This is a genomic window from Klebsiella ornithinolytica (assembly GCF_030505655.1).
Lineage (GTDB): Bacteria > Pseudomonadota > Gammaproteobacteria > Enterobacterales > Enterobacteriaceae > Klebsiella > Klebsiella ornithinolytica.
Map to the genome: position 1 here is coordinate 965589 of NZ_CP130153.1, position 461373 is coordinate 1426961.

Here is a 461373-nt window from a genome sequence, read left to right on the forward strand (position 1 = left end):
GGTGACACCAACATCGCGTATCTGCATGAAAACAATGTCACTATCTGGGACGAGTGGGCAGATGAAAATGGCGATCTGGGGCCGGTTTACGGCAAACAGTGGCGTTCCTGGCCTGCGCCGGACGGCCGCCATATCGACCAGATCAGCACCGTGATGGAACAGCTGAAAAACGACCCGGATTCACGTCGCATCATCGTTTCGGCGTGGAACGTGGGCGAGCTGGATAAAATGGCGCTGGCGCCGTGTCACGCGTTTTTCCAGTTCTACGTCGCAGATGGCAAACTCTCCTGCCAGCTGTATCAGCGTTCCTGCGATGTGTTCCTCGGCCTGCCGTTTAACATCGCCAGCTATGCGCTGCTGGTGCACATGGTCGCCCAGCAGTGCGATCTGGAAGTCGGTGATTTTGTCTGGACCGGTGGGGATACTCACCTCTACAGCAACCACCTTGAACAGACGAATCTGCAGCTGAGCCGTGAACCGCGTCCACTGCCGAAGCTGGTCATCAAACGCAAACCGGCGTCGATTTTCGACTACCGTTTTGAAGATTTCGACATCGAAGGGTATGACCCGCATCCGGGCATTAAAGCGCCGGTGGCGATTTAATTCGCCCGGTACAGGATGTCGTAGAGAGATAAAAACCGGTGCCTGAGGCGCTAATGCTGGTCACTTAAAGGTGACCAGCTTTTTTTTTGCTTTATCGCAGGCAGGGCGATGCCGGTAAACGGTGGTTGGCGCGATGACCCCTTGCGTTCAAACCAGCGTAAAAACGACATCCCCGGCTTAACAACAATCTCCAGGACAGGCTCGCCTGCAGAAGTGTTGAAAACCTGACAGCGCCGGATAAAAATCGGCAATCTCTTTGAGATGACGGATTCTTACACCTTTGCCGGATCGGTCAGCCGCCCCTCAAACGATCGGCATTCGTACCTGAGGCGCCGGTTTTTTTTGCCTGCGCAAACACGCTCCCTGATTTTCTGCAATCGTCTGCAAACCTGATGTCTGGCTTCGACACGCCTCGTGAAAGGCTATTTTGCCCGTCGTCTCCGCGCCGTTTTTTCCCCATACTCGCGGGATGAACAGACAACGTGGCTACACCCTGATTGAAACCCTGATAACGCTGACGCTGGTACTTATCCTCAGCGCAGGGGGGCTGTATGGCTGGCAGAGCTGGCAGCAGCAACAGCGCTTATGGCAAACCGCCAGCCAGGTACGCGACTATCTGGTGCTGCTACGCGACGACGCCAACTGGCATAACCGCAACCGGCTGGTGAGCGTGGGGCAAAGCGGCGGCGGCTGGTGTCTGAGCGCCGAGGATGCGCTGGCTGAGTGTGCGACAGCAACGCCGTTTACGCTGCGGCCGCGCTGGCCGGAAGTGGCGCTCAGCCACATCACGCCGGGGTTAGGTTTTTACGGGTTGCGTAACAGCGCCTGGGCCGGGCATATCCGGCTGCAAAGCGCGGAGGGGAGCTGGAATATTATCGTATCTGGCTGGGGGCGAATTCGCCTGTGCCGCAACGAGGAGAACGCATCGTGCCTCTGATTCCCCGGGGTTTTTCGCTGGCCGAGACGCTTATCTCAATGGCCATCGGCGCGATTTTACTGATGGGCGCAGCGCGTTTTCTGCCTGCCCTGCAACGGCAGGCGCTGCGGCAGACGCAGCAGCAGTCGCTGGATAACGAACTCTGGCAGCGCGTATATACGGTAGCAAAACATCTCCAGCGGGCGGGCTATTGCGCCGGGCAGTGCGAAGGACAACCGTTGCTGATTGCCAGCGGGGGGCGCTGTGCGCTCGTCCGTTGGGATAGTAATAGCAACGGCGCGTGGGATGCCATGCCGGAAGCGACATCTGATGCGACAGGATTTCGTTTGAACAACGGGGCGCTGGAAACGCGGCGCGGTGCGACCAGCTGCAGCGACGGGGGATGGGAAAAAATGACGAATCCCGGCGCACTCAACGTGACCCATTTTCAGGTTACCCGCCAGGATATCGCCGGATTTGCTCCGGAGCTCAGCGTCACGCTGGCGGCGCACGCGGTTGCGGATCGCCGTATTTCGGCCCAGGCGGAATATCGCGTGACCGGGTATAACTTATGAACCGCCAACGGGGAGCCTCCTCCTTGCTGATGGTGCTTTTGCTGCTGGCGCTTGGCAGTATGTTATTGCAAGGGCTGAACCAGCAGCAGCGCTCTCTGCTGGCGCAAACCGCGGGTGAAACTCAGGCGATCCGCGAAACGGCTGGAGCGCACTCCGCGCTACAGTGGGGAAAAACTCTGGCGTGGACGGTACACGATGCCAACGCCTGCCGTGATTCTGCTGCCGAGGGTTGGCGCGTCTGCCTGCGCATTTTTGACGATGCCTCCGTCCTGTTAATCGCCAGCGGCGGTCGCATTTTGCTGTGGCAATCTGGTCGTATTGAAGAGGGCGTGGTGCGCTTTTCTCCCCACGGCTGGAGCGACTTTTGTCCACTAACGGAGGCGAATCTGTGTCGGATGCCGTGAACCATGAAAAAGGTTTTAGCCTGCCGGAAACGCTGCTGGCGATGACGTTACTGGTTATGGTGGTGACCGCCCTTGGCGGCTACCAGCGTGGGCTGGCCAATGGTTTTATCCAGTTAAATCAATATCGCCAGCTGTGGCGCGACGCGTGGCGCTATGGCCAGATGAACCCTCCGGAGACTCCACCCGGCGGGTCCGTTACCCGCTTGCAGACATCGGCGGCCAGATGTGTCAGCATCACGGTAACGATCACCATGCCCGTTGATAAACGGGTGCAGATGACCCGGCTGCATTGCCCGGTCAGTCAGTAGTCAGGAGCGAATATGTTAAGGGTGTACCACTCAAACCGTCTGGATGTTCTTGAAGCGTTGATGGAATTTATCGTCGAGCGCCAGCGGCTGGATGACCCTTTCAAACCGGAAATGGTGCTGGTGCAAAGTACCGGGATGGCGCAGTGGCTACAGATGACGCTGGCAAAACGGTTTGGTATTGCCGCCAATATCGACTTCCCGCTCCCGGCGAGCTTTATCTGGGATATGTTTGTCCGCGTATTGTCGGATATCCCCGGGGAAAGCGCCTTCAGTAAGCAGAGCATGAGCTGGAAACTGATGACCCTCCTGCCGCAGCGTCTTGACGATGAGGCTTTTACGCTGCTACGCCACTATCTCAGCGACGATAGCGACAAGCGCAAACTGTTTCAGCTGGCAGCCCGGGTCGCCGACCTCTATGACCAGTATCTGGTCTATCGCCCGGAGTGGCTGATGCGCTGGGAGGCAGATGAACGCGTCGATGGCCTCGGCGACGCCCAGCAGTGGCAGGCGCCGTTATGGAAGGCGCTGGTCGAACATACCGCTGCGCTGGGGCAGCCGCTCTGGCACCGCGCCAATCTGTACCAGCGCTTTATCAGCACGCTGGAAACGGCGGATGAACCTCCGGCCGGGTTGCCTTCGCGAGTTTTTATTTGCGGGATTTCGGCGCTGCCGCCGGTTTATCTGCAGGCGCTGCAGGCGCTGGGCAAGCACGTCGATGTGTATGTGCTGTTCACCAACCCCTGTCGTTACTACTGGGGCGATATAAAAGACCCGGCCTTTCTGGCGAAATTGATGTCACGCCAGCGCCGTCATCATCGTGAACCGCGCGAACTCCCGCTGTTTCGCGATAGCGGGCAGGCGCCGGGATTGTTTAACGATGCAGGGGAACAGGACGTCGGTAATCCGCTGCTCGCCTCCTGGGGGAAGCTGGGGCGTGACTATATCTATCTGCTGGCCGGGCTGGAACATTATGAAGAGCTGGACGCTTTTGTCGATATAACGCCGGATAATCTGCTGCATAATTTACAGGCGGATATCCTCGAACTGCGCAATGCCGCAGTGGCCGGGCGAAGCGCCGAAGAGTTTGCCCACAGCCACAGCAAACGCCCGCTTGCTCTGGACGATCGTAGCCTGACCCTCCACGTCTGCCATAGTCCGCAGCGTGAGGTCGAGGTGCTGCATGACCGGCTGCTGGCGATGCTGGAGGAGAATCCTGAACTGACGCCGCGCGATATTATCGTGATGGTGGCGGATATCGACAGCTACAGCCCTTACATTCAGGCGGTATTCGGCAGCGCCAGCGGCGAACGCTGGCTACCGTGGGCGATTTCCGACCGGCGCGCCACCGAATCGCATCCGGCTCTGCAGGCGTTTATTACGCTGCTTTCTCTGCCCGACAGCCGCTTTGCCAGCGAAGATGTCCTGGCTCTGCTTGATGTTCCGGTGCTCGCCGCGCGCTTTAACATTGACGAAGAGGGGCTGCGCTATCTGCGTCAGTGGGTTAATGAATCCGGCGTGCGCTGGGGAATGGATGACGATAATGTGCGCGAACTGGATCTCCCCGCCACCGGGCAACACACCTGGCGCTTTGGCCTCACGCGCATGCTGCTGGGCTATGCGATGGACAGCAGCCAGGGTGAGTGGCAGTCGGTCCTGCCCTATGATGAATCCAGCGGGCTGATCGCTGAGCTGGTTGGTAATCTGGCTTCGCTGCTGATGCAGCTTAACCTCTGGCGCCGGAAGCTGGTGCAGGAGCGTCCGCTGGCGGAATGGCTGCCGCTTTGTCGCGAACTGCTAAATGACTTTTTCCTGCCCGACGGCGACACCGAAGCGGCGCTGGCGCTGATTGAACAGCAATGGCAGGCGGTGATTGGCGAAGGAGCCCAGGCACAATATGAGCACTCCGTTCCTCTGTCTTTATTGCGCGATGAGCTGGCGCAGCGGCTGGACCAGCAGCGCATCAGCCAGCGCTTCCTCGCCGGACCGATCAACATCTGTACCCTGATGCCAATGCGCTCTATACCGTTCAAGGTGGTGTGCCTGCTGGGGATGAACGACGGCGTTTATCCGCGGACGCTGGCGCCGCTGGGCTTCGATTTAATGAGTCAGAAACCGCAGCGCGGCGACCGCAGCCGTCGCGATGATGACCGCTATCTGTTCCTGGAAGCGCTGATGTCCGCCGAACAGACATTGTATATCAGCTACATCGGGCGCTCGATTCAGGATAATAGCGAACGTTACCCTTCGGTGCTGGTGCAAGAACTGGCGGACTATATTGGCCAGAGCCACTGCCTGGCCGGGGATGAGGCGCTGGATTGTGACGCCAGTGAGCGACGGGTCAAAACACATATCACGCATCTGCATACGCGAATGCCCTTTGATGCGGCCAACTTCCGTGATGACGAATATCAGAGCTACGCCCGGGAGTGGCTGGCGGCTGCCAGCCAGCAGGGAGAGGCGCATAGCGACTTTATCCAGCCGCTGCCGGCGCCGGCTATCGAAACGCTGCCGTTTGAACAGCTGCTGCGATTCTGGCAACACCCGGTACGCGCCTTTTTTCAGCAGCGCCTGCGGGTCAACTTCCGTTCTGAAGAGAGTGACATTCCCGATGATGAGCCGTTCACCCTCGAAGGACTTAGCCGTTATCAACTGAACCAGCAGCTGCTGAATACGCTGATTGAACAACAGGATGCGTCGACGATGTACCGTCGCTTTCGCGCCGCGGGAGAGCTGCCCTTTGGTGCTTTTGGCGAGCTGGCCTGGGAGACGCAGCGTCAGGAGATGCAGAACCTTGCGGAGCGGGTCATTGCCAGCCGCCAGCCGGGGCAGAGTATGGAAATCGATCTGCAATGTAACGGAGTCAACATTACGGGGTGGCTACAGCAGGTACAATCTGACGGCCTGCTGCGCTGGCGACCGTCGCTGCTGAGCGTCGCACAGGGGATGCAACTTTGGCTGGAACACCTTGTCTACTGTGCTAGCGGCGGAACCGGTGAAAGCCGGCTGCTGGTGCGCAAAGAGGGCGAATGGCGTTTCCCGCCGCTGGCGCAGGAACAGGCCAAAGCGTACCTTGATCAGCTGGTAGAGGGTTACCTGCAAGGCATGTCCAGACCGCTGCTGTTACTGCCAGAAAGCGGCGGTGCATGGCTAAAAGTCTGTTATGACGCTGAAAAGGATGTCATGTTAACGGACGAAGAGACGCAACAAAAAGCGCGTAGCAAATTTCTTCAGGTCTATGAAGGTAATATGGTGGTCAGTGGCGAAGGGACGGATGTGTGGTATCAACGCCTCTGGCGCACGCTTGAACCGGCTTACTATGAAGAAATTATTACGCAAACACAGCGCTACCTGTTGCCGATATTTCGTTTCCATCAGCCCGAATAAATTTGTAATAGTATAAAAATTGCGCAGAATAAGGTGTTCAATTATCATGCGCAACCAATCACGGACTGATGTGCATAACGCTGACGCAGTCAGCGCAAAGTTTGTTAATGATGAGGTTCGTGAATGCCCCGCAGTGTATGGTTCAAGGTTATTTTAGTGCTGGCTGCCCTTTGGGCGCCGTTAAGTCAGGCAGATACCGGATGGCAACCGATTCAGGAAACCATTCGTAAAAGCGAAAAAGATCCCCGACAGTATCAGGCCATTCGCCTGGATAATGACATGGTGGTTCTGCTGGTTTCCGATCCGCAGGCGGTGAAATCACTGTCTGCGCTGGTGGTGCCCGTGGGGTCGCTGCAGGATCCCGCCGATCATCAGGGGTTGGCGCATTTTCTGGAGCACATGACGCTGATGGGCTCGCAAAATTATCCGCAGCCGGACAGTCTCGCCGAATTTCTGAAAATGCACGGCGGCAGCCATAATGCCAGTACCGCGCCTTATCGCACCGCCTTCTATCTTGAAGTCGAAAACGATGCCCTTGACGGCGCGGTCGATCGTCTGGCGGATGCCATTGCTGCTCCGCTGCTGGATAAAAAATATGCCGATCGCGAGCGTAATGCGGTCAACGCCGAGCTGACCATGGCGCGCACCCGTGACGGGATGCGCATGGCGCAGGTGAGTGCAGAAACCATTAACCCGGCGCACCCGGCATCGCATTTTTCCGGCGGTAACCTCGAGACGCTTAGCGACAAGCCCGGTAAACCGGTGCTCGACGCTCTGCATACTTTCCGCGACAGCTGGTACTCGGCGAACCTGATGAAGGCGGTCATTTACAGCAACAAACCGCTGCCGGAACTGGCGAGCATCGCGGCGAAAACCTATGGTCGGGTGCCAAACCACAATATCAATAAACCGGAAATCACCGTTCCGGTCGTGACCGATGCGCAAAAGGGCATCATCATTCACTATGTCCCGGCAATGCCGCGCAAAGTGCTGCGCGTTGAATTCCGTATTGATAACAACAGCGAGCAATTCCGCAGCAAAACCGACGAGCTGGTGACCTACATGATCGGTAACCGCAGCCCGGGAACCTTATCTGACTGGCTGCAGCAGCAAGGTCTGGTCGAGGGTATTCGCGCGGATTCCGATCCGGCGGTCAACGGCAACAGCGGCGTGCTGGCGATTTCGGCGACCCTGACCGACAAAGGTCTGGCGCACCGTGATGAAGTGGCGGCGGCGATCTTCAGCTACCTTAACCTATTGCGTAGCCAGGGCATCGACAAACGCTATTTCGATGAGCTGTCCCACGTTCTGGCGCTTGATTTCCGCTATCCATCGATCAACCGCGATATGGATTATGTGGAATGGCTGGCGGATACCATGATTCGCGTACCGGTGGAACATGCGCTGGACGTGGTCAACATAGCCGATCGCTACGATCCGCAGGCGATTAAAGAGCGGCTGGCGATGATGACGCCGCAAAATGCCCGCGTCTGGTATATCAGCCCGCAGGAACCGCATAACAAGAGCGCTTACTTTGTGAATGCGCCGTATCAGGTCGACAAGATCAGCGCGCAGACCTTTAGCGACTGGCAGCAGAAGGCGAGCGCTATCGACCTGAAGCTGCCGGTGTTGAACCCGTATATTCCTGACGATTTTACGCTGATTAAAAGCGATAAAGCCTACCCGCATCCGCAGCTGATCGTTGATGAGCCGACGCTGCGGGTGGTCTATGCGCCCAGTCAGTTCTTCGCCAGCGAGCCAAAGGCTGACGTTTCGCTGGTGCTGCGTAATCCGCAGGCCATGGACAGCGCCCGTAGCCAGGTCATGTTCGCGCTGAATGACTATCTGGCAGGCATCGCTCTCGATCAGCTCAGCAACCAGGCGGCGGTGGGCGGCATCTCCTTCTCAACCGGCGCCAATAACGGGTTAATGGTCAATGCCAATGGCTACACCCAGCGGCTGCCTCAGCTGTTTACCGCGTTACTGGACGGCTATTTCAGCTATACGCCGACCGAAGAGCAGCTGGAGCAGGCTAAATCCTGGTATGCGCAGATGATGGATTCGGCGGACAAAGGCAAAGCCTACGACCAGGCGATCATGCCGGTTCAGATGTTGTCCCAGGTGCCCTATTTCCAGCGCGAGGAGCGGCGGGCGCTGCTGCCGTCAATTAGCCTGAAAGAGGTGCTGGCCTATCGTGACAACCTGAAAGCGAAAGGGCGCCCGGAGCTGCTGGTGATTGGCAACCTCACCGCCGAACAGTCCGCCGCCATGGCGCGTCAGATCCAGCAGCAGCTGGGATCTGATGGCAATGAGTGGTGTCGCAACAAAGACGTCCTGATCAACAGTCAGCAGCTGGCGATTTTTGAAAAACCGGGTAACAGCACCGATTCGGCGCTGGCCGCCGTCTTCGCCCCGCCGAACGTGGATGAATACAGCAGCTCCGCCGCCAGCTCCCTGCTCGGGCAGATTATTCAGCCGTGGTTCTATAACCAGCTGCGCACCGAAGAGCAGCTTGGCTACGCGGTGTTTGCTTTCCCGATGAACGTCGGGCGCCAGTGGGGGATGGGCTTCCTGCTGCAAAGCAGCGATAAACAGCCTGCTTTCCTCTGGCAGCGCTTCCAGGCCTTCTTCCCGACCGCGGAAGCTAAACTGCGGGCGATGAGCCCGGCAGAGTTTGCGCAGATCCAGCAGGCGGTGATAAGTCAGATGACCCAGGCGCCGCAAACGCTGGGCGGCGAAGCCTCGCAGCTGAGCAAAGATTTCGATCGCGGTAATATGCGCTTCGATTCACGTGATAAAGTAGTGGCTCAGATTAAACTGCTGACGCCGCAAAAACTTGCCGATTTCTTCCATCAGACGGTGGTGGTTCCGCAAGGCATGGCGATATTGTCCCAGATTTCCGGCAGCCAGAATGGCAAGACCGATTACGTCCACCCTGAAGGTGGCAAAGTCTGGGAAAGCGTCAGCGCGTTGCAGAAATCCTTACCCCTGATGCGAGAGAACGAATGACCGAAACCGCCGAGTCTCTGGATCCCCTGCGCTTGCCCTTGACGGGCGAGCGCCTGATAGAAGCCTCTGCGGGCACCGGAAAAACCTTTACCATCGCCGCACTGTACCTGCGGCTACTGCTGGGACTTGGCGGGGAATCCGCCTTTCCTCGTGCGGTCAGCGTGGAAGAGCTGCTGGTGGTGACCTTCACCGAAGCGGCCACCGAAGAACTGCGCGGCCGTATTCGCAGCAATATCCACGAGCTGCGTATTGCCTGCCTGCGCGACAGCGCGACCGATCCCCTCTATAGCGCTCTGCTGGCTGAAATTCCGGATAAGAACCAGGCGGCGAATACCCTGCTGCTGGCGGAACGACAGATGGACGAAGCGGCGGTATTTACCATTCACGGCTTTTGTCAGCGAATGCTGAGCCTCAATGCCTTTGAGTCAGGGATGCTCTTTGAGCAGCAGCTGATCGAAGATGAATCCCGGCTGCGTTACCAGGCCTGCGCCGACTTCTGGCGTCGACATTGCTATCCGTTGCCGCGGGAGATCGCCGCCGTCATTCATGAAGCGTGGAAAGGTCCGCGCGATCTGTTGAAATCCCTCGATCGCTGGTTGCAGGGCGAAGCCCCGCAGCTCAAATCCCCGCCGGCGGCAGAAGAGACGCTGGCCGAACGCCATCAGCAAATCATTGCGCGAATTAACGCCATGAAAACACAGTGGCGGGAACAGGTTGCAGAGATTGAGGCGGTGCTGGAGAACTCCGGTCTCGACCGCCGCAAATTCAATCGCGGCAACCAGGGAAAGTGGATAGAGAAAATCAACGCCTGGGCGCAGGAAGAGACGCTCGGCTACCAGCTTCCTGACGCGCTGGAGAAATTCTCGCAGCCCTTCTTACATGAACGAACCAAAGCAGGCGGTGAGCCGCCGGTGCATCCACTGTTCAGTGCGGTTGAAGAGCTGCTGGCTTCTCCGCTGACGCTGACGGATCTGGTTATCGCCAGGGCGATGGTGGAGATCCGCGAAGCGGTCGCCCGGGAAAAGCGTCGGCGCGGCGAACTCGGTTTTGATGACATGCTCAGCCGGCTGGATGATGCGCTGCGCGGCGAGAGCGGAGAAGCGCTGGCCAGCGCCATTCGTCAGCGTTTCCCGGTGGCGATGATTGATGAATTTCAGGACACCGACCCGCAGCAGTACCGAATTTTCCGCCGTATCTGGCGGCAGCAGCCGGAGACGGCGCTGCTGTTAATCGGCGACCCCAAGCAGGCCATCTATGCCTTCCGCGGCGCGGATATTTTCACCTATATGAAAGCGCGTGGCGATGTGGCGGCTCACTATACGCTGGATACCAACTGGCGTTCTGCTCCCGGGATGGTTGAAAGCGTTAACCGCCTGTTCAGCCTGAGCGATAACCCCTTTATGTTCCGGGAGATCCCTTTCTTGCCGGTCAGGCCGGCCGGGAAAAACCACGGGCTGCGCTTTACCGTAGATAACGACGCGGTTCCGGCCATGAACATCTGGCTGATGCCGGGCGAGGCGGTGGGATCCGGTGATTATCAGACGTTTATGGCGCAGCTATGCGCGGCGCAAATTCGCGACTGGCTAAGCGCCGGTCAACAGGGGCGCGCGTTGCTCTGGCGTAACGACAACGCCGCCCGGCCGGTTCAGGCCTCCGATATCACGGTTCTGGTACGTAACCGTCAGGAAGCCTCGCTGATCCGGGAGGCCTTACGGGCGCTGGCGATCCCGTCGGTGTATCTCTCTAACCGCGATAGCGTTTTTGACACGCCGGAAGCGCAGGAGATTTTATGGCTTCTGCAGGCGGTGCTGGCTCCCGAACGAGAAAATACGCTACGCAGTGCGCTGGCAACATCGATATTCGGCTTGAATGCGCTGGATATTGAACGCCTCAACCAGGATGAACGAGCGTGGGACGCGCTGGTTGAAGAGTTCAGCGGCTACCGGCAAATCTGGCGCCAGCGCGGGGTGATGCCGATGCTGCGGGCGCTAATGAGCGCGCGGCAGATTGCGGAAAACCTGCTGGTGACGGTCGGCGGTGAACGCCGTTTAACCGACATCCTGCATATCAGCGAACTGCTGCAGGAGGCGGCCAGCCAGCTGGAAAGCGAACATGCGCTGGTGCGCTGGCTGACGCAGCATATCGCCGAACCGGACAGCAATGCGTCCAGTCAGCAGATGCGCCTGGAAAGCGATAAGCATCTGGTGCAAATCGTCACCGTCCACAAATCAAAGGGGCTGGAATACCCGCTGGTCTGGCTGCCGTTTATTGCTCGTTTCCGCAAACAGGATCAGGCGTTTTATCACGATCGCGACTCGTTTGCCGCGGTGCTCGATCTTGGTCAGGATGAGGGCAGTCTGGAGCTGGCGGAGGCGGAGCGCCTGGCGGAAGATTTACGTCTGCTGTACGTCGCGCTGACCCGCGCGGTCTGGCACTGCAGTCTCGGCGTGGCTCCGTTGAGCACCCGACGCAGCGACAAACCCGGCGCCAGCGATTTTCATCAGAGCGCGCTCGGGCGCCTGCTACAAGGCGGCGAAGCCATGGATGCCGCCGGGCTGGCTGCGTGTTTGCAAGCCTTCTGCGGCGAAGATATCGCGCTGCAAATGGCCACAGTGCCGGATGCTACGCCCTGGCAGGCGCCGCAGGAGACGCTGCCGCCGCTGTCCGCCAGGAGCCTTGAGCGTCAGGTTAGCGATGACTGGCGGGTGACCAGCTATTCCGGATTACAGCAGCATGGTCAGAGCGCGGCTCAGGATCTGCTGCCGCGTCTTGACGTTGATGCCGCCGGCGTCGGTGACGTCGCCGCAGAACCGCAGCTTACGCCGCATCAGTTTCCGCGCGGCGCATCGCCGGGGACATTCCTGCACAGCCTGTTTGAAGATCTCGATTTTACCCAACCGGTGCCTGCTGACTGGATGGCGGAAAAGCTGCAGTCCGGCGGCTTCGGTGAGCAGTGGACGCCGGTGCTGACGCAGTGGCTGGATGACGTGCTCCGGACTCCGTTACCGGGGGCCGGGATTGCGCTGAACCAACTTTCCGCGATGGATAAGCAGGTCGAAATGGCCTTCTATTTGCCGATCGAACGCCCGCTGGAACCGCTGCGTCTGGACGCGCTGATTCGCCGCTACGATCCGCTCTCCGTAGATTGCCCGCCGCTCGACTTCCGCCAGGTCCGCGGGATGTTAAAAGGCTTTATCGACCTCGTTTTCCGCCATAACGGCCGATATTACCTGCTGGATTATAAATCGAACTGGCTGGGAGAGGACCGCGAGGCCTACACCCGTCAGGCGATGGAACAGGCGATGCGGGCGCATCGCTACGATCTGCAGTACCAGCTTTATAGTCTGGCGCTGCACCGCTACCTGCGACACCGTATTGCGGACTACGACTACGAACGCCATTTTGGCGGCGTGATTTATCTCTTTTTACGCGGCATGGACGGGCAGGGGGGCGAGCAGGGCATTTTCACCACCCGTCCCGCGCAGCCGCTGATTGACGGTCTCGATGCGCTGTTTGCCGGAGACGTTCAGGAGGTTCTGTCATGACGATGGATGAACTGCTGCTGGAAGCGGCCAGTCAGCGCCTGCTGCGCCCGTTAGATGTGCAGTTTGCCCTGATGGTGGCGCAAGAGGCGCATCCGGCGGTGAAGCTGGCGGCGGCGGTGCTCAGCCGTGATGCCGGCGAAGGGCACGTTTGCCTGCCGATAGCGCGTCTGCGGACGGACGAGTTTCTGAGCGGTAAAACCAACGAACTGCGTGAACAGCTGCTGGCCCAGGCGGGCGTCCCCGATGACTGGTCCGCGCTGCTGCTTGCTTCGGAGGCGGTCAGCGGTGGCGAACGTCCAACGCCGATCGTCCTGTGCGGCGACCGACTCTATCTCAACCGGATGTGGCGTAATGAGCTGACCGTCGCCCGCTTCTTCAACGAAGCTAACCAGGTTGTGGACGTTGACGAGGCCCTGTTGGCCCAAACGCTGGACGCGCTGTTCCCCGCCAGCGATGAGATCGACTGGCAAAAAGTTGCCGCCGCAGTGGCGTTGACCCGCCGTATTTCGGTGATTTCCGGCGGTCCCGGCACCGGAAAAACCACCACCGTCGCCAGACTGCTGGCGGCGTTGATTCAGACAACCCGGCAACCGCGCTGCCGTATCCGACTGGCGGCGCCGACCGGGAAAGCGGCGGCACGATTGACGGAATCGTTGGGGGAGGCGCTGCGTCGCCTGCCGCTAACCGATGAGCAGAAGGCGCTGTTACCTACCGAAGCCAGCACGTTGCATCGTCTGCTGGGCGCTCAGCCCGGCAGCCAACGGATGCGCTACCACGCCGGTAATCCGCTGCACCTCGATGTGCTGGTGGTGGATGAAGCTTCAATGATTGACCTGCCGATGATGGCGCGGCTGATTGATGCCCTGCCGGAGCACGGGCGGGTTATTTTCCTCGGCGACCGCGATCAGCTGGCGTCGGTGGAGGCTGGAGCGGTGCTCGGGGATATTTGTGCCTGGGTCAATGCCGGCTATACCGCCGGACGTGCGGCGCAGCTGGAGAGGCTGACCGGCCACCCGGTGCCGGCGGGAGAAAGTGATGTCGCCGGCGCGCTGCGCGACAGCCTGTGCCTGCTGCAAAAAAGCTATCGTTTTGGCAGTCATTCCGGCATCGGTAGCCTGGCTCGCGCCGTGAACAACGGCGATCGCCACGGCGTCAGAGCGACGTTACGCCAGGACTTCGAGGATATTGTGCTGCATCCGCTGAGTACGACTGAAGAGTATGAAGTCATGCTAAAGCAGTCGCAGGAAGGATACGGTCGCTATTTGCAGCTGCTTCGCGAGCGGGCCGAGCCGGAGGCACTGATCGCCGCCTTTGGTGAATTTCAGCTACTGTGCGCCCTGCGCGACGGCCCTTACGGCGTCAGCGGGGTGAATGAACAGCTGGAGCAGATGCTTAACCGTCGGCGGGCGATAACGCTGCCGAGGCATTCACGCTGGTATGAAGGGCGTCCGGTGATGATTTCCCGCAACGACAGCGCGCTGGGGCTGTTTAATGGCGATATCGGTATTGCGCTGGAACGAGGGGAGGGGCTGCGGGTCTGGTTCCCGATGCCGGATGGCAGCATTAAATCGGTGCAGCCAAGTCGTTTGCCGGAGCACGACACCGCCTGGGCGATGACGGTGCATAAATCGCAGGGGTCGGAGTTTGACCATGCGGCGTTGATTCTGCCCGCCAAAATCGTACCGCTGGTCACCCGCGAGCTGGTCTATACCGCGATCACGCGGGCAAAACAGCGGCTCTCGATTTATGCCGATGAACAGGTGCTAACCCAGTCCATCGTCGCCCGTACCGAGCGGCGCAGCGGGCTGGCGGACATTTTTGCCAGCGGCGTGTAACTTTAACCTTCAGCCGCTAGCCGGGGATCGCCGGCTCAACCGCCAGCGGTTTCCCCGGCTGGCGCAGCGCTTAGCCGGGGAAAATGTGAGATGAGCTGGCTCCGGGGGGCGGAGGAGAGGTCGCCCGGATAAGGCGTTTACGCCGCGATCCGCGGCGGTGACATCAGCCGAGATCGGCCATCATGACTTTGGAGCGACGCTGATAGTTGTACATCTCTTTCTTACTTTCCGGCAGCAGATCGATATCGACCGGCGTAAAGCCGCGCTCCTGGAACCAGTGAATACTGCGGGTAGTAAGGACAAACAATTTGCTCAATCCCATCTGCTTCGCCTGGGTGGCAATGCGGTTCAGCAGCACTTCCCCGCGCGATGAGCTGCGATAGTCCGGATGCACCGCGACGCAGGCCATTTCGCCGATTTTCTCTTCCGGGAACGGATAGAGCGCAGCGCAGGCAATCGTGGTGTTATCGCGCTGAATAATCGTGAATTTATCGATTTCCATCTCCAGCTGTTCGCGGGAGCGGCGCACCAGAATGCCCTGTTGCTCCAGCGGGCTAATCAGCTCAAGAATACCGCCGATATCGTTAATGGTGGCGCGGCGAATCTGCTCGGCGCTTTCCATGACGATCTGGGTGCCGATACCGTCGCGTGAGAACAGCTCCTGCAGCAGCGCCCCGTCTTCCTGATAGCTGATCAGGTGACAACGCCGCACGCCGCTGCGGCAGGCTTTAACCGCACCGCGCAGAAAACGCACCGTGCCGGAGTTGTAATCCTCTTCCGCCTCCAGCTCTTCCACACGCGCCTGAGCTTCGTTGGGGAACAGTTCGGAAACAATCACTCCATCCTGGTTGTAAACCCCCTGCGACGAGCAGAAACCGATCATCTTTTCCGCCTTCAGCTTAACGGCCAGCTGGGTGGCAATTTCTTCCGAGGTCAGATTGAAGCTTTCGCCGGTGACGGAAACGGCAACCGGGCCCATCAGCACGATAGCGCCGTTATCCAGCTGGCGATGGATCGCCTCTTCATCAATACGGCGGATGCGCCCGCTATGGCAATAATCCACGCCGTCGTCGACGCCCAGCGGCTGAGCGATAATAAAGTTTCCGCTCACCACGTTGATATGGGCGCCCTGCAGCGGGGTATTATTCAGGCTCATTGACAGACGCGCGGTAATTTCCAGCTGCAGCATGCCCGCAGCCTGTTTCACCAGTTCGAGGGTTTTGGCGTCGGTGACGCGGGTCTGTTTATGGTAGACCGGTTCGTGGTGATGCTCTGCCAGATTGGCATCAATCTGCGGGCGTGCGCCATAGACCACCACCAGGCGGATGCCCAGGCTATGCAAAAGGCCAATGTCATTGACAATACTGGAGAAATTCTCATGCTCGATTGCTTCGCCGCCGAGCATGATGACAAACGTTTTTCCCCGATGAGCGTTAATATAGGGGACAGAATGGCGGAATCCTTCTACCAGTTCAGTGCGACGCTCCTTCACCATGACCCAACCCTCAATGCATGATTATTCGTAATTAGTGTATTTTTATTCTGTTTTGGCGTTAAACGCAAGTCTAAATTTGCGACGAAACTGATAAAAATCTGTGATCAAATGCGTACTGCCTAAGATTGTTTACCCTTTTATTGATGACAGGTTATGCAGCTTTCGTTAAAGTTTCCGGTCAATCTGTCTGTTTTGAGTACGAATACGTTTTATTGCTTGGGAGTGGCATGCCGGGATACAAGTCAGGATTAAGCCGCCGTCGTTTTTTACAGGGGGCGGGCGCAATGTGGTTAATGAGCGTCAGCCCGCTGGGTTTAGCGGCCGCCGCGCAGGTCGTCGCCGTACGCGTCTGGCCGTCGTCAACCTATACGCGCGTTACGGTAGAATCCAGTCATGTGCTGAAATATCGGCAGTTTGCGTTGAGCAATCCGGAACGGCTGGTGGTGGATCTGGAAGGCGTCAATCTTAACTCCGTGCTAAAAGGCATGGGGGCGAGTATTCGCGATGATGACCCTTATATTAAGTCCGCGCGCGTCGGCCAGTTTGATCCGCAAACCGTGCGCATGGTCTTTGAACTCAAACAGAACATCAAGCCGCAGCTCTTTGCCCTGGCACCGGTGGCCGGCTTTAAAGAACGTCTGGTGATGGATCTCTATCCTGCGACCGCCACCGATGTTCAGGATCCGCTGCTGGCGTTACTGGAAGATTACAACAAGGGCGATCTCGACCGTCAGGTCCCGCCGGCAGAAAGCGGGCCGAAGCCGGGTAAAGCCGGGCGCGACCGACCTATTGTGATCATGCTTGACCCGGGCCACGGCGGCGAAGACACCGGCGCGATCGGCAAATACCATACCCGTGAGAAAGATGTGGTGCTGCAGATTGCCCGTCGGCTACGGGCGCTGATCGAAAAAGAGGGCAACATGCGCGCCTACATGACCCGCAATGAAGATGTCTTCATTCCGCTGAAGGTTCGCGTGGCCAAAGCACAAAAGCAGCGCGCCGATCTGTTCGTTTCGATTCACGCCGATGCCTTTACCAGCCGACAGCCGCGAGGCTCATCGGTATTTGCCCTGTCGACCAAAGGGGCCACCAGTACCGCCGCGAAATTCCTCGCGCAGACCCAGAACGCCTCTGACCTGATCGGGGGGGTCAGCAAGAGCGGCGATCGCTATGTCGACCATACGATGTTCGATATGGTGCAGTCGCTGACCATCGCCGATAGCCTGAAGTTTGGTAAGGCGGTGCTGCAAAAAATGGGAAAAATCAATAATTTGCATAAAAACCAGGTCGAACAGGCGGGCTTCGCGGTGCTGAAAGCGCCGGATATTCCGTCGATCCTGGTGGAGACGGCGTTTATCAGTAACGTAGAAGAAGAGCGTAAGCTGAAAACGGCGACTTTCCAGCAGCAGGTGGCTGAGTCGATACTGGCGGGGATTAAAGCCTACTTCGCCGATGGCGCCACGCTGGCAAGGCGCGGATAACACGGGAGCGGGAGATGGCGCTACTGAAGAGCGTGCACGGCGGTAATACCCGAGAAGCCGCTGCGCTGCTGGGCATTGAGGCGCAGCAGCTGCGGGATTTCAGCGCCAATATTAATCCTCTTGGCATGCCCGAGAGCGTCAGACGGGCGCTTATCGATAATCTTGCCCTGGCGGAGCGCTACCCTGACGTTGAATACCAGCAGCTGCACCTTGCGCTGGCGGAGCACCACCGTATTCCCGCATCGTGGGTCCTGGCAGGCAATGGCGAAACCGAATCCATTTTTACGCTCGTTCACGGGCTGAAGCCGCACACGGCGATGGTGGTGAAACCTGGTTTTGCAGAATATCGCCGCGCGCTGCAGACGGTCGATTGCACTCTCCTCGAGTTCGCGCTGCGTGAAGAGGATGGCTGGCAGTTGACCGACGCGATTCTCGACGTGCTGACGCCAGAGCTGGACTGTTTGTTCCTCTGTACGCCCAATAATCCGACCGGCCTGCTGCCGGCACGCCCGCTGCTTGACGCGATTGCCGCCCGCTGCCGGGACGCCGGCATCGCGCTTATTCTTGATGAAGCGTTTATCGATTTCATTCCTGACCAGCCGGGATTTATCCCCTTTCTACAGCATAATCCGCATATCTGGGTGCTCCGCTCACTCACCAAATTCTACGCCATTCCCGGCCTGCGTCTGGGCTATCTGGTTAACAGCGATGAACGGGCGGTAGCCCGCCTGCGCGAAAAGCAAATGCCGTGGTCGATCAACGCGTTTGCCGCTCTGGCAGGGGAAATAGCGCTCAAGGATAGCGCCTATCAGCAGGCCACCTGGCGATGGCTGGCGCAGGAGGGAAGCCGATTTTATCAGGCTCTCCGTCAGCTTCCTGGCCTGACCGTGTATCCGGGGCGGGCGAACTATCTTTTTTTACGTTGCCATCTCCCGGAGTCCGATCTGCAGCAGGCGTTGCTGCAGCAGCATATCTTGATTCGCAGCTGCGCTAACTATCCGGGACTGGGAAACGGTTATTACCGCGTGGCGATTCGCAGCCCTGAGGAGAATCAACGGCTGCTTACGGCGCTCAGCGCCATCCTTTCCGCCCCCCTCTGACTGCAAGCGACCGGCTCATCCGTATGGCATAATAGCCCGCCTGTTGCTTCAGACACCCGATCTGACGAGAGTCCGGATGCAGCAGGGTAACCAACAGGTGCAAGGGAAGGGGGTGAAACGCCTCCGCAGCCCCCGCTGCTGTGATGCTGACAACCCCGTAAATACCACCGGCCGCGAATCCGGGAAGGGCGGGCGAGGATGACGCTAAGCCAGAAAACCTGCCTGTCGGTCATTACCAACAACTTCGGTGGGAAGTGGGTTGCTCAGATGCGTGCCGTCGCAAGACGGCGTCAGGCGCACCTTTACACCCCGACCACTCTGAACAGGAACAGGGTATGGCGGTACGACTCCATTCATCCATTGCCGCCCGCTGGCGGGCGGCAACGAGGCCCGGGCGATGACGTTACTTGCCTGGTGCGTGGCCTGGATTCTCGATTTTATCATCGGCGACCCGCCGCGCTGGCCGCATCCGGTGCGCTGGATCGGCAATCTCATCACCTTGACTCAACGTATCGTGCGCCGCTATTGCCATCGCGACCGCGCGCTGCGCATCGGCGGCGCGCTGATGTGGCTGACGGTGGTCGGTCTGACCTGGCTCCTCTCCTGGAGCGTACTGAAACTGGCGGCAAGTCTCCATCCCTGGCTAGGCTGGGGCGTTGAAGTGTGGATGATCTTTACGGTCCTGGCCGGCCGCTGCCTTGCGGATTCCGCTCGTGAAGTCGAACGCCCGCTGCGCGCGGGCGATGTGGCGCTAAGCCGGGAAAAGCTCTCATGGATTGTCGGGCGCGAGACCTCACAGCTCCAGCCTGAACAGATAAATCGCGCGGTGGTGGAGACGGTTGCAGAAAACACCGTCGATGGCATTATTGCGCCGCTGTTTTTCCTGCTGCTGGGCGGCGCGCCGCTGGCGATGGCCTATAAAGCGGTCAACACCCTCGACTCCATGGTGGGGTATAAACATGAAAAATATCGCGCTATTGGTATGGTCAGCGCCCGCCTTGACGATGTCGCGAACTGTATTCCCGCGCGTTTGAGCTGGCTGCTGTTCAGCCTCGCGGCGTGGCTATGTCGCTATGATGGCGCGGGCGCCCTGCGTATTGGCTGGCGCGATCGCTATCAACACAGCAGCCCCAACTGCGCGTGGTCGGAAGCCAGCGTCGCCGGCGCGTTAGGCGTCCGACTCGGCGGCCCGAATGACTATTTTGGCCAGCGGGTGGACAAACCCTGGATTGGCGACGCCGTACGCGATATTTCGGTCGAGGATATTCCCCGTGCCCTGCGTCTGATGTGGGTCGCCTCGACGCTGGCGCTGGTGATGTTTATGGCCGCGCGGTATCTATGGACAGGGATGGCCTGAAAAGAGATCCGCATGGCCTTCTGGCAGCGGGGCAGTAGCAGCATAAAACAGAGCAGGATGGGAGAATAATGCGAGAAAACGCGAACGAGGAGGCCTCATGACGCAGGCAATCATGTTGCAGGGAACGGCATCCGATGTAGGTAAAAGCGTGCTGGTGGCCGGTTTATGCCGCATTTTTTATCAGGATGGCCGGCGTACGGCGCCGTTTAAATCGCAGAATATGGCGCTTAATTCGGGGATCACGGCAGACGGTAAAGAGATGGGCCGGGCGCAGATCTTTCAGGCCGAAGCCGCCGGTATCGAACCCGACGTGCGGATGAATCCTGTCTTGCTGAAACCCACCAGCGACCTGAAAGCTCAGGTGGTGCTGATGGGCAAAGTGGCGACCGATATGGATGCGGTGAGCTACCACGAGTATAAACCGCGCCTGCGCGAACAGATCCTCTCGGTCTACCGCAGCCTGGCGCAGGAGTATGATGTGCTGGTGCTGGAAGGGGCCGGTAGCCCGGCGGAGATCAACCTGCGCGATCGCGATATCGTCAATATGGGGATGGCGGAGATGGCGCAGTGCCCGGTGATCCTGGTTGCCGATATCGACAGAGGGGGCGTCTTTGCCGCGATCTACGGGACGCTGGCGCTGCTTGAGGAGCAGGAGCGCGCCAGGGTGAAAGGGGTGATCATCAATAAATTCCGCGGCGACATCGCGCTACTCTATTCCGGAATCGAACAGATCGAAGCATTAACCGGCGTCCCCGTACTGGGAGTGCTGCCGTGGCTGGAGGTCGATCTGGAGGATGAAGATAGCGTGGCGCTGCAGAAAGGGAAGTATCTGAGCACCGCGAAGCGCGAGATCGACATCGCGGTCGTGCAGCTTCCCCATACCTCAAACTTCACCGATTTCAACGCGCTGGCGGCGCAGCCGGATGTCCGCGTGCGCTACGTGAGACGCCCGCAGGAGCTGGCGCAGGCCGATTTGGTTATCCTGCCCGGCAGTAAAAATACGCTGGGCGATCTGCAGTGGCTGCACGACTGTGGGATGGCGGCGGGCGTCTTGCAGGCGCATCAGCAGGGGATTCCGCTGCTGGGGATCTGCGGCGGCTATCAAATGCTGGGCGAGACAATTGTCGATGAGGTGGAATCCGGCCTCGGGACGCAGCCCGGCCTCGGTCTGCTCAATACCGTGACGCAGTTTGCCCGACATAAAACCACCACTCAGGTCGAGGCGACAATGGCGAACGCGCTGCCGGACTGGCTGGCCGGAGCGTCTGCTCTGCGGGTGCGAGGTTACGAAATTCATATGGGGAAAACGACTCTTAACGGGAGCTGTCGTCCGTTGATGCAGCTGGAGAAACAGGGTGAGCTGGTGGCGGATGGCGCAATGACGGATGACGGACTCGTATTCGGCACTTATCTGCACGGCCTGTTCGACAGCGATGATTTCACCCGCGCGCTGGTCAACGGCCTGCGTCGGCGCAAAGGGCTGGAGGCGCTGAATGCCACTCTTCACTATGCGCAATACAAATCGCAACAGTTCGATATCCTGGCCGACGCCATGCGCCAGCATATTGATATCGAAAAGATTTACCACATCATGCAGCAGCATCAGGAGCCATCATGCTGATTCTGGTTACCGGCGGCGCCCGCAGCGGGAAAAGCCGCCACGCCGAGGCGCTCATCGCCGATTCACCGCAGGTTTTGTATCTCGCGACCTCGCAGATCGTGGATGACGAAATGGCGCAGCGGATCCAGCACCACCGCGATAGCCGCCCGGCGCACTGGCGCACCGTCGAACGCTGGCACCATCTCGATGAGGTCATTACGCCGCGTAACGATCCGCAAGAAGCCGTGCTGCTGGAGTGTATGACGACCATGGTGACCAACATGTTGTTTGCTCAGGGGGGCGAGAGCTCCCCGGACGACTGGGATTATGCAGCAATGGAGCGGATCATAGACGAGGAGATCCACTCGCTGATTGCCGCGTGCCAGCGCTGCCCGGCAAAAGTGGTGTTGGTCACCAATGAAGTGGGGATGGGGATTGTCCCGGAAAACCGCCTTGCGCGGCATTTTCGCGATATTGCCGGCCGGGTTAACCAGCGCCTGGCTGCGGCAGCGGATGAGGTCTGGCTGGTGGTATCAGGTATTGGAGTCAAAATTAAATGATCAAATTATTCTGGGCTACGCTCTCTTTTCTCAGTCGCTTACCGGTGCCGGATCGCTGGTCGCAGGGGCTGGAGATCGATCGGTATGTCCGGGGAATCGTCACTTTCCCGCTGGTCGGGGCGCTGCTGGGAGGGGTGAGCGGGCTGGTATTTCTTGCCGTTCAATCCTGGTGTGGTCTTCCGCTTGCGGCGCTGTTTAGCATTTTAGCGCTGGCGCTGCTGACCGGTGGTTTTCACCTCGATGGCCTCGCCGATACCTGCGACGGCGTTTTTTCCGCCCGGCGTCGGGAACGGATGCTGGAGATTATGCGCGACAGCCGACTGGGGACCCACGGCGGGCTGGCGCTCATTTTTGTATTACTGGCAAAAGTGCTGGTTGTCAGCGAGCTGGCGCTGCGTGGAACGTCGGTGCTGGCCGCGCTGGCGGCCGCTTGTGCCGCCGGACGTGGCGTCGCCGTGCTGCTGATGTATCGCCATCGTTACGCCCGCGAAGAAGGTCTGGGTAACGTATTTATCGGCAAAGTAAGCGGGCGACAAACCTGCGTGACGCTAGGCGTAGCGGCAATTCTGGCCGCCATGCTGCTACCCGGCATGCACGGCGTGGCGGCGTTGGGGATCGCCGTGGTGGCCATTTTTGTTCTTGGGCAATTGCTGAAACGCACCCTGGGCGGGCAAACCGGCGACACGCTGGGGGCGGCGATTGAGCTGGGCGAGCTGATTTTCCTGCTGGCGCTGCTGTAAGTCCGGCTATTTGCCATGTTTAGCATCGTGCGCCATTTCCGCTCCGTAAGGGGAGGCGATGGCGCATCTGACATCATCGTGGTAAGAAAAGGTCAGTATTAACGTGACGGGTATCCATCGCGCCTGACTGGCGGCGGGGAAGAAGAGTAGAGAGTATTGCTGGCGTGACCGTGACCGGTACGTAGAAACAAAAAAACACCCGTCAGGGTGTTCATTGTGTTGGTTGCGGGGGCCGGATTTGAACCGACGACCTTCGGGTTATGAGCCCGACGAGCTACCAGGCTGCTCCACCCCGCGTCCGTCTTTACTCTTCATCGAGTAAATTATGCATCAGATTTTAAATTGGTTGCGGGGGCCGGATTTGAACCGACGACCTTCGGGTTATGAGCCCGACGAGCTACCAGGCTGCTCCACCCCGCGTCCGTCTTTACTCTTCCATCGAGTAAAGCTTACTGCTATCTGATTTTAATTGGTTGCGGGGGCCGGATTTGAACCGACGACCTTCGGGTTATGAGCCCGACGAGCTACCAGGCTGCTCCACCCCGCGTCCGTGGAAGCGCACTATACTCCGCTCGCGTTTTGATGCAACCCTTTTTCAGTAAAATCATCAAATTTGTAATAAATGGTGTATAAAGAACCACTTTCGGCTTGTTTTTTGAGCAAGATTGTATTTGTGGTGCTTTCGCGCATTTCAATAGCCCTGGGGGTTTGTTATCTTCCCTCATCACGAACCGCGACTAAGCAGCATAAAGAAGAGATACCATGAAAGGATGTTGGGCAAAGTATATAGCGACGGGAGCAATGCTGGCGATGCTCGCCGCCTGTTCCTCAAAACCGACCGATCGCGGTCAGCAGTATAATGAAGGGAAGTTTACCCAGCCGTTCTCTTTGGTTAACCAGCCTGATGCGGTCGGTTCGCCGATTAACGCCGGGGACTTCTCCGAGCAGGTCCGTCAGATTCGCAGCGCCTCACCGCGCCTTTATAATAGCCAGAGCAACGTCTATAACGCGCTGCAGGAGTGGCTGCGCGCCGGTGGCGATACCCGTACCCTGAGCCAGTTCGGCATTGATGCCTGGCAGATGCAGGGGGCCGATAGCTATGGCAACGTTCAGTTCACCGGTTACTACACTCCGGTGGTGCAGGCGCGCCATACTCGCCAGGGCGAATTCCAGTACCCGATTTATCGCATGCCGCCGAAGCGCGGTAAGCTGCCGTCCCGCGCCAGCATTTATGCCGGCGCCCTGAGCGACGACTATATTCTGGCCTACAGCAATTCGCTGATGGACAACTTTATTATGGACGTGCAGGGCAGCGGCTATATCGATTTTGGCGACGGCTCTCCGCTGAACTTCTTTAGCTATGCCGGGAAAAATGGCTGGTCGTATCGCAGCATTGGTAAGGTCCTGATCGATCGCGGTGAAGTGAAGAAAGAAGATATGTCGATGCAGGCGATCCGTGAATGGGGCGAGAAACATAGTGAAGCCGAAGTTCGCGAGCTGCTTGAACAGAACCCGTCGTTCGTCTTCTTTAAACCGCAGTCCTTTGCCCCGGTAAAAGGCGCCAGCGCGGTGCCACTGATTGGTCGCGCCTCGGTGGCTTCTGACCGCAGCATTATTCCGCCGGGAACGACCTTGCTGGCGGAAGTGCCTCTGCTGGATAATAACGGCAAGTTTAACGGGCAGTACGAGCTGCGTCTGATGGTTGCGCTGGATGTGGGTGGGGCGATTAAAGGCCAGCACTTCGATATCTACCAGGGGATCGGCGCAGATGCCGGTCACCGTGCCGGTTGGTATAACCACTATGGTCGCGTCTGGGTGCTGAAAAATGCCCCGGGCGCCGGCAACGTCTTTAGCGGTTAACGCGCTTCCGTCTGATATTTTGTCGCCCGGACCGGCGCAACGCGCCGTCTCCGGGAGCGCCTGGCGGTCGCATTGATCTTTTATTCGCACGATGGGGCTTGCGCTGGCAGGCCCTGATGCATTCTGAGGTTTTATGTCTGTTGTAATCAGCGATGCCTGGCGTCAACGCTTTGGCGGCACGGCGCGTTTATATGGTGAAAAAGCGCTGCAATGTTTTGCCGACGCGCATGTTTGCGTGGTCGGTATCGGCGGCGTGGGCTCCTGGGCGGCGGAAGCGCTGGCAAGAACCGGGATTGGCGCGATTACCCTGATTGATATGGATGATGTCTGCGTCACTAACACTAACCGACAGGTTCATGCCCTGGGGGGCAACGTCGGGCTGGCGAAAGCCGAGGTGATGGCCGAGCGTATTCGTCTGATTAACCCCGAGTGTCGGGTGACGGTCGTGGACGATTTTGTCACGCCGGAAAACGTCGCGGAGTATCTCGGCGTCGGCTTCAGCTATGTGATCGATGCGATTGACAGCGTACGGCCCAAGGCGGCGTTAATCGCCTACTGTCGCCGTTATAAGGTGCCGCTGGTGACCACCGGCGGCGCGGGCGGGCAAATCGACCCGACGCAGATTCAGGTAGCCGATCTGGCAAAAACTATTCAGGATCCGCTGGCGGCAAAGCTGCGCGAGCGGTTGAAGAGTCAGTTCGGGGTGGTCAAGAACAGCAAAGGTAAGCTTGGCGTGGATTGCGTTTTTTCCACCGAAGCGCTGGTCTATCCGCAGGCCGACGGCAGCGTTTGCGCGATGAAGAGCACCGCCGATGGCCCGAAACGAATGGATTGCGCCTCCGGATTTGGCGCAGCGACGATGGTCACCGCGACCTTCGGTTTTGTCGCCGTGTCCCATGCGCTGAAGAAAATGCTGGCGAAGGCGGAGCGTGAGGCGGCTTCTGCCGGGTAACTCTCCCGGGCAGCGGAGTCAATCCTTGCCCGGGCGACGGTATGGCGCCGACTGTAGCCTGTAGCCCCGGTCAGCGCAGCGCCACCGGGGGTTGCAGGTCTTGAGCTGGGTTTCCCGGAGGTGGTGCAGCGCAGCTGTCCTGGCTTGCCGGTTGCATCGAACTTGTAGCCCCGGTCAGCGCAGCGCCACCGGGGGTTGCAGGTCTTGAACTGGGTTTCCCGAAGGTGGTGCAGCGCAGCTGTCCGGGCTTACCGGTTGCATCGAACTTGTAGCCCCGGTCAGCGTAGCGCCACCGGGGGAGGTTAAAAGAGAAATTACCCCTCGCGGGCGGCGGCGAGCACCGCTGCGCTCAGCGCGCTCAGCCCCTGACTGCGCGAGGCGCTCAGCTGACCGCGTAGCCCCAGCTCATCAAACAGCGTCAGCGGATCCTGTGCCAGCAGCGCGCTGGCGCTTTTCCCTTCAACGGCAGTCAACAGCACCGCCAGCATACCGCGCACAATCCGGCCTTCGCTATCGCCGAAGAAGTGCAGCTTACCGTCAGCATCAACGCTATAGCCCAGCCAGACGCGGTTTTCACAGCCGGCAATCTCCTTCGCCCGTTCTTTCAGGTCATCCGACAGCGCAGGCAGCTGCTTACCCAATAAAATCAGCTGGCGGTATTTATCTTCCCACTGGCTGAGCGGGATAAACGTCTGGCGTAAGGTCTCTGCGGTGATGCGGGTACCAAAAGGGTGAGAAGTCGTCATTAATCCACCAGTATTTCCAGGGCGCGGTCAACGGCATGAACCAGCGCGAAAACATCATCCTGAGTATTATAGGGGGCAAACGAGGCGCGCAAGGTACCGCTAACGCCCAGGGCCGCCAGCAGCGGTTGGGCGCAGTGCTGTCCGGCACGCAGCGCAATACCCGACTCCGCCAACAGGGTTACCATATCGCTGTGATGTACGCCGGCGAAGTCAAACGCCAGCAGGCTGGACTCCTGACAGCGGAAGGAGCGAAAGCCTGGCCGCTTCGCCAGCTCATCTTCCGCCAGCGTCGCCAGGCTACGGCTCCAGCTTTCGGCCTGGGCGATATCGGTCTCTTCCAGCCACTCCAGCGCCGCGCTCAGGCCAATGACGCCGGCAATGTTTGGCGTCCCGGCCTCCAAAAGATAGGGTACGGGCTGGGTTTTAAAACCTTCGAACGTGACTTCAGTAATCATTTTGCCGCCGCCGAGCCACGGCGACATGGCATCCAGCAGGGTGCTTTTGCCGTACAGCGCGCCAATTCCCGTGGGCCCGTACAGCTTATGGCCGGAAAACGCATAAAAATCGATATCCAGCCGCTGAACGTCGGCGGGAAAATGCACCGCCCCCTGAGCACCGTCAACCATCACCACCATTCCGGCGTCGTGTGCGTGGCGGATTGCCGTCGCCAGGTCCGGACAGCCGCCGGTCACGTTGGACATCTGGCCGATGGCCAGCAGCCGACTGCGCGGCGTAATAAGAGAAGGCAGGAGGGCGACGTCGGGCAGGCGATCGGCTCCGATGGGCAGCTTCACGATCCGGGCACCGGTTTGCTCTGCGACCATCAGCCAGGGAACCAGGTTGGCATGGTGCTCCGCTTCGCTGACGATGATTTCATCGCCGGGCCGCAGGCGCGGGCGAAGATAGCTCTGCGCCACCATATTGATGGCTTCGGTGGTGCCGCGCGTCCAGACGATATCTTTCGCGGACGGGGCATTCAGCAGCGCCGCCACGCGCTCACGGGCATTTTCATAGCGTTCAGTCAGGCGCTGCGCGGCGGCAAACTGGCTACGATGAACGTTGCCCGCGCTAAGGCGGTAAAACTGGTCGCTGGCGTCGATCGTGGCGAGCGGCTTCAGCGCCGTCGCCGCGCTATCAAGGTAAACGCCGGCATCGGCCAGCGCAGGAAACTGGGCGCGAAAGTGAGCAGGATTGAATGCGTTCATGGAGTTCCTCGTTGCAATACGACGATCGTCGCGCAATTTAGTCATCAGGGCAAGGCTGGCGAAAGGAAGAGAGGAGGAGATTCTGGTCAGCGCGGCGGCAGACAGGCAAAAAAAAGCACCGCTTGTTGCGGTGCTACATTAAATCACTATGGACAGACAGGGTAAATGTACAGGAAGTGAAAAGGGTAGCTTAACTACCATGGTCTGCAAACACAGACCAATTGCAAACACAACAACACAACATCACAACCGTAAGCCAAAAGCTTGTTGGAACACGCATTCCAAAAAAAGCTCTTCGTTCCGGCTCAGGAAGTGCCGCCACTATAGGTATTTGCTGGTAGAACCTCAACGGACAAATTATAATGGCTCAGATAAAAAAAACTAATAGGTTAACTGTTGTTTCCTGTTTGTTAAAACGCCTTAACATCTAAGCCAGAATAACCATGTCAAAGCGATTACCGCCCCTGAATGCATTACGTGTTTTTGATGCAGCCGCACGTCATTTAAGCTTCACTCGCGCAGCAGATGAGCTTTTTGTGACGCAGGCCGCAGTAAGTCACCAAATCAAGTCACTAGAGGATTTTCTAGGGCTGAAGCTGTTTCGCCGCCGCAATCGATCGCTGCTGCTGACGGAAGAAGGCCAGAGCTATTTTCAGGATATTAAAGAGATTTTTTCGCAGCTGACCGAGGCGACGCGTAAACTGCAGGCGCGAAGCGCGAAAGGGGCCTTAACGGTGAGTTTATTGCCCAGTTTTGCGATCCAGTGGCTGGTGCCGCGACTCTCAAGCTTTAACTCAGCTTATCCGGGGATTGATGTCAGAATCCAGGCCGTGGACCGTCAGGAAGACAAACTGGCGGATGACGTCGACGTGGCGATTTTCTATGGCCGCGGCAACTGGCCAGGTCTGCGCGTCGAAAAATTGTACGCCGAATATCTGCTGCCCGTCTGTTCGCCGGCGCTGCTGACCGGTGACAAAGCATTGAAAACACCTGCGGATCTGGCGCAACATACGCTGTTGCACGATGCTTCCCGCCGCGACTGGCAAACTTATACCCGTCAGCTTGGTCTAAGCCATATTAATGTGCAGCAGGGGCCTATTTTCAGCCACAGCGCGATGGTGCTGCAGGCGGCTATTCACGGGCAAGGGGTCGCACTGGCCAATAATGTGATGTCCCAGTCCGAAATCGAGGCCGGCCGGTTGGTCTGCCCGTTTAATGATGTTCTGGTCAGTAAGAATGCGTTTTATCTCGTTTGTCATGACAGTCAGGCTGAACTGGGTAAAATAGCCGCCTTCCGACAATGGATACTGGCGAAAGCGGCGAGCGAACAAGAAAAATTTCGTTTTCGTTACGAACAATAAATGATTGTAGGGTAAAAACATGACCAGCCGATTTATGCTGATATTTGCCGCGATAAGCGGTTTCGTCTTTGTTGCTCTGGGCGCCTTTGGCGCGCACGTTTTAAGCCGGACGTTAGGCGCGGCGGAAATGGCCTGGATTCATACCGGGCTTGAATACCAGGCCTTCCATACGCTGGCTATTTTTGGTCTGGCGGTGGCGATGCAGCGCCGTATCAGTATCTGGTTCTACTGGAGCAGCGTCTTTATGGCGCTCGGTACCGTTTTGTTCAGCGGCAGTCTCTATTGCCTGGCGCTGTCGCATTTACGCCTGTGGGCGTTCGTAACGCCGGTAGGAGGCGTGAGCTTCCTCGCCGGTTGGGTTTTAATGTTAATTGGTGCAATTCGTCTGAAACGTAAGGGCGTTGTTCATGAATAAGGTTGTCCTCTATTGTCGCCCCGGGTTTGAGAAGGAGTGCGCAGCAGAAATTACCGATAAGGCCTCCCGCCTTGAGGTGTTTGGTTTTGCCCGAGTGAAAGAAGACTCTGGCTATGTCATTTTTGAATGCTATCAGATGGAAGATGGCGACAAACTGGTGCGTGAACTGCCGTTCAGCTCGCTGGTTTTCGCCCGTCAGATGTTTGTGGCCGGTGAACTGCTGCGCGACCTGCCGCCGGAAGATCGCATCACGCCGATTGTCGGGATGCTGCAGGGCGTGGTCGAGAAGGGCGGCGATCTGCGGGTGGAAGTGGCCGATACCAATGAAAGCAAAGAGCTGATGAAGTTCTGCCGTAAACTGACGGTTCCGCTGCGCGCTGCGCTGCGTGAAGCGGGCGTGCTCACCAACTATGAAACGCCGAAGCGCCCGGTAGTGCATGTGTTCTTTATTGCCCCCGGCTGCTGCTATACCGGTTACTCGTACACCACCAACAACTCGCCGTTCTATATGGGGATCCCGCGTCTGAAGTTCCCGTCTGATGCGCCGAGCCGTTCTACGCTGAAGCTGGAAGAGGCGTTTCACGTCTTTATCCCGGCAGATGAGTGGGACGAGCGTCTGGGCAACGGGATGTATGCGGTGGATCTGGGGGCCTGCCCCGGCGGCTGGACCTATCAGCTGGTGAAACGCAACATGTGGGTCTCCTCCGTGGATAACGGCCCGATGGCGCAGAGTCTGATGGATACCGGGCAGGTGACCTGGCTGCGTGAAGATGGCTTCAAGTATCGCCCAACGCGCAACAACATCTCGTGGATGGTGTGCGATATGGTGGAGAAACCGGCGAAAGTGGCGGCGCTGATGGCGCAATGGCTGGTGAACGGCTGGTGCCGGGAAACCATCTTTAACCTTAAGCTGCCGATGAAAAAGCGCTATGAAGAGCTGTCGCGCAACCTCGCCTATATCCAGGAGCAGCTGGATGAACACGGGATTAATGCCCAGATCCAGGCGCGCCAGCTGTATCACGATCGTGAAGAGGTGACCGTTCACGTCCGTCGCCTGTGGGCGGCCGTTGGCGGTCGTCGCGACGAACGCTAAGCCCGCGTCGCGTCCCGGATAACGGCTTCGTTATCCGGGCTCTCTTCTCTCTTGCCTCGCCGGCTATTTTGCCGCTATCTGCGCATCCGAAAGAATGTGTGTCACATCATCCAGGTGACCAATACTGGCCTCCCCCGAACGATTAAACTTACTTTTGTCGATCAGCAGTAGCGATTGCGCCGCGCGTTTGAGCAGCAGCGATTTAAAATCGGCGTTCACCGTATTTGAATCCCACAGCGCGCCGTGGCTATCGATGCCTTCGCAGGAAAAAATAAACAGATCGATCTCCAGCGATTTGAGCTGAGAGATCAGCGAAGGGCTGACGTAGCAGCCATATTTGCGCTGGAGCGTGCCGCCGGAACAGGTGAGCTGAATGTTTTCGCGTTTGCTCAGCTCCTGGCAAATCGGCTGGCTGTTGGTAAAGACGTGCAGGTTGATATCCGGCAGCTGGCGGGCCAGATACCAGCAGGTGGAGCTGGCGTCGAGGGCAATCACCATTCCTTCGTCAATCCAGGCCAGGGCGCCGCGGGCGATATCCGCTTTATGGGCATAGTGGCTTTTGAGGCGAATATGGAAAGGATCGCCGCTGTCCTGGCTTTCCCGATGAATGATTTTGACCCGACCGTGGTTACGCAGCACTTTTCCCCGCGATTGTAGCTCGCTCAGATCGCGACGAATCGTCTCTTTACTGACGTTGAGCTGTAGCGATAAGGCTTCCGTCGTCAGGCTGCTATGGTTGATCAGCAGGTCTATTATCGCTTGCTGGCGTGCCGCTTTCATGTTCTCACCCTGTCATTCGATGAGCGTCCGCATCAGGCGGACGCTCCGGCATGAGATTACGGCGTTACCCCTTTTTTTAAAAGAATATTCCCGTACTTAGCGCGTTCGCCTGTGATAACGATCGCAAAGGCTTTTTGCGCCCGCTCATAGAAGGCAAAGCGGTCGATACGGACGATATCCGGACAGGGACCCTGTGGTGAGAGCGCGTCGCGATAGCGCATTTCCACCTGCGGGTCGAGCGTATCGCCTTCGACCGCCGCCATCATGACCAGCGGCGGTGCATAGCTGTCGAGCTCAAACAGCGGAATGACCGCGCGTAAGAGATCGCTAACCTGCAGGCCATCGGCGCGCAGCACCTGAGGCCCGATGCTGTGGGCCGGGAAGTGCGCATCAGAAAAAATAATCTCATCCCCGTGGCCCATCTCGGCCAGGACCTTGAGGAGTTGAGGGGAAATGAGCGGAGAGATCGTTTTTAACATTTCATACTCCCTCTGACAGTTCGGGTTCGGTTTGCGGGTAGAAGTAGCGGTACTGATAGTGGACCTGTGAGCGGGCCTGCCCGGCGCTGGCAAACTCGCCGGCGCCTGACCAGGCGTACATCGCAGCCCCTGACACGGTGGTTTCGGCGTCATCCAGCACCTTAATCGGTATCTCGAGCATGTCGGCTTTGATTTGATTCCACAGCACGTTGCGACTGCCGCCGCCGACCAGCAGCAGTTCTCTGGCCTTAAAGTGGCCGATATTTTCCAGGGTGCGCAGGTTATTTTTCAGCTGGCGGGTTAACCCCTCCAGCGCCGCGCGATAAAAATGGCCGCGGGTCGTATTGAGCGTGACGCCTTGCCAGCCCGCATTCTGGCAGGCCAGCAGATCGCACTGCATCTTCACGCCTTCTGCGCCGGCGGGAATCAGCCGCGCCTCATCAATCAGCGTTTGCCAGGGCGTCTGGGGCGTCCACAGCAGCTGACGAACCCACTCCAGCACCCCGGAGGCCAGCCACTGCATCCCGGGATTTGTCAGCCCGGCCCGGCTGTCCAGCTCGCAGGTTGAGCCGGGATACTGACTAAGCAAGGCGGTGTTGACCTCGCCAGTACGTACCATCAGGATTTCCCAGGTTCCGGAGGAGAGCACCGGTTCATCCTGCTGGGCACCGGCGCCAAACAGCGCAAACTGCGTGTCGTGACCGGCGGAGAACACCGGGAGGCCGGCGGGGAGTCCCAGCCGCGCGGCGGCATCGTAGCGGAGCGAATCTATCCTGTCTCCCGCTTCGACCAGCGTAGGGAACAGACGACGCGGTATCCCGGTAGCCTCCAGAATCTCGGGGCTGAAATCCCGCTGATGAATATCCAGCATCTGGCTGGTGCCTGCCATAGTGATATCGGTAGTGAAGGCCCCGGTTAAACGGTGATTGATCAACGAGGAGATAAACAGCCAGGCGTGCGCCTTTGCCAGTAGCTGCGGGTGATGTTCCTTCAGCCACACCAGTTTATACAGGGTATTGAAGCTGAATGCCCCGACGCCGGCGATCTCCTGCAGGCGCTGCGGGGCAATCAGCCGTCCGATGTTCTCCATCACCGCGAGCGTGCGCGGGCATTTCCAGCTGATCGTCGGGTAGAGCAGTGCGCCGTGCTCATCGACCAGCGCGCCGTCAACGCCGAAGGTGGTCACCGTGATGCCGCGAATCCGGCACGCGGCCAGTTCGGCCGAGAGGCGCTGACAGCAGTCGGCGAAGCGTTGCAGAATAGCCTCCAGCGACCACTGGTGCCACGCGGGGTTCTCCGCGGCGCGCTCGCTGGCGTTGGCGGTTGAGGCCCGGGCGACAATTTTCCCCTGACGGTCAACGGCAATAACCCGCACGTTAGTGGCGCCGCAGTCGAGGACGAGGATGACTTCATTTTTCATAATAACTCCATAAACGTCGCCGGATGGCGCTGCGCTTATCCGGCCTACGGCTGATGTGCCCGTAGGCCCGGTAAGCTTGCGCCACCGGGCAAAGCCGCATTAACGTTTATACAGCGGGCCATAGTTCTGACAGGCGCGATAATCCTGGCCTTCCGTATCCATGCCGTGGGCGGCCCAGCTGGATGGCCGGTAGATTTTGCCCTCTTCCACGTTATGCATGCAGACCGGGATCCGCAGCATGGCCGCGAGGGTAATAAAGTCAGCGCCGACGTGGCCGATAGTCAGCACGCCATGGTTAGCCCCCCAGTTGGCCATCACCGAATAGACGTCGGCAAACGGGCCTTTGCCGGTGAGGCGCGGGGCAAACCAGGTGGTGGGCCACGTGGAGTTGGTGCGGGCATCCAGCTGGTCGTGCATCGCTTTTGGCAGCTCGACGCTCCAGCCTTCGGCAATTTGCAGCACCGGCCCCAGACCTTTGATGAGGTTGACGCGGGTCATGGTAAACGGCACGCCGCCTTCGGTCAGGAAGCGCGAAGAGTAGCCGCCGCCGCGGAAGTATTCATGAATCGCCGGACACCATTCGGTTGCCGCCAGGCAGGCATCCGCCTCTTTCTGCGAAATCTCCCAGTGCGGTTTCATCGTTGGTTTACCTTCTTCATCCCGCTGTTGGCAGGAGCCGTCCAGCGCGGCGGAGCCCGAGTTAATCAGGTGAATAATGCCATGTTCCGCCAGCCCGGTGAGCGGCTGACCGGTCACCCGCTCAACCGCATCCGGCGACCAGTAGGTGCGCACGTCGGCAAACACCTGCGCGGTACCGGTCAACTGGTGGCCCATCAGCATCGCTACCCCGTTGAGGCTGTCGTTCTCGGTGGCGACGACAAAAGGCTCACGCACGCCGTTCCAGTCGAAGGAGCTGTTGAGCAGCGCCTCGGCGGTGTCACCGTTCGGGTATTGATCGGTCCAGTGGCGCTGGCCCTGGAAGCCGGCGGCGATGGCGTTGTAGCCCAGCGACTCCTCGACCAGCCCTTTTTCTGCCAGTTTCTCGTTGCCCTGCATCATGTCGCGAATACACATCGCCATCAGCAGGCTCTCTTTCAGCACCGCGCGGCTCTGTTCTTCATCGCGCTTATAGTGCTGCGCGTTCTGGTCCTCGCCGTAGCGGAAGTTTTTGTCCGCCCAGGCCAGCGCCATTTCCAGCTCAACTTCATCATAGATTTTCTGGTCGATGCGGCGGCGCAGTTCGGTCATATCAACCGCCTGGACCTTCATCCCCAGCCAGGATTCAAAGAAGTTATGGTCGACGATGGAGCCAGCGATGCCCATCGAAACGCCCCCCACGGAGAGATAGCTTTTCCCTTTCATACTGGCAACGGCAAGCCCGGCGCGGGCGAAACGCAGCAGCTTTTCCTCAACGTCGGCAGGGATGGTGGTGTCGTCGGCATCCTGGACATCATGGCCGTAGATCGAGAACGCCGGGATCCCTTTCTGACTGTGGGCGGCCAGCGCGGCGGCCAGATAGACGGCGCCGGGGCGCTCCGTGCCGTTAAATCCCCAGATGGCCTTCGGGCGCAGCGGATCCATGTCGATGGTTTCGCTGCCGTAGCACCAGCAAGGGGTGACGGTGATCGTCACGCCGACGTTCTGGCGGCTGAACTTCTCCTCACAGGCGGCGGATTCCGCCATACCGGCGATGCAGGTGTCGGCAATCACGCACTCGATCTGCGCGCCGCAGGCATGACGGAGCTTCTCGCTAATCAGCGCGGCGGTGGCTTTTGCCATATTCATGGTCTGCGCTTCCAGCGACTCGCGTACACCCATCCGACGTCCGTCAATCACCGGGCGAATACCAATTTTTGGTAAGCTGATTCTTTTCATTACAGACTCCTCACGTTATTCGGAAAATGTTCAGTTCGTTGCCGCTTGTGAACGGAAACGGGCAAAAATAAAGATGATGGCAAAGCACAGGGCCGGAACCAGTTCAGCGGTGGGGATGTTGCCGGCGGCATCGCTGACAAAGCCCATCACCGGCGTGACGATCCCGCCGCCAATAATGGTCATGACGATAAACGACGATCCGTATTTGGTGTCCTGTCCCAGATTCTTGATCCCCAACGAGAAAATGGTCGGGTACTGAATGGACATGAACGCGCTGCACAGCGTCAGAGCCAGCAGGCCGATATGCCCGCCGCTCAGGGCGGAGATCAGGCACAGCACCATCGACAGCAGGGCGTAGGCGGCAAGGACTTTATGCGGGGCAAAGCGGCTGATAAGCCAGGTCCCGCTAAAGCGGCCAATAAAGAAGCACACCATCGTGCCGGTCAGGTAGTTGGCGGCGAAACCTGGGGTCATGCCGGGAATCTCTTCAATGGCATAGCGGATCAGATAGCTCCAGCAGGCGGTTTGCGCGCCGACGTAGCAGAACTGCGCCAGGACCGCCCAGCGCCAGTGGCGAATGCGGGCGAGGCGGCTGAATGAGGCCACGAAGGAGCTGGGTTCGCTTTCATTGTGGTCGTCGCTTTGCAGCGCCGGAAATTTTGTCAGCATAATCAGCAGAGCGACCAGCAGCACCACGGCGACGATAATCATGTACGGGGTCTGGACCGACAAGACCAGGCTGTGTTTATAGGCGCTGAGCTGCTCGGGCGCCATTTTATCGAGCACCTCCGGCGATTGATGTGGCACATGAGACAAAATAAGACTTTGCCCAAATACAACGGCAATAATGGCGCCGAAAGAGTTAAAGGTTTGCGCCAGATTGAGACGGAAGTGGCCACCGCTTTCCGGGCCTAATACCGTGACGAAAGGGTTTGCTGCCGTTTCAAGACACCCGAGACCGGCGGCAATAATAAAAAGTCCGATGAGAAATAAAGTATAATTCATAATTTCTGCGGCGGGCCAGAATAACGCGGCGCCGAACGCATACAAAAACAACCCGGTAATTATTCCGGCTTTATAACTGAGTTTTTTCATCAATATTCCGGCGGGGATCGGAATGACAAAGTAACCAAAATAAAATGCCGACTGAATCAGACCCGCCTGGAAGTTAGTTAATGTAAAGGCCTGTTGAAACTGGGGTAGCAAAATATCATTGAGATTGTTGGCGACAGCCCAAAGAAAAAATAATGAGCACAGCAAGGCGAATGGAATAATGTAGCGCTGACGTTGACCGACATCCACCGCGCGAAAACTCTGCGTTTGTATTGTTGTATTTCCCATAGCATCCTCATCAGTTCAGAAGCGTGTTCAGCATTTCAGGCGTGCGGTTGGCATGACTCACCAGACCGTCAACCGGGTGAGTTCCTGTGCCGACGTCCTCGTTATTCTCAGCCCGCCGCAACAGCGTCTCTTGAATAATTAGGGGTGTGTGAATGAACTCATGAGGTCATTTTCAAATAAAAAAGGTCTTTTAATATGATAACGGTCACACTTCGCCCAATAACGGTGGTTTTATGTGATTGCTATCACTTTAATTTCTGCAAAACAATGACCGTTTGAGTGAAATTAATTTAAAAGCCACAGCGACGTTGCCCGATTTAATTTATTGTGGTGAAAACGGTCAGTTGTTAAATGACAAGTTAAATTGCCCGTTTAGAGCAAGAAAAATAATTACGGGCATTTTTCACGACGGAAAAAGATTGCGACCTGATTAAACCAGGGTAATTAATTGATGGCGGTCACAGAATACGCGAATGTAAATTCCCTTCTGATTATTCAATATGATGATAGCCAGTAAATATAAAACTGACTCAACACGGCCGGAAAGCAACGCGAAAGCGGTTCTGTTGGCCCGGGGTTGAATTGCTGAGAGAGGTAAATAAATGGAACGGAACAGACTGGCGCGGCAGATTATTGATACCTGCCTGGAAATGACCCGGCTGGGGCTGAATCAGGGCACCGCCGGGAACGTAAGCGTGCGTTATGACGGGGGAATGCTGATTACGCCGACGGGTATTCCTTATGAAAAACTTACTGAATCTCACATCGTGTGGATCGATGCCAACGGTCAGCACGAGCAGGGGAAACTGCCGTCGAGCGAGTGGCGTTTTCATATGGCCGCCTACCAGACCCGGCCCGATGCACAGGCCGTGGTGCATAATCACGCGGTGCACTGCACGGCGGTATCGATCCTCAATCGCCCGATCCCGGCGATCCACTACATGATTGCTGCTGCCGGGGGGAACTCCATTCCCTGTGCGCCATACGCCACCTTTGGGACCCGCGAGCTGTCAGAGTTTGTCGCCGTGGCGTTAAAAAACCGCAAAGCGACGCTGCTGCAGCACCATGGCCTGATTGCCTGCGAAGAGAATCTGGAAAAAGCGCTGTGGCTGGCGCATGAGGTCGAGGTTCTGGCGCAGCTCTATCTCAGTACCCTGGCGATCGTCGATCCTGTTCCGGTGCTGGACGACGAGGCCATTGCCATCGTACTGGAAAAATTCAAAACCTACGGGTTACGTATCGAAGAGTGATTCGCAAAGCGAGCGGGAGGCGACGATGGCGAACAGAATGATTTTAAACGAGACGGCATGGTTCGGCCGGGGAGCGGTGGCGGCGTTAGCCGATGAAGTGATTCGTCGGGGGTATCACAAAGCGCTGATAGTCACGGATAAGAATCTGGCGCAGTGCGGCGTGGTCGACAAGGTGACGCGCAGGATGGATGACGCGGGCCTGGCCTGGGAGATGTTTTCCGGCGCGATCCCTAATCCGACGATTGCCGTGGTGCAGGAGGGGCTCGGGGTGTTTCAACGCAGCGGCGCCGACTACCTGATTGCGATTGGCGGTGGTTCGCCGCAGGATACCTGCAAGGCGATCGGCATTATCCACGCTAACCCGGAGTTTGCCGACGTGCGTAGCCTGGAAGGGCTATCGCCGACCCGCAATCCGGGGGTACCGATCATGGCCATTCCGACCACCGCAGGAACCGCGGCGGAAGTGACCATTAACTATGTGATAACCGATGAAGCGCAGCGGCGTAAATTCGTCTGCGTCGATCCGCATGATATCCCTCAGGTGGCCTTTATCGATGCCGATATGATGGACGGTATGCCGCCGGCGTTAAAAGCCGCGACCGGCGTGGATGCGTTGACCCATGCGATTGAAGGCTATATCACGCGGGCGGCATGGGCGCTGACCGATGCGCTACATATTAAAGCCATTGAGGTGATTGCCGGCGCGCTGCGAGATTCGGTAGCCGGCGATAGTCAGGCAGGGGAAGCGATGGCGCTGGGGCAGTACATTGCCGGCATGGGATTTTCCAACGTCGGGCTGGGGCTGGTGCACGGTATGGCGCATCCTTTAGGGGCGTTTTACAACACGCCGCACGGCGTGGCGAATGCCATTTTGTTACCCCACGTGATGCGCTACAACGCCGACTTCAGCGGCGAGAAGTTCCGCGATATCGCTCGCGCGATGGGGGAGAAGGTGGATGGCGTGAGTCTGGAGCAGGCGCGCCAGTCCGCCGTTGATGCCGTCTTCCGTCTTAACCGCGATGTCGGTATTCCCCCGCATCTGCGTGACGTCGGGGTCCGTACAGAGGATATTCCGGCGCTGGCGCAGGCGGCTTTTGCTGATGTCTGTACCGGGGGGAATCCACGGGAGGCCAGCCTGGAGGAGATTATTACCCTGTATCACACCGCGTGGTAGTGCCTCAGGCGGTCACTGCACAGGGCGATGCCGGCATCGCCCTGTCAGTTTGTTTATGCCTGGGGGGCCAGCCGCAGCTGCTGTAAATTGCCGTCGAGCTGTAAATCGGTCTGCAGGCGGGCTATCTCGCGGCAGGTAAAGGCCATCTCTTTATGCTCTTCCAGTTTTTTGCGCCATTTTTCAGGCACCTTCGCCAGCTGAGCATAGATGCCCTCCAGATCCTGATACTCCGTTAACAGCTGTGCCGCGCTCTTTGGGCCAATCCCCGCCACGCCCGGGACTTTAGAACTGCCGATCCCCGCCAGCCCCCAGTAATCAGGCAGCTGCTCCGGCGTGACGCCAAACTCTTTGGCGATGAAAGGGGCATCCAGCCAGCGTTTCTGAAAGTAGTCGCGGATCAGAATCGTCGGCGACAGCAGCTGGCAATAGCCTTTATCGGTAGAGACGATCGTCGCCTGATGTCCGGCATGGGCGACTTTGATTGCCAGCGTGGCGGCGAGGTCATCCGCTTCGTTGCCTGCTAAAGCCCAGCAGCGGATCCCGCGCTGCTCAAAGGCCGCGCGCAGGGCGGGCATTTCGGCTTCGAGGGTTTCCGGCATGGGCGCGCGTCCGGCTTTGTATTCCGGCAGGCGCTGGTGTCGCCAGCCGTGTGCGCGATCTTCGTCATCAAAAACCGCCACGGCATGGGTTGGCTGGCTATGAACGATGAGCTGCTCCAGCGCGTGCAGGCAGGTGTCAACGCAGGGGGATCCCTGCACCGCATGAATACGGCGGATCAGATTGAGTGCGTCGACAATTAACAGATGAACGGCCACAGATACCTCCAGGCGAGCCTGTCGAAACCGGCCCTTATTCACAGAACCTTAAGGGTATCATTGCCGTGGCGGAGAGGCTATCGGCACGGGGGCATTCAGGAAGATGCGCCGCAAAGAGGCTTAATCAGCGTGCAGCAGCAGGCCCGGTTCGCTGTTGGTGGCCTCGCCGTACCAGACCGCTTCGCGGACCGAAACCGGCTTGCCGATCAGGCCCAGCGCATAAAAACGGTCGGCAATGGTTTGCTGCGCGCGGATCACTTTGAGATCCATCATCCGCGGGCGATGGCTGCGGCGGGCCAACGCCAGCGAGAGCGATGCGACGTTAATCCCCAGCTCCGCCGCCAGCAGTCCGGCGGCTTCATCCCGCCGTCGATCGATAAACTGTCCGGTTTGCGTCAGCTCGTGCAGCAGGCGTTGCATGATATCGCCGTGACGCGTTACGTAGTCGCGGCGCGACAGGTAGAACTGATGGTTTTGCACCCGACCTTCGCCGTTGGCCACCACCCGTAACTCCCCGGTGTGTTCGGCGTCGCTTAACAGCGGATCCCACATCATCCAGGCATCCACCGCCAGATAGTCGCTGGCGGTCAGCGGGTATTTGGGCGGGGTGTAGACAATCCTGACGTCATTTAAGCCCAGCCCCGCCTCCTCGAGAATCTGCAGCAGCAGCCAGTGCACGTTTGACCCTTTGTTCAACGCAATACGTTTTCCGCGCAAGTCGGCAATCGTGCGGATCGCGCTATGTTGCGGGACAACCATCGCTACGCTCTGCGGCGCGGGCGGTTCCCACGCCACGTACACCAGTTCGCTGTTCGCGGACTGGGCAAAGACCGGCGGCGCTTCGCCGGTGGTGCCAAAATCGATTTCGTGGCAGGCGAGGGCGTGCAGCAGCTGTGGCCCGGCCGGGAATTCGCTCCACAGCACGCTGACGCCGAGATGGGCGAAGGCGCTTTCCAGGCTCTGTCGGGCCTTTAAAATGCCCAGGTTGCCAAAACGCTGATAGCCAATACGTAGCTCGCGGTCGGCGGAAACGGTGCCGGACAGCGGGCGCGGCGTGGTTTCTACCCGCCGACGGCTTTTAATCAGTCCAATGTTGGCCAGCTGTGTGCGTAAAGTATGGCGACTGATGCCCAGCAGCGCCGCCGCCTGGCTTTGATTGTCATCGCAGTGGGCCATCGCTCCGCGGATCAGCGCCCCGGTGATGCGCTCCCACAGCGCCTCGCCTGGTTGGTTAATTTGCTGATAGATAAAGCTATCCAGTTCATTATCCGTAGCTGTCGCCGGCGTATCGTGCAACGTGCTCAGCCGTAGCTGCGCGGGCGTAATCTCCTCCTCTTTGCTGAGCAGAACCGCGTTATGTAACGTATTTTCCAGTTCGCGAATATTGCCGGGCCACGGATAGTCCATCAGTCTCGCCAGCGTTTCCGGCGCCAGGCGGCGGGTCGGACGACCCAGCCGGCGGGCATACAGCGTTAAAAAGTGATTGGCCAGCTGAGGAATATCCTGGCGGCGCTGGCGCAGCGGCGGCAGCGGCACGATGGCGATATTCAAACGGTAATAGAGGTCTTCGCGGAAGCGGCGTTCGCGGATTGCCTGGGCTAAGTCGACATGGGTGGCGGCGATGACCCGCACATTCACTTTGATGGCCTTGCGCGAACCGACGCGGGTAATTTCCCGCTCCTGCAGCACGCGCAGCAGCTTGACCTGCAGCGGCAGGCTCAGTTCGCCGATCTCATCGAGCAGCAGGGTCCCGCCCTCGGCGGCTTCAAACCAGCCGGGGTGGCTCTGCACCGCGCCGGTAAAGGCGCCTTTTTCATGGCCGAAGAGTTCAGCTTCCGCCAGGCTTTCGGTCAGCGCGCCGCAGTTAACGGCGAGAAACGGCTGGTGGCGACGCGTGCTGTGATGATGAAGATAGCGGGCAACCACCTCTTTACCGGTGCCGGTTTCGCCGACGATCAGGACGGTGGCTTCCGTTGGCGCCAGCTTGTCCAGCAGGCTCTGAAACGCTTTCGACGCCGGGTCGATGAGCACGGGCGTATCGGACAGGGATTCAGGATTGAGCATGGTGGACCTCCGTTAAATGACGCCTTGAACTTATCCTCTGCCGGCGACAGACACCAGAGGGGGACGCCGCCGGTTTGTTGCAAATGCGTCAGTGCCCACGCAGGCGCTGACGCATTTGCAACAGCATGGATGTCGGCTGTGTTTTTTAATTATTTGATTTTATTTGATTTATTTTTATCTCGTCGTTGGCACGATAATCGCTAACACTCATATAACCAAATTAAAACATCTCTTCGATAAATATCGAATATGGTTATATAGGAAATGGATAATGACGCAGAAAGCGAGCGAGAAGATCAATGTGTTCTGGTTTTTGCCCACCCACGGCGATGGCCGTTATCTGGGTACTACCGAAGGCGGCCGCCCGGTGGATTTGCCTTATCTCCAGCAGGTGGCGCTGGCCGCCGATAGCCTCGGCTACTACGGCGTGCTGATTCCGACCGGGAAAAGCTGCGAGGACTCCTGGCTGGTGGCGTCGGCGCTGGCGCCGTTGACCCGTCGCCTGCGCTATCTGGTGGCGGTGCGCCCCGGGCTACAGCCGCCAACGCTGGCGGCGCGGATGGCGGCCACCCTCGATCGTCTGTCGGAGGGACGGCTGCTGATCAACGTGGTGACCGGCGGCGATCCGGTGGAGAACAAAGGCGATGGGATCTTCCTCAACCACAGTGAACGCTACCAGGTGACCCGCGAATTTCTCGACGTGTACTCCCGTTTGCTAAAAGGCGAAAAGGTGGACTATCGCGGGGAGCATATTCATGTCGAAGGGGCGGAAGTGCTGTTTCCGCCGGTGCAGGAAGATGGCCCGCCGCTGTACTTTGGCGGCTCGTCGGAGGAGGCCATTGACGTCGCCGCTGAGCAAATCGATAACTATCTGACCTGGGGGGAGCCGCCGGCGCTGGTGGCGGAAAAGCTGGCTATCGTCCGTGAACGCGCCGCCGCCCGCGGACGTACCCTGCAATACGGTATTCGCCTGCATGTGATTGTCCGTGAAACGGAAGAGGAGGCCTGGGCCGCCGCCGACCGGCTGATTGCCCACCTGGATGATGACACCATTGCCCAGGCGCAGAAGATCTTCGCGCGTATGGATTCCGCAGGTCAGGCGCGGATGAGCGCCCTGCACAACGGCTCCCGCGACAATCTGCGTATTGCGCCAAATCTGTGGGCGGGCGTCGGGCTGGTGCGCGGCGGGGCGGGGACGGCACTGGTGGGTAATCCGCAGCAGGTGGCGGAGCGCATCCGTGAATATCAGGCGCTGGGGATCACTAACTTTATCTTCTCCGGCTATCCGCATCTGGAAGAGGCGCACCGCTTTGCCGATTTGGTGATGCCGCTGCTGCCGCTGGCCAGCAACGCCCAGCCAAAAGCGCGCGGCGTTAATACCGGGCCGTTCGGTGAAACCATCGGCGGCGATAAGCGCCCGGTAAAACAGGTCAGCGCCAGCTGAGCGGAGGTCGCTATGTTTCGCTTCTTCTTTTATAAGGCGGTGACCTATGCCAGCTGAACCTCATATCACGATCGTCGGCGGCGGCTTTAGCGGCGCGGCGGTGGCGATTCATCTGCTTGGTCTGATGCCGGAAGGGCTACGGGTAACGCTGCTGGAGCCGCGTACCGTTCCCGGGGCGGGCGTCGCCTATTCCACCGCTGAACCCAGCCACCGAATCAACGTGCCCGCCTCGCGGATGCAGTTGGCCGGTGAGGAAGAGGGCGCTTTTGACCGCTGGTACCGTAGTCAGCCTGCTTTTGCTGACGATCCGCAGGCGCGGCGTGAAGACGGCTCGCTGTACCCCCAGCGCGGCCAGTTCGGGCGCTACGTCAGCCAGCGTTTTGCCGAGGCGGTACGGACGAGCGGCGGGCGACTGGTTCACCTGCGTGAACAGGCGCTGGATTTTGACGAGAGCGCTATCACCACCGATACCGGTCGTCGGCTGCAAAGCGATCTGCTGATTCTGGCGGTGAGTCATCCGCCGCCGGCGCTGCCGCGGCTGGCGGTGCCTTTTCACGACCACCCGGCGCTGATTGCCAACCCGTGGCGTGCGGACACTCTCACCCCGATCGCCGCGGATGCGCGGGTGGCGGTGATGGGAACCGGGCTGACGATGGCGGATTGCATCGCCACGCTATCCCGGCTCGGCCACCGTGGGCCGATTACCGCCTTTTCGCGCCGCGGTCTGTTATCCCGGGGCAACACCGGCAGCGCTGCGGCGCCCTGGCCGGGTGAGTACGATCAGGGCTCGCTCCGTCAGCGGCTGCGGCTGGTGCGCGCCGATGTGCTCCGCGCGGCAGAGCAGGGGCTTCCCTGGCAGGTGGTGCTGGACGCGGTACGTCAGCAGGGACAGCGCATCTGGCAGACCCTGACGTTTGCCGACCGTCAGCGCTTCCTGCGTCATCTGCGGCGTTACTGGGATGTGCATCGTTATCGCATTGCGCCGCAGGTCGCCGAGGTGATTGGGCAACGTCAGCGCGAGGGGAGCCTGAAGGTGCTGGCCGCGCGGCTGACGGCGCTGGAGAGCGAGGCCCGTTCCCTGACGCTTACCCTGACCTTGCGAGAGGGCGAGCGCATTGCCCTGACGGTCGATCGCCTGATTCTGACTACCGGCCCGGCCCACGGCGGGCTGATCGACAGCCAGCCGCTGCTGCGCGAACTGGCCCGGCGCGGTCTGATTCGCGCCGATAAGCTGGGTCTTGGGCTGGACGTTGATGCTCACTCCCGGGCGATTGGCCGGGAGGGGCGCGCGATACCCAATCTGCTGATCTCTGGCCCGGCGGCTCGCGGCTATTTTGGCGAACTGATGGGGCTGCCGCAGGTTGCCGATCATGCTGCCGCCGTCGCCGCTGAGGCTTTACAGGCGCTGGGGATTGGGCAATCCGCCCGATGTCCCACGATTTAACCCCCCATTCCCCTTATTCCTTGATGTGTTAAGCGTGCGTTCCGTTGACGGAATGCACCGTGGAGAGCGCTATGTCATCACAACGTGAAATTCGCCTGAATGCTTTTGATATGAACTGCGTCGGTCATCAGTCGCCGGGGCTGTGGACCCATCCGCGCGACCGCTCGTGGCAGTATAAGGACCTTGATTACTGGGTTGACCTGGCGCGTCTGCTGGAACGCGGTAAGTTCGACGGCCTGTTTATTGCCGACGTGCTGGGCATCTACGATGTGCTGAACGGCAACGGCGATGCCGCCATTCGCCAGGCGACGCAGGTGCCGGTGAACGATCCGCTGGCGCTGATTACCCCGATGGCGCTGGTGACGGAGCATCTTGGTTTTGGCCTGACCGCCTCGCTGTCGTTTGAGCACCCGTACCCGTTTGCCCGCCGTCTCTCGACCCTTGACCACCTGACCAAGGGCCGGGTGGGCTGGAACATCGTCACCTCGTATCTGGAAAGCGGGGCGCGCAATATTGGCCATCAGGCGCAGACCGATCACGATGCGCGCTATGACTACGCCGATGAGTATCTCGACGTGGTTTATAAGCTGCTGGAAGGGAGCTGGGAAGATGGCGCGGTACTGCGCGATCGCGAGCGCGGGATCTTCAGCGATCCGCAAAAAATTCATCCGATCAACCACCAGGGCAACTTCTTCACCGTGCCGGGGATCCACCTCTGCGAACCGTCGCCGCAGCGCACGCCGGTGCTCTATCAGGCCGGGGCGTCGAGCCGCGGGAAGCAGTTTGCCGCCGGGCACGCCGAGTGCGTGTTTGTCGCCGCGCCGTCGAAAGTGCTGCTCAAAAAGACGGTAGCGGATATTCGCCGTCGCGCCGCCGAAGCCGGGCGCGACCCGCGCAGCATTCTGATTTTCAACCTGCAAACGGCGATCGTCGGTGAAACCGACCGCGAGGCGCAGGCCAAATGGCAGGAGTATAAATCTTATGTCAGCTATGAAGGGGCGCTGGCGCTGATCTCCGGCTGGACCGGGATCGACTTCGGACAGTATCAGCCGGATCAGGTACTGAAATACCTGCATACCAACGCCATTCAGTCGGCGGTTGAAGCCTTTTCCACCGCCGATCCCGATCGTCAGTGGACGGTACAGGCGCTGGCCGACTGGGTGGGGATCGGCGGCTTCGGCCCGCTGATTGTTGGCAGTGCGCAAACCGTCGCCGACGAGCTGCAATCGTGGGTTGAGGAGACCGATGTTGACGGTTTCAACCTGGCGTATGCCGTCACCCATGAAACCTTCCGCGATGTGGTGGAGCTGCTCATTCCCGAACTGCAAAAACGCGGCGTCTTTAAGCAGGAGTATCGCGAAGGCACCCTGCGCGAAAAATTGTTTGGCGCCGGGCCGCGACTGGTGGCGCCGCATCCGGGCGCCGGATACCGGCGTGGTACCCGCATCGATGTCGGGGCAGAGGAGAAGGTGACATGATCGAAATAGACAACCTGCATAAGCGCTATCGTACGGCAGACGGGCGGTTCAGCGAGGTGCTGAAAGGGCTGTCGCTGCGGGTACCGACCCGCTCCATCACCGCGGTGGTGGGGCCGAGCGGCGCGGGAAAATCGACCCTCGCGCGCCTTATCAGCCTGCTGGAGCGTCCCGACAGCGGCAGCATCCGGGTTAACGGCAACGACCTGTCGTTGCTCAGCGGCGAGGCGCTGCGTCGCGAGCGGCGCACGATCGGTACCGTTTTTCAGTCCTCCGCGCTGCTCAGTCGTAAAACGGCCTGGCAAAATATCGCCCTGCCGCTGGAATACCTCGGGGTGGTCGAGCGCGATATTAAAGCCCGGGTCGGCGAACTGCTGGAAAGCGTTGGGCTGAGTCATAAGGCGGACGCCTGGCCGGCGCAGCTTTCCGGCGGCCAGCGTCAGCGGATTGGTATTGCGCGTGCGCTGGCGCTGCGCCCGTCGGTGCTGCTGGCGGACGAGGCCACCTCCGGGCTGGACCCGCAGGCCACCGCCGCGGTGCTCAATTTGCTTAAACGCCTGCGCGATGAGTATCGCCTGGCGATCGTGCTGATTACCCACGAGATGGACGCGGTACGGGCGGCGGCGGATGCGGTGGCGGAAATTCGTGATGGCGCCATTGTGCAGTTTGGTCAGGTGAAAGAGCTGCTGGCGCGCCCGGATTCGCTACTGGGTCAGCAGCTGCTGCCGCTCTCTCCGGTGGCGGCCCATAGCGATCTGCTGTTGCGGTTGAGCTATCGCTGGGATGTGCCGGTGGCCACCGACTGGATCAGCCGCCTGAGCCAGCAGTTTGCGCTGCAGATCGACCTGCTCGGCGGCCACGTTGAGACGATCAACGGCCGGCTGGCGGGAAGGTTACAGGTGGGGGTGCGCTTTCAGGGCGAGCGTCTGCCGGCGGCGCGGGTGCTGGCGCTGCTGGCGCAGCTCGGTATCGCGGCGGAGGTGCTTGACGGCGCGCCCGAACTACAGGAGGCGGTATGAAACCTTCGGTAATCAGCCAGGATACCCCCTGGAGCGAGATCCATACGCTGCTGCTGCCCGCCTACGGCGAAACCTGGCTGATGGTGGCCATTGTGATGCTGTTTGTGGTGACCCTCGGCGGCGTGGTCGGGGTGGTGCTATTCAATGCCTCGCCGCGCGGATTATTCCCGCATGCCGCGCTGTACCGGGTGTTGAACTGGGTAGTGAATATGGGGCGCTCTCTGCCGTTTCTGGTGCTGATGGCGGCGATTATTCCTTTCACCTTCTGGCTCACCGGGACGACGATTGGCATTCCGGCCGCCGTGGTGCCGATGATTGCCGCCGGGGTGCCATTTTTCGGCCGGCTGGTGGAAAACGCGCTGCGCGAACTGCCGGCGGAGGTCACCGCCGTGGGGATCGTCTGCGGCGGCTCGCGCTGGCAGATTATCCGCAGCGCCCAGCTGAGTGAAGCCCTGCCGGCGCTGGTGGCGGCGGTGACGCTCAACCTGGTGTCGATGATCGAATACTCCGCCATTGCCGGCACCATCGGCGCGGGAGGCATCGGCTATCTGGCGGTGGTGTACGGCTACCAGCGCTTCGACAATCACATCATGATCGCCACCATTATCGCGCTGATCGCCACTATCCAGCTGATTCAATTTTTCGGTGACCGTCTGGTCAACAAACTTCGCCACACGCAGGGGATCGCTTCATGACAACAGAACAGTTTGAGTTACGTAAGGCCCGACGCTGGCCGTGGCTGGCGGCGCTGGTAGTGATTGTGTCGCTGGCCGTCGCCTTCTGGTGGTGGCGAGGGCAGGCCCAGTCGCAGCAGGTGGTGTTCGGCACCACCCTGAAAATTCACTATGAGCCGGCGATGGCCGGTGAACAGCGAATTATTGAGTACATCGGCCAGCATATTGCGCCGGATTACGGCCTCAAGCTGGAGGCGGTGGGGGTGCAGGATCCGGTGCAGGCGGATCGCGCGGTGGCGCAAGGGGAATATGCGGGAACCATCTATCAGCATCAGTGGTGGCTGAAGCAGGTGGTGGATGCCAACGGCTTCGCGCTTTCCACCACGGTACCGGTGTTCCAGTGGGCCTTTGGGATTTACTCCGATCGCTATAAATCGGTTAAGGATCTGCCGAACGGGGCGACGATCGTGGTGCCGGATGATGGCGCCAACCAGGGACAGGCGCTGTGGCTGCTGCAGCGCATCGGCCTGATTACGCTCGACCCGGCGGTAGAGCCGCGCACGGCGAAGCTGAAAAATATCGTCGGCAACCCGCATCAGTTTAATTTCAAAGAGCTGGACCTGTTAACCATGCCGCGGGCGCTCAATTCGGTGGACGCGGCAATCGGCTATGTCTCGCAGTTTGATGCCGGGAAAGTATCGCGCGATAAGGGCATCTTATTCCCGCCTGCGCCGCGGACTTTTGCGTCGCAGCTGGTTATCGGGACGCCTTATCTGTCGCAGGAGAATATTGTCAAATTGCAGCAGGCGTTTTCCGACCCGCGCATTCAGAGCTGGCTGAAAACCACCGATGACCCGCTGGTTAAGGATGTGCTGGTGCCCGTTTCCGCAGAATAAGTTTGCCAATCGATGACCTTGCAGGACGGGCGGAAGCACGTCCTGTTTTTGTTGTTTTATTTAATTAACTTATTGAATATATTGATTTTTATATGCATTTTTATTGGTTGGGTTTTATCGGCTGACGGCCTATAACTGCGATCACCTGCACAACATAACAAGGTGAAAACATGAGTACGCTGTCTGTTGATAATCCCGGCGTGGCCTCCGCACCGGTGAGTAGCGTCGGGGATGTGGCGCGGCTGATCAATTCGGGCAAGGATCAGGCTAAATATGCGCGGATGATTGTCTTCCTCGCTCTCGGCGGCGTCTTTCTCGACGCCTATGATTTAACCACGCTCTCCTACGGCATCGACGACGTGGTACGTGAATTCCAGCTCTCGCCGCTGCTGACCGGCCTGGTCACCTCATCCATTATGGTTGGTACCATTATCGGCAACTTAATCGGCGGTTGGTTGACGGATAAATATGGCCGCTATTCGGTGTTTATGGCCGACATGCTGTTTTTCGTCGTCTCGGCCATCGCCGCAGGTCTGGCGCCCAACGTCTGGGTGCTGATCGGCGCGCGTTTCCTGATGGGCATCGGCGTGGGCATCGATCTGCCGGTCGCCATGTCCTACCTCGCTGAATTCTCCCGTTTTACCGGCAAAGGCAACAAGGCCGCGCGCCTCGCCGCCTGGTGCCCGATGTGGTACGCCGCTTCAACGGTCTGCTTTCTGATTATCTTCGGCCTCTATTTCCTGCTGCCGCAGGAGCACCTCGACTGGCTGTGGCGCGCCTCGCTGCTGTTTGGCGCCGTCCCGGCGCTGCTGATTATCGCCGTGCGCAGTAAATTTATGAATGAGTCACCGCTGTGGGCGGCAAACCAGGGAGACCTGGCTTCGGCGGTGCGTATTCTGCGCGACTCTTACGGCATTGCCGCCCATGAAGCGCCGGCTGAACGCCCCGCGCCGCCGCCGAAAGTGAGCTTCCGTGTACTGTTTGCAAAGCCGTACCGCGAGCGCACCATCGTCGCCGGGGTGATGAATATCTGTATCTCCTTTGAGTACACCGCCATCGCCTTTTTCCTGCCGTCGATCCTCGCCCAGTTTCTCGGTGCCGGGGTGTTTGAAACCATCTCCGCGTCATTGGGGCTGAACGCGCTGTTTGCCTTTACCGGCGGGCTGCTGGGGATGCATCTGGCGTGGAAATATCCGTCGCGCCACGTGGCGATTGCCGGCTTCGCGCTGCAGTTTATCGCCCTGATTGTCCTTGCTCTGGTCGGCCAGCCGCAGGCCACCGTCGGCGTGGTGCTGGCAATTGCGATGCTTGGGCTGTGGCTGTTTGCCGAGGGTTTCGGCCCCGGCGCGCAGCTGATGATCTATCCGGCGCTCTCCTATCCCACCGCGATTCGCGCCACCGGCGTCGGCTTCAGCCGGGCGCTCTCCGGGATCGGCAGCGCGCTGGCGCTGTTCGTGCTGCCGTTGCTGCAGGCCTCCCTCGGCACGCAGATGTTCTGGGTGGTGTCGCTGGCCGCCATTATTCCGATCTTCTTCCTGCTTGCGGTTCGCCACGAGCCGACGCGTCACGATATTGACGATAGCCACCATTAAGGAACAGATGATGACATTACTCTCTACCGGTGCCGATTATGAACAGCTGGCCGCGGCCTTCCGGCCGATTTTTTCCCGCATTGCGCAGGGGGCGGCGAACCGTGAACAGCACCGTATTTTACCCGACGAGCAGATTCGCTGGCTGAAGGAGGCGGGCTTTGGCACGGTGCGTATTCCGCGGGAAAAGGGCGGCTGGGGCGCGTCGCTGCCGCAGCTGATTGCCCTGTTGATTGAGCTCGCCGAGGCTGACTCGAACCTGCCGCAGGCGCTGCGCGCCCATTTTGCCTTTGTTGAAGATCGCCTGAATCAACCGGACTCCGCGCAGCGCGATCGCTGGTTTCAACGTTTTCTCGACGGGGAGCTGGTGGGCAGCGGCTGGACCGAAACGGGGGCGGTGAAGCTTGGGGAGGTGAATACTCAGGTGACGCCGGATGACCGCGGATGGCGCTTAAGCGGCGAGAAGTTTTACAGCACCGGGACGCTGTACGCCGACTGGATTGACGTCTTTGCCCGCCGCAGCGACAACCACGGCGATGTCATCGCACTGGTCAGCACCCGGCAGAGCGCGGTGGAACGCGATGACGACTGGGATGGCTTTGGTCAGCGTCTGACCGGCAGCGGCACCACCCGCTTCCGGCAGGCGCAGGTTGAGCAGGAACATGTCTATGATTTTGCCGAGCGCTTTCGCTACCAGACCGCCTTCTATCAGCATATCTTACTGGCGACGCTGGCGGGTATCGGCCTGGCGGTAGAACGCGATGCCGCCGAAGGGGTGAAAAAACGCTCCCGTATGTACAGCCACGGCAATGCCGCCGTGCCGCGCGACGATCCTCAGGTGCTGCAGGTGGTCGGGCAAATCAGCAGCTGGGCGTGGGCGACCCGCGCGGCGGTGCTGCAGGCGGCGGAGTCTTTACAGCAGGCCTATATTGTTCATGCCAGCGGCGACGATGCGCTGATTGAACAGCGTAATCGGCTGGCGGAGGTCGAAGCGGCGCAGGCGCAGGTGGTTGCCAGCGAATGGGTGCCGCGTGCGGCGACCGAGCTGTTTAACGCCCTCGGCGCGTCGGACACCCGGGTGGGTAAAGCGCTCGATCGCCACTGGCGCAACGCGCGTACCGTGGCCTCGCATAACCCGGTTATCTACAAAGCGCGCAATATCGGCAACTGGCTGGTCAACGGCGAGGCGCCGACCTTTATCTGGCAGATTGGCGACGGCGAAAAGGCGCAGGGTTAGCAAGAGGGAAGGCGACGGGGAGGCCCGTCGCCGGCAAGGGTTATTTATCCTGCGACCAGGTGGCGCTGCGCACGTCCACTTTCACCGGCAGCAGGCCGATACGCGTGAAGGTATCCGCCAGCGCCTGCTGCTCGTTATAGACCGCGGGCGTCATGCGTTCGGCGCCGTAGGGCAGGCGGGCGAGCGCTTTCAGCCAGATAGCCTTATCCAGCCCGGTGGAGGTTGACAGAATTCCGGCGGCGTCGTCTTGATGGGCGTTCGCCCAGTCGCTGAGCTGGCGTAACTCATCCACCACCTGTTTGGCGGTATCCGGGTGGTTTTCGGCAAATTTGCGGCTGGCGAGATAGAAGGTGTAGTGCGGTACCAGCCCTTCAGCGTTGCGGATCTGCCGCGCCTTAGCGTTGGTTTCAACTTCGGCAAGGTACGGGTCCCAGATAACCCAGGCATCAATCGCCCCACGCTGGAAGGCGGCGCGGGCATCGGCCGGAGGCAGGTAAACCGGGGTGATATCTTTATAGCTCAGCCCGGCTTTTTCCAGCGCGGCCACCAGCAGGTAGTTGACGTCAGAACCTTTATTCAGCCCCACGCGCTTACCTTTCAGGTCGGCCACGTTGTGAATCGGCGAGTTTTCCGGTACCACGATAGCTTCGGTTTTGGGGTTTGCCGGCGAGTGCGCGAGGTAGACCAGATCCGCCTGAGCGGCCTGGGCAAAGGCCGGCGGCGCATCGCCGGTGGCCGCGAGGTCAATACTGCCGACATTCAGCCCTTCCAGCATCTGCGGGCCAGCCGGGAATTCCACCCAGCGTACGGCGATGCCCTGTTTTTTAAACGTCTCATCGAGGGTGCCACGATACTTAAGCAGGGCGAAGATATTGGCCTTCTGATAGCCAATGTTCACGGTTTCCGGCGCCTGAGCCAGCGCGGACGCAGACAGCCCGAGCAGCAGCGGCAGCGCGGCCAGATGCAACCTTTTGGACATGATATGTTCTCCTTTGGCGGTTTGCCGTAAGGTAACAAATTGTCTTTATAACCAATAAATAACTAAATTGTAATTTATATAACTTAAATGCCTGGTGGGGGAGACGATGTTGCGGGGAAGCTGCCCGGCAGAATCGGCTGCCGGGCATGTATCGTTAATCGCAGGCGACGATTTTCATTGCCAGGCCGCCGCGAGAGGTTTCGCGGTACTTGGCGTTCATATCTTTGCCCGTTTCATACATGGTTTCGATCACTTTATCGAGACAGACGCGCGGTTCGCTGGTGCGGCGTAGCGCCATGCGCGCGGCGTTGACCGCTTTGACGGCGGCGATAGCGTTACGTTCGATGCAGGGAACCTGTACCTGGCCGGCAACCGGATCGCAGGTCAGACCCAGGTTGTGTTCCATGCCGATCTCCGCCGCGATGCACACCTGGCCCGGGCTGCCGCCCAGCAGCTCGGTTAAGCCGGCCGCCGCCATCGAACAGGCCACGCCGACCTCGCCCTGGCAGCCCACTTCGGCGCCAGAAATCGAGGCGTTCATCTTATACAGCGAGCCGATAGCGCTGGTTACCAGCAGATAACGCGCCAGCGAATTGGCATTCACCTTGCGGATAAACTTGTCGTAATAGGCCAGTACCGCCGGCACGATGCCGCAGGCGCCGTTGGTCGGCGCGGTCACTACGCGTCCACCGGCGGCATTCTCTTCGTTGACCGCCAGGGCAAACATGTTGATCCAGTCAACCACCGCCATCGGGTCGCTGTTGGTATTGTCCTGGCTAACCAGCATCCGGCGCAGGGCGGCGGCACGACGCGGAACCCGCAGCTTGCCCGGCAGTACGCCTTCGGTGGTAATGCCGCGCTCGATACCGCCGCTCATCACTTCCCAGACGGCGGCAAAGTGCTGCTCAAGCTCTTCTTTGGTGTGCAGCGCCAGCTCGTTTTGCATCATCAGGCCGGAAAGCGAGAGCCCGCTTTCGCGGCAGTGTCTTTGCAGGTCGGCCGCATTTTTGTACGGATAAGGCACCACGGGCGGCGCTTCATTGCTCAGGCCGAAATGTTCTTCATCGACAATAAACCCGCCGCCGATGGAGTAGTAAGTCTGGGTGTAGAGCACCTTGTCGCCACCCAGGGCGGTAATGCGCATACCGTTCTCATGCAGCGACAGGTTGTCGGCATGGAAATTCATGCACTGGTCGACCGGGAATTCAACTTCCTGCTGGCCGTTTGCCAGCATCAGGCGGCCGTGGGTGTTGACGTCCTGAATGAACGCCGGGATGGCGTCGATATCAACGCTGTCAGGCAGGTTGCCCGCAAGACCCATAATAATGGCGATGTCGGTATGGTGGCCTTTACCGGTGAGGGAAAGGGAGCCGTAAACGTCGACAACGACTTTGGTGACGTTGGCAAGCAGCCCGCGCGCGATAAGATCGTCCGTGAATTGCTTGCCCGCTTTCATTGGTCCAACGGTATGGGAGCTGGAAGGGCCAATGCCGATTTTAAAAATATCGAATACGCTGATCATGTTGCATCCAGTACTGTCGGGGAGCGCGCCGCCTGCTGGCGGCGCGGGGGAGAGATTAGCTGAACAGAGAGTAGAAAATCGCGGAGATAGCAATCAGGCCCATAATCACAACGAAGACGTTGCTGATGTGGCCGCTGTATTTGCGCATGGCCGGGACTTTCTGGATGGCATACATCGGCATCAGGAACAGAATCATCGCGATAATCGGGCCGCCGAGGGTTTCGATCATGCCGAGAATGCTTGGGTTCAGCGTGGCCACAATCCAGGTGGTCACCAGCATGAACAGCGCCGTGATTTTGTTCAGTTTATTGATTTCGATGGATTTGCCTTTACCGCGCAGGGATTTAATCACCATGCCGTTAAAGCCTTCACGTGCGCCCAGGTAGTGGCCGAGGAAGGATTTGGTGATGGCAATCATCGCGATGATCGGCGCCATCCAGGCAATAACCGGTGCGTTAAAGTGGTTCGCCAGGTAAGACAGAATTGAGATGTTCTGCGCTTTTGCTTCTGCCAGATCGGCCGGAGACAGGCTCAGTACGCAGCTGAAGACGAAGAACATCACGGTCAATACCATCATGATATGAGCGCGAGCCAGGATGCTGGAGCACTTCTTCTCTGCGCCCTGACCGTACTCTTCACGCTTCGCCACGGCGAAGGAGGAGATGATCGGCGAGTGGTTAAAGGAGAACACCATCACCGGAATCGCCAGCCAGAGAGTCATCCACAGACCATTACCGGTAAAGGTCGAGCTGTTCAGGGAGAGGGTTTCCAGCGCCGCGCCGTTCCACTGAGGAATCAGGTACAGTGCGAGGATCATCAGAGCGATAACGAACGGGAACACCAGAATACTCATCGCTTTAACAATCATCTGCTCGCCGAAACGCACGATGGTCATCATGCCCACAATCAGAATCAGCGACAGGATCGCCCGCGGCGGCGCGGTCATCTGCAGCTGGTGGGTCATAAAGCTTTCGACGGTATTGGTGATAGCCACGCTATAAACCAGCAGAATCGGGTAGATGGCGAAGAAGTAGAGCAGGGTAATCAGCTTACCTGCGCCGACACCGAAGTGCTCTTCTACCACTTCCGTGATGTCTTCACCCGGATTTTTACCGGAAAGGACAAAACGGGTCATTCCGCGGTGGGCGAAAAAGGTCATCGGGAAAGCAAGAATTGCCATGATGATCAGGGGGATCATACCGCCGACGCCGGCATTAATCGGCAGGAACAATACGCCCGCGCCGATTGCCGTACCGTACAGTCCCAGCATCCACATGGTATCTGTTTTGCGCCATCCGCTACGGGTTTCACCCGTTACGATAGTGCTGGTTTGAGTGGTTTCCATCTGTATCTCCTGGAGGAAGCGACCAAATATAATGATTAAAATCAATTAAGTAATATGAAATGCGTTTGATTACGGTTTTTTAATGATTTTCTCCGTAACAAGTGGGGCGGAAAGATACATTTATCTGGTAAATGCATCAGTGATCGCGATCCCAATTGCAATAATCCACTTTCGATGTGTGTATTTTTAGTTCAACAGTCTGTTTCTGGTGATCAGCCAGGTATTTGTGGCGCGAAGGCTACCATTTACAGGATATGAGATAAAAGAAGGGAGGCTTAATAACGATGTTTTTACTGTAAAAATGAGATACTGACGATGTTTTTGCGCTTAAATGCCTTTTTATCAGTGATATTTATTGCTTCTTATGGAAACGCAAACGATTGGCTTTGTGAAAAAAGTTACAAAGCATTCTTAAAATAAATGAATCATTGGGAAAGCGGGCCTCAGCCGTTAAAGGAGGTTAAACGTGGTCAGAGGAGGTAAAGGGGGCAAGGGAGTAAAGGGAGTAAAGGGAGTAAAGGGAGTTTAATACGGGAGGAGGGAGAACCGGATTACGGCAGCATGCGCCGTAACCCGGGATGACAGATTAGCTATCAGGAACAGATTTCGTAGCAAGGAATATACGCAGTGCCGCCCGGAAGCTTCATGCGGTGCTGGGCGACGAAGCCCTGCAGCAGGTCATCCATCCGACGCATCATCTGCGGATCGCCGTGTAGCTTGTAAGGGCCGAATTTTTCAATCGCCTGGATACCCACCTCTTTGACGTTGCCGGCCACGATACCGGAGAACGCGCGCCGCAGGTCTGCCGCCAGCATCTCAACCGGCTGATCCGGATAAAGCTTGAGGTTGGCCATGTTTTCGTGCGTCGGGTCGAAGGGCATTTGCAGATCCGGGGTGATACGAATCGACCAGTTAAAACTGTAGGCATCGTCGGTTTCGCGGCGACTCTCTTTCACCAGCGGCATCGCTTTCTTCATCTGGCGCGCCACTTCGCTGGCGTCGTCGATAATGATGCGATAGTGGCGACGTGCCGATTCGCCCAGCGTGTGTACGATGAACTCATCCAGCACGCGGAAATAGTCGGCGCTCTCTTTCGGACCGGTGAGGATCAGCGGCAGAACCTGCGATGTGTTGGCCGGGTGCATTAAAATCCCCAGCAGATAAAGCAGCTCTTCCGCGGTGCCGACGCCGCCCGGGAAGATAATAATGCCGTGGGCGATACGGACAAACGCCTCAAGACGTTTTTCGATATCCGGCATGATCAGCAGCTCGTTAACCAGCGGGTTAGGCGGTTCGGCGGCAATAATTGATGGCTCGGTCATGCCGATAAAGCGGCTGTCTTTGTAACGCTGCTGGGCGTGACCGACCGCGGCGCCTTTCATCGGTGCTTCCATCGCGCCCGGACCGCAGCCGGTGCAGATATTCAGTTCGCGCAGACCCAGCTGGGTCCCGACGCGACGGGCGTACAGATATTCGTTTTCGTTAATCGAGTGGCCGCCCCAGCAGACAATCATATTCGGTGCTTCGCCGACGTGCAGCGCACGGGCGTTACGCAGAATAGAGAACACCAGGTTGGTGATATGCACCGAGCTTTCAAGATCGAGATTCGGGAAGCGAACGGTGTTGTGAATCTGTCCGTAAACGAACAGGATATCGCGCAGTACGGCAAACAGGTTGGCCTGCAGGGAACGGATAATACGCCCGTCAACGAAGGCCTCTTCCGGGGGATTGATCAGTTCCAGCTTCACGCCGCGTTCACGGCGCAGCACGTTGATATCGAAGTTTTCAAAACGAGACAGCAGCTCCTTGCTGTTATCGGTCAGGCTCCCCGAGTTGAGTACAGCAAGCGAGCAGTTACGAAAGAGTTGATAGAGGTCACTGCTGGCGGTGCGTTTAAGCATATCCACTTCCAGCTGTGACAGCATATCCATTGAACCAAGCGGGCTAACATGTGTAATCAAGTGAACTCCTTACAGGACGATTATCGTCTTCCTGTGATTACAATAGCCTTGCTGGTGGCGTTTTCACAACCTTGCGCGCGGGTTAACGCACGCAAATTGTGAAAATGTTGACTATTGACGAGCGAGGCGACCGATGGCCGGAACAAAATCGGTGTTGCTGCGCCACGGGTTGATGTCCAGACCGCCGCGTCGCGTGTAGCGCGCATAAACGGAAAGGGCTTCCGGCTGACAGAAACGCAGAATATCGTTGAAGATGCGCTCTACGCACTGCTCGTGAAATTCGTTGTGGTGACGGAAGGACACCAGGTAGCGCAGCAGCTTTTCGCGATCGATTTTGGCGCCGCGATACTGAATTTGCACCGAACCCCAGTCCGGCTGATGGGTGATCAGGCAGTTGGACTTCAGCAGATGGCTGACCAGCGTCTCCTCGACGACTTTGCCGCTTGCGGCATCCTGCAGATAGTCGGCGCTGAACTGGTAGTTATCGATTTCAATATCCTGATCGTCGATGCAGGCGCCGTGCAGATGTGCGACCGGCTGGCCTTCGAGTTCATCGAGACGATACAATGACACTTGCACTTCCCCCTCCGCGCAGGCGCTGAGATCGCGCGTCAGCGTCGCCTCGACCTCCTGCCAGTCGGCGAAGCGGGTCTGGTTAAAGCTATTGAGATAGAGCTTAAAGCTCTTCGACTCTACCAGGTTCACGGTGGTGTCATTGAGTTCAACATGGCCCACGGCGACCTGCGGTAGCCCTTTAGCGTTAAGCCAGGAGAGTTCGTACAGCGTCCAGATATCAGCGCCGTGAAAAGGCAGATTGTCCGCGTGCAGGCCCAGCGGATCGCGGTTCAGGCTGCGCGGCACGCCCTGAAGCAGCGAGGCATCGTAAGTATCGCGGTAATCGGTTGATTTACCGAGCGTCAGGTCGGCAAGCGCCTGATGATTATCGTAAGAAGACATGTTTCACCATAGTAAAGCGGGTACACTATACGCCAAGTGTATCCTGTCTGACGTGAAGAGAGAAACCGGTGGACTATCAAACCGCAGAAGCGCTGCAAGCCTTCACCCAACGTTATTGCGCTGCCTGGCAGCAGCAGCGCGCCAGCCTGCCGCGTAGCGAAGAGCTTTATGGCGTACCGTCACCCTGCATCAGCGCGACGGATGACGACGCCGTTTACTGGCAGCCGCAGCCCTTTACCGCAGAACAAAATATCAGCGCGGTTGAACGGGCGCTGGATATTGTGATACAACAGCCGATTCATAGTTATTATACCACTCAGTTCGCCGGCGATATGGCCGCGCGCTTTGCCGGTGAGACGACGATGCTGCTGCTGCAAACCTGGAGTCCGGATGACTTCCGGCGCGTGCAGGAGAATTTAATCGGCCACCTGGTGGTACAAAAACGGCTGAAGCTGTCGCCAACGCTTTTTATCGCCACGCTCGAGAGCGAGCTGGAGGTCATTTCGGTGTGCAACCTGAGCGGCGAAGTGCTCAAAGAGACGCTCGGCACGCGCAAACGGACAATTCTTTCGCCTTCTCTGGCGAGCTTCCTTGACCAGCTTGAGCCGGTGCTGTAATCCATTTTCCCCACCCGTTTGTGAGAGATCTCTTACAAGACCTGTAAGAGATCGTCATCATTTAAGCCAATTTTTCGCGGCTTTATTTCTGGTAAATCAATATAATTCAGTGAGTTATTCTTTGTTTCGCCTTTTTAGCCAGGGATTAACCTTAAGAGATTCTCTTAAGAAGGCTTGTAAGACGAAGCGGAATCAGTGATCCTATGTGTGTCGACAGGGAGTCGCAAAATGAAGTGAACATCAGGATGATGACTCTTCATGCAGGACCCGCCGGGAAGGCGTTGCAAGGACAGGCTTCAGGATGAAGCGCAGGATAACGCAGGAACGCGTAAAGGACACCTCCAGGATGGAGAACGTGAGCCGCTCATGATGAACGGTGGATCAGGAAGATCGGGACAGACTTAAGGATAAGTGATTTCGCATCGGGGTGGTGTGGAAGCAGGATGCACAAGTTTATGGATGAACATGGTCAGGAGACCTCAGGAAAAGTTTTCATGGACGAGCAGGGAGCACCAATGTAGCTGGATTGCTGCGAAACGAACCGGGAGCACTGTTTATACAGTGCTCCCTTTTTTTATGCCTGTTTTTAGCGCATCACCTTTGGCGGTGGCCGTTGGCGAAAGGCGAATTGTCTGGGCGATGCTTCAGGTCAGGCTGGCGCAACCTGTCTGGCCCATGCCGCTCTGACGCATGGCCGCGCACGCATTGTCCTGACTGGACGGGCGACGGCGCCATGATTTTGAGTAGTTTTCGCTGCTGTATTTGCTATCCTGCGTCCGGTTTACAACTCATCGAGGTTTCCCATGACTCTTCACCTTAGCGTGCGCGAGCGTTTGCACGCCCTTGAAGCGCTGCTGCGCGAAACGGACCACTGGCAAGACAATGCGCCGGAAAGCCGCGCTTTTGCCAGCGATCAGCCTTTCTGTATGGACACGCTTGAACCGCTGGAGTGGCTGCAGTGGGTCCTGATTCCTCGTATGCACCACTTACTCGATAGCGAGCAGCCCTTGCCGCAGAATTTCGCCGTCGCCCCCTATTATGAGATGGCTCTCGATGCCGCCCATCCGCTGCGCGAGCGGGTGCTGGCGGAGCTGCTGCTGCTGGATACGCTGTTTGCCGGTGATGATGCCTGATGCTGGAGATTATCTATCAGGATGAATGGCTGGTGGCGGTGAACAAACCCTCCGGCTGGCTGGTTCATCGCAGCTGGCTGGACCGCGATGAAAAAGTGGTGGTGATGCAAACCGTGCGCGACCAGATTGGTCAGCACGTGTTTACCGCCCATCGCCTTGACCGCCCGACATCGGGTGTCCTGCTGATGGGGCTGTCGAGCGAAGCGGGAAGGCGCCTGTCTCAGCAGTTTGAGCAGCATCAGATGCAAAAGCGCTACCACGCGGTGGTGCGCGGCTGGTTGACCGACGAAGCGGTACTGGATTACCCGTTGGTAGAAGAGCTGGATAAGATCGCCGATAAATTTGCACGTGACGATAAAGAGCCCCAGCCGGCGGTCACGCACTATCGCGGAATGGCGACCGTCGAAATGCCGGTGGCGACCGGACGTTATCCGACAACGCGCTATAGCCTGGTTGAGCTGGAGCCTAAAACCGGGCGTAAACACCAGCTGCGTCGCCACCTTTCTCATTTACGTCACCCGATTATCGGCGACAGTAAACATGGCGATCTCCGACAAAACCGCAGCGCCGCAGAGCATTTTTCCGTTGACCGCTTGATGCTTCACGCCAGCCAGCTATCGTTAACGCATCCCTTTACCGGCGAGCCGTTGACGATCCGTGCGGGCCTTGACGACGTCTGGATGCGGGCGCTGTCGCAGTTTGGCTGGCGCGGTCTTCTGCCGCTAAATGAAAGGGTTGAGTTTGCTGACGACAGCGGTCAGGATGAAGAGATTGAGGTCAATTCAGGGAGATAATCATGGCAGATATCGGTATTTTTGTAGGCACGATGTATGGAAACGCGCTGCTGGTGGCCGAAGAGGCTGAAGCCATTCTGAGCGGCCTGGGGCATAAAGCAAAAGTGTTCGAAGACCCGGAAATTCAGGACTGGGAACCGTATAGCGGCAAATATGTGCTGGTAGTCACGTCCACCACCGGTCAGGGCGATCTGCCGGACAGCATCGTTCCGCTGTATGAAGGGATGAAAGACATGTATCAACCGCACCTGCGTTACGGGATTATCGCGCTTGGCGATAGCACCTACGCTAATTTTTGCGGCGGCGGTAAGACGTTCGATGCATTGCTGCAGGAGCAGGGCGCCAGACGTATCGGCGACATGCTTATGATCGATGCCAGCGAAGACCCTGAACCCGAGAGCGTGTCTAACCCATGGGTTGAACAGTGGGCGAGTCTGCTCGAATAAACCCATCCATCAACGGATAAAAGTTGCGCCCTCTCCCTACATAGAGGGCGTCACTTCCTGATGCCAGTGCCAGATAAACGGTCAATAAAATGTTAACCCTTTTACCTGTCCCGGGCATCGGGCATTTGCACGACAAGCGGTTCACGCGGGCGGTTTTTTCCGGGAGTTTCCACCGGGTCAAGTGAAGCATTTCACACTCCTGTCGTTTGTCCTGCGATTTCCGCTGTTCCTTGCGCCCGCTTTTCATTTCCGTGAACTATCCCCCATCCAGTCAGGCATAAGCCATAAATCTATTTCTAAATCTCCGCTAAAGCTGTGTGTATGCACGGTGAGCCGGTCAGGTCCTCTTTTTATACTTTCCCTGCCAGTTAAAAAGGCAGCACGCCAGATATAACGAAAACAATGAAAAACTCAAACGCGTCATTCTGACTACCCTACAGGTTGTGCCATTCAGAATGAACGTAGCTAACGGCTATGATTCAGGAGTGCAACAATGAGTACATTAAGTCAGGCGGCTAGCGGCGCGGAAAAACGCACCAATGCCCGCTACTGGATAGTGGTGATGTTGTTTATCGTCACCTCTTTCAACTACGGTGACCGCGCAACGCTGTCGATAGCCGGTTCGGAAATGGCCAAGGATATTGGCCTGGACGCGGTGGGTATGGGCTACGTTTTTTCCGCGTTCTCATGGGCCTACGTTATCGGTCAGATCCCCGGCGGATGGTTGCTGGACCGCTTCGGTTCAAAACGGGTCTATTTTTGGTCTATCTTCATCTGGTCGATGTTTACCCTGTTGCAGGGCTTCGTCGATATCTTTAGCGGCTTCGGTATTATTATCGCGCTGTTTACCCTGCGATTTCTGGTCGGGCTGGCGGAAGCGCCCTCGTTCCCAGGCAACAGCCGAATCGTCGCGGCCTGGTTCCCGGCGCAGGAAAGAGGAACCGCGGTGGCGATATTCAACTCCGCGCAATACTTTGCCACCGTGATCTTCGCGCCCATCATGGGCTGGTTAACCCATGAAGTGGGCTGGTCGCATGTCTTCTTCTTTATGGGAGGGCTGGGGATTGTCATCAGTTTTGTATGGCTGAAAGTCATCCATGAACCGAACCAGCATCCCGGCGTAAACAAAAAAGAGCTGGAGTACATTGCCGAAGGCGGCGCGCTGATCAACATGGATCAGAAGAAAAATAGCCGAAAAGTCCCGCTTAGCGAAAAATGGGGGCAGATCAAACAGCTGATTGGCTCCCGGATGATGGTCGGGATCTATATCGGTCAGTACTGCATCAACGCGTTGACCTACTTCTTTATCACCTGGTTCCCGGTCTACCTGGTGCAGGCGCGCGGCATGTCGATTCTGAAGGCCGGATTTGTCGCCTCGGTGCCGGCAATCTGCGGTTTTGCTGGCGGTGTGCTGGGCGGAATTATCTCCGACTGGTTAATGCGTCGCACCGGCTCGCTCAATATTGCCCGTAAAACCCCGATTGTGGCAGGCATGCTGATGTCGATGGTTATGGTGTTCTGTAACTACGTTAACGTGGAGTGGATGATTATCGGCTTTATGGCGCTGGCCTTCTTCGGCAAAGGGATTGGCGCCCTCGGCTGGGCAGTGATGGCCGATACCGCGCCGAAAGAGATCAGCGGTCTGTCGGGCGGCTTGTTCAATATGTTCGGCAATATCTCCGGCATCGTGACGCCAATTGCGATTGGTTACATCGTCGGAACGACGGGCTCATTCAACGGCGCGCTGATTTACGTCGGGGTGCATGCGCTGGTGGCGGTACTGAGCTATCTGGTGCTGGTGGGCGATATCAAACGCATTGAGCTTAAACCGGTCGCGGAGCGCTAATGATGAACACTCAATCCAGTCCGACGATTGTCGATATGAAAGTCATTCCGGTGGCCGGTCACGACAGCATGCTGCTGAACATCGGCGGGGCGCATAGTGCCTGGTTTACCCGTAATATCGTGGTACTGACCGACAATGCGGGGAATACCGGCGTCGGCGAGGCGCCCGGCGGTGACGTTATTTATCAGACGCTGGTGGACGCTATTCCGCTGGTGCTGGGAAAAGAGGTCGCCCGTCTGAATAACGTGGTTCAGCAGGTACATAAAGGCAACCAGGCGGCGGATTTTGACACCTTTGGCAAGGGGGCCTGGACCTTTGAGCTGCGGGTCAACGCGGTCGCGGCGCTGGAGGCCGCGCTGCTGGATCTGCTAGGTAAAGCGCTTAATGTCCCGGTTTGCGAACTGCTGGGACCAGGTAAACAGCGTGATGCGGTCACCGTGCTGGGCTATCTCTTTTATATCGGCGATCGAAATAAAACGGATCTCCCTTATCTGGACGCTACCCCTGGACATCATGAGTGGTACCACCTGCGCCATCAGGAAGCGATGAACAGCGCTGCGCTGGTGCGACTTGCCGAGGCCGCGCAAGATCGCTACGGCTTTAAAGATTTCAAACTTAAGGGCGGTGTTTTGCCCGGCGAGCAGGAAATAGAGAGCGCACGCGCGCTGAAAAAACGCTTCCCGGATGCGCGTATTACGGTCGACCCGAACGGCGCCTGGCTGCTGGATGAGGCGATTGAACTGTGCAAGGGCCTGCAGGATGTGTTGACCTATGCGGAAGATCCGTGCGGCGCCGAGCAGGGCTTCTCCGGGCGGGAGGTGATGGCGGAATTTCGTCGTGCCACCGGGCTACCGGTCGCCACCAATATGATTGCCACCAACTGGCGGGAAATGGGGCACGCGGTGATGCTCAACGCGGTAGACATTCCCTTAGCCGATCCGCACTTCTGGACGCTCTCCGGGGCGGTGCGAGTCGCCCAGCTGTGTGATGACTGGGGGCTGACATGGGGTTGTCACTCGAACAACCACTTTGACATTTCACTGGCGATGTTTACTCACGTAGGCGCCGCCGCGCCGGGCAACCCGACGGCAATTGATACTCACTGGATCTGGCAGGAAGGCGACTGTCGTCTGACCAAAAATCCGCTGCAGATTGAGAACGGCAAGATTGCCGTACCGGATGCGCCAGGCCTTGGTATCGAGCTGGACTGGGCGCAGGTGCAAAAAGCCCATCAAGCCTATCAGGCGCTGCCGGGAGGCGCGCGTAATGACGCGGTGCCGATGCAGTATCTGATCCCCGGCTGGAAATTTGACCGCAAGCGTCCCGTGTTCGGCCGCACCGCTGTCGCCAATCAATAACAAAAGGATTTCATCATGACCACGCAGTTTTCTACCCCCGTCGTCACCGCGATGCAGGTTATTCCGGTTGCCGGCCACGACAGTATGCTGATGAATCTTAGCGGAGCCCATGCCCCGTATTTCACCCGCAATATTGTGATTATCAAAGATAACTCAGGCCATACCGGCGTAGGGGAAATCCCCGGCGGAGAGAAAATCCGCCAGACGCTGGAAGAGGCCGCTGAGCTGGTCGTCGGGAAAGCGCTCGGCGAGTATAAAAACGTCCTCGGGGCGGTACGCGGCCGCTTTGCCGACCGCGACGCTGGCGGCCGCGGGTTGCAAACTTTTGATCTGCGTACCACCATTCACGTTGTCACCGGGATTGAGGCCGCGCTGCTGGATCTGCTGGGGCAGCATCTGGGCGTCAACGTCGCCTCTCTGCTGGGCGATGGCCAACAGCGTAGCGAAGTCGAAATGCTGGGCTACCTGTTCTTCGTCGGTAACCGTCATGCCACGCCGCTGGCTTATCAAAGTCAGGGCGATGAGAAGTGCGACTGGTACCGGCTTCGTCATGAAGAGGCTATGACGCCGGACGCCGTCGTGCGTCTGGCGGAGGCGGCCTACGAAAAATATGGCTTCAACGATTTCAAACTCAAAGGCGGCGTGCTGGCGGGTGAAGAAGAGGCGGAGTCGATTGTGGCGCTGGCTAAACGTTTCCCGCAGGCGCGCGTGACGCTCGATCCCAACGGCGCCTGGCGCCTGGATGAAGCCATCAAAATTGGCAAACAGCTGAAAGGCGTGCTGGCCTATGCGGAAGATCCCTGCGGCGCTGAACAGGGCTTCTCGGGCCGCGAAGTGATGGCGGAGTTCCGCCGTGCCACCGGCCTGCCGACGGCCACCAATATGATTGCCACCGACTGGCGTCAGATGGGACATACGTTGTCTCTGCAATCGGTGGACATTCCGCTGGCGGATCCGCACTTCTGGACCATGCAGGGATCGGTTCGCGTGGCGCAGATGTGCCATGAATTTGGTTTGACCTGGGGCTCGCACTCCAACAACCATTTCGATATCTCGCTGGCGATGTTCACCCACGTTGCGGCGGCGGCGCCAGGCAACATTACCGCCATCGATACCCACTGGATCTGGCAGGAAGGGAATCAACGATTGACCCGACAACCTTTTGAGATCAAAGGTGGTATGGTGCAGGTGCCTACCGCTCCAGGCCTCGGCGTTGAGCTGGATATGGACCGCGTGATGCAGGCGAATGAGCTATATAAAAAGCACGGGCTGGGCGCGCGTGACGATGCGATGGCAATGCAGTATCTGATCCCGAACTGGACGTTTGATAATAAGCGTCCGTGTATGGTGCGCTAAGGAAAATCCGGTTCCTGCGGGAACCGGAATGGTTTTGCTACCGGGTGTTTGTTCATATTAAGGACAGCGGATGAAAATAGTGATTGCACCGGATTCATACAAGGAGAGCCTGAGTGCCCTGGATGTTGCGACGGCGATAGAAGCGGGCTTTCAGGAGATTTATCCTGATGCGGAGTATGTCAAGTTGCCTGTTGCCGATGGCGGCGAAGGGACCGTCGAAGCGATGGTTGCCGCCACTCAGGGGCGTCTGGTGCAGGTTACGGTTACCGGTCCGTTGAATAAACCGGTAGACGCTTTTTACGGCCTTTCCGGCGATGAGCGCTGTGCTTTTATTGAAATGGCGGCGGCCAGCGGACTGGAAATCGTCCCGCCGGCGTGCCGTAACCCATTGTTAACGACCACCTGGGGAACCGGGGAGCTGATTCGCCACGCGCTGGATGCCGGCGTACAGCAGATTATTATCGGTATCGGCGGTAGCGCGACGAATGACGGCGGCGCCGGAATGGTGCAGGCGCTGGGCGGAAAGTTACTGACGGCGGATAATCAGCAGATTGCCTCCGGCGGCGGAGCGCTGGAACAGCTGGCGCGAATTGATCTGAGCGAACTGGATAGCCGTCTGGCCGATTGCCGCATCGATGTGGCCTGCGATGTGACCAATCCGCTAACGGGTCCGGAAGGCGCTACGGCGGTATTTGGGCCGCAAAAAGGGGCGACGGCAGAGATGATTGTCCGTCTCGACCGCGCGCTGGCGCACTATGCGCGCATCATTCAACGCGATTTAGCCGTCGACGTACTTCATCTTGAGGGCGGTGGCGCGGCAGGCGGTATGGGCGCCGCCCTGTATGCTTTCTGTGGCGCGCGGCTGCGTCCGGGGATTGAGATTGTGACCGATGCGCTGCACCTGGCGGAGCTGGTGGCGGACGCAGACCTGGTGATTACCGGTGAAGGGCGCATTGACAGCCAGACGATCCATGGCAAGGTGCCGGTGGGGGTAGCAAAGGTTGCGCAGCGCTATAACGTACCGGTTATTGCTATTGCCGGCAGCCTGACCGCGGACGTGGGGATTGTTCACCGGCACGGGCTGGATGCGGTATTCAGCGTGATTTATTCGGTCTGTACGCTGGAGGAGGCGCTGGAGAACGCGGCAGATAACGTGCGCATGACGGCGAGGAATGTTGCCGCGGTGCTGAACATGGGACGCAAGCGGTAAGACGGTTTTCCCGGTCGCGTGATGCCTGCCGGGGCGATGCCGTTTACATGGCCGCCCGGACAGGCACCGCGCTATCCGGAGAAGGGGATTTATATGCCCAGCATTTTGCACGCTTCCCGCGTGACATTATCCATTTCATCCAGCAATTCCAGCAGCTCCGGCTCCAGATCTTCGGCGGCGGTTCCGGCGCGCAGCTGGCTTTCAAGGGTCTGACACAGCTTTTTCAGCCGCGGCACCCCGCTATAGCTGCAGCTTCCGTGAAGCTTATGAATCAAATCCAGCAGCCCCTCCGGCTCTTCGCCAACCAGCTGCTCTTCCACTTTATTACGCACTTCTGGCATAAAGGCGATCAGCATTTGCAGCATCTCCCGCGCCAGGTCCGGTTTCATGGCGGCCTGGCGTAGCGCCAGCTGCCAGTTGAGCGTCACGTTGTAGTCGATGGGCGGTTCGACAGGCTCCGCTGCCCGCAGCGGCGCGGTATGCCTTCCCGGCTGATAGCGCAGCAGCAGGTTGTGCAGCTTATCCTCTTCGATGGGCTTCGCCAGATAGTCGTTCATCCCGGCCTTCATCAGCTTCTCTTTTTGCCCGTCAAACGCGTGGGCGGTGACGGCGATCACCGGCGTTTGTTGCTGATGAGGAAGGTGGCGAATCAGCTCGCAGGCGCGAATGCCGTCCATATCCGGCATCTGTATATCCATCAGAATCAGATCCAGCTGCATCTCCTTGGCCTGCTCTACGGCGCGCTGGCCGCTATCACACAGCGTGACGTGCTGGACCAGATCGTCCAGCAGCACGCCGATAAGCTTCAGGTTCGCCGGATTATCGTCCACCGCCATCACCGTCATCGGCAGCTTGCTACTGTCAGAATGGGGCAGGACGATCGGTGTCCTGGCCCGGCAGGAGGCGGTGAGCGCCGGGATTAACCGCGTGGCGGTCAGCGGTTTGAGCAGGCAGGCGGCAACGCCGTCTTGCTTCAGGGTTTCGGCATTAATCTGCGCATGGCAGGGGAGCGCCAGCAGTAAGTGGTCGGCCATGGCGCAGGCTTTCGCCAGGTTATCCTTTTGCTGGCTCAGGTCACGCATCGATACCGGAAGACCGGCCAGCAGGATATCGTAGTGGGCTTCCGGCAGCGCGGAGAATGTCGGGCTGTACACCACCTCCAGCGGCAGGGTCGTCAGCAGCTCCATGGTGCACTGCGCCGCCGCCGCATTGGCCTCGATGTAGGCCAGCGTTTTACCCGCCAGACAGTGGGTTAACGGGCTCTCCTGAACCGCGTTGGGATTGAGGTCGAGGTTGATATGGAACCAGAACGTGGAGCCGCGATTCGGCTGACTGTGGAATGAGATATCGCCGCCCATCTCTTTGACCAGCCGCTGGGTTATCACCAGCCCGAGCCCGGTGCCACCGTGGCGGCGGGAAATACTGGCATCGGCCTGGCGGAACGCCTGGAACAGACGGGACTGATCGCGCTCCGGGATCCCGATCCCGGTATCGTGGATTTGAATTTCGATTTGTACGCTGGTGTTGCTCAGCGCGCGCTGCTCGACCAGCACATCAATATTGCCATGTTCGGTAAACTTGATGGCATTGCCCACCAGATTGGTGATGATCTGCTGCAGGCGCAGAGGATCGCCGATAATATTGTCCGGAACATCATTTTTGATGTTCAGCGTCAGCTCCAGCCCCTTATCGTGGGCGGAGTGCGCCAGCAGAGTCACGACCTCATCCAGCGCATTACGCAGCAGGAACGGGATGCTCTCGAGAATCAGTTTACCCGCTTCCAGCTTCGAGAAGTCCAGCACGTCGTTAATGATAGCGAGCAGGTTGTTCGCCGAGCGCTCGATAGTGGTGAGGTGGTCGCGCTGAGTGGTATTTAAATCGGTCTTCAGGGTCAGACGGGTAAAGCCAATGACGCCATTGAGCGGCGTTCGTAGCTCGTGAGACATATTGGCGAGGAATTCTGATTTGATGCGGGCCGCTTCCTGGGCGCGCTTCTTCGCCAGATCCAGCTCAACGTTCTGAATCTCCATCTGCTCGAGGGTTTCGCGCAGATCGGAGGTCGCCTGATCGATATTGTGCTGCATCTCTTCGTGGTAGGCCGCCAGCGACATGGCCATGGAGTTGATGCCGTTTTTCAGCATATCCAGTTCGCCGAGCATAAACCCTTCGACGCGACTGTCGAGCTGGCCGCGACGAATACGATCGACGGTATTCACCATATTGCGGATCGGCCCGGTGACGTCGCGCATCAGGCGCCAGCCGAAGATCAGCGCGATGCCGATACAGAACAGCATCATAACGCTGGAGATGAAAATCTCTTTGTACTGCTGCAGTCGCACCGATTTGAGATCCAGTTCGAGGGCGACATAGCCCAGCATGTTGCCGGGCATTTTGGCATCGGTCATCGGCGATTCATCGGGTGAATAGCTTTCCGAGACGATAGGCGTACGCAAAATCATGACGTCGCCCTTGCGCACCGCGCTCAGCTGGCGAGGAAATTTTTCCCCATTTTCCAGACGTAGCTCGCTGGGATTGAGCTGAAAATTGGAAGTGACGAACAGCTTGTTTTGCGAATCGTAAATGGAAATAGCGCGTACGATATCGGAATGACGACGATGCAGCACGCTAATCAGCTGGCCGATAGACTCGCGGTTTTGCAGATTCATGCCATATTCACTGGAGACTGCCAGGGGTTCAATAATACTGGCCCCGGCGTCCTCCAGCTGACGCTGCAGGTCGTGATAGCGATGCGCGACGAAGAAAATACTGAGCAACAAACCGATCAGTACGGTTGGCGCCAGGATAAGAATCATCATGCGAGCACGTAGGCTGTAGTTGGTCATGCGGTTCCGTTATGGGAGAATATACTCTTCATCCATCAAGTGCCTTTGCGTTGGCGGTTTCGGCGACGGGCCGATCTTCGCGCCGGGAACGCTTACCGGCTGCCCTGACGCACCTTGAATGGACTCGTGTATAGAGTCAGTTTATTTGATTGAGACAAATCTCTACGATGGCGCAATTCTACTCTGCAAAACGGCGTGTGACGACGCGCCAGATCATAACCGTAACAGTCAATGACCTCGACCCCTTTGGTCAGGGCGTTGCTCGTCACCATGGTAAAGCGCTATTTGTTAATGGCTTATTGCCCCAGGAACAGGCTGAAGTTGTCGTGGTTGAAGACAAAAAACAGTACTCCCGGGCGCAGGTAAAACGCCGTCTTAATGACAGCCCGCAGCGCCAGACGCCGCGCTGCCCGCATTTCGGTACCTGCGGCGGCTGCCAGCAACAGCATGCCAGCGTTGAGCTCCAGCAGCAAAGTAAACGCGCAGCGCTTGCCCGGCTGATGAAGCGGGATGTCGACGACATTATAGCCGCTTCGCCGTGGGGATATCGCCGGCGCGCACGTCTGAGCTTGAATTATCAGCCAAAGACCCAACAATTACAGATGGGCTTTCGCCAGGCTGGCTCCAGCGACATTATCAATGTGGTGCAGTGCCCCATTTTGGTGCCCGATCTTGAGGCATTGCTGCCAGCGGTGCGCGAGTGTTTGTCCGGCCTGAAATCAACGCGTCAGCTCGGGCATGTCGAGCTGGTGCTGGCGGACAATGGCCCGCTGATGGTCCTGCGCCACACGGCAGCATTACCGGCCGGCGATAAAGAAAAACTGGAACGATTTTCGCAATCTCACGGTCTCGCTCTGTACCTGGCGCCGCAAAGCGAGATACTGGAACATATTAGTGGGGAAGCCCCATGGTATACCTCAGACGGGCTACGCTTAATGTTTAGTCCGCGCGACTTTATCCAGGTGAACGATGGCGTCAATCAGCTGATGGTGCAAACGGCGCTGGCGTGGCTGGATATTCAGCCTCAGGATCGGGTGCTCGATCTGTTCTGCGGGATGGGGAATTTTACCCTGCCGCTGGCTACGCGTGCGGCCAATGTCGTGGGCGTTGAAGGCGTCCCGGCGCTGGTTGAGAAAGGGCGGGAAAACGCCGCGCTCAATCAGCTGCACAACGTGACATTCTTTCATGAAAATCTGGAAGAAGATGTGACCCGCCAGGCCTGGGCGCAGCATGGTTTTGATAAAATATTACTCGACCCGGCGCGAGCCGGAGCGCCGGGCGTGATGTCACACATTATAAAACTTGCCCCGCGTCGCGTCGTCTATGTCTCCTGTAATCCGGCGACCCTGGCGCGCGATAGCGACCTGCTGCTGCAGGCGGGGTATCAGATTCAACGCCTGGCAATGCTGGACATGTTCCCGCATACCGGACATCTGGAATCAATGGTGTTGTTTGAGCACAGAGATACATAGAATCGTTCGGATCAGGCCGAGGCAGCCAACCCCCCGGCGTACTGAAGGATGAAGTGTCAACGTTGAGGCTTGCCGACTTCGGCAGGCCAGGTCCCTTAAGGAGAGGACAATGGTTGCGGTAAGAAGTGCACATTTAAATAAAGCTGGTGAATTTGACCCGAAGAAATGGATCGCGAGTCTGGGAATTTCCAGCCAGCAGTCGTGTGAACGCTTAGCCGAAACCTGGGACTATTGTCGCGAGAAAACGCAGGGACATCCTCGAGCGGATCTGCTGTTATGGCGCGGTGTCGAGATGGTGGAAATCCTTTCTACACTGAGCATGGATATCGATACGCTGCGGGCCGCGATGCTGTTTCCGCTGGCGGATGGCAATGTCGTCACCGAAGAGGTGATGCAGGAGAGCGTCGGTAAGTCCGTCGTGACATTGATTCACGGCGTGCGCGATATGGCGGCGATTCGCCAGCTTAAAGCCACCCATACCGATTCGGTCTCATCCGAGCAGGTCGATAATATTCGCCGCATGCTGCTCGCGATGGTCGACGACTTCCGCTGCGTGGTCATCAAGCTGGCCGAACGTATCGCCCACCTGCGGGAAGTCAAAGATGAGCCCGAAGACGAACGCGTGCTGGCGGCAAAAGAGTGCACCAATATCTACGCCCCGCTGGCCAACCGTTTAGGCATTGGTCAACTGAAATGGGAGCTGGAAGATTATTGCTTCCGCTACCTGCATCCCGACGAATATAAGCGGATTGCTAAACTGCTGCACGAGCGTCGCATCGATCGTGAACACTACATTGAAGAGTTCGTCGGTCATCTGCGTTCAGAAATGAAAACCGAAGGCGTGAAGGCTGAAGTCTACGGCCGGCCGAAGCATATCTATAGTATCTGGCGCAAAATGCAGAAAAAACACCTCACCTTTGATGAGCTGTTTGATGTGCGCGCGGTACGTATTGTCGCGGAGCGCCTGCAGGACTGCTATGCCGCACTGGGGATAGTACACACTCACTATCGCCATCTGCCGGATGAGTTCGATGATTACGTTGCCAATCCCAAACCAAATGGCTATCAGTCGATTCATACCGTGGTGCTGGGGCCGGGCGGTAAAACGGTGGAGATCCAGATTCGTACCCGGCAGATGCATGAAGATGCGGAGCTGGGCGTCGCCGCGCACTGGAAGTACAAAGAAGGTGCCGGCGCGGCGGCAGGCGGCGGACGTGGCTATGAAGATCGTATTGCCTGGCTGCGTAAGCTGATCGCCTGGCAGGAAGAGATGGCCGACTCCGGCGAAATGCTCGATGAGGTGCGCAGCCAGGTCTTTGACGATCGGGTGTACGTCTTTACGCCAAAAGGCGACGTGGTCGATTTACCTGCCGGCTCCACGCCGCTCGACTTTGCCTACCATATCCATAGCGACGTCGGCCACCGCTGCATCGGCGCCAAAATCAGCGGGCGCATTGTCCCCTTTACCTATCAGCTGCAAATGGGCGATCAGATTGAAATCATTACCCAGAAACAGCCAAACCCAAGCCGCGACTGGCTGAACCCAAACCTCGGCTATGTCACGACCAGCCGCGGACGTTCCAAAATCCACGCCTGGTTCCGCAAGCAGGATCGCGACAAGAATATTCTCGCCGGGCGGCAGATTCTTGATGATGAGCTTGAGCACCTGGGGATTAGCCTCAAGGAGGCAGAGAAGCATCTGCTGCCGCGCTACAACTTCAATGAGCTGGATGAGCTGCTGGCGGCCATTGGCGGCGGAGATATCCGCCTTAACCAGATGGTCAACTTCCTGCAGGCGCAGTTTAATAAGCCGAGCGCCGAAGAGCAGGATGCGGCGGCGCTGAAACAACTGCAGCAGAAAACCTGGGCGCCGCAGAATCGCAGCAAAGACAATGGTCGCGTCGTGGTGGAGGGCGTGGGCAACCTGATGCACCACATCGCCCGCTGCTGTCAGCCGATTCCAGGCGACGAGATTGTCGGTTTCATCACCCAGGGGCGGGGGATTTCCGTTCACCGGGCGGACTGCGATCAGCTGGCTGAGCTGCAATCGCACGCTCCGGAGCGTATCGTTGACGCGGTCTGGGGAGAAAGCTACTCCGCAGGCTACTCGCTGGTCGTCCGCGTGGTGGCAAACGATCGTAGCGGCCTGCTGCGCGATATCACCACCATTCTTGCCAACGAAAAAGTGAACGTGCTTGGCGTGGCCAGTCGCAGTGACACCAAACAGCAGCTGGCTACCATCGATATGAATATTGAAATCTACAACCTGCAGGTCCTCGGCCGCGTGCTCGGGAAACTGAATCAGGTTCCGGATGTGATTGATGCCCGCCGCCTGCACGGTGGCTAACCGCTTTTCCTCCCATGCTGACCCGCTCTCCGACGGAGAGCGGGTTTTGCGCGTCTTTTATCCGCGAACCTCGCTGATTTTTCCCCGTGTTTTATCCGGGGAAGGTAAATAAAACCAATATGTTGCAAGGAAACACTATGACCCAAATCGATCGCCTGCTTGGCATTATGAAACGCCTGCGTGATCCGGAAAACGGCTGTCCGTGGGACAAAGAGCAGACCTTCGCCACCATCGCCCCGTATACCCTTGAAGAGACGTACGAAGTGCTGGATGCCATCGCCCGTGAAGATTTCGACGATCTGCGTGGCGAGCTGGGGGACCTGCTGTTTCAGGTGGTGTTCTACGCCCAGATGGCACAGGAGGAGGGCCGCTTTGCATTTGACGACATCTGTGCCGCCATCAGCGACAAACTGGAGCGCCGTCATCCGCATATCTTCGGCGATGCGACTGCCGGCAACAGCGCCGAAGTGCTGGCACGCTGGGAGCAAATCAAAAGCGCTGAGCGTGCGCAAAAGGCGCAGCATTCCGCGCTGGATGATATTCCGCACAGCCTGCCGGCGCTGATGCGCGCGCATAAAATTCAGCGTCGCTGTTCGGCGGTAGGCTTTGACTGGACGTCGCTCGGCCCGGTGCTGGATAAAGTGCATGAAGAGATCGATGAGGTCATGCACGAGGCGCAGCAGGCGGTCGTAGATGAAGCTAAACTGGAGGAGGAAATGGGCGATCTGCTGTTCGCAACGGTCAATTTATCCCGCCATTTAGGGGTAAAAGCTGAAGTCGCCTTGCAGAAAGCGAACCTGAAATTCGAACGTCGTTTCCGGGAAGTTGAACGAATTGTCGCCGCTCGCGGGCTGGAAATGACCGGCGTAGACCTCGATATCATGGAAGAAGTGTGGCAAGAGGTAAAACGCCAGGAAACTGATCTCTAACGAAATTTTGCGATCAAGCGCTATTTGTGTGATTTTTTAAATGACAAGCGCTTGATTTGCGTCAAAAACATTTACCCAAAAGGGGCTATTTTCTCACTCCTTATGTTTGTCATGACCTGGAAAGGAGACGGAGAATGAAAGTTTGTGGCGCTCGTCGTGTTCGGGTATACTACTTTCCCGTCCTGGTTATTCCATCGTTTCACCCTAACTTCTCAGGTTCAGCATGACAACGAACTATATTTTTGTGACCGGCGGGGTCGTATCCTCTCTGGGTAAAGGCATTGCCGCAGCCTCCCTGGCCGCTATTCTCGAAGCCCGTGGGCTTAACGTAACCATGATGAAACTGGATCCGTACATCAACGTCGATCCGGGCACCATGAGCCCAATCCAACACGGGGAAGTGTTCGTTACTGAAGACGGCGCTGAAACCGATCTGGACCTGGGTCACTACGAGCGCTTCATCCGTACCAAAATGAGCCGCCGCAACAACTTCACCACGGGTCGTATTTACTCCGACGTTCTGCGTAAAGAGCGCCGCGGTGACTATCTGGGCGCAACCGTACAGGTTATCCCGCACATCACTAACGCGATTAAAGAGCGCGTGCTTGCCGGTGGTGAAGGTCACGATGTGGTGCTGGTTGAAATCGGCGGTACCGTCGGTGATATCGAATCCCTGCCGTTCCTCGAAGCTATCCGTCAGATGGCGGTAGAAATCGGTCGCGAGCATGCTCTGTTTATGCATTTGACCCTGGTGCCGTATATGGCGGCAGCCGGCGAAGTCAAAACCAAACCGACCCAGCACTCCGTAAAAGAGCTGCTTTCCATCGGTATTCAGCCAGATATCCTGATCTGCCGCTCCGATCGCGCGGTACCGGCCAACGAACGTGCAAAAATTGCATTGTTCTGCAACGTTCCGGAAAAGGCTGTTATTTCTCTGAAAGATGTCGATTCCATTTATAAAATTCCAGGCCTGTTGAAATCTCAGGGGCTGGACGATTATATTTGTAAACGATTCAGCTTAAACTGTCCGGAAGCGAACCTGGCCGAATGGGAGCAGGTGATTTACGAAGAAGCTAACCCGGCAGGTGAAGTCACGATCGGTATGGTCGGCAAGTACATTGAACTGCCGGACGCGTACAAGTCCGTGATTGAAGCGCTGAAACACGGTGGTCTGAAAAACCGCGTGACCGTGAACATCAAGCTGATTGATTCGCAGGATGTGGAAACGCGCGGCGTCGAAATTCTGAAGAATCTGGACGCTATCCTGATCCCTGGCGGCTTCGGCTACCGCGGTGTTGAAGGGAAGATCGCCACTGCGCGCTATGCGCGTGAAAATAACATTCCATATCTGGGTATTTGTCTGGGTATGCAGGTTGCGCTGATTGAGTTCGCGCGCAACGTAGCGGGGATGGAAAACGCCAACTCCACAGAATTTGTGCCAGACTGTAAGTACCCGGTAGTGGCACTCATTACTGAATGGCGTGATGAAGAAGGCAACGTTGAAGTGCGTTCTGAGAAGAGCGACCTCGGCGGCACCATGCGCCTGGGCGCGCAGCAGTGCCAGCTGGACGACGCGAGCCTGGTTCGCCAGCTGTACGGCGAGCCGACCATCACTGAACGACATCGTCACCGCTATGAAGTCAACAACATGTTGTTGAAACCGATTGAAAATGCGGGCCTGCGTGTTGCGGGCCGTTCCGGGGATGATCAGTTGGTCGAGATCATCGAAGTGCCGAATCACCCGTGGTTCGTTGCTTGTCAGTTCCATCCGGAGTTTACTTCGACGCCGCGTGATGGCCATCCGCTGTTTGCAGGTTTTGTGAAAGCGGCAAGCGAGTATCAAAAGCGTCAGGCGAAGTAAAAGAGTTAGAACGGCAATGCACCCATTCGGGTGCATTGTTTGTCTGGAGTTTTAGTTTAACTTGTACTGAGGAAAACCTAATGTCCAAAATCGTTAAAGTCATCGGTCGTGAAATCATCGACTCCCGTGGTAACCCGACTGTTGAAGCCGAAGTACACCTGGAAGGTGGTTTCGTTGGTATGGCAGCAGCTCCGTCAGGTGCTTCTACTGGTTCCCGCGAAGCGCTGGAACTGCGCGATGGCGACAAATCCCGTTTCATGGGTAAAGGCGTACTGAAAGCTGTTGGCGCTGTCAACGGCCCGATCGCTCAGGCTCTCCTTGGCAAAGACGCCAAAGATCAGGCTGGCATCGATAAAATCATGATCGACCTGGACGGTACTGAAAACAAATCTAACTTCGGTGCGAACGCAATTCTGGCTGTGTCTCTGGCTAACGCCAAAGCAGCCGCTGCCTCTAAAGGCCAGCCGCTGTACGAACACATCGCTGAGCTGAACGGCACTCCGGGCAAATACTCCATGCCGGTTCCGATGATGAACATCATCAACGGTGGTGAGCACGCTGATAACAACGTCGACATCCAGGAATTCATGATTCAGCCGGTTGGCGCTAAATCCCTGAAAGAAGCCGTACGTATGGGTTCTGAAGTGTTCCACAACCTGGCTAAAGTTCTGAAAGCTAAAGGTATGAACACTGCAGTTGGTGACGAAGGTGGCTACGCGCCGAACCTGGGCTCCAACGCAGAAGCGCTGGCTGTTATCGCTGAAGCGGTTAAAGCTGCAGGTTACGAGCTGGGCAAAGACATCACTCTGGCGATGGACTGCGCAGCGTCTGAATTCTACAAAGACGGTAAATACGTTCTGGCCGGCGAAGGCAACAAAGCGTTCACCTCTGAAGAGTTCACTCACTTCCTGGAAGAGCTGACCAAACAGTACCCGATCGTCTCTATCGAAGACGGTCTGGACGAATCTGACTGGGATGGCTTCGCATACCAGACTAAAGTCCTGGGCGACAAAATCCAGCTGGTTGGTGACGATCTGTTCGTAACCAACACCAAGATCCTGAAAGAAGGTATCGAGAAAGGCATCGTTAACTCCATCCTGATCAAATTCAACCAGATCGGTTCTCTGACCGAAACTCTGGCTGCGATCAAAATGGCGAAAGACGCTGGCTACACTGCCGTTATCTCTCACCGTTCTGGCGAAACTGAAGACGCTACCATTGCTGACCTGGCTGTGGGTACCGCTGCAGGCCAGATCAAAACTGGTTCTATGAGCCGTTCTGACCGCGTTGCTAAATACAACCAGCTGATTCGTATCGAAGAAGCGCTGGGCGAAAAAGCACCGTACAACGGTCGTAAAGAGATCAAAGGTCAGTAAGACTGACTTTCGCTCTTAATCTAAAAAACCCGCCCTGGCGGGTTTTTTTATATCTGAAGCTAACCGATTTACAGCAGCAGCGGCAGCGTTGCGCTGGCCGTTTGCTGGTTGACGTCGCTGTAGTGCTCATCAAGTGCAATCAGCGAAGTCGTCAGCAGTTCCACCAGCAGCATTACGCCGACTTTAGCATTGAGTGCGCCTGCGCTCAGCGGCCCTTCGGGTTTTGCCGCCACCAGCTGAATATCGCTCAGCGAAGCCAGCGGGCTACGCGGGGTGTTACTGAGCGACAGCACCTGCACGCCGCGCTTGCGGGCAAGCTTCACCACGTGCAGCAGATCCCGTGTGGAGCCGGAGCTGGAAATCGCCACCACCAGCGTGTTTTTTGAAAGCGTGGTGGCATTCATTGCCGCGCGATGCATGTCGCTGAAAAGCTGCGCGGGCTTGCCGAGGCGCAGCAGCTTGTAATGCAGATACTCGCCAAGAATGGCGCTGGCCGCCACGCCGTATATTTGCACCGCATCTGCCTGATGCAGCGCCTGAGCCGCCTGTTCGAGCAATGCCCTGTCGAGTAGCTTTGCGGTGTCCTGTAAGGCCTGAACGGATTCATTGACCACGTTATCAATTTCATCGCCGCTGCGCTGAGTTGGTTGACCCTGCTGAATATCCAGCGCCAGCGCCATCTTAAATTCGTTGTAGCCCTTGCAGCCCAGCGTGCGGCACAGGCGGGTCACGCTGGCTTCGCTGGTCTCACTCTCTCGCGCCAGTTCGGTGATCGTCAGGTAAAGCACCTTTGCCGGATCGCCCAGCACAAACTCCCCCAGCTTTTGCTGTGTCGGGCTGTAGCCGGACACGCCCTGACGCAGCCTTAACAGCAGATTTTCATTTTCAGACATGCAGGATCCTTAATGCGTTTCTCTGTGGCTAGTGTGGCGGAAAGCAGGGGATCGATGCCAGTCATTTTAAAAAAGTATGATCGTCCTCCTGGTTTGTGATGATAATTTTCACATATAAATTAAATTGTGGTAAAAATTTTCATCACTACAACAGGGGAATGAAAAAATGAATCAAATGTTCAGCGGTGCCTCCTCCGGAGCATGGTTTGAAAAGGCACAGCGCTTCGGGAAATCGTTCATGCTGCCGATCGCTGTGCTGCCTGCCGCAGGCTTACTGTTGGGAATTGGCGGCGCGCTCTCTAACCCGAACACCTTAACGGCGTATCCGTTCCTGGATGTTGCCTGGCTACAGGCAATCTTCACGATCATGAGCAGCGCAGGCTCTATTGTGTTTGCCAATCTCTCGGTGCTGTTTGCCGTCGGGGTTGCCGTTGGTTTGGCGAAAACCGACAAAGGGACCGCCGGGCTCGCGGCGCTGCTGGCGTTTCTGGTGATGAACGCCACAATTAACGCATTGCTTATCCTCAACGGCACGCTGGCGCATGAGAATCCGGGCGCGGTGGGACAGGGGATGACGCTGGGCATTCAGACGCTGGAAACGGGCGTTTTTGGCGGCGTGGTGATTGGCCTGGTGACCTGCGCCCTGCATCATCGCTTTAATAAAATTGCGCTGCCTCAGTTCCTGGGATTCTTTGGCGGCTCGCGCTTTGTCCCGATTATCAGCTCGCTGGCCGCGATTCTGGTCGGGGCCCTTATGACCGTAGTGTGGCCCCATTTCCAGAAGCTGATTTTCGGCCTGGGCGGGCTGGTCGATGCGACGGGTTATCTGGGCACGCTGCTGTATGGCTTTATCCTGCGCATGCTGGGCCCATTTGGCCTGCATCACATCTTCTATTTACCGTTCTGGACGACGGCACTAGGCGGCAGCGAAATCGTTAACGGACAGCTGGTGGAAGGCACCCAGCGCATCTTCTTCGCTCAGTTGTCCGATCCGAATACGCAGCAGTTCTTTATCGGCACGTCCCGTTTCATGTCCGGGCGTTTCATCACCATGATGTTTGGCCTGATTGGCGCATGTCTGGCGATGTACCACACGGCGAAGCCGGAGAATAAGAAGCGCGTGGCGGGGCTGCTGCTTTCAGCGGCGTTGACCTCTTTCCTGACGGGGATCACCGAGCCAATTGAGTTCTCCTTCCTGTTCGTGGCACCCGTTCTCTACGTCATCCACGCTTTCTTCGACGGGCTGGCGTTTATGATCGCCCACATTCTGCACATCACCATCGGCCAGACTTTCTCCGGCGGCTTTATCGACTTCATCCTCTTTGGCGTATTGCAGGGCGAAGCCAAAACTCACTGGATGTATGTGCCGCTGGTCGGCGTGCCGTGGTTCTGCCTCTACTACTTCACGTTCCGCTTCCTGATTAACCGTTTTGGTTTTATGACGCCTGGCCGGGAGAAAGAAGCGGCAGTCGAAAATACCATCCCACAAAGCGAACGTGCGGCGGCAGTGATTGCCGGGCTGGGCGGGCGAGATAATCTGGAAGAGGTGGATTGCTGCGCCACGCGATTGCGCGTCACGGTAAAAGACGGCGGGAAAGTCGATCAGGAAGCATTGAAGGCCACGGGCGCGCGCGGCGTGATCCTGCGAGGCAACGGCGTGCAGGTCATCTATGGCCCACACGTCACGATTATTAAAAATGAAGTGGAAGAGAGCTTAGCGTTATGAAAACTGTACTGGATAACCTGAAAGGGAAACTCATCGTCTCCTGCCAGGCGCTGGATAATGAGCCGTTGCACAGCCCGTTTATCATGTCGCGGATGGCGGTAGCGGCAGAAGAGGGCGGCGCGGAGGGGATTCGCGCCAACAGCGTGGCGGACATTGCTGCCATTAAACAGCTGGTTTCACTGCCGGTGATTGGCATCATTAAGCGTGATTATCCGGACAGCGAAGTGTTTATTACGGCGACCATGAAAGAGGTGGATGAACTGATGAGCGTCGGGCCGGAACTCATCGCGCTTGATGCCACGGCTCGCCCGCGCCCCGGTGGGCAGCGGCTGGATGCGCTGGTCGCGGAAATTCGTGCGAAGTACCCGTCGGTGCTGCTGATGGCGGATATCTCGACGGCGGAAGAAGCGCTCACGGCGCAGTCTCTCGGGTTTGATTGCGTGGGCACCACGCTTTACGGCTATACGGCAGAAACGGAGGGGCACGCACTGCCGGAAAACGACTGCGGTTTTTTACGCGATGTACTGGCTGCTGTAAATATTCCGGTGGTGGCGGAAGGGAACGTTGAAACCCCGACGCTGGCGGCCCGGTGCCTTGAACTGGGCGCGCATACCGTGGTGGTTGGCGGCGCGATTACTCGTCCTCAGCAAATTACGGCACGCTTTGCGGCGGCCATCAAAGCCTGAGGTTTTTATACTGAATAAAAAACCCGCCTCGGCGGGTTTTACAGGCTTATTTGAAATCAACGGCCATCTGCTGCGGAATCGAAAGCCCGCGGGTGGTCTGCACGCAGCGATCGATATAATCGGTAAAGCGCGGCGGCTTCGGCATTCCCATGCTGAGCAGTTTATCGTTGCTGAAGCGTACGTTGAGGGTTGCGAAGGCGCCATAAAGGCGCATTGCTTTGAGCATCAGACGTTCATTGCAGGGACCGAAGATATCCTTCAGTTCGCGACGCATCTTGACCAGCGTCTCATAGCTGACCTGCGCATACCTATCGCCGACGGGAACCTGCTCCAGCGCCGAGGCCATGGCGCGATCGATCTCAGCAAATTTGACGCTATTTTCTTCACCTGCCGAAATATGCACGACTTCCCCCTGCGCAAGCTGGTTATCAAGCAGCATCATCAGCGCATCGGCGCAATAGTCGACGGGAATCACATCGATCCGGTCTTCCATTGAGCAGAGGAATTTTTGCAGCATTAAGCCCATGCTGAATACCCAGAAGATACTGCTGGAGGGCTGGCAGCCGTGATGAGTATGGCCCACGACAATCGAGGGGCGGGCAATCGTCAACGGAAGCGTCGGGCAGGTCTGCTGCATCAGCTGCTCGATCGTGGATTTAGAGTGGGTGTATTCGACAAGGTGTTCGGCACGTTCGCGAAACTCGGCGCTTTCCGCGACCAGAGAATCGGGCTCGGGAGAACATGACATAGCCGTACCCACATGCAGGAAGCGCTGTAGCCCTGCAACCCGGGACATACGTTGGGCAAACTGCAGGGTGCCTTCCACGTTCACCTTCCAGATGAGCGGGTTATTGCCAAAGGAGGCGACAGCCGCACAGTTGAGCACGTGAGTCACTTGTTCCAGACGTGGGTCGCAGAGAAATTCTGCGGGATTAGCTAAATCGCCCGCGAGAATATGTTGCGTACCCAGCGTCGCCAGTTTCTCCTCAGAGACATTGAACTTGCGCATGTTTTCTTTGACCCGGGCAAGCGCCGCGTCATCATTATCGGCTCGAACTAAAAGCAGCAGATTAATCCCGTTATTTTGCTTCAGGATATTCTCTAAAACCGCTCCCCCCAGAAAACCGGTAACGCCTGTAATTAATAGTGTATTCATGAACGCCGTCTCATCATGGTTGGTCGGCTGGATTCTAGGCGGCTGAAACTAAACGGTGAGTCAATGGAAAATGGCGAGTCGGAAGGCTTTCTTAAGACCGAATTAAGGTTACGAACGGGCGTGGATAGCATTGGACATCCGCGAAGTGAAGAAGATTCTGTTTTTCATGTTTCAATTTGTACATATATGATTTTTATGATTATTGTTATATTCTCAATGGTGTTGTTATAGGTGTTTAAATGTAATTTAAAACATATTTAGTTACATCAAAAGTCGCTGTATAAAAAACGTAATACATGCAGAAATAAGTCGAGGTGATTTATTTCTTCCGTCGTTGAAGGTCTTTAAAGGCTGCGAGAAATAAAGCTGAAGGGACCGTTTAGAATTGCTCAGCAGGCTATAATCTTAGTCTGACTTCAGCCACAGCTAAGCGCCGGCAATCGCAGCTGAGGACAAGACCTCGGCCGCTAAATCTGCGATAATGCTCGTTTCGAACCTAAACAGAGATGATTATGCAGTACCCGATTAACGAGATGTTCCAGACCTTGCAAGGCGAGGGTTACTTCACCGGCGTGCCTGCCATTTTTATTCGTCTGCAGGGATGCCCGGTTGGTTGCGCCTGGTGCGATACCAAACATACCTGGGATAAACTTGCGGATCGGGAAGTGTCGCTGTTTAGTATTCTGGCGAAAACCAAAGAGAGTGATAAATGGGGCCCGGCCAGCGGCGAAGACCTGCTGGCGATTATCGGCCGTCAGGACTGGACCGCACGTCACGTGGTGATCACCGGCGGCGAGCCCTGCATCCACGACTTAACCCCGCTGACCATGCTGCTGGAGCAGAACGGATTCAGTTGCCAGATTGAAACCAGCGGTACCCATGAAGTGCGCTGCAGCCCGCGCACCTGGGTGACGGTTTCACCGAAGGTCAATATGCGCGGTGGCTACGATGTGCTGTCGCAGGCGCTGCTGCGCGCGGATGAAATTAAGCATCCGGTTGGCCGCGTGCGCGATATCGAAGCGCTGGACGAACTGCTGGAAACGCTGAGCGACGACAAGCCGCGGATTATTGCTCTGCAGCCCATCAGCCAGAAAGAGGATGCGACGCGTCTGTGTATTGAGACCTGCATCGCCCGCAACTGGCGGCTCTCAATGCAGACGCATAAATATCTGAATATTGCCTGATAAAAAGGCCCGGTCGCAGGATGCGTACCGGGCCTTTCTGTTCTGCGCGCCAGGAAACGTCGGTTTCCGGCCAGCGCATCACTCGCCGCGATAAATGCAGCCTGCGGTACAGGTTTCTTTGATCATCACGGCGCTCAGCAGCGGCACCAGCGGTTTCATCTGCTGCCAAATCCACTTCGCCAGCACTTCGCTGGTTGGGTTTTCCAGACCGGGAATGTCGTTCAGGTAGTAGTGATCCAGGCGATCGTAGGTCGGTTTAAACGCCGCCTTGAGCTCGGCAAAATCCATGATCCAGCCCGTGTGGGGATCGACTTCACCGGTAATCTCCAGACGCACCATAAAAGAGTGGCCGTGCAGGCGACCGCACTTATGACCTTCCGGTACGTGAGGCAGGTGATGGGCGGCTTCGAAGGTGAAATCTTTAAACAGGGTGGTGGACATCTTTTACTCTCAATAAGACAAAAAAACCGCCGTAGGGTACCGGAAAGCGGTTTTTTTATCATTAACTAAAACGGTCCTGAGCGAAATATCGACGTATTTACCCACGAGTACCTTAATATTCTTTTTAATTTCATAGCGTTGGCTAATCGTTTTTGTTGTTAATAACTATAACTAAAACAGGTTAGTCCATTTGGTTATTTGTTATTTCCATCCCTTCTTTAATTGTTACTATCGGCGCCGTTAACCTTATAACTCGTCATACTTCGAGCCGCATGTGCGTTGGCAATAACTCGGCCCATCCTTGGGCCTCGCCCTAACGGGCGCAGTGAACAGCGTTCAAATTCGTTCCTGACGAATTTGTCCTCGACCACCCCGGTCACTTACTTAGATAAGCTCCCGGGGGGGAACTGCGTCGCCGCCTGCCTGCAACTCGAATTATTTAGAGTAAATACATCCTCTTCTGTTTTTGCCGCGCTGACAGGGTGCGAATAACAGCTTTGCTTACTGGAACATAACGACGCATGACGACACAGGCCCCACCTTCCAATTTGCTCCCGCTGAACCCGGAGCAACTGGCACGCCTTCAGGCGGCCACGACAGACTTCACCCCGACTCAGCTTGCCTGGGTTTCGGGCTACTTTTGGGGCGTGCTGAATCAGCACTCCGGCGCAGCCACAGCGGTTCCTGCTCAGGCTGCAGAAATGCCGGGCATTACTCTGATTTCAGCATCGCAAACCGGCAACGCACGCCGCGTGGCGGAAGCGCTGCGTGACGATCTGATCGCCGCGCAGCTGAACGTGAAACTGGTGAACGCAGGCGACTATAAATTCAAACAAATTGCCTCCGAAAAGCTGCTGGTTATCGTGACGTCGACGCAAGGTGAGGGTGAGTCGCCGGAAGAGGCCGTTGCGCTGCATAAATTCCTGTTTTCCAAAAAAGCGCCGAAGCTTGAGGGTACCGCCTTTGCGGTATTTGGCTTAGGTGATACCTCTTACGAATTCTTCTGCCAGTCCGGAAAAGATTTTGACAGCCGTCTGGCTGAGCTGGGCGCTGAACGTCTGCTGGATCGCGTTGACGCAGACGTCGAGTACCAGCCTGCGGCGGCAGAATGGCGCGCGCGGGTTGTTGAAGTCTTGAAATCTCGTGCGCCCGTCGCGGCTCCGGCCCAGGGAGCGCCGAGCGGGGCGGTGAATGACATTCACTCCAGCCCGTATACCAAAGAAGCGCCGCTGACGGCGACGCTGGCGGTGAATCAGAAAATCACCGGCCGCGATTCTGAAAAAGATGTACGTCATATTGAAATCGATCTCGCTGACTCCGGTCTGCGTTACCAGCCGGGCGATGCGCTGGGCGTCTGGTATCAGAACGATCCGGCTCTGGTGAAAGAGCTGGTTGAGCTGCTGTGGCTGAAAGGTGATGAGCCGGTCACGGTTGACGGCAAAACCCTGCCGCTGGCGGAAGCGCTGGAATGGCATTTCGAGTTAACGGTCAATACCGCTAACATCGTTGAGAATTACGCGACCTTAACCCGCAGCGAAACCCTGCTGCCGCTGGTGGGCGATAAAGCGCAGCTCCAGCACTACGCCGCGACCACGCCGATTGTCGATATGGTGCGTTTCTCTCCGGCGCAGCTGGATGCCGACGCGTTAATTGGCCTGCTGCGTCCGCTGACGCCGCGTCTCTACTCCATTGCCTCATCGCAGGCGGAAGTAGAAAGCGAAGTCCATATCACCGTGGGCGCCGTTCGCTACGATATCGAAGGCCGCGCTCGCGCTGGCGGTGCGTCCAGCTTCCTTGCCGACCGTGTCGAAGAAGATGGCGAAGTTCGCGTTTTTATTGAACACAACGACAACTTCCGCCTGCCTGCTAACCCGCAGACGCCGGTAATTATGATTGGCCCCGGTACCGGTATCGCGCCGTTCCGCGCCTTCATGCAGCAGCGTGCGGCGGACGGTGCGGAAGGCAAGAACTGGCTGTTCTTCGGCAACCCGCACTTTACGGAAGATTTCCTTTATCAGGTGGAGTGGCAACGCTACGTCAAAGAAGGCGTGCTGAGCCGTATCGACCTGGCCTGGTCCCGCGATCAACAACAAAAAGTCTATGTTCAGGACAAGCTGCGCGAGCAGGGGGCCGAACTGTGGCGCTGGATTAATGACGGCGCCCATATTTATGTCTGCGGCGATGCCAATCGTATGGCGAAAGACGTTGAGCAGACGTTGCTGGAAGTGATTGCCGAATTTGGCGCGATGGACGCCGAAGCGGCGGACGAATTTTTGAGTGAGCTGCGCGTTGAGCGCCGTTATCAGCGAGATGTCTACTAATGAGCGAAAAACATCCAGGACCTCTGGTGGTCGAAGGTAAACTGACCGACGCCGAGCGCATGAAGGTAGAGAGCAACTACCTGCGCGGCACGATCGCAGAAGACTTAAACGACCCCCTTACCGGCGGCTTTAAAGGCGACAACTTTCTGCTGATTCGCTTTCACGGCATGTATCAGCAGGATGACCGCGACATTCGCGCCGAGCGTGCGGCACAGAAGCTGGAGCCGCGTCATGCGATGCTGCTGCGCTGTCGTCTGCCTGGGGGCGTGATCACCACTACGCAGTGGCAGGCGATTGATAAATTTGCCGCCGATAACACCATTTACGGCAGTATTCGTCTGACCAACCGCCAGACCTTCCAGTTCCACGGTATTCTGAAGAAGAATGTGAAGCCGGTGCATCAGATGCTGCACTCGGTTGGCCTGGACGCGCTGGCCACCGCCAACGACATGAACCGTAACGTGCTGTGCACCTCTAACCCGCACGAGTCTCAGCTGCATGCTGAAGCCTACGAGTGGGCGAAAAAGATCTCCGAGCACCTGCTGCCGCGTACCCGCGCCTATGCGGAGATCTGGCTCGATCAGAAAAAGGTCGCCACCACCGACGAAGAACCGATCCTCGGCCAGACCTACCTGCCGCGTAAGTTCAAAACCACCGTGGTGATCCCGCCGCAGAACGATATCGATCTGCACGCCAACGACATGAACTTCGTGGCGATTGCCGAAAATGGCAAGCTGGTAGGCTTTAACCTGCTGGTGGGCGGCGGGTTGTCTATTGAGCACGGCAACAAAAAAACCTACGCCCGTACGGCGAGCGAGTTTGGCTATCTGCCGCTGGAGCACACTCTGGCGGTCGCGGAAGCGGTCGTCACTACCCAGCGCGACTGGGGTAACCGTACTGACCGTAAAAATGCGAAAACCAAATATACTCTTGAGCGCGTCGGCGTCGAAACCTTCAAAGCCGAAGTGGAGCGCCGGGCGGGGATCAAGTTTGAACCGATCCGCCCGTATGAGTTCACCGGTCGCGGCGATCGCATCGGCTGGGTCAAAGGGATCGACAAAAAATGGCACCTGACGCTGTTTATTGAAAACGGACGTATTCTTGATTATCCGGGCCGTCCGCTGAAAACCGGTCTGCTGGAGATCGCAAAGATCCATCAGGGCGAGTTCCGTATTACGGCGAACCAGAACCTGATTATTGCCGGCGTACCGGAGACGGAAAAGGCGCGGATTGAAAAGCTGGCGCGCGACCACGGGCTGATGAATGCGGTCACCCCGCAGCGTGAAAACTCGATGGCCTGCGTCTCCTTCCCGACCTGTCCGCTGGCGATGGCCGAAGCAGAACGCTTCCTGCCGTCGTTTATTGATAAGGTTGACGGGATCATGGGCAAGCACGGCGTGAGCGATGAGCATATCGTGACGCGTGTGACCGGCTGTCCGAACGGCTGCGGTCGTGCGATGCTGGCGGAAGTCGGGCTGGTGGGTAAAGCGCCGGGTCGCTACAACCTGCATCTCGGCGGTAACCGCAGCGGGACGCGTATTCCACGGATGTATCGCGAGAACATTACCGAGTCGGAGATTCTCGACTCGATCGACGAACTGGTAGGGCGCTGGGCGAAAGAGCGCGAAGCGGGTGAAGGCTTCGGCGACTTTACGGTGCGTGCGGGCATCATTCGCCCGGTGCTCGACCCAGCCCGTGATTTCTGGGAATAAGCCCGGCATCGCCCGGAAGCGCTAAGCTTATCGGGTACTGGTTTTGTAGGCCGGGCAAATGCAGTACGCCCGGCAGAACAGGCAAATGAGGTCTTTATGTCCGTACTCGATCTACACGTCCTTAACGAATTACCGAAGGTCGATCGCATTTTGCAACTGGCGGAAACCAACAGCCAGCTGGAAAAGCTGAGCGCGGAAGCGCGCGTTGCGTGGGCGCTGGAAAACCTTCCGGGCGAATACGTGCTCTCTTCAAGCTTTGGTATTCAGGCGGCGGTGAGCCTGCATCTGGTTAATCAGGTACGGCCGGATATTCCGGTCATTTTGACCGATACCGGCTATCTGTTCCCGGAAACCTATCGGTTTATCGACGAGTTAACGGATAAGCTCAAGTTGAACCTGAAGGTCTATCGGGCGAAGGAGAGCGCCGCCTGGCAGGAAGCACGCTACGGTAAGCTGTGGGAGCAGGGCGTTGAAGGCATTGAAAAATACAATGAGATCAACAAAGTCGAACCGATGAACCGGGCCCTGGAAGCGCTGAACGCGCAAACCTGGTTTGCGGGACTCCGTCGGGAACAGTCCGGTAGCCGCGCCACGCTCCCGGTGCTGGCCATTCAGCGCGGGGTCTTTAAGGTGCTGCCAATCATCGACTGGGATAACCGCACCGTCTATCAATATCTGCAGAAGCACGGCCTCACCTATCATCCGCTGTGGGAGCAGGGATACCTTTCGGTAGGGGATACCCACACCACCCGCAAATGGGAACCGGGGATGGCGGAAGAAGAGACGCGTTTCTTTGGTCTGAAGCGCGAGTGCGGGCTGCACGAAGGCTAAGTCAGCGACGACCGTTTCCTGAGACAAAGCCCTCAGTCTGAACGACGAGGGCTTTTTTCATGTCGCCGGACAGCGAATTAGCTCTGCTTTTCCGCCTTTGCCAGCTCTTTTATCAGCGGCAGCATCACCTTGACGACATCGCGGCTGCGGTGTTCGATACGACCCGGCAGAGCCTTATCAATATGCTGCTGGTTATCCAGCTGTACGTCATGCCAGCTGGTTCCTCGCGGGAAGGAGGCGGATTTGTTGCGCTGTTGATAGCCATCTTTCTTACCCAGAGACCAGTTCGTGGCCTCCACGGACAGGACCGGGATCCCCGCGCTATCAAAAATGCTGGCGTCATTACAGCAGCCGGTACCCTGCGGATAATCATGATTGAGGCCAGGATTGGTATAGGCGGCAATCCCTTTGCTGCGCGCAATAGCCAGCGCGCGGTCTCGGGTGAGTTTGCGAATCGAGGCGGGAGTGCTGCGCCCGCTATTAAAATAGAGCTTATCGCCAACCACCAGATTATCGAGATTAATCACCAGCAGCGTATTTTTCTTCTCCGCATCGCTCATTCGCTTCAGGATATTTTGCGCGCCGAGATTACCTTCCTCTTCACCGCTGGAAGCAATAAAGCGAATGCCGTAGTGAGTGGACACATTTTTCAACCGCTCGGCCAGCTCCAGCAATACGCCCACGCCGACGGCATTATCGTCGATGCCCTGCAGGGTCAGGCCGCCAAGGTTGCGTTCGACGTCAGCATCGCTCATGGGCGCATAGGTGTCGAGGTGCGCCATCACAATGATCTGCTGGCGAGCCGCGCCTTCATGGGCGGCAATGACGGTGCTGCCGGTGACGTTTTGCCAGTTTTTCCGTTTATCCGTATTGCTGTAGATATAACGCGCGTGGAAGCTGCGGATGTCGCTTTGATAGCCCATTTGGGCAAACTGCTGACGCACATAGTCCGCCGACAGCATTTCAGCGGGCGAACCGGTCATTCTTCCGGGAAAAACAGTCGCGATATGACGAGCCTGGGTATTTGCGGTTTCGCCCATGGCGCTGAAAGCCGGGGCGGAGAAGACAAAACCTGCGCCAAGCGCCAGGGGAAGGAGGCGGCGGCACAACGCGGAAAACATAGCGGGGGTCCTTTCTCGAGGGAAAAATTTAACGCTCATAGTATGAAACTGTGACTGCGGTTAAACAATTTCATTTGCTCTTAAATAGCGGAAAAACCGCGCGTTAAGCACTTTTTGATATTTGCTTTTTCAGGTCGTTATTCTTTTGGGTAACTACTCATTCCATTTAGTAATTTCATTTGCTCTAAACAGCACCCTATAGTCGCTCTATGACTGATTGTAAGCGAGTTGTTGCAACGTGGACTATTTGCCCCTGTTTGCCGAATTGAAAGAAAAACCGGTGCTGGTTATTGGCGGCGGAGACATTGCGGCGCGCAAAATTATGTTCTTGCGCCGGGCAGGAGCCAACGTGCAGGTTGTGGCGGCAGCATTATCTGAAGAGGTCGCCGCGCGGGTTGAACGCCAGGAGATTCAGTGGCGGGCCCATGAGTTTGAAGAGCAACAGCTGGACGATGTCTTTTTAGCGATCGCCGCGACCGACGATGATGCGCTCAATCAGCGGGTTTCCGCTGCCGCCAACGCCCGTTACCGGTTGGTGAACGTTGTCGATAATCAGCCGCTCTGCTCGGTGGTGTTTCCCTCCATCGTGGACCGTTCTCCGCTGCTGATAGCGATATTCTCCGGCGGTTCAGCACCGGTATTGTCCCGGCTGATTCGCGAAAAAATCGAAGCGCTGCTGCCCACTAACCTGGGACGCGTCGCCGAGGCGGCCAGCTACTGGCGGCATCATATCAAAACGCATCTGACGACGACGGCAGCACGGCGGCACTTCTGGGAGCGGGTCTTCAATGGCCGTTTTGCCAGTCTGATGATTGCCGGAAATAAAGCCGCCGCCGATAAGGCGTTGGAAGAAGAACTGCATCAGCCGGAAAAACGGCTGGGTGAAATTATTCTCGTCGGCGCCGGGCCGGGCGATGCCGGGCTGCTGACGCTGCGCGGCCTGCAGGCGGTACAGAAGGCGGACGTGGTGTTTTATGACCATCTGGTGACGCCGGAGATCCGCGAACTGGTGCGCCGCGATGCCGAGATGATCTGCGTGGGTAAGCGCGCGGGCGAACACTCGGTGCCGCAGCATGAAACGAACCAGATGCTGGTCGACGCGGCGCGAGAAGGCAAAACGGTGGTGCGCCTGAAAGGCGGCGATCCGTTTATTTTCGGACGCGGCGGCGAAGAACTACAGGCGGCCGCCGCCGCAGGGATTCCGTTTCAGGTGGTCCCGGGCGTAACGGCTGCTGCCGGGGCGACGGCCTATGCCGGCATTCCGCTGACCCATCGCGATTACGCCCAGAGCGTCACCTTCGTCACCGGTCATTACAAGGCCGACAGCGCCGCGCACGACTGGTCGCTGCTGGCGCAAAGCCGACAGACGCTGGCTATCTACATGGGCACCATGAAAGCGGCGGAAATCAGCGCGCAGCTGATCGCCCACGGTCGGGATAGCAATACGCCGGTGGCGGTGATTTCTCGCGGTACTCGCGCCGATCAGCAAACGATAACGGGCACCTTACAGCAGCTCGAAGCGCTGGCGAAAGATGCCCCGATGCCCGCTCTGCTGGTCGTGGGCGAAGTGGTGCAATTACACCACCAGCTCGCCTGGTTTCAACAAACAACTCAAGCAGATGCGTTTAACGCGTCTGTGGTGAATCTGGCTTAAGGAACGGTTATGGACCAAAAACGACTCACTCACCTGCGGCAACTGGAGGCTGAAAGCATCCACATTATTCGCGAGGTGGCCGCCGAATTCTCTAACCCGGTGATGATGTACTCCATCGGTAAAGATTCCAGCGTCATGCTGCATCTGGCGCGTAAAGCGTTTTATCCGGGAACCCTGCCTTTTCCGCTGCTGCACGTTGATACCGGCTGGAAATTCCGCGAAATGTATGAATTCCGCGACCGTACTGCCAAAGCCTACGGCTGCGAGCTGCTGGTGCACAAAAACCCGGAAGGGGTGGCGATGGGGATTAACCCGTTTGTTCACGGCAGCGCCAAGCACACCGACATCATGAAGACCGAAGGTCTGAAGCAGGCGCTGGACAAGTACGGCTTTGATGCCGCCTTCGGCGGCGCCCGTCGCGACGAAGAAAAATCGCGCGCCAAAGAGCGCATCTACTCTTTCCGCGACCGTTTTCACCGCTGGGATCCGAAAAACCAGCGTCCGGAGCTGTGGCACAACTACAACGGCCAGATTAACAAGGGCGAAAGCATCCGTGTCTTCCCGCTCTCCAACTGGACCGAGCTGGATATCTGGCAGTACATCTATCTGGAAAATATCGAAATCGTTCCGCTGTATCTGGCGGCCGAGCGTCCGGTGCTTGAACGCGACGGTATGCTGATGATGATTGATGACGATCGTATCGATCTGCAACCGGGCGAGATGATCAAAAAGCAGATGGTGCGCTTCCGTACTTTAGGCTGCTGGCCGCTGACCGGTGCGGTGGAATCCAACGCGCAAACGCTGCCGGAGATTATTGAAGAGATGCTGGTCTCCACAACCAGCGAGCGTCAGGGTCGTATGATTGACCGCGACCAGGCCGGCTCCATGGAGCTGAAGAAACGTCAGGGGTATTTCTAAGGAGCCGCCATGAACACGACAATTGCCCAACAAATTGCTAATGAAGGCGGCGTAGAAGCTTATCTGCACGCGCAACAGCACAAAAGCCTGCTGCGCTTCCTGACCTGCGGCAGCGTCGATGACGGGAAAAGTACCCTGATTGGCCGCCTGCTGCACGATACCCGACAGATTTACGAAGATCAGCTCTCATCGCTGCATAATGACAGTAAGCGTCACGGCACGCAGGGTGAAAAACTGGATCTGGCGCTGCTGGTGGATGGCCTGCAGGCTGAACGCGAGCAGGGCATCACCATCGATGTCGCCTATCGCTATTTCTCTACCGAGAAACGCAAATTTATTATCGCCGACACCCCGGGGCACGAGCAGTACACCCGCAATATGGCCACCGGCGCTTCCACCTGCGATCTGGCGATTCTGCTGATGGATGCGCGCAAAGGCGTGCTCGATCAGACTCGCCGTCATAGCTTTATCTCGACGCTGCTGGGAATTAAAAACCTGGTGGTGGCGGTGAATAAAATGGATCTGGTGGATTTTAGCGAAGAGACGTTTAATCGCATTCGCGAAGAGTACCTCACCTTTGCCGGGCAGCTGCCGGGTGACGTTGATATTCGCTTTGTTCCGCTTTCTGCCCTTGAAGGGGACAACGTCGCGACCCAGAGCGTCAGCATGCCGTGGTACAGCGGCCCGACGCTGCTGGAAGTGCTGGAAACCGTTGAAATCCGTCGCGTGGTGGAAAATCAACCGCTGCGTTTCCCGGTCCAGTTTGTTAACCGGCCCAACCTCGACTTCCGCGGTTTCTCCGGGACCGTGGCTTCCGGCAGCGTGAAGGTCGGACAGCGCCTGAAGGTACTGCCATCGGGCGTTGAATCCAGCGTGGCGCGTATTGTGACGTTTGACGGCGACCTGCAGGAAGCCGGTGCCGGTGAAGCCATCACTATCGTGTTGAAAGATGAGATTGATATCAGCCGCGGCGACCTGTTGGTCGATGCGCAGGTGACGCTGCCCGCGGTGCAAAGCGCCAGCGTGGATGTGGTGTGGATGGCCGAGCAGGCGTTAGCCCCGGGCCAGAGCTATGACATTAAAATTGCCGGCAAGAAAACGCGCGCGCGTGTCGACGGGATTCGTTATCAGGTTGATATCAATAATTTGACCCAGCGCGAAGTCGAGTCGCTGCCGCTGAACGGGATTGGACTTGTCGATTTGACCTTCGACGAGCCGCTGGTGCTGGACAAATATCAGCATAACCCGGTAACCGGCGGGCTGATCTTCATCGACCGGTTGACCAACGTCACGGTAGGTGCTGGCATGGTGCGCGAACCGCTGGAACAGCGCCAGGCATCGACATCCTCCTTCAGCGCGTTTGAACTGGAACTGAATCAGCTGATCCGTAAACACTTCCCGCACTGGGACGCGCGCGACCTGCTGGGAGGCAAGTAATGGCCCGGCATGACGAAAACGTCGTCTGGCACGCCCATCCGGTCACCCGGGAGCAGCGCGAACAACACCACGGCCATCGCGGCGTGGTGCTGTGGTTTACCGGGCTGTCCGGCTCAGGTAAATCTACCGTTGCCGGCGCGCTGGAAGAGGCGCTGCATCAGCTGGGCGTCAGCACCTATCTGCTGGATGGCGATAACGTGCGGCACGGCCTGTGTAGCGATCTCGGTTTTAGCGATAGCGATCGTAAAGAAAATATTCGTCGTGTCGGGGAAGTGGCGAAGCTGATGGTTGATGCCGGGCTGGTGGTGTTGACCGCGTTTATCTCTCCACATCGCGCTGAACGGCAGATGGTGCGCGAGCGTTTAGGCGAAGGGCGCTTTATCGAAGTGTTTGTCGATACGCCGCTGGCTATCTGCGAGGCGCGGGATCCAAAAGGGTTATACAAGAAGGCGCGAGCGGGTGAATTACGCAATTTTACCGGCATAGATTCGGTGTATGAACCACCAGAAAAGGCGGAAATTCATCTGGATGGTGAACAATTGGTAACAAATTTGGTGCACCAACTATTAGACCTCCTCAGACAGAGCGATATTATCAGATCCTGAAACGGCGGCGGCATTGAGGTGCCGGTCGCCCGGTCAACAGGATTCGATATGCGCAATACCCAGAACATCAGTCTCATTCGTCCAGAACCACCCGCGGTGGCCCATGACGAGACCACCTGGTCTTTGTCAGGCGCCGCCGTGGGCTTTATTTCATGGCTGCTGGCGCTGGGTATTCCTTTCCTCATGTATGGCAGTAATACGCTTTTTTTCCTCCTCTACACCTGGCCCTTTTTTCTCGCCTTAATGCCGGTTGCCGTGGTCGTCGGGATTGCGCTGCACTCGCTGTTGAACGGTAAGCTCCTGTACAGCGCATGCGCGACCATTTTGACCGTGGGGCTGATGTTTGGTCTGCTGTTCCTCTGGTTGCTGGGATAGTCCTTTCTGCGTATGAATCAAGCCTGGGTATCGGCGACAGAAATGTGTTACAGTCCCCGCGTTACGCGGCGTCGTCCGCGCGTCGGAGTGAAATGCTCGGGCGAGTTATGGGATGATGATGCCGTTTTTCAGGGGGCAGAATGGGTAAATTAACGCTGCTACTATTGGCTTTGCTGGTCTGGCTACAGTACTCGCTGTGGTTCGGTAAAAATGGTCTGCATGACTATAGCCGGGTGAATGACGACGTCACCGCGCAGCAAGCCACTAACAGCAAATTAAAGGCGCGCAACGATCAACTGTTTGCGGAAATCGATGACCTTAACGGCGGTCAGGAAGCGATCGAAGAGCGCGCGCGCAATGAACTAAGCATGACCCGCCCGGGCGAAACATTTTATCGTCTGGTCCCGGATGCGTCTAAGCGCAACCAGGGGTCGACGCAGAACAATCGATAAACAAGCCCAGGATTACGACATGGCAGCCACTTTTCCGGGTGTTTGCGCCGTGGTACCGGCAGCCGGTTTTGGCCGCCGTATGCAAACGGAATGCCCGAAACAATATCTCTCAATCGGTAACAAAACGATTCTCGAACACGCGGTCGCCGCGCTGTTGGCGAACGCGTGCGTGCAGCGCGTGGTGATTGCCGTCAGTCCCGGCGATATCCGCTTTAGCCAGCTGCCGCTGGCCACTCATCCGCAGATTACCGTCGTCGACGGCGGGGCCGAGCGCGCTGACTCCGTCCTGGCTGGTCTGCAGGCGCTGCCTGAGGCCGAATGGGTACTGGTGCACGATGCCGCGCGCCCGTGCCTGCATCAGGATGACCTCCAGCGCCTGTTGGCGCTGCGCGAAACCAGCCGCGTGGGGGGCATTCTCGCTGCGCCGGTTCGCGATACCATGAAACGCGCGGAACCCGGCAAGGTGGCTATTGCGCACACCGTCGATCGGAATGACTTATGGCATGCGCTGACGCCGCAATTTTTCCCTCGTGAATTACTCCTCCAGTGCCTGACGCGCGCGCTCAATGAAAGCGCGACCATCACCGATGAAGCCTCGGCGCTGGAGTACTGTGGCTTCCATCCCGAACTGGTGGCCGGACGAGCTGATAATATTAAAGTGACGCGCCCGGAAGACCTGGCGCTGGCAGAATTTTACCTTACCCGTTCCCGACACCAGGAGAAGGCTTAATGCGAATTGGACACGGTTTTGACGTACACGCTTTTGGTGGTGAAGGCCCAATCATTATTGGCGGGGTGCGCATCCCTTACGAGAAAGGGCTGTTGGCCCATTCCGATGGCGACGTGGCGCTGCATGCGCTGACCGATGCCCTGCTTGGGGCGGCGGCGCTGGGGGATATCGGCAAGCTGTTCCCGGATACCGACCCGGCCTTTAAAGGCGCCGACAGCCGCGAGCTGTTGCGCGAAGCCTGGCGGCGGATTCAGGCCAAAGGTTATACCCTCGGAAACGTCGATGTCACGATCATTGCTCAGGCGCCGAAAATGCTGCCGCATATTCCGCAGATGCGTGTCTTTATCGCCGAAGACCTCGGCTGCCATATGGATGATGTCAACGTGAAAGCCACCACCACCGAGAAGCTGGGTTTCACCGGCCGCGGTGAAGGCATCGCCTGCGAAGCGGTGGCGCTGCTGCGTAAGGGGCAGCAATGATTGCCTTCAATGAACTCACCTGGCTGCACGGTAAACCGCAGGGGCAGGGGATACTGAAAGCCAACCCGGAAGATTTCGTGGTGGTCGAAGATCTCGGCTTTGCGCCGGATGGCGAAGGCGAGCATCTGTTGGTACGGATTCTGAAAACGGACTGCAATACGCGGTTTGTGGCGGATGCGCTGGCTAAGTTCCTTAAAATCCATGCGCGGGAAGTGAGTTTTGCCGGGCAGAAAGATAAACATGCCGTGACCGAGCAGTGGCTGTGCGCCCGGCTTCCGGGCAAAGAGATGCCTGACCTGAGCAAGTTTCAGCTGGAAGGTTGCCAGGTGCTGGAATACGCGCGGCATAAACGTAAGCTGCGGCTCGGCGCGCTGAAGGGCAACCAGTTTACCCTGATTCTGCGGGAAATCAGCGATCGCGACGATGTCGAGCGGCGTCTGCAGGCTGTTGCCGCACAGGGGGTGCCGAACTATTTCGGCGCCCAGCGCTTTGGTATCGGCGGCAGCAATCTGCTGGGCGCGCTGCGCTGGGCGGAGAGCGGCGCACCGCTTCGCGATCGCAATAAACGCAGTTTTTGGCTGTCGGCGGCGCGTAGCGGCTTGTTTAATCAACAGGTCAGTATTAGATTAAAAAAACCGGAATTTAATCAGGTTGTTGATGGCGATGCGCTACAATTAGCGGGGCGCGGGAGCTGGTTTGTCGCTACGCCTGAGGAACGCGCGCAGCTGCAGGAGCGGGTTGATAACCGTGAACTGATGATTACGGCGGCGTTACCGGGAAGCGGCGAGTGGGGCAGCCAACGCGAGGCGCTGGCCGCCGAGCAGGCGGCCGTTGCCGAAGAGACGCAGCTCCAGGCTCTGCTGGTGCGTGAAAAAGTAGAAGCGGCACGCCGGGCGATGCTGCTCTATCCGCAGCAGATGAGCTGGAACTGGTGGGATGACGTAACCGTTGAACTGCGTTTCTGGCTGCCAGCGGGCAGCTTCGCCACCAGCGTGGTAAGGGAACTTATCAATACAACGGGTGACTATGCGAATATTGCTGAGTAACGATGACGGGATTCATGCGCCGGGTATTCAGACCCTGGCGAAGGCCTTACGGGAGTTTGCTGAGGTCCAGGTAGTTGCACCCGATCGTAACCGCAGCGGCGCATCGAACTCCCTGACTCTCGAGTCTTCGTTACGCACTTTCACTTTCGATAACGGCGATATCGCCGTCCAGATGGGGACACCAACGGACTGTGTCTATCTCGGCGTCAACGCCCTGATGCGCCCGCGTCCGGATATCGTGGTTTCCGGCATTAACGCCGGCCCCAATCTCGGCGATGACGTTATCTACTCCGGCACTGTCGCCGCGGCAATGGAAGGCCGTCACCTCGGCTTTCCGGCGCTGGCCGTCTCCCTGAATGGTCATCAGCACTACGACACCGCGGCGGCCATCACCTGCTCTATCCTGCGTGCTTTAAGCCGCGAGCCGCTGCGTACCGGTCGCATCCTCAATATCAATGTGCCCGATCTGCCACTTGAGCAGATTAAAGGCATCCGCGTCACTCGCTGCGGCAGCCGACATCCCGCCGATCAGGTCATTCCGCAAAAAGATCCGCGCGGCAATACGCTGTACTGGATTGGCCCGCCGGGAGAGAAGCACGATGCCGGGCCGGATACCGATTTTGCGGCCGTTGACGAAGGCTATGTCTCCGTGACGCCGCTGCACGTTGATTTAACCGCCCACCAGGCTCACGGGATGGTGGCCGACTGGCTGGATCGCGTCGGAGTGGCAACACAATGGTAAGCAAACGTGTAGAAAGCCTGCTGAATCAGCTGCGTACTCAGGGCATCGTTGACGAGCGCGTGCTGGAGGCGATAACCCTGGTACCGCGTGAAAAATTCGTTGATGAAGCCTTCGAACACAAGGCGTGGGAGAACACGGCACTACCTATCGGCCAGGGGCAAACCATCTCGCAACCCTACATGGTGGCGCGGATGACGGAGCTTCTGACGCTGACGCCGGAATCGCGGGTGCTGGAGATTGGCACCGGTTCAGGCTACCAGACGGCGATCCTGGCGCATCTCGTTCATCATGTGTGTTCGGTCGAACGGATTAAGAGTTTACAGTGGCAGGCGCGTCGTCGCCTGAAACAACTTGATTTACATAATGTTTCAACCCGTCACGGCGATGGATGGCAGGGTTGGAAGGCACGCGCTCCCTTTGATGCGATTATCGTCACCGCCGCACCGCCGGAAGTGCCGCCAGCGCTGCTGGCGCAGCTGGATGAGGGAGGCGTGCTGGTATTACCGGTGGGCGAGGAGCATCAGTTCCTGAAACGGATCCGTCGTCGCGGTAATGAGTTTGTGATGGATACCGTCGAAGCCGTACGCTTTGTTCCTCTGGTGCAAGGGGAGCTGGCGTGAGACCCGGATTTATCCAGGTTTTTTTTGCCTGACTTTAGGCGTAGGGTGGACACATTTTCAGTGTCCTGGCCGGGTGTTGTCCGGTAAGCAAGATATTGGCAGTTAACATATTCCTGGGGGATAAATGAGCGCGGGAAGCCCAAAATTTACCTTAAGCCGTATTGCGGCGTTATCACTGGTTTCACTCTGGCTGGCAGGTTGTACGAATACCAATAATCCGCCTGCGCCGGTTAGCTCGGCGGGTGGAGCCTCATCCTCGGGAACGAATTCCGGGATGCTGATCACTCCGCCGTCGACAACAGGATCCGCCATTGTTCCGCATACCCCTCAGGTACAGCCGGTTCAGACGCCTGCGACGCAGGTTCAGCCGATGGCTCAGCAGCCGGTGCAGACCGTGAACGGCAAGATAGTCTATAACCGTAAATATGGCGATATTCCGAAAGGCAGCTATACGGGTGGCAGCACCTATACCGTGAAACGCGGCGATACGCTGTTCTATATCGCATGGGTAACAGGTAACGATTTCCGTGACCTCGCGCAACGCAACAACATCCCTGCACCATACGGTCTGAACGTCGGTCAGACGCTGCAGGTTGGCAACTCTGCTGGCCAGCCAATCACCGGTGATAACGCCGTTGCTGCGGCAAGCGTACGGGCAAGCGGAGGTGCGACGGCGGCCTCAAATACTGCACAAAAATCGACCGCGGTGGTTGCGTCACAACCAACTATTACGTATTCTGAATCCTCAGGTGAACAGAATGCTAATAAGATGTTGCCGAACAATAAGCCAGCGACGACGACTACCGTCGCGCCAGTGACGGCTCCCGCTGTTAGCACAAACCAACCGACTGCAAGCAGTACGTCAACCAGTTCGCCTATCTCCACATGGCGCTGGCCGACTGATGGCAAGGTTATCGAGAACTTTAGTGGCGCAGAAGGCGGCAATAAAGGTATTGATATTGCAGGCAGTAAGGGACAGGCTATTGTCGCGACCGCTGACGGACGCGTCGTCTATGCCGGTAACGCGCTGCGCGGTTACGGTAATCTTATTATCATCAAACACAACGATGATTACCTGAGTGCCTACGCTCATAACGATACAATGCTGGTCCGGGAGCAACAGGAAGTTAAAGCGGGGCAGAAAATCGCTACCATGGGTAGCACCGGCACCAGCTCTACAAGATTGCATTTTGAAATTCGTTACAAGGGGAAATCCGTCAACCCGCTGCAGTATTTACCGCAGCGATAATTTGGCGAAGTACGGATAAGCGTCACATCAGTTAGCAGACGCCAGGCCGGTCGCAACAGCCCCTTCACCGGGGCAAAAAGTCTCCGTCCGGCGTCGTTGAATGATGTATAGCGAAGGTGCTTTGCTCAGGGATCACGGGTAGGAGCCATCTTTATGAGTCAGAATACGCTGAAAGTTCATGATTTAAATGAAGACGCGGAATTTGATGAGAACGGAGTCGAGGTTTTCGATGAGAAAGCCTTAGTAGAAGAGGAACCCAGTGATAGCGATCTGGCCGAGGAAGATCTTCTGTCGCAAGGCGCAACACAACGTGTGCTTGATGCGACGCAACTCTACCTGGGTGAGATTGGTTATTCCCCACTGCTGACGGCCGAAGAAGAAGTCTATTTCGCCCGTCGCGCATTGCGTGGTGATGTGGCTTCACGCCGCCGGATGATTGAAAGTAACCTACGTCTGGTGGTGAAAATTGCTCGTCGTTATAGCAATCGTGGTCTGGCGCTGCTGGATCTGATTGAAGAGGGCAATCTGGGGCTGATCCGCGCGGTTGAGAAGTTTGACCCGGAACGTGGGTTCCGTTTTTCGACTTACGCCACCTGGTGGATTCGTCAAACGATTGAACGGGCAATCATGAACCAAACCCGTACCATCCGTTTACCTATCCATATTGTCAAAGAGCTGAACGTCTATCTGCGTACCGCACGTGAGTTGTCCCATAAGCTGGACCACGAGCCGAGTGCGGAAGAGATTGCCGAGCAGCTGGATAAGCCGGTTGATGACGTGAGCCGTATGCTGCGTCTCAATGAGCGCATTACCTCAGTGGACACGCCGCTGGGCGGCGACTCGGAAAAAGCGCTGCTGGATATTCTGGCCGATGAGAAAGACAACGGTCCGGAAGACACCACGCAGGACGATGATATGAAACAAAGCATCGTTAAATGGCTGTTCGAACTGAACGCCAAGCAGCGTGAAGTCCTGGCGCGTCGTTTTGGCCTGTTGGGCTATGAAGCCGCTACGCTTGAAGATGTTGGCCGTGAAATTGGTCTGACCCGCGAACGCGTACGTCAGATCCAGGTAGAAGGCCTGCGCCGCCTGCGGGAAATCCTGCAAGGACAAGGGCTGAACATCGAAGCGCTATTCCGCGAATAAGCAATTTTCCTCTCAAAAAGGCCCGATCGTCCGATCGGGCCTTTTTCTTTGCATGCTACGCCTGCCGGGTCTCATGTAAATGGCGCCACAAAATACGCCCTTCAGCTTTCCTGAACAGGACCGTTGACCAGCGGATAGTTTCGCCCTGCTCGGGTAAACGCTGCCTTTCCCGATAGCATATCACCGCGCCATCGTGCCATTCGGCGAGCGTGGTCGCGCTATCAATGGTGATGCTCAAGCCTGGACGACTGCCGCCTGCGGCCGCAAAGAAAGCGCTGAGCGCCCGGTGGTTCATGACGTTTCCACCGATACCGACCATTGAAAAATCAGGGGAAAAGCGTGTCATTAAGGTCTCTGCCGCGCCTTGTTTCTGACTCAGCCAGTTTTCAATAGCCACATGGGCGTCGATCGTTTCCTGAATATATGGGTTCATGGGGTCTCCATTTTTTGATGCAGGCGCGTGACTATCGCCTGGTTATTAAGGCGCAGACAGCCCAGAAGCGGGATAAGCGTCAGGCACGCGGCGATGATAAACACCCCGTGCCAGGCCTGCGTTGACGGATAATAAACCTGCAGGACCGCCAGCAATGCGGACAGCAACGCGGCCCCGGCCAAAAAGCTGAGCTGGCGGTTGATGTTCCACAGTGCGCTGGCATCCGGCATATCGCCATTGGCGATGTTGAGAAATGCACAGCTTTGGGCGGTGCTGCTGCACAGGCTGCCGCCGGCGCCCATCAGGATAAAGGCGAAAACCAGCGACGCCATTGAGCTTTGCGGCGTGACGCCGGTCAACAGCAGGATCCCGGCGGCCTGAAGCAGGCAACCGAAGAGAATAAAGGGGCGAGGGCCGAGGCGATTAAAAAAACGGCCGGTCAGAGAGATAGCCACAAAAGACGCCAGCGACCAGGGCAGCATCAGGGCGCCCGTTGCCGAAGGCGACATGCCGGTTATTGTCTGCAGGTAAAACAGGCCAACCACATTAATGCCAATAAAGACGCCGGGTACGCAGAGATAAATCAACATGGCGAAACGCAACAGCGGATCGGCCAGCAGCGGCAGATGTAAGAAACGGGAGGACCGTGCGGGGGCGTCGTCATTTTTTAGCCATACGCTGGCTAATGCCAGAGTGACCAGCGCCACGGGCAGGCTGACCAGGAAGACCCCGCGCCAGCTGAATGTTTCAACCAGCAGTCCACCTGCCGCCGGAGAACAGGCGGGGGCCAGCAGACCTACCAGCATCACGGCGGCCGAGAGTTTCGCCCGCTCGTGCGGCTGAAACAGCTGCCAGGTCAGAGACTGTCCGACGGGGATAAGCAAGCCACCGCCCATCCCTTGCAGGGCACGCCAGAAAATCAGGCTGCCCAGCGAGTCGCTCAGTCCGCAGGCCAGCGCTGCGGCGCTGAACAGCGTGAGCGAGAGCATAACGAGCCGGCGAGCTCCGCAGCGCTGCGTCAACCAGGCGCTGAATGGCACGACCAGCGTCAGGCCGGCAATGTAGCCATTACTCACCCAGGCCAGTTCACTGACGGAGGCGTTGAGCGCCCGGCTCATACTGGGGAAGGCGACGCTGGCGATAAACATATTGATTAAATCGAGAAAGAAACCCAGTAAAAAAACGGTGGCGACCTTGCTGCGTGCTGTCATTTTTATTCCTCATCAGAAGGCCGCTACTCTAAACCGCAGGGACAGGCGGATAAACAGGACATCCGGGGATATACTGTCTGAAAATTTTTGACAATAAGTGAAGTGAATATGCTGAATCTGCAACGCATGACCATGTTTGTCGCGGTGGTGGAAAGCGGGAGTTTTACCGCGGCAGCGGCGGCCCTGGGGCAAACTAAGGCGGTGGTCAGCTTTAACGTGCGTCAGCTGGAGAGCGAACTTGGCGTCACGCTGTTGTTACGATCCACGCGACGGCTCACGCTGACTGAAGCGGGGTCGCTGTTCTATCATCGCGGCCTGGCATTACTGAAAACGGCGGAAAACCTGCAGGATGAGGTGCGGGCCAGCCATAGCGGATTGAGCGGTGAACTCCGTATCACCACGACACCGGAGTATGGTACCCAGGTGATTATTCCCGCGCTGGCCGAGTTCAGTCAGCGGCATCCGGCGCTACGGGTACGCCACGTCTCCTCCTCGCACCATGCGGACTTAATCTCTGAGCGTTTTGATGTAGCGATCCGCCTCGGAACGCTGGCAGATTCGCGCTACCGCGCGGCGCTGATCTCCCGTTTTGCGATTGTCCCGGTTGCCGCGCCGGCATGGCTGGCGGAACATCCTCTGGAGACGATTGAGGATTTGGCCCGGGCAGCGTGGATTATTCATGAACGGTTGTCCGCGCCGCTCCATTGGCAACTCACCGGACCGCGCGATGAGAGCGTGGCTTTAGATATTAAAGCGGTGCCGCGACTGTCGGCGGATAGCGCCAGCGCGCTGCTGGCTTTCGCCCTGGCGGGATGCGGGGTTGCGCTGTTGCCCGAGTGGCTGGTAGCGCCGGCACTGGCGGAGCACAGACTGGTTCAGGTCATGCCCGGGTTTACCTTTCCCCCGCAGGGCGTGTATGCGGTTTATCCGGACGCGCAGCATGTCCCGACCCGGGTCCGGGCGTTCATTGATTTCTTACGCGAGCGCCAGGGCTAATTCTTCTTGCGTCATGAGCGTGTGGATGAAGGGCGCAAGCGGATGGTGTTATTTATCGCTCAAGCGCACCGTTTTTATATTTCGCATCATCAATGAAAACTATTTATTAATTAAAATGACGGAAAAGTGAATAGCATTTGAGTATTGGCGATCCCTCTCGCAATCGATAATAAAATCATTCCGTTTGATTTCCAGCTGATAATTTCTGCCGACCGGCGGAGTGAGAATCGCGGTGGGTGCCTGAGGCTGTCTGGCGTTGAGCATTGACAGGATCCGGCTAGACGTAAGTCCCGGCAGATAATTCTATCCACTGAGGCCGGCGTATGAGCCTTGCAGCCATTTATTTTCGAAAAGGGCAGCGCTTTACGGGCTGCCCTTTTGTCACTTCTGCGGAATAAGAAGGCGTTACACCAGGCTCTTCAGCCGGTAAATCCACTCCAGCGCCTGACGCGGGGTCAGAGAATCCGGGTCGAGATTTTCCAGCGCTTCTACCGCCGGCGAGGTCTCTTCCGGGGCGGAGAGCAGCGACATCTGCGTACCATCGACCTGCGTGGCGGCGACGCCTGGGGCAATACTCTCCAGCTCGCGTAATTTCTGCCGCGCGCGCTTAATCACCTCTTTAGGCACGCCCGCCAGTGCGGCAACCGCCAGACCGTAGCTTTTGCTGGCGGCGCCATCCTGGACGCTGTGCATGAAGGCGATGGTATCGCCATGTTCCAGCGCATCAAGATGGACGTTCGCCACGCCTTCCATTTTCTCCGGCAGCTGGGTCAGTTCGAAGTAGTGGGTGGCAAAAAGGGTCAGCGCCTTAATCTTATTGGCCAGACTTTCGGCGCAGGCCCACGCCAGCGACAGACCGTCGTAGGTGGAGGTCCCGCGGCCGATTTCATCCATCAGCACCAGGCTGTGTTCGGTGGCATTATGCAGAATATTGGCGGTTTCGGTCATTTCTACCATGAAGGTGGAACGGCCGCTTGCCAGGTCATCTGCCGCGCCGACGCGGGTAAAGATGCGATCGATAGGGCCGATTTCAACTTTCTCCGCCGGGACGTAGCTGCCGATATAGGCCAGCAGCGCAATCAGCGCGGTCTGCCGCATATAGGTACTTTTACCGCCCATATTCGGGCCGGTAATAATCAGCATCCGGCGCTGCGGCGCCAGGCTCAGCGGGTTGGCGATGAACGGCTCCTTCAGCACCTGTTCGACCACCGGGTGACGGCCTTCGCTGATGCGAATACCCGGTTTGTCGCTGAAGGTCGGGCAGCAGTAGTTCAGGGTTTCCGCGCGTTCGGCGAGGTTAACCAGTACATCCAGTTCCGCCAGCGCGCTGGCGCTTTGCTGAAGGTCGGCAAGGTGCGGTAGCAGCATATCGAACAGCTGCTCGTAGAGCTGTTTCTCCAGCGCCAGCGCTTTCCCTTTCGACGTCAGTACTTTGTCCTCATACTCCTTCAGTTCCGGAATAATGTAGCGCTCGGCGTTTTTCAGCGTCTGGCGGCGGACGTAGTGAATCGGGGCATGTTGGCTCTGGCCGCGGCTGATCTGAATGTAGTAACCGTGCACGGCATTGTAACCGACCTTCAGCGTGTCCAGCCCCAGGCGTTCGCGTTCGCGAATTTCCAGCTTATCGAGATAGTCGGTGGCGCCATCCGCCAGCGCGCGCCATTCATCGAGCTCCTCATGGTAGCCCGGGGCAATAACGCCGCCGTCGCGCACCAGCACCGGCGGCGCGTCGATAATTGCGCGTTCGAGCAGTTCGCGCAGTTCGCTGAACTCGCCCATTTTATCGCGCAGCCGCTGGACCGGCGCGCAGCTGACGTCAGCCAGCATCTCGCGCAGGATCGGCAGCTGCTGGAACGCATGACGCATGCGGGCGAGATCGCGCGGACGCGCGGTGCGCAGCGCCAGTCGCGCCAGAATACGTTCCAGATCGCCCACCTGACGTAGCACCGGCTGCAGTTCGGTATAACGCTCCTGCAGCGCGCCTATGGTTTGCTGGCGTTCGACCAGCACCGCCGTGTCGCGTACCGGCATATGCAGCCAGCGTTTGAGCATCCGGCTGCCCATCGGCGTCACGGTGCAGTCGAGCACCGACGCCAGGGTATTGTCGAAACCACCGGCCAGATTCTGGGTAATCTCAAGGTTACGGCGGGTTGCCGCGTCCATAATAATACTGTCCTGCTGGCGCTCCATGGTGATGGAGCGAATATGCGGCAGGGAGGTGCGCTGGGTATCTTTGACATATTGCAACAGGCAGCCGGCGGCACAGAGACCGCGCGGCGCATTTTCGACGCCGAAACCGACCAGGTCGCGGGTGCCAAACTGTAAATTCAGCTGCTGGCGCGCGGTGTCGATTTCAAACTCCCACAGCGGACGACGGCGCAGGCCGCGGCGGCCTTCAATCAACGCCGATTCGGCAAAATCTTCGGCATACAGCAGTTCAGCCGGGTTGGTACGCTGCAGCTCGGCGGCCATGGTTTCGCGGTCGGCCGGTTCGCTCAGGCGGAAACGACCGGAGCTGATATCCAGCGTCGCATAGCCAAAGCCTTTGCTGTCCTGCCAGATAGCGGCCAGCAGGTTATCCTGACGTTCCTGCAGCAGCGCTTCATCGCTGATAGTGCCAGGCGTGACGATACGCACCACTTTACGCTCGACCGGACCTTTGGTGGTGGCCGGGTCGCCAATCTGTTCGCAAATGGCCACCGATTCACCCTGGTTGACCAGTTTGGCGAGATAGTTTTCCACCGCATGGTGCGGGATCCCGGCCATAGGAATGGGCTCACCCGCCGAGGCGCCGCGTTTGGTCAGCGAGATATCGAGCAGCTGAGAGGCCCGTTTGGCATCATCATAAAACAGCTCATAAAAGTCGCCCATACGATAGAACAGCAGGATCTCCGGATGCTGAGCCTTCAGCTTCAGATACTGCTGCATCATTGGGGTGTGAGAGTCTAAATTTTCTATTGTACTCATCGGTTTGTGATGTCCATTTTCTTAATTTTTAATGAGTTAGTGATTTTTATTGTTATCATTAAGTTTCACGGTGTCTCATCGAATATCATGAAATCCTGCATTTATGTTCATGACTGCATAAGGTGCATGATAACGGAGTCTTTATGGCAGGAAAACAAGAGGGAAAGCCACTTTCGTTTAAAGCGGTAGAAATGATGAAGCCTGGCGACAAAGATAAGGCTGATGTAGGCGAAAATCGTGGCTTACGTGTCTCCTGTGGTGCAACTGGGGTTAAGTCTTTTTCTACCGTTACACAAGTTCTCTGACTGGCAAGCTTGCTCAGGTTAAAATTGGTAACTTCCCCCAGACTTCTCTCGTGACCTGCCCCCAGTATTACTTAAAGGGCTTGCCCGATGAGTGAGTCTTTTGACAGGGCTTGCAGTGAATTTGCGTAGAAGTTTTGGTATACTGTTTGAACGATGTCTTTCAGCCCAGATTCTGCTTTTCAGGAGTAATTATGAGCAACAACAAAAAAACTCAGGCAAGCTACGTTAAGCCATCTCGTGCTGATATCGTTCGCTCAGTAGCAACATCTACGGCTGTTGAAACAGGGCAGTCCTCCGCGAAGATCGAAGCTTCACTTGAAGCCACGCGCAAAAAATTCGCTCATTTGCGTCTTGCGGTTTAACCCCTTCTTAGTGCTTCACCGACCCAGTGTTTCATCGGCTTGTAGTCCATTGATATGCCAGCATGGATAGCCGAGATATACTGAGTTTTGTTTTGCTCCCAGCTTTGATAATCCAGCGGTTTGTACCCTCCCTGAACGGCCATCACGTCGGCCAGCAGTCGCGACAGGCGTCCGTTTCCCTCTCTGAATGGATGGATAAGTATTATCTCGACATGGGTGATGGCGATAGCAGTGATGAGTTGTTCTTCGTCCATGCCGCTACACGGCGTGTATTGAGCCAGATATTTGGTGTCGAATTCGCTCAGCAGTTTTGGCAACTGCGCTGAAGGGGCAAACATAAAGCCGCCTTTGCTGATGTTAACCGCTCTTTCTTGCCCAGCCCACTCGTAGATGTTACCTAACCAGCGGCGATGCCAGTTTTTTAGCATGGCGACGCTGAGCAGTCCTTCCGGGAACTGTTCTTCAAAAACGGACTGATAGAGTTGTTCTAACAGGACAAGTTCAGCCTCATCCATCTCATCAGAAGTAGCGATCCCCAGCTTATTAGCCAAAACCTGCTCGCCAGAGTCTTTCTCATACTGGCCTTCACTGCTGGATACATGGTATCGGCTCATGGAGATGCCCTGCGTTTTTAGAAGGATGGGAAAACAAAGGGAGTATAACGCTGGATGAGTACATCAAACAATATTATTAAAATCAGATAGTTACAAATGTGTAGGTTAAAATATAGTTTTTATATTATGGTGGGAAATAATCTTTATTAATCAGTACTAACACACCAATGCATCATCGGGGTATGGGCGCCGAGATTATCGATTGTACTCATAGGATATTATCCAGGTCCCTGATTCTTAATGAATTGTGATCTTTTTGTTTTCGTTGTTATCACATTGAGGGGACATCATAACGGAGATACGTATTTCAGGGAAAGTGACGATATGAGATGTAGCGATCCGCGTTCCAGTTGCCAAAGCGGAGCGCGCGGACGGACGCGCGGCTCACGGTGGGATTAGGGCGCTTACGATTGGCATCAACACCCTGAGTCAAATGGGAATCAAGTTCGGTGGCCAGAATCGATTTTATTGATTAGCTCATTTGTGGTGAAGGTAAGCCACCGCAGCTAAGACGGTGGTGGCTTTCGCTTATCGAACGTTCAAAGCGTAGAGGGCGGCAATGCTTCCGGCTGTTTTTACCATCTCCAGTTTGACCTGTTGTGCACTGATGGCCTCGGGCAAACGATGCTCGCAAACGGAATGGCGGTTGTCGATCACTTCTGCCAGTAAGGTGTTATCGACCCATAAACGATAATGGGTCACGCAATGCGGTGCCACCGCCAGGGCATGGCCCATCTGTACCGTTTCCATGGCATTATCAAAATCGTTATCGAACACCAGCGTTAGCGCGTGCAAAGTCTGCGGCTGTTCCCAACGCCAGGTCACAGTCGGCAAACTATCGTCAGCGGCGGGTACCCATGCATTGGTGTACTGCTCCGGGCGCAAACGGCCGTTGACCAGGTTTTCTGGCGCGTAGCAACGCAGTGGTGAAGCCAGGCGAAGTGCCGGAAGAATTGGATTTGGCTGGCGGCGCGGCAACCAGAAATCAAACTCATCCACGCCATAGTTACCATCAGGGACCTGACGCGTATTCTTCGCAACCCTGGCGTTCAGGCCATTAAATACCGTCATAATTCCCGGAAGCTGCACGTCGCTTAGCGCGATATCGATGTGTTCATTGCTCTCATAAGCGATAAACAAATATTCATCGCGTGCGCTTTGATAATGGAACTGCACGCTGTATTCGCCCGCTTCAAAGACAGAAATTTCACACTCGTCCAGTGGCGTATCAGGGGTGAAATTACCCGCGCGTTCACTGCCTGACAGGCAGATTTTAAGCCGCTGTGGTGATCCTGCGCGTAAGGTGAAATTCAACTCAGGCAAGATTTCACCGGCTTTAAGCGGCAGAAGTAATGCCATGCGCTCATTCAATGCCTTCCATGTACCGTTTGCTGGCAGCTCAGTTAATTGCCATTCGCTGCTGGTGTTCACATTTGCGCCAGACGCCGGGTCGCTCAACCATTGGCGAGGGATATAACAACCGGTTTGTTGTAGATGCCGCTGTAGTGAACCGATGCGGTTTTGTGCTGATAATTGCGATGCGGTGATTTGCTGCTGGTGGCACAGCGCCGCCGCCCGGCCAACCACTTCGCCTAATAAACCACAGGTACACATCACGCGAGCACTGCCAAAAGCGACGTGTGAGGCGGAAATCAGACGCCCGGCCAGGAATAAGTTTTCCATAGAACGGCTGTATAGGCTGCGATAGGGAATGGTGTAGGTGCCTTTGCTGTGGAACTGACGGCAGCCGTCGTGCTTGCTGTAAACGCCATCAGCCGGATGAAGGTCAATTGACCAACCGCCGTAACCCACCGCGTCGTAGTGGTCACGCTGTTCAATGATATCTTGTTGGCAAAGGATATGGTCGCCTACAAAGCGGCGGCTTTCACGTTTACCTGGAATCGCGCCGACCCACTCGATGGTCATGTTTTCAGCATCCGGGAATTGCCCCGAGTTTTTAATGTAATCCCAGACACCCCAGACGATTTTCCACAGTTCCCACTTAATTTCTTCGCTGTCATGGATGGTATCAAGGCGACCTCCCCATTCCAGCCACCATAAATCACAACCGTTAAGTGTTGATGTCAGGCGTGTGTAGCGGGGAATTTCTTTGATATCTTTCAGGGCAAAAGAGGGCGGAATGAAGTTAACCGGCGCGCTGCCTTTTTTGGTGTAAAAATAGATGGAGTGCCCAAGTTTATGACCGAAGTTATCGCCTGGCGCCATTTTTTCATCAAACTCTTCCGGGTCTTCTGCGCCTACGCGATATTCAGCTCCGGCTAGATGCCCCAATACACCATCGCCGGTCGCATCGCAAAACTGGCTGGCGGCAATGTCATAAAAGGTTTCGTTGATGGCGTTGAACCCTTTGGCGCTGGTAATACGTTGACCTTTGGTGGAAACCTCGTATAACGCGGTGTTCAATAGCAGCGTCAGATGGGGTTCACTGCGGGCCATATCCAACAAAACGAGATCAAACATCACCGGATTGCCTTCTTTATTCCGATAAACGTTCTCCTCCATGATCTCACCCATGATGCCGCCTTCGCGTGACCAGCGATTATTATTCCCCATATGCGAAGTAGCCCCGTTGGCCCACAGACGGACTTCGCTCGATGCGTTGCCCCCCAGAACCGGCCTGTCCTGAACCAAAACCACTTTCAAACCATCGCGAGCGGCGGCAAGAGCTGCGCATAACCCGGCAAGACCGCCGCCGGCGACCAGCAAGTCTGTTTTTAATTGTTGCGAAGGGAATTCCCGGGCGTGGGTTTGCTGAAAAATTTGCATAAAGTTTGTTTCCTGTAAAACTGACGATAAAATCGTGGTTCTTAAATTAATTTGAAGCGCGTTATGTCATCACAACCGAATCAAAGTCTTATCGACGGTATCCGTTGTTTGCAGTATCTGGTCACCAGTGGCCGGGCAATTGGTTGCCGGGAGCTGGCGCGCCTGATGGGTATTAATGCCACCCGCGTTAATCGCCTGTTGATGACTATGGCGGCGATTGGTCTGACCCAGCAGGATGAACACCGCCGCTATTTGCCAGGGCCGGGTATTCACGCTTTGGCAGCACAGGCGATTCGTGGTTCTGCACTGTTTTCCCAGGCTTTGCCTTTGCTTGAACGCCATGCGCCGAAAGACATCGTGGTGGCGCTCGGCGTGCTGTGGGAAGACCAGGTTATCTATATCTATCACTCTGAACCGGGCAGCCAGGTTAGCCAGGCGCTGGCCGGTTTCCACACGCTTCCGGCATGGCAATCGGTTATCGGAATGGCATTGCTTGCCAGCGAAACCGACGAGGCGTTGCAAGCGCGTTTCTCGCCTGAACACTGGCAGGAAATGGCCCCTAAACTTGCCCAACAGCGAGAGTCTGGCCACGTTGTCTGGCGCCATGACGATGGCGAACTTTCGATGGCTCAGCCTCTGGGGGCGCATAACGCTGCCATCGCTTTTGCCGGAATGTGGGACGCCGATGAAAAACACGTTGCCCCGCGCCTTGCTCAGCTCAATCAACTCACCGCCCAACTCGTGACTCCTGCGGCTTAACCTCTTGTGGCGTGTCCAGGTCGATGCGCCCAACCACAAACAGGTAAGAGCAAATCCCAAGCCCTGCCAGAATGGCGATGAATGCCAGCGCAGGGGCAAAGTTATGCCCATCGATTAACGCGCCAATCGCAATGGGCACCACGATGGACGACAGCGCGCCGGTAAAGTTAAACACGCCACCTGCCAGACCAATTAAATGACGCGGTGCGAGTGCCGTCACAAACACCCAGGTGATGGTGGCAAGGCCGTTACCAAAGAAGGCGATCGACATGAAAAGAATGATTAGCGTCGGGTTGTCGGTGTAATTGGCACCCAGGATAAACAGCGTTAAAGACATGCCAAGAATCACCGGGGCTTTACGCGCAAAGCTTGCGCTGACACCACGTTTGATTAAACGGTCTGAAACAAACCCTGCCAGCAATACCCCGAAGAAGGCAGCCAGATAAGGAACGGAGGCGATATAGCCAGATTTAATAAAATCCATATGGCGATATTGCACCAGATAGGTCGGGAACCAGGTCAGGAAAAACCAGAAGGTGGCGGAGATAGTGAACTGGCCAAAGTAAATGCCAATCAGTTTGCGGCTGCGAAACATCAGTGCCAGGTCGCTCCATGCAAACTTGCGTTTGGCTGCTTCCTGACGGCTTTCCAGAATTGCGCCGCCCTGGCGGATATGATCAAGCTCTGCCTTTGAAACGCTTTTATGTTCCAGCGGTTCGCGGTACAGGTAATACCACACCACCGCCCAAACCATCCCGACGACGCCGGTAATCAGAAATAAACCGCGCCAGCCATACAGTTCCTGAATATGGAACAGCAGCGGCGTCATGCAGGCCAGGCCAACAAATTGCGCAGAAGAGTAAATACCGATGGCGCTGGCGCGTTCGTTTTCCGGGAACCAGCTGGAAATCACGCGATTATTGGAAGGCATGACAGGCGCTTCAAATGCGCCGACGCCCAGGCGTAAGCCAACCAGGCCGCCAAAACTATTGGCAATCGCGTGCAGGGCGGTTATTAACGACCAGATAAACAACCCTACGCCGTAAACAATACGCGAGCCGAAGCGGTCGATAACAAATCCGCCGGGTATTTGCAGTGCGGCATAAATCCAACCAAAGGCTGAAAACACCAGCCCCATTTGCAACGGCGTGAACTGCAAATCTCCCGCCATCTGTGTGGCAGCAACGGAAAGATTGGTGCGATCCATGTAGTTAATGATGATGTTGATAAAAACTAGCCCGAGCACCAGAAATCGGACGCGTCCGGTATTTTTTACCTTTGCTGTAGAAAGCGGTTGTTCTGCCATATCGATATTCTCTTTATTTTTGTTCTCACGGCCTGTTTTCGCAACAGAGTGGTTTTTTATTTCTCTGTGTTTCTTTTATAGAAACAAATGGTGGCAGGCAAAGAGAAATCGTCTGAAATGTGATCAGAGTAAAACTTATGAGCTAACTGAGTCAGAGAAAGAAAGGAGAGGCGATAATGCAGCGGGGCAATTTTATACCCGCCCCCTGGGCGCGCGGGGAAAAATAGCGGCAGGCGATTATCCTAAAGCTAACATAGCGAAACTCGCTCACAAGTGCCCGCTGCTGTAATGGCTGTATTCCGGTAGCGGGTTATCGCTTGTTGCTATGCCGGTTGCTCAGCAGGTAATGCCGTTAATTGCACTTACAATGCCAGAAAGTGATGTAATTGATGTGGAGCGCGCGGACGGCCGCGCGGCTCACGATGGGATTATGGCGCAAGGTAAACCTGGGGAATGGCGATGTCTGGATGCTCACCCATTCTCACTTCCGCTCCGTACCAGCGGCTGATAACCGACTGGCAAATGACCTCCTGCGGCGTTCCCTCGGCCACCAGCTTTCCCTGATGGAGAAGCAGAATGCGGTCTGCCCATAGCGCGGCGAGATTGAGGTCGTGCAGCACGACGCAGACGTGCAGCTGGCCGCTGCGGGTCAGCCGTTTTAGCAGACGCAGCAGATGCTGTTGATAGTAAAGATCCAGCGCCGAGGTCGGTTCGTCGAGAAACAGCCAGCCCCGTGGAGCGTCGTTATGCCACAGCTGAGCGAGGCAGCGAGCCAGCTGCACCCGCTGCTGTTCGCCGCCGGAGAGCGAAGGATAGCGCCTGCCCGCGAGGTGGTCGCAGCCGGTTTCCACCATCACCTGCTGAATCATCTGCCGGTCCGGATTTTTACCCCATGGAGAGCGTCCCATGGCGATGACCGTTTCCACCGGCCAGTCTGCATGGAGCTGCGTACGTTGCAACATCACCGCCCGGCGGCGGGAGAGCGCTTCCGACGACCAGTGTTCCAGCGCACGTCCTTCCACATGACGTTCGCCGCTGTTCGGGGATAAGAAACCGGTTAACAGCCGCAGCAGCGTTGATTTACCGGCGCCGTTTGGGCCAATCAGCGCGGTCATCTCTCCGCCGCATAGCCGGACCGACACATCGTCAATGACCCGGCGTTTGCCCAGCAACAGAGAGAGCGACGTCGCGTGCCAGGTGCGATCGCGATTATCCATATGTCGTCCTCTGTTGGCGGAAAATCAACCACAAAAACCACGGCGCGCCGAGCATGCTGGTCAGCAGACCCACCGGCATTTCGGCCGGTGCGGCGACGGTGCGGGCAAGGGTATCGGCCAGCAGCAGTAAGATCGCCCCGGCCAGCAGCGATCCTGGCACCAGCGCGCGGTGGTCCGGCCCCAGCCACATTCGTATCAGGTGCGGCACCACGAGACCAATAAAACCAATCACTCCGCTGATCGCCACAGAAGAGGCCACCAGCAGCGCGCTGCACAGTAACAGCAGACGCTGCACGGCCCGGACGTTAATCCCCAGGTAGTGGGCTTCTTCATCGCCAAGCTGTAGCAGGTTGAGGCGGGAAGCCATTAGCCAGATGACCAGCGAAGCAGGGAAGATTAAGGTGGCCGCGACCAGCAGCGTGGACCACTCTGCCTGGCCGAGACTGCCCATTCCCCACAGCGACAGCTGGCGCAGCTGGGTATCATTACTTATCCAGGCCAGCACCCCCACCAGCGCGCCGCACAGCGCGTTGATGGCGATCCCGACCAGCAGCAGACGCGAGAGCGAACCCTCACTCGCCTGGCTGAGGATAAAAATGACCACCATGACGGCGATACTCCCGATGAACGCCGCCAGCATCGGGGCATACAGCGCCACCAGCGCCGGAACGGACAGCGGCAGAACCAGCCAGCAGGCCACCGCCAGCGCTGCACCGCTGCTGACCCCCAGCAGGCCGGGATCGGCTAACGGATTGCGAAACAGCCCTTGCATGACGCAGCCGGAGAGCGCCAGCGCGGCGCCGACCAGCAGCGCCAGCAGGACGCGCGGCAGACGAATGGTGAGCCAGATATGGCGCAACACCTCATCCCCCGGCGGCCACAGACTGGCGAGCGGCAGAGGCATCGCGCCGAGGGTCGTCGCGAACAGCGTCAGGCTCACCAGCAGCAGCGTCATTAACCACAGATGGCGAGAGAGAGTGGGGCGCATCAGGGGAGCTGCTCCGCTTTTTTTCTCAGCGCGCCGATCGCCTGCGGCGTCCGCGGTCCAAAGCCGAGCAGGGCCATATCGTCAATCACCAGCAGCTGTTTATGGCGACCGGCCGGCGTTTGCGCCAGCCCCGGCAGCTTCCATAAGCCGGTTTCACCGCCCATGCCTTTAAGCCCGTCGGCGGAGATCACTACCAGGTCCGGCAGGCTGGCGATCACGCCTTCCTGAGACATACTGCGATAATGGTCAAATCCCTGCATCGCGTTCTGCAGCCCGGCGGCCTGAATAGCACCATCCGCAGCGGTCTTTTGCCCGGCGACCATCGTATTCATTCCGCCGTGGCTGAGAATAAACAGCACCCTTTTGCCGAGCGGCTGCGTGGGGATCTGCGCGATCTGTGCGGCGACGGCGTGGCGCAGGGCGTCACCTTCAGTCTGCTTATCCAGCGCGTCGGCCACCGCGACGATTTTTTTATCAATCGCCGACAGATCGTTACCGCCCGGGATATTAACCACTTTTACCCGACTGTCCTCAACCTTTTGCAGGACCAGCGAAGGCTGGGCCTGTGCGCTTGCCAGGACGATCGTCGGGCGTAACGACAGGATCCCCTCGGCGTTCAGCTGGCGTATATAGCCGACGTCCGGCAGCGATCGCGCGGCGGCAGGCCAGGTGCTGGTACTGTCTTTAGCGACCAGCTGCTGCTGTGCTCCCAGGGCATAGACGATCTCTGTGACATCGCCGCCCAGAGAGATGATGCGTTCTGCGGCGGCATGCGCAAACAGTGGAAGAGCGGCAATGAGCATCAGCCAGCGTTTCATGCGCTCTGTCCTTCCGTCGTCAGACGGTCAACCTGGCTACGCCATGTCGCTTGCTCCGGGTGCCCTTCGCTACGCTGGCCGTACAGCTGGGCGATTTGCGTACCGTCATGGGCAAACAGCTCTACGCTGGTGACATGGCCATCCGAGGTCGGCTTACGCGTTACCCAGATTTCATCAATACTGTCTTCGCGCAGGTGCAGGGTGAAGGTGGTATTGAAGATGTTGAGCCAGCCGCGCATCGGGGCCAGCTTTTCCAGGGCGCCGGTGAAGATTTGTACGCAGCCGCGGTTGCCAACGAAAATCATGATCTCATTGCCCTCTTCGCGAATGGTTTCCAGCAGGTGCGGCAGGGCATCGTGGTCAATGCGGCAGGCCAGATCATCGCTGACCAGGCGGAAAGCCTGCTGGCGGGAGAGGTTATATTTTCGCAATAGCCCGAAGAACTGATGGACATCGGTCATGGCGCGCCATTCATTTTCCAGCGCCGCACCGTCGGCGGAGGCGGTGTAGCGGGGGGTATCGACGGGGCGGATTGCCAGCGGCGCCGGGTCGGCCTGGGTCTGCCCGACAATCAGCGCTTCCCACGCCGTCATATCGGTTTGCGCTGTCGCATAGACTTTCAACAGCGCGTCACCGTGATGGTCGAAGAACTGAATGCTCTGGCGGCCGTTATCACTCAGGTGGAAGGCGCTGGCCCACTGGCTGAGGAACAGGCGCAGATCGAGTGCGCGCGGGTTCAGCACCAGCCCGGCATGGCCGCTCAGGTGCTGGTGGGTAAACTGACCCACCTGCTCATGCACCGCATATTCATTCCGGCAGATGCATTTGGTCTCGCCGACGCCTTCCAGTCCGGCGATGATTGCCCGTATATCGTCCTGCAGGCGAACGGCGTCGTGGCCAACGCGAGCGGCGGTTAATTCCGCCTCACTAATGCCCATTTCAGCGGCGATATCGCGGGCATATTTAGCGGAAGCCTGCGTTTTGGCGGCCTGATAGCGCTGCCACAGTGCGTTTACGTTGTGTTGCATGATTCATCTCCTTCTCTACGATGAATATCCCCGGCCGAGGCCGGGGAGCAGGTTTATCCCCGCTGTCTTTCAGCATGATGCGAACGGGATGGTGCAGAGCCGGTCTGAGTCTGCGTATCGCGACCCACGCCGCTGCTGCCCGTCGATATGTTGAAATCCATGGGGTTTATTATTCTCCGGGCTATCAGAAATCGACGTTGACGCCCAGTTGCCAGGTCCGGCCCGGCATCGTCGCCAGCGCTTTATTGTAGGCATCCTGATTCGTGGACGTCTCAATATTGCGGCTGCTCAGGTAATCCCAGTATTGCCGATCGGTAATGTTGTAAACGCCGCCGTTAAGACGTACGTTTTTCGCGACCTGCCACCAGGCCGTCAGGTCCAGCATGCCGTAGCCAGGCACGCGCATGTATTCGCTGGAGGAGTCGGTAATGGCAGAGCCCGTGTTGGTATAGCTTTCGCGGTTGGTGGCGCTGGCCTGCTTACCTTTCACGAAGGTGGCGGTCAACGCGGTCCCGTAGCGTTTCGCCGGATCGTCCCAGGCAACGCCTACGATCGCTTTCATCGGCGCCACGCTGTCGAGGTCGATGTACTTGTCGCCGAGATAGCTGGATTTCGATTTCCCTTCACTATAGCCGTAGGCCAGCGTCGCGCTCAGGCCGTTAACCTCTTCAAACCAGGTACCAAAGTTGAATTTGGCGCTGATTTCGCCGCCGTAGATATAGGCTTTATCGCGGTTTTCCGCCTGATAAATCGTATAGATATTCGACGGGACGTTGGTGAAGTGGTCGGGGTTACCGGAACGGGTGTAGCGGCTATAGGCGATGAAGTTCTTGTAGTTGTTATAGAACAGGGCGGTACGCATCGTGATCCCTTCGACCACTTCGCCTTTTAAGCCCCATTCGAAGTTGTCACTGGTTTCCGTGTTCAGATCGGTGTTACCAATCAGCGCATACTGCGCTCGTCCGGCGTAGCTGGATCCGAGGTTCCAGGAGCCGTAAAGCTGGCTGGCGTTAGGGAACTCGGCGCCGCGTTTATACTGCAGGTAGGTCATGGTACGCGGAGTGATATCGTACTGGAACGTCAGGGACGGCAGCACCTGAGTATCGGAATTTTTACCGTACAGGCTGGCGACGGAGGACTCCGTCAGCACGCTGCTGTTGGTGGTCAGATCGCCGAGATTCTCCGGTTTGGTGGATTGATGCACCACGCGCACGCCCGGGATCACCGCAAAGTTGTGGCTGTCGAGATCGAAGTTGATCTTATCCTGAACGAAGCCGCCAAGAGTGTAGCCCCGGCTGTCGGCTTCCGGCTGCATGATTTCGCTGTAGATGCTCGGGACCGGCGACTGGCTGAACGGGCGCTGGGTTTTGGTGGTGCTGGCGTTGAGCCCGGCGCTCAGGTCGTGGCGGCCAATGGATTTCGCCAGCGCGGTCTGAATACCCCAGGTGTCGGTATCGTAGTTGGAGTTGACCGTTTCCATCGATCTGGTGGTGCTGTCCGGCATCCACGTCCAGTCATGGGCCTCGGTGTGCTGGTAGTAGACTTTGGTCGACATACTGTCGAGATAGTCATTCATTGGCGTCCAGTCGTCTTTCAGGCTGATGCCCCAGCGACGAGTCTGGCTGGTCTGATTGGCATCGCCAATAATGCTGTTGCCGCTGCTATCCCAGCTGTCAAAGTGGGTGTGGTTGGTTTTATGGTAGTAGTCGAGCGTGCTGGTCAGCTTGTGTTCATCATTGGGCTGCCAGATGCCGGAGGCCATAAACGCATCGGAGTGCCAGTTGGCCGGATAGGCGTCAATCTTATCGCTGTTATTTGCCGTTTCCTGGCCGTCGCGGCGACTGTAGACGAAAATGCCGCGTAGGGTTTCATCTCCGCCGGCCACCGTCACGCCGTTATGCCAGCTGCGGTCGGCAGAGTCGTAGCCGCTCCGGTAGCCGAAGGCGCTGGTTTTTCCCGGGCGCAGATAGTCATCGGCAGATTTCGGCTGGAAGGAGACGTTGCCGCCGATAGAGGTGTTGGCGGTTTCAGTCGAGGTGGCGCCGGACTGAATATCGATGCTGCCATACATATACGGGTCGATGTAATCGCGACCGATGCCAAACGTATTCAGGCCGGCACGGCCGACGTAGCCGCGTCCGGTCGCATCCGGCTGCGCGATGCCGTCGACATCAATCCCGACGCGGTTGCTTTCCAGCCCGCGAATGTTATAACCGGTATAGCCGCCGCGGTCGAAGCCGCTTTTGCCATTACCCGAGCCGCCGCTGGCGCCGGTCGCGCTGATTAACGGTTCGTAACGCATGACGGAACCAAAATCTTTGGCCCCTTTGTCCTGGAGCTCCTGCGCGCTGACCGAATGTTCGCTACCGGCTTTGAGCAGCGGAGCGGGGGCGGTAACGGTCATCTGCTCGGAGCTATCCGATGATGTGTCGCTGGTAGTGGTGTGTGCGGTGGTATCAGCTGCCCCGGCGGTCGTCTGATAGATTGCTGCAAGCAACGAAGTCACCAGCAGGCTTTTCTTAAACCAGGCCGGTGATTGAGTGGATTTATACATAGTAGCCACGCCTTGATAATTATTAGTATCGGCTCACGCGTTACTTCCAGATTTGCAGGTGAGTCCCGTTGCTTCCGTTAGCGGACTCTGTTTCTCCATGATTATTGATTGCGAATGGTAATGATAGGTATTATCGTTTGCAACAAAATAATCATGTCTTCCTCATTTAATCTGCAATTTGTTTACAATCAGTCCTTTTAGATACAGCGAGAAAATCATGAGTCACAAAGCCGCGATTACGATCAACTACTGCTCTCAATGCAACTGGATGCTGCGCGCCAGCTGGATGGCTCAGGAGCTGCTGCATACGTTCAGTACCGATATCGGCTCGGTCACGCTGGTTCCGGGCACTGGCGGTATCTTCACCATTACCGTTGACGACGTACAAATCTGGGACCGCAAGCAGGATGAGGGTTTCCCGGATGCGGCTGAACTCAAGCGTCGGGTACGGGATGTCTGCTTCCCGGAGAAGTCGCTGGGTCACCTCGATAAGTCCGCCGATCCGGCGTAAGCGATAGGGGAAAACGGCTGCGCCAGAGGCTATAAAGGTGTATTATTTTCGCATCTTTATTGATGGAGAAACGCAATGGCGGGTCAACGCATCGACCGGGAAAAAAAGACTATCCGCAGCATGATTTCGCTCTATCAGCGCCGCTGCCCGGACGCGCAGGCCGACGTGGAACATTACCAGGCGCTAAACGCCTATGCCGATAAGCGGCTGGATAAATGCGTGTTTGGCGAAGAGAAGCCGGCCTGTAAGCAGTGCCCGGTTCACTGCTACCAGCCGGCAAAACGCGAAGAAATGAAGCAAATCATGCGCTGGGCGGGGCCGCGAATGCTCTGGCGCCACCCGATTCTGACGATTCGTCACCTGATTGATGACCGGCGTCCCGTGCCAGCGCTTCCGGAAAAATACCGGCCTAAAAAGTCGCGGTGATTTCCCCGGCTAGCGCTGCGCTCAGGCGGGCTTCAACGCGTGCGGTCTGTCGTCGCCCGGGTAAGGCGTCAGCGGCGCTCCGGAGCCTCTGCGGACATCGCCTGAGTTTGATTGTCGCGAACCGACGTCCAGACAAAGGTGATAATAAACAGCGCGGTAAACAACACCACGATGGTCGGCGCCGGTGCGCTATCAAGGTAAAACGAGAGCCACACGCCGCCCAGCGAACAGCTCAGCGCAATCCCCACCGCCAGCAGCAGCGCGCTGATAAAACGCCGGGTCAGCAGCAGAGCAATGGCTCCGGGGGCAATCAGCAGCGAGATTGACAAAATAATCCCCACCGCTTTGAGCGTCGCCACGATAGTCAGGGCAATCATGCACAGCAATCCGTAGTGCAGCAGGCCGCAGCGTAATCCGCTGGCTTTAGCCTGATGCGGATCGAAGGCGTGAAGCAGAAAGTCGCGCCACTTTAGTCCGATAATCAGCGCAATTACTAGTGCAATCGCCGATGTTTGCCCAATATCGCTGGCGGAAATCCCCAGCATGTCGCCAAACAGAATATGGTCGAGATGGACTTCGGACTGAATGGCGACATACAGCACCAGCCCGGCGCCAAACATCCCGGAAAAGACAATGCCCATAATGGTATCGCGCTTGATGCGACTGTTATCGTCGAGATAGCCGGTCGCGATGGCGCAGAATAGCCCGGCAACAAAGGCGCCAATGGCAAACGGGATCCCGGCGATATAGGCCACCACCACGCCGGGAAAGACCGCATGGTTCATGGCATCCCCCATCAACGCCCAGCCTTTCAGCACCAGAAAAACCGACAGCAGCGCACAGGGAATGGCGACGATGGTGGCCACCAGCATGGCGTTGACCATAAACGAAAACTGGAACGGTTCGAGGAGCGTGGTCAGCAGCATGAGCCCTCCCTGGCGCGACGGCGGTTGGCCAGCAGGCCGTGTTTAGGGGCAAAGACAAAGGTCAGCAGGAAGAGCAAAGTCTGAGCCACGACGATAATGCCGCCGGTTGCGCCATCCAGATAGTAGCTCAGCCAGGCGCCGAAAAAACTGGTCAGGCTGCCAATAGCGACGGCAATCGCCAGCAGCCGTGGAAAGCGGTCGGTCAGCAGCCAGGCGGTCGCTCCCGGAGTGACCACCAGGCAAATAACCAGAAAGGCGCCCACGGTTTGCAATGCCGCCACGGTACAGGCGGCCAGCAGGGTGAAGAACAGCAGCTTGAGCCCGGTGGTGTTCAGGCCAATGGAACGGGCGTGGCTCTCATCGAAAAAGGTGACCATCAGGTCTTTCCATTTCAGCAGCAGAATTGCCATTGAAATCGAGCCGATGGCCGCCAGCTGAATAATATCTTCCGGAGCGATCGCCAGGATATTGCCGAGAATAATGGTCTGGATATTCACCGAAGTTGGGTTGAGTGACACCATAAACAGCCCGATACCGAAGAACGACGAAAAAATCAGACCGATAATGGCATCCTCTTTGAGCTTCGAACGCTGGTTGAGAAACAGCATGCTGCCCGCCGCCAGTCCTCCGGAGAGAAAAGCGCCGACGGCGAAGGGCAGGCCGAGCATATACGCTCCCGCCACGCCCGGTACGATGGAGTGGGAGAGGGCATCGCCAATCAGCGACCAGCCTTTCAGCATCAGGTAGCAGGAGAGAAAGGCGCACACGCCGCCCACCAGCGCCGATACCCACATCGCATTCAGCATATACTGATAGCCGAACGGCTCGATTAGCCAGCTCATCCTTCACCTCCCGCCGTCCGGCGGCTGATAAACGGCCGTTCATCGTCGGTGATAATCTGCTCTTCTCCGCCGCTGAGCACCACGTGGCGCAGCGCGCCGCTGAAAGCGAGTTCGAGATTGGCGGCGGTAAAGGTCGTTTCCGTCGGTCCACTGGCCAGCACGGTACCTTTGACCATCACCGTGTAATCGCAAAACTCGCTGACCGAACCGAGATTGTGGGTCGAAACCAGCAGAGTACAGCCGTCGTCACGCAGTTCGCGCAGCAGGGTGATGATCTGGGTTTCGGTCTGGACGTCAACGCCGGTAAACGGCTCATCCAGCAGAATGACCTTGCCCTGCTGGGCGATAGCGCGGGCAAGGAACACCCGTTTTTTCTGCCCGCCGGACAGCTCGCCGATTTGCCGGTGGCGATAGTCGCTCATCCCGACGCGGGCCAGCGCCGCATCAACCACTTCCCGATCATGGGCTTTGGCCCGTCGCAGCCAGCCCATATGCCCGTAGCGGCCCATCATGACGACATCTTCCACCAGCACCGGGAAGGTCCAGTCAACGTCCTCTGATTGCGGGACATAGGCCACCAGGTTCTGGCGCAGCGCGCGATGAACCGGCTGGCCAAGTATGGCAATCTCGCCATGGGACAGACGAACAAAGCCCATCAGCGCTTTAAACAGCGTCGATTTTCCCGAACCGTTGATGCCCACCAGCGCGGCAATTGAGCCGCGCGGTACGCTGAAGGTGGCATCGCGCAGCGCGGTGTGGCCGTTGCGATAGGTTACGCTGACCCGGTTGACCGCGAGGCCAGGCATATCGGCGTTCATGACTGCTTCCTCATCCCATCGTTGATGCCCTGGACGATGGTTTGCGTCGTGACGCGCAGCAGATCCAGGTAGGTGGGAACCGGGCCATCGGCGGTGCTCAGGGAGTCAACATAAAGTACGCCGCCATAGTGGGCGCCGGCTTCCCGCGCTACCTGGCGCGCCGGTTTATCTGAAATGGTGCTTTCGCTAAAGATGGTCGGGATATGCTCTTTTTTCATGATATCGATGGTTTTACGCACCTGCTGCGGCGTGCCCTGCTGGTCGGCATTGATTGGCCACAGGTAGCGCTCTTTCAGCCCGTTGTCGCGGGCCAGATAGGAGAACGCGCCTTCGCTGGTGACCAGCCAACGCTTCTCTGCCGGCAGTTTCGCCAGCTCCGCCTTCAGCGGCGCCATAGTCTGGCGGATTTTCTCTTTATAGAGGGCGGCATTCTGACGATAGGTCTGCGCATTCGCAGGGTCGTATTTGATCAGCGCATCACGGATGTTATCGACGTAGATCAGCGCATTATCCGCCGACATCCACGCATGGGGATTGGGCTTACCGTTATAGGGACCTTCGCTGATCCCCATTGGCTGAATGCCCTCGCTGACGACCACTTCCGGGACCCCTTTCAGGTGCTGATAAAAGCGGGCAAACCACAGTTCGAGATTCAGGCCGTTAGTGAGGATCAGCTGTGCCCCCTGGGCGCGTTTAATATCGCCAGGCGTCGGCTGGTATTCGTGGATTTCGGCGCCGGGTTTGGTAATCGAGCTGACCTGGGCCGCCTCCCCGGCGACGTTTTGCGCCATATCGGCAATCACCGTAAAGGTGGTGATCACTTTGAATTTTTCGCTGGCCTGAGCCGGGGCGATCGCCAGCAGGCCGAGCAGAGCGGTAAAGATCAGGTGCTTCAGAGGCGGCAGGTGCAGCATAGGATCCCTCACATCAATGTGGTTAATTAATCATCTGTTATAGCCATTGCTATGTTATATAGCACAGGCTATTTATAAATGAAAATGATTATTATTTAAATTCTGGGAGGTGAGCCGTGCAAACCGGTCTGTCGCGGGGAAAATGGCCAGGTACTTCGAAGAACGCCGTTTCGTGTGAAACGGCGTTTGAGTCCGGATTACGCGCGGGTGGCGAGGAGAATGGCAGAGGCTTTGATCAGCGCAATCACCCGGCTGCCGTCGACCAGTTTCATCTCTTCCTGACTTTCATTGGTGACGACGGCGATGATCTCGAAGCCCGCGTCGGTTTTGATGTGTACCGTCGCGTTGACCGCCCCTTCAGTGATGCGGGTGACGCTCCCGGCAAACTGATTGCGCGCGGAGAACTTCAGGCCGCAATCCTCGGTGGCCAGGGTGACCCACGGCGCTTTAATCAGCGCGATGGCTTCTTTACCGGCAGCCAGACCCAGCGCCTCCTTGCTGCTATGGGTGACGATCGCCACCAGTTTTGCGCCACCGGCGAGGGTCAATTCTACTTCATCGTTGACCGCGCCGGCGGCAACTGCGCTGACCGTGCCGGTCAGCTGGTTACGTGCTGATACCGCCATAAAATCTCCTTGTGTGGCTGATTAAGTGAGTACAGGACTTATACTAGCTCATCTTTGTTAATACCCAGGCGTTTCATGCGGGATAGCAGCGTCGTACGCTTTAATCCCAGCCGCTGCGCCGCCCCTTTCGGCCCGGCAACCACCCCGTTGCTCTCTTTCAGCACGCGGACGATCAGCTGATATTCATCCTCGCCCTCTTGCGGAAGCACCTCGGCCGTCATCGTCTCCGCATCGATATTCATCTCCGGCAGCGACAGCTGCAGCACGCTACCGCGGGTTAACAGCACCGCGCGTTCAATCACGTTTTCCAGCTCACGAACGTTACCCGGCCACTCCATGTGGCTCAGCGTACGCAGGGTTTCTGCCGGAATGCTGTCGATATTACGCCCGAGGCGGCGGGCGATTTTAAAGGTAAACGCCTTGACCAGCAGCGGGATATCTTCCGGACGCTCGCGCAGCGGCGGCAGATGGATCGGAAAGACGTTCAGGCGATAGTAGAGATCGCTGCGGAATTCACGATCGGCGACCATCTGCCGGAGATCGCGGTTGGTGGCGGCGATCAGCCGGACGTCGGTGCGGATCAGCTTGTTGCTGCCGAGACGTTCAAACTCTTGCTCCTGCAGAACCCGCAGCAGCTTCGGCTGAAGCTCCAGCGGCATGTCGCCCACTTCATCAAGGAATAATGAGCTTTTATCCGCCAGTTCGAAACGGCCGATGCGCTGGGCGCTGGCTCCGGTAAACGCGCCGCGCTCATGGCCGAAGAGATCGCTTTCCAGCAGCCCGGCGGGCATCGCGGCACAGTTCATCTTCACCATTCGTCGCGCGTTACGACCGCTGAGATTATGAATGGCGCGGGCAATCAGCTCTTTGCCGGTACCGGTTTCGCCGAGGATCAGGACGGTACTGTCGCTCTGGGCGACCATCTCGACCTGTTTGAGTACGCTGTGCATGGCTTCGCTGCGGCCAATAATTTCACCAAACTCGCTCTCGACATTATTCAGCTGTTCGGTGAGCGCCAGATTTTCATCCACCAGCCGCTCTTTTAGCCGCTGAATTTCGCGGTAGGCGAGAGCATTATCAACGGCGATCGACACCCGTTCGGCAATTTGCCGCAGCAGCTTGAGGTTGGTGGTGGTGAACACCTTCTCATCGCACTGCGCCAGTTTCAGCACGCCCAGCAGCGTATCGCCGGACATCAGCGGCAGCAGGCACAGCGTTTGGATCTGGTTGCCCCACATCTCAAAAAGCATTTTCTCGTACGGGGCCAGCGAGTCGTGCTCGTGTAAATTGAGCAGCAGCATCTCTTTGCTTTTAAACACCCGTTCGGTCAGCGTACCGGCTTCATTCACCTCGCTCTGATCGTGAACCGGATGGCTGGCGTCGAGATAATGGGTCGAGTAGATATTCAGTTTGCCTTTGCGGTTGCTGCGTAGCACCACGCTGATAGCATCGATACGAAAATAGTGGTGAATCTCTTTGGCGACTTCGCTGACCAGCTCATCGATATCCAGCCGGGAGAGCACGGCGTTAGTGATAGCAACCAGAATGCGAAAGTTGTCGCGCTCGTGGCACAACAGATCGTAATCGACGTTGTTGCTGACCCGACTCTGGATCTGTTCGGTCACCACCGCAACCAGCTGGGTAAAGGTATGCAGCCGCTGGAACTCTTTCTCGGTCCACGGTCTGGCGTCGTGGCGGATAAACTCGCAGCCGCCAAAGATGCGGCCTTCCGCAGCCAGCGGCAGCAGGCCGTAATAGCCAAACGCTGGATAGAGTCCGCTGCTGGCCAGCTGAGGCCAGGCCTCGACGAAGGTCGCCTTGTCGCAGTGCAGCGCATCGGGACGCGACAGCAGGCGACGCACCGGCCCGTGTGCCAGTACGGTCTCATCTTCATAGCTGACCGGCAGGCCCGCTTCGTCACAGCCATACCTTGCTGCACGATGGTTCCCGGCGTTCCACAGAATAATCGCCGCACGATCCGCCAGCGCAGATTGCTGAACCAGACGGGTTAGCGTTTCACTCAGCGCCGCCAGGTCAGGCTGCTGTAATAAAATACGGGTGATATCGAACAGCCCTTGCTGCCCGAAATCGCCCAATGGTGTATACGACATTACTGAAGTCCAAAACGCACCCGCAAAGCGGCACGTAAGAAAGTGGTGACACAAATAATAGTATGTTAATAAAGCGGTTGTTGCCGCCGCCAGCCCTTCCGTGGTTGCCTGCGGATTTGGGCCGGATAATGGTGCTGACTTTTCCCGGCTCGCGTTGTGCCTGGCCGGGCTACAGGTCCGTGCGTAGTCGGTAGCCCGGATAAGGCGTTAGCCGCAACCCGGGGACCCGACTTCCGTTAACAAATTCGCGGCAGCGGCTCGGCATGGGGAAGGTCCAGCGTCCGCTTCACGCCATACAGGCCGATCGTGCGCACGCCGGTACGCTCAACCACGTCGCCGATAATCGCGGCGTGGCGGCCAAGCGGGTGGCTTTGAAGCTGCGCCAGCGCGGCCTCAGCCGCTTCCCGGGCGACGGCAATCACCAGTTTGCCTTCATTGGCGAAGTTAAGCGCATCCAGGCCTAACAGTTCGCACACCCCGCGCACGGTCTCGTTCACCGGCAGCTTCTGTTCATGTAGCTCAATGCCGCAGCCGCTGGCGGCGGCGAACTCATGAGCTACCGCGTTTACTCCGCCGCGGGTCGCATCGCGCAGCGCTTTGATGCCGGGAAGGGCGCGCAGCGTCTGAATAAGCGGCGTCAGCACCGCACAGTCGCTGGCCAGCGCGCCGTCCAGCCCCAGCTGTTCGCGGAGGTTGAGAATGGTCGCGCCGTGGTCGCCCAGCGTGCCGCTGACCAGCAGCACGTCGCCGGGAGCGATCTGTTGCGCCCCCCAGCGAATATCCGCCGGAATGGCGCCGATCCCGGCGGTATTGATAAACAGTTTATCCGCCGCGCCGCGCGGGACGACTTTGGTGTCGCCGGTGACGATGGCAATCTCAGCGGCCTGCGCGGTACGGGCCATGCTATTAACCACGCGTTCCAGGGTGGCCATCTCCAGCCCCTCTTCGAGAATAAACCCGCAGGAGAGATAGCGCGGCAGGGCGCCGCTGACCGCCACATCGTTGGCGGTGCCGCATACTGCCAGCTTGCCGATATCGCCACCGGGGAAAAACAGCGGATCGATAACGTAGCTGTCGGTGGAGAAGGCGAGACGATCGCCTTGAGCGGTAAGCTGCGCCAGATCGAGACGCGCCTGATCTTCCTGCTCCGCCAGCCACGGGTTGGCGAAAGCCTGCATAAACAGGGAGGCGATCAGCTGTTGCATCGCCTGTCCCCCGCTACCGTGAGCTAACTGGACGCTTTTCATGCTTCATTTTCCTGACTGCGATATTGATACCAGGCGGCGCATGCGCCCTCTGATGAGACCATCAGCGCGCCAAACGCGCTTTGCGGGTTACAGACTTGCCCGAACAGCGGACACTGATGCGGCTTACAGCGGCCGGTCAGCACATCGCCACAGCGGGCGCGCGGATCGTCGCAGACGCGCTGCGGCGCCGGCTGAAAATGGGCTTCAGCGTCAAAGCGCTGATAGGCGGGCGTCAGGCGTACGCCGGAGTTGTTGATGACCCCCAGCCCGCGCCATTCGCTATCGCCCGACAGGCAGAAAACGTCGGCAATCGCCGCTTGCGCCAGCGGGTTGCCTTCATCAGGTACCACGCGGCGGTACTGGTTTTCGACCTGGCTGCGCTGCGCTATTGTCTGCTCAACCAGCATCACCGCGCCTTGCAGTAGATCAAGAGGTTCGAAACCAGCCACCACTAAAGGACGCCGGTAGTCGCTGGCGATAAACCCGTAGGCCTCGGTGCCGATGACCATACTGACATGGCCCGGGGCAAGAAAGGCATCGATGCTGTTATCAGGCTGGTCGAGCAGGCTGCGCAGGGTCGGGAGCAGGGTGATGTGCTGGCAAAAAAAGAAGAAGTTATCCACGTTGCGCTCGCGGGCCTGACGCAGCGTCAGCGCGGTCGCGGGCATGGTGGTTTCAAAACCGAGGCCAAAGAAGACCACCTCCCGCTGCGGGTTCTGCTGCGCCAGCTTCAGCGCATCCATCGGTGAATAGACGATTCGCACATCGGCGCCGCGGGATTTCGCCTGCAGCAGGGAGCCGTTTTTGCCGGGCACGCGCATGGCGTCGCCGAAGGTGCAGAAAATCACCCCCGGGCGACTGGCGATATCGATACAGGTGTCGATTCGCCCCATCGGCAGAACGCAGACCGGGCAGCCGGGGCCGTGAATAAATTCGATATTCTCCGGCAGCAACTGGTCGAGACCGAATTTAAAGATGGCGTGCGTATGGCCGCCGCACACTTCCATAATGCGCAGCGGATGCCCGGCGGTATGGGGCAGCAGATGCGCGCGCGCCTGAAGATGTTCAACCAGCTGCATCACCTGCTCCGGCGCGCGATATTCATCAACAAAACGCATTATCGCTCCTCACCGTACAGCAGCGCGCCCACGTCAGGCTCGACTTCAAACATATTTTGCAGCGCCTCAAGGGTATCGCGGGCCTCCGCTTCATTAATGATGCTCATGGCGAAGCCCACGTGGACCAGAACCCACTGGCCGAGCCGCGGCTGCCCCTGTTCATCAACGCTTCCTACCAGCGTCAGATCGACTTCGCGCTGGATACCGCACACTTCGACCTTCGCCAGATTGCCGTCAATGGCGCAGATCTGCCCCGGAATGCCTATGCACATGTCTGCGCCTCCAGCCAGCTGAGCCACTTATCCATGCCTTCGCCGCTGGTGGCGGATAGCATAATGATCTCAATGTTGGGATTAACCTCCCGCGCGCAGGCGAGACACTTCTCTACATCAAAGTTGAGGTACGGCAGCAGGTCGATTTTATTCAGCACCATCAGGCTGGCGGCGGCGAACATATGTGGATACTTCAGCGGCTTATCTTCGCCTTCGGTGACCGACAGCACCGCCACCTTGTGACGTTCGCCGAGGTCGAAGCTCGCCGGACATACCAGGTTGCCGACGTTTTCAATAAACAGAATGCCGTTATCCGCCAGCGGCAGACGCGGGGCGGCATCGGCAATCATCTGCGCATCCAGGTGGCAGCCCTTCCCGGTGTTGACCTGAATGGCCGGCGTGCCGGTGGCGCGAATGCGTGCCGCATCATTGACCGTCTGCTGGTCGCCTTCGATGACCGCGCACGCGGTTTTTCCTTTCAGACGCAGCAAGGTTTCACTCAGTAACGTGGTTTTGCCGGATCCCGGGCTGGAGACCAGGTTCAGCACTAGCTGGCCGCGTGCGGCAAAGCGCGCGCGGTTGCGGGCCGCCAGACGATTGTTCTTATCCAGCACGTCGATTTCGACTTCCAGCATCCGGCGCTGGCTTTGACCCGGCGCATGGGTACCCGCTTCGCCGTGGCCGTAGTGCAGGTCGCCGTGCGCTGAGCGGGTGGGGGAGAAGCTATCGGTTTTGACGCCGGTAATCGTCATGGTCTGGCGCGGGGCTGGCGCGAAGGGGGCGCTGCGAAACGCCGAGTGGGGGTTATGCTCATCACCTTCGATATAAAGGTTGCCTTCCCCACAGCCGCAAGTCGTACACATAGTTTTACTCCTGGTCTGTCCCGTCATCCTCGCGTTGTCTCTTTGCCGGCTGACTCTCGGGCCGCCGTGAGATAACCCGAATTAACGGTGGATCACTTCTATTCGCTGAATCTGTAGGCCGTCGTCCGCCACAATCTGCAGCGTGTCGCTGTGGCACTGCGGACAGCGCCGCACGTGCTGCGAGATGAGTTGCACGTACTGCTGGCAGGATTCGCACCAGCATTCGGCCTGCTGTTCGGCAATATGCAGTTCGCAGCCTTCCGCCAGCGTGCCGCGGCACACCAGCTCAAAACAGAAGGTCAATGCGCTGGCTTCCACGCAGGAAAATGCGCCGACCTTCAGCCACACGCCGGTAACCCGACGCGCGCCGGCCTGCTGCGCCTGCTGTTCAATAATTTCCAGCGCCCGCTGGCTAAGAGTGATTTCGTGCATGGTCGCCTCCGTATCGCGATGGGCCATATATGCAATAACGATGCCAGGTCATATCTACTGTCGGATGAACTGTCGATGACGACAGCTGACGGATGTCATCGACATGTCAGTACGGGGCGGCTTTTTTATTAAAATCATTAAATATCAATAAATTAAAATTTGGCATGGAAAATGCTTGTACGGTGCATCTCATGCAACCGGGGAGACCGAGATGACTATTTGGGAAATAAGTGAAAAGGCGGACTACATCGCCGACCGTCACCGCCGCTATCAGGATCAGTGGCGCCAGTACTGCAATTCGCTGGTTCAGGGCATCACCCTGTCAAAAGCGCGTTTGCATCATGCGATGAGCTGCGCGCCGGACAAAGAGCTGTGCTTCGTCCTGTTTGAACATTTTCAGGTGTATGTCGCGCTGGCAGAAGGGTTCAACAACCACACCATCGAGTACTACGTCGAAACGCGTAATAGTGATGATAAACGCTTGATTGCTCAGGCAACGCTGGCATCCGACGGTACCGTTGACGGTCGGATCAGCAACCGTTCGCGCGAACAGGTGCTGGAACATTACCTGGCCATTATTGCCAGCGTCTATGACCGTCTGTATGACGCCATGGAACACGACCAGCCGGTGGATTTAAGCCATCTGGCGCTGGCCCATTAATCGTAAGGTGTCGACACGTGTCGAAAATGACATCTGAACTCCCTGATTTCGTCAAAAATGACTTTCACCCGAGGATTGCCCGGTGAACCGTTTTGTAATTGCTGACTCCACCGTCTGTATCGGCTGCCGCACCTGCGAAGCCGCCTGCTCAGAGACGCATCGCCAGTACGGCCTGCAGGCCATGCCGCGACTACAGGTCATGCGTAATGAAAAAGAATCGGCGCCGCAAATGTGCCACCACTGCGAAGACGCCCCTTGCGCCGCCGTGTGTCCGGTTAATGCGATCAATCGCGTCGATGGCGCGGTTCAGCTGAATGAAAGCCTGTGCGTGAGCTGCAAGCTGTGCGCCATTGCCTGCCCGTTCGGGGCGATTGAATTTTCCGGCAGTCGTCCGCTGGATATTCCGGCTAATGCCAATACCCCTATGGCACCCGCTGCGCCGCCGGCGCCCGCTCGCGTCAGTTCGCTGCTCGACTGGGTACCCGGCGTGCGCGCTATCGCCGTGAAATGCGACCTGTGCCATTTCGATGAGCAGGGACCCGCCTGCGTGCGTACATGTCCGACGAAAGCGCTGCTGCTGGTGGATATCCGCGATATCGCCCAGGCCAGCAAGCGCAAGCGTGAGCTGACCTTTAATACCGACCTCGGCGATTTGTCGCTGTTTCAGTCGCAACAGGAGGGCGTGAAATGAGCGCGATCTCTTTAGTCAACCAGGCGGTGCTGTGGTATGCCGCCAGCGGCGTGCTGGCATTTATCTTTACCCTGAGAAAACCGTTAAGCGGTGCGATTGCCGGGATCGGCGGCGCGGTGGCCAGCGCCATGCTGATCGTCGCCGCTATCGCGACGCTGATAACCCCGGAGCAGGTGAGCGACGGCATGCTGCAGATGCTCTCTTTACCGGCTCGGGTGAACGGCATCAATGCGCTATGGCTGCTCGCCATTGGCCTCAGCGCCCTGCCTGTCGCCCTGTTTAATATCGCCTGGCATCGTCATTCGCAGGTGAAAGCCAACGGCCTGCTGGTCAATCTGCTGCTGGCTTCAGCAACCTGCGCCGTGGTGGCAACAAACTTCGGCACGCTGGTGGTCATGGCGGAGATGATGGCCCTGTGCGGAGCATTTCTGACCGGCTGCGCGCAATCCGCAAAGCTGTGGTTTGCGTTGGGACGTCTGGGCACGCTGCTGATGGCGTGGAGCTGCTGGCTGGTGTGGTCTTTCTACGGCACTCTTGACCTGGGGCAGATTAGTCTGCTCGCCGCCCACGCTCCGCAAAATATGCTGCTGTGGTTGCCGGCGCTCGTCGGTTTCGCGCTGCTGGCGGGCGTTATCCCGCTCCACGGCTGGGCGCCGCAGGCGCACGCCGGGGCCAGCGCGCCGGCCGCCGCTCTGTTCTCCACGGTGGTGATGAAAGTCGGGCTGTTTGGCATGCTGACGGTCTCGCTTGCCGGGAGCACGCCGCCGCTGTGGTGGGGCGTCTTGCTGCTGGTCGTGGGGATGATAACCGCGTTTATCGGCGGACTGTACGCCCTGATGGAGCACAATATTCAGCGCCTGCTGGCTTATCACACCCTCGAAAATATCGGCATTATTTTGCTGGGACTTGGCGCCTTCGTCACCGGTCTGGCGCTCAACAGCAGTAGCCTGATGGTGCTGGGCTTCATCGGCGGCATGTACCACCTGATCAACCACAGTCTGTTCAAAACGACGCTGTTCCTTGGCGCCGGCGCCGTGTGGTTCCGTACCGGCCACCGCGATATCGAAAAGCTGGGCGGGCTGGGCAAAAGAATGCCGCTGATTTCGCTCGCTATGCTGATCGGCCTGATGGCGATGGCGGCGCTGCCGCCGCTCAACGGCTTTGCCGGCGAGTGGGTTATCTACCAGTCCTTCTTCAAACTGAGCACCGGCGACGCCTTTATCGGCCGTCTGCTTGGGCCGCTGCTGGCCGTTGGCCTGGCAATGACCGGCGCGCTGGCGGTGATGTGTATGGCGAAAGTCTACGGCGTGACCTTCCTCGGCGCCCCGCGGACTCCGGAAGCGGAGAACGCCACCGGCGCCCCGCTGCTGATGACGGTCAGCGTGCTACTCGCCGCGCTCTGCTGCGTGGCGGGCGGGGTCGCCGCGCCGTGGCTGTTGACGCTGGTCGGCGGGGTACTACCGGTTCAGGCGCAGATCTCAAGCGTGGTGTCGCAGCCGCTGATCGCCATTCTGCTGCTGGCCTGTCCGCTGCTGCCGTTCCTGCTGATGATCTTCTTTAAAGGCGATCGTCTGCCCGCACGCTCCCGCGGTGCGGCATGGGTCTGCGGCTACGACCATGAAAAATCGATGGTCATCACCGCTCATGGTTTTGCCATGCCGGTTAAAGAGGCCTTTGCGCCGCTGCTGAAATTGCGTCATTGGCTGAATCCGGTGCGTCTGGTTCCCGGCTGGCAGTCCGCCTCGGCGCCTGCGCTGTTCCGCGGCGTGGCGTTGCTTGAGCTGGCGGCGCTGGTGGTTATTGTCATTTCGCGAGGAGCCTGAGAATGAGCGTTTTAATTGCACTATTGCAGGCGCTGCTGCTGTTTGCCGCCGCGCCTCTGCTGTCCGGCATCACCCGCGTAGCCCGCGCCCGCTTGCATAATCGCCGCGGTCCGGGAGTGCTGCAGGAGTATCGGGATATCTTCAAGCTGCTGGGTCGCCAGAGCGTCGGGCCGGATGTTTCCGGCTGGGTTTTCCGCCTGACGCCCTTCGTGATGGTCGGCGTGATGTTGACCATTGCCAGCGCGCTGCCGGTGGTAACCGTCTCGTCGCCGCTGGCGGGACTGGGCGATCTGATCACCCTGATCTACCTGTTCGCGATTGCCCGTTTCTTCTTTGCGATTGCCGGTCTGGACACCGGTAGCCCGTTTACGGCGATCGGCGCCAGCCGCGAAGCGATGCTCGGCGTGCTGGCGGAGCCGATTCTGCTGCTGGGCCTGTGGGTTGCGGCGCAGGTTGCCGGCTCTACGCACCTCAGCCAGATCGCCGCCACCATTTATCACTGGCCCGTTGCCCGCTCGGTACCGCTGGTCCTGGCGCTGTGCGCCTGCGCGTTCGCCACCTTTATCGAAATGGGCAAGCTGCCGTTCGACCTGGCGGAAGCGGAGCAGGAGTTGCAGGAAGGGCCGCTGACCGAATACAGCGGCAGCGGATTTGCGGTGTTGAAATGGGGCATCAGCCTCAAACAGCTGGTTGTGCTGCAGATGTTTGTCGGCGTCTTTATTCCGTGGGGAGCGATGACCAGTTTTAGCCTCGGTGGCCTGCTGCTGGCGCTGGTCGCCGCCATCGCCAAGCTGGTGGCGGGCGTGCTGGTTATCGCGCTGTTTGAAAACAGCATGGCGCGTCTGCGTTTTTGTGCCACTTCCCGCGTTACCTGGGCCGGTTTTGGCTTTGCGTTTTTAGCTTTCGTCTCCTTGCTGGCGGCGTGATTAAGAGAGTTTGAGCATGTCTGAAGAAAAAATCGGTCAACACTATCTCGCCGCGCTGCATCAGGCCTTCCCGGGCGTGGTGCTCGACGAAGCCTGGCAGACCAAAGATCAGCTCACCGTGACGGTGAAGGTCAACTATCTCCCGGAAGTTGTGGAGTTTCTCTACTACCAGCAGGGCGGCTGGCTGTCGGTGCTGTTCGGTAACGACGAACGTAAGCTTAACGGCCACTATGCCGTGTATTACGTGCTGTCGATGGAGCAGGGGACCCGGTGCTGGGTAACCGTGCGCGTCGAAGTGGATGCCGACAAACCGGAATATCCGTCGGTGACGCCGCGCGTGCCTGCCGCCGTCTGGGGCGAGCGTGAAGTGCGCGATATGTACGGTCTGATACCAGTGGGGCTGCCGGATGAGCGCCGCCTGGTACTGCCGGACGACTGGCCGGATGAACTCTATCCGCTGCGTAAAGACAGCATGGATTATCGTCAGCGCCCGGCGCCGACCACCGATGCGGAAACCTACGAGTTCATCAACGAGCTGGGCAGTAAGAAAAACAACGTGGTGCCGATTGGCCCGCTGCACGTCACTTCCGATGAACCCGGTCATTTCCGCCTGTTCGTTGATGGCGAGAATATTATCGACGCCGATTACCGCCTGTTCTATGTCCACCGGGGCATGGAAAAACTGGCGGAAACCCGCATGGGTTATAACGAAGTGACCTTCCTGTCCGACCGCGTGTGCGGTATCTGCGGTTTTGCCCACAGTACGGCCTATACCACCTCCGTCGAGAATGCGATGGGGATCGTGGTACCGGAACGCGCGCAGATGATCCGCGCCATCCTGCTGGAAGTGGAACGCCTGCATTCGCACCTGCTGAACCTCGGCCTCGCCTGCCACTTCACCGGCTTTGACTCCGGGTTTATGCAGTTCTTCCGCGTGCGTGAGACCTCAATGAAGATGGCGGAGATCCTCACCGGGGCGCGTAAAACCTACGGTATGAACCTGATTGGCGGCATCCGTCGCGACCTGCTGAAAGATGACATGATCCAGACAAGAGCGCTGGCGCAGCAGATGCGCCGCGACGTGCAGGAGCTGGTCGATATGCTGCTCAGCACGCCGAATATGGCGCAGCGTACCGTGGGGATAGGCCGCCTCGACCCGCAAATCGCCCGTGATTTCAGCAACGTCGGTCCGATGGTCCGCGCCAGCGGCCACGCTCGCGACACCCGCGCCGACCATCCGTTTGTCGGCTACGGTCTGCTGCCGATGACGGTTCACAGCGAACAGGGCTGCGACGTCATTTCGCGCCTGAAGGTGCGTATCAACGAGGTCTATACCGCGCTGAATATGATCGACTTCGGCCTCGATAACCTGCCGGGCGGTCCGCTGGCGGTGGAAGGCTTTACCTATATCCCGCACCGTTTTGCGCTGGGCTTCTCGGAAGCGCCGCGCGGGGATGATATCCACTGGAGCATGACCGGCGACAACCAGAAGCTGTACCGCTGGCGCTGTCGTGCGGCCACCTACGCCAACTGGCCGACCCTGCGCTATATGCTGCGCGGCAACACCGTCTCCGACGCCCCGTTGATTATCGGCAGCCTCGATCCTTGCTACTCCTGTACCGACCGCATGACCGTGGTCGATGTGCGGAAGAAAAAAAGCAAAGTGGTGCCGTACAAAGAGCTGGAGCGCTACAGCATCGAGCGTAAAAACTCGCCGCTGAAATAAGGAATCGCCATGTTTACCTTTATCAAAAAAGTGATCAAAACCGGCAACGCGACGCACGCCTATCCGCTGGAGCCGATGCCGGTAGATAAAAACTTTCGCGGCAAACCGGAACATACGCCGCAGCAGTGTATCGGCTGCGCGGCCTGCGTGAACGCCTGCCCGTCGAACGCGCTGACGGTGGAAACGGACCTGGTGACGCGCGAGCTTGCCTGGCAGTTCAACCTCGGGCGCTGCATCTTCTGCGGTCGCTGCGAAGAGGTGTGCCCGACGGCGGCCATCAAGCTGTCGCAGGAGTATGAACTGGCGGTGTGGAAGAAAGAGGATTTCCTCCAGCAGTCGCGCTTTGCCATTTGCCATTGCCGGGTGTGCGAACGCCCGTTCGCCGTACAAAAAGAGATCGACTACGCCATCGCGCTGCTCGGGCACAACGGAGATACTCGCGCCGAGCTGCATCGCGAAAGCTTCGAGACCTGCCCGGAGTGTAAACGCCAGAAGTGCCTGGTGCCGTCCGATCGTATTGAACTGACTCGTCATATGAGAGAGGCCAGCTGATGAGCAATTTACCAGGCCCGCGCGATGAAAACGGCATTCCGCTGCCGATGACGGTGGAGGAGTCCATCGCCAGCATGAAGGCATCGCTGCTGAAGAAAATTAAGCGTTCCGCCTATGTCTATCGCGTGGACTGCGGCGGCTGCAACGGCTGCGAAATCGAGATTTTCGCCACCCTGTCACCGCTGTTTGATGCCGAACGCTTTGGGATCAAAGTGGTGCCGTCACCGCGCCATGCCGATATTCTGCTGTTTACCGGCGCGGTGACCCGCGCCATGCGTTCACCGGCGCTGCGTGCCTGGCAGTCGGCGCCGGATCCGAAAATCTGCATCTCCTACGGCGCCTGCGGCAACAGCGGCGGTATCTTCCACGACCTTTACTGCGTCTGGGGCGGAACCGACAAAATTGTCCCGGTGGACGTCTATATTCCGGGCTGTCCGCCGACGCCTGCCGCCACGCTATATGGCTTTGCGATGGCGCTGGGTCTGCTGGAACAGAAAATTCACGCCCGTCTGCCGGGCGAGCAGGATGACAAAGCGGCGGAAATTCTCCACCCCGGCATGGTGCAGCCGCTGCGGGTGCGCATCGATCGTGAAGCGCGTCGCCTGGCGGGCTATCGCTATGGCCGCCAGATTGCCGATGACTACATGCGTCTGCTGGCGCAGGGCGATAGTCAGGTGGTGCGCTGGCTGGAGGCGGAGAAAGATCCGCGTCTGACTGAGATCGTCACCCATCTGAACCAGGTGGTCGAGGGGGCGCGTATCCGATGAGCGAGACGGTGGTGTTCAGTCAGCTGAGCCGTAAATTTATTGATGAGAACGACGCGACGCCCGATCAGGCGCAACAGGTGGTCTATTACAGCCTGGCGATTGGCCACCACCTCGGCGTCATCGACTGCCTGGAGGCAGCGCTAAGCTGCCCGTGGCAGGACTATCTGGCGTGGATTGCCACTCTCGAAGAGGGCAGCACAGCACGGCGTAAAATGGAGGGCGTGCCGAAGTACGGCGAGATAGTGATCGACAGCAATCATGTCACGATGCTCGCCAACGCCTTCGATAAAGCGCAGGCCCGGCAGACCGCCGAACAGCAGGCGTGGAGCAAAACGATGCTCAGCATGCTGCACGATATTCACCAGGAAAGCGCCATCTATCTGATGGTGAGGAGACTCCGTGACTGATGTTTTACTTTGTGTTGGCAACAGCATGATGGGCGATGATGGCGCAGGCCCGCTATTGGCGGAGATGTGCGCCGCCAGGCCGGTCGGTGAATGGGTGGTGATCGATGGCGGCAGCGCCCCGGAAAACGACATCGTCGCCATTCGCGAGCTACGTCCCGATCGCCTGCTGATCGTCGATGCTACCGATATGGGGCTCAACCCCGGAGAAATCCGCCTCGTTGACCCGGACGATATTGCCGAAATGTTTATGATGACCACCCACAATATGCCGCTCAACTATCTGATCGATCAGCTGCAAGAGGATGTTGGTGAGGTCATTTTTCTCGGGATTCAGCCGGATATCGTCGGCTTTTATTACCCGATGACCCAGCCAATTAAAGATGCGGTCGAGGTGGTATATCACCAGCTTAGCGGCTGGCAGGGGAACGGCGGTTTTGCACAGCTGGAGGCGGCAGACGCATAGCGTCTGGCATCCGGGCTTACGCGAATGTTTAGCCGGGTCAGGCAATACGCTTTTTCGCCTACGCCATCTCAAGGAGCTAGGGGTGACAAGGCTAACGTGGATGGGTTAATAGCGGGTTGGCTATGCCGCTCAAGCGCTGGTGCGTGGATTTGTTGGCTGTCTGCCGATGAGCGACGCGGAGTATGGCCGCAAACGCGCGCCGCGGCATCTGCGGACCATGCCCGCGCCGGATGGCGGCTAACGCCTTATCCGGCCTACAAAACGACAAAACCGTGGGCCGGTGCAGCCACAGCGCCGCCCGGCAATATATGCTCTACTCGAGGTCTTCGCCGTTGCTGGCAATCACCTTCTTGTACCACCAGAACGATTTTTTACGCTTACGCTCCAGCGTACCGTTGCCGGCATCATCGCGATCGACATAGACAAAGCCATAGCGCTTGCTCATTTCGCCGGTTGAAGCAGAAACCAGATCGATACAGCCCCAGCTGGTGTAGCCCATCACCGGGATCCCGTCCTCAATAGCATCGCGCATCGCTTTGATATGCTCGCGCAAATAGCTGATGCGATAGTCATCGTGAATCTCGCCGTTGGCATCGATCTCGTCCCGGGCGCCGAGGCCGTTTTCGACCAGAAACAGCGGCTTCTGATAGCGGTCATACATCATATTCATGGTGATGCGCAGGCCGAGCGGATCAATGCCCCAGCCCCATTCACTGGCCTTGATGTGCGGGTTTTTCAGCGATTTAACAATGTTTGCCGCATTGGTGTTGTTGGCGTTCATGTCTGCCGACGCGCAGCGAGAGGCGTAATAGCTGAATGAGACAAAATCGACGGTGTTCTTCAGGATCTCGTCATCGGCCGGCTGCTTTTCAATGGTCACGCCTTTTTCGCGGAACACGCGCGCCGAATAAGACGGATAAGCACCGCGCGCCTGTACGTCAATAAAGAAGAGGTTTTCGCGATCTTTCTCCAGCGCCATCCACACATCTTCAGGCTTGCAGGACCAGGGATAAAAATTGCCGCCCGCCAGCATGCAGCCGACCTGGTTATGCGGGTTAACCTCGTGGGCGATTTGGGTCGCCAGCGCGCTGGCGATAAGCTCGTGGTGCGCCGCCTGGTACTTCACCTGTTCCTGGTTCTCTCCCTCTTCAAACACCAGCCCGGCGCCGGAGTAGGGGCTATGGAGCATGATGTTGATTTCATTGAAGGTTAGCCAGTATTTCACCAGCCCGTCGAAGGCTTCAAAGCAGGTGCGGGCGTAGCGGGTAAAGAACTCCACCATTTTACGATTGCGCCATGAACCGTATTCAATGACCAGATGCATCGGTACATCGAAGTGGCAAAGGGTCACCAGCGGCTCAATCCCGTACTTTTTGCACTCTTCAAACAGCGAGCGATAAAAGGCGATCCCTTCTTGATTCGGCTCCAGCTCATCGCCGTTAGGGTACAGGCGGCTCCAGGCAATTGAGGTGCGGAAGACGCTAAAGCCCATCTCCGCCATCAGGGCGATATCCTCTTTATAGCGATGATAAAAATCGATGGCCTCATGGCTCGGGTAAAATTCATCGTCACGCAGCTGAAAACGCTTCTCGAGCCCGAGCTTTACCGGCATGCGGTTCGCGCCATGGGGCAGCGTATCCACGGTGGTCAGCCCTTTGCCGCCCTCGAGATACCCCCCTTCAGACTGGTTTGCGGCCAGCGCGCCGCCCCATAAAAAGCCGTGTGGAAAAGTCGACATGCGTTACCTCGCTTACAAAAAATAGTGTTCAGACGTGTGATGGTCGGGTCGTGGTCTGGCGTGCTCTGGCATCGGCTGCGGCCTCTTCCACCGGGATATCCTCAAAGCCGAGCAGCAGCGTCAGTACGAATGAGAGCACCACCGCCAGCGCCATCACGCCGAAGACCCAGACGATAGACATCGGGTTAGCCGGGTCAAAGAACTGGACGCTGGTGAACAGGCCCGGTGCCGCCATCGAGTGGCTGGCAAGCCCGGCGATACCGGCCACCGCGCCGCAGATAAAGCCGCTGATCAGGCTGGCGATGAGCGGGCGTTTGAGGCGCACCGCGACACCGTACAGCGCCGGTTCGGAGATACCGGCCAGAATGGCGGAGGCCGCGGCCGCCAGCGCAGTCTGGCGCAGCTCCGGATTTTTGGTTTTCCAGGCTACCGCCAGCGATGAGCCGCCCAGCGACAGGTTGGCGCCGATTTCTGACGGCATCACCATCCCTTCTTTACCGGTTTCCGCAATGGTCTGAATAATGGTTGGGGTGAAAACGCGGTGCATCCCGGTCATCACCAGCAGCGGCCACAGGGCGCCCATAATGGCCACCGACAGCCAGCCCAGATAGCTATGAATGGTGTACACCAGCGCGGAGATGGCGCTGCCGATCCAGATCCCGAGCGGGCCTATCAGCAGGATCGCCAGCGGAGCGGCGATCAGCACAATCAGCATCGGCTTGAGGAAGTTTTTCGTCACCGCCGGAGTAATGCGATCGACCCAGCGTTCGATATATGACAGGCACCAGGTCATCACCAGCGCCGGAATAACGGTATAGGTGTATTTCACCGCCGTCACCGGAATAAAGGCGAACTCGACGTGCTCACCCTGGGCCGCTTTGGCCATCAGCTCAATAAAGCTCGGATGGACCAGCACCCCGGCAATGGCAATCGCCAGCGACATATTGGTTTTGAATTTTACCGCCGCAGAGGCGGCGACCATCAGCGGCAGGAAGAAAAAGGCGCCGTCGCCGATGACGGTCAAAATAGTCAACGTGGGCGCACCTTTAGGCAGGACGCCGCTCATCTCAAGGATCATCGCCAGCAGTTTGACCATCGATCCGCCGATGATGGCGGGGATCAGCGGTGACATGGTGCCGATCAGCGCATCGAGGATCCCGGCGCCGATACGCTTTAACGTCAGCGGCGGTTTTCCCTGAGGTTCCGCGGGGCGCATGTTGTCCGGCAGCAGGTTGACCACTTCGCGAAACGCCTGCGATACCGTATTGCCGATGATGACCTGGCACTGATTGTCGCTGCGCACCACGCCAAGCACGCCTTTCAGGCTTTTCAGCGCGGCGCTGTCCACCCGCGCATCATCTTTGACCACAAAACGCAGGCGGGTCATACAGTGGGTGACTGCCGTGATGTTATCCGCCCCGCCTGTTGCCGTCAGAATTTGCTTTGCCAGGGCTGCGTAATTTTTAGACATCGGATTTTATCCTGTTTAATCAATAGGGTACTGGCTGGTTATCGCACCTGAGGATCGTGCGCTATCAGGGATATATAGGAAACCGGTTCCACAAAATCATGATGAGTTTCATTAGTTCTAACAAGATATAAAAAAATCATTTTTTCGTTTTGTGATTTTGATCGCTATGTAAGCCAGCTAAGAATCTGCGCTGAGCGCGAGTCAAAGCTGTAAAACGGCGAGGTGTGCAGTACACTGCGGGCATCTTTTGCAACAGGAAGAACAACATGGCAACGATGCTGGAGGTGGCGAAACGCGCGGGAGTCTCGAAAGCGACCGTTTCCCGGGTACTGTCGGGTAACGGCTATGTCAGCCAGGAAACGAAAGATCGCGTATTTCAGGCCGTGGCGGAAAGCGGCTACCGGCCCAATCTGCTGGCGCGTAATCTGGCGACCAAAAAGAGCCAGACGCTGGGGCTGGTGGTGACCAACACCCTTTATCACGGGGTCTATTTTAGCGAGTTGTTGTTTCACGTTGCGCGGATGACGGAAGACAAGGGACGGCAGCTGATTCTGGCCGACGGCAAGCACAGCGCGGAAGAAGAGCGCGAGGCGATCCAGTACCTGCTCGACCTGCGCTGCGACGCGATTATCATCTATCCGCGTTTTCTCAGCGTTGATGAAATGGACGAAATCGTGGAAAACCAGCCGCAGCCGATTATGGTGCTCAACCGCCGCCTGCGGCGCAACGCCAGCCACTGCGTCTGGTCCGATCAAAAAGCCTCGGCATTTACGGCGGTCGAAAAACTGATTGCCCGCGGCCATCGTGATATCGCGTTTATCACCGGCTCGCTGGATTCGCCTACCGGGATTGAACGCCTTTCCGGCTATAAAGATGCGCTGACGAAACACGGGATTTCGCTGAATAATGAGCTGATCGTTGAGGGCAAGTGGACGCCGGAAAGCGGCGCGGCTGGCGTAGCGACGCTGCGTCAGCGCGATGCCCGTTACAGTGCGCTGGTGGCGAGCAATGACGACATGGCGATTGGCGCGATGAAGCAGCTACATCAGCAGGGCGTGCGGATTCCGGAGCAGGTCTCGGTCATCGGCTTCGATGATATCGTGCTGGCGCCGTATATGGTTCCGGCGCTCTCCAGCGTCAAAATACCGGTGACGGAGATGATCAAGGAGAGTATTAACCGACTGATCTTTATGCTCGACGGCGGCGATTTAAAATATCAGCAAACCTTCCCCGGTGAGCTGCTTGAACGTGACTCGATTGCCCCGGGACCGTTCGCCTGACGTCGTCATCTGTCATCGTCAGATGTGACGATGACAGAATCTGTTCCCCGTCTTTAGGTTATTCATTTCCTTTATTATCAGCGTGATAAAAGTTGGAACGTATTATGCATACTCCGCCGCGTAACCTTCTTACAGCTGGAGAAATGGATGAACCGTTTCATTATTGCCGACGCGAGCAAATGCATCGGCTGCCGCACCTGCGAAGTGGCCTGCGTGGTCTCTCATCAGGAAAATCAGGACTGCGCCGCGCTGACGCCAAAATCCTTCTTACCGCGTATCCATGTGATCAAAGGCGTTAACGTCTCGACGGCCACCGCCTGCCGCCAATGTGAAGACGCGCCGTGCGCCAACGTCTGTCCGAACGGCGCGATCGCCCGGGATAAAGGCTTTATTCACGTGATGCAGGAGCGCTGCATCGGCTGCAAAACCTGCGTGGTGGCCTGTCCCTATGGCGCGATGGAGGTGGTCGTGCGTCCGGTGATTCGTCATAGCGGTGCCGGGCTGAACGTGATGGCGGAAAAAGCGGAAGCCAATAAATGCGATCTTTGCCATCACCGGGAAGAGGGCCCCGCCTGTATAGAGGCCTGCCCGACGCATGCGCTGATTTGCGTGGACCGCAATAAGCTTGAGCAGATGAATAGCGAAAAACGTCGTCGTACGGCGCTGGCCTGGTAAGGCGGCGGCACGATGAACGGAGTGCAGATTCGCATTCGCGGTAAAGTGCAGGGGGTGGGCTTCCGCCCCTTTGTCTGGCAGCTGGCGCAAGAGTCAGCACGCTGCGGCGACGTATGTAACGACGGTGACGGCGTACTGGTGCGCCTGTTGGGCGATGAGGCGGCGTTTCTCGCCGCGCTGACCCGCCGCTGTCCGCCGCTGGCGCGTATCGACAGCGTGGAAACCCGGCCATTTCACTGGCGTACGCTGCCGCAGGATTTCGCCATTCGCGAAAGCGGCGGCGGAAGTATGCGTACCCAGATTGTGCCCGATGCGGCCACCTGCCCGGCATGCCTGGCGGAGATGAACAATCCGCGGGATCGCCGCTATCGCTACCCGTTTATTAACTGTACTCACTGTGGGCCGCGTTTCACCATTATTCGCGCGATGCCCTATGACCGCCCCTTTACCTCGATGGCGCCTTTTCCACTCTGTCCGCGCTGCGAGGCCGAGTACCGCCACCCTGGCGACCGACGTTTTCATGCTCAACCGGTGGCCTGCGCCGACTGCGGCCCGCGTCTGGAGTGGCGCGCGGAAGGCGAGTCGCTGGTCGGAGAAGCGGCATTGCAGGCGGCGATTCATCAGCTACAGGCCGGGCAGATTGTCGCCATCAAGGGCGTGGGCGGTTTTCATCTGGTGTGCGATGCCGGTAATCCGCGCGCGGTGGCGGCGTTACGCACACGCAAACATCGTCCGGCAAAGCCGCTGGCGGTGATGCTGCCGGCGGCGGATAGCCTGCCGGCAGCGGCGCAGGCGTTACTGACGTCACCCGCTGCACCCATCGTATTGATAGAGAAATCGCAGGTCGATGGCCTGTGTGACGACATTGCGCCAGCGCTGAATGAAGTGGGGGTGATGCTGCCATCTAATCCGTTGCAGCATCTGGTTTTGCAGGCGCTGGCGCGCCCTCTGGTGATGACCTCCGGCAACCTGAGCGGACGGCCGCCGGCGATCGCCAACGTCGATGCGCTGCGTGATTTGGCCGGGATTGCCGATGGTTTTCTGCTGCACAACCGCGACATCGTGCAGCGGATGGACGACTCGGTGATGCGGCAAAGTGGTGAAATGCTACGTCGTTCGCGAGGCTATGTGCCTGATGCGATGCCGTTACCGCCGGGGTTTCACGACGTGCCGCCGCTGCTGTGCCTCGGCGCCGATATGAAAAATACCTTTTGTCTGGCGCGCGGAGAGCAGGCGGTACTGAGTCAGCACTTCGGCGACCTCGGCGATGAGGGCGTAGAACAGCAGTGGCATCAGGCGCGGCGTCTGATGCAGGCGGTTTATGGCTTTAACCCCAGCCTGGTGGTCAGCGATACGCATCCGGGCTACCGTTCGACGCAGTGGGCGACCTCGTTGGCGCTGCCGGTTGAGCGCGTCCTGCATCACCATGCCCATGCCGCCGCCTGCCTGGCGGAACACGGCTGGCCGCTGGATGGCGGCGATGTGATTGCCGTGGTCCTCGACGGTATCGGCATGGGGGAAAACGGCGCGCTGTGGGGCGGCGAGTGTCTGCGGGTGAATTACCGGGAGTGTGAACGCCTGGGCGGATTGCCGGCGGTGGCGCTTCCCGGCGGCGACCTGGCGGCTCGTCAGCCGTGGCGTAATCTGCTGGCCCACTGCCTGGCCTACGTTGACGACTGGCAAAACGATGCGCAAACCGCGGCGCTGCGCCAGCACAACTGGCCGCTGCTGGCGCGGGCTATTGACCGGGGAATGAATGCGCCGAAGGCGTCATCCTGCGGACGCCTGTTCGATGCCGTGGCCTGCGCGCTGGGCTGCGCGCCGGACTGCCTGAGCTATGAGGGGGAGGCGGCCTGCCGGCTGGAGGTGCTGGCCACCGCTTGCGATGGCGTTGCGCATCCTGTTCGCCTGCCGTGGCAGGCGGGCGAGCTGGATCTGGCCACCTTCTGGCCGCAGTGGCTGGGATGGCGGGCGAGCCGCGAACAAAAAGCCTGGGCCTTTCATGATGCGCTGGCCTGCGGAGTGGCCGCGATGGCGCGCGATTGTGCAACGTCGCGCGGGATGACTACGTTGGCATTCAGCGGCGGCGTGTTGCATAACCGGCTGCTGGTCTCACGATTGACCTTTTATCTGGCGGATTTTACTCTGCTGTTTCCGCAGCAGCTCCCTGCCGGAGATGGGGCTATCGCGTTTGGTCAGGCGGTCGTGGCCGCAGCCCGCTGGCAGGCTCACAGGGTATCATCATGATAGTGACAATTTTACGCCAGCAGCCGCGTGCCGCTGCGCTGGTGTTGGGACTGGTTGTGGCAAATCTGCTCGCCTGGGGCTGGGCCTGGCAGGCGTTTGGCGATAGCGGCGCGCTGATGGCGGCGAGTCTGCTGGCCTGGGGGTACGGATTGCGCCATGCGGTCGATGCCGACCATATTGCGGCGATCGACAGCGTCACCCGCAAAATGATGCAGCAGGGGCGTCGGCCTTTTGCCGTCGGAGCCTGGTTCTCGTTTGGCCACTCGTCGATTGTGGTGCTGGCTTCGGCGGCGATTGCCGCCACCGCCACCGCTTTCGGCCAGCAGATGAGCTGGCTGCATGATACCGGCAGCGTGATTGGCACCGCGGTGTCGGCGCTGTTTTTATTGCTGATGGCGTTTATCAACCTGGTGATTTTACGCAGCGTCTGGCGCAGCTTTCGCACGTGGAAGAGAGGCGGTAAGGTGAGCGATGAGGTGGCGACCGGCGGCGGCATGATGAGCTGGTTGTTCGGTAAAACTTTTCGTCTGATTAGCCGTAGCTGGCAGATGTATCTGGTGGGCTTTCTGTTTGGCCTCGGATTTGATACCGCCACCGAAATCGGCGTGCTGGGGATTTCTGCCGCCAGCGCGTCAAGCGGAATGTCTATCTGGTCGATCATGGTCTTCCCGGCGCTGTTTGCCAGCGGGATGGCGCTGGTGGATACCCTCGATAATGTGCTGATGGTCGGCGCCTACGGCTGGGCGTTTAGCAAGCCGCAGCGCAAGCTCTATTACAATATGACCATTACCGGCACGTCGGTGGTGGTGGCGTTATTTATCGGTGGTCTGGAAGCGCTGGGGCTGCTGATGGACAAGTTTTCGTTCAGCGGCGGGCTATGGCGCTGGGTCGCCGCGCTGAACGATAATCTCGGCGACGCCGGTTTTGTGGTCATCGGGCTGTTTGTCGCCTGCTGGGTGCTGTCGGTGCTGAATTACCGCTGGCGCGGATACGATAATCTGGCGCGCCAGGTTGCAGATTCCCCCGGCTCTCGCGGCGTTTAGCCGGGCTACCTGAGCCAGGCCGGCCTGCTGCCCGGCGGCGCTGCGCTTGCGCGGGCCTACGGGATGAGGGGCGAGCGGTATGACCACAAAAGCGCACAGCGGGTGTGCTGCCCGGCGGCGCTACGCTTGCGCGGGCCTACGGGGTGAGGGTCGAGCGGTATGACCACAAAAGCGTACAGCGGGTGTGCTGCCCGGCGGCGCTGCGCTTGCGCGGGCCTACGGGATGAGGGGCGAGCGGTATGACCACAAAAGCGCACAGCGGGTGTGCTGCCCGGCGGCGCTGCGCTTGCGCGGGCCTACGGGGTGAGGGTCGAGCGGTATGACCACAAAAGCGCACAGCGGGTGTGCTGCCCGGCGGCGCTACGCTTGCGCGGGCCTACGGGGTGAAGGCCGAAATGTAGGCCGGGTAAGCATCGCGCCACCCGGCAAAATAGCGGCGCAGAATCGGTCGCCCGGGTAGGGCGTTTACGCCGCGACCCGGGAATAACGCCCGTTCGGGCCGCTTAACGCACCAATTGTTTGAGCAATGCAAAGGCCTCTTTCATTCGGTCCTCGCTGACCACAAAGGCGCGCAGCTGGTTGGCGGCATCCACCCCTTTCGCCACCACCCCCTCTTTGGCGGCAACCAGATTCCACGTCAGATCGTCCCGCTGTGTCTCACCGGCCAGATGCAGCGGCAGATCCGGCGTTTTAACCTTCACCAGCATCGGCGGCAGCGTCAGTTCGTTCGCCTGCGACAGCAGGTTTTTAGCGAGGCACATCGCGCTCAGTAAAATCGGCTGCAGAAACGGCAGGACGCTGCCATTGATTTCCGCGCAGTCGCCGAGGGCGTAAATTGCCGGATCGCTGGTTTGCAACCGGCTGTTCACCACCACGCCACGACGAATCATCAACCCGGCATGGCGCGCCAGCGCCGTTTCCGGGCGCAGACCGGCGGCGGCGACCACCGCATCGACGGTGACGCTGCGCTGACGGTCGAGGCTGACGCGAATGCCGTCGGCGGTTTGCTCCAGCCCTTCAAGCTGCGTTTTCAGCATCAGGTGTACGCCCATATCGGTGAGCCGATGCTGCAGACGGCTGCTGACCTCCGGCGGCATCAATGCTGAGAGCACGCTGGCGGAGTTATCGACTACCGTCACCGCCTTCCCGGCGCGGCAGAAGTCCATCGCCAGCTCGCAGCCAATCAGGCCGCCGCCGACGATCAGCACGCGTTGCGCATCGTGGAGCTGACTCTGCGCGGCGCCGTACTCGCGCTGGCTGTTGAGGGTCAGCATCAGTTCATGCCCGGGTACCGGCGGGATAAACGGTGCGGCGCCGGTGGCCAGTACCAGCTTGTCGTAGCGCCATTCGCGATCCTGACTTTTCACCACTTTCGCTGCGGCGTCGAGGTCACTGACCCAGGTGTACGGGAACAGACGCAGATGGTACTGCTCGGCGAATTCGCCCGCCGTTTGCAGGGTCAGATCGTCGGCACGTTGGCCGCGGCTGACCACATGGCTGAGGTCCGGTTTGTTGTACTCATCCATGCTGTCGGCGGCGATCAGCGTCAGCGGAATGTGGGTATCCTGCTTGCGGATATTTTTCACCAGCTGACGGGCCGCAAAGCCCGAGCCGATGATGACGATGCCATCACTCATTTTGCCTCCGTTGCCAGAACGTCAAAGACATCTTTGCCGAGAGAGCACTCAGGGCACAGGAAGTTATCCGGGACCTCGCTCCACGGCGTCCCCGGCTGGACATCCTGGTTCGGTTCGCCTTTCGCCGGATCGTAAACCCACTGGCAGACGCTGCACTGCATCGACGGGCCGAGATCGGCTGCTGCTGCCGCGGCACAGGCGCAGTTTTCTTGTTCCGGCGCGGTTTGTACTGCGGCGACCGGCAGCGGGGAGAGCGCCCACTGGCGGGCAATTTCACGGCCGTGTTCGCGGCACAGCTCCAGCGCGTCGAGGTCCGGGCGCCATTTGGCCTTCAGGCTCAGGGACATTTCAAAACCGGCATCCTGTAAGCGGGTGGACAGGCGATCGACCGCACCGCCGCTCCAGCCGTGAGAGCCGAAGGCGCTGGCGCGCTTATTGCGAAAACGCAGGCCGGTCATCTCTTCAACCAGTCCGGCGATTTTCGGCATCATCACATTATTCATGGTCGAGGTGCCGACCAGCACCCCTTTTGAGCGGAAGACGTTGGTCAGTATTTCGTTTTTATCGCTACGGGCGACGTTGAAGATTTTCACCGCCACGCGCGGGTCCACGTCGGTAATTCCCTGGGCGATAGCATCGGCCATCATGCGGGTATTGTTCGACATGGTGTCATAGAAGAGCGTGATGCGGTCTTCCTGGTAATCGGCGGCCCATTTCAGGTACAGCTCGACGATTTGGGTCGGGTTGTCGCGCCAGACCACGCCGTGGGAGGTGGCTATCATGTCGACCGGCAGGTTGAAGCCGAGAATTTCGGTGATTTTTGGCGTCACCAGGCGGCTGAACGGGGTCAGGATGTTGGCATAGTAGCGCTGGCACTGCTCGAACAGCTCGGTCTGGTCGACTTCGTCATTAAACAGGTGCTCGTCGCAATAGTGCTGGCCGAAGGCGTCGTTGCTGAACAGGACCGCATCGCCGGTCATATAGGTCATCATGCTGTCCGGCCAGTGCAGCATGGGCGTTTCGACGAAGATCAGCTGCTTGCCGTTGCCGATGTCGAGGCTGTCTCCGGTTTTCACCACCTTAAAATTCCACTCCGGGTGATGGTGATGGCCGGTTATGGAGTCAATGGCATTGGCGGTGCAGTAAATCGGCGTATCCGGGATACTGTTCATCAATTCGGTCAGCGCGCCGGCATGGTCTTCTTCCGCGTGGTTAATCACGATGTAGTCAATATCGGCAAGATCGATCTCGCTACGCAGGTTCTGCACGAACTCGCGGCTGAATTTATGATCGACGGTATCAATCAGGACATTTTTCTCTTCCCGGATGAGATAGCTGTTATAGCTGCTGCCGCGCAGCGTTTTGTATTCGGTGCCGTGAAAATCACGCACTTCCCAGTCACGTTGGCCAACCCAATGAATGTTATTTTTAACCAGAATAGACATAGCAACCTCAATTAATTCAGCGTGTTCAAATAAGATGAGTTGCTTATATCAAGTTACGTGCCAACTTTTTAATTGATTGATTTTTAATGTTTTTAATGTTTTTTGCTAAACTAATTGATGTCAAAATGACAATGGTTAAAATAGTCGTTATGACAATTAATGGTGTCAAAATGACAATGAGGCTGCAATGAGCTTTTCCCTGCAGGTACTGGCGAAAATCGCCATTGATTTACAAAGCGATATTGGTCACGCCGACCGATTCTCGCGTCTGATCGCCACCCTACGGCAGGTGCTGGGATGCGATGCCTCGGCGCTGCTGCGCTACGACGCCCATCAGTTTGTGCCGCTGGCGATCGACGGACTGGCGCAGGATGTGCTGGGGCGACGCTTTGCGCTGGCCGGGCACCCGCGGCTGGAGGCGATTGCTCGCGCGGGGGACGTCGTGCGCTTCCCGGCGGACAGCGATCTGCCCGACCCTTATGACGGGCTGATTCCCGGCCAGGAGAGTCTCAAGGTTCACGCCTGCGTTGGGCTGCCGCTGTTTGCCGGACAAACCCTGATAGGCGCATTGACCCTGGACGGTATGGACGCCGACCGTTTCGATAGCTTCAGCGATGAGGAGCTACGGCTGATTGCCGCCCTGGTGGCAGGAGCGCTGAATAACGCGCTGCTCATTGCCCGTCTCGAAAATCAGAACGTGCTGCCGGAGGCGAGCGCGAGCTATACGCCCCCCGACCGTCAGGAGATTATCGGCCTGTCGGCGCCGATACAGCAGCTGAAAAAAGAGATTGATATCGTCGCCGCGTCGGATTTGAACGTGTTGATTAGCGGCGAAACCGGCACCGGCAAAGAACTGGTGGCGAAAGCGGTTCATCAAGGGTCGCCGCGGGCGGCCAATCCGCTGATCTATCTGAACTGTGCGGCGCTGCCGGAGAGCGTGGCGGAAAGCGAGCTGTTCGGGCATGTGAAAGGGGCGTTTACCGGGGCTATCAGCAACCGCAGCGGCAAGTTTGAAATGGCCGATAACGGGACCCTGTTTCTTGATGAGATTGGGGAGCTGTCGCTGGCGCTACAGGCTAAACTGCTGCGCGTATTGCAGTATGGCGATATCCAACGCGTGGGCGACGATCGCAGCCTGCGGGTTGATGTACGGGTACTGGCGGCCACCAACCGCGATCTGCGCCAGGAGGTGATTGCCGGCCGTTTTCGCGCCGATCTCTATCACCGCCTGAGCGTGTTTCCGCTCTCGGTGCCGGCGCTGCGCGATCGCGACGATGACGTGGTGCTGCTGGCGGGATATTTCTGCGAACAGTGCCGCCTGCGGATGGGGCTGGCGCAGGTGGTGCTGAGCGATGCCACGCGGGCAAGTCTGCGCAGCTGGCCGTGGCCTGGCAACGTGCGCGAGCTGGAACATGCGATTCATCGCGCGGTGGTGCTGGCGCGGGCGACGCAGGCTGGCGACGAGGTGCGGCTCGATCCGGCGCATTTTCAGTTTGCCGTCGACGCGCCCGGGCTGCCGGCCACGACACCGGCGCTGCCGATGCCGGCGATCAATCTGCGCGCGGCGACCGAGGCATTCCAGCGCGAGGCGATTTCCCGCGCGTTAGCGGATAACCATCGCAACTGGGCCGCTGCCGCCCGCGCGCTGGAGCTTGATGTCGCCAACCTGCACCGGCTGGCGAAGCGTCTGGGGCTTAAAGAATCCCGGCCTGATAGAAGTTCTGCAGGTTAATTGCCCCAACCAGAAGGCCGTTTTCGTCGACCACCGGGGCGGCGCTGATTTTGTGCTTCATCAGCCGTTCTTTGGCTTCGACCGCGCGGCTTTCCGCCTGCAGGGTGACGCCGTTGCGGGTCATCGCCTGGGCAACGGCATCGTTGAGCGTCCCGCCGCCGACCAGCCAGCGGCGCAGGTCGCCATCGGTGAAGACGCCCTGCACGCGGTTTTGCGCATCGCAGACCGCGACCAGACCCAGCCCGGTACGACTTAACTCCAGCATCGCGTCCATCACGCGGGTATCAAGGTCGACGCGTGGGACATCGTCATCGCGGCGCATCAGATGGTGAACCTTGTTCAGCAGCCGCGCGCCGAGGGCGCCGGCGGGGTGTGAGCGGGCGAAATCTTCTTCATTGAAACCGCGGGCCTGCATCACCGCCATTGCCAGCGCGTCGCCGAGCATCAGGGTATTGACGGTACTGGAGGTGGGGGCCAGATGCATCGGGCAGGCTTCGCGTTCGACGGCGATATCCAGTACCGCTTTTGCCGCCAGCGCTAGCGGGGATTGCGATTTTCCGGTCATCGCCAGCAGCGGGATCCCTTTCTCTTCCAGGCGCGGGACGATAAGATCCAGCTCTTTGGCGCTGCCGGAGTAGGAGATAAATAACATCACGTCACGACCATCAAGCATCCCGAGATCGCCGTGCAGCGCCTCCGCCGGATGGACGAAAAAGGCCGGGGTGCCGGTACTGGCGAAAGTGGCCGCCAGCTTTTTGCCGATATGGCCTGATTTACCGATACCGGAGACCACCAGTTTCCCTTCGCAGTGGATGATGGTTTCCGCCGCGCGGATGAAGTCGTCGCCCAGGCGTTCAGGCAGGCGGCTGGCCTCCTGTAGCTCCAGCATCAGGGTCTGGCGTCCGGCTTCTAACAGAAAGTTACTCATGTTCTTCTCCAGTAATAATCACTTCGATGCCTTTCTCTTCCAGCGCCCGCTGGAATGTCGGGTCAATACCGGCATCGGTAATCAGCTTATCCACGCGCTCGAGGCCGCAGACGATGTTCGGGCTTTTACGGCCAAATTTTGATGAGTCGGCCATCAGGATCACTTCTCTGGCGGCATTGCACATCGCTTTACTGACGGTATAAACCTCGTTGAAGGTCGTAACGCCGGCGTTCAGGTCGATGCCGTCGGTCCCCATAAACAGTTTGTCGAAGCTGAACTGCTCGAAGGCGTTTTCCGCCAGCTGTCCGTGGAAGGAGGCTGATTTCTTACGGAAGGTGCCGCCGGGCATCAGGATCGTTTGTTCATTATCCAGCTCGGAGAGGGCGTTGACGATATGCAGGCTGTTGGTCATGACCGTGATGTTATTGAAGCGGCTGAGCAGCGGCACCATTTGCAGCACCGTGCTGCCGGCATCGAGGATGATCGAATCGCCATCGTGGATGTAGTGCACCGCGGTTTCGGCGATCAGCGCTTTTTTATGGGTGTTAATGAGCGTCTTATGATCGATAGGCGGGTCGGGCTCATCTTTGTTGAGGACCACGCCACCGTAGGTGCGAATAACGGTGCCGGCATTTTCGAGGATCACCAGATCCTTGCGGATGGTGGTGCCGGTGGTGTCGAAGTGTTGCGCCAGCTCTTCAACCGAGCATTTACCCTGCGCTTGCAGGTGCTCAACAATGGCTGCCTGGCGCTGACGTGGTTTCATAGCGGTAATATCCTATCCTGCGTTAAGTTTCGAAGTGATAATTTCGCAAGATATTTACTTTTACAACGAAATTATACATGTTTCGGTTTAAGCGCTAATGATAGAGCATTCTGACAGAGCGGATCCTGGGGAAAGATCATATCTGGCCGCAATTCCTCACGATATTGCCCTTTTATCGCGGGGATTTTTTGCGGGCGGGCGAAGACGGTCACTCCTCGCATCAGCAGCGTATCGCTGACGCGATCGTGGTCGTCAAAGGCGATGGCGACGATCGCGCGCGGTTTGAAGCGGCCCGATGAACGCCCGACGCCGACGCGGCCCTGCTGACAGAGTTTATCGAACTCGCGGTTAAAGCGGCGGATCTGCCAGCCGCCGAAGGCGAGCTGGGCGATCCAGGCGATGGCGGCGACGGTGATTAATGCGCTAACCATAAAATCTCCTTAAGGCGTGGCGTCGGGAAGAACCCGGATCGCGACGCGACCCGGGAACCGGCGGTTAAAACATCACCTGCCCGCCGGTGACGTTGATGGATTGCCCGGTGCAGTAAGAGGCCTGCGGGCTGGCGTAAAACATCAGTACGTTCAGGACATCCTGATAGTCGCAGCCGCGTTTCAGCGGCACTTTGTCGATGTAGTACTGCTCGACTTCGTCCTCGGCAATGCCCAGCTTGCTGGCATATTGCGGCAGCAGTGACTGGAACATCGGCGATTTCAACAGGTTGCCCAGCATCAATGCGTGAACGGTAATGCCGTATTCCGCCAGATCCAACGCCAGCGACTGGGTCAGCCCGACGCCGCCAAACTTCGCTGCGCTATAGCCGGAATTGTGCTTGCTGCCGACTTTGCCGGATTTGGAATTGATCTGAATAATACGCCCCTTGATCCCATCGCGAATCATCAGCCGTGAAAATTCGCGAGCGCAGAGGAAGTAGCCCACCAGATTCACCTGCAGCGAGCGGTCAAAATCACCGAGCGCGAAATCGCTGATAAAGGCCGCTTTGGCGATCCCGGCGCTATACACCAACAGATCCACCCGCGCGAATATTTCGTCCACGCCGCGGGCGAGGGCCATCACGCTGGCCTCGCTGGTGGCATCGGCGCCAAAACCGTACGCCGTTCCTTCTCCATATTCGTCGTTGATAGCCTGCGCGACGCGCGTGGCTTTATCGCTTTGGATATCCACAACGGCAACCCGATACCCCTGTGCGGCAAGGCCCCGGCTCAGAAACTCGCCTAAGGTTTGTCCACCGCCGATGACAACAGCAACCTGATTCATAGTCTTCTCCTGACAACTCATGCAACAAATTTCAATATACAGCCGGGGGCGATCGCGTCCGGCACGGGGCCAGACACGTGGACCGTCCCCGGAAACTCCGCTTCGCTATGGCCATCAAAGCGCAGCGTGATATGGCCCAGCTCGCGCAGATTTTGCTCGGCAACATCGCCGACGGCGGTCACCGGATAGCGTTGTTCGCCAAGCTGGAGCTCCGCGCCCGGCGCCAGCGCGCCGGAAAATTCGCCGTGGTTATGAATAAAGCAATACTCTTCAATGTCCGCCGGCGCGCCTTCGCGAAAGGTAATCAACATCTGTTCTTCGAGCGCCATCGTCGCGCTGGCGCCGATGCGCGTAATCGTGGTCTGGTAAATCACGGTCATCTTCAGGAACCTCTTATTGGTAAATAAATCCGGACACAAACCAGGCGATCAGCACCGTCGGCGCACCGGTCAGAAAACGTCCTACCAGCACCGAAGGAACGCCGACGCGCACCGTGTCCTGACGGGCTTCGGCAAGCGACAGCCCAACCGGAATAAAATCGCAGGCGGCCTGGGCGTTAATGGCGAACAGCGCCGGGAGCGCAAGGTGCGGGGGAATATTGCCGAGACCAATCTGCACGCCGATCAGCACGCCAATGACCTGAGCGATAACCGCGCCAGGGCCGAGGAATGGCGACAGCAGCGGGAAGGAGCAGATCAGGGCCAGCGTGACCAGGCCAAGAGGATGGCTGGCGAGCGGGGCCAGACCGTGGGCAATCCAGTCGCCGATGCCGGAGGCCATGATGATGCCGATCAGTGCCGAGACGAAAGCCATAAACGGCAGGATCGTTTTCAGCACCGTGTCGATGGTGTCGCGTCCGGACTGGAACAGCACCGCCACCACGGAGCCCATTCCCATACCGACCTTCGCCAGCAGGCCATCGCTCTGCTCGGTTATTTTTTTGCTGGTATCGTAATCCCGCGGGGCCGACTGGCCCGGCTTGGTTTCGGGCGCCGCTGCGCCATCGTGGGTCAACAGGCGAACGTTCTCCTCTTTCACCCCGGAGACGTAAATATCTTCGACGATATATTGCGCCAGCGGGCCGGATTTGCCGGTGGCGTGGATATTGACGGTCGGGATACGACGTTTTGGGTAGAGGCCGCAGCGCAAGGTGCCGCCGCAGTCGATAATGGCAACGCCGATCTCCTCTTCCGGCGGCTCGCCTTCTTTGAACCCGTCGACGGCCTGCCAGCCGGTCAGACTGGCGATCTTGTCGACGATTGCCGGGCGGGTACCGGCGGTAATGTAGACGATCTTTTTACCGGCAACGGCGTCCAGCTCAAGGGGGCCGCCCCAGCCGCTGGCGCCTTTTTCAATACGAATACGGGTCATGAGGTTGCTCCGGAAAGATGGACTTTTTGCTCAAGCTGGATGCCCATTTTTTTCTCAAAAATCGAGGTGGTCAGATCGGTGACCCAACCGCGGAAGAAGTTGGTGACCAGTCCTACCAGCAGATAGCTCACCGCCAGCGGACCTAACGGCAGGCCAAGCGTGGTCAGGCCGCTGGCAATCCCGAGATAGACAAACAGCTCGCCGGGGTTGATATGGGGAAACAGGCCATTCATAGAGTGGCAGCTGTAAGAGGCTGCCGCGTAGTAGCTGGGCTTGTACTTCTCAGGCATAAAGCGCCCGAGGCTCAGGGTCATAGGGTTACAGAACACAAAGGTGCCGATGCAGGGCAGCAGCAGATAGCGTGAGATCGGATTACCGGCGCAGCGTTGCGCCAGCTTTTCGATCCGCTGCTGACCGATAAAGTTGATCAGCGCGTTCATGATCACCAGCAGACTGATCAGAAGAGGCAGGATCCCGGTAACCATACCGGTAAATACCTCGCCCCCCTTCTGAAACAGGCCGATAAACCATTCGGCGCCGTGGGTAATGACTTCAATCATTGTTCTCTCCTTCAGAGTGTTATTTTTCTTGCTAACTGGCAGCTCATTTTAATCACTTTGAAAGGTTTAAAAGTGTTAAATTGATCGCAAAATGAAAGGTAAATATTTTATTTTGAAAGTTTATGCGTGATGAAGGGGAATGCTAACCGAGGCAAAGGGGAGATGAACGAGTAGATAATGAACCGGAAAGGGCGGTGCTGGCGGGACTATTTTGTCCGCAAATACATTGCCGCTTCCTTGTTGACGGCCGCATGCTTTACCATAATTATCCTTTGCCAAATTTGTTAAACGGATGTCCCATGTTGAAGCGTCGCTATCTGGCTTTACTTCCCCTGTGTGTTCTCCTCGCTGCCTGTAGCAGCAAACCTAAAACCACCGCAGAACCCCAGGCGGCGGGAGGCGGCGGTTTTTTGCTGGAGCCGCAGCACAATGTGATGGAGATGGGAGGCGATTTCGCTAACAACCCGGCGGCGGAGCAGTTCATCGATAAAATGGTGAGCAAGCATGGCTTCGACAGACAGCAGCTGCATGAGATCCTTTCCCAGGCGAAACGCCTGGATTACGTCCTGCGCCTGATGGACCGCCAGGCGCCGAGCGGACTGCCGCCGTCAGGGCCTAACGGCGCCTGGCTGCGTTACAAAAAACAGTTTATTACTCCGGATAACGTACAGAACGGCGTCGTATTCTGGAACCAGTATCAGGATGCGCTGAACCGCGCCTGGCAGGTGTACGGCGTGCCGCCGGAAATTATTGTCGGCATTATTGGCGTAGAAACCCGCTGGGGTCGCGTGATGGGCAAAACCCGCATTCTCGACGCCCTGGCGACGCTGTCGTTTAGCTACCCGCGTCGCGCCGACTATTTCTCCGGTGAGCTGGAAACCTTCCTGCTGATGGCGCGCAGCGAGCAAGATGACCCGTTAAACCTGAAAGGATCTTTCGCCGGAGCAATGGGTTACGGTCAGTTTATGCCGTCTTCTTATAAACAGTATGCGGTGGACTTTAACGGCGACGGGCACATTAATCTGTGGGATCCGGTGGACGCGATTGGCAGCGTGGCGAACTATTTCAAACAGCACGGCTGGGTGAGTGGCGATCAGGTTGCGGTACAGGCGCTGGGTCAGGCGCCGGGTCTGGAGAATGGCTTCAAAACCAACTACAGCATTTCGCAGCTTACGGCGGCAGGTTTGACGCCGACGCAACCACTAGGCAACCATCAGCAGGCCAGCCTGCTGCGTCTGGACATCGGAACCGGTTACCAGTACTGGTATGGTCTGCCGAACTTCTACACCATTACCCGCTATAACCACAGTACCCACTACGCGATGGCCGTCTGGCAGCTGGGTCTGGCCGTTTCTCAGGCCCGCGGACAGTAACCCTTCCCTGATACTCCCCTCGTCGTGAGGGGAGTTCTGTTACATTTTGCAGCATTTCCCGCCGTTGACGCTGATTTACATTTTTCCGTCAATCCAATATTGTTACGTTATAACATATTAATTGGGTAAGGCTGTGACTTCTCTTTTTATGACATCCGCAGCGGTACGCGTAGGAATTGCCTGTGTGCTGCTGGCGCTCCTGTGGCTGGCGACCTGGTGGGCGGTAACCCTGCCATGATTGAACTGGATCATCTGGTAGCCGGTTACGAAGAACTGGCTATTACGCCGGCCCTGAGCGGCGTTATTGCGGCAGGCAGCATGACGGCCATTGTCGGCCTGAACGGCTGCGGTAAATCAACGCTGTTGAAAACGCTGGCCGGCTTTATTCCTCCGGTCAGCGGCAGGCTGCGCTGGACGGTTTCGCGTCCGGTAATTGGCTGGCTGGCGCAGCGCCATGCCCTCGAATCGCAGTTTCCGCTGACGGTACAGGACGTGGTGAGTCAGGGGGCCTGGCCGCATGTCTCTTTACTGGGGGGGATCCGCAGCGAGCTCCGGCGGCGTATCGGCGCCGCGCTGGAGCGCGTGGGGCTGACATCAATGGCGAAAACGCCGATTGAGGCGCTCTCCGGCGGGCAGTTCCAGCGCATGCTGTTCGCCAGAGTTATCGTGCAGCAGGCGCCGCTGGTTATGCTGGATGAACCCTTTACCGGGATTGATGAAGCAACCAGCCGCGAGCTGATGGGGCTGATCCTTGAGATGCATCAACAGGGGCAGACGGTACTGGCGGTGCTGCATGATAACCAGCGCGTCGCTGAATATTTCCCGGAAACGCTGCTGCTGGAACCGCAGCGCGCTCGCTGGGGTAACACCGACGATGTGCTGCCCGCCTTCGGCTCTGCGAGGCTGGCATGATCTGGCATACCTTTTTTCAGCCCTTCATTGAATTCGGCTTTATGCGCCGCGCGCTGCTGGTGTGCCTCGCGCTCTCTCTGAGCACGACCATGCTTGGCGTCTTCTTACTGCTGCGACGAATGAGTCTGATGGGCGACGCGCTGTCGCACGCAATTTTACCCGGCGTGGCGGTGGGCTACCTGGTGAGCGGCATGTCGCTGCTGGCAATGACTATCGGCGGGTTTATCGCCGGAATTGCCGTGGCGCTGGTGGCGGGCTGGGTCAGCCGACGCACGCCGTTGAAAGAGGATGCCAGTTTTGCCGGGTTTTACCTCGGGTCACTGGCACTGGGAGTGACGCTGGTGTCGCTTCGCGGCTCCAGCGTTGATCTGCTGCATCTACTGTTTGGCTCGATTCTGGCGGTGGATAACGACGCTGCGCTGTTTGTCAGCGGGGTGGCCAGCCTGACGCTGCTCTGCATCGCGCTGCTTTATCGTGGACTGGTCAGCGAAGCCTTTGATAGCGCCTGGCTGCAGGTGAACCACCCGCGGCTCCCGGCGCTGCTGCACGGTCTGTTCCTGGCGCTGCTGGTGCTCAATCTGGTCGCCGGGTTCCAGGTGCTGGGGACGCTGATGGCGGTTGGCGTGATGATGCTGCCGGCGGTAGCGGCGTGCTGCTGGGCGCGAACCTTGCCCGGAACCTTGCTGCTGGCGGCGCTGATAGGCGGCTTTTGTGCCTGGATGGGGTTAAGCCTGTCGTGGACCGCGAATTTACCGGCCGGGCCGTCCATCGTACTGACCGCCAGCGGGATCTTTTTTATTTCGGTGTTTTTTGGCACGCGCAGCCGACTGGTCGTCAGCTGGCGTAAATTAATGGGGTAAGGAAATATGATGAAACGTACCGCAGTCATTCTGGCGCTGGCGTTAGGCCTCGCAACGCAGGGGGCGATGGCAAAAACGCTCAACGTGGTGAGTAGTTTTTCAGTGCTGGGCGATATGGTGCAGCAGGTGGGGGGCGAACATGTGCATGTTGATACGCTGGTGGGACCGGACGGCGATCCGCATACCTTTGAACCTTCGCCGCAGGATAGCGCTTTGCTGAGCAAAGCCGATGTGGTGGTGGTTAATGGTCTGGGACTGGAAGGCTGGGTCGACAGATTAATCAAAGCTTCGGGTTTTAAAGGTGAGCTGGTGGTGGCCTCTACCGGGGTAAAAACGCACACGCTCAATGAGGAGGGGAAAACGGTTACTGACCCTCATGCGTGGAACAGCGCCGCTAACGGCGCGATTTATGCGCAAAATATTCTCAACGGCCTGATCAAAGCCGATCCGCAGGATAAGGCTGCGCTGGAGGCATCCGGGCAGCGCTACATCGGCCAACTGACGGAGATCGACGGTTGGGCAAAAAAACAGTTTACGGCAATTCCGCTGGCAAAACGCAAAGTGCTCACCAGCCATGATGCGTTTGGCTACTTTGGCCGCGCCTATGGCGTGACCTTCCTGGCACCACAGGGGCTGTCGTCAGAAAGCGAAGCCAGCGCGGCGCAGGTGGCGGCACTGATTCAACAAATTAAGGCCGACGGCGTCCACACCTGGTTTATGGAAAACCAGCTCGATCCGCGTCTGGTGAAACAAATTGCGGCCGCGACTGGCGCACAGCCGGGCGGGGAGCTCTATCCGGAAGCGCTCTCGAAACCGGGCGGCGTGGCGGATAGCTACGTGAAAATGTTACGCCATAACGTCGAGCTGATCGCCGCCAGCATGAAGTAACGCGCGCGTTAACGGTCCCGACGCCGTCGGGGCCGCTCATTTTCGGAAGCCCCCTCGTAAATTGATGACCTCATCCCCATATCTGTGCTGAAAGTGCTATCTTTGATGGCCTCTTTATCTGGCTTAAACGGGGCGCTAATGACAGATTCTGAATTAAAGCAACTGAGTGAGCAGGTCGGGCTGGCATTAAAAGCTCGCGGTGCGACGGTGACCACGGCAGAGTCCTGTACCGGCGGTTGGGTCGCGAAAGTGCTCACCGACATCGCCGGCAGTTCAGCATGGTTTGAACGCGGGTTCGTGACCTACAGCAATGAAGCCAAATCGCAGATGATCGGCGTCAGCGAGGTTACGCTCCTCGGCCATGGCGCGGTGAGCGAGCCGGTGGTGGTTGAGATGGCCGTTGGCGCGCTGCGCGCTGCGCGCGCCACCTATGCTATTTCGGTGAGCGGCATCGCCGGACCGGATGGCGGCAGCGAGGAAAAACCTGTCGGAACGGTGTGGTTTGGCGTGGCCTGTGCGAACGGGCAGGGCGTGACCCGGCGTGAATGTTTTGCCGGAGACCGGGAGGCGGTGCGTCGTCAGGCAACGGCTTATGCGCTAAATCTCCTCTGGCAACAATTTCTACAAAATACTTGATACTGTATGACTATACAGTATAATTGCCTCAACAGAACAGAATTCACCACCCGGTTTCACCCGGCATGACAGGAGTAAAAATGGCTATCGACGAAAACAAACAGAAAGCGTTGGCGGCAGCACTAGGCCAGATTGAAAAACAGTTCGGCAAAGGCTCCATCATGCGCCTGGGTGAAGACCGTTCCATGGACGTGGAAACTATCTCCACCGGTTCGCTTTCCCTGGATATCGCCCTGGGCGCCGGCGGTTTGCCGATGGGCCGTATCGTCGAAATCTACGGGCCTGAATCGTCCGGTAAAACGACACTGACCCTGCAGGTTATCGCCGCCGCGCAGCGTGAAGGTAAAACCTGTGCATTTATCGATGCAGAGCACGCGCTGGATCCTGTTTATGCGCGTAAGCTGGGCGTCGACATCGACAACCTGCTGTGCTCTCAGCCGGACACCGGCGAACAGGCGCTGGAAATCTGTGACGCGCTGGCGCGCTCGGGTGCCGTAGACGTTATCGTTGTCGACTCCGTGGCGGCGCTGACGCCGAAAGCGGAAATCGAAGGCGAAATCGGCGACTCTCACATGGGCCTCGCGGCGCGTATGATGAGCCAGGCGATGCGTAAGCTGGCCGGTAACCTGAAGCAGTCCAATACGCTGCTGATCTTCATTAACCAGATTCGTATGAAAATTGGCGTGATGTTCGGTAACCCGGAAACCACCACCGGCGGTAACGCGCTGAAATTCTACGCCTCTGTGCGTCTCGATATCCGTCGTATCGGTGCGGTAAAAGATGGCGATAACGTCATCGGCAGCGAAACCCGCGTCAAAGTCGTGAAAAACAAAATCGCCGCGCCGTTCAAACAGGCTGAGTTCCAGATTCTTTACGGCGAAGGTATTAACTTCTACGGCGAACTGGTTGACCTGGGCGTGAAAGAGAAGCTGATCGAGAAAGCGGGCGCATGGTACAGCTACAACGGCGATAAGATTGGCCAGGGTAAAGCAAATGCTATCTCCTGGCTGAAAGATAACCCGGCTGCGGCAAAAGAGATTGAGAAAAAAGTGCGTGAGCTGCTGCTGAATAACCAGGATTCCACACCGGACTTCGTGGTTGACGGTAACGGTGCGGGTGCAGAAGAAACCCACGAAGATTTCTGATAATCTCATCGAAAGATAATGAAGGGCTGCGAATGCGGCCCTTTTGCTTTTTGATTGTCGAGGTGCCCGTGACTGAACCTTCATCCCGCCGTTCCGGCTATGCCCGCCTGCTGGACCGCGCAATCCGTATCCTGGCGATGCGCGACCATAGCGAACAGGAGCTGCGGCGTAAACTCGCTGCTCCGGTACTGGGAAAAAATGGCCCGGAGACGCTGGACGTCACGCCGGAAGAGGTAGACACCGTTGTCGCCTGGTGCATTGAGAACCGCTACCTTGACGACGGTCGCTTTGTTCGCCAGTTTATTGGCAGCCGTAGCCGCAAAGGATATGGCCCGGCGCGTATCCGCCAGGAGCTCAATCAGAAAGGTATTCCCCGCGACGTTAGCGAAAGCGCGATGCGTGAGTGCGATATTGACTGGGCCGCGCTGGCGAAAGAGCAGGCGCAGCGTAAGTATGGCGAACCGCTCCCGACGACATTTGCCGATAAAGTCAAAATCCAGCGGTTTTTGCTGTACCGTGGCTACCTGATGGAAGATATTCAGGAAATCTGGCGAAATTTTGCAGATTGACCCATCGGGTATTTTACTTCCCAGTAAAGAAAACTTATCTTATTCCCACTTTATTCCGTCCGGTCGCTGGCTGTTAACAGGCAATCAGCGCCCACGACGATTATTCCTTATACACAAAATCATTCGCGCTGCGTCAAGGCGGCAGGAGAGTGAGTCACCTGGAGCGTACAGAGGTACGTGGTCGGGGTGAACGAGCGCAGCCCGCGTAGAGGCGGCGTGAAAGGTGAAGTGTATAGCTTGATTTCAGGATAATTATGAGCAAGAGCACTGCTGAGATCCGTCAGGCGTTTCTCGATTTTTTCCATAGCAAGGGACACCAGGTCGTTGCGAGCAGCTCCCTGGTGCCGCATAACGACCCGACCCTGCTGTTTACCAACGCCGGGATGAACCAGTTCAAGGATGTTTTCCTGGGTCTCGACAAACGCCATTATTCTCGCGCGACGACCGCGCAGCGTTGCGTTCGTGCGGGTGGTAAACACAACGATCTGGAAAACGTCGGTTACACCGCGCGTCACCACACTTTCTTTGAAATGCTGGGTAACTTCAGCTTCGGCGACTACTTCAAGCAGGATGCCATCAAATACGCATGGGAACTGCTGACCGGGGAAAACTGGTTCGCGCTGCCGAAAGATAAACTGTGGGTGACCGTTTACGAAACCGATGACGAAGCTTTCGATATCTGGGCGAATGAGGTCGGCGTTCCACGTGAGCGTATTATCCGCATTGGCGATAATAAAGGCGCGGCGTTCGCTTCTGACAACTTCTGGCAGATGGGCGATACCGGGCCGTGCGGTCCGTGTACCGAAATCTTCTTCGACCACGGTGACCACATCTGGGGCGGTCCTCCGGGAAGCCCGGAAGAAGACGGCGATCGCTACATTGAGATCTGGAACATCGTCTTCATGCAGTTTAACCGTCAGGCCGACGGCACCATGGAGCCGCTGCCGAAGCCGTCTGTCGACACCGGTATGGGCCTGGAGCGTATTGCTGCCGTTCTGCAGCACGTCAACTCCAACTATGATATCGACCTGTTCCGCACTCTGATTGAGAACGTCGCGAGAGTCACCGGCGCAACCGACCTGACGAACAAATCGCTGCGCGTTATCGCTGACCATATTCGTTCCTGCGCATTCCTGATTGCCGACGGCGTAATCCCGTCGAATGAAAACCGTGGCTACGTGCTGCGTCGTATCATTCGTCGTGCCGTGCGTCATGGCAACATGCTGGGTGCGAAGGAGACCTTCTTCTGGAAACTGGTTGCTCCGCTGATTGATGTCATGGGCGCCGCCGGTGAAGAGCTGAAGCAGCAGCAGGCTCAGGTTGAGCATGTGCTGAAAACCGAAGAAGAGCAGTTCGCTCGTACGCTGGAGCGCGGTCTGGCGCTGCTGGATGAAGAGCTGAGCAAGCTGAAGGGCGATACGCTGGATGGCGAAACCGCTTTCCGTCTGTATGACACCTATGGTTTCCCGGTTGACCTGACCGCCGACGTTTGCCGCGAGCGCAATATTAAAGTCGACGAAGCGGGCTTTGAAGCCGCAATGGAAGAGCAGCGTCGTCGTGCGCGTGAGTCCAGCGGCTTTGGCGCAGACTACAATGCGATGATTCGCGTTGACGGCGCTTCTGAATTTAAAGGCTACGACCACCTGGAGCTGAATGCGAAAGTGACCGCACTGTTCATCGATGGCAAAGCTGTTGATGCCGTGACTGCGGGCCAGGAAGCGGTTGTCATTCTGGATCAAACGCCGTTCTACGCAGAATCCGGTGGCCAGGTGGGCGATAAAGGCGAACTGAAAGGCGCCGGTTTCTCCTTCGCGGTCAGCGATACGCAGAAATACGGCCAGGCCATTGGTCATATCGGTAAACTGAGCCACGGCACGCTGAAAGTGGGCGATGCGCTGGAGGCTGATGTCGATCGGGCTCGCCGTCAGCGTATTCGTCTGAACCACTCGGCAACTCACCTGATGCATGCGGCATTACGTCAGGTTCTGGGTACGCATGTGGCGCAGAAAGGCTCGCTGGTGAATGACAAAGCGCTGCGCTTTGACTTCTCTCACTTCGAAGCCATGAAGCCGGAAGAGATTCGCGCGGTGGAAGATCTGGTCAATGCTCAGATCCGTCGCAACCTGCCGGTTGAAACCAACATCATGGATATCGATGCGGCGCGAGAGTCTGGTGCGATGGCGCTGTTCGGCGAGAAATATGACGATCGCGTTCGCGTACTGAGCATGGGTGATTTCTCCACCGAGCTGTGCGGCGGTACTCACGCTTCACGTACCGGTGATATTGGCCTGTTCCGTATTACCTCTGAATCCGGTACCGCTGCGGGCGTTCGCCGTATCGAGGCAGTGACCGGCGAAGGCGCAATTGCGTATCTGCATGCGCAGAGCGATCTGCTGGGCGATATCGCACAGTTGCTGAAGGGCGACAGCCATAACCTTGGCGATAAAGTGCGTGCCGCGCTGGAACGTACTCGCGTACTGGAAAAAGAGCTGCAGCAGCTGAAAGAGCAGGCGGCGGCGCAGGAGAGCGCAAACCTCTCCAGCAAAGCAGAAGAGATTAACGGCGTCAAATTGCTGGTCAGCGAGCTGGCCGGCGTTGAGCCGAAAATGCTGCGTACCATGGTTGATGACCTGAAAAACCAACTCGGTTCTACGGTCGTTGTGTTAGCCACGGTGGCGGATGGTAAGGTTTCTCTGATTGCCGGTGTGTCTAAGGATGTGACAGATCGCGTGAAAGCAGGGGAGCTGGTTGGAATGGTCGCCCAGCAGGTGGGTGGCAAAGGGGGCGGTCGTCCGGATATGGCTCAGGCCGGCGGTACCGACGCGTCTGCTCTCCCTGCAGCGTTAGCCAGTGTGAAAGGCTGGGTCAGCGCAAAACTGTAATAACTATAAATGCATAGCTACCGTTATCCCTGGATAACGGTAGCTTGCGAGAGAAGCACTGATAACGATAAAGTCGGGTTGAAGTTGTGTATATCGGCTAAACTTAGGTTTAACAGAATGTGATGCCGTGACTGCTTACACCGTAAGGTGTTTGTCATCGCTTACTTTTTGGCGTTATATGATGGATAATGCCGGGATACGAGAGACCCGACTCTTTTAATCTTTCAAGGAGCAAAGAATGCTGATTCTGACTCGTCGAGTTGGTGAGACCCTCATGATTGGAGATGAGGTCACTGTGACAGTTTTAGGGGTTAAGGGTAACCAGGTACGTATTGGCGTTAATGCCCCTAAAGAAGTCTCCGTGCATCGTGAAGAGATCTACCAGCGTATCCAGGCTGAAAAATCCCAGCAGTCCAGTTACTAAGGTTTTCGCGCCTCGCGATTCCGTGAGGCGCATCCCCGCTCCCGTCCTTCTTTCTGACTTTTCTTCTTCTGCTCTCTCCCATTTTTGTTTATTGCCTATCGATCGCGACATTAATCTTTTGCTTACCGCTGGCCGAAAGCCCTGAATTCCTGTTGATAAAACACTCTTTTTGCCGTTTTTGCAGGCTAATTGCGCGGTAAGTGTGCAAACGGAAAAAGGTCTCGAAAAATTGTTTGACTTATAAGTACCAGAAAGTAATATGTGCGCCATCGCAGCGACGAAGAGCAGAAACAAGTTCTTCGAAGCACTCGTAAGAGGCGTGTGGTGAGGTGGCCGAGAGGCTGAAGGCGCTCCCCTGCTAAGGGAGTATGCGGTCAAAAGCTGCATCCGGGGTTCGAATCCCCGCCTCACCGCCATTTTGCATCCGTAGCTCAGCTGGATAGAGTACTCGGCTACGAACCGAGCGGTCGGAGGTTCGAATCCTCCCGGATGCACCATATTTTCCCATTTCTTCAGCAATGAAGAGGTGGTTGGGGTAGCGGTAATAACCGCAAGCACCAGGAAGGATAACGTTGCATTAGCAACGGCTCGCAGGGCGAGGCGAAAGCCGAGTCATCCTCCCGGATGCACCATCTTACTCAGTGTGGCAAGTGTTAGATGTGACACTGACGCGTAGTAAAGTAGTTCTCCCTGATGCATCCGTAGCTCAGCTGGATAGAGTACTCGGCTACGAACCGAGCGGTCGGAGGTTCGAATCCTCCCGGATGCACCATCTTCTCCGAGATAACAACGAAAGTGTTATTTCATGGTCTGCGAGATAATCGTCAGCACCAGGGAAGACAATGTAGTAAAGCAGTTCTCCCTGATGCATCCGTAGCTCAGCTGGATAGAGTACTCGGCTACGAACCGAGCGGTCGGAGGTTCGAATCCTCCCGGATGCACCATCTTCTCCGAAATGACAGCGGAACTGTTATTTCACGGTCTGCGAGATAATCGCCAGTACCAGGGAGGATAACGTTGCGTAAGCAACGGCCCACAGGGCGAGCGAAGTAAGTCATCCTCCCGGATGCACCATCTTCTCCGAGATAACAACGAAAGTGTTATTTCACGGTCTGCGAGATAATCGTCAGCACCAGGAAAGACAGAGTAGTAAAGCAGTTCTCCCTGATGCATCCGTAGCTCAGCTGGATAGAGTACTCGGCTACGAACCGAGCGGTCGGAGGTTCGAATCCTCCCGGATGCACCATCTTCTCCAGATTCACATCAAATTTATCGCTTCATGGTCTGCGAAATCATCGCCAGCACCAGGGAGGATAACGTTGCGTGAGCAACGGCCCGTAGGGTGAGTAAAACGAGTCATCCTCCCGGATGCACCATCTTCTCCAGATTCACATTAAATTTATCGCTTCATGGTCTGCGAAATTATCGCCAGTACCAGGGAGGATAACGTTGCGTGAGCAACGGCCCGCAGGGTGAGTAAAACGAGTCATCCTCCTGGATGCACCATCTTCTTCAGTTTCTCCTTTTTCTTAAAATCCCAAACCGTTTATCCGTTCTGTGCCTGCCTTTTCTGGCAAAAGCGGCCTGGACCATTCCGGCTGCGGATCTCTTTCAACGATGCTGAGCGATCTTTTTTTATTGGCAAGTGACTCTTTCCACTATAATTTACCCGTATGTATCGACCTGATTTGGGTGAGATGAGTGCAAGGAGAGAAATCCATGAAATGGTTCAAAGCAATACCTGCGTTTTGTGCGACGCTTCTGGTAGCCGTATCGTTAGCTGGCTGTGCGGGATCGCCCACAAAGGAAAGTACCGGTGGCTATATTGACGATACCGTCGTCACCACGAAGGTTAAAACGGCGCTGTTTAACGAAAAAGATATTAAGTCTTCTGAAATTAGCGTACAGACCTTTAAAGGACGTGTTCAGTTGAGTGGTTTTGTCTCATCAGCGAAGGACGCCAGCCGCGCGGTGGAAGTCACCCGCAGAGTGCAGGGCGTTCGTTTGGTTGAGAACGATTTAAAAATCAAATAAATCATGATATGAGTCACATAAAGGCGCCCGAAGGCGCCTTTATTGCCTGAGGCGCTGGCCGCGACAACATGCGCCTTTTGCGATAAAGTAACGTTTTCTTACCCGGTTTGTGAGAACACGATGTACGAACGTTACGCAGGACTGATCTTTGATATGGATGGCACCATCCTTGATACCGAACCGACGCATCGTAAAGCGTGGCACGAGGTTCTGGGCCGTTACGGAATGCGTTTCGACGAGCAGGCGATGGTCGCGCTCAATGGTTCTCCGACCTGGCGTATAGCCCAGGCGATTATCGAACTGAATCACGCTGATTTAGATCCTCACCGTCTGGCGGAGGAAAAAACCGTGGCCGTGAAGGCCATGCTGCTGGACAGCGTGCGTCCCTTACCGTTGATAGACGTTGTGAAGGCATGGCACGGGCGTCGTCCGATGTCGGTCGGGACCGGCAGCGAAAGCGCCGTCGCTGAGGCGCTGCTGGCGCACCTCGGCCTGCGTCACTACTTTGCGGCGGTGATTGCCGCCGATCATGTCCAGAATCATAAACCCGCGCCCGATACCTTCCTGCTGTGCGCGGAGCGCATGGGCGTCGCGCCGGAAACATGCGTCGTCTTTGAAGATGCTGATTTTGGTCTGCAGGCGGCGAAGCGTGCGGGGATGGATGCCGTGGACGTTCGGCTGCTGTGAGCGACGCACTGTCGCTGATATCGCTGTTTGCCAGTAGTTTTTTGAGCGCCACATTACTTCCCGGCAATTCGGAAGTTGTGCTGGTTGCTATGCTACTTACGGGGGCAAGCCAACCGTGGGCCCTGGTATTAATAGCAACAATCGGCAATAGCCTTGGAGGGGTAACTAACGTTATTCTGGGGCGCCTGTTTCCGCTGCGCAAAACATCGCGCTGGCAGGAAAAAGCAACCGGCTGGTTAAAGCGCTACGGCGCGGTCACATTATTATTAAGCTGGGCGCCGGTCATCGGCGATTTACTGTGTCTGCTGGCGGGATGGATGCGCATCTCCTGGGGGCCGGTACTTTTTTTCTTATGCCTTGGTAAAGCGTTACGCTATATCGTCATTGCGGTGGTAACGCTTCAGGGCATGACGTGGTGGCACTAATTGTGGAACTAAGACTATCCCGACAGGCCGTGTTACCGGTTATTTTACACCTCGGCTGTGCCCGAAATCCGCACGTACTGCCAGTGCGATCCGGTTTTCGCGCGCGGAACCGGCAACAGTAACGTCTTCTGGGATAACCTGTATGGTCACCATTACAATTATGCTTATTCAAACGATTTCGACAGGCGGGAGGTCAAATTGATCCCGGATGTATCACAGGCGCTGGCCTGGCTGGAAAAAAATCCACAGGCTCTTCAGGGTATCCAACGTGGTCTTGAGCGTGAAACGCTGCGCGTCAATGCCGATGGCTCACTGGCGACGACCGGTCACCCTCAGGCCCTTGGCTCGGCGCTGACCCATAAATGGATTACTACCGACTTTGCTGAAGCGCTGCTGGAGTTTATTACGCCGGTTGATGGCGACATTCAGCATATGCTCACCTTTATGCGCGATGTTCATCGCTATACCGCTCGTCAACTGGGCGATGAGCGGATGTGGCCACTGAGCATGCCTTGCTATATTGCTCCTGGTCAGGATATCGAACTGGCGCAGTATGGCACCTCGAATATTGGCCGTCTGAAAACGCTGTACCGCGAGGGGTTGAAGAACCGCTATGGCGCGCTGATGCAAACTATCTCCGGCGTGCACTATAACTTCTCGCTGCCGATGGCTTTCTGGCAGGCGAAGTGCGGCGTTGACGATGCGGAAAGCGGCAAAGAGGCGATTTCCGCCGGCTATTTCCGTTCAATTCGTAACTATTACCGCTTCGGTTGGGTGATCCCATACCTGTTCGGCGCCTCTCCGGCTATCTGCTCTTCGTTCCTGCAGGGCAAACCGACGACGCTGCCGTTTGAGAAAGCGGAAAATGGTATGTACTACCTGCCTTATGCGACCTCGCTGCGCCTGAGCGATCTGGGTTATACCAATAAGTCGCAAAGCAATCTCGGGATTACGTTTAACGATCTCCACGAGTATGTGGCAGGATTGAAGCGGGCGATTAAAACGCCGTCGGAAGAGTATGCCCGGATTGGCCTCGAGAAAGATGGCAAGCATCTGCAAATCAACAGCAATATTCTGCAGATTGAGAACGAACTCTACGCGCCAATTCGGCCGAAGCGTGTGACCCGCAGCGGTGAGACGCCTTCCGACGCGCTGCTGCGCGGCGGTATTGAATATATCGAAGTCCGCTCGCTGGATATCAACCCGTTCTCGCCGATTGGCGTTGACGAGCAGCAGGTGCGTTTCCTCGACCTGTTTATGGTCTGGTGCGTGCTGGCCGATGCGCCGGAAATGAGCAGCGATGAGCTGCTGTGTACGCGCACCAACTGGAATCGCGTGATTCTGGAAGGCCGTAAGCCGGGGCTGACGCTGGGTATCGGCTGCGAAAGCGCGCAGTTCCCGCTGGCTCAAGTGGGTAAAGATCTGTTCCGTGATTTGCGCCGCGTGGCGCAGACGTTAGATAGCATCCACGGTGGCGAAGCCTACCAGCAGGTTTGTGATGAGCTGGTTGCCAGCTTCGACGATCCGGAATTAACTTTCTCAGCCCGCATTCTGCGTTCTATGCTTGAAGAAGGGATTGGCGGCACCGGTAGGGAGCTGGCCGATCGATATCGTACGATGCTGCGGGAAGAGCCGCTGGAAATTTTGCGTGAAGATGATTTTATCGCTGAACGTGAAGCTTCAGTGATGCGCCAGCAGAAGGTGGAAGCGGAAGATAGCGAGCCGTTTGAAGCCCTGTTAGCAAGACACGCGTAGCAAAAAGCGGTACAAAAGAAAAAGGCCACATCAATGTGGCCAAACTTTCATCTCTGATTCAGGGATGATGATGATAATAAATGCGCGTCTTTCATATACTCAGACTCGCGGGTGTAAGAAGAGTTCATTTTATTTTAAAAAAAATCACTATCGGAGGTGAAGAATGCCGTTGTTAGATAGTTTCACAGTCGACCATACCCGCATGGAAGCACCGGCGGTGCGCGTTGCGAAGAAAATGAACACGCCGCACGGCGATGAAATTACCGTTTTCGATCTGCGTTTTTGCGTACCAAACCAGGAAGTGATGCCGGAAAGAGGGATTCATACTCTTGAGCACCTGTTCGCGGGCTTTATGCGCGACCACCTGAACGGCAATGGTGTGGAAATTATCGACATCTCTCCGATGGGCTGCCGTACGGGCTTCTATATGAGCCTGATTGGTACGCCGGATGAGCAGCGTGTAGCCGACGCCTGGAAAGCGGCGATGGCCGATGTGCTGAAAGTGAAAGATCAGAAGCAGATCCCGGAACTGAACGTCTACCAGTGCGGTACCTATACCATGCACTCGCTGGAAGAAGCTCAGGAGATCGCACGCCATATCATCGAGCGCGATGTGCGCATCAACAGCAACGATGAGCTGGCCCTGCCGAAAGAAACCCTGCAAGAACTGCACATCTAGTGCTTATTGTCGGTCCGGCGATTTCCGCCGGGCCGCTATTCCTGCGCCGCTATGTCGACGACCCTCACCTTCTCGTTTCAACACCGCGCCCTGGTGCCATTTGCCCATGATTACGCTCACGGTGATAGCGAACCGTGGCATCAGCATGACTGCGCCCAGCTGCTGCATATTCTCAGCGGCGTGGTGCGGGTTGACACGCCGGTGGGCTACTGGGTTGTCCCGCCCGGACGCGGCGTCTGGCTGCCGGCAGGTACGCCCCACGCGCTGCGTGTCACCGGACAGGTCGCGGCCCGCACGCTGTTTATCGATCCGCTCGCCCGGGCCGATCTGCCGTCTTCGTGCCAGATCGTGCAGATCACTCCGCTGCTGCGTGAGCTGATCGTCACCTCGCTGGCCCTGGCGGAGCGCTATCAACCCGGCAGTCGCGATGAGCGCATTTATGAACTCATTCTCGATGAGATTCGCGGTATGGCGGTGCTGCCATTTGGCCTGCTGGAGCCCCGGAGCGAGGCGCTGCGCCGTTTATGTCACAAGGTGCGGGAAATGCCGGGACAAGCCTGGAGCAGCCAGCAGGCGGCGAAAGAGAGCAATATGAGCGAACGCACGCTCAACCGCCATTTTCAGCAGCAGACCACGCTCACCTGGAGTGAATGGGTGCGCCGGGCGAAGCTGATGGAAGCGTTGGTTCGCCTGGCGCAGGGACAATCGGTGCTGCGGGTGGCGCTCGATCTGGGCTATGGCAGCCATAGCGCCTTCAGCGCGATGTTTCGTCGGGTGATGGGCGTCGCCCCCAGCGATTACTTCCGTCCGCCGGCTTGCGCGTCTGCGCCGACCGCATGACACAGCGCCTGCAATGAGGCGCGCGCCACGTCATTATCGATTCCAACGCCCCAGCGGCTGTCGCCATTGGGGAAAATACAGCGAATATAGGCCACTGAACGGCTGTCGCTACGTTCACCGAGAGTATGTTCGTGGTAGTCCTTAATGACGAACGCTTGCTTCAGCAGCGCGCTGAGGCCGCTGGCGGCCGCGGAGAGCAGGCCATTACCGTGACCCTGAAGGCGGCGCGTCTCACCGTTGACCCGCAGCGTACCCTGTAACGCAAGCTGGCCGTCCTGTCGGCTGTCAGTTTTATACTCCAGCAGCGCCAGCGGTGGCTGAGTAACCAGCCCGTAACGGGAACGGAACAGCTGCCAGAGGGCATTCTGCGTCATCTCTTTGCCATGCGTATCGGTCTCTTGCTGAACGTGCAGGCTGAAATCTTGCTGCAGCGCACGGGGCAGCTTCAGTCCGTGATTCTGTTCGATTAACCAGGCGCTGCCGCTCTTACCGGACTGGCTGTTGACGCGAATAACCGCTTCATAGCTACAGCCGATGTCCTGCGGGTCGACGGGCAGGTAGGGCATCTCCCAACGATCGCCGGGCTGACGGGCATCGAATCCCTTCTTAATGGCATCCTGATGAGAACCGGAAAAGGCGGTGTAGGCGAGGCTGCCGGCCCACGGATGGCGAGGATGAACCGGCAGCTGATTGCAGTTCTCCACCACTTCCACAACCCGTTTCATCTCCGGGAAGCTGAGCTGCGGCGTAATCCCCTGGCTGTAGAGGTTCATGGCCAGGGTGACCAGACAGACGTTACCGGTACGCTCACCGTTGCCGAACAGACAGCCTTCTACGCGGTCGGCGCCGGCCATCACCGCCAGCTCCGCGCTGGCAACGCCGGTCCCCCGGTCATTATGCGGATGAACGCTAATGCAGACATCGGCCCGGCGGGAGAAATGGCGGCAGAAAAACTCAATCTGGTCAGCGTAAACGTTCGGGGTACTGACCTCGACGGTGGCTGGCAGGTTGATAATCATCGGTCGTTGTGCGCAGGGCTGCCAGATATCCGCTACCGCTTCGCAGATATCCAGGGCAAATTCCGGTTCGGTAAAGCAGAAGGTTTCCGGGGAGTATTCATACTGCCAGCGGGTCTGCGGCTGCTCTTCACACTGCTGGCGAATCAGGCGAGTGGCGCGGGTTGCCAGCTCAATGACCTGCGCTTTATCCATCCCGAAAACCAGCTTGCGGAACAGCGGGGCGGTGGCGTTGTACAGATGGACGGTGGCGCGATGGGCGCCGCGCAGCGATTCAAAGGTTCGCAGGATAAGATCTTCTCGCGCCTGGGTCAGCACCTGGATGGTGACATCTTCTGGAATGCGCTGTTCCTCAATCAGCTGGCGGACGAAGTTGAAGTCGGTCTGAGATGCCGAGGGGAAGGCGACTTCAATCTCTTTAAATCCGCACTCCAGCAGCAGATCCCAGAACTGCAGCTTACGTGCGCCGTCCATCGGTTCGGCCAGCGCCTGGTTGCCATCGCGCAGGTCGGTTGAGAGCCAGCGCGGCGCGTGGGTTATCGGGTTGTCCGGCCAGCGGCGGTCGGGCAGGGAAATGGGCGGCCAGGGGCGATATTTTTCACCGGGATTTGTCAGCATAGTTCTCTCCTTGTGTCGGATCTTTATCCTGCCGAAGCGCAGAGCGGGCTGCTTTAGCAAACTGGACAGAAACTAGCGAGAACTGGACAAGGTTGGCGTAGCGCCGGCAATAAAAAAGGGATCCGCAGATCCCTTCAGGTCAAACCTTAGTGCGCACCGCCGCCGCCGCCCCCGGCGCTAAACGGCGGTCTGGCAAACCACACCAGCCCCAGCAGCAGGATAAAGATCGCCGCCGAGAACCAGAAGATTTCGTTGGCGGAGATAATCAGCCCCTGGTTAGTTATCTGCTGCGCTATCCAGCCGGACGCCTGCTGTTGAGTCATCCCTAATCCCTGCAGCTGGTCATACATCTGCTGGGCGTTGGGATTATAGGGCGTCACCGACTCGGTGAGCTGCGCATGGTGCAGCGCCTCGCGGTTAGTCCACATGGTGGTGGTAATCGAGGTGCCTATTGACCCTGCCAGCGTACGGGTGAAGTTCGACAGGCTTGATGCCGCCGCCAGCCGTTCCGGCGGCAGGCCGGACAGGGTGATGGTGGTCAGCGGCATAAAGAAGCAGGCCACCGCGAAGCCCTGGATAAACTGCGGCCACGCCGAGGCGCCGAAGTCCATGCCGGGCTCGAAAGTCCAGGCGCGCCAGTAGAAGCACACCGCGTACATGATAAAGCTGAAGGTCACCAGCCGGCGCATATCGAGCTTATGGGCAAAGCGGCCGATAATTGGCGACAGGATAACCGGGATTACCCCCACCGGTGCGGAAGCCAGACCGGCCCAGGTGGCGGTATAACCATACACCTCCTGCAGCAGCTGCGGCAGCAGCACGATAGCACCGAAGTAGAGCATGTAGGCGAGACTGATGCACAGACAGCCAATGGTGAAGTTTCGCGATTTAAAGAGCGAGAGGTCGACGATCGGGTTGTCGTCGGTCAGCTCCCAGACGATCAGGAAACTGATGGCGATCACCGCGACGATTGTCAGCACGATAATCTCGTTGGAAGCGAACCAGTCCAGCTCTTTACCGCGGTCAAGCATCACCTGCAGGCTGCCGATACCGATCACCAGCAGCGCCAGGCCGACGCCGTCAATCCGCCGCTGTTCGGTACGGGTTTCGCGACTGCGCAGGGTTTGCAGCGTCATCACCACCACCGCGATGCCAATCGGTACGTTGATGAAGAAGATCCAGCCCCAGTGGTAGTTGTCGCTGATATAGCCGCCGAGAATAGGGCCGCAAATCGGCGCGACGATCACCGTCATCGACCACAGCGCCAGCGCGATAGAACGTTTGACGGGCGGATAGTTGCTGAGCAGCAGACTTTGCGACAGCGGAATCAACGGACCGGCGACGATCCCCTGAATCACGCGGAAGAAAATCAGCATCGTCAGGCTGTTGGACATCCCGCAGGCCCAGGAGGCGATGGCAAATGCCACCGTCGACCACAGGAACAGCTTCACTTCCCCGACGCGTTTTGCCAGCCAGCCGGTGATCGGTATAGAGATAGCATTCGCCACCCCGAAGGAGGTGATAACCCAGGTCCCCTGGCTCAACGATGAGCCAAGGTTACCGGCAATGGTCGGAATGGCCACGTTGGCGATAGTGGAGTCCAGCACCTGCATGAAGGTCGCAAGCGACAGCGCAATGGTCATGATGACCAGCTGCGCGCCTTCCAGCGGTTTTTGCGGTTGCATTACGCTCACTCCGAATTATCCCGCGTTAGCCTGGATGATACCGTCGATCAGTTTGTTCACCGGCTCAAGGGCGATTTCGCGGGCATTGCTTTCATAAACCGGGGATTTGCGCGTCTGGTTAGCCAGCATTTCGCCATCGCGGTTGGTGGTGTTCACTTCAACCAGCGTTGAAAGACCAATACGCAGCGGATGTTCAGCCAGCTGTTTGGCATCGAGCTCAATACGTACCGGCAGACGCTGGACCACTTTGATCCAGTTACCGGTGGCGTTTTGTGCCGGCAGCAGTGAGAACGCGCTGCCGGTCCCCATGTCCAGCCCGACGACCTTGCCGGTGTACTTCACATCATCGCCGTAAATATCGCTGATGACGGTCGCTTCCTGGCCGATGCGCATATGCGCCAGCTGAGTCTCTTTAAAGTTGGCGTCGATCCACAGATTGGTGGCCGGTACGACCGCCATCAGCGGCGTGGTGGGGCTAATCTGGGCGCCGGGCTGCACGGCACGACGGGAAACGTAGCCGCTAATCGGGCTGACGATTTGCGTACGCTGCAGCGCAAGCCAGGCGTTGCGGACATCCGTCGCCGCCTGCAGAACCGCCGGCTGTTGTTCCAGGCGGGTATTCAGCACGATAGCCTGGTTAGCGTTGAATTGCTGAATGGCGACATCCAGTTCGGCCTGGGCGCTGGCGACGGTATCGCGAGCGTGCTGCAGCTCTTCGCGGCCAATCAGGTTGGCGGCGCCCAGCGGGATACGACGATTGAGATCGGTCTGTGCCTGAGAGAGCGCCGTTTTCTTGACGTCGATATTCGCCTGCAGCTGTTTGCTGTTGATCATCTGCTGACGCGTCTGGCGAACGCTGGCGGCCAGCTGGGTTTTCGCTTTTTCAAATGCCTGCTGGGCATCGGTCTGGTCCAGGGTGACCAGCGGGTCGCCTTGCTGCACGAAATCGGTGTTGTCGGCCCAGACTTTCGTCACGCTGCCGGACACCTGCGCCATGATTTGCACCTGGTTCCCTGCCACGTAAGCGTCATCGGTCTCTTCATAATGACGCAGTACCAAAAACCAATAAACTCCGTATGCCACGGCAATAATAATAAAGAGCAATGTCAGTAGCAGAAGGGCGCCTTTGCGTTTGCCCTTCTTGCTGTCCGGTTGCTGCGGGGTTTGGCTCTCCGCATTTGCGCTCATGTTATTCTCCACGATCTTATTATTTCACATCGGCTGAGCCGACCTGTTTATCAGAAAGGCCAGCAGATGATCTGCTGGCCTGTCTGTTTTTCCTTGTCAATCCAGAAAAAGTTTTGAGCAGTTCCCGCGCTTAACGCAGCGACTCCGCCAGTACGCCATCCTCTTCCATCTGGTCAAGGCGGCTAAGCAGTTTGCGGGTGATGTGCTCGAGCTGGTCTTTCTCGCTGGTGCTCAGAGAAGACCAGAGCTGATGCAGGCAGTTGTGCTGCGGCGGTAAAACTTCGCGCAAAAACTGATGACCTTTGTCGGTGAGTTGCAGATGCAGGCAGCGGCGATCGTTGTCGCTTTCGCGACGCTCAATCCAGCCGCGTTTTTCCAGTTCATCGGCAATACGGGTTGCGTTGGTCCGTGACGATCCCAGCGCGCAGCTCAGCTCAGAAGGCTGAATACTGTGGTTTTCCTGAGACTCCAGCGTGATCAGCGCCATAAATAATGTCTCGTTAATCCCCTGCGCTTTCAGCATCTTATTGCGGTTTTCCAGTAGCTTACCTTGCATGTGCATACAGAGGCGGGTGAGCAGAATCTCCTGGAAAGGGAAATCTTCGTGACGGCTGGCGCGGAACTTGAGCATTTGCTCAATGGGAGTAAACGAACTATCCATTTGGGTATGACCTCATTAATTACAGCCGATATAATAACTATTGTGACAAATAAATCAAATCAATTATTGACTAAAATTGATACTTTAAAAGTATAAAAAAGTTGTGATTTTCCATGCTATTCCATAGGCCAACGCGCTCAGCAGCGTGGGCATAATAATGCTGCGCGTCTTCCAGAACGCCAGTCCCAACACCGTGAATCCAACCAACGTAGGCAGCAGCCGTCTGGAATCGCTGAGGATTTCCGGCACGCTGGAGACGATCAGCAGGGCGCAGATGGAGGCGATGCCGATGGTATCGAGCAGCACGCTGAGCGGACCGCGTCGCGTCGGGCGCGCGTTTCCTGCGCGCAGGCGCAGCGGCAGATAGCGAAACAGATAGTTCACGCAGCCGACCACTATCCCGATAATCAGCACGTTATTGTTCATCGGGCATCCCCTGAATGCTGGCCTGAATCAGCGCGGCCAGACAGCCGCAGACAATCCCGGCGAGAATGGCCGCTGGAATAGAAAACAGAATAATGCCGCCCAGGGCACCGGCCAGGGCGGCCGTCACGCTGAGAGACTGTTTCCGCTGGAACGAGGCCAGTAAGAAGCTCATAAACAGCGCGGGTAGCATAAAGCTCAGCGCGGCTTCCACCGCCGGAAAACCGACCAGCAGGCCGCTACCGGAGTAGGCGCCGATCAGCGTGCCGAACACCCATGATATCCAGGAGGTGAAGGCGATACCGAGCATCCAGCTTTCGCTCCAGCGGCGGTTGTCGCGAACCAGCTTTGCGGTGGCCGCCGCGAAAACTTCGTCGGTCAGGCCAAAAGCCCAGAGCGCGGTTTTTCGTTTATCCAGCGCGCGATGAATGCGGCTACGTAGCGAAGGGCCGTACAGAACGTGACGCACATCCATCGCCATCACGGTGAGGGCCGCCACCCACAGCGAGCTGCCTGCGGCGAGCATCGCGGTAATGACGAACTGGCTGGCGCCGGCGTAGATGATGCAGGAAAAGAACAGGCTTTCCAGCGGCGTGAAGCCGAGTCGGGTGGCGTTCAGGCCAAAGGCGAAGGCCACGGGAATGTAGCTAATCACAATCGGCAGGCTGTCCTTAATCCCTTCAGGCAGCGTGGCCTCACTGGCAGGGGCAGGTTTTTCCATAGCGCGTTATTTATTGATAACTCACGTGAATATCACATGATTGAACAGGTGAGATTACCTTAGCAGAGAGCGGGGCGCTTTGACACCTTGTTAAACGGCGCTGGCGGGGGAGTGGGACCGTCTGAACGTTACCCCGGCCGCGCCGGGGTAGCGGAGTGGCGCGCTCAGGTACCCGGACTGCGCGCTGCCTCCGGGCCTGAGGGCAGGTTACTTCTGCGCGGCCAGCGCTTCTTTCACCCAGCCGTCAAACTGCTGCTGGTGGGCTTTGATCCAGCCATCAACGTGACCCTGAATATCCGCTTCTGAGGCATGACCTTCATGCATCATGGCGTTTTCGGCGTTAATGTCGGCAATCGGTAGTTTCATGATGCTAAACAGTTTTGCCGCCGCCGGGTTTTTCTCTGCCCAGGCTTTGTTGGCCACGATGTGCATCGTGCTTACCGGGAAGCCATAGTTCGCGCCGTTAGCCAGTTTGGTATCGATATTTTTCTGCACTCCCGGCAGGGAGGAGAACGGAACCTGCAGCCAGACGACATCTTTGCCCGGCTTCAGCACGTCGCTGACCCAGTACGGCGTCCATGTGTAGTAGATAACCGGCTTACCTTCTTTAAAGCGGGCAATGGTATCGGCCATCATCGCCGCATAATTCCCCTGGTTGTGCACCACCGTTTTGCTCAGGCCATAGGCATCAATCTGATGATTAATGACCGCTTCGCAGCCCCAGCCCGGCGTACAACCGGTCAGATCGGCTTTACCGTCGCCGTTGGTGTCGAACAGTTTGGCAATTTTCGGGTCTTTCAGCTGATCGATGGATTTGATGTGATACTGTTCGGCGGTTTTTTTGTCAATCAGGTAGCCCTGTGCCGCGCCGTTAACAAAAACGCCTTCGCGATAGAAGCTTTTATCGCCACCGGCGGCAGCGTACATATCGTCATGCAGCGGCTGCCAGTTGACGGCGGTGAAGGTCGCGTCGCCGGAGGCAAGCGAGGTATAGCCAACGTTGTAGTCCACTTCGCTGGGCTTATCGACGGTGTAGCCCAGTTTTTCCAGCGCGCGGCTCACCAGCAGGGTCTGGAAGGTCTCTTCCGTAATGGTGCTTTGAATCGGTTTGACGGTAATGCCTTTTCCCGGTAGGTCGGCTGCCCAGGCAGCGCTGGTGGCGAGCAGAGTGGCAAACGTTGTGGCAATAATCGTGTTATGTCGCATCGTTATTCCTTATGAATGAGAAGGGAGAGCTGCGGGCCCGGCAGGTGCAGTGCCGCCGGGCGATGAGAAGACTATTTACAGAACGGGCGGGTAATCAGCCCCAGAGGACCGGTTGCGTACCAGCGACGGTTGCCGCGGCTGCGGGAATCGCGGCCGACGGCCTGGGTCAGGCGGTCGAGAATAATCGCCAGAATGACGATCCCGACGCCGCCGACGCTCGCCAGCCCCATATCGAGGCGGCCGATCCCGCGCAGCACCATCTGGCCAAGACCGCCCACGGCGATCATCGAGGCGATCACCACCATTGACAGCGCCAGCATCAGCGTCTGGTTAACCCCGGCCATGATGGTCGGCATTGCCAGCGGAAGCTGCACTTTAAAGAGCAGCTGACGCGGGCTGGCGCCGAACGAGCGCGAAGCCTCAATCAGGTCTGCGGGCACCTGGTTAATCCCGAGGATGGTCAAACGGACGATAGGCGGCAGGGCGAAGATAATAGTCACCACCACGCCTGGAACGTTACCAATCCCGAACAGCATGACAATCGGTACCAGGTAGACGAACGCCGGCGTTGTCTGCATGGCATCCAGCAGCGGGCGAATAATTTTCGCCGCTCGTGGGCTACGCGCCAGCCAGATCCCCAGCGGCAGGCCGATCAGCATACAGAACAGCAGTGCGGTCAGAACCAGCGCCAGAGTCACCATCGCCTGCGACCAGGCGCCGATGGCACCGATCGCAACCAGAGAGATCAGCGTCGCTACGCCCATCCCCACGCTGGAGATTTGCCAGGCGATAAGCGCGAACAGCACAATGGCGACCGGTGCCGGCATGCCTAATAACAGCTGCTGGAAAGCGCTGAGGATGTAGTCCACCGGCACACGGATGCCCTGGAACAGCGGGCGGAAGTGCACCACGATCCAGTCGATACCGTGCGTCACCCAGCTGTCGAGCGGGATCAGCGTTTTATGGAACGGATCCATGATGTTGAAATGTTCCGGCTGCGGCGCCGGCGCGCTGTTTAGCCAGTCGGCACCGCCGCCATCGGTCGGTGCGGATGCCGGGGTGCCCCAGGCATCGGCAGATTGTGCGGCGCTATCCGCCGCCGGTGCGGTATCCCACGGGTTAGATTGATCAGCCATTGTTTGCCCCCTCGCGATCTAAAGCCTTCAGCAGCATTCCTTTAGAAATAATGCCGATGTACTGGTGCCCTTCATCCACAACCGGAACCGCGCACGGTGCCTGGCCGACGTGGGAGAGCAGGTCGCTGAGCGACGTTTGCGCATCTACCGCCTGCGGGGATGCGAGTAACGCCGCATCAATTCCCTGACCTTCGCTCAAGGCGGATTTCAGTGAATCAATAGAGACAATACCGACAAACTTATTACCACGTTCAATCACATAACCATATTCACGGTCTTCGTCCTGCAATAATTTCAATGCTGAACGCGGACCGAAACCTGGCGTTTTACGAATTAAGCCTACCGGGCTTCGTCGGGCAATATCTTTAGCGCTGAACACCTGGCTAATATCGACACCGCGGAAGAAGGTTTTGACATAATCATTGGCGGGATTATTCAGTATTTCATCCGGGGTACCGACCTGAATGACTTCGCCATTTTGCATGATGGCGATGCGATCGCCAATGCGCATGGCTTCATCAAGATCGTGGGAAATAAATACCACGGTACGCTGATGTTTCGCCTGTAATTTTGTCAGCTCATCCTGCATTTCTGTACGAATTAATGGGTCAAGGGCCGAGAAGGCTTCGTCCATTAATAAGATATCAGGGTTGATGGCCAGCGCGCGGGCGAGGCCGACGCGCTGGCGCATTCCGCCGGAGAGCTCATCCGGGTAAGCATGCGCGTAATTCTCCAGGCCGACCTGACGCAGCGCCTCCAGCGCTTTCTGCTGGCGCTCCTGGGTCGACATGCCCGCCAGCTCCATACCAAAGGCGGCATTGTCGAGCACGGTCATATGCGGCATCAGCGCAAATGACTGAAATACCATAGCGATCTTTTTTCTGCGCACCTCACGCAGCTCGGCTTCTGAGATTTTGGCGATATCGACGCCATCTATCAGCACCTGCCCGCGGGTGGGTTCAATCAGGCGATTGAGAAGGCGAACCATGGTGGATTTTCCTGAGCCGGAAAGCCCCATGATGACGAATATCTCGCCTTCTTCAATGGTCAGACTGGCGTCTTTTACGCCAAGCGAAAGTCCCGTTTTTTCCAGTAGTTGTTCTTTAGTAAATCCTTTTTCAATATATTTGAACGCTCGCTGTGGATGCTCGCCAAATATCTTATAGAGATTCTTAATTTCTAATTTAATTGCCATGCAATAGAGAGTTTCCTGTTATTTGTATTATGTCAATATAGTACCTGGTGGAGATAATTACCTTTTTACACCCTAACATACTCAGATTCTGTGACAACCCTCAATGTCCCATCGGCGGCGAAATGAGGGGGCCGCACTTCGGCGTATTCCCCATGATAGAAGGGCTGAGCGTTGATTATTGGCAGGTGATATTTTTTACAGATGACAGGGGAATAACTGGTGAACCACGCGATTCTTGCTGAATATTACGGCAATATGTCAGGAAAATATCGCGTGGTTTTTTTGTGTGATAAAAGTTAATTATGTGAAATAGATCACCAGGAAACCGGACAATATATTCCTGGTGAAAGTAAGGTTAAAAATCCCAATCGTCGTCGGCGGTTTCTTCCGTTTTGCCCATCACATACGAGGAACCGGAGCCGGAGAAAAAGTCATGATTTTCATCGGCATTTGGCGAAAGCGCCGCCAGAATCGCCGGGTTGACCGCCGCCATCTCTGCCGGAAACAGCGCCTCGTAGCCCAGGTTCATCAGCGCTTTGTTGGCGTTGTAACACAGGAAGGCGTTCACCTCCTCAATCCAGCCGCTGTCGGCGTACAGATCCCGGGTGTAGGCCAGTTCGTTATCGTATAAATCCATCAGCAGATCGAGGGCAAAATTCTTCAGCTGCTCCCGCTCGTCGGCCGCGATGTCTTCCAGCCCCTTTTGGTACTTATAGCCGATGTAATAGCCGTGCACCGCTTCATCGCGGATAATCAAGCGAATCAGGTCGGCGGTATTGGTCATTTTGCCGCGGCTTGAAAAATACATCGGCAGCCAGAATCCGGAATAGAAGAGGAAGGATTCGAGAAACACGCTGGCGATTTTCTTCTTCAGCGGATTATCCGCCTGATAATACTCCAGCATCAGCCGGGCTTTGTGTTGGAGCGGCGCATTCTCTTCGCTCCAGGCGTAGGCGGCATCGACATCTTTGGTCTGGCACAAGGTGGAGAAAATCGAACTGTAGGAGCGGGCATGCACCGCCTCCATAAAGCTGATGTTGGAGAGCACCGCCTCTTCGTGCGCGGTCAGCGCATCCGCCATCAGCGCCGGCGCGCCGATGGTGTTCTGAATCGTATCGAGCAGCGTCAGTCCGGTGAACACGCGAATAGTAAGCTGCTGTTCCACTGGCGTCAGCGTCTGCCAGGCGGGAATGTCGTTAGACAGCGGCACTTTCTCCGGCAGCCAGAAGTTGCTGGTCAGACGGTTCCAGACCTCCAGATCCTTATCGTCCTCAATGTTGTTCCAGTTAATAGCGCGAATACGCGTTAAATGGGTCATCCTGTTCTCCTTACAGCGCGCAGGACACGCAGCCTTCGATTTCGGTACCTTCCAGCGCCAGCTGGCGCAGACGGATGTAATACAGCGTTTTGATTCCCTTCTTCCACGCGTAGATTTGCGCCTTGTTGATATCGCGGGTGGTGGCGGTATCGGGGAAAAAGAGCGTCAGGGACAGCCCCTGATCGACGTGCCGCGTGGCTTCGGCATAGGTGTCGATAATTTTTTGCGGGCCGATTTCCCAGGCATCCTGATAGAGCGCCAGGTTGTCATTGGTCATAAATGGCGCGGGGTAGTAAACCCGCCCGGTTTTCCCCTCTTTGCGGATCTCTATCTTTGAGACAATCGGGTGGATACTCGAGGTCGCATGGTTGATATAGGAGATCGATCCGGTTGGCGGGATGGCCTGCAAGTTACGGTTATAGATACCGTGGCGCATGACGTTATCGCGTAGCTTCAGCCACATATCGCGGTCGGGCAGGCGGATTCCGGCGCGGGCGAATAGCGCGCGCACTGTTGCCGTTTTCGGCTGCCAGTCGCCCTGCAGATAGCGTTCGAAGTATTCGCCGCTGGCATAGCGCGATTGTTCAAATCCGGCAAAATGCTCACCGCGCTCGCGGGCTATCTGCATCGACGTATGCAGCGCGTGCCAGGTGACGGTATAAAAATAGAAGTTGGTAAAGTCCAGCCCTTCCGGGCTACCGTAGGCGATACCTTCCCGGGCCAGATAACCGTGCAGGTTCATCTGGCCAAGACCGATGGCATGGGAGGCGGCATTGCCCGCCGCCACCGATGGCACCGAGCGTATATCACTCATGTCGGAAACCGCCGTCAGGCCGCGCACCGCCACGGCGATCGTGCGGGCAAAATCCGGCGAATCCATGGTATGCGCAATATTCAGCGACCCAAGGTTGCAGGAGATATCCTGGCCTACGCTGGCATAATCCAGATTTTCATCAAAGGTCGACGGAGTGTTGACCTGCAAAATTTCCGAGCACAGGTTACTCATGTTAATTCGCCCGGCAATCGGATTGGCGCGGTTGACGGTATCTTCAAACATGATGTAGGGATAGCCGGACTCGAACTGAATTTCTGCCAGCCGCTGGAACAGTTCCCGGGCGCGGATCCAACGTTTGCGGACCCGCTCGTCGGCGACCAGCTGCGTATACATCTCGCTGATGGCGATATCGCCAAACGGCTTGCCGTACAGGCGCTCGACGTCATAGGGTGAGAACAGCGCCATCTGCGCGTCGTCTTTTGCCAGCTGGAAGGTAATGTCCGGGATCACGACCCCAAGCGACAGGGTTTTGATGCGGATTTTCTCATCGGCGTTTTCCCGCTTGGTGTCCAGAAAACGCAGAATGTCCGGATGATGGGCGTGCAGGTAGACCGCCCCGGCTCCCTGGCGGGCGCCGAGCTGGTTGGCGTAGGAGAAGGCATCCTCGAGCATTTTCATCACCGGCACTACGCCGGAAGATTGATTTTCAATGCGCTTAATCGGTGCCCCGAACTCGCGCAAATTGGACAATAAAAACGCCACGCCGCCGCCGCGCTTAGACAGCTGCAGCGCCGAGTTCACCGCCCGGCCAATCGACTCCATATTGTCTTCAATGCGCAGCAGGAAACAGGAAACCAGCTCGCCCCGCTGCTGTTTACCGGCGTTGAGGAAGGTGGGCGTCGCCGGCTGAAAGCGCCCGCTGAGGATCTCATCGGTCAACTGCCGGGCCAGAGTCTCATCTCCCTGCGCGAGGGTGAGGGCGACCATGCAGGTGCGATCGGCAAAATGCTCAAGGTAGCGTTTGCCGTCAAAGGTCTTCAGGGTATAGCTGGTATAGAATTTCCAGGCGCCGAGAAAGGTCCGAAAGCGGAACGGGTAGCCGTGCGCGTGGTCAAACAGCGTCAGCACAAAACGGCGATCGTAGCGTGCCAGCACGCTGGCATCGTAATAGCCTTCGGCGATCAGCCATTCCAGTTTTTCATTCTGCGTCGTGAAAGAGACGGTATGGGTCAGCACGTGCGTCGCCATAAAGGCGTCTACCGCCTGGTGGTCTTTTTCAAACGGAATACGGCCATTACTGTCATACAAATTCAGCATCGCATTGAGGGCGTGGAAATCCGCCGCCCCGGCGGTTAGACGTTCTGCGGTTGTCGTTGCCAAAATTCGTTTACTCCTTTACGCACGTTATCGACATCGGTTGGGGTGCCCATCAGCTCAAAGCGATACAGATACGGTACGCCGCACTTTTGCGCGATGACGTCGCCGGCCCGGCCATAGGCGTCGCCGAAGTTACGGTTACCGGCAGCAATCACGCCGCGTATCCGCTGGCGGTTATGCGGGTCGTTTAAAAAGCGGATCGCCTGCCGGGGCACCGCGCCAGCCGTGCCGCCGCCGCCGTAGCTGGGGACAATGAGAATGTAGGGGGCGTCTACCTGGATGCGTTCCCGCTCGTTAAGCGGAATGCGCACCGCGGGCAGCCCCAGACGCTGGACGAACCGATGCGTATTTTCGGAACTGCTGGAGAAGTAGACGATCAGGCTCATGCGTTGGCCACCGGTTCGGGGCGCAGGCGGTTAATCATATCCGGGCGAAAACCGGACCAGCGGGTTTCACCGGCTATCACGACCGGCAGCTGACGAAAGCCCTGTTCGCGCAGCATGTCAGCGGCCTCCGGATGATGCTCAACATTCACCATCTCGAAGGCAAATCCGCGGCTTTCCATGGCCCGCTTAGTGGCATGGCACTGGACGCAGTCATTTTTAGTGTAAATAGTAATGCGCATGATTCGTATTTCCATTTAAGATAACAGAACGGCGCAAAAAAGTGCGACGTCCGCTATCGGTTAACTGTTCAGGAAATACTAGATGTAGTTATCTAAAAGTTCAACCACGCAATATATAGCGTTTTTAGATAAGGGGAACCCTCACGGAAGCACGCCATGAGGGCCGGACGGGTACGCCTGAAATTACAGGCGCATGCTGACCGCAAGGCGGTTAAACGCGTTCATCAGGCTGATGGCGAAGGTCAGGTCGCTGATCTGGCGTGCGCTGAAATGCTCCAGCAGCGGCAGGTAAACATCATCTTCTGCGTGGGTGCTGGCAATATGCGTCACCGATTCCGCCCACGCCAGCGCCGCCTGTTCTGCGGCGCTGAAATGCCCGCTTACCCGCCAGCCGGCCAGCGCATCCAGTTTAGTCTGCGCCACGCCGGATTTACGCAGCGCTTTACTGTGCATTTCCAGACAGAAGGCGCAGCCATTAATCTGTGATACCCGCAGGTAAACCAGTTCCAGCAGGGCGCCGTCCAGTTCGCTTTTTTCCAGCGCAATCTTGGCCTGTACCAGCGCGTTATAGACTTCCGGGCTCAGTTCGTTATAGGGCTGACGGAGTGTGCTCATGATGTTTTCCTCAATGTTGAACCGCGGGGAATGGGTTCTAAGACCGCAGCAAAATAGCACTATAATGGACTGCAAAAGATAGCCATATTTTAATGAAAAAAGCAGACCATAATGGAAATCAAAAAAGTCCCGCACTATCAGCGCATTGCCAGACAGCTCAAATCTGCGATTGAACACGGCGAACTCGCGCCGGGCAGCCGCCTGCCCGCCAGTCGGGTTTATGCGCAGGAGCTGGGCGTCTCCCGCGCAACCGTGGAGAATGCCTGGGGTGAGCTGGTGGCTCAGGGCTGGCTGGAGCGACGAGGGCAGGCGGGCACCTTTGTCAGCGAGCGTCTGAGTCCGCTGCGGGAGGAACCGGCGCGTCTGCCGTCGGGCATTGAACCGACGACGCTGCAGCCGTTTCAACTGGGTCTGCCGGCGCTGGATTTTTTCCCCCGCGGCCTGTGGGCGCGGGTGATGGGGCGGCGACTGCGAACGCAAACGCGTTTTGACCTGGCGCCCGGCGATCCGTGTGGTGAGATGATCCTGCAGCGGGCCATTGTCGATTATCTGCGGCTTTCCCGCAGTATTGAATGCCTGCCCGAACAGGTGCTGGTGACCGGCAACTATGCCGCTTCCATGAGGCTGCTCCTCCGCACTCTGGCGCAGCCAGGTCAGCATATGTGGATGGAGGATCCGGGGTTTCCGCTGATTCGACCGGTGATAACCGGGGAAGGGGTGGTCATCGATCCGGTTCCTGTCGATGAAGAGGGGATGGATGTGGCGTGGGCGCAACGGCATTACCCCGATGCGCATTTTGCACTTCTCACTCCCGCGCACCAGAGTCCGCTGGGGGTTGCGCTGTCGCTGGCCCGACGCAGGCAGCTGCTGGCATGGGCGGCCCGGCGCGACGCCTGGATTATTGAAGATGATTACGATAGCGAATTTCGCTACCGGGGTAAGCCGCTGCCGCCGCTGAAAAGTCTTGATGCCCCGCAGCGGGTAATTTACGCCGGCACCTTCAGTAAATCGCTTTTTCCGGCATTACGCGCCGCCTGGCTGGTGGTGCCCCTCCCGCAGGTGGCCGCCTTTCGCCAGCAGGCCGAATGGATGAGCTGTAGCGTACCGACGCTGTGGCAGCAGACGCTGGCTGACTTTATCCACGAAGGTCATTTCTGGCGTCATCTGAAGAAAATGCGTACCTGCTATGCGCAGCGCCGACAGTGGCTGGAGTCCGCGCTATTGGCGCAGGGGTTCAGCGTCGTCCCTCAGTTAGGGGGGATTCAGCTGGTTATTGCGGTGAACGGTGACGATCGGGTGCTGGCTCTGAAAGCCCGGCAGGCCGGCCTGTCGGTACAGGCGCTGAGCGACTGGCGGATACAAAGCCGCGGCGAAGGGGGGCTGCTGGTGAGCTTTACTAATCTGACATCGATGGCGATGGCAACGGAGGCGGTGCGTCAACTCAAAGTCGCGCTGTTTTCTGCTGATAAATAAAGTCGCTGATTGAGGATTCGGGGGATTGAGCTTCCTGAAGTAGCGATCATGCGTTGAGGCAACAAAAAGCCCCCGGGCCAGAGGCACACAGGGGCAGACGCGTATTTGTTATCTTCATGTATCGTTTATATTATCGACGTAAATTCAATAATACGCCAATAAATAGTCCAACTGCGGCAGCGGCTCCGACGCTCTGCCACGGTTTATCCCGCACGTAGCTATCGGCACAGCCTGCGGCATCGCGAGCGGCCTGCTGCACACGGTTGTTCCCGTTCAGACGGGCTCGCGTCTCTTTCAGCAGCGCCTGGGCTTTTTTCCGTGCGGCATCAGCTTCATCTTTCGCATCGCTGCCCCATGATTTCAGCACCTCTTCTAGCGTATCCGCTAATTGGCTGACATCGTTATGAATATCTTCAGCGCTTTCATCGACATTGTTGCGGTTCAGACGGTTAGCCATCGATTTCTCCCTTAATTCCATTGAGTCATTAAGTGTAGAACAAGATTTTGAATTATGCTTTTGCAGTGCCGTTTCTGGAATTTTCCGAAAGCACTATCAATGATGAATAAGGTAAGGTAAAGGTGCGGTAAAAGATAAAGAGGAATGAGTATGTATTTAAGACCCGATGAGGTGGCGCGTGTTCTTGAAAAAGCCGGCTTCACCATGGATGTTGTGACGCAAAAAGCGTACGGCTATCGCCGTGGCGATAATTATGTTTATGTGAACCGCGAAGCGCGCATGGGGCGGACCGCTTTAATTATTCATCCGGCGTTAAAAGAGCGCAGTAATTCGCTGGCGGAACCCGCCTCGGATATCAAAACCTGCGATCATTATGAACAGTTTCCGCTGTATTTAGCCGGAGATGTACAGCAGCATTATGGTATTCCGCATGGCTTCAGTTCACGCATGGCGCTTGAGCGTTTTTTGCGGGGATTATATGGCGAAGCGCAGCCGAGCCTGTCTCATAACTAATCGTATGAAGACCCGTGCCTGGATGTGAAGTAGGGGAAAGCAGACGAGCAGGCGACTGACGGTGGTCAGTCGCAGGTTACATCGGGACTCAGGCTTTAGCCTGCAGGTAAGCGCTGACGCGGAACAGACGGCGGCAGTAGTCAAGGAAATAGCCGTAAACCGCTCCCATCATCATCGATACCGCAATATTTGAGCTCACCGCCGCGGCAATTTGATGCCAGTCGGCACCGACGGAAAATAAGATAGCAATATACACCGGCGACTGGAATGTCACATAAGCCACAACATCGGCAATACTCTTCATCCAGGCGGAAGGGCTGATGTGACGTGCCAGGCGCATGGCGCGGTCGCGGTAAAATCCGTAAGGCACGGCAATAATAATGTTCACCGGAATCGCCACCAGGCGCGAGGATAACGACTGCTCAAAGGTCATTCCGGAGAGGAAAATTTCGATCAACATGTTCACAACGGTGCAGTAAACCACCATCGCAAAGGTGTCTGCTACCGCATGACGCAAGCGGGACTGCGCAGAGAACATCGGTGTGCTCCTCGAAAATGAAGTCTGATACGCCACAAAATGCGCTCTTTTACAGCGTTTTGGGTTGCCTGTTTTGATGTGCGTAGATTATCTCTCTGCACTGAAAGAGACAACTAGCTGTAAATTTTTATTTAATGGCTTTTTGTCGATAAAATACTCTGCGAAAGGTGGTTTTGTCTTCGCTGCGCTACTTTTGTCCTGATTCTTCATTTTTTATTTATTTATCAATTGGTTGTGTTTTTGGTGAGCAGAAGGGGAGGCTCACGCGAAGCCACGATTGTGCCGACTACCGCCTGAAGTCACGTTTCAATGTGATTTCTGTCACTTTTAGAATAATTTATGCCATAACCGCGATTTAAATAGCATTAGATTCTGTTTTCGTTCGTTGGTGTGTATTCGATTTTAATGCATGTTCATTCACTGGCAGAGCGTTGTGACCTCATCCTTCCGTCGGACATATCCCGCTAACCTGCTGACCATGCAGGTAATATACTGAGTGATGATATTTTTGCGGTTTTTTTACTCTATTCAGATTGTCGCTGAATTAATTTTGGGGATTAACTGGATAACCGCTGTGGTTATTTTAAATAAAATATGGACGTCGTGGTCTGAATATATTTATCACTCGCCATTAAAGGTGGTAATATATGGCTTCATATATTAAAGTACCCCGGTAGTATTGTCTTATATGTAATTTGGGAACGTTTAATAATTTATGTCTTTAATGTTACAGAAGTTGAATAATATCCGTTCACTGCGGGCGATGTCGCGTGAATTCTCCATTGACGTACTTGAAGAAATGCTGGAAAAACTCAGGGTCGTCACTGAAGAAAAACGGTCAGAGCAGCAGTCTGCCCTGCAACAGCAGGCGGAATACCAGGAAAAAATTAATACCTGGCTGGAATTGATGATTGCCGACGGTATTACACCTGATGAGCTGGTCACGCAGAATGCGGGCCCGTCGAAGGAGGCGAAAAAACGCCAGCCGCGTCCGGCAAAATACCGGTTTACCGATTTTTCCGGTGCGCAAAAAACCTGGACCGGCCAGGGACGTATGCCGAAGCCGATCGCTCGTGCGATTGAAGCCGGCGCGACGCTGGAAAGTTTTCTGATTTAAGCGTTAGCGAAAATGATATTCGGCAGGAGTTAAGGCTGCTGTCGGATAGCGAAAAAATAACGGTGGGGAATCCCACCGTGTGTATTAGCAAACGCCAAAATCACCTTCTTCTTTATAAGGTGTGACGTCTGCAGGCTTCAGAGTATATTTCTCACCCTGTTCATTACTGGCCTGTACGGCGACAATATGATCTTCACCGACGGCCACAATCTTGAGTTTTGGTCCGCCCATACGAGGCTGAACCAGATCACCTACTGAATACATCGTTTTTCTCCTCTGGCATGGATTAATGCCGCTGTTCGCTTTCACTTTAGCGTAGCTGAATATCAGCATACAACAGGCCTGATGCCGCAGGCGTCAGCGTCGGTTCCAGGGCATGATGGCCAACAGGCGCGCCATCCCGCAAAAACCGCTGATGCCGGCGAAGGTTAAGCCGGCGCCGACAAAAGCGCTCAGCAGGAAAAAGCCGCTACTGACGCCATAGCCCAGCGCCACGCCCAGCAGAATGAGCACTCCCGCGGCGATTTGCACCTGGCGCATTAACGGCAGCGGCTGGGTTTTATCCTCTTTGACGGGCAATCCTGCTGCTTTCCAGGCCTGAATACCGCCGGCCAGCAGTTTCACCTGTGCCGGAGCTGCCGCAGCCAGCAGACGAATGGCATTATTTTGTGTACGCGATCCCGCCTGACAATGAAAAATGACCGTTTCATCCGCGGCAGTGCGCAGCATTGCGCCGTTATTCAGGGCAGCCAGCGGCACCAGCTCGGCATCGGGGATGTGTTCGCGGGCGTATTCATCGGCATCGCGAATATCGATTAATCTGGCCCCTTGCGCGATTTGCGCCCGGGCCTCTTCAGGAGAAAGGGTGACGATAGTCATGACGGCTCCTTATGGGCAATAAATGGTCTTCAGCGTGGTAATGATTTGCTGAACCGCAGGGTGGGTGATGAAGTAGTGGATACGTTGCGCCTCGCGCTCACTGCCGATCAGGCCTTCATCGCGCATGCGCGCCAGATGCTGAGAGGTGGCCGAAGGGCTCAGGCCGGTGATCTGCGCCAGTTCGCCTGCGCTGGCGCGCGGCGTCTCGCACAGCATGCACAGAATCATCAGCCGGTTCGGATTGCTCATGGCTTTCAACAGGGCGGCGGCTTCCCCGGCGCTGGACTGCAGCTGTTCTGGTGTATTCATGTATTTTAGTCTTTTCTAAATTTAGATAAGTCTAAAATAAAAAACGGCGCGGTACCAGCGCAGAAAATGCCGTCGCGGTCAGGACGCTTGCGTCAGTCGGATAAGCTGTTCTGTGGCCTGGGCGATGCCAGCATCGCGGCCGTGAGGCTGGATATCCAGACCTTCGGCATAGATAAATGTCACTTCGCTGATGCCCATCAGACCCAGTACCGAACGGAGATAAGGGGTTACGGCATCGGTATCCTGCCCGCAATGTACGCCTCCGCGGGAGCTGATCACCACCGCGCGTACACCCTCGACCAACCCCTGAGGCCAGCTGTCGGTGTAGCGGAAGGTTTCGCGGGCCCTGGCGACCAGATCAAACCATTTTTTCAGATCGGTAGGGACGTTGAGATTATACATGGGGGCGCCGATCACCAGCAGATCGCTGGTTTTCAGCTCATCAATCAGCCTATCCGATAGCGCGACGCCCCGCTGGATCGCCGGAGTCGGATCCTGGGCGCCGCGCAGGGCGGCAAACAGCGGCCGATCGAGGGCCGGCAGCGCCATGGTCGTCAGATCGCGTTCTGTCACGCTATCCTGCTGGCCAGACGCTTTGCGCATCTGCATATAGTCATCTATTAACCGGTTGGTCAGCGATGCCTGACCGTTGATGCTGGATTTCAAAAGTAAAACCTGACTCATGGGACGTGGCCTCTGGTTATCGTGGTTACGCAAAGGCTAACACTGTCTTTTTGGCGCCAGTAGTGACATTATTTTTCTTAATTGTATCCTTTCAGGAACCAATCTTATGAACACCGACCTGAGCGGTATTCCGGTTTTTGTCGCCGTCGTGGAGTGCGGTAACTTTGCTAAGGCGGCGGAGAGGCTGCACGTGACCCGCTCGGCGGTCGGTAAAACGATCGCTCGTCTCGAGGCGCGGTTGGGGGCGGCGCTTTTCCAGCGAACGACCCGCAGTCAGACCCTGACGGAAGAGGGGGAGCTGTTCTACCTGCAATGTCGTCAGGCGCTGGACAGTATTCGCGAGGCGGAGGATGAAATCCATCGCGGCAAAATGCGGGTGCAAGGGCGGCTGCGGATCAGCCTGCCGGTGCTGTTTGGCCAACGCTGCGTATCCCCGATTCTCTTTTCTCTCAGCCAGCGCTATCCGCAGCTAAAACTCGCGCTCTCTTTCAGCGACCGCCAGGTTAATCTTTTTGAAGAGGGATTCGATCTGGCGATTCGTATTGGCACGCTGGCAGATTCCACCTTCCTGAAAGCTCGTCACCTCGGCCACCATGGCATGGTACTTTGCGCCTCGCCCGCCTATTTACAGGCGCATCCGCAACCATCGACTCTCCCTGAACTGGCCGGACACCAGACCATCGGTTACCTGCGCGGCGGGCAGCTTCAGAAATGGCGGCTGTACGATCCGCAAAGCGGTCCCGTGGCCTGGCAGCCGCAGGCGCAACTGGTGATGGATGATTTTACGGCGATAGCGGCGGCGGCGGTGAGCGGGCTGGGCATTGCCTGGATTCCGGACTGGCTGGCTGCCCAGGAGGTTGAACAGGGGCGGCTGCGCTGTATTCTGCCGCAAAGCGCCAGCGTCACCTTCGCGATCTCCGCCGTCTGGCCCGAGGCGCCGTGGGTGCCGCAGAAGATCCGGGTCACCATCGATGCGCTGCTCGCCGGATTGCCCCAGGCGATCCGCCAGACCGGAGGCCACCCATAAAACGCATCATCTCTTCGGCGTGGGGTTAAGCGTAACTTAAGAGAGAATCGCGATAATGACAGTAATATGACTGGCATGGACCCTCGCAATGAATGTACTCGAAACGGTTAACCAAAGCGCTTTTCTGGCGCTGAATGCTCAGCCGGGAACGTCGGAGAGCCTTCTGGCGCTAGCCCGCTTCTGCGCAAGCGGAATGATCTTTATCGTTCCGGCTATTCTGATCGGTCTGTGGTTTTTAGGCGGCCGCCAGGGGCACCGGCAGGCGCTGTTTTGCACGCTGAATATTCTGATGGCGCTTGCGTTGGGCTATCTCTGCGGCTCGCTGTGGTTCCACCCCCGGCCGTTTATGATGCCGCTGGGCCATACCTGGATCAGCCATCCGGCGGATAATGGCTTCCCGAGCGATCACGGCCTGGTGATGTTCAGCGCGGCATTTGCGCTGCTTTCGCTGCGTCTACGCAGCCTCGGGCTGTTTGTCCTGCTCGCATCGCTGCCGGTGGCCTGGTCACGCATTTTCCTCGGGGTCCATTTTCCGCTGGATATGGCCGGCGCAGCGGCGGTGGCGGCGGTTGCCGTCTGGGTGAGCAAAGGGGTCTGGCAGGCCTTTGGGCCGGCAATGGTGCGGATTTGTGAAGCCATCAGCCAGCGCATGTTTTCCTGGCTGCCGGCCCGTTTTACGCCGTAGCTAAGGTTTAGTTTCTTGTCCGCGCGGCGCGCCGGTAGAGCGTGCTGCGCGCGACTCCCAGAGCCTGCGCCGCTTTACTGACATTACCGTTATACGTCGACAGCGTGTCGGCAATCAGCTGGGCATCGTGCTGCTGCAATCCGCGCGACGGAGCCGGAGCCGGGGCCGACCGGTACTCCGCCGGTAAATCCTCCACCTCCAGTTGCTCTCCTTCATCAGCCAGCGCCAGCAGCACCTTCAGCAGGCTTTGTAGCTGGCGCACGTTGCCCGGCCAGGGAAGGGTGGCGAGATGGGTCAGGAGCGCAGGCGAGAGCTCTACGTGTCGCGCTTCGGCACCGAGGGTTTGCCATAGCTGCTGAAGAAACGCCGGCAGCTGTGGCCACTCCCGCAGCGGCGGAATCGTGAGGGCGAATTCGCGCAGGCGATAGAGCAGGTCCTCGCGAAACGTACCGTCGGCAACATGCTGCATCAGGTTACGGTGGGTGGCGCAAATAAGCGCAAAGCTGACCGGAGCGCTCTGACTGGCGCCGAGCGGCGTAACCTCTTTTTCCTGTAGCACCCGCAGCAGCCGGGTCTGAAGCAGCATCGGCATATCGCCAATCTCATCGAGAAACAGCACGCCGCCATCCGCCTCGCGAATTTTACCGATATAGCCATTCTTACTGGCGCCGGTAAAGGCGCCAGGCTGGTAGCCAAACAGCTCCGATTCAATCAGCGATTCGGGGATCGCCGCGCAGTTGATAGCCACGAATTTACCGTGGCGCCAGCGGCTGTGCTGGTGAAGCGTGCGGCTGACAAACTCTTTGCCGCATCCGGTTTCGCCTTCAATACACAGGGCAATGCCGGCATTCAGCAGACGCACCATCTTCTCCCCCTCACGCTGACTGGCGAAAGGCAGCTCGATGGCCGGCAGCGTCGGCGCGGGGGCCGGAGCCGGTACCGCAACGTGGGTTCGGGTTGGCGCGCGCAGGCGGTAGTAATAGGTTTGTCGCTGGTGGGTCAGCGGCAGCGGAACATTCACCGCCGTTTGCGCCAGCTGAGGAAACAGCTGCTGAAAGGTGATATGGCCGAGTTGTCCGCTATCCAGACCCAGATCGCGCATCGCCAGGCGGTTGCCGGCGGTCAGCACGTTATCGGAAAAGACCAGAAGCAGCTCTTCAACGCTGTCGAGTTTGTGGGGGTGAAGGTGCAGGCTCATCAGCCACTGCTGCGGATGGAGACTCTGTTTTACCCACAGATATTCAATCTGCTTCGCGGCCTCTTTTACCCACGCCAGCGTGTGGGGGTGCGGGAAGTGGGCCGGGCCGGAAATATCCAGCACCCCGGCAATTTTTCCGTCCGGACTCTGAACCGGCATCGCGGCGCAATAGAGATCCTGATTGCGGGTAAGGAAGTGCTGGCGACCGTCGATTTCACAGCTGTCGTCAATGGCCAGCGCGGTACCGATGGCGTTGGTACCGCGCCCGCTCTCGCTCCACAGATTTCCCGGAGCCAGCGCGAAGCTTTGTGCTTTCTGCATGGCGTGCATGTTACCGAAGGTTTGCAGCACCAGACCGCTGGCGTCAGAGAGGATCACCACCGACTGGAGATCGCTCACTTTTCGCGACAGGGTGTTCACCACCGGCTGGGTCAGCTGCTGTAAGCGGGCATGGCTGGCCAGCGCATCCGCCAGTTCGCCGGAACCCAGGCGCGGGAAATCATCCGTCGCGGGATCCAGGCCGTACTGCTGGCTACGAAACCAGGAATCGCTGAGCAACGGGCTGGTTTTTACCTCGGGATCGAGAGTAAACGAATTACCTTGCACGGAGCACCTCGGGGTCGGATGGATGATGTTGCAATATTGTAGCTTTATGGTTTCTCATGTGTTGCGATTTGCGACACATAAGCAAAATTACGTCTCCATGCGATACAGGATTACATCTTATGGTATTGAATTGTTTAGCTATTTATTCCTTCAATAAATCTGGCATAACCTCTGCATAAGCTTCTGTGCAGCAGGCAACAGCAAAAAACCAATACGCCGCTGCGCCTCAACCCTACAGAAGGAGATTGCAATGCGTTATGCACATCCTGGCACCCTGGGCGCCTTAGTTTCATTCAAGTCCGCATACGGTAACTATATTGACGGTCAATTTGTCGAACCACTCGGCGGCGAATACTTTATGAATACCTCCCCCGTGGACGGGAGTGACATTGCACAATTTCCCCGCTCCGATGCCAAAGATATCGACTTTGCTCTTGATGCCGCACACCGCGCCGCGGAAGCCTGGGGGAAAACATCGGTACAGCATCGTTCCAACCTGCTGCTTCAGGTCGCCGATCGGATTCAGGAGAACCTGGAATATCTGGCGATTGCTGAAAGCTGGGACAATGGTAAACCGGTGCGCGAAACGCTGAATGCCGATCTGCCGTTGGCGGTCGATCACTTCCGCTATTTTGCCGGCTGTCTGCGGGCACAGGAGGGGAGTACTGCGGAAATTGATGAAACCACCGTGGCCTATCACTTCCATGAACCGCTGGGCGTAGTCGGGCAAATTATTCCGTGGAACTTTCCGCTGCTGATGGCGGCCTGGAAGCTGGCGCCGGCGCTGGCGGCCGGGAACTGTGTGGTGCTCAAGCCGGCAGAGCAGACGCCGCTGAGCATCACGCTGCTGCTGGAAATTATTGGCGACCTCTTCCCGCCGGGCGTCCTGAACGTGGTGCAGGGCTTCGGTAAAGAGGCCGGTGAAGCGCTGGCAACCAGCAAGCGTATTGCCAAAATTGCCTTTACCGGCTCAACGCCCGTCGGACGGCATATTCTGGCCTGCGCGGCGGAGAACATTATTCCCGCCACCGTTGAGCTGGGCGGCAAGTCGCCAAATATCTATTTTGCCGATGTGATGGACGGAGAAGAAGAGTTTATCGAGAAGGCGGTGGAGGGGCTGGTGCTGGGCTTCTTCAACCAGGGCGAAGTATGTACCTGCCCATCGCGCGCCCTGATCCATGAATCCATCTACGAGCCGTTTATGGAGCGAGTGATGGCGAAGGTGGCCCAGATTCGCCGCGGCGATCCCTTTGATACCGACACCATGATCGGAGCACAGGCATCACGCCAGCAGTTCGATAAGATCCTGTCGTACATTAAGATTGCCCGCGAAGAGGGGGGGCAGATCCTGACCGGCGGAGAACGCGCCAGTATTACGGCTGAACTGGATAATGGTTACTACATTCAGCCAACCCTGATTAAGGGGCGCAATGATATGCGCAGCTTCCAGGAAGAGATTTTTGGCCCGGTCATCGGCGTCACGACCTTCAAAGATGAGGCAGAAGCGCTGGAAATAGCCAACCAGACTCAGTTTGGGCTCGGCGCCGGCGTCTGGACCCGCGACAGCAATCTGGCGTACCGAATGGGGCGTGGGATTAAAGCCGGTCGTGTCTGGACCAACTGTTATCACGTCTACCCGGCCCATGCCGCGTTTGGCGGCTATAAACAGTCAGGCGTCGGTCGTGAAACTCATAAAATGGCCCTTGATGCTTATCAACAGACGAAAAACCTGCTGGTGAGCTACGGTACCGCGCCGTTAGGACTGTTTTAATTGCCGGTCTGAATATCTGACCTGCTGCGGGGGGCTCAAACCCGTCACCGGTATCTGAGGTGACGGGTTTTTTTATGCCGTCGGCTGTCCCACTGGTCGGCAATCCTTGTCACGTCTTTTAAAAACGGCGATCCGCGCCTTTGCATGATGTTTATTAAATCGATAAATATGAAATTTATTCAACTTATTCTTTCATTTGAAATATGCCACCGTGAGAAAACAAGGACAGGTATTTATTAGTGTTATTATGATTTCGGGGGTGACAAAATAAATAACATGACCCCGACTAAGAATATTCCTAATTCTGGGTTTATGCCTTGCGCCTGCACAGAAAAAATCTCACCAGAATAGCGCGGTTTTTATTAAATTTGTTAATTAATAAGTGGCGTTGTTGTGCGTTATTGTTATGATGTTTGGTTTTTTGGGTTTGATAATTAACAATTCAGGCAAAAATGATGAATTACATTTTAAATGTAAAATAAAACGTTATTTCATTAACATAACAAATTATTGTTTTTTATTTTTATCAGGAATAACATTTCTTCCAGTGTTAAATGTTTTGCTATGTCCCTCCGTTTAAGAATTATTTCACGAACGTGTTGAAATAAATTAAATGGAAGGTCCTGCTGTGCATTTAATATCCTGCAGAGGGAACGCGATTATTTTTAACATGGACAATCTGCAAGCAGAACCACTCAGGTCATCACCGCCCTGGGCGCGATCTGTTATAAATATATGTTAGAAATGAGATAAATAATGAAGACACAATTTCGTATTATGGCAATGATTGTCGGTGCTCTGGTGTCCGGCGTAGTATTAGCATCACCGTCACAACCCGCGCGTTCCGCATTGTCCGTTAACCCTGGTGCCAGCACAGGGACGCAAAGCACGGGCGGCCAGATCGAATTCTCCGGTTCAATTACCGATACCTCCTGCGATATTGATAGCAACAGCGCCAGCCAGGTAATCGATTTGGGCAAATGGGCAAGCAACTTCTTTACTGGCGCAGGTTCTGAGACCACGAAAACCGCCTTCCACATTAAAGTGAAAGATTGTCCAGCCTCCGTCACCAAAGTGGCGGTGCTGTTTGACGGCACCCGAGATAGTAACAACAGCAATCTGCTGGCGGTTAACGGTGGCGCCCAGGGCGTAGCCATTAAGCTGTATGAGGATGACCGCGCCACGCCGATTAACCTCGGAACGGTATCACGTGACCAGACGGTACTTGCGGGTGCCGGCGGAGCCAGCACCGGGACCGCGGATCTGGAGTTTTTTGCCGATTATATCTCCACCAGCGCGGTTTCCGCCGGGGCGGCAAACGGCACGGCAAACTTCAATATGGTTTACAACTAACACATCAATGAGCAGGTTTACCTGCTCATTATTATGCATTTACTGGATAGTTTCTTTTTTATTCGTTGTTTTCCAGACGCTTATCTGATGGTTGTGATTATGAAAAACATGCTGGCCGGTATCGCGGCTGCCTTTTTATTGTTAGCCGCTGCGGCCCAGGCCGGTATTATTATGGGCGGCACCCGGGTTATATATCAGGAAGGAAAACGTGAAGCCTCTATTTCAGTGAGCAATGCGGATCCGCATTCCCCCTATCTGGTGCAGTCGTGGGTAGAAAACTATGTGGAAAAAGAGCAGGGACCAGTCCCTTTTATTGTCACGCCGCCGCTGTTTCGTCTCGACCCGGATCAAGAAAACGTATTGCGAATTAATTTCATTGGCGCCGATCTTCCTCGCGATCGCGAATCCGTTTATTGGCTGAATGTAAAAAGCATAGCCCCGACGCAAAAAGGGGATGTGAATAAACTCCAGGTCAATATTAAATCTAAATTCAAGATTTTTTATCGACCGAATAGCCTTGCCGGGGATCCGATGAAAGCCTGGCAGCAATTAACCTTTAAAGTGGAGGGTAATCGACTGGTGGCGCACAACCCAACGCCTTATTTTGTCTCCTTTTTCTCCCTCTCGGTGGGCGGTAAAGAGATAGATGAACCCGGCATGATTGGACCGTTAACCCGCAAAGAGTGGCCGGTTAACGGTGCAGGGACGATTAGGTGGCGCGCCATTAATGATTTTGGCGGTATTACGGATAGCGCGCAGCAGTAATCCTTGCGCTTTGCATTGCCAGGTCAGCGATTGTGAAAAAAAAGTCCCCTGTAATTCTTCACGGCTATTCCGTGATGGCGACCCCGTTCGGGGATTCCCGATTGATCGCAAGCCTGCCGCCGCTGCTCTGTTTATTGTGTCAGAGCGCCCGGGTATCGGCGGATGATTACTTCGATCCGGCCGCCTTAGAGTTTGCCAGCCCGCAGCAAAAAATGGCGGACTTGCACTATTTTGCTAAATCCGGTGGCCAACAGCCCGGGGTTTATTCGGTCAACATCTGGGTGAACAACCAGGACGCCGGTCAGGGGGCCATCACCTTTGTGGAGGAAAATGGGGCACTGCAGCCGGTTTTAACCGTCGCGCAACTGGCCGAATTGGGTGTGAACGTCAGCGCCTTTACCGCATTTAACACGCTGCATGACGGTGAAACTTTCACCCGGATTGAACACTATATTCCCGATGCCAGCAGCCGCTTTGATTTCGCCAGCCAGCGTCTGAATATGCGTATTCCTCAGGCAGCGATGAACACGCAAAGCCGCGGCTATGTCGATCCGGTGCGCTGGGATGACGGGATCCCGGCGGCGTTTGTTAATTACAATTTGACCGGAGCGCAAACTCGCCAGTCTGATACCCGCACCCAGTCAAGCTATCTGAATTTACGCAGCGGGGCGAACCTGGGGCCCTGGCGCTTACGCAATATTTCGGCGATGCAGTACGATCGGCAGTATCGCTGGCATTCCCAAACCACCTGGTTGCAGCGAGATGTGAAATCACTCAACAGCCTGCTGCGGATTGGCGATACCTTCACAACCGGCGATGTATTCGATAGCGTGCCATTTCGCGGCGTACAGCTGATGTCTGACGATGAAATGCTGCCCGACAGCCAGCGGGGTTTTGCGCCAGTGATTCGCGGTATGGCGCACAGCAATGCCAAAGTAACGGTCTCGCAGCACGGCTACGTTATCTATGAAACCTTCGTCTCGCCGGGGGCCTTTGCCATCAAAGACCTCTACCCGACGGCACAAAGTGGCGATCTGGATGTGCAGGTGAAAGAGAGCGACGGGTCGGTTCGGATGTTTACCCAGCCTTATTCCGCCGTGCCGTTTATGCTCCGGGAGGGGCGAAGCAAATTCAGCCTTAGCGGCGGGCGCTATCACGCCGGTCAGCGTCAGGTTCGATCGCCGGAATTTGTGCAGGGAACGTTCTTTTATGGATTACCTGCGGCGTTGACTTTATACGGCGGTACTCAGCTGGCGCAGAATTATCAGGCCTGGGCGTTGGGGGCCGGGCGGGGATTTGGTGAGCTGGGATCGCTGGGCGGCGACGTCACCTGGGCCAGCACTACCGCTCCTTCCAGCACGCGCTCCGTGGGGCAGTCGTTTCGCGTGCAGTATCAGAAAGATTTTGTCCGGACCGGCACCTCTTTTAGCCTCGCCAGCTATCGTTACTCGTCGAGCGGCTATGACGACTTTAGCGAGGCCAATGCGCTCGAAAGCCCGGACGGACAGCTTGATCACAAACGTAGCCGGGAAGAGCTCTCCGTTGCCCAGGCGGTTGGTTCTCTCAGTAGTCTGGCCATTTCTGCTTACTCGCAGAACTACTGGCACAGCAGCGGCCACGATGAAACGGTGCACCTGGGGTTCTATAGCGCCTGGAAAGGGATCGCGTGGGGAGTGGGCTATTACTACACGCAATCTGCCGCTCATGATCAAGCGGACAGCGCCTGGTCATTTAACCTCAATATTCCGCTGGGTGGCCCGCTGGCGGACAGCTCCCTGAGTTACAGCACGACCTCCGATAACAATGGGCACACTTCGCAGCAGGTTTCGATGTATGGCTCGGTGCCACATCGTCCTCATCTCTATTATTCCGTTCAGCAGGGGTACGCTAATGCCGGACAGGGGAGCAACAGTAGTGCCGCTCTGGATTACCACGGTGGATACGGCAGCGCCCAGCTGGGTTATCGCCATGACCGCGTAAGTCACCAGCTGACCTGGGGAGCCGCCGGCTCGCTCGTGGCGCATCCCTACGGCGTGACATTAGGCCAACCGGTTGGCGACAGCTTTGCTATCGTTCGGGCGCCCGGCGCGGCGAATGTGGCCATTCAGAACGGGAGCAATATCCACACCGATGGGCGGGGCTATGCCGTGGTGCCGACCTTAACGGTGTACCGAAAAAATACCCTGACCCTGGATACTGAATCGATGACCAACGACACCGATGTCGATCTACAAGGGCAAACCGTGATTCCCGGCGGCGGCGCGATAGTCCTAGCGAACTACCGGACCCATATCGGTAATCGCGTGCTGTTTACCCTCCACGACAGGAATGGGGCGATTCCGTTTGGTGCCAGCGTACATTTGCACCCCGAAGGGGACGACACCGGGGCGGCAGCGGGAGGCATGGTGGCCGATAGCGGCCAGGTGTACCTCAGTGGGATACCGGAAGAGGGTACGCTCGACGCGGACTGGGTCGATAACAACATTTCGCGGAAATGCTCGCTACATTTTCATCTTTCCGACCGTCAGCAGCAGAATGCGGTGAAAACTGCGGCGGGTCTTTGTTTGTAAACCGAGGAGAAAAGCCATGTATTACGGCTTTCGTTTAGTCGCGTTGCTGTGCCTGTTATTGTCGGCAATCTATAGTCAACCCGGATGGGCCGAGAGCTGCGGCGGTCGCGTAGGGCAGATGACGATTAACGTGCCGAACATTCGCTATTTGCCGACGCTACGCGCCGATACGCAGATGACCAACGCAATGGCCGATAGCGGCGGCGGTATTCACTTCGTCTGCGATCTGCAGCTGCCCGGCGCCAGCTGGAAACGTATTGTGTACCGGCAGAGCAACACGGCCGGCTCGCCGCGAATCATTAACGGCCAGCATGTTTATGCCTCCGCGCTCAGCGGGATGGGCTATTCGTTGGGCTTTCAGTGCGGCGGCGGTCCTGTTCACTATATTGACGGCAGCAATGCACCCGCTGGAAGTGAATCCGTGACGGTTTGCGAGAGTTCACAGCTGTCAACGCTGCTTGCCCAGCGGGAGGTGGTGGTGAAGGCGTATATCACCTTTTATAAAACCGGCGATGTCGCGTTGGTCAGCGGCAACCACGCCAGCGTCCCGGGGCTGCCGCAGGTAGGAAATTTATACATCGAGGAGCAGGACAGCAGCCGCACCTCCCGAACGGCCAGCGCGCCGGTGAGTATCGACCTCGCTGCGCTCAACGTGGATATCGGCGCCAGCGGTAGCTGTCAGGTGGCTCGCCCGACGATTAACGTTAATCTGGGTACGGTCAATAAAGCGGAATTCAAAGGCAAAAGCACCGCCGCCGGGGTGGCGCAGACCTTCAGCATCCCGGTCTCTTGCACCACGCCCACCGATATCCGTATTGGTTTTTTTGGCGTGACCGCCGATCCCGGCGTCAGCGATACCCTGGCGCTGGAAAAAGTCGACGGGGCCGCGAGCGGTGTAGGAATCGAGCTAAGCTATGGCAACAATCCCGCGCCGGCGCCCTCTGCGGGAACGCCGGTGAAAATCAACGAATCCAGCAACCTGCCGGTTCTTAAGCATATCGCGGGCGGGAACGCCGCCGCGGCCGAAAGCATCAACTTCACCGCCCGATACGTGCAAACGGGAGATGTCGTGACGCCCGGACGGGCTAACGGTCTGGCGACCTTCGCGCTCGAATACAACTAGAGGGCCTTCCCGGCGTTGAGCGGCTGGCCGATTAGCGCTTCCGCCTGCCAGCAACGGGCCGCGGTCCCGTTACCCGACGGGCGTAGCGGCTGCGGTTTCTCGCAGCCCGCGCCGGCGAACGGACAGCGATCGCGGAAGTAGCAGCCCTCGGGCAGATGGCGATTGCCGGGTAATTCCGTGTTGCGCGGCGCTTCGCCCAGCGCTGAGCCGATACGCGGTACCGAATCCATCAATAGCCGGGTATAGGGATGGGCCGGGTTATCGAGGACCTGACGCGCCTCGCCCATCTCAACGATTTGTCCGAGATACATCACGGCGACGCGATCGCTCATATGGCGCACTACGGACACGTTATGCGAAATCAGGACATAGGTCAGGTTCTGCTGTTTTTGCAGCTCGACCAGCAGGTTGAGGATCTGCGCCTGTACCGAAATATCCAGCGCCGAGGTCGGTTCATCCAGCACGATAATATCCGGCTTTGCCGACAGCGCGCGGGCAATGGCAATGCGCTGGCGCTGGCCGCCGGAAAACTCGTGCGGCAGGCGGTCGAGATACTCCGGGCGGATACCTACCTGCAACGCCAGCTGCTCAGCCAGAAGGCGTCGGGCCTGTTCACTGGGGCGCGACTGGATCCACACCGGCTCGGTGATAGTGCGCCAGACCGGTAGCCGTGGATCCAGTGAGGAGAGCGGATCCTGAAACACCATCTGCATACGCCCGCTGCCGGACGTCGTCGCGCGCTCAAACTGGCCGTGAGAGGGCTTAAGCATGCCCATCAGCAGCTTTGCAAGGGTACTTTTCCCGCAGCCGGACTCGCCGACGATACCTAAGGTTTCACCGCGATACGCCGTGATATCCAGCCCGTTTAGCGCATATACCCGTTCGACGACTTTGCCGCGCCAGTTCTTACGCGCCGGGAAGTTAAGATGAACATCGTTCAGTTTCAGCAGCATCTCAGACATGCGTTTTCTCCCGTTGAGGGTACCAGCAGGCCGCCTGCTGCCCGGTCTGTTCTATCGGGCGGAGCACCGGCGTGATGCCGCAGCCCTCGCCGGCGGCAAAGCAGCGTTCGCGAAAGGCGCAGCCGCCCGGTAATCGCGCCAGATTCGGCACCGTGCCGGGAATTGAGCGCAGCAGCGAACGCGGCTCGCCGTTATCCGGGGCGCTGTCGAGCAGGCCGACGGAGTAGGGATGCAGAGGCTGATGCAGCACCTGCTGTGTTAATCCGCTTTCAATCACCGCGCCGGCATACATGACGTACAGCCGATCGCAGATCTGTGAAACCACCGCCATATCGTGGCTGATAAACAGCACCGCGGTGCCCGTGGCCAGCGCTTTCTGTTTTAGCAGGCGCAGCACCTGGCGCTGAACGGTCACGTCCAGCGCGGTGGTCGGTTCATCGGCAATCAGCAGGTCGGGCTCGCAGGAAAAGGCGATGGCGATCATCACCCGCTGGCGCATCCCGCCGGAGAGTTCGAAGGGGTAACGCTCCATCACCCGCTGCGGATCGGCGATCTGCATATCCGCCAGCAGCGCCACCGCCCTGGCGCGCGCCTCGCGGGCAGAAAGGGGACGATGCTGACGAATAACGTCGACCATCTGCTTGCCGATTCGCCGCGTTGGATTCAGGGCGGTCATCGGCTCCTGAAAAATCATCGCCACCCGACGGCCGCGGATATCGCGCATCTCTTGCTCTGAAGCCTTGAGAATATCGTTTCCCATCAGCGTCACCTGACCGCTGTGAATCTGATAGCTTGCCGGCGGCAGCAGACGCATCGCCAGCATGGCGGTGACGGATTTGCCGGAGCCCGATTCCCCCACTACGCCGACGATTTCGCCGCGGTCAATATGCATCGAGACCGCGTTCAGTACATGTACTTCCCCCTGGTAGACGGGGAAGCTCAAACGGACGTTGTCGATTGTCAGAACCCGATTACTCATGCGTTGCGTCCTCCGGACTTCGGATCCAGTAAATCCTGGATCCCGTCCCCAAACAGATTAAAACCGACGGCGGTGATCAGGATCGCCGCTCCCGGGAAGGCGCAGTACCACCACTGATCGAGGACGTAGTTGCGACCGTTTGCCACCATCGCGCCCCACTCAGCGGTAGGCTGTTGCGCGCCGAGGCCGATAAAGCCCAGCGTCGCCGCCATCAAAATGGCGCTGCCGATATCCAGCGATGCCTGCACCACCAGCGGCGGCAGGGCGTTGCGTAAAATATGCCAGCTGATCTGGTGCCAGCGGGAGGCGCCGAAGGTTACCGAAGCTTCGACGAAGCTGTGCTGGCGCACCACCAGCGTCTGTCCCCGCGCCAGACGGACATAAAACGGAATACGCACAATAGCGATCGCCAGCATGGCGTTGAATAAGCTTGGGCCTAACGCGGCGGCCAGCGCCATCGTCAGCACCAGCGAAGGGATCGACAGCATGATATCCATCAGCCGCATGATCAGCGCATCGCTGCGTCCGCCGAGCACGCCGGAAAGGCAGCCCAGCAGCGAACCGCTGATCCCGGCGATCAGCACCACCGCCAGGCCGGCGGCGATCGATTGCTGGCTACCGATCAGCACCCGACTGAACAGATCGCGACCGACCTCGTCGGTACCGAACCAGTGGGACAGCGACGGCGCCTGCAGACGGGCGGTGAGATCGATTGCGTTGGGATCGTGCGGTACCAGCCACGGCGAGAAGATCATCAAAAACAGCATGATCAACATAATGGCGCCGCCGATCAGCGTCAGCGGGCTTTTGCGTATCAGCCACAGACGGCGCTTCCACACGGTGTTGCGGCGGGTTTTTTCGATAGCGCCGGGGCGTTCCTGGGTCATCATCACTTAGTTTTCTCCCCGACCCATGCGCGGGTCTATCCATAAATAGAGCAGGTCGACGAGCAGATTGACCAGCACGTAAGCAAAGGACACCACCACGGCAAAGCCCATCACCGCCGGGAAATCGAGCGCCTGAATAGAGGAGACGACGTAGGCGCCCATTCCGGGCCAGGCAAAGACGGTTTCGGTCAGCACCGCGCCGTACAGCAGATCGCCCAGCGCCAGCCCCAGCACCGTGACTGAGGGAATCAGCGCGTTAGGCAGCGCATAGCGCATCACGATGGTCCATTTTGGCAGGCCGCTGGCCAGCGCCGTGCGGATATAATCTTCACTCAGCTGCTCCAGCATGGCGGAGCGAATTTGCCGGGCGACAATCCCCAGGTGGACGAAGGCCAGCGTGGTTGCCGGCAGAATCAGATGCTGCAGCGCGTTAAAGAACACGTCGATGTTGCCTTCCAGCAGCGAATCGATCAGATAAAAGCCGGTCACGCGGGTGGGCGGGTCAAACCAGTCGTCAAGGCGCCCGCTGCCGGGCAGCCAGTCCAGTTTGCCGTAAAACAGGACAATCACTCCCAGCCCCAGCCAGAACGCCGGGGTCGAGATTCCGGTCAGCGCCATCAGGCGAACCAGGTGATCGGTCCAGCGATTGCGATATACCGCCGAAAGTACCCCCAGCGGAATGCCGACCACCAGCGCGATAAACAGGGCGCAGATCGCCAGTTCGAGCGTGGCCGGGAAAAAGGTCTTTAAATCTTCCAGCACCGGACGCCCGGTACGGATGGAAGTCCCCAGATCGCCGTGCAGCAGGGCGTTGACATAATGGAAAAACTGCTGCCATAACGGCAAATCCAGCCCCAGCTGCTGGCGGATATGGCGGACGATTTCGTCGCTCGCGCGATCGCCTGCCAGCAGCCGCGCCGGATCGCCGGGAATGAGGTGCGAAATAATAAAGGTGATCACGCAGACGCCGGCGACGACGAGGACCAGCCCCCAACTGCGTTGTCGAATTAAACCCCAGAAACTCATGATGACGCCCTCTGCCGGGCCCGCGACGGCCCGGCATCACAAGGTTAAGATGCGCTATTTGTGCATATCGGCAATATTGAAAATCTGCTCAAGCATCGGGTTGAAGACGAAGCCCTTGACCTCTTTATTCATCGCCACCTGGTAGTTCTTCTGGAACAGATAGACGTAGGCGGCCTCATCGATAACGGTTTTCTGCGCCGCCTGATAATCCCGGGTGCGTTCTGTCTGGTCGGTAGTGGCGACGGCCTGTTTGAGCAGCGCGTCAACCTGCGGGTTGGCATAGAACGAACGGTTGCCCGGCAGCCCTTTTTTATCTGACTCGAACCAGTAGTTCATGAACATATAGGGGTCGGCGAAATCCGGGCTCCAGTTGCCGATAGCGATATCGTAATCCCCTTTACCAATGCGCTCGCGCATGGTGGCGTTAGCCAGTTTTTCCAGCTTCACCTGGATGCCGAGGGTTTGCAGATTTGCCTGGGTGGAGAGCGCAATCGGCTCCCAGTTCGGGTCGTTATCGGAGTAGAGGAACGACAGGGTTTTTGGCTTATCGGCGACGTTGGCCAGCGCGGCTTTGGCTTTATCCATATCAAGGGAATACTGCATCGCGCTCGGGTCAAAGCCCCACATACCGTCGGGGATTGGGCCGCGCATCTGTTTGCCGTTGCCGCCGAGAATGCCGCTGACCATCCCTTGATAATCGGTGGCCCAGGAGACGGCGCGGCGTAAATCGACCTGATTCATCGGCGCTTTGCTGTTGTTGAGATACAGGTAGGTCACGCGTAGCGCCGGATAGTCATACACCGCCACGCTATCCTGCTTCTTCAGGGCCGCAAACTGGTCGACCGGCAGCGCATCGGCAATATCCAGATCGCCCTTGGTCAGCTGCAGACGGCGGGCGGCGCTTTCACCAATAATCTTCACCGTCACGCGTTTAAAGGTCGGCTTCGTGCCGCTGAAGTGCGGGTTGGGCACCAGCACCAGCTGCTGGCCTTTCTGCCAGCGCTGCAGCATATAGGCTCCCGAGCCGGCGGTGTGTTCCGCCAGCCAGGCGCGGGCGTCATCGGCGGCGTTGGCCTTCAGGACCGCCGGGTTGACGATCGACGCGCCATCATTGGCCAGGGTGTGGAGGAACGGAGCGAACGAGTCCGGCAGGATGAAGCGCACCGTGGCGGGATCCACGGTCTCAATTTTCAGCCCGCTCGGGAAGGCTTCCGAAGGACCTTGCTTAATGCGCATCAGGCGTTCGAAAGAGAGTTTTACCGCTTCGGCGGTGACCGGCGTGCCGTCGTCAAACTGCATGTTTTTGTGCAGTGAAAAGGTCCAGGTTTTACCGTCATCAGAGACCTGCCAGCTTTCGGCCAGGTCGCCCTCGACGTCCGTTGAGCCTTTCCCGTCCTGGGTTTTGTATTTGACCAGCCGCTGATAGGCCGGGTAGGTGACCGTCCAGTCGTTATTATCAATAGTGACGGCCGGGTCGAGCGTCTGCGGATCGGCGGCTTTACCGATGACCAGCATATCTTTGGGCACGGCAGCATAAGCCGGGGCGATAGCCGCTGCCAGCGCAACGGCCAACAGCAGCGGGCGAAAACCGGTAAAAGAGGTGCGACTCATATTCATGGAATGACTCCGTCAGTGTGAGCGGGGGACAGGCAGGCGAAAACATCGTCAAGGAGCGGATAACCGGCCGCATCCGGTAATTCGAAGTGCCACCATTCCGTGGAAATACCCTTAAAGCCGCCGCCAAACATAATGGCGTTCAATAGCAGACGGTTACGTTGGGCGGCCTGGGGAACCGCCGGGTGATAAGGGTGAGAGAGATCGTCCATCTCATCGAAGGCGGTGCCCATATCCAGCGGCTGGCCGTTTTCGTCGATTAACGTCACATCAATAGCGGTACCGCGGCTGTGGTTCGAACCCAGCGCAATCGGCACCACGTAGTCCTGGTTCGGACAGGCGTTCCACAGCAACTGCTGCGCCTGCTGCGGACGATAGGCATCGAGAACCTGCAGATTCAGGCCCGCCAGCTGTGCGATGCGCAGGGATCTCTCCAGCGCCGCCGCCGCATCCGGGTGCAGCAGGCAGCGGGCTTCGGCATAGATGGGCTGGCCGGTAATGTTATCGGCGCTGGCGTACTTGAGATCGATAGCCAGCGCCGGAAAGCGCGCGCGGATATCGACCAGAGTGACTTGCTGATTCATCTGTTGTTTCCTGTCCTGGAGCCTGACGAGCAGGCGCTTATTCACGTTCAAATTGACCAAATTCCTGCTGCAGCGCCCGGTTTTCGGCCAGCCGGCGCGACAGCGTCGGGCCGAGTTGCTCGACGACCGCGGAGAGCAGCAGGTTGAAAAGACAGCTGATTGGGGCGAGGGAATCCCAAAAATGACCGGTATCGGTTTTGACCTGCAGCAGATCGACCGGATAGTCGCGGGCCCACGGACACCAGATATCGGTGACCAGCGCGGTGGCAATGCGCCGCTCGGCGGCAACCCGACAGAACTGGCGGGCGGTACTGGAGTAGGCGCGGGTATCCGTCAGGATGATGTAAGGGTGTGCGTATTCGGAGTTCAGCGACTCCAGCCAGCTACCGGAACTGCCGTCGGCATAGGTCACGCGCGGGCGCAGGTATTCGAGATGGCTAAAAAAGCTGTTGGCGATGCCTCGCGTGGACTGGATCCCGAGCACAATCACCGTATCGGCCTGGGCGATCCGCGTGCTGACCCGGGCGAAGGTCTCTTCCTGCGCCAGCTGATAAACATAGCGGATCGCATCCAGCTCCATCTGCAGCGACAGGCTGGCGCGATCGGGCTGGGTTTGCTGCTGCGCCCAGGAGTCGAGGCGGTCGATGACGCCCCAGTGTTTATAGGGCGCCGGGGTATGATCTTTCAGACCGTTTTTGACGTCGTCGAGGTTGCGATAGCCGAGTTTGCGCAGGCAGCGGCCGACGGTGATCCCGCTGGTACCGGTCGCCAGCGCAATGCTATCGGCCGTTTCATAGGGAATATGTTCCCGATGGCTCAGTAGCCAGCTGCCGATGCGTTTTTCACTTGGCGTCAGCTGACTAAATATCGACTCGATGGTGCGAAACAGCCTGGAGTTATCGTTCATACCCGCCTCTCAATGAGATTTCTCTCTCATGAACCCGCATTGTGTTACTCAACTAACAAAGCACGATGCATGCCATCTGTTCCGAAAACCGTTTTTTGCGGTATCACTGGGAAAATGCGCGAGGCAGGCGAACAAAGAGCGTATATTTTCGCCAGAATATGCACAAAGAAAGTGCAACGTTTCCTGGTTGTGCATCACAAAAATAAAACATACGATTAACAATGTTGTAATCTGTGCAACAAATGAGCAGAAAATAAAGCGCGCTGGAATCGTGCAAAACCTTCACAAAACCCACGTATTGATAAGGATGATGGTATGAACTTAAAGGTCTGTCTGACCTTCGTACTCGCGAGTATTGCCTGCGGTAGCCAGGCGCGGGATCTGCAGGCGATTCAACAAAGCGGTGAGTTGAAAGTGGGCGTTCCGGGCGACTATGCTCCGCTGGCGTTCCACAACGAAGCGGGCGAACTGCGTGGTTACGACGTGGATATGGCAAAGGATCTGGGGCAGAAGCTGGGGCTTAAGGTCACCTTTGTGCTGACCAGCTGGCCGACGCTTTCCAGCGATCTGAAGGCCGATAAGTTTGATATTGCGATGGGCGGTGTCACTGAAACCCCGGAACGGGCTAAAGATTTCGCCCTCAGCCATCCGGTGGTGGCAAACGGAAAAATCGCCCTGGCGAACTGTATGGCGGCCCCGGCACTCGGCAGCCTGGAAAAGATTGACCGCCCCAATGTGAAAGTGATTGTTAACCCGGGCGGCACCAATCAGAGCTACGTCGATGCTCATCTCAAACATGCGCAGATTATCAGGGTCAAAAATAACGTCGATAATCTCGAGGCGTTACGCCAGAAAACCGCCGATATGATGGTCACCGACCTGATTGAAGGCGTCTATTACGAGAACAAAGAGCCCGGTGTCTTCTGCGTCGCGACGGATAAACCCTTCCCGGGCACCGCCAGTTTTAAAGTCTATATGATGAACAAAGATAATCAGCCGCTGCTGGAGAAGGTGAACCGCTGGCTGGACAGTCAGGATAAAAATATCCTCAAACAAAAATGGAAGATTCACGAATAGGTGCCGGCGGCCGGGAGTAAGCGTCAGATTTTTCCGCCCTGCGGCCTTTAGCCTTTTCGCCCTTTCACGCGAGCGCGGACGGTATCCCGCATCGCGCGAATTAACGTCTCTTTGCTGCGCCCGCGGCGAAAGATCAGCGAAAAGGGAGCCTGGTAGCCATATTCTGTCGGCAGCAGGGCGCGCAGCTTTTGCGCTTGTACCCACGGCAGCGCATAGTGCTCCGGCAGATAGCCGATATATTTGCCGGACAAGATGAGCATCAGCTGTGCTTCCATACTTTCGGCGCTGGCTTCGCTCTGCTTAAAGCCTTTACGCCCCAAATCACTGCTGCTCCAGTAGCTGCGGGTGACCATCCGCATCGGCGAAATCAGCGCTTCCGTCAGATGTTTAACGGTAAAGAGCGGGTGCTTATCGCCGCAGTAGAGCCAGTTTTGTTCGCGATAGAGCGGATGAGAAATCACGCTGTTGGCCTGAAGTGAGAAGGTCCCGACGGCGAGATCCAGTTCGTTATTCAACACGCCCTGTAAAAGCGCGTTCGGACTTCTGACCTGCAGGTTTATCTGTACCCGCGGGAAGCGTTCGCTGAATGTCGCAATAATATCGCTCATGGGCAGCATAGGATCGGTAATCGTAGAATCGATGACGCCAAGATTAAAGATCCCGGTTTGCTCGCCCCGCAGAGTGGCCGTATTGCGTTCGAAATCCTCCAGCGAATTCAGCAAATCGATGCTTTGCTGAAGGACGGTTTCCCCTTTTTCCGTCAGCGAAAATCCGCCTCTGCCACGGCGACACAGAATGATTCCCAGCTTCTCTTCAAGCTCACTCATATAGTTGCTGATGGCCGAAACCGTCAGGTTAAGCTCCTGCTGGGCATTGGCGTAGCCCTGATATTTTGCGACGGTGATAAAAACGTGTAACAGGCGCAGATTGGGAAATTTGCCCACTGACATAGGGGAATACTCCACTGTAAGTCCCGGGTTTTGTTTTTATTTTTCTAAACTAATTTTTTGGCTTTGACTATTTTTTCTCTGTACTACGTTCCGCAGTATCTCTTTATCGCCCCGATAAGCCATGGAGAAACTGCAATGACATCCGCAACTGAACATGAGTACCCGCAGCCGCAGGATGGTGAAATTCCGCGCTTCAGCGGATTACCGACCTTTTTCCGTCTTCCGTTTGCCCCGCAGACCAGCGAACTGGATATCAGCGTGGTGGGGGTGCCGTGGGATGGCGGAACCACTAACCGTGCCGGCACACGCCACGGGCCGCGCGAACTGCGCAATGCCTCCAGCCTGGTGCGGCGGATCCATCCGGTGACCCGCCGCTCTCCCTACGATTATGCGCGGGTAGGCGATCTGGGCGATGTGCGGATTAATCCCGTGGATATGCAGGATAGCCTGGCGCGCATTGAGGCCTGGTATCACGCCCTTAATCAGCAGCAGGTAATGCCGTTAACCGCGGGGGGCGACCATCTCACCACCTTGCCGATTTTGCGGGCGCTGGGACGGAATAAGCCGCTGGGCATGATCCATTTTGATGCCCATTCGGACACCAACGACAGCTATTTTGGCGGTGAGCGCTTTACCCACGGCACCCCGTTTCGCCGCGCCGTGGAAGAGGGGGTTCTCGACCCGAGACGCACGGTGCAAATCGGTATTCGCGGCGCGCTGTTCTCCGCGGATGAACACCGCTGGGCGGAGGAAAACGGCATCACGATTATCCGTATGGAGCAGGTCAATGAACTGGGCGTCGAGCGGGTGATGCAGCGGGCGCGGGAGATTATCGGCGACCAGCCCACCTACATCAGCTTTGATATCGACGTGCTGGATCCGGTCTATGCCCCCGGCACCGGAACGCCGGAAATTGGCGGTATGACCACCTTGCAGGCGCAGCATTGTCTCCGCCAGCTTGCCGGGTTGAACCTGATTGGTGCCGACCTGGTGGAGGTATCGCCGCCGTTTGACCAGGGCAATCTTACCAGCCTGACCGGCGCGACCCTGATGTTCGAACTGCTTTGCCAGCTTGCCGATGCTCATCATCGGCGCATTTCTGCTTAACCGGAGCCAACTGATGAAAAAATGTCTCTCACTAGGTTATCTTGCGACCACGCTGGGACTGGCGTTGGGGCTGGCATCGGCGGCGCATGCGGCCGATGCCACTCTCTCACCGGGAAAAATAAAAATAGCTATGGAAGTGGCCTACCCGCCATTTGAATCCTGGCAGGATGACGCCATCGTGGGGTTCGATGCCGAACTGGCGGCGCTGCTCAGCCAGCAAACAGGCTTAACGCTCCAGCTGGTGGATACGAAATTCAGCAGCCTGATCCTTGGTCTGAGCGGCGGGCGCCAGGATGCGGTGATCTCGGCGCTCTATATCACCGAGGAACGTACCCGTCAGGCGGATGCTATCCCGTACGCCAACACCGGGGCCTATATTATGGTGCGCAGCGACAGTCCCGTGGCGCCGCAAACGGAACACGATCTCTGTGGGCTAACCGTCGGACTACAGCAGGGGACTTCATGGGTGAAAAAGCTGCAGGCGCTTTCGGCAGGCGATTGCCAGCAGCAGGGCAAAGGGGCTATTGAGATTAAAGAGTTCCCGACCTCGCCGGAGACGCTGCAGGCGCTGCTCTCCGGAAATATTCAGGCCCAGGTGGATATCGCTGGCGTGGTCAGCCTGTTTACCCAGCGTAGTAAAGGCCGCCTGAAGGTGAGTTCCCCGCAGACGATTTACCCGCAAACGCTGGGGATTTACGTTCGCAAAGGCAACACGGCGCTGGCGCAGCAGCTGACTTCGGCATTGAAAACGCTGCGTGACAACGGGGAATATCATGCTTTGCTGCAGAAATATGCCGCCTACGGTATTACGGATAACGCGCCGCAGCCCTGAGATGAAAAGCGGAAATGTTGTGATGAACGAGCCATTTAATGAGATCTATATCACGGTTTTTGCCTGATTATCGTTCAGGTAAAACTTAATTCTCATAGTTATCAATTGATTACTGTCTTTTTACCATCCTTTGTGTATTCAGTGTGTAAAATTACACACTGATCACAATTCCTCTCCCCTCCGCATGTTTTAATTCCCCTCACCAAAACAGAGAGGAATTCATATGAAACACATGATGATTTGCTGCGGCGCTGGCGTAGCGACCAGCACCGTCGCCTTAAATAAACTGCAGGACTTCCTGAAAAAAGAAAATATCCTCGATAAGGTTCGTATTTCACAAGGTACCGTGGCGGAAGCCAAAACCCGTGACGACGTCGATTTTATCGTCTCGACGTCGCCCGTTGCGCTGTCCGTTCCGGTCATTAACGCTCTGCCGCTATTAACCGGCATGGGTACCGATAAAGTGTTCAGCAGCGTGAAAGAATTAATTCTCGCCGAGGGTTAAGCCATGTTTATTGTTGATTACATCGTGGGTTTAGGCGCATCGGTGATGATGCCGCTGATATTTATGCTCCTCGGTCTATTATTACGTCTGTCCCTCAGTAAAGCCCTGAAAGCGGGCTTAATGGTGGGGATCGGGTTTATCGGCTTAAGCATTACGGTGAACCTGATGATCGATTCTCTGACGCCCGTCAGCCACGCGCTGGTAGAGCGTTTCGGTCTGAATCTGAACGTGCTGGATGTGGGCTGGCCCGCGGCAGCGGCGGTGGCGATGGGGACGCGCGTCGGAGCGCTGGTGATTCCGGTGTGCGTGGCGATTAACGTGCTGATGCTGTACACCAAAACCACCCGGGTGTTGAACGTCGATATCTGGAACCTGTGGCATCACGCGTTTACCGGCTCATTGGTGACGATTATTACCGATAGCCTGTGGCTGGGGATATTTGCCGCCGGGATTAACTGCATTATTACGATGGTGATTGCCGACCGTACCAGCGGCGATGTTGAAAAATATTTAAATCTGCCCTCTATTTCGGTGCCACACGGTTTCTCCGCTTCATTTGTTCCGGCGGCATGGCTGGTGAATGCTATTGTCGACCGTATTCCGGTGGTGCGTGATATTAAAATTGATACGGAAGTGATTCAGCGGAGATTATCTATTCTCGGCGACCCGGCTTCCCTCGGGGCTATTATCGGCGCGCTGCTCGGCATTATTGCCGGCATTGAAGTCAAGGCTATTTTGCAAACTGCGATTACCATGGCGGCGGTGATGACCATTATTCCGCGGATGGCGAAGATGCTGATGGAAGGGGTCTATCCGATCAGTGAGCGTATTCAGGAAATTGCCCAGTCACGAGCCGGATCGTTCGGTAAAATTGCCATTGGTCTGGACTCTGCCGTCAGCGTCGGGCATCCGGTCACGCTGTCCGTTTCGATGCTGATGATTCCGGTGATGCTGGTTCTCGCGGCCATCATTCCCGGCAACCAGTTCCTGCCTTTTGCGTCATTAACCGGTTTACCCTTTGCCTTTGTTCTGGTAACGGCGGTATGCCGCGGCGATATGTTCCGCACGCTGCTGACCGGGCTGTTAACCCTGAGCCTGGCGCTGCTGATTGGTACCAACCTGGCGCCGATTGTCACCAGTACCGCGGTCAGCACCGGCTTCTCGCTGCCGCAGGGCACCACCAGTATCAGTAGCGTGGATTATGCCGGGGCCATGTTGCCGTGGGCGATTATCCAGAGCTTCCACCTCAAAGAGATTGGCGTCGGGATTCTGACCCTGTGCACCCTCGCGCTGGTGTTGTGGAATCGTCGCAAACTGGCCCAGGAAAATGAACAGCCGGCAGAAGCGGCGACGGAGGCAGGAAAATGATGTTTAGCGCTCAGCGAGTGGTGACATTTAACGAGGCCGTGAGTCGGACGGCCTTACTAACCCGCCTTGCCCAAAGTCTGCTGGCGGATGGTTTGGTAAAACCGAGTTTCACCGACGGCGTGCTCGCTCGTGAGGAGCGCTACCCGACGGGGATCTTTATGGAGACCCACAGCGTCGCCATTCCGCATACCGAGTTTGAGCATGTTAACCACACCGGGTTTGCCATCGGTATCAATCGGGCCGGCGTGGCGTTTCACCGTACCGATGAGCCGGAAGAGAGGGTGGTGCCGGAGATCGTGGTCATGATGGCCATTGATAAAACTTGCGAAAAAGTGGCAATTATTCAATCCTTATTCGCATTATTAGCCGATCGCGATCGCGTTAACGATATCGTTAAAATGACGCCAGAGGAGATTGCAAAAGTGTTCACCGATGCCGTCGTCACGCAGTAAGATAAAATGATGGGCGCCAGACGGTGAGGCCGGAAGCGGAGAGGGGAAAGATGTTACGAATCAGCGACGTCATAGAGTTAGCGATGGTCAGTCGCAAGACTATCTATAACGCGATCAACAGCGGCCGGCTGAAGTATCAGCTGGTGAATGTTGATAACCGCCAGGTTCGTATGTTCCTTGAAGAGGATGTGTTTGAAGCCTTTCCAAAAACCAGCCGCAGCACCACGCAAGAGCAGGAGATGCAGGCGCTACGGGAGGAGGTGGCTTCCCTCAAGTTTGCCCTTGCGGAACTGCAAAAGGCGGTCAACGCCATGGACCCTGAAGGTCAGTTCGAAATGACGTCGGTTAACGATCCGGCCAAAAAGCCCGGCCGCTAGTCAGCGGGCGGGCGCTAAGCGGTCAGACAATATCATCTACCACGCCGCCATCGACGCGCAGCGCCGCGCCGGAGGTGGCGGAGGCCTGAGTTGAGCAGACGTACACCACCATATTAGCCACTTCATCAACCGATGCCGCCCGCTGGATCACCGAGCTGGGGCGATGGGTCATCACAAACTCTTTGGCGAGCTGGTCCAGCGGTTTACCGGTTTTCGCTACCTCGTCTTTCATCATTTCGGCAAAGCCATCGGAAATCGTCGGGCCGGGCAACACGCTGTTCACCGTCACGCCGCTACCGGCTACAAATTTCGCCAGCCCGCGCGCCAGCGACAGCTGAGCGGTTTTGGTCACGCCATAGTGAATCATGTCCGCCGGAATGTTGCGCGCCGACTCCGAGGAGATAAACACCACCCGGCCCCAGCCTTTTTGCACCATCGCCGGCAGCAGCGCACGCGACAGCCTTACGCCGGACATAACGTTGGTCTGCCAGTAGTTTTCCCAGATGGCATCGTCGGTGTCGTAGAAGTCCAGCGGGCCATAAATCCCGGCGTTATTGACCAGAATATCGACGCCGTTTACCGCCTGCAGGAGCTGCGCGACCCCTTCGCCACCGCTGAGGTCGGCAACGGCAGCGCGCGGCCTGGCGCCGGGTACCTCGTTTTGCAGGCGAGCGATGGCCTCGTTGACGCTACGCTCGCTGCGCCCGTTGATTACCACCTCCGCGCCGCTGGCCGCCAGCCCTTTGGCGATAGCAAAGCCAATTCCGGCCGTGGATGCGGTCACCAGCGCAACTTTCCCCGAAAGATCAATCTTCATAACTCTGGCCTTATGTGTTGTCAGACAGACCATTAAGCGTAGCAGCTGATGAGGGCGTAGGCCGGGGATCGCCTGAGTAAAGGCTCAATAACCCCGCTGTTTATCCACCAGATTGTTCAGCGGCAGCGCACGCTGCTGGCGGTGAATGTTCTCCAGCAGCTGGCGGGCAATCACCTCCGCCGGCGCGATCGAGGCCATATGTGGGGTGATGACCACCTGCGGATGCAGCCAGAGCGGGTCATCCTGCGGCAGGGGTTCAACGGGGAAGACATCCAGTACCGCGCCCGCCAGACGGCCGCTATCCAGCGCCTGCAGAATATCGTGATTCACCATATGTTCGCCGCGCCCGCAGTTGATGAGTACCGCGCCTGCGGGAAGCCGATCGAGCAGCGGCCGGGCGAGAATACCGCGAGTCTGTTCGGTGAGCGGCAGAACGTTGATCAGCGCATCCAGCTCAGCAAAAAATTCACCGGCCTGCGCATCGCCGTGATAGCACCGGACGCCGGGGAGTTGTTTCTCGCTGCGCGCCCAGCCGGAAACGTGATACCCCAGCCCGGCGAGGCGGGTGGCGATATAACCGCCGATTTCGCCAAGTCCCATCACGCCAATGTGAAAATCGCTGGCGGCCCGCTGCGGATAGATCTTCCAGACCCGCTGGCGTTGATGCGCCAGCGCGCGGTCGAAGCTGCGCTGAAACCACAGCACGCCCCATAGCGCGTACTCGAACATCCCGTGACGGAAATCCTCATCCACCACCCGGCAGAGCGGAACAGAGCTGGCGAACAGGTTATCGGGGAGATGGTCTACCCCGGCCGATGCGGCCTGGATTAATTTTAATGCCGGCGAACGCGTCAGCAGGCTGGTATCGGGAAACCAGCAGCTGGCATATTCCGCGGTGCGTGCCGCCGGATGTTCGGGCAAGACCGCGGTCACGTCCGGGAACAGCCGCAGCGCCTCGCAAATCTCGCGGGCATAGTTCTGGTCATTGCAATCGACAACGATAGTCAGGTTTGGCATAGGCGTTAGTCTTTGTAAGAAGTGTCGAGACGGTTCAGGCGGCGCAACCACGCCTGCCAGACCAGCTGGCGCTCATGTTCCACGCCCATCAGCTGTTCGCAGGCATGCTGGCTCAGGTGGGCAGGAATGGTGTGGATGGCGCTGAGCGGAGCGAGCTGGGCGCTGGCCATTTGAATTTCGCAGGCGCGGTTGAGGTAGTACATGATGTAAAACGCGTCGGCGACGGTACGCCCGACCGACAGCAGGCCGTGGCTTTGCAGAATCATGGCGATATGATCCCCCAGCGAGCGCTGAATACGTTCGCGTTCGTCGAGGTCAAACGCCACGCCCTCATACGGGTGATAGCCGACGCGCTGATAAAACTCGGTGCTGATCTGGTTAAGCTGTAACAATCCCTGCTGGCAGGCGGCGACCGCCATGCCCGGCAGCGTATGGGTATGGATGACGCAATGCGCATCTTCCCGCGCCATATGCACCGCGCTGTGGATGGTAAAGCCGGCCGAGTTGGCCGGAGCGTGGCCCTCTACGACCTTTCCCTGCATATCGACGACGATGAGATTACTGGCCGTCACCTCATCGAACATCATGCCGAACGGGTTAATCAGAAACCGCGGTTCGCCGTCGCCCGGCAGGCGCACGGAAAAGTGGGTGTAAAGCGTATCTTCCCAGCCAAACAGTGCCGCAAGCCGGTAGGCGGCAGCCAGATCCTGGCGTAGTTCACGTTCAGTCGTCATTTATTGCACTCCCATAAATTCACGTATGCGGCTCAGCGCCGGATCTTCCGCGCCGTTGCGGATGCGCTGTGGAGGCACATCGCTCGCCACGACGCCGTTTTCCATCATCACCACCCGGTCAGAGATGGATAAAGCGAAGTCCATCTCATGGGTGACGATCAGCATCGTCATCCCTTCACGGGCAAGAGACTGAATCACCTTCAGCACTTCCCCCACCAGTTCGGGATCCAGCGCGGAGGTGGGTTCGTCAAACAGCATGATGTCCGGTTTTAAAGCCAGCGCTCTGGCGATGGCGACGCGCTGCTGCTGGCCGCCGGAGAGCTGCCAGGGGTATTTTTCGGCATGGGCCAGCAGGCCGACGCGATCCAGCAGATAGAGGGCCTGCTCTCTGGCCACCCGCTGCTCAACCAGCTTGTGATACAGCGGGGCGAGCATGACGTTATCGAGCACCGTGCGGTGAGGGAACAGGTTGAAACTCTGGAAAACCATGCCGATACGCCGCACGCCGGCGCGCATCTGCGGCTTATCCACGATTGCCGCCCCCTTAAGGTAATCTTCGCCATAGAGCACGATCTCCCCGGCATCGATGCTTTCCAGCGCGTTAATGGTGCGGATAAGGGTGGTTTTGCCGGACCCCGACGGCCCGATGATGCTGATGACCTGACCGTTTTCGACTTTCAGATCGATACCTTTCAGGACCTGATGCTGGCCCCAGGATTTCTCGATCGCGCGCAGATCGAGCGCCGGCGGGTTGCCGCTGGTGGGTTCGGCTTTCGCCGTATGCTGCGGCGCCTTCAGCGACTGACGCAGGGCGTCACACTCGGCGTCATTGAAGGTCTGCGGGCGCTTTTGCTGAATATCCAGTACATTTTCCAGCGCCCGGAACAGCCAGGTGAAGACCGTTACCACCATGACGTAGTAGACCGCGACCGCCAGCAGCGTCTCCATGACGAGGAAGTTTTGCGCATACAGGCGCTGTCCGGTGAGCAGCAGCTCCGGAAGTGAAATAACCGATAATATTGAGCTGAGCTTAATAATCGTGATGTATTCATTAATCAGGGTGGGTAACGAAATACGAAACGCCTGCGGAATAATAATTAAGCGCTGAATGCCAATAAAGCTGAAACTTAATGCGTGACCGGCTTCGCTTTGTCCTTTCGCCACTGACATTAATCCGCCGCGATGGATTTCCGCCATATACGCTGCTTCGGTAACGGTCATCGACACTAATCCGGCAATAAACGGAATACCGAGCAGCGGCTGCGTAACCGGAAAGAGCTGCGGCAGGTTATAGACAAAGACCAGCAGCACCATTAACGGCACGCTGCGAAAAAACCAAATATAGAGTTCGACGGGAACCTTTAGCCAGCGCGGACCTGAGAGCTTCGCGCAGGCTAATAAAAATCCTAATACCAGGCCAATAAACCAGGACAATGAACTGACGACGATGACGGTGATACACGCCTGCCAGAATGCCCCAACGCTAAATAATGAGAAAAAGTATCCCCAATCGAACTCCATACCGACTCCTGTTGCTCGTGTGCTTTATTGTATTTAATCGATGCGCTCTAAATTGTATTTCTTGATAATGGCGTCATATTTGCCGTTGGCTTTTAAGGTGGTTAATGTTGATTTAATGGCAGTCACCAGTTCGCTATTTCCCTTCGCAACGTAAATCCCCAGAGGCAACGGGTAGACCAGCCGCGTGGAGCTGATAGCCAGCCGTCCACGACTTTTATCGACAATGATTTGCGCCGCCGGGGCGATTTCTAACTGCGCGTTAATGTTTTTCGACAGCAGGGCCTGCGAGGCTTCCGGCGCGGTCGGGAACTCCTGGATGCTGATGGCCGGTTTACCGTTCTTCAGGCAATACTCGTCCGAGTGATTCTTCAGGCTGGTGACCCAGGTGGTGCCCTGCTGCAGGCCCACCTTGACGCCGCAGAGCTCGTCTTCCGTTTTGGGCTGAATCGCGCTGCTCTTCAGGGCGATAATCGACGCGCCGGAGAGGGCGTAAGGGATCGCATCGGCCTGTTTCAGGCGCTCAGGCGTGACGTACATCCCGGATATCACCGCGTCGTATTTCTTGCCGATGCCTAAAATCAGGCTGGTGAATTTGGTATCGATCAGCTGTGGCTTCGCGTTGAGCTGTTCGGCAATCAGCGCGGCAAACTCCGGATCGAGGCCAACGATGTTGTTGTTGCTGTCATAGGATTCAAACGGCGGATAGGTGACCTCCATGCCGACTTTAAAGACACCATCGGTCAGCAGTTCTGCGGCCTGGGTCAGCGGAGAAAAGCAAGCGGCGACGGCGATGCCCAAAGCCACACGGTGCGAGAGCGACTTAAGCGTTTTTTTCATCATGTATCCTCACGGGTTATTAACGGTTTTTTGCTGTGCTTGTTTCTTCAGGTGACCAAAGGTGTTGGTGCCGCGCGCGCGCTCCGGAAGCTGCAGCTCGCCGCGGGTGACTTTCTCACGCAGGTAGCGATAGGTTTGCAGCGCCTGGCTCCACATATGCTCGCCAATGCTTAATTCCTGGTAGTCGCTGGCTTCCCCGGCGGCTAAAAAATTGGGCAGCGGCCGAATAAGCGTGTGGTAGTCGCAGGCGAAAAACAGCGGGAAGGAGTAGCGTTCCTGCGGCACCTTGCGAACACGGTGAGCTGTAGCAACAAATGTGCCAGCGCTTAATACTTCCAGCATGTCGCCGATATTGATCACGAAAGCCTCTTCTCCGGCGGCGCTCTTCGCCGGCGGCGCATCGATCCAGACGCTTTCTTCGTTCAGGACTTCCAGGCCCGGCTGGTCGGCGAGCAGCAGGGTGAAGCACTCGTAATCGGTGTGTGCACCAATACCGGGAACATCCTCGGCGCTGGCGTCAAAGGGATAGTGGATCAGGCGCAGCTTCGACGGCGGGCAGGTCACCATCGCCTTGAAATATCCTTCCGGCAGGCCAAGGGCGAGGGCGAAGGCGTCAAACAGGCGATGGCCAAGGGCGAAAACCGCGTCATAGTAGGCCAGCACCCGGGATTGAAATTCCGCCAGTTCCGGCCACTCGTTGGCACCAATCAGCGGCGTGCCGGCCAGCACAAACGGATGGTCGTCCGCCGCCTGGAAGCCAATATCGAACGCCTCTTTATGGTCCGGTTTGCCGGAGCCGTAAATCTCTTCGCCTTCGGGGACGTAGCCTTTATGGCTGCGGGAATGGCCGATGTAGTACTGCATCTTTTGCTCCATCGGCAGGGCGAAGAGCGCTTTTGCCGCCGCGCGGATGCCGGCGATCAGTTCAGGGGCAATGCCGTGGCCGGTGATATAGAAAAAACCGACCTCCCGCGCCGCTTTGCCGATGGTGTCGGCGACGGCCTGGCGCTTTGCCAGACTGTCGCTGGCCAGATCGCTGATATCGATGGTCGGTAACTCAGTGAAAGAACTTTTTGCGACGCTCATTACGACAGATCCTTTTCGGTTAGCGATAAAAACTCGGCGAAATGCTGCTGTTGATGTTTCGCCATCCACGCATTCAGCGACCACAGGTCGGCCACCGGGACGTTGGTGAACGGCAGGTGATGCAGATAGCCGTCGGGGCCAAACTCGGGTGTCAGCGTGGTGTGCTGATACCCACGCCGGCGCTGCGAGTGCCAGATTTGCTGCCAGAAGCGCTGTTGAAACTGCAGCGCAGCCCGATATTCCGGCGCGGCCGGATGGGGCACCTGCGGCCCCTGGTCATAACCAGCGCGGGCCTGAATGTGGTGCACGCGGTCGATAAACGCGCTGAAATCATCGCAGGGGTCATCCAGCAGACGTTCACTCACCACAATCCAGTGGCTGATATCGGCGGTAAACCGCAGCTCAGGCAGCTGCTGGATAATCTCGAGAGTCAGCCACGGGCTATACAGCGAGGTGGCGCGATGGGTTTCAAAGCTGCAGGTCAGCTCATACGCCGCCGCCAGCTCGTGGGCCTGGCCAAGAAAATCCACCTGCTGCGCCAGCGGCCAGCGGTCGTTGCCGGCCAGCAGATTAACGAAGCGAGGGTTCAGCGCTTTGGCGTCATCAAAACGACCTTTCAGGCGTTCAAGATGCTGCCGGGGCGTGTCGGCCTGAGCGGGGATCACGCCGCCGCCGCTGAATACGATAGCGATATATTCCAGCGCCGATTCCTGCAGGCGTCGGGCCAGCGTCTGCTGCTCTTCCGGGATCAGCGGTACGCGTGCTTCGATGCCGCCGCAGCCGACGCTTTTCAGCTCGCTGACCGTTTGTTGCCACGGGGTGGTGACCCCCCAAAGCGTACGAAAAACCGTGAGTTGCATGAGCCGAATCCTCTATGGGTATTTCACGCCGGGCAGGACGCAGAGCATTTCGTACAGCAGGTTTGCCGCCAGCTGGGAGGTGTTGCCACTCACGTCGTAGGGCGGAGAGACCTCGACCAGATCGCCGCCAATCAGGTTCAGGCCGCGGCAGCCGCGAACGATTTCCAGCGCCTGAATCGATGTCAGGCCGCCGACTTCCGGCGTGCCGGTACCGGGCGCCCAGATGGGATCGAGACTGTCGATATCGAAACTGAGATAGACCGGACCGTCGCCCATCTGCTGGCGGACTTCGGCCATCAGCGGGGCGAGGGATTTGTGCCAGCACTGCTCCGCCTGTACCAGGCGAAAGCCCTGGTCGACGCCCCACTGGAAGTCGCCGGCGGCGTAACCCTGGGCACGCTGACCAATCTGCACCACCCGTTTGAGGTCCAGCAGCCCCTCTTCAACGGCGCGGCGGAAGGTGGTGCCGTGGGCGATTTTTTCCCCAAACATTTCATCGTTGGTATCGGTATGCGCATCGACATGAATCAGGCCAACCGGGCCATGTTTTTTAGTCAGGGCGCGCAGGATTGGCAGGGTGATGGTGTGGTCACCGCCAAGGGTCAGCGGGATCAGCGGGAAACTATTTAAACCGGTGTAGTAATCCTCGATGATCTGCACCGATTTGAGCAGGCTGTAGGTATTTATCGGTACGTCGCCAATGTCGGCCACCGACAGCGATTCGAAAGGCGCCGCGCCGGTTGCCATGTTATAGGGGCGAATCATCACCGATTCGGTGCGGATATAGCGCGGCCCATAGCGGGTGCCGGATCGCTGAGAGGTACCGATGTCTAACGGGATGCCGACGAATGCCGCATCAAGTCCCTGTAAATCTTCAATAAACGGCAGGCGCATCATCGTTGCGCGGCCGCCAAAACGTGGCATCTCGTTGCCACCCTGCGGTTGATGAAAGACGTTATCCATTTCAGCTCCTGAATCTGACACACAAATACTCGACAGGGAGATAGTGCGAAAGATGGGCTGGACTTTACATCGTCTGCCGTAAATACTTAGTTCATTTATTGGTGAACTAAGTATGCTCAACGACGGCAGTCTCAACATTCGGCAGCTGCAGGTTTTTGAGGCGGTGGCGCGCCTGGAAAGCTATAGCAGAGCCCAGCAGGAGCTGGGGATTTCCGTGTCGGCGATCAGCAACGCGATGTCTCAGCTGGAAGGGCAGCTGGGGTTCAGCCTGTGCCAGCGGGGGCGCGGAGGCTTCGCCCTGACCGAGAAAGGGCAGCAGTTTTTACAGCAGGCGATTCGGGTGCTGAGCGAGCTGAACGAGCTGGAGCGCCAGTCGGCGCTGCTAAAAGGCGAGCACAGCGGCACGATTTGTATTTCAACGCTGGACTCGATTGAAACTGAAACCGCGCTGTCGCTGCCGGTGGTGCTGCGTAGCTTCAGCGATAAGTTTCCCCATGTGCATATCAAGCTGATTATCCGCACCCCGGCGGAGCAGCTGAACGGCGTGCTGAACAACCATATCGATCTGGCGATCGGCAGCTACAACTCCCAGGTGCATAACATTATCAGCGAGCCGCTCTATCGCGAGCAGCACTGGCTCTACTGCAGCGATCTTCATCCGATGTTTTTCAGCCGCCAGCTCGATAAAGACCACATCAGCCAGTGTCCGCTGGTGACCCGTAGCTACTGGAATACCAGCGATCTGCGGCGGCGCGGTTTCAGTAAAGGCAGCGCCACCGTGGAAACCGTCGATGCGCAGCTGCTGCTGATTCTTTCAGGAAAATATATCGGCTATCTCCCTGAGCATTATGCCTGGCCGTGGATCAAGGAGAACCGGCTGCGGGTGCTGCTGCCTAACGAATTTGGCTTCCAGTCGCCGTTTTCGGCGATCTGCAAACGCGGGCGCAGCAACGAGCCCTATCTGAAAGAGTTCCGCAATTTACTGAAGAAGAATACGGTGGCCAGGCCGAAGTGGAATTATTGAGGGCGGTGACAGTCTGGCCCTCCGGAGCGCAACAAGGCAAATGTTGAGTATTGCTGTTTTTCCGGGCCTGTGGCTGAATATTGAACACCCTTAACAGGCATTATTTATCTCCAGAGGAAGGAGCTGAACGATGGCATTTGAAGAGAAGAAGAAAAAAGCGATTGCGCTGATGGAAGAGAAAAAGATGTGGCGGAGCAACTATGCGCCTCCGCTGCTGCGTCTTTTCTGGAAAGTCGGCGGTAAAATGCCGCCGCCGCCGTTTGCCCCGTTCTGGCGCAATATGCTGTTCTTCGCCGCCTGGTTTGGCTGTTTATGGGGCGTTTTTATGTGGTTTAGCACCTGGCAAAGTGAAGGCTATAGCGCCCTTGACGCGCTGTTTGCCAGCGTGACCGCCGGAGGCTTATTCGGCTTTTTGATGGCACTATTTCATGCCTGGCGTAAGCGTGCCAACAAGCTGCCGGACTGGGATCGTCTTTAGCGATAAACGTGGGCGGTTAAATACCCTGGATGGCGATGTGTGTGGTGCGGAAAGTGTCTTTTACGCAACGGGTCGTGCGCAGATTGCTTCAAAAAAATGACCGTATTTGTTATATTGTTGTTCATTGCTTATTCACCTCTGCGGTGCCAAAAAGAACAAGATTCACCGCAACCCAGGAAGATAAAATGTTAGATTATCGCTTCCCGACAGCTTTGCAGATGGTTCTCAGCGTAGCGATGGCGGAGCAGTTGGGTCAACGTTCGACGAGTGCGATTCTGGCCTACGGCCTGGAAGCCAACCCGAGCTTTATCCGCAAATTAATGGTGCCGCTCACCCGTGACGGTATTATTGTCTCCACGCTGGGACGCAACGGTTCCATCCACCTTGGTCGCCCGGCGGAGAGCATCACCCTGCGCGATATCTACGTGTCGGTGATTGAAGATAAAAAGCTGTGGGCGTCGCGGCCCGATGTGCCGGCCCGCTGCGTGGTCAGCGCCAACGCCTGCTGGTACTTCAAGTCTATCGCCGACGAAGCAGAGCAGGCTTCGCTGGATGTGTTAGCTCGCCATACCGTGGCAAGCGCGCTGGAAAAGGTCAAAAAAGGCGATACCAGCGGCTGCGAGCTGCTGCCAGAACTGGATAGCCTGTATAAAAAAACGCATTAATCCTGCCTTCAGCACAAAAAATGCCTTCACTCAGAAGGCATAGGTTGTTGATAATAAACGATCTTCCTACATTGCCCGGCGGCGCTTCGCTTGCGCGGGCCTACAGAGATTATCTCATCGTTTGCTAGTGCGGGTTTTGTTGGCCAGCAGAGATTATCTCATCGTTTGCTAGTGCGGGTTTTGTTGGCCAACAGAGATTGTCTCATCGTTTGATAGTGCGGGTTTTGTTGGCCAACAGAGATTATCTCATCGTCTGATATTACGGGTTTCGTAGGCCGGGTCAGGCGTCAGCCGCCACCCGGCAAAACGCGCGCAGTGTTCAAAACAGGTTTGTCACCCGTCTCCGCCTTTACTGGGTGGGGTAGGTTATTGATAACAAGCGAGCTTCTTATATTGCCCGGCGGCGCTTCGCTTGCGCGGGCCTACAGAGATTGTCTCATCGTTTGATAGTGCGGGTTTTGTTGGCCTACAGAGATTGTCTCATCGTTTGCTAGTGCGGGTTTTGTTGGCCAGCAGAGATTATCTCATCGTCTGATATTACGGGTTTTGTAGGCCGGGTCAGGCGTCAGCCGCCACCCGGCAAAACGCGCGCGCAGTGTTCAAAACAGATTTGTCACCCGTCTCCGCCTTCATCCAGAAGGCGGTTTTTTTGCTGTGACCTATTCAGGCTGCGCTTCCAGCGCCGGTTTACCGCGTGTGACCAGCTTACGCAGCGTGACGTAGAACACCGGCGTCAGGAACAGACCAAACAGCGTCACGCCGAGCATCCCGGAGAACACCGTAATCCCGGTGACGCCGCGCACTTCTGCGCCCGCTCCGTGGCCGAGGATCAGCGGAATTGTTCCGGCAATAAAGGCGATGGAGGTCATCACGATTGGACGCAGACGCAGGCGGCAGGCTTCCAGCGCGGCTTCCATGATCCCTTTCCCCTGAATTTCCAGCTCGCGAGCAAACTCAACAATCAGGATGGCGTTTTTACAAGCCAGCCCCATCAACACCACCAGTCCAACCTGCACGAAGACGTTATTATCGCCGCCGGTGAGCCAGACGCCGAACAGGGCGGAGAGCAGAGTCATCGGAACAATGAGGATCACCGCCAGCGGCAGCGTCCAGCTTTCATACAGCGCCGCCAGCACCAGGAACGCCAGAAGTACCGCCACCGGGAAGACAATCAGCGCCGTGTTGCCCTGGGTGGCCTGCTGGAAGCTCAGATCCGTCCATTCGATGTTCATACCATTCGGCAGCAGCTGGCCGGACATCGCGGCCAGTTTGGTCATCGCCTGAGCGGAAGAGAGTACCCGAGGATCGGCGTCGCCGATCAGATCCGCCGCCGGATAGCCGTTGTAGCGGATCACCGGATCCGGCCCGTAGGTCGTGCTGATATTGACCATACTGCCGATCGGCACCATTTCACCCTGGTTATTCCGGGTGCGCAGATTGGCAATATCCTCCACGCTGTCGCGGAACGGCCCGTCGGCCTGCGCCATGACGCGCCAGGTTCGGCCGAACTGGTTAAAGTCGTTCACATAAGATGAGCCCAGGTAGGTCTGCAGCGTACCGAACAGATCGGTCAGCGATACCCCCTGCGCTTTCGCCTTGTCGCGATCGACCTGCACATCCAGCTGCGGTACGTTTGCCTGGTAGGTTGAAATAGGGAAGTGCATTCCCGGCGTTTGCATGATTGCCCCGGACAGGGTATTCACCGCCGTTTGTAGCGCACCGTAGCCTAAGCCCCCTCGATCCTGAATATACAGCGAGTAACCGGACCCCTGGCCGAGGCCGAGAATCGGCGGCGGCAGGATTGAGAAGCCAAAGCCTTCCTGGATTTGCGCGATTTTGGCATTGATCTCGGCGTTAATTTCCGCCGCAGAATGTTTACGCTGATCGAACGGCTTCAGGCCAAAAAATACCGTACCGGTGTTCGGCGTATTGGTGAATTGCAGCGCGTTAAGTCCTGGAAACGCCACCGCATAATCCACGCCTTCAGTGTTCATCCCGATTTCGCTCATTTTACGGATGACCGCGTCGGTGCGGGCCAGCGAAGAACCTTCCGGCATTTTCACGCCGCCAATCAGGTAGAGCTTGTCCTGGGTGGGAATAAACCCGCCCGGCACGGCTTTAAACATCACCCCGGCGGCGCCGAGCAGCAGCAGGTAAACAATAAACACGGCGCCACGTCGTCCGAGCGTTTTGCCAACCAGCCCCTGGTAACCGTGCGAGCTGCGATGGAAAAAGCGGTTAAACGGGCGGAACAGCCAGCCGAACAGGCGATCGATAAGCCGGGTCGGGAGATCTCTTGGCGCGCCGTGCGGCTTCAGCAGCAGGGCCGCCAGCGCCGGGGAGAGGGTCAGCGAGTTGATGGCCGAGATCACCGTCGAAATCGCGATCGTCACCGCAAACTGTTTATAGAACTGCCCGGTTACGCCGGAGAGGAAGGCCATCGGTACGAACACCGCGCACAGCACCAGGGCGATGGCGATAATCGGCCCGGAAACTTCACGCATCGCCTGGTGCGCCGCCTGCAGAGGGGCGAGCCCCTCCTCGATATTGCGCTCGACGTTTTCCACCACCACAATCGCGTCGTCCACCACGATCCCAATGGCGAGAACCAGACCGAACAGGCTCAGGGTGTTAAGCGAGAAGCCAAGCAGATAGAGAATACCGAACGTCCCCACCACCGAGACCGGTACGGCAATCAATGGAATAATCGATGCGCGCCAGGTTTGCAGGAACAGGATCACCACCAGTACCACCAGCACTACCGCTTCGAGCAGGGTTTGCACCACCGCGCGAATAGAGTCGCGCACAAAAACGGTGGGGTCGTAAGGGGCGGCCCACTTCATGTCTTCCGGGAAACGCGTGGACAGTTCGTCCATTTTGGCGCGTACCGCATTCGACAAATCAATGGCGTTGGCCCCCGGCGACTGGAAGATGCCGATCCCGACCGCATCTTTATTGTTAAGCTGGGAACGTAGCGCGTAGCTGCCCGACCCCATTTCGATGCGTGCAACGTCGCGCAGGCGTACCAGCGAACCATCCTGGGCCGTTTTGAGAATGATATTGCCGAACTCTTCTTCCGTGTGCAGACGCCCCTGGGCGTTAATCGAGATCAGGAAGTCGCTCTCTTTCGGCAGTGGCTCGGCGCCAAGCTGCCCGGCGGACACCTGCACGTTTTGCTCCTGCATCGCCGTCACCACATCGGAGGCGGTCAACCCACGTGCGGCCACCTTATTCGGATCCAGCCAGATTCGCATGGCGTATTCGCCGGCACCGAAAATCTGGATTTGGCCGACGCCGGGCAGGCGCGCCAGTTCGTCCTTCACTTTTAAGGTGGCGTAGTTACGCATATACAACGAATCGTATTTTCCGTTGGGCGAAAACAGATGCACCACCAGGGTGAGCGTCGGCGACTGTTTCTGGGTGGTGATCCCCAGACGGCGTACATCTTCCGGCAGACGCGCTTCGGCCTGTGATACCCGGTTTTGTACCTGAACCTGCGCCTGATCGGGGTCGGTGCCAGGACGGAAGGTGACGGTGGTAACCAGTACGCCGTCGGAGCCGGCGACGGACTTCATGTACATCATGTTTTCGACGCCGTTGATCGCTTCTTCCAGCGGCGTCGCCACGGTCTCAGCGATCACTTTCGGGTTGGCGCCCGGATACTCCGCGCGTACCTGCACACTCGGCGGTACGACGTCAGGGTATTCGCTGACCGGCAGCAGCGGGATGGCGATGAGCCCGGTAATAAAAATCAAAATCGACAGCACCGCGGCGAAAATTGGCCTGTCGATAAAAAAGCGGGAAAAGTCCATGCGTCGGATTCTCTGGTAAGGGATCAGTTGAGGGCAGTGCGGGTGGTCATCGCCACGGTTTTCGCGTTAACCGGCATCCCGGGCATAAACACTTTTTGTAAACCCTCGACGATGACTTTATCGCCAGGATTCAGCCCCTGCTGGACGATGCGTAAACCGGCGGCCAGGCGACCTGGCTTGATATCACGGCGCTGCGCTTTACCATCTTTATCAACGATATAGACGTATTTCCGATCCTGATCGGTCAGGACCGCTTTGTCGTCTATCAGCGTGGCCTGGAATTTGGCGCTGCCCGGCAGACGCACGCGGGCAAACAGGCCCGGTATGAACTGACGCTGGGTGTTATCCAGCAGCGCGCGCATACGGATAGTACCGGTGCTCGGCGTTAGCTGATTATCAAGGAAATCCACTTTCCCCTGATGGGGGTAGCCGTCCTCACCGACAAGACCAATTTCAACCGGCAGCGCAAGATGATTGCTGGCCGCCCCCTGGCCGCTACGGGCGAGGTTTTGATAGTGAAGGTAGGTCGATTCGTCGACATCAAAATAGACGTAGACCGTCTTCTGCGAGACCACCGTTGTCAGCACGCTGGCGCTGTCACCTGCGGTCACGAGATTACCGCTGGTGATCAGCGCGCGGCTGGCGCGGCCATCGATAGGGGCGGTCACTTTGGTGAAATCAAGGTTAAGCTGAGCGGCATCAACGGCTGCCTGCGCGGCCTGGATGTCGGCTTGCGCCTGGGTTGCGGCCGAACGACGCTGCTCCCACTCTTCGCGGGATACCACGTTGGTGTGGATTAATTTATCGGTACGACTGGCCTCGCTGCGCGCCAGGCTGGCCTGTGTTTTGGCTCGTGCCAGCGTTGCCTGCGCCTGCTCGAGGGCGGCGCGATAGGTTCTGTCATCAATAGTGAATAGCACCTCGCCCTTTTTCACTTCCTGGCCGTCGGTGTAGTTCACTTTTTCAATGTAGCCGGAGACGCGTGGACGGAGCTGAACGCTTTCTACCGCTTCAATTCGGCCGTTAAAGCTGTCCCACTGGCTAATGGATTTCACCACCACGTCAGCTGCGCTGACGGCAGGGGCTTGCGGGGCGGCGTTTTGCGCCGCGCTGTTATCGCAGCTGGCAAGCAGCATGGCGATGACCGCGCTCCCCAGTCCGCGCAGATAAAAGTTAACCCAGGTTTTTTGCAGGCTCATTATTTTTATTCCGGTAATTGTTGCCGCCGGGCAAGACGCAGCGAAGGGCGCTGCGCGACTTCCTATGTCCGGTCTGGCTTAAGGCCATTTGTGTCGTTCATCGCCACAAAACTGTAACAGTTGCGAATACACTATCGCGGCGATTGTAGGAAGGCGCTTAACTAAGTGCAAGAATAATTGTTGCACTTTATGTGCTGTTTCCGTTGAGCGGAAAAGACACATTTCAGGCAGGGGTTTTAATGTAACAATAAAACTTGCAATTTATGCAAAAGCAGGTCACTTTTAAATGTATTAGATAAAGATACTTTTATTAACAGCCCAGGGGAACCCGACATGAACACTGGCGCTTTTATACATGATTTACTTGACTGGATTGATAATAACCTTGAAAGCCGCCTCGATATCGACACGGTCTCCAGGCGGGCAGGCTATTCAAAATGGCATCTTCAGCGGATATTCAAAGAGCATACCGGTCATCCCATTGGCGAATACATCCGCGCCCGGAAGCTGCAAAAATCGCTTGAGCGCTTAACCCGTAGCGACGAACCGATCCTCAACGTGGCCATCGCGTTGGGTTTTGACTCCCAGCAATCCTTCAATCGCAGCTTCAAGCGCCAGTATGGCCAGGCGCCGGGGGTCTGGCGCCGCAGCATGGGAATGGCTCCATCGTGCCAGCGTCCAGGCTGATAGTGGGGCGGGATTTCATCAGGAAGTGCCGGCTTAACGGCAGGCGAGTGTGCGCTTCTTTTTCTCTGCCGGCGGCTGTCTGGTTGCCGGAGACGCGCTTTTTATGCTGACCCGGACTTTTAGACGCTCATGGCCGTGAGTGTAAGAACCAGCCCCTCACGTGCTGTACGCGTCAGCAGGCTATTCTCGCCAATCAGGAGGCCAGATTATCGATCGGCGTATTCAGTCGGGGTTTGGTCGTTTTCATCGTTTGCTCTCATTCCTCAAGAGTGAGTGATCATTTTAGCTGGTTTTATTCAGGGTGATGTTAATGCTGGCAGCGTCGCACAAGGCAGGTGAGCCCAGAAATTCACGACGCTATACACACACTCCCGCTATCTTCTGTTTCAACACGGCAATTCTAACGTGACCCAATACAATTAGCTGCCGCGATAGGTGGAGTAGCCATACTGGCTTAACAACAGCGGGATATGCAGCTTTTGGTTCTGTTTCGTTACATTAAAAATAACTGGAATGACGGGGAAGAAGGTGCTCATATTATTAATTTTAAAATACTCTCCCGTTTTAAATGTCACTTTATAGATTCCCGGCTCCATATTATCTGCCCGCGGATAGAGTGTCTTGATACGGCCATCAGCGTCCGTTTTACCGCTAGCGATATGCTGCCAACTACTGCCTTGCTGCTTATCGAGTTCAACCTGTACCCCCTGAGAAGGCAGCCCTGTCTGCTGGTTGAGAATATGTACGCTTAATGTCCCTTCTGGTGCGGCAAGCGCGCTGAAACTCAGCAATGAAATAATGGATGCGATAAGTGACTTCACGTTCGGTGACCTTAATTAGCAAGTGAATTTGTCTCAACTATAGTCAGCGTGGCGGGAAATAAAATTAAACTTTTTGTTATTAATTAGCAGGTAATATCAGCAAGGATAGGTGGCTAAATGGCTCACCATGCGCCGCTGGTTAGAGGAAAACCCGGACGATGAATTTGCGTCAGAGGTGCGGACGGAGCTGACGATTGCGGCAAAAAACCATACCACCTATACGCGAGAGTATTTTGGCTGGGGGGCTCAGATTCAGCCGTTGTGTCAAATACCCGGCATAGCAGAAGGCTATGCCGGAGGAGCTCGCTTAGTTTTGCGGGTTCTCTTTAACAAACAAAGTCAGCACAAAGAAGATCGCCACAAAAGCGATAATCAAGTTGAAGCCCAGCGAGACGCCATACATCTGGGATACCTGGCCTATCAGCCAGCCAGCAAAGGCTCCCCCCATTCCTGAGGCGACGTAAATCAATCCCATGGTCGAGCCGCTTTTATCGGTGAGCTTCGTCGCCACGGCGGAGGCCGTAGGGAACAGCACCGACATAGCGAAACCAAACACCATAAACAGGTAGACAAATTGGCTGGCAAAGTAGCGGCTGGCAATAATGGCAATCAGCGAGAACAGAGAAAACAGGATTAAGGTTTTGCGGTCGCCCAGCTTCAGGTTGATAAACCCGCCGATAAAGCGGCCGACGGTGAATAGCATGGCAAAACTGGATATGACATAGGCGGCCGTCACCATCTTGTCTTCCGCAGACGCGCCAGCAATATCCAGCGAGCTGTAGAATATCGGGAAAAAGTTCAGGAAAGCGGCTTCGGCGGCGACGTAGAACAGGATAAAGCCAATCACCAGCATCAGGCGTCTCTGGCCAAGGATATGGACAAAATCAGAGAGCTGCATGTCCATCCCCTGCGCTTTTTCCAGCTTCAGGCTGCTGAGGACCAGAATGATAATCGCAACAATAATGGCAATCCCGACATAGAACAGGCGCCATGAGACATGATGAGAGAAAAGCTGCTGTAAAATCAGCGGAGTGGCGATCATCCCCACGCCGAACATGGCGTTGGAAACGTTGAACATCATGCCGGCTTTTTCTTTGTAGAAGGTCGGGATAACGGTAATGATGGAGACCAGCATCGAGCCGATGCCCAGGCCAACAATCAAATAGAAGCCGAAAAACAGCAGCACGCTGAATGCCAGGCTGGTGCCGACCAGACCAACGGCCATCATCAGCGAGCCAATCAGCATCATGATCTTCAGCCCTTTTTTATCGGTAAAGTAGCCGGTGAGCAGACTGGCGACCAGAAAGCCTATCTGGAAGAACATGATCAGTGTGCCTATCTGACCCATGTTGAGATTGATATCGTGCTGGACCTGCTCAAGTATCAGACCTTTGGTGTTCTGTATGCCGCCAAGAAGGAACATGGTGACGAACAGCAGGAAAAATACTTTCCATTTTTGTTGGTTAGCCATTGTGAATTTCCCCTGTATTAGCAAATGGGCTTTTGGTAATGGTTGCCTGCGGCGTCGAAAAGCGACTGCTCCGCCCAGCCGTAGCAGTAATAGAGCAGATCGTCGCAGTCGCTCTGTTCTGCTGCATTAATCGCTTCCAGGAGCGCTGCCGGAGGCAGGTTCCACATCTGAATTCCGCTGTAAATGAAGGTGCCCGGCTGCGATTTTTCACGCACCAGATTGTTTTGCTGTTTTACAAATTCAATCGGGAAACCTTCTGCTTTGAACTGTTGATATGTGATGTCGTAGGGCAGGTTGAACAGGCGCATAAAGGCGCGAAAGGCGCTTTCACGCTGGGCGTCATCATTGGCGAAATATTCAATGAGTCCCTGAACGTCCGCGCCGCCGCCGAGCTTATGGTAGGGGAAGTGTTTCAGGACCTTAGAGGAACGAGTCAGTGACTGATAGTCCTGACCTAAGATCCAGGAATAGGCTGGTGGCCAGAGATCGAGCCAAAGTTCGCTTTCCCCGGCTTCCCTGTCGCTGATTCCGGCCAGCAGGTTCTGTACAAAGCGAGAGACGCTATGCTGGCGAAACGCCATCCAGCGCTGCAGGAGCTCGTCATTTAATAAGGCATCGACCGTCGCCTCGTACTCGCCGGAGCGCATGTGAGCCGCCAGGGTTTCCAGACGTTGGCGTACCGCCTCGACATTGATGCCTGTCCGGGTCATTTCGCTCTGACAGTGCGGACAGAAACAGGTGAATAATCCTCTGGGGCTGACGCTCTTACCCGCCCAGTCGGGATAGCGGATGCGGTCAATCAGGAAAGTCGAATAACCATACTGTGCCTTGATAGCGCTGAAAGTCGCTATCCAGAGTTCAATAACGTCCGGGCCATTAGGACATAGCCAGTGTTCAACCGGGGTGCCGCGAAAATCGATCACCTGATTGTTTTCGATCTGTCCGGCAAAATCGCCGTTGAGAATATTAACCCAGGGGATCACTTTATAAGGACCGCTATCGGTTGCCTGCTTCAGATCCCGCAGAGGATCGGACCCCGCAACAATAGTGGGATCGACGCGCTGATTCAGCCGCTGTGGGGGCAAATCGAGTTTGACATGCAGCGTGGCGGTGCCTTGCACAAATTCATGTTTCGGATTGTGCGGCAGGCGGCCCGTGGGGTAAGGGTTGCGTTCAAAAATCGTGTTGACCTCAACAAAGAGGCGGTCGACGCCGTTCATTTTAGTAATACGTTCAAGTATTGAGTCGACGCCTTCATCAAGAATATCGTGTGGGTGTAGATGGATCCCGGCCATTTTCGGCTCCTCATTGTTCTGGCTGCTGGTGGTATTTAGATAAGCTGTGTGTCCGGCATAAATTGAATCGATGGGTAGACCGCATGGAGCGCCAGCATAGCCATTCCGTATAGCGGTGCTTTTTCTTTTAATTCAGAAAGTTCGACGGATACACGGGTATTGGCAAACAGATGCCTGTCGAGATTGGCCTGTACTCTTGGCATGAAGAGTTCAGCGGATTGCGAGACGCCACCCGTAAGAATGACTTTCTCAAGGTTGGCTATTGTCACCATGTTGAGAATGCCGATGGTTAAGTAGTCCGCCATCTCCTCCAGCAACATAGCGGGTAGTGTTTCACCCTGGGCGGCGGCGATAAGTATTTCATGGGCGTTCATGCTTTGGCCGCTTAGCGCGGACATTCTCTCTTTGAGTCCGGAGCCGGAGCAGTAATTTTCGAAGCAGCCCTTATTTTTCCAGTTCTGAGTCAGATGGTTGCGTTCGAAGAGCATATAGCCAATTTCACCGGCAGCATTATTGATGCCCCGGATAATTTTTCCATCCATCAGCAGCGCCGATCCCAGCCCGGTGCCAATACCAATAAGCGCGGCGCTATGAACGTGGCGACATTTTCCTTTCCACATTTCGCCGATCAGCGCTGCGCGAATATCGTTTTCCAGCACCACTCTGATATTCAGGCGCGCGTTTAATTCATCGGCAAGCGGAATGTTGTCCCACTCAGGCAGGTTAGGGGAACCTTCCAGAACCGTTCCGCTGCGATAATCAACGATGCCCGGTGTGGCGATGCCGATCACTTTTAGCTTGTCACGAGGTATATGATTCTGTTCAATAAATGACTCAATACTGGCGCTGAACAGATCGAGAAATTCCCGACGGGTTGTGACGTCATAGGTCGACTCCTGATGCTGCGCCAGCAGCTCCGCATTGAGATTAAAGAGTGAGAAGGTGATTTTAGTTCCACCTAAATCAATGCCGATACCGAGCCCATGGTTGGGATCAAAGTTAACCAGAATACCTTTGCGCCCCAGGCCGGCGTCTTCGCTGACGCCGCTCTCATAGATAATTTTCTCTTCCAGCAGATCGCTCACGATTTCAGAAATCGTTGCTTTAGTGATACCAGTAACCTTGGCTATCTGGGCGCGAGAAAGGGGGGAGTTCTCACGGATGACGTTGAGGACTACGGAGGCATTCATCTGCCTTAAGGTGTTGGGAACATTCAGCTTCAAAGTGCCATTCCTTTAGTTTGTAAACTAAACTAATTAATCGAAAAAATGCTTATTTAGCTCGTTAAAAACACATTACATCTTTTTTAAGCGGCTTATAAAGCGTTATTTTTGATCATATAGTTTGCTTTGTATATTTTATGAAAGGGATCACATAATGAGGAGGAGGCGATTGTCGGGCTGATATGAGAGTCGCGGGGTAAGTCACCGAACGAACGTTTTTTAATCAATTACCTATGGTAAGAGTAGCGGAATATCTGCGCACGGTTCCTGAAATCATCCTGTGAACCGTCATGGCTGCTAAAGCCGAAAATGATGAAAGCTCACTTAATGAAATGAGGTTTATCAGCCAGTTATTTCATTAATTTGCATGGGTAACGCATCCAGCTTTCGCATAGTCAGGCTTCTTTTAGACCATTTGGCATCCCCGTGCAGAGAAGTAATGACTCTGCGGCTCCACGTCATGGCCAGGTTTTCAGCCTGAAACCGCTCCAGTATTTGGCCGATGCATTGATGTATTCCCGCGTCAGGGTCCAGATACCGCTGAGCGTTTTTGCGCCCCGGTATGGAACGCGAAGCTTCATCAAATGCCGTTTCATCCCTGTTAACTGAACCAAGACAAAGCAAAATGTTATCACCCGCTTTATGACCCTGGCCCAAAATCAGTTCAGTGCTACATCAGAGATCCGGATCTTTTTGCAGACTCCGGATAAATTCCTCTGGTGTCTGGTTATTTTATGATGAACAGGGGCGTTGTTGGTTATATTCATGTTGCCAGCAGTCGATCCTCTCTTGAGCATCTTCGGGGACAGGAACCAGTGCACATTCAGACATTCATCGCGAAGGCTACCATTAAATGGCTCGACCAGTTCGTTGTCTGTGGCGGTTCATACCTCAAAAACAAGAAAGCTTTATGAGGTGCCTAAAAGGTTCGGATTTAATGAGTTCTCTTCGGACTTCGCGGGACAAATTGAGGGCACAAAAAAGCCCGCAGGGCTTGCGCCGTGCGGGCTCTCAGGACTTCATCGGATGACTCTGGTAATCACCGATGGAGAATTTTGGTGGAGCTGGCGGGAGTTGAACCCGCGTCCGAAATTCCTACATCCTCGGCACTACATGCTTAGTCCAGTCTTTACATTCGCTGGCCAGCTGCGGACGGACACGCCACTGACAAACTAGCCTGATTAGTTTTAACGCTTCAACCCCAGGCAGGGCTTCCACGCGATCTCTTTTGGGTTTGACCTCTCTTTATTCCCCGTCTTAAGAGCGGAAGCTAGGGAGAGAGGGCTCTTAGCAGGTTATTAAGCTGCTAAAGCGTAGTTTTCGTCGTTTGCGACTATTTTTTTGCGGCTTTTTACGAGGCCAACCGCCCCTCGGCATGCACCTTGGGTTTCGCGAATCCCGTCGAATCCAGAATCAGCCCCAATGTGTTAAGGCGAGTATAACAGATTTGTGAATGGAGTTACCAGCACTCGTTCGCACGATTATGGGGGCTGGGTGGGTGAAAAAGCAGCATCAACAACGATATAGCGCATAAGGGCCAGCTGAGCCGGCCCTTAAAAAGAGGGGATTAGCGACCGGCGTGTTTCATAATACGGGCTTTATCCAGCGCCCACTCGCGATCTTTGAGATCGGTACGCTTATCGTGCTGCTTCTTACCTTTGGCGACGCCGATTTTCACTTTGCACCAGGCGTTCTTCCAGTACAGCGACAGGGCTACGACAGTGTAGCCTTCACGGTTGATTCGGCCGTACAGGGCATCCAGCTCGCGCTGATTAAGCAGCAGCTTACGGGTACGCGTCGGGTCGCAGACGTAGTGGGTCGATGCCACGGCCATCGGCGTAAAGTTGGCACCAAAGAGATAGGCTTCGCCATCTTTCAGGATGACATAGCTGTCGCTGATGTTGGCTTTGCCGGCGCGCAGAGATTTGACTTCCCACCCTTGCAGGGCAAGACCAGCCTCGTATTCATCTTCGATAAAGTATTCATGGCGGGCGCGTTTATTCAGCGCAATGGTGGCTGATCCAGGTTTGTGGGCTTTTTTCTTGGTCATAATGTCCTGAAGTCATTGCTAAACGGGAACACAGTACCTCAATCCATCCTGCGAGGTGTAATGCGCTATCTTAGCACGAGTTGCGGCACAGCGTTTTTTTTAGCGGCAGATAAATGATATTATTTGCGATGTGTATAAATGTGGAACTTGCTATGCCTCAGATTAGCCGTACTGCGCTGGTGCCCTTCAGTGTGGAACAGATGTATCAACTCGTAAATGACGTGAAGTCCTATCCTGATTTTTTGCCTGGCTGCACCGGGAGCCGTGTGCTGGAGTCTGGGCCGACGCAGATGATGGCGGCGGTTGATGTGTCCAAAGCAGGCATCAGTAAGACCTTTACGACGCGTAATACCCTTACCAGTAACCAGAGCATTTTAATGAGCCTGGTCGATGGCCCGTTTAAAAAGCTGATTGGCGGCTGGAAGTTTATCCCGCTGAGCTCGGATGCCTGCAAAATTGAGTTTCATCTCGATTTTGAATTCACCAATATGCTGATTGAGATGGCGTTTGGTCGCATCTTCAAAGAGCTGGCATTAAATATGGTCCAGGCTTTCACGGCCAGGGCCAAAGAGGTCTATCGTGTCGGCTAACATCGTGGTGGAAGTTGCCTATGCCTTGCCGGAGAAGCAGTACCTGCAAAGCGTAAAGCTTGAAGAGGGCGCAACGGTTGAACAGGCGATTATTGCCAGCGGCCTGCTGGCGCTGCGCGGCGATATCGATCTGGCGAAGAACAAGGTCGGAATATACAGTCGCCCGGTTAAGCTGAATGATGTGGTGCATGATGGCGATCGGGTGGAAATCTACCGCCCGCTGATTGCCGATCCGAAAGAGCTGCGTCGTCAGCGCGCGGAGAAAAACGCCGGGAAATAGCGGTGAAAGGGATAAAAAAAGCGCTCAGTGAGCGCTTTTTGTCTTTTTGCAGCAAGATGTTTACTGCATTACTCGTTGGTCAGAGCCGGTTTGTTATCAATGTTGGTTAACACGCCGCTGCTGTTGAAGGTCAGCGTTAGCGTCTGCTGGGTGATTTTTTCATGCCCAGGCTGCTGACGGAAAACATAGAACCAGGTGTTGGTACCAAACGGATCCGACATCATTGGGGTACCCAGCGCATAAGCAACCTGCTGTTGCGTCATGCCGACACGAATTTTTGCTACATCGTTGGGTGCCAGATAGTTACCCTGGTTGATATCAGGACGGTAAACCACTCGTTCCAGAGTGGAACAGCCTGCGGTCAACATGAGAAGAACCGCTGCGGCAGCAGTCAGCGTTTTACAGCGCATAGTGATTTTATTCCTTTTCGGGCCCGAGCAGTACGTGGCTCATCTGTAATATGCCGATAATAATAGACCTTTGCCCAGTTGGAAACCTTCGACTGCAGGTCTTGCGGCAATTTGCTGTTCACTATGACTCTGCGAAAATCAAAAAGTTTACGCCGCGAGCAACTCTTTCGCGTTTGCCAGCGTATTACGAGTGACTTCGCTACCGCCCAGCAGACGGGCCAGTTCCTGCAGTCGCGCCCGTTTGTCGAGCGGGTGCATATGGGTTTCCGTCATCTCGCCGTCGGTCTCTTTGCAGACGAAGAAATGATGATGGCCACAGCCGGCAACCTGCGGCAGGTGAGTGACGCACATGACCTGGGTCGATTCGCCCAGCTGACGCAGCAGTTTGCCGACGACTGCCGCCGTCGGGCCGCTGATACCGACATCTACCTCATCGAAAATCAGGGCCGGCGTTTCCATCTTCCGCGCGGTAATGACCTGAATGGCCAACGCAATACGCGACAGTTCGCCACCGGAAGCGACTTTAGCAATGGGCTGAAGCGGCTGTCCTGGGTTGGTGGTGACGCGAAACTCAATACGGTCGGCCCCTTCGGCGGTGAGATGACGCTCATCAAAGGCAACCTCGATGGCAAACACCCCGTGAGGCATGGAAAGTGAGCGCATACTCTCCGTGATTAACTGCGCCAGCTCTTGCGCACTGGTTTGACGCAGAGCGTGCAGCTGCTGAGCAGTCTCTAGCGCCAGCTGATGGTGTTCTATCACGGTCTGGCTAAGTGATTCCAGCGAGCCCGCGCTGTCGTCCAGCAGCCGCTGCTCTTCCAGCAGACCCTGATAAAATGCGGGGAGCTCTTCCGGGGTGATCTGATGCTTACGCGCCAGGGCTATCTGGCGAGAGATGCGTTGCTCGAGCTCGAACAGACGATTCGGGTCGAGATCCAGACGGTCGTTATAGTGACGCAGTTCGTCGCTGGCTTCGCTGAGCTGAATAGCCGCCTCTTCAAGCATATCCAGCACGCCCGAGAGCTTGCTGTCCATACCGACGAGCTCGGTCACCAGCTGCCTGGCAGTGTAGAGCTGGCTCTGCAGGTTGGCTTCTTCGCCATCTGCGAGCACCGTCAGCGCGTGCTGACAGGTGGTCAGCAGCTGGCCGCTGTTGGCCAGACGTTTGTACTCTTCATCGATTTGTTCGAACTCACCCGGCTGTGGATTGAACTCATTCAACTCTTTCAGCTGATATTGCAGCAGGTCGGCGCGGGCTGCGCGTTCCTGGCTCTGCTGCTGATGCTGGGCCAGCTCGCGGCAGCTTTGATGCCACTGGCGGTAGTGTTCAGCCATACGCTGAGTAAGCGCATACTCACCGGTATAACCATCGAGCAGCGTTTTTTGGTGTTCTGGCTTCGTTAATAGCTGGTGCGCGTGCTGGCCGTGGATCTGAATAAGCAGCTGACCAAGCTCGCGAAGCTGGGAGAGGGGAACGGCGGTACCGTTAATGAAGCCGCGCGAACGACCGTCGGTGCTGATGACGCGGCGAAGTAAACACTCACGTCCGCTTTCCAGCTGGTTCTCTTCCAGCCAGCGCTGCGCCGCCGGAGTATCTTTTAAGGCGAAGCGGGCGCACAGGTCTGCGCGGCTGGCGCCTCTTCGCACCATGTCTGCTTCGGCTCTTCCGCCGAGGCACAGCCCCAGCGCATCAATGGCAATAGATTTCCCTGCACCGGTTTCCCCGGTGATCGCGGTCATTCCGCTGTGAAAATCGATTTCCAGTTCACGAACGATAGCAAAGTTACTGATGGTGAGTTGCGCCAGCATAGCTGCCTTCCTGTATGAAAAACCATTACTGTGTTTTCGTACAGTATAGACTGGTTTTTTATCCAGTAAAGAGGTGACTGCTAAAATCAGAACAATTTTTTCGACCAGCCGAGTTTGGTGCTCAATGTATTGAAATAGCTGTAATCTTTTGGATGAATGAGATTCAGATGATAATCGCAGCGGTGGATAAGGACATCTTCGCCATCCTGAATCGGCAGCGCTATCTGGCTGTCGCAGCTGATCTCCAGATCGCTGCAGCGCTGGGAAAAACGCAGGCGAATGGTGCTGTCGCCGTTAATCACCAGCGGACGCGCCGAGAGGGTATGCGGGAACATAGGGACCAGGGTAATGGCATCCAGGGAGGGTGTCAGGATGGGGCCTCCGGCGGATAATGAATAGGCGGTGGAGCCCGTCGGCGTGGAGATAATCAGGCCGTCTGAACGTTGGGAGAAGGCAAACACCTCATCGATATACACTTCGAACTCAATCATATGCGCGACTTTGCCCGGGTGCAGGACCACTTCATTAATCGCTGTGCTGATGCGCTTCTGGCAATCTTGCTGGCAGACCTGGGCTTCCAGCAAAAAACGTTTTTCCGAAATGTAGTGGCCTTCCAGGACGTCGGCGAGCTGCTGTAGAGCGTTATCCGGGTCGAGATCGGTCAGAAAACCGAGGTTGCCGCGGTTAATGCCGATGACGTTGATATCGTAACGTGCCAGCGTTCGCGCTGCGCCGAGCATATTGCCGTCGCCGCCCACCACTACCGCCAGATCCGCCTGCTGACCAATTTCCGCCAGCGTGCCCGTTTTGACGTTGCTAAGCTGGAGCTCATGGGCAATCTGTTGTTCGACCAGAACCTCGTAGCCTTTGCCGGAGAGCCAGCGCCAGAGCATTTCATGTGTGGTCAGCGCGGTTGGGTGACGAGGGTGTCCCACAATGCCTATACACTTGAAATGGTTCTTCATGTTCTGGATGTCCTTGCGTTAAATGAATGATGACAATCTGACAGCTTCCCTTGAAACCCGGAAACGGATCCCCATAATAAGCGAAGTTAGCGAGATGAATGCGAAAAAAACGCGGAGAAATTCATGAGTAGTAAAGAACAGAAAACGCCTGACGGGCAAGCCCCGGAAGAAATTATCACGGAACAGCACGAGAACGTTGAGGCGGTTGAGCCTGAAGTTTCTGCTGAGCAGGTGGATCCGCGCGATGAAAAAATTGCGAATCTGGAAGCGCAGCTGGCTGAAGCTCAGACTCGTGAACGCGATGGTGTCCTGCGCATAAAAGCGGAAATGGAAAACCTGCGTCGTCGTACCGAGCTGGACGTGGAAAAAGCGCACAAATTTGCTCTGGAGAAGTTCGTTAACGAACTGCTGCCGGTTATCGACAGCCTGGACCGCGCGCTGGAAGTGGCCGATAAAGCCAATCCGGACATGGCTTCCATGGTTGAAGGTATTGAGCTGACGCTGAAGTCGATGCTGGATGTCGTACGCAAATTCGGTGTGGAAGTGATTGCCGATACCAACGTGCCGCTGGATCCTAACGTGCACCAGGCCATCGCCATGGTTGAGTCTGACGATGTGGCGGCTGGCAACGTGCTGGGCGTGATGCAAAAGGGCTATACCCTGAACGGTCGTACCATTCGCGCAGCGATGGTAACCGTAGCGAAAGCGAAATAATTCGCCTCCAACGGCCGCCCAAGGGCGGCCGTTTTTTATTGTTTTTATCGCGTTGCGGTTTTGTTGCCAGGAAAGCTGCGGGCAAAAAAAACGGCGAATCCAGGGTCCACCGTCTCTGCGTCAGGCCTGTCGATTACTCGGCGGCGCTCTCGCGAAGGGGCTTCACCGGCTTGACCTTCACCTGCTTAATCATATTGTCCTGGACGTCGAGAATATCGATATCATATTGCTCGATGCGCACGCGCGTGCCGGGAACCGGGATCTCTTCCAGCGCCTCCAGAATAATCCCGTTAACCGTTCGGGCCTCATCTTCCGGCAGATGCCAGTTAAACGCTTTATTGATTTCGCGCACGTTGGCGCTGCCATCAATGATGACGGTTCCGTCGGTTAACGGCGTGACTTCTTCAGCCAGCGTCGGCGACATTGAGGTAGTGAAGTCACCGACAATCTCTTCGAGAATATCTTCTACCGTCACCAGCCCCTGGATGTCACCGTACTCATCGACCACCAGGCCTACTTTCTTCTTATTGCGCTGGAACTTCACCAGCTGCGTGCTGAGCGGCGTTCCTTCCGGCACGAAGTAAATTTCATCGGCGGCGCGCAGCATCACCTCTTTGGTGAACTCTTTTTTCTCGGTCATCAGGCGATAGGCTTCACGTACGCGCAGCATGCTGATGGCGTCGTCCAGCGAGCCGCGATACAGCACGATGCGTCCGTGAGGAGAGTGGGTCAGCTGGCGAACGATTGATTTCCAGTCGTCGTTAATATCAATACCGATAATTTCATTGCGCGGGACCATGATGTCATTGACGCTGACCTTTTCGAGATCCAACACCGACAGCAGCATGTCCTGGTTACGGCGGGAGATTTGGGTCCGCGACTCGTTCACGATGGTGCGCAGCTCATCTTTGCTCAGCGCGCCGCTGACGATGATATCGGTTTTGATGCCCATCATGCGCATCAGGAGGCGGGTGATGGTGTTCAGCAGCCAGACCAGCGGCATCATCAGCACCTGCAGCGGCGCCAGTAAGAAGCTGCTCGGGTAGGCGACCTTTTCCGGATACAGCGCCGCGATGGTTTTAGGCAGGACCTCGGCAAAAACCAGGACCACGAAGGTCAGTACGCCGGTGGCAATGGCCACCCCGGCATCGCCATACAGACGCATACCGACAATCGTCCCCAGCGCGGAGGCGAGGATGTTGACGAGGTTATTGCCGATCAGCACCAGGCTGATTAAACGGTCGGGTTTGCGCAGCAGCTTTTCTACGCGCTTTGCCTGGCGGTTGCCTTGTTTCGCCATATGCCGCAGTCGATAGCGGTTCAGGGTCATCATCCCGGTTTCAGAACCGGAGAAATAGGCGGAGATAATCACCATGATAATCAGCGTCACGATCAGCGTGGTGGTAGATATGTGTTCCAGGGGGGACTCCTTAACGCCTGGCCCGGTAGGCTATTTTATGAGCCTGCTGGCGCTGAGCGCGCCAGTCTTCAGGCTTTCTGCAATGATGACACCTGCCGGGACAGGCGGGTGTTCGGGGTTAACTAATAAACTGTTGAAGCACGCGGCTGCCAAAGTAAGCCAGCGTCAGCAGGCCTGCGCCGGTGACGTTAAACCAGACGACCCGACGACCGCGCCATCCTTCATGATAGTGGCCCCACAACAGAACGATATAGACAAACCACGCGACGATCGACAGCACGGCTTTATCGATATTTTCCGTGCTAAACAGGTTATGCATATAAAACAAACCGGTGCACAACGTCAGCGTCAGCAGGACCACGCCGACCTGCGTAATATGAAACATTTTACGCTCGATACTCATCAGCGGCGGCATTTCATGGCTGAAGGCCAGCTTTTTGTTCTTCAACTGATAATCGATCCATGCCAGCTGGAGCGCATACAGCGCGGCAATAATCAGCGTCGCATAAGAGAAGAGCGACAGGCCGATGTGCACCAGCATTCCAGGCGTGGTTTCCAGATGGGTGATGTATTCGTTCGGCACGAAAGTGGCGAAAGCCAGGTTAATCAACGCAAATGCGTAGACGATAGGCAGCAGCAGCCAGCCGCGGTTACGCGACGCGACGATAGTCATCACCGTACAGATCATCAGACTGACCAGCGAACCGACGTTTAATAAACTGAGATTCTGTCCGCTCTCGCCGCCGGGGAAAATACGTGACTCCAGCGCAAAAGCATGACAAATCAACGCAATAGTTGCGGAAAGAATCGCCATCCGCCGCCAGCTGCTGTTTTTTTGCAACAGGCCGGGGATGATCAGCGCAAGGCTGATGGAGTAGGCGACAAGCGCGAGCAGAGCAAAAACAGGCATATGGGTGTCGACTGTTGACTAAATAAGAAAGAGAAGCAGTATAGCGTCACGCGACGTCTGCTCCAACCGTTGCATCACATCGCGCTTCATGTCGTGTTATACTGCGCCAAATCCGTGTTTTCGTGTCGCTGCTGCGACCGACAGTTTCCACCTCAGGCGAGAGACAATGTTTGATAATTTAACCGATCGTTTGTCGCGTTCGCTGCGCAACATTAGCGGCCGCGGACGCCTTACCGAAGACAATATTAAAGATACCCTGCGTGAAGTCCGCATGGCGCTGCTGGAGGCGGACGTCGCGCTGCCTGTCGTCCGTGACTTCATCAGCCGCGTCAAAGAGAGCGCGGTGGGTCATGAAGTAAACAAAAGCCTGACCCCGGGTCAGGAGTTTGTCAAAATCGTACGTAACGAACTGGTTGCGGCGATGGGCGAAGAGAACCAGGCGCTGGATTTAGCCGCTCAGCCGCCGGCCGTCGTGCTGATGGCGGGTCTGCAGGGGGCGGGTAAAACCACCAGCGTCGCGAAGCTGGGTAAATTCCTGCGTGAGAAGCACAAGAAGAAAGTGCTGGTGGTCTCCGCGGACGTTTATCGCCCGGCGGCGATTAAACAGCTGGAAACGTTGGCTGAGCAGGTTAACGTTGATTTCTTCCCGTCCGATGTGGGCCAGAAGCCGATCGATATCGTTAACGCCGCGCTGAAAGAAGCGAAGCTGAAGTTCTACGACGTGCTGCTGGTGGATACCGCCGGTCGTCTGCACGTTGATGAAGCGATGATGGACGAAATCAAACAGGTCCACGCTTCTCTTAACCCGGTAGAAACGCTGTTCGTCGTTGATGCGATGACCGGTCAGGATGCCGCGAATACCGCCAAAGCCTTTAACGAAGCGCTGCCGCTAACCGGCGTGGTGCTGACTAAAGTCGATGGCGACGCCCGCGGCGGTGCCGCGCTGTCGATTCGCCACATCACCGGTAAACCGATTAAGTTCCTTGGCGTCGGTGAAAAGACCGAAGCGCTGGAGCCATTCCACCCGGATCGTATTGCTTCCCGTATTCTCGGCATGGGCGACGTGCTGTCGCTGATCGAAGATATCGAGAGCAAGGTTGACCGCGCGCAGGCCGAGAAACTGGCCTCCAAACTGAAGAAAGGCGATGGTTTCGATCTGACCGATTTCCTTGAGCAGCTGCGTCAGATGAAAAACATGGGCGGCATGGCCAGCCTGATGGGCAAACTGCCAGGCATGGGGCAGATCCCGGACAACGTGAAATCCCAGATGGATGACAAAGTGCTGGTGCGGATGGAAGCGATCATCAACTCGATGACGCTGAAAGAGCGCGCTAAGCCGGAAATCATTAAAGGTTCACGTAAGCGCCGTATCGCCGCCGGTTGCGGGATGCAGGTGCAGGATGTGAACCGTCTGCTCAAACAGTTTGATGATATGCAGCGCATGATGAAGAAGATGAAGTCGAAAGGCGGCATGATGAAGATGATGCGTGGGATGAAAGGGATGATGCCCCCAGGATTCCCTGGTCGCTAATCGGCCTGGCTTGTTTGCCATTTCGGCACCGGGGTGTGCTCGCCATCCTCACGTACTACGTGTACGCTCCGGTGGCTGCGCGCACGTCGGCACCGAACTGACCGCACCGCCGACGGCCTTTTATAGCAGACTTATCAACTGTTGATTGCAATTTCCCCAAAAATGAGTAAAATTTTCGGGCTTTTAATATGACACCCGGGCTCCGTTCCTCGATGGGGCCCGGGTGTTCTATTCACACAAGAGGATGTTATGGTAACTATTCGTTTAGCTCGTCACGGCGCTAAAAAGCGTCCGTTCTACCAGGTTGTTGTCACCGACAGCCGTAATGCACGCAACGGTCGCTTCATTGAGCGCGTTGGTTTCTTCAACCCGATCGCTTCTGCGAACGAAGAAGAAACGCGTCTGGATCTGGATCGTATCGCTCACTGGGTTGGCCAGGGCGCTACCGTTTCCGATCGCGTTGCAGCGCTGATCAAAGCAGCAAACAAAGCAGCTTAATCTGTCACGGTGGTCATGATGAGCAAGCAACACACCGCACAAGCACCTGTTGATCCGATCGTATTGGGCAAGATGGGTTCTTCCTACGGTATCCGTGGTTGGCTCAGAGTGTTTTCCTCCACCGAAGACGCCGAAAGCATTTTTGACTATCAGCCCTGGTTAATCCAGAAGGCGGGTCAGTGGCAGGTCGTTGAGCTGGAAAGCTGGCGCCACCATAATCAGGACATCGTTATTAAGCTGAAAGGCATTGACGATCGTGATGCTGCGAATCTGCTGACTAATTGCGAAATTGTCGTGGATTCCTCACAGCTGCCGAAGCTCGAAGAGGGTGACTATTACTGGAAAGACCTGATGGGCTGCCAGGTAGTAACCACAGAAGGCTATGGCCTTGGTAAAGTCATCGACATGATGGAAACCGGGTCAAATGACGTTCTCGTCATTAAGGCAAACCTGAAAGATGCATTTGGTATCAAGGAGCGGCTGGTTCCGTTCCTCGATGGGCAGGTTATCAAGAAAGTCGATCTTGCTACTCGCACAATCGAAGTAGACTGGGATCCTGGTTTTTAAATTCTCCGGATAAACGGTAAAAGACGGCGCTATGTGGATTGGCATAATTAGCCTGTTTCCTGAAATGTTCCGCGCAATTACCGATTACGGGGTAACTGGCCGGGCAGTAAAAAATGGCCTGCTGAGCATCCAGAGCTGGAGTCCTCGTGACTTTGCTCATGACCGGCACCGTACCGTGGACGATCGTCCTTACGGCGGCGGACCGGGGATGCTAATGATGGTGCAACCCTTACGGGACGCCATTCACACAGCAAAAGCCGCGGCAGGTGAAGGCGCAAAGGTGATTTATCTGTCACCTCAGGGACGCAAGCTTGATCAAGCGGGCGTCAGCGAACTGGCAACGAATCAGAAACTGATTCTGGTGTGCGGTCGCTATGAAGGCATAGATGAGCGCGTAATCCAGACCGAAATTGACGAAGAATGGTCAATCGGTGATTACGTCCTCAGCGGTGGTGAGTTACCAGCCATGACGCTGATTGACTCCGTTTCCCGGTTTATTCCGGGGGTTCTGGGTCATGAGGCATCGGCAACGGAAGATTCCTTTGCCGATGGATTGCTGGACTGCCCACACTATACCCGTCCTGAAGTGTTAGAAGAGATGGAAGTACCGCCAGTTTTGCTGTCGGGAAACCATGCTGAGATTCGTCGCTGGCGTTTGAAACAGTCGCTGGGCCGTACCTGGCTTAGAAGACCTGAACTTTTGGAAAACCTGGCTCTGACTGAAGAGCAAGCAAAGTTGCTGGCGGAGTTCAAAACTGAACACGCAAAACAGCAGCATAAACATGATGGGATGGCGTAAGCCCCCAATATCAGTTTACCCAGGATAAGAGATTAAATTATGAGCAACATTATTAAGCAACTTGAACAAGAACAGATGAAGCAGGACGTACCTTCCTTCCGTCCGGGTGATACCGTGGAAGTGAAAGTATGGGTTGTTGAAGGTTCCAAAAAACGTCTGCAGGCATTCGAGGGCGTGGTTATCGCTATTCGTAACCGCGGTCTGCACTCTGCATTCACTGTTCGTAAAATTTCCAACGGCGAAGGCGTTGAGCGTGTCTTCCAGACTCACTCTCCGGTAGTTGACAGCATTGCTGTTAAACGTCGTGGTGCTGTACGTAAAGCTAAACTGTACTACCTGCGTGAGCGTACCGGTAAGTCTGCTCGTATCAAAGAGCGTCTTAACTAAGATTCGCTTTCGCGACATCCTGATGAAAAGGGCTGGCCCGTTGGGCCGGCCCTTTTTTTATCTTCAATTTAACCATTCTGATGTAAATCATTTACAATATCGCTCTCATTTCGGAGGGGCGGTGGTCAGCAAACTTTCTCTACACTCAGCGTTTATACGGCGGGCCGCATGGCTGGCGCTGTTTTCGATCCTGCTGATTGTGATTGCGCCGCTGATCTCGGTCTCATTGCAAAAAGATCCGATGAGCGCTATGCCCGGCATGCATCATGCCATGATGATAGCGGATATGCCGCATGAGCAGATGATGTCCCACCCGGTGGATTCTCCTGCGCCCCAGTCGACGCACACGATGCCGCTCGACCATGCGGAGGCCTGTGGCTACTGCGTGCTGCTGGCTCACGTTCCGGGGCTGCTGTTTGCGCTGGCGCTGCTTATCTCCGTTATCCTGCGCCGCGTGCGCGTGCTTTTCCCCTGTCTGGTGCTGAAGCGCCGGCATTTCTTCCCCTGGCTGTACCCCGAAACCCGCGCGCCGCCGCATCGGTCTGCTTTTTCTGCTTTCTAAAATAACAAGGCGCACAGCGCCACGTTCTCTTTTTGCTTTCAGAAAGGAAAAGTATGACTACCTGCACCTCGCGCGCGGCATGGCTGAACCTGCTGCGACGCCTCCATTTCTATATTGGTCTGTTTGTCGGGCCGTTTATCTTCGTGGCGGCCCTTACCGGGACGCTGTACGTGGCCACTCCACAGCTGGAGAACTGGCTCTATCAGGATGCCCTTCGTGGCTCGTTGAGCGGCGATCGTCAGACGCTTAGCGCCCAGCTGGCGGTCGCGGAAGAGACGACTCAGGGGAATCTTCGTTTACAGGCGTTGCGCCCGGCGATTAAGGCCGGGGAGACCACGCGGGTGATGTTTGCCGATCCGCAGTTGGGAGAGTCTGAGTCCCGGGCGATCTTTATCGACCCGGTAACGCTGAAAGTGAAGGGCGATATGACGGTCTATGGTACCAGCGGAATTTTACCGCTGCGCCAGTGGATCGATTACGCCCATAAATCATTGCTGCTCGGGGATAGCGGCCGGCTTTATAGCGAGCTGGCTGCATCATGGATGTGGGTTGCGGCTCTCGGTGGCATTGTCCTCTGGGCGATGACTCGTCCCCGCAGGCGGATAAATAATCGTATGCAGAATAGCCGTCGTCTGCATGTTTCTCTGGGCTGGGGGCTACTGGCAGGTATGCTGCTTTTCTCCGCCACCGGGCTGACCTGGTCGCAGTGGGCCGGCGGCAATGTGGATAAAATGCGCGCGGCATTCGGCTGGCTGACCCCGCAGGTGAATACGCAGCTGCATAGTGCCATGCCGATGCCGCATGATCCGCATGCCGAACACCATATGGGGCATCGGGCAGATGCGGCGCCGGCGGCGAAAGGCGAACAGTTTGATCGGGTGCTGACGATCGCGCGTGCGGCGGGTCTCGCTGCCAGCAAGCTGGAAATCCGCCCTCCGGCGGCGGCGGGGCGGGCGTGGACGGTCAATGAAATTGACCGAAGCTGGCCCACGCAGGTGGATGCTGTGGCGATTGATGGGGAGACCATGCAGGTTGTCGATCGCACCCGCTTTGTCGATTTCCCGTTAATGGCGAAGCTCACCCGCTGGGGCGTGGATTTCCATATGGGGATTCTGTTTGGTCTTGCCAATCAACTGCTGCTGATCGCGTTTGGGATCGCGCTGTGCGTGATGATTGTGGTGGGGTATCGCCTGTGGTGGATCCGGCGGCCGGCTCATGCGGCGTTTAACCCGGCGAATACCCTGATTCAGGCGTGGTTCAACCTGGGATGGCCCGCCCGCGCGCTCACGCTGGCGATGGCAGTGATGCTGGGGCTGGCGTTACCGTTAATGGGCGCCAGCCTCGCGGCAGGACTGGTGATTGACTATCTGCGCTGGCGGGCGGCAACGGCCGTCATGCTCGCGAAGTCGGTCGACTAAGTGCCTACGGCGTGCTGATGACCACCGTAACGCGACGGTTTTCAGCACGCCCTTTCGCCGTATCGTTGCTGGCGATCGGATATTTTTTCCCTAACCCGCGGGTCGTTAAATTGCTGCGCGGGATATTGGCCCCCTTCGCCCAGTCATCCGCGACGATGTTGGCGCGTTTAAGCGACAGCATTTCGTTATAGCCGTCTTCACCGTAGTTATCGGTGTGTCCGTCTAACCGGGCGTGCGTAATCCCGGTAGAAGCCAGACGAGAGGCCATTTTCTGGATTTGCGCCTGGCTATCGCTGCGCAGATGGTAGTCATTTTTATCAAACAGGATGCTGTCGGATAAACCCAGCGACCAGTCGCCATCACTTTCTGTAAAGCCGTAGGACTTCATGGCAGCAACCTGTTCCTGAGAGAATTTCCCTTGCGGGGCCTGACAGCCGGTGAGTAAAACTGCGGCCATCAGTGCGGGAGCAAAATATTTCCTGAGCATGGTTGTTCCTTTTATTTTTGTACTTGAGGAATACGCCGGTGTTTCATCCGATACATATGTTGATCGGCGAACTCCTGCAGGTTCTCCGCTGACGCATGTTCCCAGGCCAGCGCATAGCCAATGCTGAGCGACAGGGTCGCAGTATGGCCGTTATGCAGATTAAACGGTTCAAGAAACTGGCTGGATAACGATGTGCAGAGCGTCTTGACTTCCGCCTCTGAGTGTACGTCACGCAACAAGATCGCGAATTCGTCACCGCCTAAACGCCAGGCCTGATGGCGCTTGCTGACAAAATTCATCAGCCGGCTGGCGACTTCGATGAGGACCTTGTCTCCCGCCGCATGACCCCAGTTATCATTAATCAGCTTAAAATTATCGCCATCAAGAAAGAGCAATGCCGAACTGCGTCGGGCAGCCTCATCTTTCATTAATGTACTGATAACGTTGCGAAACGCAGCGCGATTGGCCAGTCCGGTGAGGGGATCATGTAACGAGGTGCGTAACAGCTGGGCATTTTTAGCCTGCAGCTGTTGCTGCCAGTCCTCCATTTCACCCAACAGGCTATTAAAGTCCTGGGCGAACAGATGGAACTCCTCGATACGCTCTTCAGGGACCCGACGGGAGAAGTGGCGGTTTTCCCGGATGTCATGTACCACCTCGGTAATGCTTTGTAAGGCGGTGACGATACCGTGGTGCAGAGAATGCGTCAGCAATAAGGCGATAAATGAGGCCAGCAGAATACTGCCGGTCAAAACAATAATAGATATGCCGAGGAAGTGGCTTATCAGGCTGTCCAGCGCCGTCAGCCGAAGTTCGCCGACGACCTTCCCCAGATGCAAGATTGGCTGGGTTGTGGGTTCAGGAAACAACCATTTGCTGATGAGGCCGCTGAATTTCTCCTGCCGAACCAGGTCCGTATTACGCCAGACGGCGAAGTGATTTTGCTGGTTATCCAGCACCAGCGCTTCGGAAAACTGCCCCTGTCTGCCGAGCGTCGCCAGCGTCTCTTCTGCCGCAGCGCTGTCATCGAAAACCAGCGCGGCTTCAAGACTACGGCTCATCGTGGCGGCCGTCAGCGCCAGATTCTTCTGCGCATACTGTTTCAAGGTAAAGACTGACGCGGTACTCAGCAATAGCCAGACCAGGGTCATAGAGATCACTACGCTTATTACGCTGATGCGGCGTAGTGCGCGTTTAAAGGTGGGGCGCGGAGCCTGAGAGAAATCCTTATTCATGTGCGTTATTCCGGGCAAGCATCAGTACGTCTGGATTAACCCGCACACCGCTGTGTGTCAGGACATCCAGATTCACGGAGAATCTGACCCTTTTGTCATTTATGATCAGGCAAAAAGCACTGCCGATTGCACACTCGCTATTTTGTTCCGCAATGAGTAATAAGGGGCGTGATGGATATTCTGCCGTGAGCTTCGCCTGTTGAGAGGGCGACTCGCTGCCAAAATAAAATCCATCACAAACCGTATTCAACGCTTCTTCTGTATTACGCACAATGACCGGTTTGTACGGCAAAGCCTCAGGATGTTCCTGAGCCAGGCTGTAGGTATAACGCGAGGTAGAAAAAATACACAGCCTCGGTGGGCCAGATAACGCTGGCCAGCGGGTATAGGTGACAATACCCGAAACAATAGCCCGAACATTTTTAGGTGCGTCAGCGGCAAAAGCGGGGTAGCCCACGATAAATAACAAAAAAATAAAAAAAAGACGGTAGAACTCTTTCATTAACGGATCCGTCAGGTTCGTCGGGTGCATGAATTGCAGATCGCTGATGCCCGGGCGCAGGATACCATTGTTGGTGGGGAGCGTCATTAACCGCCCACTTTGCTTTGAGATAATTCTGACCAGGATTATTCGTAAACGAAGGTGGGGGAAAGGTGAGCGTCAGCAGGGGTAAATATGGTGTTGTACCAATAAGTTTACACTTATGGCGAAATAAAGGGCCATTTAATTTGCTGGTGTAAAGTAAAATTTACGGATTATGGATTGAAATCTTTACTTTGTGTGGTATCGTTACGTCACTCCTCACCGAGGAACCAACTATCGCAAACGAGCTACACAGGATCGCAATCATGCAAAAAGACGCGCTGAATAACGTACATATTACCGACGAACAGGTTCTGATCACGCCGGATCAGCTGAAAGCTGAATTCCCGCTGAGCCTCGAACAAGAAGCGCAAATCGCGCAGTCCCGTCAGACCATATCTGACATTATTGCCGGCCGCGATCCGCGTCTGCTGGTGGTGTGTGGACCTTGCTCGATCCACGATCCAGAGGCGGCAATTGAATACGCTCATCGTTTTAAAGCACTTGCCGAAGAGGTCAGCGATAGCCTCTACCTGGTCATGCGCGTCTATTTTGAAAAGCCTCGTACTACCGTGGGCTGGAAAGGGTTGATTAACGATCCGCATATGGATGGCTCGTTTGATGTTGAAGGCGGTCTGAAGATTGCGCGTCGCTTGCTGGTAGAGCTGGTTAACATGGGGTTACCGCTGGCAACGGAAGCGCTGGATCCAAACAGCCCGCAGTACCTCGGCGATCTGTTTAGCTGGTCTGCTATCGGCGCACGCACGACCGAATCCCAGACTCACCGTGAAATGGCGTCAGGTCTGTCAATGCCGGTTGGCTTTAAAAACGGTACCGACGGTAGCCTGTCGACGGCAATTAACGCGATGCGCGCCGCGGCGATGCCGCACCGTTTCGTCGGGATTAACCAGGCCGGCCAGGTTTGTCTGCTGCAAACCCAGGGCAATCCGAACGGCCACGTTATTCTGCGCGGCGGTAAAGCCCCTAACTACGGCCCGGAAGATGTCGAGAAGTGTGAAAAAGAGATGGCTCAGGCGGGACTGAAACCGTCACTGATGGTAGATTGCAGCCATGGGAATTCTAATAAAGACTACCGCCGCCAGCCTGCGGTTGCGGAATCCGTCGTCGCACAGATTAAAGATGGTAATCGTTCCATCATTGGCCTGATGATCGAAAGTAATATCCACGAAGGTAATCAGTCTTCTGAACAGCCGCGTTGTGATATGAAATACGGCGTGTCCGTCACCGATGCCTGCATCAGCTGGGAAACGACTGATGCCCTGCTGCGCGAACTGGATCAGGATCTGCGCGGTCATCTGGCGGCTCGTCTGGGGTAAGAGGATAGTATGGTTGCTGAACTGACCGCGTTACGCGATCAAATTGATGAAGTCGATAAGGCGCTGCTGGGGCTACTGGCGCGCCGCCTGGAGCTGGTTGCCGAAGTCGGAGAGGTCAAAAGCCAGTATGGGCTGCCGATTTACGTCCCGGAACGGGAAGCGGCGATGCTGGCTTCACGACGGGAAGAGGCGTCGGCGCTGGGTGTTCCGCCCGATCTTATCGAGGACGTGCTGCGTCGCGTCATGCGCGAGTCATATTCCAGCGAGAATGATAAAGGCTTCAAAACGCTGTGTCCGAATCTGCGCCCGGTGGTGATTGTCGGCGGCGGTGGGCAGATGGGGCGTCTGTTTGAGAAAATGCTGACGCTTTCAGGCTACCAGGTACGTATCCTGGAGAAAGACGACTGGGCGCGGGCAGCGGACATTGTTGCTGATGCCGGAATGGTCATCGTTAGCGTGCCTATCCATGCGACGGTCGATACAATTGGTCAGCTGCCGCCGTTACCGGCGGACTGTATCCTGGTCGACCTGGCGTCGGTGAAAGCGGAACCTTTGCAGGCGATGCTGGCCGCGCACCGTGGTCCGGTACTGGGTCTGCACCCGATGTTCGGGCCGGACAGCGGCAGCCTGGCGAAGCAGGTGGTGGTTTACTGCGATGGTCGTCAGCCGGAGGCATATCAGTGGTTCCTTGAGCAAATTCAGGTCTGGGGCGCCCGCCTGCACCGTATCAGCGCCGTTGAACACGATCAGAATATGGCTTTTATTCAGGCGCTACGTCACTTTGCGACCTTTGCCTATGGCCTGCATCTGGCGGAAGAAAACGTTCGCCTCGAACAGCTGCTGGCGTTGTCATCCCCGATCTACCGCCTTGAGCTGGCGATGGTTGGCCGCCTGTTTGCGCAGGATCCGCAGCTGTATGCGGATATTATTATGTCATCGGAAAACAATCTGGCGCTGATTAAACGCTACTACCAGCGTTTTGGTGAAGCGATTGGCCTGCTGGAGCAGGGGGATAAACAGGCGTTTATCGACAGCTTCCGCAAAGTGGAGCACTGGTTTGGCGATTATGCCCAGCGCTTCCAGAGCGAAAGTCGGACGCTGCTGCGTCAGGCGAATGATAACCGGCAGTAACGGAAAACCGTATATAATCAAAGCCAGAGGGGAAACCCGCTGGCTTTTTTTATAGGGATGAAAACGATGGCTGAACCACAACCGCTGTTTGATTACGCAGGACATCTGCCGGAATGTCCGACCTGGAGTGACGCCGAGCAGGCGCTCTACTGGGCCGATATTCTGGAGTGCGAAATTCACCGTTACGACATCCGCAGCGGCGAACATCAGGTTCTGCAGTTTCCCGAAGAAGTGGGCTGCTTTGCCCTGCGCGAGAAAGGGGGCTTTATTGTGGCGCTACGCAGCGCTATCTGGCTTACCGATGCCCATGGTCTGTTGCGACGCAAAATTTGTGATAATCCGAGCAACCCGCAGCTGGCACGCTTTAACGATGGCGGCACCGATCGCGACGGGCGTTTTTATGCCGGTACATTCTGGGGGCCAGGAGATTATAACGGCGCGCTGCTGATGCGCATCAACCACGATCTCACTCCGCGGGTGATTCAGTGCGATATCCATGGCGCCAACGGTCTGGCCTTTAGCGCAGACAAGCGTTGGATGTACACCTCGGATACGCCAAACGCGGTTATCTACCGCACTCCGCTGGATGAACAGGGCGAGCCCGGTAAACGCGAAGTCTTTCGGCGTTTTCAGCCTGGAGAGGGGATTCCAGACGGGGCGGCCGTGGATGAAGAGGGTTGCTACTGGAGCGCAATGTTTGATGGCTGGCGTGTTGCCCGTTTTTCACCGACCGGTGAACAGCTGGAAGAGCATCGATTACCGGTGCGCTGCCCGACAATGGTCTGTTTTGGCGGAGCGGATATGCGCACGTTATACATCACGACCACGCGCGAAAATATGTCTGCCGACGAAGTCCAGCAATATCCGCTTTCCGGCGCTATCTTCACCCTGCCGGTGACGGTGGCAGGGATGAAGAAACCCGTATTTACAGAGCGTTAGATAGGATCGACCGGCACGACGTTTTCGCCTGGGTAGCAACCCAGAACTTTCATGGAACGGGTAATCTCGGCCAGCTCTTTTAGTGCCTTACGCATAGGCATTGATTCCAGGTTGGCCTGGATATCCAGATAAAACATCTCTTCCCACGGGTTGCCGTGAATCGGACGAGATTCCAGCTTGGTCATGATCAGGTTGTGATTGCGCAACACCAGCAGCGCTTCAACCAGCGCACCGGCCTGTTGTCCGGTTGCCATGAGCAGCGTGGTTTTTGCCGGTACCTGTTCGGAAACATTCACCGCTTTACGTGCCAGCACCAGGAAACGGGTGATGTTTTGTGTCTGATTGGCCTGGCAATGTTCAAGAACCTGCAGGCCGTACAGCGCGCCACCGGCTTCGCTACCCAGCGCGGCGACGCCCGGTGAGTTTGCCTGAGCCACTTTTTCCATCGCTGCAGAGGTGCTTTCCGTGTATTCAATTTTCCAGTGCGGATAACGGCTCAGATACTGGCTGCACTGCTGGAACGGCTGCGGGTGGCTATATACGGTATGAATGTGCTGCGGATCGGTTGACGCCGAGACCAGAACGCAGTGATCGATTGGGATCGTGAGCTCACCGACGATCGACAGGCTGGTATGCTGCAGCAGATCGTAGACATCATTGATGCCACCGGAGCTGGTATTTTCGATAGGAACGACCGCGTAGTCGGCCTGGCCGGTTTCCACCTGGTTAAAGATATCGGCAAATTTTGCGCAGCCGCTCTCGATGAACTGTTCGAAATGGCGCGCCGCGTACTGGCGGGCGGCCAGATGCGAATATGACCCTTTTGGTCCCAGGAAAGCCACGCGCGCTGAATGCGGATTGATTTTATTCAGATGCTGCTGCAGCAGGGTTTGCTGGGTGAGAACGGAATCCTCGATAATCAGCTGAAACAGGCGGGTGATGTAGTGGGCATCCAGATGGTGGCTTTTCCCCAGCGTTATCAGACGCTCCAGCAGATCGCGCTCGCGGTCGATATCACGAACCGGACGGTGTGATGCCAGCTTCGCTTTACCGACCTCTACAGCCAGTCCGCGGCGTTCTGCCAGCAGCGCGAGCAGTTTTTCATCCAGTGCGCTGATCTTATCGCGCAGAGCCAGTAACGGGTTTTCCTCGGTCATATGTGTTGCCTTTCTTGTTATTGATTTATCAATAAAAAAGGCCTCCCGTTTGGGAGGCCTTGTTGTTCGTCTTCGCATTCTTTATCACACGACGAATCGCCTCCCGTTCAGGGGAAGGTAAAAAAGAATGCGAAGAAGAACGCTAGTCGTTTCACGATGAATTCCTTGGCTCAGTTGAGATTACAGTACCCGTACTGTTTTCATCCTGTCAATAAAAAACGCGCCCGAAGGCGCGTGGCGTTACACAATATTAAGTTAAGGATTACTCTTCTTCTTCCACAAAGCCTGCCTCTTTCACCGATGTTGCGGCGCGGCGGGCTTCCCCTTTGTGTTGCACTTTATTCAGCTGCCGTTCCAGCTTGTTGATCAATTCGTTGATTGCGACGTACATATCTTCACTTCTTCCGCTGGCGACCAGATGCCCGTTTGGCGTATTAATGGTTGCATCAGCGACAAAACCCTGCGGCTCCTTGGAGAGAATGATGTGCGGGTTGATTAAGTGGGTTTGCCATTTATCCAATTTGGCGAGACGGTCTGCGACATGCTGGCGAATTGCCGGAGTAATTTCCATTTGTTTACTGGTAATGTTCATTGTCATAAATTTTACCTCTTGTCTTTCCCGTCTTGGTGAACCCAGCATACCTCTCCCAATGTCAAGATGTGTGATCTGTATCACATTTTAATGTCACTTTTTGTCAACGAATTCATTTTGTGAGGCAGGGCAGGAACAGGTGAGATTTTTCTTGTCGGAAAGGGGAAAGGGAGTCATATTTGATAGGATGACTCGGCGCTAAAACGCTTCAGCTCTGGCGCCTGAGCAATAAAAAACGGCAGCTCATGGCTGCCGTTTTGCTTATCTGAAAACGATCAGGTGTTTTTACCGTTAGCGGCAATAATTTTCGCCACCTTGTCTGCCTGAGCGTTCATTTGCATCTGGCGGTAGGCGTTTTCCATTTTCGGTAGTGCATCGCGAGTCGCCTGGGTATCCGGGTAGCTGCGCAGCATACCATCGACACGGTTCACGACGGCAACCCATGCGCCGCGGTCGGTGTAGTAATCAACCACTGACAGTTCGTACTTCGCCAGGCGATCCTTCAGGAACACCATACGTTTGTAGGCGTCGGTCGCATACTGGCTGTTCGGGTAGCCGCGTACCAGTTTGGAGAAGTCGTTGAAGGCATCGCGAGCGTGCTGTGGGTCGCGGTCGGAGCGATCGACCCCGAAGAATCCTTGCAGCGCACTGTCATCCAACGCCATATTTGTCAGACCACGCATATAAATGACGTAATCAATGTTAGGATGCGTAGGGTTCAGACGAACAAAGCGGTCGATGGCTGCCTGAGCCAGCGGCAGATCGGCATTTTTGTAATACGCATAAATCAGGTCCAGCTGTACCTGTTGGGAATAAGGACCGAACGGGTAGCGGTTATCCAACGCTTCCAGTTGCGTTATTGCCTGTTTCCAGTTACCGTCCTGCAGCTTTTGCTGGGCGGTCGCGTAGATTTCATTCGGCGGATTATCAGGCACCTCTTCCTTTGAGCCGGAGCAACCCACCAAAGCCAGGCTCAGTGTGGCCGCTGCCACCAGGTATTTCATGCGCGTCATGACGTTTTGACTTCCTCAAAATGTTTATGCGGGAGAATCTCTGTTCCTGCTCCCGATTAAGACCAGCTACAATAGCACACTATATTAAACGGCAAAGCCGTAAAACCCAACGTTAAACGAAGAAGCTGTATATGGCACAACGAGTACAACTCACCGCAACGGTGTCCGAAAATCAACTCGGTCAACGCTTAGATCAGGCTTTGGCCGAAATGTTCCCGGATTATTCGCGTTCGCGCATAAAAGAATGGATCCTCGACCAGCGAGTGCTGGTAAACGGCGCTGTCAGCGACAAGCCGAAAGAAAAAGTTTTAGGGGGAGAGAGCGTCTCCATCGATGTTGAAATCGAAGAAGACGTGCGCTTCGAGCCGCAGGATATTCCGCTCAATATCGTCTACGAAGATGATGACATCCTCGTGATCAATAAACCGCGCGATCTGGTTGTTCACCCGGGCGCGGGCAATCCCGACGGTACTGTGCTGAATGCGCTGCTGCACTATTATCCGCCGATTGCCGACGTACCGCGCGCGGGTATTGTTCACCGTCTGGATAAAGATACGACCGGTCTGATGGTCGTAGCGAAAACCATCCCGGCGCAAACGCGTCTGGTGGAGTCGCTGCAGCTGCGTGAAATCACCCGTGAGTATGAGGCGGTGGCAATTGGTCACATGACATCGGGCGGGACGGTAGAAGAACCTATCAGCCGTCACCCGACGAAACGCACGCATATGGCGGTGCACCCGATGGGGAAACCGGCGGTAACGCATTACCGTATTATGGAGCACTTCCGTATTCACACGCGTCTGCGTCTGCGTCTGGAAACCGGCCGTACTCACCAGATTCGTGTGCATATGGCTCACATCACCCATCCGCTGGTGGGCGATCAGGTCTACGGCGGCCGTCCGCGTCCGCCGAAAGGTGCATCGGAAGCGTTTATCACCGCCCTGCGCAAGTTTGATCGTCAGGCACTGCACGCGACGATGTTACGTCTGTACCACCCGATCAGCGGCATCGAGATGGAATGGCATGCGCCGATTCCTCAGGATATGGTTGAGCTGATTGAGGCAATGCGTGCAGATTATGAAGATCACAAGGACGATATTGACTGGCTATGACTAAACTGATTGTACCGCAATGGCCTGTGCCGGAAGGCGTGGCGGCCTGTAGCTCCACGCGTATTGGTGGCGTCAGTCTGCCTCCGTACGATTCGCTCAATCTGGGCGCCCATTGCGGAGACAATCTGCAGCACGTGGAAGAAAACCGTCGGCGGATGTTTGCCGCAGGCGGGCTACCGTCCTTTCCGGTCTGGCTGGAGCAGGTTCATGGTACCGCGGTGCTCACGCTGGACGGCGGGCCATATGAGTCAAAACGGGCGGATGCGTCATACTGCAATACACCGGGCACGGTGTGTGCGGTGATGACGGCGGACTGCCTGCCGGTTCTTTTTTGTAATCGCGCAGGGACGGAAGTTGCCGCCGCTCATGCCGGCTGGCGCGGATTATGCGACGGTGTGCTGGAAGCTACGGTCGCATGTTTCGCCGATAAGCCGGAAAACATTCTGGCCTGGCTTGGCCCGGCGATCGGTCCTGAGGCTTTTGAAGTCGGTCCGGAAGTGCGGGATGCGTTTATAATCAAGGACGGGAAAGCGGAAGACGCTTTCCGCCCCGTCGGCGAAAAATATTTTGCTGATATCTATCGGCTGGCTCGTCAGCGCTTAGCCAATGTCGGCGTGACGCAGATCTTCGGTGGCGATCGCTGTACGCTAAGCGAAAAGGATGATTTTTTCTCTTATCGTCGCGATAAGATGACGGGTCGTATGGCGAGTTTTATCTGGTTGAGATAACCTGGCGAATCAAGACGGTCCAGAAGGCAAACTTATTTTTCGCATAGTTCAGGTCTTTAACCTTGAATAATTGAGGGATGACCTCATTTAATCTCCAGTAGCAAATTTGACCTGTTATGGGAGGAGTTATGCGTCTGGATCGTCTTACCAATAAATTCCAGCTTGCTCTTGCCGATGCCCAGTCGCTTGCACTCGGGCACGACAACCAATTCATCGAACCTCTTCATTTAATGAGCGCCTTACTGAATCAGGAAGGGGGATCGGTACGTCCTTTATTAACTTCTGCGGGCATTAACGCCGGTGAGTTAAGCACCAGTATTACTCAGGCTCTGAGCCGTTTACCGCAGGTGGAAGGCACCGGTGGTGACGTACAGCCGTCCCAGGATTTGGTGCGTATTCTGAACCTTTGCGACAAGCTGGCGCAAAAGAGGAAGGACAATTTTATTTCGTCGGAACTTTTCGTTCTGGCGGCGCTTGAATCACGCGGTACGCTGACCGACCTTTTAAAATCCGCCGGAGCAACAACCGCCAACGTGACTCAGGCGATTGAACAAATGCGCGGAGGTGAAAGCGTGAACGATCAGGGTGCCGAAGACCAACGTCAGGCATTGAAGAAATTTACGGTCGATCTGACCGAACGGGCAGAACAAGGCAAACTGGATCCGGTCATTGGTCGTGACGAAGAGATTCGTCGTACGATCCAGGTTCTGCAGCGGCGGACTAAAAATAACCCGGTGCTGATTGGTGAGCCTGGCGTCGGTAAAACCGCCATTGTTGAAGGACTGGCACAGCGTATCGTCAACGGTGAAGTACCGGAAGGGCTGAAAGGTCGCCGGGTACTGGCGCTGGATATGGGGGCGCTGGTGGCCGGGGCGAAATATCGCGGCGAGTTCGAAGAGCGCCTGAAAGGGGTGCTGAACGATCTGGCGAAACAGGAAGGCAACGTCATTCTGTTTATTGACGAGCTGCACACCATGGTCGGGGCGGGGAAAGCGGACGGCGCGATGGATGCCGGTAATATGCTCAAACCTGCTTTGGCGCGCGGAGAGTTGCACTGCGTCGGCGCAACGACGCTCGATGAGTATCGTCAGTATATTGAAAAAGATGCTGCGCTGGAGCGTCGTTTCCAGAAAGTGTTTGTGGCTGAGCCAAGCGTTGAAGATACCATCGCGATCCTGCGTGGTCTGAAAGAGCGTTATGAGCTGCACCACCATGTACAGATCACTGACCCGGCGATCGTCGCAGCGGCAACCTTGTCGCATCGTTATATTGCTGACCGGCAGCTGCCGGATAAAGCTATTGACCTGATCGATGAAGCGGCATCCAGCATTCGTATGCAGATTGACTCGAAGCCGGAGGAGCTCGACCGACTCGACAGACGTATTATTCAGCTCAAGCTGGAACAGCAGGCGCTGAAGAAAGAAGCCGATGAGGCCAGTCTGAAACGTCTGGATATGTTGAATGAAGAGCTGGCAGATAAAGAACGTCAGTATTCCGTATTAGAAGAAGAGTGGAAGGCGGAGAAAGCCTCTCTTTCCGGTACGCAGACAATTAAAGCCGAACTGGAGCAGGCTAAAATTGCGATTGAGCAGGCGCGTCGCGTCGGCGATCTCGCGCGGATGTCCGAGCTACAGTACGGCAAAATCCCGGAGCTGGAAAAACAGCTGGCAGCGGCTACGCAGTCTGAAGGTAAAACGATGCGTCTGTTGCGTAATAAAGTGACGGATGCGGAAATTGCGGAAGTGCTGGCGCGCTGGACCGGTATTCCGGTCGCGCGAATGATGGAAGGCGAGCGTGAAAAACTGCTGCGTATGGAGCAGGAACTGCATAGCCGGGTGATTGGTCAGAACGAAGCGGTTGAAGCCGTATCCAACGCGATCCGTCGTAGCCGGGCCGGGCTGTCCGATCCTAACCGTCCAATCGGGTCGTTCCTGTTCCTTGGACCAACCGGTGTCGGTAAAACGGAGCTGTGCAAAACGCTGGCGAACTTTATGTTTGATAGCGATGATGCCATGGTGCGTATCGATATGTCTGAGTTTATGGAGAAACACTCCGTATCGCGTCTGGTCGGTGCGCCTCCGGGATATGTCGGTTATGAAGAGGGCGGGTACCTGACGGAAGCGGTACGTCGTCGTCCTTACTCTGTCATCCTGCTGGATGAAGTAGAAAAGGCTCATCCGGATGTGTTTAACATCCTGTTGCAGGTGCTGGATGACGGTCGTCTGACCGATGGGCAGGGGAGAACGGTCGATTTCCGTAATACGGTTGTGATTATGACCTCTAACCTTGGTTCAGATCTGATTCAGGAGCGTTTCGGCGAGCTGGATTACAGTCATATGAAAGATCTGATTCTGGGTGTGGTCAGTCAAAACTTCCGCCCGGAATTCATCAACCGTATCGATGAAGTCGTGGTCTTCCACCCGCTTGGTGAAAAACACATTGCTTCTATTGCTCAGATTCAGCTGCAGCGTCTGTACAAACGTCTGGAAGAACGTGGCTACGAAGTTCACATGTCCGATGAGGCGCTGAAGTTGCTGAGTGCGAATGGTTATGATCCGGTGTATGGCGCTCGTCCGTTAAAACGCGCTATCCAGCAGCAGATCGAAAACCCGCTGGCACAGCAAATTCTTTCCGGCGAGCTGATCCCCGGTAAAGAAGTTCAGCTGGTGGTGAAAGATGACCATATAGTGGCAGTGCAGTAAATCACAAAACGACAAAAACGGGCCCTCTGGGCTCGTTTTTGTTTAAAAACCAGGCAAGAATTAAAGTCCGGATGCGGTATTGTTTAATAAGTGAGCGAACGGAACATTTATTTGAATTTAGACTTGCCACATCAGAATTACCCCCTATAATGCGCCTCCACTGACACGGAACAACGGCTTACAGGCCGCCGGGTTAGCGGGGTTCAGCGATGAACACCAACAGAGAAAAGCAAAAATAAATGCTTGACTCTGAATGAGGAAAACGTATTATACGGGACCTCGCGACAGAGCGCTCAGCGCCGTCGCACTGCTCTTTAACAATTTATCAGACAATCTGTGTGGGCACTCAAAGTGACATGGATTCTTAACGTCCTCGGACGAAAAATGAATACCAAGTCTCTGAGTGAACACGTAATTCATTACGAAGTTTAATTCACGAGCATCAAACTTAAATTGAAGAGTTTGATCATGGCTCAGATTGAACGCTGGCGGCAGGCCTAACACATGCAAGTCGAGCGGTAGCACAGAGAGCTTGCTCTCGGGTGACGAGCGGCGGACGGGTGAGTAATGTCTGGGAAACTGCCTGATGGAGGGGGATAACTACTGGAAACGGTAGCTAATACCGCATAACGTCGCAAGACCAAAGTGGGGGACCTTCGGGCCTCATGCCATCAGATGTGCCCAGATGGGATTAGCTAGTAGGTGGGGTAATGGCTCACCTAGGCGACGATCCCTAGCTGGTCTGAGAGGATGACCAGCCACACTGGAACTGAGACACGGTCCAGACTCCTACGGGAGGCAGCAGTGGGGAATATTGCACAATGGGCGCAAGCCTGATGCAGCCATGCCGCGTGTATGAAGAAGGCCTTCGGGTTGTAAAGTACTTTCAGCGAGGAGGAAGGCGTTAAGGTTAATAACCTTGGCGATTGACGTTACTCGCAGAAGAAGCACCGGCTAACTCCGTGCCAGCAGCCGCGGTAATACGGAGGGTGCAAGCGTTAATCGGAATTACTGGGCGTAAAGCGCACGCAGGCGGTCTGTTAAGTCAGATGTGAAATCCCCGGGCTCAACCTGGGAACTGCATTTGAAACTGGCAGGCTTGAGTCTTGTAGAGGGGGGTAGAATTCCAGGTGTAGCGGTGAAATGCGTAGAGATCTGGAGGAATACCGGTGGCGAAGGCGGCCCCCTGGACAAAGACTGACGCTCAGGTGCGAAAGCGTGGGGAGCAAACAGGATTAGATACCCTGGTAGTCCACGCTGTAAACGATGTCGACTTGGAGGTTGTTCCCTTGAGGAGTGGCTTCCGGAGCTAACGCGTTAAGTCGACCGCCTGGGGAGTACGGCCGCAAGGTTAAAACTCAAATGAATTGACGGGGGCCCGCACAAGCGGTGGAGCATGTGGTTTAATTCGATGCAACGCGAAGAACCTTACCTACTCTTGACATCCAGAGAACTTAGCAGAGATGCTTTGGTGCCTTCGGGAACTCTGAGACAGGTGCTGCATGGCTGTCGTCAGCTCGTGTTGTGAAATGTTGGGTTAAGTCCCGCAACGAGCGCAACCCTTATCCTTTGTTGCCAGCGGTTCGGCCGGGAACTCAAAGGAGACTGCCAGTGATAAACTGGAGGAAGGTGGGGATGACGTCAAGTCATCATGGCCCTTACGAGTAGGGCTACACACGTGCTACAATGGCATATACAAAGAGAAGCGACCTCGCGAGAGCAAGCGGACCTCATAAAGTATGTCGTAGTCCGGATTGGAGTCTGCAACTCGACTCCATGAAGTCGGAATCGCTAGTAATCGTAGATCAGAATGCTACGGTGAATACGTTCCCGGGCCTTGTACACACCGCCCGTCACACCATGGGAGTGGGTTGCAAAAGAAGTAGGTAGCTTAACCTTCGGGAGGGCGCTTACCACTTTGTGATTCATGACTGGGGTGAAGTCGTAACAAGGTAACCGTAGGGGAACCTGCGGTTGGATCACCTCCTTACCTGAAAGAACCTGCCTTTGTAGTGTCCACACAGATTGTCTGATGAAAAGTAAATAGCAAGGCGTCTTGCGATTGAGACTTCAGTGTCCCCTTCGTCTAGAGGCCCAGGACACCGCCCTTTCACGGCGGTAACAGGGGTTCGAATCCCCTAGGGGACGCCACTTGCTGGTTCGTGAGTGAAAGTCGCCGACCTCTATATCTCAAAACTGATTCTCAGGAATCACGTTTGAGATATTTGCTCTTTAAAAATCTGGATCAAGCTGAAAATTGAAACGACACACTGTTTCCTTTCTCCGTAATAAGAAAGGAAAAAGCGGTGTGTTCGAGTCTCTCAAATTTTCGCAACGCGGACTGTTTTACGAAACAGTTTCGGGTTGTGAGGTTAAGCGACTAAGCGTACACGGTGGATGCCCTGGCAGTCAGAGGCGATGAAGGACGTGCTAATCTGCGATAAGCGTCGGTAAGGTGATATGAACCGTTATAACCGGCGATTTCCGAATGGGGAAACCCAGTGTGATTCGTCACACTATCGTTAAGTGAATACATAGCTTAACGAAGCGAACCGGGGGAACTGAAACATCTAAGTACCCCGAGGAAAAGAAATCAACCGAGATTCCCCCAGTAGCGGCGAGCGAACGGGGAGGAGCCCAGAGTCTGAATCAGCGCGTGTGTTAGTGGAACGGTCTGGAAAGTCCGGCGGTACAGGGTGATAGCCCCGTACACTAAAATGCACACGTTGTGAACTCGAAGAGTAGGGCGGGACACGTGGTATCCTGTCTGAATATGGGGGGACCATCCTCCAAGGCTAAATACTCCTGACTGACCGATAGTGAACCAGTACCGTGAGGGAAAGGCGAAAAGAACCCCGGCGAGGGGAGTGAAAAAGAACCTGAAACCGTGTACGTACAAGCAGTGGGAGCCTACTTGTTAGGTGACTGCGTACCTTTTGTATAATGGGTCAGCGACTTATATTCTGTAGCAAGGTTAACCGTATAGGGGAGCCGCAGGGAAACCGAGTCTTAACTGGGCGTTAAGTTGCAGGGTATAGACCCGAAACCCGGTGATCTAGCCATGGGCAGGTTGAAGGTTGGGTAACACTAACTGGAGGACCGAACCGACTAATGTTGAAAAATTAGCGGATGACTTGTGGCTGGGGGTGAAAGGCCAATCAAACCGGGAGATAGCTGGTTCTCCCCGAAAGCTATTTAGGTAGCGCCTCGTGAACTCATCTTCGGGGGTAGAGCACTGTTTCGGCTAGGGGGTCATCCCGACTTACCAACCCGATGCAAACTACGAATACCGAAGAATGTTATCACGGGAGACACACGGCGGGTGCTAACGTCCGTCGTGAAGAGGGAAACAACCCAGACCGCCAGCTAAGGTCCCAAAGTCATGGTTAAGTGGGAAACGATGTGGGAAGGCACAGACAGCCAGGATGTTGGCTTAGAAGCAGCCATCATTTAAAGAAAGCGTAATAGCTCACTGGTCGAGTCGGCCTGCGCGGAAGATGTAACGGGGCTAAACCATGCACCGAAGCTGCGGCAGCGACACTATGTGTTGTTGGGTAGGGGAGCGTTCTGTAAGCCGTTGAAGGTGGCCTGTGAGGGTTGCTGGAGGTATCAGAAGTGCGAATGCTGACATAAGTAACGATAAAGCGGGTGAAAAGCCCGCTCGCCGGAAGACCAAGGGTTCCTGTCCAACGTTAATCGGGGCAGGGTGAGTCGACCCCTAAGGCGAGGCCGAAAGGCGTAGTCGATGGGAAACAGGTTAATATTCCTGTACTCGGTGTTACTGCGAAGGGGGGACGGAGAAGGCTATGTTAGCCGGGCGACGGTTGTCCCGGTTTAAGCATGTAGGCGGGAAGTTTAGGTAAATCCGGACTTCTGTTAACGCTGAGGTGTGATGACGAGGCACTACGGTGCTGAAGTAACAAATGCCCTGCTTCCAGGAAAAGCCTCTAAGCATCAGGTAACAACGAATCGTACCCCAAACCGACACAGGTGGTCAGGTAGAGAATACCAAGGCGCTTGAGAGAACTCGGGTGAAGGAACTAGGCAAAATGGTGCCGTAACTTCGGGAGAAGGCACGCTGATGGTAGGTGAAGCGACTTGCTCGTGGAGCTGAAATCAGTCGAAGATACCAGCTGGCTGCAACTGTTTATTAAAAACACAGCACTGTGCAAACACGAAAGTGGACGTATACGGTGTGACGCCTGCCCGGTGCCGGAAGGTTAATTGATGGGGTTATCCGTAAGGAGAAGCTCTTGATCGAAGCCCCGGTAAACGGCGGCCGTAACTATAACGGTCCTAAGGTAGCGAAATTCCTTGTCGGGTAAGTTCCGACCTGCACGAATGGCGTAATGATGGCCAGGCTGTCTCCACCCGAGACTCAGTGAAATTGAACTCGCTGTGAAGATGCAGTGTACCCGCGGCAAGACGGAAAGACCCCGTGAACCTTTACTATAGCTTGACACTGAACATTGAGCCTTGATGTGTAGGATAGGTGGGAGGCTTTGAAGCGTGGACGCCAGTCTGCGTGGAGCCAACCTTGAAATACCACCCTTTAATGTTTGATGTTCTAACGTAGACCCGTGATCCGGGTTGCGGACAGTGTCTGGTGGGTAGTTTGACTGGGGCGGTCTCCTCCCAAAGAGTAACGGAGGAGCACGAAGGTTAGCTAATCCTGGTCGGACATCAGGAGGTTAGTGCAATGGCATAAGCTAGCTTGACTGCGAGCGTGACGGCGCGAGCAGGTGCGAAAGCAGGTCATAGTGATCCGGTGGTTCTGAATGGAAGGGCCATCGCTCAACGGATAAAAGGTACTCCGGGGATAACAGGCTGATACCGCCCAAGAGTTCATATCGACGGCGGTGTTTGGCACCTCGATGTCGGCTCATCACATCCTGGGGCTGAAGTAGGTCCCAAGGGTATGGCTGTTCGCCATTTAAAGTGGTACGCGAGCTGGGTTTAGAACGTCGTGAGACAGTTCGGTCCCTATCTGCCGTGGGCGCTGGAGAATTGAGGGGGGCTGCTCCTAGTACGAGAGGACCGGAGTGGACGCATCACTGGTGTTCGGGTTGTCATGCCAATGGCATTGCCCGGTAGCTAAATGCGGAAAAGATAAGTGCTGAAAGCATCTAAGCACGAAACTTGCCCCGAGATGAGTTCTCCCTGACCCTTTAAGGGTCCTGAAGGAACGTTGAAGACGACGACGTTGATAGGTCGGGTGTGTAAGCGTAGCGATACGTTGAGCTAACCGATACTAATGAACCGTGAGGCTTAACCTTACAACGCCGAAGCTGTTTTGGCGAAGAGACGAAATGTTCAGCTTGATTACAGATTCATCATCACGCAGGAATGCGGGGTGAAACAGAATTTGCCTGGCGGCGATAGCGCGGTGGTCCCACCTGACCCCATGCCGAACTCAGAAGTGAAACGCCGTAGCGCCGATGGTAGTGTGGGGTCTCCCCATGTGAGAGTAGGGAACTGCCAGGCATCAAATAGAACAAAAGGCTCAGTCGAAAGACTGGGCCTTTTGTTTTATCTGTTGTTTGCCGGGAAACACTCACCGGGGCAGGATGTCCGCCATAAACAGCCAGGCACCAAATCAGTCAGAAGCCCGTCCTCACGGACGGGCTTTTTGCGTTTTTGTCCCGATACAAAGCGATCGGACTGCTAAGCAGCAATCTATCTGTTTGTTCAGACAACATAAAAGCCTGCCGTAGCCCCCTCATCACCATATTTCACTTTATCCCCGTTCAGGCTTTAGCGTTAATCCCGAAAACCACGCGACGAAAAAAAATGTGAGTTTAATCACATATAAATAAATAACAATTATATAACATTTGGTTTACTAATTGATTTGTCTCAGTGACGTGGCACGCCCGATAAGACAGATTGCAGTCTTTGCTGGAGCAGGATGACAATGGCAGAAAGCAGTATTAATGAACGGGGAACGCTGGAGCAAAGCGATACCCGCCGCCGCATATGGGCGATTGTAGGCGCATCTTCGGGGAATCTGGTTGAATGGTTTGATTTTTATGTCTATTCATTCTGCTCTCTCTATTTTGCACATATCTTTTTCCCTTCCGGAAACACCACCACTCAGTTACTACAAACTGCCGGGGTTTTTGCCGCCGGGTTCCTGATGCGCCCGATTGGCGGCTGGCTGTTTGGTCGTATTGCCGATCGCCGCGGACGTAAAGCCTCTATGCTCATTTCCGTATGCATGATGTGCATGGGCTCGCTGGTGATTGCCTGTCTGCCCGGCTATGCAACGATTGGCACATGGGCACCAGCATTATTACTTCTGGCGCGCCTGTTTCAGGGGATATCCGTCGGGGGGGAGTACGGTACCAGTGCAACCTATATGAGTGAGGTTGCCGTAGAAGGCAAGAAAGGCTTCTACGCATCATTCCAGTACGTGACGCTCATCGGTGGTCAGCTTCTGGCGGTGCTTGTGGTGGTGGCCCTACAGCAAATTCTTAGCGATGAGCAGCTGCACGCCTGGGGATGGCGGATACCGTTTGCGCTTGGGGCGGTACTTGCTGTAGTGGCCCTGTGGCTACGTCGCCAGCTGGATGAAACATCTAAGCAGGAGACGCGGGCATTAAAAGAGGCCGGCTCGTTCAAGGGGTTATGGCGCAATCGGAAAGCATTTCTGATGGTCCTGGGTTTCACCGCCGCCGGGTCGTTAAGCTTTTATACCTTCACGACCTATATGCAGAAATACCTGGTCAATACGGCGGGCATGAGCGCCGGTACAGCCAGTGTGATTATGACCGCGGCACTGTTTGTCTATATGCTGGCCCAACCGTTATTTGGCGCGCTATCGGACAAAATAGGTCGCCGGACATCAATGCTCTGTTTTGGCTCATTAGCGACGCTCTTTACCGTGCCGATCCTGAGTGCGCTGCAGGGCGTAACCTCACCCTACGCCGCATTTGGATTGGTTATCTGCGCGTTGATGATCGTGAGTTTCTATACCTCGATCAGCGGTATTCTGAAGGCGGAGATGTTCCCGGCTCAGGTACGCGCCCTGGGCGTTGGCCTGTCGTATGCGGTGGCAAATGCTCTGTTTGGCGGCTCGGCTGAATATGTCGCCCTGTCGCTAAAATCGGTCGGCGTTGAGCATGTCTTTTACTGGTACGTTACCGTGATGAGCGCGATTGCGTTTCTGGTCTCTCTGATGCTGCATCGTAAGGGCAAGGGATTACGACTTTAGGTCTACTGGTGCGCCAGCTGCCACACGGCATAACCCGTCGTGGCGCCGGCCACATCCCACGCGAAATCCTTCCAGCTCCAGCCGCTTCCTGCCGGACGGCTGTCCCAGAGTTCTTTCGAAGCCCCCAGACTGACGGAAAACATCAGGCCAATGGCCGCGCTTCGATCGCGACTGTAGCCCTGATGCTGGGCATATTCGTTACCGGCCGCCGAGAGCATTGCCGAGGCCAGAAAATGCTGGGCCTTATCCTGACCGCTCCATGAATCATGTGCCATATGGCTACAGCCGGTGAGCAGCAACGGGGTCATAATGATAAAAGTGCGCATACACATTCCAGAAAAAAGCCCCGGCGATACGGGGCAGATATTCAGAGAATACGGCTGATCAAGCGGTCGATACGGATGCGCCTCAGGCGGCGAATCAGTTTGCGTACCTTGACCGGGTAATCCGCAATGCTTTGCAGATCGCGATAGTGTTTAACGACCGTCGTGTGCTGACGAATCAGATGCAGCTCTTTTTCACGCATCGCGCCGAGCTGATGCTGCGGATCGTGAATCAGAATCGCATTTTCCAGATCCAGGCGCCAGGCGCGCGGATTGAGGTTATTACCGGTGAGCAGCATCCACTCATCATCAACCCACATTCCCTTAAGGTGATAGCTGTTGTCGTCATCTTTCCACAGACGAACAATCAACTGGTCAGTATTAACATAATACTGCAGTCGGCTGAGGAAGCGGCGGAGGTTGATTTCATACAGATAGGGGAGTGCGCCGATAATCTTAAACGGCTGATCTTCAGGAATATAGAAGTCATTCGCTGTTTTATCGCCAACGATAATCTCTACCTGCTTCCCGCTACGCAGTAGCTGAATGATGTTACGCACCAGAAGAGCCGGAAGGTTGAAATAGGGCGTACAAATCGTCAGCTTACGCTCAGCGCAGGGCATCAGGTGGAAGATGGTTTTATTCAGCAGGCTCGATTTGCCCAGGCCGACCAGCGGCGTGACCGACAGCCGATCGTCATCCGCATTGCCAGAGAAATGATAGCCGCTGTCACGCAGTTCCTGGCGGTACTGGCGGATATCGTTTTTGATTTCCGGGCTTTTCGGGCGATCGGCGCTGTCGAGACGGTTTACGCCGCGGCCTTCAACCAGATTGTGTTCGACCCAATCGAACATCACATCGGCCATTTTGCCATTGCGAATACACTGATAGCGGTCGTAACGATACTTATCATGCTGATGCAGATAGACATCGTTCAGGCTTGCGCCACTGTACAGGACGCAATCATCGATAATAAAACCTTTGAAGTGCAGCACGCCGAGGGCTTCCCGGGTATTGACCGGCACGCCATAAACCGGGATATCGACGCCGGGGTTTTCCTGCGCCATGCGACAGTACCAGTCGGCATTCGTGTTCGCTGCCGCTGCGCCAATACGTCCACGTTGGGCGCGATGCCAGTCAACCAGAACGCGAACATCTAGCTCCGGACGCTGACGCTTGGCATCGTAAAGTGCCTGCAGAATTCCTTTGCCGCCATCATCCTGCTCCAGATAGAGCGCAACAATACAAATACGCTGGGTGGCGTGGGCTATCTTTGCCAGTAACGCTTGCCGAAAATCCGCAGGAGCGTAAAAGAACTCGATATCATCAACTGACTGAGAAAGCTTAGGGAGTTGGGCAAGGTGTTGTTGATGTTTATTACGCTTAAATTTTGACAACATCACAGTGCGTTTCTTCTCTGTTTATTGAAGGGTCTTCTGTACCATGCAGACGACGTAAGCGGGCAATAATAACATTACTGTTCGCGAATGTGGTCAACAATTGCGGTCGCCAGTTTATGATTGTTGTGGTGCCAGTTGCAGGGACAAACTCACAATCCCGTCCTCCAGCTGAATATCAACCGCGAACCCCAGCTTCCTGGCAAGGCCGATCATGCCTCTGTTATTGGGCATGGTGATGCCATTTAGCCGCTGCAGACCGTGGCTTTGGGTGTAGGCAATCAGCTTTTCCAGCAGCCGCCGGCCTAAACCTAACCCCTTCAGATCGGAACGAACCAGTACGGCAAATTCCGCATCAATGTTATCAGGATCGGAGATGGCTCGCGTTACGCCAAGGATCTCATTGCTTTCGGCGCTGGTGCGTACGGCAACAAACGCCATTTCTCGATCGTAGTCGATCTGCGTCATATTGGCTAAGTCATCGTGAGTAAATTCATTGATTTCGCTGAAATAACGATAGTACAGATCTTCTTTCGTTACCTGACCGATAAAGGCCAGAAGCAGCGGCTCATCTTCCGGCAGGATCGGGCGAAACAGACAGCGCTCGCCATTTTTCATCACCACCCACTCTTCCTGCTGCTGCGGATAAGGGCGGATGGCCAGCCGGCTTTCGCTGTCGCCGCTAAACGGCGCAAGGGCCAGCGTGACGTCAAGCGCGGTGAACTCGTTACCCGAAGCGAGCAGCGGGTGAATATCCAGCCGCTGGATCTCCGGACAATCGACGATGAGATTCGATACCTGGACCAGAAGTTGGCTCAGGCCAGACACATCCAGCGGGCGCAGCGCGCTGCGGCCACGGATCTTCTTACTTTTGATCGCCTGGATCACCAGGTATCGGGCCAGATTCATATTTAACGGCGGGAGGGCGACGGCGGCCTGATCTTCCGCACGCCATTCGACGCCACCTTCGCCCAGCATAATCAGCGGGCCGAACACCGGATCGTGCTCAACGACGACCCGCAGCTCCTGCGCGCCGGCGCGGTTGGCCATACTTTGTACCAGCAGACCGTGAATACGTGCCTGGGGCCAGGCCATTTTCACGCGGTCGAAAATAGCATCCGCCGCCTGCTGCACTTCCGTGGCGGTACGCAAATAGAGCATCACGCCCTGAACTTCCGATTTGTGCGGAATATCCGGCGAGCGCAGTTTCAGCGCCACCGGGTAGCCAATTTGTTCGGCGATGTGCACCGCTTCGGCGCTGTCGGCGGCAATCCATGTCGGTAAGGTGTGGATCCCGTAAGCGTGCAATACCGGGCTCACTTCATGGGTGTCTAACGAACGGGCACCTTCGCGAATCGCTTGCTGCAACAACATATGGGCTTCTGCGCTATTGGCGGTCACCGTATCCGACAGAACCGGCGTCTCCCGGAGCTGTTTTTGGTTACGTCGGTACTCCACCATATGCATAAAAGCGGTAATGGTTCCTTCCGGCGTGCGGTAGGTTGGCAAGCCAGCATCGCTGAACAGGCGGCGGGCTTCCTGAGAAGAGTATTCACCACACCAGTTCGTTAGTACCGTGACATATTTACCGCGCGGATGTTGTTTCAGCGCGTCGATCAGGGCGAGGGCGCTTTCGGTTCCCGGGGCGGCGGCGCTGGGGGAATGAATCACCAACAGGGCGTCGTAATCCTGGCTATCCAGCAGAACGTTCAGCGCCTTGAGATAGTGTTCGCTGCTGGCATCGTCACGGAGATCCAGCGGGTTAGCGATGCCGATACCGCCCGGCAGCGCCTGGCGTAGTTTTTCACAGGTCTCTTCGCCGAGAGTGGCAAGCTTGCCGTTTCGTAGCCACAGTTCATCCAGCGCCAGCGCCGCAGGAGCGGCACCGTTGCTGATGATCATCAGTTTCTCACCGCGCAGCGGGCGCATATGGCTGAGGGTTTCAACCGCCGAGAAGAGCTCATGAGTATCCTGCACGCGCAGTAAGCCCGCTCGCTGAATCGCGGCGTCCCAGGCCGGATCCATACCCGAATTGACGTGGAGCAGCTTTTGCGCGGCTGGACTGCGGCCGCTTTTGATCACCAGGATCGGTTTATTACGCGATGCACTGCGCGCCGCGGACACGAAGCGTCGGGCGTCACTCAGGTGTTCAAGGTAGAGCAGAATGGCGCTGGTTTTACTGTCGCGGGCAAGGAAGTCGAGGAGGTCGTCGACATCAATATCCAGGCTATCCCCAAGCGCAATAAAGTAAGAGAAGCCCATTTCGCGCTGCTGCGCCCAGTCAAGAATGGTATTGGAAACCGCTGCGGACTGGGAGATAAACGCCAGCTTGCCGCGATGAATCGGTACCGGCGAAAAGCTGGCATTCAGCCCCTGCCAGGGCGCAAGCAGGCCCAGACTATTGGGGCCAAGCAGACGCATTTGATAGCGTGCGGCGCATTCGAGCAGCACGGGATATTGTTCCGGCGGGGAGGAGAGAATAATGCAGGTCTTGCACCCCTTTTGCCCCAGCGCGTCCAGCAGCTCGGGGTTTCGCCGGGCGTTGGTACAAAGCACGGCCAGGTCCGGGGTGAATGGCAGGCTGTCGATGGTTGGCCAGGCCAGTACGCCCAGAACGGCCTTCCAGGCCGGGGTGACGGGCAGGACCGGGCCGTTGAATCCCCCGGCCAGCAGGTTACGCATCATCAGATAACCGGCGCGCTGTGGTTTCATTGATGCGCCAATAACGGCGATCGACTTCGGCCGCAGCAGTGCTTCCAGGCCTCGTTGGCTCATACCGGTCTCCTTTGATCCCCAGTGACCGAATGATTTTAAACGCTTTCTGCCATTTGTGCTGTGATGCTGCCCTTATGCTGCGTTTTTCCCACCAGATAGCGGGTACGGAACAGGCTAAAATGGTCCCCGAGCGCGCGTGCGGCCGTGCGGTCTTCAGCAAGATCGAGCAGCGCAATGGCCACTTCTGCGGTGCAATACTGCCCCTCGGCATGCGCTTCTCTCAGGTGATAGGCCGAAATACGTGACAGATCGACAGAGATGACCGGTAGCGCGTCAAGATACGGGCTTTTACGAAACATTTTTCGCGCTTCCGTCCAGGTTCCGTCAAGCATGATAAACAGCGGCGGTTTCCCCGCCGGCGGGGCGCTCAGCACCTGGCGTTCCGCCCCGGCGTAAGAGGCCGGGAAGACCACCATTGGCTGGTAATCCGGGTTGGCGACCAGATCGAGTAACGCCTGCGGCGGCTCGGTTCGTGACCATTGAAAGGCTTCCGTATCCGGCAGAATGTCGGCAATAAGACGCCCGGTATTGCTTGGCTTCATCGGCTCGGTATCGAACATCACCAGGCAGAAACGACTGGCGGCCGTTGTTGGCGCCAGGGTTGCGCACAGGCACTGCTTCAGCGGTAACAGACAGCGTTGGCAGCGATGGACCCGGTTACCGCGCGCGAGAAAAGGCCGGGTCGCGCGAGCGAGACGTTCGGCGCGAAGGCGAAGGACGGCGTTATCAATCATAAAGTGTCGCTAAGAAAAAACGCCATTGTCGCAGAGGTGAAAAAGGGGCACAAGCTGTGCCCCGGTAGGTTTACTGCGCGTTGGCTTCATTAAGCCAGCTGTCGAACGGCGCTTTTGGTACCGCGCCGTTAAGCATGTCGATGACTTCGCCTTTTTTAAAGATCATAATGGTCGGAATACTGCGGATGCGGAAACGCGCGCTCAGCTCGCGTTCAGCTTCGGTGTTCACTTTTACGAAGCGCATCTGGCCGCTGCGTTCTTCCGCGACGTCTTCAAAGATTGGCGCAAAATTACGGCAAGGACCGCACCATGGCGCCCAGAAATCGACAACAACGGGCAGATCGTCCTTCAGTAGTTTATCCAGCGTTGCCCCGGTCGCGTTGATGACGTCGCCGTCAAAAAGATCGTGGCCGCAGCGTCCGCATTTAGCGCCATCGGCACTACGATCGTCGGGGATGCGGTTCAGAGCCTGACAACTGGCACAAACGGTATTCATAACTAACCTCTGGTTATGGGTTGCAACGTGGCACGTGGCCGATTTGTTTCTTTAATGTTACATATTATCGATTAGCAGCGATTAAACAACAATGCGTTTTGTTCGATGAATACGATAGACCCTATCTTTTAAACGAAATCATGGCGCAGCGGTGACACATCGGGTAATCTTCGCGCTTCGCGCAGCGCAGGTGGAGAAAATTGATGAGCGACGAACTGAAAAATAAAAGCGGCAAGGTCAAAGTGATGTATGTCCGCAGTGATGATGATTCTGACAGACGCACCCATAACCCGCGTACCGGGAAAGGGGGAGGACGCCCAGGAAAATCTCGTGTTGACGGCCGTAGCCGCCCTGCCCGCGATGAACGTAACAGCCGCGGCGATGACCGCAAACGTGACGATCGTAAACGCGATGATTTCGATCGTGACAGCTCTTCTCCGTGGCGTACCGTCTCGCGAGCACCAAACGATGATGCGGCGGTGAAGCCGGATCACGGCGGGATCAGCGGTAAAAGCTTTATCGATCCGGAAGTATTACGTCGCCAGCGCGCGGAAGAGACCCGCGTTTACGGTGAGAATGCTTGTCAGGCGCTGTTCCAGAGCCGTCCGGAAGCGATTGTTCGCGCCTGGTTTGTGCAGAGCGTTACCCCGCGTTTCAAAGAGGCGCTGCGCTGGATGGCGGCGAACCGCAAAGCTTATCACGTGGTTGATGAAGCTGAACTGGCAAAAGCGTCCGGTACCGAGCATCACGGCGGCGTTTGCTTCCTGATTAAGAAACGTAACGGTACCTCCGTGGCTCAGTGGGTCGCCAAAGCCGATGCCGAAGATTGCGTTCTGGCGCTGGAAGATGTCGGTAACCCGCACAACCTCGGTGCGATCATGCGTAGCTGTGCGCATTTTGGTGTCAAGGGTGTGGTGGTGCAGGATGCCGGCATGCTGGAATCTGGCGCGGCAATCCGTACCGCAGAAGGTGGTGCAGAACACGTCGAACCGATCACCGGCGACAGCTTTATCGACACTCTGGAGCAGTTCCGCAAAGCGGGCTACGCTATTGTTTCGACCTCCAGCCATAACGGTACGCCGTTACATAAGGCTGAGCTGCCGAAGAAAATGGTGCTGGCATTAGGCCAGGAGCGCGATGGCCTGTCTGATGCGGCGATCTCCAGTGCCGATCTTAACGTTGCCATTGAAGGTACCGGCAATGTTGAAAGCCTGAACGTTTCCGTAGCGACCGGCGTATTGCTGGCCGAGTGGTGGCGTCAGAATAAGGTCTGATGGCCGAGTTCAGCTGAAAAAATGCCAGCGTTACGCTGGCATTTTTGTTTCTGCGAAAGGCGGAGGTCAGGCATCTCCGGCCGGTAATACCGGCATCCAGTCAATGGGAGACTCGCCGCGCTCGGCCAACCACTGGTTAGTCTGGACGAAGTGATTACTGCCAAAGAAGCCGCGATGGGCGGAAAGCGGCGAAGGATGCGGCGCTTTCAGCACGCAATGGCGTTGCCTGTCGATAATCGCCCCTTTTTTCTGCGCATGGGCGCCCCACAGTAAAAATACAACCCCTTCCCGATGTTCGTTGATCAATGAAATAACCTTATCGGTAAAGGTTTCCCAGCCAAGACTGGCATGCGAATGGGCCTGACCTGCCCGCACCGTCAGGACCGTATTGAGCAGCAGTACCCCTTGTCGTGCCCAGCTCTCCAGATAACCATGCGTCGGACGGCTGAATCCCGGAATCGTCCCTTCCAGTTCTTTATACATATTGAGCAGCGACGGCGGCGTCTGAATCCCCGGAAGCACGGAAAAGGCCAGGCCGTGAGCCTGTCCGGGCCCGTGATACGGATCTTGCCCAAGAATAACCACTTTGACATCGCCAAGTTCGGTATAACGAAAGGCATTGAAGACATCTTTTTGCGGCGGATAAATCGTCATACCCGACTGGCGCTCTTCGGCGACAGTTTTGAGGGTATTCACAAAATAGGGCTGCTGCTTCTCTTCCGCCAGCACGTCGTGCCAGGTCAACGGGGTGGTCATCTTGCTCTCCTGCAAAGTGTCATTGCTATAGCTTAACTGCTTCTTTCTGCATAACAAAATCCCCGGTGTCTGACTGACGGTTTGTATGCAAAAAAAATTGAAAATTTACAAAAATATTTTGCATTGGCTCTGGCGTAACTTGATGTAAAACAATAATATCCTCCTATACCCATTTTTATTGAGTGGTTTTTGTTGATTTAAGTCAATGAATGCCGGTTGTTTGGCTGATATACATACACTCAGACAACAATGGTTTTACCAATTGGCCGGGAACGGGCCAGGAAAACGAATAAATATTGCCTAAGGGAGGCATCAAATGATTACTGGTATCCAAATTACTAAAGCTGCAAACGACGACCTGCTGAACTCTTTCTGGCTGCTGGACAGCGAAAAAGGCGAAGCCCGCTGCCTGTGCGCTAAAGGGGGTTTTGCTGAAGATGACGTGGTTGCGGTTAATAAACTGGGTGAAATCGAATACCGCGAAATTCCGCTCGATGTGAAACCGGAAGTCCGTGTAGAAGGTGGCCAGCACCTGAACGTTAACGTGCTGCGTCGTGAAACGCTGCTGGATGCGGTTGAACATCCGGAAAAATACCCGCAGCTGACGATTCGTGTCTCTGGCTACGCGGTACGCTTTAACTCCCTGACACCAGAACAGCAGCGCGACGTTATCGCTCGTACCTTTACTGAAAGCCTGTAAGTCGACGCTTAAACCTAAAAACGCCGGGATATCCCGGCGTTTTTTTGTTACTGCTGATTTTCACCAGCGCTGCCGCTTGGTTTACGGCGCTTGCCAATATTTTTGGCATCGCGGTGACGTTTTTTCACTCGCGGTTTCTCTTTATCTTTCTCTTTTTTCTGCTCGGCGCGTTTAGCCAGTACCTTTTTGGACGGCTTACCGGTCAGCTTCTCACTCGGTGCGCGGGTCGTCGGGCGCAGTTCATCAATAACGCGCGCTTTGAGCGGCTCGTCGATATAGCGACCAATTTTACCCAACAGCAGATGGTCATGAGCTTCAACCAGAGAAATGGCGACGCCTTTTTTCCCCGCGCGGCCGGTGCGTCCGATTCGATGCAGATAGGTATCCGCCGTGCGCGGCATGTCGAAGTTGAAAACGTGGCTAACGTCCGGAATATCTATCCCGCGGGCAGCAACATCGGTGGCAATCAGCACATTCATACGACCGTCGGTCATACGTTTGATTGCTTCGTTACGCTTGGCCTGCACCATTTCGCCTTCCAGCCAGCAGGTATTGATCCCCGCTTCGCGCAGCCAAGAGGCCAGTTCATGAACGCGCTCGCGCTTACGCACAAAGACGATAGAGCGGGTCGCATCCGGCTGTTTCAGCAGGTTAACCAGTAACGCGGTTTTATGCTTAATGTCATCGGCGCGATAGTACCACTGATGAATTTTCTTACGTTCGCGCGTGGAAGGACTGGCGGAAACTTCAACGGGCTCTTCCAGCAGGCGCTCGGCAAAGTCTTTAATCGCATCGCCTTCGAGAGTCGCGGAAAACAGCATGGTCTGCTTACGCCAGCGGGTTTCACCGGCAATGTGCTCGATATCCTGCGCGAAGCCCATATCCAGCATACGGTCCGCCTCATCGAGGATCAGCGTTTCGACCGCCCGGCAGTCGAAGTTTTCTTCTTTAATGTATTGCAGCAGTCGGCCGGTGGTCGCGACCACAATATCCTGGTTCTCGCTGAATACTTCCGCGTGGTTCATGTATGCGACACCGCCGGTGATGGTGGCAATGTCCAGGTGCGTGTGTGCGGCCAGCTCACGGGCATGGTCGGCAACCTGCATTGCCAGCTCACGGGTCGGCGTCAGGATAAGAATACGCGGTGGTCCCGACTTCTTACGCGGGAAATCAAGCAGGTGCTGCAACGCTGGCAGCAGATACGCCGCTGTTTTACCGGTACCTGTCGGGGCTGAACCGAGAATATCACGGCCATCAAGCGCAGGCGGAATAGCGGCGGCCTGAATGGCTGTCGGGCGTGTGAAACCTTTTTCCTGGAGGGCTTCCAGAAGGTTTTCGTCGAGTTCAAGTTCGGAAAAAGTCGTTACAGTCATGATCTACCTCTGAGTGGACCGACGATTATAGACGTTACGGGCGTAATGTTCATCTGTTTGTAAGGCTATCTGTTCTCCGGTATTGTGCATAGCTTCAGTCTCAGGAGTTTTTGTTCGCAAGGTTATTCAGGATGTCTCAGTCGAAGTTTGCGCTGCCGCGCAATGGTTTTACGTTTAAACAGTTCTTTGTTGCTCACGACCGTTGTGCGATGAAAGTGGGCACCGACGGCATTCTGCTAGGCGCGTGGGCGCCGATCGCCCAGGTAAAACACGTGCTGGATATCGGGACCGGTAGCGGTTTACTGGCTTTAATGCTGGCTCAGCGAACCGACGATCGGGTCATGCTGGATGCGGTAGAACTCGATGAAGAGGCGACGGCGCAGGCGCGCGAAAACGTGGCGACCTCCCCGTGGGGGGCGCGTATCCAGGTGCATCAGGGGGATATTCAACAGTGGCAGCCCGCGCAAACCCGACGCTATGAACTGATTGTCAGCAACCCGCCTTTTTTTGCCGAAGGTGTGCCCTGTGCAACATCGCAGCGCGAACAGGCGCGATATACGACGACGCTCGATCACGTCACGCTCTTAACCTGCGCCGCAGAGTCGATTACCGAAGAGGGCTTTTTCTGCGTGGTGTTACCGGTGGATATTGGCAATGCGTTTGTTCAACGCGCCCAAACCATGGGCTGGCATCTGCGTTTGCGCACCGATGTCGCGGAGACGGAAATGCGCCCGCCGCACCGCGTACTGCTGGCTTTCTCGCCGACCGCGGGGGAGTGTTTCAGCGATCGGCTGATTGTCCGTGGGCCTGAACAGCAATACTCCGAAGGGTTTACTGCCCTGACCCAGGACTTTTACCTCTTTATGTGAGCCAGAGGCGACAGAATTGACGGGCCGCTATCCGCAAGTTGTTCCGGGTAATCCAGGGTATAGTGCAGCCCGCGACTCTCTTTACGTTGCATTGCGCAGCGAACGATCAGTTCGGCCACCTGCACCAGATTGCGTAACTCCAGCAAATTATTCGACACGCGGAAGCGGGCATAATATTCGTCGAGTTCCTGCTGTAACATGGTGATTCGTCGTAGCGCACGCTCCAGCCGACGGGTGGTGCGGACAATCCCCACGTAGTCCCACATCAACAGTCTCAGCTCGTGCCAGTTATGTTGAATCACCACCAGTTCATCGGGGATCTCAACCTGACTTTCATCCCAGGAAGGGAGGGCGTTAACCGCTTGAGCCAGCGGCATGCGCTGGAGAATATCCTCGGCCGCGGACCAGCCGTAAACCAGGCATTCGAGCAGCGAATTTGACGCCATGCGGTTAGCCCCGTGCAGTCCGGTGTAGCTCACTTCGCCAATCGCATACAGCCCGTCAACATCGGTACGTCCGTTGTCATCAACCATCACGCCGCCGCAGGTATAGTGGGCGGCGGGGACAATCGGTACGGGCTCTTTTGTCAGATCGATACCCAGGCCGAGCAGCTTTTCGTAGATCATCGGGAAATGCTGACGAATAAAAGCTTCAGGCTTATGGCTGATGTCGAGATACATACAATCGACGCCGAGGCGTTTCATCTCATGGTCAATCGCGCGGGCGACGATATCGCGTGGCGCCAGCTCGCCGCGTTCGTCAAAATCGGGCATGAACCGGGTACCGTCCGGACGTTTCAGGTATGCGCCTTCGCCGCGCAATGCTTCGGTTAACAGGAAATTGCGCGCCTGCGGATGGTACAACGCGGTGGGGTGAAACTGGTTGAATTCGAGGTTGGCCACGCGACAGCCGGCGCGCCAGGCCATAGCAATACCATCGCCGGAGGAGACATCCGGGTTGGTGGTGTACTGATAGACTTTCGCCGCCCCGCCGGTGGCCAGCACCACGGATTTCGCGCTGCAGGTCTCGACCTTTTCTTTATTCCGGTTCCAGATCCAGGCGCCAACCACCCGACGTGTCCCCGGCAGGCCGATTTTATCGGAAATGATCAAATCGACGGCGTTACTTCGCTCCAGAATACGAATATTCGGATGCGCGAGCGCCTTGCCTACCAGCGTCGTTTCCACCGCTTTACCGGTGGCATCGGCAGCGTGGAGGATACGGCGATGGCTATGGCCACCTTCACGGGTCAGGTGATAGCTCTGTTCGCCGTTGGCCTGGGTCTGAGTATCAAACAGCACGCCCTGGTCGATAAGCCATTGCACGCAAGGCCTGGCGTTGCTGGCGACGAAAGAGACTGCATGGCGATCGCACAGGCCGGCTCCGGCGATGAGCGTATCTTCAACGTGAGATTCCACGCTGTCGGTTTCATCAAAAACGGCGGCAATGCCGCCTTGCGCGTAGAGCGTTGAACCTTCGCTGACAGGGCCTTTGCTCAGTACGGCGACGGAGCTGTGTTCCGCCAGACGTAGCGCAAGGGATAAACCGGCAGCGCCGCTGCCGATAATCAGCACATCACAGGAGAAGTCAGGAGTCGTATTCATTGTCTTTGTTTAATTTACTAAACACATTTTTGCCACAATAGCATCAGGTCGTGATGAATCGTACATTTTTTTTACTGAACGTTGTGGAAACTAAACATAAGCGGGCGGGGCGGGGCTGTGTAAACGAAAGAAAATATTTGCGAAGCAGATCGTTAGCTTCAGATTTTATAGTGAAATAAAAGCGATGTTACGTTACCCTTCTGGCGGACCTTACGCTTTTTCTTCATCATCTTACCTGGCGTTGAGTTGCGGGACATATAATGAGAGATAACAAATCGTCCGCCGTTGCCAGACAAAAATCAAAGGCGTAACGGAACTTTATTGTTTTCAGACACTCCAATCGTCTGCTTGCTCATATTGCAGTGATTGGGTAGTGCTTTGAAGACGCATGGGAATTGGGTTTGGGGAGACATTACCTCGGATGAGCGAGCAGTTAACGGATCAGGTCCTCGTCGAACGGGTCCAGAAAGGAGATCAGAAAGCGTTTAACTTGCTGGTGGTGCGCTATCAGCATAAGGTCGCGAGCCTGGTCTCCCGCTATGTGCCACCGGGCGATATCCCTGACGTTGTTCAGGAGTCGTTCGTAAAAGCATGGCGCGCGCTGGAGTCCTTCCGGGGGGATAGTGCTTTTTATACCTGGTTATATCGCATCGCCGTAAATACGGCGAAGAATTATCTGGTAGCTCAGGGACGCCGCCCACCGTCCAGCGATGTTGACGCCAATGAGGCAGAAAACTTCGAAAGTGGTGGGGCGCTGAAAGAAATTTCGAACCCTGAGAACTTAATGTTGTCAGAAGAACTGAGACAAATAGTTTTTCGTACCATTGAATCACTCCCGGAAGATTTACGCATGGCAATTACGTTGCGGGAGCTGGATGGCCTGAGCTATGAAGAGATAGCCGCTATCATGGATTGCCCGGTAGGAACGGTACGTTCGCGCATTTTCCGGGCACGAGAAGCTATTGATAATAAAGTTCAACCGCTTATCAGGCGTTGACGATAGCGGAATACTGAAAAGGGTATCAGGCATGCAGAAAGAAAAACTTTCGGCCTTAATGGATGGTGAAACGCTGGATAACGAGCTGCTCAATGAGCTGAGCCGTTCTTCTGAAATGCAAAAGACCTGGGAGAGCTACCATCTCATCCGCGATTCGCTGCGAGGCGATACCGCTGAGATGCTCCATTTTGATATCTCAGCCCGCGTCATGGCCGCCATTGAGAACGAGCCCGTTCGTCAGGCGGTGCCGCTTATTCCTGAATCTCAGCCAGCACCACATCAGTGGCGTCAGATGCCTTTCTGGCAGAAAGTCCGCCCGTGGGCCAGTTCTCTGACTCAGATGGGGGTTGCGGCATGCGTTTCGCTTGCTGTTATCGTCGGCGTCCAGCAGTATAATGGGCATAGCGAATCTGCTCAGCAGCCCGAAGCGCCTGTTTTCAACACCATGCCGATGATGGGTAAAGCCAGCCCGGTAAGCCTCGGCGTTCCGGCTGATGCTTCCGCAGGGAGCGGCCAGCAGGCTCAGGTGCAAGAACAGCGCCGCCGTATTAATGCTATGCTGCAGGACTATGAATTGCAGCGTCGCCTGCACGCAGAACAGCTTCAGTTTGGTCAGGCCCAGACTCAGCAAGCCGCTGTTCAGGTGCCAGGCTATCAAACTTTAGGAACGCAATCGCAGTAATGAAGCAACTTTGGTGTGCCATGTCGCTCATGGCAGGCAGCCTGTTCTTCTCTGTCAACGCCTCGGCTGATACATCGTCCGGGGCGTTGTTGCAGCAAATGAACCTGGCCAGCCAGTCCCTTAACTATGAGCTGTCTTTCGTCAGCATCAACAAACAGGGCGTTGAGTCGCTGCGTTATCGTCACGCGCGGCTGAACAATCAACCTCTTGCCCAGCTTTTACAACTCGATGGCCCACGCCGGGAAGTTGTACTGCGCGGCAATGAAATCAGCTATTTTGAGCCGGGGCTCGATCCGTTCACGCTGAACGGCGACTATATCGTCGATTCGTTACCCTCGCTGGCCTACACCGATTTTAAGCGACTGGCTGCCTACTACGACTTTATCTCCGTTGGGCGAACCCGTATTGCCGACAGGCTTTGCGAAGTGATTCGCGTCGTCGCGCGGGACGGTACGCGCTATAGCTATATCGTCTGGCTGGATGCGGAAACCAAACTGCCCATGCGCGTCGATTTGCTTGACCGCGACGGGGAAACGCTGGAGCAGTTCCGGGTCGTATCCTTTAACGTTGGCGACAAGGTCAGCAGCAGCATGGAAACCTTAGCGAAAGCAAGCCTGCCGCCTCAGCTGTCGGTGCCGGAAGGGGGCGATAAAGCCAACTTTAACTGGGCGCCGACCTGGCTACCGCAGGGCGTTTCCGAAGTCTCCAGCAGCCAGCGCCGTCTGCCGACCTTTGATGGTCCGGTTGAGTCCCGCCTTTACTCTGATGGGCTGTTTAGCTTCTCGATTAACGTGAATCGCGCATCGGCAAACAGCAGCGATCAGCTGTTGCGTACCGGGCGTCGTACCGTGAGCACGACGGTACGTGATAACGCCGAGATAACCGTGGTTGGCGAGCTGCCGCCGCAGACGGCTAAACGCATCTCCGACAGCATCAAATTCAGGGCTGTGCAATGATTAAAGAGTGGGCCACGGTCGTCTCCTGGCATAATGGAATGGCGCAAGTACACTGTGATGTTAAAGCCTCGTGCAGCAGCTGCGCCTCGCGCGCCGGCTGCGGTAGCCGGGTGCTGAACAAGCTGGGGCCGCAAACCAGCCACACGATCAGCGTTCCCAGCGAACAGCCGCTGTCCGCCGGGCAAAAAGTCGAGCTGGGGATTGCCGAAAGCAGCCTGCTGGGCTCGGCGGTTTTAGTCTATATGGCGCCGCTGGTTGGGCTGTTTGCAATGGCGTCTGTTTTTCAGGTCTTGTTTGCAAATGATTTCGCTTCGCTGTGTGGTGCGCTACTCGGCGGCGTCGGTGGATTTCTGGTGGCGCGCGGGCTTTCGCCCGGATTAGCCGCTCGCCAGTCGTGGCAGCCCGTTATTATTAGCGTTGGCCTGCCGCCAGATTTGGTGCGTGTAGAGACTCCCTCTTCAGAACCAGGCCAGTGAATCCACTGGCCTTTATTTTTGATTTATTACCCCCGGCAGAACACATCATTTGCTACGGTTATGCTGCTGGTAAGAGCATTTCCTGGTTTCGCGGATGTAGTGTAGAATGCGGCGTTTTCGGATTAAAAAACGTCAGGCACAGAACAGCGGCCTCATGATACGCGTAAGGCATAATTAACTCTAAAATATGAAGAATATACGTAACTTTTCAATCATCGCTCATATCGACCACGGTAAATCGACGTTGTCTGACCGTATCATCCAGATTTGCGGTGGCCTTTCCGATCGTGAAATGGAAGCCCAGGTACTGGACTCCATGGATCTTGAACGTGAGCGTGGCATCACCATTAAGGCGCAAAGCGTCACCCTGGATTACAAGGCGACCAACGGCGAAACCTACCAGCTGAACTTCATCGATACCCCGGGGCACGTCGACTTCTCTTATGAGGTGTCACGTTCGCTCGCCGCATGTGAAGGTGCGCTGCTGGTGGTCGATGCGGGTCAGGGAGTGGAAGCTCAGACGCTGGCCAACTGCTATACCGCCATGGAAATGGATCTGGAAGTGGTGCCGGTTCTCAACAAAATCGACCTGCCTGCTGCCGATCCGGAGCGCGTAGCCGATGAAATCGAAGACATCGTCGGTATCGATGCGGCCGATGCGGTGCGCTGCTCGGCGAAAACCGGCGTCGGCGTTCCCGATGTTCTGGAACGTCTGGTGCGTGATATCCCACCGCCGGAAGGCGATGCGGATGCCCCGCTGCAGGCGCTGATCATCGACTCCTGGTTTGATAACTATCTTGGCGTTGTGTCGCTGGTGCGTATCAAGAACGGCACGATGCGCAAAGGCGACAAAATCAAAGTCATGAGCACCGGTCAGGTCTATAACGCCGATCGCCTGGGTATCTTCACGCCAAAACAGGTTGACCGTACCGAGCTGAAATGCGGCGAGGTAGGCTGGCTGGTGTGTGCCATTAAAGATATCCTCGGCGCGCCGGTTGGCGATACCCTGACGACGTCACGTAACCCGGCGGATAAGGCTCTGCCAGGCTTTAAGAAAGTGAAACCACAGGTGTACGCCGGTCTGTTCCCGGTGAGCTCCGATGATTATGAAGCCTTCCGTGATGCGCTTGGCAAACTGAGCCTGAACGATGCCTCTCTGTTCTATGAGCCGGAAAGTTCAACGGCGCTGGGCTTCGGCTTCCGCTGTGGCTTCCTCGGCCTGCTGCACATGGAGATCATCCAGGAGCGTCTGGAACGCGAATACGACCTGGATCTGATTACCACCGCGCCGACGGTTGTCTACGAAGTGGAAACCACGTCGAAAGAGGTCATCTATGTCGATAGCCCGTCCAAGCTGCCGCCGCTGAATAACATTCAGGAACTGCGTGAGCCGATCGCGGAATGTCATATGCTGCTGCCGCAAGAGTTCCTCGGCAACGTCATCACGCTGTGTATTGAGAAGCGTGGCGTGCAGACCAACATGGTTTATCACGGTAAACAAGTTGCGCTGACCTATGAAATTCCGATGGCGGAAGTGGTTCTCGATTTCTTTGACCGTCTGAAGTCCACCTCCCGTGGCTACGCGTCGCTGGATTACAACTTCAAACGCTTCCAGGCATCCAACATGGTGCGCGTGGACGTGCTGATCAACGGCGAGCGTGTTGATGCGCTGGCGCTGATCACCCACAACGATAACGCGCCGTACCGCGGTCGTGAGCTGGTGGAGAAGATGAAAGAGCTGATCCCACGCCAGCAGTTCGATATCGCGATTCAGGCGGCTATCGGCAACCACATTATTGCCCGTTCGACCGTCAAACAGCTGCGTAAAAACGTACTGGCGAAATGCTACGGCGGCGACGTCAGTCGTAAGAAAAAGCTGCTGCAGAAGCAGAAAGACGGTAAGAAACGTATGAAGCAAGTGGGTAACGTTGAGCTGCCGCAGGAAGCGTTCCTCGCCATTCTGCACGTCGGTAAAGACGGAAAATAACCATTAAGGAGTTGGCATGGCGAACATGTTTGCCCTGATCCTGGTGATTGCAACCGTGATCACGGGGCTTTTGTGGTGCCTGGATAAATTCATCTTTGCACCAAAACGTCGTGAACGTCAGGCCGCTGCTCAGGCAGCGACCGGTGATAGCCTCGACAAGCAAACGTTGAAGAAAGTCGGCCCGAAACCGGGCTGGCTGGAAACGGGAGCCTCGGTATTTCCGGTGCTGGCGATCGTCCTGGTGGTGCGCTCATTTATTTATGAGCCGTTTCAAATCCCGTCAGGTTCGATGATGCCAACACTGCTGATCGGCGATTTTATTCTGGTCGAGAAGTTTGCCTACGGCATCAAAGATCCGATCTACCAGAAAACGCTGATCGAAACCGGTCATCCGAAACGTGGCGATATCGTGGTGTTCAAATACCCGGAAGATCCGCGTCTGGACTACATTAAGCGGGCTGTTGGCTTACCGGGCGATAAGATCACCTACGATCCGGTGGCAAAACAGGTCACTATCCAGCCGGGCTGCAGCTCCGGTCAGGCATGTGGTAATGCACTGCCGGTGACTTACTCCAACGTTGAGCCCAGCGATTTCGTCCAGACGTTCTCGCGTCAGAACGGTGGGGAAGCGACCAGCGGTTTCTGGCAGTTGCCGAAAGGCGAAAGCAAGGCTGACGGTATTCGTCTGACCGAGCGCAAAGAGACGCTGGGTGAGGTGACTCACCGCATTCTGACCGTGCCGATTGCTCAGGATCAGGTTGGAATGTACTACCGCCAGTCCGGCCTGCCGTTGGCCACCTGGATTGTGCCGCCGGGTCATTACTTCATGATGGGTGACAACCGCGATAACAGCGCTGACAGCCGTTACTGGGGCTTTGTGCCAGAGGCCAATCTGGTGGGTAAAGCCACGGCGATCTGGATGAGCTTCGAAAAACAGGAAGGTGAATGGCCGACCGGCGTGCGTTTATCGCGTATCGGTAGCATTCATTAATTTCCCTGCCTTATTCACGCTGCCGCTGCAATATTGGCAGCGTGAATTATTTAATATTTAAATCTATTCAAACTAACGACATCCCTTGTCGTTGCGTATAGAATATCCCCCCGAAGTTTTGGTTGTCTCTCGTAAGAGTGACACTGCACACGAAACCGCGTTGGTTGATTTTACTCTGAATAATTTGGGTTGCAGAAAGGCGGCAGGCAAGCGCACAGGCAATCTGAATGGGGACAGGGCTGCCCAGGTCGGTTTCGTGTGCTGCATTTTTGACGCATTCATTTATTGGTAACGCATGAACCCCATCGTAATTAATCGGCTTCAACGGAAGCTGGGCTACACTTTTCATCATCAGGAGCTGTTGCAACAGGCATTAACTCACCGCAGTGCCAGCAGCAAACACAATGAGCGCCTGGAATTTTTAGGTGACTCAATTTTGAGTTTTGTGATCGCGAATGCGCTCTATCATCGTTTCCCTCGGGTGGACGAAGGCGATATGAGCCGCATGCGCGCAACGTTGGTACGAGGCAACACGCTGGCGGAGATCGCCCGCGAGTTTGAACTGGGTGAGTGTCTGCGCCTTGGCCCGGGTGAGTTGAAAAGCGGCGGCTTCCGTCGCGAGTCTATTCTGGCAGATACCGTTGAAGCGTTGATTGGCGGGGTATTCCTCGACAGCGATATCCAGAACGTTGAGCGCCTGATTCTCACCTGGTACCAAACTCGTCTGGACGAAATCAGTCCTGGCGATAAGCAAAAAGATCCAAAGACCCGTTTGCAGGAGTACCTGCAAGGTCGCCACCTGCCGCTGCCTTCCTATCTGGTAGTGCAGGTGCGCGGTGAAGCACACGATCAGGAATTTACTATCCACTGCCAGGTCAGTGGCCTGAGTGAACCGGTGGTAGGCACAGGTTCCAGCCGTCGCAAGGCGGAGCAGGCTGCCGCCGAACAGGCGCTGAAAAAGCTGGAGCTGGAATGAGCATCGATAAAAGTTATTGTGGGTTTGTCGCCATCGTTGGCCGCCCGAACGTGGGTAAATCCACGCTGTTGAACAAACTGCTTGGGCAGAAGATTTCGATCACTTCCCGTAAAGCGCAGACCACCCGTCACCGCATTGTCGGCATCCATACCGAAGGACCGTATCAGGCAATTTATGTTGATACCCCGGGCCTGCATATGGAAGAGAAACGGGCGATCAACCGCCTGATGAACAAAGCGGCGAGCAGTTCCATTGGCGACGTTGAACTGGTGATTTTCGTTGTCGAAGGCACGCGCTGGACGGCCGATGACGAAATGGTGCTGGGCAAATTACGTGATGCCAGAGCGCCGGTGATTCTGGCGGTCAATAAAGTAGATAACGTGCAGGAGAAGGCCGATCTGCTGCCGCACCTGCAGTTCCTGGCGAGCCAGATGAACTTCCTCGATATCGTGCCAATTTCTGCGGAAACAGGGATGAATGTCGATACCATCGCCGGGATCGTACGCAAACATCTGCCGGAAGCGATTCATCACTTCCCGGAAGATTATATTACCGACCGCTCACAGCGCTTTATGGCCTCTGAAATCATCCGTGAAAAGCTGATGCGTTTTCTTGGTGCCGAGCTGCCGTATTCGGTGACGGTTGAGATCGAGCGTTTCCAGACCAACGAACGCGGCGGTTATGATATTAACGGCCTGATTCTGGTTGAGCGTGAAGGTCAGAAGAAGATGGTCATTGGCAACAAAGGCGCCAAAATCAAAACCATCGGTATTGAAGCGCGTAAAGACATGCAGGATATGTTCGAAGCGCCGGTTCACCTCGAACTGTGGGTGAAGGTCAAATCCGGCTGGGCCGACGACGAGCGCGCGCTGCGCAGCCTCGGCTACGTTGACGATCTCTGAGTTTGATACACCATGGCTTTCGTGGTGCAGGCAGGCGGCAAGACCGTGAGTCCCCGGGAGCTTACTTTAGTCAGTGATTCGGCTGAAAGGGTGCGGCCAACGCACCTGCAACCTGAAAGACGACGAGTATGATGGAAGGCTGGCAGCGCGCTTTCGTTCTGCATAGTCGTCCCTGGAGCGAAACCAGCCTGATGCTGGACGTCTTCACGGAAGAGTCGGGTCGCGTGCGCCTGGTAGCAAAAGGCGCACGTTCCAGACGCTCCAACCTCAAAGGCGCCCTCCAGCCTTTTACCCCCTTACTCCTGCGCTTTGGCGGGCGTGGCGAAGTGAAAACGCTTCGCAGCGCCGAAGCCGTTTCATTGGCGCTTCCGCTCAGCGGCATCACGCTTTACAGCGGTCTGTATGTCAATGAGCTGCTTTCCCGCGTGCTCGAACATGAAACGCGCTTCTCCGAACTCTTTTTCGATTATCTGCACTGTCTGCAGGCGTTGGCTGGCGCAAGCGGTACACCAGAGCCGGCGTTGCGCCGCTTTGAACTGGCGCTGCTGGGACACCTGGGCTATGGCGTTGACTTCCTCCACTGTGCCGGCAGCGGCGAAGCGGTGGATGACACCATGACCTATCGCTACCGTGAAGAAAAAGGTTTTATTGCCAGCGTGGTTATTGATAACAACACCTTTACCGGGCACCATTTGAAGGCGCTGGCTAACCGTGAGTTCCCGGATAGCGACGCGCTACGTGCCGCAAAGCGCTTTACCCGTATCGCCCTGAAACCGTATCTTGGCGGTAAACCGCTAAAGAGCCGGGAGCTGTTTCGCCAGTTTATGCCCGCCCGCGCGGCGCGAGCAGCAGATAAAACGAATAACGATCAATGAGGATTGTCATGGCTGAATTACTGTTAGGGGTCAATATTGACCATATTGCGACACTGCGTAACGCTCGCGGCACGGCCTATCCGGATCCGGTGCAGGCGGCCTTTATCGCCGAGCAGGCTGGCGCCGACGGGATTACCGTGCACCTGCGCGAAGACCGCCGTCACATTACCGACCGCGATGTGCGTATCCTGCGCCAGACGCTGGATACCCGAATGAACCTGGAGATGGCGGTCACCGAAGAGATGCTGACCATCGCCTGTGAGACCAAACCGCACTTCTGCTGTCTGGTTCCGGAAAAACGTCAGGAAGTGACGACGGAAGGCGGTCTGGATGTGGCGGGTCAGCGCGACAAAATGCGCGATGCCTGCACGCGCCTTGCCGATGCCGGTATTCTGGTCTCGCTGTTCATCGATGCCGATGTTGAGCAAATTAAGGCTGCGGCGGACGTCGGCGCGCCGTATATCGAAATCCATACCGGTTGCTATGCGGATGCCGAAACCGACGCCCGGCAGGCCGCAGAGCTTGAGCGTATCGCCACGGCGGCCGCCTATGCCGCGAGCCTGGGCCTCAAGGTTAATGCCGGTCACGGCCTGACCTACCATAACGTGCAGGCGATCGCCCGTATTCCGGAGATGCATGAGCTGAACATTGGTCATGCGATCATCGGTCGTGCGGTGATGAGCGGCCTGAAAGAAGCGGTTGCCGAGATGAAACGCCTGATGCAGGAAGCTCGCGCGTAATGGCTATTCTGGGGCTGGGTACCGATATTGTTGAAATTGCCCGTATTGAAGCGGTGATCGCCCGCAGCGGCGATCGTCTCGCCCGGCGCGTGCTCAGCGACAACGAGTGGGCGATATGGGCACAGCACCAGCAGCCGGTTCGTTTTCTGGCAAAGCGTTTTGCGGTGAAAGAGGCGGCGGCGAAAGCCCTGGGGACCGGTATCCGTAACGGTCTGGCTTTTAATCAGTTTGAGGTTTACAACGACGAACTGGGCAAGCCTAAGCTACGGCTGTGGGGCGAAGCGAAGAATCTGGCGGAGCGTCTGGGCGTCAGAAGCATTCACGTGACGCTGGCCGATGAGCGCCATTACGCTTGTGCAACGGTTATCGTGGAGAGTTAGCGCCCGCTGTCCGCGGTATCAGATTTTGTCCGCGTGATGCATTAGCACGAACTTGTCCCACAGCTGCTCTTCATTTTCAACGTGTGCCGGGTCTTTCAGAATCGTATTCGGGATCGGGCACACTTTCTGGCAGGTGGGCGTTTCATAGTGGCCCACGCATTCCGTGCAGCGGTCGCTGTTAATTTCATAAATGCTGTCACCCATCGAAATGGCCTCGTTAGGGCATTCCGGTTCGCACATATCGCAGTTGATGCATTTTTTGGTGATTAACAGCGCCATCGGGAAATTCTCAGAAACAACACAAACAGGGCGGGCATTATACGCCCATTTTCTGTTCACACCAGTTTTTTCACCAGCGCTTCGCTGTGCCGGATACGGTCCGGCGCATGTTCAAGATCCTGTTGAACCAGCGCCATAAACAGCAGATCGGTGAGCATCATCTGCGCGCTGGTGGAGGAGATCGCCGCGCTGCGGGTCGCCTGCTCTTCGGCGATAGTATACAGGCACTGCGTGGCCTGCTGTTGCAGGGCGTTGGGGGTGAAGCCAGTGATCGCCAGGATCCGACAGCCCACGCGCAGCGCTTCTCCGGCGGCCATATTGATTTCACGACGTTCGCCAGAGTAGGAGATAGCTAACAGCAGGTCGTCTGACGACATGGCCTGTACGGTGGCGAGCAGGGCATGCATATCCTGTTCGGAAACCGCGTTAATGCCGATCTTCATTAGCTTCCAGCTAAAATTGCGCGCCACCAGGCCGGATGCGCCAATACCGGTAATAATCACCCGGCGCGCATTCCGCAGCAGCGCCACGGCTTCCAGCAGCTTCTCTTCGCTGTTCACATCCAGCGAGGCGTGCATGGCGGCCACGTTATCCTTAATCAGTTTCTCGCCGACCAGACGCAGCGGATCGTCGCCGCGGATCTGGTTATGGACCGGCACCGACTGAGGATCGGGTGCACTGGCCAGCGCTTCGCTGAGCGCCAGCTTTAGCGCCGGGAAACCCTTAAACCCCATCTTCTGCGCGAATTTCACGACGCTGGACTGGCTGACGCCTGCCTCACCTGCCAGCTGTTGCGAACTGAGGTGGCGGGTCTGGTCCGGCTGAGCCAGAATAAAGTCTGCCAGCTTCTTATCGCTTGCTGCCAGCGACGGGTAGCGCTGGCGGATGCGGATTAAACAGTTCATCGGTTTTCCTCAGGACAACTTTCGCCCTCTGCTGAAAGAATTTTGTATTCGATTATAAGAGGATTGCGGCGAATTAAAAATTCTACCGCTGAGATTTATTCACGGCGGAGGAACTGCCTCAACGCAGGCTTAACGTCAGCGGATGTTTTCTCTGTTTATGGCACAAGACTGTTAAGCTAGCGGTATCAGAGACAAAATTCGATAAAAAGAGGTCAGGTTTGAAGAGCAGCACGCAGCGAGTGGTTTTTTTTGATCTCGATGGAACGTTGCATCAACAGGATATGTTCGGCAGCTTCTTACGGTACGTCTTGCGTCACCAGCCCCTGAACCTGCTGCTGGTTGTACCGCTGTTGCCGGTGATCCTGGCAGGACTGGCGGTAAATGGCCGGGCGGCGCGCTGGCCGATGAGCCTGCTGCTGTGGGCATCGACGTTCGGACGCAGTGAGCGCGCGCTAAAGCGGCTTGAGGCCGACTTTGTCCGCTGGTTTCGCCAGCGCGTGACGGCTTTTCCGGTGGTGCAGGCCCGGCTGTCGGACTACCTGACCCGGCACGATGCTGACGTCTGGCTGATTACCGGATCGCCGCAATCGCTGGTGGAACAGGTCTACGGGGATACTGCCTGGCTGCCCAGGGTGAACATCATCGCCAGTCGGATGGAACGTCGCTGCGGAGGCTGGGGGCTGTCGCTACGCTGTCTGGGCCATGAAAAGGTGGTGCAACTGGAGCAGAAGATCGGTGCGCCGCTGCAGCTGTACAGCGGCTATAGCGATAGCGAACAGGATAATCCGCTGCTTCATTTTTGCCAGCACCGCTGGCGGGTCACCCCGCAGGGCGATCTCCACCAGTTAGAATAGTGTGCAATGTCTGTCGGCCATGTATAATGCGGCCCGCTTTTTCCGCAGGAGTGCCCGTTTTGTCTGACCATGAACTGAACGATGAATACTGGATGCGTCACGCCCTGACGCTGGCTAAACGCGCCTGGGAAGAGGGCGAAGTGCCGGTCGGCGCCGTGCTGGTGTACAACAATCAGGTTATCGGCGAAGGGTGGAACCGGCCTATCGGGCGTCACGATCCTACGGCGCATGCCGAAATTATGGCGCTGCGTCAGGGTGGACTGGTCCTGCAAAACTATCGCCTGATTGACGCGACGCTGTATGTCACGCTTGAACCCTGTGTGATGTGCGCGGGTGCGATGGTGCATAGCCGGATTTCACGGCTGGTATTTGGTGCCCGGGATGCAAAAACCGGCGCGGCCGGCTCGCTAATTGATGTTCTGCACCATCCGGGTATGAATCATCGGGTGGAGATCAGCGAGGGGATTCTGGCGGAGTCGTGCTCAGGTATGCTCAGCGACTTTTTCCGCTGGCGGCGGGAAGAGAAAAAAGCCTTAAAAAAGGCGCGTCGGGTCGAAGACGCTTAGTGTCCCAATCCGGGAATCTTCAGCCTGGCGTTGTCGACTAACGATTCCGCGCGAAACTGGAAAAAGGGGAGCGCCCGCTGTTCTTTATCCAGTTCATCCGGCATCACTGCCGGATAGTCCCCGGCCAGCGCCAGCCGCTGTTCATCCTTTCTCTCTTTCTCCGACAGGTAGCCCACCAGGCTGATGTGGTATTTGCGGATGTTCTCGACGTAGGCGTATGCCTCGTGACCGCGCGCGTAGCCATATTTCAGCCGGCTGTAATAAGGTTTCTGACTGAGCAGCGGCAGGCGCTGCTTGACGTCCGCCCAGCTGTCGGGATTGCCTTTCTGTTTTTTGGTCAGTGAGATAGCGTCCAGAATATGGGCGTATCCCATATTGTAAGCCGCCAGCGCAAACCAGATTCGTTCATCTTTGGGGACCGAGTCCGGGATTTTATTCATCATATCCTGCAAGTAGCGCATACCGCCGCTGAGGCTCTGCTCCGCATCGGTACGATCGGTTAATCCCAGGCTCTGCGCGGTATTGCGGGTCAGCATCATCATGCCGCGCACCCCGGTGGGCGAAGTAGCCTGCGGATCCCAGTGCGACTCCTGCCATGAAATGGCCGCCAGCAGGCGCCAGTCGATCTGGCGCGCGTATTTCTCAAACATCGGCTGTAGGTCCGGCAGAATATTATCGACGGCGCGCAGGAACGTCCGGGTGTCGACATAATCGAAATCGTTGCCGTGTCCAAGGTATTTTTCTTCCAGCCGCGCCAGGGTGCCGTCTTCATTCATATTGTTGAAGAAATCCAGCATCGCCGCCGAAAGCGAGTTGTCCTCGCTCCTGGCGCTAAACCAGGTCACCGGCTGTTCATCGCTGATATCCAGAGCGACCGCCAGTTCCGGATGCACGCGCTGGAACAGACTAATGGCCACCGAATCCGCAATGGTGTAATCCACTTCGCCATCGATAACCGCCTGCATCAGCGCTGTCGTCCCGCGCTTTTCATCCACGCGCCAGCCGAGATCCGGGTATTTATTTCCTTTTAGTGTCTGCAGGTCGTTAATGGCGACGTGGCCCGGGGCAATCACCAGCTGTTCCGCCGTGAGGTTGGCGAGGCTGCGTGGGCGCGTGTTGCCCACCCGGTAGACCAGCTGTTGCGACACCGAATAGTAGCCCGGCCCGGCCTGATAGTTTTTGACCCGTTCTGAGTTGTAGACCAGTCCGGCAGCTAACATATCGGCATTACCGTTATCGAGGTCATCAAACAGCTGACTGATATTCTGGCGGACGGTCACTTTCAGCTTGACGCCGAGGTAATCGGCAAACTGTTCCGCCAGCTCGTAATCCAGTCCGTAGGTTTTGTTATTGATGGTCGCGAAGGTGAGCGGCGAATTGATGGTACTGATGCGCAGCTCGCCGCGCGCCATAATTCCGGCGACACGGTTCTCCGGCTTTCCTGACCACGGGATCGACGGCCACAGAGCGGCCGCCAGCAATAAGGTCACAATGCCGATGAGCAGATAATTAATCTTTAATTTTTTCAGAGAGTTAATCTTCTGCAGCTCTGTGTTCCTCAGCAGGCTATTAGCGAATAAAGTTAAAAGAGAGTCCTCGAATGAGCGGCATTTTGCTTAAGAATGCGTCAGTTGGCAACTTATTCGCGAGGAAGGTCACATTAATTGATAAACCAGGGGAATGATTTTATTTCCACGCAAACGGTTTCGTCGAGGCTCAGGATTCACTATAATGGCGCCCGTTTCCCCCCTGGCTCATATTGAAAGCTGCGAAGACGAGAGACTTATGATGGAAATTTTGCGTGGTTCACCTGCACTGTCGGCATTTCGTGTTAATAAACTGCTGGCACGTTTCCAGGCGGCCAACCTGCCGGTTAGCACAATATATGCAGAGTATGTTCATTTTGCCGAACTGAACGCGCCGTTAAGCGGTGATGAGCGTGAGAGGCTGGCACGACTGCTCAAGTATGGCCCAAACTTAAACAGCCATACCCCAACCGGTAAATTACTGCTCGTCACCCCCCGCCCTGGCACCATCTCCCCCTGGTCTTCTAAAGCTACCGATATTGCCCATAACTGCGGCCTGTCGCAGGTTGTGCGTCTTGAACGCGGCGTGGCGTACTATGTGGAAGCCACTGCGCTGAGCGAAGAACAATGGGCCGCTGTCGCGAGTGAACTCCACGACCGGATGATGGAAAGCGTCTTTGACGCGCTGGAAGAGGGCGAAAAGCTGTTCGCTCAGCATCAACCGACGCCGGTGACCAGCGTCGATCTGTTGGGTCAGGGACGTCAGGCGCTGATTGACGCCAACCTCCGTCTGGGGCTGGCGCTGGCGGAAGACGAAATCGATTATCTGCAGGATGCGTTTACCAGGCTTGGCCGCAACCCGAACGACATCGAACTGTATATGTTTGCCCAGGCGAACTCCGAACACTGCCGCCACAAGATTTTTAACGCCGACTGGGTCATCGACGGCGAACAGCAGCCGAAGTCGCTGTTTAAGATGATCAAAAATACCTTTGAGAAGACCCCGGACTACGTTCTGTCCGCCTATAAAGACAACGCCGCGGTCATGGAAGGTTCTCAGGTAGGGCGCTTCTTCGCCGATCGCGAAAAAGGCCGCTATGACTACCATCAGGAAGACGCCCATATCCTGATGAAAGTGGAAACGCACAACCACCCGACGGCCATCTCTCCGTGGCCGGGTGCGGCGACCGGATCCGGCGGTGAAATCCGCGATGAAGGGGCAACCGGTCGCGGAGCGAAACCGAAAGCCGGTCTGGTCGGTTTCTCAGTCTCTAACCTGCGGATTCCCGGCTTTGAACAGCCGTGGGAAGAAGATTTCGGCAAGCCGGATCGTATTGTGACCGCGCTGGATATCATGACCGACGGCCCGCTGGGCGGCGCCGCGTTTAACAACGAATTCGGTCGCCCGGCGTTGAACGGCTATTTCCGTACCTATGAAGAAAAAGTGACCAGCCACAACGGCGAAGAGCTGCGCGGGTACCACAAACCGATCATGCTGGCGGGCGGTATTGGTAACATTCGCGGCGAGCACGTGCAGAAAGGCGAAATTACCGTTGGGGCGAAACTGATTGTCCTTGGCGGCCCGGCGATGAATATCGGCCTGGGCGGCGGGGCAGCCTCTTCGATGGCATCCGGTCAGTCCGACGCGGATCTTGATTTTGCCTCGGTGCAGCGCGATAACCCGGAAATGGAACGCCGCTGCCAGGAAGTGATCGACCGCTGCTGGCAGCTGGGCGATGCAAACCCGATTCTGTTTATCCACGACGTCGGCGCGGGCGGTTTGTCTAATGCCATGCCGGAACTGGTCAGCGACGGCGGTCGCGGCGGTAAATTCCAGCTGCGCGATATCCTGAGCGATGAGCCGGGGATGAGCCCGCTGGAAATCTGGTGTAACGAATCCCAGGAACGCTATGTGCTGGCGGTCGCGCCGGAACAGCTGCCGCTGTTTGACGAGCTGTGCCGCCGTGAGCGCGCACCGTATGCGGTGATCGGTGAAGCCACCGAAGAACTGCATCTCAATATGAGCGATGCTCACTTCAACGACCAGCCGATCGACCTGCCGCTGGATGTGCTGCTGGGCAAAACGCCGAAAATGACCCGCGATGTGCAGACCCTGAAAGTGAAAGGCGACGCGCTGGATCGTCGGGATATCACTCTCGCCGATGCGGTGAATCGCGTGCTGCACCTGCCGGCGGTTGCAGAGAAAACGTTCCTTGTCACCATCGGCGACCGCACCGTAACCGGGATGGTGGCGCGCGATCAGATGGTCGGCCCCTGGCAGATTCCGGTAGCAAACTGCGCGGTAACCACCGCCAGCCTCGATAGCTACTACGGCGAAGCGATGGCGATTGGCGAACGTGCGCCGGTTGCGCTGCTGGACTTTGCCGCCTCTGCTCGCCTGGCCGTCGGTGAAGCGCTGACCAACGTCGCTGCAACGCAAATTGGCGCGTTAAATCGCGTGAAACTTTCCGCAAACTGGATGGCCGCAGCGGGTCATCCGGGTGAAGATGCCGGTCTGTATGAAGCGGTAAAAGCGGTTGGCGAAGAGCTGTGTCCGGCTCTGGGACTGACCATTCCGGTGGGTAAAGATTCGATGTCGATGAAAACCCGCTGGCAGGAAGGCAGCGAGCAGCGCGAGATGACTTCGCCGCTATCGCTGGTGATTTCCGCCTTTGCCCGCGTGGAAGATGTGCGCCATACCGTGACGCCGCAGCTCTCCACGGAAGATAACGCCCTGCTGCTGATTGATTTAGGCAAAGGCCGTAACGCGCTCGGCGCCACCGCGCTGGCGCAGGTTTACCGTCAGCTGGGCGATGTTCCGGCCGACGTACGCGATGTCGCGCAGCTGAAAGGCTTCTGGGATGCGATGCAGGCGCTGGTGGCCGATCGTAAGCTGCTGGCTTACCACGACCGCTCTGACGGCGGCCTGCTGGTAACCCTGGCTGAGATGGCCTTTTCCGGCCACTGCGGCCTGACGGCAGATATTGCCGCGCTAGGTGACGATCGTCTGGCGGCGCTGTTTAACGAAGAGCTGGGGGCGGTTATCCAGGTCCGTGCCGCGGATCGCGAAGCGGTTGAAGCGCTGCTGGCTTCTCATGGCCTGGCAGACTGCGTCCACTACCTGGGCCAGGCGACGGAAGGTGACCGCTTTGTCATCACCGCTGAAGGGCATCCGGTGTTCAGCGAAAGCCGCACCACGCTGCGTATCTGGTGGGCAGAAACCACCTGGCAGATGCAGCGCCTGCGCGACAACCCGGAGTGCGCCGATAGCGAGCACGAAGCGAAACGTCGCGAGGACGATCCGGGCCTTAACGTGAAGCTCACCTTCGATATCAACGAAGACATTGCCGCACCGTACATCGCCACCGGCGCACGTCCGAAGGTAGCGGTACTGCGTGAGCAAGGCGTTAACTCCCACGTGGAGATGGCGGCAGCCTTCCACCGCGCGGGCTTTGATGCGATCGACGTGCACATGAGCGACCTGCTGGCGGGCCGTACCGGGCTGGCTGATTTCCAGGCGCTGGTTGCCTGCGGCGGCTTCTCCTATGGCGACGTGCTGGGGGCGGGCGAAGGCTGGGCGAAATCCATTCTGTTTAACGAGCGGGTGCGCGATGAGTTTGCCACCTTCTTCCACCGTCCGCAGACCCTGGCGCTGGGCGTGTGTAACGGTTGTCAGATGATGTCCAACCTGCGTGAGCTGATCCCGGGAAGCGACCTGTGGCCGCGCTTTGTGCGTAACTATTCCGACCGTTTTGAAGCGCGCTTCAGCCTGGTCGAAGTCACGCAAAGCCCGTCTCTGCTGCTGCAGGGCATGGCCGGTTCGATGATGCCGATTGCCGTTTCTCACGGTGAAGGGCAGGTGGAAGTGCGTGACAGCGCGCATCTGGCCCAGCTGGAGAGCAAAGGTCTGGTGGCGCTGCGCTTTGTCGATAACTTCGGTAAGGTGACGGAGAGCTATCCGGCTAACCCGAACGGCTCACCGAACGGGATCACCGCCGTGACCAGCGAAAGCGGTCGTGCGACGATCATGATGCCGCATCCTGAGCGCGTATTCCGCACGGTGGCTAACTCCTGGCACCCGGAAAACTGGGGCGAGGATAGTCCGTGGATGCGCATCTTCCGCAACGCACGTAAACAGCTGGGCTAATATCCGGCGAGCTGTACAGGATCCGCCGTGTTCGCAAAGCCTTCCCGGCTGAAGCGTAATGTATCAGGCCCCCGACGTTGAGCGGGGGCTTTTCGTTTGTGACGGCGGTCGCCTGCCGGTGTCGGGAATTGCCGACAAACGCCGGTGAGGGGTGTCGCCAATTAGAGACATTTAACTTATTGATTTATATAGAGGTGTAAAAACGCCTCACGATGTGTTGCTAAACGGCGACACTCTGGTTAAAAAGTCACCGCAACCGAAGTGCGGGTTAAATGTTATAAATTCATTATATTTCATTGTGTTAACAATTTGTTTTGCTATGTGGCATAGTTAATGCATAATAATACGCAGTGGCTCATTCACCTTCTTATGTCAGCCCCTTCGGGACGCGCTACATAAACTTCGAATGACGCACAACAAGGTGCCTGCCGTCCAACTTCTGATAACAGCTTTGCTTTATCAACCATCGGGCGAAACGTCGAGTTAGGCACCGCCTTATTCCATAACAAAGCCAGGCCTGTGCCTGGCTTTGTTATACTCGTCGTCTTTTGTGCTACAGGTGCGTTGGCCGCATCTGTTCACCCCGGTCACTTACTTGAGTAAGCTCCCGGGGATTCTCAGCTTTGCCGCCTTCCTGTAACTCAAAATCCATAGAGTATATTGGGTATATTCAGGTAGCATCATAGTGAGCAAATGATTGAGACCCTATCCTTGAAGCGAATCTCTCTTTTCCCCCGTTCGTTGCGTCAGCTGGTCACGCTCTCGTTTGTGTTGATTTTGCTGCCGCTGCTGGTTCTGGCCTGGCAGGCGTGGCAGAGCCTGAATGCGCTGAGCGCGCAGGCCGCGCATATTAACCGCACGACGCTTGTCGATGCCCGGCGCAGTGAGGCAATGATGAACGCGTCGCTGGAAATGGAACGTAGCTACCGGCAGTACTGCGTACTGGACGATCCGACGCTGGCGAAGGTCTATCAAAATCAGCGTAAACGCTATAGCGAGATGCTTGACGCTCATGCCGGGGTGCTACCGGACGAAAAAATCTGGCAGGCGCTGAGCCAGCAGCTGAACGACCTGGCGCAGCTCAGGTGTAAAAACAGCAGTCCGGATGCGCCATCGGGAGCCAGCCTTGAAGCCTTTGCCGCCGCCAACAGCGAGATGGTTCAGGCCACCCGAACGGTGGTTTACTCGCGCGGACAACAGCTTCAGCAGGAGATTGCCGAACGCGGGCAGTTTTTTGGCTGGCAGGCGCTGGTTCTTTTTCTGCTGAGCCTGGCGCTGGTTCTGCTGTTTACCCGGATGATTATCGGCCCGGTAAAAGGGATCGAGAAAATGATTAACCGCCTGGGAGAGGGGAAATCGCTGGATAACGCGGCGCTGTTTACCGGTCCGCGCGAACTGCGTTCCGTCGGCGAGCGTATCATCTGGCTGAGCGAACGTCTGGCCTGGCTGGAGTCGCAGCGCCATCAGTTTTTACGCCACCTTTCACACGAGCTGAAAACGCCCCTCGCCAGCATGCGGGAAGGCACGGAGCTGCTGGCCGACCGCGTGGCCGGGCCGTTGACCACGGAACAGCAGGAGATCGTCGAAATTCTCGATAACAGCAGCCGCAATCTGCAAAAACTGATTGAGCAACTGCTGGACTACAATCGTAAACAGGCCGATGGCCCGGTCCCGCGTGAAATCGTTGATATTGCCGAGCTGGTTGATAACGTTGTGGCCGCTCACAGTTTGCCCGCACGCGCAAAAATGATGCATACCGCGATTCAACTGGCGGAGCGTACCTGCCTGGCAGAACCGGCATTATTGATCAGCGTGATGGATAATCTCTATTCCAATGCGGTGCACTATGGGGCTGAATCCGGTAACATTCGTATTCATAGCTACCGGCACGGCGAGCAGGTTCGTATAGACGTGATAAACAGCGGCGAACCGATCCCGCAGGCGGAAAAAAATATGATTTTTGAGCCTTTTTATCAGGGAAGCCATCAGCGTAAAGGGGCGGTAAAAGGCAGCGGTCTGGGGCTGAGTATTGCCCGGGACTGCGTCCGACAAATGCAGGGTGAGCTGAGCCTGGAAGAGAGTGAGCCCGGGCTTATCTGTTTTCGCATAACGCTACCCGCCGCTGAGCCGGGAAAAACCAACACATGAATCAACAATGGGTGAATATGTCCCACTTTTTCGTAGTGGTTCGTGCTTTCAAAGGATGGCTGTTGCCCGGCCTTTCTTGCCTGGCGCTGGCGGGGTGTTCCGCCGCTTTTTCGCCGCACACGGCAAATGACAAAGCACAACCCGATCTGCCGCAGCATCAGGTTGCGGATTTTCTCTCAGTCGACTGCGCCGATATCTGGTCGCTGAAGAGCGAAGCCAGCGATAAAAACCCGCTGTACTGGCTGCGCGGGATTGATTGTGCCGATCGTCTGGCGCCGGTTCAGGCGCGGGCGGAAGCCAGGCGGCATGATGATGACAGCTGGCAGGATGCCTTTAAGCGCGGCATTTTACTGGCGGATGCGAAGATTACGCCGGATGAACGCCGTGAACTGGTATCCCGCCTGAATACCTTCAGTCCGCAAATTGCCGTGCAGGTGCGTCCGCTGTATCAGCTCTGGCGTGATGGTCAGAACAGGCAGCTGCAGCTGGTGGATGAGCGCGCCCGTTACGCGAAGCTGCAGCAATCCAGCGATAGCGAGCTGGAGGCGCTGCGCCTGCAGGAACAGCAGCTGCGCAGCCAGCTGGAGCTAACTACCCGCAAGCTGGAAAATCTCACCGATATTGAACGCCAGCTTTCCAGCCGCAAGCCCGGAGGCAATTTTAATTCCGACGGCAGTCACAGCGGCGATAAGGTTCCGGAGGTCATACATGACGATCCGTAAACCTGCGCATTTGCTGCTGGTGGATGACGATCCGGGTCTGTTAAAACTGCTGGGAATGCGTTTGACCAGCGAGGGCTACAGCGTCGTGACCGCCGAAAGCGGTGCGGAGGCGCTGCGTATTCTGGCGCGTGACAAAGTCGAACTGGTGGTCAGCGATTTACGCATGGATGAGATGGACGGCCTGCAGTTGTTCAGCGAAATCCAGAAAGTTCATCCGGGGATGCCGGTGATTATCCTTACCGCTCACGGCTCGATTCCCGATGCGGTGGCGGCCACCCAGCAAGGCGTGTTTGGTTTCCTGACCAAACCGGTGGACAAAGATGCGCTGTATAAAGCCATCGATGATGCGCTGGAACACAGTGCGCCGGCGACGGATGAGCGCTGGCGTCAGGCTATCGTAACCCGCAGTCCGCTGATGCTGCGTCTGCTGGAACAGGCCGGAATGGTGGCGCAGTCGGACGTTAGCGTACTGATTAACGGTCAGAGCGGGACCGGGAAAGAGATTGTCGCGCAGGCGATTCATAATGCCAGCCCGCGCCACGCCAAACCTTTTATCGCCATTAACTGCGGCGCGCTGCCGGAACAACTGCTGGAATCCGAGCTATTTGGCCATGCGCGCGGCGCATTTACCGGCGCGGTGAGCAACCGGGAAGGGCTGTTCCAGGCCGCTGAGGGCGGGACGCTGTTTCTTGATGAGATTGGCGATATGCCGGTGGCGCTGCAGGTGAAGCTGCTGCGGGTACTGCAGGAGCGTAAAGTGCGCCCGCTGGGTAGCAACCGCGACATCGATATCGATGTACGTATCATCTCGGCCACTCACCGCGATCTGCCGAAGGCAATGGCGCGCGGCGAGTTTCGTGAAGATCTGTATTATCGCCTGAACGTGGTCAACCTGAAGATCCCGCCGCTGGCCGAGCGCGCGGAGGATATCCCGCTGCTGGCAAACCATCTGCTGCGCCAGTCTGCCGATCGGCATAAGCCGTTTGTACGGGCGTTTTCAACCGATGCGATGAAACGGCTGATGGCAGCCAAATGGCCCGGCAATGTCCGCCAGCTGGTGAACGTGATTGAGCAGTGTGTGGCGTTGACCACCTCGCCGGTGATCGGTGATGCGCTGGTGGAACAGGCGCTGGAAGGGGAAAATACCGCGCTGCCGACCTTCGTCGAAGCGCGCAATCAGTTTGAGCTCAACTATCTGCGCAAGCTGCTGCAAATCACCAAAGGCAACGTCACCCACGCAGCAAGAATGGCGGGGCGCAACCGTACTGAATTCTACAAGCTGCTGTCGCGCCACGAGCTCGACGCCAACGACTTTAAAGAGTAGCTCCGCAGCATGGCGCAAGTTATGATACGGTAAGCAACCGTTTACGCGACTAAGAGCCTATCCCAGTAGGCGTTATTGTCGCAGGCAGTTTGAACACGGACAGCGCGGAAAAAGCGGAGCGTACACGTAGTACGTGAGGATTTTGAGCGCTGCCCAGGTTCAAAATGGCAAGTAAAATAGCCTTAATGGGATAGGCTCCAAGACAGGAAAACCATGAAAAAGATTGATGCGATTATTAAACCTTTCAAACTGGATGACGTGCGCGAAGCGCTGGCCGAAGTCGGCATCACCGGGATGACGGTGACGGAAGTGAAGGGCTTTGGCCGTCAGAAAGGCCACACCGAACTGTACCGCGGGGCTGAGTACATGGTGGATTTTCTGCCGAAAGTGAAAATCGAAATTGTGGTCACTGACGATATCGTTGATACCTGCGTGGATACCATTATCCGCACGGCGCAGACCGGTAAAATCGGTGACGGTAAAATCTTCGTCTTTGACGTCGCCCGCGTGATTCGTATTCGTACCGGGGAAGAGGACGACGCGGCAATTTAAGCCGGGCCGTATTCTGACGCATTCCCCGGTCAGCTTTGCGCGACCGGGGAATATTCCCGAATGGCGGCATCTCCGCCGCCTCCGGGTTATTTCATTACAGCACCTTATGCGGGCCAAAACATTCGTAGTGAATGTTGTCGTTATTGACGCCCAGCGCCACCAGCTGTTTCGCTGCATGTTGCATAAAGGCCACCGGGCCGCACAGATAGAACTGCATTTGCGGGTCACGCAGCGTGTCCGCCAGATCCGATAACATCATCAGACCTTCGCTGTTAAAGCGTGCCGCCTGGCGGTCGGCTTCCGTCGGCGTGCGATACCAGATATGGGAGGTGAATTTCGGCAGGCTGGCGCCGAGCGTTGCCACCTCGTCGGCAAACGCATGGACATCGCCATTTTCTGCCGCGTGGAACCAGTTCACCTGGGCCGCATGCTGCGTTTTTGCCAGCGTGTCGAGCATGGCCAGCATCGGTGTTTGTCCGACGCCGCCGGAAATCAGCGTAACCGGCGTTTCCGGCTCAACGGCGAGGAAGAAGTCACCTGCCGGCGCAGCCAGATGCACAATATCTCCTTCCTGTGAGGCGTTATGCAGCCAGTTTGATACCTGACCGCCGTTTTCGCGTTTAACCGCAATTCGGTAGCCTTTGCCGTCTGGCTTGCGGGTCAGCGAATACTGACGAATTTCCTGATATTCAAACTCCTGCGGCTTCAGCCAAATCGCCAGATACTGGCCCGGCTGATAATCCGCCACCGGCTGGCCGTCTACCGGCTCGAGATCGAAGCTGGTAATCAGGGCGCTACGCGGGGTTTTCTTCACGATACGAAACGCGCGCGTGCCTTCCCAGCCCCCGTTTTTGCTGGCGTTATCCCGGTAGATTTCAGATTCACGATGAATAAAGACATTGGCCAACACGCCGTAGGCTTTGCCCCATGCGTCAAGCACTTCCTGGCCCGGGCTGAACATTTCGTCGAGCGTCGCCAGCAGATGGCCGCCGACAATATTGTACTGTTCCGGTTTGATCTGGAAGCTGGTGTGTTTCTGGGCGATTTTCTCGACGGCAGGCAGCAGGGCAGGCAGGTTGTCGATATTGCTGGCGTAAGCGGCAATGGCATTAAACAACGCTTCACGCTGGTCGCCGTTACGCTGGTTGCTCATGTTGAAGATCTCTTTGAGCTCCGGGTTATGGGCAAACATGCGATCGTAAAAATGGGCGGTCAGCTTAGGACCTGTTTCGACGAGCAGGGGAATAGTGGCTTTAACCGTTGCGATGGTTTGGGCGTCGAGCATAGCAGCTTCCTTCGGTGTTATTTAAATGATGTATTTTATATGCATCTTATAAAAATAACCCTGCACTGTAAATGGTTCCTTAACACTTTTCCCCGTAGCGGTAACAACATGAAGAATTTGCATCACAAACCTGAAAAGAAATCCGTTGATAATCGTTGAGTCGTTATTGCTCAAAGCCTTGTGTAATGGGGAGCCAATCGTTTGCGTAAAATCCTTTGTCAAGACCTGTTATCACAGAACGATTCGGTTATACTGTGGGCCGTCGCCCAAAAAGGCCCCCCTTTTAGAGCTGTAATCTATTGTTAGCTGAGCAGGAGATGCGGATGTTAAAGCGTGAAATGAACATTGCCGATTATGATGCCGAACTGTGGCAGGCTATGGAGCAGGAAAAAGTACGTCAGGAAGAGCACATCGAACTGATCGCCTCCGAGAACTACACCAGTCCGCGTGTTATGCAGGCACAGGGTTCTCAGCTGACCAATAAATATGCCGAAGGTTATCCGGGCAAGCGCTACTACGGCGGTTGCGAATATGTTGATATCGTTGAACAACTGGCGATTGACCGTGCAAAAGAGCTGTTCGGCGCTGATTACGCTAACGTACAGCCGCACTCCGGCTCCCAGGCTAACTTCGCGGTCTACACCGCTCTGCTGCAACCGGGCGATACCGTTCTGGGTATGAACCTGGCGCAAGGCGGTCACCTGACTCACGGCTCTCCGGTTAACTTCTCAGGCAAACTGTACAACATCATTCCTTACGGCATCGATGAGTCCGGTAAAATCGACTATGCAGACATGGCGAAGCAGGCTCAGGAACATAAACCGAAAATGATCATCGGTGGTTTCTCTGCTTACTCCGGTATCGTTGACTGGGCAAAAATGCGTGAAATCGCTGACAGCATCGGCGCATACCTGTTCGTCGATATGGCCCACGTTGCTGGCCTGATTGCCGCGGGCGTTTACCCAAACCCGGTTCCGCATGCTCACGTTGTGACGACCACTACCCATAAAACCCTGGCGGGTCCGCGCGGCGGCCTGATCCTGGCGAAGGGCGGTAGCGAAGAGCTGTATAAAAAACTGAACTCTGCCGTATTCCCTAGCGCACAGGGCGGCCCGCTGATGCACGTTATCGCGGGTAAAGCGGTTGCGCTGAAAGAAGCGATGGAGCCAGAGTTCAAAGTCTATCAGCAGCAGGTTGCGAAAAACGCCAAAGCGATGGTTGAAGTATTCCTGAATCGCGGCTACAAAGTGGTTTCCGGCGGTACTGAAAACCACCTGTTCCTGCTGGATCTGGTCGATAAAAACCTGACCGGTAAAGAAGCTGACGCTGCGCTGGGCCGTGCTAACATCACCGTCAATAAAAACAGCGTACCAAACGATCCGAAGAGCCCGTTTGTGACCTCCGGTATCCGTATCGGTTCTCCGGCGGTAACCCGTCGCGGCTTTAAAGAAGCGGAAGTGAAAGAGCTGGCCGGCTGGATGTGCGACGTGCTGGACAACATCAATGACGAAGCGGTCATTGAGCGCGTGAAGGGTAAAGTGCTGGATATCTGTGCACGCTTCCCGGTTTATGCGTAACGTTTAACGACGCAAGCGTAAAGAAAAAGGCCGCCAGTGCGGCCTTTTTTACGTCCGGCGTTCAGAGGTTAACGACGGTCGAGGGAGATAGCGCCCGGGCCAGTGATGGCCAGAAGCAGGAAGGCTCCAGCTATACTGATGTTTTTGTAGAAGTTAATCATATTGGGAAGTACGGCATCACCGCTCATATCCCAGTAATGATGGCCAATGACGGCGGTACCGAGGGTGTAAAAAATAAAGATCACCGCCAGCGGACGGGTGAAGAAGCCCAGGATAATCAGGATTGCCGCCGGCACCTCCATCACAATCGCGATAATCGCCGCTAACGTCGGAAGCGGCGCGCCGGAGGAGGCCATATATTGTACCGTACCGCTAAAGCCCATCAGTTTGGGATAGCCAAATATAATAAACAGCAGTACGACGGCAATACGGGCGATCAGCAGCAGAACGGAACGGGAAGAGCCAAAGTCGAAATAGCGTAGTGTGTTCATAATCAATCCGTTGTGAAGGTGCGTGATTTAAACGTAATACACAATTTTGTGATCTGCCACATACCTTGTGCGATCAACGTAATGTCTGCAGTTGCTCTTCCACGTACAGATAGCCAATGCCGAGCAGCTGCTGTTGACGACTCAGCTGTCCGAAGCCGATTTGCGTTGCTCTGGTGCGCGGCGCGTCACGATGATCGAAAGGGTTAAAGCCTGTCTGCCTGATGATGGTATTCAACCACTCTTCGCCAAATCCGCAGCTGCGGCCGTACAATAAGATATTGTTTATATTTAAGATATTAAGAAAGTTGTAGAGGCTGAGCCCGATGGCATTTGCGGAGTCTTCCACCCACGTATGAAGGCGAGAATCACCCTGCTGCCATTTTTCGATCAGGGCATCGATGGTCAGCGCCTCTGGATTATTGGCGAGATCGGGCTGTGTTTTAAGCCATATCCGCGCCTGTTTTTTCAATGCGCTCAGTGATGCCACCGTTTCCAGGCAGCCATAGCGCCCGCAGTCGCAGGCAACGCCATCAGGATTGATAATAGTGTGTCCAATCTGGCCGCTGCCATAAAGGCTACCGCGCCAGACCTGGTCGTTGATGACAAATGACGAACCAATACCGTAATCGACGTTGATGACGCAGAAGTCGCGATACTGTCCCTCATTTTGCCATTTTTCCGCCAGCGCCAGCATGACGCAGTCGTTGTCGACCATTACGCGGACATTGAGTTTTTCTTCCAGCAGATATTTCATCTCCACGGGTTGCTTCCAGGGAGCCTGCGGCATGGTCTGTGATACTCCCGTTCCCGCATCAACCTGCCCATGAACCGCCAGCGCCAGATTGATTTTCTGCCTGGGCCAGTTCTTACGGTACTGATGCCAGCATTTCTCAATCGCTGCCAGCAGTGCCTGAGGCGTTGGGGCGTCAATGGCGTGGTATTCGACGTCGCCTTTCGCACTCAGACAGGCATTTCCAAGCTGACACTCGATACTGGTGGGCGTGATGTTCATACACAGGGTCCAGTCGCCATCGGGCGCAATAAGCCAGGCGCCGCTGCTATGACCGCGGGCCAGATGCTCATCCTGTACATTGACCACGCGTCCTTCCTCTTCCAGCTCCTGGAGGATATTGCTGACCGCGGGAATTGAGATTTGCGCCAGCCGCGCGAGCGTCGATTTACTGGCTCGTTTTTTGCGGTACAGATACTCCAGCAGCACACCCTTGTTGTAATGGCGGATTTGCTGATTGTTAATGCAGGCTTTCATAAACTAAACCTTGTTAACTAAATTGCGTGATTATTGTGCGTAAATGCGCTGATTCTGTCTATTAAACTGCTCTCATTATTTCACTTCAGTATGTCTTGTTAACTTTGAGGGCATTATGAGTTCAGTAAATGTTTGGCAGGAAACGGTACATATTCCAACCTATGAAACGGGGGCGCAGGATATTCACCCCATGTTCCTGGAAAATCGGGTTTATCAGGGGTCTTCCGGGGCGGTGTATCCCTATGGTGTGACGGATACGCTGAGTGAGGAAAAAACGCTAAAGGCCTGGCAGGCGGTGTGGCTGGAAAATGATTACATCAAAATTATGATCCTGCCCGAGCTGGGAGGCCGCGTGCATCGCGCGTGGGATAAGGTCAGACAGCGTGATTTCGTTTATCACAATGATGTCATCAAGCCCGCGCTGGTTGGCCTGCTTGGCCCGTGGATTTCCGGAGGAATTGAGTTTAACTGGCCGCAGCACCACCGTCCCACCACCTATATGCCGGTTGATTTTACGATTAGCGAAAATGACGATGGCTCAAAAACCGTTTGGGTTGGCGAGACGGAGCCGATGCATGGGCTGCAGGTGATGACCGGGTTTACTCTGCGTCCGCAGCGCGCGGCATTAGAGATTGGTAGCCGGGTTTACAACGGTAACGCCACCCCGCGCCATTTCTTGTGGTGGGCGAACCCTGCGGTTAAGGGGGGCGATGGACATCAAAGCGTATTCCCGCCGGATGTGACTGCGGTATTTGATCACGGCAAGCGCGCGGTTTCCGCGTTTCCGATTGCTACCGGCACCTATTACAAGGTGGACTATTCGGCCGGCGTCGACATCTCGCGCTATAAAAATGTCCCTGTACCGACCTCCTATATGGCGGAAAAGTCAGAGTACGATTTCGTCGGCGCCTGGTGCCACGATGAAGATGGTGGGTTGCTGCACGTCGCGGATCATCACATTGCGCCAGGGAAAAAACAGTGGAGCTGGGGTTACAGCGAGTTTGGTCAGGCGTGGGACAAAAATCTGACGGATGATAATGGTCCTTACATCGAGCTGATGACCGGCATTTTTGCCGATAACCAACCGGATTTTACCTGGCTCGATCCGTTTGAAGAAAAGCGCTTCGAACAATACTTCCTGCCTTACCATTCGCTGGGCATGGTACAGAACGCTTCGCGCGATGCGGTGATCAAACTGCAACGCGAAGAGGACAACATTATATGGGGCGTATATGCTATTTCGCCTCTGGTCGCCCACCGGCTTACGGTTCGCGAAGAGGGCAACCCGCAGCCGCTGCTTGATGAAGTGATTGAGCTGATGCCATGCGCTGCCGTTCAGGCAACGTTAGCCGGTATTGACCCATCTCGTCTGACGATGGAGCTGCTGGACAGTCACGGCAGGTGCGTTTTGCGCTATCAGGAGCATCAGCCGCAGGAGTTGCCGCTGCCGGAAGTGGCGGTTACGCCCTTACACGCCGGAGCCATAAGCAGCGTGGATGAGGCGTGGTTTATCGGCCAGCATCTGGAGCAGTATCACCACGCCAGTCGCTCACCGTTTGATTATTACCTGCGGGGAATTGAGCTGGACCCGCAGGACTACCGCTGCAACCTGGCGCTGGCGATGCTGGAATACAACCGCGCGGATTACTCGCAAACCATCGAGTATGCGAGCCGGGCATTGTCGCGCGCGCATCGGTTAAACAAAAATCCGCAGTGTGGGCAGGCAAGTTTGATTCGTGCCAGTGCGAGAGAGCGTCTACAGAAGTGGCATGATGCGCAGGAGGATTTTTGGCGCGCGGTGTGGAGCGGCAATAGCAAGGCCGGGGGATATTACGGACTTGCCCGACTGGCGACGCGCAGCGAGCGCTACGATGATGCGCTGGCATTTTGCCGGCAGAGCCTGCTGGCGTGTCCCATCAACCAGGATGTGCTGTCGCTGGAAACCCTGTTGCTGCATCTCACCGGTCGTCGCAGTCAGGCCTTACAGCAGATTGAAAAGCTGCTGGGAGACTATCCGCTGAATCCCACCCTGTGGTGGCTCAACGCAACAATATCAGAGGCTGAAGCGGATACGGCGCGCTGGTTCGCCGTATGCCAGTCGCGGGATATTAACGCACTGCTGACGGCCGGGCTGTTGTTGAGCTGGGGAATGGCGGCGCGGGCGAAAGCCGTACTGACGGCGCTGAACTGTCAAAAAACGCTGCCGCTCTATTTACAGGCCAGTCTGGCTGAAGGTAACGAGCGTATCGCGCTGATCAACCGCGCACGCGAAGTGTTCGCTGACTTCGTGCGTTTTCCCAATCTGCTGGTGGAAGTGGCTGCGCTGGAGAAGATACCCGAGTGCTATTTTGCTCAGCATCTGCTCGCCTGTTTCCACTATAGCCGGCGTCATTATGAGAAAGCGACGCAGCTATGGCATCGCTGCGTTGAAATGGCTCCTGATTTTGCCGATGCCTGGCGAGGGCTGGCGATTCATGCATGGAATAAACAGAGTGATGCCCACCTGGCGGCAGCGTATCTGGAGAAAGCCTGCGCCCGGCAGCCGCAGGATGCGCGTCTGCTTTTTGAACGCGACCTGCTGGATAAGCTGACCGCCGTTGAGCCGGAAAAACGCCTTGCCCGCCTGGAGGCCAATCTCGCAACCGCCTTGAAACGCGATGATTTAACGGCGGAGCTGCTCCATCTGTGGCACCTGGCGGGCAACGTTGAGCAGGCGGCAAATGTGCTTGCTTCGCGTAAATTCCACCCCTGGGAAGGCGGCGAAGGCAAGGTGACCAGCCAGTTTGTTATCAACCAGTTATTACGTGCCTGGCCGTATCTCCAGCCGCAGCCGCAGCAGGCGGAAACGCTGCTGCTATCGGCGCTGCGCTATCCGGAAAACCTCAGCGAAGGGCGTCTCCCGGGACAGACGGATAACGATATCTGGTTCTGGCTGGGGATTTGCGCCAGGCAGCAGGGCATGGAGGAACGCGCGCTTGAGTGTTTCCGCAAGGCGGCGTCAGGCGATCGGACGATCAATATTCATAGCTACTACAACGATCAGCCGGTGGACTATCTCTTCTGGCAAGGCGTGGCTTTGCGGATGCTCGGCGATCGTCTGAGCAGCGAGCGTCTTTTCACTGAAATGTTGCAGTGGGCTGAGCATATGGAAACGGCACAGATAGAGGCCGACTTCTTCGCGGTGTCGCAGCCTGACCTGCTGGCGCTATATGCCGATATCCAAAAACAGCATCAGGAGAAGTGTTTGCTGGTGCGAGTTCTGGCGACCGCGGGATTAGGCGGCGGTTCGAGGCATGAACAGGCGCTGTCGGCGCTGGAAGCGCTAAACCCGGCCTGGGCGAAGGCGGCATTATTCCGTAAAACGCTGCCGTTTGTACTGCACCTCATTAACTAAAGAGCGTTTACTGTAATTTTTGAGCGGTCTGACCCGCCGCGCTTCTCGAGATGTTTAGAATATGTGAAATCGTTCTGCGGCAGGCCCGAATGCCGCAGAATCCAAACAACAATAAATGCCTGACCCTACAGGAGGCACGTATGTCTAAAAGTAAGGCAGTCTCATGTTTTTTATGTTTACTGTTAACGTCGTTGAGTATTTCACTCCCCGTCTATAGCGCGACAAAGGATATCACCGTTGGTGCTATCTACCTTGATACCCAGGGCTATTACGCCGGGGTACGGCAAGGGGTTCAGGATGCAGCCAAAAGCACCGATGCGAAAATTCAGCTGATTGAAACCAACGCGCAAGGCGATATTTCTAAAGAGAGTTCATTTATCGATACGCTGGTCGCGCGTAACGTGGATGCCATCATTCTTTCCGCCGTTTCAGAAAATGGCAGTAGCCGCGCGGTGCGTCGGGCTAATGAAGCCGGTATTCCGGTGATTTGCTACAACACCTGTATTAATGAGAAAGGTGTCGACAAATATGTCTCTGCCTACCTGGTTGGCGACCCACTTGAGTTCGGTAAAAAGCTTGGCGAGGCGGCGGCAGATTATTTTATTGCCAACAATATTAGCGCACCGAAAATTGCGGTCATCAACTGTGAAGCATTTGAAGTATGCGTACAGCGGCGCAAAGGTTTTGAAGCCGCGCTGAAGGCGCGAGTTCCGGATATGCAGATTGTTGCGAATCAGGAGGGAACCGTTCTGGATAAGGCTATTTCAGTTGGTGAGAAACTGATTATCTCCTCGCCTGATCTGGACGCCATTATGGGAGAGTCTGGAGGGGCAACGCTGGGGGCGGTAAAAGCGGTCCGCAACCAAAATAAGGTCGGGAAAATCGCCGTATTTGGCTCCGATATGACCACAGAAATAGCCCAGGAGTTAAACAGCTATCAGGTACTAAAAGCGGTGGTGGATATTTCCGGCAAGAAAATGGGTAACGCCGTTTTCGCGCAAACCCTGAATGTGATTAATAAAACTCCGCCAGCCAATAAAATTATCCCTGTTGCTATCGATACCTATACCAAATCTGAAGACGGTAAGCAGTGGCTGGCTACGCATGTCGATGGCTTGCCTTAATTCCCCTGTCGAATAACTGAGGTAAAGACTCGATGACGGCAACAGAAAAAACGGCGGTGCCGGTGGCGCAGATCCTGAGGGGAAATAAGCGCTATCCCGGCGTCGTCGCCCTGGATAACGTTGATTTTACCCTGTCAAAAGGCGAAGTTCGGGCGCTACTGGGGAAAAATGGCGCGGGTAAGTCCACCTTAATTCGCATGCTGACCGGAAGCGAAAGTCCCGATAGCGGCGAGGTTTGGCTGGCCGGGACCCGTCTTGAAGGGAACGATGCAACGCTAACCCGCCGGGCTGCGGAGCTGGGCGTCAGAGCCGTATACCAGGAGTTAAGCCTGGTCGAGGGGCTAACGGTGGCGGAGAACCTCTGTCTTGGTCAGTGGCCGCGTCGCAATGGCACGATCGACAAAAACGCCATGGCCCGCCAGGCCACAGAGGCTCTAGCCTCTCTTGGGGTTGATGTCCCGCCAGATGCGCTGGTCGACACGCTTAGTCCGGCACAAAAGCAGCTGGTAGAAATCGCCCGTGTGATGAAAGGTCAACCTCAGGTGGTGATTCTTGATGAGCCGACCAGTTCACTGGCGAATGCGGAGGTCGAACTGGTGATTAACGCGGTAAAGAAAATGTCAGCTCTGGGCGTTGCCGTGATTTATGTCAGTCATCGAATGGAGGAGATACGCCGTATCGCCTCTTGCGCCACCATTATGCGCGATGGCCAGGTGGCAGGTGATGTCACTCTGGAGAGGACGACAACCCAGGAAATCGTGTCGCTGATGTTAGGAAGGGAGCACATCGATCTACCGCGGGTGAAATCTGAAATCGCCCTGACAACCCCGGTACTCCAGGTGGCCCGGCTACGCCATCCCCCTAAGCTTCAGCAGATTAATTTTACCCTGCACCGTGGCGAAGTGCTGGGTATTGCCGGGCTGCTGGGATCGGGTCGTAGTGAACTACTTAAGGCCATCATCGGCTTAGAAACGTTTGCTGAGGGGGAGATCACGCTCAATGGTGTGCGCATTTCGCGTCCACGGTATACCTCGATGCTCAAGAGTGGCGTGGGCTATACCCCGGAAAACCGTAAGGAAGCGGGCATCATTCCGCTGCTGGGCGTGGATGAAAATACGGTGATGACCAACCGGCACAAAGTTAGCCGCCGTGGCGTCCTGAACTGGCAGCGGATTCAGCAGTTAACTGCCGCGGTCATGCACCGAATGACGGTCAAGGCGGCAAATACAGAGACTGCTATCGGGACGCTATCGGGGGGGAACCAGCAAAAAGTGGTGATTGGCCGCTGGGTTTATGCCGAAAGTGACATTTTACTTCTTGATGAGCCTACGCGCGGGGTTGATATCGAAGCCAAGCAGCAGATTTATCGAATTGTGAGGGAACTCGCCGCTGAAGGAAAAAGCGTTGTATTCATTTCCAGTGAAATAGAGGAACTGCCCTTGGTCTGCGATCGTATTTTGCTGCTGCAAAACGGTGAATTTACCCGTGAGCTTTTAGCCCCCGTAAATGTCGATGAATTAATGTCGGCAATTTTATCCATGCATTAGCCATTACGTTTATTGAGGAATTAACAGATGTCTGCCTCATCATTAACGCTGCCGCAAGGCAAAAGTGCCACACCCAAGCAGTTTATCAGCCGTCATATTAATGAAATTGGCCTGCTGGTAGTGATCGCTATTTTATATCTGGTGTTTTCATTTAACGCGCCGGGATTTATTTCTTTAAACAATCAAATGAACGTGCTGCGCGATGCGGCAACGATTGGTATTGCCGCATGGGCGATGACGCTGATTATTATCTCCGGCGAGATTGATGTCAGCGTCGGTCCGATGGTGGCGTTTATCTCGGTCTGCCTCGCCTTTCTGCTGCAGTTTCAGGTTCCGCTTAGTCTTGCCTGCCTGCTGGTGTTAATCCTCGGTGCTGCGTTGGGGACTCTCGCTGGCGTGTTGCGAGGCGTATTCAACGTGCCGAGCTTTGTCGCAACCTTAGGTTTATGGAGTGCATTGCGTGGCATGGGGCTCTTCATGACCAACGCCCTACCGGTTCCCATCGATGAAAATGAGGTGCTGGACTGGCTCGGCGGGCAGCTCTTTGGCATACCCGTTTCGGCATTAATTATGCTGATTCTGTTCGTCATCTTTGTGTTTATCAGCCGTAAAACCGCCTTTGGCCGTTCCGTGTTTGCCACCGGGGGCAACGCAACGGCGGCGCAGCTCTGCGGGATTAACGTTAAGCGGGTGCGTATTTTGATTTTTACGCTTTCAGGATTGCTGGCGGCGATTACCGGTATTCTGCTGGCGGCGCGTCTTGGTTCGGGCAATGCGGGGGCTGCCAACGGCCTCGAGTTTGATGTTATCGCCGCGGTGGTGGTCGGTGGTACCGCACTGTCCGGCGGCCGCGGTTCGCTATTTGGCACCTTATTAGGCGTGCTGGTGATTACCCTTATTGGCAATGGACTGGTGCTTCTGGGTATTAACTCATTCTTCCAGCAGGTCGTTCGCGGATTAATTATCGTGGTTGCTGTTCTGGCAAATATATTACTGACCCAGCGCAACAGTAAACATAAACATTAATATTCATCAATTTGTTAGAGGGAATTATGAAAACAATGTTGGCTGCTTTTTTACCGGGCAACTCAAGCGTAGAGCTACGCGAAGTTCCCGTGCCAACGCCGGGGATTAACCAGGTGTTGATTAAAATGAAGTCCTCAGGAATATGCGGCAGCGATGTCCATTATATTTATCATCAGCATCGTGGTACCGCCGCCGCGCCGGATAAGCCGTTGTATCAAGGCTTTATTAATGGCCATGAACCTTGTGGGCAAATTATAGAGACCGGGGCCGGATGCCGACACTTTAAAGCAGGGGACCGAGTGCTGGTTTACCATATTTCCGGCTGTGGTTTTTGCTCCAACTGCCGCCGTGGTTTTCCTATCTCCTGCACCGGAGAGGGCAAAGCGGCCTATGGCTGGCAGCGCGATGGCGGCCATGCAGAATATTTACTGGCGGAGGAAAAAGACCTTATTCATCTGCCGGACGCACTGAGCTATGAAGATGGCGCGTTTATTAGCTGCGGGGTAGGAACCGCCTATGAAGGCATTTTGCGCGGCGAGGTTTCCGGCAGTGACAACGTTCTGGTTGTCGGGTTAGGGCCCGTTGGCATGATGGCGATGATGCTGGCGAAAGGACGCGGTGCAAAACGCGTGATTGGCGTCGATATGTTGCCGGAGCGTCTGGCGACGGCGAAACAGCTGGGGGTGATGGATAACGGCTTCCTGGCGACAACGGAGAACCTCCCGGCGCGGATTGCCGAATTGACGCACGGCGGCGCGGATGTGGCGCTGGATTGTTCTGGTAATGCCGCAGGGCGTTTGCTGGCATTGCAGTCTACGGCGGATTGGGGAAGAGTGGTGTACATCGGTGAAACCGGGAAGGTTGAGTTCGAGGTGAGCGCCGATCTGATGCACCACCAGCGGCGTATTATTGGCTCCTGGGTGACCAGTTTGTTCCATATGGAGAAGTGCGCCCGCGATCTGACCGACTGGAAACTGTGGCCGCATAGCGCGATTACCCATCGTTTTTCGCTTGCCCAGGCGGGGGAAGCCTACGCGCTGATGGCCAGCGGTAAATGCGGCAAAGTGGTGATTAATTTCCCCGATTAAGGAGCCATGATGACGCTTTTTACACTGGATAACGATCGGGTAAGGCTGCAGGTTGCGGAGCGCGGCGGCGCGATCGAGGGGTTATGGTGGCAGCATCAGGGGAAAACACTCCCGCTGCTGCGCCCTGGGCTGAATAGCGGGGTGGCGGTGGAGTCCTCTTGCTTTCCACTGGTGCCGTTTGGCAACCGGGTGAGTGGCAATCAGTTTTCTTCGCCGGCTGGGGAGCATCGGCTGGCGCCAAACGTCGAGTGGGATAGCCACTATCTTCACGGCGATGGCTGGTTGAATAGCTGGCGCTGTATGGATCAATCTCCCACGCACCTCACGCTAGAGTATGTTCATCGCCAGGGGCTCTATCATTACACCGCGCAGCAGCGCTTTACCCTAAGCGAAAGCGGCGTGGAGATGGAACTGCGTGTGACGAATGATGGCGACGCGCTGCCGTTTGGCCTGGGCTGGCATCCCTATCTACCGCTGTCACAGGAAACGCGGGTGCAGGCGCGGGCCACGGGCTACTGGCTGGAGAAAGAACAGTGGCTTACCGGGGAGTATCAGGAGAGTTTGCCGCAGGAACTGGATTTCAATCAGTCTGCGCCACTCCCCGGGCACTGGGTGAATAATGGGTTCTCCGGCTGGGATGGCATCGCGACGATCCGGCAACCGGAACTGGGGTACCAGCTCTCTATGACCACCGAACCGCCGGCGCCATGCTATTTTGTTTTTGTGTCCGATCCGGCGTTTGATCAAGGCTATAAATTTGATTTCTTCTGTTTTGAGCCGATGAGCCACGCGCCTGACGATCATCATCGTCCGGGATTTGGCCAGCTAACCGTGCTGGCACGCGGTGAAAGCCTGCGGCAAAAAATGGTGCTGAATGTTCGTCCGCTTTAAGCCCGACCTGCCCGGAAGCGGGCAGGTCAACTTCACCTTGCGGCATTCATGCTTTATCGCCAGACTATCGACTCCATTCGGGAGGGAATCATGGTCTTGCACTCCACGCGCTGGTTGGCGCTTAGTTACTTCACCTATTTTTTCAGCTACGGCATTTTTCTGCCATTCTGGAGCGTCTGGCTGGCGGGAACCGGTTTAACGCCGGAAACCATCGGTATGCTGTTGGGCGCGGGGCTGGTGGCTCGTTTCCTGGGGAGCCTGCTCATCGCGCCGCGGGTCAGCGATCCCGCGCGGCTGATTTCCGCTCTGCGTATCCTCGCGCTACTGGTGCTGTTGTTTGCCCTGGCCTTTTGGGCCGGAAACCACGTTGCCTGGCTGGCGGTGGTGATCGTGGGGTTCAACCTCTTTTTCTCTCCGCTGGTGCCGTTGACCGATGCGCTGGCCAACACCTGGCAAAAACAGATAACCATGGACTACGGGCGCGTGCGTCTGTGGGGGTCAGTGGCGTTTGTTATCGGCTCGGCGCTTACCGGTAAACTGGTCAGCCTGTTTGACTATCGGGCGATTCTGCTGCTGCTCAGCCTCGGCGTTGCCTCTATGCTGCTGGGGATGCTGCTGAAACCCTCGGTGATGCCGCAAGGGGAGTCTCGTCATCAGGAAGGGGCGGGAGTGGCGGCCTGGCTGTCGCTGATACGGCAAAGCTGGCGCTTTCTCGCCTGCGTCTGTCTGCTCCAGGGCGCGCACGCCGCCTACTACGGCTTCAGCGCGATTTACTGGCAGGAAGCCGGTTACTCTGCCTCTGCCGTGGGCTATTTATGGTCATTGGGCGTGGTGGCGGAAGTGGTTATCTTTGCACTGAGTAAAAAAGTATTTAGTCGCTTCAGCGCCCGGGAGCTGCTGCTGCTTTCGGCCGTGTGCGGTCTGATTCGCTGGACGCTGATGGGCGCAACCACGGCTCTTCCGTGGCTTATCGTCACCCAGATTTTGCACTGCGGCACCTTTACGGTGTGCCACCTGGCGGCGATGCGCTATATCTCCGCGCGCCAGGGCAGCGAAGTGATACGCTTGCAGGCGGTCTATTCTGCCGTGGCGATGGGCGGTAGTATTGCGGTGATGACGGTTTTCGCCGGCTTCCTCTATCAGCACCTGCATCAGGGCGTATTCTGGGTGATGGCGCTGGTGGCCCTCCCGGCGCTGGTGCTGCGGCCGAAGGCGGTTGCCTAATCCTCCAGCATTTTGCAAATATGCTGCCGCTGGTGATCGCTGAACATCTCTTCAGTGTGAAACAGCGGCGGTGAGAACAGCGGTAATGCGGTGGCGTACGGTGTGACGACCAGCGCCACGCCTTTGGGGGCGCCTTCCTTCTCAAAAGCCTGCACGCTTTGATATTTGATATTCAGCGGCAGCAGCGTCAGTTCGCGCAGCTGGAGTTCCAGCGCCTGTTCAAGAACGGGATTATCGTGGGTAAGCAGCACGACCTGCTTTTCATGCAGGTCGCTTTTTTGCATCAGCCATGCGCCGAAAATCACCGCAATCAGCCCCACCTCTTCCTGATTAAACGTAATCTCGTAGGTCGCTTCAAACTCGCGTAGCGCGGCCTGGGTCGTGCGCATCAGCCGCGGGTAGAGACGACTAATCTCTTCCGGCAGGGCGTTATCAATACCGATGGCGAACACGCTACGGTTGAGCGCCTGCGACAGATGAATATAAAGCTGATCGCTCAGTCCCTGGTCATCGCTGAACGGCCGACCCGCCAGATCCTGGAAGCGATGAATTAAGCGATCGATTGCCAGGTGTAACCGCCGGTCCTGGTGATGGCCGTCGCGGATGGGATCGGGCGTTTTCAACAACATAAAGAGCAGCGTCAGGAACAGCTGTTCGCCCGCGTGCGGCGTGCTGGCGACCCGGCGTTGCCAGTGGCGAACGATCTCCTGGGCGAGAGCGAACTCCGCCGCTTGTTGCGTCCAGCGCTGCTGCTCATGGGTAAAATCCGGGGTCAGTCCAAGATGATGCTGCAGCAGGCAATATTGCAGATACAGACGCAGGAAATGAACATCGCGACAGTCAAACTGCCGGTTGAGCATCCGCGAGCAGCGGTTGACCAGCGCCTGCAGGTTGGTGTCGTCATACAGCGTCCGCGCAATGCCCTGTAGTTTAAGCTGCGTTTTTAATGCCGGCGTAAAATGGTGGGCAATAAAATGCGGACATAAACGTAATGCCCGCCGCAGGCCGTGCAGCAGACACAGTCGTTGATCGATGACAGCACCTTCAATCCGGTAGCTGCCGTCCACCTGTGACGAAAGCGTCAGTCGGTGGTAACGCTGAATTTCGCGTGCGGTCTCTGCGATATCCTGCCGGGCCGTTGACTCATCAACCTGGTTGATGTGGCTAAGCTGTTCTGGCGTCACTGGCTGCCCGGGCAGATAAAACATCAGCAGTACCTGACTACGGCGCTGTGGACTGGAAAGCGCAGATGGTGGTTCAATGACGGTCATCATCTGGTGAGTTCCAGTTAGGGTTTTTGCTAAGAATAGCTAATGGATGAATGGAGATCAGGGCAGTTCGGCGCCTTTACGTCAGGATTGCTGGCTAAGTTCACAGAATTTTTCACGTGAGGATCGGATGAAGAGAGTGAAACAATGCACCAGTGCGGCATTTTTCATGGTTTTATCATTTAGTGTGCTAGCGCACCCGCATAGCTTCATTAGCCTGAAAACGGAAGTCGTGGCGGACAACGGGCTGCTCACCGGTTTTAACATGCGCTGGACGATGGATGAAATCACTTCGGCAGACTTGCTCTACGATGCGGGGAACGCAAAGCCAGGGGATGAGGTGTGGAAAAAACTGGCGGCAGAGGTGATGGCCAATGTGCTCGGCCAGCATTACTTCAGCGAGCTATGGCACAACGGCCAGCGGGTGAAGTTTGATAATCGACCTGATGGCTATGGCCTCGAACGCGAGGGTCACCAGGCGGTGCTGACGTTTACGCTGCCGCTGGCAAAACCTCAGCCGCTGGCCGGACAGACGCTAACATTGTCGACATTCGATCCGACCTATTATGTTGATATGCACTATGACAAAGCGAGCGATGTCACCTTGCCCGCCGCGTTACGCACGACATGTAAGGTCAAGGTGGTCACGCCGGAACCGAATGAAAAAATGGCGGCTTTTGCCCAGTCTCTCGATAAAGCCGACGCGCCGCCGGAAGATATGGCGCTGGGAACCTATTTTGCCCAGAAGGTGACGCTGACATGTTCGTAATTTTCTCTCACACCGCACGCACTTCGCGTCTGCGCCAGATGTGGCCGCTGGCGCTTTTTTTGCTGCTGGCGACAGCGGCGGGGATCTGGCTGTGGCAGGCCTGGCCGCAGGTCTTGCTGCAAAGCGCCGTCTGGCAGCGGGCGTTAAATCTTGAGCTCAGCCGTCTGCTGAAAGCGGTTGCGGACAATCCCTCAGCGGCGGGATTATCGCTGCTGGCGTTCAGTTTTATCTACGGTGTGCTGCACGCCCTGGGGCCTGGTCATGGCAAGATAGTGATTACCACCTGGCTGGCCACGCATCCGGCAAAACTTAAATCCAGTATTATGCTGACCCTGGCGGCCTCGCTCCTGCAGGGCGTTGTGGCGATTGCGCTGGTCGTGGTGGTCTTAACTCTCCTGCAACTGCCGGCCAGACAGCTGCATCTCAGCAGCTTCTGGCTGGAGAAAGGCAGCTATCTGCTGGTGGGGGCGCTGGGCCTGCTGTTGTGCTGGCGGGCGGTGAAAAAGCTGCGCGCGGTATTGCGACGACCGACGTTTATCGCCTTTACGCCGCACCACGTTCATCATGCTCAGTGCGGATGCGGACATCAGCATATGCCCGCGCCGGAACAGCTCCAAAGCGGCGATGACTGGCGCGCGCGGCTGGTCATTATCCTTTCGATGGGGATGCGGCCCTGTTCCGGGGCGATTATGGTCCTGCTGTTTAGTAAAGTGATTGGCGTGTTTAACTGGGGAATGGCGGCGGCGCTGGCGATGGCGGCAGGCACTTCGTTGACCATCAGCGGGCTGGCGCTGCTGGTTCATGGTTTCCGCCAGCTGGCCGTTAAGCTCAGCGGCAATAAGACGCCACCGCTGTGGCAACACGTTGGTTGGGCGACGCTGGCATTGGCGGGCGGGGTGATTTTACTGGTTGCGGCGCTGGTGATGTGGAGCAGTGCGGCGCCTGTTGGCGGGGGGTTACGACCGTTTTGAAGAATCCCCTCACCCCGCGAACGGGGTGAGGGGAGAATGATTAGCGCTTCAGCGCTTCACTCAGTTCGTCACGCATATTCGCCAGCATAGCTTTAACGACACGCGGGTTACCGGCAACGATGTTGCCGGTGTGCATGTAGTTGTGGCCGCCGGTGAAATCGCAAACCAGCGCGCCTGCTTCACGAGCAATCAGCTCACCTGCCGCAAAATCCCAGGGTTTCAGCGCGATTTCAAAATAACCGTCAACGCGGCCTGCGGCCACGTAAGCCAGATCCAGAGCAGCAGAACCGGTGCGGCGGAAATCAGCACACTCGGTAAACAGCTTACCGAGAATATTCATGTACGCCGTCGCGTGCTGTTTTGCTTTGAACGGGAAGCCGGTCGCCAGAATCGTGCCATCCAGGTCGCGAGCGTTGCTGCCGCGCAGACGGTAGCCGTTCAGCTGTGCGCCCTGACCACGGGTAGCCGTGAACAGTTCGTTACGCATTGGATCGTAAACCACCGCGACTTCTGTACGGCCTTTGATGCGTACGGCGATGGAAACGGAGAAGTGTGGCAGACGTTTGACGAAGTTGGTGGTGCCATCCAGTGGATCGATAACCCATTGAACATCCTGATCTTCACCTGCGTGTTCACCGCTTTCTTCGGTGATAATGGTGTGCTGCGGGTAAGATTTGCGAATGGTTTCAATAATCAGCGCTTCGGCTGCTTTATCGACGTTGGTCACAAAATCATTGCTGCCTTTCTGGCTCGTTTCTACGGAGTCTGGGGTTTCGTAGTGCTTGGCAATTAAATTACCCGCCTTGCGCGCTGCGCGCACGGCGATGTTCAGCATCGGATGCATCGGTCTCTCTCACTGGATGTTAAAGAACGGGAAAAAACGGCGCACATAGTAACAGTGAAATCTGCCTATGTCTCCGTTTTATGATAGCATGCGTGAATAATCTTTAGCCGAAGAACCATAATGCTACAAAATATTCGAATTGTACTGGTAGAAACATCACATACTGGAAACATGGGTTCCGTCGCCCGGGCAATGAAAACCATGGGGTTAACCAACCTGTGGCTGGTTAATCCGCTGGTTAAACCTGATTCTCAGGCTATCGCGCTGGCCGCTGGCGCCAGTGACGTGATTGGCAATGCGCAGATCGTTGATACCCTGGATGAAGCCCTGGCCGGCTGCAGCCTGGTGGTGGGGACCAGTGCCCGTTCACGCACTCTGCCGTGGCCGATGCTTGACCCGCGCGAGTGCGGTTTGAAGAGCGTGGCGGAAGGGCAGCATGCGCCGGTCGCGCTGGTCTTTGGCCGCGAACGCGTTGGGCTGACCAACGATGAACTGCAGAAATGTCATTATCACGTCGCGATTGCTGCAAACCCGGAATACAGTTCGTTGAACCTGGCAATGGCGGTGCAGGTTATCGCCTACGAAGTCCGCATGGCCTGGCTGGCCACCCAGGAACAGGACGAACCGGCAGCGGCGCACGAAGAGACGCCGTATCCGCTGGTTGACGATTTAGAACGTTTCTATGGCCACCTCGAGCAAACCCTGCTCGCCACCGGTTTTATTCGCGCCAGCCATCCAGGGCAGGTGATGAACAAACTGCGTCGTCTGTTCACCCGCGCCCGCCCGGAAAGCCAGGAGCTGAATATCCTGCGCGGTATGCTGGCCTCTATCGATCAGTTAAAGAAAGAGAAGTAAGCGCCTGCATCCCTTGACGGGAGCGGCTCTGCCTTACGCGGCCTGCATCGTCACAGGCCTGCACAAGCGTAGCGCCGCCGGGCAAATACAGACCGCACGGATGGTTAAATACCTGACTAAAACAGTCAAGTAAATAGTTGACCAAATTACTCGGGAATGTCAGACTTGGCCCTGCTATGCAATACCCATATTAATAAAAAGCCCGGGCAGGGGCGAGTTTGAGGTTAAGTAAGACATGAGACTGACATCTAAAGGGCGTTATGCTGTGACCGCGATGCTGGACGTTGCGCTCAACTCTGAATCGGGCCCGGTTCCGTTGGCTGATATTTCTGAACGTCAGGGAATCTCGCTGTCCTATCTGGAACAGCTGTTTTCCCGCCTGCGTAAAAATGGTCTGGTATCCAGCGTACGTGGTCCAGGCGGCGGTTATTTGTTAGGTAAAGAAGCTGGCAGCATCGCCGTAGGCGAAGTGATCAGCGCAGTAGACGAATCGGTTGACGCGACCCGCTGTCAGGGTAAAGGCGGCTGCCAGGGCGGCGATAAATGCCTGACCCACGCGCTGTGGCGCGACCTGAGCGAACGTCTGACCGGCTTCCTGAACAACATCACCCTGGGTGAACTGGTGAATAACCAGGAAATCCTCGATGTTTCAGGTCGTCAGCATAGCCATGAATCCCAGCGTAATACCCGCACTCAGGACGCCATTGACGTCAAGCTGCGTGCATAATACTCGTCTTGTTTCAGCTTGCGGCACCGCTGCGGCAGGCTGAAATAGTCAGAGTAAAAACGATAAAAAAGAGATTTCAGAATCAGGCCGGGATGTTGCGACATCCCGTGTCCCCGGTCGTACATCAAGCCGGTTGCCTGGTTCCTTGCATTGAGTGATGTACGGAGTTAAAGAGCAATGAAATTACCGATTTACCTCGATTACTCCGCAACAACGCCGGTGGACCCGCGTGTTGCCGAGAAAATGATGCAGTTCCTGACCCTGGACGGGACCTTTGGTAACCCGGCCTCTCGTTCACACCGTTTCGGTTGGCAGGCTGAAGAGGCGGTTGATATCGCCCGTAATCAGATTGCTGAACTGGTCGGTGCCGATCCGCGTGAAATCGTCTTTACCTCCGGTGCAACGGAATCCGACAACCTGGCGATTAAAGGTGCAGCCAACTTTTATCAGAAAAAAGGCAAGCACATTATCACCAGCAAAACCGAGCATAAAGCGGTTCTGGATACCTGTCGCCAGCTGGAGCGTGAAGGTTTCGACGTTACCTACCTGGCGCCGCAGAGCAACGGGATTATCGATCTGAAAGAGCTGGAAGCCGCGATGCGTGATGACACCATCCTGGTCTCCATCATGCACGTGAACAACGAAATCGGCGTGGTGCAGGATATCGCCACCATCGGCGAACTGTGCCGCGCGCGTGGCATTATTTACCACGTTGACGCCACCCAGAGCGTGGGCAAACTGCCTATCGACCTGAGCCAGCTGAAAGTTGACCTGATGTCCTTCTCCGGTCACAAAATTTATGGTCCTAAAGGTATTGGCGCACTGTACGTTCGTCGCAAACCGCGTATCCGCATTGAAGCGCAGATGCACGGCGGCGGTCACGAGCGCGGCATGCGTTCCGGTACTCTGCCAGTCCACCAGATCGTCGGTATGGGTGAAGCTTACCGTATCGCGAAAGAAGAGATGGAAACCGAGATGGCGCGTCTGCGCGGTCTGCGTAACCGTCTGTGGGACGGCGTAAAAGATATGGAAGAGGTTTACCTTAACGGCGACCTCGAGCAGGGCGCGCCGAACATTCTCAACGTCAGCTTCAACTATGTTGAAGGCGAGTCGCTGATTATGGCGCTGAAAGACCTGGCCGTTTCCTCCGGTTCTGCTTGCACCTCCGCAAGCCTTGAGCCGTCCTATGTGCTTCGTGCACTGGGTATGACTGACGAACTGGCACACAGTTCTATCCGTTTCTCTTTAGGTCGATTCACTACCGAAGAAGAGATTGACTACACCATTGATCTGGTTCGTAAATCCATCGGCCGTCTGCGCGATCTTTCTCCACTGTGGGATATGTTCAAACAGGGCGTGGATCTGAACAGCATCGAATGGTCACATCATTAATCGGTAGGGTATAAGGAGAATTCATCATGGCATACAGCGAAAAAGTTATCGATCATTACGAGAATCCGCGCAACGTCGGCTCTTTTGACAACAGCGACGACAGCGTCGGCAGCGGCATGGTTGGCGCACCGGCGTGCGGCGACGTGATGAAGTTGCAGATTAAAGTCAACAATGAAGGTATCATTGAAGACGCGCGCTTCAAGACCTATGGTTGCGGTTCTGCTATCGCCTCCAGCTCCCTGGTTACCGAATGGGTGAAAGGGAAATCTCTGGACGAAGCTCAGGCTATCAAGAACACCGATATCGCCGATGAGCTGGAACTGCCGCCGGTGAAAATTCACTGCTCCATCCTGGCGGAAGACGCGATTAAAGCCGCGATTGCGGATTATAAAAGCAAACGTGAAGCGAAATAATTAAGAGGTTATTGTATGTCGATTACTCTTAGCGACAGCGCAGCGTCGCGAGTTAATTCCTTCCTGGCCAACCGTGGCAAAGGCTTCGGTCTGCGCTTAGGTGTCCGCACTTCGGGCTGCTCAGGTATGGCCTACGTGCTGGAATTTGTTGACGAGCCGGCGGCAGAAGACACCGTGTTTGAAGATAAAGGCGTCAAGGTAGTGATCGACGGCAAAAGCCTGCAGTTCCTCGACGGCACTCAGCTGGACTTCGTCAAAGAAGGCCTGAACGAAGGGTTTAAATTCACAAACCCGAATGTTAAAGATGAGTGCGGTTGCGGCGAAAGCTTTAACGTATAATCCCGACACTATCCGACGTATTTCAGGCCGCATCAGGGCGGTAAATGCGTGAATCCCGGGGGCTGACAGCAGTCGGTCCTGCGGGTAAGCGACTACAGCCCACGCAGAGGCGGCCCGATGTGCACGGGTAGAGGACCCCACCGCGGTGAATCGTGAGTGGGGTTTGCTTTATCTCGTTAACCCTGAGGTTACTATGGACTATTTCACCCTCTTCGGGTTACCGGTCAGTTATACCCTTTCGCAAGAACAGCTGGCTGTCCGGTACCAGGATTTGCAGCGCCAGTATCATCCCGATAAGTTCGCCAGCGCGAGCGCGGCCGAACAGCTCGCCTCCGTGCAGCAATCCGCCACGATCAATCAGGCGTGGCAAACGCTCCGTCATCCGCTGACCCGCGCCGAATATCTCCTTTCACTCCACGGCTATGACCTGGCCTGCGAGCAGCACACCGTGCGCGATACCGCTTTTCTGATGGAACAGCTGGAGCTGCGTGAAGAGCTGGATGAGATTGAAAAATCGCAGGATGAAGAACGACTGGCGGCATTTATCAAACGCGTGAAGGGGATGTACGACGTTCGTCATCAGCAGGTTGTCGAACAATTAAATAGCGAGACGTGGGACGCGGCGGCGGATACCGTGCGTAAACTGCGTTTTCTCGATAAACTTCAGAGCGTTGCAGAACAACTCGAAGAAAAGCTGCTCGATTTTTAATTTTCGGAAGCAATTATGGCCTTATTACAAATTAGTGAGCCTGGTCTGAGTGCCGCGCCGCACCAGCGTCGTCTGGCGGCGGGTATTGACCTGGGCACCACCAATTCTCTGGTCGCTACCGTGCGTAGCGGTCAGGCCGAAACTCTGCCCGACCATCAGGGACGCTACCTGCTGCCTTCCGTGGTTAACTACCATGAATCTGGCCTGAGCGTCGGCTACGACGCCCGACACAATGCGGCCCTCGACCCGGTTAACACCATCAGTTCCGTGAAACGGATGATGGGACGCTCGCTGGCCGATATCCAGACGCGTTACCCCCATCTGCCTTACCAACTGCAGGCCAGCGAAAATGGTCTGCCGATGATTCAGACCGCCGGCGGTCTGCTCAACCCGGTTCGCGTCTCCGCCGACATCCTGAAGGCGCTGGCCGCCCGGGCAACGGAAGCCCTGTCCGGCGAACTCGACGGCGTGGTGATTACCGTCCCGGCCTATTTTGACGATGCTCAGCGTCAGGGCACCAAAGACGCCGCGCGTCTGGCCGGTCTGCACGTATTGCGCCTGTTGAACGAACCGACCGCCGCGGCCATTGCCTACGGCCTGGACTCCGGTCAGGAAGGCGTGATCGCGGTTTACGATCTCGGCGGCGGCACCTTTGATATCTCGGTGCTGCGCTTAAGCCGCGGCGTATTTGAAGTGCTGGCCACCGGCGGGGATTCCGCGCTGGGCGGCGATGACTTTGACCATCTGCTGGCGGATTATCTCCGTGAACTGGCCGGGCTGAGCGATCGTAGCGACAATCGCCTGCAGCGCGAACTTCTGGATGCGGCCATCGCGGCGAAAATCGCCCTCAGCGATGCCGATTCGGTCAGCGTCAACGTCGGCGGCTGGCAAGGCGATATTACCCGTGAGCAGTTTAACGAGCTGATTGCGCCGCTGGTGAAACGTACGCTGTTAGCCTGCCGTCGCGCGCTTAAAGATGCGGGCGTGGCGGCGGAAGAGGTGCTGGAAGTGGTCATGGTTGGCGGTTCAACCCGCGTGCCGCTGGTGCGTGAGCGCGTCGGTGAATTCTTTGGCCGCACGCCGCTGACCACTATCGATCCGGACAAAGTGGTGGCCATTGGCGCCGCGATTCAGGCCGATATCCTGGTGGGCAACAAACCGGACAGCGAACTCCTGTTGCTCGACGTTATTCCGCTCTCTTTAGGGCTGGAGACGATGGGTGGCCTGGTGGAGAAAGTGATTCCGCGCAACACCACGATTCCGGTGGCGCGTGCGCAGGAGTTCACCACCTTTAAAGATGGTCAGACGGCAATGTCTATCCACGTTATGCAGGGCGAGCGCGAACTGGTGCAGGACTGCCGTTCGCTGGCGCGTTTTGCGCTGCGTGGTATTCCGGCGTTACCGGCGGGCGGGGCGCACATTCGCGTCACCTTCCAGGTGGACGCCGATGGCCTGCTGAGCGTGACCGCGATGGAGAAATCGACCGGCGTCGAAGCCTCCATTCAGGTCAAGCCCTCCTACGGTCTGACCGACAGCGAAATCGCCACCATGATTAAAGATTCGATGAGTCACGCCGAACAGGATATCAAGGCGCGTATGCTGGCCGAGCAAAAAGTGGAAGCCGCACGCGTTCTTGAGAGCCTGGAAAGTGCGCTGGCCGCCGATGCCGCGCTGCTAAGCGCCGCAGAACGTCAGGCTATCGATGAAGCAACGGCGCAGCTGCGTGCGGTTGCCGCAGGCGATGACGCCGACGCTATTAAAGATGCGATTAAAAATACAGACACACAAACCCAGGAATTCGCCGCACGCCGCATGGACCAGTCGGTCCGTACTGCGCTGAAAGGCCAATCCGTGGACGAGGTTTAATATGCCAAAGATTGTTTTTCTGCCCCATCAGGACCTGTGCCCGGATGGCGTAGTTGTGGAAGCTGAGATCGGTGAGACCATTCTGGATGCTGCTCTGCGTAGCGGCATTGAGATTGAACACGCTTGCGAAAAATCCTGTGCCTGCACCACCTGCCACTGCATCGTGCGTGAGGGTTTTGACTCGCTGGCCGAAAGTACCGAAGATGAAGATGATATGCTGGATAAGGCCTGGGGGCTGGAGCCCGACAGCCGTCTGAGCTGCCAGGCGCGCGTGACCCACGATGATCTGGTCGTCGAGATCCCGCGTTATACTATCAACCACGCACGCGAGCATTAATATGGGACTGAAATGGACCGATAGTCGTGAAATTGGCGAAGCGCTGTATGACGCCTTCCCGGATCTCGACCCGAAAACCGTTCGCTTCACCGATATGCATCAGTGGATTTGCGAGCTGGAAGATTTTGATGACAATCCGACCGCATCCAATGAAAAAATTCTGGAGGCGATTCTGCTAGTCTGGTTAGATGAAGCAGAATAATTTCCGCAACATGTTTCACGCTGCAGATGCGTGGGTCGTGTTTGCTCACTCCCGCCGCACAGTAATCTGTGGGCCCGGTGAATGAGCGGCTGACCGCCTTCTCCTGCAGCGTGAAACATCGGAAAAATAATATGGGCTGCCTTTTGGCGGCCCTTTTGCCAAATGCGGCTCCTTTGCCAAATAAGGATAAAGATAAAATGACCGAAGCCATGAAGATTACGCTGACGACCCAACCCGCCGACGCGCGCTGGGGAGAAAAAGCGGCTTACAGCATTAATAATGACGGCATCACCCTGCATCTGAACGGTAAAGACGACCTCGGTTTGATTCAGCGCGCGGCGCGTAAAGTCGACGGGATGGGGATCAAACATGTCGCGCTGAGCGGCGAAGGCTGGGATACCGACCGCGCGTGGGCATTCTGGGCCGGTTACAAAGGGCCGAAAGGCAGCCGCAAGGTGGAATGGCCGGCGCTGGACGACGCGCAGAAAAGCGAGCTGGACAATCGGCTGACGATTATTGACTGGGTGCGGGATACCATTAACGCGCCGGCGGAAGAGCTTGGCCCGGAACAGCTGGCTCAGCGCGCGGTCGATCTGCTGTGCAGCGTCGCCTGCGACAACGTGACATACCGCATCACGAAAGGTGAAGACCTGCGTGAGCAAGGCTATCTTGGCCTGCATACCGTTGGCCGCGGCTCCGAGCGTCCGCCGGTACTGCTGGCGCTGGATTACAACCCAACCGGCAATAAAGAGGCCCCGGTGTACGCTTGCCTGGTCGGGAAAGGTATCACCTTCGATTCCGGCGGCTACAGCATCAAACAAAGCGCGTTTATGGATTCGATGAAGTCCGATATGGGCGGCGCGGCAACGGTTACCGGCGCGCTGGCGTTCGCGATTACCCGCGGCCTGAACAAACGCGTGAAGCTGTATCTGTGCTGTGCGGACAACCTGATCAGCGGTAATGCCTTTAAACTCGGCGACATCATTCGCTATCGCAATGGCAAGACTGTGGAAATCATGAACACCGACGCTGAAGGTCGTCTGGTGCTGGCGGATGGTCTGATTGATGCCTCGACGCAGAAACCTGAGCTGATCATCGATGCCGCGACCCTGACCGGGGCGGCGAAAACCGCGCTCGGTAATGACTATCACGCGCTGTTCAGCTTTGATGACTCGCTGGCTAACCGTCTGTTGGCGAGTGCGCAGGCGGAAAACGAAGCCTTCTGGCGCCTGCCGCTGGCCGAGTTCCACCGCGGCCAGCTGCCGTCTAACTTCGCCGAGCTGAACAACACCGGCAGCGCGGCCTATCCGGCTGGCGCCAGCACTGCAGCCGGTTTCCTGTCGCATTTCGTTGAAAATTATCACCAGGGCTGGCTGCACATCGACTGCTCGGCGACCTATCGCAAAGCGGCGGTTGAGCAGTGGTCTGCCGGCGCCACCGGCCTCGGCGTGCGCACGATTGCTCATCTGTTAACCGCAGAGTAATGCTCTTGCCGGTGGCGCTGCGCTTATCCGGCCGGGGAAATTCGTAGGCCCGTGCAAGCGCAGCGCCGCCGGGCAATTTAAAGTAATGAAAATATGTCCGAAACTAAAAATGAATTAGAAACTCTGCTGGAAAAGGCGGCGACCGAGCCAGGTCACCGCCCGGCATTTTTCCGTACGCTGCTGGAATCCACCGTGTGGGTACCGGGGGCGGCAGCGGAAGGTGAGCCGATTGTCGAAGAGAGTGCCGTCGATCTGCAGCACTGGGAGAAAGATGATGGCGCTTCGGTGATTCCGTTTTTCTCTTCTCTGGAAGCGCTGCAGCAGGCGGTGGAAGATGAACAATCGTTTGTGGTGATGCCGGCACGGACGCTGTTTGCGATGACGCTCGGCGAAACGCTGTTCCTCAATGCGAAGCTGGCAACCGGTAAAGAGTTTATGCCCAATGAGATCCGCCATCTGCTGGGGGAAGAGGGCAGCCCGCTCAGCACCCAAACCGTGCTTGAAGGCGGCGAGTCTTTGCTGTTGTCTGAAGTCGCCGAGCCACCGGCGCAGATGATTGATTCGCTGACGACGCTGTTTAAAACGATGAAGACCGTCAGACGGGCATTTCTTTGCTCAATTAAAGATAGCGCTGATGCGCCGGCAAACCTGCTGATCGGGATTGAAGCCGAAGGCGATATCGAAGAGGTGATCCAGGCGGCAGGCAGCGTGGCGACCGATACGTTACCTGGCGATGAGCCGGTTGATATTTGTCAGGTGGTTGAAGGTGAAAAGGGGATCAGCCATTTTATGATTGCCCATATCACGCCATTTTATGAAAAGCGCTGGGGCAGTTTCCTGCGCGATTTCAAACAGAACCGCATTATCTAAAGCAGCGGGGGCTTCGGCCCCCGCTGTTGTTCTCTTATTGCGCCGGTTCGATCGGCAGGTCGCTACGTGCGCCCCATTCGCTCCACGAGCCGTCATAGAGACAGACGCCGTTGACGCCCAGCGTCGTCAGCGCCAGCACCACAACCGCCGCCGTGACGCCGGAGCCGCAGCTGGCAATAATCGGCCGCTCGAAATCCACGCCCTGGCGAATGAAAATCTCATTCAGCTCATCCACAGTTTTCAGTTCGCCGTTAATCACCAGATCGCTCCACGGTACGTTGAGCGCGCCGGGAATATGACCGCGACGCAGTCCTGGACGAGGCTCATCCACCAGGCCATTAAAACGCCCGGCCGGACGCGCATCAACGATCTGCGCCGATCCCTCATGGCTAACCAGCAGTACATCGGTCAGCCGTTTGATCACTTCCGGATCGAAGCGTCCGTCAAATTCGCCTTCCGGAATATCGGGAACTCCCTGCTCAAGAGGCAATTCATCGCGCTGCCAGCCGGCCAGGCCGCCGGCGAGAATCGAGACGTTTTCGACGCCAAATGTGCGCAGCATCCACCAGGCGCGCGGGGCTGAGAAGAGATTGCCTTCATCGTAAACCACCAGATGTTTATCGCTGCTGACCCCCAGCTCGCGCATCGCAACGGCGAAGGCTTCCGCTCGCGGCATCATATGCGGCAGCGGGCTGGTGCGATCGGAAAGCGCTTCAATATCGAAAAATACGGCGTTGGGAATATGACCCGCGCGATATTCGGCGTGCAAATCGCGATCTTCCTGCCCAGGCGGCGCCATTCGCGCATCGATAATCTGAATTTCCGGGTCATCAATATGTGCCGCTAACCAGTCAGCGGCGACAAAAAACGAAGTGGACATGGCTGTCTCCGTGTCATCAACAATAGGTAGATTGTTGATGTTTTTGCCCTTACCGACAAGGCATTTTCACGTAATACATACCGTAATGTGATATGTCCCCGGCGTACACCGGGGAGAAGCGATCAGAAGCGGTCTTGATGCAGATAGCGCCAGGCGTACTGAGCGTACAGCCCGGCGCCGGTTTTCATCACTTGTTCATCGATATTGAAGCATCCGTGATGGTGGGCGTAGTCGCTCCCTTTCGCTTTATTACCGGAGCCGAGCAGGGCAAAACAACCGGGAATATCTTGCAGATAGAAGCTGAAATCCTCCCCACCGGTCGTGGGTTTTTCGCTGAATAGCACGTCGTCACCGAAGGCTTCGCGGATCGTGGACTGCGCCAGCAATGCGCTGCGTTCTTCGTTAATCACCGGTAATGTGCCGTAGCAGTAGTCGACGTCAACGCTGGCGCCATACATCGCCGCAGTATGCTGCGCATAGCGCGTGATTGCGGCCTCCAGGCGCCGGCGGGTTTCGATGCTGAAGCAACGTACTGTACCGTCCAGGAGCGCATTTTCGGCAATCACGTTGAACCGGGTGCCGACATCCATGCGACCGATAGAGACCACGGCGGAGTCCAGCGGCGAAGTTTCACGCGCCACGATAGCCTGTAAATTCATCACGAAGGCGGAGGCGACAACCGCCGCATCGATGCAGGCCTCTGGCATGGAACCGTGACCGCCGCGGCCGCGAAAGGTGACTTTGAGTAAATCTGCGGAGGCAAATGACGACCCCACGTTGCAGGATATTTTGCCGGAAGGCGAGCCGGACCAGATGTGCATGCCAAAAATGTTGTCGACATTATCCAGGGCCCCCTGGGCGATCATCGCTTTGGCGCCTTCGGCAATCTCCTCGGCGGGCTGAAAAATTAACCGTACGTTACCGGCCATCTGCTCGCGAACCTCATACAGCGCGCGGGCGGCGGTAAGCAGCATTGCGGTATGGGAATCATGCCCGCAGGCGTGCATTTTCCCGGCGGTGAGCGATTTATAGCTGAGCCGATCGTTGAGCTCATGCACCGGCAGCGCATCCATATCGGCGCGCAGTGCCACCGTTTTGCCCGGTTTACTGCCAGTAATGTCTGCAATGACGCCGGTCGGAACGGTACGGCGACAGGCGATGCCGATATTCTCCAGTTCCGCCACGACGCGATCCGTCGTTCGTCGCTCCTCCCACGGCAGCTCCGGGTGGGCGTGTAGATCGCGGCGAAAGTCGATTGTTGCCTGCTCTTCTCTGGCGATGATGGCGGTAATAACGGGGTTAATCATAAAACGGACTCCATAGGTTCGTAGAAAATGAAACGGTTCAGTCGATCACCGGCGCCAGATAACCCACCAGTATTCCGGCCAGAATGACGGAAACAATCGTCACGGAGATAAACCCGCCAACCAGCATTGGCCCCAGCATGTGCTGAGTCAGCATCTGGCGTTCTTTTTCATCCTGGGTAAGGGCGTTAATGGCTTCGTTGGTGATGATGTAATCCGCCGGGAAGCCGTACAGCGCGGTCAGGGAGATGGCGAATGACATGGCGCCGCTGACGCCGAGCGCTTTCCCCACGAGCCAGGAAACCATAAACATGCCGATAACCGCCGTGGCGATGAGCACCGCCATCGGATAAAGCAGGCGTAGCAGCATCTCCGGCGTCGCTTTGTTCAGGGTATCAAAGATAAACAGCATCAATGCCATGACGGCAAAGCCGAACCCGTTCGCTTTTTGTAGCGTGTGTTTTTCGAGAAACCCTACGGAAGTAAAGACCACGCCAAAAAACAGACACAGCACGAACGGACTGATGCTAACGATGGGTTTTGCCAGGTCGGAGATAAACCAGGCCAGACAGCCGACCATCGCCAGGCGCAGAAATTTAAAATAGCTACTGTTGTAGCTTGCGGGGAGGCGGCTAAACAAACGCGGCATTATTTCTTCGCCGCAGGCGAGGAGGGGCTGTTCTTCAGCGTTTTCATGATGCTGTTTGTTACTGCGGTAGCGCCTGAGCCACGATTTTCCTTCGCGTTGCAGCATGATGGCGGTGAGGGGATAGCCGGCGAATCCCTGCATCACGTAAATCAGAATCGCCAGTACGGACAGATCGACCAGCCCAGCGTTGCTTGCACCTTGCGACATAATTAATGATGACACGATCCCACCGACCAGCGGCGGGATGGTCACCAGCGCGGTGTTGCGGTCAAATAGCAACAGGCTCACCGCGAAGACGGCTACCGTTATCCCGGCAATACCGGCAAGCGCGATGATTACCGTTTTCCACTGGCGCATGAGCTCCTGCAGTGACAGCAGGGTACCCATATTGGTAATCAGCAGATACATCAGCATGATGGCAACGGGCGCCGTGATCCCCGCCCGGCTAATAATATCAGGCGGAAAAAACGTCCAGTATCCGCCCAGAAACAGGACCGCACAGACAAAGACGGAAGGGATCCAGGCTTTGGTGCGGGTAGAGATAACATCGCCTGTATAAAGAATGAAAATAATAATTAACAGCGCGTTCATTTGTGACATAAATAATTCCCATATTACTTATTTAATATATCAATACGGAACGAATGACGGTTGTGCCGTTATTGAATCAGCAGCGCGGGCGGTCAGAACGACTATCCGTTTTTTTAGCCAACGTGGGCATATTGAAAGATACCGGTAATCATGCGGTTGAACGGGCTTCGGCAATGAGGTCATTTCTCCGTCTGGAGATGAAAATTGACGACTGCCAGCAGTATCAGAGGGCATGAAATATGGCGGTATAGCGTTCAGATAAGAGAAAACGGGCGTATTGTCAATTTATAAAGCGGTAGTGCATTTAATTTCGGAATTAATCAAGGAGGGAAATTATACTCTCAGGCGGTAATTAAATTGCCACATTGTCCGTTTCTGCTTTTTTAAATGCGCGTGGTCACATATTTTATATTTATCGTGCGGGGCGGCAATTTTTCGCCCTCCGCGGACTCAAATACACTGTCGTTATTATTCTCATCGGGTACCAGATAAAGCATATTGCCGAAAGCGTATTATCGGAACATCAGACCGCCTGTGCGATGCCGATAGCATAAGCAATTGGTAATTCCGCCGTTAGCGCATAATAATGTGTTCACTACAGGCATCTGGCTGTTCAGGCCAAGGGGTTAAAGGATGAAACCATTTCGTTTAGCGGCGCTGTCGCTGGCACTGTTGACGGCACTCTCTCTCAGCGGATGCGATGACAGCGGTAAACCGCAGGCCGTCGCGCCAGCCGGCTCTTCCGCTGGGCAAACGGGCACTGCAAAACCGGATAGCGCGCAGCTGGCGGCGCTGGCGGAAAAAAGCAAAGGTAAAGCGCTGACGCTGCTCGACGCCTCGGAAATCCAGCTGGACGGCGCGGCGGCGATGGTGCTCACCTTCTCTGTGCCGCTTAATCCCGATCAGGATTTCTCACGCAGCGTACATCTTGTCGATAAAAAAAGCGGCAAGGTGGATGGTGCCTGGGAACTCTCTCCTGACCTGAAAGCGCTGCGGCTACGTCATCTTGAGCCGAAACGCGAACTGATTGTCTCCGTTGACCCGACGCTGAGTGCGCTGAACGCGGCGACCTTTGATAACCATTTTGAAAAAACCATTACCACCCGCGATATTGCTCCGAGCGTCGGTTTTGCCAGCCGCGGCTCGCTGCTGCCGGGCAAAGTGGTTGCCGGGCTGCCGGTTATGGCGCTGAACGTCGATAACGTCGACGTCAACTTTTTCCGTATCAAGCCGGAGTCGCTGTCCGCTTTTGTCAGCCAGTGGGAATATCGTAACTCATTGAGTAACTGGGAGTCTGACGAGCTGTTGAAAATGGCCGATCTGGTCTATACCGGGCGTTTCGATCTCAATCCGGCGCGCAACACGCGGGAGAAACTGCTGCTGCCGCTGGCGGATATTAAGCCGTTGCAGCAGCCGGGCGTTTACGTAGCGGTGATGAATCCGGCGGGACGCTACAGCTATAGCAACGCTGCGACGCTGTTTACGTTGAGCGATATCGGCGTATCGGCGCACCGTTATCGTAACCGGCTGGATGTCTTTACCCAGAGTCTCGAAGACGGTGCGGCGCAATCGGGTATCGATGTGCAGCTGCTGAATGCGAAAGGGCAAACTCTCGCCCAGGCGAAAAGCGACGCCCAGGGGCACGTGACCCTGCAAACCGATGATAAAGAAGCGGCGCTGTTGCTGGCGCGAAAAGACGGGCAGACCACCCTGCTGGATCTCAAACTTCCTGCACTGGATCTGGCCGAGTTCTCGATTGCCGGCGCCCCGGGATTCAGCAAGCAGTTCTTTATGTTTGGTCCGCGCGATCTTTATCGTCCGGGAGAGACGGTCATCCTCAACGCGCTGCTCCGTGACGGCGACGGCAAACCGCTGGCCGAGCAGCCGGTGAAGTTCGACGTGGTTCAGCCGGACGGTCAGGTGATCCGCTCGCTGGTCAGCAAACCGGTCAATGGTCTGTATCAGTTTACCTGGCCGCTTGATAGCGGGGCGGCGACCGGTATGTGGCATATCCGCGCCAGCACCGGCGACAATCAGCCGCGCGAGTGGGATTTCCACGTCGAAGATTTTATGCCTGAGCGTATGGCGCTGAATCTGACGCCGCAAAATACCCCGCTGGCCATGGATGCCGATGTGCGCTTTAACGTTGCCGGCGCCTATCTGTATGGCGCCCCGGCCAGCGGCAATCAGCTCCAGGGAAAACTGTTCCTGCGTCCGCTGCGCGATGCGGTTGCAGCGCTGCCGGGCTTCCAGTTTGGTGATATTGCCGAAGAAAACCTCTCCCGCAGCCTGGATGAAGTCCAGACGACGCTGGATGAAAAAGGCCATGCCGACGTGACTACCGCCAGCCAGTGGCAGGATAGCCATTCGCCGCTGCAGGTGGTTTTACAGGCCAGCCTGCTGGAGTCAGGCGGCCGACCGGTTACCCGTACCGTACAGCAGCCGATCTGGCCGGCCGATACGCTGCCGGGGATCCGCCCTGAATTTGCCCTCAAAGAGGTCTACGACTATCGCACCGACAGTACGGTGAAACAGCCGGTGGTAGAAGAAAACAGCACCGCGGCGTTTGAGATTGTCTACGCCGATGCCAAAGGCGAGAAAAAAGCGGTCTCCGGGCTACAGGTACGGCTGATTCGCGAGCGCCGCGACTACTACTGGAACTGGTCTGACGGCGAAGGCTGGCAGTCTCAGTTCGATCAAAAAGATCTGCAGGAAGGCGAACAGTCTCTGGATCTGCAGGCCGGGCAAACGGCGAAAGTGAGTTTCCCGGTGGAGTGGGGATCCTACCGCCTGGAAGTGAAGGGGCCTGATGACGTGATCAGCAGCGTGCGCTTCTGGGCGGGCTACAGCTGGCAGGATAACAGCGATGGCACAGGAGCCGCGCGTCCGGATCGGGTCACCATGAAGCTGGACAAAGCGGCCTATAAACCGGGGGACACTATCAAACTGCATATCGCCGCGCCTGCGGCGGGAAAAGGTTATGCGATGGTTGAATCCAGCGAAGGGCCGCTGTGGTGGCAGGAAATTGACGTCCCGGCGGAGGGTATGGCGCTGTCGATTCCGGTCGATAAAACCTGGAACCGTCACGATCTCTACCTCAGCACCCTGGTGATTCGCCCCGGGGATAAATCCCGCTCGGCGACGCCAAAACGGGCGGTGGGTCTGCTGCACCTGCCGCTGGGCGATGAAAACCGCCGCCTGACGCTTGCGCTGGATGCACCAGAAAAAATACGCCCGAATCAGCCGCTGACGGTGAAAATCAAAGCCAGCGTGGCGCAGGGGGAGGTGCCAAAACAGGTCAATGTGCTGCTCTCCGCCGTGGACAGCGGCGTGCTGAATATCACCGATTACGCCACTCCGGATCCGTGGAAGGCTTTCTTTGGTCAGAAGCGTTACGGCGCGGATATTTATGATATCTACGGTCAGGTGATTGAAGGGCAGGGGCGTCTCGCCAGCCTGCGCTTCGGCGGTGACGGCGATGAACTCAAACGCGGCGGTAAACCGCCGGTTAACCACGTCACGATTATTGCCCAGCAGGCGCAGCCGGTGATCCTGGACGAGCGTGGCGAAGGCGCGGTGACGCTGCCGATTGGCGATTTCAACGGCGAGCTGCGGGTGATGGCGCAGGCGTGGACCGCCGATGATTTTGGCAGCAGCGACGAGAAAGTGGTGGTGGCCGCGCCGCTGATTGCCGAGCTGAATACGCCGCGCTTCCTCGCCAACGGCGACGCAACCCGGCTGGCGCTGGATCTGCGTAACCTCACCGACAGGCCGCAAACGCTGAACGTCGCGCTGAGCGCCAGCGGTTTGCTGCAGCTCGATGGCGCGGCCATTCCTCCGCTACAGCTGGCGCCCGGCGCGCGCAGTACGCTGTTTGTCCCGGTGAGCGCCCGCGATGGTTTTGGCGATGGTCAGGTGAATGCCACGATTACCGGCGTGGCTCTGCCGGGTGAGACCTTCCCTCCGATGCAGAAACAGTGGAAAATTGGCGTACGTCCGGCCTTCCCGGCGCAAACCGTGAATAGTGGCGTGGTGCTGCAACCGGGGGAACGCTGGCAGGCGCCAGTCGGGCAAACCCAGGGGTTCTCACCGGCGACGCTGCAGGGACAGCTGGTGTTCAGCGGTAAGCCGCCGTTGAATCTCGCCCGCTATATTCGCGACCTGAAAGCCTATCCCTATGGCTGCCTGGAACAGACCGCCAGCGGTCTGTTCCCGTCGCTTTACACCAACGCCGCGCAGCTCAAAGCATTGGGCATCGCCGGCGACAGTGATGAAAAGCGCCGTGCGGCGGTAGAGATCGGTATTTCCCGACTGCTGCATATGCAGCGTGACGATGGCGGATTTGCGCTGTGGGACAAAGAGGGGCCGGAAGAGTACTGGCTGACCGCCTATGCCATGGATTTCCTTGTGAGAGCAGGCGAGCAGGGCTATAGCGTACCGACTCAGGCGATGAATAACGGTAACCAGCGTCTGCTGCGCTATCTGCAGGAGCCGGGACTGATGACCGTTCGCTACAGCGATGACGCGGCGGCCAGCCGTTTCGCCGCTCAGGCCTATGCCGCCCTGGTGCTGGCCCGTCAGCAAAAAGCCCCCCTTGGTGCCCTCCGCGAAATCTGGAGTCGTCATGAGCAGGCGCGTTCTGGCCTGCCTCTGCTGCAGCTGGGGATCGCCCTTAAAGCGATGGGCGATGCGCCGCGTGCTGAGCAGGCGTTGACGCTGGCGATGAGTACGCCGCGTCAGGATACGGACCGCTGGCTGGGCGATTATGGCAGCGCCCTGCGCGATGATGCGCTGAAGCTGGCCCTGCTGGAGGAGAATCAACTGCTGCCGGATGCGCAGAACACCTTACTGAGCACCCTTGCGGAAGAGGCCTACGGTCAGCGCTGGCTTTCAACCCAGGAGACCAATGCGCTGTTCCTGGCCGGCCGGACATTACAGGGCTTACCCGGCAGCTGGCAGGCGCAAACCTCATTGCAGGCGCAGCCGCTGGCGGCGGATAAAGCGCAGACCCGCAATCTGAGCGCTGAACAGCTGGCGACCCTGCAGGTCAGCAACACCGGCGATCGTCCGCTCTGGTTGCGCCTTGATAGCAGCGGATACCCGCTCGCTGCGCCGCAGGCCACGGGGAACGTACTGGGCATTGAGCGTCAAATCTTTGATACCCGCGGTCAGCAGAAGTCGCTGACCTCGCTGCGTAGCGGCGAGCTGGTGCTGGTGAAGCTGGAGGTAACCGCCAAACGCAATGTTCCGGATGCGCTGGTGGTGGACCTGCTGCCGGCGGGACTGGAGCTGGAAAACCAGAACCTGGCGAACAGCAGCGCCAGCCTGCAGGAGAACGGCGACGCGGTGCAGAACCTGCTTAACCAGATGCAGCAGGCGGATATTCAGCATATCGAGTTTCGTGACGATCGCTTTGTCGCCGCCGTGGCAATTAACGAAGGGCAGCCGGTGACGCTGGTGTATCTGGCGCGCGCGGTCACGCCGGGAACATATCAGGTTCCGCAGCCGCAGGTAGAGTCGATGTATATTCCGCAGTGGCGGGCGACCGGCGCGGCCAGCGGCCCGCTGACTGTTACCCCGTAAATGCGGCGGCTGCGACAGATAAAACGCCGCTGGCGCTGGCTGGCGGCGTTGATCATTATGCTATGGCTGGCGGTGCTGGCGGCCGATCGTCTGTGGCCGTTGCCGCTGCATGAGGTGGCGCCGGCCCGGGTGGTGGTAGCGGAAGATGGCACGCCGCTGTGGCGTTTTGCGGATAAGCAGGGAGTCTGGCGCTATCCGGTCGCTCTCGATGATGTGTCGCCGCGCTATCTGCAGGCGCTGATCCAGTATGAAGATCGCTGGTTCTGGCGGCATCCGGGGGTGAACCCGTTTGCGGTTATTCGCGCGGCCTGGCAAGACCTGACCGCCGGGCGAGTCGTCTCCGGTGGCAGCACGTTGACTATGCAGGTCGCGAGGCTGCTCGATCCCCATCCCCGAACCTTCGGCGGCAAGCTGCGCCAGCTCTGGCGCGCGCTGCAGCTGGAGTGGCATTTATCAAAAAGCGAGATCCTGACGCTGTATCTTAACCGCGCCCCCTTTGGCGGGACGCTGCAGGGAATTGGCGCTGCCAGCTGGGCTTATCTCGGTAAACCCCCCGCGCAGCTCAGCTATGGTGAAGCGGCCCTGCTGGCCGTGCTGCCGCAGGCGCCGAGCCGCCTACGTCCGGACCGCTGGCCGCAGCGGGCTCAGGCCGCGCGGGATAAAGTACTGACGCGGATGCGCAGTCAGGGGGTCTGGCCCGATAAGGCGGTACAGGAGGCGATTGAAGAACCGGTATGGCTGTTTCCACGACAGATGCCGCAGCTGGCGCCGCTTTTTTCCCGGCGGGCACTGGCGAGCGGCCGCCGGGAGAAAGTGGTGACGACGCTGGATGCCGGGCTCCAGCGTCAGCTGGAAGATCTGGCGCTCAACTGGAAATCGCGCCTGCCGCCGCGCAGCTCGCTGGCGATGGTGGTGGTCGACCATACCAGTATGAAAGTGCGGGGCTGGGTCGGGTCGGCAGATATTTCCGACGATAGTCGCTTCGGGCATATCGATATGGTCTCGGCGATTCGTTCGCCGGGTTCAGTCTTAAAACCGTTTGTCTATGGTATGGCGTTGGATGACGGGCTTATTCATCCGGCATCTTTATTACAGGATGTGCCGCGCCGCTTTAGTGATTACCGGCCCGGAAATTTTGATAGCGGTTTCCATGGGCCGGTCAGCGCCAGCGAAGCGCTGGTGCGCTCGCTGAATCTTCCGGCGGTTCAGGTGCTTGAAGCCTATGGGCCGAAGCGCTTCGCCGCCAACTTACGCAATGCCGGTTTGCCGCTGATATTACCGGCCGGCGCGGAACCCAACCTGTCGCTGATCCTCGGCGGGACGGGAGCAAAACTGGAAGATATTGTGGCCGGATATAGCGCCTTCGCCCGCCATGGCAAGGTCGCGCGATTGCGGATGACGCCGGATGACCCGCTGGTGGAAAGACCGCTGTTGTCGCCGGCGGCGGCCTGGATAGTCCGGCGAATTTTGGCTGGCGAGGCCCAGCCGGTGCCGGACGCTTCGTTGGTGCAGGTGGTTCCGCTGGCGTGGAAAACCGGGACCAGCTACGGCTACCGCGATGCCTGGGCCATTGGCGTCAATGCCCGCTACCTGATCGGTATCTGGACCGGACGGCCGGACGGCACCCCGGTGGTGGGGCAGTTTGGTTTTGCCAGCGCGGTGCCTCTGCTGAACCAGGTCAATAATATGCTGCTGGCGCGACCGGCCATGGGACGCGGCGGTCTGCCCACCGATCCGCGTCCGCAGACGGTCAGCGCGGCAACGATCTGCTGGCCCGGCGGGCAGAGCCTGGTATCAGGCGATAGCAACTGTCGACGTCGACTGGCGACATGGCTGCTGGAAGACAGCCAGCCGCCGACGCTGCTGTTGCCGGGCCAGGAAGAGGGGCGCGGTATTCGCTTCCCCATCTGGTTAGATGAGCAGGGACGGCGGGTGGCGGCGGATTGCCCCGGCGCGGTGCGGAAAGTCGTCGATGTCTGGCCGCTGCCGCTGGAGTCCTGGCTGCCCCCTGCGGAGCGGCGGGCAGCCCGCCTGGGCGCGGTTTCACCGGACTGCCCGCCGCCGCAGGCGACGGATGTGGCGCCGCTGGTGCTGTCAGGCGTGCGCGAGGGGGCGGTGATTAAACGTTTACCGGGAACGGCGCGGGTCATGCTGGCGTTGCAGACAACCGGTGGCGAAGGGCGGCGCTGGTGGTTTCTTAATGGCGAATCCCAGACTACCGCTGGCGCCAGCGTCACGCTGCCGCTGGAGCGACCCGACCGTTATCAACTGGTCGTCATGGACGAGAGTGGCCAGGTGGCGACGGCGAATTTTACCCTGCAATAGCGGCAGATGCCCAATTCCCCTGTTTTATGTGTTGCTAAAACTCGTCTTATTTTAACAAAATGTTACCTTCATCCATAGGCAGCGCCGGTGTTGCTCATTATAATGCGCGCCAGGCCATACGATCGTATGCGCAACAACAGAACATTTTATTAGAGGTAATCATGGCTATTGAACGTACTTTTTCCATCATCAAACCAAACGCGGTGGCAAAAAACGTTATTGGCAGCATCTTTTCTCGCTTTGAAGCTGCAGGGTTCAAAATCGTCGGCACCAAAATGCTGCACCTGACCGTTGAACAGGCTCGCGGTTTCTACGCTGAGCACGAAGGTCGCCCGTTCTTTGACGGTCTGGTTGAGTTCATGACCTCCGGCCCGATCGTGGTCTCCGTTCTGGAAGGCGAAAACGCCGTTCAGCGTCACCGTGACCTGCTGGGCGCAACCAACCCGGACAACGCCCTGGCAGGCACCCTGCGCGCAGACTACGCCGACAGCTTCACCGAGAACGGCACCCACGGTTCCGACTCCGTTGAATCTGCCGCTCGCGAAATTGCGTTCTTCTTCGCCGAAGGCGAGGTTTGCCCGCGCACTCGCTAATCTCCTGCGTCTTTCAGGCCACTGCTTTGTTGGCTTCATTCGCGCACCCCGGTCACATAGTTATCTCTGTTCCCGGGGATTTGCGAACTTGCCGTCTCGCCGTGAGCTGAAATACTTTGGCGATCCTGGTCCTCGTCTTTTCGCCAATCGAAAAGCCATAGAGGATGAAGTACGCAGCAACAGATTTTTTCATCATTGCCGCGTGCAAACGTGGTATTGATGCAGCAGAATTTGTACAATGCAGCGCCCCTGGACGAGCACTCGTTCATAGGGGCGTTTCTTTTTTCAACCCTCCTGGGGCCATAACGTGTAACAACGAGGCCGGAATAGATTATGTCTGAACATATTGTCACACCTGATACCGCCGCTCTGACGGTGCCGAACAAAGATGCCAAAATCAACCTGCTGGACCTGAACCGTCAGCAGATGCGCGAGTTTTTCAAAAACATGGGTGAAAAACCCTTCCGCGCCGATCAGGTGATGAAATGGATGTATCACTACTGCAGCGACAACTTTGATGATATGACCGATATCAACAAGGTGCTGCGCAACAAGCTGAAGGAAGTCGCGGAGATTCGCGCGCCGGAAGTCGTTGAGGAGCAGCGCTCCAGCGACGGTACCATTAAATGGGCGATTGCCGTCGGCGATCAGCGCGTGGAAACGGTCTATATTCCGGAAGACGATCGTGCGACGCTGTGCGTTTCGTCGCAGGTTGGGTGCGCTTTAGAGTGTAAATTCTGCTCGACCGCGCAGCAGGGTTTTAACCGCAATCTGCGGGTTTCAGAAATTATCGGCCAGGTATGGCGCGCGGCGAAAATCGTCGGTGCGGCCAAAATTACCGGCCAACGCCCGATCACCAACGTGGTGATGATGGGGATGGGCGAGCCGCTGCTGAACCTGACTAACGTCGTTCCGGCGATGGAAATCATGCTGGACGATTTCGGTTTTGGCCTGTCGAAACGTCGCGTGACGCTTTCTACTTCTGGCGTGGTCCCGGCGCTGGATAAGCTCGGCGATATGATCGACGTGGCGCTGGCGATCTCCCTGCACGCCCCCAACGATACGATTCGTGATGAGATCGTGCCGATCAACAAGAAATATAATATTGAGACCTTCCTGAACTCGGTTCGCGGCTATATTTCGAAATCCAACGCTAACCAGGGTCGCGTCACCATTGAGTACGTCATGCTGGATCACGTCAACGATGGTACCGAGCATGCCCATGAACTGGCGGCGCTGTTGAAAGATACGCCGTGCAAGATCAACCTGATTCCCTGGAACCCGTTCCCGGGGGCGCCGTACGGCCGTAGTTCAAACAGCCGTATCGACCGTTTCTCCAAGGTGCTGATGGAATATGGCTTTACCACTATCGTGCGTAAAACGCGCGGCGATGACATTGACGCCGCCTGTGGACAGCTGGCCGGCGATGTTATCGACCGGACCAAGCGTACGCTGCGTAAACGCATGCAGGGCGAAGCCATCGATGTGAAGACGGTCTGATAAATGACGCAGCGCACGGCATGAAGCATGCGCTGCGGATTTATGCCTAATCGCCAGGCGAAATACGCTGATTCGGGCAATAATTACGGTGCGTTTTTGTCGACTTTGAGGCAGTATGTAGCGGCACTACAACCGCTTAGCATTCAATATTGATAAGTATCTGTGATAGTGGGTCATACGGACTTATACTCTTCGTGTGACGTTTAGCAGATGTTTCGCGGCGCGGGGTTAACCGGCGCTGAACTTTAAATTCACGTACCAGTAGTTGTCGAATGAACACTGAAGCCACTCAAGACCATCAAGAAGCAAATACGACGGGCACGCGTCTACGTCATGCCCGTGAACAACTCGGACTCAGCCAGCAAGCGGTGGCGGAGCGCTTATGCCTGAAAGTTTCCACGGTTCGTGATATTGAAGACGACAAGGCGCCGGCCGACCTGGCCTCTACGTTCCTGCGCGGCTACATCCGCTCCTATGCGCGCCTTGTGCACATTCCGGAAGATGAACTGCTGCCAATGATGGCAAAACAGGCCCCGATTCGTGCCGCGAAAGTTGCGCCGATGCAGAGCTTCTCCCTGGGAAAACGCCGTAAAAAGCGTGATGGCTGGCTGATGAGCTTCACCTGGCTGGTGCTGTTTGTGGTCATTGGCCTCAGCGGCGCCTGGTGGTGGCAAGACCATAAGGCCCAGCAGGAAGAAATTACCTCAATGGCCGACCAGTCAACCGCTGAACTGAATGCGGGCGACAGCAGCCAGAGTATTCCGCTGGATACCGGTGCCGGCAGCACGGCAGCGGACAGCACTGCCAACAGCGCGCCGGTTGATACCACCCCTGCGCCGCCGGCCTCTACCCAGGCGCCGGTTGATAATAACGCCGTTGTGGCGCCATCTCAGGCCAATGTGGATAGCGCACCGGCTGCCGCGGCGCCGACCTCTCCACTGCCAACCGCCCCGGCTAATGCCGCCGCTACCGCCGCTGCGGCCCAGGATTTGGTCCTGAACTTCTCTGCCGACTGCTGGCTGGAAGTGAGCGATGCAACCGGTAAAAAACTGTTCAGCGGTTTGCAACGTAAGGGCGGTAATCTGAACCTGAGCGGTCAGGCGCCTTATAAACTGAAAATTGGCGCGCCGGCAGCGGTACAGATTCAGTATCTGGGTAAACCCGTCGATTTGAGTCGTTTTATCAGAACTAACCAGGTTGCGCGTCTGACCCTTAATGCCGAAACATCACCGGCGCAGTAACAGACGGGTAACGCGGGAGATTTTTCATGCATAACCAGGCTCCGATTCAACGTAGAAAATCAAAACGTATTTACGTTGGGAATGTGCCGATTGGCGATGGTGCTCCCATCGCCGTACAGTCGATGACCAATACTCGCACCACCGATGTGGCTGCGACGGTAAACCAAATCAAAGCCTTAGAGCGCGTTGGCGCGGATATCGTCCGCGTCTCCGTTCCGACGATGGATGCAGCGGAAGCGTTCAGGCTCATCAAGCAGCAGGTCAACGTCCCGCTGGTCGCCGATATCCACTTTGACTACCGTATTGCCCTGAAAGTGGCGGAGTACGGTGTGGACTGCCTGCGTATCAACCCGGGCAACATCGGAAACGAAGAACGTATCCGCATGGTGGTTGATTGCGCCCGCGATAAAAATATTCCTATCCGTATCGGCGTCAACGCCGGTTCGCTGGAAAAAGATCTGCAGGAAAAGTACGGCGAACCAACGCCGCAGGCGCTGCTGGAATCAGCCATGCGTCATGTCGATCATCTCGATCGTCTCAACTTCGATCGCTTTAAGGTCAGCGTGAAGGCTTCCGATGTCTTCCTGGCGGTGGAATCTTATCGTCTGCTGGCGAAGCAGATCGATCAGCCGCTGCACCTTGGGATCACTGAAGCCGGCGGCGCCCGCAGCGGCGCGGTGAAGTCGGCGATCGGCCTGGGGCTGCTGCTGTCTGAAGGGATCGGCGATACCCTGCGCGTTTCCCTGGCGGCGGATCCGGTTGAAGAGATCAAGGTCGGTTTCGACATTCTGAAATCCCTGCGCATCCGCGCCCGCGGGATCAACTTCATCGCTTGCCCGACCTGTTCGCGTCAGGAGTTCGACGTTATCGGCACCGTTAACGCGCTGGAGCAACGTCTGGAAGACATTATTACGCCGATGGATATTTCGATTATCGGTTGCGTGGTGAACGGTCCGGGCGAAGCGCTGGTTTCAACGCTTGGCGTGACCGGCGGCAATAAAAAAAGCGGCCTCTATGAAGATGGCGTGCGTAAAGACAGGCTGGACAACGACGATATGATCGATCAGCTGGAAGCACGGATTCGTGCTAAAGCCTCGATGCTTGATGAAGCGCGTCGCATCAATGTTCAGCAGGTTGAAGAGAAATAATCCGGGGCGGTGTATCACTTCCCGTGTATGATTGAACCCGCAGACGCGCGGCGTCGGGGTTCATTTTTGTATATAAATAAAGAGAATAAACGTGGCAAAGAACATTCAAGCCATCCGTGGCATGAACGATTATCTGCCGGGCGAGACCGCTCTCTGGCAGCGCATTGAAGGCTCACTGAAACAGGTGCTCGGCAGCTACGGTTACAGCGAAATCCGTTTGCCGATTGTAGAGCAGACCCCGTTATTCAAACGCGCGATCGGCGAAGTGACCGACGTGGTTGAAAAAGAGATGTACACCTTTGAGGACCGCAATGGCGATAGCCTGACGCTGCGTCCGGAAGGGACGGCGGGCTGCGTACGTGCCGGCATCGAACATGGTCTCCTGTACAATCAAGAACAGCGTCTGTGGTACGTCGGGCCGATGTTCCGCCACGAACGTCCGCAGAAAGGGCGCTATCGCCAGTTCCACCAGATGGGCGTTGAAGTCTTTGGCCTGCAGGGGCCGGATATCGATGCTGAGCTGATCATGCTGACCGCTCGCTGGTGGCGTGAGCTGGGCATCGCTGACCACGTTGCGCTGGAGCTGAACTCCATCGGTTCGCTGGAAGCGCGTGCAACCTATCGCGATGCGCTGGTCGCCTATCTTGAGCAGTTTAAAGATAAGCTCGACGAAGACTGCAAACGCCGCATGTATACCAACCCGCTGCGCGTCCTCGATTCCAAAAATCCGGAAGTACAGGCGCTGCTCAACGATGCACCTGCGCTGGGCGACTACCTGGACGAAGACTCCAGAGCGCATTTCGCGGGCCTGTGTGCCCTGCTGGACGATGCTGGGATTCGCTATACCGTCAATCAGCGCCTGGTGCGCGGCCTGGATTATTATAACCGTACCGTGTTTGAGTGGGTCACCACCAGCCTCGGTTCCCAGGGAACGGTCTGTGCCGGCGGTCGTTATGATGGTCTGGTAGAGCAGCTGGGCGGGCGCGCAACGCCGGCCGTAGGCTTCGCTATGGGGCTGGAACGTCTTGTTTTACTGGTTCAGGCAGTAAATCCGGAATTTAAAGCCGATCCTGTTGTCGATATATACCTGGTGGCTTCCGGAACCGATACCCAGTCTGCAGCGATGCGTCTGGCTGAGCGGGTTCGCGATGAGCTGCCCGGCGCTAAGCTGATGACCAACCACGGCGGCGGCAACTTTAAGAAACAGTTTGCCCGCGCGGATAAATGGGGCGCTCGCGTTGCTCTGGTGGTCGGTGAATCAGAAATTGCTGACGGAAACGTGGTAGTGAAGGATTTACGCTCAGGTGAGCAAACTACCGTAACGCAGGATAGCGTTGCTGCGCATTTGCGCGCACTTCTGGGTTAATCTCCCGGGAATCATTAGTCAGGAGAAGGACTGCGTGGAAACGTATAACAACGAAAACGATCAGGTCGATGCGCTCAAGCGTTTCTTTGCCGAAAATGGCAAAGCGCTGGCCGTTGGTGTGATTTTAGGGATTGGCGCGTTGGTTGGCTGGCGCTACTGGAGTTCTCATCAGCAGGATACGGCGAGAGAATCCTCTTTAGCCTATGAAAACGCCATTTCCGCGCTCAAATCAGACAAGCCGGAAGCGATCGGTTCGGCGGAAAAGTTTGCTGCCGATAGCAAAAACAGCTATGGCGCGTTTGCTTCTCTGGAGCTGGCCCAGCGTTTTGTCGATAAGAACGATCTGCAAAATGCCGAAAAGCAGCTTCAGCAGGGCCTGGCCGCCGCGCCGGATGATAACCTGAAGTCGGTTATCAATATGCGTCTTGCGCGTGTGCAGCTGCAGCTGAAGAAACCTGATGAAGCGCTGAAAACCCTTGATGGTATTAAAGGTGAAGGCTGGGTCGCTATTGTTGCCGATCTCCGTGGTGAGATTCTGCTTAACAAAGGCGATAAGCAAGGCGCTCGCGCGGCCTGGGAAGCTGGCGTGAAAAGCGATGCTTCACCTGCGCTCAGCGAAATGATGCGTATGAAAATAAATAATCTGTCCATCTGAGAGGGACTCGATGCAATTGCGTAAATTACTTTTGCCAGGGCTGCTTTCCGTTACCTTATTAAGCGGTTGTTCGTTGTTTAACAGCGAAGAAGATGTGGTGAAAATGTCACCGCTGCCGACGGTGGAAAATCAGTTTACGCCGTCCACGTCCTGGAGCACCTCTGTTGGCGATGGTATCGGCGATTTCTATTCTAACCTGCACCCGGCTTTTGCCGACGGCGTAGTCTATGCGGCCGATCGTAAGGGCACCGTCAAAGCGCTGAACGCTGACGACGGGAAAGAGGTGTGGTCGGTGAACCTGGCTGAAAAAGACGGCTGGTTCTCTCGCACGCCTGCGCTGCTCTCTGGCGGTATCACCGTTTCCGGTGGTCATGTCTATATCGGCAGCGAAAAAGCGCAGCTGTTCGCCCTGAATACCAGCGATGGTACGGTGGCGTGGCAGGCTCGCGTTGCGGGTGAAGCGATTTCTCGCCCGGTCGTCAGCGACGGCATGGTTCTGGTTCACACCAGTAACGGTCAGCTGCAGGCGCTGAATGAAGCGGATGGGGCGGTGAAGTGGACCGTTAACCTGGATATGCCGGCGCTCTCTCTGCGCGGTGAATCTGCTCCGGCGACCGCCTATGGCGCAGCCATCGTTGGCGGCGATAACGGTCGCGTTAGCGCCGTGCTGATGCAGCAAGGGCAGATTATCTGGCAGCAGCGTATCTCCCAGGCGACCGGACCGACGGAAATCGATCGTCTGAATGACGTCGATACGACCCCGGTTATCGTCAACGGTGTGGTATACACGCTGGCGTATAATGGCAACCTGACCGCGCTGGATCTGCGCAGCGGCCAGATCATGTGGAAGCGTGAGCTGGGTTCCGTGAACGACTTTATCGTTGACGGCAACCGTATCTACCTGGTCGATCAGAATGACCGCATCCTGGCGCTCTCCACCGAAGGTGGCGTGACGCTGTGGACGCAAAGCGATCTATTGCATCGCCTGCTGACCGCGCCGGTGTTGTATAATGGCAACCTGGTGGTCGGTGATAGTGAAGGCTATATGCACTGGGTGAACCCGGAAGATGGTCACTTTGTGGCTCAGCAAAAAGTGGATAGCTCCGGCTTCCGTACCGACGCGGTGGTAGCCGATGGTCGACTGCTGATCCAGGCAACCGACGGCACGCTGTATTCTATTACGCGTTAGTCGTGGCGGCTTACCCCGCGGCTCTTGAGTTTCTTCGCGGCGGCCGGCAACGCAGCCGGCGGCGACGTTCACTGAGAGACAACGGGTATAGTGCGAATTGAGAAACGGCTCCTGGCAGACAGGGGCCGTTTTGACTTTTTTAAAAACGTCGTTAAATCGATGTTGCATAGCAATTTGTAAGAGGCATTTAACATGATACCTGTGGTCGCGCTTGTCGGGCGCCCTAATGTTGGAAAATCCACGCTTTTCAACCGTTTGACGCGCACTCGTGATGCGTTGGTCGCGGATTTCCCGGGGCTGACTCGTGACCGTAAGTACGGTCGTGCTGAAGTTGAAGGTCGTGAATTTATCTGTATCGATACCGGCGGTATCGATGGCACAGAAGATGGCGTTGAAACCCGTATGGCTGAACAGTCGCTGTTGGCGATTGAAGAGGCGGACGTCGTGCTGTTTATGGTCGATGCGCGTGCGGGCCTGATGCCTGCTGATACCGCGATCGCCAAACATCTTCGCTCGCGTGAAAAGCCGACTTTCCTGGTGGCGAACAAAACCGACGGCATTGATGCCGATCAGGCCATTGCCGACTTCTGGTCGCTGGGTCTCGGGGATATCCATCCGATCGCTGCGTCTCACGGTCGCGGCGTGACCAGCCTGCTGGAGCACGTCCTGTTGCCGTGGGCCGAAGAGATCGACCCGTCGGAAGAGGTCGATGAAGATGCGGCGTACTGGGCGCAGTTTGAAGCGGAACAGAACGGTGAAGAAGCGGAAGAGCCGGAAGACGACTTCAACCCGCAAGATCTGCCGATTAAGCTGGCGATTGTGGGTCGTCCGAACGTGGGCAAATCCACGCTGACCAACCGTATCCTGGGCGAAGACCGCGTGGTGGTCTACGACATGCCGGGAACCACGCGCGACAGTATCTACATTCCGATGCAGCGCGATGAACGTGAATACGTGCTCATCGACACCGCGGGCGTGCGTAAGCGCGGTAAAATTACCGACGTGGTCGAAAAATTCTCGGTCATCAAAACGCTGCAGGCCATTGAAGATGCCAACGTGGTGATGCTGGTTATCGATGCGCGTGAAGGGATTTCCGACCAGGATCTTTCTCTGCTCGGTTTTATCCTCAACAGCGGCCGTTCGCTGGTGATTGTGGTCAACAAGTGGGATGGCCTGAGCCAGGAAGTGAGAGAGCAGGTTAAAGAGACGCTGGACTTCCGTCTGGGCTTCATTGACTTTGCACGTATCCACTTTATCTCCGCACTGCACGGCAGCGGCGTAGGTAACCTGTTCGAATCCGTACGCGAAGCGTATGACAGCGCGACCCGTCGCGTCGGGACGGCGATGCTGACCCGTATCATGACCATGGCGGCAGAAGATCATCAGCCGCCGCTGGTGCGTGGTCGTCGCGTGAAACTGAAATATGCCCATGCCGGCGGTTATAACCCGCCGATTGTGGTCATCCACGGTAATCAGGTAAAAGATCTGCCGGACTCCTATAAGCGTTACCTGATGAACTACTTCCGCAAGTCGCTGGACGTAATGGGTACGCCAATTCGTATCCAGTTCAAAGAAGGGGAAAACCCGTTTGCCAACAAACGCAATACCCTGACGCCGAACCAGATGCGTAAGCGTAAACGCTTGATTAAACACATCAAGAAAAGCAAGTAATCCAGTAATAGAGAAACCCGCCGCTGGCGGGTTTTTTTTATCTCGTAACAACTCGCGACATTGGTGAATCCACGTTCGCCGCCCGTTCGATGTGTATAATACCCATATTATTTCCACCGACTTACTGGCAGGTCACTATGCAGACTGGATTTGTTGGGCTGGGCGCGGTAGTCGAAACCGCTTATCTTCCCGCGCTGAGGCATTTGGGGATCCCCATGAACGAATGCTGGGGTTTCGATGCGAATCCTGGCAGAAGATTACCGGGAATAACCCGCTGTGCGTCACTAGCGGCAGTACTCGGAAAGCCGTTAGATCTGCTATTTATCACCACCGCGTCGTTGCAGCATCTTCCGGTGCTGGAGGCGGCGCTGGCATCAGCCTGTCCGCGCATTGTGGTGGAAAAACCGGTTGTTGCGACTCTTGAACAAATGACCCGTCTGCGTGAGCTGCTCAACGAGCCGCAGCATGCGCGGCGGGTACTGGCGCTCGATCACTGGATGGCGCGGGACGGTGCGCTGAAGCTGGCATTGGGTGAGCTGGACGAGCGCTGGCAGGGGGAAGATGCGGCGCAGCCCCGTCGGCCTCTGCTGTCATCAATCCAGGATATCGCCCGTATTGACGGATTTTTGCAGGAGCCCAGCGGATTTAACGACCAGGGCGAGCCCGTGGCGCTCAATTTTGCCACCGGTGAGCCGGATACGCGCCAGCTGCGTCATCCTGACGGCGTGATTCTTGATATTGGTACGCATGTGCTGGCGATGCTGCGCGAAACAATCCGCTACTGTGGTGGGACGGATGAGATGCACCTTGAAGTCCGGCAGGTCAGCGATCGCCTGGGTCATGCCATTGCCCGGGGAGATACGCAAACCGCGGAAGGCAAGGCCCATCTGCAGGGGCAACTCAGCGGCATCCCGCTCAATATCTGGCTGAACAAATATGCCGGACCGGCGGGAGGACAAAAAGGGCTGCGCATCTGGCTACGCGATGGGCGCATTATCAATCAGGACCGGCGCGATAATTGCGAAGTGGTGGAGCTGATTGCTGGCGATCGTATTGAGCGCTGGCGGCGTCCGGGCGCTATCTATGAGCATTGCCTGGGCGAGCATATTCTGGGAACAGAGAGCCTGTTTGTTCGCGCTCCTGAGGAAGTGTCCCGGTTAACGCAGCGACGGATCAACGAAGTGGCGCTCTTGCTTGAGCTACAGCAGCAATTGCGTGGGCCACACTGAACCACCGCCGTGGTAAACTGGGCGGACGAACATTCGGTAAGGAATCATCATGGAACTTGCATGCCCCATCTGTCGCGCGCCGTTGGCAGTAGAGGATCAGAATGCACACTGTCAGCACTGTGCGAAAGAGTTTGCCCTGCAAGCCCGCTGCCCGGATTGCCACAAACCGCTGGAGGTTTTAAAAGCGTGTGGCGCAGTGGATTATTTTTGCCAGAACGGGCACGGGCTGATTTCGAAAAAACGCGTGGAGTGGGCGGCGGTAGAATAACCGTTGTTACTTTTTCTTCGCCCGGGTTTTCTTCACGGGCGTAATCGTTTTGACTTCGCTTGCGACCCAGCCGTCATTTAAACGAGTGGTCAGCATATCGCCTGCCTTCACCTGTTTGGTTTGCTTCAGCACTTTGCCGTCGCTGGCTGAGGTGACGCTATAGCCGCGGGCCAGCGTTGCCAGCGGACTCACCGCCTCCAGATGGGTCACCGCGTTGCCGAAGCGCTCGCGGCGCTCGCTTAAACGCGAACGGATGCTCTCGGCGAGGCGGTATTCGAGTTGCTGAATGCGCGACTGATGACGGTGGATGCGCGGCTGCGGGTTTTGCATGTTCAGACGCTGAATGACGCGTTGTTGACGCTGATCGGCGCGTTTCATCTGCGTCTCAAGCGCAAGGCGCATTCGCTCCCGTAGCCTTTCCAGCGCCGTTTGCTGGCGCACTAATCGTAGCTGCGGATGCTGTTGCTGAAGACGATGGAACAGCTGGGTAAAACGACGGTGACGGTTGGCGATAAAATAGTCCATCGCCATTTCCAGACGCTGCTGTCCGGATTGCAGCTGGCGCAGCAGCTCCTGCTGATTGCGGCTGACAATCTCTGCGGCCGCTGAAGGGGTTGGCGCCCGCAGGTCGGAGACAAAATCGGCGATGGTGACGTCGGTTTCATGGCCGACGGCGCTGACGACCGGGATGCGGCTGGCAAAAATCGCCCGCGCTACCCGCTCATCGTTGAAGCTCCATAAATCTTCCAGAGAACCGCCGCCGCGGCCAACGATCAGCACATCGCACTCTTCGCGAAGGTTGGCTAATTCTATGGCGCGAACGATTTGCCCTGGCGCATCGTCGCCCTGAACCGACGTGGGGTAGATAACGACCGGCAGCGACGGATCGCGTCTTTTCAGCACGTGCAGAATATCGTGTAGCGCCGCGCCGCTTTTCGAGGTGATGACGCCCACGCAGCGCGCAGGGGAGGGGAGGGCTTGCTTATACTGCCGATCGAAAAGACCTTCCGCCGCCAGCAGCGCTTTTAGCTGTTCATACTTTTGCTGTAACAGCCCTTCGCCGGCAGGCTGTATACTCTCAACGATAATCTGATAGTCGCCGCGCGGCTCATACAGGGTGATATTGGCACGCACCAGTACCTGCTGGCCGTGCTGCGGGCGAAAAGTGACCCGACGGTTGCTGTTGCGGAACATCGCGCAGCGCACCTGGGCGTTATCGTCTTTTAAGGTGAAGTACCAGTGGCCGGAAGAGGGCTGGCTGAAGTTGGAGATCTCGCCGCTGATCCAGACCTGACCCATTTCCTGTTCCAGCAGCAGGCGAACCGTCTGGTTTAGGCGGCTGACCGTGAAAATTGCAGGGGATTGAGATGGTAACATGTGAGCAAGATCAAATTTTAAATCAGCAGGTTATTCAGTCGATAGTAACCTGCTGATGGACGATCGCAAGTATTATTTTCAAAAAAGGGTAGATGCAATCGGTTACGCTCTGTATAATGCCACGGCAATATTTATCCACCCTGGTCGAGATATTGCCCATGCTACGTATCGCTAAAGAAGCTCTGACGTTTGACGACGTCCTCCTCGTTCCCGCTCATTCTACCGTTCTGCCGAATACTGCCGATCTCAGCACCCAGCTGACGAAAACCATTCGTCTGAATATTCCTATGCTCTCCGCAGCCATGGATACCGTAACAGAAGCGCGCCTGGCAATTGCCCTGGCACAGGAAGGCGGCATCGGCTTTATTCACAAAAACATGTCCATCGAGCGTCAGGCGGAAGAAGTTCGCCGCGTGAAGAAACATGAGTCCGGCGTGGTTTCCGATCCGCAGACCGTACTGCCTACAACCACCCTGCGTGAAGTAAAAGTGCTGACCGAGCGTAACGGCTTTGCCGGTTATCCGGTAGTGACCGAAGACAACGAACTGGTCGGTATCATCACCGGTCGCGACGTTCGCTTCGTGACCGACCTGAACCAGCCCGTCAGCGTTTACATGACGCCGAAAGAGCGTCTGGTTACCGTGCGTGAAGGCGAAAGCCGCGAAGTCGTGTTTGCCAAAATGCACGAAAAACGCGTTGAAAAAGCGCTGGTTGTTGATGCTGGCTTCCATCTGCGCGGCATGATTACCGTTAAAGATTTCCAGAAAGCGGAACGTAAGCCGAATGCGTGTAAAGATGAGCATGGTCGTCTGCGCGTCGGTGCAGCGGTTGGCGCAGGCGCGGGCAACGAAGAGCGCGTAGATGCGTTGGTTGCTGCAGGCGTTGATGTTCTGCTGATCGACTCCTCCCACGGCCATTCTGAAGGCGTTCTGCAGCGCATTCGTGAAACCCGTGCTAAATATCCTGACCTGCAAATCATCGGCGGTAACGTGGCTACCGGCGCCGGCGCACGTGCCCTGGCTGAAGCGGGCGTGAGCGCGGTGAAAGTAGGTATCGGCCCTGGTTCTATCTGTACTACCCGTATCGTCACCGGCGTTGGTGTCCCGCAGATTACCGCCGTCTCAGACGCGGTAGAAGCGCTGGAAGGTACCGGCATTCCGGTTATCGCCGATGGCGGTATCCGTTTCTCCGGCGATATCGCCAAAGCAATCGCTGCTGGCGCTGCTGCCGTGATGGTCGGCTCCATGCTGGCGGGCACCGAAGAGTCCCCGGGTGAAATCGAGCTCTACCAGGGGCGTTCTTACAAATCTTATCGCGGGATGGGTTCTCTGGGTGCGATGTCCAAAGGCTCCTCTGACCGTTACTTCCAGAGCGACAACGCCGCGGACAAACTGGTGCCGGAAGGTATCGAAGGCCGCGTTGCTTATAAAGGTCGCCTGAAAGAGATCATTCACCAGCAGATGGGTGGCCTGCGCTCCTGTATGGGGCTGACCGGTTGTGGTACCATCGACACCCTGCGTACTAAAGCGGAATTCGTGCGTATCAGCGGTGCTGGCATCCAGGAAAGTCACGTTCACGACGTGACGATCACCAAGGAATCCCCGAACTACCGCATGGGCTCCTGATTTTCATCGCCCGGTCATGCGCCGGGCGATTTTATTTAATCGCTACTGCTCTGGAATAAACGTCAATGACGGATAACATTCATAAACATCGCATTCTAATCCTGGACTTCGGTTCTCAGTACACCCAGTTGGTTGCGCGTCGCGTACGTGAATTAGGGGTGTATTGCGAGCTGTGGGCCTGGGACGTAACGGAAGCTCAGATTCGTGAGTTCAATCCTAGCGGCATCATTCTTTCCGGCGGCCCGGAAAGCACCACTGAACATAACAGCCCGCGCGCGCCGCAGTATGTTTTCGACGCCGGTGTACCGGTGTTTGGCGTTTGCTACGGTATGCAGACTATGGCAATGCAGCTGGGCGGCCACGTAGAAGGCTCTAATGAGCGCGAGTTCGGCTATGCGCAGGTTGAAGTTGTTACCGATAGCGCGCTGGTGCGCGGTATCGAAGACTCCCTGACCGCTGAAGGTAAACCGCTGCTCGACGTCTGGATGAGCCACGGCGACAAAGTCACCGCGATCCCGTCTGACTTCGTAACCGTTGCCAGCACTGAAAGCTGCCCGTTTGCCATTATGGCGAACGAAGAAAAACGCTTCTATGGCGTGCAGTTCCATCCGGAAGTGACCCACACCCGTCAGGGTATGCGTATGCTGGAGCGCTTCGTGCGTGACATCTGCCAGTGTGAAGCTCTGTGGACGCCGGCAAAAATCATCGACGATGCCGTTGAGCGTATCCGCCAGCAGGTTGGCGATGACAAAGTGATCCTCGGCCTCTCCGGCGGCGTGGACTCCTCCGTGACCGCCATGCTGCTGCACCGCGCTATCGGTAAAAACCTGACCTGCGTCTTCGTGGACAATGGTCTGCTGCGTCTGAACGAAGCCCAGCAGGTTATGGACATGTTCGGTGATCACTTCGGTCTGAACATCGTTCACGTGGAAGGCGAGAAGCGCTTCCTGGACGCGCTGAAAGGCGAGAACGATCCGGAAGCCAAACGTAAAATCATCGGCCGCGTGTTCGTCGAAGTGTTCGACGAAGAAGCGCTGAAGCTGGAAGATGTTAAATGGCTGGCGCAGGGAACCATCTACCCGGATGTCATCGAATCCGCAGCGTCTGCAACCGGTAAAGCACACGTCATCAAATCTCACCACAACGTGGGCGGCCTGCCGAAAGAGATGAAAATGGGGCTGGTTGAACCGCTGCGTGAGCTGTTCAAAGACGAAGTGCGTAAGATTGGTCTGGAGCTGGGCCTGCCGTACGACATGCTGTACCGTCATCCGTTCCCGGGGCCGGGGCTCGGCGTTCGCGTACTGGGCGAAGTGAAGAAAGAGTACTGCGATCTGCTGCGTCGTGCGGATGCTATCTTCATCGAAGAGCTGCATAAAGCTGACCTGTACAACAAAGTGAGCCAGGCGTTCACCGTGTTCCTGCCGGTCCGCTCTGTCGGCGTAATGGGCGATGGCCGTAAGTACGACTGGGTCGTTTCCCTGCGTGCGGTCGAAACCATCGACTTTATGACCGCCCACTGGGCGCACCTGCCATATGACTTCCTTGGCCGCGTTTCCAACCGCATTATCAACGAAGTGAACGGCATTTCCCGCGTCGTCTATGACATCAGCGGCAAGCCGCCGGCAACCATCGAGTGGGAATAACTCCCCGGCGTGGTTAAACGAAGCCCTCTGTTTTATCAGGGGGCTTTTCTTTTTGACCGCCGGATTAATGCTGAGTGTTATCGCTGAACTGCGGCACTTCCGTTGAGAAACGCGCGCTGCGGGCATCGCGTTCATAACCCTGATTCTGGCTCAGAATCGCATAGAGCTCGGGGCGTCTGCCGTGAATCCAGCGTCGGCCTGTGGACATGGCCAGCAGGTTTAAATCCAACGTGGTGCAGACCAGGGTGTCTTCAAACGCATCGGTCTCGGCAATAATGCGGCCATAGGGATCGATAATCATCGCATTTCCGGTACGCACCTCCCCGTTGTCCAGCCCGACGCCATTGCTGAATAAGATAAACATCCCATTATCATGCGCTCTTGAGGGCAGCCAGCGGAGCAACCATTCCCGACCGTTACGGCCCTGAAATGCCGCTTTCAGCGCGTCAGGATCCTGATACCGGTTCTGCCAAAGGGCAACAGGAACGGGCTTCATCCCGAACGGGCTGCGGGAGTTCGTGCCGCCGGTTTGATGGGGGGCCAGCAGAATATCCGCGCCCAGCAGCGCGGTAGCCCGGGCATTTTCCGTCAGGTTATTGTCCCAGCAGATCAGAACGCCAACTTTCACTCCCCACGGCGTATCGAAGACGGTGAAGCGATTCCCCCGGTCTATCGCCGGATGTTCAAAGGCGTGCAGCTTGCGGTGGATATGCCTCTGGCCATCCGGCATACAAACGACGTAGGTGTTATACAGGCGATCGTCACTCGCTCTTTCAATCAGCCCTACGCCAATCGCCATCTCATAACTTTGCGCCAGGCGGGCAATTCTCGCCAGGGAAGGACTGTCGTCAATGGTCTCGGCCAGCGAGCTTACCTCCTCGGCGCTGAGATCGATAACGTGCCAGTAGCCGGTAATGCACATTTCGGGAAAGGCCAGAATGCGGGTCCCTTCGCCGGCTGCCTGATGAATAAAGCGTTCCATAATGCCCAGGTTATAGGACTTATCATTAGCGCGGTGGCAGAACTGTACCGTAGCCACCTGGAGTTCGTTGTTCATAGGTCTCTTCTCGTTGCGAAAAACTGAGCTCATTACGCCAGCAGAGACACAGGATGTATAATCACGCTTTCTCCGCGTTTGATAAGGGACTGGAATGGACATCAGATTAATACGGGCGTTCGTCACTCTGGCCCAGCTGCGACGCTACCATGCGGCGGCGGAGAGGCTTTGTTTGACCCAGCCGGCGCTGACGAAACAAATCCAGACCCTGGAACATCTGACGGGCATGACTCTTTTTCAGCGGGGGCGGCAGGGAGCACAGCTGACCGCGGCGGGGGAGGCTATCTATTCTCAGGCCTGCCATTTTGTAGCGCAGCATGACCAGTTTTGTGCCTGGACGGAGCAGGTCCGGCGCGGAAACGTCGGCACGCTGGCGCTGGGGTTCGGCATCTCAACCTTCCAGCTGGCCCCGGCGCAAGTTAAAGCCTTTCGCCAGCAGTTTCCCGATATTGAGGTCTCCCTCAACGATATCGCTTCCCACGAGCAGTATCGAATGTTACTGGAGGGGCAGCTGCATGCCGGGTTCGTGCGGATGCCTGTTCCGGAGGCGCTTGAGGCCCGGGCGCTGATGGAAGAGAGCCTGGTGCTTGCCGTGCCCGCTGGCGCAACGGAGGCGCTGCCGGATATCGCCTCGGTGCTCCGACAGTTCCCGCTGCTGCAAATTAACCCACGGCGCGGCCGGGGGTTAGCAGAGCAAACGGCGCATTTCCTGCAAATCAACCGCCTGTCCGCTGACATCGTGACGGATGCTGACGATATTCACACCCTGCTGGCGCTGGTTGCCGCCGGAAATGGTGTTGCGCTGCTTCCTGCCGGCGCATGTCATCTTCTGCCGGCAGGCATAAAGCTCGTTACCGTGACGGGGGAGGGCGCGCAATGGCAGGTTGGCCTGGCCTGGAATCCTCAGGCGGCGGACGCCGTCCGCGATCGTTTTATCGCAATGGTCTGTCGGAAAAACGGGGAGATACCTCCTCGCTAAGGGGCGTGCAGATATCGCCACGAAGCTCAGGAATCAATGGCTACCGGCATCGTCTCGGGCGGCCGACGGGACTGGCTCCGGGCAATGGCGAGCGCCAGCCCGGCGACCACCAGCGTCAGCGCAGCGGAAAAACCTAAGCTTCCCTGAACCCCGAACTGCTGAGTTAACCAGGCGTAGGCAAACGGGGAGGCGGCAGCCAGCAGCTGGGCGGGGATCAACAGGATACCGGTGCGTCTGGCGTAATCCTCGGCGGCAAAAAGCTCTAGCGGTAGCGTGGCTTTAAATACCGTCGTTAACCCATTGATGGCGCCATAGCCCAGCACAAATCCGCCGGCGGTGCCGAGGAGATAAGGCCCGCTCAGGCCAAGGGCGAAACAGACCGGCATCAGCAACGTGGTCAGCAGCGTAAGTCGAAGCGGCGTGAGCACCGAACCCGAGGCGACCTCCAGAAAGCGGGCGCCGGTCTGGCCAATGCCCCAAAGCATCCCCGCCGCCACCGGCAGACCGTAGTGGGCGATAAATTCCGGCAGGTGGGTGGAGGTTCCATTAGAAACAAATGTCACCAGCGCGATCAGCGCCGCATACAGCAGAGCAACCTGTCTCTGCTGGCGGGAAGCGGGCCGGTGCGCTTCTGGCCGTATCGCCGCGGGTCGCCTGGCGTTCGGCATTCGCCAGAGCAGCAGCGCGCTGAACAGTCCCAGCAGGGCATAAACCAGCAACGCCTCCCGCCAGCTCATCATCGTCAGCAAAAATGCGCCCAGTGGCCAGAACAGAGCGGAAGCCAGGCCGCCAGCCAGCGTCACGCGGGAAATGGTGCGTCTTGCCTGCTGACCGTAAAGATTCACCAGCGCGGCAAACAGCGTATCATACAGCGCCAGACGCATTCCGATACCGGTAAGTAGCCAGGCGCCCAGCCAACCGGAGAGAGTCGGTACGGCCGCCATGATGAAACATCCTGCGGCGATCGCCAGCGTGCCGCTGACCACAATGTGCTGGCCGCCAAACCGGGCCAGCAGGCGGGCGACAAACGGGGAGATCGACGCCATTATCAACATGGCGATCGTCAGGCCGAGGTAGATTTGCGTCGTTGGCCAGCCGGTGTCCTGCTCGATAGCCCGGGAAAAAGTGCCCGGCATATAAAATGAGATCCCCCAGTTAATCAGCTGATTGCATCCAGCGGCAAGCGTCAGCATGCCGGACGCGGCGCGTCTGTTTTCCATATTTTTCATCGTATCTCAGTCTGTTATGCAGTTGCCGGTAGCATAACCTGCGCGCTATTGTGCAGGCAGACTCGTTGGTTTATGACCCTTATAAGAGAAACTTTGAGATGACGACGCTTAATCTGGGAAATCTGGCTACTTTCCGGCTGGTGGTACAGCGGGGGAGCTTCTCGGCTGCTGCGGATGTCCTGGGGCTATCGCAGCCCGCGGTCAGCCTGCAGGTACGTCAGCTGGAACAGTTTCTGCAGACCCGGCTGATTGAGCGGACCGGACGGGGGATTAAAGCGACGGCGGCCGGTATGGCTCTGCTGGCTCACGGTGACAATATTGAACGGGCGGTCAGCGCGGCGGTACTGTCGGTGAGCGAGTTTAATCGCGAAATCAGCGGCGCGATAACGCTCGGAACGGGGGCCACGGCCTGCATACATCTTTTACCGCCGGTCTTACAGCAGCTGCGGCAGGCGCATCCGCTGCTGACGGTAGGCGTGACGACCGGAAATACGCTGGATATCGTGCGCGCCGTGGAGGAGAACCGACTCGATCTCGGACTGGTCACGCTTCCGGCCCACGGGCGCAACCTGGCAATAGATCCGCTGGTGGATGAGGAGTTTGTGTTTATTTTTGCCTGTGGACAGGATGCGCTGCCGCTGGAGCTGACGGCGGAAGTGCTGCAGGCGCTGCCGCTGATTGCCTTTGAGGCCGGGAGCGGAACCCGGGAGCTGATTGATGGCTGGTTTCGTGCCAGCGGGCGGGATATTTCGCCGGTGATGCAGCTGGGCAGCATTGAAGCCATCAAGCGAATGGTGCGTGCCGGACTGGGATACAGCATTGTTCCACGCATGGCGGTGGCGCATCATGACGATCGGCAGGGGTTACGCGTTCAATCGCTGACGCCACTACTCCACCGTCAGTTGGGGGTCGTGATGCGTCAGGATAAAATTCTCAGCAAAGGGATCGGCGAGATGCTGCGCCTGCTGCGAGAGGTGCAGTTTACCGTTTAAAGCAATGTTATGCCGTACTGGCTGGCACCGTAATGTGCTGGCTTATTCCCGCGGCGTGGTATCAACCGGGATCGTCGATTGCTGGGACTCGATCTTGTCCTGATGATGATACCAGGCGCCAATAGAAGAGTAGACAAAGCGTCCAAAGAAGAAGATAAAGCTGATAAGCAGTACGATACGGGTCATGCGACGGTTAAATCGATGTCGTTTACGCATACTGGGTGCCTGACTCACAAAAGGTTCCTTGAGGTATACCCACAACTGGGGCGATAAGGGTATTAAGGCACAGGAATGCAGCAGGGTCAATTGATGGGGATGTAAAAATCCGCCGCTCAAACATTACTTAATGTTATGTAAGATAATTATCACATTCACATCCTTTTTCTTTCATTCGAACAGACGCATAAAAATAAGCTTTATTAATCATAGCTAAAAGATTTATTGATTTATATCAACAGTCCGCGTGTGCTGATAACTAAAATCTCTTGCCTGTTCCGCGTAGGTATTCCTTATGCGGCTAGGATGGTTAGGTTGGATGCCTACCTGAATATACCCAGCGGGAATTTGGGTTATCTGTAGAGCATCAATGAAAATAATTAAACAATACAGACTGTATCGGGATAAATGGTGGGCGCTTCCGCTGATTTTACCCCTGCTTTTACTGCCTCTGGCGCGAGGGGCAAATTCCTATGCCGTGCTGGATGGTAGTGAAGTTTCGCTTTACTATTTACCGTTGGCGCTGGTCCAGAGTCTTATGCTGTTTTTTGATGTGGCAGCGCTGCCCGGTATTATCATCGGTCTGCTGTGCACCGTGGCCCGGGGAATGAATCCGTGGGAGGCGATTGTGGTCGTTTTCCATTTTCTTATCCCGGCGGTTTTGTGCTGGGGCGGCTATCGGATTTTTGTGCCGCGCCGCCAGCATATTTACCACGGTAACGTGAGCCTGATGCCGTATCGCCTGTTCTGGCAGATGCTGCTGCCATCGCTCATTTTTCTCATACTTTCTCAGATTGCCGAGTATCTCGGCATGCATCCGCGGACGACGGGGCTGGTCGGGATCGATCCGCTAAGTTTACGCTCCCTGATTACTTTTCAAGCCTTGATGGTAGGCGGTTTAACCGGCGTTCCGCTGTGCTATTTATTGATTCGTATTCTTCGCAATCCTTTTTATCTGCGTAGTTTTATTTCACAGGCGAAGTTACAGGTTGATCCAAAAATAAAATGTGGTGAATTTGTTTTATGGTCGATAACATTGTTAATGTTATTGGGTTTGTTATTAATACCGCTGAATGGTCAGAGTACGATATTTAGCACAAACTATACATTGTCATTACTCATGCCGGTAATGTTGTGGGGCGCGATGCGCTTTGGCTATCGCTGTATCGCAATGATTTGGACGCCGGTTTTAATCATCATTATTCACTTTCATTATCGCTATTTGCCTTTCTCTCCGGGATATGCCCATCAGCTGACCATAACCTCTTCGAGCTATCTGGTGTTCTCTTTTATTATTACTTATATGGCCATGCTGGCGACCCGGCAGCGTCTGATTCATGCCAGGGTACGGCGGATGGCTTTTCTCGATCCGGTTGTCCATATGCCCAATTTACGGGCGCTGAGTCGGTCGTTGGACAGCGCAATGTGGTCGGTGCTGTGCTTTTTACGCATTCCTGAGCTGGAGCTGCTGGGGCGCCATTATGGCGTTATGCTGCGTATTCAATATAAACAAAAACTGGCTGAACATCTGGGCGACTTACTCCAGCCGAACGAGGCCGTTCACCATCTGGCCGGACACGATCTGGTGCTCCGTCTGAACAGCGGCGATCATAAGGCGCGCATTGCCGCGCTGGATGAACGTATCCAACGGTTTCGCTTTATCTGGGACGGTATACCTCTGCAGCCCGCGGTAGGGATTAGTTACTGCAGCGTGCGCTCACCGGTGAAGCACCTCTATTTGCTTTTAGGCGAGCTGAATAACATTGCTGATATGTCTCTGACCAGCGGCCAGCCAGAAAATATGCAGCGTCGCGGGGCTATACATATTCAGCACGGCTTACGGGATAAAGTGGTGATGATGAACCAGATCCAGCAGGCGCTGGAGCAGAACCATTTTTGTCTGATGGCGCAGCCGATCGTCGGTATTCGCGGTGACAACTATTATGAAGTTCTGCTGCGTATGGCGGGAGATGACGGGGAGCTTATTTACCCGGATGATTTCCTCCCGGTGGCGCATGAGTTTGGCCTGTCATCCCGTATTGACCTGTGGGTACTGGAGAATACGCTCGCCTTTATGAACCAGCAGCGGACAATTTTACCCGGTCTGCGGCTGGCGGTGAATCTTTCGCCGGTCTCCGTCAGCCGGAGCCAGTTTCCCGGCGAAGTGGAGCGGCTGCTGGCGCAGTATCATGTTGAACCGTGGCAGTTATTATTTGAGTTAACGGAAAACCACTCGCTCAGCAACCCTGAGCAGGCACGGCAAACGCTGGCGCATTTGCAGGCGCTGGGATGTCGGGTGGCGATCGATGACTTTGGTACCGGCTACGCCAGCTACGCGCGCCTGAAAACGCTGAACGTTGATCTGCTGAAGATTGACGGTAGCTTTATTCGTAATTTGCACTCCAGCAGTCTTGATTACCAGGTCGTGGCATCGATTTGCCATCTGGCGCGGATGAAGAATATGCAGGTGGTGGCGGAGTGTGTGGAAACGCCGGAGATTCGACAGGCGGCGCTGTCATTGGGGATTGATTATCTGCAGGGGTACGAGATTGGCCAGCCGGTTCCACTGGCGTCTCTGGTGACGGCGGTAACGGCTGAAGCGAGCTGATGGGGAAGAAGCGGGCCGGGTGAGAGCAACCCGGCCTCGGGACTAGTTTTTGCTTTCAGGCTCTTCTTCGGCGATTTTCAACAGCCAGTCAGGCACGCCTTCCCAGTACTGCTGCTCTTTTTCCAGATCGAGCAGCACCAGCCCATTCTGGCTGAACCAGTCATGCGGGAAGATCAGCGTCCAGTGATTGGCTTCGGTCTTCAGCCTGAGCGTGGGCGGTGTGGTGGTCGCCTGACGCTGGTTATTCAGCAAAATACCCAGGCGTAAAAGCTGAATGAGCGGCAGGAACTGCTTTTTCTTAAACAGCGTAAAGCGGGGCAAATCATCCAGTTTGATCGCTTTACGGTGATAGCGAACCAGCGTCGCCATCAGCATCTGCTGCTCCTGATTGAAGCCCGGCAAATCGCTGTTTTGCAGAATATAAGCCGAGTGGCGGTGCATTCCGCTGTGGTTAATATTCAGCCCCACTTCGTGCAGCATTACCGCCCATTTCAGCAACGCCGACAGATTCGGGTTGTCCAGTTTGGGGTTCTGTTCCTGCCACTGTTCGAATATATGGGTGGTCGTTTCCAGTACCCGACGCGCCTGCTCACGGTCAATGTTGTACTGGTTTGCCAGACTTTGCGCGGTGCGGCTGCGGATATCCTGATGGCGAAAACGTCCCTCCATCTCATACAGCACGCCTTCACGCAGCGCGCCATCGGACAAGCGCAGCTCTTTGATCGCCAGCGCATCGAAAACGCCGCAGAGGATAGCCAGCCCAGGAGCAAACACCGCTTTGCGTTCTTCCGACAGACCCGGCAGGCTGAGCGCGTCAAAGTTTTTATACTTCAACACTTCATCCACCAGCATTTCAAGGCGTTCCGGGGTGATAAAACCATCTTTCTCACCCATGGCGACCAGCACTTCCTGCGCAGCTTTAATGGTGCCGGATGCGCCCAGCGCCACATTCCAGCCCTGGATGCGGAACTGCCACGCCAGCGTTTCCAGCTTCTGCACCGCCGACAGACGCGCGCGCTGGAAATTCTCTTTGTTGATGGTGCCGCCGGGGAAATAGATCTGCGAGAAGCTGACGCAGCCCATACGACGGCTCTCAACCAGACGCGGTTCGAAATCCTCGCCAATCACCAGCTCCGTCGAACCACCGCCGATATCAATGACCAGCTTACGGCCACGTTCCGGCTGCGTATGTTCGACGCCCATAAAGATCAGGCGCGCTTCTTCGTTACCGGAGATTATCTCTATCGGATAGGGAATCACCTTTTCCGCGCGCTTGAGAAATTCCGCGGCGTTGGCGGCCTGACGTAAGGTGTGTGTCCCGACGATGCAGACGCTGGAGGGAGAAAAACCCTGCAGGCGTTCGGCAAACAGCGACAGGCAATTAAGCCCACGGGCGATCGCCTCTTCGCTGAGCACGGAGTTTTCATCCAGTCCATCGGCCAGGTGAACCCGCTGTTTCAGGCGACCGATGATCTGCATGGCTCCGTCGACGACGCGGGCGATCACCATATGAAAACTGTTTGAACCAAGGTCGACCGCAGCGAACTCCTGCGGACGAGGGGTTTTTTCGTTTATTGGCATAGGTTAGTCGGGTTGTTCGAGTGATTTGAGATAATCGTAAATCGCCAGCTGTGCGCGCACTTTACGGCGATTGCCGCGCGGCACATAGCGATTACTCAGTTCTTTATCAAGATAGCGTGCTTTGACCGTATCGTTGAATAAGAGATCAAAAATATCCAGTACGCGCTGCTTCAACCGCGGATCCAGCAGCGGCGCGGCGACCTCAATACGGTAATCAATATTGCGCGTCATCCAGTCAGCAGAGGAGAGCCAAACCTGTTTGTCGCCGCCGTTTTCGAAAACATAGACGCGGTCGTGCTCAAGGAAACGATCGACGATACTGGTGACGCGAATATTTTCGCTGATCCCTTCCAGCCCAGGAATCAAAGAGCACATGCCGCGAATCAACAGGTTAACGGGAACCCCGGAGCTTGACGCGGCATAAAGTCGATCCACCAGTCCTTTATCAACCAGGTTATTCAGCTTCAGCGTGATGCCAGAAGGCTGACCGTTCTGGGCGTTGGCGATTTCTCTGTCGATCATTTCATACAGCAGGCGGCGCGAGTTCTGCGGCGAAACCAGCAGGTAATCGAAGCTCACCGGGCGATATGGATTTTCGATAAAGTTAAAGACGCGGCGCACTTCATTGGTGATACGTGCATCTGCCGTCAGCAACGAATAGTCGGTGTACAGACGGGCGGTTTTTTCGTTGAAGTTGCCGGTCCCGATATGCGCGTAGCGGACGACTTCCTCTCCCTCTTTACGCGAGATCAGGAATAGCTTGGCGTGAATTTTCAGCCCTGGCGCAGAGAAGATAACGTGGACGCCGGCTTCGGTCAGACGCTTCGCCCAATGGATATTGGCTTCTTCGTCGAAACGCGCCTGAAGCTCCACCACCACGGTGACTTTTTTGCCGTTATGGGCTGCGTGGATCATCGAATCGATGATCCGTGAGTCTTTGGCAACGCGATAAATGTTGATTTTGATTGCCAGCACGCTCGGATCGAATGAGGCCTGGCGCAGCAGCTCCAGCACGTGCTCAAAGGTATGATACGGGTAGTACAGCAGCACGTCGCGTTCGCGAATGGCGTCAAACCCGTTGCGGAACTTATCAAACCAGGTGTGGCGCAGGCGCGGCAGCGGCTTGTTGACCAGATTGGCCTTACCGACGTTCGGGAAGCCGATAAAGTCTTTAAAATTATGATAGCGCCCGCCTGGCAGCATTGAATCGTAGCGTGAAATGGAGAACATCTCGCGCAGCATTTCCACCATGGTGTCCGGCATATCGCGCTGATAAACAAAACGCACCGGTTCCGCCGTCAGACGCTGCTTCAGACTCGAAGACATCAGCTCCATCAGGCTCGACTCCATCTCGTGCACCAGATCGTACTCGGCGTCGCGGGTCATTTTCATCGCGTAGGCGTTCAGCGCATCGTAGTCAAAGAAGCCTTTAAAGATATCATCCAGGCAGTAACGCAGGATGTTATCAAGCAGGATCATTGGTTTGCGGCGACGCGGTGCTTCCGGCGGCAGATTGACAAACCGCGGGACTTTATCTGACGGAATCTCCAGCAGGGCGTAATTGATGGTTTCCCCGCGGATGATTTCGACCGCCAGATAGGTGTAATCATCTTTCAGGAACTGGATCAGATCCGTTTCTGGGTTAATCAGGATCGGGGTGATGTGCTGACGCAGGTACTGTTTAAAATAGTTGCGTAGCCAGGACTGCTGATTCACCGAAAGCTGGCGTTCATTGATCAAAAAGATCTGGTTACGCGCCATCTCCAGCAGCAGCTCATTATACAGGCTGTCAAATTCCTGGTCGGCCTTCAGAACGCGGGCCTGAATTTTGCCTAACAAATGGCGAGAATGGGCGGTACTCCCTTGTTCTTCGCTAATTATGATACGGCGCTTAAGTTCAGCGAAGCGCACTTTATAAAATTCATCGAGGTTGTTGGAGTAGATGCCCAAAAAGCGCATGCGCTCAATCAGTGGATTGCTTTTATCCGCCGCTTCCTGAAGTACGCGTTCGTTAAAGGACAACCAGCTGAGTTCTTTCTCGATATATAGCTTTTCCTGGCCCATTACAACTCACACTCCGGTTGATTGATGTTGCTTTTTCATTATGGCGAGCTTTGCCATTGAATGTCCAACTATGTCAAAGAAGTATGACAGTTTTCTTTCAATCTGCTGTGAACAAAAACGGTGGCGAGCAAGTGCCGATATTGTGTGCAAAACGAGGCTGTGCCTGGAGATAAACCGGGCAAAAATCATCGCTGATTTAAACAAAACAGAGGGAAAGCGGCTGAGGCTGAACCGATAAAATGCGCCTCTGGCGAGTGCCGGAGGCGCTGATGATTATTCTTCGGCCGCATGGCCCTGCGGCGGCAGAGGGGCGTTGTCAAGCCAGGCCTGATTTCCCTCCATGCGCAGACGACCGTCCATAAACCAGCTCACCACCAGCGGGTAGATGGCATGTTCCTGTGTCTGCACGCGGGCGGTAATCTCGTCTTCGCTATCCCCGGCAAAAACCGGCACTTTGGCCTGCAGAATCACCGGACCACCGTCGAGCTCATCGGTGACGAAATGCACCGATGTACCGTGTTCCTCATCGCCGTTTTCCAGTACCTGGCGATGCGTATGCAGCCCCGGGTATTTTGGCAACAGCGACGGGTGGATATTCAGCAGGCGCCCCTGATAATGGGCGACAAACGCCGGGCTAAGGATCCGCATGTAGCCTGCCAGCACCACCAGATCCGGCGCATAAGCATCGATCTCATGCATCAGCTCGCGATCGAAGGCTTCGCGATTGGCAAACTGGCTGGCCGATAACGCATGGGCCGGAATACCGGCCTCACGCGCGCGTTCAAGGCCGAACGCGTCGGCCTTATTGCTGAATACCGCTCTCAGGGTGCCGTTAATCTGCTTTCGGGCGCAGGCATCAATTATCGCCTGCAAATTGCTTCCGTTACCGGAAATCAGCACCACAATGTTTTTCATTCAATGACCACACGCTGTTCGGAATCAGAAGCTTTGATATAGCCGATTTTCCACGCGTTTTCACCTTTCTCGTTCAGCAGCGCGATGGCGCTGTCGGCGACTTCAGCCGGCAGGGCGATAACCATGCCGACGCCGCAGTTAAAGGTACGGTACATTTCATGGCTGCTGACGTTACCGGCCTGCTGCAACCAGTTGAAGACCTCTGGCCATTGCCAGGAGGACTCGTCGATGACCGCCTGGGTGTTATCCGGCAGAACGCGCGGAATGTTTTCCCAGAAGCCGCCGCCGGTCAGGTGGGCAATGGCGTGGACTTCAACGTTAGCAATCAGCTCCAGAACCGACTTAACGTAGATGCGGGTCGGCGCCAGCAGATGGTCGGCCAGCGGCGAACCATTCAAATCGGTCGTCTGCGGATCGACGCCGCTGACTTCGATAATTTTACGCACCAGCGAGTAGCCGTTGGAATGCGGACCGCTGGAGGCCAGCGCGACCAGCACGTCACCATCGGCAACTTTGCTACCATCGATAATTTCTGATTTTTCTACTACGCCGACGCAAAAGCCCGCGACGTCATAGTCATCGCCGTGGTACATGCCCGGCATTTCTGCCGTTTCGCCGCCAACCAGCGCACAGCCTGACTGCAGGCAGCCTTCCGCGATGCCGCTGATGACGCTGGCTGCCGTATCGACATCCAGTTTACCGGTTGCATAGTAGTCGAGGAAAAACAGGGGTTCTGCACCCTGGACCACCAGGTCATTGACGCACATCGCCACCAGGTCAATACCGATAGTATCGTGGCGCTTCAGGTCCATTGCCAGCCGCAGCTTGGTGCCGACGCCGTCAGTGCCGGAAACCAGAACCGGCTCGCGGTATTTTTGCGGCAATGCGCACAGTGCGCCGAATCCGCCCAGTCCACCCATCACTTCCGGGCGTCGGGTTTTCTTCACCACACCCTTGATACGGTCGACGAGCGCGTTGCCTGCATCAATATCTACGCCGGCATCTTTATAGCTGAGAGAGGTTTTATCGGTCACTGCGAAATCTCCACACATTTGCGGTAGCAAGAAAAATCGGCGCAATTCTAACAGGGAAAGCAAACGTTTGCGAGCCTGCTTTGCAGTCGGCGTTAATCGGCAGCGATATGAACAAATTTGAAGCGGTTCACGAAAATGAAACCGGGTACATTCTTGTGCTTGCCTCTGACATCGGGAATAGCCATCATGCCACTGAAACCGGTTTCTGTTTTTGTTCAAGAGAGCCGAAGGTAGATTCTGCGGGGATTCAGGAGGAAGAGACGGGATGAGCATTGCCGCATTTGATATCGGTGGAACGGCGTTAAAAATGGGCGTCAGCACCGCTGCAGGCGAACTGCGTGAAAAAGGCAAGCAGTCGATTATCGATAGCGATGGCGACCAGATACTGCAAGCGATGCTGGCGTGGATTGCCGCTCACCCGGCGTGTGAAGGCGTGGCGATCAGCGCGCCTGGCTATGTCAACCCGCACACCGGCTTTATCGAAATGGGCGGCGCAATCCGTAAGTTCGATAATTTCGCCATTAAGCGCTGGCTGGAGCAACAGACCGGGCTTCCCGTCGCCATCGAAAACGATGCTAACTGCGTCCTGCTCGCCGAGCGCTGGCGGGGCAAAGCCGCCGAGATGAGTGATTTTCTGGTCCTGACGATTGGCACCGGCATCGGCGGGGCGATCTTCTGTAATAACCGACTGGTGCACGGCGCCAGTTTTCGCGCCGGCGAATTCGGCTATATGCAGACCGATCGTCCGGGCACCCGCGATGTGCGCCGCTATTCGATGAATGAAAACTGCACGATGCGCGTATTGCGCCAGCGCTATGCCGACCATTTCGGCAAAACGCTGGAAGAGGTGACCGGGGAAGAGATATTCGATCGCTACGATACGGGCGACGTGACCTGCCAGCGGCTGGTGGCTGACTTTTTCAACGGTCTCGGTAGCGGTCTGTATAACCTGGTGAACATTTTTGATCCGCAGGCCATTTTCATCGGCGGCGGCATTGTGGAACGGCCGGGCTTTTTGGCGCTGCTGCGTGAACATCTGGCCTGGTTCGGTATCGCGGACTATCTCGACACCGTCAGCCACGGCAACGACGCCGGTTTGATGGGGGCGGTTTACCATTTTAATCAGCAAAACCGATCGCTTAACGGCGATCGCGCATAAGGAAGAGAACATGTCTGGATTTAAAGAAGATTTTCTGTGGGGCGGCGCGGTGGCGGCGCATCAGCTGGAAGGTGGCTGGCAGGAAGGAGGTAAAGGCGTCAGCGTGGCTGATGTGATGACCGCCGGCGCACACGGCGTGCCGCGTGAAATCACCGATGGCGTACTGCCGGGGAAAAATTATCCCAACCATGAGGCGATTGATTTTTACCATCGTTATAAAGAAGACATTCAGCTGTTTGCTGAAATGGGATTCAAATGCTTCCGCACTTCGATTGCCTGGACACGTATCTTCCCGCTGGGCGATGAGCGGGAGCCTAACGAAGCAGGGCTCCAGTTCTATGACGACCTGTTTGATGAATGCCTGAAGTACGGCATTGAACCGGTGATCACGCTCTCTCACTTCGAGATGCCTTACCATCTGGTGACCGAGTATGGCGGCTGGCGTAACCGTAAGCTGATCGATTTCTTCGTCCGCTTTGCGAAAGTGGTGTTCGATCGCTATCAGCACAAAGTGAAGTACTGGATGACCTTTAATGAGATCAACAACCAGGCTAACTTCCACGAAGATTTTGCCCCGTTTACCAACTCAGGTCTGAAGTATCTGCCGGATGAAGATCGCGAACCGGTGATGTATCAGGCGGCGCACTATGAGCTGGTGGCCAGCGCCCTGGCGGTAAAAGCTGCCCGCGAGATAAATCCCTCGCTGCAGGTGGGTTGCATGATTGCCATGTGCCCGATTTATCCGTTCTCCTGTGCCCCGAATGATATGATGATGGCAATGAACGCCATGCATCGCCGTTACTGGTTTACCGACGTTCATGTTCGCGGTAAGTACCCGCAGCATCTGCTGAACTACTTCGCGCGCCGCGGTTTTACGCTCGATATCACCGCAGAAGATCGTCAGGCGCTGGCCGAAGGCTGCGTCGACTATATTGGCTTTAGCTACTATATGTCGTTTGCCACGAAAGCGACCGATGATAACCCGCAGCTGGATTATGACGAGACCCAAAGCCTGGTCTCTAATCCGTACGTGCAGAAGTCAGACTGGGGCTGGCAGATTGACCCGGTGGGTCTGCGCTACTCCCTGAACTGGTTCTGGGATCATTACCAGCTGCCGCTGTTTATTGTTGAGAACGGCTTCGGGGCCATCGACGTGCGCGAAGCTGACGGCACGGTGAACGATCGTTACCGTATCGATTATCTCTCCGCGCATATTGCCGAGATGAAAAAAGCGGTGGTTGAGGACGGCGTTGACCTGATGGGCTATACCCCGTGGGGATGTATCGACCTCGTTTCCGCCGGTACCGGTGAAATGAAGAAACGCTACGGATTTATCTACGTCGATAAAGATAACGAAGGCAACGGAACGCTGGACCGCAGCCGGAAGCAATCTTTCTCCTGGTATCAACAGGTTATCAGCAGCAACGGCGAAACATTGTAAAACACCCCTCAAGCCTTGTGTGACCCCGCCTGTGCGGGGTTTTTTTATTTTGTTTTATACTGGCTCAGGCAGCGCAAAGCATTTTGGTTGATCCCGGTCAAACATATCGGCTATGGCGCAAATGGAAAAAAGCGGTATAATCCCGCGATTTTTTTTGTGGCTGCCCCTCAGAGGAGAAAGAGAATGAAGATTGTGGAAGTGAAACACCCGCTCGTCAAACACAAGCTGGGCCTGATGCGTGAGCACGACATCAGCACCAAACGCTTCCGTGAACTTGCCTCAGAGGTAGGTAGCTTGCTGACTTATGAAGCCACTGCCGATCTGGAGACAGAGAAAGTCACCATCGAGGGCTGGAATGGTCCGGTAGAAATCGAGCAGATCAAAGGGAAGAAAATCACCGTTGTGCCGATTCTGCGCGCCGGTCTGGGGATGATGGAAGGGGTTCTGGAGCACGTACCGAGCGCGCGTATCAGCGTGGTAGGGATCTATCGTGACGAAGAGACGCTGGAGCCGGTTCCTTATTTCCAGAAGCTGGTGTCGAATATCGACGAACGCATGGCGCTGGTGGTTGACCCGATGCTGGCAACCGGTGGTTCGATGATCGCCACTATCGACCTGCTGAAAAAAGCGGGCTGCTCCAGCATTAAGGTGCTGGTTCTGGTGGCGGCGCCGGAAGGGATTGCCGCGCTGGAGAAAGCGCATCCGGATGTTGAGATGTATACCGCATCCATTGACCAGGGCCTCAACGAGCACGGATACATTATTCCGGGGCTCGGCGATGCCGGCGATAAGATTTTTGGTACCAAGTGATCACATAGATAATAAGAAGCCGACTTTAAGAGTCGGCTTTTTTTTGAATAAAACAAACTCACAGCAACTAATAAACGACTCTTAGAGGAAAACGCTATGACGCGCCGCGCAATCGGGGTGAGTGAAAGACCGCCGCTTTTACAGACTATCCCACTGAGTTTGCAGCATCTGTTCGCTATGTTTGGCGCAACGGTTCTGGTGCCCGTTCTGTTTCATATCAACCCGGCTACCGTCCTGCTGTTTAACGGCATTGGGACATTGCTGTATCTTTTCATCTGTAAGGGAAAAATCCCGGCCTATCTCGGATCGAGCTTTGCATTTATATCCCCGGTGCTGCTGCTGCTGCCGCTGGGGTATGAGGTGGCGCTGGGTGGCTTCATTATGTGCGGCGCTCTGTTCTGCATCGTCTCCTTTATTGTCAAAAAAGCCGGCACCGGCTGGCTGGACGTGATGTTCCCGCCGGCGGCTATGGGGGCCATTGTCGCGGTTATCGGCCTCGAACTGGCGGGCGTCGCTGCCAATATGGCTGGCCTGCTGCCGGCTGACGGGCAATCGCCGGACAGCAAAACCATCATTATTTCGATGGTGACGCTGGCGGTGACGGTCTTCGGTTCGGTGCTGTTTCGCGGTTTCATGGCCATTATCCCGATTTTGATCGGCGTGCTGGTCGGCTACGCGCTCTCTTTCGTGATGGGCGTTGTCGACACTACGCCGATCGCCGAGGCGCACTGGTTTGCCCTGCCGACGTTCTACACCCCGCGCTTTGAATGGTTTGCTATCTTCACCATTCTGCCCGCTGCGCTGGTGGTGATTGCCGAGCACGTCGGCCACCTGGTGGTGACGGCGAATATCGTTAAAAAAGATCTGATCCGCGATCCCGGGCTGCATCGTTCGATGTTTGCTAACGGCCTGTCGACGATGATCTCCGGCTTCTTTGGTTCGACGCCCAACACCACTTATGGCGAGAACATCGGCGTTATGGCGATCACCCGTGTCTACAGTACCTGGGTTATCGGCGGCGCGGCAATCTTCGCGATTCTGCTCTCCTGCGTAGGGAAACTGGCGGCTGCGATTCAGATTATCCCGCTGCCGGTGATGGGCGGCGTTTCGCTGCTGCTGTACGGGGTGATTGGCGCCTCCGGTATTCGCGTCCTGATCGAATCGAAAGTGGACTACAACAAGGCGCAGAATTTGATTCTGACCTCCGTGATTCTGATCATTGGCGTCAGCGGCGCGAAAGTGCACATTGGTGCGGCGGAGCTGAAAGGCATGGCGCTGGCGACAATTGTCGGCGTGGGTCTGAGCCTGATTTTCAAACTGATCAGCGTCCTGCGTCCGGAAGAGGTTGTGCTGGATGCCGCCGACAGTGAAGAAGTAAAACATTGATCCTGCAACCGGGCGGCGATCCCGCCCGGTTCTCTCAAGGCATACTTCGTGATAAACTCATCGCGTTTTTCTGTAAGCCTATGATGAGGTCCATCTGAACGCACCGGCACAGCTCTCTCTGCCACTGTATCTTCCCGATGATGAAACTTTCGCGAGTTTTTGGCCGGGTGATAATCCTTCTCTTCTTGCTGCCTTACAGAATGTGTTGCGGCAGGAACATAGCGGGTACATCTATATCTGGTCACGCGAAGGGGCGGGGCGCAGTCACTTGTTACATGCCGCCTGTGCGGAGCTTTCCCAGCGCGGCGATGCGGTGGGCTATGTTCCACTGGATAAGCGTACGTGGTTTGTACCGGAAGTACTCGATGGGATGGAGCAGCTTTCGCTGGTCTGTATTGACAATATCGAGTGCGTGGCCGGCGACGAGCCGTGGGAAATGGCCATTTTCAACCTCTATAACCGGATCCTCGAATCGGGTAAAACGCGTTTGCTGATTACCGGCGATTGTCCGCCGCGCCAGCTGAATCTCGGGTTGCCGGATCTGGCGTCGCGCCTCGACTGGGGGCAAATCTACAAGCTACAGCCGCTGTCGGACGAAGATAAGCTGCAGGCGCTACAGCTGCGCGCGCGTCTGCGGGGTTTTGAGATGCCGGAAGACGTCTGTCGTTTCTTGCTCAAACGGTTAGATCGTGAAATGCGCTCGCTGTTTATGACGCTCGATCAGCTCGATCACGCTTCGATTACCGCGCAACGTAAATTGACCATTCCTTTCGTGAAAGAGATCCTCAAGCTCTAGCCGGGCCGGATCTCTGCGATCTGCCCAATCCGCGCCCTTCGTCTTTCACCCGCTGCGCCATCACGGCAAACCGCAATGGCGCATCGGCATCAGTTGACGATTTCCAGAACCTGCTCCGGCGGTCGGCCGATCCGCGCCTGGCCATGGCTGACGACAATCGGGCGCTCCATCAACTTCGGATTATCGACGATGGCCTGAATCAGCGCCTCCTCGCTAAGCTGCGGGTCGGCGAGCTCCAGGGATTTATACAGATCCTCTTTCTGGCGCATCAGTTCGCGGGCGCTGACCATTCCGAGCATTTTTAACAGCTGGCGGAGCGTGTCTGCATCCGGCGGCGTCTCCAGGTAGAGCACGACTTCAGGATCGATACCGTTAGCCTTCAACAGGCTTAAGGTGTCGCGGCTCTTGGAGCAGCGGGGATTGTGATAGATTTTTACCGCGTCAGACATGTCGTCTCCTTACATTTTTTGATAGGGGCGGAATCGTTCCTGCAGCTGGCGCAGCTGGTCGATACGCGCATCGTAGCGCGCCTGCTGCAAACTGCCCAGTTTCACCTGCGAGCTGGCGCTGCTCAGCAGAGTAATCGCCTGATCGAGCTGGCCGACCAGCGCCATACCTTCTGCGCGTGCCGCCAGCTCCTGGTCACGATTGCCGAGGCTCGCTTCAGCCTGCGCCAGCAGATCCCAGCCGTTGCCGTCATCTTTGTAGCTAAAGGTGTACCGGTTGAGGATTTTCGCCGCTTCCGCCGCTTGTCCGCCCTGTAAGTATGCGTTGGCAAGGTTCAGCTGCAGAACCGGGTTGGTACGAATTTCGCGGGCATTTTTCAGGCGGTTAATCGCATCGGCCGTTTTCTTCTGTCCGAGATCGATATCGGTTGCCAGGTCGAGATACCAGGCGTTCTGCGGATCGGCGCTCAGCAGAGGCTGCAGCGTTTTGCGCGCCAGATCGTAATTATTGCTTCCCATGGCCAGCAGCGCTCGCCCGTACTGGGAGGCGTGCTGTTCGCGGATATTGCCTTTCGCCCACGCGTTCAGCAGATCGTCGCCAAGCTTATTTTCCCCTGAGTTATACATTCCCAGGGTTCTGGCCTTGGCGAGGTAAAAATCGGCGGAAGACTGAACAACCACAGGACGCATCTGGTTGGCGCGGTTGCGGGCGTCAGACAGACGGCTTTCCGGCAAGGGGTGAGTCAGCAGCATTTCCGGCGGACGGGTAGAGTAGCGCGACTGGTCGAGCAATTTGCCCATAAAGGCCGGCATCGCCTGCGGATCAAAACCGGAGCGCTGCAGCACCTGAATCCCGATGCGGTCAGCCTCTTCTTCGTTTTGCCGGGTAAAACTGATCATCCCCTGCTGGGTTCCCGCCAGCGTACCGGTGAGGGCCGCCATACCGGCCTGCGGGCTCGCCATCGCCAGCAGAATTGAGCCCAGCGCACCGACCCAGGTCAGCGGGGCGTTGCGCTTTTGGTCTTCCATTGCTCGCGCGAGGTGGCGCTGGGTGACGTGTGAGATTTCATGCGCCATTACCGATGCCAGCTCGCTTTCGGTATCTGAATAGCGGAACAGAGCGGAGTGCAGCACGACATTGCCACCGAAGAAAGCAAAGGCGTTTATCTGGTCGTTATTAATCAGGTAAAAGTGGAAAGGGGTGCGAACAGAGTTAGCGTGCGAGACCAGACGCATCCCTAATCCGTTAATATATTGCACCAGCAGAGGGTCGTTGATGAGCGGCGCGCTACCGCGTAGCTGGCGCACATAGTAATCCCCCATCTGCATTTCCTGGCCAATAGAGAGCGTGCTTCCCGCAGAGGTTCCCATATCGGGCAGGGTATCTGCGGAGTCAGCAAAAGCAGGCAAAATCGAACCCAGCGTCAGCGACGCTATGACGGTTGCCACCAGCGTTTTCTTTAACTGCCTGAACATAACCTCTGTCCTGTAATGTGGGTGTGCCAGTTTGACCGATTGGGCGGCGTAATGTTCCATTTCCGCGCGTCATGCGAGTTTAGCTGGCGTTGAGGCTATTGAAAATATGATATTCACGCCAGCGTCAATGTTTGTGGCTTTGCTAATAAAAGCGAAGTCTTTCAGGTGACATTTAGATACAATTCCCTCGGTTTTTTTGCCGCTACGCGCTTTAGGGAAGGGTTTTATGCTTGAGATGTTAATGCAGTGGTATCGTCGTCGGTTTAGCGATCCGGAAGCGATAGCGCTGCTGGTTATTTTGCTGGCCGGGTTCGGAATCATGTTCTTTTTCAGCGGCCTGCTGGCGCCATTGCTGGTTGCTATCGTGCTGGCTTATCTGCTGGAATGGCCAACCGTCAGGCTGGAGCGCGTAGGGCTTTCGCGAACCTGGGCAACCTCGTTCGTACTGATTCTGTTCGTGGGCGTCTTGCTGCTGATGGCGTTTGTGGTGATGCCCGTTGCCTGGCAGCAGGGCATCTATCTGATTCGCGATATGCCGGGCATGCTCAATAAGCTGTCCGATTTTGCCGCCACGGTTCCGCGCCGTTACCCGGCGCTGATGGACGCCGGGATTATCGACGCCATGGCGGACAATATGCGTAACCGCGTGCTCACCGTCGGCGACTCGGTCGTTAAATACTCTCTGGCTTCGCTGGTCGGCTTACTGACTCTGGCGGTCTATCTGGTGCTGGTGCCGCTGATGGTGTTCTTCCTGCTAAAAGATAAAGAGCAGATGCTGAACGCCGTGCGCCGCGTGCTGCCGCGCAACCGCGGGCTGGCGGGGCAGGTATGGAAAGAGATGAACCAGCAGATTACCAACTATATCCGCGGTAAGGTGCTGGAGATGATTGTCGTCGGCGTGGCAACGTGGATTGGCTTTATCTTGTTCGATCTCAACTATTCGCTGCTGCTGGCGGTGCTGGTCGGGTTCTCGGTGCTGATTCCGTACATCGGCGCCTTCGTGGTGACCATTCCGGTCGTCGGCGTGGCGCTGTTCCAGTTTGGCGCAGGTCCGGAGTTCTGGAGCCTGTTTGCGGTATACCTGATTATTCAGGGACTGGACGGTAACCTGCTGGTACCGGTGCTGTTTTCCGAAGCGGTCAACCTGCATCCGCTGGTGATTATCCTGTCGGTGGTTATCTTCGGTGGGCTGTGGGGATTCTGGGGAGTCTTCTTTGCGATTCCGCTGGCAACCCTTATCAAAGCGGTAGTGCATGCGTGGCCGGATGGCCTGGCGGTGGAAGAAGAGAAATAGTCTGCGGCCGGAAAACGCGGGGAAGAAAACGGACGCCGGGTCAGTGAATGATGACCCGGCGTCCTGCGTCGGGTAGAACGTTAGCCGTTTTCTTTCAACCAGTTCAGCACCACATCGTGGTGATTGCTGGTTTTAAAGTTATCAAACACGTGTTCGACTTTGCCGTTGCTATCGATCAGGAAGCTAATGCGGTGAATACCGTCGTAGGTTTTCCCCATAAACGATTTTTCGCCCCAGACGCCAAACTGCTCGCATACCTGGTGATTTTCATCAGACAGCAGCGTGAAGTTCAGCAACTCTTTTTCGGCGAAACGGGAGAGTTTTTCCGGTTTATCAGTACTGATACCCAGGACTTCAACGCCCGCTTTTTTTAACTCATCCATATTATCGCGCAGGCCGCAGGCCTGAACGGTACAACCCGGGGTCATGGCTTTCGGGTAAAAATAAACCAGAACACGCTGTCCCTGGAAGTCGGTCAAATTTACTTCCTCGCCGTCCTGGTCCGGTAAGCTAAATTTCGGTGCAAGATCACCGGCTTTCAGTGGATTCATTACTCAAACTCCATCCTGTTCATCATGTTGTGAATAATTAACGATGTTAATACTGCCTTGTGCGTTCAGTTCTGTACATAGGGCTTTGAACGCTTGTTCGATATTTGATGCATTTTGTGTTGCAGGGCTGTGTGCGGTTATCTGAATGAACAACTGCGCTGAATCGTCATCACCGCTGACCTGGGTCCGAGAAACCAGTTCGGCGATGTTCATATTCCACGCGTCAAACAGGGCAGTGAAACGCTCGATAATGTGCGGCGAGTCCGGTACCTCAACCTGGACCCAGACGGTGTTTGGCATGGCCTGAGGAGGCCGCGCGGTCGTCCGCTTCATCACGATCAGCAAATCCAGCTCAGCACCTTTCAGCGGCAGGGTCGATTCGATCAGCGTAATCGCGTTCCATGAACCTGAAAGCAGCATGATAAACGTAAACTCGTCACCAAGCATGGCCAGCCGGCTGTCTTCGATATTACAGCCGCAGCTGCTGACGTGGCGGGTGATGGTGTTCACGATGCCGGGACGGTCAGCGCCCAAAGCGGTAATAACCAGATAGTGTTGTAATGAGGCGGTCAAACCTGTTCTTCCTTTAAAAAGGTGAGGTAACATTAGGAAAGCATAAAAAAAACCGGCATACAACATCCCTGATGGCATCGGGTCTCTTGCTTTTATTACGGCACCAAACGTAACATTGAGAATCTTGTCGCACTTCAGCTCTGAGGATGGCCCATGTTCACGGGAAGTATTGTAGCGCTTGTCACGCCGATGGATGAAAACGGTAATGTCTGCCGGTCAAGCCTGAAAAAACTGATTGATTACCATGTCGCCAGCGGAACCTCGGCGATCGTTTCGGTAGGGACTACCGGAGAATCCGCGACCCTGAGCCATGAAGAACATGGCGATGTCGTAATGATGACGCTTGAACTTGCTGACGGGCGTATCCCGGTCATCGCAGGTACCGGTGCAAATGCAACCGCAGAGGCGATTAGCCTGACCAAACGTTTTAACAATAGCGGTGTTGTCGGTTGCCTGACGGTCACTCCTTATTACAATCGTCCGACCCAGGAAGGGCTGTTCCAACACTTTAAAGCCATCGCAGAACACACCGACCTGCCGCAAATTCTGTATAATGTGCCGTCCCGTACCGGTTGCGACATGCTGCCGGAAACCGTCGGTCGCCTGGCGGAAGTAAAAAATATTATTGGTATTAAGGAAGCGACGGGGAACTTAAGTCGTGTTCATCAGATCAAAGAGCTGGTTTCAGATGACTTTATTCTGTTGAGCGGCGATGATGCCACCGGAATGGACTTTATGCAGCTCGGCGGTCAGGGCGTGATTTCCGTAACGGCGAACGTTGCGGCTCGCGAAATGGCGGATATGTGCCGACTGGCTGTAGAAGGCCAATTTGCGCAAGCTCGTGCAATTAACCAACGTCTGATGCCATTGCATACAAAATTATTTGTCGAACCCAACCCGATCCCCGTGAAATGGGCATGTAAGGCGTTGGGTCTTGTGGCAACCGATACGCTGCGCCTGCCGATGACGCCGATTACCGAACAGGGTACTCAGGCCGTTACCGCAGCGCTGAAGCATGCCGGTTTGCTGTAAAGTTTAGGGAGATTTGATGGCTTACTCAGTACAGAAGTCGCGCCTGACGAAGGTTGCGGGTGTTTCATTGGTCCTGCTTCTCGCGGCCTGTAGTTCCGACTCACGCTACAAACGTCAGGTGGGAGGCGATGAGGTCTATCTGCAAGCTACGCCGCTCAGTGAACTTCACGCACCTGCTGGCATGATTCTGCCGGTTCAGGTTGGTGATTATAATATTCCGGTTGCGACCAGCAAAGGCGCAGTGGGCAAAGCTCTGGACATCCGCCCACCGGCTCAGCCTCTGGCACTGGTGAGCGGCGCTCGTACTCAGTTCAATGGCGATACCGCCACGCTGATGGTCGAGAACGGTCGTAGCGGTTCGCTGTGGGCGCAGGTAGCCAGCATCATACAGTCTAAGAACTATGTCATCACCAAACGTGACGATGCCAGCCAGACGCTGAATACCGACTGGGTTGAATGGAATCGCCTCGATGAAGACCAGCAGTATCGTGGTCGCTATCAAATCTCAGTGAAACCTCAGGGTTATCAGCAGGCGGTTATCGTGAAGCTGGTGAATCTTGAGCAGGCCGGGAAACCGGTATCCGATCCGGCTTCTCTGCAACGCTATAGCACGTCGATGCTGAACGTCATTTCCGAAGGTCTGGATATGAACGCCACCAGCGCACAGAATGCGGCGCAGAAAAATGCTGGCGCGACCTTCGATGTGCAGAGTGCTGCCGACGATACGGGTCTGCCAATGCTGGTTGTTCGCGCACCGTTCAACATGGTGTGGCAACGTCTGCCGGGCGCACTGGAAAAAGTGGGCATGAAGGTGACGGATAGCACCCGCTCGCAAGGCAGCATGGCGCTGACCTACAAGCCGCTGTCTGACAGCAGCTGGCAGGCGCTGGGCGCCAGCGATCCGCAGCTGGTTTCCGGTGACTACAAACTGCAGGTCGGCGATCTCGATAACCGCAGCAGTCTGCAGTTCATCGATCCGAAAGGCCATACGTTGACGCAGTCGCAGAATGACGCCCTGGTAGCCGTATTCCAGGCCGCATTCAGTAAGTAATAAACAGGGCTGGAGCAATCCAGCCCTTTTTCATGTATAGTGACGCAAACGTGTGCGTCGGCAGAAAAGCGCAATATTTATCGTCTATATCTTCACTGGAGTGACAAAGATGCAAAAGCAAGCTGAGTTGTATCGTGGTAAAGCGAAAACCGTTTACAGCACGGAGAATCCGGATCTGCTGGTACTCGAATTCCGTAACGATACTTCAGCAGGGGATGGCGCGCGCATTGAGCAGTTCGATCGTAAAGGCATGGTGAACAACAAATTTAACCATTTCATTATGAGCAAACTGGAAGAAGCCGGTATCCCGACTCAGATGGAAGCGTTGCTCTCCGATACCGAATGTCTGGTAAAAAAACTGGAGATGGTTCCGGTGGAGTGCGTAGTCCGTAACCGCGCCGCCGGTTCTCTGGTTAAGCGTCTGGGTATTGAAGAAGGGATTGAACTCAATCCGCCGCTGTTTGACCTGTTCCTGAAAAATGATGCGATGCACGATCCGATGGTCAACGAGTCTTACTGCGAGACTTTTGGCTGGGTAAGCAAAAAGAACCTCGCGCGCATGCAGGAACTGACTTTCAAAGCCAACGACGTATTGAAAAAGCTGTTTGATGATGCCGGCCTGATCCTGGTCGATTTCAAGCTTGAGTTTGGTCTGTTCAAGGGCGAAGTGGTGCTGGGCGATGAGTTCTCGCCAGATGGCAGCCGTCTGTGGGATAAAAATACCCTCGATAAAATGGACAAAGACCGCTTCCGCCAGAGCCTCGGTGGCCTGATTGAGGCCTACGAAGAAGTGGCCCATCGCCTTGGTGTTAAGCTCGACTAATCCTCCTCTCGCCAGAAGGTCGCTCTACCTTCTGGCGCTCTCCTTGTTGTTTCCAGTGGTAATCCTGCGCCGAACCGCCTACGATCTCTCATATTCGAGAATTTGATGGATTGAGGTGCCTATGCGCTGGCAAGGACGTCGCGAAAGCGACAATGTAGAAGATCGACGTAATGATTCCGGCTCCCCCCTGGGCGGTGGCGGCGGCGGTTTCCGTCTTCCCAGCGGGAAGGGCGGTATCGTCCTGCTGATTATCGTGCTGGTTGCGGGCTATTACGGCGTGGATTTGACCGGCATGCTGACCGGGGAGCCCGTTTCACAGCAGCAAACCACCACCCAACGTTCTGTCAGCCCACAGGAAGAGCAGGCCGCGAAGTTTACCAGAGTGATTCTTGCGGATACCGAAGATACCTGGGGCGCTATCTTCGAAAAGATGGGCCGTCAGTACCCGCAGCCGAAGCTGGTGCTCTATCGCGGCGCGACGCGGACCGGCTGCGGTACCGGCCAGTCGGTGATGGGGCCGTTCTACTGCCCGGCCGATAGCACGGTCTACATCGATCTCTCGTTCTACGATGAGATGAAAAACAAGCTCGGTGCGGACGGCGATTTTGCACAGGCCTACGTGATTGCTCATGAAGTCGGGCATCACGTGCAGAAGCTGCTGGGTATTGAATCCAAAGTGCGTCAGCTGCAGCAGCACGCGTCGCAGGCTGAAGCGAATCGCCTGTCGGTGAAAATGGAGCTGCAGGCCGACTGCTTTGCCGGCGTGTGGGGTCACAGCATGCAGAATCAGGATGTTATGGAAACCGGCGATCTGCAGGAAGCGCTGAATGCCGCAGAGGCCATCGGCGACGATCGCCTGCAACAGCAAAGCCAGGGACGCGTGGTCCCGGACAGCTTTACCCACGGTACTTCGCAGCAGCGCTATACCTGGTTTAAGCGCGGGTTTGACAGCGGAGACCCGGCGCAGTGCAATACATTTGGTAATGCGCTCTGACTGCCGCTGTAAATGGATCAATTACTTAACCTGACGGCGCGGATGGCGCAGCAGGGCATTCGTCGTCTGCTGGTACTCAGCGGCGACGATGCGTGGTGTCTGGAGCAGGCGCTGCTGCTGCGTAAACGGCTGGCCGGCGATGGTCTGTGGGTGGGGCCGCAGCCTATGGAAGCGCCCTGTATCTCGCCGGAGGCCCTCAAATCTCTCCTCGGGCGCGAGTACCGCCACGCCTTCTTTGATGCCCGCAGCGGCTTCGACGCGGCGGCTTTTGCCGCCTTGAGCGGGACATTGAAAGCGGGAAGCTGGCTGATCCTGCTGACCCCCTCTTTCACCCGTTGGCCAACGAGGCCAGATGCGGACTCTCTGCGCTGGAGCGACGCGCCGGAGCCTATTCCCACTCCCCATTTTGTCCACCGTTTTTGTCAGCGGGTCTGCGCGAATCCTGAGGCGATCGTCTGGCGTCAGAATGAACCGCTGACGCTACCGGAGGAGGTGCCACGACCGCGCTGGCATCCGGCTGATGGCCATCCTCAGGCCGGACAGGCCGCTATTCTGGCCAGTCTGAGCACACTCCCTGCGGGCATTGCCGTGGTTACCGCCGAGCGCGGACGCGGAAAATCCGCGCTGGCGGGAATGTTGATACGTCAGCTGGCGGGCGATGCCATCGTTACCGCCCCGGCGCGCGGCGCGACCGAGGTGATGGCGGCGTTCGCCGGTGAAGGTTTTCGCTTTATAGCGCCGGATGCGTTGCTGGCTGGCGATATGCGAGCGTCATGGCTGATCGTTGATGAAGCGGCCGCCATTCCCGGGCCGCTGCTTCGCCAGCTGGTCACCCGTTTTCCTCGCACCTTACTGACCACGACCGTGCAGGGCTATGAAGGGACCGGCCGCGGTTTTCTGCTCAAGTTTTGCGCCAGCTTCCCCCATCTGCACCAGTTTAGTCTGCTTGATCCTATCCGCTGGGCCGCAGGCTGTCCGCTGGAAGCAGTGGTCAGTGAATTACTCTTGTTTGGTGATGAAAGCTTTACGCAATCTTCAGCGGGGGAGGTGACGTTTGAGGCGGTGAGTCAGGACAGCTGGCGGCAGCAGGACGGGCTGGCCGAGGCGATGTATCAGCTCCTTTCCGGCGCGCATTACCGCACATCGCCGCTGGATTTACGGCGGATGATGGATGCGCCGGGCCAGCATTTTACCTGCGCCCGCACCAGCAACGGCGTGGCCGGTGCGCTATGGCGGGTGGCGGAGGGAGGGCTTGATCCCGCGCTCAGTCGGGCGGTATGGGCCGGTTTTCGCCGCCCGCGCGGTAATCTGGTGGCGCAGTCGCTGGCGGCTCACGGCGGAAGTCCGCTGGCGGCCACGCTATTGGGGCAGCGAATCACTCGTATCGCCGTGCACCCGACCCGCCAGCGCGAGGGGCTTGGTCAGGCTTTGGTTGCCCGGGCGGTAGCGCAAAGCCACGGCCTCGATTATCTATCGGTCAGCTTTGGCTATACGCCAGAACTAGGGCGCTTCTGGCAGCGCTGCGGTTTTACGCTGGTGCGTTTAGGTACCCATCGTGAGGCAAGTAGCGGGTGCTACACGGCGATGGCACTTTATCCGTTAACTTCGGCGGGGCACGAACTGGTTTTACGGGAGTCGCAGCGTCTGGCGCGCGATGAGTTCTGGCTGTGGGAGTGGCGGGAAGCGTTATTCCCGCGGCCGGTAGCGCCAGCAGCTATGCTTACGGATGACGACTGGCTGGATGTGGCGGGCTTTGCGTTTGCCCATCGTCCGCTGCTGGCGGTGGTTGGCAGCCTGAACCGCCTGCTGCTACACACCGGGCTGCCGCTTCCGGCGCTTCGCGCCCGCCTGCAACGCCAGGACGAAGCGGAGATTTGCACCGGGCTGCGTCTGTCCGGACGCAAAGCGCTGCTGGCCAGGCTGCGCGAAGAAGCGGGACTGGCGCTGCTGAACCTTGACGCATCGCGGGCGGAGAGGCTGCGTCAGCAGGTCGGGGAACTGCAATTTTTTTAACTAACTCATTCAGTTAAATGTCATGGTCATATTCCGCGCGCGGCGTAAACTGCCCACGTAAACTAAGGAGACAGCCATGAAACACGACCATTTTATTGTACAAAGCCCTGCGACACCTGCCCAACAGCTGCTGTTGCTGTTTCATGGCGTCGGCGATAACCCGGTTGCAATGGGGCAAATCGGCAGTCTGTTTGCGCCGCAGTTCCCGGATGCGCTGATCGTCAGCATCGGTGGCGCGGAACCTTGCGGTCCGCCGCCGGGCCGTCAGTGGTTTTCGGTTCAGGGGGTGACGGAGGAAAATCGCCAGTCGCGTATTGATGCCATTATGCCGACCTTTATTGAGACCGTTCGCTACTGGCAGAAACAGAGCGGCGTCGGTCCGCGGGCGACGGCGCTGATTGGTTTCTCGCAGGGGGCGATTATGTCTCTGGAGAGTATCAAAGCTGAGCCGGGGCTGGCATCGCGGGTGATCGCCTTTAACGGACGGTATGCGACGCTTCCGCAGTCGGCGACTACCGCGACAACCATCCATCTGATTCACGGCGGCGAGGATCGCGTTATCGACCTGGCGTGGGCGGTTTCGGCCCAGGAGGCGCTTCAGCAGGCGGGCGGCGACGTGACGCTGGATATTGTCGAGGATCTGGGGCACGCGATTGACGATCGCAGCATGCAGTTTGCCCTTGAGCGCCTGCGCTATACCGTGCCGAAGCACTATTTTGACGAAGCGTTGAGCGGCAGTACGCCGAAAGACGATGATATTATAGAACTACTCTGACAGTGCGCCCCGGTGCTGTCGTGGCATCGGGGCTCAGGCAGAGCCTTCCCTATTCCCCGGCGCTTCTTCTGCCATTGCGAAGACTTTTTGCCGAATACGAGACCAGCTTTTTAGCCATTATCAGAAGGCTCAGAAGAATCAGTATGCAGGCCAGAGGTCGGGTCAACAGCGGCGCAAGCGTACCTTCGCCCATCATCACGGTTTGCTGCATATACAGCTCAAGCTGTGGCCCCAGTACCAGGCCAATAATTAACGAAACGACAGAAAGGTTCAGTACCTGCATCCCGTAGCCAAGGAACATAAACAAAATGGCGATGACGATCGCGGTAAAACTGCTGTCCATGACGCAAATCCCGCTAAAGCACAGGAAAATGATCATCGGGAAGAGGAGTTTGCGCGGGGAAGAGAGCAGGCGAATAAAGAAAAATAATCCGATGTAACCCACAATCAAATTAAAGAGATTGCCTAGCATCATGGTGCTGTAAATGGCGTAAACGGTTTCAGTATGCTGTTCGAACATCAGCGGGCCGGGTGTGATGCCGTGCAGAATGAACGCACCAATCAACAGGGCTGAAATGAGGCTGCCGGGAATACCCAGGGTAAACAGCGGTATCAGGCTGGCGCAGATCACGGCGTTATTTGCGGCTTCCGGGGCTACCACGCCTTCGCTACGTCCTTTGCCAAAAGTATCCGGATCTTTGGCGCGTTTTTTTTCCACGCCGTAGCTTAGAAAGGCGGAAACGGTCCCTCCGATGCCCGGAACAATACCGACAATCACGCCAACCAGCGAACCGCGAATCAGCGCGGGCAGTAAGCGGAAAAACTCAACGAATCCCAACCGATCGGCCTGCATATCGCCAGGCGGTAAATTGTGGGGCTGAACCTGCGCTTTATGCCGATCGTACTCCGCCATTTGTCGGGATATCTCCGTCAGCGCCAGAATCCCGATAACGGCAGGGGCCAGCGGTATTCCGTTTTCCAACGGGTAGTAACCGAACGTCAGGCGAGGAAGAGAAGAGACAGGATCCAGTCCGATGGTGCTAAGCAGCAGGCCGAAAGCTGTCGCCAGTATGCCTTTCCAGATATTGTCGGAATCAAGATCGGCTATCAGGATCAATGTGAAGATAATCAGTGCGCAGAGCTCCGCCGGCCCCAGTTGAATCGCCAGGCTGGCAAGGGGGAGCGCGATAAGAATAAGTATCAAGGTGGAAAAAAAATCGCCAAATGCCGAGGCAAATAAAGACAGCTTGAGCGCTTTTATTCCCTTGCCCTGACAATGCATGGGATAACCATCAAAGCAGGTAGCCGCCGCATCAGGCGAGCCGGGGACGTTTAAGATAATAGCGGAAATCGAGCCGCCAAAAGCCGCCCCTTTGTTGATACCAACAAGAAAACCCATTGCGCCCACCGCGGGCATATAGTAGGTCAGCGGTACGGCAATCGCGATAGCCATTACGGCATTCAGGCCTGGGATCGCACCAATGATATTTCCCAGCGCGACACCGGCGACAATATAAAGCAGATTATCGATAGATATACTGGTGAGGAGTGCGGAAACAACGAGTTCCATTTTTGATTTCCTGTGTTTTCCATGGACCACTATGGCAGCGCCATACCCAGCAGGCGCGTGCAGGCCAACCATAAAAGTGGCGGAGGTAACAGCGAAAGTAATAACAGAATGCTCCAGCGTCGTTGCCCCATTACCCATTGTAAAATAAACAATATCCCCATACCTGCGACGATAAAACCAAAGAAGTAGAGCGCCCATGCATAGAGGAGTATTGCGATCTGGATCGGTAATATATTTCGCCACGCGTGAGGGAACTGAAATATTTTGGTTTGCCGATGTCTGGCTTGAATAAATAACGCCAGCGAAGCGAACGCCATTACGCCGCTATAGATACAGGGGAGTCGCGAGGAGGGCATGCCATACGTGTTAGCGCCCGAATCCTCCTGGAAAATAAGCATTGACAGAATGAGCAGGGATACGACAAGGCACAGGAGATATGCAACCGTTTGAATGCGATCTTTCATGTTTTCCTCGCTCTCTGTTTATACGTATGGGAAATAATTTGTTATCCCGTCCCCCTTCTGTGCGCATAGGGTTTACTGCAATGTGTCGAATAAGGTCCGCATTTTAGATTGTTGCCCGACGATGAGGCTGGAGGCATCTTTCATCAGATGAACATCAATATTCATAAAAAGCTTATCTTCAATCAGAGATCGAATATGTTCGTCGCGCATGATGTCGGCAAATGCTGAGGAGAGATGTTCTGTAATAGCCTGCGGTACGCCAGCGGGAAGTACGACGATAAAAAAGGTATTAATGGCGATATCCCACCCTTGTTCTTTTAACGTCGGCACATCAGGGGCAATAGATTGACGTTGGTCGGTGAGCGAGGCCAGGACTTTCATTTTCCCTGAACTGACATATTGCGTATGCATTGTCGCGCTGTAAGCGAAATCAACGTGGCCGCCCAGCAGTTTTGGGATCATTTCCCCGCCGCCTCGGGTTGGCAGCGCGGCAATTTTGTTGCCAGTCTGACGGGCCAGCCAGTTAATAATGAGCTGATCTACCGGGCTTTGAGAGGCGAACAGTAGCGTTTTCTGTTCGTTACGAGCCGAGTCGAGCATCTGCGACAGCGAGTTCCATGGCGCATCGGCTCTGGCAATGAGCGCGTCCGGAGAGCGATAGAGTACGGCCAGGAGAGTAAAGTCTTCGGCCCGATAATGCTTGCTTATCAGCGGCTGATAACTTAACGTCCAGGAAGGCACCAGGGCGAGGGTATACCCATCCGGCTGTGCATTTTTTAGCGCCATCATGGCTATAGCGCCTCCCGCGCCGGCGCGATTGCTGACCAACACGGGCTGGCCCAGAAGCGGGGAGAGCCGCTCGGCGAGGGCTCTGGCGACGATATCCATACCGCCACCCGCAGCGGCACCCACTTCAATTTTCACCGGTGCCGTGGGAAAGTGTTGGGCAGAGAGTATCCGCGGAGAAAAAACACACAGTCCGATAAGCAGCAGCAGGCATTTACTCATTTCCAGCCCCCTGTCCTGTAGTGATACGGAGACTGAAGTAGTCAAATGCCTCCAGCGCTGAGTTGGCATAGGTGAGTGAGAGTCCTCCGCTCATGCTGATACAAATACCTGCGACTTCGGCGATTTCTTGCCGGCTGGCGCCGCATTCTGCCAGCTTACGAGCGTGTCGAGCGATACAGGGATCGCAGTGGGTGGAAATGGCAATACCCAGCGCAATAAGCAGCCTGGATTGATGAGGAATCGCGCCTTCACCTTTGGCTGATTTCGCCATGTCCTGAAAAGGTTGCAGCACAGCAGGGAGCGCCTGTTCCAGCATCTCCGCACTATGCGCGACGCTGGCATCGAGTTGTTGATAATCCTTCATGATGTTTAAATATCCCGAGTATTTGCGGTATAGAATTGGGGCAAGAGATTGACGATATATCCCGTGGGGACCTGGCTAATATGGCATTATTTTTTATTGGCCGATGCGGGTGAGATCATTGTTTTAATATTCCACGGCGAATGCGGTGTGCTGAGGGCGTTTATATATATGTCGTGTGAATATATTTATTCTTATTTATATTAAATTATGGTTTTCCATAGGTAATTTCAGCGGGTACGCAGGGGGAAATAAAATATTGCCTGATAACGAATGAGCGTCGCGGTTTTTTCATTGACGATGGGGTTGGGAATGATTCTGGCGTGCCGGGCAATCGTCGGGAATGAACGTTGCGCAAGGCAGTCTAACGACGAAAGGTGAGATTTCTGAGCGCACCCTGCGGGTATATGATTTCGCGAAGTTGGTGACCCGACTAAGGCGCATCGCCGTAAGCTCGACAACTCCCCGGTAGCGTTGCGCTAACCGGGGAGCGGGAGCGAAATCTTACTTCTTCGGCTGGTCGTGCTTCGGCCAGTCGTCGTCATCGTCCCACTTATCGTTACAATCACGATGGGGCGGCAGTTCCGGCTTATTGGCGAGAAACTTTTTGTGGTCAACGCGATTAAGATCCTTAATGACGTTAATCATGACGCCCACCAAAAATACCAGCACCAGAATCCACCAGTGGTTGATTAGCCATTCCATGTGCGCTTCCTCTTTTCAGGTCGAGGTCGTCAGGCGACCAGTTGTTCCATGATGCGTTGATACATCCGCGCCAGCAGCTGCAGGTCGGCGGCGTTAACACATTCATTGATTTTGTGAATTGTCGCATTCACCGGTCCCAGCTCAACCACCTGCGCACCCATGCGAGCGATAAAGCGACCGTCAGAGGTGCCGCCGTTGGTTAGCAGCTGGGGTTTGATCTCATTATAGTGCTCAATGGCGTTCACCACCGCTTCGACCAGCTTGCCACGGCTGGTGAGGAACGGTTGGCCAGACAGCCACCAGTCAAGGGTATAGCGCAGCTGATATTTATCCAGCAGCTCGACGACGCGGGCTTTAATCATTTCGTCGGTCAGTTCAGTGCTAAAACGGAAGTTGAACTGAACATACATGTCGCCGGGGATCACGTTATTGCTCCCGGTACCCGCCTGCACGTTGGCTATCTGCATGCTGGTGGGGGGGAAGAATTCATTGCCTTTATCCCACTCGATTGCTACCAGCTCCGTCAGCATAGGGGCCGCGCGGTGCACCGGGTTATCGGCGAGATGCGGGTAAGCAACATGGCCCTGCACGCCGTGAATGGTCAGGTTGCAGGTGAGTGAGCCACGACGACCGTTTTTGACCACGTCACCGACGACTTCGGTGCTTGACGGTTCGCCGACCAGGCAGTAGTCCAGGCGCTCGTTGCGGGCCATCAGCGCTTCGACCACTTTCACCGTTCCGTTGTGCGCGCTGGCCTCTTCATCAGAGGTGATCAAAAAGGCCAGACGACCTTTATGATTCGGGTACTGGGCGACAAAGCGCTCGGCGGCAACCACCATCGCGGCCAGCGAGCCTTTCATATCTGCCGCGCCGCGGCCGAACAGCATGCCGTCGCGGATGGTGGGTTCGAAAGGCGGGTTAATCCAACGGTCAGCATCGCCGGCCGGAACAACGTCGGTATGGCCGGCAAAGGCCAGCGTTTCACCGCGCCCGCGCCAGGCCCAGAAATTTTGCGTATCGCCGAAATCCATCGGTTCCACGGTAAAGCCAATCGCACGCAGGCGTTCAATCATTAACGCCTGGCATCCCGCATCATCGGGGCTGAGGGAAGGGCGGCGAATAAGCTGCTGAGCCAGCTCAATGACCGGGCAAGACATAGACTATACCTCGTTAACAAGCTTCTTATAAGTGAGTTCACTGAAACCCAGCAGCATAGGCTGCCCGGGCGCGCAGAGCAATGGGCGTTTGATAATTGCCGGCATTTCCAGCATCAGCGCGGCGGCGGCATCGGCGTTATTGATACCGGCACGCACGGTTTCATCCAGTTTCCGCCAGGTTGTCCCGCGCGTGTTGAGCAGTGCTTCCCAGCCCAGCTCAGCGATAAAGGTGTTTAATAACTCGCGATCCAGGCCATCGGCACGATAATCATGGAACTGATAGGCAATGTGATTAGCTTCCAGCCAGCGGCGGGCCTTTTTAATGGTGTCGCAGTTTTTGATTCCGTACATAGTCAGCATAATGAAACCTTTTCTTTTACGTTGATTTACGCGATTAACTCAGAAATATCCGAATACACAAGCCGGTATAAAATAATACGTGAACCGCGTGAATAAATATCCTTTTTTACCCTCTATGTATGCACTGGGCGAATATTAACCAGTCCGCTAACGATAACCTGGAAATCGTTCGCCGGCGGGGGATAAAAGAGCAGGATATCGGCAGGGGAAATTATCTGAAAACAGGCTTAATGTTGCGAAATGTTGCTATGCATCACATTAAATTTCCACTCCCAGGCTCATAGTACCAGTAAATCAGAGAGATGATGGCGTAGAAGGGGTTACCAGCAATCGCAGCGATAACCTTAGTGCACTTCCTTTCCCAAACCGATTTGCATAGAATCACCCATAATAATAAGAGAGGCTATTATGATTGAACATGAACTAGGGAACTGGAAAGATTTTATTGAAGGTATGCTTCGTAAATAAAATCCTCAATGTGAGCAGGGTAATCGTACGGCTAAAATAATAGCCCGGCGGCTGTAAGCAGATAAAAAAGGCGACTATAACAGTCGCCTTTTTGTTATTTCCCGGGTAAGAAACGGGACCCTCAGGATCCTGCCGGGTTATTGCGGGCGCTCTTTTTGCGGAAAGCGTCGACGTACCAGTACGAAGAATAGCGGAACGAAGAAGATAGCCAGGACGGTGGCGGAAATCATCCCGCCCATGACCCCGGTACCCACGGCATGCTGGCTACCGGAACCGGCGCCGGTGCTGGTCGCCATCGGCAGGACCCCAAAAATAAAGGCCAGCGAGGTCATCAGGATCGGCCGCAGACGCTGGCGACAGGCCGACAGCGTGGCGGCGAGTAAATCTTCCCCTTTCTCGTTTAGCTCATTAGCAAACTCGACGATCAGAATGGCGTTTTTCGCCGACAGGCCGATGACCGTCAGCAGGCCAACCTGGAAGTACACGTCGTTTTCAAGACCGCGCATCCAGGTGGCCAGCAGCGCCCCGATAACCCCCAGCGGCACCACCAGCATGACCGAGAAGGGGATAGACCAGCTCTCGTACAGCGCAGCCAGGCACAAGAACACGACCAGCAGCGAAATGGCGTACAGCGCCGGTGCCTGCGCGCCGGACAGCCGTTCCTGATAGGACATGGCCGTCCAGTCGAGCCCAAAGCCGTTTGGCAGCTGTCTGGTCAGATCTTCCATGATAGCCATCGCGGTACCGGTACTGATGCCAGGAGCCGCTTCGCCGATGATTTCCACCGCCGAGTAGCCGTTATAGCGCTCCAGGCGCGGGGAGCCGGTTTGCCAGCGCGAGGTGGCAAATGCCGAGAAGGGCACCATGGTGCCGCTGCTGTTGCGCACGTACCACAGATTAATATCGTCAGGCAGCATGCGGTAAGGGGCGGCGGACTGGACGTAGACTTTCTTCACGCGGCCACGATCCATAAAATCGTTCACGTAGCTTGAGCCCCAGGCGGTTTGCAACGTGTTGTTGATATCGTCAATAGCCACGCCCAGCGCCTGGGCTTTCCGCTGATCGATATCAATCTGCAGCTGTGGGCTATCGTCAAGGCCGTTATGGCGAACCCGGGTCAACCGCTCATCTTTCGCCGCCAGATCGAGCAGCGTATCGCGGGCTGCCATGAGCGCCGCGTGCCCGTTGCCGGCGTGGTCTTCAAGCTCCATATCAAAACCGGCGGAGCTGCCCAGTCCGCTGATTGCCGGCGGGTTAGTGGCGAACACCCGCGCCTCGTTAATGCTGTTAAAGGCTTTTGTCGCACGTTCAATGATCGCAAACGAGGTACCGGTTTTCGCATCGCGTTCATCCCAGTCCTTCAGGCGGATAAACATACGCGCGACGTTCTGACCGTTGCCTCCCGGGCCAGAGCCCACGGTAGCGAAAATCGAAGCAACGTTGGCCTGTTCATGATTAAAGAAATAGTCCTCAACTTTTTGCACGACTTTTAAGGTCTGCTGCTGAGTTGCGCCGCTCGGCAGCTGCACCGAGGTCAGGAACATGCCGCGGTCTTCCTGGGGCAGGAACGACGTCGGGAGGCGTAAGAACATAAAGACCATCCCCCCCAACAGCAGCGCGTAGATCGCTATCCAGCGCAGCGAGCGGTGAAGAATTTTGCCCACGGCGGTTTCGTAGCGGCTGGCGTTACGGTTGAACATACGGTTAAACCAGCCGAAGAAGCCTTTTTTACCGTGTTCTTCGCCTTTCTTCATGGGTTTCAGCAAGGTGGCGCACAGGGCCGGCGTGAGGATCATGGCCACGAGTACTGACAGCACCATCGCCGAGACGATGGTAATAGAAAACTGGCGATAAATGGCGCCGGTTGTGCCGCCGAAGAAGGCCATCGGGATAAAGACCGCCGACAGTACCATCGCGATCCCGACCAGCGCCCCCTGAATCTGGCCCATGGATTTTCGCGTCGCTTCACGCGGCGAAAGGCCCTCTTCGCTCATGATGCGCTCAACGTTTTCGACGACCACGATAGCATCGTCCACCAGCAGACCTATCGCCAGCACCATCGCGAACATCGTCAGGGTGTTGATACTGTAGCCGCAGGCAAACAGGATGGCGAAAGTCCCCATCAGAACCACCGGTACGGCAATGGTTGGGATGAGCGTTGCGCGGATGTTTTGCAGGAACAGGTACATCACCAGGAACACCAGCACGATGGCTTCCAGCAACGTTTTCACCACGTCATGGATAGAGGCCTTCACGAAGGAGGTGGTTTCGTAGGCAATTTTATATTCAAGGCCGTGAGGGAAATACTGCGACAGCTCATCCAGACGATTGAGCACCAGCTCCGCGGTCTGCATTTCGTTTGCCCCGGAGGCCAGCTGCACGCCAAGGCCGGAGGCCGGGTTGCGGTTGTAGCGGCTGAGGTAATCGTAGCTTTCCGCGCCCAGTTCAACTTTCGCCACATCGCCGAGCGTCACCAGCGAGCCGTCCGGATTCACGCGCAGCGTAATATCGCGGAACTGCTGCGGCGTTTGCAGCAGCGACTGGGCGTTAATGGTGGCATTGAGCGACTGATTATCGACCGACGGCGTACCGCCAAGCTGGCCGACCGCGATCTGCGCATTCTGTGATTCGATGGCGTCGGTGACATCTTTCGCCGTCATCTGCACGCTGGTGAGTTTGGCCGGATCAAGCCAGATGCGCATTGAGTATTGCGAGCCGTAGGCCGTAATGTCGCCAACTCCGTTCACGCGGCTGAGCGGTTCCTGAATGTTACTGGCCACGTAGTCGGCAATATCCTGCTTATCCATACTGCCGTCAGTCGAGACGAACGCGATAGTCAGAATGTTGGTATCGCCGGTTTTACGTACCGTCACCCCCTGATTTTGCACATCCTGAGGCAGTTTTTTCATTGCCGATTGCAGCTGGTTTTGTACCTGCTGCATGGCTTCGTTGGGATTGGTTCCGGCGGTAAAGGTCAGCGTAATCGTCGCCTGACCCGAAGAGCTGCTCTGGGAAGACATATACATCAGGTTATCGAGGCCGGTCATATTCTGCTCGATAACCTGGGTGACGGTATTTTCCAGCGTTTGTGCGGAGGCACCTGGATAATTGGCGGTAATGCGCACGTTAGGCGGCGCAAGATCGGGATACTGCTCGACGGGAAGTGACAAGATTGCGAGCGTTCCGGTCAGGCATAGCAGGATCGCCAGAACCCACGCGAAAATGGGGCGATCGATAAAAAAATTCGCCATCAGAATTGAGACCTCATTGTGTACATTTTTGTTACCGCACAGTCCGTGACACTTTATAGGCAACTCCACGGGCAAACGTGGAGAAATTAAGGAGATAGTGTAATTTATCGTGTGGCTTTAGCGGACACCGTAAAGAACTCTCCGACTCTCTGCGCAAACCGCCGCTTACCCCGGCGTCCGTTTGTCATCGTTAAACTGCCTTCTTCTTGCTACGTTAAATAAAACGCAATTTCATTTAAGTCAAAGAATTTGATCCAAAACGGGTTATCTCCAGAAAAATACGCTTCCGGGCAAATGAACATTGTTCCTGCCCCGTTTTGTCGGGTAATAAATAGTCATGCGAATCGAGGGGTTATTTAGCGAAGACCGAAGGATACCATGAACCACTTTATTATCAGCGATAGTCGCAAATGCATCGGCTGCAAAGCCTGCGAAGTGGCCTGCGTGATGGCACACAACGACGAACAGCACGTCCTGACCCCGCAGCGCTTCTTACCGCGCATTACCGTGATGAAGCACGAGCAAAAACGTAACGCAATAACATGTCGGCATTGTGAAAGCGCCCCCTGTGCCCGCAGCTGCCCGAATGATGCCATTCGCCAGGTAAATGATAGCGTGCAGGTTGACGAGGAAAAGTGCATCGGCTGTAAATCCTGCATGGTGGCCTGTCCGTTTGGCGTCATGGAGATCGTGCTGTTACCGGCGGCGGCGGGGAAAGTGAAAGCCACCGCGCATAAATGCGATCTGTGCAGCGGCCGTGAAGGCGGGCCCTCCTGCGTGCAAAACTGCCCGGCGCAGGCGCTGCAGCTGGCGACGGAAGCGACCCTGTCCGCGATGGCCAGACAGCGACGCCTGCGTACGGCGCGGATGGATGCGCGGCCGTGGCATGCGCATCCCGGCGACATGGCATTACCGGCAGCTGACGCAAAAGCCCGCCAGATGGCGGCAACGCCGCCGCGCAGCGAGGCCGATAAACGGGCCGCGGCGATCCGCAAGAGGGATTTTGCCGAGATCGTTCTGCCCTTTAACGCCGGGCAGGCGCAGCAGGCCTCGGAGCGTTGCCTGCAGTGCGGCGAACACAGTATCTGTGAATGGACCTGCCCGCTGCATAACCATATTCCCCAGTGGATTGAGCGGGTACAAGCGGGGGATATCGACGCCGCCGTGGCGCTGTCCCATCAAACCAACTGCCTGCCGGAGATAACCGGCCGGGTTTGCCCGCAGGATCGCCTGTGTGAAGGGGCCTGTACGCTGCGCGATGAACAGGGCGCGGTGACGATTGGCAACATCGAGCACTATATCTCCGACCAGGCGCTGGCACAGGGCTGGCGACCGGACCTCTCCCGGGTTGTCGATAGCGGGAAAAAGGTGGCCATTATCGGTGCCGGGCCGGCGGGACTGGCCTGCGCTGACCTGCTGATCCGAAACGGCGTGCAGCCGGTGGTCTTCGACCGTCATCCGGAAATCGGCGGTTTGCTGACTTTTGGCATTCCGGCCTTCAAGCTGGAAAAGTCACTGCTGGCCCGGCGACGGGAGATTTTTACTGAGATGGGTATCCGCTTTGAACTGGAGTGTGAAGTGGGCAAGGACGTGGCGTTAACCACCTTGCTGGCAGAATACGATGCGGTATTTATTGGCGCCGGAACCTACCGTTCCATGAAAGCGGGACTGCCAAATGAAGAGGCCCCGGGGGTCTATGATGCGCTGCCGTTCCTGATTGCCAATACGAAACAAGTCATGGGGCTGAGCGAGAAACCCGAAGAGCCTTACGTCAATGCCCACGGGCTGAATGTCGTAGTGTTGGGGGGCGGCGACACGGCGATGGACTGCGTGCGCACCGCGCTGCGTCACGGGGCGAAAAAGGTCACCTGCGCCTATCGTCGCGATGAGGCCAATATGCCGGGGTCGAAAAAAGAGGTGAAACACGCGCGTGAAGAAGGGGCGGAGTTCGAATTCAACGTTCAGCCGGTGACGCTGGAGCTGGATAGCGACGGTCGGGTTAACGGCGTACGTTTTCTGCGCACACAACTGGGTGAACCGGACGAGCAGGGGCGCCGCAGCCCGTCGCCGCTGCCGGGCAGCGAGTTCGTGATGCCGGCCGATGCGGTGATTATGGCCTTTGGTTTCCATCCCCACGGGATGCCGTGGCTGGAGTCCGTCGGCGTAGAGCTTGATAACCGGGGGCGGATTAAGGCCAGTGTCGAGAGCCGCTACCGCTATCAGACCACGCACGACAAAATTTTTGCCGGCGGAGATGCCGTCCGCGGCGCCGATCTGGTGGTGACGGCGATGGCCGAAGGTCGCCATGCGGCGCAGGGGATCATGGATTATCTCGGCGTAAAATCGGCCCTGCTTCACTAACGACAAACCCGGCCTCGCAGCGTAGTATGACAGCGTCATTCCACGCTGCGGGGCCGTATGTCACTCAACATCAACGTTATCAAAGATAAACTCCTCTCTGAAAACTACTTTATTTTGCGCAATATGACCTACGAGCTGACGCGTAGCGACGGCAGCGTGGTCCGTCATAAGCGCGAGGTTTACGATCGCGGCAACGGCGCCACGGTGCTGTTGTATAACCGCCGTAAGCAAACCGTCGTATTGGTCCGCCAGTTTCGTGTTGCCACCTGGGTTAACGGTAACGAGGACGGGATGCTGATCGAAACCTGCGCCGGGCTGTTGGATAACGACGAGCCTGAAGCCTGCATCCGCAAAGAGGCCATCGAAGAGACCGGGTACGAAGTGGGCGATGCGCATAAGCTGTTCGAGCTGTATATGTCTCCCGGCGGGGTGACCGAAATTGTCCACTTCTTTATCGCCGAGTACAGCGACGCGCAGCGCAAAACGCGCGGCGGCGGCGTTGAAGATGAAGATATCGATGTGCTGGAGCTGCCTTTCAGCCAGGCATTGCAGATGGTTGCCAGCGGCGAGATACGCGATGGCAAGGCGGTGATCCTGCTGCAATATTTGCAAACATCGGGACTGATGGCGGGGTTATCTGATAAATCTGATTGAGTAACATGTCGCCGCTGGTGAAGATGGCTGCTGTTTTGAGCGTTCTTCTCTGGGGTTGTGCCGCGCATGCTTTATCGGGTTCTTTTTTTTCTGTTTTTCGGTTTGATACCGACGTCATGGGCGTGGGCGGCGCCGGTACAACAGCTCTTCGACGACTGGCTGGTCACCTGCAATAATCAGAATTTCTGCGTCGCTCGCAACGTTGGTCTGCATCACGGACTGGTTATGACTCTCAGCCGTAGCGCCGGCGCCGTCACGGATGCCAGCCTGCGCATTGAGCTGGGCGGTATCGGTAACCCGGTTGCCGCCCTGGCGCCAATCGCTCCTCGTCTTTTGCTTGATGGTAAACCGCTGGCGTTGACCGATAAACACTGGCAGGTTGCGGATAAGCTGCTCAAAACCGGGGATAGCGTGACGATCGATGCTTTTCTCCAGCAGGTGCAGGAGGGGCAGGCGATAACCCTGGTTAACGGGCTGCAAAGCATTTCTCTGCAAGGACTGAAAGCCGCGTTGCTGTTTATCGATAGCCATCAAAAGCGTGTCGGCAGTGAAACCGCGTGGGTAGGGAAGGGCGAAGAGCCGCCGCTTAGCGTACCGCCGGCACCTGCGCTGCGGGCGGTTGGCAAAGTCGATCTCTCGCAATCACCGCTCAGTCGGGAGGAGCTCAATGACCTGATGGATTACGGCAACGAGCGGATGAACAATAGCGCCTGTTCGCTGGACCCTTTCCGCCGCGAGATTCGGGTTACCGCGTTGACGGATGAGAAGGTGTTACTGATGGTCAGCTGCGAAGCCGGGGCGTACAACACCATCTGGCTGGCCTGGCTGGTGTCGCGCCAGCAGCCGTATGTGGCCCGCCAGGTTCGTCTGACGCTGCCCTTCCAGCCGCCGGGCAATGCGGCGCGTGATATTGAGCTGATTAATGCCAGTATTGATGAGCGACGTCACGAGCTGGTGACTCTGGATAAAGGGCGCGGCCCCGGCGATTGCGGGGTTCAGACCCGCTGGCGCTATGATGGCCAGCGGTTTAGCCTGGTTCGCTATGCGCAGCAGCCGCAGTGTGATAACTGGCAGGGGCCAGATGCCTGGCCCACGCTATGGGTTACCCGTTACATATTTCATCCGCGAGACTGACGATATGCTCGACGGTGAAGCCAAAGAACGGGAAGAGCTTATCCGCCGGCGCCGATTCACCGTAGCTTCTCATTCCCACGATGGCGCCTTTCAGCCCGACATATTTATACCAGTAGTCGGCGATACCGGCCTCAACGGCAATTCTGGCGCTGACGTTAGCCGGAAGAACCGATTCCCGGTATGCCGCATCTTGCGCATCGAAAACATCGGTTGAAGGCAGGGAGACTACCCGCACGTTAACACCTTTGGCGAGCAGCTTTTCCGCCGCCAGCACGGTTATCTCCACTTCGGAGCCGGTGGCTATCAGGATTAAATCTGGTTTGCCCCCCGCATCTTTCAGCACATAGCCGCCGCGGGCAATATCCTGTACCTGTTGCGGCGTCCGCGCCATTTGCGCCAGATTTTGCCGCGACAGTATCAGCGCGGTGGGGCCGGTTTGTCGTTCAATCGCCGCCTGCCACGCGACCGCCGTTTCGACCTGATCGCAGGGGCGCCAGGTGCTGAAGTTCGGCGTCAGTCGCAGACTGGCCAGCTGTTCGACCGCCTGATGAGTGGGGCCATCTTCCCCTAACCCAATCGAGTCATGGGTATAGACCATTATCTGTCTGGCTTTCATCAACGCCGCCATTCGCGCTGCGTTACGCGCATATTCGACAAACATCAGGAAGGTGGAGGTATAGGGGATAAAGCCGCCGTGGAGAGCAATGCCGTTGCCGATCGCCGTCATGCCGAACTCGCGTACGCCATAATGAATATAGTTACCCGCCACATCCTCTTTGATGGATGTTGACCCGGACCAGATGGTGAGGTTGCTCGGCGCCAGATCGGCCGACCCGCCCAGCAGTTCCGGCAGGAGCGGGCCATAGGCGTTCAGGGCATTTTGCGACGCTTTACGGCTGGCAATTTTCGCCGGCTCGGCCTGCAGTTGCGCGATATAATCGTGCGCCGCATCGCTCCAGTTCGCCGGCAGCGCGCCGTCCATTCTGCGTTTTAGCTCCGCCGCCAGTTCAGGATACTGCTGCTGATAAGCGGCGAACCGCTGATTCCACGTCTGTTCTGCCTGCTCGCCGCGCGGCCGGGCGTCCCATTGCTGATAAATCTCTTTGGGGATCTCAAACGGTGGATATTTCCAGCCCAGCTTCTCGCGGGTTAACGCCACCTCTTTTTCCCCCAGCGCTGCGCCGTGGGACTCTTCCGAACCGGCTTTATTCGGTGAGCCATAGCCGATCACGGTGCGGCAGATGATCAGCGAAGGTTTATCCGTGACGCTTTGCGCCTCGAGAATCGCCTGTTTCACTGCCTGCGGGTCGTGGCCGTCAATATCGCCAATCACGTGCCAGTGATAGGCCCGAAAGCGCGCGGCGGTATCGTCGGTGAACCAGCCGTCGGTTTTACCATCGATTGAGATGCCGTTATGGTCATAGAAGCCGATGAGCTTACCGAGACCCAGCGTCCCCGCCAGCGAGCTGGCTTCGTGGGAGATCCCCTCCATCAGACAGCCATCGCCCATAAACACCCAGGTATAGTGATCAACAATGTCGTGGCCGGGACGGTTAAACTGCGCCGCCAGCGTGCGCTCGGCAATCGCCATGCCGACGGCGTTGGCCAGCCCCTGGCCAAGCGGGCCGGTGGTTGTCTCGACGCCGGGAGTATAGCCGTGTTCCGGGTGGCCGGGCGTTTTCGAATGGAGCTGGCGAAAGTTTTTCAATTCGGACAGCGGCAGATCGTAGCCGGTCAGATGCAGCAGGCTATACAACAGCATCGACGCATGACCGTTAGAGAGCACAAAGCGGTCACGATCATACCAGTGCGGATTCTCCGGATTGTGTTTAAGGAAATCATTCCACAGGACTTCGGCGATATCCGCCATCCCCATCGGGGCGCCGGGGTGGCCGGAGTTGGCTTTCTGTACGGCGTCCATGCTCAGGGCGCGAATGGCGTTGGCAAGTTCTCTTCGGGACATAATGGACTCCTGAAACAAGATGTTGCATGAGTTTTTGTTGATTGTTTGTCGAGGTGTTTATCGGGTGGATAACTAAAAAGCATAGCAGACGGGACTATCATTGCTTTCGAAATCAGGTTACATAAATATTATAAATCGATAACAAATATACCATTGCGATGGCGAGAGTTTGGCGGCGTTCAAAGTTTGAAAAGCCGTCAGGCGAGATACTATGCGCCACCTTAGGGTGGGCACCAGGATAGTCATTACGCACACCCCCTACGACCGATACGTGAAAGGAACAATAAAATGGATGAGCAGTTGAAACAAAGCGCCCTCGATTTCCATGAGTTTCCCGTTCCCGGGAAAATTCAGGTTGTCCCTACCAAGCCTCTGGCCACCCAGCGCGATCTGGCGCTGGCCTACTCGCCAGGCGTGGCGGCACCTTGTCTGGAAATCGAGAAAGATCCGCTGGCCGCCTACAAATACACCGCCCGTGGCAACCTGGTGGCCGTTGTCTCCAACGGCACCGCGGTGCTGGGACTGGGGAATATTGGTGCGCTAGCCGGTAAGCCGGTGATGGAAGGCAAGGGCGTTTTGTTTAAAAAATTCGCCGGGATTGATGTGTTCGATATCGAAGTCGATGAGCTGAATCCGGATAAATTTATCGATGTCGTGGCGGCGCTGGAGCCCACCTTCGGCGGCATCAACCTCGAAGACATCAAAGCGCCAGAGTGTTTCTACATCGAGCAAAAGCTGCGCGAGCGCATGAACATTCCTGTGTTCCATGACGATCAGCACGGCACGGCCATTATCAGCACCGCGGCGATTATTAACGGCCTGCGGGTGGTTGAGAAGAATCTTTCCGACGTTCGGATGGTGGTATCCGGCGCGGGCGCGGCGGCGATTGCCTGCATGAATTTGCTGGTGGCGCTGGGGATGCAGAAACACAATATCGTGGTCTGCGACTCCAAAGGCGTTATCTATAAAGACCGTGAGCCCCATATGGCAGAGACCAAGGCGGCCTACGCGGTAGAAGATGACGGCAAACGCACTCTGGACGATGTGATTGACGGGGCGGATATTTTCCTCGGCTGTTCAGGCCCGAAAGTGCTGACGCCGGAGATGGTGAAAAAAATGGCCCGCGCGCCGCTGATCCTCGCCCTGGCTAATCCGGAACCGGAGATTCTGCCGCCGCTGGCGAAGCAGGTCCGCGAAGATGCCATCATCTGCACCGGGCGCTCTGACTACCCGAACCAGGTCAACAACGTGCTGTGCTTCCCGTTCATTTTCCGCGGAGCGCTGGACGTTGGCGCTACGGCGATTAACGAAGAGATGAAGCTGGCTGCGGTCCACGCGATAGCTGAACTGGCGCATGCCGAGCAAAGCGAAGTGGTCGCCTCTGCCTACGGCGATCAGGATCTGAGCTTTGGTCCGGAATATATCATTCCAAAACCGTTCGATCCGCGCCTGATCGTCAAGATCGCGCCGGCGGTCGCCAAAGCGGCGATGGACTCCGGCGTCGCCACGCGTCCGATTGCCGACTTCGACGCCTATATTGAGAAGCTCAGCGAGTTTGTCTACAAAACCAACCTGTTCATGAAGCCAATTTTCTCCCAGGCGCGCAAAGAGCCTAAGCGCGTGGTGCTGGCGGAAGGCGAAGAGACGCGCGTCCTGCACGCCACACAGGAGCTGGTATCGCTGGGGCTGGCAAAACCGATTTTGATCGGTCGTCCGAGCGTGATTGAAATGCGCATCCAGAAGCTGGGGCTGCAGATCAAAGCCGGCGTGGATTTTGAGATCGTCAATAACGAATCCGATCCGCGCTTTAAAGAGTACTGGGGCGAGTATTACCAGATCATGAAACGCCGCGGCGTGACTCAGGAGCAGGCCCAGCGGGCGGTGATTGCCAATACGACGGTCATTGGCGCAATCATGGTGCACCGTGGCGAGGCGGATGCCATGATCTGCGGCACCATCGGCGACTACCATGAGCATTATGGGGTCGTTCAGCCGCTGTTTGGCTACCGTGACGGCGTCAGCACCGCGGGGGCCATGAATGCGCTGCTGCTGCCAAGCGGAAACACCTTTATCGCCGACACCTACGTCAATAACGATCCTACGCCGGAGCAGCTGGCGGAAATTACGCTGATGGCGGCGGAAAGCGTCCGTCGTTTTGGTATTGAGCCGCGCGTGGCGCTGCTGTCGCACTCCAACTTCGGTTCCTCTGACTGCCCGTCAGCAAGCAAAATGCGCGAAGCGCTGGAGCGGGTGAAAGCGCTGGCGCCGGATCTGATGATCGATGGTGAAATGCACGGCGATGCTGCGCTGGTGGAAAGTATTCGCCATGAGCGGATGCCGGACAGTCCGCTGAAAGGTTCGGCTAACATTCTGGTGATGCCGAATATGGAAGCCGCGCGCATTAGCTATAACCTGCTGCGCGTCTCCAGTTCGGAAGGGGTGACCGTCGGACCGGTGCTGATGGGAGTGGCGAAGCCGGTGCATATTCTGACGCCTATCGCTTCCGTGCGTCGCATCGTCAATATGGTCGCGCTGGCGGTGGTCGAGGCTCAGACTCAGCCGCTGTAAGGGATCTGTCGGGTGGCGCTGCGCTAACCCGACCTACGGGATAGCGTAGGCCGGGCAAGCGAAGGCGTCGTCCGGCATTAAATCCATGCGTGGAACTGAATAGACTCACTTTCTGACGCTGGAGATGCATTGGCACTATGGTCGCGCTGGCGGTGGTCGAGGCTCAGACTCAGCCGCTGTAAGGGATCTGTCGGGTGGCGCTGCGCTAACCCGACCTACGGGATAGCGTAGGCCGGGCAAGCGAAGGCGTCGTCCGGCATTAAATCCATGCGTGGAACTGAATAGACTCACTTTCTGACGCTGGAGATGCATTGGCACTATGGTCGCGCTGGCGGTGGTCGAGGCTCAGACTCAGCCGCTGTAAGGGATCTGTCGGGTGGCGCTGCGCTAACCCGACCTACGGGATAGCGTAGGCCGGGCAAGCGAAGGCGTCGTCCGGCATTAAATCCATGCGTGGAACTGAATAGACTCACTTTCTGACGCTGGAGATGCATTGGCACTATGGTCGCGCTGGCGGTGGTCGAGGCTCAGACTCAGCCGCTGTAAGGGATTTGTCGGGTGGCGCTGCGCTAACCCGACCTACGGGATAGCGTAGGCCGGGCAAGCGAAGGCGTCGTCCGGCATTAAATCCATTCGTGGAACTGAATAGACTCACTTTCTGACGCTGGAGATGCATCGGCACTATGGTCGCGCTGGCGGTGGTCGAGGCTCAGACTCAGCCGCTGTAAGGGATCTGTCGGGTGGCGCTGCGCTAACCCGACCTACGGGATAGCGTAGGCCGGGCAAGCGAAGGCGCCGCCCGGCATTAAATCCATTCGCGAACCTGAATAAACCCACTCAGGGCAGCCTCAGGGCTGCCTTCTTCCGGCCGGTAGTCATACTCCCAGCGCACCAGCGGCGGCATCGACATCAGAATCGACTCCGTGCGCCCGCCGGTCTGCAGGCCAAACAGCGTCCCGCGATCCCACACCAGATTGAACTCCACGTAGCGGCCGCGACGATAGAGCTGAAACTGACGCTCCCGCTCGCCATATGGCGTGGCTTTGCGCCGCTCAACGATCGGCAGATACGCATCGGTGTAGCCATTGCCAACGGCCTGCATAAAGCTGAAGCAGTGGTCAAAGTCCGGGGTATTCAAATCGTCAAAGAACAGGCCGCCAATTCCGCGCTGCTCGTGACGATGCTTCAGATAGAAGTAGTCATCGCACCATTTTTTATAGCGCGGATAAACCTCTGCGCCGAAGGGCTGGCACAGATCGTTAGCCGTGCGATGCCAGTGAACCGCATCCTCCTCAAAGCCGTAGAAGGGCGTCAGGTCAAACCCGCCGCCGAACCACCACACCGGCTCTGCGCCGGGCTTCTCAGCAATGAAAAAACGCACGTTGGCATGGCTGGTCGGCACATAGGGATTCCACGGATGTACCACCAGAGAAACCCCCATCGCCTCAAAGCTGCGACCGGCCAGTTCCGGGCGATGCGCCGTTGCCGAAGACGGCATGGCGTCGCCGTGAACGTGGGAGAAGTTTACGCCCGCCTGCTCAAACACGCCGCCATCGCGCAGAACCCGGCTGCGACCGCCGCCGCCTCCTTCGCGCTGCCAGCTGTCTTCGACAAATTCACCGCCGTCAATGGCGCTCAGTTTCTGGCAAATGGTCTCCTGGAGCTGGAGGAGATAGCGTTTTACCTGTTGCGCGTCGGGCTTCATTTACGTCTCTTCGAGTGGGCCTTCTGGTTATCGAACCAGTGGAAATAGCTGATGATGCCGGACGCGATCGCGCTGGCGATTTTTTGCCGGAACGCGGTGGTACCTAACAGTTTTTCTTCGCCCGGGTTGGTGATAAATGAGGTTTCAACCAGTACGGACGGGATTGACGGCGACTTCAATACCACGAAGGCGGCCTGTTCAGTGTTACGGCTATGCAGCTTATGCACCGGCTTAATATTTTTCAGGATATGCGAACCCAGCGTCAGGCTGTTTTTAATGGTATCGGTCTGCACCAGGTCAAACAGCACCTGCTGTAAAAGATGGTCCTTGGCCGTGGCTTTTTTACCGGCGACCTCATCGGCGCGGTTTTCGCGATCGGAGAGGTATTTCGCCATCGCGCTACTCGCACCGCGGTTGGAGAGGGCAAATACCGACGCGCCGGCCGCGCTGGGGTTGGTAAAGCCATCGGCGTGAATCGACATAAAAAGATCGGCGCCGTGCTGGTGGGCAATTTCCACGCGGTCGTACAGCGGGATAAAGGTATCGCCAGAACGCGTCAGGTGCGCGTCAATACCGTTATTGCGCAGAATGCTGCGTACGTTTTTGGCAATCGCCAGTACGACATGCTTCTCTTTTGAACCGTTGTGACCGATAGCGCCGGTATCAATACCGCCATGGCCCGGGTCGAGCATAACGATGCGCTTCGCGCCCGCCTTTTTCGCCGCGGGTTTACTGTGGCCGTTGGACGTCGTCAGCGGCTGTTCTTTTGCGATGACCTGCGATGAAACCCCGGAAAGGGTCATGGCAGCCAGTCCTGCTTTCAGCACCTGGCGGCGCGAAGCAAGTATTTTTAATGGTTTAAAAGTGCTCATTCGGCCTGAATTGCAAACAAGTGGTACCTGGTGTTATATCGTATCGCGTTTTCCGTTACGACCATTCAAAACAAGAATTGTTTTACTTTTCATTTCAATACATGACAGTGCGTATTATGTCATTTTTTCCACTTCATTTCGCCTGATATTGGCTATCCGCTGAAATCGCGCCATAATCGCTGTTTTTAAGCTTGAAAAATGGGGAATACCATGGAGATACGCGTTTTTCGCCAGCAAGATTTTGAAGAAGTGATTACGCTGTGGGAGCGCTGCGAGCTTCTGCGCCCGTGGAATGACCCGGAAATGGACATTGAGCGTAAAGTTAACCACGATGTCAGCCTGTTTCTCGTCGCGGAAGTAAATGGCGAGGTGGTTGGCACGGTGATGGGCGGCTATGACGGTCATCGCGGTTCCGCCTACTACCTGGGCGTGCATCCGGAATATCGCGGGCGTGGTATCGCCAATGCGCTGCTGAACCGGCTGGAAAAAAAGCTGATTGCTCGCGGCTGCCCGAAAATTAACATCATGGTTCGCGATGATAATGAGGTGGTGCAGGGGATGTATGAACGGCTTGGTTACGAATATGCCGATATCCTGAGTCTGGGTAAACGTTTGATTGAAGATGAAGAATACTGAGTTTATCCCTTCTGATTTCGATGCCCACGGCCGGCTCAGGCTACCGTTTCTGTTCTGGTGCGTACTGCTGCTGCAGGCGCGAACCTGGGTGCTGTTCATTATGGCGGGGGCCTCCCGCCAGCAGGGCGATGTGTTACTGAACCTGTTCTATCCCGATCACGATAATTTCTGGCTAGGATTATTGCCGGGTATCCCGGCGGTACTGGCGTTTATCGTCAGCGGGCAGCGGCAGCGTTTTCCCCGTCTCTGGCCGCTAATGCGCTGGCTGCTGGTGCTGTCGCAGACGCTGCTGCTGCTCTGGCAGCCGCTGTTATGGCTGAGCGGCGAGTCACCTTCGATGCTGACTATCGGCCTGCTGATCGCCGATCTCTATGCCTTCTGGTGGCTGTTAGCCAGCCGTCGACTCAAAGCTTGTTTTCAGGAAGATCGGGTTTAACGGCACTTTTTGCCGATCCTGCACTCCAACAGGCGTCAAATAAACAAGAAAGGATCGAGTCATGAAATCGCTACGTTTGCTTCTCTGCGCGTTACCGCTGGCATTAACCGGCTGCTCCACTATGAGTGCAGTTAACTGGTCAGCGGCCTACCCATGGAACTGGTTTGGTTCCTCAATGGAAGTGACCGAGCAGGGCGTGGGTAAACTAACGGCCACAACGCCGCTGAATGAACAGGCCATCAGCGATGCGCTGGGCGGGAGCTATCGTCTGCGCAGCGGCATGAAAGCGGCCAACGGTAATATCGTGCGCTACTTTGAGGCGCTGAAAGATGACAAAGTCGCGATGACCATTAACGGCGACGGCGGCACCATCAACCGTATCGAAGTGCGGGATAGCGAGATTAAAACGGACCGCGGCGTTCAGGTCGGCACTCCGTTTAGCGAGCTGTACAGCAAAGCCTTTGGTCATTGTCAAAAAGGCGCAAATGATAATGGTGCCGTGGTGGAGTGCCAGGCGGACGGTAGTCAGCATATCAGCTACGCCTTTACCGGCCACTGGAATGGTCCGGAAGAGCTGATGCCTTCCGACGACACGCTGAAAAACTGGAAGGTCAGCAAAATTATCTGGCACGGCTAATTTGATCTGAACGGACACGGCACAGGGAAAAAACGGGTACAATAGCGCGATAAAAGTGCCACAGTGTTGTGGTTGTATCATTTCAGGAGGAGCGATGTCTCAGGTTCAGAGCGGCATTTTGCCGGAACATTGCCGTGCGGCGATTTGGATTGAAGCCAATGTCAAAGGGGACGTCAACGCCCTGCGCGAAGCCAGCAAAGTCTTTATTGATAAATTAGCGACCTTTCAAACGCAATTTCCGGACGCACAGCTGGGCGCCGTGGTGGCTTTTGGCAATAACGTCTGGCGTGAGCTGAGCGGCGGTGTGGGTGCCGAAGAGCTTAAAGATTTCCCGGTATACGGCAAGGGCCTGGCGCCGTCTACCCAGTATGATGTCCTGATTCATATCCTCTCCGCGCGTCATGAGGTGAACTTCTCCGTTGCTCAGGCAGCCATGGCGGCCTTTGGCGATGTGATTGAGGTGAAAGAAGAGGTTCACGGTTTCCGCTGGATTGAAGAGCGTGACCTGAGCGGTTTCGTCGACGGCACGGAAAATCCGGCCGGTCTTGAGACCCGCCGTGAAGTGGCGATCATCAAAGATGGCGTGGATGCCGGCGGCAGCTATGTCTTCGTTCAGCGCTGGGAGCATAACCTCAAGCAGTTGAATCGCATGAGCGTTCCGGACCAGGAGATGATGATTGGCCGGACCAAAGAAGCCAATGAAGAGATTGATGGCGACGATCGTCCGGCAACCTCACACCTGAGTCGCGTCGACTTAAAAGAGGATGGCAAAGGGCTGAAGATTGTTCGTCAGAGCCTGCCTTACGGCACCGCCAGCGGCACTCATGGCCTCTATTTCTGTGCGTACTGCGCACGTATCCATAACATTGAACAGCAGCTGCTGAGCATGTTTGGCGATACCGACGGCAAACGTGATGCCATGCTGCGCTTTACCAAACCCGTGACCGGCGGCTACTACTTTGCTCCGTCACTGGATCGTCTCCAGGCGCTGTAATCTCCGGGTTGACACTGCCCCTCTTCCACTCGGGAGAGGGCAGATAACTTTCCCCCAGTCTGACGACCACGTTCGGCTTAACCCCTTGTTCTCCCTGACCTCCAGCTCCGCCCCATAGAGGGAAAATCACGCCGAAAACCCGTCTCCACAATGGTTTGTAAACGGCTTATTCTCTTTTCGACTTCCAAATCGCCAAACGGTATATAAAACCGTTACTCCTTTCATCCTCGTTATAAATATTATGGCTATAAGAAAGTCATCAAACTGATAAGGGTGCGCAATGGCGGTTAAATCACTGAACAAAGGATATCTGGCACTGGCTGCTTCGATGCTGCTGGTTGCGCAGGCGCAGGCGACTGAGCTGCTGAACAGCTCTTATGATGTCTCCCGCGAGCTGTTTGCCGCCCTTAATCCGCCGTTTGAACAGCAGTGGGCGAAAGATAATGCCGGCGATAAGCTGACGATCAAACAATCTCATGCCGGTTCGTCGAAACAGGCGCTGGCCATATTGCAGGGCTTAAAAGCCGATGTGGTGACCTATAACCAGGTGACGGATGTACAGATCCTGCATGACAAAGGCAACTTGATTCCCGCCGACTGGCAAAGCCGGCTGCCGAACAACAGCTCGCCGTTCTACTCCACCATGGCGTTTCTGGTGCGTAAGGGGAACCCGAAGAATATTCATGAGTGGAGCGATCTGGTGCGCCCGGACGTGAAGCTGATTTTCCCGAATCCGAAAACGTCCGGTAACGCGCGCTATACCTATCTGGCTGCATGGGGAGCCGCAGATAAAGCCGACGGCGGCGATAAAGCGAAAACCGAGCAGTTTATGACCCAGTTCCTGAAAAACGTCGAAGTATTTGATACCGGCGGCCGCGGCGCGACTACGACCTTCGTTGAACGTGGACTCGGCGACGTCCTGATTACCTTCGAATCGGAAGTGAACAATATTCGCAAGCAGTATGAAGACCAGGGCTTCGAAGTGGTAGTGCCGAAGGTCAATATTCTGGCGGAGTTCCCGGTCGCCTGGGTGGACAAAAACGTCAAGGCCAACGGAACCGAGAAGGCGGCGAAGGCTTACCTGAACTGGCTCTATAGCCCTCAGGCGCAGACGATCATTACCGACTATTACTATCGTGTGAACAACCCGAAGGTGATGGAGACGCTGAAGGATAAATTCCCGCAGACCGAACTGTTCCGCGTCGAAGATCAGTTTGGCTCCTGGCCGCAGGTAATGAAAACCCACTTTGTCAGCGGCGGTGAGCTGGACAAACTGCTGGCGGCGGGGCGTAAGTAATGTTTGCTGCTGCATCTAAGCGCGTGCTGCCGGGCTTTACCCTGAGCCTCGGCACCAGCCTGCTGTTTGTCTGCTTGATTTTACTGCTCCCCCTGAGTGCGCTGGTGATGCAGCTGGCGCAGATGACCTGGGGTCAGTACTGGGAAGTAGTGACTAACCCGCAGGTGGTGGCGGCCTACAAAGTCACGCTGCTGTCGGCGTTTGTCGCCTCAATTTTTAATGGCGTATTTGGCCTGCTGATGGCCTGGATTCTGACGCGCTATCGCTTTCCGGGCCGGACGCTGCTCGATGCGCTGATGGACCTGCCGTTTGCTCTGCCGACGGCAGTCGCCGGCCTGACCCTCGCGTCACTGTTTTCAGTCAACGGCTTTTACGGCGAGTGGCTGGCGAAGTTTGATATCAAGGTGACCTATACCTGGCTCGGTATCGCGGTCGCCATGGCGTTTACCAGTATTCCTTTCGTGGTCCGGACGGTTCAGCCGGTACTTGAAGAGCTGGGGCCGGAATATGAAGAAGCGGCGGAAACGCTGGGCGCCACGCGCCTGCAGAGCTTCCGTAAAGTGGTGCTGCCTGAGCTCTCTCCGGCGCTGCTGGCCGGGATCGCGCTGTCATTTACGCGTAGCCTTGGCGAGTTTGGCGCGGTGATTTTCATCGCCGGCAACATCGCATGGAAAACCGAGGTCACTTCCCTGATGATTTTCGTGCGCCTGCAGGAGTTTGATTACCCGGCGGCGAGCGCGATTGCGTCGGTGATCCTGGCGGCTTCGCTGCTGCTGCTGTTTTCCATCAACACCCTGCAAAGTCGCTTTGGTCGACGTGTGGTAGGTCACTAATGGCGGAAGTTACTCAATTGAAGCGTTACGATGCTCCCCGCATCAACTGGGGGAAATGGTTTCTGATTGGCACCGGAATATTGGTTTCCGCTTTCATTCTGATCGTGCCGATGGTCTATATCTTCGTCCAGGCCTTCAGCAAAGGGCTGATGCCGGTACTGCAAAACCTGGCTAACCCGGACATGCTGCACGCAATCTGGCTGACGGTGATGATTGCGCTGATTACCGTACCGGTTAACCTGGTTTTCGGTACTCTGCTGGCGTGGCTGGTAACGCGTTTTAACTTCCCTGGCCGCCAGCTGCTGCTGACGCTGCTGGATATTCCTTTTGCCGTCTCGCCGGTGGTGGCGGGGCTGGTCTATCTGTTGTTCTACGGTTCCAACGGCCCGCTCGGCGGCTGGCTGGACGCGCATAACCTGCAAATCATGTTTGCCTGGCCGGGAATGGTGCTGGCCACCATTTTTGTCACCTGTCCATTTGTGGTGCGCGAGCTGGTTCCGGTGATGATCAGTCAGGGCAGTAATGAAGATGAAGCGGCGATCCTGCTCGGCGCGTCCGGCTGGCAGATGTTCCGCCGGGTGACTCTGCCGAATATCCGTTGGGCGCTGTTATACGGCGTGGTGCTGACCAACGCTCGCGCTATCGGGGAGTTCGGCGCCGTTTCGGTGGTTTCGGGCTCGATTCGCGGTGAAACGCTGTCGCTGCCGCTGCAGATTGAATTGCTGGAGCAGGATTACAATACCGTCGGTTCCTTTACCGCCGCAGCTCTGCTGACGTTAATGGCTATTTTGACTTTGTTTTTAAAGAGTATGTTGCAATGGCGCCTGGCTAATCAGGAAAAACGCGCGCAACTGGAGGGGAATCATGAGCATTGAGATTGTCAATATTAAGAAATCTTTTGGACGCACTCAGGTGCTGAATGATATCTCTCTGGATATCCCTTCCGGACAGATGGTCGCGCTGTTGGGGCCGTCCGGCTCCGGAAAAACCACGCTGCTGCGTATTATTGCTGGTCTGGAGAATCAATCAAGCGGTCATATTCGTTTCCATGGCACCGACGTGAGCCGCGTTCACGCCCGTGACCGTAAAGTGGGCTTCGTCTTCCAGCACTATGCGCTGTTCCGCCATATGACGGTATTTGAGAATATCGCCTTCGGCCTGACGGTGTTGCCGCGTCGTGAACGTCCGAACGCCGCCGGGATCAAAGCGAAAGTCACCCGGCTGCTGGAAATGGTGCAGCTGGCGCATCTTGCCGATCGCTACCCGGCGCAGCTTTCCGGCGGGCAAAAGCAGCGCGTGGCTCTTGCGCGTGCGCTGGCCGTTGAACCGCAGATTCTGTTGCTCGATGAACCCTTCGGTGCGCTGGACGCTCAGGTGCGCAAAGAGCTGCGCCGCTGGCTGCGTCAGCTGCATGAAGAGCTGAAGTTTACCAGCGTGTTTGTGACCCACGATCAGGAAGAGGCGATGGAAGTAGCCGACCGCGTGGTGGTCATGAGCCAGGGCAATATCGAACAGGCCGATGCACCGGAACAGGTCTGGCGTGAACCGTCCACCCGCTTCGTGCTGGAGTTTATGGGCGAAGTTAACCGCCTGAAAGGGATTGTTCGCGGTGGCCAGTTCCATGTCGGTGCGCATCGTTGGCCGTTGGGGTATACCCCGGCGTATCAAGGGCCGGTGGATCTGTTCCTCCGCCCCTGGGAAGTGGATATCAGTCGCCGTACCAGCCTCGATTCACCTCTGCCGGTTCAGGTACTGGAAGCCAGCCCGAAAGGGCACTACACCCAATTAGTTGTTCAGCCATTAGGGTGGTATGACGAACCGCTGACCGTCGTGCTGTCGGGCGATGACGCGCCGTATCGCGGTGAACGGCTGTTTGTCGGCTTACAAAATGCGCGACTCTATAACGGCAATCAGCGGATAGAGCCGCGTGAGGATATTGCTCTGGCGGAGTCAGCCTGATAGTTTATTGAATATGTTTATCGCCCGGTGACGCTGCGCTTACCGGGCCTACAGTTATCACTGCGTCTTGTAGGCCGGGTAAGCGAAGCGCCACCCGGCTTTTTTATTGAGTAAAAATCGTGAATACACTTGAACACACCATCGGTAATACCCCTCTGGTCAAGCTTCAGCGCATGGGACCGGACAATGGCAGTGAAATCTGGGTCAAACTGGAAGGCAATAACCCGGCGGGTTCAGTAAAGGACCGCGCCGCGCTTTCAATGATCGTTGAAGCCGAAAAACGCGGTGAAATAAAGCCTGGCGACGTCCTGATTGAAGCCACCAGCGGGAATACCGGTATCGCGCTGGCGATGATTGCCGCGCTGAAAGGCTATCAGATGAAGCTCCTGATGCCGGACAACATGAGCCAGGAGCGCCGGGCCGCGATGCTGGCCTACGGTGCCGAGCTGATTCTGGTCACCAAAGAGCAGGGGATGGAGGGCGCGCGCGATCTGGCGGCGGAAATGGCGCAGCGTGGCGAAGGGAAACTGCTGGATCAGTTCAATAATCCGGATAACCCCTATGCGCATTACACCACCACCGGACCGGAAATCTGGCAGCAGACCGCCGGGCGAATCAGCCATTTTGTCTCCAGTATGGGAACTACCGGCACCATCACCGGCGTATCCCGCTTTTTGCGTGAACAGGATAAGCCGGTGAGTATTGTGGGACTGCAGCCGGAAGAGGGCAGCAGCATTCCGGGTATTCGGCGCTGGCCGGCAGAGTATATGCCGGGGATTTTTAATGCTTCGCTGGTTGATGCGGTGCTGGATATTCACCAGCAGGATGCGGAAAACACCATGCGTATGCTGGCGGTACGGGAAGGTATTTTTTGCGGCGTTAGCTCCGGCGGCGCGGTGGCCGGCGCATTACGTATCGCGCGTGAAAATCCCGGCGCGGTAGTGGTGGCGATCGTCTGCGATCGCGGCGATCGCTACCTGTCTACCGGGGTTTTTGGCGAAGAGCACTTCAGCCAGGGGGCGGGTATTTAACGGGCTGGCGAGTCCAGCAGGTCGGTACCGTAGGAGTTATCTACGGTACACAGCCAGCGCTGCTCCTGCCGGCGAAAAACATAGGTGGCGCGGCGCGTGACCTGGGTGGTGCCTCCCTCCGGAGTCGGGATATCCAGCCGGGTTTCCATAATCACCAGCGCAGTGTCGCCGCCTTCCAGTATCTCCATTCTGCCTTGTGTCACCACCAGACGGTGCTGAAAATAGTCGGCAATGGCGAGAAAGGCTTTGCGGATGTTCTCCTTACCTTTCACCAGCCGTTCTGGCTGCACCACCAGCAGGGCATCCTCCGCGTAGTAGTCCATTAACGTATCGTAGTCTTCCTGCGATATTGCGCGGTCGCACGCTTCAATGACGGCTTTTAGTTGCGGGTTTACCATGAATACCCTCCGGGGTTAGTGCCGATAATGGGTCACCAGATTATCGAGAAATGTCCACAGCTTCTGGTTCATCTCGCGATAATCCCAGCTGCGCATCTCCTGTACGGAACGGATAAAACGCCGGCCTTTTGCCGCCTCAAGCTCCTCCTGCGAATGGGTGATGAGCCGTTCAATGACCTCTGCGTCAAATTCCATGTGGCACTGGAAACCATATACCCGGTCGCCATATTTCACAATTTGTCGCGGGCAACCTTCGCTTGCGGCCAGCACCGTTGCCGTCGGCGTCATGCCGGGCATATCGTTATGCCAGTGCCCCACGACCAGAGCAGGGCCAAAATGAGCGATATTCGGGTCACGTAAACCCTCTACGCTGAGGGTGACAGGGTAGTGGCCGATCTCTTTTTCCGGGCTTTGCATGACGGGGGCGCCCAGCGCTTCACCAATCAGCTGTGAGCCAAGACAGATGCCGATGACAATTCGCCCGGCGGCGATGGCCTGGGCAATAAGATTTTGTTCAGCATGTGTATCAAAATAAGCACACTCCGCCAGCGTAGTACGTGGTGACTGCGGGCCGCCGAGCACCACCAACATATCGAAGCCATCGGCGTTTGCCGGCAGCGGATCGCCGGCGTATACCCGTGACCAGCCGATGGTGTAGCCCCGATCCTGTGCCCAGTGGAGGCAGGCTCCCGGTGATTCAAAATGTTCGTGGACGATAAAATGAATGTGCATAGACGTCACTCCGGTCAGGGTTGGAGAACGAGGTGTAAATCGTCAGCCAGGCGCTCAATCTCATCATCGCTTAACGTTCCCGGCGATAGCCGAAGACCGTGCGATGGCGTGTGAATACCGAACGCTTCACCTTCGCGGACTAACCAGCCGGCGCGGGCTAAGCGCAGGGCGATTGGCTGGCTCGGCTCCGTTAGCGGCAGCCAGAAATTGAGGCCATCTCCCGGAGGGAAAGGGGGAAAACCGCGTTGGGTCAGGGCCGCGGCCAGTTTTTCATTCTGCCGACGATAATGGCGACGACTCTCCGCCAGCGAGGCAGTAAAGACGCTATCATTCAGGCAGGCAAAGGCAAAGCCCTGCAGCAGATGGCTGACCCACTGGCTGCCGGCGTTGAGCCGCAGACGTAGCGCTGCTGAGGTGGTGCTATCGCTGGCAACAAACGCCAGACGCAGGTCCGGCCCGAGCGTTTTTGACAGGGAGCGCACCAGCGCCCAGCGCTGAGTGGTGGCGGGCAGAGGGGAGTGCCAGGGCGTTGCCGATAACAATGCGAAGTGGTCATCAATAATCACCAGCACCTGCGGGTAATGAGCCAGTATCTCGCGAATAGCCGCTGCCCTGGCTTCACTGAAGCTACAGCCGGTAGGGTTGTGCGCGCGCGGGGTCAGAATGACGGCTCGCGCGCCGCTGCGTAAGGCCAGTTCCAGCTCGTCAGGCAACATCCCTTCTCCGTCAACTGCCACCGGACAGGCATGGAATCCGGCGTAGCGCAGCATATTGATACTGCTGAGGAAGCAGGGGTCTTCAACAACCACGCCGTCGCCGGGCAGAAGCAGGGCGCAAAGCAGCCGCTCCAGCGCATCGATGGCGCCACTGGTCAGGTTAATCTCAGCATGGATTCCCAGGTCCTGGTGCATCCAGCGCTGCGCCCAGGCCGCCAGCTTAGGTTCCACGGCGGCATCGCCGTACAGGTGTGGGGTCAGCGAGAGCTGACTCAGATAGCGAGCGAGATCCGGCAGGCGGCGGGGATCCGGGTTACCACCGGAGATATCTCTGAGTGGCGACGAGGGGTCTCCGCCTTCCTGCGGCAGGGGAGCATTCGCGGATTTAATGGCGGTACCGTTGCGCCCTTGACTGACGGCCAGCCCGGAGGTGACCAGCCGTTTATAGACCGCGGCGACGGTGTTGCGGTTAACCGTCAGTTCAGCAGCCAGCTCACGAACCGGAGGCAGCGTTTCTCCGGGTTTTAATACTCCGCTTTGTATCAGATGACGGATGTTATCAAAAATTTCACTGGCGGTTTTTCCAACGATCATTATTGACCTATGACAAAATGAATTTTAGCATAGGACGAATGATAATCAGAGTATGACCCGCTGTCCAGCGGGGGGAGAAGGGATGGGCCAACAAGACGAAATACAATCGGTACTCTTCAACGATAAGAGCCGGGCGCTGCAGGTCGACATCGTCGCCGTGCAATCGCAGGTCGTGTACGGCAGCGTCGGTAACAGTATCGCGGTGCCGGCCATTAAACAGCATGGACTGCGGGTGATGGCCGTACCGACCGTGCTATTCAGTAACACGCCACACTACGATACGTTCTATGGCGGAGTGATTCCGGAAGCGTGGTTTGTGGGTTACCTGCAGGCGCTGGAGGAGCGTGACGCGCTGCGTGAACTGCGGGCGGTGACCACGGGATATATGGGCAGCGCGGTACAGATAGAACGCCTGGCGCAGTGGTTACGCCGGATCCGCGAATCTCACCCGCAGCTCTGTATTCTTGTTGATCCGGTCATTGGCGATGTCGACAGCGGGATCTACGTGAAGGCGGAGATTCCGGATGCCTATCGTACTCATCTGCTGCCGCTGGCGCAGGGGATAACGCCAAACTTGTTCGAACTGGAAACGCTGAGCGGAATGCCCTGCCGCCATCAGCAGGAGGCCATCGCTGCCGCGCGTAGTCTGTTATCCGACTCGCTGAAGTGGGTCGTGATTACCAGCGCCCCGGGAATGGACAGCGCGACGATTAACGTTCTGGTGGTAACGGCTGATTCGGTTGAGGTAGTGGTCCATCCGCGCGTTGAAACGGATCTGAAAGGTACCGGCGACCTGTTTTGCGCCGAGCTGATTAGCGGCCTGGTGTCGGGGCTGACGCTGGGAGCGGCGACGCAGGCTGCGGCGCAGCGGGTGCTGGCAGTGATGACCTGGACCGATCGGCAAGGCTGTGATGAGCTGATCCTGCCGCCGCCGGAGGTCACAGCATGAAGAGCTATCGTTTAGTTGTACGTCAGCAGGGGCGTATTGTTGGTTATTTTGAGACTGCCGGTAATGAGGCCCTGGAAGATGTCTGCGTGGCCCGGTCGCTGTTTGGCGTCACCGGTGGATACCAGTGCGATCTGTTGGTTTCAGATAGCGAACGGCGGATTCTGGAAAGTGGGCCAGAGGGGATGAAGGTACTCTCCCGGGAGAAATGCTTTCGGCCGGTAAAATCCATCCTGTAAAAAAAATGGCGCCATAAGGCGCCATTTTTTCTGCGGCAAGAATTACTTCTTGATGCGAATGACCGGGGTTTCACCCACGGTAACGCTACCGGAGAGTTTGATCAGCTCTTTGATCTCGTCCATGTTGGAGATAACAACCGGAGTCAGGGTCGACTTGGCTTTTTCTTCCAGCAGCGGCAGATCGAATTCGATGACCGGGTCACCCACTTTCACACGCTGACCTTCTTCGGCAATGCGTTTGAAGCCTTCGCCTTTCAGTTCAACGGTATCAATACCGAAGTGAACAAACAGCTCAATGCCGCTATCCGATTCAATAGAGAATGCATGGTTGGTTTCAAAGATTTTACCGATGGTACCGTCTACCGGCGCAACCATTTTGTTGCCGGTAGGTTTGATGGCAATGCCATCACCCACAATTTTTTCCGCAAAAACCACATCCGGCACGTCTTCGATGTTGACGATCTCGCCAGAGAGCGGAGCAACAATCTCAATAGTTCCGGAGTCTTTTTTGTCATCAGAAACCAGAGATTTCAATTTATCGAACAAACCCATGATCTTCTCCTAAGCAGTAATTTGGGCCGCGCATCTCGTGGATTAGCAGATTGTTTTTTCTTCAATGAACTTGTTAACCAGCGTCATTAACTCGTCCGTTGTCGGTTGAGCAAGAGCCTGCTCTGCTAATACTTTCGCATCTTCGAAGTTCGTGTTACGAATAATCTTCTTGATACGCGGGATGGAAATGGCGCTCATAGAGAATTCGTCCAGCCCCATACCCAGCAACAGAAGTGTAGCACGTTCATCGCCCGCAAGCTCACCACACATGCCAGTCCATTTGCCTTCGGCATGAGAAGCATCAATGACTTGCTTAATCAGCGTCAGTACAGATGGCGACATTGGCTGGTAAAGATGTGAAATCATATCATTACCACGGTCAACTGCCAGAGTATATTGCGTTAAATCATTGGTTCCGATACTAAAGAAATCGACTTCTTTCGCTAAATGACGGGCAATCGTTGCCGCGGCTGGTGTTTCAACCATCACGCCGACTTCGATTTTTTCGTCGAATGCTTTACCTTCGTCACGCAGTTCCTGCTTGTAGATCTCAATCTCTTTCTTCAGCGCACGCACTTCTTCAACAGAGATGATCATCGGGAACATGATGCGAAGCTTACCGAACGCGGAGGCGCGCAGGATGGCACGTACCTGGTCACGCAGGATCTCTTTACGATCCATCGCGATACGTACGGCACGCCAGCCGAGGAACGGGTTTTCTTCTTTCGGGAAGTTCATGTACGGCAGTTCTTTATCGCCGCCAATGTCCATGGTACGAACGATAACGGCCTGAGAACCGCACGCTTCGGCAACCGCTTTATAGGCGGCAAACTGCTCTTCTTCAGTCGGCAGCGCATCGCGGTCCATGAACAGGAATTCTGTACGGTACAGACCGACGCCTTCTGCGCCGTTGCGCTCAGCGCCATCGACGTCACGTACGGTACCGATGTTGGCGCAGACTTCAACCTGATGTCCGTCCAGCGTAATCGCCGGCAGATCTTTCAGCTTAGCCAGTTCTGCTTTCTCTTCAGCGACCTGAATCTGCAGTTTACGCAGCTCTTCGATTTGTTCGTTGGTCGGGTTAACCAGAACCTGGTTATTCACCGCATCAAGGACCAGATAATCGCCGTTTTTCACCTGGGTGGTGACGCTACCGGTGCCCACGATGGCAGGCAGTTCAAGGGAACGCGCCATGATAGAGGTGTGGGAGGTACGGCCACCGGCGTCGGTGATGAAACCCAGCACCTTGTTCAGGTTCAGCTGTGCGGTTTCCGACGGAGTCAGATCGGCGGCAACCAGAATCACTTCTTCCTGAATCGCGCTCAGATCGATGATAGCCAGGCCGAGGATGTTGCGCAGCAGGCGCTTACCAATGTCACGTACGTCAGCCGCACGTTCTTTCAGGTATTCATCATCCAGCTCTTCCAGGGCAGTGGCCTGACCTTCGATAATCTCATTTGCTGCCGCATCGGCAGTCATCTGCTTATCTTTAATCAGGGCTATGATTTCCTGCTCAAGCTCCTCATCTTCCAGCAGCATGATGTGCCCTTCGAAGATGGCTTCTTTTTCTTCACCGAAAGTTTCACCAGCTTTGGTTTTGATGACCTCCAGCTGGGCGGAGGCCTTGGCGCGGCCGCTCAGGAAACGTTCGACTTCCTGATCAACCTTATCGGCAGAAATTTTCTTCCGGTCGATGACAATTTCGTCTTCTTTCAGCAGGAGAGCCTTACCGAAAGCGATACCCGGGGATGCTAAAATGCCTGAAATCATAACCCTACCTTACTTGTGACTGATATTAAAAAGAACCCGTGAACTTATTCGAGTTCAGCCATCAGTTTTACCAGATGCTCAACTGCTTTCTGCTCATCTTCGCCTTCAGCGGAGATAGTCACGACGGTACCCTGAGTCAGGCCCAGAGTCTGCAGTTTGAACAGGCTTTTGGCGCTGGCGCTTTTGCCGTTGGAGGTTACAGTGATCTCAGAAGTGAAGCCTTTTGCTTCTTTAACAAACTGAGCAGCAGGGCGGGTGTGCAGACCGTTCGGAGCGGTAATGGTAACTTCTTGCTGGAACATTATATTTCCCCAACTTATAGGTTTAGTGTTGTGGACCTAAAGTCTAGCCTAACGGCCAGGCTTTAGCCTGTATTGTTAGCGCCGGCATTACGTGTCTGGCTAAGGTGTCAGCAGCGTGTTCGCTGTGAAGACCATCTGGCCGTGGACGTCTGGCACGTCATTAAACATTATGCAGCGAAAGGAAGACTTGAACCAAATCATAAAATCGATTCAGCTTACGGAAATCCGATTATGAATAATTTCGCGCATCAAAATAAATGTGTTGGTTAAATACCAGACCCTACGCGGTGAATCAATGCCAGGAGGGGTAAAACTTTGACGTATGCCACAAAAAAGCACCTGAAAAGGTGCTTTTTTACACGATGCTAACGAGCTGGCATCACTGTTGCAGTTCTTTCTCGGTGAAGAGATCGGCAAACAGCGCGGTGCTTAAATAACGCTCACCTGAAGAGGGTAGGATAACCACAATATTCTTATTGGTAAAGGCCTCATCTTCCTGGAGCTTAAGCGCCGCAGCGACGGCCGCGCCGGATGAGATACCGGCCAGAATACCTTCTTCATCCATCAGACGACGTGCGGTGGAGATAGCTTCTTCGTTGGTGATAGCCACCACTTTATCAACCAGCTTCAGATCCAGGTTGCCTGGAATAAAGCCGGCACCGATGCCCTGAATTTTATGCGGACCTGGCTTCAGCTCAACGCCCGCCAGCGCCTGAGCGATAACCGGGGAGTCGGTCGGTTCAACCGCCACGGTGATCAGATCTTTTTTGCCTTTCGTGCCTTTAATATAGCGACTCACGCCGGTCAGCGTACCGCCGGTGCCGACGCCGGAGATAAAGACATCCACCTGGCCATCCGTATCTTCCCAGATTTCCGGGCCGGTGGTCTTTTCATGAATTTCCGGGTTTGCCGGGTTGCTGAATTGCTGCAGCAGCAGATATTTTTCCGGGTTGCTGGCGACAATCTCTTCTGCTTTCTGAATCGCGCCTTTCATGCCCTTCGCGCCTTCGGTCAGTACCAGATTCGCGCCGAGTGCTTTCAGCAGCTTACGACGTTCAATACTCATGGTTTCCGGCATAGTCAGCGTCAGCTTATAACCGCGCGCTGCCGCAACGTAGGCGAGAGCGATACCGGTGTTACCGCTGGTCGGTTCAACCAGCTCAACGCCTGCTTTCAGTACACCGCGTTTTTCGGCATCCCAAATCATATTGGCACCAATTCGGCATTTTACGCTAAAGCTCGGGTTGCGTGATTCAACCTTTGCCAGGATGCGCCCGTTACCGATTCGGTTCAGTCGTACTAACGGCGTGTGGCCGATAGTCAGGGAGTTGTCTTCAAAAATCTTACTCATGGCCCGTCCTTAACTGTATGAAATTTGGGATTACGGCTTCAGCATACCCGCTTAAAGAATATGCGGAAGTAAGGATTTAGCATATCTATATTCGGAAGGGAAATAATGGTAAGCCAGAAGGAATAAGGCGCGGTATATAGCCGCTGTGCTTCAGGCCACGCGTTTGCTGGCCTGAAGCACTGGGCACAAGGAGAGGGCGCTATTTCCACATGGCGTGTTTATCGCGATAGCAATCGACCCACATGGCCGTTGCGCCGCAAATGGCGACTGGCAGAATGACCAGGTTCAGTACCGGGATCAGGGTAAATAGGCTGGTCAGCGCGCCAAACTGCATATTGGTGACTTTACGGGTCCGCAGCGCTTCGCGCATGGTTTTAAACGGCACTTTGTGGTTGTCGAAGGGGTAGTCGCAGTACTGAATCGCCAGCATCCACGCGCTAAACAGGAACCACAGTACCGGCGCCAGCGTCTGGCCAATTCCGGGAATAAAATAGAGTATCAGCAGTACGATTGCACGCGGCAGGTACCAGGCGAACTTTTGCCACTCACGCTTCATAATGCGCGGCACGTCTTTCATGATGCCAAAAATGCCCACGTCCGGCGGCGTGGCGCCGGTCAGACGAGCTTCGAGCTGCTCTGCGAGCAGGCCGCTAAACGGCGCGGCAATCCAGTTGGCGATGGTCGAGAAGAAGTACCCGAACACGAGCAGGATAGAGATGACCACGATGGGCCACAGCAGATAGTTCAGCCATTGTAGCCACTGCGGAACATGGTTCATTAAGGATGGGATCCAGCTATCCAGGCGGGTGAACAGCCACCAGAAGGCGCCACCCATCAGAATGATGTTAACTAACAGAGGCAGAAAGACGTAACGACGAATCCCCGGCAGCCCGATCAGTTTCCAGCCCTGCGAAAAATAGTAGACGCCGCTACGCGGGGTAGATGCGGATGTTGAAACCATGGTCAGGCGATGCTCCTCTTTTGACATCCTAACTGAATGCCCGCTTATTTTATCGGGTTGTCAGACAATAACCAGTTAGGAAATGTTCGAAAAAACAGCAAAAAGCACGATTTAGTTCATCTTTATGTAGTGAAAGCGGTAGACACACTTGCACTCGACGTAATCGGCAAATACTCTTAGTGAGTAAATGTTTGCCGTGGTGGCAAGGTGTTAGAACAACAGAGAATATAATGATGCAGGATTTGCGTCTGATATTAATCATTGTTGGCGCGATCGCCATACTCGCTTTACTGGTACACGGTTTCTGGACCAGCCGTAAAGAACGTTCCTCGATGTTTCGCGATCGCCCACTGAAACGTATGAAGTCTCGCGATGACGAAGAGTCTGAGAACGATGACTTTGATGACGATGTTGAAGGCGTAGGTGAAGTTCGCGTTCACCGGGTTAACCACGCCCCAAATGGCGTGCATGGGGAGCAAGAAGCACCTCGTCAGGCGCCGCCGCAACACCAATACCAGCCTCCTTACGAGCGTCAGGTGCAGCAGCCTGTGCGTCCGGAAGAGCCGGTACGGCAGCAGCCCGTTCAGCATCAGGCACCGCAGCCTCATGTACCGTCGCCTCAGGTGCAACAGCCACCGCAACCTGTCGCGCCACAGCAGCCTGTGCCGCCGCAATATCAGCCTCAGCAGTCGCCTCAGCAGCCGGTAGTTCAGAGTGCGCCGCAACAGCCTGCTCAGGTACAGCAGCCAGCGCCGCAGCCTGTCGCCGCACAGCCTCAGCCGGCAGCTGAACCGCAGGTCTCCGAGCCTCAGCAGCCAGCGCCAGCGCCGCAGCCAAAAGAACGCAAAGAAACGGTTATCGTCATGAACGTTTCTGCGCACCAGGGCACGCAGATTAACGGCGAAGTGCTGATTAACAGCATCCAACAGGCGGGCTTTAAATTTGGTGATATGAATATTTTTCATCGCCATCTCAGTCCGGACGGCAGCGGTCAGGTTCTGTTCAGCCTGGCAAATATGGTTAAACCGGGTACCTTCAATCCTGATGGTATGGCCGACATGACTACGCCTGGCGTAACGATCTTTATGCAGGTGCCGTCGTTTGGTGATGAGCTACAAAACTTTAAACTGATGCTGCAATCTGCACAGTATATTGCCGATGAAGTCGGTGGTGTGGTGCTGGACGATCAGCGTCGGATGATGACCCCGCAAAAACTGCGCGAATATCAGGACCGTATTCGTGAAGTTAAAGAGGCTAACGCCTGATTTATTCCCCGGCGTTTCGTCTACCAATCCAGAACCCCCGCCTGCCGGGGGTTTTTTATCATTGATGGTGTGATATGGAACCGATCGAACAAAAACTAACTGAACTGCGAACCACGCTTCGCCATCATGAATATCTGTACCATGTTATGGATACCCCGGAGATTCCCGATGCGGAATATGACCGGTTAATGCGCGAACTGCGCGAGCTCGAAGCTCAGCATCCGGATCTGATTACCCCTGATTCTCCAACCCAACGCGTGGGCGCGGCGCCGCTGGCGTCATTCAGCCAGGTCCGCCATGAGGTTCCGATGCTGTCGCTGGATAACGTCTTTGATGAAGAGAGCTTCCTTGCCTTCAACAAGCGCGTTCAGGATCGACTCAAGAGCAGTGATGACCTGATCTATTGCTGTGAGCTAAAGCTGGACGGGCTGGCGGTCAGCATTTTGTATGAAAACGGCGTCCTGGTTCAGGCGGCAACCCGTGGCGATGGCACCACCGGTGAAGATATCACCGCCAACGTCAGGACAATTCGCGCCATCCCGTTGAGACTGCGTGGCGACAATATTCCACAACGGCTGGAAGTTCGCGGCGAGGTCTTCTTACCGCAGGCCGGCTTCGAAAAAATTAATGAAGAGGCCCGCCGTACCGGAGGGAAAGTGTTTGCTAACCCACGAAACGCGGCGGCAGGCTCTCTGCGTCAGCTCGATCCGCGAATTACGGCGAAGCGACCGCTTACTTTCTTTTGTTACGGCGTGGGCGCGCTGACTGGCGGTGAGCTGCCGGAGAGCCATTCCGGCCGTCTGCAGCAGTTTAAGGCATGGGGGCTGCCGGTTAGCGACCGGGTAACGCTCTGCCATACCCCAGAGGAAGTGCTTACTTACTACCGTAAAGTTGAAGAAGACCGTCCGAATTTAGGTTTTGATATTGATGGTGTGGTCATCAAAGTCGATTCCCTGGCGCTTCAGGAACAGCTTGGATTTGTGGCCCGTGCGCCGCGCTGGGCGGTGGCGTTTAAGTTCCCGGCGCAGGAGCAAATGACTTTTGTGCGCGACGTCGAGTTTCAGGTAGGGCGTACCGGAGCCATCACGCCGGTGGCTCGCCTGGAGCCGGTGCATGTGGCCGGTGTTCTGGTGAGCAATGCTACTTTGCACAACGCCGATGAAATAGAGCGCCTGGGGCTGCGAATTGGCGATAAAGTGGTGATTCGCCGCGCGGGGGACGTGATTCCTCAGGTCGTCAACGTCGTACTCTCCGATCGCCCGGAGGAGACGCGAGAGATCGTCTTCCCGACCCATTGTCCGGTGTGTAATTCTGATGTTGAACGGGTCGAAGGCGAGGCGGTAACGCGCTGTACCGGCGGGTTAATTTGCGGTGCGCAGCGTAAGGAAGCGCTAAAACATTTTGTCTCCCGCCGCGCGTTAGATGTGGAGGGCATGGGGGATAAAATTATCGACCAGCTGGTTGAGAAAGAGTACGTCCACACTCCGGCAGATCTCTTCCGCTTAACCGCCGGGAAACTCACCGGTCTGGATCGAATGGGGCCTAAATCAGCACAAAACGTGGTTAATGCCCTGGGAAAATCAAAAGCAACCACCTTTGCTCGTTTCCTCTACGCATTAGGTATTCGCGAGGTCGGTGAAGCAACGGCAGCGGGGCTGGCGGCCTATTTCGCCACGATTGAAGCGCTGGAGCAGGCTACTATTGAGGAGCTGCAAAAAGTGCCGGATGTGGGAATTGTCGTGGCCACGCACGTCTTTCACTTCTTTGCTGAAGAGAACAACCGCGATGTGATCGCGCAGCTCCGCGCGGAAGGGGTCAACTGGCCTGCGCCGGTGGTGGTCAATGCCGAGGAGATTGATAGCCCGTTTGCCGGTAAAACGGTTGTCCTGACCGGCAGTCTCAGCCAGCTTTCTCGCGATGATGCGAAGGCGCGGCTGATGGCGCTGGGGGCAAAAGTCGCCGGCAGCGTCTCGAAGAAAACGGATCTGGTGATTGCCGGCGAAGCGGCGGGCTCTAAACTTGCTAAAGCGCAGGAGCTGGGCATCGCCGTCATTGATGAAGCAGAAATGCTGCGGCTGCTGGGAGAATAAGGTGGATAAGGATCAGCTCATTGAGATTGCTAATACGGACATGCCGTTTGGTAAATACAAAGGCCGTCGCCTGATTGATGTGCCGGAAGAGTATTTGCTGTGGTTTGCCCGTAAAGACCAGTTTCCTGCCGGCCATCTTGGCGAGCTGATGGCATTAACTTTGTTGATTAAAACAGAAGGGCTGACCCAGCTGGTTCAGCCCTTGAAGAAGCCTCGTTAAGCCTCAGAGGCGCGGGTTTTCTCCTGCGCCAGCCGTGCTTCAGCCTGCCGTTTATAGCGCCGTGCCAGAACGGCGCACACCATCAGCTGAATCTGATGGAAGATCATTAGCGGCAGCACCATGATCCCCAGAATCGACGTCGGGAAGAGGATGTTGGCCATCGGTATCCCGTTTGCCAGGCTCTTTTTCGAACCACAGAAAACAATCGTGATTTCATCGGCCTTATTAAAGCCGCATTTGCGTGCGACGAAGATATTAATGGCAATCACGATAGCCAGCAGAACCAGGCTGACGACCACGATGAAGAGTAACGAGCCGACGCCGACTTTATGCCAGATGCCGTTCACTACTGCCTCGCTAAATGCGGAATAGACCACCAGCAGAATCGAAGTCTGGTCGGTTTTTGAGATCCACTTTTTATGCCGGGCAACCCAGTCGCCAATCCATGGGCGAGAGAGATGGCCAAGAACGAACGGCAGCAGAAGTTGCAGCATAATCTTACCGACCTGTTCCAGATTGCCGCCGGCGCCGTGCAGGTTCATCAGCAGACCGACCAATAGCGGCGAAATAAATATCCCCAGCAGACTTGAAGCCGATGCCGAGCAGACGGCCGCCGCGACGTTACCCCCTGCCAGCGAGGTAAAGGCAATGGCTGACTGAACGGTCGCAGGCAGAATGCAGAGATAGATAAATCCGGTATACAGCGCAGGGTCGACATTAATCGGCGCCCACCAGGCAAACAGCACACCTAAAACAGGGAATACCACAAACGTGCTGCACATAACCCACAGGTGTAAACGCCAGTGGCTGCCGCCGGCGACGATGGCCTCGCGGGAGAGTTTCGCCCCGTGCATAAAAAACAGCAGCGCAATGGCGGCGGTGGTTAAATTTTCAAAGAAGGGAACAAAACCGCCGCGGGCCGGAAAAAAAGAGGCCAGCAGCACAACGGTGATAAGAGTCAGAGTAAAGGGATCAAGAATGCGGAAAAGTTTCATAAACGCTCCTGAAAATCGATATCGCTATTGTGCTTTTTCTATTTTGAGAAATAAAATTAATTTATTGCATCCATTCATGAATAAAAAATATGAATTATTCGCTCCGTCAGTTGAAGGTCTTCGTCACCGTCGCCAGAGCAAAAAGCTTCAGCCGGGCAGGGGAGATCATTGGTCTTAGTCAGTCTGCGGTCAGCCATAGCGTAAAAGAGCTGGAACACCAGACCGGCGTTCGTTTACTCGATCGTACGACCCGGGAGGTGGTGCTGACGGAGGCGGGACAGCAGCTGGCCGGTCGACTTGAGCGGCTGCTGGATGAACTGAACAGCACGCTGCGTGATGCCGGACGGGTCGGACAGCAGTTAACCGGAACCGTACGGGTGGCCGCCAGCCAGACGATTTCAGCGCATCTGATCCCGCAATGTATTGCGCATAGTAACCAACGTTATCCGGAGATCGACTTTGTGCTGCACGATCGTCCGCAGCAGTGGGTGCTGGAAAGTATCCGCCAGGGGGAGGTGGATTTCGGTATTGTTATCGATCCCGGTGCGGCGACCGATCTGCAATGTGAGACGGTGCTGGCGGAACCTTTTTTGCTTTTATGTCGGGAGGATCATCCTTTTGCCGAAAGAGTATCGGTGAACTGGCAGGAGCTTCACGGCCAGCGGCTGGTATTGCAGGATTACGCCTCCGGCAGTCGGCCGCTGATTGATGCCGCGCTGGCGCGCTTTGGCATTGATGCCAATATTGTGCAGGAGATTGGGCATCCGGCTACGCTGTTTCCGATGGTGGAGTCAGGTATTGGTATCAGCATTCTACCGGCGCTGGCGCTACCGCTGCCTCAGGGCAACCATTTGCGGGTCAAGCGACTCACTCCGGTTGTTGAGCGTCAGCTGATGCTGGCGCAGCGTAAAAATCGTTCACTCTCTACCGCCGCGCAGGCGTTATGGGAAGTCGTGCGTGAAGAGGGAAATACGCTGACCGCGGGCAGAACTGACGATCCGCTGTATCAGCGGTGAAGCGTGCTTCAGTGGCGGCGAGCGTGGTATACAGGAACTAAAGTGAGGGATAGGGCTGGTGGCCCGGGCAGGATAACGCGCTTTGCTCGCCCTTCGGGCCGTCGCCGCGAGCGACTCCGTTGTCTCGCTTGGCTCGACTCGAACCTGCACGGTCGGGCATGATGCTCAGAAACGAAAAAAGCGCCTGAAGGCGCTTTTTTCTAAATATGGTGGGTCGTGCAGGATTCGAACCTGCGACCAATTGATTAAAAGTCAACTGCTCTACCAACTGAGCTAACGACCCGAAGTGGTGGGTGATGACGGGATCGAACCGCCGACCCCCTCCTTGTAAGGGAGGTGCTCTCCCAGCTGAGCTAATCACCCACTTCGGTACTTCACATTTTAACAAGAAATCCAGCTGGCGAGAAAGTGGTGGGTGATGACGGGATCGAACCGCCGACCCCCTCCTTGTAAGGGAGGTGCTCTCCCAGCTGAGCTAATCACCCACTTCTCAATTTCTTGCTACACGGCGGAGACTACATAAGTAGTGGTGGGTGATGACGGGTTCGAACCGCCGACCCCCTCCTTGTAAGGGAGGTGCTCTCCCAGCTGAGCTAATCACCCCCGCTGTGTGGAGTCGCATTATAGGGAGAGTTGAAAATGAGTCAACGCCTTTTCTAAATAATTTGTTTGTTCGTCGTAAAATTAGCCAAAACGATCGCAAAAGCATCCGCGGAGCATGATTTATAAACAAAAATAGCAAAGCGTGACGTTCAGACCTGAACAACATTGAGGAATCAGCCCACGGTGTTAGAATATTCACCCATAAATACCCACGGACTCTGCCGGTTGTCGGCATCTTTATTAAACGTAAGGCCATTTCATGAAAATCAAAACTCGCTTCGCGCCCAGCCCGACAGGCTATCTGCACGTTGGCGGCGCGCGTACTGCTCTCTATTCCTGGCTTTTTGCTCGTCATAACGACGGTGAGTTTGTACTGCGTATTGAAGACACCGATCTTGAACGCTCAACGCCGGAAGCAATTGAAGCCATCATGGATGGGATGAACTGGCTGAATCTGGAATGGGATGAAGGTCCGTACTTCCAGACCAAACGTTTTGACCGCTATAACGCCGTCATTGATGAAATGCTGGAAGCGGGTACCGCTTATAAATGCTATTGCTCCAAAGAACGTCTGGACGCGCTGCGTGAAGAGCAGATGGCAAACGGTGAAAAGCCGCGTTATGACGGACGCTGCCGCCACGGCCATGAACATCATGCCGATAACGAACCTTGCGTCGTACGTTTTGCTAACCCGCAGGACGGATCCGTTATTTTTGACGACCAGATCCGTGGGCCAATCGAATTCAGCAACCAGGAACTTGACGATCTGATCATCCGTCGTACCGATGGTTCTCCGACCTACAACTTCTGCGTGGTTGTGGATGACTGGGATATGGAGATCACCCACGTGATCCGCGGTGAAGATCATATCAACAACACCCCGCGTCAGATCAATATCCTGAAAGCGCTGAACGCCCCGGTCCCGGTATATGCCCACGTTTCCATGATTAATGGTGATGACGGTAAGAAACTCTCCAAACGTCACGGTGCCGTGAGCGTCATGCAGTATCGCGATGATGGCTACCTGCCGGAAGCGCTACTGAACTACCTGGTGCGTCTGGGCTGGTCCAGCGGCGATCAGGAGATCTTCAGCCGTGAAGAGATGATCAAGCTGTTCTCCCTGGGAGCGGTAAGCAAATCGGCCAGCGCATTCAACACGGATAAACTGCTGTGGCTGAACCATCACTATATTAATTCGATGGCGCCGGAATACGTAGCGACTTATCTGCAGTGGCATATTGAGCAGGAAAATATCGATACCCGTAACGGTCCGCAGCTGGCTGAACTGGTTACTCTGCTGGGTGAACGTTGCAAAACGCTGAAAGAGATGGCGGCAAGCTGCCGTTATTTCTACGAGGAGTTTGACGAGTTTGATGCGGACGCGGCGAAGAAACACCTGCGTCCGGTTGCTCGTCAGCCGCTGGAAGTCGTGCGTGACAAACTGGCCGCGATCACTGACTGGACAGCAGAAAATGTTCACCATGCTATTCAGGCGACGGCGGATGAGCTGGAAGTCGGGATGGGTAAAGTCGGGATGCCGCTGCGCGTTGCAGTGACCGGGGCAGGCCAGTCACCGGCTCTTGATGTGACTGTACATGCGATCGGTAAATCCCGCAGCGTAGAGCGTATCAATAAAGCGCTGACCTTTATTGCAGAACGCGAAAGCCAGCAATCCTGATTCAGAATTGCTCCTCGAAGCGTAACGAAGCGGCAGGGTATATCCTGCCGTTTTTTTTACCTATTTCTGACTGGCAATACCGAGACGTGACAAGAACCCACTGATTCCTTCACGGGCGAGAAGGTCCCGCAGGCGCTGCTGCTCTTCAGTCGTCATCAGATGCAGCGTTTCGGCAATCTGTCGCCAGATAGCGCCAGCATCGTTAACAAAATAGTGGCTGGACGGTTCTGCCAGCTGATGCTCGGTCAGCAGATGACGGAGTGCCGGAATATTGGCCAGAAAATCGAGGACCGGCTTATCAATAATGATCAGGCGAGCGCGGCCACCCTTTACGCCGGGAATAGTCTCGGTGCGCCATTTTTGTTCTCTGACCCAGCGGTTAATCGTTTGTCTGGCCAGACCAAGGCAATCTGCCAGCTCTGCCGGCGTCATTTTATCTTTTAGTTTCATCATTATATTACTGGTCACGAATATCCAGTCGCTGGAGCAACCCGCGAATACCTTCGCGCAACAGTAGCGACATCAGCTGTTTTTGTTCCCCGGGAGTCATCTCTTTACTGAGCGTCAGCAGCAAGGGTTCAAGGTCGTTTTCTGCCGGAGAATAAGAAGGGGAGGGTTCCGCCACGCGCTGTGCGCTGCGAATAAATTCTTTGACCTGCTCATTAACGTGTACGAGACGCGCCTTACCGCCCTGCACGCCGGGACGAGGTGATGTTTGCCATCCCTCCTTACGTACCCATTTATTGATCGTCTGCCGGCTGAACCCGGTAAGATGCGCAATTTCTTCAGGTGTCATTCGTTCCTTGAGCATACTATTTCCTGAGTAAAAATGTGGGAATTAGTTGCTCATGTTATAGCATCCTTTTACGCGAAAGAGTGACATGTTTAACGTCTACCTGCGATAAGGCTCGCAATGTCAGCGAGTTGCCTGCTTTTTCAGCGATCAAATTGCGAGGCTTCATTTTGCCGTTGACACCTGACGAAGGAATTCATATTATGCCGCCCGTCAACACGACACGTTTTACGGTTCGGGGCTATAGCTCAGCTGGGAGAGCGCTTGCATGGCATGCAAGAGGTCAGCGGTTCGATCCCGCTTAGCTCCACCAAACTCTGTTCCCATCAGGTTTGGTTCGTAAAACACTTTGTGGGGCTATAGCTCAGCTGGGAGAGCGCTTGCATGGCATGCAAGAGGTCAGCGGTTCGATCCCGCTTAGCTCCACCAAATTCAGAACCCTCGCTACGGCGGGGGTTTTTTTTTGCCATCGCGAATGTAAAGCACTTTCTGGTTAAGTCAGTAAACTTACAGCCATTAGAATTCTATGTAATTTAAGATTCTTCCTCAGGTTATTTTCTTGCCTGAATTTATTATCCCCTTTAGTATTTTATTTAATATAAAACAGCATTGCCCAGCGCCGGAGTTTTTATTAACAATAATGATTGATAACTTTAACATTAATATTAGAAAAACGTTACTTGCGTTGGTCGTTTGTTTAATTTCGATCCCAATAGCCAGATTTATTTCACCTCTGACTATTGTCGACGGAAATCAGGTTTTTCTCGCCTGGCTGCCATTAAGTATGATGTACGCTGTTATCTTTATTTTTGGCCGCTACGCAATCGCCCCATTAATTATTTCTTTTGCTATTACTAATCATATCATCCTTCCCCTGACGGTCTTACAGTCGGTGCTGCTGCTATTTTGCCAGCTATTCTCAGTGCTGGTGTCCTGCGCGATTGTCAGAATGCTGATTGGCAGAACCTGGCGCAGTGGGCTGACGGCAAAACATATGGGGACGCGGATTTTCTGGGGCGGTTTTTTTGCACCGATGTTAATGAAACTGACGATGTATCTGGTTGGTGTGTTTTTCTCATTTCCGCTGGCTATCTCTAGTTATTTCAAAGGGATGCCGGCTGTATATACCATTATTGATATACAAAGCCTGATCAGCGCTGCATTAATATTTACTACCTTCTTTTATTACCCAATGCGGATGATTATCAGTCCACGTTACGCTAAATTATTCTGGCGGCGTCATTGCCAGCCGTGGTTTACCCGTGAGCGTCGGGCATTTACTCTGTACTGGTTTATGGCGCTGGCGACTATATTACTGGTGCTTTGCGCCCCCTATGAAGCTGACTATATTGCAGGCTATTTAGTCCCACTTATTTTCATTCTCTATTTTATCGGCATTAGCCGCCTGGGCCATGTATTAATTCGTATTTCCTGGTCCGTTTCGGCGTTTTTACTCGTTGCCTATAATCGAAATTTTCTGCAGGGTGTCCAGACTGAATACTCTCTTTCATTTGTGCTTTCCGTGCTGATCTCATTTACCATCTGTTTGTTTTATATGGTAGATATTTACGGTCAGAACGAACGGATTAAACTCAGATGGCGGGATCAGGCCCAGGAAGATCCATTAACCGGGCTCCCGAATCTGCGTGCGCTGGAATGCTATCTACGCCAGGATGCTGATTTCGTCATCAGCAGCTTACGGATCGCTAACCTGGATTTTCTCAGTCGTCATTACGGCATGATGATGCGGGTGCATTGCAAACAGCAAATTGCCAGCAAGCTACGGCCGCTGCTGGGGGAAAGGGATGAACTCTTCCAGCTGCCGGGGAGCGAGTTATTACTGGTTTTAGGCGGGCCAGAGCCTTCCGCGCGGCTGGGCCATATGGTGGCGATGCTGAATCACAAGAAGTTCAGCTGGCATAATCAAACGCTGGAGCTGGAATTCGGCGCGGCGTGGGCAAGACATCGCGGTATCGAAGAAGACCTGCATCCCATGCTGGGCCAACTGAGCTGGCTGTCAGAACAGGCGGGGAACGGACGGCAGGTGCTGGCGCTGGACGCCGCGCAAGAGCAGGTTTCTGACCAAACCAGCGAGCAGGTTCGGATGTTAACCCAGGTGAAGCGGGCGCTGAATGAACGCGATATTGAGCTGTATGCTCAGCCCATCCAGAATTCGGCGGGCGAGGGGTATCATGAAATCCTGACGCGGATGCGATGCGGCCAATTGATGATGACGCCGGACCAGTTTATTCCGCTGATTGTTCAGTTCAACCTGAGCCAGCGTTTTGACATGCTGGTGCTGGAGATGCTTTTCAGCACGCTGTATCAATATCCGGGACAACATTTTTCCGTTAATTTGCTGCCTTACACGTTGATGCAAAATGATAGCGCCGCGCAGATTATCGCCTTGTTTAAACGTTATCAGCTGTCACCGGAGGCCATTACCATCGAGATTACCGAAGAGCAGGCGTTCAGCGATGCGGGAGGGAGTATGCATAACATTCAGCTGCTGCGCGATTTTGGCTGCGCTATCGCCATTGATGATTTTGGTACGGGCTATGCCAACTACGAACGCCTGAAGCGCCTGCAGGCGGATATCGTAAAGATTGACGGCTGCTTTGTTCGCGATCTCGAGAGCGACCCGCTGGATGCGATTATGATTAAATCCATTATTGAAGTGGCGAAAGTTAAAAATATGACGGTGGTGGCGGAGTACGTCGAGACGGAAGAGCAAAAAGAGAAACTGCTGGCATTAGGCGTCGACTATTTGCAGGGATATTTAATCGGCAGGCCGCGGCCGCTCAGTGAGCTGCAGACGTAAAAAAGCCGGGGCAAGCCCCGGCTTTTTTATTATCTTGTCAGCTTACAGAACCAGCGCGGCAATAGACGCCGAGAGCACGCTCACCAGAGTCGAGCCGTAAACCAGCTTCAGACCAAAGCGGGAAACCACGTTACCCTGTTCTTCGTTCAGACCTTTAATCGCCCCGGCAATAATCCCGATAGAGGAGAAGTTGGCGAAGGAGACCAGGAAGATAGAGATAATGCCTTCAGCGCGCGGAGAGAGCGTGCTGGCAATTTTCTGCAGATCCATCATCGCCACAAACTCGTTCGAAACCAGTTTGGTGGCCATAATACTGCCCACCTGCAGCGCTTCCCCTGCCGGTACGCCCATCACCCAGGCAACCGGATAGAAGATGTAGCCAAGGATCCCCTGGAAGGAGATGCTGTAGCCAAACCAGCCGGTAACGGTAGCGAACAGGGCGTTCAGCGCGGAGATCAAGGCGATGAAACCGATCAGCATGGCTGCAACGATAATGGCAACTTTAAAGCCTGCCAGAATGTATTCACCCAGCATTTCAAAGAAGCTCTGACCTTCATGCAGGTTGGACATCTGCAGGTTTTCTTCGCTTTCTTCGACGCGATACGGGTTAATCAGCGACAGGACAATAAAGGTACTGAACATGTTGAGCACCAGCGCAGCCACGACATATTTAGGCTGCAGCATCGTCATGTAGGCACCGACGATAGACATGGAGACGGTCGACATCGCGGTCGCAGCCATGGTGTACATCCGGTTGCGCGACATTTTGCCCAGAATATCTTTATAGGCGATAAAGTTTTCTGACTGGCCCAGAATCAGGGAACTGACGGCGTTGAATGATTCCAGTTTGCCCATGCCGTTAATCTTGGACAGCACGGTACCAATGGCGCGAATGACGATAGGCAGGATACGAATATGCTGCAAAATCCCGATCAGCGCAGAGATAAAGACGATAGGGCAGAGAACTTTCAGGAAGAAGAAAGCCAGGCCTTTGTCATTCATATTGCCGAAAACAAAGTTTGTCCCTTCGTTTGCAAAGCCGAGAAGTTTTTCGAACATCTCGGAGAAGCCTTTCACAAAACCCAGACCGATATCAGAGTTCAGGAAGAACCATGCCAGCAAAACTTCAATGACAAGTAATTGAATAACATAACGAATACGAATTTGTTTACGGTTATGGCTGACCAGAAGGGCCAGTATAGCCACCACTACGATCGCGAGGATAAAATGCAAGACGCGGTCCATATTTGCTCCAAATATGAGGCAGGTTAAATTTCTGTGCACATTCTATGTAACAAGACCAAAGAAAACGAGATCAAATCCACACTATTGCAATGAACTGTGACTAATCACCAAATTAGTGATCAAACATACATTTTTGTTATGTAGCGTAAAGGTTTTAAAAGTTGCTTAGATTGTACTAATCTGTGATCTGGCGAGATGCAAATTCATCAATGCCACTTTTTTCGTTGTTAGCCGCTATCGTTCCCCCCTATCAAAGCAATAATGATCATCTTCCTAAATGAACTTGATAATCATTCGCATTTTGATAACATAAAACATAGCAAAGGCTATATTTCAGAGGCAGAAAATGACTAGCAGTCGCGTTGAGAATAGCAGCGGTCGCGCAGCGCGCAAGATGAAGCTCGCCTTGATGGGGCCTGCGTTCATTGCTGCCATTGGATATATCGATCCCGGCAACTTCGCCACCAATATTCAGGCGGGCGCCAGCTTCGGCTATCAGCTGCTGTGGGTAGTTGTATGGGCAAATCTGATGGCGATGCTGATTCAGGTGCTATCGGCAAAACTCGGGATTGCTACGGGTAAGAACCTGGCGGAACAGATTCGCGATCACTATCCGCGTCCGGTGGTGTGGTTTTACTGGGTGCAGGCGGAAATTATCGCCATGGCGACCGACCTCGCCGAATTTATTGGGGCAGCCATTGGCTTTAAGCTGATTCTTGGCGTGTCGTTACTGCAGGGCGCAATATTAACCGGGATTGCCACCTTCTTAATCCTGATGCTGCAGCGTCGCGGACAAAAGCCGCTGGAAAAAGCGATCGGTGGTTTACTGCTGTTTGTTGCTGCGGCCTACATTGTGGAACTGATTTTCTCGCAACCGGCGCTGGCGCCGCTGGCGAAAGGGATGATCGTCCCGAGTTTGCCGAACGGTGAAGCCGTGTTCCTTGCCGCCGGTGTGCTCGGCGCGACGATCATGCCACACGTCATCTATTTACACTCGTCGTTAACGCAGAATCTGCACGACGGTACGCGAAAAGAGCGTTATCACGCCACCCGGTGGGACGTTGCGATTGCGATGACCATTGCCGGGTTTGTCAACCTGGCGATGATGGCCACCGCCGCCGCCGCATTTCACTTTAACGGCCACACGGGGATTGCCGACCTGGATCAGGCCTATTTGACGCTGGAACCGCTGTTGAGCCACGCGGCCGCCACCATTTTTGGCCTCAGTCTGGTGGCCGCCGGGTTGTCATCGACGGTGGTGGGAACGCTGGCAGGACAGGTCGTCATGCAGGGCTTTATTCGTTTCCATATTCCGCTGTGGTTTCGTCGTGCGGTAACGATGCTGCCTTCGTTTATTGTCATTATGATGGGACTGGACCCGACGAGAATTCTGGTGATGAGTCAGGTGCTGCTGAGCTTTGGCATCGCCCTGGCGCTGGTCCCGCTGCTGATTTTCACCAGTAATTCGCAGCTGATGGGCGATTTGGTCAATACCCTGTGGGTGAAACGGACAGGGTGGGTGATTGTCGGCGTTGTGGTGTTGCTTAATGGTTGGCTACTGGTCGGTACGATTTTCGGGCTGTAATCATGTCGATAGCCATGAAAAAGGGGAGCCATCTGGCTCCCCTTTTTGATTAATGATGGCCATGACCGTGGCCGCGACCGCCGCCTGGCCCTCGTCCCCAGCCGCCGCGTCGGTCATCGCGGTCGTTCCAGCCTTCGCGATAGCCACGTTCGTAGGCTTTACGTTTATCCCAGCCGCGATGCCAGCCGTTATCGTGATGACGCCAGCGGTTATCGCGCCATTCATAGTGACGACGCCAGTAATCACGGTCGCGCCAGCCGCCACCGTCCCAGTAGTTACCGTAATTATCACGATCGCCTATTTGTAATTTTACAGATGGCAGCAGGGTGATCTCTCCGGCATTTGCAACCAGTGGCGCTGTGGCCAAAAGCACCGCAGCCAGAATCAGTGACCTGAACATACTCTTCTCCTTCACGATCGGGGCCTGAGCGCCGGATGATATTGGCGCTCATTGGGCCTGTTAACGTGATAGTACGGGGCGGTAAAGCCCCGCAGCATTGGATGAACTCCTAAATCGCGGATAAGAGCACTTTTTGCTAAAGTAAAATTGAGTTTACGCCGCAAGGATGGCGTCAATTGCCGCACACTCTTCGGTGCCGAAATGGCGATTCGCCAGCATCCCCACGGCATCATCAAGCTGTGTGGTTTTGCTGGCGCCAATCAGTACTGAAGTCACTTTCTCTTCCCGTAAAACCCAGGCCAGAGCCATCTGTGAGAGCTTTTGCCCGCGGGCCGCGGCCAGCGCGTTCAGTTGACGAACCTTCTCGAGCTTCGCCTCGGTTAACTGCTCCGCTTGCAGGAAGCGGCTGCCGCTGGCGGCGCGGGAGTCTGCCGGAATACCCTGTAAATAGCGGTCGGTGAGTTGACCACCAGCCAGCGGTGAAAACGCGATGCTTCCCACCCCTTCAGTCTGCAGAAAATCAAGCAGTCCGTCCTCAACCCAGCGTTCGAGCATGGAATATTTAGGCTGATGAATCAGACACGGTGTCCCGAGGTCATTGAGGATGCGTACCGCTTCGGCAGCCTGCTCAAGCGGATAGTTGGAAAGCCCGACATACAGGGCCTTGCCCTGGCGCACGAGATGGTCCAGCGCACGCATCGTTTCCTGTAACGGTGTTTCGGGATCCGGGCGGTGATGATAGAAGATATCAACGTACTCCAGCCCCATCCGCTTCAGGCTTTGATCGAGACTGGCGACCAGGTATTTACGCGATCCCCAGTCGCCATAGGGGCCGTCCCACATGGTGTAACCGGCTTTACTGGAGATAATCAGTTCATCGCGCCAGGGTAAAAAGTCCTCCCGCAGGATGCGGCCGAAATTGCTTTCCGCCGAGCCGGGAGGCGGCCCGTAATTGTTGGCTAAATCAAAATGGGTTATGCCAAGATCAAAGGCATGTCGCAGCAGCTGACGGCTGGTTTCCACCCGCGTTTCGTCGCCAAAATTGTGCCAGAGGCCGAGTGAAATGGCCGGTAGCTTTAATCCGCTCCGGCCACAACGACGATATTCCATCGTTTGATATCGTGCCGCATTTGCCTGGTAAACCATACTTCCTCCGCAGATAGAACAGGTTGTGTATACGTTTACACTAAAGAATGTTCAGCGCGGAGTACACACTTCAAAGGCGTAAATTTTGCTTTCCACCCCGATTATTGACCGCTATCTGGACAGTTGGATCGCTTATTCAATACTCAGATCACCTGCAACGGGAAGAGGAGTATGGAGATGCAACCGACTTACACCATTGGCGATTATCTGCTGGATCGTCTCGTAGATTGCGGCATAGACCGCTTGTTTGGCGTACCTGGAGATTACAATTTACAATTCCTCGACCGCGTCATCGCGCACGAAGCGTTGGGATGGGTTGGCTGTGCGAATGAGCTGAATGCGGCCTATGCTGCCGACGGATATGCGCGCATTAAAGGCGCCGGGGCGCTCCTGACGACCTATGGCGTCGGCGAGCTGAGCGCCCTTAACGGCGTGGCCGGCAGCTATGCGGAACATATTCCGGTGCTACATATCGTCGGCGCGCCGGGCACCGGCGCCCAGCAGCGCGGAGAACTGCTGCACCATACGCTGGGAGATGGCGACTTCACGCACTTCGCGCGGATGAGCGAGCAGATCACCTGCACGCAGGCGACGTTGACGGCGGGGAATGCCTGCCACGAAATCGATCGCGTGCTGAGCGAGATGCTTACCCACCATCGCCCCGGTTATCTGATGTTACCTGCCGATGTGGCGAAAGCAAAAGCGACGCCGCCGGCTCGTCGTCTGGCGATCGAAGGGCCGCCTGCGGATGAGAATCAGCTGGCCGGGTTTCGTGAACATGCCGGGCAGATGCTGCGCAGCAGTCGGCAGGTATCATTGCTGGCGGATTTCCTCGCCCAGCGCTATGGCCTGCAGGATACGCTACGGATGTGGGTGGCGAAAACACCGATTGCCTGTGCCACGATGCTGATGGGAAAAGGGTTGTTTGATGAACAGCAGCCTGGTTTTGTCGGCACCTATAGCGGTATCGCCAGCGCGCCGCAAACGCGTGAGGCAATTGAAAACGCCGATACGATCATCTGCGTGGGTACCCGCTTCACCGACACCATCACTGCCGGATTTACCCAGCATTTACCCCTTGAACGCACGATTGAAATTCAGCCTTTTGCCGTCAGAGTGGGCGACCACTGGTTCAGCCGTATTCCGATGGATCAAGCTCTTAATGAGTTAATGATTCTGTCCGCCGGTCTGTCAGCAGAGTGGCGGTTGCCAGACTGCTCTGCGCCGGAGGTGGAAAGCGTGACGGGCGGTAGCCTTACGCAGGGAAGTTTCTGGAGTACCGTACAGGAGCAGCTGCGTCCCGGGGATATTATTCTTGCCGATCAGGGAACCGCGGCTTTCGGCGTTGCCGCGCTCAAGCTTCCCTCAGATGCCACCCTGTTGGTCCAGCCGCTGTGGGGATCGATAGGATTTACCTTACCGGCCGCCTACGGTGCCCAAACCGCAGCGCCGGGCAGGCGGGTCGTGCTGATAGTGGGCGATGGGGCAGCTCAGCTGACGATTCAGGAACTGGGGTCGATGCTACGCGATAAACAGAACCCGCTGATCCTGCTGCTTAATAACGAGGGGTATACGGTTGAACGAGCGATTCACGGTCCGGAGCAGCGTTACAACGATATTGCGCTGTGGGACTGGAACCGTTTGCCGGGAGCCTTCGCCCCCAATGTCCCTTCCCGATGCTGGCGCGTGACGCGGACGGAAGAGCTTGAAGAGGCGATGGCCGACAGTATTGGCTCCGATAAGCTGACGCTGGTGGAGGTTATGCTGCCCAAAATGGATATTCCTGACTTCCTGCGCGCGGTAACCCAGGCTCTGGAAGAGAGAAACAGCCGCGTCTAGTCGTTTCGTCGCCTGGCTATCATCATCGGCTTCCCGGCCAACAGCAGCCAGGCCGGGAGCATCACGATACACAGCAGCGGTAGCAGCGTCGTATCCGGTACGACGACCGCCGCCATAAACAGGCTGAGCCAGCCATCGCGGGTGACCACCAGAGTCATGCCCAGGATGGCGCAGGAGACCGTGATAGCGGCCGGAACGGCATCGACATGGGCGTGCAGCATAAAGCCGAGCGCCACGCCGACGAAGACCGCGGGGAATATTCGCCCGCCGCGAAAACCACTGGCGGCGGCGATCACCAGCGCCGCCAGCTTCACCAGCGCAATCAGTAAAAAGTCGCCGGCCGTCAGGGTCTGGCTTAAGGCGATTTGCTGCATCTCCTCCAGGCCTTTAAACAGCGTTATATGTCCGCCAGCAGCGCCGAGAATCCCCAGCAGCAGACCGCCGAGACCCAGCGTCAGCACCGGATTTTTCAGGCGGTTCATCAACGCATGTAGCCGCGGTAAGCACCAGACGGCCACCATGCCTACGGCAATGGCGATAAGCGTGACGATAGCGCCGCTTATGATATCAACGAAATGCATTTGCGGATAAACGGGGATGGGCAACGAGAAATGAGGATGGAAGAACAGATCCGTCGTCAGGGCGCCCGCCGCTGCCGCCAGCAGGGGGGCGAACAAGCGATCCCACAGCGGCACATCGTTACTGCTGTTGAGGGTTTGCGAAAAAATTAACGCGGCGGCCACCGGGGTGCCAAACAGCGCGCCGATCGTGCCGGAGGCGGCAAGAATGGTCCAGTCCAGCGAACTGACGCGGGGAAACAGACGAGAGCCGATTGCCACCGCAAGGGCGATATTCATTACCATTATGGGATGTTCCGGCCCAAGGCTGACGCCGCCCGCGAGACCTAATACGAGTGCTGCGACCAGACCCGGCAGCGCGCCGGTACTGATGGGCGCGCCAATTAATGATTCGGTGGCCGGGTCCGGCCCGGCATGTCCTGGGCTGAAACGGACCACCAGTCCCACGGCGATGCCGGTTAGCGTGAGTACGGCGATAGTCCACACCTGCCCGCTGGCCTCGATGCCTAAACTCAACGGCACGCTGGACCAGATAACATGCTGCAATATGGCCGCAATCTTCATCGTCACAATCAATACCAGGCTGGAAGCGATACCTATAATCACGGCGGGTATCGATAACAACAGCATCGTTCTGGCGCGCGGATGCAGCATGAAACATTTCCTTTTAAAGGTCGTGAAGCACGATTTTGCCCGTGCCTCTGAGGGGCGTCGATGCAAATGGTGCTGAAACGATAAACTGATGGCTATGCCTGACGATCCCGCAGTGCGTTGACAATCATTTTGCACAGATTACAACCTAAATGTGACATAGGTCGCTAAACTGTGGGCACTTATACGTTGGTCGTTGTTGTTAAGGCATCATGAATTTACAGTGTGCCAAAAGAATCATTTTGACTTTAGTGGAGCCGTAACGGAATGACAAAATTTGCTTTAGTAGGAGACGTCGGCGGAACCAATGCCCGACTGGCATTATGCGATATTGCAAGCGGGGATATTTCCCGGGCAAAAACCTATTCCGGGCTCGATTACCCCAGTCTTGAAGCCGTTGTCCGCGTCTATCTTGACGAGCAGGGCGTTGAGGTTGAAGACGGTTGCATCGCCATCGCCTGTCCGATCACCGGTGACTGGGTGGCAATGACCAACCATACGTGGGCCTTTTCCATCGCAGAGATGAAAAAGAACCTCGGGTTCTCACATCTGGAGATCATCAACGATTTTACTGCGGTATCGATGGCGATCCCGATGCTGAAAGCTGAGCATCTGATTCAGTTTGGCGGCACGACGCCGGTAGAGGGAAAACCTATTGCCGTCTACGGCGCAGGAACCGGCCTGGGCGTTGCGCATCTGGTGCATGTCGACAAACGCTGGGTGAGTCTGCCGGGGGAAGGGGGGCACGTTGATTTTGCGCCGAACAGCGAAGAAGAGGGGATTATCCTCGAAGAGCTGCGCGCTGAGCTGGGGCATGTGTCGGCCGAGCGTGTGTTATCCGGCCCGGGGCTGGTTAATCTGTATCGGGCGATAGTGAAATCAGACGGCCGCCTGCCGGAAAACCTTCAGCCGAAAGATGTGACCGAACGCGCGCTGGCTGACACCTGTATCGATTGCCGTCGTGCGCTGTCGCTGTTCTGCGTGATTATGGGACGCTTTGGCGGCAACCTGGCGCTGACGCTGGCCACCTTCGGCGGCGTGTATATTGCTGGCGGCATCGTCCCGCGCTTCCTGGAGTTCTTTAAAGCTTCCGGTTTCCGCGGCGGGTTTGAAGACAAGGGGCGCTTTAAAGCCTTCGTCCAGGATATTCCGGTCTACCTGATCGTGCACGATAATCCGGGCCTGCTGGGTTCCGGGGCGCATCTGCGCCAGACGCTCGGACAGATTCTCTAATCTTGTCATAGCCAGCCCGTTCCGGCGCAATCGTGCGCGGGCGGGCTACTCTCTTCGGCATACCCCTGCTACAGATGCATGAGCTGGCGAAATTCTTTGACCTTGCTGCGGCTGACCGGCACCTGAAACTCCAGATCGCGTAAGCGCAGAATATAGGTGTTGTTGAACCAGGGTTCAATCTCGCGAATTTTATTCAGGTTAACGCAGTATGAGCGGTGGCAGCGGAAGAAGTGTGCGGGCGGCAGCTTGCCGCAAAACTCCGTAATGTTCATTGGCATCACGAATGATTCCCGTCGGGTGTAGACAAAGGTCATTTTTTCGTGGGCTTCCGCATAGTAAATATCGTGAATACTGGTCACGATAATTCGCTCATCTTTAATGAGATTGATCGTGTCATTTTCCCGCTGCGGATTGGCAGCCGTCCCGGTCTGGCTGCCTGTCTGCTGCTGTAGTTGCCAGGCGCTGGCCAGCTTTTGCAGCATGTTAATGATGCGTGATTCCTGATACGGCTTCAGAATGTAGTCAAATGCTTCCAGTTCAAATGCCTCTACCGCGTGCTCTTTCCACGCGGTGATAAACACAATAAACGGTTTATGCGCGAACTGGCTGATATTCTGCGCCAGCAGAACGCCGTCCAGAGAAGGGATGTTGATGTCGAGAAAAATGGCATCAACCTTGTTGTGCTGCAGGAACTTCAGCACGTCCAGCCCGTCGTCGAATGTCCCGACAATCTCCATCTGGCTGTGGGTGTTAATTAACCACGTGAGCTCCTGCTGCGCCGGGAACTCATCTTCAACTATGATGACTTTCATTTTTTCTCCGTTCATGGCAACAGAGACACCGGAGTGGTCTGGGAAGCAAGCTTGTTAGGCACGTAGAACGCAATTTCCGTTCCCGGATTCATGCGGCGGATATGGAGTCCTTCGCCATACAGCAATTTTACCCGATGGTGAACGTTGAGCAGGCCGATCTTATTACCCGGCATTTCATCCGCCTCTACCCGCGCGACCACGGCAGGATCGATACCATTCCCGGTATCGCGAACGCTAATCCGCACCCGATTACCACACTCGTTGATGCCGAGGGTGACGACGCCTTTGCCTTTGCACGGCTGGATCCCGTGGACAATGGCATTTTCCACCAGCGGCTGAATCAGCAGGCTCGGTATCACGCAGCTGACCTCATCGTCGATGTCGTAGATGACGGTAAGCTTGTCGCCGAAGCGCGCCTGTTCGATGGCAATATAATCCTTGATTTGGTACAGCTCTCTTTTGATATCAATCTGTTCGTCGTCTTTTAATTCAATGTTATAGCGTAAATAGCGCGACAAATTAAAAATGAGCTGACGGGCGGTATCCGGATTCATGCGGATCGAGGATGAAATCGCATTGAGGGCGTTAAAGAGAAAGTGCGGGTTGATTTTGCTCTGTAGGGCGCGCAGCTCGGCCTTGTTGGCCATTTCACGCAGCTGTTCTGCCCGCGAGACCTCCAGCTGAGTAGAGATGATTTGCGACAGGCCGACGGCCATCTCCTGCAGGGACGAGGTGATGCGGTGGGCATGGCAGTAATAAATTTTCAGCGTACCGGTCACCACGCCTTTCTCCCGTAGCGGAATGACCAGCATGGAGTGAATCTCCGGCGTTCTGTAGGCCTCATCATTGTTTTTAATAATGATTTTCCCACTCTCGATAGCCTGGCGCGTGGTGGGGCTGATGTCATTATCACTATCGTGATAGTTGCTTTCGCCAAACCCGACGTAGGCCAGAACCCGATCGGTAGTGGTGATGGCCACCGCGTCGGCATTGATATCGCGGCGAATAATGTCGCACACCTGGCGCAGGGATTCGCTGTTCACATGACGGAAGAGCGGCAGCGTTTTGTTGGCGATATCCAGCGCCAGTTTTGCCTGGCGCGCGGCGCTGGCCTCCTTTTCACCCTCGACGCTCTGGACCAGTAGCACGATAAAGCCGATACAGACGCTGCCGAGGATCATCGGGATGCCGATTTTGGAGACGATATCAATGCCCAGCGAAAACGACGGCGCCCAAAAGACCACGAGGATCATGGTTAAGGTTTCGCAGAGCATCCCGGCGAGAATCCCGATCTTCCAGCGCTGAGCTTTCGGCACTTTGCGATTAATCAGCCCTGACAACAACCCGGCGACAATACTGGTGATAAAGCAGGGGATAGCGGTTACACCATCGATATCAATAAGATAGCGATGAACGCCGGCAATCACCCCAACGATAGCTCCGACCCAGGGGCCAAACAGAATTCCCCCGGACATCACCGCGATAATCCGCACGTTGACCAGAGAACCCTCTACCGGCACGCCAGACCAGGTACTGAACAGCGCAAACAGGGAAAAAATGGCGATAACCGCCAGCAGTTCTTTCGGCGTATGTGCAGATTTATGCAGTAGCTCGCGAAACAGGCGCAGACGGATAAGGAAAAAAAGGCAAATCAACATGAGTGCCGCGCGGTCAAAAACCGCCAGCAGCATTGTGAATATTTCGTGCATGGGTGCGCCGTGTCTATCGCGGGAAAGCAACATGATAAAAAACCTCGCGGCAGAAGGCCAGCCGAAGCGTCGAATAGGGAAAAGTCACACTAAAAAAAGGGGATTGATCGCCGGGCCGGTGTCAACCTGATGAGCGGAGGGTGAATGATAAAAACAGGTAAATTAATAGATATTAATATGTTGCATCTAATTTTCGTACCGGCTAAATCGAGGACCTCTGCCGCTGCATGCCATGATGCAGATGCCCGCTTTTTTCGCCGACGATTATTTTTTTCTCACCCCCTCGACAGCATCATTTTTTTCGGGTTATTTTCTAAGCTCGTCGCAAACGCGACAGCGTCGCTCGGACGGTCCGGGCGCTAACGTTACTCTGAGGAATCTATGACTGCATCCAGTCCTGAACGCCGTTTTACGCGTATCGATCGTCTGCCCCCTTACGTTTTTAATATTACTGCTGAACTGAAAATGGCTGCGCGTCGGCGTGGTGAAGATATTATCGATTTCAGCATGGGCAACCCGGACGGCGCGACGCCGCCGCATATCGTGGAAAAACTTTGCACCGTTGCCCAGCGGCCCGATACGCACGGCTACTCCACCTCCCGCGGTATTCCTCGTCTGCGCCGCGCCATTTCGCGCTGGTATCAGGATCGCTATAACGTTGAGATCGATCCGGAATCGGAAGCGATTGTTACAATTGGCTCAAAAGAGGGGCTGGCGCATCTGATGCTGGCGACGCTGGATCATGGCGACACGGTGCTGGTGCCCAATCCAAGCTACCCGATCCATATCTATGGCGCGGTTATTGCCGGGGCGCAGGTGCGTTCAGTGCCGCTGGTGGAAGGCGTTGATTTCTTCAATGAGCTGGAGCGGGCGATTCGTGAAAGCTACCCGAAACCGAAAATGATGATCCTCGGTTTCCCGTCCAATCCGACCGCGCAGTGCGTCGAACTGGAATTCTTTGAAAAAGTGGTCGCGCTGGCCAAGCGTTACGATGTGCTGGTGGTACACGATCTGGCCTATGCCGATATCGTTTATGATGGCTGGAAGGCCCCTTCGATTATGGAAGTCCCCGGCGCGCGCGATGTGGCCGTGGAGTTCTTTACCCTCTCCAAAAGCTACAACATGGCCGGCTGGCGTATCGGCTTCATGGTCGGTAATAAAACGCTGGTCAATGCCTTGGCGCGTATTAAAAGCTATCATGATTATGGCACCTTCACTCCATTGCAGGTCGCGGCAATTGCGGCCCTGGAAGGCGACCAGCAGTGCGTTCGCGATATCGCCGAGCAGTACAAGCGCCGTCGCGATGTGCTGGTTAAAGGGCTGCACGAAGCAGGCTGGATGGTCGAGTGTCCGAAGGCATCCATGTACGTTTGGGCGAAGATCCCCGAGCAGTATGCGGCGCTGGGCTCGCTGGAGTTTGCGAAAAAGCTGCTGCAGGACGCGAAAGTATGCGTTTCGCCGGGTATCGGCTTCGGTGATTACGGGGATACCCATGTGCGTTTTGCGCTTATCGAAAATCGCGATCGTATCCGCCAGGCCATTCGCGGGATCAAATCGATGTTTCGTGCCGACGGGCTGTTGCCAGCATCGGGCAAGTCAGCCGGCGAAAGCCTCGAATAACGGCGCGAAATAAAGAAACGCAGCAACAAAAAACGGGAGCCGCTGGCTCCCGTTTTTTTTGACTCTGGCTGTGCTTAAATCATCAGGGCAAAAGTACCGGCCCAAACGATGACCATAAAAGATACGCCCATAATAAAGTATTTCACGACTCATCACTCCGCGTTCTCGGCGAAACGCCTAAATGAATTTAATCTTCATTGTTGATTCTGATCCGTCGCAGCAAAACCAGAGGATTCCGGCGGCCGCGGCAGGTCGAAATTCTGTGCTGTAACTGCTCCAGATGGCGCTAATGTACGCCTAAAAAATGAGGGAAACAAGGGGCATTTTTTTATTAATTTTTAGTTACTTACGAGTGTCGTGATTCGGCGACACATTAATTTCATTCGGTAATAAATTCCATTCTGGCGACGGCTTTTCGCCGTTGCCGCCGTGATGCGATAGCTGTTTGATTTTGGGATTTATTCTCCTGGCGATGCCAACGATGCGCTGCGGGAAACGCTCTCCCGCGGCGCAACATTCGGGCTTAATCGGCGGCGTGTTCAGGCCGGTGCCAGGCCTGCGGATAGCGTGCCGGTACAAAACGCAGGGTGACGCCCATCAGAGCAGCGACGCAGACGGCATGAAACGCCCAGTCCAGCACATAATTGCCGCTCAGGCTTCGCAGCAGACCCGACAACCACGGGGAGGCGCCGGCCAGCATAAAACCGATGCCCTGCATAAAGGCCACCAGTCGGCCTGCAATCGCCGGATGGCGGGCGTGATCGAGCGCCAGGACCAGGCACAACGGGAATGCGCCGCCTAATCCTATGCCGCCGCACACGGCCCATAGCAGCGGGAGCTGTAGCGGCAGCCAGATAAACCCGCAGAAACCAATAAGCTGCAGCACCAGCGTCAATAGTAATAGTCTGCGGCGATCGTCGTGACGTGCCAGCATCGGTATCAGCAACGCGCCGGCGGTCTGGCCTACGGTCATCATGGCCAGCAGGGTTCCGCTAAACTGAGCGCTATAGCCCAACTGCATGTAATAAGGGGGCAGCCAGGCGATCAGACTGGCGTAGCCGCCGTTAATCAGACCGAAGTACAGCCCGAGCGTCCAGGCGCGGCGGCGGCGGAAAACGGACCCGCTGACCTGAGGTGCGGCCTGATGTTGCCCGGCAGGTCGCATGCGGCTGACTGACCACCAGCCGAGCAGCGCTGCGATGGCGGGAAGAGCCCACCAGGCGAGCGCGTGATGCCAAAGGGCGCTGTGCCGCGCCAGCCACGGCGTCAACGCGGCTCCCAGGCCTCCGCCGCCCATGAGCGCCGCTGACCACAGCCCCATGACCTGCGGCGTTCGCTGGGGAAACTGACGCTTTATCACTGCCGGAATCGTCGCCTGAATAATACCGATTCCGATCCCGCCGAGCAGGGCGCTACTCAGCAGCAGCCCGCTGTGCGGCGTGAATTCACGAAGCACGGCGCCTGAGGCGATCATCATCAGGCTCAGTACCATCCCGCGACTTTCGCTGATATGGCGCTGAGTCCACGGACTTGCCAGCGCCAGGAGTCCCATCGCGATAACCGGGATCGCGGTGAGTAGCGAAACGAGGGTAAATCCCATTCCGCTGGCCTGCTGTAGCTGGGGAAGAAGCGGGCCGATGGAGGTCAAAAGCGGGCGCATATTGATGCCGATCAGTACCAGCACCAGAAGCATCAGGCCGTTGCGCGACATCGGGCTCATTTTTGCTTATCCGCCCACAGCTGATAAAGCGCGAGGCCTTCGGGCTGAGGGCTATGGTGAATCGGGAGTGATTGCGTTTCCAGCGGTTGACTTAGCTGATGGTAGATAGCGGCGGTGGAGAGCCGGAAGGGCTCGCCATCCCGGTTACTGTTGGAGAAATAAACCTCGCGGATGCCGGTCAAATAGATAGCGCTCAGGCACATCGGGCAGGGCTGACCGCTGGCATAAATGATGCACTCGCTGAGCACCTGGCTGCCCAGATGCTGTGAGACGTCGCGAATGGCGTTGAGTTCGGCATGTGCGGTCGGATCGCCGTTTTGATGCAGGGTGTTGACGGCCCGGGCGACAATATCACCCCTGTGGACGATGAGCGCGCCAAACGGACGCCCGCCGTTTTCAACATTGGCTGTGGCGAGGGCGATGGCGTGCTGAAGATAACTATCGTGAACTGACATAGCGGCTCCGGAGAGGAAAGGCAGATATGTTGCGGGAAGAGGAACTTTACGGCTGTACACAGGGCAGAGTACGCATTTTGTTTTATAAGTTAAAAGACTTATTTATGATTGACTCTATTGGTTTTACTTATAGGAGTGCCCATGCTGCTACGCCATCTCACCTATTTTCTGGCGGTTGCGGAACATCGCAGTTTTACCCGAGCCGCGACGGCGCTGCATGTTTCGCAGCCGGCGCTTTCTCAACAGATCCGCCAGCTTGAAGAGCTGCTGGGCGTCCTGTTATTTGACCGCAGCGGGCGGCAGATTCGTTTGACCGATTCCGGCGAGGTCTGGCTCACTTATGCCCGCCGGGTGCTACAGGAACTGGAAGAGGGTAAACGAGCGCTGCTGGATGTAGAAGACCTGCAGCGGGGAACGCTGCGGGTGGCGATGACGCCGACGTTTACGACCTACTTTATGGGGCCGCTGGTAGCGGCTTTTTATCAGCGTTATCCGAACATCACGCTGACGATGCGTGAAATGGCCCAGCAGCGGATGGAAGCGTTATTGCTTAACGACGAGCTGGATGCCGGGATTGCTTTTGCCGATAGCGGCTCAAGGGATATTGTGGCCACGCCTTTATTCAGCGAAACGCTGGCGCTGGTGGTGGGGCGACATCATCCGCTGGCGGGTCAGCGCCGTATGAAGCTGGAGGCGCTCAATCAGCAATCGTTGATTTTATTGAGCGAGGAGTTTGCGACGCGTGGGCAAATCGACAGCTATTGCCGGCAGCACGGTATTCAGCCAACGGTGCACATGGAGGCCAACTCTATCAGCGCGGTGCTGACGGTGATTCAACATACCCAGCTTGCGACGCTGTTACCGGCCGCCATCGTACGGGACCGCGACGATCTGGTGGCGGTGACGCTCATGCCGGTGCTGCTGGAGCGAACGGCTTGCCTGCTGCAGCACAAAGAGGCCTGGCAGAGTGCCGCGGCGCGCGCGTTTAGCGCGATGGCATTACAGATCGCCGGGGAGCTTAGCAGTGGGAAAACCTTGTGATAGTGTCCGCTTACCAGGTATAGCCGACGGCCAGAATGCCATACAGTTCGCCGTTGTGCTGAACGAGGGGGCTGTCGGCGATATCTTTATCATACAGCTCGTAGTTGGCGGCGAACATGCCAACCCAGTGGGGGCTGAAACGGTAGCTGGTAATAATCGCCGCCATTGGTGAGACGGTGGTACCGGTATCCCACTGCGGGCGCTGGCTGGTGGCTTCGCTGGCCGAGACGCCGCCAAAATAGTAGTTGGCCATATTGCTACTGCGGATCATCAGTCCCATCCCCGGCATGATCAGCAGATTATCTTTGATGACGGGAAAATCTGCCCACAAAAGCAGCTCCTGGCCATTGCTGCGCCCCGTCACGTCGGAGCTGATACGGGCGCTCAGCAGCGCATAGGGCGTAATCAGCGTGGTGCCGATACCGGCTTCAAACTCGCCTTTTCGCTGCTCCATACCCTTGAACGCGCTATTATCGCTGGGATCTAAGTTGCCAAATCGCCAGCGGCCATAGCCGTAAAAAGCCACTTTGTCGTCGATATGAAAATAGTAGCGGGCGCGATCGCCGAGATAGATCAACCGATCGCCGAAGTAGAGCCCGCCGGGAATAAAGTAAGTTTCATTATTCTGCTTTTCGTAGCGCGCCGTTCCGCTAATCGTTGCGGCTCCCAACACCAGTCCTTTTGGGACCGGACTGTTCGGATTCGATGCGGAGAAGATATCGATGGAACCCAGGTCAACCTCGGCGCTGGCGGGCGAACAACACAGCATCATGGAGCAGAGAGTGGCAGCAGGGTAGCGAAATGGTTTCATCCGGATTCCAAATATGGTGAGGGATTATGGCGCTAATACGCGCAGATGCTTTGCAGATAAAATATTGTCAATGTGAATATATACCAGCGCGGGTCAGTCAGTAGGCGAGTTTTTTATTTTTTCTAAATTTATAATGACCGTTTTTTATGGGCTATAAAGGTCTTAATCCGCCGCGTCCCGGCAGCGGACTGTTTTTTAACCGGCCTGGTCAGAGTGAGCGAATGTGCCCGCCGTCGCCAACCTGAGCCTGACGATACCATTCCATCAGTTCAAACGTTCCTTCTTCACCTTCCGCAGGTGCCCAGGTGACATAATCCCCGGCAGCAACCGGCTGATAGCCGCCGTGTTTGACCTCAAAAATAACGCCGCCGGCGTCCAGCGACAGAACCGCATGCCAGGTCCCGGCATCCATCTCTAGCGCCGTACACTCTTCACCTAATACGATGCGGCGAGTGACGTAACCGAGATCATCAAAAGTCAGTACCACAAAGCGCCCGCTGAGAGCTAACAGCAGTTCAAAGGTGTGCGGATGACGGTGAGGGCGAATGTAGGTGCCCGGTTCCATCGCGATCGCCAGACGTTGTACGGGATCGGTTAATTCCGGGTGAAAATTACGATGTGCACGCAAACGAGGTGAGCGCGCTGCCGCATCGCTCTGCTGTTGCATGTCGCTGAAAGTGATGTATTTCATTTAGCCGCCTGACGTGAGGTCCGAGATTGCGAATGGTTTCGCTACCGTGAATGAGCTTTGCACTGTTTTGCAGAAAGCCAGTCGCCGCATTGTATCCATTTCCCCTGAGTGGCGCGCACTGTTTTTCGGTTCATCAAGCGTCGTCTCACGTGGCAAATTCAACCCGCCATGCCATTGACCTTTTGGCGACTTCCTGGATCATGGTGGACCGTAGCTTGCTCCTTTTTATATATATGACACCTTCCATAAATTCTGATGATTATTATCTTATGTCAGCGGTGAAAAAATAAAATGCATTCATTTTATGAATTAACTATCTTACTAAGATATGGCTGGTTTTATATAACTCGTCTTTTTAAAGTGAGATTTCTTCTCATTGTCTGAGGATTATTCTTATTTTAATGTCGTTGTTGTTTTAAATTTTTAGAGTAATTGAGTGATTTAATCTGGAAATCCAATGATGACGCGGTGTTTACACCGTGGTTAAATATTTTGTGGAGGGCTGGGATTATCACCATTTTTTTTGCCTGCTTTACCTTGGCGCAAATTACTGGTTAGAATAAAAAACTAAATTTTTATATGGCGACAGTCTGTCCGGCAAAGGGACTAATTTATTCAGGAGATAAATATATATGTCTGAATCATTTCAGAATGAGATACCTCGTGCGCGTGTAAATATAAAACTGGATCTGGTGACGGGCGGCGCTCAGAAGAAAGTTGAGCTGCCGTTGAAGCTCCTGAGTGTGGGTGACTTCAGCAATGGCAAGACTCAAGGGACGCTTTCAGAGCGCGAAAAAATCAATATCACTTTGAGCAATTTCAATAGCGTCCTCGCAGATCTCAATCCCGAAGTTTATCTCACCGTTAAAAATACCCTCGCCAACGATGGCTCCGAAGAGCGTGTGAAACTGGCCTTTCAGGATATGAAGGATTTTGAACCTGAGGCGGTAGCGCGGCAAATTCCGCAGCTACGTGTGATGCTTGCTATGCGTAATTTATTACGTGATTTGAAATCCAATCTGCTGGACAACGTTACTTTCAGGAAAGAACTGGAAATCATTTTAAAAGATCCTGCTCTGTCCGATGAGCTACGCAGTGAATTGAATGCGCTTGCCCCGGTCCAGGATTAATTTCTGGGAACCTTAACGGAATATTAACGAGAAAAATGCTGATGTCAGTAAATAATGAAATCCAGAATGAGGGAAGGGCAGCCACAGTTGAAAAAATGCTGCCGCAGAACGGTGTATATGCCTCACTGTTCGACAAAATTAATTTAACGCCGGTTGCTGAAATGGGTGGCCTGAATGGATTTGAAGATAATGCCGTCATGGCGGAAACCTCGGCCGATGAACGTGTTACTGCCGCTGTTCAGGTTTTCATGCAGTGTCTGCATAAGTCCGGCCAGAAGGTCGAGAAGCTCGATAAGACATTACTCGATCACCATATCGCTGAACTGGATTTCCAGATCAGCCGTCAGCTGGATGAAGTCATGCACAATGACGCGTTCCAGAAAGTGGAGTCCGTGTGGCGTGGCCTGAAGTCACTGGTGGATAAAACCGACTTCCGCCAGAACGTGAAGCTGGAAATCCTCGATCTGTCCAAAGAAGAATTGCGTCAGGATTTCGAAGATTCCGCGGAAATAGTCCAGAGTGGCCTGTACAAGCAGACCTACATCGCGGAATACGACACCCCTGGCGGTGAGCCGATTGCGGCAGTGATTTCAGCTTATGAATTTGATGCCACCGCGCAGGACGTGGCGCTGATGCGTAATATTTCAAAAGTCTCCGCCGCCGCGCACATGCCATTTATTGGCTCTGCGGGGCCGAAATTCTTCCTCAAAGAGTCGATGGAAGAGGTGGCGGCTATCAAAGATATCAGCAACTACTTCGACCGCGCCGAGTACATCAAGTGGCAATCCTTCCGCGACACCGACGACTCGCGGTATATCGG

The 461373-nt window shown here is 56.3% G+C and carries 406 protein-coding genes, 15 tRNA genes, 3 rRNA genes, 2 other RNA genes, 4 pseudogenes, 1 riboswitch and 1 other annotated feature (2 of these 432 running past the window's edge); of the genes and pseudogenes, 247 read left to right on the forward strand and 183 right to left on the reverse strand.

Going from position 1 to position 461373, the window contains the following annotated elements; translation table 11 throughout:
- The 9 genes from thyA to recD all read left to right on the forward strand — a co-directional run.
- On the forward strand, positions 1 to 603 hold the 3' portion of the coding sequence (thyA, locus tag Q1L34_RS04670) for a thymidylate synthase (RefSeq protein ID WP_004867088.1). The gene continues 192 nt to the left of window position 1, outside the view; only the last 603 of its 795 coding nucleotides appear in the window; the start codon falls outside the window, past its left edge; the stop codon is at positions 601 to 603.
- 469 nt (positions 604 to 1072) lie between these two features.
- A complete protein-coding gene (locus Q1L34_RS04675; protein ID WP_015585839.1) occupies positions 1073 to 1540 on the forward strand; it encodes a prepilin peptidase-dependent protein in 468 nt (155 codons plus the stop codon).
- A complete protein-coding gene (locus tag Q1L34_RS04680; protein ID WP_228304442.1) occupies positions 1537 to 2094 on the forward strand; it encodes a prepilin peptidase-dependent protein in 558 nt (185 codons plus the stop codon). Before Q1L34_RS04675 ends, Q1L34_RS04680 begins: the two co-directional genes overlap by 4 nt.
- Positions 2091 to 2498: a DUF2509 family protein gene (locus Q1L34_RS04685; RefSeq protein ID WP_015585841.1), complete on the forward strand. Its 408-nt coding sequence runs from the start codon at positions 2091 to 2093 to the stop codon at positions 2496 to 2498. The genes Q1L34_RS04680 and Q1L34_RS04685 overlap by 4 nt, the downstream gene beginning before the upstream one ends.
- 41 nt (positions 2499 to 2539) lie before the next feature.
- Positions 2540 to 2806 (forward strand): prepilin-type N-terminal cleavage/methylation domain-containing protein, encoded by a 267-nt coding sequence (locus tag Q1L34_RS04690; protein WP_233471534.1) that lies wholly within the window; start codon positions 2540 to 2542, stop codon positions 2804 to 2806.
- A gap of 12 nt (positions 2807 to 2818) precedes the next feature.
- Complete coding sequence (recC, locus tag Q1L34_RS04695; RefSeq protein ID WP_327204375.1) at positions 2819 to 6190, forward strand: exodeoxyribonuclease V subunit gamma; 3372 nt, start codon at positions 2819 to 2821, stop codon at positions 6188 to 6190.
- 123 nt (positions 6191 to 6313) lie between these two features.
- On the forward strand, positions 6314 to 9199 hold the full coding sequence (gene ptrA / locus Q1L34_RS04700; protein ID WP_152292578.1) for a pitrilysin: 2886 nt from the start codon (positions 6314 to 6316) through the stop codon (positions 9197 to 9199).
- Positions 9196 to 12744 (forward strand): exodeoxyribonuclease V subunit beta, encoded by a 3549-nt coding sequence (gene recB / locus Q1L34_RS04705; protein WP_004867065.1) that lies wholly within the window; start codon positions 9196 to 9198, stop codon positions 12742 to 12744. Before ptrA ends, recB begins: the two co-directional genes overlap by 4 nt.
- Positions 12741 to 14579 carry an exodeoxyribonuclease V subunit alpha gene (gene recD / locus Q1L34_RS04710; RefSeq protein WP_327204376.1) on the forward strand — a complete coding sequence of 613 codons (1839 nt, stop codon included), beginning with the start codon at positions 12741 to 12743 and terminating at the stop codon, positions 14577 to 14579. Before recB ends, recD begins: the two co-directional genes overlap by 4 nt.
- A gap of 163 nt (positions 14580 to 14742) precedes the next feature.
- Here recD and argA read toward each other — a convergent pair whose 3' ends face one another.
- Complete coding sequence (gene argA, locus Q1L34_RS04715) at positions 14743 to 16074, reverse strand: amino-acid N-acetyltransferase (protein WP_004867060.1); 1332 nt, start codon at positions 16072 to 16074, stop codon at positions 14743 to 14745.
- 227 nt (positions 16075 to 16301) lie between these two features.
- Between argA and amiC the strand changes: the two genes are divergently transcribed.
- From amiC to cobS, 6 genes are all read left to right on the forward strand, one after another.
- A complete protein-coding gene (amiC, locus tag Q1L34_RS04720; RefSeq protein ID WP_004867059.1) occupies positions 16302 to 17555 on the forward strand; it encodes an N-acetylmuramoyl-L-alanine amidase AmiC in 1254 nt (417 codons plus the stop codon).
- 14 nt (positions 17556 to 17569) lie between these two features.
- Positions 17570 to 18655: a threonine-phosphate decarboxylase CobD gene (gene cobD / locus Q1L34_RS04725; protein ID WP_327204377.1), complete on the forward strand. Its 1086-nt coding sequence runs from the start codon at positions 17570 to 17572 to the stop codon at positions 18653 to 18655.
- 78 nt (positions 18656 to 18733) lie between these two features.
- A riboswitch (cobalamin riboswitch) is annotated at positions 18734 to 18895 on the forward strand.
- A 157-nt stretch (positions 18896 to 19052) separates the two neighbouring features.
- Entirely contained in the window at positions 19053 to 20012 is a 960-nt protein-coding gene (cbiB, locus tag Q1L34_RS04730; RefSeq protein WP_069476468.1) for an adenosylcobinamide-phosphate synthase CbiB, read from the forward strand.
- A gap of 97 nt (positions 20013 to 20109) precedes the next feature.
- Positions 20110 to 21633, forward strand: a complete 1524-nt coding sequence (locus Q1L34_RS04735; RefSeq protein WP_032718183.1) for a cobyric acid synthase — start codon at positions 20110 to 20112, stop codon at positions 21631 to 21633.
- A complete protein-coding gene (cobU, locus tag Q1L34_RS04740) occupies positions 21627 to 22172 on the forward strand; it encodes a bifunctional adenosylcobinamide kinase/adenosylcobinamide-phosphate guanylyltransferase (RefSeq protein ID WP_004867051.1) in 546 nt (181 codons plus the stop codon). Before Q1L34_RS04735 ends, cobU begins: the two co-directional genes overlap by 7 nt.
- Positions 22169 to 22912 (forward strand): adenosylcobinamide-GDP ribazoletransferase, encoded by a 744-nt coding sequence (gene cobS, locus Q1L34_RS04745; RefSeq protein WP_015585846.1) that lies wholly within the window; start codon positions 22169 to 22171, stop codon positions 22910 to 22912. The genes cobU and cobS overlap by 4 nt, the downstream gene beginning before the upstream one ends.
- A gap of 220 nt (positions 22913 to 23132) precedes the next feature.
- On the opposite strand, the gene Q1L34_RS04750 is transcribed toward cobS, so the two are convergent.
- The 3 genes from Q1L34_RS04750 to Q1L34_RS04760 form a co-directional block, all read right to left on the reverse strand.
- A tRNA-Met gene (locus tag Q1L34_RS04750) sits at positions 23133 to 23209 on the reverse strand.
- A gap of 46 nt (positions 23210 to 23255) precedes the next feature.
- A tRNA-Met gene (locus Q1L34_RS04755) sits at positions 23256 to 23332 on the reverse strand.
- 50 nt (positions 23333 to 23382) lie between these two features.
- Positions 23383 to 23459: transfer RNA gene (locus tag Q1L34_RS04760), tRNA-Met, on the reverse strand.
- A 215-nt stretch (positions 23460 to 23674) separates the two neighbouring features.
- Here Q1L34_RS04760 and mltA point away from each other — a divergent pair.
- Both mltA and tcdA read left to right on the forward strand, forming a co-directional pair.
- Positions 23675 to 24772 carry a murein transglycosylase A gene (gene mltA / locus Q1L34_RS04765; RefSeq protein WP_004867047.1) on the forward strand — a complete coding sequence of 366 codons (1098 nt, stop codon included), beginning with the start codon at positions 23675 to 23677 and terminating at the stop codon, positions 24770 to 24772.
- A 133-nt stretch (positions 24773 to 24905) separates the two neighbouring features.
- Positions 24906 to 25724, forward strand: a complete 819-nt coding sequence (gene tcdA / locus Q1L34_RS04770; RefSeq protein ID WP_004867045.1) for a tRNA cyclic N6-threonylcarbamoyladenosine(37) synthase TcdA — start codon at positions 24906 to 24908, stop codon at positions 25722 to 25724.
- A 314-nt stretch (positions 25725 to 26038) separates the two neighbouring features.
- Here tcdA and csdE read toward each other — a convergent pair whose 3' ends face one another.
- Positions 26039 to 26470: a cysteine desulfurase sulfur acceptor subunit CsdE gene (csdE, locus tag Q1L34_RS04775; RefSeq protein ID WP_004867043.1), complete on the reverse strand. Its 432-nt coding sequence runs from the start codon at positions 26468 to 26470 to the stop codon at positions 26039 to 26041.
- On the reverse strand, positions 26470 to 27675 hold the full coding sequence (gene csdA, locus Q1L34_RS04780; RefSeq protein WP_015585848.1) for a cysteine desulfurase CsdA: 1206 nt from the start codon (positions 27673 to 27675) through the stop codon (positions 26470 to 26472). Before csdA ends, csdE begins: the two co-directional genes overlap by 1 nt.
- A gap of 443 nt (positions 27676 to 28118) precedes the next feature.
- On the opposite strand from csdA, the gene gcvA reads away from it, so the two are divergent.
- The 3 genes from gcvA to rlmM are packed head-to-tail and all read left to right on the forward strand — an operon-like array spanning position 28119 to position 30544.
- Positions 28119 to 29036 carry a glycine cleavage system transcriptional regulator GcvA gene (gene gcvA / locus Q1L34_RS04785; RefSeq protein WP_015585849.1) on the forward strand — a complete coding sequence of 306 codons (918 nt, stop codon included), beginning with the start codon at positions 28119 to 28121 and terminating at the stop codon, positions 29034 to 29036.
- A gap of 19 nt (positions 29037 to 29055) precedes the next feature.
- Positions 29056 to 29451: a DUF423 domain-containing protein gene (locus Q1L34_RS04790; RefSeq protein ID WP_004867038.1), complete on the forward strand. Its 396-nt coding sequence runs from the start codon at positions 29056 to 29058 to the stop codon at positions 29449 to 29451.
- Positions 29444 to 30544: a 23S rRNA (cytidine(2498)-2'-O)-methyltransferase RlmM gene (rlmM, locus tag Q1L34_RS04795; RefSeq protein WP_004867036.1), complete on the forward strand. Its 1101-nt coding sequence runs from the start codon at positions 29444 to 29446 to the stop codon at positions 30542 to 30544. The genes Q1L34_RS04790 and rlmM overlap by 8 nt, the downstream gene beginning before the upstream one ends.
- A 63-nt stretch (positions 30545 to 30607) precedes the next feature.
- Here rlmM and fucR read toward each other — a convergent pair whose 3' ends face one another.
- From fucR to fucP, 5 genes are all read right to left on the reverse strand, one after another.
- Positions 30608 to 31324 carry an L-fucose operon activator gene (fucR, locus tag Q1L34_RS04800; protein ID WP_004867034.1) on the reverse strand — a complete coding sequence of 239 codons (717 nt, stop codon included), beginning with the start codon at positions 31322 to 31324 and terminating at the stop codon, positions 30608 to 30610.
- A 56-nt stretch (positions 31325 to 31380) separates the two neighbouring features.
- A complete protein-coding gene (gene fucU / locus Q1L34_RS04805) occupies positions 31381 to 31803 on the reverse strand; it encodes an L-fucose mutarotase (protein WP_004867032.1) in 423 nt (140 codons plus the stop codon).
- A gap of 1 nt (position 31804) precedes the next feature.
- Positions 31805 to 33223, reverse strand: coding sequence for an L-fuculokinase (fucK, locus tag Q1L34_RS04810; RefSeq protein WP_327204378.1), 1419 nt, complete (start codon positions 33221 to 33223; stop codon positions 31805 to 31807).
- 99 nt (positions 33224 to 33322) lie between these two features.
- Positions 33323 to 35098: an L-fucose isomerase gene (gene fucI / locus Q1L34_RS04815; protein WP_048023713.1), complete on the reverse strand. Its 1776-nt coding sequence runs from the start codon at positions 35096 to 35098 to the stop codon at positions 33323 to 33325.
- A 30-nt stretch (positions 35099 to 35128) separates the two neighbouring features.
- A complete protein-coding gene (gene fucP, locus Q1L34_RS04820) occupies positions 35129 to 36439 on the reverse strand; it encodes an L-fucose:H+ symporter permease (RefSeq protein ID WP_004867025.1) in 1311 nt (436 codons plus the stop codon).
- A 602-nt stretch (positions 36440 to 37041) separates the two neighbouring features.
- On the opposite strand from fucP, the gene fucA reads away from it, so the two are divergent.
- Both fucA and fucO read left to right on the forward strand, forming a co-directional pair.
- Positions 37042 to 37689 (forward strand): L-fuculose-phosphate aldolase, encoded by a 648-nt coding sequence (gene fucA, locus Q1L34_RS04825; protein WP_004867024.1) that lies wholly within the window; start codon positions 37042 to 37044, stop codon positions 37687 to 37689.
- A 25-nt stretch (positions 37690 to 37714) separates the two neighbouring features.
- Positions 37715 to 38863, forward strand: coding sequence for a lactaldehyde reductase (fucO, locus tag Q1L34_RS04830; protein ID WP_182952209.1), 1149 nt, complete (start codon positions 37715 to 37717; stop codon positions 38861 to 38863).
- 53 nt (positions 38864 to 38916) lie between these two features.
- On the opposite strand, the gene xni is transcribed toward fucO, so the two are convergent.
- Positions 38917 to 39678, reverse strand: a complete 762-nt coding sequence (gene xni / locus Q1L34_RS04835; protein WP_004867019.1) for a flap endonuclease Xni — start codon at positions 39676 to 39678, stop codon at positions 38917 to 38919.
- A 120-nt stretch (positions 39679 to 39798) separates the two neighbouring features.
- Entirely contained in the window at positions 39799 to 41742 is a 1944-nt protein-coding gene (locus tag Q1L34_RS04840; protein WP_004867018.1) for a sigma-54-dependent Fis family transcriptional regulator, read from the reverse strand.
- A gap of 271 nt (positions 41743 to 42013) precedes the next feature.
- Here Q1L34_RS04840 and ssuD point away from each other — a divergent pair, with 271 nt between their 5' ends.
- The 8 genes from ssuD to Q1L34_RS04880 all read left to right on the forward strand — a co-directional run bounded on the left by ssuD (position 42014) and on the right by Q1L34_RS04880 (position 51520).
- Entirely contained in the window at positions 42014 to 43186 is a 1173-nt protein-coding gene (gene ssuD / locus Q1L34_RS04845; protein WP_100662817.1) for an FMNH2-dependent alkanesulfonate monooxygenase, read from the forward strand.
- Between the two features lie 46 nt (positions 43187 to 43232).
- Positions 43233 to 44630: an FAD/NAD(P)-binding protein gene (locus Q1L34_RS04850; RefSeq protein WP_064367858.1), complete on the forward strand. Its 1398-nt coding sequence runs from the start codon at positions 43233 to 43235 to the stop codon at positions 44628 to 44630.
- A 71-nt stretch (positions 44631 to 44701) separates the two neighbouring features.
- Positions 44702 to 46108: an LLM class flavin-dependent oxidoreductase gene (locus Q1L34_RS04855; protein ID WP_004867015.1), complete on the forward strand. Its 1407-nt coding sequence runs from the start codon at positions 44702 to 44704 to the stop codon at positions 46106 to 46108.
- A complete protein-coding gene (locus Q1L34_RS04860; RefSeq protein ID WP_004867014.1) occupies positions 46105 to 47124 on the forward strand; it encodes a methionine ABC transporter ATP-binding protein in 1020 nt (339 codons plus the stop codon). Before Q1L34_RS04855 ends, Q1L34_RS04860 begins: the two co-directional genes overlap by 4 nt.
- Positions 47121 to 47819 (forward strand): methionine ABC transporter permease, encoded by a 699-nt coding sequence (locus Q1L34_RS04865; RefSeq protein WP_004867013.1) that lies wholly within the window; start codon positions 47121 to 47123, stop codon positions 47817 to 47819. Before Q1L34_RS04860 ends, Q1L34_RS04865 begins: the two co-directional genes overlap by 4 nt.
- Positions 47816 to 48694, forward strand: coding sequence for a MetQ/NlpA family ABC transporter substrate-binding protein (locus Q1L34_RS04870; protein ID WP_069476471.1), 879 nt, complete (start codon positions 47816 to 47818; stop codon positions 48692 to 48694). Before Q1L34_RS04865 ends, Q1L34_RS04870 begins: the two co-directional genes overlap by 4 nt.
- Before the next feature lie 170 nt (positions 48695 to 48864).
- Positions 48865 to 50286 (forward strand): MFS transporter, encoded by a 1422-nt coding sequence (locus tag Q1L34_RS04875; RefSeq protein ID WP_004867011.1) that lies wholly within the window; start codon positions 48865 to 48867, stop codon positions 50284 to 50286.
- 10 nt (positions 50287 to 50296) lie between these two features.
- Positions 50297 to 51520, forward strand: coding sequence for an acyl-CoA dehydrogenase family protein (locus Q1L34_RS04880; protein WP_327204571.1), 1224 nt, complete (start codon positions 50297 to 50299; stop codon positions 51518 to 51520).
- Between the two features lie 40 nt (positions 51521 to 51560).
- Here Q1L34_RS04880 and Q1L34_RS04885 read toward each other — a convergent pair whose 3' ends face one another.
- The 5 genes from Q1L34_RS04885 to queF all read right to left on the reverse strand — a co-directional run bounded on the left by Q1L34_RS04885 (position 51561) and on the right by queF (position 58284).
- Positions 51561 to 52499, reverse strand: coding sequence for a sulfonate ABC transporter substrate-binding protein (locus Q1L34_RS04885; RefSeq protein WP_004867009.1), 939 nt, complete (start codon positions 52497 to 52499; stop codon positions 51561 to 51563).
- A 154-nt stretch (positions 52500 to 52653) separates the two neighbouring features.
- Positions 52654 to 54021, reverse strand: coding sequence for an L-serine ammonia-lyase (locus Q1L34_RS04890; protein WP_004867008.1), 1368 nt, complete (start codon positions 54019 to 54021; stop codon positions 52654 to 52656).
- Between the two features lie 55 nt (positions 54022 to 54076).
- Positions 54077 to 55366, reverse strand: a complete 1290-nt coding sequence (locus Q1L34_RS04895) for an HAAAP family serine/threonine permease (RefSeq protein ID WP_004867007.1) — start codon at positions 55364 to 55366, stop codon at positions 54077 to 54079.
- Positions 55367 to 55959: 593 nt separating this feature from the next.
- The gene (gene ppnN / locus Q1L34_RS04900) at positions 55960 to 57327 is read right to left on the reverse strand and encodes a nucleotide 5'-monophosphate nucleosidase PpnN (protein WP_004867006.1); all 1368 of its coding nucleotides are present in this window, start codon (positions 57325 to 57327) and stop codon (positions 55960 to 55962) included.
- 111 nt (positions 57328 to 57438) lie between these two features.
- Positions 57439 to 58284 (reverse strand): NADPH-dependent 7-cyano-7-deazaguanine reductase QueF, encoded by an 846-nt coding sequence (queF, locus tag Q1L34_RS04905; protein ID WP_195874092.1) that lies wholly within the window; start codon positions 58282 to 58284, stop codon positions 57439 to 57441.
- Positions 58285 to 58352: 68 nt separating this feature from the next.
- On the opposite strand from queF, the gene syd reads away from it, so the two are divergent.
- The 8 genes from syd (at position 58353) to Q1L34_RS04945 (ending at position 67044) form a co-directional block, all read left to right on the forward strand.
- Complete coding sequence (gene syd / locus Q1L34_RS04910; RefSeq protein WP_071359742.1) at positions 58353 to 58901, forward strand: SecY-interacting protein; 549 nt, start codon at positions 58353 to 58355, stop codon at positions 58899 to 58901.
- 803 nt (positions 58902 to 59704) lie between these two features.
- Entirely contained in the window at positions 59705 to 60034 is a 330-nt protein-coding gene (locus Q1L34_RS04915) for a YqcC family protein (RefSeq protein ID WP_004867003.1), read from the forward strand.
- Positions 60034 to 60828, forward strand: coding sequence for a tRNA pseudouridine(65) synthase TruC (truC, locus tag Q1L34_RS04920; protein WP_004867002.1), 795 nt, complete (start codon positions 60034 to 60036; stop codon positions 60826 to 60828). The genes Q1L34_RS04915 and truC overlap by 1 nt, the downstream gene beginning before the upstream one ends.
- Before the next feature lie 2 nt (positions 60829 to 60830).
- Positions 60831 to 61274 carry a flavodoxin gene (locus Q1L34_RS04925; protein WP_004867001.1) on the forward strand — a complete coding sequence of 148 codons (444 nt, stop codon included), beginning with the start codon at positions 60831 to 60833 and terminating at the stop codon, positions 61272 to 61274.
- A gap of 493 nt (positions 61275 to 61767) precedes the next feature.
- Entirely contained in the window at positions 61768 to 63120 is a 1353-nt protein-coding gene (gudP, locus tag Q1L34_RS04930) for a galactarate/glucarate/glycerate transporter GudP (RefSeq protein WP_004866997.1), read from the forward strand.
- Positions 63121 to 63122: 2 nt separating this feature from the next.
- On the forward strand, positions 63123 to 64478 hold the full coding sequence (locus tag Q1L34_RS04935; protein WP_071824691.1) for an enolase C-terminal domain-like protein: 1356 nt from the start codon (positions 63123 to 63125) through the stop codon (positions 64476 to 64478).
- Between the two features lie 15 nt (positions 64479 to 64493).
- A complete protein-coding gene (gene gudD, locus Q1L34_RS04940) occupies positions 64494 to 65834 on the forward strand; it encodes a glucarate dehydratase (protein ID WP_015585859.1) in 1341 nt (446 codons plus the stop codon).
- 70 nt (positions 65835 to 65904) lie between these two features.
- On the forward strand, positions 65905 to 67044 hold the full coding sequence (locus Q1L34_RS04945) for a glycerate kinase (RefSeq protein ID WP_182924950.1): 1140 nt from the start codon (positions 65905 to 65907) through the stop codon (positions 67042 to 67044).
- Between the two features lie 89 nt (positions 67045 to 67133).
- Here Q1L34_RS04945 and barA read toward each other — a convergent pair whose 3' ends face one another.
- Positions 67134 to 69887: a two-component sensor histidine kinase BarA gene (gene barA, locus Q1L34_RS04950; RefSeq protein ID WP_032718171.1), complete on the reverse strand. Its 2754-nt coding sequence runs from the start codon at positions 69885 to 69887 to the stop codon at positions 67134 to 67136.
- Between the two features lie 167 nt (positions 69888 to 70054).
- Here barA and rlmD point away from each other — a divergent pair, with 167 nt between their 5' ends.
- The 5 genes from rlmD (at position 70055) to eno (ending at position 77872) form a co-directional block, all read left to right on the forward strand.
- The gene (gene rlmD, locus Q1L34_RS04955; RefSeq protein ID WP_075808252.1) at positions 70055 to 71359 is read left to right on the forward strand and encodes a 23S rRNA (uracil(1939)-C(5))-methyltransferase RlmD; all 1305 of its coding nucleotides are present in this window, start codon (positions 70055 to 70057) and stop codon (positions 71357 to 71359) included.
- A 109-nt stretch (positions 71360 to 71468) separates the two neighbouring features.
- Positions 71469 to 73706, forward strand: a complete 2238-nt coding sequence (relA, locus tag Q1L34_RS04960) for a GTP diphosphokinase (protein ID WP_004866987.1) — start codon at positions 71469 to 71471, stop codon at positions 73704 to 73706.
- A gap of 137 nt (positions 73707 to 73843) precedes the next feature.
- Positions 73844 to 74635, forward strand: a complete 792-nt coding sequence (gene mazG / locus Q1L34_RS04965; protein ID WP_004866986.1) for a nucleoside triphosphate pyrophosphohydrolase — start codon at positions 73844 to 73846, stop codon at positions 74633 to 74635.
- Between the two features lie 223 nt (positions 74636 to 74858).
- The gene (gene pyrG / locus Q1L34_RS04970) at positions 74859 to 76496 is read left to right on the forward strand and encodes a glutamine hydrolyzing CTP synthase (protein ID WP_004866984.1); all 1638 of its coding nucleotides are present in this window, start codon (positions 74859 to 74861) and stop codon (positions 76494 to 76496) included.
- A gap of 80 nt (positions 76497 to 76576) precedes the next feature.
- Positions 76577 to 77872 carry a phosphopyruvate hydratase gene (gene eno, locus Q1L34_RS04975; RefSeq protein ID WP_004866982.1) on the forward strand — a complete coding sequence of 432 codons (1296 nt, stop codon included), beginning with the start codon at positions 76577 to 76579 and terminating at the stop codon, positions 77870 to 77872.
- 68 nt (positions 77873 to 77940) lie between these two features.
- On the opposite strand, the gene Q1L34_RS04980 is transcribed toward eno, so the two are convergent.
- Positions 77941 to 78765 carry a MurR/RpiR family transcriptional regulator gene (locus tag Q1L34_RS04980; protein ID WP_004866980.1) on the reverse strand — a complete coding sequence of 275 codons (825 nt, stop codon included), beginning with the start codon at positions 78763 to 78765 and terminating at the stop codon, positions 77941 to 77943.
- A gap of 166 nt (positions 78766 to 78931) precedes the next feature.
- On the opposite strand from Q1L34_RS04980, the gene Q1L34_RS04985 reads away from it, so the two are divergent.
- Together Q1L34_RS04985 and Q1L34_RS04990 are read left to right on the forward strand one after the other, a co-directional pair.
- A complete protein-coding gene (locus Q1L34_RS04985; protein WP_004866978.1) occupies positions 78932 to 80491 on the forward strand; it encodes a PTS transporter subunit EIIC in 1560 nt (519 codons plus the stop codon).
- Positions 80488 to 81177: an N-acetylmannosamine-6-phosphate 2-epimerase gene (locus Q1L34_RS04990; protein ID WP_004866975.1), complete on the forward strand. Its 690-nt coding sequence runs from the start codon at positions 80488 to 80490 to the stop codon at positions 81175 to 81177. Before Q1L34_RS04985 ends, Q1L34_RS04990 begins: the two co-directional genes overlap by 4 nt.
- A gap of 46 nt (positions 81178 to 81223) precedes the next feature.
- Here the strand turns inward: Q1L34_RS04990 and Q1L34_RS04995 are convergent, their stop codons facing one another.
- Positions 81224 to 82333 carry an SDR family oxidoreductase gene (locus Q1L34_RS04995; protein WP_032718169.1) on the reverse strand — a complete coding sequence of 370 codons (1110 nt, stop codon included), beginning with the start codon at positions 82331 to 82333 and terminating at the stop codon, positions 81224 to 81226.
- A gap of 512 nt (positions 82334 to 82845) precedes the next feature.
- Between Q1L34_RS04995 and queE the strand changes: the two genes are divergently transcribed.
- The gene (gene queE / locus Q1L34_RS05000; protein ID WP_004866972.1) at positions 82846 to 83517 is read left to right on the forward strand and encodes a 7-carboxy-7-deazaguanine synthase QueE; all 672 of its coding nucleotides are present in this window, start codon (positions 82846 to 82848) and stop codon (positions 83515 to 83517) included.
- A 78-nt stretch (positions 83518 to 83595) separates the two neighbouring features.
- On the opposite strand, the gene queD is transcribed toward queE, so the two are convergent.
- Entirely contained in the window at positions 83596 to 83958 is a 363-nt protein-coding gene (queD, locus tag Q1L34_RS05005; protein ID WP_004866969.1) for a 6-carboxytetrahydropterin synthase QueD, read from the reverse strand.
- Positions 83959 to 84479: 521 nt separating this feature from the next.
- On the opposite strand from queD, the gene cysJ reads away from it, so the two are divergent.
- From cysJ to cysH, 3 genes are all read left to right on the forward strand, one after another.
- The gene (cysJ, locus tag Q1L34_RS05010; RefSeq protein WP_015585862.1) at positions 84480 to 86279 is read left to right on the forward strand and encodes an NADPH-dependent assimilatory sulfite reductase flavoprotein subunit; all 1800 of its coding nucleotides are present in this window, start codon (positions 84480 to 84482) and stop codon (positions 86277 to 86279) included.
- On the forward strand, positions 86279 to 87991 hold the full coding sequence (gene cysI / locus Q1L34_RS05015; RefSeq protein ID WP_004866966.1) for an assimilatory sulfite reductase (NADPH) hemoprotein subunit: 1713 nt from the start codon (positions 86279 to 86281) through the stop codon (positions 87989 to 87991). Before cysJ ends, cysI begins: the two co-directional genes overlap by 1 nt.
- A 96-nt stretch (positions 87992 to 88087) precedes the next feature.
- Positions 88088 to 88822 (forward strand): phosphoadenosine phosphosulfate reductase, encoded by a 735-nt coding sequence (cysH, locus tag Q1L34_RS05020; RefSeq protein WP_004866964.1) that lies wholly within the window; start codon positions 88088 to 88090, stop codon positions 88820 to 88822.
- Between the two features lie 77 nt (positions 88823 to 88899).
- Here cysH and Q1L34_RS05025 read toward each other — a convergent pair whose 3' ends face one another.
- On the reverse strand, positions 88900 to 89943 hold the full coding sequence (locus tag Q1L34_RS05025; RefSeq protein ID WP_004866962.1) for an aminopeptidase: 1044 nt from the start codon (positions 89941 to 89943) through the stop codon (positions 88900 to 88902).
- A gap of 247 nt (positions 89944 to 90190) precedes the next feature.
- On the opposite strand from Q1L34_RS05025, the gene cysG reads away from it, so the two are divergent.
- The 13 genes from cysG (at position 90191) to rpoS (ending at position 101396) form a co-directional block, all read left to right on the forward strand.
- Positions 90191 to 91597 (forward strand): siroheme synthase CysG, encoded by a 1407-nt coding sequence (gene cysG, locus Q1L34_RS05030; protein ID WP_327204572.1) that lies wholly within the window; start codon positions 90191 to 90193, stop codon positions 91595 to 91597.
- Between the two features lie 9 nt (positions 91598 to 91606).
- Positions 91607 to 92515, forward strand: coding sequence for a sulfate adenylyltransferase subunit CysD (cysD, locus tag Q1L34_RS05035; protein ID WP_004866959.1), 909 nt, complete (start codon positions 91607 to 91609; stop codon positions 92513 to 92515).
- A gap of 9 nt (positions 92516 to 92524) precedes the next feature.
- Positions 92525 to 93952 (forward strand): sulfate adenylyltransferase subunit CysN, encoded by a 1428-nt coding sequence (gene cysN / locus Q1L34_RS05040; protein WP_004866956.1) that lies wholly within the window; start codon positions 92525 to 92527, stop codon positions 93950 to 93952.
- A complete protein-coding gene (cysC, locus tag Q1L34_RS05045) occupies positions 93952 to 94557 on the forward strand; it encodes an adenylyl-sulfate kinase (RefSeq protein WP_032718167.1) in 606 nt (201 codons plus the stop codon). Before cysN ends, cysC begins: the two co-directional genes overlap by 1 nt.
- A gap of 48 nt (positions 94558 to 94605) precedes the next feature.
- Positions 94606 to 94932, forward strand: coding sequence for a DUF3561 family protein (locus Q1L34_RS05050; protein WP_004866953.1), 327 nt, complete (start codon positions 94606 to 94608; stop codon positions 94930 to 94932).
- Positions 94933 to 95072: 140 nt separating this feature from the next.
- Positions 95073 to 95384: a cell division protein FtsB gene (gene ftsB / locus Q1L34_RS05055; protein WP_004866952.1), complete on the forward strand. Its 312-nt coding sequence runs from the start codon at positions 95073 to 95075 to the stop codon at positions 95382 to 95384.
- 19 nt (positions 95385 to 95403) lie between these two features.
- Positions 95404 to 96114 carry a 2-C-methyl-D-erythritol 4-phosphate cytidylyltransferase gene (ispD, locus tag Q1L34_RS05060; RefSeq protein ID WP_044347446.1) on the forward strand — a complete coding sequence of 237 codons (711 nt, stop codon included), beginning with the start codon at positions 95404 to 95406 and terminating at the stop codon, positions 96112 to 96114.
- Positions 96114 to 96593, forward strand: a complete 480-nt coding sequence (ispF, locus tag Q1L34_RS05065; RefSeq protein ID WP_004866948.1) for a 2-C-methyl-D-erythritol 2,4-cyclodiphosphate synthase — start codon at positions 96114 to 96116, stop codon at positions 96591 to 96593. The genes ispD and ispF overlap by 1 nt, the downstream gene beginning before the upstream one ends.
- Positions 96590 to 97639, forward strand: coding sequence for a tRNA pseudouridine(13) synthase TruD (gene truD, locus Q1L34_RS05070; protein WP_048023747.1), 1050 nt, complete (start codon positions 96590 to 96592; stop codon positions 97637 to 97639). Before ispF ends, truD begins: the two co-directional genes overlap by 4 nt.
- Positions 97620 to 98381 (forward strand): 5'/3'-nucleotidase SurE, encoded by a 762-nt coding sequence (surE, locus tag Q1L34_RS05075; RefSeq protein WP_004866944.1) that lies wholly within the window; start codon positions 97620 to 97622, stop codon positions 98379 to 98381. The genes truD and surE overlap by 20 nt, the downstream gene beginning before the upstream one ends.
- Positions 98375 to 99001, forward strand: a complete 627-nt coding sequence (locus tag Q1L34_RS05080; RefSeq protein ID WP_004866942.1) for a protein-L-isoaspartate(D-aspartate) O-methyltransferase — start codon at positions 98375 to 98377, stop codon at positions 98999 to 99001. Before surE ends, Q1L34_RS05080 begins: the two co-directional genes overlap by 7 nt.
- Before the next feature lie 124 nt (positions 99002 to 99125).
- Positions 99126 to 100250, forward strand: a complete 1125-nt coding sequence (nlpD, locus tag Q1L34_RS05085; protein ID WP_004866940.1) for a murein hydrolase activator NlpD — start codon at positions 99126 to 99128, stop codon at positions 100248 to 100250.
- Positions 100251 to 100403: 153 nt separating this feature from the next.
- Complete coding sequence (gene rpoS / locus Q1L34_RS05090; protein WP_004866938.1) at positions 100404 to 101396, forward strand: RNA polymerase sigma factor RpoS; 993 nt, start codon at positions 100404 to 100406, stop codon at positions 101394 to 101396.
- 55 nt (positions 101397 to 101451) lie between these two features.
- Here the strand turns inward: rpoS and Q1L34_RS05095 are convergent, their stop codons facing one another.
- Both Q1L34_RS05095 and Q1L34_RS05100 read right to left on the reverse strand, forming a co-directional pair.
- Positions 101452 to 101829, reverse strand: a complete 378-nt coding sequence (locus tag Q1L34_RS05095) for a DUF4440 domain-containing protein (protein WP_064367849.1) — start codon at positions 101827 to 101829, stop codon at positions 101452 to 101454.
- On the reverse strand, positions 101826 to 103040 hold the full coding sequence (locus Q1L34_RS05100) for an MFS transporter (protein ID WP_327204379.1): 1215 nt from the start codon (positions 103038 to 103040) through the stop codon (positions 101826 to 101828). The genes Q1L34_RS05095 and Q1L34_RS05100 overlap by 4 nt, the downstream gene beginning before the upstream one ends.
- A 108-nt stretch (positions 103041 to 103148) precedes the next feature.
- Between Q1L34_RS05100 and Q1L34_RS05105 the strand changes: the two genes are divergently transcribed.
- Complete coding sequence (locus tag Q1L34_RS05105) at positions 103149 to 104036, forward strand: LysR family transcriptional regulator (protein ID WP_004866931.1); 888 nt, start codon at positions 103149 to 103151, stop codon at positions 104034 to 104036.
- Between the two features lie 405 nt (positions 104037 to 104441).
- On the opposite strand, the gene mutS is transcribed toward Q1L34_RS05105, so the two are convergent.
- Entirely contained in the window at positions 104442 to 107003 is a 2562-nt protein-coding gene (gene mutS, locus Q1L34_RS05110; protein WP_004866928.1) for a DNA mismatch repair protein MutS, read from the reverse strand.
- A gap of 143 nt (positions 107004 to 107146) precedes the next feature.
- Here mutS and Q1L34_RS05115 point away from each other — a divergent pair.
- Both Q1L34_RS05115 and Q1L34_RS05120 read left to right on the forward strand, forming a co-directional pair.
- Positions 107147 to 107358, forward strand: a pseudogene (locus Q1L34_RS05115) (integrase arm-type DNA-binding domain-containing protein); the annotation flags it as partial.
- 141 nt (positions 107359 to 107499) lie between these two features.
- Positions 107500 to 107670: a hypothetical protein gene (locus Q1L34_RS05120; protein ID WP_004866926.1), complete on the forward strand. Its 171-nt coding sequence runs from the start codon at positions 107500 to 107502 to the stop codon at positions 107668 to 107670.
- Here the strand turns inward: Q1L34_RS05120 and Q1L34_RS05125 are convergent.
- Both Q1L34_RS05125 and Q1L34_RS05130 read right to left on the reverse strand, forming a co-directional pair.
- A complete protein-coding gene (locus Q1L34_RS05125; RefSeq protein ID WP_032718164.1) occupies positions 107667 to 108284 on the reverse strand; it encodes a Fic/DOC family protein in 618 nt (205 codons plus the stop codon). The genes Q1L34_RS05120 and Q1L34_RS05125 overlap by 4 nt on opposite strands.
- 528 nt (positions 108285 to 108812) lie before the next feature.
- Complete coding sequence (locus tag Q1L34_RS05130) at positions 108813 to 111071, reverse strand: FAD-dependent oxidoreductase (RefSeq protein ID WP_327204380.1); 2259 nt, start codon at positions 111069 to 111071, stop codon at positions 108813 to 108815.
- Positions 111072 to 111134: 63 nt separating this feature from the next.
- On the opposite strand from Q1L34_RS05130, the gene Q1L34_RS05135 reads away from it, so the two are divergent.
- Positions 111135 to 111830 (forward strand): IclR family transcriptional regulator domain-containing protein, encoded by a 696-nt coding sequence (locus Q1L34_RS05135; RefSeq protein WP_032718161.1) that lies wholly within the window; start codon positions 111135 to 111137, stop codon positions 111828 to 111830.
- Here the strand turns inward: Q1L34_RS05135 and Q1L34_RS05140 are convergent.
- The 6 genes from Q1L34_RS05140 to Q1L34_RS05165 all read right to left on the reverse strand — a co-directional run bounded on the left by Q1L34_RS05140 (position 111799) and on the right by Q1L34_RS05165 (position 119741).
- On the reverse strand, positions 111799 to 113136 hold the full coding sequence (locus tag Q1L34_RS05140) for an MFS transporter (RefSeq protein ID WP_004866921.1): 1338 nt from the start codon (positions 113134 to 113136) through the stop codon (positions 111799 to 111801). The two genes, Q1L34_RS05135 and Q1L34_RS05140, sit on opposite strands and share 32 nt — an antisense overlap.
- 428 nt (positions 113137 to 113564) lie before the next feature.
- Positions 113565 to 114353: a heme ABC transporter ATP-binding protein gene (locus tag Q1L34_RS05145; RefSeq protein ID WP_004866920.1), complete on the reverse strand. Its 789-nt coding sequence runs from the start codon at positions 114351 to 114353 to the stop codon at positions 113565 to 113567.
- Positions 114346 to 115341: a FecCD family ABC transporter permease gene (locus Q1L34_RS05150; protein ID WP_004866917.1), complete on the reverse strand. Its 996-nt coding sequence runs from the start codon at positions 115339 to 115341 to the stop codon at positions 114346 to 114348. The genes Q1L34_RS05145 and Q1L34_RS05150 overlap by 8 nt, the downstream gene beginning before the upstream one ends.
- Positions 115341 to 116159 (reverse strand): heme/hemin ABC transporter substrate-binding protein, encoded by an 819-nt coding sequence (locus Q1L34_RS05155; RefSeq protein ID WP_086815951.1) that lies wholly within the window; start codon positions 116157 to 116159, stop codon positions 115341 to 115343. The genes Q1L34_RS05150 and Q1L34_RS05155 overlap by 1 nt, the downstream gene beginning before the upstream one ends.
- Entirely contained in the window at positions 116156 to 117187 is a 1032-nt protein-coding gene (locus Q1L34_RS05160; protein ID WP_327204381.1) for a hemin-degrading factor, read from the reverse strand. Before Q1L34_RS05160 ends, Q1L34_RS05155 begins: the two co-directional genes overlap by 4 nt.
- 184 nt (positions 117188 to 117371) lie before the next feature.
- A complete protein-coding gene (locus tag Q1L34_RS05165; RefSeq protein ID WP_327204382.1) occupies positions 117372 to 119741 on the reverse strand; it encodes a TonB-dependent receptor domain-containing protein in 2370 nt (789 codons plus the stop codon).
- A gap of 217 nt (positions 119742 to 119958) precedes the next feature.
- On the opposite strand from Q1L34_RS05165, the gene Q1L34_RS05170 reads away from it, so the two are divergent.
- Positions 119959 to 120252 carry an Rdx family protein gene (locus Q1L34_RS05170; RefSeq protein WP_004866911.1) on the forward strand — a complete coding sequence of 98 codons (294 nt, stop codon included), beginning with the start codon at positions 119959 to 119961 and terminating at the stop codon, positions 120250 to 120252.
- A 75-nt stretch (positions 120253 to 120327) separates the two neighbouring features.
- Positions 120328 to 120678 (forward strand): nitrous oxide-stimulated promoter family protein, encoded by a 351-nt coding sequence (locus tag Q1L34_RS05175; RefSeq protein ID WP_004866910.1) that lies wholly within the window; start codon positions 120328 to 120330, stop codon positions 120676 to 120678.
- A gap of 68 nt (positions 120679 to 120746) precedes the next feature.
- On the opposite strand, the gene Q1L34_RS05180 is transcribed toward Q1L34_RS05175, so the two are convergent.
- The 11 genes from Q1L34_RS05180 to hypA form a co-directional block, all read right to left on the reverse strand.
- The gene (locus tag Q1L34_RS05180) at positions 120747 to 121604 is read right to left on the reverse strand and encodes a metal ABC transporter permease (protein ID WP_327204383.1); all 858 of its coding nucleotides are present in this window, start codon (positions 121602 to 121604) and stop codon (positions 120747 to 120749) included.
- Positions 121595 to 122446, reverse strand: a complete 852-nt coding sequence (gene sitC / locus Q1L34_RS05185; RefSeq protein ID WP_004866907.1) for an iron/manganese ABC transporter permease subunit SitC — start codon at positions 122444 to 122446, stop codon at positions 121595 to 121597. The genes Q1L34_RS05180 and sitC overlap by 10 nt, the downstream gene beginning before the upstream one ends.
- A complete protein-coding gene (locus Q1L34_RS05190) occupies positions 122443 to 123264 on the reverse strand; it encodes a manganese/iron ABC transporter ATP-binding protein (protein ID WP_004866905.1) in 822 nt (273 codons plus the stop codon). Before Q1L34_RS05190 ends, sitC begins: the two co-directional genes overlap by 4 nt.
- Positions 123261 to 124178: a metal ABC transporter substrate-binding protein gene (locus Q1L34_RS05195; RefSeq protein ID WP_004866903.1), complete on the reverse strand. Its 918-nt coding sequence runs from the start codon at positions 124176 to 124178 to the stop codon at positions 123261 to 123263. The genes Q1L34_RS05190 and Q1L34_RS05195 overlap by 4 nt, the downstream gene beginning before the upstream one ends.
- A 197-nt stretch (positions 124179 to 124375) precedes the next feature.
- Positions 124376 to 124804 carry a TOBE domain-containing protein gene (locus tag Q1L34_RS05200; protein WP_004866901.1) on the reverse strand — a complete coding sequence of 143 codons (429 nt, stop codon included), beginning with the start codon at positions 124802 to 124804 and terminating at the stop codon, positions 124376 to 124378.
- A gap of 38 nt (positions 124805 to 124842) precedes the next feature.
- The gene (gene flhA / locus Q1L34_RS05205; protein ID WP_160873360.1) at positions 124843 to 126900 is read right to left on the reverse strand and encodes a formate hydrogenlyase transcriptional activator FlhA; all 2058 of its coding nucleotides are present in this window, start codon (positions 126898 to 126900) and stop codon (positions 124843 to 124845) included.
- A gap of 251 nt (positions 126901 to 127151) precedes the next feature.
- The gene (gene hypE, locus Q1L34_RS05210) at positions 127152 to 128162 is read right to left on the reverse strand and encodes a hydrogenase expression/formation protein HypE (RefSeq protein WP_004866898.1); all 1011 of its coding nucleotides are present in this window, start codon (positions 128160 to 128162) and stop codon (positions 127152 to 127154) included.
- Positions 128159 to 129280, reverse strand: coding sequence for a hydrogenase formation protein HypD (gene hypD, locus Q1L34_RS05215; protein ID WP_004866895.1), 1122 nt, complete (start codon positions 129278 to 129280; stop codon positions 128159 to 128161). Before hypD ends, hypE begins: the two co-directional genes overlap by 4 nt.
- Positions 129280 to 129552, reverse strand: coding sequence for a HypC/HybG/HupF family hydrogenase formation chaperone (locus Q1L34_RS05220; RefSeq protein WP_004866894.1), 273 nt, complete (start codon positions 129550 to 129552; stop codon positions 129280 to 129282). Before Q1L34_RS05220 ends, hypD begins: the two co-directional genes overlap by 1 nt.
- Positions 129543 to 130415, reverse strand: a complete 873-nt coding sequence (hypB, locus tag Q1L34_RS05225) for a hydrogenase nickel incorporation protein HypB (protein ID WP_113990871.1) — start codon at positions 130413 to 130415, stop codon at positions 129543 to 129545. The genes Q1L34_RS05220 and hypB overlap by 10 nt, the downstream gene beginning before the upstream one ends.
- Before the next feature lie 81 nt (positions 130416 to 130496).
- A complete protein-coding gene (gene hypA / locus Q1L34_RS05230) occupies positions 130497 to 130847 on the reverse strand; it encodes a hydrogenase maturation nickel metallochaperone HypA (protein ID WP_004866890.1) in 351 nt (116 codons plus the stop codon).
- A 211-nt stretch (positions 130848 to 131058) separates the two neighbouring features.
- Here hypA and hycA point away from each other — a divergent pair, with 211 nt between their 5' ends.
- From hycA to hycI, 9 genes are all read left to right on the forward strand, one after another.
- A complete protein-coding gene (gene hycA / locus Q1L34_RS05235; RefSeq protein ID WP_004866889.1) occupies positions 131059 to 131508 on the forward strand; it encodes a formate hydrogenlyase regulator HycA in 450 nt (149 codons plus the stop codon).
- An 82-nt stretch (positions 131509 to 131590) separates the two neighbouring features.
- Positions 131591 to 132199, forward strand: a complete 609-nt coding sequence (locus Q1L34_RS05240; protein ID WP_004866887.1) for a 4Fe-4S dicluster domain-containing protein — start codon at positions 131591 to 131593, stop codon at positions 132197 to 132199.
- Positions 132196 to 134022, forward strand: a complete 1827-nt coding sequence (hycC, locus tag Q1L34_RS05245; protein WP_015585875.1) for a formate hydrogenlyase subunit 3 — start codon at positions 132196 to 132198, stop codon at positions 134020 to 134022. Before Q1L34_RS05240 ends, hycC begins: the two co-directional genes overlap by 4 nt.
- Positions 134023 to 134024: 2 nt before the next feature.
- The gene (locus Q1L34_RS05250) at positions 134025 to 134948 is read left to right on the forward strand and encodes a respiratory chain complex I subunit 1 family protein (protein ID WP_004866884.1); all 924 of its coding nucleotides are present in this window, start codon (positions 134025 to 134027) and stop codon (positions 134946 to 134948) included.
- 16 nt (positions 134949 to 134964) lie between these two features.
- Positions 134965 to 136674 (forward strand): formate hydrogenlyase subunit HycE, encoded by a 1710-nt coding sequence (gene hycE, locus Q1L34_RS05255; protein WP_004866882.1) that lies wholly within the window; start codon positions 134965 to 134967, stop codon positions 136672 to 136674.
- A 9-nt stretch (positions 136675 to 136683) separates the two neighbouring features.
- Positions 136684 to 137226, forward strand: coding sequence for a formate hydrogenlyase complex iron-sulfur subunit (locus tag Q1L34_RS05260; protein ID WP_004866880.1), 543 nt, complete (start codon positions 136684 to 136686; stop codon positions 137224 to 137226).
- Entirely contained in the window at positions 137226 to 137993 is a 768-nt protein-coding gene (locus Q1L34_RS05265) for an NADH-quinone oxidoreductase subunit B family protein (protein WP_004866877.1), read from the forward strand. The genes Q1L34_RS05260 and Q1L34_RS05265 overlap by 1 nt, the downstream gene beginning before the upstream one ends.
- Positions 137990 to 138400 (forward strand): formate hydrogenlyase maturation HycH family protein, encoded by a 411-nt coding sequence (locus Q1L34_RS05270; protein WP_015585877.1) that lies wholly within the window; start codon positions 137990 to 137992, stop codon positions 138398 to 138400. The genes Q1L34_RS05265 and Q1L34_RS05270 overlap by 4 nt, the downstream gene beginning before the upstream one ends.
- On the forward strand, positions 138393 to 138863 hold the full coding sequence (hycI, locus tag Q1L34_RS05275) for a hydrogenase maturation peptidase HycI (protein ID WP_004866873.1): 471 nt from the start codon (positions 138393 to 138395) through the stop codon (positions 138861 to 138863). Before Q1L34_RS05270 ends, hycI begins: the two co-directional genes overlap by 8 nt.
- 313 nt (positions 138864 to 139176) lie before the next feature.
- On the opposite strand, the gene Q1L34_RS05280 is transcribed toward hycI, so the two are convergent.
- Complete coding sequence (locus Q1L34_RS05280) at positions 139177 to 140601, reverse strand: 6-phospho-beta-glucosidase (protein ID WP_004866872.1); 1425 nt, start codon at positions 140599 to 140601, stop codon at positions 139177 to 139179.
- Positions 140602 to 140629: 28 nt separating this feature from the next.
- A complete protein-coding gene (gene ascF, locus Q1L34_RS05285) occupies positions 140630 to 142072 on the reverse strand; it encodes a PTS cellobiose/arbutin/salicin transporter subunit IIBC (RefSeq protein WP_032718148.1) in 1443 nt (480 codons plus the stop codon).
- Positions 142073 to 142338: 266 nt separating this feature from the next.
- On the opposite strand from ascF, the gene Q1L34_RS05290 reads away from it, so the two are divergent.
- From Q1L34_RS05290 to Q1L34_RS05305, 4 genes are all read left to right on the forward strand, one after another.
- Entirely contained in the window at positions 142339 to 143352 is a 1014-nt protein-coding gene (locus tag Q1L34_RS05290) for a LacI family DNA-binding transcriptional regulator (protein WP_015585878.1), read from the forward strand.
- 147 nt (positions 143353 to 143499) lie between these two features.
- Complete coding sequence (gene hydN, locus Q1L34_RS05295) at positions 143500 to 144027, forward strand: electron transport protein HydN (protein ID WP_004866866.1); 528 nt, start codon at positions 143500 to 143502, stop codon at positions 144025 to 144027.
- Positions 144028 to 144039: 12 nt separating this feature from the next.
- Positions 144040 to 146274, forward strand: a complete 2235-nt coding sequence (hypF, locus tag Q1L34_RS05300; RefSeq protein WP_327204384.1) for a carbamoyltransferase HypF — start codon at positions 144040 to 144042, stop codon at positions 146272 to 146274.
- Positions 146271 to 147317 carry a HoxN/HupN/NixA family nickel/cobalt transporter gene (locus tag Q1L34_RS05305; protein ID WP_004866862.1) on the forward strand — a complete coding sequence of 349 codons (1047 nt, stop codon included), beginning with the start codon at positions 146271 to 146273 and terminating at the stop codon, positions 147315 to 147317. The genes hypF and Q1L34_RS05305 overlap by 4 nt, the downstream gene beginning before the upstream one ends.
- 503 nt (positions 147318 to 147820) lie before the next feature.
- Here Q1L34_RS05305 and norW read toward each other — a convergent pair.
- Both norW and norV read right to left on the reverse strand, forming a co-directional pair.
- The gene (gene norW, locus Q1L34_RS05310; protein ID WP_004866860.1) at positions 147821 to 148954 is read right to left on the reverse strand and encodes an NADH:flavorubredoxin reductase NorW; all 1134 of its coding nucleotides are present in this window, start codon (positions 148952 to 148954) and stop codon (positions 147821 to 147823) included.
- Positions 148951 to 150399, reverse strand: a complete 1449-nt coding sequence (gene norV, locus Q1L34_RS05315) for an anaerobic nitric oxide reductase flavorubredoxin (protein WP_044349640.1) — start codon at positions 150397 to 150399, stop codon at positions 148951 to 148953. Before norV ends, norW begins: the two co-directional genes overlap by 4 nt.
- Positions 150400 to 150586: 187 nt before the next feature.
- Here norV and norR point away from each other — a divergent pair, with 187 nt between their 5' ends.
- A complete protein-coding gene (gene norR / locus Q1L34_RS05320; protein ID WP_004866857.1) occupies positions 150587 to 152131 on the forward strand; it encodes a nitric oxide reductase transcriptional regulator NorR in 1545 nt (514 codons plus the stop codon).
- On the opposite strand, the gene gutQ is transcribed toward norR, so the two are convergent.
- From gutQ to srlA, 7 genes are all read right to left on the reverse strand, one after another.
- Positions 152094 to 153059 carry an arabinose-5-phosphate isomerase GutQ gene (gene gutQ / locus Q1L34_RS05325; protein WP_015585883.1) on the reverse strand — a complete coding sequence of 322 codons (966 nt, stop codon included), beginning with the start codon at positions 153057 to 153059 and terminating at the stop codon, positions 152094 to 152096. The two genes, norR and gutQ, sit on opposite strands and share 38 nt — an antisense overlap.
- Positions 153052 to 153825, reverse strand: a complete 774-nt coding sequence (gene srlR, locus Q1L34_RS05330) for a glucitol operon DNA-binding transcriptional repressor SrlR (protein WP_004866853.1) — start codon at positions 153823 to 153825, stop codon at positions 153052 to 153054. The genes gutQ and srlR overlap by 8 nt, the downstream gene beginning before the upstream one ends.
- A gap of 71 nt (positions 153826 to 153896) precedes the next feature.
- Positions 153897 to 154256, reverse strand: coding sequence for a transcriptional regulator GutM (gene gutM, locus Q1L34_RS05335; RefSeq protein WP_015585884.1), 360 nt, complete (start codon positions 154254 to 154256; stop codon positions 153897 to 153899).
- Between the two features lie 64 nt (positions 154257 to 154320).
- Positions 154321 to 155100: a sorbitol-6-phosphate dehydrogenase gene (gene srlD / locus Q1L34_RS05340; protein WP_004866849.1), complete on the reverse strand. Its 780-nt coding sequence runs from the start codon at positions 155098 to 155100 to the stop codon at positions 154321 to 154323.
- 17 nt (positions 155101 to 155117) lie between these two features.
- Positions 155118 to 155480 (reverse strand): PTS glucitol/sorbitol transporter subunit IIA, encoded by a 363-nt coding sequence (gene srlB, locus Q1L34_RS05345; protein WP_004866847.1) that lies wholly within the window; start codon positions 155478 to 155480, stop codon positions 155118 to 155120.
- Positions 155481 to 155493: 13 nt separating this feature from the next.
- Positions 155494 to 156471: a PTS glucitol/sorbitol transporter subunit IIB gene (gene srlE, locus Q1L34_RS05350; protein WP_004866845.1), complete on the reverse strand. Its 978-nt coding sequence runs from the start codon at positions 156469 to 156471 to the stop codon at positions 155494 to 155496.
- Positions 156468 to 157031: a PTS glucitol/sorbitol transporter subunit IIC gene (srlA, locus tag Q1L34_RS05355; protein ID WP_004866844.1), complete on the reverse strand. Its 564-nt coding sequence runs from the start codon at positions 157029 to 157031 to the stop codon at positions 156468 to 156470. Before srlA ends, srlE begins: the two co-directional genes overlap by 4 nt.
- A gap of 299 nt (positions 157032 to 157330) precedes the next feature.
- Between srlA and mltB the strand changes: the two genes are divergently transcribed.
- The 20 genes from mltB to Q1L34_RS05455 all read left to right on the forward strand — a co-directional run bounded on the left by mltB (position 157331) and on the right by Q1L34_RS05455 (position 173140).
- Complete coding sequence (gene mltB, locus Q1L34_RS05360) at positions 157331 to 158404, forward strand: lytic murein transglycosylase B (RefSeq protein WP_327204385.1); 1074 nt, start codon at positions 157331 to 157333, stop codon at positions 158402 to 158404.
- Positions 158405 to 158605: 201 nt separating this feature from the next.
- The gene (locus Q1L34_RS05365) at positions 158606 to 159316 is read left to right on the forward strand and encodes a metal ABC transporter ATP-binding protein (RefSeq protein ID WP_015585886.1); all 711 of its coding nucleotides are present in this window, start codon (positions 158606 to 158608) and stop codon (positions 159314 to 159316) included.
- Positions 159313 to 160176, forward strand: a complete 864-nt coding sequence (locus Q1L34_RS05370; RefSeq protein WP_004866839.1) for a metal ABC transporter permease — start codon at positions 159313 to 159315, stop codon at positions 160174 to 160176. Before Q1L34_RS05365 ends, Q1L34_RS05370 begins: the two co-directional genes overlap by 4 nt.
- A 9-nt stretch (positions 160177 to 160185) precedes the next feature.
- Positions 160186 to 161064, forward strand: coding sequence for a metal ABC transporter substrate-binding protein (locus tag Q1L34_RS05375; RefSeq protein ID WP_004866838.1), 879 nt, complete (start codon positions 160186 to 160188; stop codon positions 161062 to 161064).
- Positions 161065 to 161202: 138 nt separating this feature from the next.
- A complete protein-coding gene (pncC, locus tag Q1L34_RS05380) occupies positions 161203 to 161700 on the forward strand; it encodes a nicotinamide-nucleotide amidase (RefSeq protein ID WP_004866836.1) in 498 nt (165 codons plus the stop codon).
- Positions 161701 to 161780: 80 nt separating this feature from the next.
- Positions 161781 to 162845, forward strand: coding sequence for a recombinase RecA (gene recA, locus Q1L34_RS05385; RefSeq protein ID WP_004866835.1), 1065 nt, complete (start codon positions 161781 to 161783; stop codon positions 162843 to 162845).
- A 68-nt stretch (positions 162846 to 162913) separates the two neighbouring features.
- A complete protein-coding gene (gene recX, locus Q1L34_RS05390; RefSeq protein ID WP_015585887.1) occupies positions 162914 to 163414 on the forward strand; it encodes a recombination regulator RecX in 501 nt (166 codons plus the stop codon).
- A gap of 254 nt (positions 163415 to 163668) precedes the next feature.
- Entirely contained in the window at positions 163669 to 166296 is a 2628-nt protein-coding gene (gene alaS / locus Q1L34_RS05395; RefSeq protein WP_004866830.1) for an alanine--tRNA ligase, read from the forward strand.
- Between the two features lie 238 nt (positions 166297 to 166534).
- A complete protein-coding gene (gene csrA / locus Q1L34_RS05400) occupies positions 166535 to 166720 on the forward strand; it encodes a carbon storage regulator CsrA (protein WP_000906486.1) in 186 nt (61 codons plus the stop codon).
- Between the two features lie 323 nt (positions 166721 to 167043).
- Positions 167044 to 167136: transfer RNA gene (locus Q1L34_RS05405), tRNA-Ser, on the forward strand.
- 4 nt (positions 167137 to 167140) lie between these two features.
- A tRNA-Arg gene (locus tag Q1L34_RS05410) sits at positions 167141 to 167217 on the forward strand.
- A gap of 198 nt (positions 167218 to 167415) precedes the next feature.
- A tRNA-Arg gene (locus tag Q1L34_RS05415) sits at positions 167416 to 167492 on the forward strand.
- Positions 167493 to 167587: 95 nt separating this feature from the next.
- A tRNA-Arg gene (locus tag Q1L34_RS05420) sits at positions 167588 to 167664 on the forward strand.
- A gap of 225 nt (positions 167665 to 167889) precedes the next feature.
- Positions 167890 to 167966 (forward strand) — tRNA-Arg (locus Q1L34_RS05425).
- 473 nt (positions 167967 to 168439) lie between these two features.
- Positions 168440 to 168754: a BON domain-containing protein gene (locus tag Q1L34_RS05430; protein WP_004866826.1), complete on the forward strand. Its 315-nt coding sequence runs from the start codon at positions 168440 to 168442 to the stop codon at positions 168752 to 168754.
- 120 nt (positions 168755 to 168874) lie between these two features.
- Positions 168875 to 169441, forward strand: a complete 567-nt coding sequence (gene yqaB / locus Q1L34_RS05435; protein ID WP_004866822.1) for a fructose-1-phosphate/6-phosphogluconate phosphatase — start codon at positions 168875 to 168877, stop codon at positions 169439 to 169441.
- Positions 169438 to 169866: a YqaA family protein gene (locus tag Q1L34_RS05440; RefSeq protein ID WP_004866820.1), complete on the forward strand. Its 429-nt coding sequence runs from the start codon at positions 169438 to 169440 to the stop codon at positions 169864 to 169866. The genes yqaB and Q1L34_RS05440 overlap by 4 nt, the downstream gene beginning before the upstream one ends.
- A 198-nt stretch (positions 169867 to 170064) precedes the next feature.
- The gene (gene gshA / locus Q1L34_RS05445; RefSeq protein WP_015585888.1) at positions 170065 to 171621 is read left to right on the forward strand and encodes a glutamate--cysteine ligase; all 1557 of its coding nucleotides are present in this window, start codon (positions 170065 to 170067) and stop codon (positions 171619 to 171621) included.
- A 163-nt stretch (positions 171622 to 171784) separates the two neighbouring features.
- The gene (gene luxS, locus Q1L34_RS05450; protein ID WP_004866815.1) at positions 171785 to 172300 is read left to right on the forward strand and encodes an S-ribosylhomocysteine lyase; all 516 of its coding nucleotides are present in this window, start codon (positions 171785 to 171787) and stop codon (positions 172298 to 172300) included.
- A gap of 51 nt (positions 172301 to 172351) precedes the next feature.
- Positions 172352 to 173140 (forward strand): AraC family transcriptional regulator, encoded by a 789-nt coding sequence (locus Q1L34_RS05455; RefSeq protein ID WP_004866811.1) that lies wholly within the window; start codon positions 172352 to 172354, stop codon positions 173138 to 173140.
- On the opposite strand, the gene leuA is transcribed toward Q1L34_RS05455, so the two are convergent.
- The 14 genes from leuA to Q1L34_RS05525 form a co-directional block, all read right to left on the reverse strand.
- Positions 173098 to 174774, reverse strand: coding sequence for a 2-isopropylmalate synthase (gene leuA / locus Q1L34_RS05460; protein WP_099144100.1), 1677 nt, complete (start codon positions 174772 to 174774; stop codon positions 173098 to 173100). The two genes, Q1L34_RS05455 and leuA, sit on opposite strands and share 43 nt — an antisense overlap.
- A gap of 146 nt (positions 174775 to 174920) precedes the next feature.
- On the reverse strand, positions 174921 to 176459 hold the full coding sequence (emrB, locus tag Q1L34_RS05465) for a multidrug efflux MFS transporter permease subunit EmrB (protein WP_327204386.1): 1539 nt from the start codon (positions 176457 to 176459) through the stop codon (positions 174921 to 174923).
- 15 nt (positions 176460 to 176474) lie between these two features.
- A complete protein-coding gene (emrA, locus tag Q1L34_RS05470; protein ID WP_004866802.1) occupies positions 176475 to 177647 on the reverse strand; it encodes a multidrug efflux MFS transporter periplasmic adaptor subunit EmrA in 1173 nt (390 codons plus the stop codon).
- 130 nt (positions 177648 to 177777) lie between these two features.
- Positions 177778 to 178308 carry a transcriptional repressor MprA gene (mprA, locus tag Q1L34_RS05475; RefSeq protein WP_004866799.1) on the reverse strand — a complete coding sequence of 177 codons (531 nt, stop codon included), beginning with the start codon at positions 178306 to 178308 and terminating at the stop codon, positions 177778 to 177780.
- An 84-nt stretch (positions 178309 to 178392) separates the two neighbouring features.
- A complete protein-coding gene (gene ygaH, locus Q1L34_RS05480; protein WP_004866795.1) occupies positions 178393 to 178734 on the reverse strand; it encodes an L-valine transporter subunit YgaH in 342 nt (113 codons plus the stop codon).
- The gene (locus Q1L34_RS05485) at positions 178724 to 179452 is read right to left on the reverse strand and encodes an AzlC family ABC transporter permease (protein ID WP_015585890.1); all 729 of its coding nucleotides are present in this window, start codon (positions 179450 to 179452) and stop codon (positions 178724 to 178726) included. The genes ygaH and Q1L34_RS05485 overlap by 11 nt, the downstream gene beginning before the upstream one ends.
- Before the next feature lie 207 nt (positions 179453 to 179659).
- Positions 179660 to 180658, reverse strand: coding sequence for a glycine betaine/L-proline ABC transporter substrate-binding protein ProX (gene proX / locus Q1L34_RS05490; RefSeq protein WP_004866790.1), 999 nt, complete (start codon positions 180656 to 180658; stop codon positions 179660 to 179662).
- A gap of 71 nt (positions 180659 to 180729) precedes the next feature.
- Positions 180730 to 181794 (reverse strand): glycine betaine/L-proline ABC transporter permease ProW, encoded by a 1065-nt coding sequence (gene proW, locus Q1L34_RS05495; protein ID WP_004866787.1) that lies wholly within the window; start codon positions 181792 to 181794, stop codon positions 180730 to 180732.
- Positions 181787 to 182989: a glycine betaine/L-proline ABC transporter ATP-binding protein ProV gene (gene proV, locus Q1L34_RS05500; protein ID WP_004866784.1), complete on the reverse strand. Its 1203-nt coding sequence runs from the start codon at positions 182987 to 182989 to the stop codon at positions 181787 to 181789. Before proV ends, proW begins: the two co-directional genes overlap by 8 nt.
- A 355-nt stretch (positions 182990 to 183344) precedes the next feature.
- Positions 183345 to 184307 (reverse strand): class 1b ribonucleoside-diphosphate reductase subunit beta, encoded by a 963-nt coding sequence (nrdF, locus tag Q1L34_RS05505; protein WP_118860386.1) that lies wholly within the window; start codon positions 184305 to 184307, stop codon positions 183345 to 183347.
- Between the two features lie 10 nt (positions 184308 to 184317).
- Positions 184318 to 186462, reverse strand: coding sequence for a class 1b ribonucleoside-diphosphate reductase subunit alpha (gene nrdE / locus Q1L34_RS05510; protein WP_327204387.1), 2145 nt, complete (start codon positions 186460 to 186462; stop codon positions 184318 to 184320).
- Positions 186435 to 186845, reverse strand: coding sequence for a class Ib ribonucleoside-diphosphate reductase assembly flavoprotein NrdI (gene nrdI / locus Q1L34_RS05515; RefSeq protein ID WP_004866776.1), 411 nt, complete (start codon positions 186843 to 186845; stop codon positions 186435 to 186437). Before nrdI ends, nrdE begins: the two co-directional genes overlap by 28 nt.
- On the reverse strand, positions 186842 to 187084 hold the full coding sequence (gene nrdH, locus Q1L34_RS05520) for a glutaredoxin-like protein NrdH (RefSeq protein WP_118860385.1): 243 nt from the start codon (positions 187082 to 187084) through the stop codon (positions 186842 to 186844). The genes nrdI and nrdH overlap by 4 nt, the downstream gene beginning before the upstream one ends.
- Positions 187085 to 187267: 183 nt before the next feature.
- Positions 187268 to 187699 (reverse strand): carboxymuconolactone decarboxylase family protein, encoded by a 432-nt coding sequence (locus tag Q1L34_RS05525; protein WP_015585892.1) that lies wholly within the window; start codon positions 187697 to 187699, stop codon positions 187268 to 187270.
- Positions 187700 to 187810: 111 nt separating this feature from the next.
- Between Q1L34_RS05525 and pdxR the strand changes: the two genes are divergently transcribed.
- The gene (gene pdxR, locus Q1L34_RS05530; RefSeq protein ID WP_327204388.1) at positions 187811 to 189172 is read left to right on the forward strand and encodes a MocR-like pyridoxine biosynthesis transcription factor PdxR; all 1362 of its coding nucleotides are present in this window, start codon (positions 187811 to 187813) and stop codon (positions 189170 to 189172) included.
- A gap of 130 nt (positions 189173 to 189302) precedes the next feature.
- On the opposite strand, the gene Q1L34_RS05535 is transcribed toward pdxR, so the two are convergent.
- The gene (locus Q1L34_RS05535; protein ID WP_004866763.1) at positions 189303 to 189629 is read right to left on the reverse strand and encodes a DUF883 family protein; all 327 of its coding nucleotides are present in this window, start codon (positions 189627 to 189629) and stop codon (positions 189303 to 189305) included.
- A 150-nt stretch (positions 189630 to 189779) separates the two neighbouring features.
- On the opposite strand from Q1L34_RS05535, the gene Q1L34_RS05540 reads away from it, so the two are divergent.
- A complete protein-coding gene (locus Q1L34_RS05540) occupies positions 189780 to 190142 on the forward strand; it encodes a DUF2002 family protein (RefSeq protein WP_004866760.1) in 363 nt (120 codons plus the stop codon).
- Positions 190143 to 190230: 88 nt separating this feature from the next.
- Here Q1L34_RS05540 and alaE read toward each other — a convergent pair whose 3' ends face one another.
- On the reverse strand, positions 190231 to 190680 hold the full coding sequence (gene alaE, locus Q1L34_RS05545) for an L-alanine exporter AlaE (RefSeq protein WP_325939729.1): 450 nt from the start codon (positions 190678 to 190680) through the stop codon (positions 190231 to 190233).
- A gap of 715 nt (positions 190681 to 191395) precedes the next feature.
- On the opposite strand from alaE, the gene stpA reads away from it, so the two are divergent.
- Positions 191396 to 191797: a DNA-binding protein StpA gene (stpA, locus tag Q1L34_RS05550; protein ID WP_004866755.1), complete on the forward strand. Its 402-nt coding sequence runs from the start codon at positions 191396 to 191398 to the stop codon at positions 191795 to 191797.
- 84 nt (positions 191798 to 191881) lie between these two features.
- On the opposite strand, the gene Q1L34_RS05555 is transcribed toward stpA, so the two are convergent.
- The 4 genes from Q1L34_RS05555 to Q1L34_RS05570 all read right to left on the reverse strand — a co-directional run bounded on the left by Q1L34_RS05555 (position 191882) and on the right by Q1L34_RS05570 (position 193669).
- A complete protein-coding gene (locus Q1L34_RS05555) occupies positions 191882 to 192061 on the reverse strand; it encodes a hypothetical protein (protein WP_015585895.1) in 180 nt (59 codons plus the stop codon).
- A gap of 93 nt (positions 192062 to 192154) precedes the next feature.
- Positions 192155 to 192676 carry a rhodanese family protein gene (locus Q1L34_RS05560; protein WP_004866749.1) on the reverse strand — a complete coding sequence of 174 codons (522 nt, stop codon included), beginning with the start codon at positions 192674 to 192676 and terminating at the stop codon, positions 192155 to 192157.
- Positions 192677 to 192685: 9 nt separating this feature from the next.
- Positions 192686 to 192985 carry an ArsR/SmtB family transcription factor gene (locus Q1L34_RS05565; RefSeq protein WP_004866746.1) on the reverse strand — a complete coding sequence of 100 codons (300 nt, stop codon included), beginning with the start codon at positions 192983 to 192985 and terminating at the stop codon, positions 192686 to 192688.
- A 78-nt stretch (positions 192986 to 193063) separates the two neighbouring features.
- Positions 193064 to 193669: an FMN-dependent NADH-azoreductase gene (locus Q1L34_RS05570; RefSeq protein ID WP_004866743.1), complete on the reverse strand. Its 606-nt coding sequence runs from the start codon at positions 193667 to 193669 to the stop codon at positions 193064 to 193066.
- A 106-nt stretch (positions 193670 to 193775) separates the two neighbouring features.
- Here Q1L34_RS05570 and Q1L34_RS05575 point away from each other — a divergent pair, with 106 nt between their 5' ends.
- Positions 193776 to 194696, forward strand: coding sequence for a LysR family transcriptional regulator (locus Q1L34_RS05575; RefSeq protein ID WP_327204389.1), 921 nt, complete (start codon positions 193776 to 193778; stop codon positions 194694 to 194696).
- An 88-nt stretch (positions 194697 to 194784) separates the two neighbouring features.
- Positions 194785 to 195381: an undecaprenyl-diphosphatase gene (locus Q1L34_RS05580; RefSeq protein ID WP_048025127.1), complete on the forward strand. Its 597-nt coding sequence runs from the start codon at positions 194785 to 194787 to the stop codon at positions 195379 to 195381.
- Positions 195382 to 195388: 7 nt separating this feature from the next.
- Here the strand turns inward: Q1L34_RS05580 and Q1L34_RS05585 are convergent, their stop codons facing one another.
- On the reverse strand, positions 195389 to 197185 hold the full coding sequence (locus Q1L34_RS05585) for a sigma-54-dependent Fis family transcriptional regulator (protein ID WP_015585898.1): 1797 nt from the start codon (positions 197183 to 197185) through the stop codon (positions 195389 to 195391).
- Positions 197186 to 197435: 250 nt separating this feature from the next.
- Here Q1L34_RS05585 and exaC point away from each other — a divergent pair, with 250 nt between their 5' ends.
- The 5 genes from exaC to Q1L34_RS05610 all read left to right on the forward strand — a co-directional run bounded on the left by exaC (position 197436) and on the right by Q1L34_RS05610 (position 204767).
- Positions 197436 to 198956, forward strand: a complete 1521-nt coding sequence (gene exaC, locus Q1L34_RS05590; protein ID WP_327204390.1) for an acetaldehyde dehydrogenase ExaC — start codon at positions 197436 to 197438, stop codon at positions 198954 to 198956.
- Positions 198957 to 199712: 756 nt separating this feature from the next.
- Positions 199713 to 200309, forward strand: a complete 597-nt coding sequence (locus tag Q1L34_RS05595; RefSeq protein ID WP_004866728.1) for a fimbrial protein — start codon at positions 199713 to 199715, stop codon at positions 200307 to 200309.
- Positions 200310 to 200405: 96 nt separating this feature from the next.
- The gene (locus tag Q1L34_RS05600) at positions 200406 to 201074 is read left to right on the forward strand and encodes a fimbrial biogenesis chaperone (RefSeq protein WP_369974012.1); all 669 of its coding nucleotides are present in this window, start codon (positions 200406 to 200408) and stop codon (positions 201072 to 201074) included.
- 74 nt (positions 201075 to 201148) lie between these two features.
- Positions 201149 to 203644 carry a fimbria/pilus outer membrane usher protein gene (locus Q1L34_RS05605; protein WP_327204573.1) on the forward strand — a complete coding sequence of 832 codons (2496 nt, stop codon included), beginning with the start codon at positions 201149 to 201151 and terminating at the stop codon, positions 203642 to 203644.
- Between the two features lie 16 nt (positions 203645 to 203660).
- On the forward strand, positions 203661 to 204767 hold the full coding sequence (locus Q1L34_RS05610) for a fimbrial protein (RefSeq protein WP_249086762.1): 1107 nt from the start codon (positions 203661 to 203663) through the stop codon (positions 204765 to 204767).
- Here Q1L34_RS05610 and Q1L34_RS05615 read toward each other — a convergent pair.
- Genes Q1L34_RS05615 through Q1L34_RS05645 form a run of 7 tightly spaced genes read right to left on the reverse strand, consistent with a single transcriptional unit; the run spans position 204764 to position 211726 of the window.
- The gene (locus Q1L34_RS05615; RefSeq protein WP_004866718.1) at positions 204764 to 205729 is read right to left on the reverse strand and encodes an oligopeptide/dipeptide ABC transporter ATP-binding protein; all 966 of its coding nucleotides are present in this window, start codon (positions 205727 to 205729) and stop codon (positions 204764 to 204766) included. The genes Q1L34_RS05610 and Q1L34_RS05615 overlap by 4 nt on opposite strands.
- On the reverse strand, positions 205722 to 206708 hold the full coding sequence (locus Q1L34_RS05620; protein ID WP_004866715.1) for an ABC transporter ATP-binding protein: 987 nt from the start codon (positions 206706 to 206708) through the stop codon (positions 205722 to 205724). Before Q1L34_RS05620 ends, Q1L34_RS05615 begins: the two co-directional genes overlap by 8 nt.
- Complete coding sequence (ddpC, locus tag Q1L34_RS05625) at positions 206705 to 207601, reverse strand: D,D-dipeptide ABC transporter permease (RefSeq protein ID WP_327204391.1); 897 nt, start codon at positions 207599 to 207601, stop codon at positions 206705 to 206707. Before ddpC ends, Q1L34_RS05620 begins: the two co-directional genes overlap by 4 nt.
- Complete coding sequence (locus Q1L34_RS05630; RefSeq protein WP_004866710.1) at positions 207602 to 208621, reverse strand: ABC transporter permease; 1020 nt, start codon at positions 208619 to 208621, stop codon at positions 207602 to 207604. It abuts the gene before it with no gap.
- Between the two features lie 54 nt (positions 208622 to 208675).
- Positions 208676 to 210232 (reverse strand): ABC transporter substrate-binding protein, encoded by a 1557-nt coding sequence (locus Q1L34_RS05635; RefSeq protein WP_434064501.1) that lies wholly within the window; start codon positions 210230 to 210232, stop codon positions 208676 to 208678.
- Positions 210233 to 210234: 2 nt separating this feature from the next.
- The gene (gene ddpX, locus Q1L34_RS05640; protein WP_004866705.1) at positions 210235 to 210819 is read right to left on the reverse strand and encodes a D-alanyl-D-alanine dipeptidase; all 585 of its coding nucleotides are present in this window, start codon (positions 210817 to 210819) and stop codon (positions 210235 to 210237) included.
- Between the two features lie 37 nt (positions 210820 to 210856).
- Complete coding sequence (locus Q1L34_RS05645) at positions 210857 to 211726, reverse strand: MurR/RpiR family transcriptional regulator (protein ID WP_004866702.1); 870 nt, start codon at positions 211724 to 211726, stop codon at positions 210857 to 210859.
- A 315-nt stretch (positions 211727 to 212041) separates the two neighbouring features.
- Here Q1L34_RS05645 and Q1L34_RS05650 point away from each other — a divergent pair, with 315 nt between their 5' ends.
- Positions 212042 to 212803 carry a transporter substrate-binding domain-containing protein gene (locus tag Q1L34_RS05650; RefSeq protein ID WP_004866701.1) on the forward strand — a complete coding sequence of 254 codons (762 nt, stop codon included), beginning with the start codon at positions 212042 to 212044 and terminating at the stop codon, positions 212801 to 212803.
- A 47-nt stretch (positions 212804 to 212850) separates the two neighbouring features.
- On the opposite strand, the gene Q1L34_RS05655 is transcribed toward Q1L34_RS05650, so the two are convergent.
- Positions 212851 to 213753 (reverse strand): LysR family transcriptional regulator, encoded by a 903-nt coding sequence (locus Q1L34_RS05655; RefSeq protein WP_004866683.1) that lies wholly within the window; start codon positions 213751 to 213753, stop codon positions 212851 to 212853.
- A gap of 135 nt (positions 213754 to 213888) precedes the next feature.
- Between Q1L34_RS05655 and speB (Q1L34_RS05660) the strand changes: the two genes are divergently transcribed.
- From speB (Q1L34_RS05660) to Q1L34_RS05685, 6 genes are all read left to right on the forward strand, one after another.
- Positions 213889 to 214860, forward strand: a complete 972-nt coding sequence (gene speB / locus Q1L34_RS05660) for an agmatinase (RefSeq protein ID WP_069476504.1) — start codon at positions 213889 to 213891, stop codon at positions 214858 to 214860.
- A 13-nt stretch (positions 214861 to 214873) separates the two neighbouring features.
- Positions 214874 to 215692 (forward strand): ABC transporter substrate-binding protein, encoded by an 819-nt coding sequence (locus Q1L34_RS05665; RefSeq protein ID WP_048025145.1) that lies wholly within the window; start codon positions 214874 to 214876, stop codon positions 215690 to 215692.
- A 223-nt stretch (positions 215693 to 215915) separates the two neighbouring features.
- Positions 215916 to 216197, forward strand: a complete 282-nt coding sequence (locus Q1L34_RS05670; protein WP_004866676.1) for a PTS sugar transporter subunit IIB — start codon at positions 215916 to 215918, stop codon at positions 216195 to 216197.
- A gap of 3 nt (positions 216198 to 216200) precedes the next feature.
- Entirely contained in the window at positions 216201 to 217565 is a 1365-nt protein-coding gene (locus Q1L34_RS05675; protein ID WP_004866671.1) for a PTS galactitol transporter subunit IIC, read from the forward strand.
- Positions 217562 to 218017, forward strand: a complete 456-nt coding sequence (locus Q1L34_RS05680; protein WP_004866667.1) for a PTS sugar transporter subunit IIA — start codon at positions 217562 to 217564, stop codon at positions 218015 to 218017. The genes Q1L34_RS05675 and Q1L34_RS05680 overlap by 4 nt, the downstream gene beginning before the upstream one ends.
- Positions 218018 to 218067: 50 nt before the next feature.
- The gene (locus tag Q1L34_RS05685) at positions 218068 to 218394 is read left to right on the forward strand and encodes a MerR family transcriptional regulator (RefSeq protein ID WP_004866665.1); all 327 of its coding nucleotides are present in this window, start codon (positions 218068 to 218070) and stop codon (positions 218392 to 218394) included.
- A 22-nt stretch (positions 218395 to 218416) separates the two neighbouring features.
- Here the strand turns inward: Q1L34_RS05685 and Q1L34_RS05690 are convergent, their stop codons facing one another.
- The 8 genes from Q1L34_RS05690 to speB (Q1L34_RS05725) all read right to left on the reverse strand — a co-directional run bounded on the left by Q1L34_RS05690 (position 218417) and on the right by speB (Q1L34_RS05725) (position 226229).
- Complete coding sequence (locus Q1L34_RS05690; protein ID WP_327204393.1) at positions 218417 to 219211, reverse strand: SDR family NAD(P)-dependent oxidoreductase; 795 nt, start codon at positions 219209 to 219211, stop codon at positions 218417 to 218419.
- An 84-nt stretch (positions 219212 to 219295) separates the two neighbouring features.
- The gene (locus Q1L34_RS05695; protein ID WP_071359724.1) at positions 219296 to 220228 is read right to left on the reverse strand and encodes a 2-hydroxyacid dehydrogenase; all 933 of its coding nucleotides are present in this window, start codon (positions 220226 to 220228) and stop codon (positions 219296 to 219298) included.
- A gap of 5 nt (positions 220229 to 220233) precedes the next feature.
- Positions 220234 to 220962 (reverse strand): class II aldolase/adducin family protein, encoded by a 729-nt coding sequence (locus tag Q1L34_RS05700; RefSeq protein WP_004866655.1) that lies wholly within the window; start codon positions 220960 to 220962, stop codon positions 220234 to 220236.
- The gene (locus Q1L34_RS05705; RefSeq protein ID WP_004866653.1) at positions 220963 to 222483 is read right to left on the reverse strand and encodes an amino acid ABC transporter permease/ATP-binding protein; all 1521 of its coding nucleotides are present in this window, start codon (positions 222481 to 222483) and stop codon (positions 220963 to 220965) included.
- A 33-nt stretch (positions 222484 to 222516) separates the two neighbouring features.
- Complete coding sequence (locus tag Q1L34_RS05710) at positions 222517 to 223320, reverse strand: ABC transporter substrate-binding protein (protein WP_044023589.1); 804 nt, start codon at positions 223318 to 223320, stop codon at positions 222517 to 222519.
- Between the two features lie 9 nt (positions 223321 to 223329).
- Positions 223330 to 224406 (reverse strand): isopenicillin N synthase family dioxygenase, encoded by a 1077-nt coding sequence (locus Q1L34_RS05715; protein ID WP_015585910.1) that lies wholly within the window; start codon positions 224404 to 224406, stop codon positions 223330 to 223332.
- Entirely contained in the window at positions 224406 to 225266 is an 861-nt protein-coding gene (locus tag Q1L34_RS05720; RefSeq protein ID WP_015585911.1) for a sugar phosphate isomerase/epimerase family protein, read from the reverse strand. The genes Q1L34_RS05715 and Q1L34_RS05720 overlap by 1 nt, the downstream gene beginning before the upstream one ends.
- Before the next feature lie 12 nt (positions 225267 to 225278).
- Positions 225279 to 226229 (reverse strand): agmatinase, encoded by a 951-nt coding sequence (speB, locus tag Q1L34_RS05725; protein ID WP_004866639.1) that lies wholly within the window; start codon positions 226227 to 226229, stop codon positions 225279 to 225281.
- 112 nt (positions 226230 to 226341) lie between these two features.
- Here speB (Q1L34_RS05725) and Q1L34_RS05730 point away from each other — a divergent pair, with 112 nt between their 5' ends.
- The 3 genes from Q1L34_RS05730 to oqxR all read left to right on the forward strand — a co-directional run bounded on the left by Q1L34_RS05730 (position 226342) and on the right by oqxR (position 228396).
- Positions 226342 to 227253, forward strand: a complete 912-nt coding sequence (locus Q1L34_RS05730; protein ID WP_004866636.1) for a LysR family transcriptional regulator — start codon at positions 226342 to 226344, stop codon at positions 227251 to 227253.
- Between the two features lie 130 nt (positions 227254 to 227383).
- Positions 227384 to 227731 (forward strand): DUF6404 family protein, encoded by a 348-nt coding sequence (locus Q1L34_RS05735; protein ID WP_004866634.1) that lies wholly within the window; start codon positions 227384 to 227386, stop codon positions 227729 to 227731.
- Positions 227732 to 227916: 185 nt separating this feature from the next.
- Entirely contained in the window at positions 227917 to 228396 is a 480-nt protein-coding gene (oqxR, locus tag Q1L34_RS05740; protein ID WP_004866631.1) for an efflux pump transcriptional repressor OqxR, read from the forward strand.
- A 659-nt stretch (positions 228397 to 229055) separates the two neighbouring features.
- On the opposite strand, the gene oqxB is transcribed toward oqxR, so the two are convergent.
- Both oqxB and oqxA read right to left on the reverse strand, forming a co-directional pair.
- A complete protein-coding gene (gene oqxB / locus Q1L34_RS05745) occupies positions 229056 to 232208 on the reverse strand; it encodes a multidrug efflux RND transporter permease subunit OqxB (protein ID WP_015585912.1) in 3153 nt (1050 codons plus the stop codon).
- A 23-nt stretch (positions 232209 to 232231) separates the two neighbouring features.
- Positions 232232 to 233407, reverse strand: a complete 1176-nt coding sequence (gene oqxA, locus Q1L34_RS05750) for a multidrug efflux RND transporter periplasmic adaptor subunit OqxA (RefSeq protein WP_327204394.1) — start codon at positions 233405 to 233407, stop codon at positions 232232 to 232234.
- A gap of 333 nt (positions 233408 to 233740) precedes the next feature.
- Between oqxA and Q1L34_RS05755 the strand changes: the two genes are divergently transcribed.
- Positions 233741 to 234094, forward strand: a complete 354-nt coding sequence (locus tag Q1L34_RS05755; RefSeq protein ID WP_004866624.1) for a helix-turn-helix domain-containing protein — start codon at positions 233741 to 233743, stop codon at positions 234092 to 234094.
- Positions 234095 to 234513: 419 nt separating this feature from the next.
- Here the strand turns inward: Q1L34_RS05755 and uraH are convergent, their stop codons facing one another.
- Positions 234514 to 234915, reverse strand: a complete 402-nt coding sequence (uraH, locus tag Q1L34_RS05760) for a hydroxyisourate hydrolase (protein ID WP_004866621.1) — start codon at positions 234913 to 234915, stop codon at positions 234514 to 234516.
- A gap of 112 nt (positions 234916 to 235027) precedes the next feature.
- Here uraH and Q1L34_RS05765 point away from each other — a divergent pair.
- Positions 235028 to 235159: pseudogene (locus Q1L34_RS05765) on the forward strand (SAM-dependent methyltransferase); the annotation flags it as partial.
- Positions 235160 to 235222: 63 nt separating this feature from the next.
- Here the strand turns inward: Q1L34_RS05765 and Q1L34_RS05770 are convergent.
- The 6 genes and pseudogenes from Q1L34_RS05770 to smpB form a co-directional block, all read right to left on the reverse strand.
- Positions 235223 to 236386 carry an MFS transporter gene (locus tag Q1L34_RS05770; RefSeq protein ID WP_004866618.1) on the reverse strand — a complete coding sequence of 388 codons (1164 nt, stop codon included), beginning with the start codon at positions 236384 to 236386 and terminating at the stop codon, positions 235223 to 235225.
- A 17-nt stretch (positions 236387 to 236403) separates the two neighbouring features.
- On the reverse strand, positions 236404 to 237681 hold the full coding sequence (locus tag Q1L34_RS05775) for a hypothetical protein (protein WP_015585914.1): 1278 nt from the start codon (positions 237679 to 237681) through the stop codon (positions 236404 to 236406).
- Positions 237682 to 237716: 35 nt separating this feature from the next.
- Positions 237717 to 238904: an ROK family transcriptional regulator gene (locus Q1L34_RS05780; protein WP_004866608.1), complete on the reverse strand. Its 1188-nt coding sequence runs from the start codon at positions 238902 to 238904 to the stop codon at positions 237717 to 237719.
- Between the two features lie 732 nt (positions 238905 to 239636).
- Positions 239637 to 239782 (reverse strand): annotated as a pseudogene (locus Q1L34_RS05785) (integrase core domain-containing protein); the annotation flags it as partial.
- A 178-nt stretch (positions 239783 to 239960) separates the two neighbouring features.
- Positions 239961 to 240325, reverse strand: a transfer-messenger RNA (tmRNA) gene (gene ssrA, locus Q1L34_RS05790).
- Positions 240326 to 240471: 146 nt separating this feature from the next.
- A complete protein-coding gene (smpB, locus tag Q1L34_RS05795) occupies positions 240472 to 240954 on the reverse strand; it encodes an SsrA-binding protein SmpB (protein ID WP_004866580.1) in 483 nt (160 codons plus the stop codon).
- A 152-nt stretch (positions 240955 to 241106) separates the two neighbouring features.
- Here smpB and Q1L34_RS05800 point away from each other — a divergent pair, with 152 nt between their 5' ends.
- Positions 241107 to 241544, forward strand: a complete 438-nt coding sequence (locus tag Q1L34_RS05800; RefSeq protein ID WP_004866577.1) for a type II toxin-antitoxin system RatA family toxin — start codon at positions 241107 to 241109, stop codon at positions 241542 to 241544.
- Positions 241534 to 241824, forward strand: a complete 291-nt coding sequence (locus Q1L34_RS05805; protein ID WP_004866575.1) for an RnfH family protein — start codon at positions 241534 to 241536, stop codon at positions 241822 to 241824. The genes Q1L34_RS05800 and Q1L34_RS05805 overlap by 11 nt, the downstream gene beginning before the upstream one ends.
- 68 nt (positions 241825 to 241892) lie before the next feature.
- Here the strand turns inward: Q1L34_RS05805 and bamE are convergent, their stop codons facing one another.
- The 3 genes from bamE to nadK form a co-directional block, all read right to left on the reverse strand.
- A complete protein-coding gene (gene bamE, locus Q1L34_RS05810; RefSeq protein ID WP_004866572.1) occupies positions 241893 to 242234 on the reverse strand; it encodes an outer membrane protein assembly factor BamE in 342 nt (113 codons plus the stop codon).
- 147 nt (positions 242235 to 242381) lie between these two features.
- Positions 242382 to 244043, reverse strand: coding sequence for a DNA repair protein RecN (gene recN / locus Q1L34_RS05815; RefSeq protein WP_044348888.1), 1662 nt, complete (start codon positions 244041 to 244043; stop codon positions 242382 to 242384).
- Positions 244044 to 244129: 86 nt separating this feature from the next.
- Positions 244130 to 245008 (reverse strand): NAD(+) kinase, encoded by an 879-nt coding sequence (gene nadK, locus Q1L34_RS05820; protein WP_004866566.1) that lies wholly within the window; start codon positions 245006 to 245008, stop codon positions 244130 to 244132.
- Between the two features lie 123 nt (positions 245009 to 245131).
- On the opposite strand from nadK, the gene grpE reads away from it, so the two are divergent.
- Positions 245132 to 245722: a nucleotide exchange factor GrpE gene (gene grpE, locus Q1L34_RS05825; RefSeq protein ID WP_004866563.1), complete on the forward strand. Its 591-nt coding sequence runs from the start codon at positions 245132 to 245134 to the stop codon at positions 245720 to 245722.
- Between the two features lie 133 nt (positions 245723 to 245855).
- Here grpE and Q1L34_RS05830 read toward each other — a convergent pair whose 3' ends face one another.
- Together Q1L34_RS05830 and Q1L34_RS05835 are read right to left on the reverse strand one after the other, a co-directional pair.
- Positions 245856 to 247142: an HlyC/CorC family transporter gene (locus tag Q1L34_RS05830; protein WP_032718085.1), complete on the reverse strand. Its 1287-nt coding sequence runs from the start codon at positions 247140 to 247142 to the stop codon at positions 245856 to 245858.
- Positions 247143 to 247260: 118 nt separating this feature from the next.
- The gene (locus Q1L34_RS05835; RefSeq protein ID WP_004866556.1) at positions 247261 to 248052 is read right to left on the reverse strand and encodes a cytochrome C assembly family protein; all 792 of its coding nucleotides are present in this window, start codon (positions 248050 to 248052) and stop codon (positions 247261 to 247263) included.
- A gap of 166 nt (positions 248053 to 248218) precedes the next feature.
- On the opposite strand from Q1L34_RS05835, the gene ffh reads away from it, so the two are divergent.
- The 7 genes from ffh (at position 248219) to Q1L34_RS05870 (ending at position 253814) form a co-directional block, all read left to right on the forward strand.
- A complete protein-coding gene (ffh, locus tag Q1L34_RS05840; RefSeq protein WP_004866553.1) occupies positions 248219 to 249583 on the forward strand; it encodes a signal recognition particle protein in 1365 nt (454 codons plus the stop codon).
- Between the two features lie 249 nt (positions 249584 to 249832).
- Positions 249833 to 250081, forward strand: coding sequence for a 30S ribosomal protein S16 (rpsP, locus tag Q1L34_RS05845; RefSeq protein ID WP_004866550.1), 249 nt, complete (start codon positions 249833 to 249835; stop codon positions 250079 to 250081).
- Between the two features lie 18 nt (positions 250082 to 250099).
- Positions 250100 to 250648 (forward strand): ribosome maturation factor RimM, encoded by a 549-nt coding sequence (gene rimM, locus Q1L34_RS05850; RefSeq protein WP_004866548.1) that lies wholly within the window; start codon positions 250100 to 250102, stop codon positions 250646 to 250648.
- Between the two features lie 31 nt (positions 250649 to 250679).
- Positions 250680 to 251447: a tRNA (guanosine(37)-N1)-methyltransferase TrmD gene (gene trmD / locus Q1L34_RS05855; RefSeq protein WP_004866546.1), complete on the forward strand. Its 768-nt coding sequence runs from the start codon at positions 250680 to 250682 to the stop codon at positions 251445 to 251447.
- 39 nt (positions 251448 to 251486) lie between these two features.
- Entirely contained in the window at positions 251487 to 251834 is a 348-nt protein-coding gene (gene rplS, locus Q1L34_RS05860; RefSeq protein ID WP_002914145.1) for a 50S ribosomal protein L19, read from the forward strand.
- 121 nt (positions 251835 to 251955) lie between these two features.
- On the forward strand, positions 251956 to 252396 hold the full coding sequence (locus tag Q1L34_RS05865; RefSeq protein ID WP_075808288.1) for a DUF2946 domain-containing protein: 441 nt from the start codon (positions 251956 to 251958) through the stop codon (positions 252394 to 252396).
- 53 nt (positions 252397 to 252449) lie between these two features.
- Entirely contained in the window at positions 252450 to 253814 is a 1365-nt protein-coding gene (locus Q1L34_RS05870) for a PepSY-associated TM helix domain-containing protein (protein ID WP_327204395.1), read from the forward strand.
- Positions 253815 to 253818: 4 nt separating this feature from the next.
- On the opposite strand, the gene Q1L34_RS05875 is transcribed toward Q1L34_RS05870, so the two are convergent.
- From Q1L34_RS05875 to yfiR, 3 genes are read right to left on the reverse strand one after another with little or no spacing between them, the layout of a single operon-like run.
- Positions 253819 to 254301 carry an OmpA family protein gene (locus Q1L34_RS05875; protein ID WP_015585930.1) on the reverse strand — a complete coding sequence of 161 codons (483 nt, stop codon included), beginning with the start codon at positions 254299 to 254301 and terminating at the stop codon, positions 253819 to 253821.
- An 11-nt stretch (positions 254302 to 254312) separates the two neighbouring features.
- Positions 254313 to 255536 (reverse strand): diguanylate cyclase DgcN/YfiN, encoded by a 1224-nt coding sequence (gene dgcN, locus Q1L34_RS05880; RefSeq protein WP_327204396.1) that lies wholly within the window; start codon positions 255534 to 255536, stop codon positions 254313 to 254315.
- Positions 255529 to 256038 (reverse strand): regulatory sequestration protein YfiR, encoded by a 510-nt coding sequence (gene yfiR, locus Q1L34_RS05885; protein ID WP_032718208.1) that lies wholly within the window; start codon positions 256036 to 256038, stop codon positions 255529 to 255531. Before yfiR ends, dgcN begins: the two co-directional genes overlap by 8 nt.
- A 347-nt stretch (positions 256039 to 256385) precedes the next feature.
- On the opposite strand from yfiR, the gene aroF reads away from it, so the two are divergent.
- From aroF to Q1L34_RS05900, 3 genes are all read left to right on the forward strand, one after another.
- Positions 256386 to 257456, forward strand: coding sequence for a 3-deoxy-7-phosphoheptulonate synthase AroF (aroF, locus tag Q1L34_RS05890; RefSeq protein ID WP_004866527.1), 1071 nt, complete (start codon positions 256386 to 256388; stop codon positions 257454 to 257456).
- A 9-nt stretch (positions 257457 to 257465) separates the two neighbouring features.
- Positions 257466 to 258587, forward strand: a complete 1122-nt coding sequence (tyrA, locus tag Q1L34_RS05895; protein ID WP_004866523.1) for a bifunctional chorismate mutase/prephenate dehydrogenase — start codon at positions 257466 to 257468, stop codon at positions 258585 to 258587.
- 66 nt (positions 258588 to 258653) lie between these two features.
- Positions 258654 to 259526: an SMP-30/gluconolactonase/LRE family protein gene (locus Q1L34_RS05900; RefSeq protein WP_004866520.1), complete on the forward strand. Its 873-nt coding sequence runs from the start codon at positions 258654 to 258656 to the stop codon at positions 259524 to 259526.
- Here the strand turns inward: Q1L34_RS05900 and pheA are convergent.
- The 4 genes from pheA to bamD form a co-directional block, all read right to left on the reverse strand.
- Positions 259523 to 260683, reverse strand: a complete 1161-nt coding sequence (pheA, locus tag Q1L34_RS05905; RefSeq protein WP_064356760.1) for a bifunctional chorismate mutase/prephenate dehydratase — start codon at positions 260681 to 260683, stop codon at positions 259523 to 259525. The genes Q1L34_RS05900 and pheA overlap by 4 nt on opposite strands.
- Positions 260684 to 260714: 31 nt before the next feature.
- Positions 260715 to 260839 (reverse strand) — a sequence feature (Phe leader region).
- Positions 260791 to 260838, reverse strand: a complete 48-nt coding sequence (pheL, locus tag Q1L34_RS05910) for a pheA operon leader peptide PheL (RefSeq protein WP_193312497.1) — start codon at positions 260836 to 260838, stop codon at positions 260791 to 260793. Its footprint overlaps the feature before it by 48 nt.
- Before the next feature lie 106 nt (positions 260840 to 260945).
- On the reverse strand, positions 260946 to 261281 hold the full coding sequence (gene raiA, locus Q1L34_RS05915; protein WP_004866516.1) for a ribosome-associated translation inhibitor RaiA: 336 nt from the start codon (positions 261279 to 261281) through the stop codon (positions 260946 to 260948).
- A gap of 269 nt (positions 261282 to 261550) precedes the next feature.
- Positions 261551 to 262288, reverse strand: a complete 738-nt coding sequence (gene bamD, locus Q1L34_RS05920; protein WP_004866513.1) for an outer membrane protein assembly factor BamD — start codon at positions 262286 to 262288, stop codon at positions 261551 to 261553.
- A gap of 131 nt (positions 262289 to 262419) precedes the next feature.
- Here bamD and rluD point away from each other — a divergent pair, with 131 nt between their 5' ends.
- The 8 genes from rluD (at position 262420) to Q1L34_RS05960 (ending at position 274043) form a co-directional block, all read left to right on the forward strand.
- Positions 262420 to 263400 carry a 23S rRNA pseudouridine(1911/1915/1917) synthase RluD gene (gene rluD / locus Q1L34_RS05925; protein WP_004866507.1) on the forward strand — a complete coding sequence of 327 codons (981 nt, stop codon included), beginning with the start codon at positions 262420 to 262422 and terminating at the stop codon, positions 263398 to 263400.
- Entirely contained in the window at positions 263397 to 264128 is a 732-nt protein-coding gene (gene yfiH, locus Q1L34_RS05930) for a purine nucleoside phosphorylase YfiH (RefSeq protein WP_004866503.1), read from the forward strand. The genes rluD and yfiH overlap by 4 nt, the downstream gene beginning before the upstream one ends.
- A 128-nt stretch (positions 264129 to 264256) precedes the next feature.
- Positions 264257 to 266830, forward strand: coding sequence for an ATP-dependent chaperone ClpB (gene clpB / locus Q1L34_RS05935; RefSeq protein WP_015585933.1), 2574 nt, complete (start codon positions 264257 to 264259; stop codon positions 266828 to 266830).
- Between the two features lie 450 nt (positions 266831 to 267280).
- Positions 267281 to 268820, forward strand: a 16S ribosomal RNA gene (locus Q1L34_RS05940).
- A gap of 85 nt (positions 268821 to 268905) precedes the next feature.
- Positions 268906 to 268981 (forward strand) — tRNA-Glu (locus tag Q1L34_RS05945).
- Positions 268982 to 269200: 219 nt separating this feature from the next.
- Positions 269201 to 272106, forward strand: a 23S ribosomal RNA gene (locus Q1L34_RS05950).
- A 92-nt stretch (positions 272107 to 272198) separates the two neighbouring features.
- Positions 272199 to 272314: ribosomal RNA gene (gene rrf, locus Q1L34_RS05955) — 5S ribosomal RNA — on the forward strand.
- The 16S, 23S and 5S rRNA genes sit together here with 1 tRNA gene alongside, the layout of an rRNA operon.
- 430 nt (positions 272315 to 272744) lie before the next feature.
- On the forward strand, positions 272745 to 274043 hold the full coding sequence (locus Q1L34_RS05960) for an MFS transporter (RefSeq protein ID WP_004866498.1): 1299 nt from the start codon (positions 272745 to 272747) through the stop codon (positions 274041 to 274043).
- A gap of 2 nt (positions 274044 to 274045) precedes the next feature.
- On the opposite strand, the gene Q1L34_RS05965 is transcribed toward Q1L34_RS05960, so the two are convergent.
- The 5 genes from Q1L34_RS05965 to trxC form a co-directional block, all read right to left on the reverse strand.
- Positions 274046 to 274369: a YfiM family lipoprotein gene (locus tag Q1L34_RS05965; RefSeq protein WP_004866495.1), complete on the reverse strand. Its 324-nt coding sequence runs from the start codon at positions 274367 to 274369 to the stop codon at positions 274046 to 274048.
- 41 nt (positions 274370 to 274410) lie between these two features.
- On the reverse strand, positions 274411 to 275766 hold the full coding sequence (gene pssA / locus Q1L34_RS05970; RefSeq protein WP_064356763.1) for a CDP-diacylglycerol--serine O-phosphatidyltransferase: 1356 nt from the start codon (positions 275764 to 275766) through the stop codon (positions 274411 to 274413).
- Between the two features lie 114 nt (positions 275767 to 275880).
- On the reverse strand, positions 275881 to 278538 hold the full coding sequence (locus Q1L34_RS05975; RefSeq protein WP_327204397.1) for a bifunctional acetate--CoA ligase family protein/GNAT family N-acetyltransferase: 2658 nt from the start codon (positions 278536 to 278538) through the stop codon (positions 275881 to 275883).
- A gap of 35 nt (positions 278539 to 278573) precedes the next feature.
- Positions 278574 to 279272 (reverse strand): tRNA-uridine aminocarboxypropyltransferase, encoded by a 699-nt coding sequence (tapT, locus tag Q1L34_RS05980; RefSeq protein WP_054829159.1) that lies wholly within the window; start codon positions 279270 to 279272, stop codon positions 278574 to 278576.
- A gap of 70 nt (positions 279273 to 279342) precedes the next feature.
- Positions 279343 to 279768 carry a thioredoxin TrxC gene (gene trxC / locus Q1L34_RS05985; protein WP_004866483.1) on the reverse strand — a complete coding sequence of 142 codons (426 nt, stop codon included), beginning with the start codon at positions 279766 to 279768 and terminating at the stop codon, positions 279343 to 279345.
- A gap of 203 nt (positions 279769 to 279971) precedes the next feature.
- Between trxC and Q1L34_RS05990 the strand changes: the two genes are divergently transcribed.
- Complete coding sequence (locus Q1L34_RS05990; protein WP_004866478.1) at positions 279972 to 281042, forward strand: tRNA/rRNA methyltransferase; 1071 nt, start codon at positions 279972 to 279974, stop codon at positions 281040 to 281042.
- A gap of 66 nt (positions 281043 to 281108) precedes the next feature.
- On the opposite strand, the gene ung is transcribed toward Q1L34_RS05990, so the two are convergent.
- Positions 281109 to 281798: a uracil-DNA glycosylase gene (gene ung / locus Q1L34_RS05995; RefSeq protein WP_004866475.1), complete on the reverse strand. Its 690-nt coding sequence runs from the start codon at positions 281796 to 281798 to the stop codon at positions 281109 to 281111.
- Between the two features lie 316 nt (positions 281799 to 282114).
- Here ung and grcA point away from each other — a divergent pair, with 316 nt between their 5' ends.
- A complete protein-coding gene (gene grcA / locus Q1L34_RS06000) occupies positions 282115 to 282498 on the forward strand; it encodes an autonomous glycyl radical cofactor GrcA (RefSeq protein WP_004866471.1) in 384 nt (127 codons plus the stop codon).
- A 47-nt stretch (positions 282499 to 282545) separates the two neighbouring features.
- Here the strand turns inward: grcA and srmB are convergent, their stop codons facing one another.
- Positions 282546 to 283871 carry an ATP-dependent RNA helicase SrmB gene (srmB, locus tag Q1L34_RS06005; RefSeq protein WP_004866469.1) on the reverse strand — a complete coding sequence of 442 codons (1326 nt, stop codon included), beginning with the start codon at positions 283869 to 283871 and terminating at the stop codon, positions 282546 to 282548.
- 131 nt (positions 283872 to 284002) lie between these two features.
- On the opposite strand from srmB, the gene trmN reads away from it, so the two are divergent.
- Positions 284003 to 284740: a tRNA(1)(Val) (adenine(37)-N(6))-methyltransferase TrmN gene (gene trmN, locus Q1L34_RS06010; protein ID WP_004866466.1), complete on the forward strand. Its 738-nt coding sequence runs from the start codon at positions 284003 to 284005 to the stop codon at positions 284738 to 284740.
- Here trmN and nadB read toward each other — a convergent pair.
- Positions 284725 to 286344, reverse strand: a complete 1620-nt coding sequence (gene nadB / locus Q1L34_RS06015) for an L-aspartate oxidase (RefSeq protein WP_004866464.1) — start codon at positions 286342 to 286344, stop codon at positions 284725 to 284727. The genes trmN and nadB overlap by 16 nt on opposite strands.
- Positions 286345 to 286765: 421 nt before the next feature.
- Between nadB and rpoE the strand changes: the two genes are divergently transcribed.
- The 11 genes from rpoE to acpS all read left to right on the forward strand — a co-directional run bounded on the left by rpoE (position 286766) and on the right by acpS (position 296306).
- Positions 286766 to 287341, forward strand: a complete 576-nt coding sequence (rpoE, locus tag Q1L34_RS06020) for an RNA polymerase sigma factor RpoE (RefSeq protein WP_004866461.1) — start codon at positions 286766 to 286768, stop codon at positions 287339 to 287341.
- Between the two features lie 31 nt (positions 287342 to 287372).
- Positions 287373 to 288023, forward strand: a complete 651-nt coding sequence (gene rseA / locus Q1L34_RS06025; RefSeq protein WP_004866460.1) for an anti-sigma-E factor RseA — start codon at positions 287373 to 287375, stop codon at positions 288021 to 288023.
- On the forward strand, positions 288023 to 288979 hold the full coding sequence (rseB, locus tag Q1L34_RS06030; protein WP_004866458.1) for a sigma-E factor regulatory protein RseB: 957 nt from the start codon (positions 288023 to 288025) through the stop codon (positions 288977 to 288979). The genes rseA and rseB overlap by 1 nt, the downstream gene beginning before the upstream one ends.
- A complete protein-coding gene (gene rseC, locus Q1L34_RS06035; protein WP_004866456.1) occupies positions 288976 to 289455 on the forward strand; it encodes a SoxR-reducing system protein RseC in 480 nt (159 codons plus the stop codon). Before rseB ends, rseC begins: the two co-directional genes overlap by 4 nt.
- Before the next feature lie 187 nt (positions 289456 to 289642).
- Positions 289643 to 291442, forward strand: a complete 1800-nt coding sequence (gene lepA / locus Q1L34_RS06040) for a translation elongation factor 4 (RefSeq protein WP_004866454.1) — start codon at positions 289643 to 289645, stop codon at positions 291440 to 291442.
- Between the two features lie 16 nt (positions 291443 to 291458).
- A complete protein-coding gene (lepB, locus tag Q1L34_RS06045; protein ID WP_044351455.1) occupies positions 291459 to 292433 on the forward strand; it encodes a signal peptidase I in 975 nt (324 codons plus the stop codon).
- A gap of 295 nt (positions 292434 to 292728) precedes the next feature.
- Positions 292729 to 293409 carry a ribonuclease III gene (gene rnc / locus Q1L34_RS06050; protein ID WP_004866451.1) on the forward strand — a complete coding sequence of 227 codons (681 nt, stop codon included), beginning with the start codon at positions 292729 to 292731 and terminating at the stop codon, positions 293407 to 293409.
- Positions 293406 to 294311, forward strand: a complete 906-nt coding sequence (era, locus tag Q1L34_RS06055; protein ID WP_004866448.1) for a GTPase Era — start codon at positions 293406 to 293408, stop codon at positions 294309 to 294311. The genes rnc and era overlap by 4 nt, the downstream gene beginning before the upstream one ends.
- Positions 294312 to 294442: 131 nt before the next feature.
- Positions 294443 to 295186 (forward strand): DNA repair protein RecO, encoded by a 744-nt coding sequence (gene recO, locus Q1L34_RS06060; RefSeq protein WP_032686559.1) that lies wholly within the window; start codon positions 294443 to 294445, stop codon positions 295184 to 295186.
- 8 nt (positions 295187 to 295194) lie between these two features.
- On the forward strand, positions 295195 to 295926 hold the full coding sequence (pdxJ, locus tag Q1L34_RS06065; RefSeq protein ID WP_004866444.1) for a pyridoxine 5'-phosphate synthase: 732 nt from the start codon (positions 295195 to 295197) through the stop codon (positions 295924 to 295926).
- Entirely contained in the window at positions 295926 to 296306 is a 381-nt protein-coding gene (gene acpS / locus Q1L34_RS06070; RefSeq protein WP_004866442.1) for a holo-ACP synthase, read from the forward strand. Before pdxJ ends, acpS begins: the two co-directional genes overlap by 1 nt.
- An 18-nt stretch (positions 296307 to 296324) precedes the next feature.
- On the opposite strand, the gene Q1L34_RS06075 is transcribed toward acpS, so the two are convergent.
- Positions 296325 to 296585 (reverse strand): YfhL family 4Fe-4S dicluster ferredoxin, encoded by a 261-nt coding sequence (locus tag Q1L34_RS06075; protein WP_004866440.1) that lies wholly within the window; start codon positions 296583 to 296585, stop codon positions 296325 to 296327.
- 56 nt (positions 296586 to 296641) lie between these two features.
- Positions 296642 to 297490 (reverse strand): MurR/RpiR family transcriptional regulator, encoded by an 849-nt coding sequence (locus Q1L34_RS06080; protein ID WP_004866439.1) that lies wholly within the window; start codon positions 297488 to 297490, stop codon positions 296642 to 296644.
- Positions 297491 to 297771: 281 nt separating this feature from the next.
- Here Q1L34_RS06080 and yfhb point away from each other — a divergent pair, with 281 nt between their 5' ends.
- Together yfhb and tadA are read left to right on the forward strand one after the other, a co-directional pair.
- Positions 297772 to 298344 (forward strand): phosphatidylglycerophosphatase C, encoded by a 573-nt coding sequence (gene yfhb, locus Q1L34_RS06085; RefSeq protein ID WP_230132538.1) that lies wholly within the window; start codon positions 297772 to 297774, stop codon positions 298342 to 298344.
- A 59-nt stretch (positions 298345 to 298403) separates the two neighbouring features.
- Complete coding sequence (gene tadA / locus Q1L34_RS06090) at positions 298404 to 298910, forward strand: tRNA adenosine(34) deaminase TadA (protein ID WP_004866434.1); 507 nt, start codon at positions 298404 to 298406, stop codon at positions 298908 to 298910.
- Here the strand turns inward: tadA and mltF are convergent.
- Complete coding sequence (gene mltF / locus Q1L34_RS06095; protein ID WP_071824599.1) at positions 298907 to 300475, reverse strand: membrane-bound lytic murein transglycosylase MltF; 1569 nt, start codon at positions 300473 to 300475, stop codon at positions 298907 to 298909. The genes tadA and mltF overlap by 4 nt on opposite strands.
- A 220-nt stretch (positions 300476 to 300695) precedes the next feature.
- Between mltF and purL the strand changes: the two genes are divergently transcribed.
- From purL to glnB, 5 genes are all read left to right on the forward strand, one after another.
- Positions 300696 to 304583 (forward strand): phosphoribosylformylglycinamidine synthase, encoded by a 3888-nt coding sequence (gene purL, locus Q1L34_RS06100; protein ID WP_032718078.1) that lies wholly within the window; start codon positions 300696 to 300698, stop codon positions 304581 to 304583.
- Positions 304584 to 305294: 711 nt separating this feature from the next.
- Positions 305295 to 306731: a sensor histidine kinase gene (locus tag Q1L34_RS06105; protein WP_015583696.1), complete on the forward strand. Its 1437-nt coding sequence runs from the start codon at positions 305295 to 305297 to the stop codon at positions 306729 to 306731.
- Positions 306732 to 306748: 17 nt separating this feature from the next.
- The gene (gene qseG / locus Q1L34_RS06110; RefSeq protein WP_032718077.1) at positions 306749 to 307453 is read left to right on the forward strand and encodes a two-component system QseEF-associated lipoprotein QseG; all 705 of its coding nucleotides are present in this window, start codon (positions 306749 to 306751) and stop codon (positions 307451 to 307453) included.
- A complete protein-coding gene (gene glrR / locus Q1L34_RS06115; protein ID WP_004866424.1) occupies positions 307440 to 308777 on the forward strand; it encodes a two-component system response regulator GlrR in 1338 nt (445 codons plus the stop codon). The genes qseG and glrR overlap by 14 nt, the downstream gene beginning before the upstream one ends.
- Positions 308778 to 308990: 213 nt before the next feature.
- Positions 308991 to 309329, forward strand: coding sequence for a nitrogen regulatory protein P-II (glnB, locus tag Q1L34_RS06120; protein WP_002914032.1), 339 nt, complete (start codon positions 308991 to 308993; stop codon positions 309327 to 309329).
- A 94-nt stretch (positions 309330 to 309423) separates the two neighbouring features.
- Here the strand turns inward: glnB and hmpA are convergent, their stop codons facing one another.
- Positions 309424 to 310614: an NO-inducible flavohemoprotein gene (hmpA, locus tag Q1L34_RS06125; RefSeq protein ID WP_004866421.1), complete on the reverse strand. Its 1191-nt coding sequence runs from the start codon at positions 310612 to 310614 to the stop codon at positions 309424 to 309426.
- 323 nt (positions 310615 to 310937) lie between these two features.
- Here hmpA and glyA point away from each other — a divergent pair, with 323 nt between their 5' ends.
- Entirely contained in the window at positions 310938 to 312191 is a 1254-nt protein-coding gene (gene glyA, locus Q1L34_RS06130; RefSeq protein ID WP_004866418.1) for a serine hydroxymethyltransferase, read from the forward strand.
- Positions 312192 to 312259: 68 nt separating this feature from the next.
- Here glyA and Q1L34_RS06135 read toward each other — a convergent pair whose 3' ends face one another.
- Positions 312260 to 312682 (reverse strand): DoxX family protein, encoded by a 423-nt coding sequence (locus Q1L34_RS06135; RefSeq protein ID WP_004866416.1) that lies wholly within the window; start codon positions 312680 to 312682, stop codon positions 312260 to 312262.
- A 73-nt stretch (positions 312683 to 312755) separates the two neighbouring features.
- Positions 312756 to 313949: an ROK family transcriptional regulator gene (locus tag Q1L34_RS06140; protein WP_327204398.1), complete on the reverse strand. Its 1194-nt coding sequence runs from the start codon at positions 313947 to 313949 to the stop codon at positions 312756 to 312758.
- Between the two features lie 115 nt (positions 313950 to 314064).
- Between Q1L34_RS06140 and Q1L34_RS06145 the strand changes: the two genes are divergently transcribed.
- From Q1L34_RS06145 to Q1L34_RS06175, 7 genes are all read left to right on the forward strand, one after another.
- On the forward strand, positions 314065 to 317343 hold the full coding sequence (locus tag Q1L34_RS06145; RefSeq protein WP_327204399.1) for a DUF5107 domain-containing protein: 3279 nt from the start codon (positions 314065 to 314067) through the stop codon (positions 317341 to 317343).
- A 140-nt stretch (positions 317344 to 317483) separates the two neighbouring features.
- Complete coding sequence (locus Q1L34_RS06150) at positions 317484 to 318467, forward strand: substrate-binding domain-containing protein (protein WP_015583700.1); 984 nt, start codon at positions 317484 to 317486, stop codon at positions 318465 to 318467.
- A gap of 32 nt (positions 318468 to 318499) precedes the next feature.
- Positions 318500 to 320014 (forward strand): sugar ABC transporter ATP-binding protein, encoded by a 1515-nt coding sequence (locus Q1L34_RS06155; RefSeq protein WP_100663165.1) that lies wholly within the window; start codon positions 318500 to 318502, stop codon positions 320012 to 320014.
- A 27-nt stretch (positions 320015 to 320041) separates the two neighbouring features.
- Complete coding sequence (locus Q1L34_RS06160; protein ID WP_004866408.1) at positions 320042 to 321040, forward strand: ABC transporter permease; 999 nt, start codon at positions 320042 to 320044, stop codon at positions 321038 to 321040.
- 26 nt (positions 321041 to 321066) lie between these two features.
- Positions 321067 to 322128: a zinc-dependent alcohol dehydrogenase family protein gene (locus Q1L34_RS06165; protein WP_004866406.1), complete on the forward strand. Its 1062-nt coding sequence runs from the start codon at positions 321067 to 321069 to the stop codon at positions 322126 to 322128.
- Positions 322129 to 322137: 9 nt separating this feature from the next.
- Positions 322138 to 323019 (forward strand): aldose 1-epimerase, encoded by an 882-nt coding sequence (locus tag Q1L34_RS06170; RefSeq protein WP_032718058.1) that lies wholly within the window; start codon positions 322138 to 322140, stop codon positions 323017 to 323019.
- Between the two features lie 90 nt (positions 323020 to 323109).
- On the forward strand, positions 323110 to 324243 hold the full coding sequence (locus Q1L34_RS06175) for a 3-phenylpropionate MFS transporter (protein ID WP_004866402.1): 1134 nt from the start codon (positions 323110 to 323112) through the stop codon (positions 324241 to 324243).
- Here Q1L34_RS06175 and csiE read toward each other — a convergent pair.
- Positions 324240 to 325517 (reverse strand): stationary phase inducible protein CsiE, encoded by a 1278-nt coding sequence (gene csiE / locus Q1L34_RS06180; protein ID WP_004866400.1) that lies wholly within the window; start codon positions 325515 to 325517, stop codon positions 324240 to 324242. The genes Q1L34_RS06175 and csiE overlap by 4 nt on opposite strands.
- Before the next feature lie 124 nt (positions 325518 to 325641).
- Here csiE and Q1L34_RS06185 point away from each other — a divergent pair, with 124 nt between their 5' ends.
- Together Q1L34_RS06185 and Q1L34_RS06190 are read left to right on the forward strand one after the other, a co-directional pair.
- On the forward strand, positions 325642 to 326280 hold the full coding sequence (locus tag Q1L34_RS06185; RefSeq protein WP_327204400.1) for a DUF1007 family protein: 639 nt from the start codon (positions 325642 to 325644) through the stop codon (positions 326278 to 326280).
- On the forward strand, positions 326271 to 327251 hold the full coding sequence (locus Q1L34_RS06190) for a nickel/cobalt transporter (RefSeq protein WP_327204401.1): 981 nt from the start codon (positions 326271 to 326273) through the stop codon (positions 327249 to 327251). Before Q1L34_RS06185 ends, Q1L34_RS06190 begins: the two co-directional genes overlap by 10 nt.
- A 40-nt stretch (positions 327252 to 327291) precedes the next feature.
- Here Q1L34_RS06190 and suhB read toward each other — a convergent pair whose 3' ends face one another.
- Positions 327292 to 328095 carry an inositol-1-monophosphatase gene (suhB, locus tag Q1L34_RS06195; protein ID WP_004866394.1) on the reverse strand — a complete coding sequence of 268 codons (804 nt, stop codon included), beginning with the start codon at positions 328093 to 328095 and terminating at the stop codon, positions 327292 to 327294.
- Positions 328096 to 328215: 120 nt separating this feature from the next.
- Between suhB and trmJ the strand changes: the two genes are divergently transcribed.
- The 11 genes from trmJ to sseB all read left to right on the forward strand — a co-directional run bounded on the left by trmJ (position 328216) and on the right by sseB (position 337289).
- Positions 328216 to 328950 carry a tRNA (cytosine(32)/uridine(32)-2'-O)-methyltransferase TrmJ gene (gene trmJ / locus Q1L34_RS06200; RefSeq protein ID WP_015583705.1) on the forward strand — a complete coding sequence of 245 codons (735 nt, stop codon included), beginning with the start codon at positions 328216 to 328218 and terminating at the stop codon, positions 328948 to 328950.
- A 235-nt stretch (positions 328951 to 329185) separates the two neighbouring features.
- Positions 329186 to 329677 carry a Fe-S cluster assembly transcriptional regulator IscR gene (gene iscR, locus Q1L34_RS06205; RefSeq protein ID WP_004866388.1) on the forward strand — a complete coding sequence of 164 codons (492 nt, stop codon included), beginning with the start codon at positions 329186 to 329188 and terminating at the stop codon, positions 329675 to 329677.
- Positions 329678 to 329854: 177 nt separating this feature from the next.
- On the forward strand, positions 329855 to 331069 hold the full coding sequence (iscS, locus tag Q1L34_RS06210; protein WP_004866386.1) for a cysteine desulfurase: 1215 nt from the start codon (positions 329855 to 329857) through the stop codon (positions 331067 to 331069).
- Positions 331070 to 331095: 26 nt separating this feature from the next.
- Positions 331096 to 331482, forward strand: a complete 387-nt coding sequence (gene iscU, locus Q1L34_RS06215; protein ID WP_004866383.1) for a Fe-S cluster assembly scaffold IscU — start codon at positions 331096 to 331098, stop codon at positions 331480 to 331482.
- Between the two features lie 15 nt (positions 331483 to 331497).
- The gene (gene iscA / locus Q1L34_RS06220) at positions 331498 to 331821 is read left to right on the forward strand and encodes an iron-sulfur cluster assembly protein IscA (RefSeq protein ID WP_004866380.1); all 324 of its coding nucleotides are present in this window, start codon (positions 331498 to 331500) and stop codon (positions 331819 to 331821) included.
- Positions 331822 to 332014: 193 nt separating this feature from the next.
- A complete protein-coding gene (hscB, locus tag Q1L34_RS06225; RefSeq protein WP_004866378.1) occupies positions 332015 to 332530 on the forward strand; it encodes a co-chaperone HscB in 516 nt (171 codons plus the stop codon).
- A 15-nt stretch (positions 332531 to 332545) separates the two neighbouring features.
- A complete protein-coding gene (hscA, locus tag Q1L34_RS06230) occupies positions 332546 to 334396 on the forward strand; it encodes a Fe-S protein assembly chaperone HscA (protein ID WP_004866374.1) in 1851 nt (616 codons plus the stop codon).
- Between the two features lies 1 nt (position 334397).
- A complete protein-coding gene (gene fdx, locus Q1L34_RS06235) occupies positions 334398 to 334733 on the forward strand; it encodes an ISC system 2Fe-2S type ferredoxin (protein WP_004866372.1) in 336 nt (111 codons plus the stop codon).
- Between the two features lies 1 nt (position 334734).
- A complete protein-coding gene (gene iscX, locus Q1L34_RS06240) occupies positions 334735 to 334935 on the forward strand; it encodes a Fe-S cluster assembly protein IscX (protein ID WP_004866369.1) in 201 nt (66 codons plus the stop codon).
- A 197-nt stretch (positions 334936 to 335132) separates the two neighbouring features.
- Positions 335133 to 336419 carry an aminopeptidase PepB gene (gene pepB / locus Q1L34_RS06245; protein WP_004866367.1) on the forward strand — a complete coding sequence of 429 codons (1287 nt, stop codon included), beginning with the start codon at positions 335133 to 335135 and terminating at the stop codon, positions 336417 to 336419.
- 93 nt (positions 336420 to 336512) lie between these two features.
- A complete protein-coding gene (gene sseB, locus Q1L34_RS06250) occupies positions 336513 to 337289 on the forward strand; it encodes an enhanced serine sensitivity protein SseB (protein WP_032718057.1) in 777 nt (258 codons plus the stop codon).
- A gap of 34 nt (positions 337290 to 337323) precedes the next feature.
- Here the strand turns inward: sseB and sseA are convergent, their stop codons facing one another.
- The 3 genes from sseA to Q1L34_RS06265 form a co-directional block, all read right to left on the reverse strand.
- Positions 337324 to 338169, reverse strand: a complete 846-nt coding sequence (gene sseA / locus Q1L34_RS06255; protein ID WP_327204402.1) for a 3-mercaptopyruvate sulfurtransferase — start codon at positions 338167 to 338169, stop codon at positions 337324 to 337326.
- A gap of 122 nt (positions 338170 to 338291) precedes the next feature.
- Positions 338292 to 339476, reverse strand: a complete 1185-nt coding sequence (locus Q1L34_RS06260; RefSeq protein WP_004866358.1) for an amidohydrolase — start codon at positions 339474 to 339476, stop codon at positions 338292 to 338294.
- 37 nt (positions 339477 to 339513) lie between these two features.
- Positions 339514 to 340722 carry a hypothetical protein gene (locus Q1L34_RS06265; protein WP_327204403.1) on the reverse strand — a complete coding sequence of 403 codons (1209 nt, stop codon included), beginning with the start codon at positions 340720 to 340722 and terminating at the stop codon, positions 339514 to 339516.
- 624 nt (positions 340723 to 341346) lie between these two features.
- Here Q1L34_RS06265 and Q1L34_RS06270 point away from each other — a divergent pair.
- From Q1L34_RS06270 to Q1L34_RS06325, 12 genes are all read left to right on the forward strand, one after another.
- Positions 341347 to 346296 carry an alpha-2-macroglobulin family protein gene (locus tag Q1L34_RS06270; RefSeq protein ID WP_032718053.1) on the forward strand — a complete coding sequence of 1650 codons (4950 nt, stop codon included), beginning with the start codon at positions 341347 to 341349 and terminating at the stop codon, positions 346294 to 346296.
- Positions 346297 to 348621 carry a peptidoglycan glycosyltransferase PbpC gene (gene pbpC, locus Q1L34_RS06275; protein WP_327204404.1) on the forward strand — a complete coding sequence of 775 codons (2325 nt, stop codon included), beginning with the start codon at positions 346297 to 346299 and terminating at the stop codon, positions 348619 to 348621.
- 161 nt (positions 348622 to 348782) lie between these two features.
- The gene (gene ndk, locus Q1L34_RS06280; protein ID WP_004866348.1) at positions 348783 to 349214 is read left to right on the forward strand and encodes a nucleoside-diphosphate kinase; all 432 of its coding nucleotides are present in this window, start codon (positions 348783 to 348785) and stop codon (positions 349212 to 349214) included.
- A 333-nt stretch (positions 349215 to 349547) separates the two neighbouring features.
- Positions 349548 to 350714: a dual-specificity RNA methyltransferase RlmN gene (gene rlmN / locus Q1L34_RS06285; RefSeq protein ID WP_004866345.1), complete on the forward strand. Its 1167-nt coding sequence runs from the start codon at positions 349548 to 349550 to the stop codon at positions 350712 to 350714.
- Positions 350715 to 350986: 272 nt separating this feature from the next.
- The gene (rodZ, locus tag Q1L34_RS06290) at positions 350987 to 351955 is read left to right on the forward strand and encodes a cytoskeleton protein RodZ (RefSeq protein ID WP_064356775.1); all 969 of its coding nucleotides are present in this window, start codon (positions 350987 to 350989) and stop codon (positions 351953 to 351955) included.
- Positions 351956 to 351981: 26 nt separating this feature from the next.
- Positions 351982 to 353103 carry a flavodoxin-dependent (E)-4-hydroxy-3-methylbut-2-enyl-diphosphate synthase gene (gene ispG / locus Q1L34_RS06295; RefSeq protein WP_004866336.1) on the forward strand — a complete coding sequence of 374 codons (1122 nt, stop codon included), beginning with the start codon at positions 351982 to 351984 and terminating at the stop codon, positions 353101 to 353103.
- Between the two features lie 91 nt (positions 353104 to 353194).
- Positions 353195 to 354469 carry a histidine--tRNA ligase gene (gene hisS / locus Q1L34_RS06300; RefSeq protein WP_004866334.1) on the forward strand — a complete coding sequence of 425 codons (1275 nt, stop codon included), beginning with the start codon at positions 353195 to 353197 and terminating at the stop codon, positions 354467 to 354469.
- 34 nt (positions 354470 to 354503) lie between these two features.
- Positions 354504 to 355124, forward strand: a complete 621-nt coding sequence (locus tag Q1L34_RS06305) for a YfgM family protein (protein ID WP_015583712.1) — start codon at positions 354504 to 354506, stop codon at positions 355122 to 355124.
- A 10-nt stretch (positions 355125 to 355134) separates the two neighbouring features.
- Positions 355135 to 356313, forward strand: coding sequence for an outer membrane protein assembly factor BamB (gene bamB / locus Q1L34_RS06310; RefSeq protein ID WP_004866328.1), 1179 nt, complete (start codon positions 355135 to 355137; stop codon positions 356311 to 356313).
- Between the two features lie 192 nt (positions 356314 to 356505).
- Complete coding sequence (der, locus tag Q1L34_RS06315) at positions 356506 to 357984, forward strand: ribosome biogenesis GTPase Der (RefSeq protein WP_004866324.1); 1479 nt, start codon at positions 356506 to 356508, stop codon at positions 357982 to 357984.
- Between the two features lie 137 nt (positions 357985 to 358121).
- Positions 358122 to 359213 carry a Gfo/Idh/MocA family oxidoreductase gene (locus Q1L34_RS06320; RefSeq protein WP_069476531.1) on the forward strand — a complete coding sequence of 364 codons (1092 nt, stop codon included), beginning with the start codon at positions 358122 to 358124 and terminating at the stop codon, positions 359211 to 359213.
- Positions 359214 to 359262: 49 nt separating this feature from the next.
- The gene (locus tag Q1L34_RS06325) at positions 359263 to 359481 is read left to right on the forward strand and encodes a zinc ribbon domain-containing protein (RefSeq protein WP_162660879.1); all 219 of its coding nucleotides are present in this window, start codon (positions 359263 to 359265) and stop codon (positions 359479 to 359481) included.
- A 6-nt stretch (positions 359482 to 359487) separates the two neighbouring features.
- Here Q1L34_RS06325 and xseA read toward each other — a convergent pair whose 3' ends face one another.
- Positions 359488 to 360858: an exodeoxyribonuclease VII large subunit gene (xseA, locus tag Q1L34_RS06330; protein ID WP_327204405.1), complete on the reverse strand. Its 1371-nt coding sequence runs from the start codon at positions 360856 to 360858 to the stop codon at positions 359488 to 359490.
- Positions 360859 to 361016: 158 nt separating this feature from the next.
- Between xseA and guaB the strand changes: the two genes are divergently transcribed.
- Together guaB and guaA are read left to right on the forward strand one after the other, a co-directional pair.
- Positions 361017 to 362483: an IMP dehydrogenase gene (gene guaB / locus Q1L34_RS06335; protein ID WP_004866245.1), complete on the forward strand. Its 1467-nt coding sequence runs from the start codon at positions 361017 to 361019 to the stop codon at positions 362481 to 362483.
- 65 nt (positions 362484 to 362548) lie between these two features.
- Positions 362549 to 364126: a glutamine-hydrolyzing GMP synthase gene (gene guaA, locus Q1L34_RS06340; protein WP_048024172.1), complete on the forward strand. Its 1578-nt coding sequence runs from the start codon at positions 362549 to 362551 to the stop codon at positions 364124 to 364126.
- 64 nt (positions 364127 to 364190) lie between these two features.
- Here guaA and Q1L34_RS06345 read toward each other — a convergent pair whose 3' ends face one another.
- Entirely contained in the window at positions 364191 to 365183 is a 993-nt protein-coding gene (locus Q1L34_RS06345; protein ID WP_064356779.1) for a nitrilase family protein, read from the reverse strand.
- A gap of 94 nt (positions 365184 to 365277) precedes the next feature.
- Between Q1L34_RS06345 and Q1L34_RS06350 the strand changes: the two genes are divergently transcribed.
- Positions 365278 to 366162 (forward strand): LysR family transcriptional regulator, encoded by an 885-nt coding sequence (locus tag Q1L34_RS06350; RefSeq protein ID WP_048024168.1) that lies wholly within the window; start codon positions 365278 to 365280, stop codon positions 366160 to 366162.
- Positions 366163 to 366188: 26 nt separating this feature from the next.
- On the opposite strand, the gene Q1L34_RS06355 is transcribed toward Q1L34_RS06350, so the two are convergent.
- Positions 366189 to 367391: an MFS transporter gene (locus Q1L34_RS06355; protein WP_064356780.1), complete on the reverse strand. Its 1203-nt coding sequence runs from the start codon at positions 367389 to 367391 to the stop codon at positions 366189 to 366191.
- Between the two features lie 72 nt (positions 367392 to 367463).
- Here Q1L34_RS06355 and Q1L34_RS06360 point away from each other — a divergent pair.
- Positions 367464 to 368383 (forward strand): annotated as a pseudogene (locus Q1L34_RS06360) (LysR family transcriptional regulator).
- Between the two features lie 42 nt (positions 368384 to 368425).
- On the opposite strand, the gene Q1L34_RS06365 reads toward Q1L34_RS06360, so the two are convergent.
- Positions 368426 to 368599 (reverse strand): YfgG family protein, encoded by a 174-nt coding sequence (locus Q1L34_RS06365; protein ID WP_004866217.1) that lies wholly within the window; start codon positions 368597 to 368599, stop codon positions 368426 to 368428.
- Between the two features lie 370 nt (positions 368600 to 368969).
- Between Q1L34_RS06365 and Q1L34_RS06370 the strand changes: the two genes are divergently transcribed.
- A complete protein-coding gene (locus tag Q1L34_RS06370; protein WP_088401964.1) occupies positions 368970 to 371207 on the forward strand; it encodes a sensor domain-containing phosphodiesterase in 2238 nt (745 codons plus the stop codon).
- Between the two features lie 42 nt (positions 371208 to 371249).
- On the opposite strand, the gene ppx is transcribed toward Q1L34_RS06370, so the two are convergent.
- From ppx to purM, 4 genes are all read right to left on the reverse strand, one after another.
- Positions 371250 to 372788 (reverse strand): exopolyphosphatase, encoded by a 1539-nt coding sequence (gene ppx, locus Q1L34_RS06375; protein WP_015583721.1) that lies wholly within the window; start codon positions 372786 to 372788, stop codon positions 371250 to 371252.
- 3 nt (positions 372789 to 372791) lie between these two features.
- Positions 372792 to 374852 (reverse strand): polyphosphate kinase 1, encoded by a 2061-nt coding sequence (ppk1, locus tag Q1L34_RS06380; RefSeq protein ID WP_327204406.1) that lies wholly within the window; start codon positions 374850 to 374852, stop codon positions 372792 to 372794.
- Between the two features lie 273 nt (positions 374853 to 375125).
- Positions 375126 to 375767, reverse strand: coding sequence for a phosphoribosylglycinamide formyltransferase (purN, locus tag Q1L34_RS06385; protein WP_004866205.1), 642 nt, complete (start codon positions 375765 to 375767; stop codon positions 375126 to 375128).
- Positions 375764 to 376801 carry a phosphoribosylformylglycinamidine cyclo-ligase gene (gene purM, locus Q1L34_RS06390; protein WP_004866203.1) on the reverse strand — a complete coding sequence of 346 codons (1038 nt, stop codon included), beginning with the start codon at positions 376799 to 376801 and terminating at the stop codon, positions 375764 to 375766. The genes purN and purM overlap by 4 nt, the downstream gene beginning before the upstream one ends.
- A gap of 265 nt (positions 376802 to 377066) precedes the next feature.
- On the opposite strand from purM, the gene bglK reads away from it, so the two are divergent.
- The 5 genes from bglK (at position 377067) to Q1L34_RS06415 (ending at position 382393) form a co-directional block, all read left to right on the forward strand.
- The gene (gene bglK / locus Q1L34_RS06395) at positions 377067 to 377960 is read left to right on the forward strand and encodes a beta-glucoside kinase BglK (protein WP_004866201.1); all 894 of its coding nucleotides are present in this window, start codon (positions 377067 to 377069) and stop codon (positions 377958 to 377960) included.
- A 10-nt stretch (positions 377961 to 377970) separates the two neighbouring features.
- Entirely contained in the window at positions 377971 to 379401 is a 1431-nt protein-coding gene (locus Q1L34_RS06400; protein WP_327204407.1) for a 6-phospho-beta-glucosidase, read from the forward strand.
- A gap of 183 nt (positions 379402 to 379584) precedes the next feature.
- Positions 379585 to 380211, forward strand: coding sequence for a uracil phosphoribosyltransferase (upp, locus tag Q1L34_RS06405; RefSeq protein ID WP_004866196.1), 627 nt, complete (start codon positions 379585 to 379587; stop codon positions 380209 to 380211).
- A gap of 96 nt (positions 380212 to 380307) precedes the next feature.
- Positions 380308 to 381597, forward strand: coding sequence for a uracil permease (gene uraA / locus Q1L34_RS06410; protein WP_004866193.1), 1290 nt, complete (start codon positions 380308 to 380310; stop codon positions 381595 to 381597).
- A 94-nt stretch (positions 381598 to 381691) separates the two neighbouring features.
- Positions 381692 to 382393 carry a DnaA inactivator Hda gene (locus Q1L34_RS06415; protein WP_071824600.1) on the forward strand — a complete coding sequence of 234 codons (702 nt, stop codon included), beginning with the start codon at positions 381692 to 381694 and terminating at the stop codon, positions 382391 to 382393.
- Between the two features lie 89 nt (positions 382394 to 382482).
- Here the strand turns inward: Q1L34_RS06415 and arsC are convergent, their stop codons facing one another.
- On the reverse strand, positions 382483 to 382842 hold the full coding sequence (gene arsC / locus Q1L34_RS06420) for an arsenate reductase (glutaredoxin) (RefSeq protein WP_004866188.1): 360 nt from the start codon (positions 382840 to 382842) through the stop codon (positions 382483 to 382485).
- Positions 382843 to 382851: 9 nt separating this feature from the next.
- On the reverse strand, positions 382852 to 384315 hold the full coding sequence (gene bepA, locus Q1L34_RS06425) for a beta-barrel assembly-enhancing protease (protein WP_004866184.1): 1464 nt from the start codon (positions 384313 to 384315) through the stop codon (positions 382852 to 382854).
- 226 nt (positions 384316 to 384541) lie between these two features.
- Between bepA and Q1L34_RS06430 the strand changes: the two genes are divergently transcribed.
- The gene (locus tag Q1L34_RS06430; protein WP_004866181.1) at positions 384542 to 385609 is read left to right on the forward strand and encodes an AI-2E family transporter; all 1068 of its coding nucleotides are present in this window, start codon (positions 384542 to 384544) and stop codon (positions 385607 to 385609) included.
- An 80-nt stretch (positions 385610 to 385689) separates the two neighbouring features.
- Here the strand turns inward: Q1L34_RS06430 and bcp are convergent, their stop codons facing one another.
- Positions 385690 to 386160 (reverse strand): thioredoxin-dependent thiol peroxidase, encoded by a 471-nt coding sequence (bcp, locus tag Q1L34_RS06435; RefSeq protein WP_004866178.1) that lies wholly within the window; start codon positions 386158 to 386160, stop codon positions 385690 to 385692.
- A 3-nt stretch (positions 386161 to 386163) separates the two neighbouring features.
- The gene (locus Q1L34_RS06440; protein ID WP_004866176.1) at positions 386164 to 386733 is read right to left on the reverse strand and encodes a glycine cleavage system transcriptional repressor; all 570 of its coding nucleotides are present in this window, start codon (positions 386731 to 386733) and stop codon (positions 386164 to 386166) included.
- 153 nt (positions 386734 to 386886) lie between these two features.
- Here Q1L34_RS06440 and dapA point away from each other — a divergent pair, with 153 nt between their 5' ends.
- The 6 genes from dapA to ypfH all read left to right on the forward strand — a co-directional run bounded on the left by dapA (position 386887) and on the right by ypfH (position 393421).
- Positions 386887 to 387765, forward strand: coding sequence for a 4-hydroxy-tetrahydrodipicolinate synthase (gene dapA / locus Q1L34_RS06445; RefSeq protein WP_015583724.1), 879 nt, complete (start codon positions 386887 to 386889; stop codon positions 387763 to 387765).
- Positions 387766 to 387781: 16 nt separating this feature from the next.
- A complete protein-coding gene (bamC, locus tag Q1L34_RS06450; RefSeq protein ID WP_004866171.1) occupies positions 387782 to 388816 on the forward strand; it encodes an outer membrane protein assembly factor BamC in 1035 nt (344 codons plus the stop codon).
- A gap of 109 nt (positions 388817 to 388925) precedes the next feature.
- A complete protein-coding gene (purC, locus tag Q1L34_RS06455; RefSeq protein WP_004866167.1) occupies positions 388926 to 389639 on the forward strand; it encodes a phosphoribosylaminoimidazolesuccinocarboxamide synthase in 714 nt (237 codons plus the stop codon).
- A gap of 121 nt (positions 389640 to 389760) precedes the next feature.
- Complete coding sequence (gene ypfJ, locus Q1L34_RS06460; RefSeq protein ID WP_162660881.1) at positions 389761 to 390633, forward strand: KPN_02809 family neutral zinc metallopeptidase; 873 nt, start codon at positions 389761 to 389763, stop codon at positions 390631 to 390633.
- Positions 390634 to 390645: 12 nt separating this feature from the next.
- Complete coding sequence (locus tag Q1L34_RS06465) at positions 390646 to 392646, forward strand: tRNA(Met) cytidine acetyltransferase TmcA (RefSeq protein ID WP_327204408.1); 2001 nt, start codon at positions 390646 to 390648, stop codon at positions 392644 to 392646.
- Positions 392647 to 392722: 76 nt separating this feature from the next.
- On the forward strand, positions 392723 to 393421 hold the full coding sequence (gene ypfH / locus Q1L34_RS06470) for an esterase (RefSeq protein ID WP_004866158.1): 699 nt from the start codon (positions 392723 to 392725) through the stop codon (positions 393419 to 393421).
- A gap of 49 nt (positions 393422 to 393470) precedes the next feature.
- Here the strand turns inward: ypfH and Q1L34_RS06475 are convergent, their stop codons facing one another.
- From Q1L34_RS06475 to Q1L34_RS06505, 7 genes are all read right to left on the reverse strand, one after another.
- A complete protein-coding gene (locus tag Q1L34_RS06475; RefSeq protein WP_128320572.1) occupies positions 393471 to 394991 on the reverse strand; it encodes a tripartite tricarboxylate transporter permease in 1521 nt (506 codons plus the stop codon).
- A gap of 29 nt (positions 394992 to 395020) precedes the next feature.
- Positions 395021 to 395455 (reverse strand): tripartite tricarboxylate transporter TctB family protein, encoded by a 435-nt coding sequence (locus tag Q1L34_RS06480; protein ID WP_048024157.1) that lies wholly within the window; start codon positions 395453 to 395455, stop codon positions 395021 to 395023.
- Positions 395456 to 395527: 72 nt separating this feature from the next.
- Positions 395528 to 396463: a tripartite tricarboxylate transporter substrate binding protein gene (locus Q1L34_RS06485; RefSeq protein WP_327204409.1), complete on the reverse strand. Its 936-nt coding sequence runs from the start codon at positions 396461 to 396463 to the stop codon at positions 395528 to 395530.
- A complete protein-coding gene (locus Q1L34_RS06490) occupies positions 396456 to 396827 on the reverse strand; it encodes a carboxymuconolactone decarboxylase family protein (RefSeq protein ID WP_004866148.1) in 372 nt (123 codons plus the stop codon). The genes Q1L34_RS06485 and Q1L34_RS06490 overlap by 8 nt, the downstream gene beginning before the upstream one ends.
- 501 nt (positions 396828 to 397328) lie before the next feature.
- Positions 397329 to 397529, reverse strand: a complete 201-nt coding sequence (locus tag Q1L34_RS06495; RefSeq protein WP_004866145.1) for a YpfN family protein — start codon at positions 397527 to 397529, stop codon at positions 397329 to 397331.
- Positions 397530 to 397558: 29 nt separating this feature from the next.
- Positions 397559 to 398686, reverse strand: a complete 1128-nt coding sequence (dapE, locus tag Q1L34_RS06500; protein ID WP_004866142.1) for a succinyl-diaminopimelate desuccinylase — start codon at positions 398684 to 398686, stop codon at positions 397559 to 397561.
- Between the two features lie 3 nt (positions 398687 to 398689).
- Complete coding sequence (locus tag Q1L34_RS06505) at positions 398690 to 399046, reverse strand: ArsC family reductase (protein ID WP_015583730.1); 357 nt, start codon at positions 399044 to 399046, stop codon at positions 398690 to 398692.
- A 408-nt stretch (positions 399047 to 399454) separates the two neighbouring features.
- On the opposite strand from Q1L34_RS06505, the gene ypfM reads away from it, so the two are divergent.
- Entirely contained in the window at positions 399455 to 399514 is a 60-nt protein-coding gene (gene ypfM, locus Q1L34_RS06510; protein ID WP_100181659.1) for a protein YpfM, read from the forward strand.
- 137 nt (positions 399515 to 399651) lie between these two features.
- On the opposite strand, the gene acrD is transcribed toward ypfM, so the two are convergent.
- On the reverse strand, positions 399652 to 402765 hold the full coding sequence (gene acrD / locus Q1L34_RS06515; RefSeq protein WP_004866137.1) for a multidrug efflux RND transporter permease AcrD: 3114 nt from the start codon (positions 402763 to 402765) through the stop codon (positions 399652 to 399654).
- A 378-nt stretch (positions 402766 to 403143) separates the two neighbouring features.
- On the opposite strand from acrD, the gene aegA reads away from it, so the two are divergent.
- From aegA to Q1L34_RS06530, 3 genes are all read left to right on the forward strand, one after another.
- Positions 403144 to 405126: a formate-dependent uric acid utilization protein AegA gene (gene aegA, locus Q1L34_RS06520; RefSeq protein ID WP_327204410.1), complete on the forward strand. Its 1983-nt coding sequence runs from the start codon at positions 403144 to 403146 to the stop codon at positions 405124 to 405126.
- 57 nt (positions 405127 to 405183) lie between these two features.
- Positions 405184 to 405780: a GDP-mannose pyrophosphatase NudK gene (nudK, locus tag Q1L34_RS06525; RefSeq protein WP_004866133.1), complete on the forward strand. Its 597-nt coding sequence runs from the start codon at positions 405184 to 405186 to the stop codon at positions 405778 to 405780.
- A 66-nt stretch (positions 405781 to 405846) separates the two neighbouring features.
- A complete protein-coding gene (locus Q1L34_RS06530) occupies positions 405847 to 406914 on the forward strand; it encodes a DUF1176 domain-containing protein (RefSeq protein WP_015583732.1) in 1068 nt (355 codons plus the stop codon).
- On the opposite strand, the gene tkt is transcribed toward Q1L34_RS06530, so the two are convergent.
- Positions 406883 to 408877, reverse strand: coding sequence for a transketolase (gene tkt, locus Q1L34_RS06535; protein ID WP_071359697.1), 1995 nt, complete (start codon positions 408875 to 408877; stop codon positions 406883 to 406885). The two genes, Q1L34_RS06530 and tkt, sit on opposite strands and share 32 nt — an antisense overlap.
- A gap of 288 nt (positions 408878 to 409165) precedes the next feature.
- On the opposite strand from tkt, the gene maeB reads away from it, so the two are divergent.
- On the forward strand, positions 409166 to 411445 hold the full coding sequence (gene maeB / locus Q1L34_RS06540; RefSeq protein WP_004866124.1) for an NADP-dependent oxaloacetate-decarboxylating malate dehydrogenase: 2280 nt from the start codon (positions 409166 to 409168) through the stop codon (positions 411443 to 411445).
- 805 nt (positions 411446 to 412250) lie between these two features.
- Here maeB and hemF read toward each other — a convergent pair.
- Both hemF and amiA read right to left on the reverse strand, forming a co-directional pair.
- Complete coding sequence (gene hemF / locus Q1L34_RS06545; RefSeq protein ID WP_195874065.1) at positions 412251 to 413150, reverse strand: oxygen-dependent coproporphyrinogen oxidase; 900 nt, start codon at positions 413148 to 413150, stop codon at positions 412251 to 412253.
- A complete protein-coding gene (gene amiA, locus Q1L34_RS06550) occupies positions 413147 to 414022 on the reverse strand; it encodes an N-acetylmuramoyl-L-alanine amidase AmiA (RefSeq protein ID WP_327204411.1) in 876 nt (291 codons plus the stop codon). The genes hemF and amiA overlap by 4 nt, the downstream gene beginning before the upstream one ends.
- A gap of 210 nt (positions 414023 to 414232) precedes the next feature.
- Here amiA and Q1L34_RS06555 point away from each other — a divergent pair, with 210 nt between their 5' ends.
- From Q1L34_RS06555 to cysM, 9 genes are all read left to right on the forward strand, one after another.
- Positions 414233 to 414658: a GNAT family acetyltransferase gene (locus Q1L34_RS06555; protein WP_004866116.1), complete on the forward strand. Its 426-nt coding sequence runs from the start codon at positions 414233 to 414235 to the stop codon at positions 414656 to 414658.
- Complete coding sequence (locus Q1L34_RS06560; protein WP_004866113.1) at positions 414645 to 415094, forward strand: DUF2919 domain-containing protein; 450 nt, start codon at positions 414645 to 414647, stop codon at positions 415092 to 415094. The genes Q1L34_RS06555 and Q1L34_RS06560 overlap by 14 nt, the downstream gene beginning before the upstream one ends.
- Positions 415095 to 415155: 61 nt before the next feature.
- Positions 415156 to 415731 carry an RpoE-regulated lipoprotein gene (locus tag Q1L34_RS06565; RefSeq protein ID WP_195874064.1) on the forward strand — a complete coding sequence of 192 codons (576 nt, stop codon included), beginning with the start codon at positions 415156 to 415158 and terminating at the stop codon, positions 415729 to 415731.
- 94 nt (positions 415732 to 415825) lie between these two features.
- Positions 415826 to 416725 carry a Dyp-type peroxidase gene (locus Q1L34_RS06570; protein ID WP_004866106.1) on the forward strand — a complete coding sequence of 300 codons (900 nt, stop codon included), beginning with the start codon at positions 415826 to 415828 and terminating at the stop codon, positions 416723 to 416725.
- A gap of 280 nt (positions 416726 to 417005) precedes the next feature.
- A complete protein-coding gene (locus Q1L34_RS06575; RefSeq protein ID WP_004866103.1) occupies positions 417006 to 418022 on the forward strand; it encodes a sulfate ABC transporter substrate-binding protein in 1017 nt (338 codons plus the stop codon).
- Positions 418022 to 418855, forward strand: coding sequence for a sulfate/thiosulfate ABC transporter permease CysT (gene cysT / locus Q1L34_RS06580; RefSeq protein ID WP_004866101.1), 834 nt, complete (start codon positions 418022 to 418024; stop codon positions 418853 to 418855). Before Q1L34_RS06575 ends, cysT begins: the two co-directional genes overlap by 1 nt.
- The gene (cysW, locus tag Q1L34_RS06585; protein WP_004866100.1) at positions 418855 to 419730 is read left to right on the forward strand and encodes a sulfate/thiosulfate ABC transporter permease CysW; all 876 of its coding nucleotides are present in this window, start codon (positions 418855 to 418857) and stop codon (positions 419728 to 419730) included. Before cysT ends, cysW begins: the two co-directional genes overlap by 1 nt.
- On the forward strand, positions 419720 to 420814 hold the full coding sequence (cysA, locus tag Q1L34_RS06590) for a sulfate/thiosulfate ABC transporter ATP-binding protein CysA (RefSeq protein ID WP_004866097.1): 1095 nt from the start codon (positions 419720 to 419722) through the stop codon (positions 420812 to 420814). The genes cysW and cysA overlap by 11 nt, the downstream gene beginning before the upstream one ends.
- A gap of 119 nt (positions 420815 to 420933) precedes the next feature.
- The gene (gene cysM, locus Q1L34_RS06595; protein ID WP_004866094.1) at positions 420934 to 421845 is read left to right on the forward strand and encodes a cysteine synthase CysM; all 912 of its coding nucleotides are present in this window, start codon (positions 420934 to 420936) and stop codon (positions 421843 to 421845) included.
- Here cysM and Q1L34_RS06600 read toward each other — a convergent pair.
- The 3 genes from Q1L34_RS06600 to ptsJ are packed head-to-tail and all read right to left on the reverse strand — an operon-like array spanning position 421842 to position 424285.
- Positions 421842 to 422243: a YybH family protein gene (locus tag Q1L34_RS06600; RefSeq protein WP_004866092.1), complete on the reverse strand. Its 402-nt coding sequence runs from the start codon at positions 422241 to 422243 to the stop codon at positions 421842 to 421844. The genes cysM and Q1L34_RS06600 overlap by 4 nt on opposite strands.
- Positions 422244 to 422258: 15 nt before the next feature.
- Positions 422259 to 422975 carry a type 1 glutamine amidotransferase gene (locus tag Q1L34_RS06605; RefSeq protein WP_044349523.1) on the reverse strand — a complete coding sequence of 239 codons (717 nt, stop codon included), beginning with the start codon at positions 422973 to 422975 and terminating at the stop codon, positions 422259 to 422261.
- 14 nt (positions 422976 to 422989) lie between these two features.
- A complete protein-coding gene (ptsJ, locus tag Q1L34_RS06610; RefSeq protein WP_069476539.1) occupies positions 422990 to 424285 on the reverse strand; it encodes a MocR-like B6 salvage transcription factor PtsJ in 1296 nt (431 codons plus the stop codon).
- An 82-nt stretch (positions 424286 to 424367) separates the two neighbouring features.
- Here ptsJ and pdxK point away from each other — a divergent pair, with 82 nt between their 5' ends.
- Positions 424368 to 425234: a pyridoxine/pyridoxal/pyridoxamine kinase gene (gene pdxK / locus Q1L34_RS06615; protein ID WP_004866083.1), complete on the forward strand. Its 867-nt coding sequence runs from the start codon at positions 424368 to 424370 to the stop codon at positions 425232 to 425234.
- Positions 425231 to 425470 carry a hypothetical protein gene (locus tag Q1L34_RS06620; protein WP_004866079.1) on the forward strand — a complete coding sequence of 80 codons (240 nt, stop codon included), beginning with the start codon at positions 425231 to 425233 and terminating at the stop codon, positions 425468 to 425470. The genes pdxK and Q1L34_RS06620 overlap by 4 nt, the downstream gene beginning before the upstream one ends.
- Before the next feature lie 42 nt (positions 425471 to 425512).
- On the opposite strand, the gene crr is transcribed toward Q1L34_RS06620, so the two are convergent.
- From crr to cysZ, 5 genes are all read right to left on the reverse strand, one after another.
- Positions 425513 to 426022, reverse strand: a complete 510-nt coding sequence (gene crr / locus Q1L34_RS06625) for a PTS glucose transporter subunit IIA (protein ID WP_003861316.1) — start codon at positions 426020 to 426022, stop codon at positions 425513 to 425515.
- A 42-nt stretch (positions 426023 to 426064) separates the two neighbouring features.
- A complete protein-coding gene (gene ptsI / locus Q1L34_RS06630; protein WP_004866073.1) occupies positions 426065 to 427792 on the reverse strand; it encodes a phosphoenolpyruvate-protein phosphotransferase PtsI in 1728 nt (575 codons plus the stop codon).
- A gap of 44 nt (positions 427793 to 427836) precedes the next feature.
- Complete coding sequence (gene ptsH / locus Q1L34_RS06635; RefSeq protein ID WP_000487600.1) at positions 427837 to 428094, reverse strand: phosphocarrier protein Hpr; 258 nt, start codon at positions 428092 to 428094, stop codon at positions 427837 to 427839.
- A gap of 379 nt (positions 428095 to 428473) precedes the next feature.
- Positions 428474 to 429445, reverse strand: a complete 972-nt coding sequence (gene cysK, locus Q1L34_RS06640) for a cysteine synthase A (protein ID WP_004865450.1) — start codon at positions 429443 to 429445, stop codon at positions 428474 to 428476.
- 199 nt (positions 429446 to 429644) lie between these two features.
- Entirely contained in the window at positions 429645 to 430406 is a 762-nt protein-coding gene (gene cysZ, locus Q1L34_RS06645; protein ID WP_015583738.1) for a sulfate transporter CysZ, read from the reverse strand.
- A gap of 230 nt (positions 430407 to 430636) precedes the next feature.
- On the opposite strand from cysZ, the gene zipA reads away from it, so the two are divergent.
- The 3 genes from zipA (at position 430637) to Q1L34_RS06660 (ending at position 433981) form a co-directional block, all read left to right on the forward strand.
- Positions 430637 to 431671 carry a cell division protein ZipA gene (gene zipA, locus Q1L34_RS06650; RefSeq protein ID WP_015583739.1) on the forward strand — a complete coding sequence of 345 codons (1035 nt, stop codon included), beginning with the start codon at positions 430637 to 430639 and terminating at the stop codon, positions 431669 to 431671.
- A gap of 74 nt (positions 431672 to 431745) precedes the next feature.
- Positions 431746 to 433761, forward strand: a complete 2016-nt coding sequence (gene ligA, locus Q1L34_RS06655; RefSeq protein WP_071359694.1) for an NAD-dependent DNA ligase LigA — start codon at positions 431746 to 431748, stop codon at positions 433759 to 433761.
- A 1-nt stretch (position 433762) separates the two neighbouring features.
- The gene (locus tag Q1L34_RS06660) at positions 433763 to 433981 is read left to right on the forward strand and encodes a DUF3820 family protein (RefSeq protein ID WP_004865436.1); all 219 of its coding nucleotides are present in this window, start codon (positions 433763 to 433765) and stop codon (positions 433979 to 433981) included.
- Here the strand turns inward: Q1L34_RS06660 and Q1L34_RS06665 are convergent.
- A complete protein-coding gene (locus Q1L34_RS06665; protein WP_004865433.1) occupies positions 433978 to 434976 on the reverse strand; it encodes a bile acid:sodium symporter family protein in 999 nt (332 codons plus the stop codon). The genes Q1L34_RS06660 and Q1L34_RS06665 overlap by 4 nt on opposite strands.
- Positions 434977 to 435065: 89 nt before the next feature.
- Between Q1L34_RS06665 and Q1L34_RS06670 the strand changes: the two genes are divergently transcribed.
- Entirely contained in the window at positions 435066 to 435992 is a 927-nt protein-coding gene (locus Q1L34_RS06670; protein WP_004865428.1) for a LysR family transcriptional regulator, read from the forward strand.
- A 56-nt stretch (positions 435993 to 436048) separates the two neighbouring features.
- Here Q1L34_RS06670 and Q1L34_RS06675 read toward each other — a convergent pair.
- The 5 genes from Q1L34_RS06675 to Q1L34_RS06695 form a co-directional block, all read right to left on the reverse strand.
- Positions 436049 to 436173, reverse strand: a non-coding RNA gene (locus Q1L34_RS06675) — RtT sRNA.
- 26 nt (positions 436174 to 436199) lie between these two features.
- Positions 436200 to 436275 (reverse strand) — tRNA-Lys (locus Q1L34_RS06680).
- A gap of 4 nt (positions 436276 to 436279) precedes the next feature.
- Positions 436280 to 436355 (reverse strand) — tRNA-Val (locus Q1L34_RS06685).
- A 46-nt stretch (positions 436356 to 436401) separates the two neighbouring features.
- Positions 436402 to 436477: transfer RNA gene (locus tag Q1L34_RS06690), tRNA-Val, on the reverse strand.
- 42 nt (positions 436478 to 436519) lie between these two features.
- Positions 436520 to 436595: transfer RNA gene (locus Q1L34_RS06695), tRNA-Val, on the reverse strand.
- Positions 436596 to 436854: 259 nt separating this feature from the next.
- Here Q1L34_RS06695 and gltX point away from each other — a divergent pair.
- Positions 436855 to 438273 carry a glutamate--tRNA ligase gene (gltX, locus tag Q1L34_RS06700; protein ID WP_004865422.1) on the forward strand — a complete coding sequence of 473 codons (1419 nt, stop codon included), beginning with the start codon at positions 436855 to 436857 and terminating at the stop codon, positions 438271 to 438273.
- A gap of 60 nt (positions 438274 to 438333) precedes the next feature.
- Here the strand turns inward: gltX and Q1L34_RS06705 are convergent, their stop codons facing one another.
- Positions 438334 to 438726 carry a YfeC-like transcriptional regulator gene (locus Q1L34_RS06705; protein WP_015583740.1) on the reverse strand — a complete coding sequence of 131 codons (393 nt, stop codon included), beginning with the start codon at positions 438724 to 438726 and terminating at the stop codon, positions 438334 to 438336.
- A gap of 4 nt (positions 438727 to 438730) precedes the next feature.
- On the reverse strand, positions 438731 to 439084 hold the full coding sequence (locus Q1L34_RS06710; protein ID WP_004865414.1) for a YfeC-like transcriptional regulator: 354 nt from the start codon (positions 439082 to 439084) through the stop codon (positions 438731 to 438733).
- A gap of 219 nt (positions 439085 to 439303) precedes the next feature.
- Here Q1L34_RS06710 and Q1L34_RS06715 point away from each other — a divergent pair.
- The 3 genes from Q1L34_RS06715 (at position 439304) to Q1L34_RS06725 (ending at position 441887) form a co-directional block, all read left to right on the forward strand.
- Positions 439304 to 439379, forward strand: a tRNA-Ala gene (locus Q1L34_RS06715).
- A gap of 40 nt (positions 439380 to 439419) precedes the next feature.
- A tRNA-Ala gene (locus tag Q1L34_RS06720) sits at positions 439420 to 439495 on the forward strand.
- A 211-nt stretch (positions 439496 to 439706) separates the two neighbouring features.
- On the forward strand, positions 439707 to 441887 hold the full coding sequence (locus Q1L34_RS06725; RefSeq protein WP_015583741.1) for a sensor domain-containing phosphodiesterase: 2181 nt from the start codon (positions 439707 to 439709) through the stop codon (positions 441885 to 441887).
- Between the two features lie 42 nt (positions 441888 to 441929).
- Here the strand turns inward: Q1L34_RS06725 and Q1L34_RS06730 are convergent, their stop codons facing one another.
- A complete protein-coding gene (locus tag Q1L34_RS06730) occupies positions 441930 to 443132 on the reverse strand; it encodes a NupC/NupG family nucleoside CNT transporter (protein WP_004865408.1) in 1203 nt (400 codons plus the stop codon).
- A 346-nt stretch (positions 443133 to 443478) separates the two neighbouring features.
- Here Q1L34_RS06730 and Q1L34_RS06735 point away from each other — a divergent pair, with 346 nt between their 5' ends.
- Positions 443479 to 444717, forward strand: coding sequence for an Nramp family divalent metal transporter (locus tag Q1L34_RS06735; protein ID WP_004865403.1), 1239 nt, complete (start codon positions 443479 to 443481; stop codon positions 444715 to 444717).
- A gap of 49 nt (positions 444718 to 444766) precedes the next feature.
- On the opposite strand, the gene Q1L34_RS06740 is transcribed toward Q1L34_RS06735, so the two are convergent.
- Both Q1L34_RS06740 and mgrA read right to left on the reverse strand, forming a co-directional pair.
- Positions 444767 to 445117 carry a DUF2502 domain-containing protein gene (locus Q1L34_RS06740; protein WP_004865399.1) on the reverse strand — a complete coding sequence of 117 codons (351 nt, stop codon included), beginning with the start codon at positions 445115 to 445117 and terminating at the stop codon, positions 444767 to 444769.
- 153 nt (positions 445118 to 445270) lie between these two features.
- The gene (gene mgrA / locus Q1L34_RS06745) at positions 445271 to 446263 is read right to left on the reverse strand and encodes an L-glyceraldehyde 3-phosphate reductase (RefSeq protein WP_004865396.1); all 993 of its coding nucleotides are present in this window, start codon (positions 446261 to 446263) and stop codon (positions 445271 to 445273) included.
- Positions 446264 to 446440: 177 nt separating this feature from the next.
- Between mgrA and Q1L34_RS06750 the strand changes: the two genes are divergently transcribed.
- Entirely contained in the window at positions 446441 to 448102 is a 1662-nt protein-coding gene (locus tag Q1L34_RS06750; protein WP_004865393.1) for an alpha-keto acid decarboxylase family protein, read from the forward strand.
- On the opposite strand, the gene Q1L34_RS06755 is transcribed toward Q1L34_RS06750, so the two are convergent.
- Positions 448099 to 449334, reverse strand: a complete 1236-nt coding sequence (locus tag Q1L34_RS06755) for an ion channel protein (protein ID WP_004865391.1) — start codon at positions 449332 to 449334, stop codon at positions 448099 to 448101. The two genes, Q1L34_RS06750 and Q1L34_RS06755, sit on opposite strands and share 4 nt — an antisense overlap.
- Before the next feature lie 264 nt (positions 449335 to 449598).
- Between Q1L34_RS06755 and glk the strand changes: the two genes are divergently transcribed.
- Positions 449599 to 450564: a glucokinase gene (gene glk, locus Q1L34_RS06760; RefSeq protein WP_015583743.1), complete on the forward strand. Its 966-nt coding sequence runs from the start codon at positions 449599 to 449601 to the stop codon at positions 450562 to 450564.
- A gap of 68 nt (positions 450565 to 450632) precedes the next feature.
- Here the strand turns inward: glk and Q1L34_RS06765 are convergent, their stop codons facing one another.
- Both Q1L34_RS06765 and Q1L34_RS06770 read right to left on the reverse strand, forming a co-directional pair.
- Entirely contained in the window at positions 450633 to 451376 is a 744-nt protein-coding gene (locus Q1L34_RS06765; RefSeq protein ID WP_015583744.1) for a LytR/AlgR family response regulator transcription factor, read from the reverse strand.
- 11 nt (positions 451377 to 451387) lie between these two features.
- Positions 451388 to 453085, reverse strand: coding sequence for a sensor histidine kinase (locus tag Q1L34_RS06770; RefSeq protein WP_015583745.1), 1698 nt, complete (start codon positions 453083 to 453085; stop codon positions 451388 to 451390).
- 381 nt (positions 453086 to 453466) lie between these two features.
- Between Q1L34_RS06770 and alaC the strand changes: the two genes are divergently transcribed.
- On the forward strand, positions 453467 to 454705 hold the full coding sequence (alaC, locus tag Q1L34_RS06775) for an alanine transaminase (protein WP_004865380.1): 1239 nt from the start codon (positions 453467 to 453469) through the stop codon (positions 454703 to 454705).
- A gap of 74 nt (positions 454706 to 454779) precedes the next feature.
- Here alaC and ypdK read toward each other — a convergent pair whose 3' ends face one another.
- The 3 genes from ypdK to Q1L34_RS06790 all read right to left on the reverse strand — a co-directional run bounded on the left by ypdK (position 454780) and on the right by Q1L34_RS06790 (position 456880).
- Positions 454780 to 454851: a membrane protein YpdK gene (ypdK, locus tag Q1L34_RS06780; RefSeq protein WP_099130696.1), complete on the reverse strand. Its 72-nt coding sequence runs from the start codon at positions 454849 to 454851 to the stop codon at positions 454780 to 454782.
- 377 nt (positions 454852 to 455228) lie between these two features.
- Entirely contained in the window at positions 455229 to 456425 is a 1197-nt protein-coding gene (locus Q1L34_RS06785) for a cyanate transporter (RefSeq protein ID WP_104896288.1), read from the reverse strand.
- The gene (locus tag Q1L34_RS06790) at positions 456422 to 456880 is read right to left on the reverse strand and encodes a nucleoside deaminase (protein ID WP_075808313.1); all 459 of its coding nucleotides are present in this window, start codon (positions 456878 to 456880) and stop codon (positions 456422 to 456424) included. Before Q1L34_RS06790 ends, Q1L34_RS06785 begins: the two co-directional genes overlap by 4 nt.
- A gap of 141 nt (positions 456881 to 457021) precedes the next feature.
- Here Q1L34_RS06790 and cynR point away from each other — a divergent pair, with 141 nt between their 5' ends.
- On the forward strand, positions 457022 to 457921 hold the full coding sequence (cynR, locus tag Q1L34_RS06795) for a transcriptional regulator CynR (protein WP_327204412.1): 900 nt from the start codon (positions 457022 to 457024) through the stop codon (positions 457919 to 457921).
- A 10-nt stretch (positions 457922 to 457931) separates the two neighbouring features.
- Here cynR and Q1L34_RS06800 read toward each other — a convergent pair whose 3' ends face one another.
- Positions 457932 to 458732 (reverse strand): MipA/OmpV family protein, encoded by an 801-nt coding sequence (locus Q1L34_RS06800; protein ID WP_004865368.1) that lies wholly within the window; start codon positions 458730 to 458732, stop codon positions 457932 to 457934.
- A 208-nt stretch (positions 458733 to 458940) separates the two neighbouring features.
- Positions 458941 to 459423: a WbuC family cupin fold metalloprotein gene (locus Q1L34_RS06805; RefSeq protein WP_015583750.1), complete on the reverse strand. Its 483-nt coding sequence runs from the start codon at positions 459421 to 459423 to the stop codon at positions 458941 to 458943.
- Positions 459424 to 460055: 632 nt separating this feature from the next.
- Between Q1L34_RS06805 and tssB the strand changes: the two genes are divergently transcribed.
- Together tssB and tssC are read left to right on the forward strand one after the other, a co-directional pair.
- Complete coding sequence (gene tssB, locus Q1L34_RS06810; protein ID WP_004865361.1) at positions 460056 to 460553, forward strand: type VI secretion system contractile sheath small subunit; 498 nt, start codon at positions 460056 to 460058, stop codon at positions 460551 to 460553.
- A 95-nt stretch (positions 460554 to 460648) separates the two neighbouring features.
- On the forward strand, positions 460649 to 461373 hold the 5' end (the start) of the coding sequence (gene tssC / locus Q1L34_RS06815; RefSeq protein ID WP_463667032.1) for a type VI secretion system contractile sheath large subunit. The gene runs 766 nt beyond the window's last position; the window shows 725 of its 1491 coding nt (coding positions 1-725); the start codon lies at positions 460649 to 460651; its stop codon lies off the right edge, out of view.

Excerpts from the sequence above, each read along its gene's own strand:
- cysN (WP_004866956.1), top strand. The coding sequence starts at position 92,525 with ATGAACACGACAATTGCCCAACAAATTGCTAATGAAGGCGGCGTAGAA.
- emrA (WP_004866802.1), bottom strand. The coding sequence starts at position 177,647 with ATGAGCGCAAATGCGGAGAGCCAAACCCCGCAGCAACCGGACAGCAAG.
- hycA (WP_004866889.1), top strand. The coding sequence starts at position 131,059 with ATGACTATTTGGGAAATAAGTGAAAAGGCGGACTACATCGCCGACCGT.
- ypfJ (WP_162660881.1), top strand. The coding sequence starts at position 389,761 with ATGCGCTGGCAAGGACGTCGCGAAAGCGACAATGTAGAAGATCGACGT.
- Q1L34_RS05595 (WP_004866728.1), top strand. The coding sequence starts at position 199,713 with ATGAAGACACAATTTCGTATTATGGCAATGATTGTCGGTGCTCTGGTG.
- Q1L34_RS06400 (WP_327204407.1), top strand. The coding sequence starts at position 377,971 with ATGTCTGGATTTAAAGAAGATTTTCTGTGGGGCGGCGCGGTGGCGGCG.
- iscS (WP_004866386.1), top strand. The coding sequence starts at position 329,855 with ATGAAATTACCGATTTACCTCGATTACTCCGCAACAACGCCGGTGGAC.
- stpA (WP_004866755.1), top strand. The coding sequence starts at position 191,396 with ATGTCTTTAATGTTACAGAAGTTGAATAATATCCGTTCACTGCGGGCG.
- hmpA (WP_004866421.1), bottom strand. The coding sequence starts at position 310,614 with ATGCTCGACGCCCAAACCATCGCAACGGTTAAAGCCACTATTCCCCTG.
- yqaB (WP_004866822.1), top strand. The coding sequence starts at position 168,875 with ATGTACGAACGTTACGCAGGACTGATCTTTGATATGGATGGCACCATC.
- bcp (WP_004866178.1), bottom strand. The coding sequence starts at position 386,160 with ATGAATCCACTGAAAGCCGGTGATCTTGCACCGAAATTTAGCTTACCG.
- ptsI (WP_004866073.1), bottom strand. The coding sequence starts at position 427,792 with ATGATTTCAGGCATTTTAGCATCCCCGGGTATCGCTTTCGGTAAGGCT.
- hydN (WP_004866866.1), top strand. The coding sequence starts at position 143,500 with ATGAACCGTTTCATTATTGCCGACGCGAGCAAATGCATCGGCTGCCGC.
- Q1L34_RS04875 (WP_004867011.1), top strand. The coding sequence starts at position 48,865 with ATGAGTACGCTGTCTGTTGATAATCCCGGCGTGGCCTCCGCACCGGTG.
- Q1L34_RS04685 (WP_015585841.1), top strand. The coding sequence starts at position 2,091 with ATGAACCGCCAACGGGGAGCCTCCTCCTTGCTGATGGTGCTTTTGCTG.
- Q1L34_RS05135 (WP_032718161.1), top strand. The coding sequence starts at position 111,135 with ATGTCATCACAACCGAATCAAAGTCTTATCGACGGTATCCGTTGTTTG.
- relA (WP_004866987.1), top strand. The coding sequence starts at position 71,469 with ATGGTTGCGGTAAGAAGTGCACATTTAAATAAAGCTGGTGAATTTGAC.
- yfiR (WP_032718208.1), bottom strand. The coding sequence starts at position 256,038 with ATGAAAGAGTTCTACCGTCTTTTTTTTATTTTTTTGTTATTTATCGTG.
- Q1L34_RS05130 (WP_327204380.1), bottom strand. The coding sequence starts at position 111,071 with ATGCAAATTTTTCAGCAAACCCACGCCCGGGAATTCCCTTCGCAACAA.
- Q1L34_RS06155 (WP_100663165.1), top strand. The coding sequence starts at position 318,500 with ATGACGGCAACAGAAAAAACGGCGGTGCCGGTGGCGCAGATCCTGAGG.
- grpE (WP_004866563.1), top strand. The coding sequence starts at position 245,132 with ATGAGTAGTAAAGAACAGAAAACGCCTGACGGGCAAGCCCCGGAAGAA.
- speB (WP_004866639.1), bottom strand. The coding sequence starts at position 226,229 with ATGGATAACGTCTTTCATCAACCGCAGGGTGGCAACGAGATGCCACGT.
- Q1L34_RS06165 (WP_004866406.1), top strand. The coding sequence starts at position 321,067 with ATGAAAACAATGTTGGCTGCTTTTTTACCGGGCAACTCAAGCGTAGAG.
- Q1L34_RS05990 (WP_004866478.1), top strand. The coding sequence starts at position 279,972 with ATGAGCGACGAACTGAAAAATAAAAGCGGCAAGGTCAAAGTGATGTAT.
- Q1L34_RS05665 (WP_048025145.1), top strand. The coding sequence starts at position 214,874 with ATGAAAAAATGTCTCTCACTAGGTTATCTTGCGACCACGCTGGGACTG.
- Q1L34_RS05775 (WP_015585914.1), bottom strand. The coding sequence starts at position 237,681 with ATGGCCGGGATCCATCTACACCCACACGATATTCTTGATGAAGGCGTC.
- fucU (WP_004867032.1), bottom strand. The coding sequence starts at position 31,803 with ATGTTAAAAACGATCTCTCCGCTCATTTCCCCTCAACTCCTCAAGGTC.
- crr (WP_003861316.1), bottom strand. The coding sequence starts at position 426,022 with ATGGGTTTGTTCGATAAATTGAAATCTCTGGTTTCTGATGACAAAAAA.
- tssB (WP_004865361.1), top strand. The coding sequence starts at position 460,056 with ATGTCTGAATCATTTCAGAATGAGATACCTCGTGCGCGTGTAAATATA.
- proW (WP_004866787.1), bottom strand. The coding sequence starts at position 181,794 with ATGGCTGATCAATCTAACCCGTGGGATACCGCACCGGCGGCGGATAGC.
- Q1L34_RS06560 (WP_004866113.1), top strand. The coding sequence starts at position 414,645 with ATGAAGAATACTGAGTTTATCCCTTCTGATTTCGATGCCCACGGCCGG.
- emrB (WP_327204386.1), bottom strand. The coding sequence starts at position 176,459 with ATGCAACCGCAAAAACCGCTGGAAGGCGCGCAGCTGGTCATCATGACC.
- Q1L34_RS05280 (WP_004866872.1), bottom strand. The coding sequence starts at position 140,601 with ATGTCGACTTTTCCACACGGCTTTTTATGGGGCGGCGCGCTGGCCGCA.
- Q1L34_RS05755 (WP_004866624.1), top strand. The coding sequence starts at position 233,741 with ATGAACACTGGCGCTTTTATACATGATTTACTTGACTGGATTGATAAT.
- Q1L34_RS06565 (WP_195874064.1), top strand. The coding sequence starts at position 415,156 with ATGAAATCGCTACGTTTGCTTCTCTGCGCGTTACCGCTGGCATTAACC.
- Q1L34_RS06160 (WP_004866408.1), top strand. The coding sequence starts at position 320,042 with ATGTCTGCCTCATCATTAACGCTGCCGCAAGGCAAAAGTGCCACACCC.
- Q1L34_RS05690 (WP_327204393.1), bottom strand. The coding sequence starts at position 219,211 with ATGAAGATTGATCTTTCGGGGAAAGTTGCGCTGGTGACCGCATCCACG.
- Q1L34_RS05250 (WP_004866884.1), top strand. The coding sequence starts at position 134,025 with ATGAGCGTTTTAATTGCACTATTGCAGGCGCTGCTGCTGTTTGCCGCC.
- Q1L34_RS05680 (WP_004866667.1), top strand. The coding sequence starts at position 217,562 with ATGATGTTTAGCGCTCAGCGAGTGGTGACATTTAACGAGGCCGTGAGT.
- Q1L34_RS06260 (WP_004866358.1), bottom strand. The coding sequence starts at position 339,476 with ATGATTAACCCCGTTATTACCGCCATCATCGCCAGAGAAGAGCAGGCA.
- Q1L34_RS06705 (WP_015583740.1), bottom strand. The coding sequence starts at position 438,726 with ATGATGAAACTAAAAGATAAAATGACGCCGGCAGAGCTGGCAGATTGC.
- ispF (WP_004866948.1), top strand. The coding sequence starts at position 96,114 with ATGCGAATTGGACACGGTTTTGACGTACACGCTTTTGGTGGTGAAGGC.
- Q1L34_RS04675 (WP_015585839.1), top strand. The coding sequence starts at position 1,073 with ATGAACAGACAACGTGGCTACACCCTGATTGAAACCCTGATAACGCTG.
- sseA (WP_327204402.1), bottom strand. The coding sequence starts at position 338,169 with ATGTCCACTTCGTTTTTTGTCGCCGCTGACTGGTTAGCGGCACATATT.
- Q1L34_RS05700 (WP_004866655.1), bottom strand. The coding sequence starts at position 220,962 with ATGACGACTGAACGTGAACTACGCCAGGATCTGGCTGCCGCCTACCGG.
- dgcN (WP_327204396.1), bottom strand. The coding sequence starts at position 255,536 with ATGAATAAGGATTTCTCTCAGGCTCCGCGCCCCACCTTTAAACGCGCA.
- Q1L34_RS06480 (WP_048024157.1), bottom strand. The coding sequence starts at position 395,455 with ATGAAAGATCGCATTCAAACGGTTGCATATCTCCTGTGCCTTGTCGTA.
- mprA (WP_004866799.1), bottom strand. The coding sequence starts at position 178,308 with ATGGATAGTTCGTTTACTCCCATTGAGCAAATGCTCAAGTTCCGCGCC.
- exaC (WP_327204390.1), top strand. The coding sequence starts at position 197,436 with ATGCGTTATGCACATCCTGGCACCCTGGGCGCCTTAGTTTCATTCAAG.
- gcvA (WP_015585849.1), top strand. The coding sequence starts at position 28,119 with ATGTCAAAGCGATTACCGCCCCTGAATGCATTACGTGTTTTTGATGCA.
- Q1L34_RS06570 (WP_004866106.1), top strand. The coding sequence starts at position 415,826 with ATGTCTCAGGTTCAGAGCGGCATTTTGCCGGAACATTGCCGTGCGGCG.
- iscU (WP_004866383.1), top strand. The coding sequence starts at position 331,096 with ATGGCATACAGCGAAAAAGTTATCGATCATTACGAGAATCCGCGCAAC.
- Q1L34_RS04840 (WP_004867018.1), bottom strand. The coding sequence starts at position 41,742 with ATGCTCAATCCTGAATCCCTGTCCGATACGCCCGTGCTCATCGACCCG.
- Q1L34_RS05540 (WP_004866760.1), top strand. The coding sequence starts at position 189,780 with ATGTATTTAAGACCCGATGAGGTGGCGCGTGTTCTTGAAAAAGCCGGC.
- Q1L34_RS05145 (WP_004866920.1), bottom strand. The coding sequence starts at position 114,353 with ATGGATAATCGCGATCGCACCTGGCACGCGACGTCGCTCTCTCTGTTG.
- truD (WP_048023747.1), top strand. The coding sequence starts at position 96,590 with ATGATTGCCTTCAATGAACTCACCTGGCTGCACGGTAAACCGCAGGGG.
- cysJ (WP_015585862.1), top strand. The coding sequence starts at position 84,480 with ATGACGACACAGGCCCCACCTTCCAATTTGCTCCCGCTGAACCCGGAG.
- dapA (WP_015583724.1), top strand. The coding sequence starts at position 386,887 with ATGTTCACGGGAAGTATTGTAGCGCTTGTCACGCCGATGGATGAAAAC.
- Q1L34_RS06345 (WP_064356779.1), bottom strand. The coding sequence starts at position 365,183 with ATGAACAACGAACTCCAGGTGGCTACGGTACAGTTCTGCCACCGCGCT.
- cynR (WP_327204412.1), top strand. The coding sequence starts at position 457,022 with ATGCTGCTACGCCATCTCACCTATTTTCTGGCGGTTGCGGAACATCGC.
- Q1L34_RS05735 (WP_004866634.1), top strand. The coding sequence starts at position 227,384 with ATGGCATTTGAAGAGAAGAAGAAAAAAGCGATTGCGCTGATGGAAGAG.
- rplS (WP_002914145.1), top strand. The coding sequence starts at position 251,487 with ATGAGCAACATTATTAAGCAACTTGAACAAGAACAGATGAAGCAGGAC.
- ptsJ (WP_069476539.1), bottom strand. The coding sequence starts at position 424,285 with ATGATCGTTGGAAAAACCGCCAGTGAAATTTTTGATAACATCCGTCAT.
- ygaH (WP_004866795.1), bottom strand. The coding sequence starts at position 178,734 with ATGAACAATAACGTGCTGATTATCGGGATAGTGGTCGGCTGCGTGAAC.
- bepA (WP_004866184.1), bottom strand. The coding sequence starts at position 384,315 with ATGTTCAGGCAGTTAAAGAAAACGCTGGTGGCAACCGTCATAGCGTCG.
- bamB (WP_004866328.1), top strand. The coding sequence starts at position 355,135 with ATGCAATTGCGTAAATTACTTTTGCCAGGGCTGCTTTCCGTTACCTTA.
- Q1L34_RS05695 (WP_071359724.1), bottom strand. The coding sequence starts at position 220,228 with ATGCCAAACCTGACTATCGTTGTCGATTGCAATGACCAGAACTATGCC.
- recA (WP_004866835.1), top strand. The coding sequence starts at position 161,781 with ATGGCTATCGACGAAAACAAACAGAAAGCGTTGGCGGCAGCACTAGGC.
- gutM (WP_015585884.1), bottom strand. The coding sequence starts at position 154,256 with ATGGTTAGCGCATTAATCACCGTCGCCGCCATCGCCTGGATCGCCCAG.
- Q1L34_RS06505 (WP_015583730.1), bottom strand. The coding sequence starts at position 399,046 with ATGCTGACTATGTACGGAATCAAAAACTGCGACACCATTAAAAAGGCC.
- iscA (WP_004866380.1), top strand. The coding sequence starts at position 331,498 with ATGTCGATTACTCTTAGCGACAGCGCAGCGTCGCGAGTTAATTCCTTC.
- Q1L34_RS05610 (WP_249086762.1), top strand. The coding sequence starts at position 203,661 with ATGTATTACGGCTTTCGTTTAGTCGCGTTGCTGTGCCTGTTATTGTCG.
- Q1L34_RS05140 (WP_004866921.1), bottom strand. The coding sequence starts at position 113,136 with ATGGCAGAACAACCGCTTTCTACAGCAAAGGTAAAAAATACCGGACGC.
- Q1L34_RS05835 (WP_004866556.1), bottom strand. The coding sequence starts at position 248,052 with ATGCCTGTTTTTGCTCTGCTCGCGCTTGTCGCCTACTCCATCAGCCTT.
- hycC (WP_015585875.1), top strand. The coding sequence starts at position 132,196 with ATGAGCGCGATCTCTTTAGTCAACCAGGCGGTGCTGTGGTATGCCGCC.
- Q1L34_RS05165 (WP_327204382.1), bottom strand. The coding sequence starts at position 119,741 with ATGTATAAATCCACTCAATCACCGGCCTGGTTTAAGAAAAGCCTGCTG.
- Q1L34_RS05570 (WP_004866743.1), bottom strand. The coding sequence starts at position 193,669 with ATGAGTCAGGTTTTACTTTTGAAATCCAGCATCAACGGTCAGGCATCG.
- Q1L34_RS06265 (WP_327204403.1), bottom strand. The coding sequence starts at position 340,722 with ATGTCACAAATGAACGCGCTGTTAATTATTATTTTCATTCTTTATACA.
- glnB (WP_002914032.1), top strand. The coding sequence starts at position 308,991 with ATGAAAAAGATTGATGCGATTATTAAACCTTTCAAACTGGATGACGTG.
- pssA (WP_064356763.1), bottom strand. The coding sequence starts at position 275,766 with ATGTTGTCAAAATTTAAGCGTAATAAACATCAACAACACCTTGCCCAA.
- recD (WP_327204376.1), top strand. The coding sequence starts at position 12,741 with ATGACGATGGATGAACTGCTGCTGGAAGCGGCCAGTCAGCGCCTGCTG.
- Q1L34_RS05160 (WP_327204381.1), bottom strand. The coding sequence starts at position 117,187 with ATGCAACACAACGTAAACGCACTGTGGCAGCGCTATCAGGCCGCCAAA.
- cysK (WP_004865450.1), bottom strand. The coding sequence starts at position 429,445 with ATGAGTAAGATTTTTGAAGACAACTCCCTGACTATCGGCCACACGCCG.
- ppx (WP_015583721.1), bottom strand. The coding sequence starts at position 372,788 with ATGCCAATAAACGAAAAAACCCCTCGTCCGCAGGAGTTCGCTGCGGTC.
- hypF (WP_327204384.1), top strand. The coding sequence starts at position 144,040 with ATGAACGGAGTGCAGATTCGCATTCGCGGTAAAGTGCAGGGGGTGGGC.
- Q1L34_RS05630 (WP_004866710.1), bottom strand. The coding sequence starts at position 208,621 with ATGAGTTTCTGGGGTTTAATTCGACAACGCAGTTGGGGGCTGGTCCTC.
- Q1L34_RS04885 (WP_004867009.1), bottom strand. The coding sequence starts at position 52,499 with ATGTCCAAAAGGTTGCATCTGGCCGCGCTGCCGCTGCTGCTCGGGCTG.
- Q1L34_RS06475 (WP_128320572.1), bottom strand. The coding sequence starts at position 394,991 with ATGGAACTCGTTGTTTCCGCACTCCTCACCAGTATATCTATCGATAAT.
- mltA (WP_004867047.1), top strand. The coding sequence starts at position 23,675 with ATGAAAGGATGTTGGGCAAAGTATATAGCGACGGGAGCAATGCTGGCG.
- cysT (WP_004866101.1), top strand. The coding sequence starts at position 418,022 with ATGTTTGCTGCTGCATCTAAGCGCGTGCTGCCGGGCTTTACCCTGAGC.
- Q1L34_RS05685 (WP_004866665.1), top strand. The coding sequence starts at position 218,068 with ATGTTACGAATCAGCGACGTCATAGAGTTAGCGATGGTCAGTCGCAAG.
- Q1L34_RS06270 (WP_032718053.1), top strand. The coding sequence starts at position 341,347 with ATGAAACCATTTCGTTTAGCGGCGCTGTCGCTGGCACTGTTGACGGCA.
- rpsP (WP_004866550.1), top strand. The coding sequence starts at position 249,833 with ATGGTAACTATTCGTTTAGCTCGTCACGGCGCTAAAAAGCGTCCGTTC.
- Q1L34_RS04870 (WP_069476471.1), top strand. The coding sequence starts at position 47,816 with ATGACAACAGAACAGTTTGAGTTACGTAAGGCCCGACGCTGGCCGTGG.
- Q1L34_RS06075 (WP_004866440.1), bottom strand. The coding sequence starts at position 296,585 with ATGGCGCTGTTAATCACCAAAAAATGCATCAACTGCGATATGTGCGAA.
- Q1L34_RS06670 (WP_004865428.1), top strand. The coding sequence starts at position 435,066 with ATGAATTATTCGCTCCGTCAGTTGAAGGTCTTCGTCACCGTCGCCAGA.
- grcA (WP_004866471.1), top strand. The coding sequence starts at position 282,115 with ATGATTACTGGTATCCAAATTACTAAAGCTGCAAACGACGACCTGCTG.
- purC (WP_004866167.1), top strand. The coding sequence starts at position 388,926 with ATGCAAAAGCAAGCTGAGTTGTATCGTGGTAAAGCGAAAACCGTTTAC.
- Q1L34_RS05710 (WP_044023589.1), bottom strand. The coding sequence starts at position 223,320 with ATGAAAAAAACGCTTAAGTCGCTCTCGCACCGTGTGGCTTTGGGCATC.
- guaA (WP_048024172.1), top strand. The coding sequence starts at position 362,549 with ATGACGGATAACATTCATAAACATCGCATTCTAATCCTGGACTTCGGT.
- Q1L34_RS06490 (WP_004866148.1), bottom strand. The coding sequence starts at position 396,827 with ATGAAGGATTATCAACAACTCGATGCCAGCGTCGCGCATAGTGCGGAG.
- bamC (WP_004866171.1), top strand. The coding sequence starts at position 387,782 with ATGGCTTACTCAGTACAGAAGTCGCGCCTGACGAAGGTTGCGGGTGTT.
- Q1L34_RS05150 (WP_004866917.1), bottom strand. The coding sequence starts at position 115,341 with ATGCGCCCCACTCTCTCTCGCCATCTGTGGTTAATGACGCTGCTGCTG.
- Q1L34_RS05180 (WP_327204383.1), bottom strand. The coding sequence starts at position 121,604 with ATGCTGCTGACCACGCTCCTCGAACCGTTCCAGTTTTCGTTTATGGTC.
- trmJ (WP_015583705.1), top strand. The coding sequence starts at position 328,216 with ATGCTACAAAATATTCGAATTGTACTGGTAGAAACATCACATACTGGA.
- Q1L34_RS04790 (WP_004867038.1), top strand. The coding sequence starts at position 29,056 with ATGACCAGCCGATTTATGCTGATATTTGCCGCGATAAGCGGTTTCGTC.
- Q1L34_RS05580 (WP_048025127.1), top strand. The coding sequence starts at position 194,785 with ATGAATGTACTCGAAACGGTTAACCAAAGCGCTTTTCTGGCGCTGAAT.
- rseA (WP_004866460.1), top strand. The coding sequence starts at position 287,373 with ATGCAGAAAGAAAAACTTTCGGCCTTAATGGATGGTGAAACGCTGGAT.
- hypA (WP_004866890.1), bottom strand. The coding sequence starts at position 130,847 with ATGCACGAAATCACTCTTAGCCAGCGGGCGCTGGAAATTATTGAACAG.
- cysZ (WP_015583738.1), bottom strand. The coding sequence starts at position 430,406 with ATGGTTTCAACATCCGCATCTACCCCGCGTAGCGGCGTCTACTATTTT.
- alaE (WP_325939729.1), bottom strand. The coding sequence starts at position 190,680 with ATGTTCTCTGCGCAGTCCCGCTTGCGTCATGCGGTAGCAGACACCTTT.
- Q1L34_RS05290 (WP_015585878.1), top strand. The coding sequence starts at position 142,339 with ATGGCAACGATGCTGGAGGTGGCGAAACGCGCGGGAGTCTCGAAAGCG.
- Q1L34_RS05960 (WP_004866498.1), top strand. The coding sequence starts at position 272,745 with ATGGCAGAAAGCAGTATTAATGAACGGGGAACGCTGGAGCAAAGCGAT.
- csdA (WP_015585848.1), bottom strand. The coding sequence starts at position 27,675 with ATGAACGCATTCAATCCTGCTCACTTTCGCGCCCAGTTTCCTGCGCTG.
- Q1L34_RS05730 (WP_004866636.1), top strand. The coding sequence starts at position 226,342 with ATGCTCAACGACGGCAGTCTCAACATTCGGCAGCTGCAGGTTTTTGAG.
- gutQ (WP_015585883.1), bottom strand. The coding sequence starts at position 153,059 with ATGAGTAACTTTCTGTTAGAAGCCGGACGCCAGACCCTGATGCTGGAG.
- proV (WP_004866784.1), bottom strand. The coding sequence starts at position 182,989 with ATGGCAATTAAATTAGAAATTAAGAATCTCTATAAGATATTTGGCGAG.
- fucI (WP_048023713.1), bottom strand. The coding sequence starts at position 35,098 with ATGAAAAGAATCAGCTTACCAAAAATTGGTATTCGCCCGGTGATTGAC.
- Q1L34_RS05800 (WP_004866577.1), top strand. The coding sequence starts at position 241,107 with ATGCCTCAGATTAGCCGTACTGCGCTGGTGCCCTTCAGTGTGGAACAG.
- upp (WP_004866196.1), top strand. The coding sequence starts at position 379,585 with ATGAAGATTGTGGAAGTGAAACACCCGCTCGTCAAACACAAGCTGGGC.
- Q1L34_RS04735 (WP_032718183.1), top strand. The coding sequence starts at position 20,110 with ATGACGCAGGCAATCATGTTGCAGGGAACGGCATCCGATGTAGGTAAA.
- Q1L34_RS05260 (WP_004866880.1), top strand. The coding sequence starts at position 136,684 with ATGTTTACCTTTATCAAAAAAGTGATCAAAACCGGCAACGCGACGCAC.
- Q1L34_RS05080 (WP_004866942.1), top strand. The coding sequence starts at position 98,375 with ATGGTAAGCAAACGTGTAGAAAGCCTGCTGAATCAGCTGCGTACTCAG.
- Q1L34_RS06145 (WP_327204399.1), top strand. The coding sequence starts at position 314,065 with ATGAGTTCAGTAAATGTTTGGCAGGAAACGGTACATATTCCAACCTAT.
- cobD (WP_327204377.1), top strand. The coding sequence starts at position 17,570 with ATGGCGCTACTGAAGAGCGTGCACGGCGGTAATACCCGAGAAGCCGCT.
- Q1L34_RS05485 (WP_015585890.1), bottom strand. The coding sequence starts at position 179,452 with ATGGAAAAACCTGCCCCTGCCAGTGAGGCCACGCTGCCTGAAGGGATT.
- tcdA (WP_004867045.1), top strand. The coding sequence starts at position 24,906 with ATGTCTGTTGTAATCAGCGATGCCTGGCGTCAACGCTTTGGCGGCACG.
- pdxK (WP_004866083.1), top strand. The coding sequence starts at position 424,368 with ATGGGCCAACAAGACGAAATACAATCGGTACTCTTCAACGATAAGAGC.
- alaS (WP_004866830.1), top strand. The coding sequence starts at position 163,669 with ATGAGCAAGAGCACTGCTGAGATCCGTCAGGCGTTTCTCGATTTTTTC.
- Q1L34_RS06140 (WP_327204398.1), bottom strand. The coding sequence starts at position 313,949 with ATGAAAGCCTGCATTAACAATCAGCAAATCCGCCATTACAACAAGGGT.
- Q1L34_RS05195 (WP_004866903.1), bottom strand. The coding sequence starts at position 124,178 with ATGCTGCACCTGCCGCCTCTGAAGCACCTGATCTTTACCGCTCTGCTC.
- Q1L34_RS04860 (WP_004867014.1), top strand. The coding sequence starts at position 46,105 with ATGATCGAAATAGACAACCTGCATAAGCGCTATCGTACGGCAGACGGG.
- Q1L34_RS05270 (WP_015585877.1), top strand. The coding sequence starts at position 137,990 with ATGAGCGAGACGGTGGTGTTCAGTCAGCTGAGCCGTAAATTTATTGAT.
- rluD (WP_004866507.1), top strand. The coding sequence starts at position 262,420 with ATGGCACAACGAGTACAACTCACCGCAACGGTGTCCGAAAATCAACTC.
- rseB (WP_004866458.1), top strand. The coding sequence starts at position 288,023 with ATGAAGCAACTTTGGTGTGCCATGTCGCTCATGGCAGGCAGCCTGTTC.
- luxS (WP_004866815.1), top strand. The coding sequence starts at position 171,785 with ATGCCGTTGTTAGATAGTTTCACAGTCGACCATACCCGCATGGAAGCA.
- ispG (WP_004866336.1), top strand. The coding sequence starts at position 351,982 with ATGCATAACCAGGCTCCGATTCAACGTAGAAAATCAAAACGTATTTAC.
- ftsB (WP_004866952.1), top strand. The coding sequence starts at position 95,073 with ATGGGTAAATTAACGCTGCTACTATTGGCTTTGCTGGTCTGGCTACAG.
- eno (WP_004866982.1), top strand. The coding sequence starts at position 76,577 with ATGTCCAAAATCGTTAAAGTCATCGGTCGTGAAATCATCGACTCCCGT.
- srlA (WP_004866844.1), bottom strand. The coding sequence starts at position 157,031 with ATGATTGAAGTCATTACCCACGGCGCCGAATGGTTTATCGGCCTGTTT.
- Q1L34_RS05535 (WP_004866763.1), bottom strand. The coding sequence starts at position 189,629 with ATGGCTAACCGTCTGAACCGCAACAATGTCGATGAAAGCGCTGAAGAT.
- Q1L34_RS04855 (WP_004867015.1), top strand. The coding sequence starts at position 44,702 with ATGTCATCACAACGTGAAATTCGCCTGAATGCTTTTGATATGAACTGC.
- Q1L34_RS06735 (WP_004865403.1), top strand. The coding sequence starts at position 443,479 with ATGACTAGCAGTCGCGTTGAGAATAGCAGCGGTCGCGCAGCGCGCAAG.
- nadB (WP_004866464.1), bottom strand. The coding sequence starts at position 286,344 with ATGAATACGACTCCTGACTTCTCCTGTGATGTGCTGATTATCGGCAGC.
- purL (WP_032718078.1), top strand. The coding sequence starts at position 300,696 with ATGATGGAAATTTTGCGTGGTTCACCTGCACTGTCGGCATTTCGTGTT.
- rodZ (WP_064356775.1), top strand. The coding sequence starts at position 350,987 with ATGAACACTGAAGCCACTCAAGACCATCAAGAAGCAAATACGACGGGC.
- Q1L34_RS06755 (WP_004865391.1), bottom strand. The coding sequence starts at position 449,334 with ATGCTGCATCCGCGCGCCAGAACGATGCTGTTGTTATCGATACCCGCC.
- trmD (WP_004866546.1), top strand. The coding sequence starts at position 250,680 with ATGTGGATTGGCATAATTAGCCTGTTTCCTGAAATGTTCCGCGCAATT.
- Q1L34_RS06370 (WP_088401964.1), top strand. The coding sequence starts at position 368,970 with ATGAAAATAATTAAACAATACAGACTGTATCGGGATAAATGGTGGGCG.
- Q1L34_RS04925 (WP_004867001.1), top strand. The coding sequence starts at position 60,831 with ATGGCAGATATCGGTATTTTTGTAGGCACGATGTATGGAAACGCGCTG.
- ascF (WP_032718148.1), bottom strand. The coding sequence starts at position 142,072 with ATGTCTAAAAATTACGCAGCCCTGGCAAAGCAAATTCTGACGGCAACA.
- Q1L34_RS05975 (WP_327204397.1), bottom strand. The coding sequence starts at position 278,538 with ATGAGCCAACGAGGCCTGGAAGCACTGCTGCGGCCGAAGTCGATCGCC.
- Q1L34_RS05650 (WP_004866701.1), top strand. The coding sequence starts at position 212,042 with ATGAACTTAAAGGTCTGTCTGACCTTCGTACTCGCGAGTATTGCCTGC.
- gudP (WP_004866997.1), top strand. The coding sequence starts at position 61,768 with ATGAGTACATTAAGTCAGGCGGCTAGCGGCGCGGAAAAACGCACCAAT.
- ffh (WP_004866553.1), top strand. The coding sequence starts at position 248,219 with ATGTTTGATAATTTAACCGATCGTTTGTCGCGTTCGCTGCGCAACATT.
- Q1L34_RS04890 (WP_004867008.1), bottom strand. The coding sequence starts at position 54,021 with ATGATCAGCGTATTCGATATTTTTAAAATCGGCATTGGCCCTTCCAGC.
- Q1L34_RS06170 (WP_032718058.1), top strand. The coding sequence starts at position 322,138 with ATGACGCTTTTTACACTGGATAACGATCGGGTAAGGCTGCAGGTTGCG.
- amiA (WP_327204411.1), bottom strand. The coding sequence starts at position 414,022 with ATGAGCACTTTTAAACCATTAAAAATACTTGCTTCGCGCCGCCAGGTG.
- queD (WP_004866969.1), bottom strand. The coding sequence starts at position 83,958 with ATGTCCACCACCCTGTTTAAAGATTTCACCTTCGAAGCCGCCCATCAC.
- speB (WP_069476504.1), top strand. The coding sequence starts at position 213,889 with ATGACATCCGCAACTGAACATGAGTACCCGCAGCCGCAGGATGGTGAA.
- cysI (WP_004866966.1), top strand. The coding sequence starts at position 86,279 with ATGAGCGAAAAACATCCAGGACCTCTGGTGGTCGAAGGTAAACTGACC.
- Q1L34_RS05705 (WP_004866653.1), bottom strand. The coding sequence starts at position 222,483 with ATGGAGTTCGATTGGGGATACTTTTTCTCATTATTTAGCGTTGGGGCA.
- raiA (WP_004866516.1), bottom strand. The coding sequence starts at position 261,281 with ATGACAATGAACATTACCAGTAAACAAATGGAAATTACTCCGGCAATT.
- Q1L34_RS06800 (WP_004865368.1), bottom strand. The coding sequence starts at position 458,732 with ATGAAACCATTTCGCTACCCTGCTGCCACTCTCTGCTCCATGATGCTG.
- pdxR (WP_327204388.1), top strand. The coding sequence starts at position 187,811 with ATGGAAATCAAAAAAGTCCCGCACTATCAGCGCATTGCCAGACAGCTC.
- rnc (WP_004866451.1), top strand. The coding sequence starts at position 292,729 with ATGAACCCCATCGTAATTAATCGGCTTCAACGGAAGCTGGGCTACACT.
- Q1L34_RS05370 (WP_004866839.1), top strand. The coding sequence starts at position 159,313 with ATGATCTGGCATACCTTTTTTCAGCCCTTCATTGAATTCGGCTTTATG.
- Q1L34_RS05050 (WP_004866953.1), top strand. The coding sequence starts at position 94,606 with ATGCGCAATACCCAGAACATCAGTCTCATTCGTCCAGAACCACCCGCG.
- dapE (WP_004866142.1), bottom strand. The coding sequence starts at position 398,686 with ATGTCTTGCCCGGTCATTGAGCTGGCTCAGCAGCTTATTCGCCGCCCT.
- Q1L34_RS05655 (WP_004866683.1), bottom strand. The coding sequence starts at position 213,753 with ATGTCAGTGGGCAAATTTCCCAATCTGCGCCTGTTACACGTTTTTATC.
- Q1L34_RS06600 (WP_004866092.1), bottom strand. The coding sequence starts at position 422,243 with ATGGTAAACCCGCAACTAAAAGCCGTCATTGAAGCGTGCGACCGCGCA.
- proX (WP_004866790.1), bottom strand. The coding sequence starts at position 180,658 with ATGCGACATAACACGATTATTGCCACAACGTTTGCCACTCTGCTCGCC.
- pdxJ (WP_004866444.1), top strand. The coding sequence starts at position 295,195 with ATGGCTGAATTACTGTTAGGGGTCAATATTGACCATATTGCGACACTG.
- mutS (WP_004866928.1), bottom strand. The coding sequence starts at position 107,003 with ATGAGTACAATAGAAAATTTAGACTCTCACACCCCAATGATGCAGCAG.
- tkt (WP_071359697.1), bottom strand. The coding sequence starts at position 408,877 with ATGTCCCGAAGAGAACTTGCCAACGCCATTCGCGCCCTGAGCATGGAC.
- rpoE (WP_004866461.1), top strand. The coding sequence starts at position 286,766 with ATGAGCGAGCAGTTAACGGATCAGGTCCTCGTCGAACGGGTCCAGAAA.
- aroF (WP_004866527.1), top strand. The coding sequence starts at position 256,386 with ATGCAAAAAGACGCGCTGAATAACGTACATATTACCGACGAACAGGTT.
- mltB (WP_327204385.1), top strand. The coding sequence starts at position 157,331 with ATGTTGAAGCGTCGCTATCTGGCTTTACTTCCCCTGTGTGTTCTCCTC.
- mazG (WP_004866986.1), top strand. The coding sequence starts at position 73,844 with ATGACCCAAATCGATCGCCTGCTTGGCATTATGAAACGCCTGCGTGAT.
- Q1L34_RS05025 (WP_004866962.1), bottom strand. The coding sequence starts at position 89,943 with ATGTTTTCCGCGTTGTGCCGCCGCCTCCTTCCCCTGGCGCTTGGCGCA.
- hypD (WP_004866895.1), bottom strand. The coding sequence starts at position 129,280 with ATGCGTTTTGTTGATGAATATCGCGCGCCGGAGCAGGTGATGCAGCTG.
- gudD (WP_015585859.1), top strand. The coding sequence starts at position 64,494 with ATGACCACGCAGTTTTCTACCCCCGTCGTCACCGCGATGCAGGTTATT.
- rlmN (WP_004866345.1), top strand. The coding sequence starts at position 349,548 with ATGTCTGAACATATTGTCACACCTGATACCGCCGCTCTGACGGTGCCG.
- iscR (WP_004866388.1), top strand. The coding sequence starts at position 329,186 with ATGAGACTGACATCTAAAGGGCGTTATGCTGTGACCGCGATGCTGGAC.
- norR (WP_004866857.1), top strand. The coding sequence starts at position 150,587 with ATGAGCTTTTCCCTGCAGGTACTGGCGAAAATCGCCATTGATTTACAA.
- guaB (WP_004866245.1), top strand. The coding sequence starts at position 361,017 with ATGCTACGTATCGCTAAAGAAGCTCTGACGTTTGACGACGTCCTCCTC.
- cysA (WP_004866097.1), top strand. The coding sequence starts at position 419,720 with ATGAGCATTGAGATTGTCAATATTAAGAAATCTTTTGGACGCACTCAG.
- hscB (WP_004866378.1), top strand. The coding sequence starts at position 332,015 with ATGGACTATTTCACCCTCTTCGGGTTACCGGTCAGTTATACCCTTTCG.
- Q1L34_RS05200 (WP_004866901.1), bottom strand. The coding sequence starts at position 124,804 with ATGGCGGTATCAGCACGTAACCAGCTGACCGGCACGGTCAGCGCAGTT.
- Q1L34_RS04865 (WP_004867013.1), top strand. The coding sequence starts at position 47,121 with ATGAAACCTTCGGTAATCAGCCAGGATACCCCCTGGAGCGAGATCCAT.
- norV (WP_044349640.1), bottom strand. The coding sequence starts at position 150,399 with ATGTCTATTCTGGTTAAAAATAACATTCATTGGGTTGGCCAACGTGAC.
- Q1L34_RS05620 (WP_004866715.1), bottom strand. The coding sequence starts at position 206,708 with ATGAGTAATCGGGTTCTGACAATCGACAACGTCCGTTTGAGCTTCCCC.
- Q1L34_RS06765 (WP_015583744.1), bottom strand. The coding sequence starts at position 451,376 with ATGAAAGTCATCATAGTTGAAGATGAGTTCCCGGCGCAGCAGGAGCTC.
- Q1L34_RS06575 (WP_004866103.1), top strand. The coding sequence starts at position 417,006 with ATGGCGGTTAAATCACTGAACAAAGGATATCTGGCACTGGCTGCTTCG.
- maeB (WP_004866124.1), top strand. The coding sequence starts at position 409,166 with ATGGATGAGCAGTTGAAACAAAGCGCCCTCGATTTCCATGAGTTTCCC.
- zipA (WP_015583739.1), top strand. The coding sequence starts at position 430,637 with ATGATGCAGGATTTGCGTCTGATATTAATCATTGTTGGCGCGATCGCC.
- Q1L34_RS06150 (WP_015583700.1), top strand. The coding sequence starts at position 317,484 with ATGTCTAAAAGTAAGGCAGTCTCATGTTTTTTATGTTTACTGTTAACG.
- Q1L34_RS05105 (WP_004866931.1), top strand. The coding sequence starts at position 103,149 with ATGCTGAATCTGCAACGCATGACCATGTTTGTCGCGGTGGTGGAAAGC.
- srlR (WP_004866853.1), bottom strand. The coding sequence starts at position 153,825 with ATGAAACCACGTCAGCGCCAGGCAGCCATTGTTGAGCACCTGCAAGCG.
- Q1L34_RS05100 (WP_327204379.1), bottom strand. The coding sequence starts at position 103,040 with ATGACAGCACGCAGCAAGGTCGCCACCGTTTTTTTACTGGGTTTCTTT.
- barA (WP_032718171.1), bottom strand. The coding sequence starts at position 69,887 with ATGACCAACTACAGCCTACGTGCTCGCATGATGATTCTTATCCTGGCG.
- oqxB (WP_015585912.1), bottom strand. The coding sequence starts at position 232,208 with ATGGACTTTTCCCGCTTTTTTATCGACAGGCCAATTTTCGCCGCGGTG.
- leuA (WP_099144100.1), bottom strand. The coding sequence starts at position 174,774 with ATGCTGACAAATCCCGGTGAAAAATATCGCCCCTGGCCGCCCATTTCC.
- qseG (WP_032718077.1), top strand. The coding sequence starts at position 306,749 with ATGTCCCACTTTTTCGTAGTGGTTCGTGCTTTCAAAGGATGGCTGTTG.
- nrdH (WP_118860385.1), bottom strand. The coding sequence starts at position 187,084 with ATGCGCATTACTATTTACACTAAAAATGACTGCGTCCAGTGCCATGCC.
- fucR (WP_004867034.1), bottom strand. The coding sequence starts at position 31,324 with ATGAAAGCGGCACGCCAGCAAGCGATAATAGACCTGCTGATCAACCAT.
- Q1L34_RS05430 (WP_004866826.1), top strand. The coding sequence starts at position 168,440 with ATGAAATGGTTCAAAGCAATACCTGCGTTTTGTGCGACGCTTCTGGTA.
- pbpC (WP_327204404.1), top strand. The coding sequence starts at position 346,297 with ATGCGGCGGCTGCGACAGATAAAACGCCGCTGGCGCTGGCTGGCGGCG.
- Q1L34_RS06465 (WP_327204408.1), top strand. The coding sequence starts at position 390,646 with ATGGATCAATTACTTAACCTGACGGCGCGGATGGCGCAGCAGGGCATT.
- Q1L34_RS05770 (WP_004866618.1), bottom strand. The coding sequence starts at position 236,386 with ATGGCTAACCAACAAAAATGGAAAGTATTTTTCCTGCTGTTCGTCACC.
- pheA (WP_064356760.1), bottom strand. The coding sequence starts at position 260,683 with ATGACCGAGGAAAACCCGTTACTGGCTCTGCGCGATAAGATCAGCGCA.
- alaC (WP_004865380.1), top strand. The coding sequence starts at position 453,467 with ATGACTGCATCCAGTCCTGAACGCCGTTTTACGCGTATCGATCGTCTG.
- cysC (WP_032718167.1), top strand. The coding sequence starts at position 93,952 with ATGGCCCGGCATGACGAAAACGTCGTCTGGCACGCCCATCCGGTCACC.
- hypB (WP_113990871.1), bottom strand. The coding sequence starts at position 130,415 with ATGTGTACGACTTGCGGCTGTGGGGAAGGCAACCTTTATATCGAAGGT.
- Q1L34_RS04915 (WP_004867003.1), top strand. The coding sequence starts at position 59,705 with ATGACTCTTCACCTTAGCGTGCGCGAGCGTTTGCACGCCCTTGAAGCG.
- cobS (WP_015585846.1), top strand. The coding sequence starts at position 22,169 with ATGATCAAATTATTCTGGGCTACGCTCTCTTTTCTCAGTCGCTTACCG.
- rlmM (WP_004867036.1), top strand. The coding sequence starts at position 29,444 with ATGAATAAGGTTGTCCTCTATTGTCGCCCCGGGTTTGAGAAGGAGTGC.
- srlD (WP_004866849.1), bottom strand. The coding sequence starts at position 155,100 with ATGAATCAGGTTGCTGTTGTCATCGGCGGTGGACAAACCTTAGGCGAG.
- amiC (WP_004867059.1), top strand. The coding sequence starts at position 16,302 with ATGCCGGGATACAAGTCAGGATTAAGCCGCCGTCGTTTTTTACAGGGG.
- hypE (WP_004866898.1), bottom strand. The coding sequence starts at position 128,162 with ATGAAAAGCGTCCAGTTAGCTCACGGTAGCGGGGGACAGGCGATGCAA.
- nudK (WP_004866133.1), top strand. The coding sequence starts at position 405,184 with ATGTCACTCAACATCAACGTTATCAAAGATAAACTCCTCTCTGAAAAC.
- recN (WP_044348888.1), bottom strand. The coding sequence starts at position 244,043 with ATGCTGGCGCAACTCACCATCAGTAACTTTGCTATCGTTCGTGAACTG.
- Q1L34_RS06080 (WP_004866439.1), bottom strand. The coding sequence starts at position 297,490 with ATGAACTGTTTAATCCGCATCCGCCAGCGCTACCCGTCGCTGGCAGCA.
- cobU (WP_004867051.1), top strand. The coding sequence starts at position 21,627 with ATGCTGATTCTGGTTACCGGCGGCGCCCGCAGCGGGAAAAGCCGCCAC.
- Q1L34_RS05170 (WP_004866911.1), top strand. The coding sequence starts at position 119,959 with ATGAGTCACAAAGCCGCGATTACGATCAACTACTGCTCTCAATGCAAC.
- Q1L34_RS05305 (WP_004866862.1), top strand. The coding sequence starts at position 146,271 with ATGATAGTGACAATTTTACGCCAGCAGCCGCGTGCCGCTGCGCTGGTG.
- acpS (WP_004866442.1), top strand. The coding sequence starts at position 295,926 with ATGGCTATTCTGGGGCTGGGTACCGATATTGTTGAAATTGCCCGTATT.
- pepB (WP_004866367.1), top strand. The coding sequence starts at position 335,133 with ATGACCGAAGCCATGAAGATTACGCTGACGACCCAACCCGCCGACGCG.
- Q1L34_RS05155 (WP_086815951.1), bottom strand. The coding sequence starts at position 116,159 with ATGAAACGCTGGCTGATGCTCATTGCCGCTCTTCCACTGTTTGCGCAT.
- ptsH (WP_000487600.1), bottom strand. The coding sequence starts at position 428,094 with ATGTTCCAGCAAGAAGTTACCATTACCGCTCCGAACGGTCTGCACACC.
- oqxA (WP_327204394.1), bottom strand. The coding sequence starts at position 233,407 with ATGAGCCTGCAAAAAACCTGGGTTAACTTTTATCTGCGCGGACTGGGG.
- uraA (WP_004866193.1), top strand. The coding sequence starts at position 380,308 with ATGACGCGCCGCGCAATCGGGGTGAGTGAAAGACCGCCGCTTTTACAG.
- Q1L34_RS05565 (WP_004866746.1), bottom strand. The coding sequence starts at position 192,985 with ATGAATACACCAGAACAGCTGCAGTCCAGCGCCGGGGAAGCCGCCGCC.
- Q1L34_RS06430 (WP_004866181.1), top strand. The coding sequence starts at position 384,542 with ATGCTTGAGATGTTAATGCAGTGGTATCGTCGTCGGTTTAGCGATCCG.
- csrA (WP_000906486.1), top strand. The coding sequence starts at position 166,535 with ATGCTGATTCTGACTCGTCGAGTTGGTGAGACCCTCATGATTGGAGAT.
- Q1L34_RS06320 (WP_069476531.1), top strand. The coding sequence starts at position 358,122 with ATGCAGACTGGATTTGTTGGGCTGGGCGCGGTAGTCGAAACCGCTTAT.
- Q1L34_RS04945 (WP_182924950.1), top strand. The coding sequence starts at position 65,905 with ATGAAAATAGTGATTGCACCGGATTCATACAAGGAGAGCCTGAGTGCC.
- purN (WP_004866205.1), bottom strand. The coding sequence starts at position 375,767 with ATGAAAAACATTGTGGTGCTGATTTCCGGTAACGGAAGCAATTTGCAG.
- tyrA (WP_004866523.1), top strand. The coding sequence starts at position 257,466 with ATGGTTGCTGAACTGACCGCGTTACGCGATCAAATTGATGAAGTCGAT.
- Q1L34_RS06485 (WP_327204409.1), bottom strand. The coding sequence starts at position 396,463 with ATGAGTAAATGCCTGCTGCTGCTTATCGGACTGTGTGTTTTTTCTCCG.
- Q1L34_RS04935 (WP_071824691.1), top strand. The coding sequence starts at position 63,123 with ATGAACACTCAATCCAGTCCGACGATTGTCGATATGAAAGTCATTCCG.
- rseC (WP_004866456.1), top strand. The coding sequence starts at position 288,976 with ATGATTAAAGAGTGGGCCACGGTCGTCTCCTGGCATAATGGAATGGCG.
- Q1L34_RS05375 (WP_004866838.1), top strand. The coding sequence starts at position 160,186 with ATGAAACGTACCGCAGTCATTCTGGCGCTGGCGTTAGGCCTCGCAACG.
- argA (WP_004867060.1), bottom strand. The coding sequence starts at position 16,074 with ATGGTGAAGGAGCGTCGCACTGAACTGGTAGAAGGATTCCGCCATTCT.
- yfiH (WP_004866503.1), top strand. The coding sequence starts at position 263,397 with ATGACTAAACTGATTGTACCGCAATGGCCTGTGCCGGAAGGCGTGGCG.
- hscA (WP_004866374.1), top strand. The coding sequence starts at position 332,546 with ATGGCCTTATTACAAATTAGTGAGCCTGGTCTGAGTGCCGCGCCGCAC.
- ypfH (WP_004866158.1), top strand. The coding sequence starts at position 392,723 with ATGAAACACGACCATTTTATTGTACAAAGCCCTGCGACACCTGCCCAA.
- nadK (WP_004866566.1), bottom strand. The coding sequence starts at position 245,008 with ATGAAGAACCATTTCAAGTGTATAGGCATTGTGGGACACCCTCGTCAC.
- yfhb (WP_230132538.1), top strand. The coding sequence starts at position 297,772 with ATGTTCGGCAGCTTCTTACGGTACGTCTTGCGTCACCAGCCCCTGAAC.
- clpB (WP_015585933.1), top strand. The coding sequence starts at position 264,257 with ATGCGTCTGGATCGTCTTACCAATAAATTCCAGCTTGCTCTTGCCGAT.
- norW (WP_004866860.1), bottom strand. The coding sequence starts at position 148,954 with ATGAGTGATGGCATCGTCATCATCGGCTCGGGCTTTGCGGCCCGTCAG.
- iscX (WP_004866369.1), top strand. The coding sequence starts at position 334,735 with ATGGGACTGAAATGGACCGATAGTCGTGAAATTGGCGAAGCGCTGTAT.
- fdx (WP_004866372.1), top strand. The coding sequence starts at position 334,398 with ATGCCAAAGATTGTTTTTCTGCCCCATCAGGACCTGTGCCCGGATGGC.
- Q1L34_RS05605 (WP_327204573.1), top strand. The coding sequence starts at position 201,149 with ATGGCGACCCCGTTCGGGGATTCCCGATTGATCGCAAGCCTGCCGCCG.
- xseA (WP_327204405.1), bottom strand. The coding sequence starts at position 360,858 with ATGTTACCATCTCAATCCCCTGCAATTTTCACGGTCAGCCGCCTAAAC.
- Q1L34_RS06725 (WP_015583741.1), top strand. The coding sequence starts at position 439,707 with ATGATTGATAACTTTAACATTAATATTAGAAAAACGTTACTTGCGTTG.
- nrdF (WP_118860386.1), bottom strand. The coding sequence starts at position 184,307 with ATGACCCATTTAACGCGTATTCGCGCTATTAACTGGAACAACATTGAG.
- Q1L34_RS06790 (WP_075808313.1), bottom strand. The coding sequence starts at position 456,880 with ATGTCAGTTCACGATAGTTATCTTCAGCACGCCATCGCCCTCGCCACA.
- mgrA (WP_004865396.1), bottom strand. The coding sequence starts at position 446,263 with ATGGTTTACCAGGCAAATGCGGCACGATATCAAACGATGGAATATCGT.
- truC (WP_004867002.1), top strand. The coding sequence starts at position 60,034 with ATGCTGGAGATTATCTATCAGGATGAATGGCTGGTGGCGGTGAACAAA.
- Q1L34_RS05965 (WP_004866495.1), bottom strand. The coding sequence starts at position 274,369 with ATGCGCACTTTTATCATTATGACCCCGTTGCTGCTCACCGGCTGTAGC.
- Q1L34_RS04990 (WP_004866975.1), top strand. The coding sequence starts at position 80,488 with ATGAAAACTGTACTGGATAACCTGAAAGGGAAACTCATCGTCTCCTGC.
- cysH (WP_004866964.1), top strand. The coding sequence starts at position 88,088 with ATGTCCGTACTCGATCTACACGTCCTTAACGAATTACCGAAGGTCGAT.
- glyA (WP_004866418.1), top strand. The coding sequence starts at position 310,938 with ATGTTAAAGCGTGAAATGAACATTGCCGATTATGATGCCGAACTGTGG.
- Q1L34_RS06665 (WP_004865433.1), bottom strand. The coding sequence starts at position 434,976 with ATGAAACTTTTCCGCATTCTTGATCCCTTTACTCTGACTCTTATCACC.
- acrD (WP_004866137.1), bottom strand. The coding sequence starts at position 402,765 with ATGGCGAATTTTTTTATCGATCGCCCCATTTTCGCGTGGGTTCTGGCG.
- Q1L34_RS05635 (WP_434064501.1), bottom strand. The coding sequence starts at position 210,232 with ATGAGTCGCACCTCTTTTACCGGTTTTCGCCCGCTGCTGTTGGCCGTT.
- surE (WP_004866944.1), top strand. The coding sequence starts at position 97,620 with ATGCGAATATTGCTGAGTAACGATGACGGGATTCATGCGCCGGGTATT.
- trxC (WP_004866483.1), bottom strand. The coding sequence starts at position 279,768 with ATGAATACCGTTTGTGCCAGTTGTCAGGCTCTGAACCGCATCCCCGAC.
- Q1L34_RS05675 (WP_004866671.1), top strand. The coding sequence starts at position 216,201 with ATGTTTATTGTTGATTACATCGTGGGTTTAGGCGCATCGGTGATGATG.
- glrR (WP_004866424.1), top strand. The coding sequence starts at position 307,440 with ATGACGATCCGTAAACCTGCGCATTTGCTGCTGGTGGATGACGATCCG.
- sseB (WP_032718057.1), top strand. The coding sequence starts at position 336,513 with ATGTCCGAAACTAAAAATGAATTAGAAACTCTGCTGGAAAAGGCGGCG.
- Q1L34_RS05555 (WP_015585895.1), bottom strand. The coding sequence starts at position 192,061 with ATGTATTCAGTAGGTGATCTGGTTCAGCCTCGTATGGGCGGACCAAAA.
- Q1L34_RS05645 (WP_004866702.1), bottom strand. The coding sequence starts at position 211,726 with ATGAACGATAACTCCAGGCTGTTTCGCACCATCGAGTCGATATTTAGT.
- queE (WP_004866972.1), top strand. The coding sequence starts at position 82,846 with ATGCAGTACCCGATTAACGAGATGTTCCAGACCTTGCAAGGCGAGGGT.
- Q1L34_RS06135 (WP_004866416.1), bottom strand. The coding sequence starts at position 312,682 with ATGAACACACTACGCTATTTCGACTTTGGCTCTTCCCGTTCCGTTCTG.
- smpB (WP_004866580.1), bottom strand. The coding sequence starts at position 240,954 with ATGACCAAGAAAAAAGCCCACAAACCTGGATCAGCCACCATTGCGCTG.
- Q1L34_RS04980 (WP_004866980.1), bottom strand. The coding sequence starts at position 78,765 with ATGTCTGAAAATGAAAATCTGCTGTTAAGGCTGCGTCAGGGCGTGTCC.
- nrdI (WP_004866776.1), bottom strand. The coding sequence starts at position 186,845 with ATGAGCCTGATCGTCTACTTCTCCAGCAGTTCCGAAAATACGCATCGG.
- lepB (WP_044351455.1), top strand. The coding sequence starts at position 291,459 with ATGGCGAACATGTTTGCCCTGATCCTGGTGATTGCAACCGTGATCACG.
- csiE (WP_004866400.1), bottom strand. The coding sequence starts at position 325,517 with ATGATGACCGTCATTGAACCACCATCTGCGCTTTCCAGTCCACAGCGC.
- Q1L34_RS06710 (WP_004865414.1), bottom strand. The coding sequence starts at position 439,084 with ATGCTCAAGGAACGAATGACACCTGAAGAAATTGCGCATCTTACCGGG.
- Q1L34_RS05575 (WP_327204389.1), top strand. The coding sequence starts at position 193,776 with ATGAACACCGACCTGAGCGGTATTCCGGTTTTTGTCGCCGTCGTGGAG.
- hemF (WP_195874065.1), bottom strand. The coding sequence starts at position 413,150 with ATGAAGCCCGACGCGCAACAGGTAAAACGCTATCTCCTCCAGCTCCAG.
- trmN (WP_004866466.1), top strand. The coding sequence starts at position 284,003 with ATGTCTCAGTCGAAGTTTGCGCTGCCGCGCAATGGTTTTACGTTTAAA.
- cysD (WP_004866959.1), top strand. The coding sequence starts at position 91,607 with ATGGACCAAAAACGACTCACTCACCTGCGGCAACTGGAGGCTGAAAGC.
- Q1L34_RS05095 (WP_064367849.1), bottom strand. The coding sequence starts at position 101,829 with ATGAACCCATATATTCAGGAAACGATCGACGCCCATGTGGCTATTGAA.
- fucO (WP_182952209.1), top strand. The coding sequence starts at position 37,715 with ATGGCGAACAGAATGATTTTAAACGAGACGGCATGGTTCGGCCGGGGA.
- rlmD (WP_075808252.1), top strand. The coding sequence starts at position 70,055 with ATGGCGCAATTCTACTCTGCAAAACGGCGTGTGACGACGCGCCAGATC.
- Q1L34_RS05715 (WP_015585910.1), bottom strand. The coding sequence starts at position 224,406 with ATGAGCGTCGCAAAAAGTTCTTTCACTGAGTTACCGACCATCGATATC.
- suhB (WP_004866394.1), bottom strand. The coding sequence starts at position 328,095 with ATGCATCCGATGCTGAACATCGCCGTGCGCGCAGCGCGCAAGGCGGGT.
- ung (WP_004866475.1), bottom strand. The coding sequence starts at position 281,798 with ATGACCACCCCGTTGACCTGGCACGACGTGCTGGCGGAAGAGAAGCAG.
- sitC (WP_004866907.1), bottom strand. The coding sequence starts at position 122,446 with ATGAGCTGGCTAATCGAGCCGTTCGGCTATCAGTATATGCTGAATGCG.
- srlB (WP_004866847.1), bottom strand. The coding sequence starts at position 155,480 with ATGACCGTGATTTACCAGACCACGATTACGCGCATCGGCGCCAGCGCG.
- ligA (WP_071359694.1), top strand. The coding sequence starts at position 431,746 with ATGGAACCGATCGAACAAAAACTAACTGAACTGCGAACCACGCTTCGC.
- Q1L34_RS06190 (WP_327204401.1), top strand. The coding sequence starts at position 326,271 with ATGTTCGTAATTTTCTCTCACACCGCACGCACTTCGCGTCTGCGCCAG.
- fucP (WP_004867025.1), bottom strand. The coding sequence starts at position 36,439 with ATGGGAAATACAACAATACAAACGCAGAGTTTTCGCGCGGTGGATGTC.
- ndk (WP_004866348.1), top strand. The coding sequence starts at position 348,783 with ATGGCTATTGAACGTACTTTTTCCATCATCAAACCAAACGCGGTGGCA.
- Q1L34_RS06555 (WP_004866116.1), top strand. The coding sequence starts at position 414,233 with ATGGAGATACGCGTTTTTCGCCAGCAAGATTTTGAAGAAGTGATTACG.
- era (WP_004866448.1), top strand. The coding sequence starts at position 293,406 with ATGAGCATCGATAAAAGTTATTGTGGGTTTGTCGCCATCGTTGGCCGC.
- Q1L34_RS05720 (WP_015585911.1), bottom strand. The coding sequence starts at position 225,266 with ATGCAACTCACGGTTTTTCGTACGCTTTGGGGGGTCACCACCCCGTGG.
- Q1L34_RS05190 (WP_004866905.1), bottom strand. The coding sequence starts at position 123,264 with ATGAACGCCGATATGCCTGGCCTCGCGGTCAACCGGGTCAGCGTAACC.
- ispD (WP_044347446.1), top strand. The coding sequence starts at position 95,404 with ATGGCAGCCACTTTTCCGGGTGTTTGCGCCGTGGTACCGGCAGCCGGT.
- Q1L34_RS06770 (WP_015583745.1), bottom strand. The coding sequence starts at position 453,085 with ATGCACGAAATATTCACAATGCTGCTGGCGGTTTTTGACCGCGCGGCA.
- Q1L34_RS05900 (WP_004866520.1), top strand. The coding sequence starts at position 258,654 with ATGGCTGAACCACAACCGCTGTTTGATTACGCAGGACATCTGCCGGAA.
- Q1L34_RS06175 (WP_004866402.1), top strand. The coding sequence starts at position 323,110 with ATGGTCTTGCACTCCACGCGCTGGTTGGCGCTTAGTTACTTCACCTAT.
- Q1L34_RS05525 (WP_015585892.1), bottom strand. The coding sequence starts at position 187,699 with ATGAGCACACTCCGTCAGCCCTATAACGAACTGAGCCCGGAAGTCTAT.
- Q1L34_RS06620 (WP_004866079.1), top strand. The coding sequence starts at position 425,231 with ATGAAGAGCTATCGTTTAGTTGTACGTCAGCAGGGGCGTATTGTTGGT.
- aegA (WP_327204410.1), top strand. The coding sequence starts at position 403,144 with ATGAACCACTTTATTATCAGCGATAGTCGCAAATGCATCGGCTGCAAA.
- csdE (WP_004867043.1), bottom strand. The coding sequence starts at position 26,470 with ATGACGACTTCTCACCCTTTTGGTACCCGCATCACCGCAGAGACCTTA.
- recO (WP_032686559.1), top strand. The coding sequence starts at position 294,443 with ATGGAAGGCTGGCAGCGCGCTTTCGTTCTGCATAGTCGTCCCTGGAGC.
- bamD (WP_004866513.1), bottom strand. The coding sequence starts at position 262,288 with ATGACGCGCATGAAATACCTGGTGGCAGCGGCCACACTGAGCCTGGCT.
- pncC (WP_004866836.1), top strand. The coding sequence starts at position 161,203 with ATGACAGATTCTGAATTAAAGCAACTGAGTGAGCAGGTCGGGCTGGCA.
- ssuD (WP_100662817.1), top strand. The coding sequence starts at position 42,014 with ATGACGCAGAAAGCGAGCGAGAAGATCAATGTGTTCTGGTTTTTGCCC.
- Q1L34_RS06605 (WP_044349523.1), bottom strand. The coding sequence starts at position 422,975 with ATGCACATTCATTTTATCGTCCACGAACATTTTGAATCACCGGGAGCC.
- Q1L34_RS06530 (WP_015583732.1), top strand. The coding sequence starts at position 405,847 with ATGCTTTATCGGGTTCTTTTTTTTCTGTTTTTCGGTTTGATACCGACG.
- Q1L34_RS05670 (WP_004866676.1), top strand. The coding sequence starts at position 215,916 with ATGAAACACATGATGATTTGCTGCGGCGCTGGCGTAGCGACCAGCACC.
- pyrG (WP_004866984.1), top strand. The coding sequence starts at position 74,859 with ATGACAACGAACTATATTTTTGTGACCGGCGGGGTCGTATCCTCTCTG.
- fucK (WP_327204378.1), bottom strand. The coding sequence starts at position 33,223 with ATGAAAAATGAAGTCATCCTCGTCCTCGACTGCGGCGCCACTAACGTG.
- Q1L34_RS06325 (WP_162660879.1), top strand. The coding sequence starts at position 359,263 with ATGGAACTTGCATGCCCCATCTGTCGCGCGCCGTTGGCAGTAGAGGAT.
- Q1L34_RS05560 (WP_004866749.1), bottom strand. The coding sequence starts at position 192,676 with ATGACTATCGTCACCCTTTCTCCTGAAGAGGCCCGGGCGCAAATCGCG.
- Q1L34_RS06365 (WP_004866217.1), bottom strand. The coding sequence starts at position 368,599 with ATGCGTAAACGACATCGATTTAACCGTCGCATGACCCGTATCGTACTG.
- Q1L34_RS04690 (WP_233471534.1), top strand. The coding sequence starts at position 2,540 with ATGACGTTACTGGTTATGGTGGTGACCGCCCTTGGCGGCTACCAGCGT.
- Q1L34_RS04995 (WP_032718169.1), bottom strand. The coding sequence starts at position 82,333 with ATGAATACACTATTAATTACAGGCGTTACCGGTTTTCTGGGGGGAGCG.
- recC (WP_327204375.1), top strand. The coding sequence starts at position 2,819 with ATGTTAAGGGTGTACCACTCAAACCGTCTGGATGTTCTTGAAGCGTTG.
- Q1L34_RS06740 (WP_004865399.1), bottom strand. The coding sequence starts at position 445,117 with ATGTTCAGGTCACTGATTCTGGCTGCGGTGCTTTTGGCCACAGCGCCA.
- gltX (WP_004865422.1), top strand. The coding sequence starts at position 436,855 with ATGAAAATCAAAACTCGCTTCGCGCCCAGCCCGACAGGCTATCTGCAC.
- Q1L34_RS05615 (WP_004866718.1), bottom strand. The coding sequence starts at position 205,729 with ATGTCTGAGATGCTGCTGAAACTGAACGATGTTCATCTTAACTTCCCG.
- Q1L34_RS06750 (WP_004865393.1), top strand. The coding sequence starts at position 446,441 with ATGCAACCGACTTACACCATTGGCGATTATCTGCTGGATCGTCTCGTA.
- Q1L34_RS06785 (WP_104896288.1), bottom strand. The coding sequence starts at position 456,425 with ATGAGCCCGATGTCGCGCAACGGCCTGATGCTTCTGGTGCTGGTACTG.
- Q1L34_RS06185 (WP_327204400.1), top strand. The coding sequence starts at position 325,642 with ATGAAGAGAGTGAAACAATGCACCAGTGCGGCATTTTTCATGGTTTTA.
- Q1L34_RS04985 (WP_004866978.1), top strand. The coding sequence starts at position 78,932 with ATGAATCAAATGTTCAGCGGTGCCTCCTCCGGAGCATGGTTTGAAAAG.
- Q1L34_RS05175 (WP_004866910.1), top strand. The coding sequence starts at position 120,328 with ATGGCGGGTCAACGCATCGACCGGGAAAAAAAGACTATCCGCAGCATG.
- Q1L34_RS05455 (WP_004866811.1), top strand. The coding sequence starts at position 172,352 with ATGTCGACGACCCTCACCTTCTCGTTTCAACACCGCGCCCTGGTGCCA.
- tapT (WP_054829159.1), bottom strand. The coding sequence starts at position 279,272 with ATGATTGATAACGCCGTCCTTCGCCTTCGCGCCGAACGTCTCGCTCGC.
- ppk1 (WP_327204406.1), bottom strand. The coding sequence starts at position 374,852 with ATGGGCCAGGAAAAGCTATATATCGAGAAAGAACTCAGCTGGTTGTCC.
- arsC (WP_004866188.1), bottom strand. The coding sequence starts at position 382,842 with ATGTCTGACGCGGTAAAAATCTATCACAATCCCCGCTGCTCCAAGAGC.
- Q1L34_RS04880 (WP_327204571.1), top strand. The coding sequence starts at position 50,297 with ATGACATTACTCTCTACCGGTGCCGATTATGAACAGCTGGCCGCGGCC.
- Q1L34_RS04895 (WP_004867007.1), bottom strand. The coding sequence starts at position 55,366 with ATGGAAACCACTCAAACCAGCACTATCGTAACGGGTGAAACCCGTAGC.
- rpoS (WP_004866938.1), top strand. The coding sequence starts at position 100,404 with ATGAGTCAGAATACGCTGAAAGTTCATGATTTAAATGAAGACGCGGAA.
- Q1L34_RS06355 (WP_064356780.1), bottom strand. The coding sequence starts at position 367,391 with ATGAAAAATATGGAAAACAGACGCGCCGCGTCCGGCATGCTGACGCTT.
- Q1L34_RS06805 (WP_015583750.1), bottom strand. The coding sequence starts at position 459,423 with ATGAAATACATCACTTTCAGCGACATGCAACAGCAGAGCGATGCGGCA.
- Q1L34_RS06730 (WP_004865408.1), bottom strand. The coding sequence starts at position 443,132 with ATGGACCGCGTCTTGCATTTTATCCTCGCGATCGTAGTGGTGGCTATA.
- ptrA (WP_152292578.1), top strand. The coding sequence starts at position 6,314 with ATGCCCCGCAGTGTATGGTTCAAGGTTATTTTAGTGCTGGCTGCCCTT.
- Q1L34_RS06350 (WP_048024168.1), top strand. The coding sequence starts at position 365,278 with ATGGACATCAGATTAATACGGGCGTTCGTCACTCTGGCCCAGCTGCGA.
- srlE (WP_004866845.1), bottom strand. The coding sequence starts at position 156,471 with ATGACCCGTATTCGTATTGAAAAAGGCGCCAGCGGCTGGGGCGGCCCC.
- ddpX (WP_004866705.1), bottom strand. The coding sequence starts at position 210,819 with ATGAATCAGCAAGTCACTCTGGTCGATATCCGCGCGCGCTTTCCGGCG.
- bamE (WP_004866572.1), bottom strand. The coding sequence starts at position 242,234 with ATGCGCTGTAAAACGCTGACTGCTGCCGCAGCGGTTCTTCTCATGTTG.
- Q1L34_RS04850 (WP_064367858.1), top strand. The coding sequence starts at position 43,233 with ATGCCAGCTGAACCTCATATCACGATCGTCGGCGGCGGCTTTAGCGGC.
- Q1L34_RS05265 (WP_004866877.1), top strand. The coding sequence starts at position 137,226 with ATGAGCAATTTACCAGGCCCGCGCGATGAAAACGGCATTCCGCTGCCG.
- Q1L34_RS05120 (WP_004866926.1), top strand. The coding sequence starts at position 107,500 with ATGAGCAACAACAAAAAAACTCAGGCAAGCTACGTTAAGCCATCTCGT.
- Q1L34_RS05220 (WP_004866894.1), bottom strand. The coding sequence starts at position 129,552 with ATGTGCATAGGCATTCCGGGGCAGATCTGCGCCATTGACGGCAATCTG.
- srmB (WP_004866469.1), bottom strand. The coding sequence starts at position 283,871 with ATGACTGTAACGACTTTTTCCGAACTTGAACTCGACGAAAACCTTCTG.
- queF (WP_195874092.1), bottom strand. The coding sequence starts at position 58,284 with ATGTCTTCTTACGATAATCATCAGGCGCTTGCCGACCTGACGCTCGGT.
- recB (WP_004867065.1), top strand. The coding sequence starts at position 9,196 with ATGACCGAAACCGCCGAGTCTCTGGATCCCCTGCGCTTGCCCTTGACG.
- Q1L34_RS06495 (WP_004866145.1), bottom strand. The coding sequence starts at position 397,529 with ATGGAATGGCTAATCAACCACTGGTGGATTCTGGTGCTGGTATTTTTG.
- Q1L34_RS05875 (WP_015585930.1), bottom strand. The coding sequence starts at position 254,301 with ATGCTCAGGAAATATTTTGCTCCCGCACTGATGGCCGCAGTTTTACTC.
- nlpD (WP_004866940.1), top strand. The coding sequence starts at position 99,126 with ATGAGCGCGGGAAGCCCAAAATTTACCTTAAGCCGTATTGCGGCGTTA.
- cysW (WP_004866100.1), top strand. The coding sequence starts at position 418,855 with ATGGCGGAAGTTACTCAATTGAAGCGTTACGATGCTCCCCGCATCAAC.
- Q1L34_RS05870 (WP_327204395.1), top strand. The coding sequence starts at position 252,450 with ATGACTACCTGCACCTCGCGCGCGGCATGGCTGAACCTGCTGCGACGC.
- rimM (WP_004866548.1), top strand. The coding sequence starts at position 250,100 with ATGAGCAAGCAACACACCGCACAAGCACCTGTTGATCCGATCGTATTG.
- lepA (WP_004866454.1), top strand. The coding sequence starts at position 289,643 with ATGAAGAATATACGTAACTTTTCAATCATCGCTCATATCGACCACGGT.
- der (WP_004866324.1), top strand. The coding sequence starts at position 356,506 with ATGATACCTGTGGTCGCGCTTGTCGGGCGCCCTAATGTTGGAAAATCC.
- Q1L34_RS05125 (WP_032718164.1), bottom strand. The coding sequence starts at position 108,284 with ATGAGCCGATACCATGTATCCAGCAGTGAAGGCCAGTATGAGAAAGAC.
- bglK (WP_004866201.1), top strand. The coding sequence starts at position 377,067 with ATGAGCATTGCCGCATTTGATATCGGTGGAACGGCGTTAAAAATGGGC.
- oqxR (WP_004866631.1), top strand. The coding sequence starts at position 227,917 with ATGTTAGATTATCGCTTCCCGACAGCTTTGCAGATGGTTCTCAGCGTA.
- glk (WP_015583743.1), top strand. The coding sequence starts at position 449,599 with ATGACAAAATTTGCTTTAGTAGGAGACGTCGGCGGAACCAATGCCCGA.
- hycE (WP_004866882.1), top strand. The coding sequence starts at position 134,965 with ATGTCTGAAGAAAAAATCGGTCAACACTATCTCGCCGCGCTGCATCAG.
- fucA (WP_004867024.1), top strand. The coding sequence starts at position 37,042 with ATGGAACGGAACAGACTGGCGCGGCAGATTATTGATACCTGCCTGGAA.
- cbiB (WP_069476468.1), top strand. The coding sequence starts at position 19,053 with ATGACGTTACTTGCCTGGTGCGTGGCCTGGATTCTCGATTTTATCATC.